This is a genomic window from Gaetbulibacter saemankumensis DSM 17032, from assembly GCF_000425645.1.
GTDB classification, from domain to species: Bacteria; Bacteroidota; Bacteroidia; order Flavobacteriales; family Flavobacteriaceae; genus Gaetbulibacter; species Gaetbulibacter saemankumensis.
The window spans coordinates 173,014-510,693 of record NZ_AUDV01000005.1 but is presented as its reverse complement, the minus strand read 5'-3'; the positions used below and the strand labels follow the sequence as shown (position 1 = coordinate 510,693).

General features: G+C 34.6%; 287 protein-coding genes, 3 tRNA genes and 1 pseudogene (1 of these 291 only partly in view). 126 read left to right on the top strand and 165 right to left on the bottom strand.

What is annotated here, in order from left to right:
* Positions 1–1,028 (bottom strand): hypothetical protein (locus tag H611_RS13825; protein ID WP_157515029.1); only part of this gene is annotated, 1,028 nt, incomplete at its 3' end.
* 492 nt (positions 1,029–1,520) lie between these two features.
* The gene (locus H611_RS0102290; RefSeq protein WP_027136827.1) at positions 1,521–2,924 is read right to left on the bottom strand and encodes a fasciclin domain-containing protein; all 1,404 of its coding nucleotides are present in this window, start codon (positions 2,922–2,924) and stop codon (positions 1,521–1,523) included.
* A gap of 180 nt (positions 2,925–3,104) precedes the next feature.
* On the opposite strand from H611_RS0102290, the gene mnmA reads away from it, so the two are divergent.
* From mnmA to H611_RS0102260, 6 genes are all read left to right on the top strand, one after another.
* On the top strand, positions 3,105–4,292 hold the full coding sequence (gene mnmA, locus H611_RS0102285; RefSeq protein WP_027136826.1) for a tRNA 2-thiouridine(34) synthase MnmA: 1,188 nt from the start codon (positions 3,105–3,107) through the stop codon (positions 4,290–4,292).
* A gap of 27 nt (positions 4,293–4,319) precedes the next feature.
* Positions 4,320–5,924, top strand: coding sequence for a S8 family serine peptidase (locus H611_RS0102280; RefSeq protein WP_027136825.1), 1,605 nt, complete (start codon positions 4,320–4,322; stop codon positions 5,922–5,924).
* A complete protein-coding gene (locus H611_RS0102275) occupies positions 5,924–6,865 on the top strand; it encodes an NAD(P)H-dependent flavin oxidoreductase (RefSeq protein WP_027136824.1) in 942 nt (313 codons plus the stop codon). Before H611_RS0102280 ends, H611_RS0102275 begins: the two co-directional genes overlap by 1 nt.
* Before the next feature lie 285 nt (positions 6,866–7,150).
* A complete protein-coding gene (locus H611_RS0102270) occupies positions 7,151–8,530 on the top strand; it encodes an MATE family efflux transporter (protein WP_027136823.1) in 1,380 nt (459 codons plus the stop codon).
* A 3-nt stretch (positions 8,531–8,533) separates the two neighbouring features.
* Positions 8,534–8,761: a hypothetical protein gene (locus tag H611_RS0102265; RefSeq protein WP_027136822.1), complete on the top strand. Its 228-nt coding sequence runs from the start codon at positions 8,534–8,536 to the stop codon at positions 8,759–8,761.
* 42 nt (positions 8,762–8,803) lie between these two features.
* On the top strand, positions 8,804–9,370 hold the full coding sequence (locus H611_RS0102260; RefSeq protein WP_027136821.1) for a phosphatase PAP2 family protein: 567 nt from the start codon (positions 8,804–8,806) through the stop codon (positions 9,368–9,370).
* Here the strand turns inward: H611_RS0102260 and meaB are convergent.
* Complete coding sequence (meaB, locus tag H611_RS0102255) at positions 9,367–10,437, bottom strand: methylmalonyl Co-A mutase-associated GTPase MeaB (RefSeq protein WP_027136820.1); 1,071 nt, start codon at positions 10,435–10,437, stop codon at positions 9,367–9,369. The two genes, H611_RS0102260 and meaB, sit on opposite strands and share 4 nt — an antisense overlap.
* Before the next feature lie 66 nt (positions 10,438–10,503).
* Positions 10,504–11,058 (bottom strand): DUF2911 domain-containing protein, encoded by a 555-nt coding sequence (locus tag H611_RS0102250; RefSeq protein WP_027136819.1) that lies wholly within the window; start codon positions 11,056–11,058, stop codon positions 10,504–10,506.
* A gap of 174 nt (positions 11,059–11,232) precedes the next feature.
* Between H611_RS0102250 and H611_RS0102245 the strand changes: the two genes are divergently transcribed.
* From H611_RS0102245 to H611_RS0102235, 3 genes are read left to right on the top strand one after another with little or no spacing between them, the layout of a single operon-like run.
* On the top strand, positions 11,233–11,784 hold the full coding sequence (locus H611_RS0102245; RefSeq protein WP_027136818.1) for an RNA polymerase sigma factor: 552 nt from the start codon (positions 11,233–11,235) through the stop codon (positions 11,782–11,784).
* Entirely contained in the window at positions 11,768–12,343 is a 576-nt protein-coding gene (locus tag H611_RS0102240; protein WP_027136817.1) for a hypothetical protein, read from the top strand. The genes H611_RS0102245 and H611_RS0102240 overlap by 17 nt, the downstream gene beginning before the upstream one ends.
* An 11-nt stretch (positions 12,344–12,354) precedes the next feature.
* Positions 12,355–13,794: a hypothetical protein gene (locus tag H611_RS0102235; protein WP_027136816.1), complete on the top strand. Its 1,440-nt coding sequence runs from the start codon at positions 12,355–12,357 to the stop codon at positions 13,792–13,794.
* Positions 13,795–13,807: 13 nt separating this feature from the next.
* Here H611_RS0102235 and miaA read toward each other — a convergent pair whose 3' ends face one another.
* The 7 genes from miaA to H611_RS0102200 form a co-directional block, all read right to left on the bottom strand.
* A complete protein-coding gene (miaA, locus tag H611_RS0102230) occupies positions 13,808–14,716 on the bottom strand; it encodes a tRNA (adenosine(37)-N6)-dimethylallyltransferase MiaA (protein ID WP_027136815.1) in 909 nt (302 codons plus the stop codon).
* Positions 14,709–15,560, bottom strand: coding sequence for an ion transporter (locus tag H611_RS0102225; protein ID WP_027136814.1), 852 nt, complete (start codon positions 15,558–15,560; stop codon positions 14,709–14,711). The genes miaA and H611_RS0102225 overlap by 8 nt, the downstream gene beginning before the upstream one ends.
* Positions 15,561–15,586: 26 nt before the next feature.
* Positions 15,587–17,551 carry a DUF3857 domain-containing protein gene (locus tag H611_RS0102220; RefSeq protein WP_027136813.1) on the bottom strand — a complete coding sequence of 655 codons (1,965 nt, stop codon included), beginning with the start codon at positions 17,549–17,551 and terminating at the stop codon, positions 15,587–15,589.
* Positions 17,548–18,915 carry an exonuclease domain-containing protein gene (locus H611_RS0102215; RefSeq protein WP_027136812.1) on the bottom strand — a complete coding sequence of 456 codons (1,368 nt, stop codon included), beginning with the start codon at positions 18,913–18,915 and terminating at the stop codon, positions 17,548–17,550. Before H611_RS0102215 ends, H611_RS0102220 begins: the two co-directional genes overlap by 4 nt.
* Before the next feature lie 12 nt (positions 18,916–18,927).
* Entirely contained in the window at positions 18,928–19,599 is a 672-nt protein-coding gene (locus H611_RS0102210; RefSeq protein WP_027136811.1) for a YggS family pyridoxal phosphate-dependent enzyme, read from the bottom strand.
* A gap of 90 nt (positions 19,600–19,689) precedes the next feature.
* Positions 19,690–20,580, bottom strand: coding sequence for a 3-hydroxyacyl-CoA dehydrogenase family protein (locus H611_RS0102205; protein ID WP_027136810.1), 891 nt, complete (start codon positions 20,578–20,580; stop codon positions 19,690–19,692).
* 60 nt (positions 20,581–20,640) lie between these two features.
* The gene (locus tag H611_RS0102200) at positions 20,641–21,606 is read right to left on the bottom strand and encodes a Gfo/Idh/MocA family protein (protein WP_027136809.1); all 966 of its coding nucleotides are present in this window, start codon (positions 21,604–21,606) and stop codon (positions 20,641–20,643) included.
* Positions 21,607–21,765: 159 nt separating this feature from the next.
* Here H611_RS0102200 and H611_RS0102195 point away from each other — a divergent pair, with 159 nt between their 5' ends.
* From H611_RS0102195 to H611_RS0102150, 10 genes are all read left to right on the top strand, one after another.
* Positions 21,766–22,407: a protein-L-isoaspartate(D-aspartate) O-methyltransferase gene (locus H611_RS0102195; protein ID WP_027136808.1), complete on the top strand. Its 642-nt coding sequence runs from the start codon at positions 21,766–21,768 to the stop codon at positions 22,405–22,407.
* Between the two features lie 391 nt (positions 22,408–22,798).
* Positions 22,799–23,587, top strand: coding sequence for a hypothetical protein (locus tag H611_RS0102190; protein ID WP_157515026.1), 789 nt, complete (start codon positions 22,799–22,801; stop codon positions 23,585–23,587).
* 159 nt (positions 23,588–23,746) lie between these two features.
* Positions 23,747–26,371, top strand: coding sequence for an AAA family ATPase (locus H611_RS0102185; RefSeq protein ID WP_027136806.1), 2,625 nt, complete (start codon positions 23,747–23,749; stop codon positions 26,369–26,371).
* A 108-nt stretch (positions 26,372–26,479) separates the two neighbouring features.
* The gene (locus H611_RS0102180) at positions 26,480–26,824 is read left to right on the top strand and encodes a hypothetical protein (RefSeq protein WP_027136805.1); all 345 of its coding nucleotides are present in this window, start codon (positions 26,480–26,482) and stop codon (positions 26,822–26,824) included.
* A 9-nt stretch (positions 26,825–26,833) separates the two neighbouring features.
* Positions 26,834–27,739 (top strand): AbaSI family restriction endonuclease, encoded by a 906-nt coding sequence (locus tag H611_RS14410; protein ID WP_051238684.1) that lies wholly within the window; start codon positions 26,834–26,836, stop codon positions 27,737–27,739.
* 138 nt (positions 27,740–27,877) lie between these two features.
* On the top strand, positions 27,878–28,414 hold the full coding sequence (locus H611_RS13815; protein ID WP_035483150.1) for a GNAT family N-acetyltransferase: 537 nt from the start codon (positions 27,878–27,880) through the stop codon (positions 28,412–28,414).
* A gap of 155 nt (positions 28,415–28,569) precedes the next feature.
* Entirely contained in the window at positions 28,570–29,001 is a 432-nt protein-coding gene (locus H611_RS0102165; protein WP_027136804.1) for a hypothetical protein, read from the top strand.
* A 156-nt stretch (positions 29,002–29,157) separates the two neighbouring features.
* Positions 29,158–31,557, top strand: coding sequence for a glycoside hydrolase family 95 protein (locus H611_RS0102160; protein ID WP_211223785.1), 2,400 nt, complete (start codon positions 29,158–29,160; stop codon positions 31,555–31,557).
* A 124-nt stretch (positions 31,558–31,681) separates the two neighbouring features.
* On the top strand, positions 31,682–32,476 hold the full coding sequence (locus H611_RS0102155; RefSeq protein ID WP_027136802.1) for a cation transporter: 795 nt from the start codon (positions 31,682–31,684) through the stop codon (positions 32,474–32,476).
* A gap of 166 nt (positions 32,477–32,642) precedes the next feature.
* On the top strand, positions 32,643–33,251 hold the full coding sequence (locus H611_RS0102150) for a hypothetical protein (protein WP_027136801.1): 609 nt from the start codon (positions 32,643–32,645) through the stop codon (positions 33,249–33,251).
* Between the two features lie 45 nt (positions 33,252–33,296).
* On the opposite strand, the gene H611_RS0102145 is transcribed toward H611_RS0102150, so the two are convergent.
* The 5 genes from H611_RS0102145 to H611_RS0102125 all read right to left on the bottom strand — a co-directional run bounded on the left by H611_RS0102145 (position 33,297) and on the right by H611_RS0102125 (position 37,822).
* A complete protein-coding gene (locus H611_RS0102145; protein WP_027136800.1) occupies positions 33,297–33,740 on the bottom strand; it encodes a DUF6146 family protein in 444 nt (147 codons plus the stop codon).
* Positions 33,741–33,829: 89 nt separating this feature from the next.
* The gene (locus H611_RS0102140; RefSeq protein WP_027136799.1) at positions 33,830–34,468 is read right to left on the bottom strand and encodes a DUF937 domain-containing protein; all 639 of its coding nucleotides are present in this window, start codon (positions 34,466–34,468) and stop codon (positions 33,830–33,832) included.
* A gap of 113 nt (positions 34,469–34,581) precedes the next feature.
* Complete coding sequence (locus H611_RS0102135; RefSeq protein WP_027136798.1) at positions 34,582–35,532, bottom strand: D-2-hydroxyacid dehydrogenase; 951 nt, start codon at positions 35,530–35,532, stop codon at positions 34,582–34,584.
* Between the two features lie 79 nt (positions 35,533–35,611).
* The gene (gene serC / locus H611_RS0102130; protein ID WP_027136797.1) at positions 35,612–36,676 is read right to left on the bottom strand and encodes a 3-phosphoserine/phosphohydroxythreonine transaminase; all 1,065 of its coding nucleotides are present in this window, start codon (positions 36,674–36,676) and stop codon (positions 35,612–35,614) included.
* 87 nt (positions 36,677–36,763) lie between these two features.
* Positions 36,764–37,822 carry an acyl-CoA reductase gene (locus H611_RS0102125; protein WP_027136796.1) on the bottom strand — a complete coding sequence of 353 codons (1,059 nt, stop codon included), beginning with the start codon at positions 37,820–37,822 and terminating at the stop codon, positions 36,764–36,766.
* 64 nt (positions 37,823–37,886) lie between these two features.
* On the opposite strand from H611_RS0102125, the gene H611_RS0102120 reads away from it, so the two are divergent.
* On the top strand, positions 37,887–38,240 hold the full coding sequence (locus H611_RS0102120) for a 4Fe-4S dicluster domain-containing protein (protein ID WP_027136795.1): 354 nt from the start codon (positions 37,887–37,889) through the stop codon (positions 38,238–38,240).
* Positions 38,241–38,324: 84 nt separating this feature from the next.
* Entirely contained in the window at positions 38,325–38,939 is a 615-nt protein-coding gene (locus H611_RS0102115; RefSeq protein WP_027136794.1) for a thiamine diphosphokinase, read from the top strand.
* On the opposite strand, the gene H611_RS0102110 is transcribed toward H611_RS0102115, so the two are convergent.
* On the bottom strand, positions 38,936–40,405 hold the full coding sequence (locus tag H611_RS0102110; RefSeq protein WP_027136793.1) for a carboxypeptidase-like regulatory domain-containing protein: 1,470 nt from the start codon (positions 40,403–40,405) through the stop codon (positions 38,936–38,938). The genes H611_RS0102115 and H611_RS0102110 overlap by 4 nt on opposite strands.
* A 132-nt stretch (positions 40,406–40,537) precedes the next feature.
* Between H611_RS0102110 and ychF the strand changes: the two genes are divergently transcribed.
* The 4 genes from ychF to H611_RS0102085 all read left to right on the top strand — a co-directional run bounded on the left by ychF (position 40,538) and on the right by H611_RS0102085 (position 47,587).
* Positions 40,538–41,632, top strand: coding sequence for a redox-regulated ATPase YchF (gene ychF / locus H611_RS0102105; RefSeq protein WP_027136792.1), 1,095 nt, complete (start codon positions 40,538–40,540; stop codon positions 41,630–41,632).
* A gap of 132 nt (positions 41,633–41,764) precedes the next feature.
* A complete protein-coding gene (locus H611_RS0102100; protein WP_027136791.1) occupies positions 41,765–42,670 on the top strand; it encodes a DMT family transporter in 906 nt (301 codons plus the stop codon).
* A gap of 121 nt (positions 42,671–42,791) precedes the next feature.
* On the top strand, positions 42,792–44,642 hold the full coding sequence (locus H611_RS0102095) for a DNA topoisomerase IV subunit B (RefSeq protein ID WP_027136790.1): 1,851 nt from the start codon (positions 42,792–42,794) through the stop codon (positions 44,640–44,642).
* A 317-nt stretch (positions 44,643–44,959) separates the two neighbouring features.
* The gene (locus H611_RS0102085; protein ID WP_027136788.1) at positions 44,960–47,587 is read left to right on the top strand and encodes a DNA gyrase/topoisomerase IV subunit A; all 2,628 of its coding nucleotides are present in this window, start codon (positions 44,960–44,962) and stop codon (positions 47,585–47,587) included.
* Here H611_RS0102085 and H611_RS0102080 read toward each other — a convergent pair.
* A pseudogene (locus H611_RS0102080) lies at positions 47,584–47,808 on the bottom strand (cytochrome-c peroxidase); the annotation flags it as partial. The gene H611_RS0102085 and the pseudogene H611_RS0102080 overlap by 4 nt on opposite strands.
* Before the next feature lie 19 nt (positions 47,809–47,827).
* Positions 47,828–49,087, bottom strand: coding sequence for a carboxypeptidase-like regulatory domain-containing protein (locus tag H611_RS0102075; RefSeq protein ID WP_027136786.1), 1,260 nt, complete (start codon positions 49,085–49,087; stop codon positions 47,828–47,830).
* Positions 49,088–49,321: 234 nt separating this feature from the next.
* Between H611_RS0102075 and bshC the strand changes: the two genes are divergently transcribed.
* From bshC to H611_RS0102030, 9 genes are all read left to right on the top strand, one after another.
* Entirely contained in the window at positions 49,322–50,932 is a 1,611-nt protein-coding gene (gene bshC, locus H611_RS0102070) for a bacillithiol biosynthesis cysteine-adding enzyme BshC (protein ID WP_027136785.1), read from the top strand.
* A 6-nt stretch (positions 50,933–50,938) separates the two neighbouring features.
* The gene (locus H611_RS0102065) at positions 50,939–52,312 is read left to right on the top strand and encodes a pyridoxal phosphate-dependent decarboxylase family protein (protein ID WP_027136784.1); all 1,374 of its coding nucleotides are present in this window, start codon (positions 50,939–50,941) and stop codon (positions 52,310–52,312) included.
* Between the two features lie 61 nt (positions 52,313–52,373).
* Positions 52,374–53,909 carry a glutamine-hydrolyzing GMP synthase gene (gene guaA, locus H611_RS0102060; RefSeq protein ID WP_027136783.1) on the top strand — a complete coding sequence of 512 codons (1,536 nt, stop codon included), beginning with the start codon at positions 52,374–52,376 and terminating at the stop codon, positions 53,907–53,909.
* Between the two features lie 222 nt (positions 53,910–54,131).
* Positions 54,132–56,066 carry a PBP1 and LysM peptidoglycan-binding domain-containing protein gene (locus H611_RS0102055; protein ID WP_027136782.1) on the top strand — a complete coding sequence of 645 codons (1,935 nt, stop codon included), beginning with the start codon at positions 54,132–54,134 and terminating at the stop codon, positions 56,064–56,066.
* A 22-nt stretch (positions 56,067–56,088) separates the two neighbouring features.
* Positions 56,089–56,316, top strand: coding sequence for a DUF3820 family protein (locus H611_RS0102050; protein WP_027136781.1), 228 nt, complete (start codon positions 56,089–56,091; stop codon positions 56,314–56,316).
* Positions 56,317–56,812: 496 nt separating this feature from the next.
* Positions 56,813–58,453, top strand: coding sequence for a CTP synthase (locus H611_RS0102045; RefSeq protein ID WP_027136780.1), 1,641 nt, complete (start codon positions 56,813–56,815; stop codon positions 58,451–58,453).
* Positions 58,454–58,510: 57 nt separating this feature from the next.
* Positions 58,511–60,412, top strand: a complete 1,902-nt coding sequence (gene yidC / locus H611_RS0102040; protein ID WP_027136779.1) for a membrane protein insertase YidC — start codon at positions 58,511–58,513, stop codon at positions 60,410–60,412.
* A gap of 106 nt (positions 60,413–60,518) precedes the next feature.
* A complete protein-coding gene (locus H611_RS0102035; protein WP_027136778.1) occupies positions 60,519–61,193 on the top strand; it encodes a toxin-antitoxin system YwqK family antitoxin in 675 nt (224 codons plus the stop codon).
* An 80-nt stretch (positions 61,194–61,273) separates the two neighbouring features.
* Positions 61,274–61,879 carry a trimeric intracellular cation channel family protein gene (locus H611_RS0102030; RefSeq protein ID WP_035483231.1) on the top strand — a complete coding sequence of 202 codons (606 nt, stop codon included), beginning with the start codon at positions 61,274–61,276 and terminating at the stop codon, positions 61,877–61,879.
* A gap of 12 nt (positions 61,880–61,891) precedes the next feature.
* On the opposite strand, the gene H611_RS0102025 is transcribed toward H611_RS0102030, so the two are convergent.
* The gene (locus tag H611_RS0102025; protein WP_027136776.1) at positions 61,892–62,596 is read right to left on the bottom strand and encodes a peptidylprolyl isomerase; all 705 of its coding nucleotides are present in this window, start codon (positions 62,594–62,596) and stop codon (positions 61,892–61,894) included.
* A gap of 5 nt (positions 62,597–62,601) precedes the next feature.
* Between H611_RS0102025 and H611_RS0102020 the strand changes: the two genes are divergently transcribed.
* The 4 genes from H611_RS0102020 (at position 62,602) to H611_RS0102005 (ending at position 67,082) form a co-directional block, all read left to right on the top strand.
* A complete protein-coding gene (locus tag H611_RS0102020) occupies positions 62,602–63,243 on the top strand; it encodes an NUDIX hydrolase (RefSeq protein ID WP_027136775.1) in 642 nt (213 codons plus the stop codon).
* A 54-nt stretch (positions 63,244–63,297) separates the two neighbouring features.
* A complete protein-coding gene (locus H611_RS0102015) occupies positions 63,298–64,095 on the top strand; it encodes a lysophospholipid acyltransferase family protein (protein ID WP_027136774.1) in 798 nt (265 codons plus the stop codon).
* 116 nt (positions 64,096–64,211) lie between these two features.
* Positions 64,212–66,503, top strand: a complete 2,292-nt coding sequence (locus tag H611_RS0102010) for a type IA DNA topoisomerase (protein WP_027136773.1) — start codon at positions 64,212–64,214, stop codon at positions 66,501–66,503.
* A gap of 3 nt (positions 66,504–66,506) precedes the next feature.
* Positions 66,507–67,082: a pseudouridine synthase gene (locus H611_RS0102005; RefSeq protein ID WP_027136772.1), complete on the top strand. Its 576-nt coding sequence runs from the start codon at positions 66,507–66,509 to the stop codon at positions 67,080–67,082.
* Here H611_RS0102005 and H611_RS0102000 read toward each other — a convergent pair.
* On the bottom strand, positions 67,079–67,720 hold the full coding sequence (locus H611_RS0102000; protein WP_027136771.1) for a hypothetical protein: 642 nt from the start codon (positions 67,718–67,720) through the stop codon (positions 67,079–67,081). The genes H611_RS0102005 and H611_RS0102000 overlap by 4 nt on opposite strands.
* Positions 67,721–67,723: 3 nt before the next feature.
* Positions 67,724–68,218 carry an RNA polymerase sigma factor gene (locus tag H611_RS0101995; RefSeq protein ID WP_027136770.1) on the bottom strand — a complete coding sequence of 165 codons (495 nt, stop codon included), beginning with the start codon at positions 68,216–68,218 and terminating at the stop codon, positions 67,724–67,726.
* A 571-nt stretch (positions 68,219–68,789) separates the two neighbouring features.
* Between H611_RS0101995 and H611_RS0101990 the strand changes: the two genes are divergently transcribed.
* Complete coding sequence (locus H611_RS0101990) at positions 68,790–69,791, top strand: DUF6340 family protein (RefSeq protein WP_157515024.1); 1,002 nt, start codon at positions 68,790–68,792, stop codon at positions 69,789–69,791.
* Between the two features lies 1 nt (position 69,792).
* On the opposite strand, the gene H611_RS0101985 is transcribed toward H611_RS0101990, so the two are convergent.
* Entirely contained in the window at positions 69,793–71,205 is a 1,413-nt protein-coding gene (locus H611_RS0101985) for an autotransporter outer membrane beta-barrel domain-containing protein (RefSeq protein WP_027136768.1), read from the bottom strand.
* A 302-nt stretch (positions 71,206–71,507) separates the two neighbouring features.
* On the opposite strand from H611_RS0101985, the gene H611_RS0101980 reads away from it, so the two are divergent.
* Positions 71,508–71,990 (top strand): Hsp20/alpha crystallin family protein, encoded by a 483-nt coding sequence (locus H611_RS0101980; RefSeq protein ID WP_027136767.1) that lies wholly within the window; start codon positions 71,508–71,510, stop codon positions 71,988–71,990.
* Positions 71,991–72,154: 164 nt separating this feature from the next.
* Entirely contained in the window at positions 72,155–72,895 is a 741-nt protein-coding gene (locus H611_RS0101975) for an energy transducer TonB (protein ID WP_027136766.1), read from the top strand.
* Between the two features lie 207 nt (positions 72,896–73,102).
* Here H611_RS0101975 and H611_RS0101970 read toward each other — a convergent pair whose 3' ends face one another.
* Positions 73,103–74,263 (bottom strand): BamA/TamA family outer membrane protein, encoded by a 1,161-nt coding sequence (locus H611_RS0101970; protein WP_027136765.1) that lies wholly within the window; start codon positions 74,261–74,263, stop codon positions 73,103–73,105.
* A gap of 202 nt (positions 74,264–74,465) precedes the next feature.
* Here H611_RS0101970 and H611_RS0101965 point away from each other — a divergent pair, with 202 nt between their 5' ends.
* The 4 genes from H611_RS0101965 to H611_RS0101950 all read left to right on the top strand — a co-directional run bounded on the left by H611_RS0101965 (position 74,466) and on the right by H611_RS0101950 (position 82,420).
* Positions 74,466–76,580 (top strand): glycoside hydrolase family 97 protein, encoded by a 2,115-nt coding sequence (locus H611_RS0101965; RefSeq protein ID WP_027136764.1) that lies wholly within the window; start codon positions 74,466–74,468, stop codon positions 76,578–76,580.
* 209 nt (positions 76,581–76,789) lie between these two features.
* Complete coding sequence (locus H611_RS13810; RefSeq protein WP_051238689.1) at positions 76,790–77,953, top strand: efflux RND transporter periplasmic adaptor subunit; 1,164 nt, start codon at positions 76,790–76,792, stop codon at positions 77,951–77,953.
* Between the two features lie 4 nt (positions 77,954–77,957).
* Positions 77,958–81,053, top strand: a complete 3,096-nt coding sequence (locus H611_RS0101955; RefSeq protein WP_027136763.1) for an efflux RND transporter permease subunit — start codon at positions 77,958–77,960, stop codon at positions 81,051–81,053.
* Complete coding sequence (locus tag H611_RS0101950) at positions 81,050–82,420, top strand: efflux transporter outer membrane subunit (protein ID WP_035483140.1); 1,371 nt, start codon at positions 81,050–81,052, stop codon at positions 82,418–82,420. The genes H611_RS0101955 and H611_RS0101950 overlap by 4 nt, the downstream gene beginning before the upstream one ends.
* A 4-nt stretch (positions 82,421–82,424) precedes the next feature.
* Here the strand turns inward: H611_RS0101950 and H611_RS0101945 are convergent, their stop codons facing one another.
* The 11 genes from H611_RS0101945 to H611_RS0101895 all read right to left on the bottom strand — a co-directional run bounded on the left by H611_RS0101945 (position 82,425) and on the right by H611_RS0101895 (position 92,454).
* The gene (locus H611_RS0101945) at positions 82,425–83,315 is read right to left on the bottom strand and encodes a 3'(2'),5'-bisphosphate nucleotidase CysQ family protein (protein ID WP_027136761.1); all 891 of its coding nucleotides are present in this window, start codon (positions 83,313–83,315) and stop codon (positions 82,425–82,427) included.
* A gap of 20 nt (positions 83,316–83,335) precedes the next feature.
* Positions 83,336–84,337, bottom strand: a complete 1,002-nt coding sequence (locus tag H611_RS0101940) for an ecdysteroid 22-kinase family protein (protein ID WP_245574753.1) — start codon at positions 84,335–84,337, stop codon at positions 83,336–83,338.
* 158 nt (positions 84,338–84,495) lie between these two features.
* Complete coding sequence (locus H611_RS0101935) at positions 84,496–84,939, bottom strand: hypothetical protein (RefSeq protein WP_027136759.1); 444 nt, start codon at positions 84,937–84,939, stop codon at positions 84,496–84,498.
* 59 nt (positions 84,940–84,998) lie between these two features.
* Positions 84,999–85,523, bottom strand: coding sequence for an Hsp20/alpha crystallin family protein (locus H611_RS13805; protein WP_084158120.1), 525 nt, complete (start codon positions 85,521–85,523; stop codon positions 84,999–85,001).
* 129 nt (positions 85,524–85,652) lie between these two features.
* Positions 85,653–87,026 (bottom strand): MBL fold metallo-hydrolase RNA specificity domain-containing protein, encoded by a 1,374-nt coding sequence (locus tag H611_RS0101925; RefSeq protein ID WP_027136758.1) that lies wholly within the window; start codon positions 87,024–87,026, stop codon positions 85,653–85,655.
* Positions 87,027–87,030: 4 nt separating this feature from the next.
* Positions 87,031–87,873 carry an ATP cone domain-containing protein gene (locus tag H611_RS0101920; protein WP_027136757.1) on the bottom strand — a complete coding sequence of 281 codons (843 nt, stop codon included), beginning with the start codon at positions 87,871–87,873 and terminating at the stop codon, positions 87,031–87,033.
* Positions 87,874–87,883: 10 nt separating this feature from the next.
* Complete coding sequence (locus H611_RS0101915) at positions 87,884–88,729, bottom strand: universal stress protein (RefSeq protein ID WP_027136756.1); 846 nt, start codon at positions 88,727–88,729, stop codon at positions 87,884–87,886.
* 10 nt (positions 88,730–88,739) lie between these two features.
* A complete protein-coding gene (locus H611_RS0101910) occupies positions 88,740–89,585 on the bottom strand; it encodes a universal stress protein (protein WP_027136755.1) in 846 nt (281 codons plus the stop codon).
* Between the two features lie 236 nt (positions 89,586–89,821).
* Complete coding sequence (locus tag H611_RS0101905; RefSeq protein WP_027136754.1) at positions 89,822–90,781, bottom strand: Tll0287-like domain-containing protein; 960 nt, start codon at positions 90,779–90,781, stop codon at positions 89,822–89,824.
* 349 nt (positions 90,782–91,130) lie between these two features.
* Positions 91,131–91,898 (bottom strand): SOS response-associated peptidase, encoded by a 768-nt coding sequence (locus H611_RS0101900; RefSeq protein ID WP_027136753.1) that lies wholly within the window; start codon positions 91,896–91,898, stop codon positions 91,131–91,133.
* Positions 91,888–92,454: a hypothetical protein gene (locus H611_RS0101895; RefSeq protein WP_027136752.1), complete on the bottom strand. Its 567-nt coding sequence runs from the start codon at positions 92,452–92,454 to the stop codon at positions 91,888–91,890. Before H611_RS0101895 ends, H611_RS0101900 begins: the two co-directional genes overlap by 11 nt.
* A 213-nt stretch (positions 92,455–92,667) precedes the next feature.
* Between H611_RS0101895 and H611_RS0101890 the strand changes: the two genes are divergently transcribed.
* Positions 92,668–93,078 carry an Rrf2 family transcriptional regulator gene (locus tag H611_RS0101890; RefSeq protein WP_027136751.1) on the top strand — a complete coding sequence of 137 codons (411 nt, stop codon included), beginning with the start codon at positions 92,668–92,670 and terminating at the stop codon, positions 93,076–93,078.
* Between the two features lie 54 nt (positions 93,079–93,132).
* Positions 93,133–93,972: an SDR family oxidoreductase gene (locus H611_RS0101885; protein WP_027136750.1), complete on the top strand. Its 840-nt coding sequence runs from the start codon at positions 93,133–93,135 to the stop codon at positions 93,970–93,972.
* Between the two features lie 309 nt (positions 93,973–94,281).
* On the opposite strand, the gene H611_RS0101880 is transcribed toward H611_RS0101885, so the two are convergent.
* The 17 genes from H611_RS0101880 to H611_RS0101790 all read right to left on the bottom strand — a co-directional run bounded on the left by H611_RS0101880 (position 94,282) and on the right by H611_RS0101790 (position 112,432).
* Entirely contained in the window at positions 94,282–94,581 is a 300-nt protein-coding gene (locus tag H611_RS0101880; RefSeq protein ID WP_035483138.1) for a DUF1905 domain-containing protein, read from the bottom strand.
* Between the two features lie 164 nt (positions 94,582–94,745).
* Positions 94,746–95,330: an SCO family protein gene (locus H611_RS0101875; protein WP_245574752.1), complete on the bottom strand. Its 585-nt coding sequence runs from the start codon at positions 95,328–95,330 to the stop codon at positions 94,746–94,748.
* Positions 95,331–95,370: 40 nt separating this feature from the next.
* Positions 95,371–97,065 carry a tetratricopeptide repeat protein gene (locus H611_RS0101870; protein WP_027136747.1) on the bottom strand — a complete coding sequence of 565 codons (1,695 nt, stop codon included), beginning with the start codon at positions 97,063–97,065 and terminating at the stop codon, positions 95,371–95,373.
* 88 nt (positions 97,066–97,153) lie between these two features.
* The gene (locus tag H611_RS0101865; RefSeq protein ID WP_027136746.1) at positions 97,154–97,357 is read right to left on the bottom strand and encodes a YgaP family membrane protein; all 204 of its coding nucleotides are present in this window, start codon (positions 97,355–97,357) and stop codon (positions 97,154–97,156) included.
* A 142-nt stretch (positions 97,358–97,499) separates the two neighbouring features.
* Positions 97,500–98,330 (bottom strand): 4,5-DOPA-extradiol-dioxygenase, encoded by an 831-nt coding sequence (gene ygiD, locus H611_RS0101860; protein ID WP_027136745.1) that lies wholly within the window; start codon positions 98,328–98,330, stop codon positions 97,500–97,502.
* 116 nt (positions 98,331–98,446) lie between these two features.
* On the bottom strand, positions 98,447–99,202 hold the full coding sequence (locus tag H611_RS0101855) for a class I SAM-dependent methyltransferase (RefSeq protein WP_027136744.1): 756 nt from the start codon (positions 99,200–99,202) through the stop codon (positions 98,447–98,449).
* Between the two features lie 174 nt (positions 99,203–99,376).
* Entirely contained in the window at positions 99,377–99,544 is a 168-nt protein-coding gene (locus H611_RS14715; protein ID WP_157515022.1) for a hypothetical protein, read from the bottom strand.
* 734 nt (positions 99,545–100,278) lie between these two features.
* Complete coding sequence (locus H611_RS14405) at positions 100,279–100,977, bottom strand: DUF6090 family protein (protein WP_027136743.1); 699 nt, start codon at positions 100,975–100,977, stop codon at positions 100,279–100,281.
* 164 nt (positions 100,978–101,141) lie between these two features.
* A complete protein-coding gene (locus tag H611_RS0101835) occupies positions 101,142–104,414 on the bottom strand; it encodes a WD40/YVTN/BNR-like repeat-containing protein (protein WP_051238683.1) in 3,273 nt (1,090 codons plus the stop codon).
* Between the two features lie 719 nt (positions 104,415–105,133).
* Complete coding sequence (locus H611_RS0101830; RefSeq protein WP_084158119.1) at positions 105,134–106,597, bottom strand: DUF5107 domain-containing protein; 1,464 nt, start codon at positions 106,595–106,597, stop codon at positions 105,134–105,136.
* 91 nt (positions 106,598–106,688) lie between these two features.
* The gene (locus H611_RS0101820) at positions 106,689–107,060 is read right to left on the bottom strand and encodes a DoxX family protein (protein ID WP_027136740.1); all 372 of its coding nucleotides are present in this window, start codon (positions 107,058–107,060) and stop codon (positions 106,689–106,691) included.
* A 199-nt stretch (positions 107,061–107,259) separates the two neighbouring features.
* Positions 107,260–108,180 carry an alpha/beta hydrolase gene (locus tag H611_RS0101815; protein ID WP_027136739.1) on the bottom strand — a complete coding sequence of 307 codons (921 nt, stop codon included), beginning with the start codon at positions 108,178–108,180 and terminating at the stop codon, positions 107,260–107,262.
* Positions 108,181–108,744: 564 nt separating this feature from the next.
* Positions 108,745–109,488 carry a DUF6090 family protein gene (locus H611_RS0101810; protein WP_027136738.1) on the bottom strand — a complete coding sequence of 248 codons (744 nt, stop codon included), beginning with the start codon at positions 109,486–109,488 and terminating at the stop codon, positions 108,745–108,747.
* Positions 109,489–109,572: 84 nt separating this feature from the next.
* Positions 109,573–110,322: a trypsin-like peptidase domain-containing protein gene (locus H611_RS0101805; RefSeq protein WP_027136737.1), complete on the bottom strand. Its 750-nt coding sequence runs from the start codon at positions 110,320–110,322 to the stop codon at positions 109,573–109,575.
* Positions 110,323–110,496: 174 nt separating this feature from the next.
* On the bottom strand, positions 110,497–110,868 hold the full coding sequence (locus tag H611_RS0101800; RefSeq protein ID WP_027136736.1) for a hypothetical protein: 372 nt from the start codon (positions 110,866–110,868) through the stop codon (positions 110,497–110,499).
* A 168-nt stretch (positions 110,869–111,036) separates the two neighbouring features.
* Positions 111,037–111,756: a TlpA family protein disulfide reductase gene (locus tag H611_RS14400; RefSeq protein WP_051238682.1), complete on the bottom strand. Its 720-nt coding sequence runs from the start codon at positions 111,754–111,756 to the stop codon at positions 111,037–111,039.
* A gap of 166 nt (positions 111,757–111,922) precedes the next feature.
* Positions 111,923–112,432 carry a carboxypeptidase-like regulatory domain-containing protein gene (locus tag H611_RS0101790; RefSeq protein ID WP_027136735.1) on the bottom strand — a complete coding sequence of 170 codons (510 nt, stop codon included), beginning with the start codon at positions 112,430–112,432 and terminating at the stop codon, positions 111,923–111,925.
* A 361-nt stretch (positions 112,433–112,793) separates the two neighbouring features.
* Between H611_RS0101790 and H611_RS0101785 the strand changes: the two genes are divergently transcribed.
* A complete protein-coding gene (locus H611_RS0101785) occupies positions 112,794–113,438 on the top strand; it encodes a DUF6266 family protein (RefSeq protein WP_027136734.1) in 645 nt (214 codons plus the stop codon).
* A 570-nt stretch (positions 113,439–114,008) separates the two neighbouring features.
* Here the strand turns inward: H611_RS0101785 and H611_RS0101780 are convergent.
* Positions 114,009–114,236 (bottom strand): VF530 family protein, encoded by a 228-nt coding sequence (locus H611_RS0101780; RefSeq protein ID WP_084158124.1) that lies wholly within the window; start codon positions 114,234–114,236, stop codon positions 114,009–114,011.
* Between the two features lie 119 nt (positions 114,237–114,355).
* Positions 114,356–115,633 (bottom strand): DEAD/DEAH box helicase, encoded by a 1,278-nt coding sequence (locus H611_RS0101775; RefSeq protein WP_027136732.1) that lies wholly within the window; start codon positions 115,631–115,633, stop codon positions 114,356–114,358.
* A 267-nt stretch (positions 115,634–115,900) separates the two neighbouring features.
* Here H611_RS0101775 and H611_RS0101770 point away from each other — a divergent pair, with 267 nt between their 5' ends.
* On the top strand, positions 115,901–116,137 hold the full coding sequence (locus tag H611_RS0101770; RefSeq protein WP_027136731.1) for a helix-turn-helix domain-containing protein: 237 nt from the start codon (positions 115,901–115,903) through the stop codon (positions 116,135–116,137).
* 99 nt (positions 116,138–116,236) lie between these two features.
* On the opposite strand, the gene H611_RS0101765 is transcribed toward H611_RS0101770, so the two are convergent.
* From H611_RS0101765 to H611_RS0101750, 4 genes are all read right to left on the bottom strand, one after another.
* The gene (locus H611_RS0101765; RefSeq protein ID WP_027136730.1) at positions 116,237–116,794 is read right to left on the bottom strand and encodes a DUF1572 family protein; all 558 of its coding nucleotides are present in this window, start codon (positions 116,792–116,794) and stop codon (positions 116,237–116,239) included.
* 74 nt (positions 116,795–116,868) lie between these two features.
* Entirely contained in the window at positions 116,869–117,480 is a 612-nt protein-coding gene (locus tag H611_RS0101760) for a DUF4386 domain-containing protein (RefSeq protein WP_027136729.1), read from the bottom strand.
* Positions 117,481–117,681: 201 nt separating this feature from the next.
* Complete coding sequence (gene cysK / locus H611_RS0101755; protein WP_027136728.1) at positions 117,682–118,593, bottom strand: cysteine synthase A; 912 nt, start codon at positions 118,591–118,593, stop codon at positions 117,682–117,684.
* Between the two features lie 197 nt (positions 118,594–118,790).
* Complete coding sequence (locus H611_RS0101750) at positions 118,791–119,192, bottom strand: CBS domain-containing protein (RefSeq protein WP_027136727.1); 402 nt, start codon at positions 119,190–119,192, stop codon at positions 118,791–118,793.
* 129 nt (positions 119,193–119,321) lie between these two features.
* Here H611_RS0101750 and H611_RS0101745 point away from each other — a divergent pair, with 129 nt between their 5' ends.
* Both H611_RS0101745 and H611_RS0101740 read left to right on the top strand, forming a co-directional pair.
* Positions 119,322–119,696 carry a hypothetical protein gene (locus H611_RS0101745; RefSeq protein WP_027136726.1) on the top strand — a complete coding sequence of 125 codons (375 nt, stop codon included), beginning with the start codon at positions 119,322–119,324 and terminating at the stop codon, positions 119,694–119,696.
* Between the two features lie 6 nt (positions 119,697–119,702).
* Complete coding sequence (locus H611_RS0101740; RefSeq protein WP_027136725.1) at positions 119,703–121,403, top strand: AarF/UbiB family protein; 1,701 nt, start codon at positions 119,703–119,705, stop codon at positions 121,401–121,403.
* Between the two features lie 54 nt (positions 121,404–121,457).
* Here H611_RS0101740 and H611_RS0101735 read toward each other — a convergent pair whose 3' ends face one another.
* On the bottom strand, positions 121,458–122,060 hold the full coding sequence (locus H611_RS0101735) for a hypothetical protein (protein ID WP_027136724.1): 603 nt from the start codon (positions 122,058–122,060) through the stop codon (positions 121,458–121,460).
* A 178-nt stretch (positions 122,061–122,238) separates the two neighbouring features.
* Here H611_RS0101735 and H611_RS0101730 point away from each other — a divergent pair, with 178 nt between their 5' ends.
* The 7 genes from H611_RS0101730 (at position 122,239) to H611_RS0101700 (ending at position 127,881) form a co-directional block, all read left to right on the top strand.
* A complete protein-coding gene (locus H611_RS0101730) occupies positions 122,239–123,009 on the top strand; it encodes an MlaE family ABC transporter permease (RefSeq protein WP_027136723.1) in 771 nt (256 codons plus the stop codon).
* A gap of 59 nt (positions 123,010–123,068) precedes the next feature.
* A complete protein-coding gene (locus H611_RS0101725; RefSeq protein WP_027136722.1) occupies positions 123,069–123,791 on the top strand; it encodes an ABC transporter ATP-binding protein in 723 nt (240 codons plus the stop codon).
* A 15-nt stretch (positions 123,792–123,806) separates the two neighbouring features.
* Positions 123,807–124,787: an MlaD family protein gene (locus H611_RS0101720; RefSeq protein ID WP_027136721.1), complete on the top strand. Its 981-nt coding sequence runs from the start codon at positions 123,807–123,809 to the stop codon at positions 124,785–124,787.
* Positions 124,788–124,905: 118 nt separating this feature from the next.
* A complete protein-coding gene (locus H611_RS0101715; RefSeq protein WP_027136720.1) occupies positions 124,906–125,100 on the top strand; it encodes a hypothetical protein in 195 nt (64 codons plus the stop codon).
* Between the two features lie 260 nt (positions 125,101–125,360).
* A complete protein-coding gene (locus tag H611_RS0101710; protein WP_035483135.1) occupies positions 125,361–125,951 on the top strand; it encodes a Crp/Fnr family transcriptional regulator in 591 nt (196 codons plus the stop codon).
* Between the two features lie 73 nt (positions 125,952–126,024).
* Positions 126,025–126,606, top strand: a complete 582-nt coding sequence (locus H611_RS0101705) for a hypothetical protein (RefSeq protein ID WP_027136718.1) — start codon at positions 126,025–126,027, stop codon at positions 126,604–126,606.
* 45 nt (positions 126,607–126,651) lie between these two features.
* Entirely contained in the window at positions 126,652–127,881 is a 1,230-nt protein-coding gene (locus H611_RS0101700) for a serine hydrolase domain-containing protein (protein ID WP_051238680.1), read from the top strand.
* 118 nt (positions 127,882–127,999) lie between these two features.
* On the opposite strand, the gene H611_RS0101695 is transcribed toward H611_RS0101700, so the two are convergent.
* The 3 genes from H611_RS0101695 to H611_RS0101685 form a co-directional block, all read right to left on the bottom strand.
* Positions 128,000–128,845 carry a class I SAM-dependent methyltransferase gene (locus H611_RS0101695; protein WP_027136716.1) on the bottom strand — a complete coding sequence of 282 codons (846 nt, stop codon included), beginning with the start codon at positions 128,843–128,845 and terminating at the stop codon, positions 128,000–128,002.
* 62 nt (positions 128,846–128,907) lie between these two features.
* Entirely contained in the window at positions 128,908–129,465 is a 558-nt protein-coding gene (locus tag H611_RS0101690) for an OsmC family protein (protein ID WP_027136715.1), read from the bottom strand.
* A gap of 118 nt (positions 129,466–129,583) precedes the next feature.
* Complete coding sequence (locus H611_RS0101685) at positions 129,584–130,456, bottom strand: helix-turn-helix domain-containing protein (protein ID WP_027136714.1); 873 nt, start codon at positions 130,454–130,456, stop codon at positions 129,584–129,586.
* Between the two features lie 544 nt (positions 130,457–131,000).
* Here H611_RS0101685 and H611_RS0101680 point away from each other — a divergent pair.
* The 8 genes from H611_RS0101680 to H611_RS0101645 all read left to right on the top strand — a co-directional run bounded on the left by H611_RS0101680 (position 131,001) and on the right by H611_RS0101645 (position 149,268).
* Positions 131,001–134,132, top strand: a complete 3,132-nt coding sequence (locus tag H611_RS0101680; protein ID WP_027136713.1) for a hypothetical protein — start codon at positions 131,001–131,003, stop codon at positions 134,130–134,132.
* A gap of 10 nt (positions 134,133–134,142) precedes the next feature.
* Complete coding sequence (locus H611_RS0101675) at positions 134,143–135,519, top strand: Ig-like domain-containing protein (protein WP_027136712.1); 1,377 nt, start codon at positions 134,143–134,145, stop codon at positions 135,517–135,519.
* 29 nt (positions 135,520–135,548) lie between these two features.
* The gene (locus tag H611_RS0101670; protein WP_027136711.1) at positions 135,549–136,394 is read left to right on the top strand and encodes a glycoside hydrolase family 16 protein; all 846 of its coding nucleotides are present in this window, start codon (positions 135,549–135,551) and stop codon (positions 136,392–136,394) included.
* A 75-nt stretch (positions 136,395–136,469) separates the two neighbouring features.
* Positions 136,470–139,922, top strand: a complete 3,453-nt coding sequence (locus tag H611_RS0101665; protein WP_027136710.1) for a hypothetical protein — start codon at positions 136,470–136,472, stop codon at positions 139,920–139,922.
* Between the two features lie 32 nt (positions 139,923–139,954).
* Positions 139,955–141,379 (top strand): MFS transporter, encoded by a 1,425-nt coding sequence (locus H611_RS0101660; RefSeq protein WP_027136709.1) that lies wholly within the window; start codon positions 139,955–139,957, stop codon positions 141,377–141,379.
* 674 nt (positions 141,380–142,053) lie between these two features.
* On the top strand, positions 142,054–143,451 hold the full coding sequence (locus H611_RS14395; protein WP_157515020.1) for a T9SS type A sorting domain-containing protein: 1,398 nt from the start codon (positions 142,054–142,056) through the stop codon (positions 143,449–143,451).
* A gap of 95 nt (positions 143,452–143,546) precedes the next feature.
* Positions 143,547–148,259, top strand: coding sequence for a glycosyl hydrolase (locus H611_RS13785; protein ID WP_051238679.1), 4,713 nt, complete (start codon positions 143,547–143,549; stop codon positions 148,257–148,259).
* Positions 148,260–148,755: 496 nt separating this feature from the next.
* Positions 148,756–149,268: a VOC family protein gene (locus tag H611_RS0101645; protein WP_027136707.1), complete on the top strand. Its 513-nt coding sequence runs from the start codon at positions 148,756–148,758 to the stop codon at positions 149,266–149,268.
* A gap of 272 nt (positions 149,269–149,540) precedes the next feature.
* Here the strand turns inward: H611_RS0101645 and H611_RS0101640 are convergent, their stop codons facing one another.
* The 4 genes from H611_RS0101640 to H611_RS14710 form a co-directional block, all read right to left on the bottom strand.
* A complete protein-coding gene (locus tag H611_RS0101640) occupies positions 149,541–150,770 on the bottom strand; it encodes an MFS transporter (protein WP_027136706.1) in 1,230 nt (409 codons plus the stop codon).
* Between the two features lie 184 nt (positions 150,771–150,954).
* On the bottom strand, positions 150,955–152,880 hold the full coding sequence (locus H611_RS0101635; RefSeq protein ID WP_027136705.1) for a S9 family peptidase: 1,926 nt from the start codon (positions 152,878–152,880) through the stop codon (positions 150,955–150,957).
* 290 nt (positions 152,881–153,170) lie between these two features.
* Positions 153,171–153,539, bottom strand: a complete 369-nt coding sequence (locus H611_RS0101625) for a YrdB family protein (protein ID WP_027136704.1) — start codon at positions 153,537–153,539, stop codon at positions 153,171–153,173.
* A gap of 56 nt (positions 153,540–153,595) precedes the next feature.
* On the bottom strand, positions 153,596–153,745 hold the full coding sequence (locus tag H611_RS14710) for a PspC domain-containing protein (RefSeq protein WP_157515018.1): 150 nt from the start codon (positions 153,743–153,745) through the stop codon (positions 153,596–153,598).
* Positions 153,746–153,895: 150 nt separating this feature from the next.
* Between H611_RS14710 and H611_RS0101615 the strand changes: the two genes are divergently transcribed.
* The 3 genes from H611_RS0101615 to H611_RS0101605 all read left to right on the top strand — a co-directional run bounded on the left by H611_RS0101615 (position 153,896) and on the right by H611_RS0101605 (position 155,406).
* Positions 153,896–154,288 carry a panthothenate synthetase gene (locus tag H611_RS0101615; RefSeq protein ID WP_245574750.1) on the top strand — a complete coding sequence of 131 codons (393 nt, stop codon included), beginning with the start codon at positions 153,896–153,898 and terminating at the stop codon, positions 154,286–154,288.
* A gap of 115 nt (positions 154,289–154,403) precedes the next feature.
* Positions 154,404–154,970: a peroxiredoxin family protein gene (locus H611_RS13780; RefSeq protein WP_169515975.1), complete on the top strand. Its 567-nt coding sequence runs from the start codon at positions 154,404–154,406 to the stop codon at positions 154,968–154,970.
* Between the two features lie 19 nt (positions 154,971–154,989).
* Entirely contained in the window at positions 154,990–155,406 is a 417-nt protein-coding gene (locus H611_RS0101605) for a hypothetical protein (RefSeq protein WP_027136702.1), read from the top strand.
* A 93-nt stretch (positions 155,407–155,499) separates the two neighbouring features.
* Here H611_RS0101605 and H611_RS0101600 read toward each other — a convergent pair whose 3' ends face one another.
* The 3 genes from H611_RS0101600 to H611_RS0101590 form a co-directional block, all read right to left on the bottom strand.
* Positions 155,500–156,585: a PCMD domain-containing protein gene (locus H611_RS0101600; protein WP_027136701.1), complete on the bottom strand. Its 1,086-nt coding sequence runs from the start codon at positions 156,583–156,585 to the stop codon at positions 155,500–155,502.
* A 2-nt stretch (positions 156,586–156,587) separates the two neighbouring features.
* Positions 156,588–157,367, bottom strand: coding sequence for a hypothetical protein (locus tag H611_RS0101595; RefSeq protein ID WP_027136700.1), 780 nt, complete (start codon positions 157,365–157,367; stop codon positions 156,588–156,590).
* Between the two features lie 292 nt (positions 157,368–157,659).
* Entirely contained in the window at positions 157,660–158,610 is a 951-nt protein-coding gene (locus H611_RS0101590; RefSeq protein WP_027136699.1) for an NmrA/HSCARG family protein, read from the bottom strand.
* A gap of 298 nt (positions 158,611–158,908) precedes the next feature.
* Here H611_RS0101590 and H611_RS0101585 point away from each other — a divergent pair, with 298 nt between their 5' ends.
* Together H611_RS0101585 and H611_RS0101580 are read left to right on the top strand one after the other, a co-directional pair.
* Entirely contained in the window at positions 158,909–160,714 is a 1,806-nt protein-coding gene (locus tag H611_RS0101585) for a family 43 glycosylhydrolase (RefSeq protein ID WP_027136698.1), read from the top strand.
* A gap of 155 nt (positions 160,715–160,869) precedes the next feature.
* Positions 160,870–162,150 (top strand): porin, encoded by a 1,281-nt coding sequence (locus H611_RS0101580; protein ID WP_027136697.1) that lies wholly within the window; start codon positions 160,870–160,872, stop codon positions 162,148–162,150.
* 81 nt (positions 162,151–162,231) lie between these two features.
* Here the strand turns inward: H611_RS0101580 and H611_RS0101575 are convergent, their stop codons facing one another.
* The 4 genes from H611_RS0101575 to H611_RS0101560 all read right to left on the bottom strand — a co-directional run bounded on the left by H611_RS0101575 (position 162,232) and on the right by H611_RS0101560 (position 171,317).
* Positions 162,232–165,126, bottom strand: coding sequence for an alpha-amylase family glycosyl hydrolase (locus H611_RS0101575; protein ID WP_027136696.1), 2,895 nt, complete (start codon positions 165,124–165,126; stop codon positions 162,232–162,234).
* A gap of 83 nt (positions 165,127–165,209) precedes the next feature.
* Positions 165,210–166,559 (bottom strand): SusE domain-containing protein, encoded by a 1,350-nt coding sequence (locus H611_RS0101570; RefSeq protein ID WP_027136695.1) that lies wholly within the window; start codon positions 166,557–166,559, stop codon positions 165,210–165,212.
* A gap of 21 nt (positions 166,560–166,580) precedes the next feature.
* Positions 166,581–168,131, bottom strand: a complete 1,551-nt coding sequence (locus H611_RS0101565) for a RagB/SusD family nutrient uptake outer membrane protein (protein ID WP_316928825.1) — start codon at positions 168,129–168,131, stop codon at positions 166,581–166,583.
* A 9-nt stretch (positions 168,132–168,140) separates the two neighbouring features.
* Positions 168,141–171,317, bottom strand: a complete 3,177-nt coding sequence (locus tag H611_RS0101560; protein WP_027136693.1) for a SusC/RagA family TonB-linked outer membrane protein — start codon at positions 171,315–171,317, stop codon at positions 168,141–168,143.
* A gap of 252 nt (positions 171,318–171,569) precedes the next feature.
* Between H611_RS0101560 and H611_RS0101555 the strand changes: the two genes are divergently transcribed.
* The 7 genes from H611_RS0101555 (at position 171,570) to H611_RS0101525 (ending at position 182,676) form a co-directional block, all read left to right on the top strand.
* A complete protein-coding gene (locus tag H611_RS0101555; RefSeq protein WP_027136692.1) occupies positions 171,570–172,643 on the top strand; it encodes a LacI family DNA-binding transcriptional regulator in 1,074 nt (357 codons plus the stop codon).
* Positions 172,644–172,776: 133 nt separating this feature from the next.
* Complete coding sequence (locus H611_RS0101550; RefSeq protein WP_027136691.1) at positions 172,777–174,135, top strand: MFS transporter; 1,359 nt, start codon at positions 172,777–172,779, stop codon at positions 174,133–174,135.
* Between the two features lie 17 nt (positions 174,136–174,152).
* Complete coding sequence (gene pgmB, locus H611_RS0101545) at positions 174,153–174,812, top strand: beta-phosphoglucomutase (RefSeq protein ID WP_027136690.1); 660 nt, start codon at positions 174,153–174,155, stop codon at positions 174,810–174,812.
* A 10-nt stretch (positions 174,813–174,822) separates the two neighbouring features.
* A complete protein-coding gene (locus tag H611_RS0101540; RefSeq protein ID WP_027136689.1) occupies positions 174,823–177,132 on the top strand; it encodes a glycoside hydrolase family 65 protein in 2,310 nt (769 codons plus the stop codon).
* A 12-nt stretch (positions 177,133–177,144) separates the two neighbouring features.
* Positions 177,145–179,259: a glycoside hydrolase family 97 protein gene (locus H611_RS0101535; RefSeq protein ID WP_027136688.1), complete on the top strand. Its 2,115-nt coding sequence runs from the start codon at positions 177,145–177,147 to the stop codon at positions 179,257–179,259.
* A 10-nt stretch (positions 179,260–179,269) separates the two neighbouring features.
* The gene (locus H611_RS0101530) at positions 179,270–181,219 is read left to right on the top strand and encodes a glycoside hydrolase family 13 protein (RefSeq protein ID WP_245574749.1); all 1,950 of its coding nucleotides are present in this window, start codon (positions 179,270–179,272) and stop codon (positions 181,217–181,219) included.
* A gap of 26 nt (positions 181,220–181,245) precedes the next feature.
* Positions 181,246–182,676 (top strand): alpha-amylase family glycosyl hydrolase, encoded by a 1,431-nt coding sequence (locus H611_RS0101525; RefSeq protein WP_027136686.1) that lies wholly within the window; start codon positions 181,246–181,248, stop codon positions 182,674–182,676.
* 99 nt (positions 182,677–182,775) lie between these two features.
* Here the strand turns inward: H611_RS0101525 and H611_RS0101520 are convergent, their stop codons facing one another.
* The 6 genes from H611_RS0101520 to H611_RS0101495 form a co-directional block, all read right to left on the bottom strand.
* Positions 182,776–183,954, bottom strand: a complete 1,179-nt coding sequence (locus tag H611_RS0101520) for a BamA/TamA family outer membrane protein (RefSeq protein WP_027136685.1) — start codon at positions 183,952–183,954, stop codon at positions 182,776–182,778.
* A gap of 115 nt (positions 183,955–184,069) precedes the next feature.
* Positions 184,070–185,359 (bottom strand): APC family permease, encoded by a 1,290-nt coding sequence (locus H611_RS0101515; protein ID WP_027136684.1) that lies wholly within the window; start codon positions 185,357–185,359, stop codon positions 184,070–184,072.
* Between the two features lie 136 nt (positions 185,360–185,495).
* Positions 185,496–185,933, bottom strand: coding sequence for a YybH family protein (locus H611_RS0101510; protein ID WP_084158117.1), 438 nt, complete (start codon positions 185,931–185,933; stop codon positions 185,496–185,498).
* A gap of 121 nt (positions 185,934–186,054) precedes the next feature.
* Positions 186,055–186,477: a VOC family protein gene (locus tag H611_RS0101505; protein WP_027136682.1), complete on the bottom strand. Its 423-nt coding sequence runs from the start codon at positions 186,475–186,477 to the stop codon at positions 186,055–186,057.
* A gap of 201 nt (positions 186,478–186,678) precedes the next feature.
* A complete protein-coding gene (locus H611_RS0101500) occupies positions 186,679–187,173 on the bottom strand; it encodes a nuclear transport factor 2 family protein (RefSeq protein WP_084158116.1) in 495 nt (164 codons plus the stop codon).
* A 16-nt stretch (positions 187,174–187,189) separates the two neighbouring features.
* On the bottom strand, positions 187,190–187,570 hold the full coding sequence (locus tag H611_RS0101495) for a RidA family protein (RefSeq protein ID WP_027136680.1): 381 nt from the start codon (positions 187,568–187,570) through the stop codon (positions 187,190–187,192).
* A 421-nt stretch (positions 187,571–187,991) separates the two neighbouring features.
* On the opposite strand from H611_RS0101495, the gene H611_RS13775 reads away from it, so the two are divergent.
* Entirely contained in the window at positions 187,992–189,086 is a 1,095-nt protein-coding gene (locus tag H611_RS13775; RefSeq protein ID WP_157515015.1) for a leucine-rich repeat domain-containing protein, read from the top strand.
* 268 nt (positions 189,087–189,354) lie between these two features.
* Here H611_RS13775 and H611_RS0101480 read toward each other — a convergent pair whose 3' ends face one another.
* From H611_RS0101480 to H611_RS13770, 8 genes are all read right to left on the bottom strand, one after another.
* On the bottom strand, positions 189,355–190,257 hold the full coding sequence (locus H611_RS0101480) for an alpha/beta hydrolase (protein ID WP_157515013.1): 903 nt from the start codon (positions 190,255–190,257) through the stop codon (positions 189,355–189,357).
* A gap of 78 nt (positions 190,258–190,335) precedes the next feature.
* Complete coding sequence (locus H611_RS0101475; protein WP_157515012.1) at positions 190,336–191,382, bottom strand: hypothetical protein; 1,047 nt, start codon at positions 191,380–191,382, stop codon at positions 190,336–190,338.
* A 161-nt stretch (positions 191,383–191,543) separates the two neighbouring features.
* Positions 191,544–192,071: a CIA30 family protein gene (locus H611_RS0101470; protein WP_245574748.1), complete on the bottom strand. Its 528-nt coding sequence runs from the start codon at positions 192,069–192,071 to the stop codon at positions 191,544–191,546.
* 140 nt (positions 192,072–192,211) lie between these two features.
* Entirely contained in the window at positions 192,212–192,982 is a 771-nt protein-coding gene (locus tag H611_RS0101465; RefSeq protein WP_027136674.1) for a DUF6090 family protein, read from the bottom strand.
* 259 nt (positions 192,983–193,241) lie between these two features.
* Complete coding sequence (locus H611_RS0101460) at positions 193,242–194,408, bottom strand: DUF5009 domain-containing protein (protein ID WP_035483129.1); 1,167 nt, start codon at positions 194,406–194,408, stop codon at positions 193,242–193,244.
* Positions 194,409–194,913: 505 nt separating this feature from the next.
* Positions 194,914–195,405 (bottom strand): YdcF family protein, encoded by a 492-nt coding sequence (locus tag H611_RS0101455; RefSeq protein ID WP_027136672.1) that lies wholly within the window; start codon positions 195,403–195,405, stop codon positions 194,914–194,916.
* Positions 195,406–195,626: 221 nt separating this feature from the next.
* Positions 195,627–196,025, bottom strand: a complete 399-nt coding sequence (locus H611_RS0101450) for a hypothetical protein (RefSeq protein WP_027136671.1) — start codon at positions 196,023–196,025, stop codon at positions 195,627–195,629.
* A 381-nt stretch (positions 196,026–196,406) separates the two neighbouring features.
* Entirely contained in the window at positions 196,407–196,619 is a 213-nt protein-coding gene (locus H611_RS13770; RefSeq protein ID WP_169515974.1) for a hypothetical protein, read from the bottom strand.
* Positions 196,620–197,009: 390 nt separating this feature from the next.
* Between H611_RS13770 and H611_RS0101435 the strand changes: the two genes are divergently transcribed.
* Positions 197,010–198,047 (top strand): helix-turn-helix domain-containing protein, encoded by a 1,038-nt coding sequence (locus H611_RS0101435; protein ID WP_027136670.1) that lies wholly within the window; start codon positions 197,010–197,012, stop codon positions 198,045–198,047.
* Between the two features lie 35 nt (positions 198,048–198,082).
* Here H611_RS0101435 and H611_RS0101430 read toward each other — a convergent pair whose 3' ends face one another.
* The 3 genes from H611_RS0101430 to H611_RS0101420 are packed head-to-tail and all read right to left on the bottom strand — an operon-like array spanning position 198,083 to position 198,971.
* Positions 198,083–198,286, bottom strand: a complete 204-nt coding sequence (locus H611_RS0101430; protein WP_035483127.1) for a hypothetical protein — start codon at positions 198,284–198,286, stop codon at positions 198,083–198,085.
* Between the two features lies 1 nt (position 198,287).
* Positions 198,288–198,635 (bottom strand): phage holin family protein, encoded by a 348-nt coding sequence (locus H611_RS0101425; RefSeq protein ID WP_027136668.1) that lies wholly within the window; start codon positions 198,633–198,635, stop codon positions 198,288–198,290.
* 3 nt (positions 198,636–198,638) lie between these two features.
* The gene (locus H611_RS0101420) at positions 198,639–198,971 is read right to left on the bottom strand and encodes a YtxH domain-containing protein (protein WP_027136667.1); all 333 of its coding nucleotides are present in this window, start codon (positions 198,969–198,971) and stop codon (positions 198,639–198,641) included.
* Between the two features lie 185 nt (positions 198,972–199,156).
* Here H611_RS0101420 and H611_RS14975 point away from each other — a divergent pair, with 185 nt between their 5' ends.
* From H611_RS14975 to H611_RS14995, 3 genes are all read left to right on the top strand, one after another.
* Complete coding sequence (locus tag H611_RS14975; RefSeq protein WP_316928824.1) at positions 199,157–199,438, top strand: aldehyde dehydrogenase family protein; 282 nt, start codon at positions 199,157–199,159, stop codon at positions 199,436–199,438.
* Positions 199,416–200,522, top strand: coding sequence for an aldehyde dehydrogenase family protein (locus H611_RS13765; protein ID WP_316928827.1), 1,107 nt, complete (start codon positions 199,416–199,418; stop codon positions 200,520–200,522). Before H611_RS14975 ends, H611_RS13765 begins: the two co-directional genes overlap by 23 nt.
* A gap of 239 nt (positions 200,523–200,761) precedes the next feature.
* Positions 200,762–201,145, top strand: a complete 384-nt coding sequence (locus tag H611_RS14995) for an arsenate reductase family protein (protein ID WP_084158115.1) — start codon at positions 200,762–200,764, stop codon at positions 201,143–201,145.
* A 117-nt stretch (positions 201,146–201,262) separates the two neighbouring features.
* Here H611_RS14995 and H611_RS0101405 read toward each other — a convergent pair whose 3' ends face one another.
* The 3 genes from H611_RS0101405 to H611_RS15020 all read right to left on the bottom strand — a co-directional run bounded on the left by H611_RS0101405 (position 201,263) and on the right by H611_RS15020 (position 203,088).
* Positions 201,263–201,598, bottom strand: coding sequence for a hypothetical protein (locus H611_RS0101405; protein ID WP_027136666.1), 336 nt, complete (start codon positions 201,596–201,598; stop codon positions 201,263–201,265).
* 210 nt (positions 201,599–201,808) lie between these two features.
* Positions 201,809–202,825, bottom strand: coding sequence for an AI-2E family transporter (locus tag H611_RS0101400; RefSeq protein WP_027136665.1), 1,017 nt, complete (start codon positions 202,823–202,825; stop codon positions 201,809–201,811).
* A 194-nt stretch (positions 202,826–203,019) separates the two neighbouring features.
* On the bottom strand, positions 203,020–203,088 hold the full coding sequence (locus H611_RS15020; protein ID WP_456236219.1) for a DUF7218 family protein: 69 nt from the start codon (positions 203,086–203,088) through the stop codon (positions 203,020–203,022).
* Positions 203,089–203,300: 212 nt separating this feature from the next.
* Here H611_RS15020 and H611_RS0101395 point away from each other — a divergent pair, with 212 nt between their 5' ends.
* On the top strand, positions 203,301–203,486 hold the full coding sequence (locus H611_RS0101395; protein ID WP_027136664.1) for a CsbD family protein: 186 nt from the start codon (positions 203,301–203,303) through the stop codon (positions 203,484–203,486).
* Positions 203,487–203,878: 392 nt separating this feature from the next.
* Here H611_RS0101395 and H611_RS0101390 read toward each other — a convergent pair whose 3' ends face one another.
* The 8 genes from H611_RS0101390 to H611_RS0101355 form a co-directional block, all read right to left on the bottom strand.
* The gene (locus H611_RS0101390; protein WP_027136663.1) at positions 203,879–204,697 is read right to left on the bottom strand and encodes a type 1 glutamine amidotransferase domain-containing protein; all 819 of its coding nucleotides are present in this window, start codon (positions 204,695–204,697) and stop codon (positions 203,879–203,881) included.
* 8 nt (positions 204,698–204,705) lie between these two features.
* Positions 204,706–205,866 carry an iron-containing alcohol dehydrogenase gene (locus H611_RS0101385; RefSeq protein ID WP_027136662.1) on the bottom strand — a complete coding sequence of 387 codons (1,161 nt, stop codon included), beginning with the start codon at positions 205,864–205,866 and terminating at the stop codon, positions 204,706–204,708.
* Positions 205,867–205,897: 31 nt separating this feature from the next.
* Positions 205,898–206,530 carry an NAD(P)H-dependent oxidoreductase gene (locus H611_RS0101380; RefSeq protein WP_027136661.1) on the bottom strand — a complete coding sequence of 211 codons (633 nt, stop codon included), beginning with the start codon at positions 206,528–206,530 and terminating at the stop codon, positions 205,898–205,900.
* A 12-nt stretch (positions 206,531–206,542) separates the two neighbouring features.
* Positions 206,543–206,989, bottom strand: coding sequence for a DoxX family protein (locus H611_RS0101375; protein WP_027136660.1), 447 nt, complete (start codon positions 206,987–206,989; stop codon positions 206,543–206,545).
* A gap of 6 nt (positions 206,990–206,995) precedes the next feature.
* Positions 206,996–207,670, bottom strand: coding sequence for an NAD(P)H-binding protein (locus H611_RS0101370; RefSeq protein ID WP_027136659.1), 675 nt, complete (start codon positions 207,668–207,670; stop codon positions 206,996–206,998).
* Between the two features lie 2 nt (positions 207,671–207,672).
* Positions 207,673–208,251, bottom strand: a complete 579-nt coding sequence (locus tag H611_RS0101365; protein WP_027136658.1) for a TetR/AcrR family transcriptional regulator — start codon at positions 208,249–208,251, stop codon at positions 207,673–207,675.
* 305 nt (positions 208,252–208,556) lie between these two features.
* On the bottom strand, positions 208,557–209,615 hold the full coding sequence (locus H611_RS0101360) for an endonuclease/exonuclease/phosphatase family protein (RefSeq protein ID WP_027136657.1): 1,059 nt from the start codon (positions 209,613–209,615) through the stop codon (positions 208,557–208,559).
* Between the two features lie 240 nt (positions 209,616–209,855).
* A tRNA-Met gene (locus tag H611_RS0101355) sits at positions 209,856–209,929 on the bottom strand.
* 130 nt (positions 209,930–210,059) lie between these two features.
* Between H611_RS0101355 and H611_RS0101350 the strand changes: the two genes are divergently transcribed.
* Both H611_RS0101350 and H611_RS0101345 read left to right on the top strand, forming a co-directional pair.
* Entirely contained in the window at positions 210,060–210,449 is a 390-nt protein-coding gene (locus H611_RS0101350) for an START-like domain-containing protein (protein WP_027136656.1), read from the top strand.
* Between the two features lie 66 nt (positions 210,450–210,515).
* Complete coding sequence (locus H611_RS0101345; RefSeq protein ID WP_027136655.1) at positions 210,516–211,358, top strand: aminotransferase class IV; 843 nt, start codon at positions 210,516–210,518, stop codon at positions 211,356–211,358.
* On the opposite strand, the gene H611_RS0101340 is transcribed toward H611_RS0101345, so the two are convergent.
* From H611_RS0101340 to H611_RS0101320, 5 genes are all read right to left on the bottom strand, one after another.
* The gene (locus H611_RS0101340) at positions 211,355–211,915 is read right to left on the bottom strand and encodes a YqgE/AlgH family protein (protein ID WP_027136654.1); all 561 of its coding nucleotides are present in this window, start codon (positions 211,913–211,915) and stop codon (positions 211,355–211,357) included. The two genes, H611_RS0101345 and H611_RS0101340, sit on opposite strands and share 4 nt — an antisense overlap.
* Positions 211,916–212,040: 125 nt before the next feature.
* Positions 212,041–212,313 carry an HU family DNA-binding protein gene (locus H611_RS0101335; RefSeq protein ID WP_027136653.1) on the bottom strand — a complete coding sequence of 91 codons (273 nt, stop codon included), beginning with the start codon at positions 212,311–212,313 and terminating at the stop codon, positions 212,041–212,043.
* A 188-nt stretch (positions 212,314–212,501) separates the two neighbouring features.
* Complete coding sequence (gene fmt, locus H611_RS0101330; protein ID WP_027136652.1) at positions 212,502–213,449, bottom strand: methionyl-tRNA formyltransferase; 948 nt, start codon at positions 213,447–213,449, stop codon at positions 212,502–212,504.
* On the bottom strand, positions 213,450–215,351 hold the full coding sequence (locus tag H611_RS0101325; protein ID WP_027136651.1) for a RecQ family ATP-dependent DNA helicase: 1,902 nt from the start codon (positions 215,349–215,351) through the stop codon (positions 213,450–213,452).
* A complete protein-coding gene (locus tag H611_RS0101320; protein ID WP_027136650.1) occupies positions 215,351–215,890 on the bottom strand; it encodes an AAA family ATPase in 540 nt (179 codons plus the stop codon). Before H611_RS0101320 ends, H611_RS0101325 begins: the two co-directional genes overlap by 1 nt.
* 179 nt (positions 215,891–216,069) lie before the next feature.
* On the opposite strand from H611_RS0101320, the gene H611_RS0101315 reads away from it, so the two are divergent.
* The 3 genes from H611_RS0101315 to murA all read left to right on the top strand — a co-directional run bounded on the left by H611_RS0101315 (position 216,070) and on the right by murA (position 218,390).
* On the top strand, positions 216,070–216,363 hold the full coding sequence (locus H611_RS0101315; protein ID WP_027136649.1) for a DUF493 family protein: 294 nt from the start codon (positions 216,070–216,072) through the stop codon (positions 216,361–216,363).
* 66 nt (positions 216,364–216,429) lie between these two features.
* Positions 216,430–217,074 (top strand): DUF4290 domain-containing protein, encoded by a 645-nt coding sequence (locus H611_RS0101310; protein WP_027136648.1) that lies wholly within the window; start codon positions 216,430–216,432, stop codon positions 217,072–217,074.
* A gap of 5 nt (positions 217,075–217,079) precedes the next feature.
* Positions 217,080–218,390 (top strand): UDP-N-acetylglucosamine 1-carboxyvinyltransferase, encoded by a 1,311-nt coding sequence (murA, locus tag H611_RS0101305; protein ID WP_027136647.1) that lies wholly within the window; start codon positions 217,080–217,082, stop codon positions 218,388–218,390.
* 36 nt (positions 218,391–218,426) lie between these two features.
* Here murA and H611_RS0101300 read toward each other — a convergent pair whose 3' ends face one another.
* From H611_RS0101300 to H611_RS0101255, 10 genes are all read right to left on the bottom strand, one after another.
* Positions 218,427–220,094: a formate--tetrahydrofolate ligase gene (locus H611_RS0101300; protein ID WP_027136646.1), complete on the bottom strand. Its 1,668-nt coding sequence runs from the start codon at positions 220,092–220,094 to the stop codon at positions 218,427–218,429.
* A gap of 82 nt (positions 220,095–220,176) precedes the next feature.
* On the bottom strand, positions 220,177–221,484 hold the full coding sequence (locus H611_RS0101295) for a cryptochrome/photolyase family protein (RefSeq protein ID WP_027136645.1): 1,308 nt from the start codon (positions 221,482–221,484) through the stop codon (positions 220,177–220,179).
* Positions 221,484–221,948: an SRPBCC family protein gene (locus H611_RS0101290; RefSeq protein WP_027136644.1), complete on the bottom strand. Its 465-nt coding sequence runs from the start codon at positions 221,946–221,948 to the stop codon at positions 221,484–221,486. The genes H611_RS0101295 and H611_RS0101290 overlap by 1 nt, the downstream gene beginning before the upstream one ends.
* A 100-nt stretch (positions 221,949–222,048) precedes the next feature.
* Positions 222,049–222,564, bottom strand: coding sequence for a glutathione peroxidase (locus H611_RS0101285; RefSeq protein ID WP_035483201.1), 516 nt, complete (start codon positions 222,562–222,564; stop codon positions 222,049–222,051).
* A gap of 29 nt (positions 222,565–222,593) precedes the next feature.
* Positions 222,594–223,277 carry an SDR family NAD(P)-dependent oxidoreductase gene (locus H611_RS0101280; protein ID WP_027136642.1) on the bottom strand — a complete coding sequence of 228 codons (684 nt, stop codon included), beginning with the start codon at positions 223,275–223,277 and terminating at the stop codon, positions 222,594–222,596.
* A gap of 3 nt (positions 223,278–223,280) precedes the next feature.
* A complete protein-coding gene (locus tag H611_RS0101275; protein WP_027136641.1) occupies positions 223,281–223,499 on the bottom strand; it encodes a hypothetical protein in 219 nt (72 codons plus the stop codon).
* A gap of 299 nt (positions 223,500–223,798) precedes the next feature.
* Positions 223,799–225,223, bottom strand: coding sequence for an SDR family oxidoreductase (locus H611_RS0101270; RefSeq protein ID WP_027136640.1), 1,425 nt, complete (start codon positions 225,221–225,223; stop codon positions 223,799–223,801).
* 26 nt (positions 225,224–225,249) lie between these two features.
* Entirely contained in the window at positions 225,250–225,864 is a 615-nt protein-coding gene (locus H611_RS0101265) for a flavin reductase family protein (protein ID WP_027136639.1), read from the bottom strand.
* Positions 225,861–227,174, bottom strand: a complete 1,314-nt coding sequence (locus H611_RS0101260; protein WP_027136638.1) for an ABC1 kinase family protein — start codon at positions 227,172–227,174, stop codon at positions 225,861–225,863. The genes H611_RS0101265 and H611_RS0101260 overlap by 4 nt, the downstream gene beginning before the upstream one ends.
* Positions 227,175–227,181: 7 nt before the next feature.
* The gene (locus H611_RS0101255) at positions 227,182–227,838 is read right to left on the bottom strand and encodes a TetR family transcriptional regulator C-terminal domain-containing protein (RefSeq protein ID WP_027136637.1); all 657 of its coding nucleotides are present in this window, start codon (positions 227,836–227,838) and stop codon (positions 227,182–227,184) included.
* 199 nt (positions 227,839–228,037) lie between these two features.
* Here H611_RS0101255 and H611_RS0101250 point away from each other — a divergent pair, with 199 nt between their 5' ends.
* Complete coding sequence (locus H611_RS0101250; protein ID WP_027136636.1) at positions 228,038–228,886, top strand: DUF2911 domain-containing protein; 849 nt, start codon at positions 228,038–228,040, stop codon at positions 228,884–228,886.
* Positions 228,887–228,943: 57 nt separating this feature from the next.
* On the opposite strand, the gene H611_RS0101245 is transcribed toward H611_RS0101250, so the two are convergent.
* The 10 genes from H611_RS0101245 to H611_RS0101200 all read right to left on the bottom strand — a co-directional run bounded on the left by H611_RS0101245 (position 228,944) and on the right by H611_RS0101200 (position 239,799).
* A complete protein-coding gene (locus H611_RS0101245) occupies positions 228,944–229,636 on the bottom strand; it encodes a DsbA family oxidoreductase (RefSeq protein ID WP_027136635.1) in 693 nt (230 codons plus the stop codon).
* A 57-nt stretch (positions 229,637–229,693) separates the two neighbouring features.
* The gene (locus H611_RS0101240) at positions 229,694–230,677 is read right to left on the bottom strand and encodes a Gfo/Idh/MocA family protein (protein ID WP_027136634.1); all 984 of its coding nucleotides are present in this window, start codon (positions 230,675–230,677) and stop codon (positions 229,694–229,696) included.
* Positions 230,677–232,443 (bottom strand): sodium:solute symporter, encoded by a 1,767-nt coding sequence (locus H611_RS0101235; protein WP_027136633.1) that lies wholly within the window; start codon positions 232,441–232,443, stop codon positions 230,677–230,679. Before H611_RS0101235 ends, H611_RS0101240 begins: the two co-directional genes overlap by 1 nt.
* Positions 232,444–232,557: 114 nt before the next feature.
* On the bottom strand, positions 232,558–235,086 hold the full coding sequence (locus tag H611_RS0101230; RefSeq protein WP_027136632.1) for a PIG-L family deacetylase: 2,529 nt from the start codon (positions 235,084–235,086) through the stop codon (positions 232,558–232,560).
* A gap of 122 nt (positions 235,087–235,208) precedes the next feature.
* Positions 235,209–236,276 carry a magnesium/cobalt transporter CorA gene (corA, locus tag H611_RS0101225; protein WP_027136631.1) on the bottom strand — a complete coding sequence of 356 codons (1,068 nt, stop codon included), beginning with the start codon at positions 236,274–236,276 and terminating at the stop codon, positions 235,209–235,211.
* Between the two features lie 20 nt (positions 236,277–236,296).
* A complete protein-coding gene (locus H611_RS0101220; protein WP_027136630.1) occupies positions 236,297–236,836 on the bottom strand; it encodes a mechanosensitive ion channel domain-containing protein in 540 nt (179 codons plus the stop codon).
* A gap of 117 nt (positions 236,837–236,953) precedes the next feature.
* Positions 236,954–237,544, bottom strand: coding sequence for a Maf-like protein (locus H611_RS0101215; protein WP_027136629.1), 591 nt, complete (start codon positions 237,542–237,544; stop codon positions 236,954–236,956).
* Between the two features lie 3 nt (positions 237,545–237,547).
* On the bottom strand, positions 237,548–238,459 hold the full coding sequence (locus tag H611_RS0101210; protein ID WP_084158113.1) for a geranylgeranylglycerol-phosphate geranylgeranyltransferase: 912 nt from the start codon (positions 238,457–238,459) through the stop codon (positions 237,548–237,550).
* Positions 238,460–238,541: 82 nt separating this feature from the next.
* Positions 238,542–239,051 (bottom strand): KdsC family phosphatase, encoded by a 510-nt coding sequence (locus tag H611_RS0101205; RefSeq protein ID WP_027136627.1) that lies wholly within the window; start codon positions 239,049–239,051, stop codon positions 238,542–238,544.
* Positions 239,032–239,799, bottom strand: coding sequence for a Rossmann-like and DUF2520 domain-containing protein (locus H611_RS0101200; protein ID WP_027136626.1), 768 nt, complete (start codon positions 239,797–239,799; stop codon positions 239,032–239,034). The genes H611_RS0101205 and H611_RS0101200 overlap by 20 nt, the downstream gene beginning before the upstream one ends.
* A 58-nt stretch (positions 239,800–239,857) precedes the next feature.
* Here H611_RS0101200 and H611_RS0101195 point away from each other — a divergent pair, with 58 nt between their 5' ends.
* From H611_RS0101195 to H611_RS0101180, 4 genes are all read left to right on the top strand, one after another.
* Positions 239,858–240,250: a group III truncated hemoglobin gene (locus tag H611_RS0101195; RefSeq protein WP_027136625.1), complete on the top strand. Its 393-nt coding sequence runs from the start codon at positions 239,858–239,860 to the stop codon at positions 240,248–240,250.
* A gap of 95 nt (positions 240,251–240,345) precedes the next feature.
* Entirely contained in the window at positions 240,346–243,531 is a 3,186-nt protein-coding gene (ccsA, locus tag H611_RS0101190) for a cytochrome c biogenesis protein CcsA (protein WP_027136624.1), read from the top strand.
* 4 nt (positions 243,532–243,535) lie between these two features.
* Positions 243,536–243,685 carry a hypothetical protein gene (locus tag H611_RS14800; RefSeq protein ID WP_169515973.1) on the top strand — a complete coding sequence of 50 codons (150 nt, stop codon included), beginning with the start codon at positions 243,536–243,538 and terminating at the stop codon, positions 243,683–243,685.
* A gap of 81 nt (positions 243,686–243,766) precedes the next feature.
* Positions 243,767–244,201 carry a DM13 domain-containing protein gene (locus tag H611_RS0101180; protein ID WP_027136623.1) on the top strand — a complete coding sequence of 145 codons (435 nt, stop codon included), beginning with the start codon at positions 243,767–243,769 and terminating at the stop codon, positions 244,199–244,201.
* Here the strand turns inward: H611_RS0101180 and H611_RS0101175 are convergent.
* Positions 244,193–244,849 carry an HAD family hydrolase gene (locus H611_RS0101175; RefSeq protein WP_027136622.1) on the bottom strand — a complete coding sequence of 219 codons (657 nt, stop codon included), beginning with the start codon at positions 244,847–244,849 and terminating at the stop codon, positions 244,193–244,195. The two genes, H611_RS0101180 and H611_RS0101175, sit on opposite strands and share 9 nt — an antisense overlap.
* A gap of 108 nt (positions 244,850–244,957) precedes the next feature.
* Between H611_RS0101175 and rlmF the strand changes: the two genes are divergently transcribed.
* Positions 244,958–245,851 (top strand): 23S rRNA (adenine(1618)-N(6))-methyltransferase RlmF, encoded by an 894-nt coding sequence (rlmF, locus tag H611_RS0101170; protein WP_316928826.1) that lies wholly within the window; start codon positions 244,958–244,960, stop codon positions 245,849–245,851.
* Between the two features lie 63 nt (positions 245,852–245,914).
* Here the strand turns inward: rlmF and pckA are convergent, their stop codons facing one another.
* Together pckA and H611_RS0101160 are read right to left on the bottom strand one after the other, a co-directional pair.
* A complete protein-coding gene (gene pckA / locus H611_RS0101165; RefSeq protein WP_027136620.1) occupies positions 245,915–247,546 on the bottom strand; it encodes a phosphoenolpyruvate carboxykinase (ATP) in 1,632 nt (543 codons plus the stop codon).
* Positions 247,547–247,585: 39 nt separating this feature from the next.
* Positions 247,586–249,415 carry an SLC13 family permease gene (locus tag H611_RS0101160; RefSeq protein WP_035483198.1) on the bottom strand — a complete coding sequence of 610 codons (1,830 nt, stop codon included), beginning with the start codon at positions 249,413–249,415 and terminating at the stop codon, positions 247,586–247,588.
* Positions 249,416–249,767: 352 nt separating this feature from the next.
* Here H611_RS0101160 and bshB1 point away from each other — a divergent pair, with 352 nt between their 5' ends.
* Positions 249,768–250,487 carry a bacillithiol biosynthesis deacetylase BshB1 gene (gene bshB1, locus H611_RS0101155; protein WP_027136618.1) on the top strand — a complete coding sequence of 240 codons (720 nt, stop codon included), beginning with the start codon at positions 249,768–249,770 and terminating at the stop codon, positions 250,485–250,487.
* A gap of 183 nt (positions 250,488–250,670) precedes the next feature.
* A tRNA-His gene (locus tag H611_RS0101150) sits at positions 250,671–250,746 on the top strand.
* A 61-nt stretch (positions 250,747–250,807) separates the two neighbouring features.
* Here H611_RS0101150 and H611_RS0101145 read toward each other — a convergent pair.
* The 4 genes from H611_RS0101145 to H611_RS0101130 form a co-directional block, all read right to left on the bottom strand.
* Positions 250,808–251,803, bottom strand: coding sequence for a M28 family metallopeptidase (locus H611_RS0101145; RefSeq protein WP_027136617.1), 996 nt, complete (start codon positions 251,801–251,803; stop codon positions 250,808–250,810).
* A gap of 59 nt (positions 251,804–251,862) precedes the next feature.
* Positions 251,863–252,915 carry a M28 family metallopeptidase gene (locus tag H611_RS0101140; protein WP_027136616.1) on the bottom strand — a complete coding sequence of 351 codons (1,053 nt, stop codon included), beginning with the start codon at positions 252,913–252,915 and terminating at the stop codon, positions 251,863–251,865.
* Positions 252,916–253,032: 117 nt separating this feature from the next.
* Entirely contained in the window at positions 253,033–253,404 is a 372-nt protein-coding gene (locus H611_RS0101135) for a hypothetical protein (protein ID WP_027136615.1), read from the bottom strand.
* Between the two features lie 5 nt (positions 253,405–253,409).
* Positions 253,410–254,177 (bottom strand): DUF3108 domain-containing protein, encoded by a 768-nt coding sequence (locus tag H611_RS0101130; protein WP_027136614.1) that lies wholly within the window; start codon positions 254,175–254,177, stop codon positions 253,410–253,412.
* A 203-nt stretch (positions 254,178–254,380) separates the two neighbouring features.
* Here H611_RS0101130 and H611_RS0101125 point away from each other — a divergent pair, with 203 nt between their 5' ends.
* Positions 254,381–255,223 carry a universal stress protein gene (locus H611_RS0101125; RefSeq protein ID WP_027136613.1) on the top strand — a complete coding sequence of 281 codons (843 nt, stop codon included), beginning with the start codon at positions 254,381–254,383 and terminating at the stop codon, positions 255,221–255,223.
* Positions 255,224–255,305: 82 nt separating this feature from the next.
* Here the strand turns inward: H611_RS0101125 and H611_RS0101120 are convergent, their stop codons facing one another.
* The 3 genes from H611_RS0101120 to H611_RS0101110 are packed head-to-tail and all read right to left on the bottom strand — an operon-like array spanning position 255,306 to position 257,440.
* Positions 255,306–255,719: a DsrE family protein gene (locus H611_RS0101120; RefSeq protein ID WP_027136612.1), complete on the bottom strand. Its 414-nt coding sequence runs from the start codon at positions 255,717–255,719 to the stop codon at positions 255,306–255,308.
* A 12-nt stretch (positions 255,720–255,731) separates the two neighbouring features.
* Positions 255,732–256,409, bottom strand: a complete 678-nt coding sequence (locus H611_RS0101115; protein ID WP_027136611.1) for a Tat (twin-arginine translocation) pathway signal sequence containing protein — start codon at positions 256,407–256,409, stop codon at positions 255,732–255,734.
* Positions 256,410–256,411: 2 nt separating this feature from the next.
* Complete coding sequence (locus H611_RS0101110) at positions 256,412–257,440, bottom strand: c-type cytochrome (protein ID WP_035483120.1); 1,029 nt, start codon at positions 257,438–257,440, stop codon at positions 256,412–256,414.
* 324 nt (positions 257,441–257,764) lie between these two features.
* Between H611_RS0101110 and H611_RS0101105 the strand changes: the two genes are divergently transcribed.
* Positions 257,765–258,103 (top strand): DUF4870 domain-containing protein, encoded by a 339-nt coding sequence (locus H611_RS0101105; RefSeq protein WP_027136609.1) that lies wholly within the window; start codon positions 257,765–257,767, stop codon positions 258,101–258,103.
* A gap of 133 nt (positions 258,104–258,236) precedes the next feature.
* Here H611_RS0101105 and H611_RS0101100 read toward each other — a convergent pair whose 3' ends face one another.
* The 7 genes from H611_RS0101100 to H611_RS0101070 all read right to left on the bottom strand — a co-directional run bounded on the left by H611_RS0101100 (position 258,237) and on the right by H611_RS0101070 (position 262,866).
* Complete coding sequence (locus H611_RS0101100) at positions 258,237–258,818, bottom strand: methyltransferase domain-containing protein (RefSeq protein ID WP_027136608.1); 582 nt, start codon at positions 258,816–258,818, stop codon at positions 258,237–258,239.
* A gap of 1 nt (position 258,819) precedes the next feature.
* Positions 258,820–259,116, bottom strand: a complete 297-nt coding sequence (trxA, locus tag H611_RS0101095) for a thioredoxin (protein WP_027136607.1) — start codon at positions 259,114–259,116, stop codon at positions 258,820–258,822.
* Between the two features lie 21 nt (positions 259,117–259,137).
* Positions 259,138–259,416 (bottom strand): heavy-metal-associated domain-containing protein, encoded by a 279-nt coding sequence (locus tag H611_RS0101090; RefSeq protein ID WP_027136606.1) that lies wholly within the window; start codon positions 259,414–259,416, stop codon positions 259,138–259,140.
* A 10-nt stretch (positions 259,417–259,426) separates the two neighbouring features.
* Positions 259,427–259,765, bottom strand: coding sequence for a rhodanese-like domain-containing protein (locus tag H611_RS0101085; protein ID WP_027136605.1), 339 nt, complete (start codon positions 259,763–259,765; stop codon positions 259,427–259,429).
* A 120-nt stretch (positions 259,766–259,885) separates the two neighbouring features.
* Positions 259,886–261,298 carry an MBL fold metallo-hydrolase gene (locus H611_RS0101080; RefSeq protein ID WP_027136604.1) on the bottom strand — a complete coding sequence of 471 codons (1,413 nt, stop codon included), beginning with the start codon at positions 261,296–261,298 and terminating at the stop codon, positions 259,886–259,888.
* 68 nt (positions 261,299–261,366) lie between these two features.
* On the bottom strand, positions 261,367–262,164 hold the full coding sequence (locus tag H611_RS0101075; RefSeq protein WP_027136603.1) for a sulfite exporter TauE/SafE family protein: 798 nt from the start codon (positions 262,162–262,164) through the stop codon (positions 261,367–261,369).
* 69 nt (positions 262,165–262,233) lie between these two features.
* Positions 262,234–262,866 carry a Crp/Fnr family transcriptional regulator gene (locus tag H611_RS0101070; protein WP_027136602.1) on the bottom strand — a complete coding sequence of 211 codons (633 nt, stop codon included), beginning with the start codon at positions 262,864–262,866 and terminating at the stop codon, positions 262,234–262,236.
* Positions 262,867–263,102: 236 nt separating this feature from the next.
* Between H611_RS0101070 and H611_RS0101065 the strand changes: the two genes are divergently transcribed.
* Positions 263,103–263,176: transfer RNA gene (locus H611_RS0101065), tRNA-Arg, on the top strand.
* A gap of 390 nt (positions 263,177–263,566) precedes the next feature.
* Here the strand turns inward: H611_RS0101065 and H611_RS0101060 are convergent.
* Genes H611_RS0101060 through H611_RS0101050 form a run of 3 tightly spaced genes read right to left on the bottom strand, consistent with a single transcriptional unit; the run spans position 263,567 to position 266,392 of the window.
* On the bottom strand, positions 263,567–264,550 hold the full coding sequence (locus H611_RS0101060; protein ID WP_051238677.1) for an ABC transporter permease: 984 nt from the start codon (positions 264,548–264,550) through the stop codon (positions 263,567–263,569).
* A gap of 9 nt (positions 264,551–264,559) precedes the next feature.
* Positions 264,560–265,516, bottom strand: coding sequence for an ABC transporter ATP-binding protein (locus H611_RS0101055; RefSeq protein WP_027136600.1), 957 nt, complete (start codon positions 265,514–265,516; stop codon positions 264,560–264,562).
* 6 nt (positions 265,517–265,522) lie between these two features.
* A complete protein-coding gene (locus H611_RS0101050; RefSeq protein ID WP_027136599.1) occupies positions 265,523–266,392 on the bottom strand; it encodes a COG1470 family protein in 870 nt (289 codons plus the stop codon).
* Between the two features lie 497 nt (positions 266,393–266,889).
* On the opposite strand from H611_RS0101050, the gene H611_RS0101045 reads away from it, so the two are divergent.
* From H611_RS0101045 to H611_RS0100960, 17 genes are all read left to right on the top strand, one after another.
* The gene (locus H611_RS0101045; protein ID WP_027136598.1) at positions 266,890–269,130 is read left to right on the top strand and encodes a GH92 family glycosyl hydrolase; all 2,241 of its coding nucleotides are present in this window, start codon (positions 266,890–266,892) and stop codon (positions 269,128–269,130) included.
* A gap of 4 nt (positions 269,131–269,134) precedes the next feature.
* Positions 269,135–271,009 (top strand): sodium:solute symporter family protein, encoded by a 1,875-nt coding sequence (locus tag H611_RS0101040; RefSeq protein WP_027136597.1) that lies wholly within the window; start codon positions 269,135–269,137, stop codon positions 271,007–271,009.
* Positions 271,010–271,020: 11 nt separating this feature from the next.
* A complete protein-coding gene (locus H611_RS0101035; protein WP_027136596.1) occupies positions 271,021–271,986 on the top strand; it encodes a glycoside hydrolase family 130 protein in 966 nt (321 codons plus the stop codon).
* 1 nt (position 271,987) lies between these two features.
* Positions 271,988–273,067 carry a carbohydrate-binding family 9-like protein gene (locus tag H611_RS0101030; protein WP_035483118.1) on the top strand — a complete coding sequence of 360 codons (1,080 nt, stop codon included), beginning with the start codon at positions 271,988–271,990 and terminating at the stop codon, positions 273,065–273,067.
* Position 273,068: 1 nt separating this feature from the next.
* The gene (locus tag H611_RS0101025; RefSeq protein WP_169515972.1) at positions 273,069–274,193 is read left to right on the top strand and encodes a putative glycoside hydrolase; all 1,125 of its coding nucleotides are present in this window, start codon (positions 273,069–273,071) and stop codon (positions 274,191–274,193) included.
* Positions 274,194–274,221: 28 nt separating this feature from the next.
* On the top strand, positions 274,222–275,535 hold the full coding sequence (locus H611_RS0101020) for a sugar MFS transporter (protein ID WP_027136593.1): 1,314 nt from the start codon (positions 274,222–274,224) through the stop codon (positions 275,533–275,535).
* Between the two features lie 37 nt (positions 275,536–275,572).
* Positions 275,573–277,813 carry a GH92 family glycosyl hydrolase gene (locus H611_RS0101015; RefSeq protein WP_051238686.1) on the top strand — a complete coding sequence of 747 codons (2,241 nt, stop codon included), beginning with the start codon at positions 275,573–275,575 and terminating at the stop codon, positions 277,811–277,813.
* Positions 277,814–277,893: 80 nt separating this feature from the next.
* Positions 277,894–278,163 (top strand): hypothetical protein, encoded by a 270-nt coding sequence (locus H611_RS0101010; RefSeq protein ID WP_027136591.1) that lies wholly within the window; start codon positions 277,894–277,896, stop codon positions 278,161–278,163.
* A gap of 314 nt (positions 278,164–278,477) precedes the next feature.
* Positions 278,478–278,711, top strand: a complete 234-nt coding sequence (locus tag H611_RS0101005; protein WP_027136590.1) for a hypothetical protein — start codon at positions 278,478–278,480, stop codon at positions 278,709–278,711.
* 117 nt (positions 278,712–278,828) lie between these two features.
* Complete coding sequence (locus H611_RS0100995; RefSeq protein ID WP_027136589.1) at positions 278,829–281,162, top strand: GH92 family glycosyl hydrolase; 2,334 nt, start codon at positions 278,829–278,831, stop codon at positions 281,160–281,162.
* Between the two features lie 8 nt (positions 281,163–281,170).
* Positions 281,171–283,429 carry a GH92 family glycosyl hydrolase gene (locus H611_RS0100990; protein WP_051238676.1) on the top strand — a complete coding sequence of 753 codons (2,259 nt, stop codon included), beginning with the start codon at positions 281,171–281,173 and terminating at the stop codon, positions 283,427–283,429.
* 486 nt (positions 283,430–283,915) lie between these two features.
* Positions 283,916–287,080 carry a glycoside hydrolase family 2 TIM barrel-domain containing protein gene (locus H611_RS0100985; protein WP_035483115.1) on the top strand — a complete coding sequence of 1,055 codons (3,165 nt, stop codon included), beginning with the start codon at positions 283,916–283,918 and terminating at the stop codon, positions 287,078–287,080.
* Positions 287,081–287,204: 124 nt separating this feature from the next.
* Positions 287,205–287,336 (top strand): hypothetical protein, encoded by a 132-nt coding sequence (locus tag H611_RS14950; protein WP_262486394.1) that lies wholly within the window; start codon positions 287,205–287,207, stop codon positions 287,334–287,336.
* 2 nt (positions 287,337–287,338) lie between these two features.
* Positions 287,339–288,949, top strand: coding sequence for a sulfatase (locus tag H611_RS0100980; RefSeq protein ID WP_027136586.1), 1,611 nt, complete (start codon positions 287,339–287,341; stop codon positions 288,947–288,949).
* Positions 288,950–289,373: 424 nt separating this feature from the next.
* The gene (locus H611_RS14390; RefSeq protein WP_027136585.1) at positions 289,374–289,673 is read left to right on the top strand and encodes an MFS transporter; all 300 of its coding nucleotides are present in this window, start codon (positions 289,374–289,376) and stop codon (positions 289,671–289,673) included.
* A 68-nt stretch (positions 289,674–289,741) separates the two neighbouring features.
* Positions 289,742–292,537: a sugar-binding domain-containing protein gene (locus tag H611_RS0100965; RefSeq protein ID WP_027136584.1), complete on the top strand. Its 2,796-nt coding sequence runs from the start codon at positions 289,742–289,744 to the stop codon at positions 292,535–292,537.
* 245 nt (positions 292,538–292,782) lie between these two features.
* Positions 292,783–293,667 carry a T9SS type A sorting domain-containing protein gene (locus H611_RS0100960; protein ID WP_027136583.1) on the top strand — a complete coding sequence of 295 codons (885 nt, stop codon included), beginning with the start codon at positions 292,783–292,785 and terminating at the stop codon, positions 293,665–293,667.
* 723 nt (positions 293,668–294,390) lie between these two features.
* On the opposite strand, the gene H611_RS0100950 is transcribed toward H611_RS0100960, so the two are convergent.
* The 3 genes from H611_RS0100950 to H611_RS0100940 form a co-directional block, all read right to left on the bottom strand.
* Entirely contained in the window at positions 294,391–298,488 is a 4,098-nt protein-coding gene (locus H611_RS0100950; RefSeq protein ID WP_027136582.1) for a hybrid sensor histidine kinase/response regulator transcription factor, read from the bottom strand.
* Positions 298,489–298,932: 444 nt separating this feature from the next.
* Positions 298,933–300,777 carry a T9SS type B sorting domain-containing protein gene (locus H611_RS0100945; RefSeq protein ID WP_084158112.1) on the bottom strand — a complete coding sequence of 615 codons (1,845 nt, stop codon included), beginning with the start codon at positions 300,775–300,777 and terminating at the stop codon, positions 298,933–298,935.
* A gap of 14 nt (positions 300,778–300,791) precedes the next feature.
* Positions 300,792–302,477, bottom strand: a complete 1,686-nt coding sequence (locus H611_RS0100940; RefSeq protein WP_027136580.1) for a LamG-like jellyroll fold domain-containing protein — start codon at positions 302,475–302,477, stop codon at positions 300,792–300,794.
* Positions 302,478–303,291: 814 nt separating this feature from the next.
* Between H611_RS0100940 and H611_RS0100935 the strand changes: the two genes are divergently transcribed.
* The 5 genes from H611_RS0100935 (at position 303,292) to H611_RS0100910 (ending at position 312,264) form a co-directional block, all read left to right on the top strand.
* On the top strand, positions 303,292–304,647 hold the full coding sequence (locus H611_RS0100935; RefSeq protein WP_027136579.1) for a Gfo/Idh/MocA family protein: 1,356 nt from the start codon (positions 303,292–303,294) through the stop codon (positions 304,645–304,647).
* Between the two features lie 349 nt (positions 304,648–304,996).
* A complete protein-coding gene (locus H611_RS0100930) occupies positions 304,997–308,326 on the top strand; it encodes a glycoside hydrolase family 2 TIM barrel-domain containing protein (RefSeq protein WP_027136578.1) in 3,330 nt (1,109 codons plus the stop codon).
* Between the two features lie 18 nt (positions 308,327–308,344).
* Positions 308,345–309,595, top strand: coding sequence for a cellulase family glycosylhydrolase (locus tag H611_RS13755; protein ID WP_051238675.1), 1,251 nt, complete (start codon positions 308,345–308,347; stop codon positions 309,593–309,595).
* A gap of 123 nt (positions 309,596–309,718) precedes the next feature.
* The gene (locus tag H611_RS14945; RefSeq protein ID WP_262486393.1) at positions 309,719–309,850 is read left to right on the top strand and encodes a hypothetical protein; all 132 of its coding nucleotides are present in this window, start codon (positions 309,719–309,721) and stop codon (positions 309,848–309,850) included.
* A 704-nt stretch (positions 309,851–310,554) separates the two neighbouring features.
* Positions 310,555–312,264, top strand: a complete 1,710-nt coding sequence (locus tag H611_RS0100910) for a discoidin domain-containing protein (RefSeq protein ID WP_027136577.1) — start codon at positions 310,555–310,557, stop codon at positions 312,262–312,264.
* A 101-nt stretch (positions 312,265–312,365) separates the two neighbouring features.
* On the opposite strand, the gene H611_RS13750 is transcribed toward H611_RS0100910, so the two are convergent.
* The 9 genes from H611_RS13750 to H611_RS0100865 form a co-directional block, all read right to left on the bottom strand.
* Positions 312,366–313,556 carry a DcaP family trimeric outer membrane transporter gene (locus H611_RS13750; RefSeq protein ID WP_051238674.1) on the bottom strand — a complete coding sequence of 397 codons (1,191 nt, stop codon included), beginning with the start codon at positions 313,554–313,556 and terminating at the stop codon, positions 312,366–312,368.
* A 435-nt stretch (positions 313,557–313,991) separates the two neighbouring features.
* Complete coding sequence (locus H611_RS0100900; protein WP_027136576.1) at positions 313,992–315,329, bottom strand: metal-dependent hydrolase family protein; 1,338 nt, start codon at positions 315,327–315,329, stop codon at positions 313,992–313,994.
* Positions 315,330–315,356: 27 nt separating this feature from the next.
* Positions 315,357–316,601, bottom strand: a complete 1,245-nt coding sequence (locus H611_RS13745; protein ID WP_051238673.1) for a carbohydrate porin — start codon at positions 316,599–316,601, stop codon at positions 315,357–315,359.
* Positions 316,602–316,613: 12 nt separating this feature from the next.
* Entirely contained in the window at positions 316,614–318,218 is a 1,605-nt protein-coding gene (locus H611_RS0100890; protein WP_211223783.1) for an amidohydrolase family protein, read from the bottom strand.
* 102 nt (positions 318,219–318,320) lie between these two features.
* The gene (locus H611_RS13740; protein ID WP_051238672.1) at positions 318,321–320,009 is read right to left on the bottom strand and encodes an amidohydrolase family protein; all 1,689 of its coding nucleotides are present in this window, start codon (positions 320,007–320,009) and stop codon (positions 318,321–318,323) included.
* Between the two features lie 18 nt (positions 320,010–320,027).
* Positions 320,028–321,656, bottom strand: a complete 1,629-nt coding sequence (locus H611_RS13735) for an amidohydrolase family protein (RefSeq protein ID WP_051238671.1) — start codon at positions 321,654–321,656, stop codon at positions 320,028–320,030.
* 6 nt (positions 321,657–321,662) lie between these two features.
* Positions 321,663–322,997, bottom strand: coding sequence for a metal-dependent hydrolase family protein (locus H611_RS0100875; protein ID WP_027136574.1), 1,335 nt, complete (start codon positions 322,995–322,997; stop codon positions 321,663–321,665).
* A 16-nt stretch (positions 322,998–323,013) separates the two neighbouring features.
* A complete protein-coding gene (locus H611_RS0100870; protein ID WP_035483113.1) occupies positions 323,014–324,351 on the bottom strand; it encodes a metal-dependent hydrolase family protein in 1,338 nt (445 codons plus the stop codon).
* Positions 324,352–324,362: 11 nt separating this feature from the next.
* Positions 324,363–324,788, bottom strand: a complete 426-nt coding sequence (locus tag H611_RS0100865; protein WP_027136572.1) for an amidohydrolase family protein — start codon at positions 324,786–324,788, stop codon at positions 324,363–324,365.
* A 346-nt stretch (positions 324,789–325,134) separates the two neighbouring features.
* On the opposite strand from H611_RS0100865, the gene H611_RS0100860 reads away from it, so the two are divergent.
* Positions 325,135–325,590 (top strand): RNA methyltransferase, encoded by a 456-nt coding sequence (locus tag H611_RS0100860; RefSeq protein WP_035483110.1) that lies wholly within the window; start codon positions 325,135–325,137, stop codon positions 325,588–325,590.
* A gap of 14 nt (positions 325,591–325,604) precedes the next feature.
* On the opposite strand, the gene H611_RS0100855 is transcribed toward H611_RS0100860, so the two are convergent.
* Genes H611_RS0100855 through tsaD form a run of 7 tightly spaced genes read right to left on the bottom strand, consistent with a single transcriptional unit; the run spans position 325,605 to position 331,469 of the window.
* The gene (locus tag H611_RS0100855) at positions 325,605–326,783 is read right to left on the bottom strand and encodes a THUMP-like domain-containing protein (RefSeq protein WP_027136570.1); all 1,179 of its coding nucleotides are present in this window, start codon (positions 326,781–326,783) and stop codon (positions 325,605–325,607) included.
* A 5-nt stretch (positions 326,784–326,788) separates the two neighbouring features.
* Complete coding sequence (locus H611_RS0100850; protein ID WP_027136569.1) at positions 326,789–327,877, bottom strand: AI-2E family transporter; 1,089 nt, start codon at positions 327,875–327,877, stop codon at positions 326,789–326,791.
* A gap of 22 nt (positions 327,878–327,899) precedes the next feature.
* Positions 327,900–328,400, bottom strand: a complete 501-nt coding sequence (locus H611_RS0100845) for a TrmH family RNA methyltransferase (protein ID WP_027136568.1) — start codon at positions 328,398–328,400, stop codon at positions 327,900–327,902.
* A 19-nt stretch (positions 328,401–328,419) separates the two neighbouring features.
* Positions 328,420–329,070, bottom strand: a complete 651-nt coding sequence (locus H611_RS0100840; RefSeq protein ID WP_027136567.1) for a DUF4159 domain-containing protein — start codon at positions 329,068–329,070, stop codon at positions 328,420–328,422.
* A complete protein-coding gene (locus H611_RS0100835) occupies positions 329,070–329,777 on the bottom strand; it encodes a 16S rRNA (uracil(1498)-N(3))-methyltransferase (protein ID WP_027136566.1) in 708 nt (235 codons plus the stop codon). The genes H611_RS0100840 and H611_RS0100835 overlap by 1 nt, the downstream gene beginning before the upstream one ends.
* Positions 329,777–330,421 carry a peptidylprolyl isomerase gene (locus H611_RS0100830; protein ID WP_027136565.1) on the bottom strand — a complete coding sequence of 215 codons (645 nt, stop codon included), beginning with the start codon at positions 330,419–330,421 and terminating at the stop codon, positions 329,777–329,779. The genes H611_RS0100835 and H611_RS0100830 overlap by 1 nt, the downstream gene beginning before the upstream one ends.
* 25 nt (positions 330,422–330,446) lie before the next feature.
* Entirely contained in the window at positions 330,447–331,469 is a 1,023-nt protein-coding gene (tsaD, locus tag H611_RS0100825; RefSeq protein ID WP_027136564.1) for a tRNA (adenosine(37)-N6)-threonylcarbamoyltransferase complex transferase subunit TsaD, read from the bottom strand.
* A gap of 258 nt (positions 331,470–331,727) precedes the next feature.
* On the opposite strand from tsaD, the gene H611_RS0100820 reads away from it, so the two are divergent.
* From H611_RS0100820 to gap, 3 genes are all read left to right on the top strand, one after another.
* Positions 331,728–336,095 carry a translocation/assembly module TamB domain-containing protein gene (locus tag H611_RS0100820; protein WP_051238685.1) on the top strand — a complete coding sequence of 1,456 codons (4,368 nt, stop codon included), beginning with the start codon at positions 331,728–331,730 and terminating at the stop codon, positions 336,093–336,095.
* 160 nt (positions 336,096–336,255) lie between these two features.
* The gene (gene pfkA / locus H611_RS0100815) at positions 336,256–337,242 is read left to right on the top strand and encodes a 6-phosphofructokinase (protein WP_027136562.1); all 987 of its coding nucleotides are present in this window, start codon (positions 336,256–336,258) and stop codon (positions 337,240–337,242) included.
* Between the two features lie 20 nt (positions 337,243–337,262).
* Positions 337,263–337,680: the beginning of a type I glyceraldehyde-3-phosphate dehydrogenase gene (gap, locus tag H611_RS0100810; protein WP_027136561.1), read on the top strand. Its footprint extends 584 nt past the window's final position; the window shows 418 of its 1,002 coding nt (coding positions 1–418); the start codon lies at positions 337,263–337,265; its stop codon lies beyond the right edge, outside the window.

Sequence of the window (337,680 nt, the reverse complement as noted above, 5' to 3'; positions counted from 1 at the left end):
GTAGGGGGTGTTGTATCTACTGTATAAACAGTTAATGTTTCAACATTTGTATAAGTATTGTCTGCAACCTCTAAAGATACTAAATATTCATACCCTATTTGAGGAATGAAACTAGCTGAAGGGCTAGAGCCTAAATTTGTCGTTGTTGTAGAGTTATCGGAAATGTCTGTGTCAGTCAACGTCCACGAATAAGTTACCGTTCCAGTTGTTGTTCCAGTTGTTGAACCAGTTAAGGTAAAGTTAGTGCATGCTTCGGCTGTAAATGGATTTGTTGATGGAGTTATTACTGCGTTAAAAGTTCCTCCAGCCGCTATTAAATCACCAAAAGAATAAGTTGTAGATCCACTACCAACACAAGTAGCGTATTTGTTTGTATTAATAAATATTTCATCATTGTTACTACAGGAGCCATCTATCATTCCAGGTGTCTCTATTAATAAGGCAGCGTTTGGGTCAGGCAAAGTTAATCTAACTTTATTTCCGTCAAATGTTATGGTACCAGTAGAAGTTATTGTAATTAAGTCAGTAGACAATGTTGTATAATGTTGAGAGGAGGTTCCATCTCCAAGAATTAAAGTCCCTTCAACGAAAAAATCCCCCATAACCTCCGTAGTTAAATTAGAAGTAATAGACACTGTATCACCTGAGGCAATAGTTACATTATTTGTTCCAGTAAATTCTCCCGGATAAGAAGTGGCGTTTCCCCAATTAGTTCCATCAAAATATTCCCAGGTAGACAAATTTGTCCAATCCCCACTACCAACAGACCTATAATCTCCTGCAACATATTCAACAGCCAAAGTCGATTCTAAAGACTTGGTAACTAAATTTTTAGAAGATACAACAGGGGCTAGTTCCGTTTCAACAAAACTAGCATAATCAGATATAGCTCCGTAATATATACTGGAATTAACGGTAGGTGTAGGCGTGGAAATCCTTGATACGTAATTATGATAAGCCTGCACGGTAAGACTTAAGCATAGAAAACATATTAAAAGAATAAATTTCCCAAAGTAATTTTTCTTCATATACAGTTAATTTTAGGGCGTTGCAATACCATGAATAATCATTCAGAGAAAGATTCTTTTCCATGAATAGATATTTTCTGGTTTTATTTGCTATTAACCGGTTTTAAGAGGGAATGGTCAAAATTAGCGCTAGGCTCTTCGAATGTCAAAAATAATCGTTGAAATACTCCTTTATTCTACATGAACCTAATATTTTACTTTAAATAGATTTATTAATTAATTATTTGTGGACGAATATACTATAAAAATCTGAAAAAACATCTACGAAACGCAAAAAAAGTCGACAAAATACATTTTTACTAATATTCTTATAGGAATTTAAATATTTTTATTCATCCAGTTTCTTATAATATGCGTGATGTATTTAGCTCAAAAATAAATGCATAATTATATACGAAATACCGATAAATTAAAAAGTCTCCTGAAATTCAAGAGACTTTTCTATGAGAGTTTAATTTAAACTCTCACAAATCAAAAAACCAAACTAGTTTTTTAAATTACGGGTATTGCTACTTTATTTATCACATGGATAACGCCGTTTCCAGCTTGTACATCTACTTTAATAATTCCAATGTCAGCATTACCAGCACCATCGGTCAAATCAGCTATATTATCACCTGTTCCTGGGAGTGTTATGGTTAAATTATCACCTTCAAGGCTCGCTGCAGTAGTGTCGCCGTTTGGTGTTAAATTTCCAGATGCTACGTTAGCTCCACCAATCACATGATGTAAAAGGATGCGAGTAAGTGTTGATTCTTCCGAAGGCACTGTAATAGCTGCAAAAGCAGTATCGATTGGTGCAAAAACTGTAAACGGAGGATTTAAGTTATCGTTATTTCCACCTTCAGTTCTGCTAAGTACCACTTCAAATGGTGTATTAGGGGTTAAGGTTGTAAGAGCACTCACTAATGTTGAAAATGCAGGGTCTGCAGTCGCAAAAGTGACGATGGTAGGTATGTCAATTACGGTATCAACTGCATGAATGATCCCGTTTGAGGCTACCACATCAGCTTTAGAAACCATGGAATAGCCGTTAAAGCTTACACCTCCAGCTGTGTTGTAATATAAACTTAAATTGGCATCATTAGGACCGGTAGCTAAGGTGTTAGTATAACCCGCTTCGGCTTCTAAAAGCGCGGTAGAAGGTACTACGCCACTTATAACATGGTTTAATAATACGTTAGCTAAAGCATCCGTTGGTACATCTCCTAAGCTTGCTCCATCAAGAAAACTTGCAAATGCATTATTATCTGGAGCAAGTATAGTAAAAGGACCTGCAGTTTGAAGTACACTTACTAAATTGCCGTCTGCCGCACCTAGCGCAGCGACTAAGCTATTAAAACTTGAATTTGCTAAGGCATGATCTACCACGGATGGAATACCAATAACAGCATCTACCACATGAATGACACCATTGGTAGCATCAATATTAGCCTCTATAACGTCGGATACACCATTTAATGTTACTCCTGAGGATAAATCTACAAACATGCTAATGTTTAAATCAGATGCACTTTGAGTCGCCAAAGTACTAACATAACCTGTAGATAATCCTGATGAAAATATTTCACCAGAAATAACATGATTTAATAATACTTGTGTTAAAACATCTACAGGAACATCGTTTAAAGAAGCGAAGTTGTTAGCTTGTAAGAACGCATTAAATGCGGCATTTGTAGGAGCGAAAACCGTAAATTGTCCTGATCCATTTAAAGTTTCAACAAGTCCCGCTCTCTGCAGGGCTGCTACTAGATTACTTAAATTAGGGGAAATACTTGCTATTTCAGCAATGGTTTCAGCTTGAACCATTGGAGTATCTTCATCGTCACTACAAGATACAATGGTAACTGCTAAGATTAACGAGAGTAAAATACTCAGTAGTTTAGTTTTTTTCATTTTTTTAAAGTTTTTAAAGGTTTTTAAATTTTGTTTAACAAAGTTATGTAAAAATTAAACAAAAAACCTAATTATTGTTCAATAAAATTTATAAAACAATAAACAAAACTTATAATTATAACATAATTCAGCTACTATCATTGTTAATTATTTATATCTTTGCAGACTAATTTTGTTCAGATGAAACGGGTTATAATTGGACTTTCGGGAGGTGTAGATTCTAGCGTTGCGGCCTATCTTTTAAAGGAGCAAGGCTATGAGGTTATTGGCCTTTTTATGAAAAATTGGCATGATGATTCGGTGACGATTTCTAATGAATGTCCGTGGCTTGATGATAGTAATGATGCCATGCTGGTTGCTGAAAAGTTAGGAATTCCGTTTCAAACGGTCGATTTAAGCGAACAATATAAGGAGCGTATTGTTGATTATATGTTTCATGAATACGAACGGGGACGTACTCCCAATCCCGATGTACTGTGTAATCGGGAGATAAAGTTTGATGTGTTCATGAAAATTGCATTAGACCTTGGTGCCGATTATGTTGCAACCGGTCATTACTGCAGAAAGGGGATGATTAAGAAAGATGGTAAAGACATTTATCAATTATTAGCAGGTGTTGATAATAATAAAGATCAGTCCTACTTTTTATGTCAGTTGTCCCAGGAACAACTTTCAAAATCTTTATTTCCTATCGGTGAGTTAACAAAACCTGAAGTGCGTAAAATAGCCACCGAGTTAGATTTAGTTACGGCTGAAAAGAAAGATTCTCAGGGCTTGTGTTTTATTGGTAAAGTAAAATTACCAGATTTTCTTCAACAGCAATTAAAACCTAAAGAAGGTTTTATTGTAGAAATTCCTAAGGAGCAAGATATTTATAATAGTACGGACCCAGAATTTCAATCTTCAGAAGAAAAATTACAATATTTGTCCCGAAAAATTGAATATAAGCAGGAACTAGGTAAGATTGTAGGTAAACATCAAGGGGCACATTATTTTACTAAAGGTCAACGAAAAGGATTGGCTGTAGGCGGAACGGTTGAACCTTTGTTTGTTATAGATACCAATGTAGAGGATAATATTATTTATACGGGTCAAGGTAAGGAGCATCCGGGATTATTAAAAAAAGCTTTATTCGTTCATAATGAAGAATTGCACTGGATAAGAGAAGATTTAGCACTTGAGGAAGGAGCCACTATGGAGGTAGAAGCCCGCATACGTTACAGACAACCGCTACAAAAGGCCACCTTACATCAGGTTTCGAATGGTATGTATGTTGAATTTGAAGAAAATCAATCCGCAATAACGGAAGGCCAATTTGTGGCTTGGTACCTCAATGATGAGTTAGTAGGTTCGGGAGTAATTTCATAACTTGCATAGACTAAAGATCTATGTTTAATGAAAAGAATCCTACTTATTGTTACATGTTTGTGTTGTTTCAATAGTCTTATTGCTCAGGAAGATGCTTGGGTGTATCTAATTGATAAGGCAAATGTCGCAACTGCTGTTGCCAATCCTGTTTCTATTTTAACCCAAAAGGCCATCGATAGGAAGAACAGGCATGGCATAGCCATCGATGAACGTGATGTGCCTGTTAATGAGTCTTATATTACAGATTTAAAATCCCAGTCCGGAATTTCAGTTTTAGCGAAATCTAAATGGTTGAATGCAGTCCATGTTCGCGGCAGCTTCGCAGATATTAGTGCGTTAAAAAATCTGGCTTACGTTAATTCTGTAGATTTTGCTGATAAAAGTTTAAATGCTTCTAAAACATTGAATCAAAAAAATGCCTCCAAATTTCAGCAGGAAACTATTGTTTATAATTATGGAAATGCGGCCAATCAAGCACAAATGATAAATGTTGATAAGCTTCATGAAGCTGATTATACAGGTTCAGGGATGACCATAGCTGTTCTGGATGGTTATTTTCAGAATGTATTAACGTTAAATGCTTTTAAAAGAATGCGTGACTTAGGTAATCTTAAAGGGACTTATAATTTTGTGACGCGAAATGAAGATGTATCTACGGCAAGTACAGGTAATCATGGAACAATGGTTTTAAGTACGATGGCAGGTTATGTAGACAATACTTTTGTTGGAACAGCTCCTGATGCGGCTTATTATTTGTTTGTTACAGAAGATGACCTCTCGGAAACACCAGTCGAGGAAAGTTACTGGGTGGAAGCTGCCGAACGTGCTGATAGTCTTGGAGTAGATGTGATAAATACCTCTTTAGGCTATGGAGCCTTTTACGATAATTTAAATTATCGTTATAGGAATACCGATTATGATGGGGTCACAACTTTTATAACACGTGGTGCTAATATTGCTTCAGAAAAGGGGCTGTTAGTAGTCAATTCAGCGGGTAACGAAGGGAACAATGGTTTGAATGCTCCGGCAGATTCTGCAGGAATATTAAGCGTTGGTGCTGTTGATGGATCAGGTAACAAGGCTTGGTTCAGCTCGGTTGGTAGTAATATTCAACCTACTATAAAACCTGATGTTGTTGCGCAAGGACAGTCGAGTGCTGTAATTGATGAAAATAATGTTATTGGCTTGGCAAATGGAACTTCTTTTAGTTCACCTATATTGGCGGGCGCTCTAGCTTGTTTATGGCAGGCTTTACCAGATAAAACGAATTTAGAACTTATGCAATTGGTGAGGGCGTCAGCTTCACAGTATAATTCTCCTGATTATTTGCTGGGATATGGTATTCCAGATTTATATGGCACGTTAAACAGTGCTTTAAGCATTTCGAATAATACATTAAATGATATGGCATGTTTCCCAAATCCTGTAAAGGATATATTTTATATTCAGTTACCTCAGGATTTAGAAGGCATGCCACTAAAAATATATAATGTTATCGGGAAGCTCATGATGCAAAAAACAATGAATAAGTCATTCAATAGCTTAGACCTTTCAGATCTAACTCCGGGTATTTATTTTGTTAGGGTAGAAGACCAAAACCAATCAAAAACTATTAAGCTGGTAAAACAATAATGACAAATAGAATCACAGAATTATTCCAAATAGAATACCCCATAGTTCAGGCTGGAATGGTATGGAATAGCGGATGGAAACTGGCTTCTGCTGCTAGTAATTCAGGAATTTTAGGTCTTATAGGAGCAGGTTCCATGTATCCAGAAGTATTGCGTGAGCATATCCAAAAATGTAAGGCTGCTACCGATAAACCTTTCGGAGTGAATGTTCCAATGCTCTATCCGAACATTCAGGAAATCATGGATATTATTGTTGAAGAAGGTGTGAAAATAGTGTTCACTTCGGCTGGTAACCCAAAAACATGGACTACATGGTTGCAGGAAAAAGGCATAACCGTGGTACATGTGGTAAGTAGTGTGAAATTCGCCTTAAAAGCTCAGGAGGCTGGGGTCGATGCAGTGGTGGCTGAAGGTTTTGAAGCTGGAGGACATAATGGCCGTGATGAAACCACTACCTTAACTTTAATTCCTATGGTAAAGGAAAAATTATCCATACCACTAATCGCAGCTGGAGGTATTGCTACTGGTCGTGCTATGTTGGCCACCATGATTTTAGGTGCCGATGCTGTGCAGATAGGGAGTCGGTTTGTAGCTAGCGAAGAGAGTTCTGCACATCAGAATTTTAAACAATTGGTCGTGGATTCAAAGGAAGGAGATACCCAATTAACACTCAAGGAACTGGCACCGGTTCGATTAATAAAAAATAAATTCTATTACGATATTCAAGAGTTGTATCAAAAAGGACCTTCTGTTGAGCAATTAAAGGATTTATTAGGAAGGGCTAGAGCTAAACGCGGTATGTTTGAAGGGGATCTTGAAGAGGGTGAGTTAGAAATAGGCCAGATATCCGGACTTATTCATGATATAAAACCGGTCGCCGAAATTGTGAAAGACATTATTGCGGAATTTGAAGAAGCAAAGAAGTCGATAAGTAGAATGTAATTCAAAAGAAAAAGGGAAAATAAGTATTTTCCCTTTTTCAGATAGGAAACATAAAGCATCTTATTAAAAAATCCCTATACAATAAAAGCTAATTGTTTCTTATGTCTATATCTAAATCGATGATGATTCATCAAAAATTAAGTTTTGTAAGTTACGAATAAAGTCTAATTGTTTGATTAAAAGATGTTTATAGTTATTAACAATCTTTTGATTGACTAAAAATCATAAGAAAATTTTAATACTTAATAGTTCCAAATAATAAGGGGTAAAGTTTACTTTTGCAGCATGCAATTAACGAGTTATACTAAAGAATTTAAATACAACTGGCAACTGGCAGCACCTGTTATGTTGGGTATGCTTGGACATACCTTTGTGAGTTTTGTCGATAATATTATGGTGGGGCAGTTGGGTACGGCCGAGCTTGCCGCTGTTTCTCTAGGGAATAGCTTTATGTTTATTGCCATGTCTCTAGGAATTGGTTTTTCAACAGCCATTACGCCCCTTATTGCAGAAGCCGATGCCTCAAAAGATTTTATAAAGGGAAAATCCTCCTTTAAGCACGGTTTGTTTTTATGTACAGTTATAGGTATAGCTTTATTTCTTATGTTACTTGTTGGTAAACCACTAATGTATTTTATGAAACAACCCGAGGAAGTGGTCGAATTGGCCATTCCATATTTAAATCTCGTAGCTCTTTCATTAATACCGCTTATTGTTTTTCAGGCTTTTAAACAATTCAGTGACGGTTTATCTATGACGCGTTATCCGATGTATGCAACCATTTTTGCAAACATCATTAATATAGCTTTAAACTATGTTCTTATTTTTGGAAAATTAGGTTTTCCGGAATTAGGTATCGTAGGTGCCGCTTACGGTACATTAATATCGAGATTTTTAATGGTTTGGTATTTATGGTATTTACTAAAGCGTAAAGAGAAGTCTAAAAGGTATGTTACACAAATTAAGTTATTTGTTCTGAGCAAACCGATGCTCAAAAAGATTTTAAATTTAGGTGCACCCAGCGCTATGCAAATGTTTTTTGAGGTAGCCATATTCACAGCCGCCATTTGGTTAAGTGGTTTGTTAGGTAAAAATCCGCAGGCAGCCAATCAAATAGCACTTAATTTGTCGTCTATGACCTTTATGGTAGCAACGGGGTTGAGTGTGGCAGCTATGATTCGTGTGGGAAATCAGAAAGGACTTCAACGCTATAAAGAACTGCGTCGTATTGCATTTTCCATATTTTTATTAGGAATTATATTGGCATCTGGATTTGCATTGATGTTCTTTTTATTGCACAATCAGCTTCCAAAACTATATGTTGACTTTGATGATCTTGAAAATCTGATCGATAATACTGAAGTGGTAGGTATTGCCGCCCAATTACTTATCGTTGCAGCTATTTTTCAAATAAGCGATAGTGTTCAGGTTATTTTCCTGGGTGCACTTCGTGGTCTTCAGGATGTGAAAATGCCAACCATTATTACTTTTATCTCTTATTGGCTTATTGGTTTTCCGGTGTGTTGGTTTTTAGGTAATGAAACGGCCTATGGTAGTTTTGGTATTTGGTTAGGCTTGTTGGTGGGATTAACCTCGGCAGCGATTTTATTATATTTTAGATTCAATTATTTAACTAAAAAGTTAATTTTACAAAAAGAAAACTAAAGCATGACTTTACCTAAATTTATACTAGGAGATAATACAGATTATCCGAATGCCATTTTTGTAATTCACACGGAGTTTCCACGATTTATCATTAACCTTGAAGATGATGAGATTGAGTGGTTTGAAGATTTTGATGACGAAGATCAAAAGGAATTAGAAACCGAAACCGAACTGGCTATTAAACAGGCTACTGAGTTTTACGACCGAGAAATTGAAAAATACGAGGAGTAATAGTTTAAAATTTTATTTTAAATTGCGGTAAAACCAACATAAATGATCGATCAGCTTTTAGACTACGATACGCAACTTTTTTTATTTTTAAATAATTTAGGTAAGCCAACATGGGATGGACTTTGGTTGTTAATAACGAACAAATTAACCTTTGTTCCGCTTTATGCCATTTTATTGTATTTATTGTATAAGAAGTTTGGCTTAAAGTCCTTACTTATGTTTGTGGTTGTTATTGCTTTAATGATAACTTTTACCGATCAAATCACAAATGTTTTTAAACGTGGATTTGCCAGGCCGCGCCCTTGTGGTGAAGCCGATTTGTTAGACCAGATGCGATTTATTGCCGTACGATGTGGTAAGTATGGTTTCTTTTCAGGACATTCTTCAAACTCTATGGCAGCAGCAGTTTTTGCTGGACTAATATTAAGACCTTATTATAAAAATCTAATCTTTATTTTGTTGTTCTGGAGTGCTGTTGTGGCTTATAGTCGCATTTACGTGGGGGTACATTATCCTTTAGATATTTTTTGCGGACTTACCTTCGGTGCAATTTCAGGATTTCTGTTTTATAAAATTTCTAAAATCTTATTAAGAACGTATAATTTTTAAAGACCTAAAAGATACTCCGCTGCGGCAAAGGGCGTTGTTTTTTGCTGTTCTATCAATTCTATTTGTTTAGCCATTTCTTTTTGGATGGTTTCCCGATTGAAAAAATCATACTTTAGTTGACTTTCAATCGTTTGAATAAGCCAGTATTTATTTTGTTCTCGCCGCTTAACCTCAAAATAATGATTCTTTTTGGTTAAGTGAATATATTCTAATATTAACTGCCAGACGTCTGCAATGCCCTCATTTTTAAGGGCGCTACAGGTGGTTACTTTAGGTTGCCATTGGGATTCTTTTTCTGGGTATAAATGTAAGCTACGTTCTAAATCAGCCTTTGTTAATTGGGCTTGTTTCAAATTAGCGCCATCCGCTTTATTAATGGCAATGGCATCGGCCATTTCTATAACGCCGCGTTTTATGCCTTGCAGGTCATCGCCAGCCCCGGTAAGTTGTAATAATAAAAAGAAATCGACCATGCTGTGTACCGTGGTTTCACTTTGACCAACTCCTACTGTTTCAATGATAATAACGTTGTATCCGGCTGCTTCACATAAGGTAATGGTTTCTCGTGTTTTACGGGCTACACCACCAAGAGTAGTACCTGTAGCAGAGGGGCGAATAAAGGCATTCGGATCTTTGGCTAAAGTTTCCATGCGGGTTTTATCTCCCAGGATGCTACCTTTACTAAGTGAACTGCTAGGGTCTATGGCTAGTACGGCTACTCGTTTTCCTATGGCCGTAAGGTGTTTACCAAAGGTTTCAATAAAGCTGCTTTTTCCAACACCAGGAACACCGGTAATACCAATTCTTATCGATTTTTCGGCATGGGGTAAACAGGCATTTATAATGTTATTAGCCTGTTTTAAGTGCTTTGGGTTGTTGCTTTCAACTAAAGTTATGGCACGACTTAATGCGGAAATATCCTTATTAAGAATATGTTTTATAAGGGTTTGCGTATTAGGTGATTCTAATCGTTTCTTTTTAATATGAGAAATAGCATTGCTATTGGTAAGTTCCGATTGCGAAACACCTTCATTTTTCTTTAAAGCCGATTTTTTTTCTTTTGCCAATGGTATGCTGTTGTATACCTAAATTACAATTTTTTTTATAGTCGAAAATAAAAGACTCGAGAAATATTATTTTAAAGGCACAGAAACTTTAATATCATCCCAGGCCATGGTTAATAACAAGTTATCTGTAGAATTATCAAAAGCAATGGTAAACTGTTCTACTACGGTATTAAGGTTTTCAACAGGTACTTCTAAATCCAGTACATCATAATTCGGATCCCAAAGAGGTTTCATTTCAGAATCGACTCCCCATTTATATTGTTTCGAATTAAAAATAACGGTCCAAGAACTGTCTTTAGGTACTGTCCAGAGGGTGTATTTTCCGGCAGGAAGGGTCATATCCTGAATGTCCAAAGGTTTGTTTGTTTCAAAGGTAGTCGCTTCGTTAGCACCCGTTCTCCAAACCTGATTGAATGGCACTAAAGCTCCAAAAATCTCACGACCTTTCTTGTATGGACGGTTATAAAAAACCTCTAGTTCTAAATCGTTAAGTTTAAATTCTACAGTGTCCTTTGGGCTTAAGCGTTTTTCGAAAATATTTTCAACAAAAAAAGAATAAAGAAAAAGTCCAACAGCTATAATAGATAAAACAACTAAAGTGCGTTTCAAAAAGGTATTCATAAATTGATTTTTGAGGGGTAAATATACTTTAAAAACTAATAATTAATATATTAGGAACGGACAATTATCAGGTTTTGTTTTATATACGTGTTAAATTTTCAAATTGTTTGCAACACCCCGAAATTTTTGTCGTCTTTATAATTGAACTAACTAAAAATCAAAAGTAATTCAAGCATGTTTCAGGTTGACATTATTGAACAATGTAAACAGAACAATCGTAAAGCACAGCTTAAACTATACAGGCAGTATTGTCAGGGTATGTTTATTGTTGCAAATCGATTTTTGAAAGATGTTAACGATGCCGAAGATGCTCTGCAGGAAGCTTTTATAAAAGCATTTTCTAAACTGGATCAATTTCATGCAGATGTTACTTTTGGGGCCTGGTTAAAACGTATTGTTATTAATACATGTATCGACTTTTTGAAATCTAAAAAGCAACAACTCATTGCTTTGGAGGAGGTGCACCTTAAAGTGGTCGATGCTGAGATTAATGACAAATGGTTAGTTGAAGATACTATTACATTAACCGATGTAAAACAAGCTATTGAAAAATTACCGGATAAGTATCAGTATGTTGTGATGCTGTATATTATAGAAGGCTACGATCATCAGGAAATATCGGAGATACTCAATATTTCGGAAGTGGCATCACGGACACAACTATATCGAGGTAAGGTTAAATTACAGGAACTTTTAAGTACTAAAAAAGATGGCACGGGATATTAGAGATTTATACAAGAACGAAGCATTACATCATGTACAACTACCCGAAGGGCATGAAGCACGATTTCTTGAAAAGTTAGATACGGCATTACCAAAGCAGAAACAAATTATGTCGCATTGGTTGTATATGGTGGCTTCTGTGGTTGTATTTCTGGGTATAGGATTAGTGACTTATAATTATTTTAACGATGAAGGCACCACACCTAATCAGGTGGTTGCAAATACTACGGTTGAAACTAAAACGCTGGGTGATATTTCTCCTGGTTTAAAGAAAGTGGAGGATTATTATTTAGCGAGTATTAATCTGGAATTGTCTAAAATTAAGTACACACCCGAAACCAAAGAAATGTTTGATGGCTACATCATGCAACTCGAAGAACTTGATAAGGAATATAAACGCCTGTCTCGTGAATTAACCGAAGTCGGACCATCAGAATTAACTGTAAATGCCCTAATCGATAACTTGAAGTTCAGGTTAAGCTTGTTGTATCGTTTAAAATCACAATTAAAAGCATTGAATCCCGATGCAAACATTATTGAAAATTCATCACAATCCATTTAATCAATCAAAAAATGAACAAATTAATTATAACAAACATGCTGCTGTTTATAGTGTTGTTGCTAAGTCACGACCTCATAGGACAGCAAAAGTTAACAAAAGTCTCCCAGTCTATAAATGTGGATAAGGAGGCGGTGGTCGATTTAAACACAAGTTATTGCAATATTGTTTTCGAGACCTGGAACAAAGATGTTGTGCAAATTGAAGCTTATATTGAAAGTGATAAGTTGAGTGACAGTGACTTGAAAGAAGCTTTAAAAAACTGGACGGTAGATATCGATGCTACAAGAAGTGATGTGCAGATAGCCACCAGAGGGCATGCGCCTAAAATGTGGGTGCATCGTTTAGGAGATGACACGGAAGATATGCATGCCATTATAGAAGAATTAAAGTTTGCGATAGCTGATGCTCCCAATATAGATTACGAGTTTATTGAAGTGCCTGAAGTCAATGAAATTATTGAAGTACCAAGGGTTCCTGAAATGCCTGAGTTGCCGGAGTTACCTGAAGGTCTAGGGGATATTTATTTTGACTATGAGGCGTACCAAAAGGATGGAGAGAGCTATTTGGAGGAATATTCTAAAGAGCTTGAAAAGACCTTAGGTAAAGATTTTCAAGCGAAAATGGCCGACTGGGGTGAAAACTATGCTAAGAAAATGGAAGCTATGGAGCATAAGCTGGAAGCACAAATGAAAAAGCAAGAAGAACAAATACAAAAGCGTCATGCGCAGATTATTATTTTAAATAATAAAAGGGAAGAGGCCATGGGGGAGCGTTTAAAATTTCATGAAAAACAACGTCGCGAACATGACAAACTTGCGGACGAGAGACGTATTATTGTTGAGAAATTAGTGACCGATAAATCCAATGCAGATGTTAAGAAGACCATTCGAATTAAAATTCCTAAGGATGCGAAATTAAAAGTAAATGTAAGGCACGGGGAATTAAAAATTGCTTCGGCCATCGACAATTTAAAGGCCAATCTTTCTTATACCAAATTGGTAGCAAATAGCATTAATGGAAGTTCTACTTCTGTTAATGCTTCTTATGCGCCAGTAAAAATTACAAATTGGAATGTTGGAGAGCTGAATGTTAATTATGTAGAGGATGTTGAAATAGGACAAATTAAACACATTGTTCTTACGGCTAATTCTTCGAAAGTAAATATAGAAAAGCTTAGTGGTAATGCTATTATAAATGGCTCTATAGGCGATTTGAACATCGCACAAATCGACGATGCCTTTACCAATCTTAATATTATTCTTCAAAATAGTAATGCTTCCATAGCGTTACCATCGGTAGATTACAACTTGCAATATGTTGGAAGTCAATCTAACTTTAAGCATCCACTTAGAAAATCTCAAGATAAAACGAGTAGCTTTTCAACCGGAGCAACGCATAGCGGTAAAAGTATATTGGTAAATGCTAAGTTTAGCAATGTGACTATGCAATAATTTCTGGTGCTATTTATTCCTTTATAGCCGCCTGACACGTCTCAACAATTTCAGAAAGATCGGTTTTGTAGTCAAACCAAAGGGTGTCAGTATCTTTTCTAAACCAGGTTAATTGTCTTTTAGCAAAGCGACGGGTATTTTTCTTTATTTCAGAAACCGCAAAATCTAAAGTCCAACTGCCATCCAGATAATTGAATAATTCTTTATAACCTACAGTATTCAGGGCATTCAGGTGCTTGTAAGCTATTAGTGTTTTAACTTCGTCCAGTAAACCAGCAGCCATCATGATATCGACACGTTGATTAATGCGATCGTAAATAATCTCGCGATCGGCCGTTAGTCCTACAGTAATGGTTTTAAACGTTCTACCTTGTTTTTCTTTATTTAAAAAAGAAGAATATGGCTTGTTCGTGCCTATGCATATTTCCAGAGCGCGTATAACCCGGTGTGGATTATCTATGGCCATATAGTTATACGAAGTTGGGTCTAAGGTTTTTAATTGGTTTTGTAGCGGAGCTAATCCCTCAGATTCTAAAGTGTTAATCAGTTGTTCCCGAATTTCAGGAGCTACCTTAGGGAAGTCATCCAGTCCCTTGGTAACGGCATTACTGTATAAACCAGAACCTCCAACCATAATAACCACCTTATGGACTTTAAATAAGTCCTCTAAACAGCTGAGCGCATCTTTTTCAAAGGCGCCAACATTATAATTATCCTGAATGGATTTATGATGAATAAAATGATGTTTTGCCGCGGCGAGTTCCGCTTGATCTGGGGCGGCAGTACCAATTTGCATTTCTTTAAAAAACTGTCGCGAATCGGCCGAAATAATTTCAGTGTTAAAATAATTTGCGAGTTTTATACTTAGGGCGGTTTTACCTATAGCCGTAGGGCCTACAATGGAAATTAAATACTTATTCATCCTTTAAATTATGACCGCAATTATAACAAAATTGCGCATCATCTTTGTGGTTTATAGCTAAACAATTTGAACAGGTCTGTGTATTTAAATGTAAATCTGAAGTGTCCTCTTTTTTATCTTTTTTATTTTGGGTACTGTATTCAGCCGATACGATACCGGTTGGAACAGCAATTATGCCATACCCTAAAACCATAACCAAAGAAGCTATAAACTGCCCCAAGGGGGTTTGCGGTGCTATATCTCCAAAACCAACCGTCGTTAAGGTTACAATACACCAGTAAACACTTTTAGGAATGTTTGTAAAGCCATTGTCTTCACCTTCAACCAAATACATAATCGTACCTAGTATGATGGCGACTATAAGTACCGCAAATAAAAAGACGGATATTTTAGCTTTACTTGATTTTATGGCAGCAGCCAAATTATTGGATGCTCCTAAATACCTGGCAAGTTTTAATATTCTAAAAATACGCAATAAGCGAAGCGCTCGTAATGCCGCCAGAGCATGTACGCCCCCGATAATTAAGGAAATGTATTTGGGCACGGTCGATAAAAAATCGATAATGCCATAAAAGCTAAAAATATATTTAAATGGTTTATTTACCGTAACAATCCTTGCTATGTATTCAATAGAGAAAAGAATGGTTATAATCCATTCCAGAATATCTAAAATACTATGGTATTGGTTGTCAATACTTTTTACACTTTCCAGCATAACCAGTAAGATACTGGCCAGAATAACACTTAAAAGAACAACATCAAATAACTTTCCTGCAGGCGTATCTGCTTCATAAATAATTTCATAAAGTTTTTCCTTCCAGGTTTTTTGTTTTTGAGTTGCCATGTTCTTCAAAAATACTAAAAGAAAGCTTAGGTTCTTTTTAGTAGTAAAATACTATTCTTTTGCGTATCTACAATTTTATTCATGATTTCTTTTAAATAGGGATAATACTCGACAGGATAAAAGTCGGAGTTAAAATTTATTTTCAGAAATATATGAACCACATCCTTGATTAATTTTGTACTAAAGTTGACCCTGCCTGAATTGTTTGGAAGTCCTAAACTGAAATCTTTTGGTTTTTCAACCAGACTGTAATGGTCGCCAAGTTTAAGCTGTAACATATACATATACGTATCTTTAAAACCAAAGTCTATCGGGTAGGTGCGTTCCTGAAGTTTAAAGGGGTTTTCACTAAAAAACTTAATAAGGAACGGATTAAAATATATGGCGTTTTCTATTGCGTCTGTAAGGTATTCAAGATTGTAAGATTCTGAGAACTGCGAGGCATTAATATCGTCGTCTGTTACTTCAAAATCAAAAACTTCCATGTCTTCATAATTGTTTTGTAACTTGGTAAAATAATTACTTTTATTACTTAAATAATCCTTCTTTGTATTAAGCGCATAATAACCGGTTTTCCTAGTTTTTATATGACCAGCCATGGCATTGTCTTCTTTTAACTCTAAGGACACACTGTATACTATAGAAGAAACGTTTTTATCTTTGATGTCAATCCAGCTACTTCCGTTTTTAAAATCTAATAATCGCCCGTAATGGTTCAGGCATTTAAAAGGAAGCTGTCCGAAATGTAAATATTTATCGGTCGCATCCAGTAGATAGGTGTTGCCATCAATTTCAGCCTGAACAATCAGATAATTAAAGTCCGATATTACCGGGTATATTTTAGTTGCAAATCCATTTTTTCTGGTAGAAAGCAGTACGGGCTTCACATTTATACTGGCAGCTTCCAGCAGGTTATGCAATAGTATATTGATTTCGGATACATTACCGGTACGTTCTTTTATCAGGTCTTTTACCGAAACTTCTTTAAATATTCTATATTCACCATTCCAGATGTAATGTTCCTGAACATAATCGTAAATCGCACTGGCTCTGGCCAAAGGGTCGGTCATGTTCATAATGTCTGGACTCAATAAATCGTCTGTATCTACCGATTTTTGTAATTGCCGTCCGATGTTTTTATCAGATTTCAATTCGTCATCTACGGTTTCCCAGGTTTTCGAATAGTCATTATGAACTCCATTAAAGCCTTTAAAGGTTTTTAGCTCGTAATCTATACGCGCTAAATAATTCGATTTACTGGTCATATAATCTTCTTCAATAAAAGCAGGTATGTCTTTCATGGCGTATTTCGATACCGAACAATCAGCTTTTCCGCCATTACCGCCAGTTAAACATCCCTTTTTTACCTCAGATTCATTTATTGTTAGTTTTTCGCTACCTACCAGTTTTATATGGTAATCCCAGTTGGCTGGTATACTGGCATTGTATTCACTATATAGCTTCGGTATGTCGCCCTGAAATTCCCAGCCTCTATATTTGAACATAAAAGGCGATACCGTAGTGTAGCTATAGGTTATAACAGAACCAGCTTTTACATTAGGCAAGGTAAATTTTACCAAATCATGATGCTCATCGTACTCAATGTCGTGTATGTCGTTTTTGTCTAATTTGGTGGTAATAACCTGATCGCCCTCCAGAGTATAAGTAGTAGCGGTAATATCCGTAACACGTTCAAAGCTATTATTGTCGCTCTGATACAGGTATATGCTTATATTGGCATGGTCGAACCCTTCTTTATTAAAAATTTTAATCTTATGCTTTTCTTGCGAATGGAGTCTATAGGTGGTGGGGTCTACGAAGCTGTTTCCCGATTCGTATAAAACCAAGGCATTGGCGGTTGAATCTTTTGCATGAGACGTCATTCTTAAATCACTCAAAGAAACACGGTATTTCGGAGTGTTTTGATCTTGCTGTGAATAAATAAATAGTGAATGACTTAATAAAATTAAAAGGCTACATATTTTTCTCATGTAGCTAATGTAATAATTTTCACTCGATTATTTCTCCTTAAATAACTTTGAATAATATGCTGGGTATCCCGGTTGTTTTGCATGGGTGTAATAATGGATTCCAGCACCTCAATATGGTTTATCTGGTAATTTAAATTATAATAACCAATACCTTTAAATACACCATTTTCAATAAGTATGGCACTGTGTTCGTCTACATCACGACCACGATCTACAATCACCATATTTTTATTAGCGTAGCTGTTTTTATTTATCAGAGCTTCTACGCGCTGGTTATAATCTTCAGCCGATTCTTTTTGTATGCAAGCCCCATTACAGGTCTTTACTTCGTAATTAAAGCAGCTGGTTTTGGTTTTATATAAACCCGCCAGTTTCTGGCATAGATTGTATTCTTCAATAGCTTTGGTTAAAAAGCTTTTGCCACTATCCCGATTGCTAAAGGTTGTAATCGGTTTTTTGCGGCCATCGGCAGCATCAATTTTTAAGTTAATATAACCATCATCGTCAGTAAAACTATATAAGGCATGAGTAAATATGGTACGACGTAGTGCTCGATTAAAAATGGGTTTAATACGTTTTATGGCTTCACTTTCTTTAAGAAGCGCAACCAACTCACTACCTGTAGCTTCATAACTTACGGAATGCACTAAAGCCTGTATTTTTTTAGATTTCTGATTAGTGTTTGTGAAATGCTGATTAATACGCCTTTTAATATTCTTGCTTTTACCCACGTAAATAATATCGCCATTGGCTTTATGTATGTAATATACGCCGGTAACAGAGGGTAAATCGGCCAGGATATCCAGGTGTCTTGGTTCTAACTGATGTTTGGGATTCAGTTTGATGGATTGCTGAATAATGCTTCGTGAAGCATCTTTGTCTAACAGCAGTTTAAACAACTTTACCGTTGCCAGTGCATCGCCTGATGCCCGGTGTCTGTCGGTAACCGGAATCCCTAAAGAGCGCACCAGTTTTCCCAGACTATAAGACGGCTGATTCGGAATTAAATCTTTTGCAAGTTCCACTGTACATAAGGAAGGACGAATGAACTCATACCCGAGACGTCTGAATTCGGTACTTAAAATGCGGTAATCAAACTGGGCATTATGCGCCACAAGAATACAATCATCGGTGATTTCAACAATACGCTTGGCTACCTCATAAAACTTAGGGGCATTACGCAGCATGTTATTATTAATACCGGTAAGATTTATTACAAAAGGCTGAATGTCGCGCTCCGGATTTATCAGACTGATAAACTGATCTACTACTTTGTGCCCGTCGTATTTGTAGATAGCTATTTCAGTAATGCCTTCTTCATTGTATTTACCGCCCGTGGTTTCTATGTCTAATATCGCGTAAATAGAACTCTACTTTTAATTTGAATAATTTCTCGCGCCAAAGATACTACTTCCTACGCGAATCATGGTACTTCCGCAATCGATGGCTAACTGATAATCTCCACTCATGCCCATAGAAATGGTTTTGGGCGTAAAGTTTGGGGTATCAATGCTTTTTAAGGTATCGAAAATCGATTTCAATCGGGTGAATTCCTTCTGAATCTGATCTTCATCATCGGTAAAAGTAGCCATGCCCATAACCCCAACAACCTGAATGTTTTTTAATTCTGAAAACGCTTCTGAAGTTAAAATAGCCTTAGCGTCGGCTTCACTCATTCCAAATTTAGAATCTTCCTCCGCGATTTTTAATTGTAGCAAACAGTTAATAACCCGGTCATGTTTTGCGGCCTGTTTATTTATTTCCTGGAGCAGTTTGTAGTTATCGACCCCGTGAATTAAACTCACAAAAGGCGCCATGTATTTTACTTTGTTACGTTGTACATGCCCAATCATATGCCAGTTAATATCCTTTGGCATCTGTTCGTGCTTGTCTACCATTTCCTGAATTTTATTTTCACCAAAAATGCGCTGTCCGGCATTGTAGGCTTCCATTAAATCTGCAACAGGTTTGGTTTTCGAAACGGCTACCAGGGTAACATGCGCTGGTAAGGTACTTTTTATCTGGTTTAAGTTATCTGCTATACTCATCTTATCTCGTCATTTTAAACCGTACTGAATTGTTTTATGTTTTTGTAAATGGTATGGGTGTTTAGAATGCAGTTCCTGCTGTTTTCTAATTTATTTTAAAAATTGCTTCGAAACAACTTCGGCTTTTCTGTGTTCTGAGTAATCGTAAAATCCTTCGCCCGATTTAACGCCTAACTTACCGGCCTGCACCATGTTTACAAGCAAAGGGCAGGGGGCGTATTTCGGATTTTTAAATCCGTCGTACATGACATTAAGAATTGACAGGCAAACATCCAGACCTATAAAATCGGCCAGTTGTAAAGGGCCCATCGGGTGTGCCATACCTAGTTTCATAACCGTATCTATTTCTAACACACCGGCTACACCGTTGTAAAGTGTTTCAATAGATTCGTTAATCATAGGCATTAAAATACGGTTCGCCACAAAACCAGGGTAGTCGTTTACTTCTACCGGTACTTTGCCTAAAGTTTCAGATAGTTCCATTATGGTTTTGGTAACGGCATCGCTGGTATTGTAACCTCGAATAATTTCCACCAGTTTCATAATAGGCACCGGATTCATAAAATGCATCCCGATAACCTGCTCCGGGCGACTGGTAGCAGCCGCAATCTGCGTGATGGAAATCGATGAGGTATTAGTCGCCAGAATGGTTTTAGCTTCACAAAGGCTATCTAACTGCTTAAAAATATTCAGTTTTAAATCCACGCGTTCTGTAGCAGCTTCAACCACTAAATCGGCATTCATTACACCAGTTTCTATACTGGTATACGTGGTAATATTACCAAGGGTTTGTGATTTTTCAGCTTCGGTAATATGTTCTTTGGCCAGCATGCGGTCCAGGTTTTTAGCTATGGTAGCCAGACCTTTTTCTAATGCCACTTCGTTAACATCGATAAGCGAAACTTGAAATCCGCTTTGTGCAAAGGTATGAGCAATACCATTCCCCATGGTACCCGCACCAATAACAGCAATCTGTTTCATAATGGGTATTTTTTATCCTTTATTAAACTTGAAACCAATAAGCCTTTTTGACAGATGGGTTTATTTGCTAAAGCAATTAATAATTTCGGTTGCTACGCGCAGGGCTTCGGTGCCATCATGTAAGGTCACAACAGGAGCTGTGTCGGTGTTAATAGCATCGGCAAAAGCGTTTAACTCATCAAGGATAGAGTTGTTGTTCTCTACATGTGGGTTGTCGAAATAAATTTGTTTTTTCTCGCCTTCGGCATTCTGTAATACCATATCGAAATCACCAGGATGTTCCGGTGCATCTTTCATTTTAACCACTTCACATTTCTTTTCCAGGAAATCGACCGATATGTAGGCATCTTTCTGGAAGAAACGCGCCTTACGCATTTTTTTAAGTGAAATACGGCTGGCTGTTAAATTGGCAACACATCCATTTTCGAACTCGATACGGGCATTAGCAATATCCGGTGAACTGCTAATTACTGCCACACCACTGGCGCTAATATGTTTTACTTTAGATTGTACAACACTTAAAATAATATCGATATCGTGAATCATTAAATCCAGCACCACAGGTACATCGGTACCACGCGGGTTAAATTCGGCAAGGCGATGCGATTCGATAAACATAGGCGATTTAATTTCGCTTTTTACCGCTAAGTATGCCGGATTAAAACGCTCGACATGACCTACCTGACCACGTAATTTATTTTCTGCCAGTAACTGGCGTATATGTTCGGCTTCTTCAACCGTGTTTGTAATAGGTTTTTCTATAAAAATATGCTTGCCTTTGGCAATGGCCTTCTTGGCACAATCGTAATGCGACAGGGTAGGCGTTACAATATCGACCATGTCGACCGCATCGATTAAGGCATCAATAGAATTAAAGTAAGTATACCCGAACTCGGCCTCTACGCGTTTCGCGTTTTCTTCATCCGCATCATAAAAACCTACAAGTTCGTATTTTTCAGACTGTTTAAGGAGTTTTAAATGAATTTTTCCAAGGTGACCAGCACCCAGAACACCAGCTTTTAGCATAATTATTTACGTTTTCAACAAAAATAAGATTTTAGCAGAGGTATTGCCTATTTAATAAAGAATTTTTTAACGAAAATTATAATCCTGTAAAATGTTAAGAAATTGTTTCGGTCTTTAAAATGTTTAACTAATTTTACCCTTATTAAACTTCACAAGACATTGAAAGATACGTTTAGGCATAAGGGATTGAGGCAGCAATTGGTTAATGTTTTAATAGATAAAGGCATAAAACAACCAGGGGTTTTAAAGGCTATTGGTAAGATACCTAGGCATTTATTTATGGACTCGGGGTTCCTGGATCATGCCTATGTAGATAAAGCCTTTCCTATTGCGGCCGACCAGACCATTTCGCAGCCTTATACGGTAGCCTTTCAGAGTGAATTATTGCAGGTACAACCCGGCGATAAGGTGCTGGAAATAGGTACGGGTAGTGGTTACCAGACCGCCGTGCTTATCGAGTTGGGCGCTAAAGTATATAGTATAGAACGCCAGCAGGAACTGTTTAAGAAAACCTCGAAGTTTTTACCACAAATAGGCTATCGCGCCAAGAGTCTTATTTTTGGCGATGGCTATAAAGGCTTACCCGATGAAGCGCCTTTTGATAGTATTATTGTTACGGCAGGGGCACCCTTTGTGCCTAAACCCTTGCTAAGTCAGTTAAAAGTCGGTGGCCGATTAGTCATTCCGGTAGGCGTTGATGTGCAAACCATGACCTTATTTATTAGAAAAGGCACTAAAGAATTTGAGCAGCATGAGTTTGGTGAATTCCGTTTTGTACCCTTGTTAGAAAACAAGAATTAGTACCTCCTGAAAAGTATGTCTTTTTTAAACCAAGCCTATTCTGGCTGATGGCTGGCTATGCCCTTTAGTTAGGTTTGTGTAATCTGTTAAAATACAACACGTTGTTGAAATTTCCAAATATTGACACAATTTGACACAATTTGAGACTGAGACCAAAAAAAGAGGGGTTTTGTTCGTCTCTGCTTCGGGTGGTTTTTGGTAAGATGGGGTTTTAGCTGAATAAAACCGGAACAGCACTAAAATTCATGTAGGAAATGTTGATAAAATTTTAAAAACTATACGAAAAACCGTAAAGTTAAAGTGTGAAATACTGATATATTTGGGGTAAATATAATATAGATAAACGCCATGGTGTTTATGCTATTGTTAGGCAACATAAAGACAAACGATATTGACAAATAGAAAAACCAATTTCAAAACCATCTGGCAAAGAGCCAAAATCAGACCAATTCTACTACTCTTTGCATTTCAAGGAATTGCATTTGCATTACTTCTTTTTCTTCCAATGGGCTTAATGATGAATTCATTAGGAAATAGTTTCCCATTTGTTGAAAACGCTGAAAAAATACAATCTGATGGAATAACAGCCAATGCTACTCTAACTGGAATTAAAGGAATTGATAATATAACTATCAATAGAAATAATCCACAAATTCTGACTTATGAATTTGACAACAACGGTCAGAAAACGGAATCAAAGTTTAGTGTTTTTGAACCAGAAAAAACTGATAATTTAAAAATTGGAGATATAATTCCAATTAAACATTTGAACGGAGAATCAATGCCAACCGAATTTGAACAATATTCGTTTAGTATAGATTTTATGTATTACATAGCTGGAGCCATTCTTTTGATTGGACTAATTCTTTCCTATCTACTATACTCACGAATAAATAAAGAAATTTCATTGTATAAAACAGGCAGAATTATGGACGGAAAAATAATTTCAATAAGTCACAATAAAGGTTTCACATTTTCGAAATTTGGCTCGTCAATGGATGTGCATTATGAATACGGAAATAAAGTTGCGAAATCAAGGACTAATAATTTTGCTTTGACAAATAACAAATCAATTGGAGATTCAATTAAAATTTTGGTTTCAAAAGACGGAAATTCATCTTGTCTATATCCTGAATTAATTGCTAAAACTAATGGTTGGAAAGAAAATTACGTTGCCTAACAATGTGTATAATTCATTGCTAGTTATAGCCTACTTACTAAAGTCCTCGCGGACTTTCTATCTGTGATTTATTTGCTAACTTTAGTGCTTAAACCACGCAACGAAATCATACACTAGACCGTTGTGCTTTATTAAAAACCAGCCCTATAAATACAGATAATGCCAATACTAAATGATATAATTGATTGGGTGGAAAACAAGCCTATTTTTTGGCAAGTTGCCATTGACCGCTTAATTAGAAATAATGAACTAACTGATAATGATATTTCTGAACTAAAGGAAATCTGTAAAGTGGATTATGAGTTATCGGACTTTGATTTTGATGAAGTGGATTTTGATGATTTAAGAGACTTCGCAAATAACGCGACAAGTAGTGATGACATAATACTCACTAAAATTTCCAATGTGGACAACATAAACGCACTCTCAAAAACGAGTGAATTAGAATTTGCCTCAAATGGACTTACTCTTGTCTATGGAGATAATGGCTCAGGAAAATCAAGTTATGTGAGTATTTTAAAACATACTTGTAACACCAGAGGGCATAAACCAAAAATAAATGACAATTTGTATGACCCTGCTTGTTTTGGAAATGATAAAAAAGCAGATGTAGAATATACTACTAATGGAACAACCTTTTCAACTGTTAATCTTATCAATGAAAGTGTAAATGATAATACTCTAAAAAAAATTGATGTCTTCGACACTTTTAGTGCCAATCATTACATTGAAGGTGAGGATGAGATTGCTTTTATCCCGCAAGGATTATCAATCGTGGAAAAATTGGCAGAAGCGGTTAATAAAGTTGAATCCCAAATAAACGTTGAGCTATCAGATCCCACTTTAGACAAGTTTGATTTTGAGCTTTTGGAAGTTGCTGAGGGTACAACAGCCAAAGTATTTCTGGATAGCTTAAGTTCAGAAACAACACTTGACAAGTTAAGAGCAGAATCTATATGGAATAACGCAAAAAGTGCAAGAGTAGAAACTCTGACAAAAGAAATAGATAAACTAAAGGCGTCTGACCCAAAAAAAAGTTTAAAATCGAATGAAGAAAAAATACAACGCTTTAGTATTTTACAAAATAAATTTCAAGCTTTAGAGAACTACTTGACAGGGCAGGCTTTAGTTAACTTTAAACAAATACTAAATAGTTTTTCGCAAACGAAAAAAGCACTCGCTGACTCTTCAGAAAAAGCTTTTTCTGATTTACCAATGGATGGAGTTGGGAATAGTTCTTGGAAACTACTGTGGGAAAGTGCTAGAAAATTTTACAATGAAAGTACTCAAACAGATAACTTTCCAGAAGTTACTGAAAATAGTAACTGTCCTCTCTGTCTTCAAGATTTAGGTGAACAAGCAAAAAATAGGTTCACTACGTTCGAAGAATTTGTAAAGAATGACATTCAAAAATCTTATGATGAAGCACTTGAGAAATATGATTTAGCAATTGATAATTTAGACAGACTTGAGTTTAATTTTAGCGAGCAAGAACCAATAGCCCTTGAATTAGACGAAATCGTTGAAAAGTACTCTGAGAAACAAGCTGAATACTTAAAAATACTTTCAAACCAGAAAGATTACATAAAGAAGCTTTTCAACTCAAAAAAAACAATTGAAAGTACTGATCCTGTTGATATTTCTGACACCCCTAAAACTTTGATTCAAGAACTCATTAAAAAGTTAGAAGCAACTAACGAGAAATTAAAGGTTCAATCCATAGATGAAGATTTAAAACCACTGGTCAAGGAATTAGCTCAGCTAAAAGGAGAAAAAAAGATTTTTGATTACAAACCAAAATTAGGTCGTGAAATTTATCGACAAAAAAAGATTAAGCTACTAAATCAATGCCTAAGTAGATGTAATACTCGAACAATTACAATTCTAAGTAATGAGTTAACAACTAAATACATAAATGAAAATCTCAAACAGAATTTCCAAACGGAACTTAAAAAATTAGGTTTTAAAAATATCAAGATTGAAACTGAAACTAAAGGGCAAAGAGGCAAGCAATATCACTACCTTAGACTTGGCGAAAACAACACAAACGGAATCGCATTAAAAGATGTCCTAAGTGAAGGAGAACATAGGTGTATCTCTTTATCTACTTTTTTATCTGAATTGTCAATTTCGGAACACAAAAGCGCAATAATTTTTGATGACCCTGTATCTTCTCTTGACCACAAATGGAGAAATAAAATTTCTAAAAGGATTACAGAAGAAGCGCTAGAAAGACAGGTTATTGTATTTACTCACGATATTACTTTTCTAGTAATGATAGAGGAGCATTGTTCAAAGCTAAATTGTGACTTAGATGTAAAAAGTCTGACTAGGAAAAAAACTGAGACGGGAATAATTGCAACGAATCCACCTTGGGACACTCTTCCGGTTAAAAAACGTCTTGGAGTCTTGAAAAATGGTCTAGTTAGGTTAAAATCAATTGAAAAAAATGAAACCGAAGAGGTTTACAGAGAACATGCAATACCCTTTTATGGTAAGCTAAGAGAAACATGGGAAAGGTTTATTGAGGAAGTTTTATTAAATAAGGTTGTTCAAAGGTTTGGAAGAGAAATTCAAACTTTAAGGATTAAAGTGCTCACAGACCTAACAGATAACGACTATAATCTAATTGAGGAAAACATGAAAAAATGTTCGACTTATATGAGGGGCCATGATTCCTCAGCTGCTTTAATTGAAACTATGCCAGACTCTGATGAAATCGAAGCTGATATTAAAGTACTAGAAGATTATTTAGGTGATATGCGAAAAAGAAAAAGGCAATAAAAAAAAGCATAACAAGGTGTATAGTGCATAGCTACCCTTCGGGATAGCTACGACACCATACACGGACCGTTGTGTACAAGTTTGACAAAAAAATTAACAAAAACCAATATGATAACAAGAGTTACTTTTAGAGGAACAGGACAATTAAATGGACCTGTAATTATTCAAAAAACTGTTGATTTAGACAGACAAACACTTAATACTTTTTACGGAGCTAAAAAAGACCAAGTCATAACTGCTTTTTTAGCTAATCACTATCCGGGAGTTGAAATCAACCCTAGAAAAATCAGTATAATTCAAGAAAAGGTAATAAAACCTAATAAAGAAAACAAAAACTCAAATAAAACGTCAAAAAGTAAATCTAGCTCTTTTACCATATTTACATTAATATTTTTACCATTTAAAATAATATGGAAAATAATTACTTGGCTAACCAAAGGAAGTCACGTTTAATAAAAGGATATGGATTATAAGCTAGATTACATTTCAAGGATATTCAAAAAAACAAGCAAAAAAAGAACAGAAAACTATATCTTAACTCGCATTTGGCATCAATTAAATAATACAAATATTAAAATTTGTCATCAACAGTATGTAAATAGAGGTGATGGCAAATATGCTTTAACAGATATTTTCTTTCCTCAATTTGATTATCATATAGAAGTTAATGAAGATTTCCACTATAAAGACAATTTAAAAAAGGAATTGGATTTAATAAGAGCTAATGATATTAAAACATCTACAAAAGACCATATAATAAGATTTATTGATTGTAGAGGAAACCTTGAACAAATACACAGCCAAGTAGACAAAATTATTGAGGAAATTAATAGCATTTGTCTTGAACAAAAAACAAAAGGGAATTTTAAACCTTGGGATGGAAATGAACTAAAACCTGAATACTGGTTAAATAAAAACACATTAAAAGCTTCTGACAATATCAATTTAAGGACAATAGATGATATTGGGACTCTATTCAATGTGGAAATAAAAAAAAGAGGGTTTTTAAAACCAGGAGCCGTGAAATATCCTAAAGAAGGATATACAGAAATTTGGTGGCCAGAAAAAAAGAAAAAAAATAATTGGGTCAATGATTTTTATGAAGACTTCAAGTATATCACAGAAGAACACATCGACGACGAAAAATCCATAAGTCATTTAAATTATTTTATTAAAAAATCACCAAATTGCAAACGTGTCGTATTTTTCAAATATAAAGATGAACTAGGTTTTAATTTTTACAAATTTGTAGGTTGTTATGAATTTTCAATAGAGATTAGTAAAAAGCAAAACAAAGTAATTTGGAAAAGGTTTTCAGAAAGCATTGATGATTTTAGGATAAAAAAACCTGTACACAACAACGTGTAAGGGCAATAACGGCTGAATTTCCTATTCGGAAATTCAACTCGCTTTGCTAAATTAGGTGCGTCAGTAACGGGAAAGTACTCGCGTACTTTCCCGTTACTGACGCTTACACAAATACGTAAGCTGTAAGAACTGTATGAAATGGAAATAATTTTAGAAACAACTCGACTCTTATTAAGAGAATTTAATGTTCAGGATGCTGAAAACTTCTATAAGCTAAACCTAAATCCAAATGTCATAAAATATACTGGAAATTCTGCTTTTAAGAATATTGAAGAAGCTAAAAGATTTCTAGAAAACTACCAGGACTACAAATTAAATGGATATGGAAGATGGGCTGTGATTACTAAAGAAAATAATGAGTTTATTGGTTGGTGTGGATTAAAATTAGGAGAAATAGAAAATGAAACAGATATTGGATTTCGGTTTTTTGAAAAAGTGTGGAATAGAGGTTATGCAACAGAAAGTGCCAAAGCTTGCCTAGATTATGGGTTTGAAAAACTAAATCTAACAAGAATTATTGGCAGAGCAATGAATGAAAATATGGGTTCAATTAAAGTATTAGAAAAAATTGGACTTGAATTTGAACAAAACACAAACTTTGAAGGACAAGATGCTGTGATATACAAAATAGAAAAAAAGCCTATAAACAACACTATATCCTATCAAGAGCACTAGCTCAGTTTCTCAAAGTTAACATCTCATAAAAGCAATGCGGTTACCTATGGCTCCAAGAAAGATTAAAGCGGCTGCCTTCCTAATGGAATTTCCAACGTCTCCTCATCAACAGCATAGTTGCTAATCATGAATGCCCCACAAAACCCTAACTCGATATGACCCCCAGACTTAAAATTAAAAACCTATACGCTCCTGTGTTAATAATCCTGTTAGTACTTGCTGCAAGTTCCGAATTAAAGGCGCAAGATAAAGCACCGCAAGATTTAAAAGATTTTAAAGTGGTTATTGAAACCACAAAAAATGGTATTAAAATGCAAAGTTTTAAGGGTAGTGCCTGGATTGCCTTAACCTTTATCCTTAATGATAATCAACCACAGGCTATTAATCAATTTGGAATGACCGAACTGGATCAGATTTCTACAAACCAGGGTTCTAATCTTGCCAATTTCCTCTTTACTGTAACCAAGACCAACGATGGTATTGAGCTAAAAGGTTTTGAGGGAACTGCCTGGAAAAATTTGAAATTTTCACTCGCAGAAAATGAAAAACAAGCCATCGACCAAAACGGCATGACTCCGTTGAATTAACATAAATAACAGGAAGCAAATATAAGTTGCGTATTCATGACATTATTACTTGTAATTCAGCTTAATTAATAAACCAAAATTTTTGAAGATAGAAAAAATAGTATTTAATTACGCTCTCAAAATCTTACCATGATATTATTCAGTAAATCAATGAAAATGAGTATTCAGAAAACCGTGTTTAAAGGGCAAATCAGGAGATGTTATTTTATGTGTGTCGGTATCATATTTGCTTTTATGTTTGTTGGTTGTACAGCACAAGACGTTAAAAACGAAGATATATTATGGTATCGTAGCCCTGCAAAAAGCTGGAATGAGGCGCTTCCACTTGGCAATGGTAAACTGGGTGCTATGGTTTTTGGTAAGACATCTGCCGAACGCATTCAATTAAACGACGATTCCATGTGGCCTGGTGATATGGAAGATTGGACTGAACCGGAAGGGACTCAAGAGGATCTGGAAAAGATTAGAGCATTACTGTTTGAAGGTAAGCAAAGTGAAGCCGATCAATTATTTGTAGATAAATTTTCTCGTAAAACGATCGTGCGGTCACATCAAACTATGGGTGATTTATTTATTGATTTTGATCATCAGGATATTTCCGATTATCGTAGAGAGCTCAATTTAAATAAAGCGCTGGCTACGGTGTCTTATAAGTCGGGTGGCTCTCTGGTTACGGAGCAAGTATTTACGTCACATCCACATAAGGCCATTATTATAAAATTAACCTCGGATGCTCCGGAAGGATTAAATGCCAGACTAACACTTAGCAGGCCACAAGATATGGGTTACGATACCGCCAAAGTATCTGTTTCTGATGATAGCCTGTTGCTTATGCAGGGTGAAGTAACCCAGCGAGCAGGTAAGTTTAATTCTGAACCTTACCCTATTTTAGAAGGCGTAAAGTTTGAAACTATGCTTAAGGTAAACCATCAGGGCGGGAACATCGAGCAAGGCAAGGATTATCTTAAACTCGATCATGTAAAAGAGGCCACTATTTATATCGTATCTAATTCTTCTTATTATTTTGATTCCTATCAGGATCAGAACAAATTAGATATGAAGGCGGTAGCATCAAAAAGTTTTGATAAACTGCTTAAAGAACATATTGAAGATTATCAAAAATGGTATTCCAGATTGGATTTTCAACTTACAGGAGTCAAAAAAGATAGCTTGCCTATAGATGAACGCCTTGATCGCGTTAAAAAGGGAGCTATTGATTTAGGCTTAGAGGAGTTACTCTATAAATACGGACGTTATCTGCTTATTAGTTCTTCACGTGTGGGTACCAATCCTGCTAACCTCCAGGGCTTATGGAATGACAATATCGAAGCGCCTTGGAATGGCGATTACCACCTTAATATCAATCTGCAAATGAACTATTGGCTTGCCGATGTGGCTAACCTTGGGGAACTCAATAATCCATTATTTGATTATATAGACCGCTTAGTTGAAAATGGTAAAAAAACCGCGAGTAAAAACTTTGGTTGTCGCGGGAGCTTTATTCCTCATGCCACAGATTTATGGGCGACTACCTGGTTACGGGCTCCTACGGCGTATTGGGGCTGTTCTATAGGAGGCGGTGGTTGGTTAATGCAGCACTATTGGCAGCATTACGAATTTACTCAAGACAAAATGTTTTTAAAGGAAAGAGCTTTACCGGCTATCGAGGAAGTCGCTAAATTTTATAGCGACTGGATAATTGAAGACCCCCGAGATGGCTATTTAATATCAGCGCCTTCTACCTCGCCTGAAAACAGGTATTTGAATGAAGCAGGCGAGCCTGTTGCCAGTTGTTTAGGTAGTGCCATGGATCAACAGGTCATTTATGAGGTTTTTAATAATTACATAAAAGCCTGTGATGTTTTAAATATCAATCATGAATTTCTGGAAAAAGTTAAACAGCAGAAATCGAAATTACGACCGGGCTTTGTAATTGGTGATGATGGCAGAGTACTGGAATGGGATCGACCTTACAAGGAATTAGAACCAGGACACCGACATATGTCTCATTTATATGGGTTTCACCCAGGAAACCAAATAACGAAAGCCAATAACCCGGAAATTTTTAAAGCGGTTAGAAATACGTTGGACTACCGCTTAGAAAATGGTGGTGCAGGACCAGGATGGAGTAGAGCCTGGTTGATTAATTGCAGTGCCAGATTATTAGATGGTAACATGGCACATGAGCACATTCAGCTTTTATTGAAAAGGTCTACCGATAATAACCTGTTTAATTCGCATCCTCCATTTCAAATAGATGGAAACTTTGGTTACACCGCAGGGGTATCTGAAATGCTACTGCAATCGCATGAGGAAGGCATAATTAGATTGTTGCCGGCCTTACCCGATAGTTGGGAGCGTGGTCACATAAAAGGTTTAAAAGCCAGAGGGGGGTTAACCGTAGATATGTCCTGGAGTAACAATTTGTTAGATTATGCCACCATTCGTTCGGCTCGGGATAACAAGATTACATTAATGTATCAGGGTGAAGCGGTTAATATCGAAATAAAGAGTGGAGACGTTTACATATTTGAACCTTCTATTAAAGAAAACTAATTAAAATAGAATGGTGTCATGTTTTAAATAAGGGCTATGAGGCCTTTGGTATTGCCTGAATACCATTAAATCCATATCTTATTGGTTGTAATGAGTCTTAAGAGAGGAAAAAAATAATCACTTCATGAATAAGTCGGTATTTGAGATTACTAAAATGGATTGTCCTTCAGAGGAAAACCTGATCCGTATGAAGCTGGACGGACTATCGGGTATTGCTCATTTAGATTTCGATATACCCAATCGGAAATTAACGGTATTCCATAGGGGAGACGTTGATGATATTGAAACATCGGTTTTAGACTTAAATTTAGGAGGTAAAAGAATTTCTACTGAAGAAACAACACAATCGGGATTTGAGGATAATTCAAATCAGAAGAAACTGCTCTGGACGGTTTTAGGGATTAATTTCGTGTTTTTTTTAATCGAAATGACAACAGGATTGTTTTCTAAATCAATGGGGCTAGTGGCCGATAGTTTAGATATGCTTGCTGATAGTTTTGTTTATGGTATTAGTTTATTTGCTGTTGGAGGAAGTCTTATTAGAAAAAAACGCATTGCCAAAGTTGCGGGGTATTTTCAAATAACATTAGCGGTTATAGGCTTTGTGGAGGTGTTGAGACGTTTTTTTGGCGCCGAGCAACTTCCTAACTTTTCGACCATGATTTTGGTGTCTGTTTTAGCCTTAATAGCCAATGGGGTATGCCTGTATATTTTACAAAAATCTAAAAGTAAAGAAGAGGCTCATATGAAAGCCAGTATGATTTTCACCTCAAACGATGTTATCATTAATTTGGGAGTCATCATAGCAGGGCTCTTGGTTAACTGGTTACATTCTAATAAACCGGACTTAATAATCGGAATTATAGTTTTTATTCTGGTAATTCAAGGAGCCTTTCGAATATTGAAATTGAGCAGATAGGTTCTGGTTAATATCTAATTTTAAGACTGTTACGTAATATAATGCTATGCATTTGTGATATTAAGGCATATTTAAGCTATCTTTAAGTATGAAAAGTTATTGGTATTTGGTGCTTAACTAATTACATGAGTTTGAAAGGTTTATTTATGAATGACATTTTTATTAAATGAAACGCATTGCTCTAATAGTTTTGTTTTCGATGGTTAGTACAACGATTTATGCTCAATTTGATGCAAATAACGCGTTGTATTTAACGGGGGAAGTGAATTTGGGTAATTATATAGGTGTTGATTTAAATATTAATTATGTTTATAAAGACACTTATACATTTAAAATTGGCTATACTGATAATATAAGAGACGCGAAGTCGAAACCCAAAGATTTTAATTCGGGATTGATAGGCGTGCTTCTTTTTGGTGTGGGTGACCCTGACGATCAATTTGAAAATTTTCAGCTATGTGTGGGAAAGCTTTATAAATTAAACCCGAGGGGTACTATTAGAGCGAATATGTCGATTGGGCTGGGCTACACTATCATTGAAACCCCTGAAAATTGGCAGCGTATTGATAATGGCGCTGGGTTTGTTGGAAATTATTTATGGGATTATAGAAAACATAATACCATAAGCCTTATTATCAATCCAAAAATTGAATTTCCGTTTACAAGATATTTTGGATTAACCCTTTCTCCCATGGTGCAAATTAATAAGGATACGTCCTATTTTGGAATTGGTATTGGAACCATGATAGGCTTGTTAAGAAGTCGAATAGAGTAGGGCTCCTTTCCTAATATGCCGATACTTTAATTAATCAAGGAGACTTTAAATTCTCGGTACAAAGGGTCCAAGTCTTTGATTATAAGTTAGCTGAAAATAGATGAAATAATTATATAACTTGTAGTTTACTTCATAGCCATAATCGATGTTGGGTTGATAATCGATTGGTAATTCATATAAATTGGGGTTATATCGCTGAGGTTGCATGACGCGTTGATTCCATTCGGTAACATAAATATAGTTACGGTTTTCTAAGAATTGCTGAGAATAATAGCCTTCAGGTTGGGCGCGGCTTAGTAACCAAGCGTTAAAACCAGGTTCAATAATAATAATTTCATACTCCAGACTGTCGTTGCTAATAGTGACCGTGTCACTGACTTTTTGATTTGCTAGGCGTTCTGTTTTGTTGCTTGCTGTCGAAGTTGATTTAGGGGTGTTGCAACTCACCATCAAACCAATCAGTCCTAAAATGTATATTATTGTTTTCATAATACCTTAATTTACGAAATTTAGGACTGATTCATTTTGGTTTATTCTATTTTAACAAAAAATTGTTTTATTGGTTTTCAAGCATAAACTTATTTGTTGCCGAATAGTCCACCCAGCATACCTCCAAGACCACTTTTCTTTTTATTTCCACCTAAAACCATATTGGCAACATCATCTATTACACTGCCGTCTCCATCGGCATCAAGAATCGTTTCTATAAAACTTTGCTCTTGATTTTTCGAGTTTGTGTTTACTAAATTTCCTAGTAAACCTTCTAATCCACTGGAATTAGTTACTTTATTTTGCTTGGCTTGATTTCCTAATAAGCCCATAACAATAGGAGCTGCAATTTTTAAAATCTGAGCAACCGTATTCGAATCGATCCCTGATTTAGCGCCTAGAGCTGTTTCTATGTGTTGCTGTTTGTTTCCTAAGATATGATTTAATATGTTGCCACCATCAGACATAACAGTATCACTAATACCTCCGCTAAATAAGCCATCCAGATTATCTAATATACTTCCGTCGTGTTTATTACTAATGGCATTTAGTATACCTTGGGCACCTTCTGGGTTTGAAGCATTATTTCTCATAGCCTGCATTAAAACAGGTAGGGCCATGGTTAGTACATCCTGAGTTTTATTTTTTGGCTGTTTGGTTTGATTAGAAACGCCATTGATTATGGTTTGTCCTAAATCGCTGTTTAATAAATCTAAAATTCCTGACATAAGTTTGGTTTATTTGATTTGTATTGAAAAATTCAGGGATTTAAGGTACAAAAAAAAAGTCCTGCACTATTTGTGCAGGACTTAATTGTTATGTTATTAATGGTTTAATTTAATTAACCAAGAATACTTATAATTTGTGATGCTAATTCAGTACCAATTCTGTCCTGGGCTTCATTAGTAGCAGCACCAGTATGTGGTGTTAATGATAATGATGCATTCATTAATAACTGAATTTCTGGTTTAGGTTCTTTTTCGAATACATCTAAAGCAGCACCTGCTACTTTTCCACTTTCAATGGCTTTAACCAAGGCTACTTCATTTACCACACCACCACGAGCAGCGTTTGCAATAATGACACCGTCTTTCATCATATTGAATTCGGCTTCATCAATGACGTAATCTTTCTGCGCAGGAACGTGTAATGTGATGAAATCAGCTTGCTTTAAAACGTCTTCTTTAGAAATCGTATTGATTTCAAAGCTTACGGTTTGTCCGTCATAAAATTCTAAAGACAAATCGGCCTTCTCTAAAAATGGATCGAAAGCGATAACTTTCATACCAGCTCCCAAGGCTACTTTAGCAGTTGCTTGTCCAATACGACCAAAACCTAGTACCCCTAAGGTTTTTCCTTTTAATTCGATACCTTTTGAATAGGCTTTCTTTAAGCCTTTAAAGTTGCTGTCGCCTTCAAGCGGCATGTCTCTGTTTGAGTTATGTAAGAAACGAGCCAATCCGTAAAAGTGTCCGAATACTAATTCGGCTACAGAGTGTGATGAGGCAGCTGGTGTATTGATTACGTGTAACCCTTTTTCGCGAGCATATTCCACATCTATGTTATCCATACCAACACCACCACGACCAATAATTTTTAGTCCCGGACAAGCATCGATTAGGTCTTTACGTACTGTTGTAGCACTACGTACTAATAAAACAGTAATATCTTTTTCGTTAATATAATTTACTAATTGTTCTTGAGCCACGGTTGTTGTTAATACTTCATATCCACCTTTTTCTAAGGCGTCAATTCCGCTTTGAGAGATACCGTCGTTTGCTAATACTTTCATTGTTATTAAGTTTAAAAGTAAAGGTTTAATAAGTCAATTAAGACATATTAAATCCTAAACTTTAAGTTGATTATAATTTTTAGGCTTTACTTTCTAATTCACTCATGACTTCAACAAGTGCTTTTACACTATCTGCAGGAAGTGCGTTATACATAGAAGCTCTGTAACCACCAACGCTTCTGTGTCCATTAACACCACTAATTCCTGCTTCTTTTAGCATCGTTTCGAAAGTGTCCTTAAGGTTATCATTTGTTAAGTTAAAGGTTGCATTCATTAACGATCTGTCTTCCTCCTTGGCAAAACCTTTAAATAATGGGTTTAAATCGATTTCAGAATACATAATGCTTGCTTTCTTTTCATTTTCTTTTTCGATGGCAGCAATACCCCCCATATCTTTTAACCACTCTAATGTTAACATAGAAGTGTACACAGCGAATACTGGAGGCGTGTTTAACATGCTTCCGGCACCAATGTGTTTTTGGTAATCTAAAATAGAAGGGATTTGACGCGTGATTTTTCCAAGAATATCTTCTCTAACTACTACTAAAGTAGTTCCTGCAGGTCCCATGTTTTTTTGGGCCCCGGCATAGATAAGACCGAATTGTGAAAAGTCTAATACACGTGAAAATATATCACTACTCATATCACATACCATTGGGATAGGTGAGTTCGGGAATTCTTTTATTTGAGTACCTACAATAGTATTGTTTGAAGTACAGTGAAAATAATCATAATCTGAAGAAATACTAAATCCCTTAGGGATGTAGTTAAAACCGGCATCTTTAGATGAGGCGATTTCTTCAATAGTACCAACCATTCTAGCTTCTTTTAAAGCTTTCTCACTCCATGAACCAGTATTTAAAAAACTAGCTTTATTTTCAAGTAAGTTCATGGCTGTCATTAAGAACTGCGTACTGGCTCCTCCTTGTAAAAATAATGCGCTGTAACCTTTGCCTTCTAATCCGAGTAATTCTAGAACTAAAGCTCTTGCGTTCTCCATAATCTCAACGAAATCTTTACTTCGGTGAGATATTTCAACTAAGGATAACCCGCTGTTGTTATAATCTTGAACGGCTTCAGAAGCCTTTAAAAGGACTTCTTGAGGTAAAATACTTGGTCCTGCACTGAAATTATGTTTTTTCATTTTTATGTCTGTAGAGTTGTAGATTTTAAAGACACAAAGTTGCTAATTAATTGGTAATTAAGCGCTGAAAATTCAATAATTTTTTAATCAAATCGCTAACAAAAATTCAACAGAATCGACACTATCTGCATAATCCCAAAGTTGAGGTTTTTGCGTGTGCCCAAATGCAATTTCATTTTCAGAAAATCCATTGGCAACAATACATTGAATTAGATCCTTATCAGTATCCAATTTTTTAGTTAGTTGGGCTTTGTCGTCATAATATTCATAAAAAACCGTCGCGATAGGTGAAGCATAGCTTGTGTCTTCTTTAATCATTAAGAAGCCATTTTCTAGCATTTCGAATTCACTCATCAGGTAAACTGCTTTGTTATAATCGTAATTGTTAGCATATTTTGCGCCATCAATAATATGGTGCCAAGGATACATTGCCTGAAAGAAGGCTTCGAAATTATAGTTCTTAGGAACGAATAACTTCGATACGTTTCTGCAACCTAAACCGTAATATCTAAAGATATCTTCCGCTAGGTTTTGTAATTCACTTTCGCTTTCTTCGCCCGTTAGAACAGCTACCGAATTTCGATTATTTCTTATTATAGCCGGTTTTCCTTTAAAATAGTATTCAAAATAGCGTGCTGTATTATTACTACCCGTAGCTATTACGGCATCAAAGTTTTCAATTTTATTGTCGGTAAATCGAATGCGTCCTTTAAATCCTGGTGCCACATATTCTAAATACTTAGCAAGAAAAGGGAGTAATTGTTTGTCGTTAGAAGATTGTTTTACTAAAACCTTATGTCCCGTTATTAATACCGATAAAAAATCATGAAAACCAACGAGCGGAATGTTCCCCGCCATAACAATGGCAATTGTTTTGGGATTGTTTACCGAAATGTTATAAGGTTCAAGCCATTTGGTTAAATTGCTTTCAGATAAAGCATTTACCCAGCTATTTATTGAGTAGGTAATGTTTTCTGGGGTGAACCACCCATTATGTTCTTGCGCTAATTTTAACTGATGTTTAAAACCATCGAAAAATAGGTCGTTGTGTTCAATATTATTTTTTTTTTGAACAGCTTCGTTAGAAAATTGACTTAAAAAATCTCCTAATTTTACAAAAGCCTCAATTCTTTCTTGTAAATGCATTCTGTATTTGGTTATGAATAGTTTTGGCGTTATTTTTGTTGCAAAGTTAGAAAGAAAAAACGCTATGGCAATTATAATAACAGATGAATGTATAAATTGTGGTGCTTGTGAACCTGAGTGCCCGAACACAGCAATATATGAAGGTGCAGACGATTGGCGCTATAAAGATGGTACCAGTTTATCCGGTACTGTAGTGCTTAATAATGGTACTGAGGTTGACGCTGATGAGGCGCAAGAACCTATTAGTGATGAACTTTATTATATTGTTCCTGATAAATGTACCGAATGTAAAGGGTTTCACGATGAGCCTCAATGTGCGGCTGTTTGTCCGGTAGATTGTTGTGTGCCTGATGATGATCATGTAGAAACAGAAGAAGAATTGTTAGCTAAACAACGCTTTATGCACCCTGAAGATTAATTTTGAAATATATAATAATAAGGAAATCCTGAATTTTAGTTCAGGATTTTTTGTTTCCTTTAAAGTTATATAGTTTTGCTTAAAATGATAAATAAAAAAGTATTTCTGCTCTTAAATGGGGAGCCGCCTTTAAGTCTTCCTGATTTGTCAGGTTATGATGTGATTTGTGCTACCGATGGTGCGTATCATTATTTAGAAAAGCATCAGATAACTCCCGATTTTATTAGTGGTGATTTTGATTCTTCGGAACAATTTCCAGAACATCTAACAGTCATACATACCCCAAATCAGGATTACTCCGATTTTGATAAGGTTTTAAAGATTTTACACGATAAAAACTACATAAATATTGATGTGTTCGGAGCTAGTGGGCAGGAGCAAGATCATTTTTTAGGTAATTTACATACAGCCGTACAATGGCATTCAAAACTTGAATTAAAATTCTTTGATAACTACGGGTTTTATTTCTTAGCCAAGAATCAAACCGTTTATAAAGGTTGTAAAGGTAAGCACGTGTCCTTAGTGCCTTTTCCAAAGGCAACAGGTGTTGTTACTCGCGGGTTGCAATATCCCTTAGATAACGAAACCTTGCATTTTGGAGAACGTATTGGTACTCGAAACAGAGCTTTAGAAGACGAAATTGAAATTAGCTTTCAAACGGGTAACTTATTTATCTTCATAAACAGTACGACTGATTAGTCGTTTCCGAAAGATTTCATTTCTTCCAAAGGCTCTAATGTTTGTTCATTTTGCCAAATAGACTTTTCAAATTTATTGTAGCTTTTTAAGGGATAGTCTTTTTGTTGCTTTATCTGTTTAAAGAAAGCTTCTGTTATTCTGGATTCAGAATTAAATAACAGTTCTTCTTTCGTGCGATTTTGTCCTTCTATTGTTATGTTAAATCCTGTTTTGTTCTTTGCTTCACTATTTTCTATAAATTTTATATCACGGTTTATATAGAAATAACTGCCAGTGGTGTGTTTAATGTATTTTGGTATATATTGTTGGTTATCTTGTTTTTGGTAAATTATAATGCCTTTATCAGTATTCATTTCATATTTAATGCCTAGGAGAAATTTTAGGTTTATTTTTTGTCCGTGTTTGTTTTCACCATAAGTGAAATCTATGCGAGAAATAGCAAATGCATCATCAATAACATAGAGCTTGCCTTGGTATTTCGCTTTGCCTTTGCGAGGCGTGAATTTAATTACATATGTTAGTTGCTCGTTGTGAAAGTTAATGTCTTCAATTTCGTAATTATATAAATTCAAGTCTAAAATTTTATTCAAAAACGATTCGTTATAGTAATGGGCGTTGCTGGTTAACTTATGAGTCCGCGTTCTTAGGTTTCCTAGTTTATATTCGCTTTCTTGACGTTTTTTTCTTTGGGTTTGTTTTAAAGATAAAGAATCTTCAATTTTAAAAATACCAGTCTTTAGTTTGTAGGTGAGGCTAGTGTCTAAATATTTTAAAACAATATGTTGTGCTTTTTCCTGGATATCTTCAATGGAAAAATCATTATCATAATCCAGTAATTTGGTTGCTTTATTGACCTGTAGTTTACTGCTGTCTTGATTAGAATAAAAAAGTGTGCCTTTAAAGTCTAAGAAGCTCACCATATTGCTTTTACGAATTTGACTCGATAACTCTGATAATTTTTTATTTGCAGCAGCTCTGTTTTTTGAAGAAACATGTGTGGCTTTTTCAATTTCAAAACCAAGATTTTTAAATTTTACATGGTCTGTTCTTCTGCTAAAAATATTGTATGCTTTAAGATTGAAGTTATAATTCTTGTTTTTGTTGGCGATTACTTTTGTAATAATAGAGTCGGCATTTGGTTTGTTATTGGTAATATAAACCTCGCTTAATTCGTTAATAGCCTCTTCTAATGTAACCGTATAGTTTGCTTGCTCAAGAGCATCTAATGTGATACTTTGTGATTGGTAGCCTAAGCATGAAATTAATAATATTTGGATTGGGTTTTCCTGATTAATGGAGAAATAGCCTTCTTCGTTCGATATTACCCCAGTAAAGTCACCCGTTTGCACACTGGCATATTTAATAGGGGTGTTGGTCGCTTTATCTATAATTTTTCCGGTAACAGATTGACAAAAGGTAAAGCTTAAATAAAAGTAGGTGAAGATTAGAAGGGTTGTTTTTCTCATAAAATGGGAATTCTAATATATCAACGATTAAAGACTTATAATGTTACAAAAAATAATCAAGGAAATGACTACATTTGCACTCGCAAAAACCAATATTTTGGTTTTGTGGTTTAACTTATTTATCGAAATAAAATGAAAGCAGGCATAGTAGGATTACCAAACGTAGGGAAATCGACTTTATTTAATTGTTTATCAAATGCGAAAGCGCAAAGTGCGAACTTTCCATTTTGTACTATAGAACCAAATATAGGAGTGGTTAATGTACCGGATCCTAGACTTGAAAAGTTAGAAGCATTAGTTAAACCAGAACGTGTATTGCCTGCAACTGTAGAAATTGTAGATATTGCCGGACTTGTAAAAGGAGCAAGTAAAGGTGAAGGTTTAGGAAACCAGTTCTTAGCAAATATTCGTGAAACGGATGCTATTCTACACGTATTACGTTGTTTTGATAACGATAATGTTGTGCATGTTGATGGTAATGTAAATCCGCTGCGAGATAAAGAAACTATCGATATGGAGCTTCAGTTAAAAGATCTGGAAACTGTAGAGAAGAAATTAGATAAAGTAAAACGTGCTGCTAAAACTGGAAATAAGGAAGCTCAAAAAGAAGAGGCTGTATTACTTCAAATAAAAGCAGGTCTGGAAGCAGGTAAGTCGGTGCGAGCTTTGGAATTTAATGAAGATGATTATGCCGATTTTGTTAAGCCTGCGCAGTTTATTACAGATAAACCAGTTATGTATGTTTGTAATGTCGATGAAGGTTCGGCGGTTTCAGGTAATAATTATGTAGAAATCGTTAAGGAAGCTGTAAAAGACGAAAATGCCGAAGTTTTAGTATTGGCTGTAGGAACAGAGGCGGATATTAATGAGTTAGATGATTATGAAGAGCGTCAGATGTTTTTACAGGATATAGGTTTAGATGAAGCGGGTTCGGCGAAATTAATTCGTTCGGCTTATAAGCTTTTAAACCTGCAAACATATTTTACGGCGGGTGTAAAAGAAGTGCGTGCTTGGACTGTAGATATAGGAGCTACAGCACCACAGGCTGCCGGTGTGATTCACTCAGATTTCGAAAAAGGATTTATTAGAGCTGAGGTTATCGGCTATGATGATTATGTGACTTATGGAAGTGAATCTAAAGTTAAGGAAGCTGGGAAAATGCGTGTTGAGGGCAAGAATTATATTGTAAAAGATGGTGATGTGATGCATTTCTTATTTAATGTGTAATATGTCATTATAAAAAAATAGAACGCCTCGCATTACATGCGAGGCGTTTTTGTATCCGATATGTTTTATTGAACATCGTAATCTTGAGAGGGAATCTGAAGAGGTTCTTATTAAGAGAATTAAATTCGTTTTATGAAATCAACCAAATCGTTTGTTTACGGCGTATTATTAGCTGTTTTGGGGATTATACTATTTTCCTCAAAGGCCGTCATGGTGAAATTGGCCTACAATTATAATATAGATGCTTTAAGTGTGTTGTTGCTGCGTATGTTGTTTTCTTTCCCTTTTTATGTGGTGGTAGCTTTATGGTACCGAAAAAGGCCTAATAATGCCTCTGTGGGCCAGAAGGATTATATATGGTTGTTTTTATTTGGTTTTTTGGGGTACTATTTGTCGAGTTATTTCGATTTTATGGGGCTCGTCTATTTAAAAGCGAGTTTAGAACGAATCATTTTGTTTTTGTATCCTACCATAGTGCTTTTGTTTAATAGATTTTTTCTTAAAAAGCCCATAAGCAGATTGCAGATTTTGGCCATTGCTATAACATATTTTGGAGTGGTTATTACTTTTTGGGGAGAGGTTGTTGTTTCAGGTTCTAAAACTTATCTGGGTGGTTTGTTTATTTTGTTATGTGCTATTTCTTATGCGGCATATATCTCAGGTACAGGATGGTTGGTGCCTAAATTCGGGGTGGCGAAATTCACTTCTTATGTCATGATTGTGTCCTGTTTATGCGTTTTTGTGCATTTCGGAATCATGTCTGAAGCAAGCATCTTAGGATACCCGTGGCAGGTTTATTTGTTAGGGTTTTTAATAGCGATTTTTGCAACTGTTATTCCATCTTATTTAGTTTCGGAAGCTATTAAAAGAATCAATTCATCGAATTTTGCCGTTGTAGCAGGTATTGGGCCTATTTCAACTATAATTTTAGCTGCTATTTTCCTAAATGAGCACTTAACGGTTATGCAATTATTAGGCGCGATAATTGTGATTGTTGGAATATTTTTGGTGTCGTATAAGAAGCATAAAAGCCTGTAATTTAATGTTCTTAACAAAAGAAGGTGAATATTGTTAATTACTTTGTGTGATGGCTATTTCTTTTTTTTATCGGGTTGTGTTATATTAGCATCCAATCACTAATATTTTCTGAAAAAATTTTATGACGGAACAAACTAATTATACCGAAGATAATATACGTTCGTTAGACTGGAAAGAGCATATCCGCATGCGGCCAGGGATGTATATTGGTAAATTAGGGGATGGTTCGTCTCCCGATGATGGTATTTACATTCTACTTAAAGAGGTTTTGGATAACTCTATCGATGAGTTTGTTATGGGGGCTGGTAAAACCATTGAGATTTCTATTCAAGGAACCAAAGTGATTGTTAGAGATTATGGTCGAGGCATTCCTTTAGGAAAAGTGGTCGATGTAGTGTCTAAAATGAACACTGGAGGAAAGTATGATTCTAAAGCATTTAAAAAATCAGTTGGATTAAATGGGGTGGGTACCAAAGCGGTAAATGCCTTGTCTAATTATTTTAGAGTAGAGTCTACACGGGATGGTAAATCGGCATCAGCGGAGTTCGAGCAAGGAAATTTGATCAATCAGGAAATTCTTGAAGAAACGACACGTCGCAAAGGTACTAAGGTCTCGTTTGTTCCAGACGAAACCATCTTTAAGAATTATAAATATCGAAGCGAGTATGTCGTTAAAATGCTAAAAAACTATGTGTACCTTAATCCGGGATTAACCATTGTTTTTAACGGAGAAAAGTTTTTTAGTGAGCACGGTTTAAAAGATTTGTTGAGTGAAACTATAAATGAATCAGACCGACTGTATCCAATTATACACCTTCGTGGTGATGATATTGAGATTGCTTTAACACACAGTAAGACGCAATATAGTGAGGAGTATCATTCCTTTGTTAATGGACAAAACACCACACAAGGAGGGACGCATTTAAATGCGTTCAGAGAAGCCTTGGTGAAAACGGTTCGCGAATTCTATGGAAAAAACTACGATGCATCCGATATTCGTAAATCTGTGGCCAGTGCCATAGCTATAAAGGTAATGGAACCTGTATTTGAGAGTCAGACTAAAACGAAATTAGGTTCAACCGATATGGGTGGTGATTTACCAACGGTAAGAACGTATATAAACGATTTTGTAAAGACCTATCTAGATAATTTTTTACATAAAAATCCGGAAACAGCCGAAAAATTACAGCGTAAAATTTTACAGGCCGAACGTGAGCGTAAGGAATTATCGGGTATAAGAAAATTAGCGAGAGATCGTGCAAAGAAAGCTAGTTTACATAATAAAAAATTACGCGATTGTCGTGTGCATTTTGGAGATACTAAAAACGAACGTAACTTAGAAACGACCTTGTTTATTACCGAGGGAGATTCGGCGTCTGGTAGTATCACGAAGTCAAGAGATGTGAATACTCAGGCGGTTTTTAGTTTAAAGGGAAAACCATTGAATTCCTATGGACTAAGTAAAAAAATTGTTTACGAAAATGAAGAATTCAATTTATTACAAGCGGCGCTAAATATAGAAGAGTCTTTAGAAGACCTACGATACAATAATGTTGTTATAGCAACTGATGCCGATGTGGATGGTATGCATATACGATTGTTGCTAATAACATTCTTTCTGCAGTTTTTCCCAGAGCTTATTAAAGAAGGACATTTGTATATTTTACAAACCCCTTTATTTAGGGTAAGGAATAAAAAGGAGACTATTTATTGTTATTCTGAAGAAGAACGGGTAAATGCGATTGAAAAATTAAAGCCAAAACCTGAAATTACTCGATTTAAAGGATTAGGTGAAATTTCTCCGGATGAATTTAAACACTTTATAGGTGACGATATTCGTTTAGATCCGGTCATGTTAGACGATCATATGTCAATAGAAGAATTATTGTCTTTTTATATGGGTAAAAATACCCAAACCAGACAGGAATTTATTATCGATAATTTAAAGGTAGAATTGGATATTATTGAATAATACGTGTTTATATTGTTAAATCAAAACTATTTCTTCGTTAAAATGAGAATATGTTGATAAAATTGCGTTAAAATAGAAACAAGATATTGCAGTTTAGGTGTAATTTTGTATTACGAAAAGATTATAAATCCCTGTGTTAAAAAACAGGTAAAAAACCTAAACAAGATGTTATATATAAAAGACAAAAAAGAAACAAAAAAAAGAAGATCATACGACTATTTACACACTAATGTAACTGGTGAAGAAGTTCATAGAAAAGTTAAAATAGAAGGTAGGGTGCTTCTAAATGGTAAACCTAAATTAAATTAAAATAATTAATGATTGAGGAAGGCGATGATTTAAATAATAAACAAGACGAACCAAAAGAAACTATCACCCGTGTAACGGGAATGTATAAAGATTGGTTTCTGGATTATGCTTCTTACGTTATTCTAGAACGCGCCGTCCCTGCCATTGAAGACGGGTTTAAACCGGTACAACGACGCATCATGCATTCTATGAAAGATTTGGATGATGGTCGCTACAACAAAGTCGCTAATATTGTCGGTCATACTATGCAATATCATCCGCATGGAGATGCTAGTATTGCCGATGCTATGGTTCAGATAGGCCAAAAAGACCTTTTAATTGATACCCAAGGAAACTGGGGAAATATCCTTACGGGTGATAGTGCTGCTGCATCGCGTTACATTGAGGCCCGATTATCTAAATTTGCCTTAGATGTAGTTTACAATCCTAAGATTACTGAATGGCAAGCATCTTATGATGGTCGCCGCAAGGAGCCTGTTAACTTACCAGTAATGTTCCCGCTGTTATTAGCGCAAGGTGGAGAAGGAATTGCTGTAGGGCTTTCAACAAAAATATTACCACATAATTTTATTGAATTAATTGATGCTTCAGTAAAGCATCTACAGGGAAAACGCTTTACCCTGGTTCCTGATTTTCCAACAGGAGGAATCGCTGATTTTTCTAATTATAATGATGGATTACGCGGTGGACGTGTGCGGGTACGAGCTAAAATTTCTCAGTTAGATAAAAATACTCTTGTAATAACCGAATTGCCTTTCGGAACAACAACGTCTTCATTGATTGATTCCGTTTTAAAAGCAAACGATAAAGGTAAGATTAAGGTTAAAAAAATTGAAGATAATACAGCGGCAGAAGTTGAAATATTAGTACATCTGCCTTCGGGGTTATCACCAGATAAAACCATTGATGCCTTATATGCCTTTACGAGTTGTGAATCTTCAATTTCGCCTTTGGGTTGTGTTATTGAAGATAATAAGCCATTGTTTGTTGGGGTTTCCGAGATGTTACGTCGCAGTACCGATAATACGGTGCAGTTACTAAAGCAAGAGCTTGAAATTAGATTAGGTGAATTTGAAGAACAGTGGCATTTTGCGTCGTTAGAGCGCATTTTTATTGAAAATAGAATTTATCGTGATATTGAAGAAGAAGAAACCTGGGAAGGTGTTATTCAAGCTATAGATAAAGGATTGCAACCTTACGTGGAGCATTTAAAACGTGCTGTTACAGAAGAAGATATTGTGCGCTTAACAGAAATTCGAATTAAACGCATATCGAAATTCGATATTGATAAAGCACAGCAAAAAATTGAAGCCTTAGAAGAGGAGATTGCTAAGGTAAAACATCATTTAGCCAATCTTATTGATTATGCTATAGCATATTTCAAACGTTTAAAAGAAGAATATGGAAAAGGGCGCGAACGTAAGACAGAAATTCGCGTATTCGATGATGTCGATGCTACCAAAGTTGTTATTCGAAATACCAAACTTTATGTAAATCGGGAAGAAGGTTTCGTGGGTACTTCATTACGACGTGATGAGTATGTGGGTGATTGTAGTGATATTGATGATATTATTGTATTTACCAAAACAGGTAAAATGATGGTAACAAAAGTGGATTCTAAAACTTTTGTAGGTAAGGATATCATTCATGTGGCTGTATTTAAAAAGAAAGATAAACGTACCATTTATAACCTCATTTATCGCGATGGTAAAGGTGGGGCTTCCTATATAAAACGATTTGCCGTTACAAGTGTAACCCGTGATAGGGAATATGATTTAACCAACGGTAATAAATCTTCGGCAGTGTTGTATTTTTCTGCAAACCCTAATGGAGAGGCGGAAGTGGTAAATATTTTGTTGCGTCAGGCAGGAAGCATTAAAAAGCTTAAATGGGATATAGATTTTGCCGATATATTAATTAAAGGGCGTAACTCTAAAGGGAATTTGGTTACCAAATATGCCATTAAAAAAGTCGAATTAAAAGAGAAAGGGGTTTCTACCTTAAAGCCTAGAAAAATATGGTTCGATGAAACCGTGCAGCGTTTAAATGTTGATGGCCGAGGTGAATTAATTGGTGAATTTAGAGGTGAAGATCGAATACTAATAATTAATCAAAAAGGAATTGCTAAAACCATAATACCTGAAATAACGACTCATTTTGATAACAATATGGTTATTATGGAGAAATGGTTGCCAAATAAACCTATTTCTGCTATTTATTATAATGGAGAAAAGGACCTTTATTATGTGAAGCGTTTTTTAATAGAGAACGAATCGAAAGAAGAATTGTTTATTTCTGAACATGAAGGATCTCATTTGGAGATTGTTTCTACCGATTGGAAGCCACGTGCTGAAGTTGAGTTTGTTAAAGAGCGAGGTAAAGATCGCAAAGATAACTTGGAAATAAATTTAGAAGAATTTATTTCAGTGAAAGGTATTAATGCACTAGGAAATCAGTTAACAAAAGATAAAGTTAAGCAGATAAGTCTTTTAGAATCGCTTCCGTTTGAAGCGCCTGAAGAAGTTCATGCAGACGACCTGGATGTTGTTGACGAGGAAACTGTTCAAGGTGATCATGAAACAGAATCTACCAATAATACTGAAGATGATGGTGAAGGACAAACAACTCTTTTTTAATAAGAGTTGTTTGTAATATCGGTATCAGTAAGAGTCTTTAAAAAGGCTACTATACTTTTTTGTTCTTCGATAGTTAAATTTAATTCATCGAAGGGTAGTGTTTGATGAACCATATCAAAACCTAAGCCTTTACCGCCACCTTTATTATAAAAATCAATAACCTCCTCTAATGTATTATAGACACCATTATGCATGTAAGGAGTGGGAACAGATAGGTTACGACGGTTGATCTTTAAATTGTTAACTTTTATTGAGTTGTCTTTGGATTTTTTTAATGGCCGTTTCTATGGTTTTATCAGGTTCTATAATATTATATTTTCCCCAAAATTCGGGATCTCTAAATCCGGAAACCTTATCGGTTAGAATGGTGTTGGGGCGAATAATATTTTGTCTAATATCAGCTAATTTTGTATTGGAAACTTCCCAGTCGGTAACGGCCATTTCACTATTAAGAGTATATGTACTATTAAATAGTTTTCCTTTCCAGTTTACTTTAAAAGTAAGCAGTATATTGCTGTAAGAATAATACCATTTGCCGTTCTGAGTTCTGTAGTTCACGCGATAATTGGCTTCGGTAGGATATACATCAACCTTTTTAGGTTTCTTGCGAACATACATTCGACTTGATAATTCTTTGTTTTCAACATTTAGGCTGAAAACTGCACTGGTAAGGGCTAAAGTTTTAGCGTCTATATATAGTTTACCATAGAACAGTGGCGCCTGAATATGAGGTTTTTGTTTAAAATTAATAACATATATGAGGTTGTTGTCGTTCCGGGTTGATTTATCGTAGCTAAAATTATAAAGAGGAATATCTTCTTCTGTAAAAATGTATTCCGGGTACTTAATAATGTCAGTATATAAATTACTAAAAGGTCCACCTTGTAGTTTTAAGGCTATGGTATCTAAACGGTCATAATTGGTGTTTTTTCTGGCTTTTATTAAGTTAATGGCATCTTGTCTCGTACTATTATATGGGCGTTTATGAATTTGTACAATAGCTTCCGAAAGGGATGCATTTTTACGTCTTTTTTTTATGGTTTCTCTGTAAAACGCCGTCATAACCGTATGGTCGTTATTGTAAATAGAATGTTTGTTTTTTAAACATTCTATAAATAAAGCCTTAGCATCTTTTAGTGCGGTAATCTCAACAGGTTGCAATTGGGTTAAAATAGGGTCAAGTTCTATTTTATAATTTCTTCCAATAGACGAAATAGGAATGAATTTTTTTCCGTAACCCAATCTTGAAATGGTTATATTTTTTTCTGAATAGGAAATAGGAATTTTTAAAATAAATTCTCCATCAGAATTGGATACCGTACTAATATTAGATCCGTTAATAACGAGATCCGAGAACATCAAGGGTTCATGAGTTTCGGCATCAATAACGAGGCCAGTAATTTCTTTAACGGCTTCTTCACCTTGAGCATAACTCATGAAGGTCCCTAATGTTAAGGAAACGCAGATGGTTAGTAGGTTTATAAAATGTTTTGTTTTCATGACCAAAAATCTTGTGGGAGAATCAGCTATAATTTACGAAAAAATGGAATGAAGTCATAATTTTTTTAATTGAAATTGATGTAATGTGTTGTGATTTATGTGGTTATGTGTTTGTGGTTTGAATTGTTAATAATTTGAAACACATAAGTTGTAATTAAACTCTTAACGAAATTTTTAGATTTTAAAATCTTATTAACTGTATATTTACACCCTCATAAGTTTGTAAAAATAATTATGACTGTAAGCGGAATTTCATTTAAAAAAACAGGTTACTTTTCATCACTGATTTGTGATTATTTAGATGAGAACCCGCAATTGTCAGCGCTTTATAATCGGTATCCTAATATTGAGAACTTCAAGTTTCAAATTGAAGAGAAAATAAATGCTCATTATTTAAATGAGGACCATAGGGCTGTACTAGTATCTGTTTTAAAAGATCAATATTCCGCAATTGACACTTCAGAAGAAACGCTTGATAATATTGAAAGTTTACAATCGGGAACTACGTTTACAATCACAACAGGGCATCAATTAAACTTATTTACCGGCCCCCTTTATTTTCTTTATAAAATTGTTTCTGCTATTAATCTAGCAAAGGAATTAAAAACCAAATATCCGGAATATAATTTTGTTCCGGTATATTGGATGGCGACAGAAGATCATGATTTCGAGGAAATTAATTACTTTAATTTTAAGGGTAAAAAGATTCATTGGAATAAGGCAGCCAGTGGACCCGTAGGTGAATTAAATACAGAAGGTTTAGAGGAGGTTTTCCAATTGTTTAAGCAGGAACTTGGTGGTAGTACAAATGCCGAAACTTTAAAAAACCTTTTTAAAAAATCCTATTTAAACCATAATAATCTGGCCGATGCAACAAGAGTATTGGCTAATGAACTGTTTAAGGATTATGGCTTGGTTATTATTGATGCTAATGAAGCCCGGTTAAAGAAATTATTTTTACCGTTCATGCAAGATGAATTGTTTAATCAGATTTCTTTTGAACATGTAAGCGCTACTAATGAGGTTATAAATAATTTACCAGATCAACCCTATGGCATACAGGTAAATCCAAGAGAGATAAACTTATTTTATATAGCAGATAATATTCGAGAACGTATTGTTTTTGAAAACAATCAGTATCGAGTTTTAAATACGGATCTTGTTTGGAGTTCTTCTGAAATAAAGGAAATTTTGAAGAAGCATCCAGAGCAATTTTCACCAAACGTAATTATGCGTCCATTGTATCAGGAGGTTATTTTACCCAACCTTTGTTATATAGGTGGGGGTGGTGAGTTAGCTTATTGGTTTCAATTAAAAGCTTTATTTGAAGCTGTTAATATACCGTTTCCTATACTGCTGCTAAGAAATTCTGTATTAATAAGTTCTGAGAAACAGCAGAATAAGCTTGAGAAGTTAAATATTTCCAATGAAGATATTTTTCTAAAACGGGATGCTTTAATTAATAAAAAGGTACGTGAAATATCGAATATAGATATCGATTTCTCAGAACAAAAGTTGTATTTAAAACAACAATTCGAAAATTTGTACCTATTGGCAGAACAAACCGATAGGTCTTTTGTCGGAGCAGTAAAAGCTCAAGAAACAAAACAAATTAAAGGACTAGAAAACTTAGAAAAACGTTTGTTGAAAGCACAAAAGCGTAAGCTTAAAGATCAGGTTTCTAGAATGACCGATATACAAAATCAACTATTCCCAAATCAAGGGTTGCAGGAACGCAATACCAATTTTTCTGAATTTTATTTAGAGTATGGCACGGAGCTTATACCACAACTTATAAAAAATCTTAACCCTTTAAAAAAAGAATTTATACTTTTAAATTTATAGTCAAGCATGCATAAAATTGATATGGAGCTTGTAGAAATGACCTTAGACGTCATGAAATATTCTATTGATAGAATTTCATCTACAAACACGAAAATTGGAAAGCCTAAAAAGGCAGAGGAATTAAAGGCATTAGTTGGAGAAACGATTACTGAAGATGGTATTGGAGGTGAGATGGCTTTTAATTTGTGGAAGAAGCATTTAAATAAGGCAAATGTGCCTGCCGATCACCCTAGGCATTTAGCTTTTGTTCCAGCATCACCAACCAGAGCAGCGGTTATGTTCGATTTAGTAACATCGGCCTCTAGTATTCATGGAGCTTATTGGATGGAAGGTGCCGGTGGTATTTTTTGTGAGAACGAAGCCATGCGTTGGATGGTGTCGTTAACCGGTTTGCCAGAAGGAGCCTTTGGAGTTTTTACTAGTGGTGGTACAGCGGCTAACCTTTCGGCTATAGTTGCTGCCAGAGAGAATTGGCGTCGTCTTGATGAAGCACATCAAAAAGAAAAAGGATTAATTATAACCTCCATCGGAGCGCATTCGTCAATTAAAGCCATGGCTAAAGTGGCTGATATTGATGTGCTTTTAGTTGATACTGAAGATCGTTTAGAAACGCCTGAGTTAGAAGAAACTCTTAAACAATTAACGCCTCAACAGCGTCAGCGTTTATTTGCTATTGTGGCTACTGGAGGAACTACCAATGCTGGGATTGTTGATGATTTAGATGGTATTGCAAACATTTGTGAAAGAGAAAATCTTTGGTTTCATGTCGATGCTGCTTATGGAGGAGGTGCCTTGTTAGCCGATTCTGTTAGACATTTATTTAATGGTATTGAAAAGGCTGATAGTATAACCATCGATCCACATAAATGGTTGTTCTCACCTTACGATTGTGGGGCGGTAATCTATAAAAACCCGGAATTGGCAAAAAAAGCACATTCTCAGGAAGGCTCTTACCTGGATATTTTTAAAGATGAAGGCGCTCACGGATTTAATCCTACCGATTACCAAATACAATTAACAAGACGTGTTAGAGGGTTGCCTTTATGGTTCTCGTTAGCAATGCACGGAACTAATAAATATAAGGAAGCTGTTGAGCGTGGTATTGAATTAGCGCATAAAGCAGCCGAAATGATTGAGGCACGCCCCTATGTAGAGTTGGTTCGAGAGCCTGGATTATCTTGTGTGCTTTACAGAAGAATAGGGTGGAAACCTGAAGATTATACACATTGGACATACGAAAACCACAGAAAAGGGTTTGCCTTGGTAACACCTACTAAATGGAAAACTGGTGACAGTTTTGAGACGGTTTCGCGTTTTTGTTTTATTAACCCAGATACATTAGAGGAAGATATCGAACAGATTTTAGACTCTATGGCTTAGAAATAAATTAAAAAAAGGAGCACGAAATTCGTCATTCTAAAATCAATTATTATTTTTGCGCATGCAACACGATAAGGTACTAATATTAGACTTCGGATCGCAATATACACAACTTATTGCTCGTCGAGTTAGGGAACTCAACATATACTCCGAAATACATCCATTTAACAAAATTCCAACCGATTTAGATAGCTACAAGGCTGTAATACTTTCTGGTAGTCCGAACTCTGTAAGAGGAGAAGACGCTTTACATCCAGATTTATCAGGTATTAGAGGGGTAAAGCCCTTGTTAGCTGTGTGTTACGGTGCTCAGTATTTAGCGCATTTTTCAGGAGGTGAAGTGGCTCCTTCAAATACCAGAGAGTATGGAAGAGCTAATTTGTCTTTTATAAAAGGTAATGAGCCGTTTTTTGCACATATCCACACAGGAAGTCAAGTTTGGATGAGTCATAGTGATACCATTAAAAAGTTACCTGAAAATGGGGTTTTAATTGCGAGTACGCATGATGTAGAGAATGCGGCTTACAGAATTAATGGTGAAGAAACTTATGCTATTCAATTTCATCCAGAGGTATATCATTCTACAGATGGAAAACAGTTATTGGAGAACTTTTTAGTGAGTATTGCAGGTGTTAATCAGGATTGGACCCCAGATTCATTTGTTGAAGAAACGGTAGAAGCTATTAAAGAGAAAGTAGGAAATGATAAAGTTGTTTTAGGACTTTCAGGAGGTGTAGATTCTACGGTAGCAGCCGTTCTTCTTAATAAAGCAATAGGAGAGAATCTTTACTGTATTTTTGTGAATAATGGTTTATTGCGTAAAAATGAATTTGAAAGCGTTCTAAATCAATATAAAGGTATGGGGCTTAACGTAAAAGGTGTTGATGCTTCAGAGCGTTTTCTTGCTGCTTTAGCGGGAATAGAAGATCCTGAGAAAAAACGTAAAGCTATTGGTAATGCCTTTATCGAAGTTTTCGATGATGAAGCTCATAAATTAACGGATGTTAAATGGTTAGCACAGGGAACTATTTACCCGGACGTTATCGAGAGTGTATCTGCTACTGGAGGGCCATCGGCAACGATTAAGAGTCATCATAATGTGGGTGGTTTACCAGATTTTATGAAGCTTAAAATTGTTGAACCATTGCGAGCTATCTTTAAAGATGAAGTAAGACGTGTAGGTGCAACATTGGGTATTGATCCTGAATTATTAGGACGCCACCCATTCCCTGGACCAGGACTAGGAATTCGTATTTTGGGCGATATCACCGCAGAAAAAGTGCGTATCCTTCAAGAGGTAGATGCCATTTTTATTAATGGTTTAAAATCTTGGGGTTTATACGATAAGGTGTGGCAAGCTGGTGCTATGTTACTGCCTGTTAATAGTGTTGGTGTTATGGGTGATGAGCGTACATATGAAAAATGTGTGGCTCTTAGAGCTGTAGAAAGTACTGATGGTATGACGGCTGATTGGGTTAATTTACCGTATGAGTTTTTACAAAAAACATCAAATGAAATTATAAATAAAGTTAAAGGTGTGAATAGAGTCGTATATGATATAAGTTCTAAACCGCCTGCAACTATAGAGTGGGAATAGTATTCCGTTATAACGTCCGTTGTGATGTTAAATAAATTATATTGTTTTGAATAGTCTTTTTGCTAGGCGTCTATCGTATATTAAAAGGAAAATCGAAATAATATTTATCATATGAACTTTATCTTTTCTATTTTTGGCATATTATATGTTATAGAAAAGGTAAAGTTTCTTTTTAAGTAGTATGAGGTATTTCATCTATTTAAACCAGTAAAAATATATTCAATGATTAAATTCTTTTCAGTTTTAAGTTTCATTCTATTATTTAGTTTAAATACATTACAAGCACAAAATTTTAGTACGCATCAGGTAAAAAAAGGTGAGACGATTGAAAGTATAGCAAAAAAATATTTTGTAACGAAATCTCAGCTTTATAAACTGAATCCAGATGCTAAAAGGAATTTAAAACCACATACTATTTTAATTATTCCAATTTCTGAAGCTAAACCTCCAAAAGTTACTGTTACCAGAGAATTACAAAGTTTCAGAGAACATAAAGTTAATAGAAGAGAAACCCTGTATAGTTTATCAAAGGAATATAATGTCACTACCGAAGAGTTAAAGAAGTATAATAAATTCCTGTATGCTAATACATTGCGTAAAGGGGATGTACTTCAAATTCCAGTGTTTAAAACGGTTGAAACGATTGTAGAAGTTCCCGAAACAAAATTATATACAGTACAACCTAAGGAAGGTAAATGGCGTATTGCATATAAATATGGTTTAACGGTTAATGAATTAGAAGAATTAAATCCTGAAATGGGAGACACCTTACAGGTTGGACAGGAAATTAAGGTGCCTAATATTGAAAAGATAGAAGAAAAACAACTAGATTCTAAGTATAGCTATTATAGGGTATTGCCCAAGGAAGGCTTTTACCGTTTAAAATTGAAGCTGGGCCTAGAACAGGAAGTGTTAGAAAATTTAAATCCAGAATTAAAGGATAGTGGACTTAAAGAAGGTATGATTTTAAAGATTCCTTACACCCAATCAGGGTTAGGAAGTTTGTCGGTAGACCCAGAAAAAATTAATTTAGCTTCAAAAATTACAGATTTTAATACCAAACATATTGCGGTTATGTTACCGTTTCGTGTGAATCGCGTAAATTTCGATTCAATATCAGGAACAAAACAAAGTATTAAGAAAGATCCTTATTTGAATGCCTCACTAGATTTTTATTCAGGGGTGTTGGTGGCTATTGATTCTCTTAAAAAAATAGGGGTGTCTTTAAAAGTGGACGTATATGATACACAGCACCAGGTGAGCGAAGTTATTAAAATCATGAACGATAATAACTTTGAAGATGTCGATGCTGTTATTGGCCCGTTAACTGCAACGACGTTCGATAAGGTAGCTACCTCTCTTAAGGAATATAATGTGCCGGTTTTTTCTCCAATAGGAACTGATTTAAAATTACATGATAATGTATTTCAGACGAAGCCTTCAGATGACTTATTGAAAACTAAAATTTTAAATTACATCAAAACAGATACTATTACTAGAAATATTGTTATCATATCAGATTCTAAAAATCAATCACGTGCTAACGATATAAAACGTGAATTTAATTATGCTAAGTTGGTACATTCAAGAAAAGATAAGGAAGGTCGTGAAGCTAATTATGTTATGGTAGATGATATTCGAGAGGTTTTGGTACCTGGTGAAAATTTGGTGTTTTTAGAAACTCAGAATGCCGGATTCGCTTCGAATGTTACTAGTATTTTGGCGTCATTAATTCAAAAGGAAGATGAAGAAAAGGAATTAGAAGAAATTAAAATTGAATTGGCAACGACTCATTTTAATTCCGCTTTTGAAGGTGATGATATTTCGAATGAACATTTATCTCGTTTAAAATTTAAATTTGCTACAGGAGCTAAATCATATAATGATTCCGAAAATAATAGTTTTATAAAAACTTACGAGTCTATATATCATATTACGCCAGATAAAAGTGCGGTTAAAGGGTTTGATTTAACTATGGATGTTGTACTTCGCCTAGTAACTTCAGAAGATTTATATATGTCGGTAAATCAAAGCCCGTTAACTGAATATGTAGAAAATAAGTTTGGGTATAAAAAGGAGTTGTTCGGAGGGTACTATAATAGCTCGGTGTATTTAGTACAATATAATGACTTAAGAATTGAAGAAATAAAACTATAATAATCCTGTAATATTTTTTTAATTGCTTCCAGATAAGAAATTCTTAATAGATTTAGCGCATGCCAGAATGCCTTTTGGTAAATATAAAGACCGGTATTTAATTGATTTGCCTGAGTATTATGTGGTATGGTATCATCAAAAGGGTTTTCCAAAGGGAAAATTGGGCGATATGCTTTCGCAGGTCTATGAAATTAAATTAAACGGTCTTGAGGATTTAATACGAAATATTAAACGGCAGTATCCTAAGTAAAATAGTTTTGTTTCTTAATCTATAGTACATTAAATGTTCTTTAGTATTAGTTCATTTTTAAAAATCCAGTTAGGAAATTGCGGTCTATTAATTTTTGGCTAATTATCATGTTGTTGTTAGAGAACTTCAATTCTAATCCCAGGCAATAATTTAATTACAAGTTTATCTTTCTTACGGTAATATTCGAAATCAAATTTATTTTAATTTTCAGCATTTTCGAGAGTCATGCTTAAAAAGTTAATTATCTCGGCTAGAGGGATCGTTAATTTAATGCTTGTTTGTTAAATATTGGTAATATAGGGTGTTAAGCTGTTGTAATGTATTGGGTTTTAATAATAATTAAAATTTAACTATTTAATTTTTGAGAAATTTTGATTTTTATATGGGTTTGTTTTTACGAATTAATACTGTTGAAAACTACCTGTTAAATAACCCCAAAACTATTGGCTAATAACTATTTTAATTTTGTAAATTTGCCTGCGTTTATAAGCGCATCATGACAAGTACAGCAAAATACATTTTTGTAACCGGTGGGGTTACATCTTCATTAGGAAAAGGAATAATAGCAGCTTCATTAGCTAAACTATTACAAGCACAGGGATATCGAGTAACCATTCAGAAGTTAGATCCATACATCAACGTAGATCCAGGAACTTTAAATCCATACGAACACGGGGAATGTTACGTAACGGAGGACGGAGCAGAAACCGATTTAGATTTAGGACACTACGAACGTTTTTTAAATGTTCCTACCAGTCAGGCTAACAATGTTACGACGGGTCGTATTTACCAAAGTGTTATTCAGAAAGAGCGTCGTGGTGAATTTTTAGGAAAAACAGTTCAGGTGGTTCCTCATATTACAGACGAAATTAAGGAGCGTATTCAAATTTTAGGTAAATCGGGCGATTACGATATTATTATTACCGAAATAGGAGGAACTGTTGGTGATATAGAATCACTTCCTTATGTTGAAGCCGTACGTCAGTTACGATGGGATCTAGGTGAGAACAATGGTATTGTTATTCACTTAACTTTAATTCCATATTTAGCCGCTGCTGGTGAGTTAAAAACCAAACCAACTCAGCACAGTGTTAAAACATTAATGGAATCTGGAGTGCAAGCAGATATTTTAGTTTGTAGAACAGAACATGATTTACCAAACGATATTCGTAGAAAACTAGCATTATTCTGTAACGTACGTGAAGAAGCTGTAATTCAGTCTATTGATGCTTCAACTATTTACGATGTTCCAAACTTAATGTTAGAGCAAGGTTTAGACAAGGTAGTGCTTAAAAAGTTAGCATTGGAGAGTTCTACTCCAGATATAACTAGATGGAATCAATTCCTTACACGTCATAAAAATCCTAAAACCGAGATTACTATTGGGTTAATAGGTAAATATGTCGAATTACAAGATTCCTATAAATCTATTTTAGAAGCCTTTATTCATGCAGGTGCGGAAAATGAGGTAAAAGTAAATGTAGAGTCTATTCATTCAGAATATATTAATAAAGATAACGTTAAACTAAAATTAGGTCATTTAGACGGGGTTTTAGTAGCGCCAGGTTTTGGTGAGCGTGGAATAGAAGGTAAAATTGATGCTGTTCAATTTGTACGTGAAAACAATATTCCATACTTCGGGATTTGTTTAGGCATGCAAATGGCAGTAATTGAATTTGCGAGAAATGTTTTAGGCCTTTCTGATGCCGATTCAACTGAAATGACTCCTGAAACTACTAACCCGGTAATTGATTTAATGGAAGATCAAAAAGATGTTACCGATAAAGGAGGTACTATGCGTTTAGGGGCTTGGGCATGTGATTTGAAAATAGGTAGCGCGGTACGTGATATCTATAAGGCTGAAACTATTACCGAACGTCATAGACACCGTTATGAGTTTAACGGAAAATATAAAGAGGCTATGGAAGCTGCTGGAATGATAGCAACAGGTTTAAATCCTGATACTGGATTGGTAGAGATTGTTGAGGTACCAGCACATCCGTTTTTTGTAGGAGTACAATACCACCCAGAATATAAGAGTACAGTTGCTAATCCACATCCGTTATTTGTAGCCTTTGTGAAAGCCGCTTTAAGTTATAAGATTAAAAATGCAGGTGTCAAAATAGCACAAAACTAATACTTGGTCAGTTTTTTGATAGTATTGAGGCATAATCTTTAATAGATAAAACAATAAATGGAAGAAAAAAAATTAGATATTAATTCGATTATAGGCTTCTTGCTTATTTTCGGAATTTTAATGTACATGCTTTGGCAAAATCAACCTACGCCGGAGGAACTTGAAGCTCAAGAAAAAGCTAAGCAAGAACAGGTTGAAGCCGAAACTAAGGTAAAAGAACAGCAAAATATTGCGGTAACAACAGCAGAGGATTTTGTTGTATCATCGGAAACAGATTCTTTACAATTAGTAGCTCTTCAAAATAAATTAGGCGCATTTGCTTATTCAGCAACTAGAGCATCAAAGGAAGAAACAACAGTTGAAAGTGATTTGTTAGCTCTTACCTTTAGTAATAAAGGAGGGTATCTTTCAGAAGTACGTTTAAAAGATTATGTCGATTTCAAAGACAATCCTATTTATATTATTAAAGATAATAATGCTGGATTTAATATCAATTTCGGAACCACAGATAGTCGGATTTTAAACACTAAAGACTTATATTTTGAACCTTCGGTAACAAAAAATGGTGATGTTACTGTAGTTTCTATGAAACTTAAGGTTTCAGAAAGTAAATTTTTAGAGTATCGATACGAACTGAAGCAGGGCGATTATATGATGGATTTTACTATTCGTTCGCAAGGTTTAAGTGATGTTATAAATAGTTCTCAGGATATTAACTTAGACTGGAATATAAAAACGTATCGCCATGCCAAAAGTATCTCTTACGAAAACAGATATACCGAATTGGTTTATGAGTATGAAGGTGGTAAAGATGATTATTTGGGGCAAAGAGAGCTGTCTGAAGATAAAGCAGAAGATGTAACATATGTAGCTTTCAAACAACATTTTTTTACTTCTATTCTGTTAACAGATACGCCATTTAAATCAGCAGTTTTAGAATCTCGAAATCTGGTTCAAAACGAAGATGTCGATACGGTTTATACTAAAGCTATGGCGGTTAAACTTCCGCTAGAATTTAAAGGAGGTGAAATTAATCAATCCATGAATTGGTATTACGGGCCATCTGATTATAAAATTTTAAAGGCTTACGACAGAAACCTGGATGAGATTGTACCATTAGGATGGGGAATCTTTGGATGGATAAATAAACATTTATTCATTCCGTTCTTTGCTTTCTTGGGTGGTTTCTTGCCATATGGTATTGCTATTATTGTTATGACCATCTCAATTAAATTGTTAATGTCGTTTGTGCAGTACAAGCAATTCTTATCTCAGGCAAAACTTAAAATATTAAAACCTGAATTAGATGAAATAAGAGAAAAGTATAAAGACAACAAAATGAAAGCGCAGCAAGAAACTATGGCGCTTCAAACAAAGGCAGGAGCTAGCCCAATGGCGGGATGTATTCCAGCTTTAATTCAGTTGCCGGTTTTTTATGCTTTATTTCAATTCTTCCCATCAGCTTTCGATTTACGTCAGAAGCCATTCTTATGGGCAGAAGATTTATCATCTTATGATACTATTATGGAATTGCCGTTTAAAATTCCATTCTACGGAGATCACGTGAGTTTATTTCCATTATTAGCTTCGATTGCTATATTCTTTTATATGCAGTTAACAACGGGACAAAATATGCAGAGTCAGCCTCAGCAAGAAGGTATGCCGGATATGGGTAAAATGATGAAATACATGATGTATTTCTCTCCAATTATGATGTTATTTTTCTTTAATAACTATGCGTCAGGATTGAGTTTGTATTACTTTGTTTCTAACCTAATTAGTATTGGTATTATCTTAGTAATTAAGAATTTCATCTTAGATGAAGATAAGATTCATGCACAGATACAGGAGAAAAAGAAGAAGCCTAGAAAAGAAAGTCGTTTCCAACAAAAAATGAAAGAAATGATGGAGCAGGCGGAAAAGCAAAAACAAATACAACAAAACCAAAAGCGTAAATAAGTTGTAATTAAAATACTTTAAAGGCTGTCGTAAATTATGCGACAGCTTTTTTTGTTTCAATAATTTTATAAATTGCCGTTCGTTTACAAAAGAAACCTAAATTATTATGAAAAGATTACTCGTTATTCATCTCATTGTTTTAAGTATTTCAGGATTCATTTCAGCACAAAACATAAATCAATTTGATGCTAATGGTAAGCATCATGGTATATGGAAAAAGAATTTTGACGACACTGATGTTTTAAGGTATGAAGGCGCATTTCAACATGGTAAAGAGGTAGGGGTATTTAAATTTTATAAAAACATTAAAGGGCGAGCAGTTTTAACGGCTACAAAACAATTTAATGCTGATAACGATATAGCAGAAGTACAGTTCCTGGCTTCAAACGGAAAAGTGATTAGTGAAGGGCAAATGAAGGGTAGGTTACGAGTTGGTATCTGGAAATACTACCAGAAAAACAATAATAATTTATTAACTACCGAAAATTATAACGCTCATGGGGTGTTAGATGGGGAGCGTTTGGTTTATTACTCAAGTGGGCAAGTTTCCGAGAAGGAATTGTATGAAGAAGGTAAGTTAGAAGGCATAACGACCGTGTATTCGGAAGCGAATGTTATAATTAAAGAGATTACTTATAGTAATGATATGTTACACGGATCTTTCAAGGTGTATTCTGCCGATGGTAAACTGGAAATCGATGGGCAATTTCAAAATGATAAGAAGGTCGGACTTTGGAGATACTATGAAAAGGGTGAATTAATAGAACAGAAAAAGTTTTAACAGCTATATTTTAGTTACCAATGTTTACTTTATTTCGTAGATTTCCAACAATTATAGTTTTGAAGAACTAGCTTATGGATATGCTTTATTTAATAGATATCTTGGGTACCATTGCGTTTACCATTTCAGGGGCATTGGTAGCAATAAATAAACGGATGGACGCCTTTGGTGTTTTTATAATTGCAAGTGTTACTGCCGTGGGTGGTGGAACTTTGCGAGATGTGTTAATAGGAAGTACTCCTGTGGTATGGATGCAGGATATGACTTATATATACCTTATCGTGATATCTACCATTTTTGCGATTATAGCAAGGAGTAAGATTGATTTTTTTAGAACGTCCTTATTTTTATTTGATACGATTGGTATTGGTTTGTATACATTAATAGGAGTAGAGAAAGGAGTAACGGCGGGATTGCATCCTATAATATGTATAGCATTGGGGGTAATGTCTGCCTGTTTTGGAGGTGTTATTAGAGATATTTTGTGCAACGAAATACCGGTGCTTTTTAGGAAGGAAATTTATGCGATACCTTGTTTGTTGGGAGGGGTCACTTATTTTGTACTTGAATTGTTTCCTATTCCAGATAATTTGGTCTTTTTAGTATCTGGAGGGATTGTTATAGTTACTCGTTTACTTGCTGTTAAATTTCATATTGCATTGCCAATTATAGCACCTAAGTCTTAAATTAAAATCCTGTTATTTTATTATTTCAACGTTTCTTATATAAACATTTCGTAAAGGCCAGTCTGCTTCATCTGTGTCCACAGCAGCAATTTTATCAACTACATCCATACCACTAATTACTTTGCCAAAAATAGTGTAGTCGCCATCTAAATAATGAGCTCCACCATGTTGTTGTACTATGAAAAATTCGTAGGGTGAAGCTAATTTGTGAGGATTATCTATTTCGCTACTAGGCATCGATATTACTCCACGATCGTGCTTAAAACCACGTTTGGTGTCTGCAGGAAGCAGGTATTTACCTATATAGCGCCGTTTGCGTCCCACTTCTACATCATCACTACTACCAGCTTGAATCATAAAATTATTGATTACCCGATAAAATTGCGTCCCGTTAAAGTACTTTTGCTTAGTAAGGAATATAAAATTAGCACGGTGGTATTTTGTAATGTCGTATAATAAAATATCAATATCTCCAAAATCTGTGCTTATACGCACTTTATTTTCTTTATTCTCTTTTTCGTATTCTAAAAAGAAATGCATAGCATTTTTCTCTGTGAGTTTAGGGAATTCCCTCTTTGGAATTTTAGGTTGACTAGTAACAGAGTCCTTTTTTTTCAGTTTTGTTTCTGTTGCCGATGGGGTATTTTTCTGTTTAGTTTTTTTATCTTCACAATTCAGAAGGCAAAGACTTAAACAAAATAATAAGATAAGGCGCATAAAGGATGAATTTTGATGAATTTTTAAAATCAATTTCAAAAGTAAAAAATATACCGCTACCAGCCGAAGCATCGCAATTTAAAATGGTGCCTGATTTTCGGCATGAGGTCTTGCGTCAACAAAAAAACGGAGTAAAGCGAGCTAAAAAGGCAGCTGTTCTAGCTTTGTTTTATCCTAACAAAGCCAATGAAACCCATTTTGTACTTATATTAAGAAAAACCTATAAAGGGGTTCATTCGGCTCAGGTAGGTTTTCCCGGTGGACGCGTTGAATCGGGTGATACATCTTTGGAGGAAGCTGCGTTAAGAGAAACATATGAGGAGGTTGGTGTACCGAAAGAGTATGTTCATGTTTTGCGGCAAATAACAAATGTTTACATTCCTCCAAGTAATTTTTATGTATTTCCTTTTATTGGGGTTAGTAGACAAACACCAGAGTTTGTTAAACAGGAAGAAGAAGTTGAAGCTATTTTGGAAGTTGCTTTGAAACATTTCTTAGATGATAATAATGTAATAACCAAAAAAGTACGGGCGTCTTATGCTTACGAAGTAGAGGTTCCTGCATTTGAATTAAATAATCAAGTAGTATGGGGTGCTACTGCCATGATGCTAAGTGAAATAAAAGACTTGTTAAAACAACTATTGTAATTGGTGATAATTGTTACATTTGCATCGACCAACTATTATTTTGACGCGTGATTTATGGGATTGTTAAAAAGAAACCCGTTTGGGCATATACTTATTATTAAAAAATGGCTTATCCGAATACTCGGATCTATGACTCATAGAAGATTTAGAGGTTTTAATGAACTTCAAATTGAAGGCTCCGAAATTATTAAAAATTTACCTGATAAAAACGTACTTTTTATTTCAAACCACCAAACCTACTTTGCGGATGTAGTGGCTATGTTTCACGTGTTTAATGCAAGTTTGAGTGGTCGTGTAGATTCTATTAAAAATGTAGGTTATTTATGGAATCCGAAATTGAATATATACTATGTAGCAGCTAAAGAAACCATGAAAGCGGGCTTATTACCTAAAATATTAGCTTATGTAGGTTCCGTGAGTATTGAACGTACTTGGCGAGCCGAAGGGAAAGATGTGAATCGCCAGGTGAGAATGAGTGATATTTCAAATATAGGTAAAGCCTTAGATGATGGTTGGGTAATTACCTTTCCGCAGGGAACTACCACCCCTTTCAAACCTATTAGAAAGGGAACAGCGCATATAATTAAACGTTATAAACCTGTTGTTGTCCCAATTGTTATTGATGGGTTTAGACGTTCTTTCGATAAAAAAGGACTGCGTATCAAGAAAAAAAATATTCTGCAAACAATGGAAATAAAAGAGCCGTTGTTTATCGATTATGATAATGAAACAACCGAACAGATTGTTAAGAAAATTGAATATGCTATCGAACAGCATCCATCTTTTTTAAAAGTGATTCCTCAAAAGGAGATTGAAGCACAAGAGGCTTTAAATAAACTGCGAGAGTGGTAAATAACGAGAAGTTTGTAAACTTCTAATAGTTAATAACTACTAATAATTCCAATTCGAAATATTGGTTGAATTTCCTATTTTGCGTTTCGTAATAACTTAAAAGTATTGATTATAGCGTGAAAGTTTGTATTGCCGAAAAACCTAGTGTTGCCAGAGAAATTGCCTCCGTTTTAGGAGCTAATTCTAAACGTGATGGCTATTATGAAGGTAATGGTTATGCGGTTACTTATACCTTTGGACATTTATGTACGCTCAAGGAACCTAACGATTATAAGCCATACTGGAAAAGTTGGGATTTAAATAACCTTCCTATGTTACCTGAGAAATTTGAAACTAAGGTGGTTTCAAATTCTGGTATTCAAAAGCAATTTAAAATTGTAAAAAGTTTATTCGATAGGGCTGAAGTTGTTATAAACTGTGGTGATGCTGGGCAGGAAGGGGAACTTATCCAACGTTGGGTAATGAATGAGGCTAAATATCAAGGTGAAGTTAAACGACTTTGGATTTCTTCACTTACTACAGAGGCGATTAAAGAGGGTTTTGAAAATTTAAAGCCATCCAGCGATTACGATAATTTGTATTATGCCGGATTCTCGAGAGCCATAGGCGATTGGTTGTTGGGTATGAATGCTACACGATTGTACACCTTAAAGCATGGTGCGAATAAGCAGGTCTTGTCGATAGGCAGGGTGCAAACACCAACCTTAGCCATGGTGGTAAACAGGTTTAAAGAAATTGAAAATTTTAAACCACAACCTTACTGGGAGTTACAAACCTTATATAGAGAGACCCTGTTTAGTTACGAAGAAGGGCGGTTTTTTAAAAAGGAAGACGGTGAAGTTCTGGCAAACAAGGTTAAGGAAAGCGATTTTGAAATTGAATCTATAACCAAGAAAAAAGGGAAAGAATACGCGCCTAAACTATTCGATTTAACAGGCTTACAAGTGTATTGTAATACTAAATTTGGATTTTCAGCCGATGAAACCTTAAAGATCGTTCAGTCTTTATACGAGAAGAAGGTTGTTACCTACCCAAGAGTAGATACAACTTTTTTACCAAGCGATATTTATCCGAAAGTAGAAGGTATATTGCGGAAGCTTACAGTTTATTCAAATTTAACACAGCCACTATTAGGGAAGAAAATAAAGAAATCATCGAAAGTATTTAACGACAAAAAAGTCACTGATCACCACGCTATTATCCCAACAGGGATGCAATCCGGTTTGCCCTATGCGCAGCAACAGGTCTACGATATTATCGTAAAGCGATTTATTGCGGTGTTTTATGACGATTGTTCAGTAGCGAATACTACGGTTATAGGGAAAGCAGCTGATGTGTCTTTTAAAACTACGGGAAAAGAAATTTTAAGTAAAGGCTGGCGAGTCGTGTTTGAAAATCCGAATGCTAAAGAAAAGGAGTCTGGTATTTTACCGGCCTTTGTAAAAGGTGAAAGAGGTCCCCATGAGCCTACATTCTTAGAAAAGGAAACCAAGCCGCCGAATCAATATACAGAAGCATCTTTGTTGCGAGCTATGGAAACGGCCGGGAAGCAGGTTGATGATGAAGATTTACGTGAATTGATGAAAGAGAATGGTATTGGACGACCTTCTACGCGCGCTAATATTATAGAAACGCTTTTTAAACGCAAATATATCGTGCGAAATAAGAAGCAGGTATTACCAACTAATACGGGGATTCAATTAATTGAAACCATTCAGAATGATTTATTAAAATCTGCCGAGCTTACAGGGAGTTGGGAGAAGCAGCTAAAGGACATTGAGAAAGGTATTTATAAAGCCGGCGCTTTTATTCATAATATGAAGCGTATGGTGGATGCTTTGGTGTATGAGGTTAGAAGTGAAACCATGCGAGCGAATATATCGCATACTGTTAGTGCAAAGAAAACGGCTGTCAAAGCTAAAAAGAAGGCTTCTGGAAGCATTTCTGAAGAGCTATGCCCTAAATGTCAACAGGGATCTATCCTGAAGGGAAAATCAGCTTATGGATGTAGTGCTTATAAGTCCGGGTGTGACTTTGTTATGCCTTTTAGTTTTGAAGGAAAAAAGATTTCCGAGAAGCAATTCATTAGATTATTAAAGAAGGGGTCTACAGTTAATTTAAAAGGGTTTAAAACTAAGCACGGTGCTGTGGAAGGCTTAGTGCGTTTCGATGATCAATTTCAGCTTAAATTAGAGCCTAAAAAGTCTGCTGTAAAAACAAAACCAGATGAGTTACTTTGTCCTAAATGTCAGAAAGGAACAGTCTTAAAAGGTAAGACAGCTTATGGTTGTAGCGCATATAAATCGGGTTGTAATTTTACGGTCACCTTTGATGTAGTTCGAGAAAAAATGAATGGACAAACACCCACAAAAGACTTGGTTTATGATATCTTAAAGCAAAATGTCTAGATTATGCTTCACAGACATTTTATTATTTATAAACCTTTCGGGATGTTAAGTCAGTTTGCTAGTAATGATAGTAAGCAGCAATCGAAAAAGTTTTTGGGGATGCTCGGGGATTTCCCAGAAGAAACCATGGCTATTGGTCGGTTGGATGAAAAATCGGAAGGCTTGCTGTTACTTACCACCGATGGTAAAATGAGTGACTTTATTAATTCTAAAAAGGTTGAAAAGGAATATTATGCCCAATTAGATGGTGATATTACTACTGAGGCCATAGAGCAGTTAAAGACCGGGGTTAAAATTGGTCTGAATGGCAAAAAATATCAAACCAAACCATGTCCGGTTGTAAAGCTTACTGAAGAACCTGCATTACCTGCGCGGTCTAAAAAAATTAGAGACGCACGTCATGGACCAACATCATGGGTATCTATAACCTTAAAGGAAGGTAAGTTTAGACAAGTTCGAAAAATGACTTCAGCCGTTGGATTTCCAACCCTAAGACTCGTACGCATAAGGGTAGGTAATATTGCTCTTAACCCCATGCAGGTAGGGGATGTCATCGAAGTAAAGGAGTTTATGGTTTAAATTTCCAGTTTTTTTAATTCGTTGTAATTCGAGTTTAATCTTTTTAGTAGCAGCCCGTAAATTAACCAGTAAAAAAGTAATAATACACCAATTACAACAGCTAGCATTAAGACCGTGGCTATGATAAACACCGCATAAAACTTAAATATTTCGCCACTTGCGGCTGCTTGCTGAGCCTGATTTATTAATATATCATCATTATTGAATTCTACAAACAAAGCTGCTATGGTAGAGGCGACTAAGTATCCTAAATTGAATAGCACATAATATCGCACTGTTTTACGTGTCTTAATAATGTTTTCCATTAATACCTTGGCACTATCGGTAACCGATATGTTTCTGTAGTTCCTGAAAAAGAGGTAAAAGAAGTAAGCTAAAATGATGTAGCCAATAATAACTAAAGGCGTGTAAACCGAATTGTTACTATAGCTTTCAAAGCGCTTCATGCTTTCGGTATCTTTGATAAAAAAGGCAATGCCTGTCCAGAGCACAAATTCTAGTATGCTGATAATAAATATCCATTTTACGATGGAGGACGAGCGCTTCAATATCATAGAGTAGATTTGGTTATAACTCAGCTTTGGGAACTTATCGTCTGACTTCTTCCAGTCTTTTTTTAATAAATCTAATTCATCCATATGCTACGGATTTAAAATGGTTTTTAGTTTGGTTTTAATTCGGTTCATTTTCACACGTGCATTAACCTCGCTTATACCTAAAGTTTCACTAATTTCTCTATAGTCTTTGTCTTCTAAATACAAAAACACCAGTGCTTTTTCAATATCATTTAACTGGTGTACCGCTTTGTATAATACCTTTAATTGTTGCTCTTCGGTATCGTCATAAACTTCTGCCTTTATTTTAAATTCTACATCATTAAAGTCTTCCGTATTAATACGTCGTTTCGATTTTCTGTAAAGGGTAATAGCAGTGTTTAAACTTACACGATACATCCAGGTGCTAAATTTTGCTTCGCCTCTAAATTTCGGATAGGCTTTCCAAAGTTGTATAGTAATTTCTTGAAATAGGTCGTTATGAGCATCGTAATTATTGGTGTACAAACGACATACTTTGTGTACTATATTTTGGTGCTTTTCTAGTAATTCAACAAAGCTATGTTCTAACTCTTTTTTCAATGTATTGGTTTAGTTACTTTATAAGTAGTTTTTGTTTGTAGAATGTTACAATTTTATCTAAAATAAAGATAGGAATTTGATTGAATGAATAGGTAGTAGTTTTAAAAAAAGACCAAAGTGTTTGTTAATATTGTGAATTTGTTTTCAAGTAAAAAATTTGAACTTGTTGTTTAACTTTGTGTTGTTAAATGACTGATATGTAATTTATTAATTTTGTATATAGATTTTGTCTATAGTGATGAAATACGTATTTTTTAAAGAATATTGGGGTTAGAAACATCGCAATATAATGAAAATATAAAAGGATGTTAGCTTAAGAATTATTTTTAATGTATAAGATAAAACTAGTTGCATGTAAATATAGTTTTTTTATTAATAAAGGGGTGAATATTTTAATGTGAATGACATAAGATTCCATAAGAAAAATGATAAATTTAGAGCCTAAATTTTACTGCAAATAAGAAGATTAATAAACTGAAATTTTTTGGTAGAATTATATTAAACGAGATTAAAAATTATGTTATGGCATGTTTATTGATTTTCTGAACCAAACAAACTAAATCTATCTATAATGAAGAAAAACTACATGTTATATTTTGCAATAACTATATTAATGGTGTCTTGTGGAAGTTCAGGTTATGTGCATTTAAATTACCCTCAGGAACCAATAGTTGTTTTGTCTAACGAAGTGGAAGATATTGTGGTGGTAAATCGTTCTTTGGTTAGACCTGAAGACAAACAAGCAGGTAGATTAGAATCTATTACAACCGGAGAAATTGCAGGTTCCGATCGATTAGCTTCCGATGAAGCTATTAAAGGAGTATTCGATGGAATACAAAATAAAAGTCATATTAGAATTGTTATTCCTGACACCCTAAGATTATATGGTACGGGGACTAGACAAATTCCTGATAAGTTAGATTGGGACCAGGTAAAGCAAATCTGTGATTTAGCAGAGGCCGATGTATTGCTAGTACTTGAAAATTTTGATTCTAATTCAGATTTGTTGCGTGCAGCCATAGCTGATCAGGTGTCTTCGGTACTCACATCAGGGAGACCGAATCCTAGAATACCATCTCAAGCTAGGGTAAATGTTCAAAGTTATTGGCGATTGTATGATCCTTATACTAAAACGATTATTGATCAGCATCAGCGAACTTATTATATGAATTTTGATTTGGTGAATGGGTTACCTCCTTTATCTGCTTTACCTGAAACAGCTTATGCTGCAGGTATGGATTATATGAGTCGGTTTTTGCCGAGTTATTATCGCGTTAAACGTGATATGTACAAGAAGGGCAAGGGACATGAAAAATATCGTTTTGCTGCGGGATGGCGATCGGCCGAAGTGGCTAAGTGGCAAGATGCTATAGGTATTTGGAAAGAGGTTGTAACTAATGGTAATCGTAAATCTGCAGGTAGAGCTGCTCATAATATAGCTGTATCTTATGAGGTCTTAGGAGATACTCAAAAAGCTTTAGAATGGGCGCAGCGAGCTTACAGAGATTATGGGGAGGCGTTAAGTAGAGACTATGCTAAAATTTTATTAAGAAGAAAACAGTTCGAGAATTAAATTAGTTCTCTTCTAGCTTAATGATGTTATTTATTTTTTTGTTAAAAACAGGAACGTCAATACCTGCCATAAATTGTAATCGTGTATAGCGTAATTCCGAATTAATTGCGTTGCTTATTTTAAAGCCTTCGGCGTTTATAGTGTAAGGATTTAAGAAAGAATTTTTACTGTTGGCATGAGTAATCCCAAAAATTAAATTGGCCCATTTAAGGGTCCAATCTATACCCATGCTGATGTGATAAAAATCATCCCCTAAATTAGTTTCCTTTGTGTTTTCTACAGACAAATCAAAAATATTGGCGGTCTTTTTTAGTGGGCTAAAATCTGTTGAAAAACCACCGTAAAGTTTAATTTTTTCATTTAAAAATAATTCAGCACCAACACCAAAGTTTAGTACTGCAACGCGTGCTTCATTAAAATTAATGGTAGTAAGAGAATTTAAACCTAAGTCTAAAGATGGTATATTAATCCTGTTAAAGCTTTTTATTCCTGTAATGTAATCAACATTTAAATGTAATTTGCTTTTATTTATAGGGATTCCGGCTCCTATTGAAATACCTAGAGGTTCTTTTCTTTTTGATTTTAAGTTTCTAAAATCATAGTCTATAAATTTATTATATTCTTGATTTACTCCAGCAACTACTTCGGTGTACCCGAAAGTTCCATCGTTATACACTTCTAGATAGGGTAAATTAATATTCATTCCCAGTTGTAATTTTTTCAGACTGTAGTTAAATCCGATTTTAAAAAATGCCCCATAGGAGGTTTGGCTAAAACTACGGTAGGATTTATAGAAGGCGACTTCGTTGTTTTCAGATTCTACAGTATGATTTAAATTTGATCGACCAGAATGCGAGTATATTGAACCAAACAATGAAACTCCAACGTAAAAATTTTGTGCTAGGGTATAAGCCCAGGTAATGCCGGTCCAGTCATCACGCACTTTGTTCATTAAATTAATGCTGGCATTATGTTTTATGGCATTTGGAAATATAGCCAAAATATCATCATTTAAGTAGTAATGATCGTAGTATAAATCGCTGTTATGATTGGATTTTGTTAAATAGGTATACGCGAATTTAGTACCGAATAAATTAAATATACCTCCAGCCATATTTGATGCCCCACTAAATTTTGTTGTACTTAGTTTAGAATCTTCATTTAATACATTATCGAGCTTAATATTTTCAATTTGATAAGCTCGGGCATTTAAAGAAAAACCAACTTTAGTAGTATTGGCTAGAAAAGAAGGATTGTAGTAGCTTAATCCAATATCGGAAACACTTCCGGTAACATTTCCAGCGAGTACAATGGAGCGGTTACCAAAGTTATTAAACTTGTAGTTGCTGCGTTGTGCAAAGCAATGTATTGCCCCAATAAAGAGTACTGCAAAAAGTCGTGCTGTTAAATGCATGCGTATATTACCTTTTATCAATTATAAACTTAGGTATTATTGATAAAAGGGCAAACCTTTTTAGTTGATTTAATTTCAGTAAGTTAAGGTTTGTAGGTGGTAAGGGTTAAAGACATTTTTATAAACATATTAAAAATGAAATTTTGACATTTAATAACGGTAAGTATCTGTAATAATGTCATTTATGATTTGTTTTAGCTCGTCTAAACCGACATTTTTTCGGAATTATAGCTTTGGCTTCTTATTTGCACTTTAGTAAGTGAAAATAAAGAAAATAAATGTTTAACTTAAATTTTTTAGTTATGAGTAATCTTGTAAAAAGTCCAAAAAATGGTAGTTTAACACGAAGAGTTAACAATCCGGTAACTGGTTTTCCTTCTTTATCTAGTTGGTTAGATGATTTTGGAATAGGAGAATTCCCTTCGTTATTTTCGTCTAACTTTAATACAGGTATGTCTTTACCAAAAGTAAATATTAAAGAAAGTGCCGATGCATTCGATGTAGAAATGGCTGTTCCAGGATTAAAGAAATCTGATTTCAAAATAAATTTAGAAAATAACAGCCTGTCTATTTCAGCAGAGTTAAACGACGAAAAAGAAGAAACCAATGATGGCTATACACGAAGAGAATTTGGCTATTCATCATTTAAACGGATGTTTACGCTACCAGATACTGTAGACGACAGTAAAATTAATGCCGAATATAAGGAAGGGATATTAAAAGTTCATCTTCCAAAACGTGAAGAGGCAAAAGAAAAGCCACCTAGAAATATTAAGATTTCTTAATAGGTATTAAAAAGGCAGCTTAGGCTGTCTTTTTTAGTTAAAGAATTATGTCAAGTAATTAAAATGATTAATTGTTCATATTAAAAATCATTGAGGTGTTATGACATAAGTCATTTTAAATATAGTGTAATAGTACTAACTTTAAGACAGTAGTATTAAATGTCATGTTACTTAATAAGAAAAATCCAGAGATTGAAATCGGAAGGAATAGTAGTTTATATTTCGCCCTAGGGTTGAATTTAATGTTGTTTTTATCATGGCAATTATTAGAATATAAAACATTTGAAAAAGACGAAGTAGATATTGGGGTTGTTAATATTGAGGCTCAGGTAGAAGAAGATATTCCTATTGTGCATATGGATAAATTGCCACCACCACCGCCACCACCGCCAGCTATAATGACTGAGTCTATTGAGATTGTTGAAAATGAAGAAGTCGTTGAAGAAACGGTATTTGAAAGTACGGAAACTTCTCAGGAAGAATCGATTGTCGAATATGAAGTGGTTGATGTAGGGGATGTTCAGGTAGAAGAAATGGAAGAAGAGGTGGAGGTAGCGTTTGCAGTTATAGAAAATGTACCGATTTACCCTGGTTGTGAAGGTTTATCACGAGAAAAAGCTAAGGCTTGTTTTCAGGAAAAAGTTCAAGAACACATAATAACACATTTTAAGTACCCTGAAGCAGCTTTGGAAATGGGTATTCAAGGACGTGTTTCTGTTATGTTTATTGTTGATGCTCAGGGGTATATAATAGGAGTAAAATCAAGAGGCCCAGATAAAATATTAGAGGCAGAAGCGGAACGTATTATTAAGCTCTTACCTAAAATGCAACCAGGAAAACAAAGAGGCAGACCTGTTAAGGTAATGTATGCAGTTCCTATATTTTTTAAATTCAGAGAAGGATAGTGTTTTTTTATAATTTGATTAGTGAGTTATTCAACTTAGAAGCCAAGAAATATAAAGTTTCTTGGCTTTTTTGATTATAATTTAAAAGTGATATTCCAAAATACCAACAATTAGTAAATTCAATTAAAGATGCTTTAGCCAATAATACACTTTCTAGCAGTGGAGCTTTACCTTTGTAAATGGCGTGATTTATAAGATTATGTCAATTTAAAAAGCTTCCGAGAAATTAAAATAAAGTCCGGCACTATCTTTACCCACACCAAAATCAATACGTAAATTCATTCTTGGCTGTAGCTCCATGCGATAACCCACTCCTGCATTAGGTAACCAATTATTGAGCTCTCCAAAATCATGGGCCACAGATCCCGTTCCTAACCAGGTAACAATTCCGTGTTTTCCTTTTAGACCTTGTTTGTTTAAAAACATGTAGCGCCATTCAGTCATACCTATTACCCCCGTTTTATCTCTATATTGTCCATTTAAATAGCCTCTTATTTTATCCGTAGCACCAATTAGGGTCATGGCGCTATAAGGTACTTCACCCATAGCTTGTCTTCCATAAATTCTAAACGCTAATGTATTTCCAGGACGATTAATTTGCTGATAATACCGAGTGTCAAATTCAATGACATTAAACTTCTGATTACCACCAAGTTTTTTAGAGGCCTGATAAAATGAAGCTTCTACATAAAATCCCTTGTATGCATTAACAACCACATCGCGACTATCATACATAATAGAATATATTAAACCTGATTCCCTGATATTTGGACCAAACTCAATAAAGTTCGGGTCAACAGCCATTAAATCATTAGTATCTTTTACTTTAAAGCTGTTATAGAGGTATGAAATTCCAGCATATAAATTTGGTATTATACGAAAATCAACACGGGGTTGAATCTTGAAAAACACCCTGTTGTATTCAGAATCTGCGCCTTTTTCAATAGAAGAATTGTTTTCATATCCTATACCAAAATAATCATCGTTCACATTCGAAAATCCTAATATAATTTTAACTCTTAATTTATCCTCATTCCAAAACGTATTTATAGCAGAGTTTAAACCTATATTACCTCGGGTGCTAATACTTCCAAGCAACGGGATTGATGAGCGTTGTAGTTCTTTATTGTTAGGATCTGTACTGAATGTATATAGAAGGCCTCCGCCAAGTAATAAGCCGGCTTCAGGGGTGTATCCGGGTCCGGCAAAAGCACTTAAAAAAGGGCGGCCATTAGAAATGAGAGAATCTTTTCTGATTTGCCTTTCTACTAGGTTGTTTTTAATTCTATTAAAAAAAGATGTTTTTTGACCATAACAAATAGATGTACCAATTAAGATTAGCAGGGTACAGAATGTTCTTTTTATCATTAAGTTCAGGATAAGTTGTTTTAAGAACTAAAATTAAAAAAAAAAATAAGAGTAGCCTTAATAATTAGTTGTAATATTAGCCATATCATAATTTATTCTATAATTTTCATTTCACATTGTTAACATGTCTTAAATAGTTAAGAATAAACTTTTAAAAGCAATAAATTAGCAAAGTTTATATCTTAAAAATTACGATAGCAATATGAAATTATTTATTACCTCGCTTGCTTTATATTTCTCGGTCATAAATTTGGCTTTGGCACAACAGATATGGTCACCAAACAAGACATTTTCTTTAGAGTTTTCACTTTTAGAAGATGGTAGCCCTACCTATAAATTAAGCTATTTAAACAAAACTGTTATTGAGACGAGTCGTTTAGGTTTAGAATTGAAAGATGATAAGAAGTCTTTATTAAATGATTTTGTAGTTTCAGAGTATTCAGAAGCTACATTTAATGAGGTCTGGGCACCAGTTTGGGGTGAGGAAAAAGAAATTAGAAACCATTATAATGAATTAGCAGTAAACTTAAAACAACAAGAAACCAATCGAGAAATGATTGTTCGTTTTCGTTTATTTAATGATGGATTAGGGTTTCGATATGAATTTCCAGCCCAGGATAACTTGGTTTATTTTGTTATTAAAGAAGAACGTACACAGTTTGCAATGACTGGAGATCATACGGCTTTTTGGATTCCTGGCGATTTTGACACTCAGGAATATGATTACACCAAATCTAAACTTTCAGAAATTCGTGGCCTTTCAGAGGCTGCCGTGACAGCCAATTTATCTCAGACTTCTTTTGGTGATACGGGAGTTCAAACATCTCTAATAATGAAAACAGATGAAGGTTTGTACATTAATCTACATGAGGCGGCGCTAATTAATTACTCTTGTATGCATCTTAATTTAGACGATGAGAATATGATTTTCGAATCTTTTCTAACTCCTGATGCAAATGGGGATAAAGGTTATATGCAAGCTCCGTGTAATACCCCGTGGAGAACTATTATAGTTAGTGAAAATGCGACCGATATTTTAGCATCACGAATGACATTAAATTTAAACGATCCTTGTGCAATTGAGGATATATCGTGGATTAAACCGGTAAAATATATTGGTGTTTGGTGGGAAATGATTACTGGTAAAAGTACCTGGTCTTATACCAACGATTTACCTGCAGTACAGTTAGGAAAGACTGATTATTCAAAAGTAACCCCTAACGGAACACACGCCGCGAATAACGAAAAGGTGAAACGCTATATTGATTTTGCCTCAGATCACGGTTTTGATGGGGTCTTGGTTGAAGGCTGGAATCAAGGTTGGGAAGACTGGTTCGGACATTCAAAGGATTATGTTTTTGATTTTATGACGCCCTATCCGGATTTTGATGTTCAAGAGATTCATAATTATGCAAAATTGAAAGGCGTGGAAATGATTATGCATCATGAAACTTCTTCATCAGTTAGAAATTATGAACGTCATTTAGATGATGCCTATCAGTTTATGAAAGACAATGGTTATAATGCGGTGAAGAGTGGTTATGTTGGAGATATTTTACCAAGAGGGGAAAATCACTATAATCAATGGATGGTAAATCATTATCAATACGCATTAGAAAAGGCGGCTGATTATGAAATTATGGTCAATGCACACGAAGCAGTAAGGCCAACAGGTCTTTGTAGAACCTATCCAAATTTAATTGGTAACGAATCGGCTAGGGGAACGGAGTATCAGGCATTCGGTGGATCGAAAGCTAATCATGTGACGGTGTTACCTTTTACAAGATTATTAGGAGGTCCAATGGATTATACGCCTGGTATATTTGAAATGGACATGAGTAAATTAAGTCCAAATAACACGTCACATGTAAATAGTACTATAGCTAATCAATTGGCTTTATATGTAACAATGTATAGTCCGCTACAGATGGCGGCAGACCTACCAGAACATTATGAAATGTTTTTGGATGCATTTCAGTTTATTAAGGATGTGGCTATCGACTGGGAAGAGAGTGTTTATTTAGAAGCAGAACCAGGTGATTATATTACAATAGCCAGAAAGGAAAAAGGAAGTAATAACTGGTTTGTTGGAAATGTAAACGGATATGATTCGAGAACCTCAAAAATTACTCTGGACTTCCTTGATAAGGATAAAAAATATGAAGCAATAATTTATGCGGATGCAAAAGATGCTCATTATAAAACCAACCCACAGGCTTATTCTATAAAAACAAAAAAGGTAACTTATAAATCAAAGTTGTCATTAGTGTCTGCATCTGGAGGAGGATATGCTATAAGTATAAAGGAAATAAAATAATATCCATACTGAGTTTATTAAACATATATCCCACTTATTGTGGGATTTTTGTTTTTCAAGAAGTCTACTGTGGATAAATTTTTGTTGAATTTATTCAATTTATATGGGAATTATCATTCTGATTAAAAAATTATTATTTAAATCAATGAGGGTTCATTAAAAATGTTAACTTTAGGAGTGTAATAGCATTAATATTCAATATAATGAGTATGAAATTGGTAAAACACACCTTGTTTAAATTAGTAGCGTTTAGTAGCTTTTTATTCCTTTTTCAATTTTGTAAACCACCAGCAGAAACTTATCCGGTAGTAATGGTTGAAGAACCTATTCAGCAGAATATTGAAATTTTTGGAGAATATGTTGGGCAGTTAACAGCCAAGAAAAAAGTAGAGGTTAGGGCCAGAGTTGATGGTTTTCTAGAAAAAATGTTATTTAAGGAGGGGAAACTAGTTAAAGAAGGGGATGTTCTATTTACTATTGATGCGACTCAGTATTTGGCCAAAACCAATAAAATGAAAGCTCAGGTGGAGCAAGCTAAGGTGGCGGCCGCTAAAGCAGAAAGAGATATAGCCAGATTAAGACCACTTTACGAGCAAAACGCTGCAAGTCAACTGGATTTAGATAACGCACTGGCTAATCTGGAAAAGGAACAAGCTAATATTTTAATGTATGAGGCAGAACTTGAGCAGGCAGAACTGGAATTAAGTTTTACACAGGTAAGGTCGCCATTAACCGGATATGTCGGTGAAAGGCAGGTTGATATTGGTACTTTAGTTGGTTCAGGAGGTGTTTCGTTGTTAACATCCGTTTTTCAGGCAGATACGGTTTTTGTTCATTTTCATATGACGGCCTTAGATTATTTAAAAAGCAAAGAAAGTAATGTTAATTTAACCAATGCCGATACTACTAATGATGAGTTTAAGCCAACGGTAACCGTTACAAAGGCCGATAGGACCACATATCCCATTCAAGGTATTGTAGATTTTGCTAATCCACAGGTGGATTCTAAAACAGGCACCTTCACCCTTAGGGCAGAAATTCCTAATCCGAATAGAGAATTGCTTCCGGGTCAATTTACACGTGTAAAAGTGTTGCTAAATGTATTAGAAAATGCCATTATCATTCCTAAAAAAGCCATTACTGTTGAAAAAGGTGGTGAGTTTATATTTGTGATGCGCAAAGATAGTATTGTAGAAAAACGATATATACAAACTGCTGAAGAATTAAGTACAAATGTAGTGGTAAGTCGCGGACTTTATGCGAACGAAAAAATTGTTTCTGAGGGGCAGCATAAATTGCAGGCTGGAATCAAAATTATCCCTACAACCAAAAGTGACTCTATTTGGAAAAATAAACCATTAAAAAAGGATTAAATCTATGAAATTAAGTGTTTTTATCGATCGTCCTATCCTTTCTATGGTTATTTCTATTCTAATCGTGTTATTAGGTAGTATTTCAGTTTTAATTTTACCAGTCGATCAATATCCACAAATAACACCTCCTTTGGTAAAAGTGAGTGCCAGTTATCCTGGTGCTGGTTCCGTTACTGTTGCTCAAGCTATAGCAACTCCAATAGAGCAGGAGTTAAATGGGACACCAGGTATGATCTATATGGAATCGACGAGTTCGAATTCTGGATCTTTATCGATAAACGTGACTTTTGATGTCGGTACAGATCCTGAAATTGCTGCTGTTGATATTCAGAATCGTGTAAAATTAGCGGAGTCTAGATTACCTGCAGAAGTGGTTCAAAATGGTATTAAAATTGAAAGACAAGCAGCTTCTCAACTTTTAACAATATCGCTAACCTCTACCGATCCTAAGTACGACGAAATTTATTTAAGTAATTATGCGACCATTAATATTTTGGATGTGTTGCGTCGCGTGCCAGGTGTAGGACGTGTATCTAATGTTGGAAGTAGATACTATTCTATGAGAATTTGGGTGTATCCTGATGCGATGGCAGGATTTGGACTTACAGTGAATGATATTCGTGATGCCATTCGTGATCAGAACCGCGAATCTGCTGCCGGAGAATTAGGCTTACAACCAATTACCGATGCCGATATTAGTATCCCTCTGGTTACTTCAGGGCGTCTAGAAAAGGCCGAAGAGTTTGAAAATATTATAGTTCGTGCCCGTTCCGATGGCTCTTTTATTCGTTTACGAGATGTAGCACGAATAGAGTTAGAAGCTTCAAGCTACAACCAGGAATCGGGTATGGATAATAAGAACGCAGCTATTTTGGCTATTTATCTTTTGCCAGGAGCTAATGCTTTAGAAGTAGCTGATAATGTTCGAACAGAAATGAACGGGATAAGTAAAGATTTTCCGGATGGTATTAATTATGATATCCCGTTCGATATGACAAACTATATTTCGGCTTCCATAAAGGAAGTATATATGACTTTGTTTGAGGCTCTGTTTTTAGTGGTATTGGTTGTTTTCTTATCACTTCAGAACTGGCGCTCTACTCTGGTGCCTATAATAGCGGTTCCTATTTCTCTTATTGGTACATTTACTTTTATGCTGGCTTTAGGGTTTTCAATAAATCTTTTAACGCTTTTAGGATTGGTTCTTGCCATTGGTATTGTGGTCGACGATGCCATTGTGGTGGTAGAAAATGTTGAACGTTTAATGGAGGAAAAAGGTATTTCGGCTCGGGAAGCCACACACATGGCCATGAAAGAGTTATCAGGGGCATTAATAGCAACGTCGTTGGTATTGGTGGCTGTATTTATTCCTGTTAGTTTTCTGCCGGGGATTTCAGGACAACTTTACCGGCAATTTTCAGTAACAATTGTAATATCGGTATTGTTGTCAACAGTAGTAGCCTTAACGCTGAGTCCCGCTTTATGTGCCTTATTGTTAAAACCTAAGCAGGGTAAAAGTAATAAGGTTTTTGATGCCATAAATAAATGGCTTGAAACAGGTTTGAATTATTATTTAAAGTATATTAATCTATCAATAAAAAATACAAAACGTGTTATTGCTTTCTTCGGAATGGTCTTGATAGCCATCTTTATTTTGTTTCGAATCATTCCAACTTCTTTTATTCCGGCAGAAGATCAAGGACAATTTACAGTTGAATTGGAAATGCCAGAGGGGGCAACTTTACAGCGAACATCTGAAGTTACTAAGCGTGCTGTCGATTTTATTCTTCAGAATCCCTATGTTAAGAATGTTCAGAATGTAACCGGAAGTAGCCCGCGATTAGGTACTTCGCAAGCGCGTTCTGCTTTAACCATATTATTGAAAGATTGGAGTGATCGCGAAGATACTGAGGGGCAAGTTGACGAGATTATTGAATCTTTAAGAGAAGAGTTTTATTATTACCCGGAAGCCAGGTTTTATATAACTAAACCGCCAGTAATTCCTGGTTTAGGAAGTTCAGGAGGATTTGAAATGCAATTGCAGGCAAAAGGGGATGCTTCTTTTGAAGACTTAGCAGATGCAGTTGATACACTGCTTTTTTATGCAAATCAACGTAAAGAACTTTCTGGCGTGTCTTCTTCTCTTCAAAATGAAGTACCACAATTGTATTTCGATGTTGATCGTGATGCGGCAAAATTTCAAGGTATTCCACTTTCAGATGTGTATAATTCTATGAAAGCCTTTTTAGGAACTATGTATGTGAACGATTTTAATATGTTTAATAGAATATATAGGGTAAATATTCAGGCTGATGAGGAATTTAGACGAAGTAAAGAAAATTTAAACCTGTTTTTCGTACGAGCTAGTAATGGGATTATGGTACCGGTAACGGCTATTGGAACCTTCGACTACACAACAGGTCCCGGAAGTATTAAACGGTTTAATATGTTTACCTCGGCAGTAATTCGAGGCGAAGCTGGTTCTGGATATAGTACGGGACAGGCTATGGATGTTATGGAGGAGCTGGTCGCTAATAAATTACCAGATAATATTGGACTGGAATGGAGTGGGATTTCTTATCAGGAGAAACGAGCTGGAGGGCAAACAGGTTATATAATGGTTTTAGTTCTAATTTTGGTATTCTTATTTTTGGCAGCGCAATATGAAAGTTGGAGCATTCCTATATCGGTATTACTGTCATTACCAATTGCCGCGTTAGGAGCCTTACTGGGTATCTGGGTTGTAGGTCTCGAAAATGATATTTATTTTCAAATAGGATTGGTTACTTTAATTGGTTTGGCAACCAAGAATGCCATATTAATAGCCGAGGTTGCAAAGCAACAGATTGAATCAGGTACAAGTGTTTTGGACGCCGTTATAAGAGCAGGAGAGACAAGGTTTCGTCCTATAGTTATGACTTCATTAGCATTTATTTTAGGGATGTTCCCATTAGTAATTGCTTCCGGTCCCGGAGCGGCAAGCAGACATTCTATAGGTACAGGGGTGTTCTTTGGGATGCTGGTGGCCATAAGCATTGGAATTATTACGGTGCCTTTCTTTTTTCATTTAATCTATGCTTATAAAAAAACTAAAAAATGATTTCTAGTAGATTGAGTAACATAGTAATTTATATTATTTTCAGCTTTACTTTTATAGTTAGTTCATGTCGTGTTGGGCATAAATTTCAGAAGCCTGAAACCAAAATGCCAGAGCAATTTTCCGAGCTTTTAACCGATACTACTTCTGTTGGCGATATGAAATGGTGGGAGATTTTTAAGGATACTCTCTTAAAAGGGTATATAAAAACGGCAGTTGAAAATAATTATGAATTGCAAATAGCCATTTCTCGAGTAGAAGAATTTAGAGCTCAGAAGCGTATTGCTCAGAGTGATTTATTTCCTTTGGTCAACCTAGAAGCCGAAAAGGATTATGAGAAATATAAAGGTTCTGCAAAACAAGAAGATAACCTGCTGTTTGCCGAAGTTTCATGGGAACTGGATGTCTGGGGGCGTTTACGTTGGCAACGCGAAGCCGGTATAGCAGATTTTTTAGCTACTCAGGAAGCCCAAAATGCCGTGTTACAATCTTTAATAACCAATGTGGCTGTGACCTATTTTGAATTAATGGCTTCTAAAAAGGAATTAGAAATTATTAATCAGACAAAGATTGCGCGTGAAGAAGGGGTTCGATTGGCTAAGTTGCGTTATGAAGGGGGGTTAACCTCCGAAACACCATACCGTCAGGCTGAATCTGAATTGGCAAAGACTCTGACTTTGATACCTGAGGTGAAATATGATATAACTGCCAGCAATAACTTATTAGCAACGTTAATGGGTAAGTTTCCTCAGGAAACTATAGCTTCAACACCCTTAGAAGAGCACAAAATTCCGGATTCCGTTCCTGTAGGCTTACCTTCAAATCTTATAGAGCGTAGACCAGATATTCGACTTGCTGAAAAGGAGATAATTATAGCAAACGCCGAGGTAGGAATGGCCTTAACTAATATGTTTCCAAAAATAAGTTTAACAGCTGAGTTTGGCGCAGAAAGTTCAGCTTTAAGTGATTTATTTAGTAGCCCATATCATTATCTTTCCGGACAATTGTTGGCGCCTATTTTTAATGCAGGTGCAAACAGGGCAAAGCACAGAGCCGCCAAGGAAGTTTTGAAACAAAAAGCCTTAGCATACGATCAGGTGGTTTTGAAATCTTTTGAAGAAACACAAAATGCCCTGGCAGCTGTAAAACGAGCTAAAGATGTGCGCGCAGCTTTGGAAAAGCTTGAACGGTCATCGAGAGGTTATCTAAAATTAGCCGAACTTCAGCATATAAATGGTGTTGTAAATTATTTGGATGTTTTAGATGCTCAGCGTGTGTTGTTTGATGCTGAGTTGCGCTTAAACAATGCCATTCGGGACGAAAAAATAAGTTATACTAGATTATACAAAGTACTTGGAGGTGGTTGGTAATGGTTTATTTATGCTGTTGCTTATTATACAGATTTTGAATTAATATACTTAGCTTTGAATTACTACTAAATAAAAATCCATTTTTATTCATATAAGTCGACTCTTTTTGATTTAAATCTAAAGGGTTTCCAAAAATATCACTAACAGAAGCACCAATTTCTTTATAGATACAGGCTACTGCCGCATAATCCCATAAACTTCCTCCACCTTCTTTTTGTTTAGGAAAACCAAAATAACAGGAAGGAATACTATCCAGAGCTTGACAGGCATTAATAACAGTGCCGTAAGGAGGGTTAATGATTAATTCTTCGGCTTCGATTTGTAGAGCAATTATTTCGAGTTCTTTTAGAATATAGGGGTAATAGGGTTGTTTAGTGATACTGCGGTTGTAATAGAAATTAAGAGGATTGTTACTGGTGTCTTTCGGTATTGACCAAGAGCTCTCATTTTTATACGCCCCCTGATTGTTTATAGCATGGTAAAGTATATTTTTAACAGGGTCGAAAACAACACCAATTTGGGGTGTGCCGTCTACAGAGATTAAAGCGATTGAAACACCAAATCCTGGCATGTTTTCAGTAAAGGGCAGTGTGCCATCTAATGGATCTATGCACCAAAAATAGTCTTTATTAAGTCGGCTTTTGTCATCGGTGGTTTCTTCCGTTAGTAGTCCTAAGTCATATGTTTCAATGGTAGGTTTTAAGTGGTTTAATATAATTTCTTGACTTTTAAAATCGACTTCCGTAACAACTTGAGCAGCTTCACTATTACCGGTCGATTTTTTGTGAATTTCAAAAGAGGAATTTCTATAGCTGTTAATTAAAGTACCAGCTTCCATAGCAGCATTCTTAGCAACTTCACATAGTTGGTTAAGTATTTCTTGGTTTAATTTCAAAATGAATTGGTTTGATGTTATTACTCGTTTGAATTCAGTTGATGTATTACTTGCCTAGCTAGTTTTTCGCTATAGCTGTTTATTTTCCAGTGTCCAGGACTCCAACCTTTCATAAATCGGTGAAAATCGGTCCATGCCACCGGAAATAAAAAACGCCATTCTAATTCTAAAGCTTCAAAATTCATTGATGAATTCATTTCTATTAAGGCTGATTTAAGAACAGAAAAATAATAATCTAATAATTCTGTTTCAAATTTTTCACAATCGTTTTCATATAAGCAGCTACCTATAAAATAAGCAACATCTTTTATGCCGCAACCACCACCTACGTATTGAAAATCGACTGCTCCCACCCGTTTTCCGTCGTCAGAAAAACAAAAATTAGCCAGTTTGGCGTCCCCATGAACAAACGTTTTGTACTGACATTCATTTAAGGTTTTGTCAATTAATTTGGCTGTTTTTTTTAACCCTAAATCTTGAAGAGCATCTAATTCATCAGGTCTGGTGTCTAAATGCCAATAGGTGCCAATGTCCCATAATCCGGAAGGTTTTTCTTGTATAAAGGAAGCGTGGAAATAAGCTAACCAGCTTAGGCATAGTTTCATTTCAGATATATTAACCGATGATTTTCTTACTGAAAATCCGCTTTCATTTAAATCTTCCAGTATAATAATAGCTTCACCGTTTAAGTTTTTACTGTAAATACAGTTTGGCGTATAGCAGGAATTATTAAGTTTTCCATTCCAATCACTGTAATATGCCATCTCTACTTGATAAGATTTTAATTTTCGAAGGTGGGAAATGTTGGTATTCCAACCACGTGGGTGATGTTGTTTTCCTGGTAATTTAATATGTTTTACAACAATACTTTTAAAAGGGGCGTTTTTAAGAAAACACCGGCGTATTTCTCCATAACCACTCCAAAGGGATTGTACAAGTTCGGTTTTTTCTATAGCCTCAGCTTTGGTTTTATTAAGTATTATTTTTTCAATATGCGTATCCATATTTATTTGGGGAGTCATGTGATTTTATATCGTAAAATTACATATTGAGTTCTAAATAGTATATTTTCTTTATAAATACTTTGTTTATTTTATCTAAACAAAACTGAAATTTAAAGTTCTAAATAAAAAACGCCAGTGAAAATTACTGGCGTTTTTTGATTAGACAGGCTTGTATTTTATTGAAGTAAATGTTTTTGCTTGCCTTCTTTTAATACATCTTTTAATAATGCAAATAAGCGTGTTTTAAGAGCTTTGTAATCACTCATAAATTTGTTAATGCTATTTGTTAGATTGTTGTGTTCACGTTTGTAATCGTTTTCTTTGGCGATTTGGTTTATACTATCAACCATAATTTCTAATCCTTTTTCATGTGCTACCACTTGGTCAATTAAATGATTTGTGTCTTTTTCTAAAATATTTAATTTATCGGTAATGGATTTGCTTTCTTGAAAGTGTTTTGTGTTTATAAGTTGAAGCGTGTACGATTTTACCAAATCGTTAAAAAACAATTGTTCATCGTAAACAAATCTTAGCTCTGATAACCATTCGAGAGAGGTTTGATGCATATTCTCAGCAGTTAACCACTCAACATATTTTGGTGTTACTACTTTTGTTTTCATTGTTTTAATTTTGAGACAATAGAAAGTTGTTTTTTAACGCACTTTTCTATTTAGTTATCCTATTTAACCTCGATAGATTTTTTCGTGGTTTCTTCTTCGTCTGCTTCTTTTTTTAATAATTTCACGGTTAATATACCATGTTTATAAGAAGCGTTAATGTCCTGGTTTAAGTCTAGTGATGGTGGAAGCATCATAGATCTTTTAAAAGATTCATAACTAAATTCTTTTCTTGAATAATTATCATCTTTATGCTCATCGTGTTGTTCTTTTTTGCCAGAAACATGAAGAACGTCATCTTCAATGGTAACTTCAAAATCATTTTTGTCGAATCCTGGTGCTGCAAATTCTATTTCAAAATCGTTTTCATTTTCTTTAATATTCATTGCAGGCATAAGGCTATTTTCTTCGAAGAAATCATCTTTAAAAGCATCATCAATTTTAATAAGATCGTTTAAATCATTAAAAGTGGTGTTGAAGAATCGGTCATTCCAAGGTCTTAATAGACCGCTGGTCCATGGCGTAAATAATCGGGTATCGGCAGGGGATACGCGATTACGTTTACTGCGTTTTGTTAATGTTGTCATGATTCTACTTTTTAGTTAAACTTAAGTTGTCTAAGAAGGTATTTAATCAAAAAATAAAATCCTATGATAATTATCAGTAATTGAAAGATTTTTGAAAGAATATATAACCTGAAATGAAGGTTTTATAACTTATAATGTAAGTTCTATAGTGGAATTTAATTTTGGAATAGTTACTTCCCAGTTATAGGTGTTTTTTAGTTTTAATCTGAAAGCATCCATGGCATGGGGCTCTCCATGAATTAGGAAAATTTTTTCAGGTTGATTTTTTATGTTGCTTAACCAGTTTAAAAGTCCATTTTGGTCGGCATGTGCAGATAAACTTTCTATATTTTTAATACTTGCTTTTACAGGATAGTATTTGCCATAGAATTTAATTTCATGAGCACCTTCCTGTAATTGGCGCCCACGCGTACCTTCGGCCTGATACCCTACTAAAAGTACTGTCGTATTCTTGTTATCTATTAATTGCTGTAAATAGGTTAAAACACGTCCGCCAGTTACCATACCACTACCTGCTATAATAATTTTAGATCTTTTATCATCAATAGTATCCCAGGTTTCTTTGTACGATTCAATAATATTCATATGATTACACATGGCATTATATTCAGACGAAGTGAGTTTATGCCACTGCGGAAAGCGATTAAATACTTCAAGAACATTATTTCCCATAGGACTATCAATAAATATGGGGATATTGGGAATCTTATTTTTTTTGTAAAGTGCCCAAAGTAAGTACATAACGGTCTGCAAACGCTCCACGGCAAAGCAGGGAATGATAAGGTTTCCATTTTTATGGATGGTATCGGAAATAATTTCAGAAATCATTTCATCAAGGTTCTCTTTGGGGTGAAGTTTATCGCCATAAGTACTTTCCATGAAAAGGAAATCGGCATATTCAGGTTTTTTTGGCGGACTTAATAAATAGTCTTGTTGACGTCCAACATCACCCGAAAAAACAAATCGCTTGTTAAAAATATCCAATTCAATATAGGTAGCCCCGATTATATGTCCGTTATATAGTAATCGATAGGCTATATTCGTTGATAGGTTAGTCCATTTGTTTTCTTCCTCTGTCTGAAATAATTCAATGGTTTTAGTGGCTTCATGTTGGTTGTAAAAGGGACGTGCAGGATGGTGAATCGTATAATTTTCTTGATTGGCTTTTTTAGCTTCTTCTTCCTGTATTTTGGCACTGTCACGTAGAATAATTTCGGCAATAGCCAAGGTGGGAGCAGTTCCAATAATTTTTCCTGAGAATCCTTGTTTTACAAGTCGGGGCAGATAACCAACATGGTCTAAATGGCCATGTGTTAAGAGTACAATATCAATATCGTCAACATTTACTGGAAGATTATCCCAGTTGCGGTTTCGAAGTTCTTTTAAACCTTGAAACATGCCACAGTCGATTAAAATTGTTTTTTCTGAAGTTTTAACCAGAAACTTAGATCCGGTAACGGTTTCAGCGCCTCCTAAAAAACTAATATGTACAGGCTGGCTCATGATATTAACTGTTACATAGCAAGGCTATTTCATTAAAAATTTTGTCTTTACGAACCTCAGAAATTCCAAGATGATCTAAAAAGAATGCATCTCCGATTAAATCTCTGCAAAGAACAATATCACGACTTAAAAGAAATTGTTTTTCACGATTTGTTAGTAGGGTAGACACTGTAATAGGATAGAGGTTTAAACGGTCTATACGATCTTTTAAACCGTTGTTTTCTGGGTAGTCCCAGCTTAGTAAGTATAGGTTGGCACAACGGCCATATTGTATGGCGTCTTCGGTAAATCTGGTGTTGGTAACTAGCCAACCCTGTGTAAGATGTGAGTTAAATTCGGGGTTTAAATCCCAATGGTTTTTTATGTCGTTATAACGTGAATGTATATATAATGGAATTTTCACATTGCAATTTAATCCCTCTTCACTGTGGAATTTACATTCAATTAGGGTTGTTTCACTGTTTTTATTAGCGACGATATCAACTTCATGCGTCACGCAGGTCCCTGGTATAATTTTATCAGTTTCTGTTGTATAACCTGAATATTTTAAAATAGCACTAACAAAGCGTTCAAAGGGAAAACCCGTTGGACCTAGTTCGTAAATAGCCTTTTTTAGCTTGTATTTAGAAGCAAAACAACCTTTTTGTTTCTTTAAAAGTGCAAAGGCACGATTGTAAATTTCTTTGGTTGAAATACCTTGGTAAAGCTCATCACGAACTTTATCAAGTATTTGAGTGATGAATATGTTTTCGGCTCCCGATTTTTTAAGTGAAGACTTAAGTTTTTCTAATGAAAATTTTACTTTTTCACCAGATGATTTAATAATATCAATAGCATCAGACTTCATGAATAATAAGTTAGCTAGCCGTATGTTTTTTAGGGATTACTAAGAAAGGAACTATGGGGTGAAATCCTATTTTATTTACAACGGGTTCTCTCAAGATATTTTCAATAAAACTATGTTTGTAATTTATCATAGCCAACATGTCGATATTTAATTCTTGAATAAAATCGTTAATCTCCGCACTTTTATTAGCATAGTTAGGCATCCAGTGGAAACTATGATCATAATCTAACAGTATGCTGTCTAGTTCTTTCATATGTTCCTCTTGAAGAGTTGTTAATTGCTCTTCTTCGTTAATGTGTACGATTCTTATTTTTGAATTGAATAACTCTGTAGCTCTCATTAAGGGCATTAATTCTTCTTTGCTATAAGATCTATTAAAATGTGTAGGGAACGCTATTTGTGTAGGTTTTACGAACTCGAATTCTTCAGGAATTACAAGTATGGGGCAGTCTTTTATATGGTTTATTAATTGTACGGTGTTACTCCCAAAGAAAAATTCTTTTGTCCCTGTATGACCTTTAGTACCCATGATAATTAAATTAATAGCTTTATCGCGGACAACCATGTTTATAGCACTGTTTAAATTTTCAGTACTTTGAATAATTTTAAATTCATGATTGGCATTGGCATCAGAAGATTCAGCAAGTTGTTTTAGTTCTACTAAGGTCTTCATTTCAGCATCACACATAGTTTTTAGAAGCTTGTTTGAGAAATTAGCAAAAGCTGTATACTTGATATTTACCGCATTTAAAAGATAAAATGTACATGGTTCATCAGCAAAGAGTTTTAAAGCATATACAACGGCATTCCAAGCATTATCTGAAAAATCTGTAGGGATTAAAATTTTGTTTTCCATAGGTTTATATTTAATCGATTATAGATGGGATTACTAAAAATGGGACTTTAAGGTGAAATCCTATCTGGTTTACTTTGGATTTAAAAAATAGATTTTCAAAAAAGGAGTGCTTATTATTTATCATTATCAAAAAGTTTATTTTATTTTTTTGAAGAAACTTGGTAATGCCCTCTGTTACAGTTTGATTACTAACTAAATGAAAAGCTGGGTGAAATGTCTTTAAGGCTGCATCTAAACTGAGCTTATTGCTTTTTTGTTTCTCCGATAATTCATAACCGAAAGTCATATTTAAAATATTTAATCGGGTCGTGTACATAGACAATATAGTAATAATTGGGCTTATATGGTGCGATTCGTATGGGATTTCAAAATCGGTAGGAAACAGAACATCATAAGGTTTGTCGAATGCATACCCAGCAGGTATGGCCAATACGGGGCATTTAGCATTTTTATAAACATGTACTGTGTTTGAACCAAATAAAATTTCTTCGGCACCCGTAGCACCTTTTGTGCCCATAACAATGTAATTTATGTTTTTTTCTTCTACAATGCTATTAATTTCCTCTGTTAGGGTATTAAATGAAGCAATACTTTCAATATTGTGGTTGGGAAAATTATAGTTAGTATTAATTCGATTTTTTAATTCTCTGAGTTTAGTTTCTGCATGATCCCTCATGGATTTAATAGCATCGAAGTGTGCTGGGTCTGCATGTGCATATTCTATTTGGTAAATAATAGGGGTGTATGTATTTAATAAATAAAAAGTGCAGTTTTCTGATTTAAATAACTGAAGTGCATATGAAATCGCATTCCATGAATTTTCAGAAAAGTCCGTGGGTAATAATACTTTTATCATGACAATTAGTTTTAATCGTTTTATAAAACTAAAAACTAATTACTTATTTAGCTATGATAAATGTTAGTTTATGTATTGTTTATTAAAAGGAGTGCATTGATTAAGTTGATGTTATAGTTGTATTACCTGAATGTATGCAGTAGTGTTAATGTAACTGTAGGATAAAGCTCTTAAAAAAATAATATATTATTAGGGCTATTTAGATTGGGGAAGCATCAAGAATTATTTCATTCAATTTAATTCCCCATTTCAATAACCCAAATACCTCGCAGTTCATTTTCCGAATAACCAAGCGCTTTATCATTTGGATAAAGTGATTTTAATCTTTTTAAAGTGTTGGGTAATACTTCGGATTCCGGTTGACCGTGACATTGTAAACACATTTTATTGGTCATGATAGGGTAATAGCCAATTAGCTTGTCTCCTAGGTTTTTTATTTGAGGTTGTGGGGACTGATTATTATTGATTCGTTTTTTACTAAGTTCTATGTAGGCCAGCTCATCATCATTGGCCGCATTTTTTGGATTTCTATTTTTGTCTGAAACGCGTTTTATCTTCGCTTGCTGGGCTATTGCCATACTATCGGTTAAAGGGATGGCTCTGGTGTTACAGAAAGATATAGCTTTTTCAGTTCCTTTATTTTGAATAGCCAGCATAAGGTTTTTACCAAGCACAGCTTTAGTGTTCATTGCTATTTGTCTTCCTTGATCTATGGGTGTCGTATTGTTTTTTAATCGATATTTTGCACGTTCCTCATTAAAATGTTGCTCAAACCACCCTGGTTTTTCAAGGTTTGTATTAAAAATATAAGCAGCTATTTCCTTCAAGTCGGATTCACGGTAACCCATGCGTGGCATCAGATTAAAACGATGTACCGCATTAGGCATTTTTGATTTTTCAACCGTGGGATTATTTAAAAAATCGATAAGGTCTTTAGTAAATGCTTCCTCCGTTGTTTCGGTACTAATATAATGTCTTTTAATAGCTTCCATTGGTGGAGCAATTCTGTTCTCCATGTTATCAGTAGGACTATGACAAGTTAAGCAGTTGTTTTTTAGTAAACTAAATCCGTTAGAAGAATTTTGTGTACTGTTTGAAATTCTGTAATCAGGAATGTTATTGGTTTTTTCTTTTTTACCACAATTAGTTGTTAATATAAAAATTGCAGAAATTAATAAGAGAAGATTGTTTTTCATTTTATAAATATATAATTATAGTAAACCACATGTTTCGTTATTACTGTTTATTATAGTATTAAATGTTCAGCCGTAATATAAGTGGGTATATAAGAGTCATTATTTACGATATTTTGCGTGTAATAATGGCTCATATGGTTTTATCGATAAAAGCATGTTAAGATTAAAAACCCTATAAAATATCGTTTTCATTTATTATTTCAGCCAGTTAGCTTTTGGTGTTATTTATAAATACTAAATTATTGAAACGGACTTATATCCACAGCAACCTGAGTTACATAAGAAGAAGAGGTTAAAGTAATAATTTTTGTTTAGTATAGGTAGGAGATACTCTTAAAAAACGATTGTTTTAATTAAATTCTAATTCTGGATATATTTTTAATTCTGAAATACTTTCGATGTTACCAGGATAACTTTTACCCCGTAATTTTTGTACTGTATGAGCTTTTAAATTATTATCAGGAAAAGTGGTAATAAGATTTTGAAGATCCTTTTGTTTTAACTCATGATCATCAGTTAATAGCCAGGCATCTTCATTTTCTTCTTTCAAAATGGCCGGCATGCGTGATTCTTTTAATTTAGGGCTATTATGAATTTTGTGCATCATCTTATTCCCCTTGGTTGTTATAATACTAAAACTTAATAAATTCTCTCCCGTATAAGGGTTAGTCCATTCGCTATATAATCCTGCAAGGGCTAAAGGCATTTTGTCTTTGCGGTAAATATAAAATGGATAAGTGTTTTTTTCATAGTGATGGTGTTCGTAAAAACCATCAATGTATATAATACAGCGTTTGTGTTTAATTGAATCTTTAAATGCGGCTTTGTCAAAGAGCGTTTCAACACGGGCATTGAGTGTATTATTCCAAAGGGATTTTAGTTGTTGGGTGTTCATTACCCATTGAGGAACCAACCCCCAAGTAGCCACAACAGGGAAGTTTGGTTTATGGTTAGTATAAATGAGTAATTTTGGATGACTAAAGCCTGAAGCATGATATAGTGGTAAATTAGTAAGGGGAATTAACTTCTCTGTAATTTCTTCAATAGCTGCTAAGTCACCACGACGTTGAGCACGTTTAAGCTGAGCTTCATATGTTGCTTTGATATCATAGCACATATTTTTTCAAAATAGCATTTAGGGCATAGAGGAATAAAATTGCAATGAGAATGGTAAAATAAATACTGGTGGTAATACTTTTTACTAAAGAGAAGAACTCGGTCATATTTACAGTATATTCCGAAATATCAGGGAAGTTTCTTAATAGGGTGATGATACCTAGGTTTTCTATGTAGTCCGCTATTCCAGCCAGTATTGGTAATAAGCAAAAGTATTGATAGGGTGTTTTAAATATGTTTAGTTTTTTTAGAAAATATCCTAAAATCAAACAATAGCTTATTGCAAAGAGTAGGGGGTAAATCATGTCCAAAGGCAATTGATTTGTTAAATAGGCCTGACGTCCCGGTTCGCCAAGAGCCTCAAATAATCTATTCACATAAGATATATCGTAGCCTGTTGGAATCATGTCTAAGATTTTGAGATTGTTAGAGTAGGACATCACCTTAGGAATACTCACCAAAAGCATAAAAGCATAAAGGAGATTGGTTAAGATAAAAAACAAGAGAACTTTTTTACCTGAAGCCTGGTTTTTTATAAAGTTGAAGGGTTGTGTCATATTTAAAAGTCTAATTGTTGGCAATTGTTAACACTGGCTAACTCTTAAAAGTTATTTTGTGTTATTTTGTTGGTTTATAGTATTAAATATATAAAAAAAGAATAAGTGACTGAAGGATATCTTTCAAATCCTTAGTTCATTTTATGTTAAATAAAATTTAAATGTAACTATATTAGTTACATATTAAAAAATATTATTAACTTTGTACCCGTTATGAATAATACCAGATTTGCTACAGCATTACATATTTTAACACTTCTAGCCGATAGTGAAGGAGAATGGGTGAGTTCTGAGTGGATTGCAGGAAGTATTAATATTAATCCTGTAGTTGTTCGTAAGGAATTAAGTGTGTTGAATGAAGCTGGGCTAGTAATTAGTAAAAAGGGTAAAACAGGGGGAAATGCACTTGCTAAAAGCAGTGCATATATTACTCTGGATACTATTTATTTGGCAGTTAAAAATTCTGAGGTTTTGGGTAAACGTAATGTAAAAACAAATCCAAAATGCCCTATAGGTAAAACTATTAATGAGAAATTAGATGGCTTATTTAAAAGTATTGATACTATGGTAAATAATGAGCTAAGGGGTAAAACGCTTGAAAATTTTGTGGCAGAATTTCATTGATATTTTTTTAACCATTAATGTAACAATAATTATTACAATTAAATATTTATAAACATGAAAATTGGAATTACCGGTGCAACCGGACAACTAGGAGCTCTTGTAGTAGAGCATTTAAAAGAAAGAACAAACGCTTCAAATTTAGTAGCACTTGTGCGTTCTCCAAAGAAAGTGGAAGGAATAGAGGCTAGAACTTTTGATTATGAAAATTCAGATAATTTATCTGAAGTCTTAAAAGGAATTGATACGCTTTTATTGATTTCAGGAAATGAAATAGGTAAAAGAGCTAGTCAGCATGAAAATGTAATTAGGGCAGCTAAAGAAGCTGATGTTAAATGGATCGTTTATACCAGTTTACTTAAAGCTGATACTACTAGTATTAATCTTGCTGGTGAACACCTAGCAACAGAAAAATTATTAAAAGAATCTGGAATTGCCTACACCATTTTAAGAAATGGATGGTACACCGAAAATTATACGGGTTCTGTACCAGGAGCAGTAGGAGCAGGAGCCTTTGTAGGTAGTGCAGGAAATGGAAAAATTTCATCAGCAACTCGTAATGATTATGCTGAAGCTGCAGCGGTAGTTTTGACTAGTGAAAATAACAAAAATAGTGTTTTTGAACTTGCAGGAGATGAGTCGTATACTCTGGAAGACTTAGCTCAGGAAATTTCAAAACAAATAAATAAAGAGATTCCTTATAACAACTTACCCGAAAAAGACTATTGCGACATATTAAAAGGTTTAGGTCTTCCGGATGTTTTTGCCGAAGGAATAGCTAGCTGGGATGTAAGTGCGTCAAAAGGCGATCTATTTTATGAAGAAAAAACCTTATCTAAGCTAATTGGTCGACCTACAACACCATTGTCTGAAGCGGTAAAGGCTGTCTTAAATTAATAAAGTATAACCTAAAATATTGATGAACAAAAATGTACATCTACAATTGTTATTAAAATAATAGGGAATACCGGGTTTTCAAATTTTAAATACAAAGCACCTAATTAACATGCCAGTAGTTTATGATAGTACTTAAACTGCTGGCATATTTATTATATAATTAAGTTATAAGTAATTATCAGTACTTCAAAACAGAATTAATTTAGCTTTATTTTGTCTCAAATACATAGGAGCAAATGTTGTAATGAGAACTATTACTGATGAGGGATAAGTAACCCCATTATATGATATATAAAGGTTATTTTTAGCTTAAACCCAAATAGTCAAATGAATCATATCATTAGTGGTAAGATTCAATTTTTTTCGTATTTCAGCCTTTATTGGAAGAATATAAGTATTTCTCTTAGTGTCAAACCAAATAGCCGTTTCCCATCTTTTCGAACCTATTTCAGCAATGGCCTTCATACGACCCCAACCTTCTTCCTGCCATTTTAAATTTTCTCGAATCTCTTTTGATATAAAATTAGGCACCGAAGTAAAATGCCATCCTCCCGGTGCGTTATGCTGCCATATTTTGGCAGAAAAATGGTACTGAATTTTAACTTCCATTAAATTTATAATATTGCTTTAATAGCTATTCACTTATCTAATATATTCAAAATAAATACTTGATGTTGAGCTATGCTAATTTAGGAAAAAGAGATTTTAGTGCTGAAGTTTAAGGAGGTTAAGAGCAAATTATTATTAAGCATGTATTATTTATCAGTTGATAATTAATGAATCAATATATCAATATCTTTTTCTAAACGAATCATGTCCTTGTCATTTGTCCCATCATAAATGCCTCTTATTTGTCTTTTCTTGTCTATCAGAATAAAGTTTGGGGTATGTATGAAATCTTGTAGGCCACCATCACCTTGTTCAACTACAGCAAAGAAACTCTTTCTTGCTAACTCATAAATATGCTTTTTGTCTCCGGTAGTTATATTCCATTTAGAATCTATAACGCCTTTTTCTATAGCGTATTTTTTTAAAACCGCTATGCTATCGATTTCGGGAGTTACCGACAAGGATAAAAACATAATATCATCATATTCGAACAAAAGATTTTGGAGTTTTACCATATTACTAGTCATTATGGGGCATATAGTTGGACATCTCGTAAAAAAGAAATCGACAACATAAATTTTGTCTTTATAGTCGTCTTGAGTTATTGTTATTCCGTTTTGATTTATTAACTCAAAATCGGCAACTGTATGATTTGTGTTTTTTTCATGGAGACTTATATCTACTAACTTAGGATTAAAGTCTGAAGGATTATAAATGGGTAGTTGTCTTGTTTTTTTACAGGAAAACATGAAACAAACTATTAAAATATACAGTATAGGTTGTGCTTTATTATATACCATAAATTATGTTATTTTGTTTCAGAAAGGCTTTTGCTTCTTCTAGTTCAGGTCTTTTGCTTTTTACATTTTCAGTTTGTTTTAGCAATAAGTTAAAATAACGGATTGCCTTTAAACGATTGCCCGTTTGTTTTGCGGCTATAGCAGCTCCATAAATTCCATTAAACCTATTAGGTCTTCTTTGTTGGTTTAATTCATAAATAGCTAAGGCTTCTTGGGGTTGATTCAGTGCCAAAAGCATATCTGCTAAGAGTTCATCTGCTGGTAATATTTCCCCTGGCGTTACAGGGTGTTTGGATGTTTTACTTTCCAAATTTGCAGCCGAATACATATGAATCAAAGCTTGTTTATTTTTGCCTTTTTTTAATTGCATCCATGCTTTAATAGTTGTTATTTCAATGGTCAATTGATTAGCTTCGTAAGTTTTATTTTGACTTAATAGTTGTGATTTAAAGGCCTCTAATAAGTTCAGTTCCTTTTGGGCAGTTTCCAAATTGTTAATGTGTATATTTCCTAAAGCTTTTGCAAAATGAAGTAAAGATGCCTGCCAGGGAAACGCTTTCCAATTTATCTCTAATTGATTTGGTAATTTGAGATTCGCAGCTTCTTTCCAGTTTTTGTTCTCAACTGCCAAACGAGCAGGAATAGCAGCTGCAGTATATGCTAATTTAAAATTTGGAGGAAAAATTTCTTTGAATGTTTTAAGGTAGTCGTACTGCTCATATGCTAGCTCATTATTGCCTGTTTGTAAATAGGCGTACACTAAATAACCCATAGCGTGTACCTCCTCATCCCAATGTGCACCAGGAGCAATATTTTCTGCATAGCAAATGGCAGATTCAGCCGAACTAATATTAGAACTAATGGATTCGTTCCAGAGTCCTAAACGCGTAAATATGTGCGATGGCATATGTTGTGCATGTGCAGAATTTGGTGCAATAGAGGCATATCGTCTAGCAGTATTTAATCCTAATAAAGCTAATTCAGGATAATCATAGGCGTGAATTATATAATGCGCTATGCCTGGGTGATTGGGTTCTTTTTTAAATAAAGTTTCTAGTATTTTTCCTGATTCTCTTTGTTTAGAATAGGTTTTATCACTTGGTAGAGCTGAGGCGCGCAATGCTAATGCATAAAAAACCGAAACTTCAGTATCATCTTTATATGTTTGATACATGTTTAACATTTTTTGAGCATATCTATCCTTTCTTGTTTGCGTGTCTATGTTCTCCCAATCTAAATAGAACGCCCCAATAGCTTCAATATACTGTTCTGCTTTTTTTGATTTAGGTAATGTTTTGGCAATGGACAATAGTTTTACACCTTTTTCTAGATCAGATGTATTTGGTGGAGCCCATAAATCATGATAAATGCTCATAGCTACACCCCAATAGGCCATAGCGCATTGTGGGTCTTTATCTATAACTTTTACAAAGGCCTTTTCGGCTTCTGCATATTCAAAGGAGTGGAGTAAGGAAATGGCAAGATTAAATTTATCTCGTGTTTCTTGGCTGCAAGATTCAGAGAAGTTAACATCTCCAAATTGTCCGTCTCCGCATAATTGTAATTCACCTCTTAGTAGGTTTAAGGAGCTTATATTGGGCTTGTGGGGGCTGTTTTTACATGAAAGAAGTAAGGAAAAGAATAGAATGGCTATGTTTAACAGTATCTTATTAGAATATTTCATTCTAATAAGATACAATATTAATAATTAAGCATTTAGGTTGTGTGTAAACTACTCTAAATGTTTTTAGAATTTAATTGTTTTCATAGCCCTATTCTTTTGAACAAGTTTTTATACCAAAAGGCATATAAAGCGGACAAAAGCTTACTAGGCTTGTTAAAACAAAAATAGCTGCGAATATTACAAGTATTAGGCCTAACGTTCCAGAGATGATTTCCGTAAAATAAAGAGTACCAATAACAGCAGCGATTATAATTCTGATAATTCGGTCTGCCGAACCCATATTTTTTTTCATGGTTTCATGTTTTAAAGATCAATGCTCTATAAAGTTAATTGATTTTTTGTGACCTTCCATTACAAATTTTAAAATTATTTAAATATTAGAGGATTAAACACCTTTAATTTGTCATATCTAAAACATCCCGAAGGCAGTTACTTTAAACGGTATCTATCTTTATTGAAGTCATAGTTAATGAACCTGCAACTGGCTTATCATTAAATAATGTAATGTTTTCGTTGTCTTCTTTAAATGCTAAGGTGTAAAGTAATGGCAAATAATGCTCCGGTGTAGGAATAGCAAGATTGAAGGCGCTTCCTTGCGATTTAAAATCAATTAAAGGTTGAAAGTCCCCATTTAAAATATGGTGTTTTATGGTTTCATTTGCTTCAGTAGCCCAGTCGAAAGCAAATTCTTCATTGAGCTTATTCCATGCTACCATTCGTAGGTTATGAACGATATTTCCACTTCCAATAATCAATATACTGTTTTGGCGAAGACTGCTAATTTCTTTTGCAAGTTCATAATGGTAACGTGCAGGTTTTGTGTAATCAATACTCATTTGTATTACAGGAATTTCAGCGTCTGGGTATAAATGTTTTATAACACTCCACGCACCGTGATCAAGTCCCCATTTATCATCTAAGCCAACTTCTGTTTTAGTAATCAATCCTTTTGTTTGTTGAGCTAATTCAAGACTTCCTGGTGCCGGATACTGAACATCGAACAATGCTCGAGGAAAGCCGCTAAAATCGTGAATAGTTGGTGGGTTTTGCATGGCAGTTACAAAAGTTCCTTTTGTTTCCCAATGGGCAGAAATACATAGAATGGCATTGGGTTTTGCTATTTCTTTGCCTATTTTTCTAAATCCAGTAACAAATTCGTTTTCTTCAATGGCATTCATGGGACTACCATGCCCTAGAAATAGGACGGGCATTTTACTCGTGCTATTCATGGATGCTGATATTTTATTTAAAACTCTTAACTTCATAATCAAAGCCATTAGTACGCTAACCTGATGGCATTCATAATATCTGGGTTAGTATTTGGAAGTAGGTGATTAAATAATGACTTATAGTTATTTAATGATTAGATTTTTCCTTGTAATTATCGTTTTATTGCCCTTGTCGCTATGAACGCCGGAAAATAATCATCCAATTTACTTTCACCTCCCCAATCATCCTCATACATATCTGTTATATTAAAACCAGCTTTTAATTGTCCACTAATTTGGTCGGTCAGGCTATGTCCAAATGCTAAAGGGTCGTTATTCTTTTTTAACGCATTCAATTTTTCTATAGGTAATGAATGTAGGTCTGAAAAAGGTTGCTTGTAAATGAGTTTTAAGCTTTCTTCATCCAGTTGAAATGACAAAGGATTGATTAAGCCAGTCATTAAAATACCGTTCAATTTTAGTACCCGGAAGCATTCTTTCCAAACCGGTAGCACATTATCTACGAATAGAATGGAACAAGGATTAAATATTACATCGAATGAATTATCTGAAAACACAGAAAGATCTCTCATATCTCCCTGAACCGTTTTTATGCCAAGGTTATACTTATCACTTAAGGTTTTATCTTGTAGTAATTGTTTTTCAGAATTATCGAAAATGGTAACCTTTGCCCCCAAGGTCGCAAGAATAGGACCTTGTTGTCCACCTCCAGAGGCAAGCCCTAAAATTTTTAAATCTTTTAAATCAGGAAACCAATGGTGTGGGACTGCTTTTTTTGGAGTTAGTACAATGTTCCAGTATCCTATTTTTGCTTGTTCTATTTCTTGCTTAGATGCAGGAATGGTCCATCGATCGTTTTGATCAACGTAATGGTCCCAAGCTATTTGATTATGTTTTGTAACGTCCATTCAATAGTTTGCTTATAGTTTTCCATACTAGTATGTTCTGTAACAAATCGAAGATAGCAAATTTGCAAGGATTTTTGAAAGGAAACATAGAGCATAGGGAACTAGATGCGGAGTTTTTAAATTTTATCAAGAGGCGTCATTATTCTTATGCCTTTAGATTTCCAAGAGGGACGTTTAAAAAGTCCAAATAATATGACTATCAGGATAATCGTCATTTAATTCTTCGTGTTCGGCGATTCTTATTGTTATAACATGACTACCCGAATCGGTGCCTGTATACACGTCTCCAATTTCAAAAGTACGTTTCGTTATTCCCGACAAAACCTCCAACGGTGACTTCAACTGGATATTCGATTATAAATTGATATTTGTTATTTTGGATATTGTATTAATAGAAATAAATTCCTCTCAAATGAATGCGTTAGGTGGATTGAGATGTTGTTTTTTGTTTCACTTTTTCTTTGATATAAAATTTACAATCAAAATACACCTGGAATCAGTAGGTATATTACCCGATTAGCATATTCTTTATATCCGGGTTATACATTGTGTAGGGCCCTATCTTCTAAAGCCGTTCTAATAATACTTATAACAATGTCAATTAAGACAGGGATGAGTCTCCATATTAGCATGATGCCGAGGAGTGGATGGATATTTCCCGCATATCCCGTGTGCCGTACAACTTGGAAGGATCACTGTCACAGACTTTATGCCCTCTATCTAGCTGGATACGCATCATAAAACAGAAAAACTGGTTTTCAATTATGGCTCATGAAGTGAAAGCATACCCTAGAGCAACGATTATTAAGCCTACGATATTAAGCCATATAGAAGACATAGTTGACCATACGAATTGATGGTCTTATCCTGCAATAATAAACACAGGAAAGGTTAGGCTAAACCCCATCAGGGGGACAAGAATTTTATCCTAGGGTTTCAAGTTCTGATCTTTGTCAAATTTAAATCGTTCAACCATTAGTCTCAGATGTTTTTTTAGCTAAAAACAGTAATCCACTGCCTATTATAATTACTAATAAGGGCTTGTGCAACGGCTACCAATGTTGTACTTCGTAAGTTTAATCTTTCTCCAGTTCAATTAATAGTTTTTCAATGCTTAGTCTCATTTTGTGATTTTGATCGGTTCGGAAATAATAAGTCCGTAATACTGCAAGTGCCCTGTTGTTAAATAATCTATATTGTTCCGATTTTAAATCAAATATCCAGTCATTAAGGTTTTTATATTCATACGTTGACTGATCACTAAATGAGAGCATATCTGCAACATTTTCAAATTCAAGATTACTTAAAACAAATTTTTGGACCACTTCAGCTTTGGTTTTTTCATAGAATTCCTCGGTGGCTTTAAATTCTAAAATGGCATGTTTAATCTCATTGCTAAATAGTTCAAGGTTGCCCGTATTAATAATATCATCAATGGTATAGGCAATACTTTGGTAGAAATCACCATAATAATTAACGTTATTCATCTCATGAATTACTGCCCCTATTTCCTTATCCGCCTTTTTGAAAATTGAAAGATAATTATTTATGTCTTTCTGCTTCTTCTTACATAAAGTATCTAAATGATCAAGCCTCATTAGATCAGCTTTAAGCTCAGTAATCAATGTCTTTTTGTAGTTTTTTACTTTCTGTTTCTGTTTTGAGATTTCATTAGCATTGTTGACTTGCAGTGCAATCAAGATTCCAATTACAACCAGAATTATTTCTCCCACAGCATACAGAAAATATTTGCTAACCTTATTTTCCTTTATCATGTTTTGTCTAATTTTTCTAAAGAATTTTATCATTTGTTATTGGTTGGTTATAATGAAGCACCTCGACCTATATTTATTGCTTGTTCTCGGGTTTGAGCTTCATGCTTTGTAATTTGAACCGATCCTTCCATATTGAAAAGGAAGGAATCTCTAGAGGGATCCTCCTAATTCCTATTCCACTCCGGGAATCTGCCTGGGGTGTACGGGGCTCCGTATTCCTCTAACTGCGATTCTATGGCCTTTACCTTGTTGTCCAATTCTCTTAGGGTTTTTAATAAATCGCCAAACTGATTGGCGGCTACCTCATACGATTTCTTGAAAGTAGTGGTGGGTGGGGCTGTTGACCTCCATAATTGCCTGGTAATCAAATCGACCCGCTGCTTCAGGGAGGTGGGTGGTACGCCTTCGTACCTGGCACGTAATCGATCTCCATTGAGTTCCCTGTTAAAGGCTTCCAACTCTTTTTTGGTGTCTGGGATGGAACCATATACCGTATTGGGTACGGATTCCCCGGCAATAGCGGCTTTTTCCAATTCGTCGAGTTTCTCGAATAACCATTTTCTGTAGGCGTCGGCACCTCCTATGGCTTGGGTTAATGATGCCACTTTTTTATTGAACTCATCGGATGCCCGGCGTTCTTCAGCAGTCATAGTGGCGACATGAAGGGATTCACAGATAAATGATTTGGGTTCCACCAATGTACGATAGCTACCATTTTCAAATTTTGAAAGGCCTACTTTATAGGTGCCGGGAACAACCATATAGCCTACATCAGGTAGATTCCACACCAAGTCGGAACTGAAATCCTTCAGTGAAGCCGGTGTCACGGCATGATGCCTAAAATCCCAAGTGATTCTGTTTACTCCTTTTTTAGGAGCGGTTTTTATTTTTCGGATCACCTGACCCGCTTCATCGGTAATGGTGAACAGCAAATGCACAGGAATCTCATCGGCTTCCTTTCGCAATTGTTCGTAGGAAGGATATTTCACGTCTTCGTTCTTTTCCTGTAAACGCTTTTCTTCCTCCCTCCGTTGCTCCTTAAGGGATTTGTCTTCCTCTTTTAGGTAGTACGTGAACGTCACGCCGACTTCTGGGTTCGGGGCTGTGTAAAAACTGGCGCCCTGAGAGCCTACCCCGCTGTATCCGAAAGGATTACTTTCCATATACATCTTGGCTTTTTTAATGGGAAAGATTTCGGCTTCCTTGGCTAAGGTATTTGGGGTTAAGCTTCGTAAAGGGGTGTAATCGTCCAATATATAAACGCCCCTTCCAAAGGTAGAGACCACCAAATCGTTTTCACGTCGTTGAATCTCCATGTTCATGACACAGGCGGTAGGGATTCCATTTTTTAACTGTATCCAGTCTTTTCCGCCATCCACGGTAAAGAAGACCCCAAAATTGGTTCCCACGAAAAGCAGATTTTTGTTCTGATTGTCTTCAGCGATGGTATAGGTACTGCCTCTTTCGGGAAGGTTTCCGTTATAGATGGCCCAGGACTTTCCTTGGTTGGTCGTTTTCAACACATAGGGTTTGAAATCGCCCTCCAGTAGGTTCTGACAAGCGGCATAGGCCACATTTTTATTGAAATGGGAGGCGATGATTTGTGAGACTCGGGCGTATTTTGGTAAATCGGGTGTGGCCGAGGTATTCCAGTTTTGCCCTCCGTCAGTGGTATAGTGAATCAACCCGTCGGCCGAACCTGTATACAATAGCTTTTCGTCCAAAGGGGATTCAGTAATGGCACTTAGTTGTCCCATAGATCCTTTTCGGGCCATCTCGTCTATACTCCAGCTGCGATCCATAAGGTTTTGCATCTTATTCGGTACGCCGCGGGTGAGGTCGGGACTAATTTCTTTCCAAGTGCTTCCCATATCGTCGGTACGAAACAAAGTATGGGCTGCGAAATACAGGCGTTTGTTATCGAATTTGGAAATCAGCAAGGGCGCATCCCAATCGAATCTATACCCTTTGTCATCAAAATCATAGGGCTTTATATGCAGTTTTTCTCCCGTTTTTTTGTTGAAGCGGGCCAGACCACCGAATTGGGATTGGGAATACACGATATTGGGGTCTTTCCAATCTACCTGGGACTGAAAACCGTCACCACTTTGGGTAAATACCCAATCGCGATTCGTGATGCCACTGGAACTCGTAGTTCTCGAAGGACCCCCTAAGCTATTATTGTCCTGGGTTCCTATGTACACATTATAGAAGGGGGTGGCGTTATCTGCCGTTACCTTATAGATTTCCGTAATGGGGATATTCGCTTTGAAGTCCCAGTTCTTGGCTTGATCGAAGCTTTCATACACCCCGCCGTCACAACCACTGATGAGGTGTTTATTGTTATCGGGGCTAATCCATAGTACATGGTTATCCACATGCTTTTTATCTTCTCCGGCATTCTTCCAAGTTGCTCCTCCATCGATGCTAACCTGCAAGAGGATATCCATACTATAGAGGCGGTCTACGTTTTTGGTATCGCAGGAAAGCTTTTGGAAATAAAATGGGTACGCCGAAACATGATCGCTTCGCTTTTCCCAGCTTACGCCACGGTCGGTACTTCTGTATACACCGCCGCCTTTGGTCGCCTCGACAATGGCAAACAACACATCCGGATTTACGGGAGAAATGGCCAATCCGATTCTTCCCATTTGCTCAGTGGGCAATCCAGTGCTCATTTTGGTCCATATTTCCCCATGGTCGATACTGCGATAGATAGAAGTTTCCGGACCTCCTATAATACTGGTAAATAAGTTACGCATGCGTTGGTGCATGACCGCATAGAGAATATTGGAATGTCTGGGATCCATATGTACTTCATAGGCCCCGGTATATTGACTCACGTACAATACCTTCTTCCAGGTTTCTCCGCCATCGGTAGTTTTGAAGATACCCCGTTCTTCGTTTCCTCTTCGCTGAGCACCATAGGCAGCCACATAGACTGTTTGTGAATCGTTGGGGTCGACGACTATCCCTCCAATGTGGTGGGAATCCTTAAGTCCCATGTTCTTCCAGTTCTTACCACCGTCCTCGCTTTTGTATACGCCATCGCCATACATGGAATAGTTTTGGTTGTTGTTTTCACCGGTACCCACCCATACGATATTGGGATTAGAAGGATCGAGGGTCACCGCACCAATGGCGAAGGAATTTTCATTGTCGAAAACTGGGGTATAGGTGATTCCGTTGTTGGTGGTTTTCCAAAGGGAGCCATGTCCCGAGCCCACGTAATACTCATGGTGGTTGAATGGATTCACGGCCAGTGCCACCACACGCCCTCCGGTAATAGCAGGTCCGATGCTACGAAAGGAAAGTCCGTTTAAGGAGACGTCCTTTACTTCGGGGGTATCGGATTGTGCCTGGAGACTATGGGTGGAAAAGAATCCTAATAGATATAATAAGGTGAAGGGAAGCAGGGAACAGGTAAAACGTTTCATGTGAAAGTATTTTAATGATTTTATTAAAAGCTTATTTTTTGTTTTTCCTTCGAAAAGTGATATTTCAGAAAGTTACGATATTCTTGGCAATAAATAGAAGTTAGAAGTGAGAGGCTAGTGTTTAATGGTGAGGCGTTAAACGTAATGAGTAAGGCGTGCTGTGGTGTTGTTTGGCAGTAGCGCTCAAGGTATTGAGTGAAAATCATAAAATATCAATTTCAACAATCTTTAATATTCTGTCGTAATTCAAATTCTTAATACTAAATATTAGAAAAATCCCAATAACAACAAGTATGATTTGGGAGAAATTATACTTGAAATACGTTACAGTTTTTCTCCTGAAAGTAAGTTTAGTCTAATTTTTATAAAGAACTTCATAATAAGTTAGCGGTTTGTCATGCCTAATGTCCCTTAACGTACACTATATACATGGTGCCGGTTGCACAACACTCAAATATAATTCAAAATTTCAAGATTTGCGTGAAAGTTCTTGTTTTTAGGAATGCGAGGCAAATACATCTTTTAAAGGCTCATAATTTTAGGAGCCGAGCTTAACAGGTAAAATAAAAGCCCTTAAAAGGACTTATTTGTATCTTGTTTTTTAAAAATTAAGGGCTTGTGCAACGGCTACAGTTGTTGGTAAGAGTATTTTAATCTATTATTATTTTTTTCACTTCGCTCAATGGGGTATCAGATTCATTATCAAACTATAGAGGGTCTTAACGAGGAATAGCTGCTTCAAACAGTATCCGCCCATCCTTTTTATTCAAAAGCGTCAGTTTCCATTCACCTTTACCTAAAGGTAAATCCGTGTTGGCTATCTTTGCCTCAAAAATAGTTGACTCCTTGAGTTTTGGAGTCCAATCTTCATGCAGCAATTCTTTTATGGTCTTCTCATCATTAACGGTTAAAATAACCTCAAAGATATTAGTAGGTTCTACGGAGAAGACTTGAGCACGCAATGTACGCATGTCTACATTAGCTGTAGTTTTTAAGAAGGCGGCAGCATACTTATTTACATTAGTGAATTCAGCTAAACCAATAGTAGGCAGGTATGTTTCGGTCCAACTTTTCTTTTTCCCACCATCAAGATGAGCCGGCTTGAAGAACTTGGTAGAATTACCAGCCCAAAGCTCAATATAAGGCCGAAAGATGTCTGGTGCTTGTAAATCATGAGTTGTACTTTTCACCCCCCAAGTCCATAACTTTAGACCAGGTGTGCTATTTTTGTTATCTGCCACGCGAATTACACCTACATTGTTGTCGTGATTGACAACACCCCAATAGTTTGCAGTAATCTTGGGTGAAGCATATGCAATACCCATATCAGACCAATTTTTGAATTCAGCTAACTTGTCGTATTGATAAATGTCTTTTTCACCAGATGGTGTTTCGAGTTTAGTCATCCATTCCCACCGATTTGGGATATAAACTTTATTAATTGGGGCAATGATTTCCGTGTTGGAAGGACTCCTAGTGTCTCCCACTTTGGAACCTGGTGCCAATGTGGTGCATGTCCAATATTCATATTCGACCGGAATTTTTCGTGTGTTTTGTACTTCGAGATCCAGATGCACAGCAGAGCTACCTCGCATCAGTCGCACGGTTGCAGAAACGGTGATTCCAGTGTTGCCGTATTTAAACTGTTTTGGAGGAATTCGACCACTTGAATCAATGTCATCATGTTTTGTCATTCGTAGAGCGAATTCATCATCCGTTGCTGTGATAATCTCGGCTTTCCAAGGTAAATACCACATTTTGCCATGTTCGGATTCAGGGAAGGTCGGAAAGATGCCGCCCCAAATCATTAACCAGTCGTAATAAAATATGTCACCACCGGCAAATGGCGTTGCAAGTGAATTCTGATAGAGCAGTTCGTGATTAGTGGGTTTGTAAATAATTGATAGAATTCGCCCTCCAATTCCAGGTACCACTGTCACCTTTAATAAGTCGTTTTCAATAATTGTCGCTTTATAGGGTGTAAGGACAATATCTTTCCCTATATTATTTATCGAACCATTGTTATTAAGCGTATAGGCAATGTGGCGAAACATGACAGTATCTAGGCTATAAGTAACCGGACCTGAGGGGTATTGGTTAATATCTATCTGGGCTTTTTTGTCCTGTGCTTGTAACATGGCAAAAATCAACAGAAAAAAAAGGATACTTAATGTAGTTTTCATATTTCAATATATGTTCGTTAAGGGGGCATCGTTTACACAAGTTAAAGATTAGACTTTACACTAATTTTTAGTTTGGAATGAGCAAAATTTATTATGCTTTATCAACTGAGTATTTTCCGGCACCTGCTAGAAATATTACAACAAAGGTTATAAAATACAATAAAGCATGTTCTTTGGTTGCTAAATCGTCTTTGGCATGTACTATAAATGCAGCAACAAACATAGTAATGGCAGCAGGGAGAGCAGCCCATTTTGTTTTAAAACCTATAATTAACAAAATTGGAGCGACAACTTCTCCAATAAGTGCTAAAATTAAGGATATTGTAGCACCAACACCTATTGGGTCACCGAAATCGGAAGGGGTTGATAACATACTTATTTTTGGAATTCCATGTGTAAGCATAAAGCCACCAAAGCCAACTCTTAATATTAAAAGTGCTAAATCGTTAAAGTTTTTTTTCATTATTGTAAAATTTATTTAATTCCTCTTCGAGATTAATACTTATTGTTGCCAACGGTAAATTGTATGAGTAGTGGCAGACTTTGTGGCACTTTCATGTTAAACCGCGATGACGTTTGGGCGGGCTACCTCCCCCTGATATGTATCACTTTTTCTGCCATTACTTATACAAAATGTTATGACACTTTGGTAAAATCAATTATTATTGAAGATATTCTTTGAAAAAATCAACCTGAGCTTTACTGGTTTGGTCAAACAACGGACTTGGATAGTAAAGTAATCCGAAATGCCCGCCATCAATTTCGATCATTTTTTTTGGTTGAGGTGCGATTTCAAATGCGTGTCTTGCTACATTAGAATTAGCTCCTTTTATTTCATCATCATGAGCAACCATCATTAAAAGGGCGGCTTTAATATATGGAATGCATAGTACAGAATTAAATTTAGTGGGGACATTTGGTGTAACGTAAGTAGCATTATTGATCCACCCGGTATTATATCTGGTTCCATATTCTATAAACCACCTATAGGCAGTTAAAGGTTTCAACAATGACGGAATACTTTGCTGATCAAAGGAGACAATGGGCATTGGTCCTAAAGTCGTTTCAGGAGTTCCTTCAACATTTCCATGAAGGAAAGTCTCCTTAATTGATTGAAACAGTTTTCCGTCCGGATCAGGCTGTGGTAATTCTCTTCCACATGCTGGGACCTGGACAACAACCGTTTTAACCCGATGATCCATTGCGGCTACAACAATAACTTCGTCACCGCTCATACTATCTCCCCACAACCCGATTTTTGTACTATCAATTTCCGGTAAGGTTATTACAAAATCTATGGCATCCCGATATCCACGTGCTTGGGTCCATCTATTAAGCTGTTGTCTCGGTTCGCCATCGCTAATACCGAGGTTTCGATGATCGTACAATAACACGGCAAAACCGGCTTTACTGAAAACTTCTGCATACCGATCGGCAACCATTCCGTTAATTGTTGCGGAATATCCGTGTGCCATGATAATAACAGGTAATTTTTTTGAGCTAATTCCAGGTGTGTATAACCTTCCTCGGAGTATCACATCATCAGATCGGAATTCAATCGATTTAAACATTGGTTTATTCATAGATCTATCGTGTTAAGCGTATCATTATTTTGAGCAGGAAGTATAGTGATCAGTAAAAGCAGAAAACGGGTTTTTTATTATTTTCAGAAACATGTTTGCTGTATTTATTTTTTTATCCTTACTGTTTACTTTGTTTGGTTCGTCATCTCTGCTTCGGTCCTCCATGATAAGATAACTTAAATCATCTCTTCATAAACATTGCTGATTCAATGAATGTCTCGTCCTGAAATATGGCTACAGGCAAAAAAATAATTTACACTGATAATTTATATACCATATTCGGTATTTTATAGCTTAAAGATAAGTATTAGCTTACTTTATTATATAATTTAACATGAATTTTTTAGCCTTTTAGTTCATTGTAAAAACCTAGGAAAGCGAGGTCCTAGCAAAGCATCATTCAGCTTTTCGCTTAAAGGCCTTAATAATACTTCAGATAAGACCTTTAGAAGCCTTTAATATTAGTTAGTCTCTAAAAACAAAAGCCCCTTAAAAAAGGAGCTTTTGAGCTGTATTATACATTTCTTAGAGCCTTGTGCAACGATTACCATTGTTGTGCTTTCGTTATTTATGTTTTCGAAGTTCAGAAAGTAATTCATTTGTTTTTGTTTTTAAATCTGGTAAATAGCCTAAAGCAAGTCGGTATACATCTCCTTTTGCAATAATCAATGCATTAAATTCTGTTGCGTGTTCAGATTTAGAAATATTATTCCAAACTACGCTAGCAGCTTTGGTGTTATTTTTGATTAAATTATTTCTAAAAGAGAATGGATACTTATGTGAATAATTCGAAAGGTTGTTTCTATAGGATTCAAAAGATTGATTGGCATTGAATATAGCACGATTTTGTAAACTATTTAATTCTTTCAATTTTTTTGTCAATTTATTAGTGAATAAACCAATATGTCCAGTAGAATTAAGCACTTCATATGTGTCTTTTTCGTAGTGATTATTAATAGAAATACGAAATTCATATTCAAAACGAGCAATTTTAAGAATTGTATCTAATGGTTCTTGAGAATTAGAAACTCTTTTTTCAAATTGTTCAATTTTTGTTATTTCAGAATTGATAATATTAATTCCATTAGCTATGACAATGCTATCTTGAACAAAATTTTCTATTAAACTTTTTTTGTAAACAGTTATTAACTTTCTGTTATTTCTATCTTCATTCCAATTATTAATACTCAAAGCAATTAAAATTCCAATGACGACTAGAATTATTTCGCCTATTGCGTAAATTAGATATTTACTTAATTTATTTTCAGTGAGTAATTTTTGTCTAATTTTTCTAAAGAATTTTATCATTGGTTAATGGTTGGTTATAATGAAGCACAACGGTTAGTATATTGAGCCTTACATCCTGCAGGGTGTTATGCTCAATATACAATATTAGCTTCTATTTACTTCTTTAATAAACTCAAGCATATTTTTTACAGGTGTGGCTAATAAAATTACCTCTTTTGTTTTTACATTTTTCCCTCCTGAAGACACTAGACCCACTAATTTCCCTTTCTCATCTACTATCGGAGCCCCACTTAAGCCCGCTAAACTAGTAGGGCCATTTTTTTGTATCAGATGATGATAATTTTTTTCTGTTTTATCGTATATGTACTCATATACACGTTGTGGTCCTATAGTATCCGAATAAGACCAGCCAATTACATATAAATTCTCACCTTTCATGAGCTGTTTATTTCTAAATTTTAGAGGTTTATACTTTGATTTGTTTTCTTTGACTGAGAAAATTAACCAATCTTCATAACTGTCTCGGTTATTAGATATATAACTCCATGTAAGAGAATCCTTTCTGTTGGAGTTTAATAACTTGTCCATAACAATATATTTAGTGGTATCGTTTTTTGGATGCATTTTCCATTCCTTTAATCCTCCTTCAAAGTCAATGAACTCCATTTCCTCTGTTTTTGCCACCACCAAAACATGTTTGGCTGTGATACCATAGGTCTGGTTTTCATAGTTGACTAAAAAACCATTGGCGGCATTTGGGTTGTTAAACGATGAATCCAAATAAGTAACACTATTAATGAGTCCTATAGGTTTTTTATGAAGTTTTTCTACTGTGGAGCAACTTACTATTAAGGTTAATAGGAATAATGACAAAACTATGTTTCTAACTTTCATTGTATTCATGTTTAAACAACTTTTTCATTTATTGTCGCTAACGGTCTTGTGTATGATTTCGTTGCGTGTTTTAAGCACCTAATTTAGCAAATACAAACCGAATAGAAAATCCGCGAGGATTTTCTGAGTAGACTAGTGCTTTTCATAGGATACAATGTTGGCAATAGTATTTTTTTATTCAGTTAGATTTTCCGTTATAGATTTCAGAGTTTCAATTGTCGGCATTTCTTTAATTTCAGATTCTCCGTCTATTGAATGAAATTCCAATTCAGTCGGCATTTGGTCAGTTCCGAATACAGATATTCCAATCAATTCTCCGTTTTTACCTTTTCCAGCGTAATCTATTATTAAATTTCCTTGTTGAATTTCCGAGTCAAATGTTTTTCCAAATATTATAGTCGGACATTTTCCGCAACCACATCTAGCAATTACTTTCAGATTTCCGATTAAATTAATCCATTCCGATTTTTCTTTCCCAAATAGATAAGTCAGAAATTCAATTTCGGATTTTGTCAATTCTCTTTTATCTGGAATGCTATATTTCATTAATCAGATGTTCATTTTTTACGTTCCGTCATATTATTGCCAACGGTTTGTGTAAGGATAGTTGCGTGACTAAGTCACTAACTTAACAAAAATGGAACGAACCAGAGGAAAATCCGCAGGATTTTCCGAGTAGGCAAGAACCAAGCAATTATTTTTACACGGTGTTAGCTACAGTAATTTTTTAATTATTGACTCAAAGTATTCAATTGATGAATCCAAATCCGTATTTTTATGATAAGGAAGACCGCCTTCAATATTTGTTATGTAACCGTTTTTGTCTATGAAAATATTTTCAGGATAAGGGTATGAACCGATTTTTTTGATAAAACCTTTAACATTGGCAATATGTGTAAACTTAAATGTTTTCTTGTTTAAGAACTTTGAAACATCATTTTCCTCTTCAAAAGTCAAAGAAACAAAATTGACTTTATCCGAATATTTTTCTTTAAGTCTATTCAATGCAGGTATTTCAGCTATACAGCCTGGACAATGAATAAACCAAAGATTAATTAATGTTGGCTTTTCTTGTTTACCGCCAATAAGAATTTCCTTTCCGTCAATCGAAGTGAATTTCTTTGAAGCAACTTTCATTCCTATTTTTTCATATTTATTCGTTCTGATTAAGTATTTATCTCCAATTCTTAGGTTGTATTTGAAATTCTGGATAATAGAGTCCGAAGACTTTTCTAATTTATAGAACACAAAATTCAGATTGGTTTTCTCTATTGAGTCGGTATTTTTTAAATGTAAATATTTTCTAAATTCCTCAAATTCAGCTTTATTTAGAACTTCTCCCGTGTAAAGATTTTTATAAAAGTTGGGTTCAGGTCTTTCTTTATTGCAGCTTATTGAAAGAATTAAAAAGATTAATAGAAATAAATGTTTCATAGGTAGGTTTGTCTTTATTGTAGCTAACGTTTATGTATATGGAAAGTTGCGTGTTTGTGTGCGAGGATTTTCCGAAGGAAAATCAGAAGCTAGCAAACAAAGCAACTAACATTGATTAAGCACAAAACAGCAATTTTTTATATACTGTGTTGTAATGCGTTTTAATTCAGTAATATTTTTTATCTCTTTTGCAATACCAATTCGGGTCACAAAATGACACTATACAACCACCTAATATAATTTTTCCTCTTTTTGCTTTTTTCAGACTTTCCTTATCATCAATCAAACCATAATATATTGGAATGACTTTGTCTTTTTTATTACAAATTGGACAATTAGTTTTTATTTTATAGTCAGATGTATATTCGCAATAAGGGTATTTTATTTGAATTTCAGTTAACTCTTGGTTTATATTAATTTCCTTTACTAAAATTCCGTCGTAGCCGTTAATAACTAAAGTATACTTGCCAAATGGAATTCCGTTAATTTCAAAAAAACCATTTTTATCAGTTATAGACTTAAAATTTGTATGTTGAATTTTGACAGAAGTAGAGTCTAAATATTCATCCATTAGCCAACTGTAAACTTTTCCATTCAATATTCCAGTTTGAGAAAGTCCTTTTAAACTTGTCAGGATTAAAAAGATGATAAATATTGTTTTTAGCGTCTTGTCCATAATGCATTACAACAATTGGATAAACACCTGGCGTTTATCTACATTATATGTATCCAAATATAATAACATTTCTTACGTATTAATTAAGGTTTTCCGTATAGTTTCAACAATATTATTAACATCCTGCGGTTGCATGCCACTGTTGTTCGTGGCTTATTCAGCTAAAACCCCATCCAAAAAACACTTGCCCGAAGCAGAGACGAACAAAACCCGAACAAAACCCGAACAAAACCCCTTGTTTTTTGGTCTCAGTCTCAAATTGTGTCAAATCGTGTCAAATTGTTTCAAATTGTGTCACGGGTTTGGAGTGTATGTCTTTGTGTGCTAGTTTGCAAGGCTTTAACCCCAAAATATAAGTATCATGGGAACATTTAGTAAAGGCATCCTCGGAGGGTTCTCCGGAAAAGTAGGCAACGTGGTGGGTGCACGTTGGCGAGGTAAAGACATTATGCGCAGCTTACCTCAGCGCGGTAATTACACACCAACCCAGGCGCAGCTCGATCAGCGCGAGCGCTTTAAAACGGTCATTCAGTTTTTAACGCCTATAAAGGGTATCGTCTCGGCTTATTATGGGAAACAGCAGGGTGATAAGAGTACCTTTAATCTGGCTACGGGCTACCACCTCAAGGAGGCTCTGGTTCCCGACGGGCTGGATAGTTACAACATCGATTACCCTAAAGTGCTTATTGCCAAGGGCGACCTAAATGGTCTTACCAATGGTTCGGCTACCCCGGCAGCCAATCAGCAGCTTACCCTGAGTTGGGACGATAACAGCGGACAGGGTAATGCCAGCGCCACCGACGCCCTTATTGTGGTGGTATACTGCGAAGCGTTGCAGGCTTTCGAAACAGCTAATCCCGCAGGTACCCGAGATGAAACCACCATACAAATGCCTTTACCGGGATATTGGGCAGGGCAGGAGGTGCACATCTGGGTAAGCTTTGTTACAGCCGATAAGAAACTGGCTGCCACCAGTACTTATCTGGGTGCTGTTACAGTCACCTAGAATGTGGTTTTAAATGGTTTTTATAAAAGGAGATACTTGTGGAGTATCTCTTTTTTTGTTTTATTCTAAGGTTCATTTCTTTTATTCGCACATGTTATAATAGATTAAGGAGCTCATGATGTTCATTTCTTTTACTTGTCTAAAAGAAACGAACCAAAGAAAAGGACCCACCCTCGATAGGCATTTTTCGGCCAGTGCCGAAAACCCCTCGTCGAAACACCGCGTCGCTGCGCTCCTGAATTTCGGTGTTTAGCCGATGTATGCTTACGAGGGCGTAGCGTTTCAATTCATGTTTGCTGTAAAGTTTAATGCTACTCAGTGCTTTTTATAGCCGTAGGCGAGCGTCAATCCATTTCAGAAGGTTTTATTTAATATAGAGAAGCAAAACACGGTTTGCGGTAAACAGCGACTGTCGACTTTAGGAGGCGTTAAGTTCTTTTAGACTTTAAAGAGGGTATTAAGCCAAGCGTTTTTGATTACTTTTTTGGCCATGCGAATCTACGAAGGAGATTCGAACGCCTTAACTTCAAATATAAAATAGTGAACTAAAAAAGTAAACAAACCTTCTTTTTAGCGCGCTTTATTTTTTAGCATCTGTAAATACAAAGCTTCCACTTTGGCACGTGCCCAGGGCGTTCGGCGTAAAAATTTTAAGCTTGATTTTACCGATGGATTGATGTTAAAGCATTTAATATTAATCGTGTACCCCATGAATTCCCAACCGTAATGTGCTACCAGATCGTTTATTATTTGTTCCAGTTTAATACCGTGTAATGGGTTGTTGGGTTGTGATTCCATGGGTGTCATTTAATTACAAATTAAAGCTTTTAAATTAATACAATCTTTAATGTTCTGATGCAAGTTTACAAAACCATTGGCGCATGTCCATTCATTTAAGAAGGGATTAAACATACGGTCTAACGCTTATTTCTTCTTTGTCGTGAATTTCTGCCAGGAGATGCTTCCTTGGGTTTATAACTGTTGTTTTTTCGATCGCCATTGTTGTTTTGGTTAGAAGTTCTGCGCCCTTGTGGTCGTTTTTCAGGTTTGGTAGAAGCATTAGGGTCGGGTTCGAAACCTTCAATAATACTTACCGGTAGTTTTAATCCGATTAACTTTTCTATATCACGCAAATAGGTGGTTTCTTCGGCACATACCAGCGAAATGGCTTCGCCTTTGGCACCGGCACGTCCCGTACGGCCTATGCGGTGTACGTAATCTTCTGAAACATTGGGTAGTTCGTAATTTATAACATGTGGTAGTAAGGGAATATCCAGACCACGTGCTGCTATATCGGTAGCAACAAGCACACGTACACGTCCGCTTTTAAACCCGCTCAACGCTTTGGTACGGGCACCCTGACTTTTATTTCCATGAATGGCGGCGGCCGATATACCTGCCTTCATCATTTTTTCGCATAGTTTATTGGCACCGTGTTTGGTACGTGTAAAAACCAATACCTGTTTCCAGTTACCATCAGATATTAATTTAATAATAAGTCCGGGTTTTGAGCCTTTAGCTACGCGATATACCTTTTGGGTAATGGCGTCCACCGTGGTGTTTTCCGGAGTGGTTTCAACCTGTACCGGCTGGTTTAAAATGCCTTGTGCTAGCTTTTTAATATCGGGAGAAAAGGTTGCCGAAAACATCAGGTTCTGACGTTTATCAGGCATGACATCTATAACGCTTTTAATATCACGTAAAAAGCCCATATCCAGCATGCGGTCGGCTTCATCTAGAACAAATATTTCAACGCGTTTTAATGATAATAACCCCTGACGCTGTAAATCTAATAAGCGCCCCGGTGTAGCAACCAGTACATCAATACCTTGACGGATGGCTGCTGCCTGTGGTTTCTGGTTAACACCACCAAATATAACGGCCGATTTTAAATTTAAAAAGGCGCTATATTCCTGAACGTTAGCATATACCTGAGCGGCAAGTTCTCGCGTTGGTGTTAATATTAAGGCCCGGATAGGACGGTATTTTTGCTTCGGATTTTCCGAAAGAATATGTAGTAATGGTAAAGTAAAACCTGCCGTTTTACCGGTGCCCGTTTGTGCCGATGCCAATACATCGTGCCCCTCTAATACAGGTGGGATGGCTTTTTCTTGAATTGGACTTGGATTGGTGTAGCCTTTCTGGCTAATCGCTTGTAATAAGGCCGGCGATAGACCTAATGAGTTAAATGACATAAATAATGTTTGGAGATGACAATCTTTAAGTATATCGTTCACCTCGGTAGTAAGCGGCAAAGGTACTGTTAATTTATAGTCTTAAGCGAATTATTAGGGCTTATTATGATTTTAAGCTAAAAGAGGAGGTAACAGCGGCTTAATTATTTAAAAATTAGTCCTAATAATTTTATTTTTGTAAGATTTTTATTAATTATGTAAAAATAATAAGAACCCCAATGACTATTTATAAGCTTAAAATCAAAGTATTAACAAAACCTTTGGCTTATGTTAAGAACCAAGACCAACCTATTACTAAGTGAAAACGAACAATGGATAACTCAGGATGAACTACAGTTATTCTTTAAGATTAGCCGCAGTACTGTGTATCGTTGGTGCAAACAAAATCAGTTAGCTTATACGGTTATGGGGGGAACCCGATATTTTCCAAAACAATTTACTTTAAATTTATTAGCGCATAAGCTAAAGAATAAAGAATTAATTAATAATGAAGAGGTTCAATAGTGTTAATATCGCTGAATTGCCATTGCATGGGTGGGTGCATGTTGAAAAACATATCAGACATCGTATGAAACGGATAAATCGCATCCAAATTATGCTGAGTTATTTTATATCGTCGGTAAAATGTCCGCCATGTTTACCTTGGGAAAACTTATTATCATTAAAGCTTTTAGACTCTCCTTTCGGAATGGATAAACTTTGCCAGTCGGCACCTTTAATCATACGTCCTATATACACTATTTGCCCAACATGATAGGCATAATGCATCATCTGTCTATTGATAGCTTCTACCAGGGTATGCCCTTGATTACGAATGTAAATGGTAGTGTAGAAATTGTCTTCGTTTATACCATGTAGTGCACGAAATAAACAGGCCCATCCGGTTTGCCATTTTTCCAGAAGTTCGGTTTTGGTTTTAATTATCGATTCGAATTCCAGATCACGGTTCCTAGAAGGTTTCTCGCCATCTGTAGTTAAGAAGTCTGTCCAGCGTGAAAGCATATTACCCCAAAGGTGATTTACAATTATGGCTATAGAGTTGCTTTCGGGGTTATACTGCCAAAATACATCACGTTCATCAAGCTGTGAAAATGTCTTTTCGCCTAAGGCTTTGTAGTATTCAAATTGTTTAATAGTACTGTTTAAATATTGAGTCTCCATGATGGTAAAAGCTTTCAAAGGTTAATATAGGGCGGATACATGTAATGAATATTTACAAAAGCCCTTTTAGTATGTTAGGCCTTTCCGCCTTTTATTAGCAGCCAGATCGCAAAGGCCATTTCTCCTATAATACTTGGGATAGCTACTAACATTAAGAATACGGAAGCATAATCGTCATAATTCACTAATAAAAAATGAGCAGCCGTATCCAACATATACATGGCTCCGGCAACAGCCAGAAAAACAGCAATTATTTTCGGGGTTTTAATAATGTTACCCAATAATATAAGATGTATACCAAAGAAAAACAATCCAATAAGCCAGATGGTATTAAAAACAGCTATTTGATCTAAAACGGTTTCACTGGTTTGTGCCTCTAGGCTTATAACCAACGCAAAAATAGCCACCCCCATAGTGGTAGCATGAATAAGCCGAAAAGAGGTGCTCAGAATAGAGAGTATATGCTGGCGATACAGCATATATAACGACCAGGCAACAATCACATCGAACACAGCAGTAATGAGAAAGGCCAGAATACCGGAACGCACCATTGTAGGGTGTTGCTGTAGGGTTTCTAGAGGTTTGGCAAGCATGGCTTCCAAAACAAAAAAGTTAGCAAAAATAGCTGCAAAAAATATAATAAGGTAGCTAATACCAGTGATGATTGAAAGTTTTCGAGGGGTCATAATCAAGGGGTTATTGCGGTGTGGCTTTTATAGTTAATTCAATGTTGCAAACTAGTATGGCAGCAGAGGTGTTGGTTACAGGTTTGATAATATGAGGCATACAGCTATAAAAGAGTAAAAAGTATGAAAATAGACCAAATGAAATTATCGGCATAGTTTTCATACTTTATAAAGCTTGCGGTAATACTAAATAAGACGAATTTAAGCTAAAAGCCCTTCAACAGACAGATAACGTTCGCCAGTATCATAATTCATAGTAAGAATGGTTTCTTCTCCATTTAAAGACTCTAATTGTTTTCTAACGGCAGCCAGGGAAGCGCCCGTAGAAATTCCTACTAAAATACCTTCTGTTTTTGCTATATTTTGAACTTCAGAAAAGGCTTCTTCTTTGGTAATCCTAAAGGCTCCATCAATAATATCCTTATTAAATACTTCCGGAATAAATCCAGGACCGATACCTTGTAACGGGTGCGGACCAGGTTCGCCACCGGAAATCACAGGAGAGTCATTAGGTTCCACGGCCATAACTTTTAAATGTGGGTAGGTTTCTTTTAAAACTTCAGCCATTCCGGTAATATGACCACCGGTTCCAACGCCGGTTATTAAATAATCAAGACCATCCGGGAAATCTTTAGCGACTTCCAAGGCGGTAGTTCTACGATGTATATCGGGGTTAGCGGGATTGGTAAATTGGGAAGGCATCCACGCGTTTTTATTATTAGCTACTAATTCATCAGCCTTAGCAAGGGTGCCTCCCAGACCTAATTCCTTTGGTGTTAGTACAAGATTAGCACCATAGGCTGCCATTAAAGCGCGTCGTTCAACCGACATTGATTCTGGCATTACCAAGGTAAGTTTGTAGTTTTTCACAGCCGCAATCATAGCCAATCCAATACCGGTATTTCCCGAAGTAGGTTCGATAATCTCGGTATCTTTGGTAATCAGGTTTCTTTTTTCGGCTTCTTCAATCATTGCTAGGGCAATCCTGTCTTTGATACTGCCACCAGGGTTCGCTTTTTCTAGTTTCATCCAAACGTTAGCATTTGGAAATAACTTACTCAGTCTTACAGTTGGGGTGTTACCTATGCTTTCTAAAATGTTATTGAACTTCATAATGATTTTATATTTAGATAAATATAAGCAATTTGTTCGGTAATGTGAGTTGCAAAATGACTGATAAATTTATTACAGTAAACTAAAAGTAATTGAGGTGAAACGACTGTGTTTATGCCTTAAATGTAGGGAGGGAATAAGATTTCTTTATAACTCTAAGCGAGATTAGAAAAGAGCCTGTAGGTATTAAAGGAGTTTTATTTTGTGATAAAATACTTTATAATATCTGCCGTAGACACAATACCAACTATTTTTTTGTTATCGACAATAGGAATGGCGTGGTATTTACCTTTAGAAAGCTCTTTGGCCACTGTTTCAATATTGGTATTCAAATCTAAGGCATACGGGTTTTGGGTCATGATATCTTTTACGGTCAACTTGTTGTAAATGGGATGATTATCATCCAAGCCAGCACCATTTATTTTGTACATGAAATCCACTAAACTAACCATGCCAACCAATATGTCATCTTCGGTTACCGGTATATGATGATGAAATTGTTTTTTCTCGTAAATATGTTTAACATCAAGTATTTTTTGATTTGGTGTTACACACACGACATTTTTAGTCATTATCGAAGATATAGCTGCTGATTTCATGATGTTACACTATTAAAGTATAGACACTAAAGTACCGAGAATCTACAATTCTGCCTATGACATTAATCATAAAAAACTACGTTATTAAAGTATATATTTATTATTGATATACTAACTAAATCGTAAGTCATGAAAACCAAAAGATTGTTAGAGCTGCTTACTTTATCCTCCAGTATTTATTATATAGTTAAGGACACGCACCTAATAGAAAAATTTAACGAACTCTCGCAAAAAAGCAAAGACGAAATAAACAGAATGGCTTCTGAAATTGAATTAGATGACGATGGTAATGAATTAGAGTTTCTCGATAAGATTATACTTAAAACAAGTCAGGCTAAAGAAGAAATTGAGCAGAAAATAGAGGAACTAATTGTTAAGTTCTATAAGAAGATGAACATAGCACAGATAGACGAAATAGAGGCTTTAAACAAAAAACTTGAAAAGGCAAATGATGCGATAGCCTTGTTAGAAGCAAGAATAAATCATTTAGAAACTAAGGTTTAAACCGTCATGTTCGCAAACTTAAAATATAAGTATAAGTCGATTGTTAGATACAACCAAATTCTAAGAGTATTATTAAAATATGGCTTCGAGGACTTGGTAAAGACATTAAAGGATAAAAATAAATATACCTTTTTAAGACGGTTTGTGCCTAAATCTTCAAGAAGGCACGCCGAGCAGTTTACCAAATGGGAAAAAATGCGTTTGGTTTGTGAAGAATTGGGACCTACATTTGTAAAGTTTGGTCAGATTTTAAGTAATCGTCCCGACCTTATTCCTTTCGATTTAGTTTTACAGTTTGAAAAACTTCAGGATAACGTTCCTCCCATGCCAGATAAAATGGCTAAGGAGGTTGTGGTGTCTGAATTACATGATGAGATAGAAAACCTATTTGCCTGGTTTGCTCCTAAACCTTTTGCATCAGCATCCATGGCACAGGTGCATAAAGTAACTCTAAAATCAGGAAAACGTATCGCTTTAAAAATCCAACGCCCAGGAATTAAACAAATTATCTTAGAGGATATTAAAGTCATGTATAACGTGGCCGATATTCTGGAGCATCGGATACCATCACTTAAAAGTTTTGACCCTGTTGGACTGGTGAGAAATTTTGAGCAATCTATTTTAAAGGAATTAGATTTTATACATGAGTCTATAAATGCGCAACGGTTTTATAATAATTTAATGAACGATACGGATTACGATCAGTATGCCAGTGCTCCTAAAGTTTATCCAGAATATACTACCGAAAAGATTTTGGCTTTAGAATTTATTTCCGGCGTTAAGATTGATAAAATGAGGAAATTAGAAGAGAGTGGTATGGATAAAAAGGTTATCGCAAAACGATTGAGTGTTAGCTTTTTTAAACAAATTTTTGAATATGGTTTTTTTCATGCCGATCCTCATCCAGGTAATTTGTTAGTGCTTCCCAACAGACATATTTGTTACCTTGATTTTGGTATGATGGGTAGTATTTTACCTAGAGATATTCGGGTTTTTGGAGATTTGTTTTTGGCGATAACCCAGAAAGATGTCAATAAAATAATTAGAGCACTACAACAACTCTCTAACGAAACAGTGATTCGTGACATGCGGAAATTAGAGTTTGAAATTAATGAATTTGTGGAGAAGTATTATGTGCGCGAGGTGCATCAAAATGAAATTAGTACCATTCTGTTAGAATTAAAGGATATTATTGTAGCTAATGATTTAAAGGTGCCTACACATTTTTACCTGTTCGCCAGAGCTATGGTAACGATTGAAGGTGTTGTAAGTAAGCTAGATCCTAAATTAGATCAATTTGAGGTTGTACGCCCTTATTTATCGAAAACCGTTGCCCGAAATTACAATCCGCTTATATTAGGTAAAAAAGTACTTAACTCAATTTTTGAAATAAGCGACTATTTGGAGGAGTTTCCTAAAGATTTAAAAAATGCTATACGAAAGATAAATTCTGGACAGATTAAAGTCGATTTAACTCATAAAGGTGTCGATGCTATGGTGAATACCATTCATAGAGTTACTAAACAAATTGTAACCGCCTTTATTATTGTGGCATTAATTGTTGGGTCGACCTTATTTACCATCAACGAAATATCACCTCTTTGGAACGGAGTCTCGGCAATGGCCATTATAGGATTTTCTTTGGCTTTTATTTTAGGTATAGGTCTGGTTCGAGATTTAATAAAGAAAGATTACAACAACTGGTAATTATAATAGCATAATAAAAAAAGCACAATAGTATTTTATTGTGCTTTATAAAAATTAGACTTTTGAAAAGGCATTTCTAAAATGTCCGAAAGCCTCAGAAATTTCATTTTGAAAATGTTCCCATTGGGTTTCTTCCGGTTCGGAGCTGTACTTTGCTTTAATTTTTTCAACTACGGTATTAAATTCTTTTTTTGCATTTTCGAAAGTATGTTTTACATCCTCTTTATTTTTATCGAATTTTTGTTCTAAGGCTTCCAGTTGTATCTTAAATTTTTCAATTTCAATTAATAAAAAGGCATACATGCTGTTAAGCGTTTTATTAGTTTTAATGCTAACCTCAAGGTCGTGAAGCTTTAACAATAGTTTCTTTTTTTGCTCTATAAAAACTTCTTTAGATTCAGCCTTACCCAAAGCTAATTGAACTATAAGTTCATCAAACTTGGTGTGAAGTTCTGTTAATTTTTCTTTGCCTTCATTAATTTTGTGCTGGCTATCATGAATAAATAGATTGAATGTTTTTTTTATTTCTTCATATTTATCCAGAGCTTCCGCTTTTCCTAAAGCCATCTGTACTTGAAATTCCTCCAAATCTATGGCTGTTTGTCTAAGTTGTTCAACAACTTTATCAACCAATTTATTTTGCTCTTTAGTTTTCATAATGGTCTAGTTTAGTAATTAAATAAATATCATAACAAATTTTGGTAATAACTATGATTTTAGTCAGTTAGCTGAATTTTTTGATGTATTTATTTATAATTTGTTCAGGTAAGTTATGATAATAATCATTGTAAGATTAAGATTATCTGATTAACTTAGAGGGTTAAGCTTAGTGAAGATGATTAATTTAGACGATATAAAATCATTTTTTATTGAAATAGGAGAATTGTCTTATTTTACAAATAGGTTTTTTAAGGAAGTGTTTAAACGACCTTTCGAAACCAAGGAGCTTTTAAATCAATGTTATAATATTGGCAATCGTTCCTTTTTGTTAGTAGGTATTACGGGATTTATTATAGGGCTTGTTATTACATTGCAAACGAGACCTACACTTCAGGAATTTGGGGCGGAAGCTTGGATGCCCTCCATGGTAAGTATATCTATTATTAGAGAAATTGGGCCCGTTATTATAGCTTTAACGGTTGCCGGGAGAATTGCCTCAGGTATGGGGGCCGAATTAGGGTCTATGCGAGTTACCGAGCAAATTGATGCTATGGAAGTTTCAGGAACCAATCCTTTTAAATATTTAGTAGTCACCAGAATTGTGGCAGCGACCCTCATGATTCCTATTCTAGTAATTTTTGGTGATGCCATTGCTCTTTATGGGTCTTATATTATAGAATTTATTAAGGGCGATGTGTCTTTTCAGTTATATTTTAATAAAGTATTTAAAGCTCTGGAATTTGGAGATATTATCCCGGCGACTGTTAAAACGTTTTTCTTCGGATTTGCCATTGGATTGGTAGGTTGTTTTAAAGGATATTATTGCAGTAATGGTACCGTTGGTGTAGGGAAAGCAGCAAATTCGGCGGTAGTATTAGCTTCTATGTTACTATTTATTCTGGATTTTATAGCTGTGTTTGTAACCGATATTTTTTTTAATATTTAATGATGAAACAAGAATGGCACATACAAGATGCTAAGCCGGCTGTAGAGGTTAAACGGCCAATGATTAAAATCAGAAACCTTAAGAAGGCTTTTGGTGATAATACGGTATTAAATGGTTTTGATTTAGATCTTTTTGAAGGAGAGAACCTTGTGGTTATGGGGAAATCAGGAACCGGAAAGTCGGTAATGATTAAGTGCTTGGTAGGACTTATAGAGCCAGATTCAGGAAGCATAGAGGTGATGGGGAAAAACATTGTAAAACTGAATCAAGTGGAATTAGACGACTTACGTACCGATATTGGATTTTTGTTTCAGGGTAGTGCGCTTTATGATTCCATGACCGTTAGAGAAAATCTGGAGTTTCCTTTAAGGCGCCATAAAAAGCGTTATGCTGAAAATTTTGATACAACCGAATTAGTTACTAAAACACTAAATAGTGTTGGATTAGCGCATACTATCGATTTAATGCCTTCGGAGTTGTCGGGAGGTATGAAACGACGTATCGCATTGGCACGAACTTTAATATTAAAGCCTAAAATTATTCTGTATGATGAGCCAACTAGTGGATTAGATCCTATAACCTCAAAAGAAATTGTTGAACTCATGCGGAATGTACAACGCGAATATAAGACGTCGGCACTCATTATTACGCATGATGTAGATTGTGCTCGTGTGGTATCGGAACGGATGATTTTATTGGTGGATGGTGTAAATTATGCAGAAGGTACTTTTGCTGAATTATCAAAGTCTGAAGACGAAAAAATAAGAGCGTTTTTTAAATAAATAAATTTTGAAATCATGAAAAAGACAACGAATCAAAAATTAAGACTAGGTGTTTTTGTTGTTACTGGCTTGCTCATTTTTATAGTTGCCATTTATTTTATAGGTGAACGACAAAATTTGTTTAATAAAACCTTTAGCATTGGCGCCAATTTTAATAATGTTAATGGATTAATGGAAGGGAATAATGTGCGTTATTCGGGGATTAATGTAGGGACGGTAAAAAAAATTACCATGTATAATGATTCTACCATTCATGTGAGCATGCTAATAGACGAAAAAATGGTCAACCACATTAAAAAGGATGCTGTGGCTACCATTGGAACCGATGGTTTGGTTGGTAATATGATTGTAAATATAATTCCTGGTGATGGAAATAAAGAAGGTATTGTTTCAGGCGATGTTATAAAGTCTTATACCAAAATAGCAGCTAGTGAAATGCTAAATACCTTAAATGTTACAAACGAAAATGCGGCTTTATTAACTTCCAAATTACTTGATATTACCAATGCCATAACAGAAGGAAAAGGTACTTTAGGTATGCTTATAAATGATACCATAGCAGCCAATAATGTCAAGCAGACTTTTAATAATTTAAGGTTAACCAGTATTCAGGCAAATAAATCTTTAAATGATATTAATAAAATTATTAATTCGATTAACATTAACGAAAGTGCTGCCGGAGTGTTGTTAAGTGATACTATTGAAGCACAGAAAGTAAGAACCATTATCACCAACCTAGAAGATTCAAGTCGGGCAATAAAAGAGGTGGTAAGCAATTTAAACGAAACCTTATCCAACATAAAAGACGGGGAAGGTGCCATTAATTATCTGTCTAATGATAAGGCCTTTGTAGAATCTCTTGAACAAACTATGAAAAATATTCAGGAAGGTACGGATAAATTTAATCAGAATATGGATGCTTTAAAACATAGTTTTTTAACAAGAAGCTATTTTAAAAAACTTGAAAGACAAATGAAAAAATCTACCAAAGAGTGAGATTAATTAGCTGTTAAACATATAGAAATGTGCCTCGGACATAACTTAATTCAACTACCTTTTTCTTAAAGGAGGAACTATAGTTTCTGTACCGTGTTTTTATGATTCAAAGTATTGCATGTTAGGTTATTATAAAGATTGCGCTTCGGAGGTTTGTGTATTCGTAGATGGTTATGCTTTCACAGACAGCGAAGGGAAAAGGTCATTTCAGCTACTTCCGTCGCGTGTAATTGAAGTTATTAGAGTTCAGGTATTTGGATGGAATGATGGCTATCGTTTCTTTTCCAATTATGAAGACTTCATGGGATTTTAAAAAATCCACACGATATAATATTTTATCTAACTAAAGCAGATTGGAATAATTAATAAATCAGAAAACTACGATTATTAGTTTACTATTATTTTATCAAATTCAATTATCTTGATAAAATTTAGGATGAATTGGTTCGATAATTTAATCTTTCCCCACTACTATTAAAACCAGATACTAATGTGTCTGTTTTTTTTATTATGTTTAAAGCACTCCAATAAGATTTTGCATATCTTTAAAGATATGACCAATTTAATTAATAAATGGAGCAAAGGTATATTCACATATTAAAGCTGGTTAATCAAATTTCCAAAATAGGGTCATTAGAAGAACAATTAATTATTGACAGTTTCAAACCTTTCAACCTTAAAAAGGGAGAGTATTTTTTAGAGTCAGGCAAAATCAATAGACATGTTGCTTTTCTTCATAGTGGATTGATTAGATATTTTGTGTATAATAATAGCGATGAAGCTACCTTCGAATTCACCAAGGAAGGTGAGTTCCTTGCAGACTACCAAAGTTTTAATAATAAAACACCTTCATTGCAAAATATTCAGGCAATAGAAGATTGTGAAATGCTTATAATTAGCTATTCTGATCTTCAAAACATATTTAACAAAGTATCAACTGGAAATTTAATTGGACGAATTATTATTGAACATCGTTTTGATATCATGGTTCGTCAACTACTCGCAATTTATATGCAAGGACATGTAGAAAGGTATAAAAGTTTTGTTGATAACTATTCTGGTCTCGCCCAAAGAATTCCACAGTATCATATAGCTTCTTATGTTGGAGTAAAACCACCATCTCTCAGTCGAATAAAGAAAAAATTTGTTAAGGGTATTTCTTAACCCAGGTTAATGAATTTTAATTATCTGTTCATTAATTTTAGCAAAGAACTATGTTGAATAAAACTTTTAGGTCATGATAAAAATACACATTATAAAACCACTAAATATTGTTTTAAGCCTGTTAATGATGATTTCTTTAGGATGTAAACAAATGAGTGAAGTTGAAACAGATATTTCTGCTGGTTTAAATGGTGGATTTGAAACAGTTCAAAATGATTTACCTGTAAACTGGTTAATGTATACACCTAATACAGTTCCAGATTCAAATTTCAAAATTGTTATAGACGATGAAAATTTTATAGAAGGTAAACAGTCGCTTAAGTTTGATGTAAAACATTGTCAGAATATTGGTGGATGGACTTCGCCTGGTTTTACTAATCAGTTTCATGAAGTAGGAAGTTTTAAGGGAGAAGCAAGCTACCAAATTAAGTTTTGGATTATGAATCAAGGCACAAAATTTAGAATTAATGCTGGTGGTGTTAGGCCTTTTGAAGGAGAAATGAATACTATTTTGGAAGATAATGCAGAAATAAATCAGTGGAAAATGTATACGTTTGTTGTTGATGTAATTGAGGAAATGGAGCTTAGACTGGAATTAAATATTCTGGAGCCTGGAGTATTTTGGATAGATGATGTGCAAATAAGAAAGATTTAAGAATTGAACCAAAAAATAATTTATCTTAAAATGTAATATGAAGTAATGAAACTAGTCAAAAAAATCTTTAATGTATTAGCAATTCTTCTGTTTCTTGTGGTAATTGTTATAGCGCTTTTTTATCGTCAAGAAGCATATCGATTATATAAAGTAGTTACCTTTTTTGAACCTGAAAATATATCGGAGAATTTCCGTGAAATAGAGTCTATTTTTCCAACGAGACTAGTTCCTAAGTCAACACAACCTTATTCGTTTTCTTATTCCAACAAAGAATTCGTTATTCCTGAAAATTTTAGGCACAATGATTCTATTATTAACACGCAATCTTATTTAGATTATACTCTTACTGATGCCTTATTGGTTATACACAATGATTCTATTATACATGAATACTACGGTAATGGATTCCAGTCGAAGGATACACATATAGCGTTTTCTATGTCTAAATCTGTTGTCTCTGCGCTTATTGGAATAGCTATAGAAGAAGGGGATATTAAGAGTGTTCAAAATACCGTAACAGAATATCTTCCAGAGTTTGAAGGAACAGGTTATGACGGTGTTCAAATTAAAGAGGTGTTGCAAATGTCCTCAGGCGTGAGGTTTAATGAAGATTATAGTGATTTCTTTTCTGACATTAATATCATGGGGCGTTATTTTGCTATTGGTAAACCTATGAGAAAGTTTGCGAAAATACTAATAAGAGAACGAGAGCCAGGTACTTATAATCAATACGTAAGTATAGATACTCAAGTGCTTGGTATGATTTTGACTAAAGCAACAGGCATGTCAATTTCCGAATATATGTCCAAAAAACTTTGGGAACCTATTGGGGCTGAATCTGATGCTTTTTGGATAATTGATAATGAAGGTATGGAGTTTGCCGTTGGTGGATTGAATTGTACTGCAAAAGATTATGCAAAAATTGGACAATTATTCCTTAATTTGGGAGAATGGGATGGAAAACAGGTGGTTCCCAGAGAGTGGGTTATAGCTTCTATTACACCAGATGCTCCACATTTAATGCCGGGAATACGTCCTAACGCTAAATCAAAGGATGGTTATGGGTATCAATGGTGGATTCCATTAGGAGCGGATGATGAGTTTAATGCTCAGGGAATCTACACTCAATTTATATATGTAGACCCCAATAAAGATTTGGTTATAGTTAAACTCTCTTCAAACTATCATTTTAAAACTGATACAACTGGTTATTTTCATGACCATGAAATAGCTTTATATAGAACTATCGCTAAGTCTTTAGGACTTTATTATTAAAATGGTTCGACAAAACAATATTAGGGCGAGCCATATTAGATAGTCCTAAAGACCTAATTATTCCGGTTTTTTATTTAATTTTTTTGATTTATGGAAATCCTTTATTAGGTATTACATTTTATTTTTCTCCATAAATCACTAGTGAATTGCCATCAATTGTAACATGTCCATGAGGATATCTTTTATTAACTAAATCTAAAACATCACTTTTTATTTTGTCACGCAAAGTATCACTAGCCCTGCTTAGTGCTGCAACAAATGGAGCGGCTATGTCTGTCATCATGTTCCAATAATTTTCAGCTATTCCGCATTTTAGCTTCCCATTAACTTCGGTAACAGTTACATTTATTAATCCCGATTCTTTAAATAGTCCTTTTATTAAGTCTGGTTTTGCACACCGGAACATACCTGGTGCTCCAGCTGGTAGAGCAGGTAGTTGCATATGTCTTTTAATGGTTTCACCAATAGCAGTGACCCAGAAATTTTTATCAGGAGTATCCCAAACTGAAGTAACAATTCTGCCACCAGGTTTTAATACTCGATACATTTCTTTAGCAGCTAACTGCATATCTGGGAAAAACATATAACCCAAACGACAACTAATTGCGTTAAAAGAGTTGTCTGGAAAAGGAAGCTCGCAAACATCGCAGGATATAAATTCGGTGTTTTTTAGTCCTTTTTTTTCAGCGTTTTCACGAGCAATATATAACATGCTGTCAGCAATGTCGGTAATCACGACCTTACCATGTTCCACCGTTAAGGCAATGGTAAGTGCTGGCTCTCCAGTTCCAGCGGCAATATCTAAAACATGGTCTGTCTTTTTTAAATTTAATTGACTTATCATGTTGTCTCCTATAGGTTTTAAGAAATCCATAAATTCATAATCCCATTTTTTCCATCCAGGTGAAAACTTATTCCATGATGATTTTTGTTGATCTCTTATTTCTTGAAGTTGTAATTCCATTTTATTTTTTGATTAGATTTTTATAATTGAAAGTTTAAAGATGTCTTTTGAACTTTATATAATTAATTTTGTAGTCCCACCTGAACATCCATAGGGTTAATAAGAGAATTGAAAATTGGTGATTGCTTAGCTAATGTTATCAATTCCTTTTTTTGTGCTTCATCTGAACCTTTAATATCAAAGGTTACCCTAATTTGTTTAAACCCTTTAGGCCCAGTAGAATTCAATCCTAGAAAACCTTTGATGTCTATGTCACCTTCAATTTTTGAGGATACTGCTTCAATTTTAATACCTCTTGCGGCAGCCAATAATACCATTGCAGTTGTCATACACCCTAAGAGACCGTGCAGTAATACCTCACCAGGATTGGCTCCTTTGTTGTTTCCAAGAAGTATAGGAGGTTCGTCATTGTCGTAAATAAAAGGTTCGGTTCTGCTGGTGTCTTCCTGGCAGGCTCCGTAGAAACCTTGAATATAGCTTCTGTTGTGCCCTCCGTCTATCCACTCGTTGGTAGCACGAAGTTGAAAATCACCAATTTCAGGTTTCGCTTGTAGAGCAGTTACGACTGCTGCGATGTCTTCCTGATTAAATCCGTTTACTGTTTTTGTTAGAGTTTCCATACTTTGATTTTTTATGATTAATAATCGATACAATGCAAAAGTATGGGTGGAAAGCTCTTTTGAGATAGGCCGAAAAGTCCATAAAATTAACAATTCAGTCCAAGGCTATAAAATGGACCTATTCCTTTATTGAAGAGTCTCTATATTGTAAGGGGGTCACTGAAAATCGCTGTTTAAATGCTCTAATAAAACTGGAAGGTTCTTCAAACCCGCATTCAAATCCAATAATATTTACAGCTTTATCAGTTGTCGTAAGAAGATGTGATGCCAGATCAAGACGCTTATTCGAAAGCCATTTGCCAGGAGAAGTTTTGTAAATAGCTTGAAAGTTTCTTTTAAATGAACTTAAACTCATATGGCATAAACTGGCAAATTGTTCCAAATTTAAACAATAGGCAAAATTTTCTTCCATAACTTGTAATAACTGGGTACTTTGTTCTTTAGCTATGGATAAAAGATAATCAGCAAGTGTTTTATGAATGGGGTTGGTAAAGATATTTAGTAACAATTCTTCAAATTTAAGTTGCAGAAGATTCTTATCTGGATAAGAAGAAGAACCTAAAAATGCGGCAAGCGAATTAATGTAGCCTTCCAGATAAGCATCAAGCTCAACTCTGATGACTGCGTCTGTATGGTTATTTTCATTTGAAGAATTGCTTGCTACTAAAGATGCAAATCGTTGAATGAATTTCTTTATAAATTCATCAGGTATAAATACCATGAGCGCACAATAATCTTCATCAAAATATTGGTGAACCAAGTTAGCTCCTTTTTTTACAAACAATGAATCTCCGGCTTCTACGGTATAATCATTATAAATACTTCGCCACATTTTTTTACCGGAGGTTACGAAAACAAAATAATTGGATTGAGACCAAATACCCGCTTTTACTTCATTTACTAAACATTTATATTCAATAAAGAGCAAATCATGGATTTGAAGTTTTTTGTAATTAGTTGCGGTCTTGAGATATCCATAAAGGTCTAGCATATTTTTTATAAAAAGCCGGTGCAGGCAGTAAATATATTATCCTCGTGTTTTTACTTTCTTAAATATAGTAAAAGTATTTCAAAACAATAGTCTTGTCTGATGCGTTATTAACGAATTAGAAGTAATAGGATGGGATGTTACATATCTGTATTTTAATAAGGGATAGAATTATTATTATGTTTTTTGATATTTTCAGGACGGATCTATTTTTAAGAAAAAAGATCCGTCTTTGGAGGTAATTGGTCCTTGAGTTCATATGCTTCGGTTTTTATTTAAAATTAATGGTTCATTTTTTACTCAACATTTCAGCATTTCACCTATACATTACCACAACATTTAATGAAAATCCTCTGTTTCGCAATGTGTTATTATTATATGAAGACTGATGTTAATCTTCTGACATATTAGGAATTTCGTAAAATTGATGTCTTTTTTTTGCAATGTATGTTTTTTGTATTGGTTTAAAACACGGAATAAACAATATATAGGCGTACTTTTCAAAATACTAAAACCTTAAACTAAATTCAACATTAAAACTAATTGTATGAAAACAAACTTTTTTAAAATTTTCTTACTGTTATTTCCAATAATACTTTTTTCACAAGTTGAAAAAGTTGTACTAGAAACAAACGAACAGGGTACAGCTTTAATCGTGAATGGGCAGAAGATGATGATCAATGGTATGAATTGGGATTATTTTCCAGTTGGAACTAATTACAATTATAGCCTTTGGAAACAGTCGGATGATTTTATAAAATCGGCACTAGACACTGAAATGTCCTTATTGAAAAATATGGGGGTAAATGTGATTAGGCAATACACGGGAGTACCTCCAAAATGGATTTCTTATATATATGAAAACTACGGGATTTACACACTTTTAAATCACTCCTTTGGTAGGTATGGCTTAACCATTAATAACACATGGGTAGAAATAACCGATTATAGAAATACAGATACCAAAAGTCTTTTAATGGATGAGGTAATAGAAATGGCCAAAGCTTATAAAGAGACGCCTGGACTATTAATGTTTTTGCTCGGAAATGAAAATAATTACGGCTTGTTTTGGGCTGGGGCAGAAACAGAAGATTTCCCAGACGACGATGAAAAGAAAAAATTTATAGGTGAAGAAAGAGGGCGTCCCATGTATCGATTAATGAATGAGGCTGCTTTGAAAATGAAAACCATAGATGAGAATCATCCAATAGCCATATGTAATGGAGACTTATTATTTCTTGATATTATTAAAGATGAGTGTAAAGATGTTGATGTATTAGGTGTTAATATGTATCGTGGCAAGTCATTCGGCGATGCTTTCGAGCAGGTTAAGTCAGAATTAAAGATGCCTATCATGTTTACAGAATTTGGTTCGGATGCCTTTAATGTTAAGACCAATCAAGAGGATCAAAAGATGCAGGCGTATTTTATGGTGGAAAATTGGAAAGAAATTTATCAAAATGCACAAGGATTAGGTGGATCTGGTAATTCCATAGGAGGATTCACATTTCAGTTCAGTGATGGATGGTGGAAATTCGGGCAAACTAAGAATTTAGACATTCATGATACGAATGCCTCATGGTCTAACGGGGGGTACTTTATGGATTATACACCTGGGGAGAACAATATGAACGAAGAATGGTTTGGTATATGTGCTAAGGGTCAAACAAATTCACGAGGTTTCTATGATTTATATCCTCGTGCAGCTTACTATGCATTGAAACAAGTTCATAATATAGATCCTTTTGATCAACAAGCTACTAATGAATATATTGAAACAGCATTCAACAATGTAAATTTAATGGATGCGGTTTTACGAGCTCGAGGAGATAAAGCCGCTATGGGTGGGACTGAAAAATTGAAGATAAGTCAGCTAAGAGCGGAGTTTACAACCTATAATACCGGAGGTAGTTTAATAACAACCCCAAAAGAACCAAGTGATGATAGTCGAACCTATCCTAGACAATTAGGCTTCGATCATATGCAATCTTATTTTGTGGGGGTTGAAGGAAATCCAGCACCAAATATGCGTGCCGAAGTAAATGCAAATATCTTAGGTAATGTGGCGGAAAACCCGATAGATGAAATATTTTATGAAAATAGGGGGCGACCATATAGTGTTAATACAAATGAGGGTGAAGTAGAGATTAGAGACCCCCGAAGAGTTCAAATTTATAGTGCCTCTTACGAATGGAATGCCAAGGATTTTGACATTCGAGGATTTTACAGAACAGGACATTACCACTGGGGGTATGAAGGTGATTTTTTTGGATTATATCCAGAGGCAAATTATGGACCTAATTTAGATATTTATAACGGAGAAATTCTAGGTGCAGAAATAGATGGAAAGCGCGCCTTAAAAGGTTTGAAAGTAGCTTTCGGTCCACAATTATGGTGGGGGGCTAATCCCGCTTTACTATTAAAATATAGTCGAACCTTTGGTAACTATGATTTAACAGCCATATTCCATGAAGACATAGATGATGCGCGTAATATAGTGACCTCAATTGCAATTCCGCAACCTAAAACAAGGAGACTGGCGTTACATGTTAAACGAGAATTTGGTGATTTTGGAATTGAATTAGGAGGTATATGGGCTGGACAGCCTTTGAACGGAAGAAGTTTTCAGGTAGCAACAGGCGAATCTGGTAATTACGAAATTTTTGAAGATGAGATAAAACCAGAAGATAATTGGGGAGGGAAAGCAAAAATAACCTTTTCAAAAGGAGCCTTTAATTGGTATGCACAAGCTGCCGCTATGGGGTTAGTAGCTACCGGAGGCGGAGATTATACCAAAACATTTACAGGATGGAAACTTAAAGACTCAGGAAGCGGGAATCAAACCAATTTCTTGACAGGTTTCACCTATAGTTTTGGGAAGTTTCAAATTGCACCGAATTTCTTATGGCAGAAACCATTGGTAGATCCCATGCCAAATGATGTACAAGCACCAGGTAGATTAAGAAATATTTTTGATGATCCCTTTTCTGTTAGATCCAATAGAGAGACAACTGCAGGTGAAATACTTTTAACCTATGATCCTACACCTGGTACTTGGATGTATGAATGGGATAATGACCGAGTTGAGGATGCAAAATTTGCTTTTAATTTAGGCTTTATTTACAGGCATCTTCCAACAACTCAGGATGCTGCTATCGGGTTTTTAGAAGACAGAACTCTATTCGCATTTCCTAACTCAGCGCCCGCAGAAGACTTGTGGGAGGCTCATACTCGAATCGTATCTAAAATTCATCCTGATTTGGGGTTAATTGCCAATTTATATGCAGGAACAGGGCAAGCTAATGGTAGTGATGATCGCTTAATAAAACGAGGTGGAGGTGATATTCGATTTATTTATAATAAGTTGAAACTAGTACATACCGTTAAGATTAACGATTGGGGGCCATTCGATTATCATAGAGACTTTAACCTCACTTTTCCTTTGCAGCTCATGTTAGATTTATCAACTTCTTTAGGGAAACCGGATTGGTTTATATTACCAAATACCAGAATTGGTATTCGAGGTACCTGGAGGTCGCTAGATCAATATTCACCGCGCTATTTGCCTAATCAGACCAATAACCCATTTGTAAATGAACCAACCATTAGTCCTGTAGGTTTTGGTAATGGTCAGGAATGGGAAATTAGAACATATGTACACATCAACATTGGAAAATAATATTTAAAAGATGAAAAATTTAAAATTTATATATTTAAAAATAACCTTATTGTCTGGTCTAATTTTATGGACTTTTATGGGGTGTGAAAGGGATTTGTCTGAGGATGCCAAACCTGCTAGTTTTTCAAATAATCCTGAAGTTTATATTGATGGGTTTAGTTCTGGATTGGACTATTTTCCCTTTGCGAATTCTTTTTTTGAAGCCTTTACAGTCGACGAGGAGGTGAGCTATTCTGGTTCATCTGCAATGCGTTTTGATGTGCCTAATGTGGGTGATTCTCGCGGACCTTATGCAGGTGCGATTTTCCGTACTGAGACTGGACGCGATTTATCGGGGTATGATGCACTTACTTTTTGGGCAAAGGCGACCTATCCAGGAACCATTGATCAGATTGGATTTGGCCAAGATTTTGAAGAAAATAAGCATATAGTAACCATGCGCAATTTAAGATTAACTACTAATTGGGTAAAATATACGATACCATTACCAGACGCCGCCAAGTTAACCAACGAAAGAGGAATGTTCTGGTATGCCGAAGGACCTGAAAATGGTAATGGTTATACTTTTTGGATTGATGAACTGAAGTTTGAAAAATTAGGAACCATTGGGCAATATAGACCTGCCATTTTAAATGGTGTTGATAGAACCTTAACGGGTTTTGTAAATTCTGAAATCACTATTGATGGACTTATACAAACCGTTAATTTGGCTTCGGGCGTTAATAAAACGGTTGAGATTGCTCCTGCTTATTTTGAATTTAGTTCATCTAATGCGACTGTGGCCACTGTTAATTCTAATGGGTTGGTCAGCGTTCATGCTGAAGGCACTGCAGAAATAACGGCTACGTTTAATGGGGTTCCTGTGCCTGGGTCTTTAAGTCTAGAGGCTATCCCATTTTCTTCAGCACCAGAACCTTCATATCCTTCCAACGAAGTTATTTCAATTTATAGTGACAGCTACAATAGTGTGAACGTCGATTACTTTAACGGGTATTGGCAGCCTTATCAAACTACAGAATCTACCGAGATTGTGGTAAATAATAACGCCATGATCAATTACAGCAATTTAAATTTTGTAGGGATTCAATTTACAAATCCTACAGTAAATGCCGATAGTATGCGATACATGCATATAGATATATACACAACAAGTCCCATAAGACCGGAATCAGTCATGTACATTGATCTGATAGATTTCAATGATCCTAATTCTAGGGCAGGTGCTGTATTTAATAGTACTATTCTGGTGTCTCAGCAATGGATGGGCTTAGAGATAGATTTACAAACCTTAGGTTTGGCCAACAGAGATAAGTTAGCACAAATTGTATTAAATAGTGCGGCCACATTGGATAATATTTATGTGGATAACATCTTTTTTCATAACTAATACTAATTAGATAATTAATAAAATATAAAATGAATATTAATAACAAATTAAAAGTAACTGGCAAACTCGTGTTTAGGATGCTTGTTGTTTCAATACTATTAATAAGCGTTGGTTGTTCAGTAGATGAAAATCAAACGGTAATCAATTTTAAAAATTTAGTTAAAGCAGATGAGTTTAGTGTCGATGGAGCCCCTGATAATAGCATGTGGGGTTATGATATAGGTACTGGTGATGACACGCCTTCAGGTTCAGGTTGGGGTAATAATGAATTGCAATATTACACTGATCGTCTTGATAACGTAAAAGTTGAAGACGGTATGTTACATATCATAGCCAGAAAGGAAGGGTATATGGGTGCAGGGTATACATCGGGAAGAATAATTACGCGTGGTAAATTCGAGAAGGCCTATGGGCGTTTTGAAGCTAAAATTCAGTTGCCATGGGGGCAAGGATTATGGCCTGCATTCTGGATGTTAGGTGCTAATTGTGATGAATCTCCTTGGCCTGCATGTGGTGAAATAGATATAATGGAAAACAGAGGGCAAGAACCGACTCTTATAAATGGAAGTGTTCACGGGCCTGGATATTCTGCAGGTGAAGCTATAACAAAGAGTTATGAAATAATGGGAGATAGGTTTGATACAGGATTTCATGTTTTTGGAATTGAATGGGGACCAAAATACATTAATTATTATGTTGATGATGTACTATATAATCAAATTACTCCCGATAAAATAAATGGAGAATGGGTTTTCGATCATCCGTTCTATATTATTTTAAATGTTGCCGTTGGAGGTAATTATGTTGGAGCACCAAATGCAGAAACGATTTTTCCTCAAACCATGTTAGTAGATTATGTTCGTATTTATGAATAAACTAAGGCTATGCTTTAAATTTTGATTAAATGTATTCGTTTGCTTAATGTTTAGTGCCTTTATATAGAAAGTAATATGACCACAAAGTTTTTAAAAGAAAATGTCGATATGACAAATCAAAAGGAACCAGCTGGTAGTCTGGTTAATATAGATAACGAAATTTATTATAAGATTGCAAATAGTGATTTGATGCGTCCATTTTTTATGAGCATTGTAAGTGATTCAGATCATTGGATGTTTATATCAAGTAATGGGGGCTTAACTGCTGGACGAAGAAATGCCCAATCTTCATTATTTCCTTATTATTCCGATGATAAGATTACTGAAATGGCAGAGACTACGGGAAGCAAGTCTATCTTTCAGGTTTATGTCAACGGAGACTGTAGAATATGGGAGCCATTTTCTATACGACAATTCGGTATTTATCGAACTCAAAATAATTTATACAAGAGCATTTATGGAAATAAGATTGTTTTTGAAGAAATAAATTATGATTTAGGTTTAGTTTTTAGATACCAATGGAGTTCTAGCAATCAGTTTGGTTTTGTGAAAAAATCGACCTTATTAAATATTTCTGAACACCCTAAGGAGGTAAAAGTCTTAGATGGTATTCAAAATATTTTGCCTAGCAATGTGTCTTCAGATTTACAAAATGGTAGCAGTAATTTAGTTGATGCCTATAAGAAAAGTGAATTAGATGAAGCAACAGGTTTGGGTGTTTATGCCTTAAGTGCTGTTATTGTTGATAAGGCGGAGCCTAGTGAGGCTTTAAAAGCGAACATGGTTTGGTCTTATGGGGTTAATCACCCAAGCTATCTATTATCTTCCTTACAGCTAGATAAATTTAGAAAAAAGGGCAATGTCGATCAGGAAATTGATGTAAAGGCCGAAAAAGGTGCTTATTTTATTTCAACAGATATTTTATTAGAGGCTAATCAAGAAAAACACTGGTCGTTAGTAGCAAATGTCGATCAATCAATATCAGATATTGTCGCTCTAAAAGAGCTTATCAAAAACACTCAAAATATTGAAACTTTAATTGCAGAAGATATCGATTTGGGGACAAAAAATCTCATCAAATTAACGGCTGCTGCAGATGGATTGCAATTATCTTCAGATTCATTAATTAATATTAGACATTTTTCAAATACCATGTTTAATATTATGAGAGGAGGTATATTTGATAATGGTTATACTATTGAGAAGAGCGATTTTAAAAAGTATGTAAACAAAGCCAATAAGCTTGTTTTTTATGAACAAGAACAGGTTTTAGAAAATTTACCAGAAAGTTTCAATTTAAAATACCTGCAAAAACTCATAGCTGATAATTCGAGTAGTGATTTTAAACGTTTATGTACTGAATATTTACCCTTAAAATTTAGCCGAAGACATGGCGATCCTAGTAGGCCATGGAATAAGTTCTCTATTAATACCCGAAGTGAAATAGATGGATCTAAAATTCTTGATTATGAAGGGAATTGGCGAGATATATTTCAGAATTGGGAAGCGCTAGCGCATTCTTATCCGGAATTTATAGAAGGAATGATCCATAAATTTTTAAACGCCTCAACTTTTGATGGATATAATCCATATCGAGTGACTAAAGATGGATTCGACTGGGAAGTTGTTGAAGAACATGATCCATGGTCTTATATCGGGTATTGGGGAGATCATCAAATAATATACTTATTAAAATTTTTAGAATTTATTGAGGCATACTATCCTGGTAAATTGGTAGATAGTTTAAGTAAAGAAATTTTTGTCTACGCGAATGTTCCTTATAAGATTAAAACATATGAGGATATTCTAAAAAATCCAAAGGACACCATATCTTTTGATTCTGAATTGGATCGAAATATCGCAAAAAAACGAAATGAATTAGGTGCAGATGGTGCTTTATTAGCAGATAAAAGTGGTGGAATTATTCACGTAAATCTTATCGAAAAGTTACTTGCAACTACTTTAGCTAAACTGTCAAATTTTATTCCGGAAGCTGGGATTTGGTTAAATACTCAAAGGCCGGAATGGAATGATGCAAATAATGCTTTAGTGGGTAATGGTACCTCTATGGTAACCTTGTATTACTTATATCGTTTTATGACTTTCCTTGAAGGTGTTATTGGAAATGCCAAATCAACCGATATTGAAATTTCCATAGAACTTAAAGAGTTCTTTGATGACATTCATGACGTGTTTGTTAGTAATAAAGCTGTTTTGTCTGATAAAATTTCGGATGCGGACAGAAGATCTATTTTAGATGCCTTAGGAAATGCGGGGAGTACATACCGTGAGACTATTTATGAAAATGGATTTTCGAATGCGAAAGTTTCAATAAGTTTTGAAACACTTCAAAGTTTTATAAACATTACCAAGTTACATTTAGCTCACAGTATAGAGGCTAATAGACGTGAAGATAATATGTTTCACGCTTATAATTTAATGACTATTGAAAACGAGAAAGAAGTTTCCGTTTCTCATTTGTCCGTTATGCTTGAAGGACAAGTCGCTGTTTTAAGTGCCGGCTATTTATCTCCATCAGAGGCTTTAAAATTGCTGAATGGATTGAAACAGAGTGATCTGTTCAGGGAAGATCAATATAGTTATATTTTGTATCCTAACAAGGAATTACCTCGTTTTGATAAAAAGAACAATATTCCCAAAAAGAATGTGGAACAATCTCAATTAATGAAGCAGTTAATTGCAGATGGAAATAAACAAATCATTGATCAGGATATTATTGGGGATTGTCATTTTAATAAAAATTTCCATAACGCTAAAAGTTTAGAAAAGGCATTAGAAGGTCTTGATAGTAAATACGATAATCTTGTTAAAGAAGAAAAAAAGTACCTGCTGCAAACTTTTGAAGAGGTTTTTAATCATAAATCTTTCACGGGGCGTTCAGGAACATTTTTTGGATACGAAGGATTAGGTTCAATCTATTGGCATATGGTTTCAAAACTGCTGCTAGCCGTTCAGGAAAACTGTTGGTTAGAAATAAATCAACAAAATAGTGAAGCTGATCTAGGAAAACTTTTAGATCATTACTATGAGATCAATGCGGGCATTGGGGTACATAAATCGCCAAAATTATACGGCGCGTTTCCTATAGACCCTTATTCGCATACACCAGCAACAAAAGGAGCCCAGCAGCCAGGGATGACAGGACAAGTTAAGGAAGATGTTCTGAGTCGATTTGGTGAGTTAGGTGTCATTGTAAATAACGGTAAAATATCATTTAATCCACGCTTATTAAGGATGAATGAATTTCTGGATAAATCATCGGTATTTAATTATGTTGATGTGTTTCAAGAAGAACAACAACTCTCAGTAGCATCAAATACAGTATGTTTTACATGTTGTCAAGTGCCTGTCGTTTACAATTTATCTGAGCAAGATGAAATTAAAGTGCATTACAAAAATGGTAAGAGCGTTCATTTTAATGCATGGACTTTAAGCTTAGAAATATCTAAATCTATATTTGAACGAAGAGGAGAAATAACTATTGTTGAAGTCTCCATTAAAAAATAATAAATAAGTCTAACCCTAACCAATTATAAATTATGTCTAATAATACCTCCAGAAAAGTGCCATATGGTCAAAAAATAGCTTTTGGAATCGGAATGCTCGCTAATCAAATGTTTCCGGCAGCCTTAGGAATATTTATGGTTGTTTTGGTCCAGGATTTGGGATTTCCAGGTTGGATGTGGGGTATCCTCTTTTTTCTTCCGCGGGTATTCGACTCTTTAACAGATCCTATAATGGGGTTTATTTCAGATAATACAAAGTCGAAATGGGGGAGACGCCGACAATATGTATTTGTGGGCGCCATAATTATGGGGATAGCCTTCATAATAATGTGGCAGCTTTACCGAGAAAATGGTATTAATTATAATTTCGCATATTTTTTAATATGGTCTTTCGTATTTTATTTGGGATTAACCATTTTTAGTGTGCCTTATGTGGCTATGGGTTATGAGATGAGTGATGATTTTCATGAGCGAACCAATATCATGGCAGTAGCTCAATGGATAGGACAATGGGCTTGGGTGATTGCTCCTTGGTTTTGGGTTATTATGTACGATAAAGGCTGGTTTGAAACGGCAGACATTGCCACGAGAACTTTAGCCGTTTGGGTAGGTATTGGCTGTATGATATTTGCTATGATTCCTGCTATATTTATAAAAAGTGAATCAACAGTCAATAAGGACTATTTGCCATTAAATTTTAAAACCATTGGAAGCAGTTTTAAAGAGATTGTAAAAGGATTTAAAGAATCTTTTCAATCGGTACCTTTCAGAAAATTATGTATAGCAACATTCTTTATTTTTAATGCTTTTAACACTATTGCCGCATTTTCATTTTTCATAATAGTTTATCATCTTTTTAATGGAGACGCTGGAGCAGCTGGCTTATGGCCTACTTTGTTTGGTAGTTTAGCCTCACTTGTTACTACATTTTTGGTGATCCCTACAGTAGCAAAAATGTCAAAATTATTAGGAAAAAAAATGGCATTTATTTATTCACAAGGGATTTCAATAATTGGGTATATTTTATTGTGGTTTTTATTTATTCCAGGAAAGCCATATATGTTTATTTATGCGCTTCCGTTTTTCTCATTTGGTATTGGTAGTTTGTTTACACTCATGATGTCTATGACAGCTGATGTGATTGATTTAGATGAACTTAATACAGGCAAGCGAAGAGAAGGTATCTTTGGGGCTATTTACTGGTGGATGGTTAAATTTGGTTTTGCTATTGCAGGTTTACTAAGTGGGGCCATTTTGAGTCTTGTAGGTTTCGATCCGGGAGCTGCAGAGCAAACACCGGAAGCGATAACCGGATTAAGATTTTTCTATTCAGGAATTCCAATATTAGGAACCTTGATAGCTATGTATGTCATGAGAAATTATAATGTTACTGAGGAACGGGCAAACCAAGTTCGGGTTGAGCTGGATAATCGTAGAAAACCGATGGTTAAATTATAGTATAATCATTTAGATTGAAATAACAATGCTATATGCAGGGTGCTTTTTTCTTACCCAAAGTAGCAGCAGATACATTTTTTTTATAAACAGGCGGGTATAACTTCTCAAGTTTAATTCGCCTGTTTCTTTTTATAAGGACCCAATTAGTTAAATCATACCCCTTAATTAAAGTTTTACGAGGTGTCTCCTTAAGCACTTAAACGTTGTTTTAGCTAAATGAAGAGTACAACAATATTCTGTTCAATAATTTCGAGTAGAATTAAAATTGGGTATGTTTTGTTTTCTAATACTTATTTAAACTCCTTTTACTTACTATTTAATGGCAACAGCGTTTAGTAAGCTTAGTTTGTTTTAGGTTTTGTGCATTATTTTTTTCTCATATGAACCATATTATGAAAAGGAGCTGTTCAATTGATGAAATTTACCTCAACACCACCACAACATTACCACAACATTGTAAATATTTTAGGGATTTAAAGAGTATACGTGAATACATTTTAACAACTCTAAAGTCAATAAAATTAGACGGTTTGTTGATATATAGACAGTATAAGTAGGAATATTTTGCGATGTATGTTTTTTGTAGGGGTATATTTTATGGTATTGGTAATTGGCGTGAGTACTTTTATAATACCGAAAACTGGATTATTTAATAATTAACTAAAACAAAATTAATGATGAAAAAAATTACAATTTTATTTGTTTTTCTGATAGCTTCTATGGGTTATTCTCAAGAAGTTCTTCAGAGCTTTGAGACAAGTGGTGCTGTTGGTGCCGAATTTGGAAGTATGGCAGCGCCGTCTGTTGTTACAGGAACAGGAAGTAATACAAGTGAAGTACTCGAAATTATCGGTAACCCCGGAGGTGCGGTATGGCAAGGAGTAAATTTAAACCTTACTAAGAATGTTGATTTAAGAAGTTCAAAAACTATGTCGATTGATGTTAAGTCGGCGACCCCAATAACTTTTTTAGTTAAGGTGAATGGAGGACTTTCTGGTGCCCCAGAGGCAGCTGCTGAAGTTACGCACAATGGAGATGATACTTGGCAGACGCTTTCTTTTACATTTAATACTTCGCTTGATGGAAAAGCGGCAGAAGCAGATGGAATCTATGCTACTTTTGTAATTCATGCCTATTGGAAGGCTGGAGAAACTACTTTTGGTGGTGTAACAACCGATTCTAGGACGTTTTATGTAGATAATATTTCTGGTAATGTTGATACATGTTCAAATGGAATCCAAGATGGAGATGAAACAGGGGTAGATTGTGGAGGTTCATGTCCAAATGTGTGTGACATTCCACCAGCCACTGCAGCTCCAACACCACCGGCAAGAAATGCAGACGATGTTATTTCGATTTTCAGCGATGCTTATACTGATATTTCTGTTGATACTTTTGATACCTCTTGGTGTCCAGGTACAACCACAGAAGTAATGATTGATGGTAACCCCACTAAAAAAATTACAGGTTTAGGCTGTGAAGGAGTAGAATTCATCTCAGGTAGATTTGATGCTACCGGCTTTACTAAGTTTCATATGGATATGTATACGAATACCCCTACTTTAGATAAAAGTTTTAATATTAAATTCTCTAACTGGGATAATGGTGCCGGAGAAGCAAACGCCATAGAGTTCTCCATCACTAATGGTAACTTTTTGACTAATCCGAATCCTGGAACTTGGTATTCTTTCGATATCGACTTGAGTAGTTGGACCCCTATAACTAATGCGAAAATTAATGATGTGGTACAATTTGTAATTACTTCTGATTTAGGTACGGTTTATTATGATAATGTTTACTTATATAAAGGTACTCCTTTAAGCACTAAAGATGCACATAGAGCTTCATTTAGAACTTACCCTAATCCAACCGAAGGAAGCTGGACCATTCAAAATGTAGATAATCCTATCTCATCTGTAAAAGTATTTGATGTATTAGGTAAAATGGTACTGTCGTTAACGCCAAATACTTTAGAAGTTCAGGTTGATGGTTCTTCCTTAAAATCAGGACTGTATTTTGCGCAAGTTCAAACAGAACGAGGCACAAGTAGTTTAAAACTCATCAAAAACTAGTTTAATAAAAAAGTGTTGATAAAGAAAAGAGTGAGGGTAAATCCTCGCTCTTTTTTGATTTTCTCAGGCCTCATTCACGTGTAATTACAAATGTTATGTTATTAAAAAATTCAATTCAAAAGTTACTTGTAATCTTATTCTATGTAAATACGTGCCTCGTTTTTTCACAGATATCGGTTGGAAATGGAAGTTATACTAATGTATATCCTGGTGCAGATTCGGCAGGAAGAAATGGGTATCCGTCTGGTACACCACAGTTGTCTGGTGTTGTACAAGGGAAACCAGTGCCTACTAACGATTGGTGGTCCAAGCTGGTAAAAGAAAATCATGCCGATAATCTGTTTAATTATCCCATGACTATGAAAACGACTAATAACGGCTTAATTGTTACTTATATTCCGTTTGGTGTCATTGGTGATTCTTCACCTATTGAAGTTGGTGTAAATGGGCTAAATAGTTCAAAGGTTTCGGTATCTGATTATTCAGATTGGACTGTTACGATGCATTGGAATGATGGTAATCATGATTTAAAAGCAACATCTGGAATCGGCATGCCATTTTTATATTTTGAAAAAGAATTAGATGACGTTTTTCAGGTAAAAGTCAATAGTGGTAACGTGACTATTTCAGCCGAGTTGTTAATTATAGAAAATGCAAGTAATGGCGCCGATTTTGTGTTTTATGCGCCATCGGGTAGTACCTGGGTTCATTCAGGAAATACATATACCTCCATGTTAAATGGTAAAAAGTATTGTTCTATGGCCATGTTGCCTCAAAATAATGTAAATGTAAATTCGATAGCTCAGGAATATAAAAAATACGCCTATGTGTTTCCCGTTAATACAACTACAAATTGGTCGTATAGTGAAAGTACAAGTAAGGTGATAACAGATTTTACAGTTGTTACTGAAACAAAAGAGGGCAGTGAAACGAATATATTATTGGGGCTTTTGCCGCATCAATGGGCAAATTTATCGTCCATATCGGCGATGCCTACAGGATATAGTTATGATGGCGTTAGAGGAGAAATAAAAACACTTGAAGGCAATGGGTTTATTGTTGAAAATAGCTTTAAAGGAATTTTACCAACCATGCCTTACTTATCTAATTATAGCGATGGTTTTGATCCCGCATTGTTAAATGATAAGATATCTCAAATTCAGAATGATGGTTTAGCTACCTGGACAGATTCCTATAATGAAGGTCAGGTATTGAATCGTTTAATTCAAACGGCTAGAATTGCCGATCAAACGGGTAATATCGAGGCAAGAGATAAAATGGTTTCAACCATAAAAGAAAGATTGGAAGACTGGTTAACTTATGAGGCAGGGGAAAAGGCTTTTCTTTTTTATTATAATAATGATTGGTCGGCATTATTGGGTTATCCGGCGGGACATGGTCAGGACTCTAATATAAATGATCATCATTTTCATTGGGGCTACTTTATACATGCAGCCGCATTTTTAGAACAATTTGAGCCTGGCTGGGCAAATGACTGGGGTGATATGGTAAATCTATTAATCAGAGATGCCGCTTCAGAAGATAGAAACGATTCACAATTTCCATTCTTAAGAAATTTTAGTCCATATGCTGGTCATTGTTGGGCTAATGGTTTTGCTACCTTTCCGCAAGGAAATGATCAAGAATCTACCTCAGAGAGTATGCAGTTTAATTCTTCATTAATTCATTGGGGAACTATTACGAATAATGATGCCATAAGAGATTTAGGAATTTATTTATATACTACCGAACAAACAGCGATAGAAGAATATTGGTTCGATATGTACGAGCGTAATTTTCAACCTTCTCAGCAATATGGCTTAGTGTCTCGTGTTTGGGGGAATTCTTATGATAACGGTACCTTTTGGACGGCTGATATAACTGCATCTTATGGAATTGAGCTTTATCCAATGCATGGCGGATCTCTTTATTTAGGGCACAATAAAAATTATGTACAAAAAATATGGGATGAGTTAAAGTTATATACCGAAATACTGAGTACTACAAGCACTAATCCAAACTTGTGGCACGATACAATATGGAAGTATCTATCTTTTTTAGATCCACAGTTAGCTGTTGATTTGTACGATAGCTATCCAGATCGAATAATGAAGTTTGGTGTATCTGATGCGCAAACTTACCATTGGTTACATGCCATGAATGCGATGGGCACTTTAGAATCAGATATTTATGCCGATTATCCTATAGCTGCTGTTTTTGATAATAATGGAGATAAGACTTATGTCGCTCATAATTATTACGATTCAGATATAACAGTAACTTTTTCCGATGGCTATACTTTGTTCGTTCCGGCGCATCAAATGGTAACAAGTAAGGATACTGATGTTGCTGGTATTATTTATTCAGATTTCACTCAAGCATTTCCGGGTGGTAGTGTGAACTTAAATGTTGAAATTACGGGATCAGGGGTTACAAAAGTGGCATTTTATGATGGTTCCAAATTGTTAGACGAAGTGTTAACTGCTCCTTACACGCTAAAAGTGGAAAATCTTACATTAGGAATGCACGGTTTTTATGCCAAGGTCTATAAAGACACGAAGTTTAATGTTACTAACATTGTAAAGGTGCAGGTTGGAGAGCAAGTGCCGTATTCTGGAACAGCAATTGAAATACCAGGTACAATTGAAGCCGGTCATTATGATAAATTTGAGGGCGGTATTGCACAGGATATTGCATATTTGGATTTGTCTTTGAATAATGAAGGGGGGTTTAGAACCGATGAATATGTTGATACTTCTATGGATACAAATGAAGGCGCATTTGTCGGTTGGATCGCATCTGGCGAGTGGTTGGAGTATACCATCGATGTTCAAACAGCTGGAGTTTACGATTTATCTTTTAGGTATTCCTCAGGAAATGTTGCAGGAGGAGGTCCGTTTCATCTTGAAATAGATGATAAAGTGATAAGTAGTGATATTTACTTGTCAGCAACCAGTAATTCAGATTGGTCCACATGGTCTACACATACAGTAAATGGTATTGAATTAAACGAAGGGATACAAACTTTGAAAATAGCATTTGATAATGGTGAATTTAATTTAGGGAAATTAACTTTTTCATACAGTAGTTCCCTTGCTTATAATCCACCAGTTGCTAATGCAGGTGGTAACATTTCTGTAATTTTACCCGATACTAGTGCAGTTTTAGATGCTTCTTTAAGTACCGATACAGATACTACAATATTAAATTATACTTGGGAACAGATTTATGGGCCTTCTATTATTAGTTTTTCAAATAACAATTCTGAAACACCTAGTGTTTCTAATTTGGAGGAAGGAATTTATAAGATTAAATTAACAGTGGATGATGGTGAATATACTTCATCAGATACGGTATTGATAATTGTTACTCAAAATGGTAATGTGGCACCAACAACAACCATTAGCACTCCGAAAAATAATGAAACTTTTAAAGAAGGTAACGATATTTTAATATCTGCTATGGCCAGCGATATTGATGGTGTCATAACAAAAGTTGAATTTTATGATGGAGCTATTAAACTTGGTGAAGATGCGGCAGAACCATACAGTTTTAATTGGAGTAATGCTGGTGTTGGCAGTCACGAACTGACTGTTAAAGCAACGGACGATAAAGGAAGCATTGGAACGTCTCAAGTTGTTAATATTTCTGTTGATGAAGTGAGGAGTTGTACTCAAACGGGAAGTAATGCTATTCAGGGTAATTTCTCATTAGGGTACAAAAGTACGTTCGAAACTATTGGCTCAAATGTTATTGTCACTTTTGAATTACTAGATACCGATAAATCTTCATGGAATGCCTATTTGTGGCAGGAATCACCATTTTCTGAAAGTGGAATGACCAATTTAGCGGTTAATAAATTTACTAAAACATTAACAGGATTAGCCCATGGAGAAACCATTAGTTATGCTTGTAAGTTTGAATTTACAGGAGGGTTGGCAGTAACCGAATATGTTGATTACGTCGTGGGATCAAATTGTACTGATTCAGGACCAACGTGTTTTGATGGTATTCAAAATCAAGGAGAAACAGGAGTAGATTGTGGAGGACCTTGTTCTGAATGTAATCCAGAAGGAACAACAGGGTTGCCATTTGATTTTGAAACGACGCCTATAGCTTCAGATTTTGTAGATTTTGATGGAGGAAGTACTTATGTAGAAGTGGTTACAGGATCGCTTAGTCAGGGGAATGAAAGTAATAAAATGGCTAAATTGATAAGAAATGGCGGTCAGGTTTGGGCAGGCTCTTATTTGAATTTAGATGCTTCTTTAAATTTTCTCACCAAAAAGTACATTACATTAAAGGTGTGGACAGAAGCTCCTGTTGGAACGCCAATAAGCATAAAGTTAGAAGAGCAAGCGAATCAAGGAAATAACGTAGAGTTAAAAAATTATACCAATGAAAGTGGTTCTTGGCATACATTAACTTACGATTTTTCGACCTACGGAAATACAGTGTTTGATAGAATTGTTTTTCTTTTTGATATAGGAAATATAGGTAATGGTTCTGCTACTTCAACTTTTTACTTTGATGACGTTTCTCAGGTAGCCTCATTATCAAATGAAAATCGAACATTAATTGATATTAAAGTTTTTCCGAATCCATCTTCAAATTACTGGAATATTAAAAGTGGAAATGAGGTCTTGCTTTCAATTGATGTGTATGATATTTTAGGCAGTAAAGTAGTAAGCTTAAATCCAAATTCAAAAGCAACTTCCATAGAGGTTTCTCAATTAAGATCAGGTATATACTTTGCTCAAATACGTACAAATCAAGGAAGAAGTACTATTAAATTAATAAAGGAGTAACAGGTTTATTTAAGTTTAAAACTAGCAAATAAGGAAGGTGAGAGCTATTTGCCTTCCTTTTTACATTAGTAAAATTATTTATGCGGAAATTAATTTGTTGTATTTTGATTTACAGTTGATTAGGTCTTCTGGTGTATGGTCAAGATATTTGCCCCATTCGGTTAAACCATATTCTAATTTGAGAGGTGCCACAGGATAAATTTCCCTTAAAATAAGTTAGTCTTTTTCTAGCTCTCATACCACCTGGGTGAATATTTTATTTGATATTTGATGCTGTTTTTTTGTAGTATACCAGATTTTGAAGCGCCTTCTAATAAATGTAATAGTGTTAACGGTTTCCATTTCGAGCCGATTTAATTATTGGTGTAATTTAAAGGGTAGTAATCCTTTTATACAAAACAAAAGTTGTTTATATTGTTGATAATCATTAATTTACTTTTTGTGCTAACTATGCTGCTCTTTAGTAAGTTATTGTGTGTATTTTAAATTATAACGTATGGCAAATATTAAAAAATATCCAAAATCATTTTCACATATTGGAATTACGGTTCCAGATATTAGAAAAGCAGTGAAATTTTATTCAGAGGTTATGGGGTGGTATATTATTATGCAACCTTCAAAAGTAAAAAAGGAAACCGAAACAGCAATTGGTAAAATGTGTATTGATGTATTTGGTGAAGATTGGACGGAATTTGAAATTGCTCATTTGTCAACCTCAGACGGAATAGGGATTGAATTATTCTCGTTTCCTCATGGCATTAAAGAAGCCCCTGAATTTAACCCTTTTAATACGGGTTTGTTTCATTTTTGTGTTCAGGATCCTAATATAGAAGATCTCATTAACAATATTTTGGCCTATGGGGGAAAGCAAAGGATGCCAATTCGAGAATATTATCCTGATGATAAACCATATAAAATGTGTTACGTGGAAGATCCTTTTGGGATTGTTTTTGAAATTTATACACATAGCTATGAATTAACATATTCATCGGGTGCATATTCTGAATAAGCTGGTAAGTGATTGTAATGGTGTTAATAACGACTCATTTGGATTTAAAATATTATATATAAAAACGAAACCAATCTTATGCGATTTAGAAGACAAAACCCATTTTCAATTGCGATGGAGGTTTAAAGATGTGATATGATGATTATTTTTTCTATTTAGAGTCAGAAATAGGAAAGATAAAACTCCGGAAAAACATTTATGGATAAGTTAATCGTTATAAAACATAGCATTTTTTGTTTTTGATTGGTTGTTAATAAAGATTATAGCCGTTATTATGGGTTGGTGTTTTTCTCGTTTATTTGTTCGGGCATACGGAATTTAATGATGAGTGAGGACATAATTGTTAAACCACCAATTAAAAAGATAGCATAAGAAACTCCAAATAAGTCGGCAGTAATTCCAGATAATATAGCACCAAAAGCATATCCTAAATCTCGCCATAGCCTAAAAGAGCCAATGCTTTCGGCACGTTGTCTTGGACTTGTTGCTTGGGCAATTGTAGAAAGAAAGGTTGGATAGACCAAAGCTGTTCCTAAACCCAAAATAGCGGCGATGGAGGCCAATACATAAAAGTCGCTGCTGAAAGGAATAAGTAAGATGCTTAAGCCCTGTAATAACATGCCCCAAAATAACATGCTCTTTTTTGAATAATGGTCAGACATTTTTCCTGTAAATAATTGACCAATTCCCCAAACGGTTGGATAAATTGCTGTTATTATTCCGATGTTTTCGTTGTTGTAGTTTAAGGACAAAAGTACGACTGGAAGTAATCCCCAAATCATACCGTCATTAAGGTTATTAACTAGTCCTGCTTGTGTAACAGAACTCAAAGTCTTATTTCTAAAAGTTGTTTCTAAAAACACATTGTCAAGCTGTACTGTATTATTCGTGACACTTTCTTGGTTTACAAACACTCTAGTGTCTTTTATCCAAAAGGTTGTTAAAATTAAACCTATAAAGGAAATGAAAATTCCAATGTAAAATGGATATGGTGTTATGCCATAAGTGTTGGCTAGATATCCTGTTAAAAAGGCAACGATTCCAACTGCAAAATATCCTGCAAATTCGTTTAATCCCATAGCAAAACCGCGGTCTTTTTCTCCAACCAGGTCAATTTTCATGACTACCGTACTACTCCAAGTTAAACCCTGACTAATCCCCAAAAGCATGTTTGCAAAAATCACGTAACCCCAATTGGGGGCATAAATTAAAATAAACGGAATTGGAATTGCAATGAACCAACCGAATAGAAGTAAATTTTTTCTACCAAATTTATTGGCTAACTTTCCTGTAAAATAGTTGGCTATAGCTTTAGTAATACCAAAGGCAGTAATAAAAGTTAGCATGGCAGTTTTGGAAGCCACACCAAATTCCAATTCTGCAAATTGAGGGAAAATAGAGCGCTCCATCCCAATCATTCCTCCCACGAAAGCATTTACGATAACCAAAAGCGTAAACTGCTTCCAGTTTTCTCTAAGGCCAAGTTTTATATTCTTTGTCATTTTACGGAAGCAAAGTTCAAGTATGCTGTTTTACTCTTCGTAATAATCGTCACGTTCCATTTTAAGGATGTCGTTTTTGCCTGGCTCTCTAATGGATATAGATTGTTAGCCATTATTTTTATCGCCTCAATTATCTGCTTATTGGACTATTGTTATAAATAGCAAGTAGCCTATTTTCCAGTATTTATTTCGACATCTGTAGCGTTTCATCTAACCACTTAAAGAATTCTCTTTGCCATACTAAGCTATTTTGAGATGAAAGTACCCAGTGGTTTTCCTCTGGGAAAAATAATAGTCTTGATTTTACACCTTGCAATTGTGCCGCCTGAAAAGCTTCTAGTCCTTGTCCAATAGGCACTCTAAAATCAATACCTCCTTGAATAATCAGGATTGGTGTATCCCATTTGTCAACAAAATTTACTGGATTAAATTCGGTATATGCTCTTTGAGCAGCAGCATTTTCTTTATCCCAATAAGGACCTCCAAGATCCCAATTCACAAAAAATAATTCTTCCGTGGTTCCATACATGGATTTCCAATTGAAAATGCCATCGTGCGAAATAAACGATTTAAATCTACCTTCATGTCTTGAAGCCAAATAAAAAACAGAGTATCCGCCAAAACTTGCTCCAACGCAACCCAATCTATCTTTATCCACATAAGGCTCTTTTGCAACATCATCAATTGCAGAAAGGTAATCCTTCATATTTTGTCCGCCGTAATCTTTTGAGATTTGTTCATTCCATTCAACACCATAACCCGGCATACCTCTTCTATTGGGGGCAACAACGATATAGCCATTCGCAGCCATAAGTTGAAAGTTCCATCTAAAAGAATAAAATTGAGACAAAGCACCTTGGGGGCCACCCTGACAATAAAGAAGGGTGGGATATTTTTTAGCAGGGTCAAAATCTGGTGGGTAAATCACCCATGTAACCATATCTTTTTTATCTGTTGTTTTAACAATTCTCTTTTCAATATGAGACATTTGGATGTCTTTATATATGTCATTATTGGCTTCAGACAATTGCTTCATTTCACCAGTTTCGATATTCAGATTATAAATCTCTGTTGCATGATTCATGTCTGTTCGAGACACAACTAAATAATTTCCGCTTTGACCTATAATGCCAGTCACATCAAATTGACCTTCAGAAATTTGTCTGGGCTGTAACTGGTTTTTTTCATCAATAGGTATATCAATTTGAAAGACATGCACTGTCCCTCCAACTGGTGCGTTGTAAAATATTTTTGATCCGTCTTCACTCCAAATAAACCCATTAACGGTGCCATCCCAATCTTTAGTAAGGTTCACATCTCCTTCCGGTAACCTGACGATGATATCATTTTTATCTGATTCATAGCCATCTCTTGCCATTTGCAACCAAGCGAGGGTACCCTTGGAAGAAAATACAGGATGAGTATCATATCCTTTATTATGTTCTGTAAGGTTGGTTGTTTGTTTTGTTTCTAGGTTATACTCATAAATGTCTGAATTAGTGCTAACAGCATATTGGGTGCCATCTAATTTTTTAGAGACGTACAATACTTTTTTAGAATCGGGACTCCATATGTAATCTTCGTTGCCACCAAAGGGTTTCTGCGGACAATCAAATGGTTCTCCTTTCATTATATCAATTCCTTTATCGAGCGTATCGGTTGCAGATTGAATAAATACATGGCTATAGGAACCATCTTCCCATGTATCCCAATGTCTGTAGTTAAGCTGATCGTAGATAAGAACATTTGAATTTGGAACATCATTATAGTGATCAATGCCACTTACTTTCTGAATTTTTATGTCTTTAGTTATTAATTTCCATTTTCCGTCTGGAGAAACATTTTTATTTTTTACCTGTTCCCCAACTTCGTCCAAAGATTTTGGATTGCCACCAAGCACCGAAACAGAATATATTTTACTAGTGTGTTTATTTGTTTTTAAATCGAAAGTCGATGTTTTGTAAATTACATGGTTGCCATCATCGCTTAATCCCACAGCAGAAACTTTATTTAATTCAATGAGCTGTTCTGGAGTCATTACTTTAGATTGGCTGATTCCACTAGTTAAAAAAAAGATGTTACACAGTGTTAATATCAGAATCTTTTGCATTATTTATATTGTTAAAATTTTGATGATAAAGTTAAGGAATTGTATCAAACTTAAATGAAGCAATTTTCAATTTATCTAAACAATGCCCAAGGAATAAACAAAATAGCCGTACGATTAATCGTAATGAAGGTTATTTTACTAATTTTTGAATTATGGCCTGCATTTTAGTGTAACAGTCAGTTATTACTTTGATTTACTTTATTTTTCGGTTTAGCAATATCGTTCGAAAACCCGAATAGGTTCGAACCTAGTCCAATGCGTTGAGATTATGGTTATGCATCCTAACGCTGTTATCGTGATAAAAGCCATATAATTCGGTCGTAAGAAGCCAAATAGTGAAGTAGTACAACGATTCCGAAGGTTACACATAATGTGGTTAATCCTAAATCGTAAACAGACCAAATAGCAAATGTAAAAAGTCCTAATTCTATTATTAAACGAATTATACCAGGAGTTGGAACAGGAGCTGTTCCTGAGCGGCTAGGATCATTTGGAACTGCAAATATTCCCCAAATAATAGCAAAAATAATTGGAATTCCGATTCCTAAAACAAATTGGAGCCATCCATCGCTTTGTTTCCAACCCCACATGCCCACGGAAATTAGAGCCATAAATTCTAGCAGAAATCTAATAATTAGATTTATCGGATTCGAGCCCATCTAGTTTAATGAAGTTTATTTCTGGATTAACATCTAATCTAGTATTGTTATTCCATTTACTTAGAGAACATCTTTACCAGCCATAAAATTAAATATAGCCCTAAGCCAACACCAAAAAATAATACACCTACTACAAATGCAATTCGAATATGTGATACTTTCCAGCCTAGTTTCTTACTAAGCCATTCTGATACTCCTAAAATCATAATTTTTAATTTTTCACTAATATCGGAAAAACTTTTACATCATAAAAGAATTTGGAGGTTGGTTACTCTTCAGAGTATGACGACTATGGATAATGAAGAAGTGGTTATTTGTGTGATTTTTTTAAAATCACTTTTTTCGCTTGTAAATAATTGATTGTTAACACTTTGTGGGCTTTTAATTTCGTATCTTTAAGGGGCTATAAATCCAAAAACACTAAAGGTATGAAAATGTTAGTTAATGTAACCTTTCCCATTGAGCCTTTCAATGCGATGGTTAAGAATGGTACTGTGGGGCATATATTAGGTCGAATAATCGATGATATTAAGCCAGAGACTATTCATTTTACCGAACAAGATGGTTGTCGCGCAGCAGTTATGGTATTAGAAATCGCTAATGCTTCTGATATTCCTTCCATCGCTGAACCTTGGTTTTTAAATTTTAAGGCTATTTGCGAATTTAGGATTGCAATGACGCCTGAAGATTTTATGAAATCAGATCTTTCTAAGCTTGCTGAAAAGTGGAGTGAAGTGCAGATGAATTAAAATTTTAATCTAATAGCCACTCCTGTTAAACTTAGAGTGGCTTTTTTTTTAAAACTATAATTGAGGTAAGTTGTTTTCTTTTAATTTAAGTATTAAAGCTATGGTTTGTAAGGGTATGAAATTATTACTTTTATTGAGTGTACTGTTTATATTAAACTGCAAAGAATCTGGAAGAAAAGCTAATGCATCAGGTTCTGAACAATCTACTAATCTTGTAGAGAGACCTATTAAATCGCCAAATTTCTCACTAGCGAGTTTGGATGATGTTATTGTTAGTCTTGATCACTATAAAGGGAAGTTTTTAGTGATTCATATTGCTACGACCTGGTGTCCGTTTTGCAATGCAGAGGCTCCTTACTTAGAAAAGCTTTTTCAAGACTATCAGGGTAAAAATGTAGAGGTGCTTCTTATTGATGTAAAAGAACCAAAAGAATTGGTTAAGGAGAAATTACAACGTAAATATAATTTAACCTTTCCAATTTTATTAGATATTGATGGTGATGTTGCCGCAAGTTTTGCGCCTAAAGATGTGCTTCCCGATTTATCAAGGGACGAGGTTATGCTGGCTTCGAATTTATTAATAGATCCAGATGGAAACATTCAATTTATGTCTCTTTTAGATAGTAAAAATTTCGATGCAGAATTACACCATTTAAAAAGTAAACTAGATGAACTGTTATAGTTTGATCTGTTTCCTCTTAATGAATGTCATCTTTCTCCAGGAAAAACAGTTTGTTAGTATTGTTGAAGAAGGCATTGATATAAGAAAAGGGCATGGGCTAGTAGAAATACTTATTCCTTTTAAAATTCAAGATGGTTATCACATACAAGATTTATTCGATACTAAAGATGAATTAATTCCCACAGAGATAAAATTTAAAGCATCACATGGTTGTGAAGTTGTGCAGTACAAGTTTGTTAATCTTCATTATAACACTCTGCAAATAAATGAATTTGAACATCGGGTTATTAGTGGTGTCATGGAGATAAGCGTTGTCTTGAAATGTGAAAACAGTGCCATAAATAGTGGTAGCCTTCAAGGGGTTCTTAAATATCAAACATGTAATAATCGCCAGTGTTTTTTCCCTCGAACCCTTGATGTTAAGGTTGATTTTTAAGTTTGTATGGTTAAGCTATAAAAATGTTTTATAATCATAGTACACTTGGCGTAACATAGTTTTCACTACTAATATTTATTCCTGTTTTTAGGGTTATTCGTATACCATTTCAATATCATCAATTATTAGGGTGCTGCCTATTGCTCCTGCAAAATTAGCTCCGTCAAAACTGGAGGAAGCAACAAAAGTAATATGAGTGGGTAATCCGTATTGAGCGATATCATCATTCACAAAGTTTTGTCCATCTGGAGGAAACATATAATCAGGGAAACTATTGTCCAAAGCTCCATAATAAAATACAACCTCTTGAGTCATAAATTCTTCCTGAATTTGGTCGCTTCTAAACCACGCCGTTGCCAAACGTTGTGTTTCTCCTCCTTGCCGAAATTCTAAAAGCGCATAGATGTCGCAGGCATCACTGAAGTCTAAGAGTTCTCCCTGTTTGTTTTTGTTTTCTGGACCAGGAATAAAGCTATATTTAAAACGTAATTTAGCTGGTCTGCCGGCAAAGGGAGTTCCAAATACAATGGCGGCTTGAGGATCACTAATTTGTATGTTATCGGAATCAAAATAACCAGTAAATATAGACCCTGCCGCTATAGGAGTTCCAAAGGTTGCTGCTAAGTCTCCCATATCTAATGTAATTAACTTTGCCGCTAAATTATCATTTCCTAAATCCTCAGGTATGGTTGCTAATTTGTTTAGTAGTTGTGTGCCAGGGTTACTGCTACCCCAAATGGTATTTGCTGCGGATTCTCCTGGTTCATAATAATTTGTGGCAGTTTTATACCATGCGTTTAAATCATTATTATCTAATTGAGGGGTTTCTGAGGCTACAAATGCTCGAATGGTCCAATTGTGGGCAGAACCATCTTCAGCAATAATTTGAATGGTGTCATCATTTTCTAAATTTAAAAGGTCGCCTTGATCTTTATTTGCCTTGGCAAAAGACGAAATCTCCAAAGTTTCAATGGTAATTTCGGTTAGGTCAACACCCCCGGGAATTTCTACAGTTACCAAAAGACTATCGCTTATAATCGTAGCATTGCCAGACTGGTTACTTACCAGAATTTGTTTTATATTCCCAAAGGGAGAAGCTCCAAAGTAATCTTCTTTGATACAGCCTAACATTATTAGTCCAGAGCAGGTTAAGAGTAATATGCTTTTTATCCGTCCCATAATTATTTACGTTTTTTTGATTTTTCAGCGCCTATATAATAGGCTAGTCCGAGCTGAAGTGATAATATGTTTATTTCAAAATCGATGTTGTTGCGCGTTTCTCTGGATTTTTCAGTATCGTTGATTGTTGTTTGTGCTGTGTTTAATTCATATCCCAATACATCAATACCAACTTCAAGAGCAAAATTTTCCATTGCAAAAAATGTTACCCCCGGACTTAAGCCAATCCTAAATTTATAATCGGTTTCGTATTTTTTGGTAATCTCATCCATGTTCTGAATATCTCTCGTTAAAGTATTACTTCTTCCAAAAGTAATTCCAAATTCAGTAAAAAAACTTAAACGTTCATTAGAGGTAAGTGGTACGGCCGACCTAATAAAAGGAGTCAAAGCAAATCCTCTGGTTATGGAATGAGAGTTAATCGTATCGGAATCTCTTAAAATATCTCCTGTGAATTTGTTTTGGTGGTAATTTATATTAAGTCCGGCCATAGCATAATTACCAATAAAGTAACCCCCTTTTAAATGAAGATCGAAATTTGCGCGTTCACCATTTAATATTTTCTGAATAATCTCATCAGTATTCTCAACCTTTTTATCTTCAAGAGACATTGCAAACCCTATATATATATTCCTTTTTTTGAATGGCTGGAAATCTTCATTATAATAGCCCGATAATAACTCATAGGGAGTATAAGTATCTTCTTTGCTTTTTTTTTGTGAAAGGGCCGCATTTGTATATAGCAAGCCCAGTGAAATTATAACAGTAAGAATGATTTTCATAGTGGTGGTGGTTGTTCTAATGGATTGGTTGTAAAAAAATAATGCGAGATTAAAGTAATGATTTTTTAATTAATTTGAGTTTATTTTATTATCAATATTGAAAACAGAAACGTGGTTTTGTTCACCTAGATACATAAAACAACCCTGAGCTTTATAGTTCCTTCAAACATATACAGCAGTTAGTATATATTGGAACTATGAAGCCGTTGCTTTGCAGGTTGTCTGTTATAAATAAGTACGATCCTTTTTTGTGCTATAGCAATTAGAACGTTATTGTTGTTTGAACGAAAATTTAATCAATTGGAATTCGAGAGGCATTCATAGAAAGCCAAGTGTCAAAATCCTGTAATTGTGGGTTAAGTTCCAAAGAAAATTTCTCATCACGTACTTTGTTAAAGTCGTTATTAAAATCTCTTTTAAATTGAAACATATTACCTAAGTCGTCAGCTCCGGGGAAACCAAAACTACGATAAGTTTCAGGACTCACATTATTATAAATAACTTGAATGTTTAATGCTTTTGAAAGTTTGGCAGCCATATCGTTACCACTTAGTTTTTCACCCACGATACCAACGGTTTTACCAATTAATGCTTTTCCTTTTTTGAATATGCCATAGGCGCATTTGCCAATATCTTCGGCTGCAATGCCCGCTAAAGGTTTATCATCCATCGGGAAAGCAATGTAGTAATTGCCATCGTCCCCTTTTTGTGGACCCATTCCGAAATAAATAAAATTATCCCAATAAAAGGAGGTTCTTAGGAAAGTTACAGGTAGGCCTGCTTCAACAAAGAGTTTGTCTGCTGCTCCTTTGGCGTCGAAATGAGGTACCTTATATTTTTCTTGTAGCGTTGGCATTCTATCGTCATCTAAAGGAATCCAGTTTCGAGTATCTTCAAGCGTAGACCAGATAATATGCTCTAAATTCGCTTCTTTAGCACACTGAATAAAATGTTTTATTTGTTCAAGTTCTTTTTCAGGGGAGAAATGCTCCCAAAAGAATGTTACAAAATAGGCGGCCGCTGCTCCATTTAGAGCTTTTTTTATACTATCGGGATTATTGAGGTCTGCCTCAATAATTTCTGCCCCCAAACCAGATAGAGCCTTGGCTTTCTCTGAATTAGCATTTCTTGTTACGGCTCTAACGGTATATTCCGAACTAGGATCGGCTAAAATGGCACGAGCAAGTCCACCACCTTGCGCTCCGGTAGCACCAAATATGGCTATTGTTTTAGTTGTTTTCATTGCGAAAGATTTTGTAGTTATGTGATTGTGTTTCTGTTGTTTGCGGGGTTTTACTAAATTACTAAATTAAAATAGACTTACATAATTTAGGGTGTAAATCATTGGTGTGGAAGGGTAATTGAATAAAGAATCAGTTTAAAAATATTTTAAATAGGGTGGATTGGTAATATCTTATATTTAAAGTGAGTACTTTTTATATTTTATTTAAGAGTATCCACTAATTATTTAAGAATAAATTTCAGAATGTCTCAATTGAAAAGCAGTAAATTTGTGGGATTAATAATTTAAATATTAAAACATGACATTTTTAAGGCATTTGTTTGCAGGGCTAGCTTTATTTTTAAGTGTGGCTTTACAGGCACAGGAAATAGTTCCTCAGACATATTGTAACCCAATCGATATCGATTATACCTATATGGTATATAATTCGAGCCGGAACATATCGTATCGATCTGGCGCCGATCCTGCCGTGGTAGAATTCCGTGGTGAATATTATATGTTTGTAACCCGTTCGTTTGGGTATTGGCACTCTACAGATCTGGTAAACTGGACATTTATTAAACCTGATCAGTGGTTTTTTGAGGGGTGTAATGCTCCAACAGCATTTAATTTTAAAGACGAAAAAATATATTTAGCCGGAGATCCTGCAGGCTACGGAAGTATTCTTTATACCGACGATCCAAAGAATGGTAAATGGACACCAACAGCTTCTATCACCAATAATATTCAGGATTCAGAATTATTTATCGACGATGATGGGAAAACGTATTTGTATTGGGGATCCTCAAACGTGCATCCTATTCGTGTTAAAGAATTAAATAAAGACGATCGTATGCTGGAAACCGGAGTGAAGAAGGATTTAATCAATCTTGTTGAAGAAGAACACGGTTGGGAGCGTTTTGGTGAAAATAACTTTCATCCAACAATCAAGGAAGGTTATATGGAAGGTGCTTCCATGACCAAATATAATGGTAAATACTATCTGCAATACGCAGCCCCGGGTACACAGTTTAATGTATATGCCGATGGTGTATATATTGGAGAAACACCATTAGGTCCTTTCGAATATATGAAGAGTAATCCAATGTCTTTCAAACCAGGAGGGTTTACTAACGGTGCCGGACATGGTATTACGGTAAAACAGACTAACGATCAGTACTGGCATTTTTCAACTATGGCCTTGGCTTCTAACTCCCATTGGGAAAGACGCCTGTGTATGTTTCCTGTAAATTTCGATGATGAAGGATTAATGTCATCAAATACAAATTATGGTGATTATCCGCGTTATGCTCCTAATCACCCTACAAAAGCCGGACAACATAATGGTTGGATGTTATTATCCTACAAGGGAAAAACCACCGTATCGTCATCGCAAATGCAAATTGTTAAAAGCACATCTACCGATGATAATTATGACATTACAGAAATACCATTGGAAAAAAATACTGAAGGCGAAATAATCGCAAATGTATTGACGGATGAAAGTCCGAAATCTTTCTGGGTAGCCGATGCAAACGATGATAAGCAATGGGTGAAAATAGACATGTTAAATCCTGGAAAAATATATGCGTTCCAGTTAAATTATCACGATCATGAATCTGGTATTTATACGCGTACCGAAGGCTTGCGTCATCGATTTTACATCGACATATCTAACGATAGAAAAAACTGGGAAACTGTAGTAGATAGAAGTAATAGTTACAAAGATAGTCCGAATGCTTACATCGTACTTAATGCACCAGTATCTGCTAAATATGTGCGTTACCGTAATGTAGAAGTGCCTGGAAATAATCTGGCATTATCTGAAATAAGAGTGTTTGGTAAAGGCTTTGGTAAAGCACCCCAAAAGGTAAAAGACTTCTCGGTAAAGCGTGAAGACGATCGAAGAGATGTAACTCTGACTTGGAAACCGGTTAAGGGCGCTCAAGGGTATAATATCCAATGGGGAATAGCCCCTGATAAATTATACCAGTCGTGGCAAGTTTATGGTGATAACGAACATTATATGCGTTGTTTAGACAGAGATACCTCTTATTATTTTAGAATAGAAGCCTACAGTGAAAATGGAATTTCCGATGCTTCTGAAATTATTAAAGTTGATTAAACTGAAATAATAAAACCATGCAATATCATATTAAAAAGGCTCAGTAAATCTGAGTCTTTTTCTTTTTTGGTATTATTTTATTGTTAAGCCAATTAATTTATGCGTTTAATTTAGTACATTTATAAGGTGTTGAGGGTTAGTAAATAACACTTTATATGAAAAAAATAATACTCCTTTTAATTATTATTTTCGGAATTTTTAAACTGGTCGCACAGGACGGTAGTGTTAATAATTCCGGATTTCTTCAAAGTATTTATAACGACTCATTCAAACAAGACTCTGTTTCGAATCCTTTCGGCTTTAAGAACTGGACAGACAGAATTAAAATTGATGGTTACTTACAATTTCGTGGTAATGCGAAATCGAATACAGATTTGAAATGTGAACAATGTGATGCCACTTACGGTGGTGAAAAAGGGTTTTCATTACGAAGGTTGAGAATTAAATTTTCAGGGTGGATTCATCCGCAGATTTATTTTTATATCCAGCCCGATTTTGCTTCCGATGGTAAAAATCTGGGGCAATTGCGCGATGGCTATTTTGATGTTTATTTAGATAAGTTAAAGAAGTACCGTTTTAGGATTGGCCAAAGTAAGATTATGTATGGATTTGATAATTTACAGTCGTCTCAAAATAGGATACCTTTAGATCGATCAGACCCTATAAATAGTGCTTTTAAAAACGAACGGGATATGATGGTCGCTTTTTATTACGCTTCTCCTACGGTACAAAAACGATTTAAAACTTTAATCGATAAAGGTTTAAAAGGAAGTGGTGATTATGGTGTTTTTGGTATTGGGATATTTAATGGACAAACCGCTAATGCTACAGTTCCAGACAATAATGGTTCCTTTCATGTAGCAACGCGATTAACCTATCCTTTCGAATTTGCTAACGGACAGTATTTAGAAACCTCTATACAGGGATATTATGGGAAGTATCAATTAACGTCAACTACCGAAGGGGTAATTGCTAAAGGACGATATGACGATTTTGGCAACCCTTTAAATGCGCAGGACGCCTTTTTTGACGATTACCGTGTGGCAGCTTCCGTTATTTATTATCCCCAGCCAATAGGTTTTCAAATGGAATATAACATTGGTAATGGACCTGAGTATTCTCCGATGAATAATTGGGTAGAACAGCAGAATTTAAACGGTGGTTACCTTAGTATTATAGGTAATGTTCAGGCTGGAAAGCATAAATTTTATCCTTTCATGCGTTTTCAGTATTACGATGGCGGCAAGAAATTTGAATTGGACGCTCGAAGCTATAATGTAAAAGAATTTGAAATCGGATCGGAGTGGAGTCCATTTTATCCTTTTGAAATTGCTTTAAATTACACCTATGCGGAACGCCGCTTTGAAGATGGTGTAAAGACTTCGAACTTTCAGACAGGACACTTATTACGTATGCAGATACAAATTAATTATTAGCAGAAAATTTATTAATGTAATCATGTTGCAGTAGTCAGTAAAAAAAAAGGCTTAGTGTTGAACTAAGCCTTTTTTATTTAGTTATAGTTTAATTATTTTTTTTGATTGGGATTGTTTATGGTTATTAATTATTTCAACAATGTATATACCATGAGATAATGATGAAATATTAAATTCATGGCCTTTCGAAAAGTATCCATGATGGGATTGTAAATGTTTCCCGGTGATGTCGTAAATATTAACTTTTGTTACGGACTGGTTTAGAGTGAATTTTTCGGAAACAGGATTTGGAAACATTTTTAAGTCGGATTGGTCTTCAAATATTGGTGAAGATAGGGTAGTCATGGTATTGCCATAAATTTTATAACCGCCAGGCTCTAAATTAATACTGCTTGTACTGCCATCAATTGTAGTGTTTCCAGAAGTATCCATTAAATCATACCAAGTGCCTGTGTAAGGGAAATTGGGATTAATGTTTTGTGAAACCACACCAAAATTAGCTATGATTATAATATTTTTAAGGGAGCTTCCTGAGCTGTTTTCATCACCAGTAAAGATGCTTATTCTCGGGGTGAGGTTATTAGAGGTAATTGTATAATCGCCTTCAAATACTGGTTCGTTAATTTTTAAATTAATAATTCGGGACCAAGCCTCATAAATTTGATTTCTTGCGCTATCGTCCGTCCAGTTATTGCTCCATTGGGGTTGAGGCTTTGTATCTAGTTTACAATCACCGTTATTGCCATTCAAATCATTAACAGCCCCATTATTACATGTAAAAATGGAGTTGTTCATACCTAATTCACCAAAATGCCATATCATTTTAGGTCCAGGGATGGTTAAGCTTACAGCTCCCAAAGCGGGCATTCTGGACAAGGCGGTTTCTAAATTAGTTACATCATAACTGCCATTACTATTACCGAATTGCAGGTTTTTGTACATGAGGCGTTCTTCGTCATGACTTTCGGCATAGCCAACAAGTCGTGGTTTTTGGAAACTTCTGGCCTTATGTCCCATATCGGTTATATTGCCGGTGTATCCCATAGTGAGCTCATTATACTCGTGGTTTATATTGCCCCACAGCATGATGCCTTTTCCTTCATCAACTCTATAATTAGCCCATTCGGTTTCTTCATCTCTAGAGGTCAATCCATCGTTGTTCGCATCCCATGCTGTTCCAAGATGTTCAAAAATGATATAATGATCGGGGTCTAGACTCCAGCTGTAATCGGCATATTCTTTAAGTACGGCAACACGATCGGCATTATAGTCATTCGTGCAACCTTCATTATTTTCACAGTTTTGAGTGAATCCTTTGGTTAAATCCCATCGTATACCATCAATTTTAAAGTTTTCAATCCAGTGTTTTACAACGCGCTTGGTATAAACTTTAGTAAACGAATTTGAATGATCGAAGTCTGAACCTACATTGTAAGAATGTTTTGGTGATTGATTAAAATAAGGATTTTCAGAGCTAGGGTCTCCCCAACCATCATTTTCCGGATCGTTCATCCAGAGTCGCACCAGCGGATTTCTTCCAAAGGCGTGATTAATGGCTAAATCCAAAATTACGGCAATGCCGTTTTGATGACAGGTATCAATAAGCTCTTTAAATTTTGATTCTGTACCGTAGAATTTATCCAAGGCCATGTGAAAAGATGTATTGTAGCCCCAACTTTCATTGCCTTCAAATTCCATAATAGGCATGAGTTCAATAGCATTAATATTTAAACTTTTTAAATAGTCTATTTTATCTATAACATCTTGAAAATTTCTATCAGCATCAAAATCACGAATCAATAATTCATAAATGATCAAATCTTCTTTTTTTGGTTTTACAAAGTTTTCAACCTGCCAGTTATAGGAGGGCTGATTGGTTTGAAGTACCGTAACCTCACGTTCTTGTCCCGATGGGTATTCTGGTAAATTTGGATAGGTAGTATTAGGTATATAGGGATCATCGAATGGCGATAACACCAAGTTAGAATAGGGATCGGCTACTTTTACTAAAGTGGGTGAATTTGTAATAGGTGTTTTGTCGATGACCCAATATTGATACGACTCAAGCTGTCCGGGAGTTAAACCTGTTAAGGTTAACCAGAATTTGTTGTTTCTGGATGGGTCACGTTTCATAGCATAACTGGTATCAGGTTGCCAGTTGTTAAAACTTCCTGCTACATACACAAAGTCTTTTCCTGGAGCATATAAAACCAAAGTAGCTTTGGTAGGGTCGTTGTCATCATAATTAATACCATCCAAATAACTTTGCGGCATTATTTCGTATGAAGTTTCGGGGTCTACAAGTACAGAAAATGTTTTGGTTTTAGTTTCTCCTAAGACTGTAACTTCTAAAGTGTAGTTTTTGTTTTCAGATACCGATGTATCGGTAAAGCTATAGTTGGAAATGTTAGATTGAGAGTCAATAATAGTTTCATTGGCTTTTAGGATATAATTGGCCGTGCCTCCTGTGTTAGAGGCGGCTACATTAAAATTGCTTCCCATTGTAATTATTGATGTCGTTTTTGTGGGTTGTGTTAATGTGATTTGAAAGAGGCCAACGTCTTCAAGGTAATCTTCAGATTGCTTTAAGTTACTACCATCTTTAGCCTTCACTAAAAATCCAATTTGTCCTATGTTGGTTCGGCTATAAAATACGGATGGAACAAATCTGATTGCATAGGTGTCGTTTACGGAATTGTAAGTTAAACGATTGGCTTCATTTGAATTATCCCAACTCCCATTAGTAGGGCAATCTTGTATATTCTCGAGGTTCGAATCTTTAGACCATGCCCATAGGTATAGGGCATTATCTGTAACGCCCCATGTAGATTCGTTGATGGTGTTTCCTTCAAATGTTATGGTAATATTGTCGTCTTCATTAAAGGGGAGCGGTGTTATCGTATAACTGATATCTTGTTTTTGGGAAAACCCCAAGTATGTAAACAATATCAATAATATGGTAGTAATTTTTCTCATTTTTAGTAGCATAAAAAAACGGTTGTACTAGGATATAGTACAACCGTTTTGGTTAATAAATATTAAACAATATTTTACTATATCTATCTTTTGTCGAAAGCGTAAACAGGACCGCTAGGATCGTTAAAATCAATGCTTATTACATAATTTCCGGCTTCAACAGCAATATTATTATCGGCATCCTGGTCAAGGATGTTATCGCCATTAGCATCACCATAATCGTTTTCCCATTTGTTGTTTGGTCTTACTTTAATTTCTCCATCAAGAAGGGTGATGTTGTCGGCAAACCAAACACCTGGTTGAATTTCTGTTAAACTGGCATCAGCCGTCTCACCCCAGTTGTTATATCCAGAACCAACAAGACCTAATACGGTTGCAGGTTCAATAGAGTAGGAGTTGTCCTTTAAATCAAGTGTTATTAGATAATGACCTTCTGTGGTAGCGATATTGTTATCTGGATCGGCATCTAAAACACCATCCTGATTAGCGTCACCAAGATCGCCGCCCCATGCGTTATTCATTCTAAATTTTATTTCGCCATCAAGTAATTTTAAGCCTACTTTAAAAGTGTCAGTAGTATAGTCGTAATATAATTTAGCATCTGGTGTTTCTCCCCAGTTGTTATATCCTGAGCCTACAATACCCCATGAAAATTCTTCTATGGTATAGCTATTGTCGTTAGTGTTGATCGTTACTTTGTAATCTCCCGCAGTAACAGCAATATTATTATCTGGGTCACTATCTAAAACACCATCCAGATTAGCATCACCAAGATCACCTCCCCAAGCATTATTTTCACGGAATTTTATATCTCCATCAATTAAATTAACATAAGAAACGATAACCCCATCTGTATCTGTGGTATAGAATTTGGCATCAGCAAATCCGCCCCAATTGTTATATCCAGAGCCTACAATCCCCCAGCTAGCCACTTCATATGCACCTCCGGTATCAACAGCTTCTGGCAAAACAACCGTTAGTTCTTGTGGTTCCGAATAAGTAGGAAGACCATCGATACCAATAGTAGCTTTTAGTCTGAAATAAAGTTTTCCTGTGTTAGGAGCTTCGGTACCAGGGTCGTTGTCTAATCCTGATTCTTTAGCTAAGCTTAACATTTTTCCTATAGTAACGGCTAAGTCATTTTCCATAGTAGTTCCTAATGTTGTGGCATCTGTAAAATCACCTAAAATAGAATTTTCCAATTCGTAAGTCGTATTGGTAGGAACACCAAAGTCAGCGTTTCTCCAAGTGAAACGTTCTCCAATATTATTGGCCGCAGACGGAATAAGCACGTATTCTTCTAAAAACATATTAGAAAATGTAATACCATCTGCTGGTGGTTGTGCAACAAATACTAGGTCGTCTTCTTGGTCGCAAGAGTTAAAGCTTATTAAGGCTATAATAAGCAGCGATAATAATTTTATATTTTTCATCGTAATAATTAGTTTAGTTTATTAATAACCTGGGTTTTGAGTTAAGTTGGGGTTTGCCTGTAAGGCAGAAGATGGAATCGGGTAAAGCTTATAAGTAGCAGGAATACTTGTGCCATCTTTTACGCCACCTTTCCAAGGCCATAGATATGAACTGCCTGTAAACAAGCCAAAACGTATTAAATCGGTACGTCTATGACCTTCAAAATTTAATTCTCTTCCGCGCTCATCGATAATAAATTGCTCGGTTAAATCGTTTTGGGTTATTTCAGAAGCATTAGAACGCTTACGAACAGCATTAACATATGCAACTGCAGTATTCATATTGGTTCCAGCTGCATTTCTTACCGCACACTCAGCGTACATTAAATAGGCATCTGCCAATCTAAATAGTGGAAAATCGGTATTAGAAAATTTCGTTGCAGAAGAGCTTGAATAATAATTTGTATTTCTGAATTTAGTTGAAGGATAACCGTCTGTCCATTCTTTATAGTCTGTCATTTCATATTCATGGCCTTCAGTCCAGAATAAAGATGCCCTCACATCGGTTGAAGTTTCTAAATTTCCAAATAATCCATACCAGGCTTTGCTAGATCTGTGTCCGCCCCAGCCTTCGGTAGCCCCGAATTCAGCTATAGGCATGGTTGCAGAATTTAAACTGCCATTTACTAAGTAAGTTGTGTTTCCAAAACTTTTACTGCTTGTTGCATCGGCTATTAATGGAAATATAATTTCGTTAGACGTATTATTATCGGCTGAAAACAAACTGATAAAATCAGGGTCTAAAGAAAACGAACTTTCAGTAATTACTTTGTTTGCATAAAAAGCAGCCTTTTCGTATTGTTCGGTACCTGTGTAAACTTCGGCATTTAAATAAAGTTTAGCTAATAGCATTTGAGCAGCAGCGTTTGTGGCACGTCCATAAGTGTTTGTGTCCGGTAATTTGTCTACGACATCTAAAAGTTCAGATTCTACCCAAGCGAATAAATCTTTTCTTGAAATTTCTGGTAGTGGGTCTAATTGACCAATGTTTTCTTCTGTAGCTTTTACACCTTTACCAAATACATCTATTAAATAAAAGTTTGCTAAGGCTCTAATAAATCGTACTTCTGCGTTAATTGCTTCAGCATTATCTACATTTACATTTTGCATTGCAGCCAACAAATTGTTGCACTGAGGAATGGTAAAGAATATACGGTTATAAAGATATCTAAAGAATTTGTTGTCCGGAGTCCAGTCTGTTGTGGTGGTTAATTGATCTAATCCGTTATCTCCCCAACGATTTTTCATAGCATCGGCAGCAAAATCCTGTAGATTTACAATACCTCTTAAAAACGGTGATTCTCCCGCATCATCACTAATATCAGAGCTACCTTCACCTTGAGGTCCTGATAGAGCAAATGAACCATAAAGTCTGGAAAGAATTCCTTCTACAGCATTTGGGTCTTGAGCTAATAGCTCATCCAAAGAAAGCTCAATTAAAGGTTTGGTGTCTAGGTCACTTGTGCATCCTATGGTTAGTGAACTAATAACAACAAAGCTAAATACTAATTTTAATATTTTATTTTTCATCATGTTCGTTGTTTAAAAATCAATGTTTACACCCATATTATAGATAGTCGATCTAGGGTAGAAATTTTTATCTATTCCCGTGAAATTTTCCGGATCTTGTCCAGAATAATTTGTTATAAGGAATGGGTTATTAACAGCTCCATAAATTTTAATGGATGCGTTTTTAATAACATCAGTTAAAGTATGACCTACAACTATATTTTCACATCGTAAGAAGGAAGCTCCTTCTAAGAAATAATCAGAATATTGGATAGGATCCTTGATATTCGTGAATACAGGATTTGCTGCACCTGTGAAAAAGTTTAATTGGTTGGTAAACGAGTTGCCGTCTAACGACTTGGCATTGGCAATAGCACCATGAGATAATCTTCTAGAATTGTATATTTCACCATCTAGCTGACCTCTAAAACTTGCGCCAAAATCCCAATTTTTATAGGTGATATTAATGCCATAGCCAAAGGTCCAGTTAGGTTGTATAGGTCTGTAATATCTGTCTGCTTCAGTAATACGGCCGTCACCATTTAAGTCTACAAAGGCTCCAAGTACAGGGTCGCCGTTTTCGGCATACACTTGTTTGTAAACCCAAGCAGAACCTGCTTGCTGTCCCACCGCATGTCTTAATAAGAAATTACCTGTACCAAAATCTAATCTAGCTTCATCTTTGTTAACGGTAATTCTTTCAACGCCACTTAAGTTAGTAACTTCGGTGATATTGTATGATAGATTACCATTTAATGAAAGATTGAAATCGTTAGTTTGTACTGGAGTTAGGTTTAAGTTTAATTCAAAACCTTTACTCTCGGTTTCACCAACATTTTGAATAATCTGGTCGCTTAAAGCTTGTCCAGGAGGTACACCTGTTAATACCAATAAGTCGGTTGTTTCTCTTTTGAAGATATCGAATGAACCCGAAAGGACATTGTTGTTGAAAAATCCAAAATCGACGCCGGCGTTATAAGTAGATGTTTTTTCCCATGTTAAATCGGGGTTGAATTCTTTGGCATTATATAGTGTTACGCCACTAATATATTGACTGGTTTGTGATCCTATTTCAAATAAAGGAATAGATGGATAGAACCCAACCTGACCAGAAATATCTTGCTGACCCGTTTTACCCCATCCTAATCTTATTTTAAAGTCTTGCACAAAATTTACATCCTTTAAAAAAGTCTCTTCTTTTACTTTCCAGGCTAGTGCCGCTGAAGGGAAATAGCCCCAGCGATTTTCTTCTGTAAAGAATGAAGACGCATCTGCTCTAAATGATGCGGTTAATAAATATTTGTTGCCTAAATTTATGTTTGCACGTCCAAAAAAGGATTGTAAATTTAATTCATTAAAATATCTGCCATTCGGGTTGTTTGGGTTTATAGAGCGCACACGGTCACCTGTAATACCATCTAAATCCAGGTCGTAATCTACGCCAGCAATTTTACCGTCTTCATATGCAGGGTCTTCGGTGAATTCCGTTTTGTTGCCATCATTTTTGAAGTTTTGGTATGAGTAGCCACCCTGTACATCAAAGCTTCTAACAAAGATGTTGTCGAATTCTTTTCGGTAAACGAGATAAGATTCCATTGTGGTATTCGTGATGTGCTGATTTTCACCAAAACTTATACCTGGTTGTAAAATGTAGGTGCCAGCAGGTAGTGGACTATCTGGGTCAGCACTACTTACAGGTGCATAGCTGTTTACTGCATAATCTGTATAGGATTCATTAATTTTTGCTCTAGAGGCTTCCAATCCTAAGTTAACAACAGCTCTTAATTCAGGTAAAAAATGAAGTTTATAATCGAATTCAATGTTACCTAGTAGGCGTTTTACTTTTTCAGGTCTATGTCTCTGCATTAACACGGCAAGTGGGTTTGAAGATCCAACTTTTTCATTTGGAGCATTCGGGTGATCTGCAGGTCTTAACTGTTGGTAATAGCCACCGAAAATAGAGTTGCTATCATAAACAGGTTTAGTAGGATCCATGGAAATAGCACCTCCTATAGCACCTCCTTCATCTACAGCGTTTTTGTCTACGGCAGTCACTTTGGCATTTAAATCGATTTTTAAATGTTCATCAAAAAATTTAGGAGATAATCTAAGAGAAGCTGTAACTCTTTCATAATCATTAGTTTTTACTACACCTTCAGTATTGTTATATCCTATAGACGCTCGTAATGGTAGTGTTTCGAACAGATTCGCTCGAACACCAAAATTGTAATCAGAGGTTAGAGCTGTTCTATAAATAGCATCTTGCCAGTTAGAATTATAAATAGCACGATCCCCGTCTGGTGTACTAATTATTTGAGATACTTTCTCATTAGAAGAAACCGAACCAATAGGAACACCTAAAGCTCCTAAGTTTTCGGGGAAATACATTTGTACAAATTTTACAAACGTATTACCATCCATAACCTCTACTTGATCATTTCTGTTAATGTTACTAAGTGAAGTTCTTGCTGAGAAATTGAATTTTGGGTCTCCTGAAGTTCCTTTTTTTGTGGTAATGATAATTACCCCATTAGAAGCTCTAGAACCATAGATGGCAGTTGCAGATGCATCTTTTAAAATAGAAAAACTTTCAATATCATTGGGGTTAACTAAGCTTAAAGGGTTTCCTACTCCGGCAACACCGCCGTTATCTAATGGAACACCATCGATAACTATTAGCGGTGAATTATTTCCCGATAGGGAAGAACCACCTCTAATTCGAATGTTTGGAGCAGCGTCGGGTTGTCCACCTGCACTTGTTATACGCACACCTGCCGCTTTACCTTGTAATAATTGATCAGGAGATACTACGGCTCCCTGATTGAAGTCATCCGATGAGATTACTTCAACCGATCCGGTTAGGTCTTCTTTTTTTACGCTACCGTAACCAATAACGACAACTTCATCTAATACGGCGGTGTCTTCTAAAAGGATTACATCCAGTCGTTGTTGTCCGGTATAAGTGATTTCTTGTGGTTGGTAACCCAAAAAGGTAAATGAGAGAATATCCCCTTCTTTGACTTCAATTTCATAGTTGCCATCAAAATCGGTGGCGGCACCAATCGATGTTCCTTTTACAATAACATTCACTCCGGGAATGGGGAGCGATGTAGATTGTTCTGTTACTGTTCCCTTCAAACTTGTTTGCGCCAATAATATTGAGGGTGCAAAAAGCAGAAAAAACAATAGGCTATTAATTATTGTTTTCATACATTAATTTTTGTTAAAATCTTGGTTTTAGTTTAGTTATATTTTCACTTCTCGATTCAAATCTAAATAATTGATTCTTAAAATTAATGCTTTTGAATTACGAAATATTTAGCGAAAACGTTTTCGTGTTGATAACTTTTCAGTTTTGGAGGTAAAAATTCATAATTACATAACCGTTATTTGATTTCAAATAATATGATATCTTTATATGACCATATTTAAATAGTCGGAATATAGCTCCGAAATAACATGATGAAAAAAAAGATCACTTTAAAACAGATTGCGCGAGAATTAGATGTCTCCATATCAACGGTTTCCAAAGCGTTAAGTGGTAGCAAGGAAATTAGTGAAGAGACCACACAGAAAATTCAAGCCTTTGCAAACTTATACAATTATAAGCCTAATAATATCGCGCTTAGTTTAAAAAACAGAAAAACCAAAACCATTGGTATTTTAATTCCTGAAATTGTACATCACTTTTTCTCAACGGTTATTAGAGGTATCGAGCTCATAGCGAACAGGCGTGGGTACAATGTTATTGTCGGACTCTCTAATGAATCCTTTTCCAAGGAAATTATTAATATGGAAATGCTGGCTAATGGAAGCATTGATGGGTTTATATTGTCTATTTCAAAGGAAACCTTGTTAAAACAAGATTACCATCATTTTAAAGCTACTATAAATCAAGGCATGCCCATTGTGATGTTTGATCGAGTGGTTAATGAGGTGAATTGCGATAAGGTTATTGTCGACGATTTTAACGGTGCGGTAAAAGCTGTTAACAAGCTGGTAGAAAAGGGATGTAAAAATATAGCCTTAATTACTACAATGGATTATGTAAGCGTAGGACGATTAAGAACCGAAGGGTATTTGGAAGCTTTGGAAAACAATAAACTAGAGCCCCAGTCGAATTTAATTTTAAAGATTGATGATAGCTTAGATGTCGAGAATCATTTAGAGATTCTTGAAACTGAGATTGCACAATTTTTTAAGGCTAATAGTCATATTGATGGTGTTTTTGCGGTTAATGAATTATATGCGGTATCTGCCATGAAAGTAGCAAGAAAGTTAGGTTTAAGTATTCCAGAGGATATTCAGGTTATCGGATTTACTGATGGTGTACTGTCTAAACACGCTACACCTAGCTTAACAACGGTGAGTCAACATGGGCAAAAGATGGGTGAGCAAGCCGCTAATTTGTTAATAGATAGACTGGAAGCCGATAATACCGAATATGATCAATACATAGTAAATAATGATGTGAAATCTGATTATATAAAGGTGGTTATTGAAACCGAAATTATTGAAAGAGAATCTACTAAATAGTATTTTTTTTAGGATAAATAAAAATCTTTCCTATATTTGTATCCAAATCAAAACTTATATTTTCACTTCTCACGTAAGTTTTGATAAGTAAATATTCGCTTATCAAATAGTATTAATGTAAACATACTATTTAATGGAAAAGCGTAAGTTAAGTTTCTTAGAAATTTGGAACATGAGTTTCGGATTTTTAGGAATCCAGATGGGTTTCGCCCTTCAAAATGCCAACGCCAGTAGGATACTTCAAATTTTTGGTGCCGATGTACATGAGTTATCATGGTTTTGGATAATTGCTCCTTTAATGGGGTTAATTGTACAGCCTATTATTGGTCATTACAGTGATAAAACATGGGGTAAATTTGGACGAAGAAAGCCTTATTTTCTTATTGGAGCCATATTGGCTGCTGTAGGATTGGTATTACTCCCTCAAGCCGATTTATTCATTGCTTTTATGCCAGCCCTTTGGGTAGGCGCAGGCATGCTCATGATTATGGATGCTTCCATAAATATTGCAATGGAACCTTTTCGAGCCTTAGTTGGTGATAATTTAAGAACCGATCAGCGTACCTTAGGTTTTAGTGTGCAAACCGCCTTAATAGGGTTCGGGGCCGTAATAGGATCCTGGTTGCCTTATGCATTGTCTAATTGGTTTGGCGTATCGAATGAAGCTCTTAATGGAGCCGTACCAACCCATTTAATTCTCTCCTTTATTATAGGTGCGGCTGTATTAATAATATCCATTTTAGTAACGGTTTTAACTACCAAAGAGTATTCTCCTGAGGAGTTGGCACAATTTGAAGATGAGAGTTTGCATGCCGAAACGGTGGTTTCAGAAAGTGAAAAAAAGGAGTCTAGTCTGTTAGATGTTTTTGAAGATTTTAAGAAAATGCCTGAAACCATGCGCCAGTTAAGCTGGGTGCAGTTTTTTTCTTGGTTTGGACTTTTCGGTATGTGGGTGTTTACAACACCCGCTATAGCACAGCATACATTTTATTTACCAATTTCCGATAGTAGTAGTTTAAGATATCAGGAAGCTGGCGATTGGGTGGGTGTTTTATTTGGTGTTTACAATTTAGTTTCAGCACTATATGCGTTCGCCTTACCTTACATAGCAAAACAGATTGGTAGAAAGAAAACACATGCCCTTTCCTTAATTATAGGAGGTCTGGGCTTACTCTCCATTTATATTTTGCCCGGTAAAAATTGGCTTATCATTTCCATGATTGGGGTTGGTATAGCCTGGGCAAGTATTCTTGCCATGCCCTACGCTATTTTAGCTGGATCCATTTCACCAAAAAAAATGGGCGTTTACATGGGTATCTTCAATTTCTTCATAGTAATACCCCAAATTATTAATGCTTTAATAGGTGGTCCCCTTGTTAAGTATGCCTATGGTAATCAGGCCATATTTGCATTAATGGTTAGTGGGGTAAGTTTTTTAATAGCGGCAACTTTAGTTTTTAAAGTAAAGGATGTCGACGATATAATTCAATAATAGTATTTAAAATTATAATGCAAAAGATAGGAGTAATATTCGATTTAGACGGGGTTATTGTCGACACCGCTAAGTATCATTTCTTGGCTTGGAAATCCCTTGCCGACGAACTGGGATTTCAGTTTACAGAAACTCATAATGAATTGTTGAAGGGCGTTAGTCGTGTGAAATCGCTTGAAATTTTACTAGAAATAGGTAATGTAACATTATCAGAAAGAGAGAAACAGAAGATTTTGAAGAGTAAAAATGAACACTATTTAAGTTACATAACAAAAATGGGGCAGGAGGAAATACTGCCTGGAGTCACCGAGTTACTAGATACTTTAGATAATTTAAAAATAGACTACGTTTTAGGGTCGGCTAGTAAAAATGCCGCACTGATATTAAAACAGGTGAATCTGTTAGATAGATTTAAGGCTATTGTTGATGGGAATAGTGTTTCCAGAGCAAAACCCGACCCAGAAGTGTTCTTAATAGGAGCTCAAAAGTTACAACTTTCACCAGAAAATTGTGTGGTTTTTGAGGATGCTATTGCTGGTGTAGAAGCAGCAAACACCGCCAATATGATATCTGTAGGGATAGGAGATAAGAATACTTTGAGTGAGGCCGATTATAATTTTAATGACCTAACGGAACTCCCAAGTCAATTTTTTCAAAGTCTACTTGTAGAAAATTAAATTAAAAACAATGAATCAAGACTATATAAAACCAAATAACTGGTCAATCGTAGAGGAGGGTTTCGATGCCGATAGAGTGAAGTCTTCCGAAAGTATATTTAGCATTGGTAATGGTGCCATGGGGCAACGTGCTAATTTTGAAGAAGCCTATACAGGTGCTACCTTTCAAGGCAGTTATATTGCTGGCGTGTATTACCCTGATAAAACCCGAGTGGGGTGGTGGAAGAATGGTTACCCCGAGTATTTTGCCAAGGTATTAAACGCACCGAGTTGGATAGGTATTCAAGTATCTGTTAACGGGGAACGTTTAGATTTGTTTTCATGTAAAACTGTTGAGGATTTTACAAGAGAACTCAACATGAAAGAAGGTTGGCTGTCCAGAAGTTTTACGGCCACCTTAAAGAATGATACGAAAGTAGAGGTGAAAACCAAGCGCTTCTTAAGTTTACACTTAGATGAGGTTGGAGCTATTCAATATCAGGTAACACCTCTTAATAAAGATGCTGAAATCATTTTTCAGCCATACTTAGATGCAGGTATTACCAATGAAGACACCAATTGGGATGATCAGTTTTGGGATACCACGAAAGTATCTCAGCAATTACACCGAGCATTTATAGAATCGAAAACCATGAAAACAGATTTTCATATTTGTACTTTCATGGAATCCCAAGTCTACTTGAATGGAGAATTGCAGTCATACAGTCCAGAGGTAGATTCAAAATCTAATTATATTTCTTTTAGTTTTAAACAACAGGTAGCTAAAGGCGAGTCTTTAACTATTGTAAAGTTTGGGGGGTATACGGTCGATAGAAATCACGAGGCAACGGAACTGGTTGCTGCGGCTAATCAGGTATTAGATAAAGTAAATGCTATAGGTTTTGAGGGACTATTAGACCAACAAAAACAAGACTGGGCAGATATTTGGGATATGGCCGATATCAACATTGCCGGTGATGTAAAAGCACAGCAAGGTATTCGTTTCAATATATTTCAGTTAAATCAAACCTATTTAGGGAAAGATTCCAGACTTAATATTGGACCTAAAGGATTTACGGGTGAAAAATATGGTGGAAGTACTTATTGGGATACTGAAGCCTATTGTATTCCGTTTTATATGGCAACCAAAGACCAAAAGGTAGCGAGAAACCTTCTGGAATATCGTTATAATCATTTGGAGCGAGCCATAGAAAATGCCAGGAAGCTAGGTTTTACTAATGGAGCGGCCTTATACCCTATGGTAACTATGAATGGCGAAGAATGTCATAACGAATGGGAAATAACATTCGAAGAAATTCATCGTAATGGGGCCATTGCCTTTGCTATTTATAATTATCATCGTTATACGGGTGACTATAGTTATATCCCTGAAAAAGGACTGGAAGTTTTAATTGGAATTGCGCGATTCTGGCAGCAACGCGCTACGTTTTCAGAAGATAAAAATCAGTATGTGATTCTTGGGGTAACCGGACCAAACGAATACGAAAACAATGTAAATAACAACTGGTATACTAATTATCTGGCACAGTGGTGTATTAATTATGCAATAGAAAGTATTGAAAAAGTGAAGGCTGATTATCCGTCGGAATTTATAAGAATTAAAGAGAAAGTTCGTATTTCAACAAAAGAAATTAGTGACTGGAAGCGGGTGGCAGATAATATGTATTTCCCGTATTCAGAAAAACACAAGGTGTACCTTCAACAGGATGGGTTTTTAGATAAAGAATTAATTACCGTAAATGATTTAAATAAGTCCCAACGTCCTATTAATCAAAAATGGAGCTGGGATCGCATATTACGATCGCCATATATTAAACAGGCTGATACGTTACAAGGGTTTTACTTATTTGAAGACCATTTTACGACCGAATCATTGGAGCGACATTTCGATTTTTATGAACCTTTCACTGTTCATGAAAGTTCGCTGTCTCCCTGTGTGCATAGTATTCAAGCGGCCAAGCTTGATCGCATGGAACAGGCTTATACCTTCTATTTAAGAACCTCGCGATTGGACTTAGATGACTATAATAAAGAGGTAGAAGAGGGGCTTCATATAACCTCTATGGCAGGAACCTGGATGAGTATTGTTGAAGGTTTCGGTGGTATGCGGGTAAAAAATAATGCACTGCATTTCGAACCTAAAATTCCAACACAATGGGAAGGATATTCCTTTAAAGTGAATTTTAGAAATCACGTTTTAAAAATTACAGTAAGTCAGACAGAAACAACCTTTAAATTACTGCAGGGTCAGGCACTTCAAATTTATGTAAACAATGAAACCCAGTTAATAAAGGCTGAAAAAGAACCGGAATTAAACTAAATACAAAATCTCATGAAATCATTATTAATTACATTTTTAGGTTGTTTTTTTGCGTTCTGCAATTTGGGAGCTCAGGAGCTCATTTCGCCTGGGGGTGAAGTGGCTATGCAATTTTCATTGCTATCGGATGGTACGCCTACCTATAAGGTGTCTTATAAAAATCACCCGGTTGTAAAAGTTAGTAAATTAGGGTTAGAATTAAAGGATGATGAAAAGTCGCTTTTAAACGATTTTGAAATTATTAATTCTGAATTATCTGGCTTTGATGAATCCTGGCAACCCGTATGGGGAGAAGAAAGGAATATTCGCAATCACTATAACGAATTGGCAGTGACACTCAAGCAACATGAAACCGAACGTATTATGCGTATACGATTTCGCATGTACGATGAAGGTTTAGGCTTTCGTTATGAATTTCCGGAACAGGAAAATCTGGTCTATTTTGTTATAAAAGAAGAAAAGACCCAGTTTGCTATGACGGGTGATCATACGGCATTTTGGATTCCGGGAGATTACGATACTCAGGAATTTGATTATACCGAATCCAAATTATCGGAAATCAGGTCGCTTTTCGATACTGCTTATACACAAAATGCTTCGCAAACACCGTTTTCAAAAACAGGCGTGCAAACAGCTTTAATGATGAAAACAGATGCGGGATTATATATAAATCTGCATGAAGCAGCTCTTGTAAATTATGCCTGTATGCATCTTAATTTGGATGACGAAAACTTGGTGTTCGAGTCCTGGTTAACGCCAGATGCCATAGGAGATAAGGGGTATATGCAGGCTCCGGCCAATACACCTTGGCGTACCATTATGGTAAGTGATGATGCGCGAGATATACTGGCTTCAAAAATGACTTTGAACTTAAACGACCCTTGCGAAATAGAAGATACGTCATGGATAAAACCTGTTAAATATATAGGTGTTTGGTGGGAAATGATAACCGGGAAAAGTAGCTGGGCGTATACCAACGACATACCATCGGTACAACTGGGAATAACCGATTTTTCAAAAGTAAAACCTAACGGAAAGCATGCTGCAAATACCGAGCATGTCAAGATGTATATCGATTTTGCTGCCAAACATGGTTTTGACGCTGTGCTTGTAGAAGGTTGGAACGAAGGTTGGGAAGATTGGTTTGGGCAGTCAAAAGATTATGTGTTCGATTTTGTGACACCATACCCTGATTTTGATGTAGAAGCGATTCATGAGTATGCCGCATCAAAAGGTGTAAAAATGATTATGCATCATGAAACATCAGGTTCTGTGAGAAACTACGAGCGTCATATGGATATGGCTTATCAGTTTATGAAAGACCATGGTTATGATGCTGTTAAAAGTGGATATGTTGGAAATATTTTACCAAGAGGCGAATACCATTACAGCCAATGGATTGTAAATCATTATCAGTATGCTATCGAAAAGGCAGCTGAATATGAGGTTATGGTAAATGCTCATGAAGCTGTTAGACCAACAGGAATCGCCAGAACATACCCTAATTTAATAGGCAATGAGTCGGCACGAGGTACCGAGTATCAGGCCTTCGGAGGTTCGAAGCCCAATCATGTAACGGTATTGCCATTTACCCGATTAATAGGTGGGCCAATGGATTATACACCGGGAATATTCGAAATGGATATTAGTAAGCTTAATCCTGATAATAATTCGCATGTTAATAGTACATTGGCGAATCAGTTGGCCTTGTATGTTACGATGTATAGTCCGTTGCAAATGGCAGCCGATTTGCCCGAAAATTATGAGCGCTTTATGGATGCCTTTCAATTTATTAAAGATGTGGCTGTCGACTGGGATGAAAGTATTTATTTAGAAGCGGAGCCTGGATATTATATTACAGTGGCACGTAAAGAAAAAAATGGCACAGACTGGTTTATTGGGAATGTGAATGGGATTAATTCAAGGATTTCTAACATTACTTTAGATTTTCTTGATCCAGAAAAAAAGTATGAGGCTACCATTTATGCCGATGCTAAAGATGCTCATTACAAAACCAACCCGAAGGCGTATACCATCAAGACTAAAATGGTAACTAGTAAATCAAAATTATCTTTAACCTCGGCACCTGGAGGTGGTTATGCTATTAGCATTAAAGAACTTAAATAAACAGGTTTATATGTGTAATCAAAAAAAATACAATCATCAATTACTCATTATGGCTGTGGTGCTTTTAGCACAGTTAAATCTAGCATGTAAGCAAAAAAGTAACAGTATTGATAATGATCAACAGTCAGATACACCAGTAGTTGAACGGTACGACATTGAGCGCGTGGAACCACCAAACTGGTGGGTGGGTTTTAAAAGTACGAAGTTGCAATTATTGGTCAAGCATCCGGGTATTTCAAGTTATAATCCCGAGATTTCTTATCCTGGTGTTTCTATAAAAGAGGTACACCAGGCTGATAGTCCTAATTATTTGTTTATCGATTTAGAACTGGATGAAACTACCAAAGCAGGTACGTTTAATCTGGTGTTTAAAAAGGACACTAAAGAGTCCCTATTATATTCGTATGAGTTAAAAGCAAGAACTAAAGACGCTGATAGTTATATGGGTTTCGATAGTAGCGATGCCATTTATTTAATCACCCCCGATCGATTTGCTAATGGCAATTCGGAAAATGATGTCGTAGAAGGGTTATTGGAACAAGATTTAGATAGAGCACATGATTATAAGCGACATGGTGGCGATATTAAGGGTATTGCAAATCATTTGGATTATATTAATGATTTGGGTTTTACCGCGATTTGGCCTTGTCCGCTTTTAACGAATGATATGCCCAATAGTTCCTATCATGGTTATGCCATTACAGATTATTACGCCATCGATCCGCGATTTGGTAGCTTAGATGATTATCTTAAATTATCTACCCAAATGTCTGAAAAAGGCATGAAGCTTGTTATGGATCAGGTCGTTAATCATTGTGGCTCTAAGCACTGGTGGATGCAGGATTTACCCTTTAAAGACTGGCTTAACCAGCAGGAGGCTTACGAAAACCATAATACGCTTGAAGTTTCTTCTCACAGACGCACGGCTAATCAGGATTTATATGCTTCAAACATAGATAAAGCTGCCTTAACCGAAGGCTGGTTTGTTCCAGCTATGCCCGATTTAAACCAGAAGAATCCTTTTATGGCAAACTATCTTATTCAAAATAGTATATGGTGGATTGAAACAGCCCATTTGGGAGGGATTCGTCAGGATACCTATCCTTATCCGGACAAGGCGTTTTTAAGTCGTTGGGCTAAAGCTATAATGACTGAATATCCAAACTTTTCAATCGTTGGCGAAGAATGGTCTATAAATCCTTTGCTTATAGCGTACTGGCAGGCGGGTCACGAAAATAAGGATGGTTATCAATCGTATTTACCATCATCTATGGATTTCGCTATGCAAGAAACCATTGTTAATGGTCTGAATGAAATGGAATCAACCTGGTCTGGCTTGTTTAAATTGTATGAAGGACTGGCTAATGATTTTGCTTATAAATCGCCTAAGGATATTTTAATCTTTCCGGATAATCACGATATGAGTCGCATTTTCACCAGGTTAAATGGCCATGTGATACATACAAAAATGGCTTTAAGTTATATACTGGTATTGCCCAGAATTCCTCAGATCTATTATGGTACAGAAATTCTCATGAACGATTTTGAGAAGCCCGGCGATCATGGTTTAATCCGAACTGATTTTCCAGGTGGATGGGCAGGTGATGCTATTAACGCTTTTACTGGAACAGGATTAAGTAAAGAGCAGCTTGAGATGCAGGCGTTTTTAAAGGCAGTACTACAATATCGTAAGACTAGCAAGGCCATACATGAAGGAGAAACGGTCCATTTTGCTCCTGAAAATGGAATCTATGTGTTGTTTCGAATTTATAAAGATGAGGTCTTGGCTCATATTATGAATAGAAATGAAAGTGAAGTATCTTTAAATTTAAAACGATTTGAAGAGCTTGGTTTGGAGGGTAAACAGTTTCGTAATATCTTAACCAATAAAACCTTTATTTGGGGGGATAGTATAATTTTAAATGAAAGTGGAAGTATCCTTTTAACTACCAAACAATAAAGAACTTATTCAAATAAATATAGATAATGAAACATATAATAAGTCTAGCTTTCCTTGCAATTATCACTTTATATGCATGTAAAGAACAAAAAAAGACGGAATCAATCCAGCAGGAACAGCCCTTTGCCATTGCACCCGTATCAACTGAGACTATTGAAAGAGCTGTGATCTATGAGGCTAATATTCGTCAGTATTCACCTGAAGGCACTTTTGATGCCTTTACAAAAGACATACCTGTTTTAAAGGAACTGGGGGTTAAAATTATCTGGGTTATGCCTATTAATCCTATATCTGAAATTAAACGCAAAGCTACAGGCGATAAGTTTACTTCAGATATTGAAGATGATGCTTTAAGAAGTAAGTATTTAGGGAGTTATTATTCGGTATCCGATTATAAGGCTATAAACCCTGAATTTGGAACCTTGGAAGACTTTAAACAATTGGTTGCTACGGCACATGAACATGGTATTTATGTGATTGTGGATTGGGTGCCTAATCATACGGGCTGGGACCATCCCTGGATAACAGAACATCCAGAATGGTATACTCAGAATAGTAATGGAACTATTATAGATCCCCTAGATGATAAAACCGGAGAACCCTATGGTTGGAATGATGTGGCCGACTTAAATTATGATAATTTGGACATGCGTAAAGCAATGATTTCAGATTTAAAGTATTGGATTACCGAAGCCGATATTGATGGATACCGCATGGATGTGGCACATCAGGTACCTGTAGATTTTTTTGAAACGGCTACCGCAGAATTAAAAGAAATTAAGCCCGTATTTATGTTGGCAGAAGCAGAGCAGCCGGATCTGTTAAAACGGGCCTTTGATATGCATTATGGTTGGGAGGTACATCATATATTTAATAAGCTGGCCGAAGGAAGCGCCAAAGTTTCCGATTTTCAAAATTATATGCAAAAGGTAGATACCATTTTAGAACCTGACGATATAGTGATGCACTTTATTACTAATCACGATGAAAACTCCTGGAATGGGACATTAAAAGAGCGTATGCCTGAGAATAAGGCACTATTTACTGCGCTTACCTATACCATGCCTGGTATGCCATTAATTTACTCGGGGCAGGAGTATGACCTGGAGCATGCGTTAAAGTTTTTTGAAAAGGATAGCATTCCAAAAACTAAGGGAGACTATTTCTCCCTGCTCGAGCAATTAGGTAAGTTAAAGCAAAATAACGAAGCTCTTGCTGCAGGCCTTAATGGTGGCGCTTATCTACCTCTGGGTCTAAATGAAAGTCTCATTGCGTTTTCGAGAAGAAAAGGTAACAATGAAGTCGTATTTGTGGGGAATATATCTCAGGAAAGTCAAGAAGTACAGATGCCATTAGAAGGAAAGTTTCAAGATTATTTTACTAGTGAGTTTGTAGATTTAGGGGGTCATGTGATAATATTGCAACCAAATGATTTTAGAATACTTGTTAAAAAGTAAAAAGGGTTGATTTTTTCATTATAAACAAAGGCTTTATTATAATTACAATAAAGCCTTTGTTGTTTTTAGGAGGGATTGTCGTTTGTTTTTAAATAAGTTTTAAAAGGAACTACCCACCGAAATATACCAAGCAAAGTCATCATTGCTCCATGCGGTATCTATACCAACACGAAGTCCGAATATTTTATTAAGGGCATAGCGTGCACCTACACCATAGTTATATATGGTTTTTTCGTCATTAAAATCTTCAATTTCTTTTAAGGCCTTCGCAGCTCCTGCAAACCCTAGAACAGACCAGTTTTTATAAAAGGCCCAGCGCCATTGGGTTTCAGTAAGAAAAACCATGTTCCCCTGATAGCGCATCGCAGGGACCCCTCGTAATTCTATATAGGGCTTGGAATAAAACGGCGTATTATTACCAGTAAACTGGCCATCAGCTCGCAAACCCCCATAGACAGAACTTGCTACCTGAAAGTAATATTTACAAGAAGCTTCTAGCATCGAGAAGTTTTGGTCACCACCAAAAAATGTCGCATTATAATCATAATATAAGGCCACATCCACGCCTCGATTAGGAGATAAGGTGTTGTCTCGGCTATCATAAGACACCACAACGCCCAGCATACCTAATTTGGAGGTGTTTTGCACCTTGCTTAATAAGGAGTCTAATTTAGGATGATTAGTTACTAAATCGAGTTTGTTTTTAGTCTTGGCAAAAGTATATTTGGTACCCACAAAGAGATTGGTTTCTTTTATCCGGAATAACACTTTATGCGATGTTCCCCACAGATTCATATTCACATCAAAAGAAAAGGTTCTGGATAATATTTCTTCATAAAAAGCCATATTAACTTTCGAATTAAAAATATATCCTAAATAGCGAATATGGTCATTATTTAAAGTCTGAGAGTGTCCCATACCGTATAGCCAGGATTTATTCAAACTCATGCCTCCAAAAACGCCTGTAATAGTCGCGGGGGTATTCTTTCTAAAACTACGTTTATTGGAATGTACATAACCAATCCCAAGTCCACCACCAAAGCCTCCAAGTGCAGGTTCGGTTACGATTATAGGAACCGGTACGACTCCTTTTTGCCGATCGGCCATTTGTAGTGAATCCGATTCGTAATAATATTGACTTACAGCGGCGTGTAGTTTTTCTATGGGAGCTGTTTTATCCTGTGCCAGAAGCAGTTCTGTTGTGCCTAAAAATAAAACAAGTAAAAGTTGATATGCTATTCGGTTTTTTGGCAATGGTACGTTAGGTGTTGAAATCATACATTAATTTCTTAATTAGGCTTCGTTCTTATAGAACTAAGATAAAGATTATTTAATTACTATATGGTTACTTTTGGGGTTTAATATTAAATCTATTTCGCTGTGATATAGTTGGTTATTTGTGTTTTTTTTCCCTGTTTTTATATAGCCATTCCATAACAAAACACGCTCCAACAATACTTAAGGCTATAACAACACCAATAATATTGGTTTTAATTTGTTGATTAAGAAGAATGACAAGAGCTATTAAGCACAAAATAAACCCTAATAAAGGGATGGTTTTGTTAGCACCAATATCTTTAGATAATTTAAATCCTACAAAATTGACAATACTGAAAATAAGCAGAAAACCAACACTTCCTGCCGTAGAAATGCTTTCCAGTTCCAACAGGTTTACCAGTATAAAAGTAGCTATGGCCGTAATCAATAAACCGATGGGTTGATTCCATAGTTGGGCCATAAAATGATGCGGGAGTTCATCGTCTTCTGCTATTTCAAAGTTTACACGACTTCCTCCGTATAACGATGCGTTAATGGCCGAAAAGGTGGATATTAAAGCGGCTATAGTAATGATGCCAAAACCCAGTTTGCCTAGCATGGGTTTCGCGGCTTCTGCCAATACATAATCCTGGGCATTCGCTATGTTTTTAAAAGGTAAGGAGCCGATAGTAACTATAGCGATGAGCAGATAGAGTATAATCACAAAAATGACAGAACCGTAATAGGCTCTTGGAATATTTTTCTCAGGATTAATAATGTCGGGTGCTGCATTTGCTATTAATTCGAACCCTTCATAGGCTATAAAAATGACCATGCCCCCGGCGAATAATTTCATAGGTGCTTCCCAATGTACAAGACTCAGTTGTTCTAAATTAGGATTGCCAATTAAACCATAGGCCCCGATACCTACAAATGCTATTAAGATAATTAATTTTATAATAACTGCGTAGGATTCTATTTTACCTACTATGGCAATACTGTAATAATTAATGGCCGTTGCTAATACAATAATAGCACTTGCGTAAATATGAAAATCAATGGTTCCGTTATGAGTGAGCTTTAGTAAGTTTGGAGCATACGAACCAAATGCCGACGCATATAATGAGAGCATAATAATATAGCTAACCCATAAAAGGTTGTTAACGGCTCCACTAAAAACCGATTTGCCAAAACCTTGATTAATAAACTTTACAGTACCGCCTCTGTCTGCATAAGTCATAGATAGTTTTACATAGCTATAAGAGGTAATTAAAGCGACTATTCCAGAGAATAAAAAGGCCAAAGGAGTGCCGCCTTGAGCTAATGATACTGCCAGACCCAGAACGGCAAAAATACCACCACCAACCATACCACCAATACCAATAGAAATAGCATCTTTTAATCTGATTTTATTTGGTTGAGTCATGTAGATTTATTTGAAGACTACTTACAGGTAATAAGCGTGTTTATGTTTATCCTTACTAACTTACGAAAAAATAATGGGTTGGTTAAATGTTTGTGATAAAGTGTTTTACTTTCTTTTTCGCAGAGCCATCTCCTAATTAATCATACACAAATTTCCAGGATCCATCGGTTTGTCGTTTCCAAACCGTATGAAAAATGCCTTTACTTTCATTTTTATTTCCTAAGGAATCTACTGCTGTATAAGTGTAATCGCCATAAGTATACGCCATATCTCCAGAGTCGCTCACATCCACATAGTTTGGAGTCCAGGTGAGTGTGGTGTGCGGATTAGCACGATCTCGGTACCAGGTACAAATAGCCTTTTTTCCTTTTATTAGTGCTTCGCCTCTTAGTATCACAGCATCGGGAGCAGCAAAGTGCTCAAAAGCTTTAGCTATGCCCTCGCTTTGTACCATAGTATTAAACGACTTTTCAACTGTTAATATTTCCGATTGCCATTGCTGTATGGCCTGTTGTTTGTTGTTTGAAGTGCAGCTCATAATAAGAAAACTAAATAAGATTACTGGTGATTTCATATCATAACATATTAATAGCGAATTACTTTTGTTACTAATTTAGTAATTACAAAGCATAAAATAGCATGAACGTTTCGTCTTCTTTCGATATCTAAATAGCAACATGCAAAACGTAAGATTTTTATTTGTAAAAATCTTGTTCATCCACTTTAATGGTGGTTAGTTCAACCGTATGCCCATCGGGATCTTTTGTGTAAATAGAATGAAAGTAATAATGATCCTGAACGTTAAAATTCAACCCTAACTCACGATACCGCTTCTTGGCTTTCTCAAAATTGTCATGAGTTACATTAAAGGCAAAATGATCGATTTTTACATTTTTTGAAGCAGGGTCAAGTTTAGAATCGGTAGTGTTTGCGGGGAACAGTGCGATTCCAGACCTCCCTGAAAGTAAAAAGATGGGGAAATCGCCCCATTCAGGTAATTGGTACCGCTGTAAACCTAATACGTTTTCATACCATTTTGCCGAGACTTCCATATCTGCCACTCGAATGGCAACATGGTCTAAAAATTCAATGGCTATGTTAGTATCTGTTTTCGACATTTAATAAAAGATATGAAACGATTTTTTCTGGGGTGGTTTTATTGTTAAGCACCTAATTTAATAAAATTGTATGAAACTGTTGAATATTTGTAAAATTTCACAATGAGATCAAATACTTCGTAAAGTGTTGCAGATTAAAGGTGTATGTTGATAAGTTAGGCTGCTTTGCTTTATGGAAGCAGTAAATTGGTAAAATGGTTTTTATTCTTCCTTTTTACTAATTTTAGTAGAATGTATTAATGCTATTTTCCAGTTTCCGTTTACCTTTCTAAATACAGTGCTCTCTAACCAATGAAACTTTTTAATAGTACCCTCGTTGGTTTTGGTGGAATATAAATTATACACTACATAGGCAATATTATCAAAGATTTTTACATCTGAAATCGTGAAAGCATCCACACGTTTCGTTTTACTGTTTTTATGCTTTTTTAAATAGTCGATTTCCTGATTTAAATTCCAGATTTCTCCGTTTTCAATCAGGATATAATCATTGGTAAGGTAGCTGCGGTGTTTTTCTATATCATAACTTCCAAAGGCTTCATAGTCTTTTTTTAAAACCTCTATAATGGACAAAGAGTCTTTAGTGGTTTGCGCCATTGAAATTTGAAAACATGTTAAAAGAAGTATTAAAGTGGTTTTTATAAGCATTGGTTTGTTAGAGTTTAAGTGAATGTCATTATTCTTATTGTACCGCATGAGTCTAATTTCGACATTATTTTTTTAATGCGGTTACCTGAATTTCAATTTTCATTCTGGGATCGGCTAAACCAGCAGAAAACATGGTTGCAGCCGGTCTTATTTCTCCAAAATACTTTCTTAATACGGGCCAGCAATGCTCAAACTCCGAAGGGTCTGGTACAATATAAGTGACTCTCACCACATCCTGGAGTTTCGAATCGGCCTTATGTAATGTTGACACAATATTTTTTAAACACTGTTCGGTTTGAGAACCGATGTCTTCCGAAATGCTCATGTTTTCATAATCGAATCCGGTGGTTCCAGATACAAATACCCAGTTTCCATCAATAACGGCTCTCGAATAGGCCATGTCTTTTTCAAAAGAGGAGCCAGAACTTATTAATTGTCTTTCCATAATTCACTTTGTCGTTATCAACAACTTTTGATTTTATTTGATATTTCTTTCATTTTGTGTCTATTCCGTCAATTGCTCTGGTCACTCTTTCTGTGTTTTTTAAATCAAAAACAATTGAGGAGACATATTCACCGATTACCCCTGTGAAACTGTCTGTTCTTATTAGTCCTAAATCAAATAACTTGTCACTTTGGTCTGCAAACTGTTTCAATAAGCTACTTTTTTCTTTTTGGGTCACCGTTCAGTTTTTCGCTTGTGGGTAACGGTTTGTATAACTGTCAGTTATCGATTTAGGTTACTTTGTTTTTCGGTTTAGCCCTATCCTTGTTAATTCCGAGTGTATTCGAACGTAGTGGTATCTGCAGTAATTTAGGTTATACATCGTTATTTTTTTTAACTTTAGTTGTTAAGTAATGAAAGTATGAAAATTTTGATTAAATTTTTTGTGTTTTTTTGTCTTATTGTCTACATGGGATGTAGCAAAAATGCAATTGATAGTGAATCTGATTCTATGTCCAATAATTCAAGTAAAACATTTATTCCAGATGATGTTTTTGAAAGATTTTTAATTCAAATTGAGCTTGATGATGAAATGGATAATTATGTATTAACAGACAAGATAAATAATGTTACGGAATTGAGGATGGGTTATAGTGGTTTTTTGTCATCTGCGCCTGAAAGAGAAATTAAAGATTTTACGGGTATTGAGGGTTTTAAAAATTTGAAGGTTTTAAAAATTGGGTTTATAAATGAAATTTTAAAATTAGATTTAAGTCAAAATACAGATTTAGTAGAATTAGTTATCGAATCAAGTAATTTAAAAGAGTTAGATGTGAGTAAAAATATAAAACTAACAAGTTTAATTTGCCGAGACAATTTATTGACTAATTTGGATGTCACCAATAATACCAACTTGATTATATTGGATTGTGGGTACGTTGACTATTATGCGACGCCACCATATGGTGATAACAAAATTGGGACTTTAGATGTAAGTAATAATACCTTATTAGAAGTATTGGATTGTGAAAATAACGAGCTATCAACTTTAGATGTTAGTAATAACGTTTTTTTAAAATCTTTGAATTGTAGTTATAACTCATTGTCAAATATTGATGTAAATAATAACTCTTTGCTAGAGGGTTTTTATTGTTCCGATAACCTTCTTAACGATTTGAATGTTAGCAACAATACTTTAATAACATGGTTTAATTGTGAAAATAATAAGCTCACTACTCTAGACGTAACAAGTAATACTAAGTTGGAAAGACTTTTTTGTGGAGATAATAAAATAAGTAGTTTAGATGTAACTAAAAACTCAATGTTAACTAGTTTTGGTTGTTATCGAAATGAAATAACTACTATTGATGTGAGTAGGAATGTTGTTTTAGATTATTTTCAGGCATATAACGAATTTTTAACTTGTGTTCAAGTTAATCAAACACAGCTTGAAAATATACCAGAAAATTGGTATGTTGGAATACAAACAGATATTTACAAACTCAACTGCAATTAGATTAAAGGATTTAATTAACACTATGATTTTATTTATCGGAGGTTAGTGTAATGGATTATTTTTGCAGTAAGTTTAATTTGTGGGAATCAATTTTCGAATTAGAATCAGTCCTCACAAAATTTATTATACACCATGTTATGTGCAGTATTTTTATTTTATAAGATTCCAATTGATTTATTGAAGTCAGAATTTCCCAAAATCCATAACTTTTTCGAAAATCACAATTGTTCCATTTCCGCATAGGCTTTGTAGGCCAACTTTTTTAGGATCACTTTTGATTTATCCAATCAATTACAAAAGGCAAAAGATGTTGAGGGACAATATGACCTCCATCAAATGTTTTGTAGGTAACTTCATATCCATTGTTAATCAGAAGATCGCGTGCTGCTTCTGCGTATTTAAATGGTACGGCCGTATCTTTTTCACCTTGTATAATCAGAGTTCTTACACCCTTGCCGTCTTGAATATCATCTGTACCTAGCCAATCTTCATCAACTACAGATCCGAAGATGATCATACCGTTAATTTTGTCATGATGATGGATGCCGCTTAGGTAGGTGATAATGCCACCTTGTGACATGCCTGCAAAATAAACTTCCCCAATGTTGTAATGTGCTTTTAAATCTTCAATAACCTTATCCATCTGCTTTTCAGTGGTCACACGCATAGCAGATATTTCTAATTCGGACGCAGGTCTTTCTAGCATGATATAGGACGAAATATCATACAGAAACCATTCATAGCCTATAGTTCCGTCATTTCTTAAATAGCTGTATGGTGCTTCCGGTGTTGCAAAAATAAATCCAGCATCGGTAAATGGTTTACTAAAACTTTGAAAATATTCAGCTGTACTACTAAACCCATGAAGTCCTATTACTAGTGTATGGCTTTTTGTTGAATCGAAGCTATTTGGCAGTGTAACAATCGTAGGGCTAATAGCTTCTATTTTATTCCAAATAACAGTAGAGTAACTAGTAGTGTCGTTTTGTGCATAAACAAAGCTGTACACTGCATTTAAACATAATATGAGGGTGATCAATTTAAAGTGCACTACCATATTTTGCTTGTTAATTGCAGCCATTATTATTCGTTTATGTTTGCCATGGTGTTTGGTTATGGTTTCGTTATGATAAATCTGCAGGATTTGTCCGCCGTAAACCGAAGATAGCAAATTTGCGAGGACTTTCCTCGTGGAAAGTCAGAAACATTGGATTGTAGCCGGTGTTTTAAGTAGTTTTAGATTATTAAATTAATAATATTCAATGATTCGTTCAATCAAATATTTCGGTTTGTTTTTTTTGTCAAAATGGATACATGTTATCCAATTTCCTTTGTCATTATAGGTATATTCAAGAGTAATATTTCTTTTAATTTTATTTCTTTTTGTATTCTCAAAAATATACTGTACCAGTTCTCCATTAGAATTGTATATATAAGTGTTTTTCAGAACCTTTCCCTTATCAATATACTTAACACGTATACCTTTTGAATTATAAATAACTTGCTCCTCTCTCCAAAATTTGCCATTGGAAAAGTATTTTATTTCATGAAGTAATCCGTCTTTCAAGTATTTATGTTGTTCAGTTTCAGTCGATATGAATGGTTTACCTTTAGGATTAGGTGTTTTATCAATTTTTAAGATTTTAATAATCTTTTTTTCTGTGTTATACTCATATTTAATTGTACGTATTCTTGAACCATATAAATTCTTTTGTTCTATTAATTCATTTTGATCATTGTATAATCTGTATGTATAATTCTCTATGGGTGTTATCGCTTCAAATTGATTTACAACATTAGGGTTATCTTTTGATAAGTAGTAATTTTTATAAAATTCGTCAATTAAAGCAGTGTAAGAATAATAATTACCTTTTAAACTAAAATCCATTTTAGGTGCAGAAGCTTTTTTCCTTATGGTTTCTATATTGCCATGACTATCATAGGAATAATTAAAAGTGATACTGTCATTTCCACCATCTGGATAAAGAACCATTTTAATTTTCTGATTTACAGAATTATAATATGTTGTATCCTTTTGATGAGATTTTTCTTCTTTTATTAACTCCTCATTCTTGTTGAAAAAAAGCTTTGATGTAGGATATAGTATGGGATAACCTTCAAAAAGTATTTTAGGTTTACCTTTAACAATTTTATTGTTCTTTGTTTCTATCTTATAAAATCTATAATCCAAACTCTTAATTGAATCGGATTTGTTTACCACACTACCGAATTGAGCCTGTACTTCGAGGCTTGTGAACAAAAAATAAATGGTAAATATTATATTATAAATTTTCATAATATTTAGTTGATAAAACCATTCTAAAAATTTTGAAATCCATGGTTGTAATTCAGCATAAATGTTCAAATCATTAGGGCTAAAAAATATTCTTTGAGGGGGCAGTTTACACAAGTAATAGATTAGACTTTATTCGCTATATCTGTAAAATGACTTGTATTTTACTTTAGTTCTATTTTATCGATCATGAGCTGAAAATTTTCCTCAGTTTTGTTTCCGAACAAGAAACCTATTTCTTCAATGTAATCTTCTGAAAAGTTTGGTTTGTCTAGCTTTCTGCCTCTAAATGACGGGTACATGTCTTTTAGTGGGATTTGAATTTCTTGCCAATCTCCATTTGTTGAAAATATTATGATATAAGAAAAATAATCACCAGAATTGGACTTTATTCTGAGTTGATAGTTTTTACCGTCCCCCTTTATTCTGAGGGCTATTGTAGTGAAGTTCTTAATTAATTTTCTTTCTAATTTGTGCTTTACAGAACAGAACCCCCCATTGTTATCTAATGAGATAGCACCTTTAAATAGGCCATGACCTTTAGGACTTAAGCCAAAAGTACTTGAGGATTTCCCCCCCATAACAACATCATTGGTTATTACCCATTCTTTTACGTTTGATTTTTCATTAAAATCGAATATTATATTTGACGACATTGAAGTGAGCATAACTATTATAAGGAAAAATTTCATGAATCTATTTATTATAAGGCCTTTGAATAGCCCATTAGTTTCTAATGTAAATTAGTGATTTTTTTTGATTTAGACGGGCTTTAGTATTTCAGAGAGGATTTGGTTTTATTTAAATCCGCCGTAATGGCAATTAAACATTATTAGTCTTTAGTTATTTCTTTATTAATTAATTGAACAACTTTCTTGGTCAAACTTTTCATTCTTTTGTAATCATCAATAATCAATGAATTAGTAAACACTGAAACGACAAATCCATTCTTAAATACTTTATCATTTATCAGTCTATCTATTTCTTTCCTTGAAAGCTTTATTTTATTATCAAATTCTCCATTGTCAGCATAGAAAATAAAACTTTGGGCAAAGGGGTCTAAATCAACAGTTTTAAACCAAGGGTCATAGAAATAATGCTCCATATCGTTTCTTAGATGTTCTCGATTGGATATGATTTTTTTGTGAATTAAATCTAAGTTTAAAAGTCCATTTTTTATTGAATCGTTTGAAATTATTGTCAAGTTGCCTGAATTTAATAGTTCCAAAAATGTGTTATTATTTCTCTGAAACTCTTGCCAGATACCAACGTTGAACGTATGGAAATTAAATATTTGAATGTTTTCTAATGGCTTTCCTCTAAAGTGTTCAAGAGCAAATTTGGCAGAAGTGATCATACTTTCTCTTATTCCTATAAAGCGATTAAGTTCACTTTCTTCAAAAATCAAATCACTCTTTAGGTTTTTAAGGAACTGAATCTCTTTAGCTCTTTGTTTATTTAATTCGTTGGAATTATTGATTTGTAGTGCAATTAGAATACCAATTACAACAAGAATTATTTCTCCTATTGCGTAAATCAAATATTTACTGAACTTATTTTCAGAAAGTAGGTTTTGACGAATTTTCCTAAAGAATTTTATCATTTGTTATTGGTTGGATATAATGTTTGTTAAGGACATAGTTTGCACAAGTTAAAGATTAGACTATACATTAAATTACTTTCTAACCTTAATATTTGATTCTTTATTTCTTAATTCCCTTTTAAATTCAACCTTTTCTAAAACAATAATGAACTCCATTGATTTATGTCCATTTCTTTTTAATTGAGCATAATATAATTTAAGATATTGAAAAAAGATTTTATTGTCTGATTTTTAACTATAGGAGTTGCCTTTTACACATCTATAATTTCAGTTTAAAACCCTTTTTTTCCATCCAACCTGTAAATACTACAATCAAAATTGCAAGTGAAAATGAAACAAAAAGTCCTATAGTACCTGTATTCATAAAGTCGGGAAAGCGAATTCCTGTTTCAATTCTTAACGGATATTCAAAATACTGAAATAAATAACAAGTTAATGTTGCCGTTCCTGCAGGTGCAATAATTTTTGCCCAAGAGGTTTTACTTTTAATATCTGCAATGAAATAGATGACAGCAAAGGAAATATACCCGACACCAATAGAAACTCCTAACTTATAAATCATCCATAAATGTGGTTCCATTAGGAAACCATAAGCTAGATTTAAAACGCCTAATGTAATCAAAGTTAATATCACTTTACTTTGCTTTTGGTCGGCTAGGCGATTCAACACCATTCCTCCAACAACTCCGGCAGATGTAAAAGCAGGAATGAACCCTCCATAAATGGTACTGAAATAGGTAAGAATACCATCCATATTGTCAAAATACCCTGCGTAATTAAAGACTGCCAAAACATTGAATAGAATAAAAACTACCACTATAGCAATAAAATTTCCTTTAAATAAAACAAAGCACGAAGCATTTATCATATATGCCCAACCAATCAGTCCTAAAATCCCCCACCATTGTGTCGTCATTCCTAATAAACCATTCTCTCCTCCTTTGTAAATTACAGCCAAATAAATCAAAATTAATACACCTATTGCCTGAAAAACTTTATGTAATTTTTTTGGTACTGGACTGCGTTTCCAATCCATCCAAATTAACGCCACCCCTGTTGCCATTAAAATACACCACCAATATGTTCCAATACTCAATGTTTCATGATGAGATGTTTCGTAATTCACCATATAGACACCTATTATCAATAAGGAAACCGACCTTAAAATAATGTGTTTTAATATTGAAAACACCTCGACACCTTTTTTCAAACGCTGTTGAATTGCAAAAGGGATGCTAAGCCCAACAATGAAAAGAAATAAAGGAAAAATAAAATCAGAAAAACCAATATATTCCTCACCTGATGGTCCATGTTTTAGCCATTTTGGTATATCGGATAGGGTTGGAAAATCATTTACCCAAATCATAAACAACATGGTTAAAGCTCTAAAAATGTCTATCGATGCAATTCTTTTCTTTTGGTTCATAAAGAATCTTTTTAAAAACCTTTAAATTTAATTAATGATTATTGATTTAACATTCAATTTAGAACAAATAACTTACATATTTGTCAATCAAAACATCAGTCGTTTCAATAACTAGATAGTCTAGTAATCACCATTGTGGCATAATTTTCACAAATTTTAAGCTATAGATGCATCATATGGTATGTAAATCATGGGTAAATGTGATTTACGTAATTATTTGAATAGTTTATTAATTCGACTCACAACTTTATCAGCATTAAAGGAGGTGATTTTGAGGTAAACAATCTTTTTTTTCAAATCTATTTTAAAAGTGGTATTCTGTTTTTCAAATGTCTTATCCAGTAATTTGGCTACAGGCTAAAATTGAATTTATGTTGTTAATTTATATACTATATTCGGTGTTTTTACAAGACAAGTAACAAATCCTGCAAATGAACAATAATTAAAAAAAGATACTTTGTGATAAAATCTAAAAAATCCATCTTTTGTTTATTTGTTTAATAGGTTAATAATATAGACCATTTTTAACAATCTCATTAATTGATTTTTTTTCGTGTTCAATTATTTTTTGTAATTGATTTTTCGGTAAATTATTTTTTGCACCAATAAATCCGATGGTGTATTCTTTTAGAATTTCTTTAAAAATTAGTTTAGCTCTATCTAAATGAAAATCAGATGTTATTATTAATAGTTCTAGGTTTTTATAATTATAAATTATTTCTTTTGTTTTAACAGCGTCATCAACAGTATTACTTGATAGAGCAGGTTCTAAGAAGCAAGATTTTGAAATTCCTTTATTTAATAAATATTCTTGAGCATAATGAGAATGTGGTAAACTAGAATTATTAAAGTGCTTGCCCCAACCCCCTGTACACAAAATCAAATCGCCTTTTGAGAACATTTTAAAGCATAAATTAAGTCTGTTTTCTGCAATTGAACTTAAAATTCCTTTAGGAGAATTAGGTGCGCCTAAGACAATTATAATTTTGTTACTCATAATTTATAAATATTAAGAAATGAGTCTAAATGCTCTTTTGATATATTTTCATAAAACGATATGCAGATTTAACCTATAGAGTTAAATTAATTTAACTGAATTTAATAATTATTTTTATAATTTTAAACAGTTTTATTTTTAGGGTAACTACATAATATCTGCATTCAAAGGGGATAATTTTTGCTTATTTTGTCAATTCAAATTCCTAATTTTTCATTCTTTTATAATTTAGTTCTGGCAATTTCAATACCTTCAGGATATTCTAAATTTCCTTGTTTTTCAACGGTGATAAAAACTTCATCAAAATTAAATGGTGTAACTGTTTTAAAAGTTGCTTTTTCAGCGTTATCTACATTTAATTGTCCTACGTTTTTCAAGCCATATTCTTTAGATACAATCCAAATAGAATAATTGTTTCCGGGGGGATCGAGCCTGTCTGCACTGGCCATGTTTTTTGTATTAATTTCTAAGGTGAAATTTTTCTGATCTCCAATTTTTTTCGTGGCATAAATAGTTGCTGCTGGAACTACACTAGAGACTGGGAATTTTACATTCCTAGAACCACAAGAACTAAGCAATACTATCAATGCTATTACTAATACATTTTTAATTGTTTTCATTTTAGATGTTTTAATTTTTAAATTGGCTGAGTTTTATAAACCAACTTGTTATTTGAAATTTTTTTAGTGTTTCTTCTTTTCCTTTTTATTGTTTTTAGTGGGAGCAATAATTTCTAAAAAAAGCCATAAATACTAGTGTCAAGGTATATTTATAGGGTTAATAGTTTCCTTGTAACACTTGTAAAGCATATAAATGCATTTTCACATAATATTTTGAGGTGCTTAAATAAATTTCAACCACTTTTATAAGCTATTTATATTTTGGGATAGATTCTGGCCGGGTGTTGCGATATTCATTTACCGTACTTTTATAGGTTTTTGCTAAGCTGGTTTCCTCATCATCACTGTAAACTTTTTTGCTTTTTTAAAAATTCATCTTCTTCATCTTACAGGTGATGATACATTTTCTCTATGAGTTTTCCTATGGCTTCTAACCAAATGCGCAGAACATATATCTGAATCATCTAATGTTTCTATCAACTTGTCCATTTTATGATGTTCCCCCATTCCATGTCTGGCATCTTCTTGCATTTTAACCGAATCAATTAAATCTGAATTGAAATGACGCTCTTCAGCTACCTCATGCACTTCCAATTCTTTTTTTAATTCTAGGCATAGCTTTTTTCGTTCTTCTAAGCCCCTCTTGTTTTCTTTATTCACATAAGTCTCTATGAAGCTTATGATCTTTTATTATAGCTTCGTAAATTTTCTTGTTCATCTTTTAATTTATATTTAGTAAAATGTACGGAATGGTGAGCGTTTTTTTTGATCCTAAAAAAAATAACTTTAACTCAAAAAAGCGTGAGCTTTTTCAAAAAGTATTAAATCTTTTTGCAATTGGAAATCACTTAATTAGTTCGCCTTAATAGTTTTCCATTAATTGTCGAATTTATATTGTATTAAGAATATTTTTAACATTATTATTAAAAACATATCTTAAGGGTATATTTAAGCTATATTTAATTAATTAATTAATCATTGCTAATGAAAGAAATTAACCTTACTGTTTCTAATATATTAGAAAGTGCGAAGCAAATGCAAAGGCATATTGGAGGTAAGATAAGTCAAAGTTGGAATGAATATATTTTAGAAGTAGATAATGGTCTGGCAAGAGGATGTATAAAATATATAGTTTTCGATTGGGGAGTTAGCCTAATAGATTTTAATATTGTCTTTTTTGAGGACATAATCATTACATCTGGAACTTCAGAGTTTAATCCTATTTATTTTTTTTATTGTACCAATGGTTATTTTGAACATAAGTTTACTAATCAAGAAAATTATAAAAAAGTGGAGCAATTCCATTCAGCCATTACTGTGGGGAGTTCAAAATCAAATCATCGATCTTATTTTAAAAAAGACATAAACATTCAACTTAATACTATTAGCATAGTTAGAAAGCGATTCTTAAAAAAAAGATTGAATATTTCACACATGTTAAATAATAAGCTTTACAATGTTTTTGTTGATACACAACATGAAAATCAATTTGCTTATTATGGTCCAATGAGCCTTAAGATGGCTGACCACGTCAAAGCATTGCAAAATGTTGAGACCAGAGGAATATCAAGAATTTTACAAATAGAAGGTGAGGTTTATCAATTACTTTCTATGCATATCACAATGCATAACACCTATGAAAATTCTAAACCTTTAAAAGTATCTCTTTTAAAATCTGAACTCAAAAAAATTAGATTGCTTGCAAAAAAAATAGCGAAGAATTCTTCTAAAAATTATTCTTTAGATGAAATTTCACTAAATTCTGGATTATCACAGGCCAAATTACAAGAAGGATTTAAATTTCTGTATGGTAGAACTGTAAGCGAATATATAAGACATGCCAGATTAGAGGAAGCTAGAGATTTAATGAATAAATCCAATCTAAATATTTCTCAAATAGTTTATTCAATTGGCTTTACAAGCAGAAGTTATTTTTCCAAAATTTTTAAAGAAAAATATGGAATCTCTCCAAGTCAATTTAAAAAACAAGTAATTGTTAGCTTGGATAAGGATTTAAAATAAAAAAGATTGGTAACCTACCAATCTTTTTTATTTTCTTATTTCATAATTTTCTTTAGTATCTTAAATAGCCCAATTTTGCTGACTACCTTAAATGCGGTCAAAATCAAATTATATGGTTTAAATTCTTCTTCAATCTTTATCTGAACAAGCTTTAATTCTTCGATTGCAATTTGTCGCTCAAGATTGAGGCGTTTTAAATCTGTATCAATATCTTCAAATGTGTTATATTCTTTCATCATTTTAATCAAAAAATTTAATAGACATTGCTTTGATTATTTTACGTTCAATATTTTTTCTTAAGAAGTAAACTAATAAAGCTATTAAAATAAAAATTGCAGCTATAATTAAGCAAGCCATTGTGAAGCTATCTAGCGCATTACCAATGGCTATTGCCGCAGTAATTGCAAGAAACATAAATGCCAGAAAAACAAAAGTTCCAATGGCAAAAAATTTAATTATTAAGCTTAAAGACAATGTTAACTGTTGAAATATTTTTAGCCTTAAATATTGATGTGATGTCTTTAAGTACTTTTCAACAATATGTTTAGCCTCAGTAGAAGAATTATCTAGGGATTTAAGTAGACTCATTTATTAAACTGTTTTTTGCATTTTTTTATTTTTTTCTTTCAAATTTTTCAATTTCTTTTCTAGTATTTCAATAACATCTTCAGCTTTGTAACTAGCATTAGACATCAATGTTTCCACCTCTTCATCTAGTGTTTGTTTTTTATTACTTACTGTATTTACAACATTATCTTTTAAATCATGAGCGGTATCAGCTATTTTATCTTTAGCGGCTATTGCTTCATCAGCAATTCTTTGTCTTGTATTCGTTCCTTTGTCAGGAGCAAATAAAACACCAAGCGTGGCCCCAATTGCCGTTCCTATAATTATTCCAATTAATGTATTTTCACTTTTACTCATAAATTATTTAATTTTTTATGTTAAACCTATAATCGAAAGATGTGATTAATTATGAATTTCGATTAACTCTTTTGCCTAAATTATTATCGCTAAAAAATTAATTTTGATTGCGTTAATATTTCTTTCTATATAGTTAAGTTATAAGCTTCAAATACTATTTATTCTTAAAATAAAAGCGCAATGAAATGACTAAAAATCTAATATCCATAAACCCGTATAATGAGAAAGTCATTAAAGTTTATGATTTGGATACTCCAACAAAAATAGAATCTAAACTGAAATTAGCAGATGATGTGTTTAAAATATGGAAAGATCAAGAGATTAGTGAAAGAATAGCATTATTATCTGAAGTAAGTAACATATTAGAAGAACGTATTGATTATTTAAGTGAACTTATAACAATAGAGATGGGAAAACCTATCAATGAAAGTATTGCCGAAATAAATAAATGTATTTTTTTTTTGTGACTTTTACGCAATAAATGCTGAAACTTTTTTAGCTGATCAAATTATAGAAACCGATGCTCAAGAAAGTTTTATTTGCTATGATCCCTTAAGTGTTATTTTAGCCATTATGCCTTGGAACTTTCCTTTTTGGCAAGTTTTTAGGTTTGCAGTACCTACCTTAACGTCTGGTAACACAGCATTATTAAAGCATGCTTCTAATGTAAGTGGTTGTGCATTAGTTATTCAGGAAATTTTTGAAGATGCTGGCTATCCAAAAGGGTGCTTTCAAACACTACTTACCAATCATAAAAAAATAGAAAATCTTATAAAGGACGACATCATTAAAGCAGTCTCATTAACCGGTAGTGAAAAAGCCGGAAGACATATTGCGAAAATAGCTGGTGAAAATCTTAAAAAATCTGTGCTTGAACTTGGAGAAAATAATGCTTGTATTATTCTAGATGATGCTAATTTGGATAAATACTTAGATACTATGGTTAATGCCAGAATGCAAAATACTGGTCAAAGTTGTATTGCTGCAAAGCGATTTATAGTTACTATAGGCATTTATGACGAATTTATAGGCAAATTCACAAAAAGAGTAAAAGATTTAAAATTTGGAAATCCAATAAAAACAGATACAGAAATAGCAACGATGGCTCGTGTAGATCTTGCTTTGGATTTAGATAAACAAGTTAATGATGCCATCACAAAAGGAGCTAAAGTTATTATGGGTAACAAAAGAGATAAAGCCTATTTTGCACCAACCATTTTAGCTAAAGTAACTGAAGATATGGCTGTTTTTAAAGAAGAAACTTTTGGTCCTGTGGCTCCCATTCTTAAAGTTAACAATTTAGAAGAAGCTTTGAAACTCACAACAAATTCCAAATTCGGATTGGGAACAATGTTATTTACAGAGAATACAGAAGAAGCTATGCATATTATTTCTAAAATACCAGATGGTGCTTTTTTTATTAATGAGATGGTAAAGTCAGATCCTAGGTTGCCCTTTGGGGGTACAAAAGCATCTGGTTTTGGCAGAGAATTATCTGTAGAAGGTATTCACGAATTTGTAAATATAAAAACAGTATACATTAATAAATAAAATCAAAAGAATGAGCTTAATTAAAATATGAACATGAAAAAGGAAAAAATTATGAGTTACAGAAAGACAAAATCACTAAAACTGAATCAAATATAATAATCATTGTTTTAATCCTTTGTATTGCCGCTGTCATAGTATAGGGAATAATTTAAAACAGATTAATTTTAATATAATAATAACATGAACATATTAGCACGAGATAAAAGACAACTTACTTATATTTATAGCTCACTCTCTCAATTAGGAAAACAGGTTTTAGGGTATTTGCCCATATCAAAGAAAAAATAGAGATAATAGATATTGCTCAAGAAAAAATAAGTGATTCTGTTTGGGTAGAAATAGCTAATGATCTTAATTTACCCTTTGAAAAAATCTTCGAAACTAAAACAATATCTAATAAAAATAAAGATAACTTTAGTACCAATGATTGGCTTAAAATCATTAAAAAAAATCCAGCCCTATTAAAAAAGCCGATAGTCATAAATGGTAATAGAATTATGTTGGTCTCTCATAGGTCTGAAATATTAAAGTTCTTTGGTGTTGATTCTGCAGGACTTAAAAAAGGATTTAGTCATGAGCCACCCATTACATCTTCAACAACAAAAGATGAAGATTATTTATAAATAATTCCATGGTACTTTAAATTTGAAGGTTTGACTATAATTTTTTAATAAAAACCATGTTATCCGGTTTTCAATGTTAAAAAAAGCCCTAACGGAATAATCTTAGCATTTCTAGTTTTAATTATAAATATTTTCTTTATTTGAAATATTTTTTTTAGTAATATTACCGAAGAAATTAGCTGTATCTAAATCAGCTGTCGGGCCATATCCCATCAAAAATGTACCTTTTTCATTCTTGTTTGTTTCAATAACATAAAGTATTGACATATCAGATGGGTTGCTCATACCCTCATATCTGTTTTCTGCTACTATATATATATCTTCCGGGGTGTATTCTTTTTTTGTTTTGTTATTAACAAGCTTACCTTTTTCCATATGGAAACTTGAAACATACCCCTTTTCTTTATAGATCTTTATGTAATCTTTTTCGTGCTTCGTGAATTTATTGTCCATTATGTTTATGTTTAAAATTTTATTATGTATTATTTAAATTAAGCAAGAGCAAGAATTAAAATGCTTGTCCTTTAGATAAACTTAATTCGTTATACAAATTTCCTAAAAAATAGATTTTAGGTTAACACAATAAATTTACATTTTAACGCTATTGGCTATATTAAACAAAATATTCATAATGTTTAGACTCATTTTATTTAGAAGAGATTTTTATAGTATTTGACCTTCCTTTCTTCCGTATTCTTTTTTATAAATACGAATTATTACTATGAATAGACTAACAAGTAAGGGGCCAAATATCAAACCAATAAATCCAAAAAGTGGAACCCCAACAATTACACCAATAAGCGTTATTAAGGGGTGTACATTATCTAGTTTTTTTATCACAAATAGCCTTATGAGATTATCTGTAGCAGCAATAATAGTAATCCCATACATCAAAATTCCCCAAGCTTGAAAAGTATCTCCATTTGATAGAGTTAATATAAAAACAGGGACGGTTCCCAATAAACTACCTACAAACGGGACCATAGATCCAATAGCTACTATAACCGCCCAAAAAAAAGGGTTTTCAATTCCAAAAATAAAAAAACCTATTAGAGCAACAAATCCTTGCGCAATAGCCACTAGAGGTATTCCTAAAGCATTTGCCCGAACCATCCCGTGTATTTCTTTACCCAAGATTTTAAAATTTTCTTTATTTATTGGTATATACTCAAATAAAGATTCACGAACTTTATTACGATTAGTAAACATATAAAATAATAGAAAATACATGATACTAATAGCAATAAAAACAGTAAAGGTGCCTCCAGCAAATTTTTGTAAGTTGTTTGATAGCCAACCTGAAATTGCAGAGACATCAATTTGTGAGGTAAAATCATAGTCAAAACGGGTTTCTAAATTACTTACTTGAGTTTTGAATGCATTTACAACCCTTTCATAATTTTTCACTGCTTTTCCTATTCTATTACCTAACATAAGAATTGCGCCACTTACAGGAATTAAAATGATAAAAAAAGAAATTAGCATTAAAAAACCAGCAGCTAGATTAGGATGCCAGCCTCTTGCTAAAAGCTTTCTCATCGTCTTTTTTAATAATTCATAGATAGTGATAGCGCCCAGAACTCCGGATAAGTAAGGGGTTATTTCACTAAAAATGAGACCTCCAATAGAAATAATTAAAAGGAGAATGAAAATTTGCCGAATAATTTTAGGATCTATCATCTTATTTTATCAAAGTTATTATCTAATTATTTCTAAAAGGATCTATAAATGAGGCTTTACCCATTTTACAACACCCAGTTATATCAAAACGTATTGCCTGTTCATATAATTCATCTTTTGTCCATTGATCATAATGAGGATTAACTTCACCTCCTTTTTATATAAATCAGGCGTATTGCTAATCTTGCCGATTTTTATTTTCTATATCCTTTTTCACGAAGCGCTTTATATTGATCTTCGTTTTTAATAGATGAAACATCCAAGAGATTAAATTACAATATTTAAAGCTTACTTAAGTTGACACAAATATTTTTAAAATAAATCAAAACTACTTAACCAATTTACTAAAATTATTAACGCTGAAGAATTTTATACAAATGCTGTTTTTATTGAGTCAATAAATTATTCTATCAAGGCATTTTGTATCACCTCTTTTGAATAAATTAGTGTCATTGTATAACTATAAAAATAAAACATGAATAAAGATCAATTAGAAGGTAAGTGGAAACAGATTAAAGGAAAATTTAAACAAAAATATGGAAAAGTTACTGATGATGACATCTCTTTTGCAGAAGGTAAATTCGATGAAATGTTAGGTAAACTTCAAGAGAAAACTGGAAAGAAAAAAGAAGATATACTTGAAGAAATTCAAAATTGGTAGTTAGTTTTCAATTAATCAAAAGACCCCTGACGCGCCAAGGGTCTTTTTAGTTTTAATGTAAATAAAACTGAATCAGGTGAAACAAATAAATTTACTTTATTAGGGACATATTAAAACTGTCTTGTCCTGAAATATTGCTATTGAACTTGCAATAAAAAACTAGACAAATCAGTATCACATATTTTTAGCAAGTGGCTGGGCTTATAACAACTTATAATCATACAGATGAAGGTTTACGTATTAATAAGGGTGTATCACAAATAGGATGAGGAGCAAGTTATATAGCGTTAGAATATTAAAATAAGCTAGTCAAAATAATAAATATTAATTTTCAGAAACCGGGCTAGAGCTTTTAAGGGGACACTGTGTTAGCTACTATTTTTTTATAATTATTATTCAATTATATTGTCTGTTCTTTTTAATAATAATTCTGCTACCAATTCTGATGAAGCTGGGTTTTGACCAGTAATTAAATTTCCATCTTGAATAGCATATGGCTGCCAATCTTCTTTTTTAGAGTAGATTCCACCGTTTTTTATTAACATATCTTCTACTAAAAATGGTACAACATTAGTTAGTCCCACTGCTTCTTCTTCAGTATTTGTAAATCCTGTTACTTTTTTACCTTTTACTAAAGGTGTGCCATCTGTATTTTTTACACGTTTTAATGCTGCTGGTGCGTGACATACGAAGGCAACAGGTTTTTCCTGACTATTGAATTTTTCAATTAATGCAATAGATGTTTGGTCGTTCGCTAAATCCCATAATGGACCATGTCCTCCTGGATAAAAGACAGCATCAAAATCGTCCGGATTCATATCTGCCAATACTTTTGTATTTGCAATTTTTTCTTTTGCTTCAGCGTCTTTATTAAAACGTTCTGTATCTTCAGTTGCAGCGTCTGGCCCATCACTACTAGGATCTATTGGTGCAGCGCCTCCTTTTGGAGTAGCAATCGTAATATCTGCTCCTTTATCTAATAATGTGTAATAAGGATTTGCGAATTCTTCAACCCAAAATCCTGTTTTTTTTCCTGTATCTCCTAATTTATCGTGAGATGTAAGTACGAATAATATTTTCATTTCTTTTTGTTTTTGTAATTCAACTTTTTCTTCTGAAACGTTTTCAGAAGGTGTTTCTACTTTATTGTCTTTACAACTTGATGCTGAAACAACCGTTAGCAGTAATGCTATTATTTTTAATGGTTTCATAATTAACGTTAGTAAGCCATTTTTACAATTTTCTCAACTTTTTCTGGTGATAATGACTGATGTTCTCCAAGTCCTGTCCAACCACGATCTGTAAAACGCTTTTGAATTTCTTCTGCTGTACCCTCGTATTCGTTTGTATAATCAGACAGTTTGGTGTCGATTCCTAATGATTTGAAAAATTCAGTTGTTTTTTCAATAGCTGCATAGGCTTTATCGTCAATACTACCTTCAGTAATATTCCATACGCGTTCACCATATTGTGCTAATTTTTCTTTTTTAGCTTCAAAATTATATTTGTAATGACTTTCTGTTATGATAGCTAATGTTCTTGCATGATCTATACCATATAAAGCCGTTAATTCGTGTCCCATTGCATGAATAGCCCAATCTGTAGCCACTCCTTTTTGAATTAATCCGTTTAAAGCCATGGTACAACTCCACATAAAATTAGAAGCCGCTTTATAGTCAAACTCATCTTTCAATACACTTGGTGCAATTTCAACTAAAGTCTGTAAGATGCTTTCAGCAAAACGATCTTGAAGTTTAGCATCCACCGAATAGGTCATATATTGCTCTAAAACATGTGTAAAAGCATCGGCTAAACCATTTGCCAATTGACGCTGCGGAATTGATTTTACGACTTCAGGATCTAGAATTGAAAATTGCGGAAACAAACCAGGTCCACCCATAGCTAGCTTTTCTTTGGTTTCTTTACGTGTAATTACAGCTCCAGAATTCATTTCAGAGCCTGTTGCTGGCAATGTTAGAACAGTTCCAAAAGGCATTCCTTTTTCGGTTCTAATGTTTTTAGTTAAAATATCCCAAGGCGTGTCTCCAGCGTATATTGCTGCTGCAGATAAAAATTTAGTTCCATCAATTACAGAACCACCACCAACAGCTAATAAATAGTTGATATTTTTGGCTTTAATTACTTTTAAAGCCTCCATTAATGTTTCATATTCTGGATTTGCAGGGATACCTCCAAACTCAGTTATATCAACATTTGCTAATGCCATTTTTACTTGATCGTAAATGCCATTCTTTTTAATACTACCTCCACCATAAAGTAATAATACTTTAGCATCTGTAGGAATTTCTTCCTTTAGTTTCTTTATTGTGTCCTTTCCAAAAATAATTTTGGTTGGGTTTTTAAATTCAAAATTGTTCATCTCGTTTTATTAATTTTTTAAAGTATATTGGTTATTCAATGACTGTTACTAAATCTTCTGTACTTTTTCTAACCTTTACAAGATTTACCAACCAATCGCTATCAACATCTCTGTAACCAATGGGTAACATTACTGCACTACGCAAACCTTTTGCTCTCAAGTCTAATATTTCATCTAACTTATCAGCGTCAAAACCTTCTAAAGGTGTTGCATCTACGCCTTCGTAGGCAGCAGCTGTAATAGCTTGTGAAAATGCGATGTATGCTTGTTTAGCGGCATGATTAAAGTTTACTTCTGCATCTTGTTGCGGATACATTTGTAATAACTTTTGACGGTAGTTTTCCCAACCTTCGTTTTTAAATCCTCTAATCTCGTTTGTTAAATCGAACATATAGTTTATTCTATCTTCTGTATAGGTGTCCCAAGCAGCAAAAACGAGTAGGTGAGAGCAGTCGGTTATTACAGATTGATTCCAAGCTATTGGTCTAATTTGTTCTTTAATCTCTTGATTTGTTACTACAATTATTTCAAAAGGTTGTAGACCACTTGATGTTGGAGCTAAACGTGCAGCCTCAATAATATTGTCAATTTTATCTTGAGATACTTTTTCTTTATTCATTGCTTTAGCAGCATATCTCCATTTTAATTTTTCTAATAATTCCATTTTTTTAATTTTTTATTTATTGCTATTTTTTTTCTTTGATATTAAATATTTAAGTGCTCCTGTTGACCACAAAGCCCAGATAATTAAAACGGGTTGAAAAGCCAATCTTATTAACCTTTGCTTATCTGTATTTAAGCCAAAAGAATCTATTTCATTTACATATTGATTGATGTTTCCAGGGAAAATGAGGATATAGAATATTGCCAATACAATACCTGTTTTTATTTTTAATCTACCTCCGTAAATCATTAGTACTCCGAAAATAATTTCTACTACACCAGACGCTAACACTATAAAATCCATAAACGCTTCATCTGTTGTGATCCAAGTGGGAACTTGTGCCTGAAATTCTGTCCTAAGGAACGTTAGATGTCCTATTCCTGCATAGAGCATAAAAGCACCTAACACAATTCTCAATATGTTTTGAATGGTACTCGTTTTATTGAATTTTTTTTCCATAAGGTTTTATTTTTGAGTAGGTTTTCCTTTTGCAAGTAAATTGATACTAGCAGATATAATTATTGTTTTTGTTGAATTTGAATTTGCCAAGTTGATCATAGCTTGTGCAATATCTTCAGCTTCTGTAATTCTATACTTCTTTAATCTTCCGAAGAATAAAGGTTGTAGCAGTTTAATTAAAGCCAACCCTATTTTTTCTCCAATACGTTTCTCTTGTCTGTCACCACCAATAATAGAAGGCTGTAAAATGTGTGTCTTTTCAATTTTTTCTGAAAGAACAGCTTGTTCCATTTCACCTTTTGTTTTGCTATAAAAAATAGAGCTTTTTGCATTTGCGCCTAGTGCAGAAATGACTAAAAACGCAGGTATTGCGTTTGCCTTTGCAAGTTTTGCGGCAGTAACCGGAATTCCAAAATCTATCTTTTTGTATAGTTGTTTGTCTGGTGTTTTCTTGGCTGTTGTACCAATGCAACAGTATACTTCATCTGCAGTGAAATCCTTTTTAAAACTATCTAACTCTAAAATATCACCAACAAACTGTTTTACTTTGGAGGGCAGCCCATCAATTTCTTTTCTGGAGAACAATTTGATAGTGTTATACCTATCATCTTTTAGTAGTTTTTCTAAAAGTATAGAACCTGTTAAACCAGTCGCACCTAATATAATTGCTGTTTTTTTCATTTTTAGAGTTTTATGCTGTCCCAAGCTGTTAGAAATGCTTCTTCGGTATTTGCTTTGGTCAATTGAAATTGACCTAGTTTTTGAGCCATCATTAAACTTGATATGGGATTTATTGAATAGGCATATAATATATAATCTGAAATGGGCTTAATAACGCCCTCATCCTTTCCACGTTCCCATAGATCGAGTAAGGGTTGTAGATGTCTTATGCCTTCTTGTCTACTAGGTTCGTCAATTATTGGCGTGTTATTACATTGGGTTAAAAAAAATGAATATTCACATTCATTAATATTAAATTCCGCAATTCGTTTCCAGATGAGTTCAAAACCTGTTTTAACTGATGTATTCTCATCATAGGTATTAAAAACAAAATCTGTGTATTTCGTTTTTACTTCTAAATACGTTTGATTAACCAAGTCTTGTTTATTTTCAAAATATAAATAGATAGTTGCAGGTGAGACATTTGCCATTTTTGCAATTTTACTCATAGGAGTTGCATGGAAACCATTGTTATTTACTAATTCGATGGTTGCTTTTATAAGAGCGTTTCGTTTATCTATGCTTTTTTGAAGTTTAGCCATGGTGTTTTGTTTTAGAGTACAAAGATATAAAAAAAATGAATGTTCATTCTTTTTTTTTGATAAAACATTAATGATTTCATTGAATTTAAAATTATGTAGCCTTTATTTAGGACGGGGCAATATTGTACACAACTTGTTTGTATATGGTTTGTTGCGTGTTTTAAGCACCTGATTTAGCAAATACAAACCGAATAGAAAATCCTCGAGGATTTTCGTAAGTAATCTAGAGCTAAGCAAATTAATTATACATGTTTTGGCAACAGTATTACATTTTTTAGACTGATTTCATTTAATGGTTAATCACTCTATTGCTTGAATGTAAATAAAAGCTTTGTATATACCGCTTTATGGTCACTAGGCCAAGGGAGGTCACTCGCTATAAATTTTTCTTCATTTGTATTTAAAGTTTCCAACTTATTATATACGTAGGACCCCTTTGGGCCAACTATTGATGCATCTTTTATTTTTATGCCACTTCCTTTAAAAAATATATAATCTACTCTATCTCTTTCGTCAGCCAATGGTGTCCAGCTTGTAGATTTATTTTCGTCGACATAAGAAGGCCAAGTAAAACCTGGATTGATTACTTCATTTGGGTAGAACGTTCTAAAGACATCGACAAAACCTTCATCATGCAATTTTTTAGTATTATGCCAAGGAACAACCGCTCCATTGTGGTTAAACATATTTTTGGTATTCTCTGTCCAGTCCAAAAAGGAAGGTTCATTAAAATCTCCCATCAATATCACTGGTTGAGATTCTGACTTTATAGAACTTATAAATAAAGAAATAGCTTCGTCTCTGGTAGATTTTAAATTATAGGTTTGAATGGAATCTATGTTTGTATTTGGTGTTGGGTTACCTTTACCGTCATCCCTTATTTTCCAGTTCGGATCACCTCCGTTATAACCTCTTGGTAAGTTAGAAGCGTAATACGTATAATCTAAATGAGATCCAGCAACTCCAATTATATTTCCCTCAACATTTACATCGAATTTTACTATAGTGCCTTTGTCTTTATTTCCAAATATTTGTTTGCCATTCTCTAAAGGGAATTTACTGATAAATGACACATCACCTCCAACATATCCTCTGTAATAATTTTTGCCAGTTTTTGCCAAGGCCTTTACTATTTTGGTAGTCCAATCTTGATTTTTATAGTTACGTACTTCCACAAAACACACAATATCTGCGTTTGTTTTTACTATAACATCATGAATTTTTTTTAATCCATTAGGTACAGAGGTTCCCTCTTGCCAGACATTAAATGTTAAAAAAGTAAGTTCTTTTTCGGTCTTATTTTTACAGGATATTATTACCAGTGAAAATAAAACTACTATTATGGAAAAATAAATTGATTTCATTTAGTTATGTTGTCACTTCCTGAAATATGGTTACAGGTTAATATTGAATTTACGCTGATAATTTATATCTCATATTTGGTGTTTTAAAGTCTAAAGATAAATGTAATTCTTTTTTTGGGACAAATCGTATGCAGTTTCGTATTCACTTTCGTATGCAAATGTAAGGATTTGTTTAGATGTAAACATAAAAAAACGGTTTAACAAAGGTTAAACCGTTAGTTTTAAAATGATTGCATTTTGTAGCGAGAGCGGGGCACGATCCCGCGACCTCCGGGTTATGAATCCGACGCTCTAACCAGCTGAGCTACCTCGCCGTTTTGTGGCTGCAAATATAGAAACAATATTCATCTGCACAAACATATTTTTGAAAAAAATATTATTAAAAATTATTGTCATACTTCTTAATTAATGTATATATTGGGCAGTGTAATTTTAATGGAACTTATGGAAGATAAAATTAAATTTGATATGGAATTTACAATCCATGCATCACCTCAACTATTATATCAATATATATCAACACCTTCTGGATTGTCAGAGTGGTTTTCAGATAATGTAAATTCTCGCGGCGAATTGTTTACTTTTATATGGGACGATAGCGAAGAGCAAGCAAAATTATTAAGTAAAAAAAGTGGGGAAAGAGTTAAATTTAGATGGCTTAATGATGAAGAAGACACAACATCTTATTTTGAAATAAAAATTCAGGTAGATGAAATCACGAAAGATGTATCTTTAATTGTAACCGATTTTGCGGAGGAAGACGAAATTGATGAAGTAAAAATGCTTTGGGAAAATCAAATTGGAAGTTTAAAACAAGTATTAGGATCTGCTTAAGCCTAAATCGTAGAAATGAATTATATTTGTCCCGTTTTCTAAAAAAAGAGAACGGGACATTTTTTTATGACAAATTATAACGGAAATATCTTAGCTGAAACCAATATATTATCAACGAAAAATAGAGGGTATGCCTATGGTGATGCACTTTTTGAAACTATTAAAGTAACGAATGGTAAGTTGCTTTTTTGGGAAGATCACTATTTTAGATTAATGGCATCAATGCGTATTATGCGAATGGAAATTCCTATGTTCTTTACCATGGAGTTTTTAGAGCAGCAGATAATGAATACTTTAGAAGCAAATAATTTGAACGGTGCTTCGGCTCGAGTAAAACTAATGGTTCATAGAAACGAAGGTGGATTATATTTGCCAAATAGTAACGATGTAGGCTATAATATTTCTGTGAAACCTATTGATGACGATTTGTATTTTTTTAATGAAGGTTTTTATGAAATTGATTTGTTTAAAGATTTTTATGTTTCCCCAAGTTTATTATCTACTTTAAAGACTAACAATAAGGCCTTAAATGTAGTTGGTAGTATTTATGCGAAAGAGAACGATTTAAACAATTGCCTTATTTTAAATACGAACAAGCAGGTTGTTGAAGCTTTAAACGGAAATGTGTTTGTGGTAAAAGGCAATATCATTAAAACAGCGCCTTTGAGTGACGGTTGTTTAAAAGGTGTTATGCGTAAACAAATTTTAGATTTAGTAAAAAGTTTACCTGAATATGAATTTGTTGAAGCATCCATTTCTCCTTTTGAGTTACAGAAAGCTGACGAAATTTTTATTACTAATGTTATTTCTGGAATAATTCCTGTTACCAAATACAGAAAGAAAACATTTAAAACAGATATTTCTAAAATTCTACTTCAGAAAATAAATATTAAAATACGTTTGAATTAATTGTAATTTGGGTTTTCAGGGGCATTAGACCAAATACTGTATTCGTCACCGAATTCAAGCATTTTTTCTTTCCAAAAAGACTCGTAATCTTTTTCTATAATTTGATTTTTATAGATGTTTTCTGTTACCACCCAGGAATTAGATTTTAACTCATCCTCAAGTTGATTCGATTCCCATCCAGAGTAACCTAAAAAGAAACGAATATCGTGTTCTTTTATGTTGCCGGTTGCAATAAGTTCGGCCACTTTATTAAAATCGCCTCCCCAATAAACGCCTAATGAAATTTCTACGCTATCAGGAATTAAATCAGGTACTTTATGAATAAAGTATAAGTTATCCTGTTCTACAGGACCTCCATTGTATACTCTAAATGAAGCTTCAACTTCGGGAACCAGATCGTTTATATTATATTCTAATGGTTTATTCAGTATGAATCCTACAGAACCTTCTGAAGAATGGTCTGCAAGCAGTACAATAGATCTGTTGAAAGATATATCGCCAATAATAGCCGGTTCAGCGATTAACAAATTTCCCTTTTTTGGTTGTATTGTAATCATACTTTAGAGGAATTATTAACTAAATCTAATATTTATTTATTAAATAAACAATAGTTTAAGCAATTTATAAAAAAAAATACCTTCAGAATTCTGAAGGTATTTCTAATATTAATAAGGAAGTTATATTAGTTTATTGCATTAGATAAATCTGCACCAGCTTTAAACTTAACAACTTTTTTAGCTTTAATTTTGATAGTTTCTCCTGTTTGTGGGTTTCTACCTTCTCTTGCAGCTCTTTTAGAAACTGACCAAGATCCAAAACCTACTAAAGAAACTCTGTTTCCTTTTTGTAATGCACCTTCAATTTCGATTAGTGCACATTCTAAGGCTTTTTTGGCAGCTGCTTTAGTAATTCCAGCATGTTCTGCCATTGCGTCGATTAAATCTGTTTTGTTCATAATATAAAATTTAATTATTAATTAATTGGTTAAACGTTTTGTTTATTACTACTACAAATTTATACGGATTATCGTATAATGCAAGTAATAGCAAGGGAAATGCCGTGTATTGTTAATAACTTATCTATTTTGTTGATAAAGCGTGTTGTTTTTGTCGATTAATAGCTAATGCCAATATCAATAAGGGTTTATAGCATTTTAGCATCGGTTTTAAAAGAATATCCATTTAAAAGAGCTGGTATGTCCATTAATTTTTTGCCTGGTAGTTTTATTTGAATAATATTAATGTAACCTTCCTTGATAGCAACTTTTAATTCCTTTTTAGATGTAACAACGGTGCCTGTTTCTAGATTATGATTTGCAATTTCTTTTTCAGTGCTATAAATTTTTATATCTAAAGTATCATTTCCATTAATTAAAGAACACCAGGCGGCAGGATATGGGCTCAAGCCTCTAATTAAATTGTAAATAGTATCAATGGAAGCATTCCAATCTATTTTGCAATTATCTCTGTTAAGTTTGTATGCGGTTTTAATATCGGCAGTTTCAATTTGGGGAACTGTTTTAACCGTTCCGGATTCAATTAATTTTACCGTTTTTAACACAAGTTCGCTTCCTAAGTGCATCAGTTTGTCATGTAAGCTTCCGGCATTTTCTTTTGGGTCAATGTTTATTTCCTCTTGTAATATCATATCTCCGGTGTCAATCTTGTCATCGATGAAGAAAGTAGATACTCCTGTTTTATGTTCACCATTTATAATAGCCCAATTGATAGGTGCCGCACCACGGTAATTAGGTAATAAAGAGGCATGGAGATTAAAAGTGCCGTATTCGGGAAGTTGCCAAACTACTTTAGGAAGCATTCTAAAAGCGACCACAATTTGAAGATTAGCATGAAGAGCCTTTAATTCTGAAATAAAAGTTTCGTCTTTTAAATTGGTTGGTTGTAGGATATTTAATTTCTGTGAGGCAGCATATTGTTTAACGGCACTTTCGTGTAATTTCCTTCCGCGGCCAGCAGGTTTGTCTGGAGCTGTAATTACTCCCACTATATTATAGTTGTTTTCTACGAGTGATTGTAATATGGTAACCGCAAAATCAGGGGTACCCATAAATACGATTCTTAAATCTTTCATTTATGACTTAATTTTATATGTGTTTTTTTCTGTTATGTTAATTAGGTCGTGTTCTAATAATAGTTTTAAAGTGGCTTTTAGGTCTTCATCTGAACATCGTATTGATTGTATTAATTCGCGTGAAGATAAATCTTTGTCCTGAAGTTTATTCATAATCGCTTCTTTTAAAGAGCTATTTATTTGTTGTGATTTGTTTAATTTATCACTAATACAAACTGAGCAAATACCACAATCTTCTAAGTTTTCTTCACCAAAGTAACTCAACAATTGCACACTTTTGCAAACTTGGTCATTTTTAATGTAATCTAACATAGCTTTAACCTGCCCTTGCTTTAAAGTATTTTGTTGTTTTATAATAGATGCAATTCTGTTAATTGTTTTATCATCCTCTCGAGGCTCTATAAATGTAACCTGAGCATCTGTTTTTGATAAATTTAATGATATAATTTCGTCTTTTTCCAATTGAATTAGCACCTGTTTAATTTTTGCTTCTGAAGCCGAAGATTTATCTGAGATTTTCCCTAAATCTACCTTAGTACTGTGGTCAAAAATACCACCATACATCCTTAAAATTGATTTTACAATAATATTAATATGTTGATGTCTTTCTAAATAATTAAATAGAGCAGGGGTGGAAATAATAAATTGAACCGTTACTTTGTTTTTAAATTGCTTGGAGAGCGTAATAACACTATTTCTATCTAAAAGTAACAGAGCATTATAAGATAATACGGGATTAAAATCGTAAGACTTACAAAAAGTATTAAAGTTGAAATCGAAAGTTTGGTAAGCACCTTCACCATAAGATATTTGAAAGTAATTACATAATTTTCTATAAACTTGTTTCACTAAATCAACCGTAGGTAATACATCCAGAAATTGGTTTTTTACCAATAACTCATCACTGTTGTTTTTAATAATTATAGCAAACGCTTTTTTACCATTTCTACCTGCACGACCAGCCTCCTGAAAATAACTTTCTATGCTTTCGGGCAAATTTAAATGAATAACTGTTTTAACATCTGGTTTGTCAATGCCCATTCCAAAAGCATTTGTTGCTACCATGACTTGTTTTTGGTTGTTAATCCAGGCCTGCATATTGGCCTCTTTTTGATCATTGTTTAATCCTCCATGATAAAATGTAGCAGTAATATTTCTAGAGGTAAGGAAGGTTGATATATCTATAGTCGATTTTCGATTTCTAACATATATAATCGAGGAAGCCGTGTTTTTCTTTAATATAGTTTCCAAGCGATAATATTTGTCTTCTTGATGGAAAACCATATATGCTAAATTTTCACGATAAAACGATTGTTTGAATATTTTAGGATGAATAAAATCCAGTTCTTTCAAAATATCATCTATAACGTCAGGTTTGGCCGATGCGGTCAGCGCAACCACATTAACAGACGGTTGTAACTGGCGTAATATGCGAATGTTTTTATAAGCAGGTCTAAAATCGCTGCCCCATTGTGAAATACAATGAGCTTCATCTACGGCAATTAAATTCACATTCATTAAGCGTATGCGATCCTGAACGAGTTCCTGTTGCAAACGTTCGGGCGACAGGTATAAGAATTTGTAATTACCATAAACACAATTGTCAAGAAGTTTATCAAGCTGATTATACCCTAAACCACTGGTGATAGCCATGGCTTTAATGCCCTTGTTATTTAATTGCTGTACCTGATCTTTCATTAAAGCGATTAGGGGAGAAACCACAATACAGATACCTGGTTTTACTAATGCCGGAATTTGAAAGCATATAGATTTTCCTCCACCTGTAGGAAGTAATACAAAAGTGTCTTCACCTTCAATCACGGCCTCTATAATAGCTTCCTGATTTGGTCTGAATTCCGTGTGATGCCAGTAACGTTCCAGTATGTTTATAGGGTGTTCCACTAATTATTTATGGTTTTTAAAATGAAATTAGCCCTGTTTTCAACAGAATCAAAAGGCACATCAATTAACCGATAGTTATAATTCTGATAAGTGGATAAAAGCGAATTATGAATTTTTAAAGCTTGATCAAAGGTTTCGTAACGTTCGTTATCTTGTTTGTAAATCGCTTTCCAAGGTTTTAATATATAAACCGCATCGTACTGCGTGTTTTGGCATGTATGTTTAAAATGGTCGGGATATGTATCACCAATATAGTCCATGTAAGCTAATACATCATGGATCCCACGATCAAAGAATGTGATCGTATTCTGCAGTTTATTAATCGATTCGAATTGTTCTAGGCGGCCTTTTAAAAGTAATTCGCTAAAAAGTAATGGTTGAGATAAAAATAGTTGGTCAATTCCTTGTTTTTTGGCATCAAGAGTTACTTGTCTGGAAATTTCTTCTAAACAATGGTAACCACGTTTTAATAATTCATTTATTAAGGTCGATTTTCCAGAGCCTGGACCTCCCGTAATAACAACTTTTTTTGAACTCAAATCATTGCAATTTATATGTAAAATTCGGAATTTAACAGTTATAAAAAAAATTCAAATCTCAATAAATAAAAACCTTGGAACTTATCAAGGTCAGGTATTGCTTTTTACATAAAGATCAAAATTTTAAAATTCTGTATTTAACCATATGAAAATGTATATTTGCACTTTAAAAATTGACTATGAGTACAACACCTAATTCTGAGGAATTTTACAAGAAACTAAGAGACCAATTATACGATACGTCGTCATGGCCTACCGAATATTTGTATAAGTTCATTATTCCTTCAAATAGAGATAAGCTGGAATCGTTAGAAAATATTTTCGATAATATGGGAGCTGTTATTGATACTAAAGAATCTAAAAGTGGTAAGTATACCAGTATTTCAGTGAATTTAGTAATGAAAAGTCCCGAGTTGGTTATTGAAAAGTATAAAGAAGTTGCAGAAAAAATTGAAGGAGTCATAAGCCTATAGTTTTTTTTTGTATTTTGCACATGCATAACAACTACATGCATTTATATTAACTCTACACATTAAGTTTTGACAATAGATACTTTAGAATATAATACAGAGCGAGAGCATTTAATTATTCCTGAATACGGGCGTCATATGCAAAAAATGATTAATCATGCTAAAACGCTTGAATCAAAGGAAGAACGCAACAAAGTAGCAAAAGCTATTATTGCGGTAATGGGGAATATGCAACCGCACTTGCGTGATGTACCAGATTTTCAGCATAAGCTTTGGGATCAGCTATTTATCATGTCTAATTTTGAATTAGATGTTGATTCGCCGTATGAAAAGCCTACCAAGGAATTGTTGGAGGAACGTCCAGAACCATTAAAGTATCCGCAAAATTTTCCGAAGTATCGTTTTTACGGTAATAATATAAAAACCATGATAGATGTGGCAAATACATGGGAAGATGGTGAACTTAAAGAAGCGCTGACCTATACCATTGCCAATCACATGAAAAAGTGTTTCCTAAATTGGAACAAGGATACGGTTGAGGATGATGTTATTTACGATCATTTATTTGAATTATCTGGCGGTAAAATAAATCTTAAAAATTCGGAAGAAGATTTATCTGATGCAACTAGCTTAATGCGCTCAAAAACTAAATATTCAAGTAATAAAAAAGGCCATCATAAAAAGAATTCTAACCGCCAAAGAAAACGCTTCTAGTATTTATGGGAACATTTAAAATTGAAGGTGGCCACCAGTTAAAAGGAAGTATACAACCTCAAGGAGCCAAAAATGAAGCATTACAAATTTTATGTGCCGTATTATTAACTCCCGAAAAAGTAACTATCAATAATATTCCTGATATTGTTGATGTAAACAAGCTTATTGGGTTACTTAAAAAATTAGGTGTTAAAATTGAAAAGATTGGCTCGGGATCTTTTACGTTTCAGGCTAATGAAGTAAATCTGGAATATTTAGAATCTGATGAATTTAAGGTCGATGGTCGAGGTTTACGTGGCTCGATTATGATTGTCGGACCATTATTAGCACGTTTTGGTAAAGGGTATATTCCAAAGCCTGGAGGTGATAAAATTGGCCGTCGTCGATTAGATACGCACTTTGAAGGTTTAATTAATTTAGGAGCTAAATTTCGATACAGTAAGGAAGAACAATTTTACGGTGTTGAGGCCGATAAACTTAAGGGGGCCTATATGCTTCTCGAAGAGGCGTCGGTAACAGGAACCGCTAATATTGTTATGGCAGCCGTTTTAGCTGAAGGACGTACTACTATTTATAATGCTGCTTGTGAACCTTATTTACAGCAATTGTGTAAGATGCTGAATAGAATGGGAGCTAAAATTAGTGGCGTAGGCTCTAATATGTTAATCATTGATGGAGTTGATAGTTTAGTGGGAACCGAACATACCATGCTGCCTGATATGATTGAAATAGGTAGCTGGATAGGTCTAGCGGCCATGACCAAAAGTGAATTAACAATCAAGAATGTGTCCTGGGATGATTTGGGAATTATTCCTAATGTGTTTAGAAAACTAGGAATTACAGTTGAAAAGCAAGGTGATGATATTCATATTCCGGCACATACTAATGGTTACGAAATACAAAGTTTTATTGATGGTTCTATTTTAACCATTTCGGATGCGCCTTGGCCTGGTTTTACCCCAGATTTGTTGAGTATTATATTAGTTGTAGCAACACAAGCTAGAGGTAGTGTTCTTGTGCATCAAAAAATGTTTGAAAGCCGTTTGTTTTTTGTAGATAAGCTCATTGATATGGGGGCTAAAATTATTCTTTGTGATCCACATAGAGCTACCGTAATTGGGCATGATTTTAAATCGACATTAAAGGCAATGACTATGACTTCGCCGGATATTCGTGCAGGGGTATCTTTATTAATTGCGGCATTATCCGCAAAAGGGACATCTATAATTCAGAATATAGAACAAATTGATAGAGGTTACGAACGTATCGACGAACGCTTACGAGCTATTGGGGCAAAAATCGAGCGTGTAGAGTAAAATTTATTTGAAATAAAAGAGGGAGAAATTACAGGGTTAAAATAGTCCTGTAATTTCTCCTTCTTCGTTTATATCAATGCCTTCAGAAGACGGATGAGCTGGTAAGCCAGGCATGCGCATAATATCGCCTGTGATAGGAATCAGAAATCCAGCTCCAGCGGCAATTTCTATATCTCTAACTGTAATAATAAAATCTTTAGGACGTCCTAATAATTTAGGGTTGTCAGACAACGATTTTTGAGTTTTTGCAATACAAACGGGAAGTTGTTCCAAACCTAAGTCTGAAATCTTATTTAATTGAGTTTTTGCTCGTGAAGTGTAATCGACATATTCTGCACCATAGATCTCTTTTGCTATGGTTTCTATTTTAGCTTTTACATCTTCGTTCCAATTATAAAGCGATGTAAAATGTGTCGTGTTTGCTTCTGCAGATTGAATGACTTTTTGAGCGAGATCGATCGCGCCTTTACCGCCATGAGCCCAAATATCTGCAATAGCGATTTTTATATTATTAGAATTAGCAAAATCAATTATAAACTGAATTTCTTCTTCACTATCACTGCTGAATTTATTAATAGCGATAATAGGGGGTACATTGAATTTTGCTATGTTTTCCAAGTGCTTTTCTAAGTTTGGTAATCCTTGTTTAAGGGCAATCAAATCGGGCGTAGTAAGGTTATTTAATTCGGCACCCCCATGATATTTTAATGCTCTAATTGTGGTGGTTAAAACTACTGCTTTAGGATTAAGATTGGCACTTTGGCATTTTATATCAAAGAATTTTTCAGCTCCTAAATCAAATCCAAAGCCAGCTTCTGTAACTGTATATTCAGAGAACGACATAGCCATTTTAGTAGCTATAACCGAATTCGTTCCTTGGGCAATATTGGCAAAGGGCCCACCGTGAATGATAGCTGGATTACCTTCAATGGTTTGAACGAGATTGGGTTTAATAGCATCTTTTAATAACGCGGTCATGGCACCTTCCGCTTTTAAGTCTTTCGCATAAATGGGTTGTTTGTTGTAAGTATAGCCAATAAAGATGTTTCCCAGTCGTTTTTTTAAATCCATAAGATTTTCTGCTAAACAGAGAATGGCCATAATTTCGGAAGCAGCAGTGATATCGAAACCAGTTTCTCTAGGAACACCCGAGGTTGTTCCACCCAAACCTACAATAACATGCCGTAAAGCGCGATCGTTTAAATCGACCACACGTTTCCATCCTATTGTTCTAGGATCTAGCTGTAAGGAATTGGATTTACTTTGAATATTATTGTCAATAATAGCTGCCAGTAAATTATGTGCTTTTTCTATAGCTGCAAAATCTCCAGTGAAATGAAGGTTAATATCTTCCATTGGTAATACCTGAGCATAGCCGCCACCTGTAGCACCACCTTTAATACCGAATACGGGACCCAATGAAGGTTCACGTAAAACAACTGTTGTTTTCTTTTGTAATTGATTTAAGGCTTCAGATAAACCTATGGACATGGTTGTTTTGCCTTCTCCTGCAGGGGTTGGCGAGATAGCCGATACTAAAATTAAATGGCTTTCGTTTAGTTTTTCAGAATTAATAGCTTTAAGGGGGAGTTTAGCTTTGTATTTGCCGTACATTTCAATGTCATCTGGAGCGATACCAAATTTTTCGGCAATTGATGATATGGGCTTTAATGTTATGGTCTTTGCTATTTGTAAATCAGTCATAGTCACATTTAAATTAGTCTGTTTAAATTTATTAAAATTTGTATTAACTAATAGTGATAATTGTCACTAGTTGATTGAAAAATTATTTGTTTAATGCCTTTTTATAGGTGTTTAAGCAACGTTCTCTTGCAAATTTATGATCTACTATAGGAAGTGGGTAGGTGAGCTCTTGGAATTCTGGTACCCAAGTTTTTATGAATTCTAAGTTTTTGTCGAATTTTTCAATTTGCGTAGTAGGATTAAAAATTCGAAAATATGGAGCCGCATCAACCCCGCACCCGGCTACCCATTGCCAATTTCCAACATTACTGGCTAGTTCATAATCATGCAGCTTTTCAGCAAAATACGCTTCACCCCAGCGCCAGTCGATTAAAAGATGTTTGCATAAAAAACTACCAACCAGCATGCGTACGCGATTATGCATAAACCCTGTATTGTTTAATTGACGCATCCCCGCATCAACTAAGGGGTAACCTGTGTTCCCCTCGCACCAGAGTTTAAATTCAGTTTCATTATTTCGCCATGGAATATGGTCGTATTTAGGTTTGAAACTTTTTGTGGTGGTATGAGGGTAATGCCATAATATGTGCATAAAAAACTCACGCCAAATTAGTTCTTGCCAAAATGTTTCATTTTTTGATTGGATAGCTTTCGTTATAATTTCACGTATGCTTATCGTTCCAAAACGTAAGTGGGGACCTAATCTTGATGTGGCATCCTGCGCAGGAAAATTTCTTGTAGCTTCATAAGTTTTAATAAGAGAAGTAGAGATATTATAAGGAGCTATCTGTTGATTAGATTTTTTGAATCCTATGTCCTCTAGATTTAGATTTGGAATCTTGGCGTTTTGAACGAGATTATTTAATAAGGACTCACTATTATAACCTGAAATAAGTTCTTTATTAAACGTGTTTTTCCAGGTTTTCATATAGGGGGTGTAAACCACATAAGGCGTGCCATCTTGTTTCAGAATCTCGTCTTTTTCAAAAATAACCTGATCTTTAAATGTCTTAAATTCAATATTATTTTTAGTCAGAAAAGATTGTATTTCCTGATCTCTATTTGTGGCGTATGGTTCGTAATCGTGATTTGTATATACCGTGTTTATCTGATATGTCTTGATTAGCTTTTTGTAGATGCTTAAAGGATTCCCAAAATATAATGCTATACCACTTTTGTGATTTTTATTAAGTGTGGTATTAATATTCTGAATATTTTTAAAAATAAAGGATACTCGTGCATCATCTTTTGGAAGGTCATTTAAAATTTCAGTGTCGAAAATGAAAATAGGCAATACAGGAAAATTACCTGATAAAGCTTCATAAAGGCCATGATTATCGTGTAATCTTAAATCTCTACGAAACCAAAATAAATTTATAGCCGAGTTCATTATTTATATGTGCCGAATAGTTCTTCTAGTTTCTTTTTTCTATAATTAAAAATTTCTTCCAGTTTAGGTTTTACTATTATAGGGTGAAAGAGTTGCCCAAGAATACCGAAGGGAAGTTTATAGTCAATAATGTCTTCCATCTCTATACCTCCGTCTATTTCTGAAATAAAATGCTTGTGATGCCAAAGTGAGTAAGGTCCGAAACGTTGTTCGTCTACAAAATACTTCAGATTCTGAACATGGGTTATTTCTGTGACCCATTTGGTCTTAATACCCATTACAGGTGTAACAATATATTGGATGATTTGACCTGGATACATGGGCTTATCTGCACCAGACAAAATATTAAATCCCATATAATCAGGAGTAATGGTTTTTAGGTTTTTAGGGTCTGAAAGGAATTCCCAAGATTCTTGTATAGATATGGGAAGTTTCTGTTTTTTATGAAGTCTGTATATTTTCATTTACCCAATACTTTATTTTAAAATTAAAACAGGGTTAGCTATGTGATGTAATTTTAAATAGCTTGCTTTATAAAATTAATAAGTGTATTTAAAAGACTTTCTACTGTAAATATTGGGTTATTTTATCACTAAGAGGCTTAGTCATGGAGAAATAGTAGTCTACAAATTTGCCATCAGGATTGATTAGATATTTTTGAAAATTCCATTTAACTGTAGAATTTGTTTTACCGTTTTTGTCCTTTTGAGTAAGCCATTGATATAGGGGGTGTTGGTTATCACCTTTAACCTCAATTTTTTCTGTCATTAGAAAGGTTACGCCATAATTAGCCTGACAAAAATTTTGAATTTCCTGAACCGTACCTGGTTCCTGATTGCCAAATTGATTACAGGGCACCCCAATAATCATAAGTTTATCTTGGTAGTTGGTATAAAGTGTTTGTAAATCTTCGTACTGTTTCGTAAAACCACATTTTGAAGCTACATTTACAAATAATATATATTTTCCTTTAAAATTGGCTAATTGAATAGGTTCACCTGTAAGACTATTAATTTCAATATTATAAATAGATTCTGAAGGTACAGATTGAGCTGTAGTTTTAGAGAAAAATGACATCATAGTAAAAATAAGTATTAGTTTTTTCATAATTAAATTTTAAAAGAGACTATGCCACAATCCATTTCGAAAATTTGACCGGAAATGGATAAGGCGTTATCGGAAATTAGGAAAAGAGCCATTTCGGCAACTTCTTCGGGGTTTAAGAATTTTTTTAAAGGATGACGATCGGAAATTGATTGCTTTAACTGATCGTTACGAAGTAATTTTGAGGCTAAATCGGTGTCTGTAATTGTTGGAGCGATGGCATTAATTCTGATATTAGGAGCTAATTCTGCACCTAAAGTTTTAACCAATCCTTCAATACTTGATTTAGAAGCAGCTACGCTTGCATGAAAGGGCATGCCTAACTTTGTTGCAACCGTACTAAATAAAAGTATTGAAGGATTTAAACTATTTTTTAATATAGGAAGATACTGCTGTATTGTTTTGACCGCGCCTAGCACATTTATTTCAAAATCAACTCTAAAGTCGTCAAGAGATAATCTTGAAATGGGTTTTAAATTAATGCTCCCCGGGCAGTAAATTAATGTATCGGCAGTACTTATTACAGGTAAGTCGTCCTTTAAAATATCACAGGAATAATGAGTTAGATTATTATGTGATAGTTTTGGTTTGGTACGACTAATGTTTATAACCTTTGTTGTATTAACAAGTTTTGATAAAATGGCATTACCAATACCTTTACTTCCACCTATTATAACAACTGTTTTCATTTTCTATGCTAAGCGACCCTTTAAGCGCTTATCAACTTTTTGTTTTATAGCTGTAAGACGCTTCATGATGTCCATTATTTTTTGATCTTTTTTCTCTTTGTAAATTTCATTTAACTCCAGAATTAATGATTTCGCTTTTCTTGAAATTTTAACTCTATCACTTGTAGAAAGCGATTTAAAAGATGTTTGTTCAAATTCTAAAGCCTTTTCTATGGTACTCATAATTTAAAAATTTATATAATTTTAATTTATTTCATAATCACATTCTTTCGCTTTGAAAGTATGTATGTTTTATATATTTACGTGATTTATAACCTTTTAGGTTTTTTTAATAAATATTTAGTAAAACTATATTTTAATTTGAAACTAGCCATATAAAGCATTGTAAAGCTTTGTTAAATGTTAGAAATAAATACTTTAGATTTCTATTTTCTTTACTTGACGGTATAAAAATACAAAATTTAATTTAAATTGTTTAATTAATATTAAAAAAAATTAAACAAAATTTTATTTTTTGAAATTTATACATCGGTTAGTTTTTTTATCATGCCATTAAAAATGAACCCATGTAGCGGAAGTACCGCAAACCAATAAAGTCGTCCCCATAAACCACGTGGTCTAAAAGTAGCAGTTTGTTTAAGTATGTTTTGTTCAATTTTAAATTCTAACCAAGCTTCTCCAGGTAATTTCATTTCTGCATATAATAGTAATTTTTGTTGCTTTTTATCCGCAAAAATAACGCGCCAAAAATCCAAAGAATCACCAGCATTGAGATCTTTGTCATTTGTTCTACCGCGCCTTAGTCCAATACCTCCAACCAATTTATCTAAATAACCTCTAATACGCCACAAGATATTACCATAATACCATCCTGTTTTACCGCCGATACACCAAATTTTATCAAGTGTAGATTCTAAATTTTTTACTTCTCGTTCTTTATAATCTTTATAACACCCATATTTAGGTACATTAATATATTTATGTAGTTGATTTCGTAATCGGTCGCTACTTATCATAGAATCCTTCCAACTGGAAATAATACTGTTTTGTTCAATTTTTTCGAATGCCAGAGTAACTGCCTGTTTATAGGTAATAGGATTAACATTTAAAATTTTATTGATGTTACTTGGTTTACCTATAATTTCAACACCCATGCTATCTACAAGGGCTGTGGCTAATTTATAGGAGGTTGAAGTGACAAAATACAGCCAATAGGAGGATAATTTTGGAGTCATAACCGGTACCGTTAAGATGTAGCGTTTTAATTGACGTACCTCAGCAAATTGCAGAAGCATATCTTTATAGGTAATGATTTCCGGTCCATAAATATCGAAAGTTTTGTTATAAACTAATTTATTTCCTGCTGCTGCTGTAAGAATTGAAAGTACATCTCTAATAGCAATGGGTTGTGTTTTTGTATTTAACCATTTTGGAGCAATCATAAATGGTAATTTTTCAACGAGATCTCTAATAATTTCGAATGAAGAACTTCCAGAACCTACAATAATACCAGCTTTAAAAACACTTAAGTTGTAGTGGTCTGATTTTAATATATGTTCTACTTGTAATCTGGAGCGTAAATGTTTAGAGAGCTTATTATCGTTGGTTATACCACTTAAGTAGATAACCTGATCAGCATTCGTTTTTTCTAAAGCATTTTTAAAATTTGTGGCACATTGTTTCTCAAGACTTTCGAAATCTTCAGAAGAAGTCGTCATGGAATGAATAAGATAATATACAATATCAATATCCAATGGTATATTTTGAAGAGTTTCCGGTTTTAAAAAATCAACTTCAATGACTTCTATTAAATCATCTCCCTCGTAGCTTATATCGGCCCGGAGTTTATCTCTTACGGCACAAATTACATGATGCCCTTGGTTTGTAAGCATAGGAATAATGCGTTTACCTATATATCCTGTTGCACCTGTAATAAGAATTTTCATGATGAAAAGATAATAATTTTTACAAACTATTTAGGTCTTTGATACCCAAATCGAGTTTGTAATTTAGGAATAGCGTATCCGTCTAGTCCATTAATAGTGGCAATTTTTCCTTTCGATAGGTTAATAAAGCCATCTTTTTCTATTAAGTTGTTATTGATATAAATGCCTTTAATTTTCCCAATTAATAATATGGTATTATTTGCATTTATATGGTATTCTTCAACATATTCCATAGCTAGTTGTAGTGGGGCATCTTTAACAAATGGCACTAGAAAATCGTTTTTGTATTCGGACTTAAGATTAGTGACATCGAATTCTGAAATAGAAGCATCATATTTTGCTGAGGTATGATGAGCATCTTCTAAAATAGATTCATGTATGTGGTTAATAGTGTATAATCCCGTTTCTTTAATGTTGTTGTAGGTATTTCTGAGTACGGTAGTAGGTCTTAAAAAGAAACCTAACATAGCAGGACTTGATCCAATATGAGTTATTGAGCTAAAAACAGCGACATTTTCTATGCCTGATTTGGATTTTGTACCAATAAGGTTGGCGGATTTATAACCTGAGCAACTATTGATTAAATTAATTTTAAATATATGATTTAGCTCTTGTATATCTTGTTCACTGTAGTGGGTCATAAGGCTGCTATGTAGTTGTTAATTTTTATGTTTTGTGCCTTGAGGTCGAACATTAAATTATACAAGCCAAAAAACGTCCGATTGATATATATGAAATGTTTTGATCCGCGGTTACCATTCATTTTTTTTAAATCGGTACTTTTAGAATATTGTTCACCTAAAGCTGCTATTTTATTAAAGAAATCAGCATCCGAAAAGTCAAAGAATTCATTATGAAAAGGTTCGGTGAAGATGCTTAGCATGTTATGAAACATAGAAGTAAAGAAGGCTATTTCCTCCTTAGAATCGTCATGACGTAAAATTTCTAATTCGTAAAGTTTGTTGGTGAAAATATCCTTATTATTAATGTTTTCTTTTTTTGCCAATTCAAAATAGGGTGTATAAAATGCCATGGGTATGGATTTCATACACCCAAAATCTAACGCTATTAATTGGTGTGTATTTGAAATTAAAAAGTTTCCGGGGTGTGGGTCAGCATGAACTTTTTTCAAATGGTGTATTTGATACATGTAAAAATCCCATAAAGCCTGTCCTATTTGGTTCGCTGCCTTCTGGTTGGTATTCTCACGTGTAAATTCAGATAAGTGCTTCCCTTCCATATAATCCATGGTAATAATCCTTTCAGAAGAAAGTTCTTTAAAATAGTTAGGGAATTTTAAGTTTGGAATGTGTGAACAGGCATGAGCAATTTCTTCACTTTGTTTTAATTCCAATAAGTAATTGGTCTCTTCTATTAATTTATCCTCTACTTCCTTAAAATATTTATCCGAATCTTTTCCTTTAATGTTAAACATACTTATAGCAATGGGCTTAACCATAGCTAAATCTGAACTGATACTTTCTGCAACTCCTGGGTATTGGATTTTCACAGCAAGTTTTTTCCCATTTTTTTCTGCAATATGGACTTGACCTATACTAGCAGCGTTTACAGAAGTTGCATTAAAAGTATCAAACAGTTCATTAGGGTGTTTACCAAAATATGTTTTGAATGTTTTTAAAACAAGAGGTGGTGACAATGGTGGTACGGAAAACTGGGCTAAGGAGAATTTCTCAACATAAGCTTGAGGAAGTATACTTTTTTCCATACTTAACATTTGTGCAACCTTCAGAGCACTACCTTTTAGTTGTTTTAAACCATTATAAATGTCATCAGCATTATTTTTGTTTAGTTTATTTTTAGCGTCTGTATCAGAGTTAATAATTTTATCTCCGTAGTATTTTAAATAATTAACACCAACTTTTGCTCCAGTTTGGACCAATTTTGTAGCACGTTGAATTTTACTAGTGGGTATGTTATCAATAGTATTCATAAGTTGATTATAATGATGATATTTTTTCTTTGAACAAAAATTTCCCTAAGTCAACGAGGCTTTTTAGTGGAGTAACATCGAGAATGTCGAAGGTTGCATTCACCGATTTTTCAATAAAGATATCGGTTTTTTCGAAACTTGGTGAATTGTCATTTAACCAAAATTTTAAGGTGAATAGTAATTGAATCCAGGCCGATTCGGTTAGAGATTTTTCTTGAATTTGATCAAGTTCTTTATGTTTTAATTCTAGTATATGAATATTTAAAGACTGTATGTAATCTTTAAAATGTTTCTTTAAGCCTGATAGTACATTTAAATCTTTAAGATTTAATGTTTCATTTGTCAGACTTACTAATATATAGCTTCTGTTCGCGCTAAGAATTTCAAAAAAGGTGTAATAAAAACTTAGCAGTTTATTCCGTGGATTAAATTTAGTGTAATCCTTATTCTTTTCTAATAAAGCTAATGTGTTTTCAAAAAATGACTCATAAATACTTATTTCTAAAGATTTGAAGGAGCCAAAATAACGATAGAACTCAGAATCTTTAAAATTATTCAATTTGGTAAATGAAAATACGGATTTTGGTTTGCTGCCATGATTGAGCAAATACTCCATGTACAAAGCCATGATATCATTTTTATTTACAGCTGTTCTATTAGTCATAATTTAAATTTTAAGTAAATATACAAAAATGTTTAAGATTAATATAAAAAAGTTAAACAAAAAATAATTACGGCTTTGTTAATGACCAATCAGTTAGGTTGATTTTGTTGAGGCGTATTATTTATTTAAGCTTTCCTTAACATCATTTCCTTCATTCTTTGTATATTTTTAAGAATCTATTAATCAAATCAATTTATTTATGAAAACTATTATCTCTTCTATTTTAATTTTGGTACTATCCTTTGTTGGTAGTGCTCAAGTGGAAACGCCACAACCAAGTCCTTCGAGTAAACTTGAACAGAAAGTAGGCTTAACCGATGTTACTATTGAATATTCAAGACCATCCATGCGTGGTCGGACTATTTTTGGCGATTTGGTGCCTTATGGTAAACTATGGCGATTTGGTGCAAATAAAAATACTGTAATAAGTTTTAGTGAAGATGTGGTTATCGATGGTTATGATGTAAAAGCTGGTTCTTATGCTATTTTTGCCATACCAAATGCAGAGTCATGGGAGATAATTTTTTATTCTGATACTCAAAATTGGGGTACACCAGCGAACTGGGATGATGCTAAAGTGGCTGCACGTGTTACAGCTAAAACACATGATATTCCATTTGATGTTGAAACGTTTACCTTAGATATTAATAATTTATCGAATGATGGAGCTACTATTGATGTTATTTGGGAAAAAACATATTTAGGTGTTCCTTTTGAGGTGCCAACAGATAAAGCTGTTACGGCATCTATTAATAAAATAATGAATGGACCGGGGGCGAACGATTATTTTTCAGCTGCTGTGTATTATTTACAAGCAGGAAAAGATATTAATCAAGCCAAAGAATGGATTGATAAGGCAATAACCATGGCAGGGGATAAGGCTCCATTTTGGCAGTTAAGACAGCAATCTTTAATCTATGCAAAAGCAGGTGATAAACAAGGTGCTATTGCAGCAGCTAAAAAATCTTTATCAGCTGCAGAAAAAGCGGGTAATGCAGACTATGTAAAGATGAATAAAGATTCTTTAAAAGAATGGGGCGCTATTTAATAGCTTAAGAGAATATTATGAAAAAATGCACTTTCTTAGAAAGTGCATTTTTTTTTATTAGTTACAATTCCCTTCAACATCGCAAGTGTTTGCAGCAACGTTCATGGAATTTTTATTTTCAAATTCCTCCCAGGCATTAGATAGGACTTCTAAGAAAACCTCTGAAGGCTGAGCTCCAGAAATACCATATTTATTGTTTATAGCAAAAAACGGTACGGAATTAATGCCTAAGTTTCTCGCCTCCAATTCATCCTGTCTTACATCATAAGCGTAAGCATCGGACTCTAGTGTAGCTTTTACTTCGGAGGTATTCATACCGAGATTTCCGGCTATGTTTAATAGTATATCAATGTTGTCAATGTTTTTTCCTTCGGATATATGTGCTTTTAGAAGCGCTTCTTTCATATCATTAGATCGCCCATATTGCTTTGAGTAATGTATTAAACGATGTGCTTTGAATGAATTAGCTGGAATGGATGCTTCTAAGTTGAAATCAAGACCTGCTCCATCAGCCATTGCGGTTACATTGTTAAACATGCTTAAGGCTCGATCTCTATCAATTCCTTTATTTTCTATAAAATGAGTTAGGGCATCTGTGTTTGTTGTTTGTAAATTCGGGTCTAGTTCAAAACTTTTCCATTCTATTGTAATATTGTCTTTGTAAGGAAAGCTATTTAGAGCAGCTTCAAACCTTTTCTTTCCGATATAACAAAAAGGACAACGTATATCGGACCATATTTTTATGTGCATATTATTTATTTATAATTCTGGCATTAGACGCCGGATAAGATGAGACCTTTCAAAATCTTAATATTTAAGATTGATTATTTCTCTCACGGTGTCTAAAGTGTTTATAAGATTTTGGCTGAATTTAAAGGTCATTATATCACTTTCAGTATGTCCATCACGTAAGAGTTTATTAAAATGAATTACTTCAAAATTGTACCCTATAGTATTGTAGTTGAAATCAATGTTTTCCTCTTTTCCATTTTGAATTATTGATACCGTTGTAGGTGCATGGAACTGGGTGTTTATTTTTAGGGTAGCAGAATCACATTGAAATATGGCTTCGGTAGACAGATCTTCAAGTAAAGAACTTCTTAAATGTGCTGTGGAATTATTAGAAGTGAAAATCATGTCGCAGGACGCATCAGTGCCATTTTCAAAATAGGTAGCATCGGCTTCAATATGTTTTGGTAGTCCAAGTGTGGAAAGCGCAGCAAAAATTGGATAAATACCAATGTCTAGTAAACTTCCACCTCCTAAAGATTTATTAAATAACCGACTGGAGGTATCGTATTCTCGGAAAAATCCAAAATTAGCATTTAACGTTGTTACTTTGCCATAAATCTCGTTCTTAAGGAGGTTTAAAATATATTGATAGTGAGGTAAAAAGTAGGTCCATAGAGCCTCCATGAGTAAAACGTTATTCTGTTTTGCTATAGTGATCATTTCGTTTACTTCTTCCCTATTCATGGCAAAAGGCTTCTCGCATAAAACGGCTATGCCATTTTTCAAACACATTAGGGTGTTCTCCTTATGCATGGCGTGTGGTGTGGCAATATAAACGGCATCAATACCAGAGTCTTTTGCGAATTCAGAATAATTGTTATAATATTTTTTTGCCTCGTATTGGTTGGCGAATTCTGAAGCCTTTTTTGCAGAACGCGAAGCTACGGCGTATAATTCGGCATCTTCGATAGTTAACAAATCGGTAGCGAACTTATGGGCTATGTTACCCAATCCGATAATCCCCCATTTTATCCTCCTATTTTTATGATCTTTTGTCATTAAATATCTAAAACCAAGTAGCTAAAATAGGATAATATACTAATCAATATAATTAGAATACCTTTATCTCGCTTTAAAATATTCTTAATTTCCAAAAGGAGGCTAATTATAATTACCAAAATACAGCCTACAAAATTAAGCCATAAAAAAGGTAGATTAATATAGTGATATAAATCCATAAAATAGAGGGCAATAATTAATGCTTGAGTAATTAATGCGCTTAAAAATACCGCATTTCCTTTCACCTTTTTAAAGAAAAAGGCTAGTAAAAAAACACCTAAAACATTACCGTAAAATATAGAACCTATTATGTTTACCAATTGAATTAAATTTTCTGCTAAATTGGCAACACAAGCGACACCAATGGCAATAATGCCCCAGCCAAAAGTGAACCATTTTGAGGCTTTTACCATGGCGTCTTCAGATTTTTCAGAAACATTTCGTTTGTAGAGGTCGATGGTGGTTGTAGACCCCAAAGCATTTAATTCACTGGATGTGCTAGACATAGCAGCGCTTAAAATTACAGCTAATAATAAGCCTATTAACCCTCTGGGTAAGTTGTTTAAAATGAAATAAATAAAGACATAATCTTTGTCATTACTTTCAATTTTTGTTTCTTGATTTTCAGCTGATTTATTAATTAATAAACGTGCTTCTTGTCGAATGTTGTTTTGTTCTGCATGAGCCTTTATAAGTGCTTCATGAGTTTCTTGGTCATCAGAATTAATGTAGTCTGAAATCAAAACTTTTTTTCTTTCGAAAAGCTTTTGATGATCAGATTCTAAAGTTTTGTAATCTTCAGCATATTTTGAGTTAAGAACGAATTCAGTTCCCGTTGGATTGAAATTTACGGGTGATTTATTAAACTGATAAAAAACAAAAACCATGACACCTACTAAGAGTATAAAAAACTGCATAGGTACTTTTAGTAGCCCGTTAAAAATGAGACCAAGCTGCATCTCCTTAACAGATTTGCCAGATAAATACCGTTGTACCTGGCTTTGGTCGGTACCAAAATAAGACAACATTAAGAAGGTACCACCAATAATACCACTCCAGAACGTATAGCGATTATTTAAATCGAAAGAAAAATCGAGGATATCCATTTTACCACTTGTACTTGCAATATTTAGGGCTTTAGTAAATGTGATATCTTGGGGGAGTTTATTTACGATAATGAAAAAGGCCACAAGCATACCGATAAATATCACTACCATTTGATGTTTTTGGGTAACATTTACGGCTCGTGTTCCTCCAGAAACTGTGTATATAATAACGAGTATACCAATAATGATATTAAGAGTTAATAAATCCCATCCTAAAACTACAGATAATATTATAGCCGGTGCGAAAATTGTTATTCCAGCCGCTAATCCGCGTTGTATTAAAAATAATAAAGCGGTAAGCGTTCTGGTTTTTAGGTCGAATCGGTTTTCAAGAAATTCATAAGCAGTATATACATTAAGTTTATAATACAGAGGAATAAACACCATACAAATAATAACCATAGCTAAAGGCAGGCCGAAATAAAACTGGACAAATCCCATACCGTCATTAAATGCTTGCCCAGGAGTCGATAGAAATGTAATGGCGCTGGCTTGCGTTGCCATTACAGATAGTCCAATAGTCCACCATTTAGAAGAACTACCTCCTTTTAAATAATCTTTTACATTTTTACTGCCTCGTGTTTGCCAGGTACCATAAGCCACTATAGCTAAAAGCGTTATGCTTAATACAATCCAGTCGATAAAACTTATTGTCTGCATATTAAAATATTTGCATGATTAGGTAAAACATGAAAATATAAATAGCATTAGCGATTAAAACTAGCGAATAAAGTTTTAACCATTTTTGTTTTGGCTGGTCATTGGTATTCATAATTAATCGTTTAGTTTAGCTGTGTCCGTATCATCTTCTTTGCCCAATGAGAGCATATTGGCAAATAATCTATAGGCACCAGAAACACCCGCGGGAAATTCTCTAAAAAAGCTTAGTCCCGTGTATATGTAAAATCCTTTTCCATATGGAGCAATTAATAAGCTTCCTGTCTTAGGGGCTTCATTTTTATCATGCATTGATAGGATAGGCGTGAATTTATCAGACCATTGGTTAGGGAAATACAGTCCGCGCTCTTGAGTCCAATTTTTAAAATCTTCCTGAGTTATTTTGTTGGGGTAATTTAGAACTGGGTGTTCGGGGTGTAAAAAAGTAACATAGGCTAATTCATCGGTTACACGATCGTGTGATAATTGTAATGGATACGGTGCTAACTCATCAACTTTTAAGCCACGACTGGTATTGTATTGTACAATCATATTACCGCCCTGATTTACAAAATCGAATAATATTTGTTGTTTAAAATTTAATTCATCAATAGTGTTGTAGGCACGAATACCTATTACCACCGCATCGAATTGATATAAGGTATCGGCGGTTATCTCTTCCGGTTTTAAAGTATGAACCTTATAACCTATTTGTGATAAACTTTCAGGAACAACATCGCCGGCCCCTGCTACGTATGCAATATTCTCTCCTTTTTTCTTGATGTCTAACCGAACAACTTTGCTTTCACTGGGCAATAATACGGTTTGGTAAGGAATATGATTATAGTTAATCTCTATAAGCTCTTTAGAATATGTATTATCTGCAATATGTACTATAGGGCTAATAAAACCTTCACTTTGATTTTTTGGAGGAATAATAGTAAAGCTAAAGGTTTGTTCTTCATTTTTATGCGCAATATTAATTTTTTGTTGCTTTGGATATATATTCCAGTTATCCGGATGGTCTATTTCTATGCTGCCCTCTATATTGTCTCGTCCTGCTTTAACAACAACCTTTATGTTATGTTCGTTGTTATTGTTGAAAATGACAACCTTTTCGGTGATTTTTGCCGAAACTTCGGGTATGATTTCAAAAGGGCGATATAATTCACCTTTGTCTGGTTTTGAGTACCGATGAATTACATTTTTAGTAAATGTTATCGGCGTATCTTCGATTATTAAATTAAAATCAATTTTAACTTCTCTTGGTGATTCTGGTTCTCCAATTAAATGAACATCTTTTACCTTATACATACCTAAGGACCCCTTGTTACTAAGCCAATAAGGAGATGTGAAATGGGAATTTGAAGAGATATGATATGGAATTTTAAACTTGTTTGATAGGTTGTTCTCAAGCCGTTCATTTTTGGGTATAGACATTCCGTCACTTTTAGAGATGCTTTGAAGGATTATCGAATTCGCACTTCTGTTTAAGGCTTCAATATTGATGGTGATATCTTCATTAGGGTTCGCTGATGGATGTTCAGCTGAAGCCTCCAAATATAAACCAGCACACATTTCAATGATATGTTTTAATTCTTTGGTTTTTTGTGTTTTCCAATGTTTGTCCTCAATATTTTGAAGTAATTTATAAGCTGTCATTAATTCCGGAAGATGCACCGAAGGATTTATAAAATTGAAATTTTCTTCAACATGATATAAAATATTTCCAATTTCTTGACCACCCTTAATACGACTCCAGGTCGTGTTTATTCCTGCAAAAATGTTGTTATTATCAGTTAAAGGTTCTCCTTTTAGAAATTCTATATATTCATTCTGAGTACCACGTTGGGATAAACGGCCAAATCCTTGACATAAGTGTTGACTGCTGGCAATTGCAGCAACTTCGTTATTAGACAAGCCTTTAAGAGGGTAGTATACTCCTATATCAAAACGCATCATATTCGATTTATCAGCTTGATTAAATTTTTCTTCACTCCCGTAGAACCACCAGCTGGTATTAAAGAACAAACGTTTTGGTTGCCAGGTACTATAGTTGTCTAGTAACTCTGGATAAGCATTTTTATCGGCAGCAAGATCGAAGGCTTCGTAACTTAACATGGCCGAACTAGTATGATGACCGTGAGTAGTTCCAGGACTTCGGTGGTCGAATCGGTTAATAATAATATCTGGTTTAAATTTCCGAATAGCTAAAACGACATCGCTTAAAACCGCGTCTTTATTCCAAATGGCTAGTGTTTCTTCCGGGTGTTTAGAATAGCCAAAATCGTTTGCTCGGGTAAATAGTTGTTCGCCACCATCGATACGTCGAGCAGCCAGCAATTCCTGAGTTCGAATAACGCCCAATAATTCTCTAATTTCGGGACCAATTAAATTTTGTCCTCCATCACCTCGGGTTAAGGATAGATAAGCAGTTCGGGCTTTAATTTCATTGGACATGTATGAAATAAGTCTGGTGTTTTCATCATCCGGATGTGCGGCAATGTATAAAACTGAGCCTAAAAAATTAAGTTTTTCAATGGCTTGATAAATTATAGAAGATGCCGGGGATTTAGGTTTTTGAGCTTGTCCTAAAACGGTAAATAAGCAAATTAATAATGAGAATAGTGCAGATTTTTGAAACATAGTTTGGAATAGCTTATCCTCAAATATATAAAAGAAACTCGCATTCCTGCAGGTTTTAATTTTTATTTAACGTGGCGTTAAAAGCTAAAGTTGAAGCGGATTAAGAAAAATGAATTGTTTGATTAGAGCCACTTTTTGCGTTTAAAATAACGGAGCATGAGTAAAAAAAGCACAATCATTACACCCCATAGAATAAAATAAGAATACTTGTAATGAAGTTCGGGGATGTATTCGAAATTCATACCATATATACCAGCTATGAAAGTTAGAGGAATGAATATGGAGGCCATAATGGTTAGTACTTTCATGACTTCGTTCATTTTATTACTAATGGTGGTCATGTACATATCCATTAAACTCCAAACCATTTCTCGGTAAATATCAATATTCTCAGAAACTTGAATTTGGTGATCGTATATGTCTCTGTAGAAAGTTTTTGTTTTTTTTAATATAAGTGGACTGTCGTGTTTTTCTATGCGATTAATAACTTCACGAAGGGGAGAAATGGCTCTGCGGATGCGCAATATGTCCTTTTTTAAATCACGGATATCTTTATTAATGCTTTTGTCTGCATTTCCTAGAAAAATTAAGGTTTCCAGGTCTTCAATTTTATCACCTAAAAGCTCTACTACACTAAAATAATGGTCAATTACAGCATCCATTAAAATATATAATAAATAATCGGCTTTCATTTCACGAACACGACCTTTAGCATGTCTAATACGATCTCTTACGGAATCGAAAACATCGCCCTCTGCTTCTTGAAAGGATAAGACATAATTTTTACCGAGAATAAAACTAACTTGTTCAGAAATTATGTTTTCATCTTTGTCGTTATGTAGCATTTTTAAAACAACAAAGAGATAATCATCATACTCATCAATTTTTGGACGGTGATTGGTGTTAACGATATCTTCTAAAACCAAGGGATGAAGTTCATAATGATTCCCTAGTGCTTCAATGGCGCCTACTTGATTTAAACCGTTAAGATTTATCCAGGTTACAGATTCTGAAGTTTTAAATTCAAAAGTTTCTTCTACATTCTTAAGTTCTTTTTCGGTAAATTGATCTTTATTGTAGTTAAAGGTTTCGATAAACAATTCAGAATACTCTTTTTCTCCGGTATAAATTATACTTCCGGGAATTTGACCAATTTTATTCTGATACTTTTTACTACGTGATTTTGCCATAATATAAATATAGCAATATTTTATACAGCTTCACCATCATCTTCAATGGCATCTTTTTTCACCAATGTAACAGCCTTTTGAAGCATAAGATTATTAGGATAGGTTACAAGATCGCCATTATCCAGTCTTAAATGTAGTTGAAAAGCGGCAATGTCTTCAATGATGCCAGTAACTGGAAAATCATGATCATGAATTTTAATTTTATCACCTACCTTATGGGGGAAATTGAAAAACATAATTACTCCGGAGGTAACATTACTTAATATGGACCATACAGCTACGAAGCCTATGCCAATAACCGCAAACACTGAGGAGAATATTACCGCTAGATCTTTAAAGTCGGTGCCAAAAATGGATGCTAATGAAATAACAGCAATAAAAAATAAAGCTACATTAACGTATTTACGTATTAGTCGAATTCTGGCATCGTTAAAGCCGCTCTTTTTTGCAATTTTAGTTATAGCAAAATTAGATGTATATCTGAAAATAAATAGGATAATTAAAACAATAGCTGAAAATATTAGCTTGGTTTTGTAAGTGTCAAAAAATTCTATTAGCATATAAATGGGTTTATAACAAAGATAAATTACAAAAAGTAAAAAAACGAAAGCTCTTTAAATTTTAAGTATGTAATAATATGAGGACTATTGTGTTTGTATATTAGTAATTTGTATCGGTTATATTGAAGCGATTTCAATCAATGTTTGATAGACCTTGTGAGTTGGTAGTCCCATAACATTAAAATATGATCCTTCCAGTTTGGTAACACCAATTTGACCAATCCATTCTTGTACGCCATAAGCACCGGCTTTATCGAAGGGCTTTGCCGTTTCTACATAGTAGTTAATTTCCTCATCACTCAACGCTTTAAACGTCACTTGTGTTATGTCATGAATCGTTTTTTTGAAATTAGTGGAGGTAAAGCATACCGATGTAATTACTTCATGAGTGGTATGACTTAACGATTTAATCATCTCAAAAGCCTCCTGTGCATCAGTAGGTTTTCCTAATGCTTCATTATTATGCCAGACAATGGTATCACTTGTAATAAGTAAGTCGTTATCCTTTAATTCTTTTATGTAAGGAAGTGCTTTTAGCTGCGCCAGATAATTGCTTATTTCGAAATGCGTTAAACGCGAAGGATATTCTTCTTTTACTGGTTTCAGTCTGATTTCGAAGTCTAAATCTAGGTTTTTAAAGAAGTCCTGTCTTCTAGGTGAGCCTGAGGCTAATATAATATGGTGATTTTTTAATTTTTCTTTCAGCATGAATTATAAAATGTAGTACTTGTATAAAAGTAATGAAAGCATCCCTAATAGCATAACCCATTTTAAATACTTACTAATTAGGCTATAATCTTCTTTATTTTGGGCATAAATCATTTTTATAATGATTAGTAATAAGGGACCGATAATCAATAATAAAAAATAAAGGACAACTTCTAAATATTTGTAAAGTGCTTCAATTACGAAATTTGAAATGCCTATGCATACAATTGCTGAAATTAAAATTAATATAACTTTTGTTTTTTTAACCCCAATAGCAATAGGTAAGGTGTTCATGTTTGTTTTTTGGTCGCCTTGAATATCTTCTAAATCTTTTGAAATCTCCCGAATTAAATTTATGGAAAAGGCAAAAACACTAAAGTTCAAAATGATTTTAAATACAGCAAGAAGTACAGACTGGTTGTATGAGTCGACTAATGGTAATAATTCAAAAACCCCAACTATAAGAATGCTGAGAGCTACTAAAGCCGAGATTATAATATTACCAATCAGAGGCAGTCGCTTTAAAAAAGTAGAATAGATATATAATAGGGCAGATGTGAAAACAAAAATGGTAAAAAACCCACTTCTGTTAATTGTATGAGATAGATAATACCCCAAACCAACACCAAAAACATTGCATATAATAAATAAGTTGTAGGCCGTCTTTTCAGAAATGGATTTGCCAATTATTAAGATATTAGGTTTATTAATAACATCTGTTTCAACATCATAAACGTCATTAATAATATTACCTGCTGCAGCAATGCTAACTGTAGCTAACATTAATAGGATGAATTCAAATGGAGTCAGGCTACCTGTTATGCCCATGGGAGTTAATAAACTAAATTTAACTAGCCATTGCATTACGGCAATCATGAGCAGGTTTTTCCAACGAATTAAATTGAGTATCTCCAATTTTAAATTTTAAAATTGTTAAAGTAAGTATATTTATTACAGAGATTAATGTAGTTTTTTAATTGTTTAAAAATATATGATTTTAAACAATCCATTTACCCTGAACTTTCATTACTTGTTCTAAGACATCACGAACGGCACCTTTGCCACCTTTTTTATGAGAAATATATTTTGATACGCTTTTTACTTCAGGTACAGCATCCTGTGGGCAGCTTGGTAATCCTACCAGTTTCATTACCGCACGATCCGGGATATCATCACCCATGTAAAGTACGTTTTCAGATTTTATATTATTTTCAGAAATATACTTATTAAACTGTTCTATTTTATCACCAACACCTAAGTAAACATGTTTTACACCTAAGCGCTCTAAACGAATTCTAACTCCTTCATTAGTGCCTCCCGATATAATACAAACATTATAACCGGCATTAATAGCTGTGCGTAAGGCATAGCCGTCTTTCATATCCATAGTTCTAAGCAATTCGCCATCACTAGTAACCATGATGGTGCCATCGGTAAAAACACCGTCAACATCAAAAATAAACGTTGTAATATGTTCTAGGTATTCTTTATAGCTTTTTTCTTCCATGGGTAATTTGTATTGATTTTGTGAGTAGGTTATAAACGTCTTTATGATGTTCGCTTTGTAATAATTCTAAGTGATTATTGATGGTTTTTTTATCGCCTCTTTTTGCTGGTCCCGTCTGTGCCATGTAAGGCGAAATGTCTTGAACTTTTTTAGCTGTTTCAAGAATTAGAGGTTTTAAAAGGTCGAATTCGGCACTTTGGCTTTCGGTAATTTCGTGTGCTAAACGATAAAGTTGGTTAGTGAAATTATTCACATAAACAGCTGCCAAATGTAAAACCTTACGTTGGTCACTATTTACTTTTTTCGTAGGGCTTCCAAAGGATCTTGCTAATTTTTTTAAGAAATGATAATCTTCACTTTCTAAAGCTTCTATACAAATTGGTACATGAGCGAAATCCATTTTAGCTTTTTTACTAAACGATTGCAGCGGATAAAATACACCACGCTTGTGTTTTTTGTCTAAATCATGAATATTAACGCATCCGGAAGTGTGAACGACTAATCGGTTTTCGAAAGGTAAGCTCGATGAAAAACTTTTTATGGCATCATCACTTATTGCTAAAATATAAAGATCGGCCTCTTTTATATCATACAGGTTATCTGTAATATCCACATCCTGACCATACGTTTTTATGGCATCGATATGTCTGTTATACCATTGTAAAACACGCGTATTTTCCGTTTTTTGAATGGCTTGAAACAAGTGTGTGGCTACATTACCAGCACCAAGAATTACTACTGAAATCATATCGCAAAAATAACAATATTGATGGATATAAACAGTTAATAAAGTATCTTTGTTTACTATGAAAAAAGAAGATATAAAATCACGTGCAGATGTTTCTTTGTTGGTAAGTACTTTTTATTCTAAAATAAGAAAAGATGCTGTTTTAGGGCCATTTTTTAATGATGTTATTAGTGATTGGGATACTCATTTAGAGCGTTTAACATCGTTTTGGGAATCCAGTTTGTTTTTAAAAACCAAGTACTTAGGGAATCCATTGGAAGCACATGTAAAAGTAGATCGACAGTTTGATAACAGTATTACGGAGCTTCATTTTGGTTTATGGCTTAATTTATGGTTTGAAACGATTGATGAACTTTTCGAAGGGGATTATGCTCAAAATGCTAAACAGCGTGCACGTAAAATGAGTACATTTTTGTATCTGAAAATTTTTGAATCAAGAAATAATGAGTAAAAGTTGTATTGAGTATTAGTAATTTTAAAGGCTATTTCACTCCCTAAATCAACTTTAATACTTAAATTTGCACGACCTTAAACAGGCCTCATATTATGCAAAATAGACTAGCGAAAATTTTATTTTCAACGCGATTAACAGGTGTTTTATTTATTGTATTTGCTGCCGCTATGGCCATCGGAACTTTTCTAGATGCCGGTCAAGACACTTCTCCAACTCCATATACTCGAAATTTAATATATAACGCCTGGTGGTTCGAAGGCATTTTAGTGCTGTTTGTTGTAAATTTTACAGGTAACATATTTCGATACAGATTACATAAAAGAGACAAATGGCCAAGTTTGATCTTACATTTAGCCTTTATATTTATTTTAATAGGGGCGTTTATTACACGATATATTAGTTATGAAGGTATGATGGCTATACGTGAAGGCGAAACCGAAAACACCTTTCTTTCACAAAAAACATATATTACAACCTATATAGATGGAGATTATGAAATTAATGGGGTGCCGCAGCGATTACCAATAGAGCGTGAGGTCGATTTTTCTGCCCGATTACAAAATACATTTAAGATCGAAACGCGATACGATCAACAACCAGTAACGATTGAACTGGAAAAATTCATCAAAGGTGCCGAAGAAGATATTGTTCCCGATGACAATGGCGAAGAATATTTAAAAATTGTTGAAGCAGGAAGTAGCGGGCCGCATAATCATTTTTTAAAGGCTGGTCAGGTGCAAAGTATTCATAATGTTTTGTTTGCACTAAACAAACCTACGCCAGGCGCAATAAATATAACCAATAAAGAAGGTGTCTTAACCATCGAGTCACCTTTTGAAGGTGAGTACATGACTATGGCAACCATGGCTCAGGGTAAATTAGTTAAAGATAGTGTACAGCCATTAATGCTTCGGTCTCGTTATGTAATTGGAAATATGCAAATGGTAATTCCTAAACCAGTGGTGAAAGGAGTATTTGATATTGTTGCAAAATCTGAGATGCTTAGAAATTCAGAAGATGGTGTTTTACTCAAGGTTACAACCAATGGAGAAACTAAAAAAGTAGGGTTGCTAGGAGGGAAAGGTATGAATAATGCCTTTAAACAAGTTAGTATTGGTGGTCTGGATTTTGCCTTTAAATATGGTTCTAAAGTACTACAATTACCATTTTCAATAAAATTAAACGATTTTGAAGCAGAACGTTATCCGGGTACTGAAAAGGGATATTCGGCCTATTCAAGTAAGGTGACGGTGTTGGATAGCGAGGAAGGAGATTTTGATTATAAAATCTTTATGAACAATATATTAGATCATCGCGGTTATCGCTTTTTTCAATCGAGTTTCGATCCTGATGAAAAAGGTACTATTTTATCTGTAAACCATGATTACTGGGGAACCATGTTAACTTACATTGGGTATTTTATGTTGTACTTAGGGTTAATGTTAATTTTGTTTGTTAAAGGTTCTAGGTTTGGCCATTTAAAAGAAATGTTGGAAACTATAAAATCTAAAAAGGCAAAATATATGTCCTTAATCTTGCTGTTAGTGGGATTACATGGTTTTGGGCAAACTCATTCAGAAAATGATGGTCATAATCACAGAAAACCGAGTAAAACACAGATAGATTCCATTTTAGCGGCCAATATAGTTCCTGAAAAGGAAGCCGATAAATTCGGACATTTGGTAATTCAAGATCTAAGTGGTCGTATGATGCCGGTTAATACTTATGCTTCTGAAATGCTTCGTAAGTTAAGTAAGCATGATACTTACGAAGGTTTTGATGCTAATCAGGTGTTTTTATCCATTCAGGAAAGTCCGATGCTTTGGTATAATATACCCATTATTTATTTAAAACCTAAAAAAGCCGATTCCATTCGTACACTTATAGGTATTGAAAAAGAAAGGAAATATGCCACTTTAGCAGAATTTTTTAATGACAGAGGCCAGTATAAATTAGCACCGTATTTAGATGAGGCTTATAAAACCTTAGCTCCAAATGCATTTCAAAAGGAATTCAAGGAAGCCGATCAGCGTGTTAATTTGCTTTACAATGCGGTAGAGGGCATGTCTCTAAAAATATTTCCAATTCCTGATGACGCTAATAATAAGTGGATTTCAAATTACGATTACAAATACGAACATCATACAATACAAGATTCGCTTTATGCAAACTTCATAAAAAATGGTTTTAGAGCCTATTTAATATCTTTAAATAAGGCAAAGCAGTCTGGAGATTTCTCTGAAGCAACTAAACTTTTAGAAGCATTCAAGAAAACGCAACATCAGTTTGGTAGTGATGTTATGCTGAGTGATGATAAGATAAAAACAGAAATATTATACAATAAGTATGATATCTTCAAGAAGCTTTTTAGTTGGTATATGTACGCAGGTACCTTATTGTTTGTTTTGCTTATCATTCAAATATTCAAAGAAAAAAGTAAAGGATTAACTATTTCCATTTCTGTTTTTAAATTTATTATTCTTGGACTGTTTATTTTACATACGGCCGGCTTAATTGTACGTTGGTATATATCAGGACATGCTCCTTGGAGTGATGCTTATGAATCGATGATTTATGTTGCCTGGGCAACCATGTTTTTTGGTTTAGCATTTGGGAGAAAAAGTGATTTAACACTGGCTTCTACGGCATTTGTAACCGCTATGATATTAATGGTTGCGCACTGGAATTGGATGGATCCAGCTATTGCTAATTTGCAACCTGTTTTAAATAGTTATTGGTTAATGATTCACGTGGCAGTAATTGTAGCGAGCTATGGACCATTCACTTTAGGCATGATATTGGGAGTTGTTGCCTTATTCTTAATGATTTTTACTACAAAAAAGAATAAGTTAAAAATGGATTTAAATATCCAGGAGCTTACAGTTATTAATGAAATGTCCTTAACAGTTGGTTTGGTTATGTTAACCATAGGAAACTTTTTGGGTGGAATGTGGGCTAACGAAAGTTGGGGGCGTTACTGGGGCTGGGATCCTAAAGAAACGTGGGCGCTTATCAGTATCATGGTATATGCCTTTGTAATTCATATGAGATTAATACCTGGTTTGCGTAGTAGATGGTTCTTTAATCTTATGTCAATTATTGCGTTTTCAAGTATTATGATGACCTATTTTGGAGTGAATTTTTATTTGTCTGGATTGCATAGTTATGCCAGTGGTGATCAGATTGTAAGTGTGAAATTTATAGGTATTGCCTGCGTAATTGTAGCTGTTATTGGAACGTTCGCGTACAGGGGTTACGTCAAGTATTATAAAAAGTAATAACATGGCTAAAACGGGAAGAGAAAAGAATACTAAGAATAAAGCCAAGCATGCACGCTTAGTGGCTCAAAAAAAGAATAAAAAGCGTGAAGAAGATATGCTTCGGAAGGAGCGTCTTCGTGCTATCGTTCAAAAATCTAGGGAAGAAGAATAACTTCAAGATTATTATCGTTTTATTCAGATAGGTGTAAGGTTTCGATTTCATGTCGACCAAAAGTTTATCTAAACCAACGATATGAAATCTCTTGCCTTTGTTTATTTATTATCAATAGTAGTAATTTCTTGTACCTCTTCATCTATGTCTGAAACTAATGCTGGTGATATACCTATGCAGGAAGATATACCTAAGGATGAAGACATGAGTGGAAATAAAACCTATTCAGGTGATTTTGTTTCAAGTGCACATCCAACATCTGGGAAGGCCACTATAAATTCGGAGCGTACTATTTTAAGTTTTACAGATTTTAAAACAGATAATGGTCCGGTATTGGAAGTTTATTTAGCTACAAATAATACAGCAGAAAGTTATATTTCCTTGGGAGAATTAAAAGGTATTGAGGGTAATTATACATATGCTTTACCAGAGAATATCGATTTTACCAAGTATAATCACGTTATTATTTGGTGTGTGGAATTTTCAGTAAATTTTGGTTATGCAGTGCTAAAATAGTTCCTTGGCTTTATGGTAGTGAATTTCTTCAAAATTTTTAATAACTAGATTGGCTTTAGTATAATCCTGATTTTTAGAATTAAAACTATCAAAAGCAACACAAAATACACCGGCACCATGAGCGGCTTCAATGCCATTAGTTGAATCTTCAATAACCATACATTCCTGTGCTTCAAATCCTGATGCTTTGGTAGCGTTAATAAAAATTTCAGGATGTGGTTTAGATGCTTTTAAATCGGCTCCACTTAATTTTGCTTTAAAGTATTGGTTTAGTTCAAAGCGTTCAAAAATACGGTCGATATTAGGCATAGACGCAGATGAAGCCAATACTAAAGTCAAATCGTTTTCGTAATAGTTTTTAATAAGGTCTAAAACACCATCGATTAATTTGAATTCAGGATCGTTATCAAAAAGGTATTTAAAATGTTTCCTTTTTAAGTTTATCAATGTTTGAGGGCTTTGTTTCAGGTTAAATTCGCTACAAAGTCGTTCGCAAATTGGTAAAGTAGCCTGACCCGTAAAAGATTCGTAAAGTTCGTTAGAAACATCAATATTTACGTCTTCAAACATGTTGTGATATGCTTTATGATGAAGTGGCTCGCTATCAACGATGACTCCGTCCATATCAAATAAAACAGCTTTTAGCATGTATTAAAAATTTTGTGCAAAGATACTTTAAATGAATTAATTAGCCTAAAGGGAACAAGAGTTACTGTATTCGTATTCAGATTTATTTTACCTTTGAATTTTTAAGCAATAACCGAGACTACTATTAAAACAAAAGAACATCTTCATCCCAAAAACAAACATGCTCAGGAATACGATTTCGATTTTTTATGCCATGAAAATTCTGATTTGAATGACTTTATATATGTTAACAAGTTCAACGCTAAGACTATTGATTTTGCCAACCCAAAAGCAGTAAAATGTTTAAATCGGAGTTTGTTAAGAGCGTATTATGACATTGATTATTGGGACTTCTCAGATTATAACTTATGTCCGCCTATTCCTGGAAGGGTAGATTATATTCATTATTTAGCTGATTTAATAGAAGCTTCAGAAATAATTAAAGGAGTCAAGATTCTTGATATTGGCACAGGAGCTACGTGTATTTATCCGCTATTAGGGCAAGCGGAATATGGCTGGGAATTTGTGGGTGTCGATGTAGATGAAGATTCCTTGAATAATGCTAAACAAATTGTGATAAAGAATGGGTTGGCCGATAAAATTAGCTTTAGATTTCAGCAGCAGGTGTCTAACATATTAAAAGGAGTTGTGCTTGAGGGAGAGCAGTTTACAGCAACCATGTGTAATCCGCCATTTTATAAATCGGAAGAAGAAGCTAAGGCGGCAACAATGAAAAAATTAAAAGGATTAAATAAAGATACGACTCAATTAATCAGAAATTTTGCTGGTACACAGAATGAATTGTGGTATAAGGGAGGGGAAAAGGCCTTTCTGCATAATTATTTATACGAAAGTTCTTTGTTCAAGAATCAGAGTATTTGGTTTACAAGTTTAGTGTCAAAAAAGGATTTAATTCGAGGATTGAAAGTTTATTTAAAGAAATTGGGGGCTACTAAAGTACAGGTGATTAATATGGAGCAGGGTAATAAAACATCCAGGGTTTTAGCCTGGTCCTTTTTGTAATACATGCTTTAAAATATAAAAGGAGCTCCTTTAAGAGCTCCTTTTATTGATATTAAAAACTTATTAAATATGTTCATGCAGATGGTGGTGTTCATCAATAAGAGGTCCACCTTCTATGATTTGCTCTGAGGCTTGTTGTGCAAATTTCTCAAAGTTTAAGTGGAATGAGTGCGCTAATTGAATGGCTTTTCCAATGTAAGCTCCTTTTTGTAACCAAGTATTCATCGGGTCTAATATTTCTGTTGGTACACCTGGACAGTATTTAGGCATGTATAATCCAAAAATAAAGTTTTGTTCATAGTCTACATGGTCTAATTCACCGTTAAGAATTGCTGTAATCATAGCTCTGGTGTATTTTAATTTAATACGAGATCCTACACCGTAAGGACCAGCACTCCATCCAGTATTAATTAACCAAACGTTAACGCCTGCTTCAGTCATTTTCTTACTAAGCATTTCCCCGTAAACTGTTGGGTGTAAAGGCATAAATGGCTCACCAAAACATGCCGAGAAAGATGGTACTGGTTCGGTAATACCAGCTTCAGTTCCAGCTACTTTTGCTGTGTATCCAGAAATAAAGTGGTAAGCTGCCTGGCCAGGAGTTAATTTAGATACAGGAGGTAAAACACCGAAAGCATCACAAGTTAAAAAGAAAATGTTTTTTGGGTTGTTTGCATATAGTGTTTCCTGAATATTATCGATATGGTAAATAGGGTAACTCACACGAGTATTTTGGGTAATGCTACTATCTTCATAATCAGGTTCCCCATTATCTTTAAATACCACGTTCTCAAGTAAAGCGCCTGGTTTTATTGCTCTGAAAATATCTGGTTCTTTGTCTTCTGTTAGGTCAATTACTTTTGCATAGCATCCGCCTTCAAAATTGAAAATGGTGTTATCGGCAGTCCAACCATGTTCGTCGTCACCAATTAATTTTCTATCAGGATCTGCAGAAAGCGTTGTTTTTCCTGTGCCAGATAATCCAAAGAAAATAGCAGTATCCCCTTTTTTACCAACATTTGCAGAACAGTGCATTGGTAATACATTTCGTTCTACAGGTAAAATTAAATTAAGGGCAGAGAAAATGCCTTTTTTCATTTCTCCAGTGTAGGCAGAGCCACCAATTAAAGCTATTTTTTTTGTAAAATTAATGATAGAGAAATTTCCCTGACGGATACCATAAGCTTTAGGATCTGGACATACATATCCGGGAGCACATAAAATAAGCCAGTCTTCCTTAAAGTTTTCTAATTCTTTTTCTGTAGGTCTTAAGAACATGTTGTAAACAAATAGGTTCGACCAAGGTAATTCTGTTACTGTTCTAATATTCGTTCTAAATTCAGGCTCCGCACAAACGTAACCATCTCTGGCATATATTTCTTTATTAGAAAGATATTTTTTTACTTCTATTTCAAGTTTCTCGAAATTTTCAGGAGAAATGCCTTTGTTTGTTTTCCCCCACCATACTTTTTCTTCGGTATATTCATCTTTTACAATAAATCTGTCTTGGGGAGAACGTCCGGTAAATTTTCCTGTGTTGATAGCAAGTGTTCCATTCACGGTTTCTTTACCCATTCCTTGTTCAACCGTGATTTTTTGAAGTTCTTCAGGGGTTAAATTCCAATTCACAGTAACATTTTCCAGTCCATACTGTTCTAAACCGGAGTTTTCAATTAAGGTTGCTGAATCTTTCATTTTGATTAAATTTTAAAGTTCTTAATAATGATTAATATTTTAAAAAGGCCATATTATTGGCACGAGTATTAACGTTGTAATAAATAACAGAAATAGGAGCGGAGCTCCAACTTTCATATAGTCCATAAATTTGTAACCACCTGCTGTCATAACCATCGCATTGGTTGTGGTACCTATAGGAGTTAAAAATGCTGTTGAGGCACTGATAGCAATTACAATCATAAATGGAGCTGGGTTTAGGTCTAATGTGTTGGCTGCCAGAATAGCTATTGGAGCCATAAGAACGGCCGTTGCTGAATTGTTAATTACCTGACTAAAAGTAGTAGTTAGCAAAAAGATACCTCCTAGCAGCGCTAAAGGGTGTATTGAGCCTAAGCTATTTACTAAACTTGAAGCAATGAGCTGTGCTGTACCTGTTTTTTGAAGCGCTATCCCCATTGGAATCATGGCTGCAATCATAACGACACTAGTCCAGCTAATACCTTTATAGGCTTTAGATATAGGTACACATCCTGTAAGTAGAACAATACCAGCACATATAAGAGCAGCCATGGCGCCTGGTACAATTTTAAACACCATGAGTAATATCATGAGTATTAATGTACCTAACGCTATGTATGATTTTAAATTTAAGCTTTCTATATTTTTTGCCATACCTTCCGGGCTTCCTATAATTACAAGGTTTTCATGTTGTTTTTTAAGGTCGTCGATATGTTCCCAAGTTCCACGAATTAAAAAGGCGTCACCTGCTTTTACGGTAATTTCCTTATCTAATAAGGGTTTATTATTTCTGGAAGCCGCTAATAATTGTATTCCATAGCGTTTAAAAAAGTTTCCTACTTTATAATTTCTACCTACCAGCATAGAGTTTGGGTTTACAATAATTTCTGTCATTCCCACCTCTTGGTTTATAAGATTATGTTTTAATTCATCTGTAATTGCTTCCAAAGGGAGAAGGCCAAGTCTAAACGTAATCATAAGACGGTTTATAGCTTCTGTTTCTCCTTTAACCGTTATAATATCGTGATAGTATAGTTCGGTTTGTGGATCAGGAAATTCTTCAAAAGCATGTATTTTCTTTAATACATTAGGGTGTCTTCTTTTAATTCTAATTAATGTTACGTTGTACTCTTTTTCTAAATTCCATTCACCAATTTTTGTGTTAATAAGAGGAGATAGTGATCTAATACGCAGACGATAATAATTATCATCTACTTTATAAGCTTCAATCCATTTATGGAGGGTAGATTCAATGTTGACGGGTTTATTGTTTGTTTTGTTGTTTGGTAATAATCTATAACCTATATATCTAAAGTATACTAGGGCTATTATTAAAAGGGGTAAACCGATTAGAGAGAATTCAAAAAATGAAAACCCATCAAATCCAGCTTCAACTAAGGCATTACTTGCAATAATGTTAGGTGGGGTTCCTGTAAGAGTTAGTAAACCCCCAGTGTTTGAACCAAATGCTACTGGCAAAAGCATTTTAGACGGTAACGTACCAATACTCCAGGCTGATGATATGGTTAAAGGCATTAAAGTAGCAACGGTTCCGGTATTACTAACAAAACCTGACAATACACCAGCCCCAAGGGTGATAATGACTAAGAGTTTTGGAACACTTTTACCTGCCCATTCTACAAATTTTTTACCTGCTAAAGCAGTCCATCCGGTTTGAGCAATACCCTCACCAATAATAAATAGTGCGGCAATCATGATTACGGTAGGATTGCTAAATCCGCTTAAAGTTTCAGTGGGCGTCAAAATGCCCGTAAGGAACAAACTTAACATTGAAATAAGGGCAACAATATCTGGTGTGAATTTTCCCCAGACAAAAAGACCAATTGTTACAACTAAAATGAGGAGCATTAAATAGATCATTTTTTATGATTCTTTAGTAATTTTACATTCGTTAAGCATCTTGTTGAAGTTATCATGCTTAACATTCCTTAATTATATGTTAAAATTACAGACACTAGTAGCGAAATATTATGACGAAAGTCATGATTTTAATATGGATGGTCGATTTAGTATATTGTACAATTTTTAGCATAATTGATACTAAAAATTTAAACGAAAACGCTTTCGTATTTGTGAATTTTGAGGTATTATAAAAAAATGATTAAGATTAGATTGATGATACTTCAAGAAATAGAATTTAAGAATGTATATTTAGTATAATTAGTTGTTTTTAAGTGTATTAAAAAATAATATAAAACATATGAAATTAGACATATTGGCTATTGGTGCACATCCAGATGATGTTGAATTAAGTTGTGGAGCGACTATAGCCAAAGAAGTGGCTCAAGGCAAGCAAGTTGGAATTTTGGATTTAACTCGTGGCGAACTTGGTACACGTGGTACCGCTCAAACAAGAGACGAAGAGGCTAAAGATGCGGCAGCTATATTGAAGGTTGCTGTGAGAGAAAATTTAAAATTTGCTGATGGTTTCTTTATTAATGATAAAAAGCATCAGTTAGAAATAATAAAGGTTATTAGGAAATACCAACCTGATGTCGTGTTTTGCAATGCTTTAGACGATAGGCATATTGATCATTCAAAAGGGAGTAAACTTGCCAGTGATGCCTGTTTTTTAAGTGGATTAGTAAAAATAGAAACCAAAGATGAATTTGGAAATACACAACCGGCATGGAGACCTAAACATGTCTATCATTATATACAATGGAAGAATTTGCAACCAGATTTTGTGGTAGATGTTACTGGGTATATTGATGTTAAGATGCAATCGGTATTAGCCTATAAGACTCAGTTCTTTGATGAAAATAGTAAGGAACCCCAAACCCCTATTTCAAGTAAAAACTTTGCGGATAGTGTTATTTACAGAGCTAGGGATTTAGGACGATTAGTGGGGGTAGAGTATGGGGAAGGTTTTAATGTAGAGCGCTATGTAGCCGTTGATAGTGTATTTGATCTTAAATAATTTTAATGGTTGAATTTTTTGAGTGTCATAATTTTTTAACTTAAAAAATAAAAAATTGTATATGAAACAGTTACAAGAAACTCTCAAACAAAATTAAAAATATTTAAAAATATTATAAAAAAGTCTTTGTAGATAACGTTGAAATCTGTTACATTTGCACTCGCATTTAACAATGCAATACACGGTGGTTGTAGCTCAGTTGGTTAGAGCGCCTGATTGTGGTTCAGGAGGTCGTCGGTTCGAGACCGATCTTCCACCCAAAAAGACCAAGCCTTTCAAATATTTTGAAAGGCTTTTTTTGTGCTTTATATTTTGGTGTATTAATTGAGTTTAATGCGCTCGTCTCGGTTAGCAAGTTCCCAGGCCGTATGAAAAATTAAACGCGCACGTGTTTCTAATAGTTCATAGTTTATTTTATCGGGTGTGTCCGATGGTCTGTGGTAATCGTCATGGGTGCCGTTAAAATAGAATATAACAGGGATATTGTGTTTTGCAAAATTATAGTGATCGGAGCGGTAATAAAAACGATTAGGATCATCGTCCTCATTAAAAGTATAATCAAATTCCATATTGAAATATTTAATATTTACAGCTTCCGAAATATCATGTAATTCTTGACTTAGTTTATCTGATCCTATTAAATATAAATAATTGCTGTTGTCTTTGTGCTTATCATCAATACGTCCAATCATATCGATGTTCAAATCTGCAACTGTATTTTCTAGAGGAAAAACAGGGTTGTCGGTATAATATCGTGATCCGAATAATCCAATTTCTTCGCCGGTAACATGAAGAAATAGAATGGAACGTTTTGGACCATGGCCATTTTTTTCAGCTTCTTTAAAAGCTTTCGCCATTTTAATAATAGCCACTGTTCCCGAGCCGTCATCGTCGGCACCATTATTTATTTCTCCATTACTTGAAATACCAATGTGATCTAAATGGGCAGAAATTACAATAATCTCCTCAGGTTTTTCAGAGCCTTTAATATAAGCTAAAACATTCTCAGAAGCTTTGGCTTTACCGTTAAAATAAGATTCAGGAATCTCTTGAAAATAATTTCCGTCTCCCAGTGGAGATTCAATACCTAATTTTTGATATTCATTTTTAATATAATTTACTGCTTTCTTTTGTCCAGGTTCACCAGTTTCTCTACCTTCAAAATCGTCGGAAGCATATATAAATAGTGCTTCTTTTAATTCAGAAGCTTTTATAGTTTTTGCATATTCAATCGCATTGGGTTTGTTTTTATTCTGCGAAGAGCTACACGATACAAAACAAAGCGTAGCGTAAAATAAAATAGATAATCTCTTCATTTAGGTTGTAATTTTGTTACGATATTACAAAAATGAATCTTTTGAATATAAATTTTAAACTAATTTAACAATTGATTTTTATCATCAAGCAAAAGTCTATGATCTTGATTCGCAATTTGCCAAGCTGTAGCGAAAATAAGTTTGGTACGCTTTTCTAGTAACTCATATTCAATTTTGTCGGGTGTATCGGTTGTTTGATGATAGTCTTCATGTTCACCATTAAAATAGAATATGACCGGAATACCGTGAGATGCAAAATTATAGTGATCTGATCGAGAGTAGTATTGGTTTCGGTCATGTTCATCATTATACCGGTAATCTAAATCGATATTATAAAAGGTATTATTTACTTTTTCAGAAATATAATGTAACTCTTTACTCAGTCGGTTAGAACCAATAAGGTAGATATAATTTGGATTGTTATTATGAATTTTATCTACACGACCAATCATATCAATATTTAAATTAGCAACAGTATTTTTCAGCGGATATATGGGATGTGTAACGTAATAATCAGATCCTTTTTTTCCTATTTCTTCACCTGTGAGATGTAATATTAAAATGCTTCTTTTTGGACCCATCCCATCTTTTTTGGCTTGTTCAAATGCTTCTGCCATTTCCATTAAGGCTACAGTTCCACTACCGTCATCATCGGCACCATAATTTATGGAACCATTTTTTTCAACCCCTAAATGATCGAGGTGTGCCGAAATGATTATAACTTCATCTGGTTTTTCAGTGCCCTCTATTATTGCCAGTACATTTTCTGATTCTTTGATGTTATTTGAAAAATGACTTTCAGGAATACTTTGATAATAGCTGTTATTGGGTAGAGGGGATTTTACATCTTGATTGGTATAGTAGGTCTTTAAAAATTCAGAAGCTTTTCTCTGACCTGGTTCGCCTGTTTTTCGTCCTTCAAATTCGGCGGATGCAAATTGGTATAAATGTTTTTTTAATTCTTTAGAGGTAATCGTATTCGCGTATTTTGTTACAATAGCGGAGTCATTTATCTTAATATTATCTTTTATAGACTGTATTCGTGCTGTATATTTAGGTGTAGCACAAGTACCCACAAGTGTTAATACTGAGAGAAGGCAAAAGGTTTTCATGTATTTTACTTTATTTAAGCAACCTACAATAAACCATTTTCTGGGGCCGAAAATGCTTAGTGTGTTAGTTTGTTTAATTTGTTGGACAAATATAACAACATAATAAGAAAATACTCACTATTCTATATCTAAATTTTCTAATTCGGAGTCATCAATCTCTATTTCTTCAAGATCTAATTCTTCAAGCTCTTCTATAGCTTCTTCTTCAAACTTAGTTTCTTTGGCTTCTAAGGCCTCTGTATTTTCAACTTCCGACTTGTTAAATATAGCTTTAAAAGAAATGATAACCAAGGCTACACCTGTTAACCATAGCGTGAATGGAACAATTTTTTTTATTTTACCAGATTGTTTGGAGACATAATAAGCCATGAATCCAAAAAGTAAAGCTAAAATTCCAGGTATTAATGCTAAGTTAGAAATGGGTAGAACGGCTAAAATAATAGTTAATATGGAAGTTATTAAAGCTAATATGGTTAGAATTTTTTTCATTTAAATTAATTTTTTAATCCGGTTGCCGATTTTATTTTTAATTCACCATTACCTACTGGGATTTTAAACTTACCGTAAACCAGAATTTTGTTACTATCAGCTGTAAGCCATATTAAATTACTGTTGTTACCTTGTAGGACATTCGTATCGCTCGATCCAACAGCTAATTTGTAACATTCTTTTTTTCCAATTGCTGTACTAATGGTTTCTTTACCAAGGTAAGTAATTTGTCCTTTTAGTTCTTTGCGATCGAATACAATGGTAAATGACTTGCGTGATCCCACAGACATATTTTTATAATCTAATAAGCGTATGGAATAAATGGTAGATACAATATCTTTTGTGCCTGGTTTGATACTTATAGTTTTAGCTTCTTCAGGTTTATTACGCTTTTTCTGAATAGATTTTACCGTTTTAGTTTTATGGCTGAAGGTATATTTCATGTTTTTGTAATAATTGCCTTCGTTAATATCACGCTTATATAAATACGGTGTTAGGTTATTTGGATTTACATAACTTTCATATAAATCTCGAATCTTAAAAAAATTATCCCATTTGCTATAGGTGGCTGCCGTGCATTTTAGTCGCAGCAAGGTGGCTTTAGATGTTTTTACAGCACTGGTTTCCATAGTAACTTCGGCAATATCGTTTAAAATACCCGACATATTATAGGAAGCCGTATAGACTAGTTTTTCGTTGGAAGATACTGCGGTATTTTGAGCGTGTCCTGAAATAGCCACAAAAAGTAATAACAATAAATAGGTACGTATCATAAGGTAATTTGGTTCAAAATATAAATGTTTGACTTGTTACATTTATTGTGCCGAAAATACAATGCTTTAAATTATTTTACTAATTTTTTATTTCCTTATTCGTTTGTAATGGGCTAACTGATATTTGTCATAGTTTATCCCTTGTAATCAGATTAATTTTAGGTGATGGATACTTTGTAATCAAAAAATTAAATATACCACCCATGAAAGCGATATTGTTACCTACCGATTTTTCGAAAAATTCGATTAACGCAATTAATTATGCGATGGAATTGTTTAAAAATGAATCTTGTAAATTTTATTTATTAAATGTACAAAAGGCTTCATCTTTTATTTCTGATGATTTGTTAGTAGTAAATGCTTCAACAACAATATATACGACTATTGTTGATGCCGCTAAAAAATCCCTTAGTAATGTTATACATAAAATTCAAAAGAAATTCCATAACGATAAGCATGAATTTGAATCGTTAGTTGATTATGATAATTTTTCAGACTCCATAAATCAGGTTTGCGAAAAGTATAATATAGATTTGGTTGTCATGGGTACTAAAGGGGCTACTGGTTTACAAAAGGTTATTTTTGGTAGTAATACGGTAAGAATTATGCAACATTGTCCGGTACCACTTTTAGCAATTCCCAGTGGATGTAAGTTTACAGAATTAGATAAAATTAGTTTTACAACCAGTTATAAGTGTACTTATAAAATAAGTAAACTTAAAATACTTAAAGATGTTATTAAATTACATAAAAGTGAATTAAATGTTTTACATGTGGTATGTGAGGATGATTATTCACCTGAATTAGATGCGGATATAGACTTTTTTAGAGCACATTTTCCTAATGTAAAGTTTGATTATGTCGATTCATCAATTAATGATGTGTTTAGCACAGTACAAGATTATGTGACAAAGAATAATATTAATTTAATAGCAATGTCTAACAAGAGATATTCATTTTTTGAGCGATTGTTTATGAAACATATTGTTGAAAACTTTGCTTTTAGTATTGATATTCCCTTTTTGGTAATTCCTAAAGAAAGTTGAATTAGTGATGGAGTACTGGGGCTGTTAGACAAACAAAGGATTATCATAGTGATAATCCTTTTTTGTTTGAATAGTCAGATAGTTACTGTCCTTCCTTTATATAGCCCCAACCTTCATTTTGTTTAGAAACGATTTCGAGAATACCATCAGGAACTGTTGTTACGCCCTCAATAAGATCAGAAGATGTGGTTTTATGGCGTTTCATGGTGCCTTCGCAAATAACAAAAGCAATGTTATCTTTTTGAACAAGATCTGCAATATCTTTTTCCACCACCGATTTGTTCTTTAACACCATATCCATAGCCCCACTATACATGACTACTTCAAAATGTGAGTCAGGATAAGCATTAGCCATAGCTTTCACGTGTCTAACCGTAGATTGATGTACTTTGGTATTATCGCTTGTAACATCAAATACGATTTTCACAGGTTTTGTCTGGGCAATAATTACCGAAGTAAATAACAGTGCCCAAAATAAATTAATTATTTTTTTCATTGTGTCTCGTTTTTATTTGCCTGCAAAAATGTACCCACATCCATGCTCTTGAGCACGTCCTAAGGCCCAAACGCCTGATGGCACTAATTGTATGCCAGGAATAATACCGCTTACCCAATCTTCATAAACTTCTTTAGGATCAAGATTCATCTGACCTGCAACGGCATTACTATAAACTTTTGTAGCTAAATCACATACGCAAAACAATGCACCTCGTTCTTGCATACGTTTTATACCTTCAATTTGAGGTAATGGAAAATCGCCTTCTTGTGGTTCATAAAATGGATTGCGTTTATACGGTTGATCGTTTTTATCATGCATATGGAATACTTCTCCCAATGGGTATTTTTCCCATAATCTATCTTCGTAAGCAATAGGTATGGCCTCGTGTCTTAATACTGTCATGGCAGTCATATCGTCATCCAGCGTTCCTGTTTCATTATTAGAAAGGTAAAAGGCCCAGTTCCAAATTACCGGAAAGCCATTGTGAGGTGTAGAACCATCATAAACTATGCGATGTTTTCCCTTTATGTTTTTAAACCAGTTATCGGCCATATTTATTTTTGATGAATCCGGAATCGGTACATCAGCATACATAGGATTTGTTAGAACGGATAGGCTGCTTGCTGTAGCGCCTAGAGCAAGGGCTCCTAAAAATTGTCGTCGTGAGTTGTTGATTGTTGTTTTCATAATTATTTGGTTTTAGTGATGTTATACGTTTGTTTATAGTAGTTTATTATAGGTTGAAATGGACCAAGTTGATGCTGCTCAACCGAGAAATTATCGGCATAGGGAGGGTATGGTGTCGATACCGGTTTCTTTTTTAAATCGGGGAAATCTTTCTCTGGATTTAATTTTTTAGGTCGTTCTTGAAAATTAATATAGCCTGCTACGTCGTAGGCGTCTTCATCGGTAAGTGTGGGGTTGTCAAAAGTAGTTCCAAAAGGCATATTCGCTTTTATGAATTGGGCTGCAGTAATAACCCTTGACATACCAGCTCCGTGATTATAAGAATCATTGCCCCATAATGGCGGGTAGTCGTAGGTAAAGGCATTTTCTCGTTTTAAGCCTTCCCCGTTTTTCGTGTGGCATATAACACAATTATTTATAAATACCTGTTTACCATTATTTAAATCAACAGCTCTATTTGGTATTTTTATTTTTACAAATCCTTGACCTTCAATTTTACCATCTTTAGGAGCATACCGGCTTAAAAATTCCAGATATTTTACAAGAGCCTTCATTTCACTGCTATTTTCCGGTAACATTTTCCCATTCATACTACGTTCCATACAGCCGTTAATGCGTTCTTCAATAGTGCCAATTTTATTTTCACGGCCTCTAAATTGTGGGAATCTTTGAATAATACCTATTAGAGGAGCAGAGTATGGTTTAGTTCCTGAATTTAAATGACAATTTTTACAAGCCAATCGGTTTCCTTGATAGGTCATTTCAGGATTACCGTTATCTGGACCTATATATTTTGGAGTTTGGTTAAATAAATCATAGCCATATTTTATTTGAGTATTTGTATCGGAATCATCTAAAGAAGTGGGATTATAATTCATATAATATATATCTGGCATAAGAGAGGAGGACTTAAACTGAATAATACCCAATAAGTAGAGCGCTATAATTATGAAAAGCAGCATAATTAATGCAGAACATACCAGGATACTACCAACAGGCCTTTTTAAGTCAATTCCCGGCTTTTTCAGCATGATATATAATATTTACTAGTAGATGTTCAAGTAGAATCTGAGCAAGTGAAGCAGGAAAGTGATGATTATCACATTGTTAATGTAGATAAGGAGCTGTGGTATTTATCTGAAATTTACGAAAAAATCGTTTATCAATATAAATTGTTACCCCAATATTTTTATCTAGTCTAAATTATATGTAAGATAATTAGGTTTTATTTAAGTTGTTTAATATGTGTTTGTTAGGCGTGATTGGTATAAGGAAGTTTATATTTTGAGTTTAAAAAAATGTAACATTATGGCGTTTAATACGTCTTATTGGTATCAATCAAAAAATAAACTGTTATGCGTCAGGATAATCAACTTTTAGTAATTACTCATTTAAGCCAGCTTATAACATTGGTTACGGGCTTTGGAAGTCTATTGGTGCCTTTGATTATATGGATTACACAAAAAGATAAGGTCTATAAAATGGATGATCACGGAAAGAATATTATTAACTTTCAATTAAGTTTAATTGTGTATTGCATTATATGTATTCCATTAATTTTATTGTTAGGTCTGGGAATAGTCGGATTTATAATTCTAGGTATTATCTCTATGGTTTATCCTATTGTTAATGCGATAAAGACCAGTAATGGAGAAACTCCTAAGTATCCATTTTCTTTTAACTTTATAAATTAAAAAAAGCATCTTTTTTAAAAGATGCTTTTATTAGCTATTAATCTTCATATGGGTATAATCATTCCCATAATTTTGATAAAAATATTTATAAAAAATGAATTATTATGTAACATTTGATACATAGCAAAGCAAATTAAGATTTAATACAAATAAAAAATAGTTCGTTATTTGCTCTTTTTGAGATTGAGTTATAACAAGGTTCCATTGTTTTAATATTGAATAATGATTTAAAGTAACCGTGATATTCAGCTTTATTGCCTCCGAAAGGAGGGTGAGTTTCATTTAAGGGAATATTGAACAGTACACCAACTAATTTACCGGAAGGCTTCAACAATTCATAGACTTTTTTAGCATAATTCAATCTTAATTCTGGGTGAAGAGCACAGAAAAAGGTTTGTTCTATAATTAAATCGAATGTTGCTTCTAAATTAAAGAAGTTAGCATGTAACAATTGCTCTTTAGGAAAATTAGGAACGCGCTTAGAAAATTGATTTAAAGCTGTTTCAGATAGGTCTGCGACAAAAACATTTTTAAAGCCCTTATTAAATAAATATTCAGCTTCGTGCGAATGCCCACTGCCAGGAATTAATATCTTTAAATTTTTATCATTTAATTGATCGAAATAGGCTTTTAACGGATTTGATACATACCCAATATCCCAACCTATATCATTGTGCTTGTATCGGTCATCCCAATAATTTTCGGATAACTGCATATTATTTGTGAGAATTGATAAGTGATACTAAATCATTTGCCTGAACTACACCCGATTGTCTCCAAAGTTGATTTCCATTTTTAAACAAAACCAAAGTAGGTACCCCTCTAACTTGAAATTTAGCGGCAATAGATTGATTTTTGTCTACATCTATTTTAATAATGGAAACATCATCGCCCAGAGAGTCCTTAACTTGCTTAAGTATAGGGCTCATCATTTTGCATGGACCACACCATTCAGCAAAGAAATCGACTAAAACTGGTTTGTTCTGATTAATAATATTTGAAAAATTACTCATAACAATTAAATTTTAAACCAATTATTTGTTATTACTGTTTACTTTTTCCGTAGCACAACTAATGAACGATTTTGTTCTAGAAAGCACAGAATTTGGTTCATCAATCGATGGGTAACCAAGAGATTTAAGTTTGTCTTTTACAGCCATTATATCGTCATTTGTGTGTGCTTCGAAATAAACATTACTATTTTCAATATCCACCACAATATTACTGATGTTTTCTATTTGAGAAATTTTAGTTTTTATGGTATTAGCACAACCGCCACATTTTAAATTCTTTACTGTTATATTTGTTGTCATTGTTTTTATTTTATCTCCAGTTTAAATATCCACCACTTAAGTCGTAAATAGCTGTAAAACCTAATTTATTCAATTTTTTTGAAGCTCTGCTGCTTCTGGCTCCGCTTCGGCAATATACGTATACTGGTTTTTCTTTATTTAAATTTTCTATTTGCGAGGTAAAGGAAGGTGAAAAAATATCGATGTTTTTAGCGCCTTTGATGTGCCCAGATTGATATTCTCCAGGGGTTCTAACATCAATTAATTGTATAGACTTTTTATTAATGTGAGATTTAAAATCTGAAGGAGAAAGCACTTCAATATTATTGTTTTTTGAACTGTTTCCGAAAAGAAAAGAAAGTATAGACATAATTTATATTTTTTTGAGGATAAAAATACAATACCTTTAGTCGTTATAGCGTAACGTATGTTACAAAAAAAAGAGAGGTATTAATACCTCTCTTTTTTAATGATTTATCTCCTAATGATTTTACTTAAGTGTTGATGGGCATACGTAGTTTGTTACTGGTAGTTGCGCTTCTTTAATAGCTGCAAATCCACTGGTAACATCCACTAGATTATGTATGCCTCTGCTTTTTAATATGGAAGCAGCAATTACCGATCTGTATCCACCAGCACAGTGTACGTAGAAGGTATCTTTTTCAGGGAATTCAGTTAAATAATCATTTATGTAATCTAAAGGTGTATGGTGAGCATTTACTACATGTTCTGCTTTAAACTCGCCTTCTTTTCGTACATCGAATACTGGAACATTTTCAGTTTCTATTTTATTTTTTAATTCTTCTGCCGTAATTGTTGAAATGATGTCATATTCAAAACCATTATTTTTCCAAGCATCAAATCCGCCTTTTAAGTAACCTAAAGTGTTATCGAAACCAACGCGCGATAAACGGATAATGGTTTCTTCTTCACGACCTTCAGGAGCTACGATAAGAATAGGTTGTTTTACGTCTGCAATTAAAGCTCCTACCCATGGAGCAAACCCACCGTCAATTCCAATGAAAATTGATCTCGGAATGTGTCCTTTAACAAAGTCATCCTGGTGACGAACGTCTAAAACAATAGCTCCGGTTTCGTTTGCTACTATTTCAAATTCCTTTGGAGATAATGGTTTTGTGCCTCGCTCAATTACATCATCGATATCTTCGTACCCTTCTTTATTCATTTTAACGTTAAGTGGGAAATATTGTGGTGGTGGTAATAAACCATCTGTAACTTCCTGAATAAATTCTTCTTTAGTCATATCGGCTCTTAAGGCGTAATTGGTTTCTTTTTGGTCACCAATACTTCCTACAGTTTGTTTGCTTAAATTTTTACCACAAGCCGAGCCTGCTCCATGCGCAGGGTACACTATAACGTCGTCTGCTAGAGTCATGATTTTAGTTCGTAAACTCTCGTATAATAAACCGGCTAATTCTTCCTGGGTCATATTAGCCGCTTTTTGAGCTAAGTCAGGTCGACCTACATCGCCTAGGAATAGGGTATCTCCACTAAATATCGCATAGTCTTTGCCATTTTCATCTTTTAATAAATAAGTGGTACTCTCCATAGTATGTCCAGGTGTGTGAAGCGCCGTAATGGTGATATTTCCTAATTTGAATACCTGACCATCTTCGGCAACAATGGCATCAAAACTAGGGTTTGCTGTTGGTCCATAAATAATTGGAGCTCCTGTTTGTTTTGAAAGTGTTACGTGACCACTAACAAAATCGGCATGGAAGTGCGTTTCAAAAATATATTTAATTTTTGCGCCATCAGCTTCGGCTTTATTTACGTACTGTGTAACTTCTCTTAAAGGGTCTATAATAGCAACTTCGCCATTACTTTCTATATAGTAAGCGCCTTGTGCTAAACATCCGGTATATATTTGTTCTATTTTCATATTCAAATTGTATTAAGTTGCAAAAATAAATTATTAATAAGGCTTAAACAGTAACATAGGTTACAATGCTATAGGCCTGAGAATTCTTTAAACATAATGTAAATGGCCATTATTAAAATAAAAAAGCCAAATCCTTTTTTTAATTTTTTATTCGATATATATTTTGAAAGGTAGCCTCCTAAGAGGATACCAGTAATGGTTAAGAATGAAAACCCTAATAAAAAGTTCCAATCTATGGTTAGGTTATGTAAGTCGCCTAAAAATCCTATAAGTGAATTTATTGCGACAATGACTAAAGAAGTTCCTACAGCTTTTTTCATGGATAATCCGGCCCAAAGTACAAGTGCGGGAACATATAAAAACCCACCTCCAGCACCAATTAACCCTGTTATGACACCAATAACTAACCCTTGAATAAATGTCTTGTAGTATGGTTGTTCTTCTGTGGTGTTTACAATGTCCTTCTTGTTTTTTATCATTGATGTTGCAGCAATAAGCATAACAACCGCAAAAAAGATCATGATTGCCATATCTTTAGTTAAGGTAAAACCATTAATGCTAAAAATATCCTCTGGCATGTAAGGCACTAAATATCTTCTGGAGATATATACAGCAAGAAACGAAGGAAAAGAAAAAGCGAGCCCTGTTTTAAAATCTACCAGCTTTTTTTTGTGTTTTTGTAATACGCCAACAATAGATGAAGAACCTACAACAAATAAGGAGTAAGCTGTAGCAACTACGGGGTTAAATCCTAAAAGATAAACGAGTAGAGGTACGGTAAGTATGGATCCGCCACCACCCATAAGGCCGAGAACGATACCAATTATAAATGCACTTACAAAGCCTAATATATCTAAAAGAGTCATAGTCCGTTTTTTTTCGTTACAAAACTATGGCTCTTAAAAATCGCACTAAGTAACAATTGTTACATAGTTTTATAAGTCTAATATTTTAATACTGTTTCTGTGCAATTCTATTTTGCCTTCGTTCTCTAAAGTTTTTAGTAATCTGGAAATTACAACTCTTGAAGAATGCAAATCGAAGGCTATGTCTTGATGCGTTACAGTAATAACATCATTGTGATTGACCATAGCTTTGTCCTTTAAGTATTTAAAAACGCGGTCGTTCATTTTTAAAAAAGCTATGGAATCAATAGCTTCCAAAAGTTCAGTCATTCTATCATGGTAACTTTGTAAAATAAAATTTTGCCAGCTTTTGTATTTGCACATCCATTCACTCATTTTCTCAACAGGAATCATGATAAGCTTCGTTGTGGTTTCGGCAATTGCTATAATTTCACTTTTCTTTTGTCCCATACAGCAGGATAAGGTCATGGCACAAGTATCTCCTCTTTCAATGAAATATAGTAGAAGTTCATCTCCTTTTTCATCTTCGCGTAATATTTTTATGGCTCCACTTACCAATAATGGCATGGATTTAATGTAATCGCCTAAATTTATAAGTGTAAACCCTTCAGGAACTTCTTTAAATGTACCTACATTATTAATGTCATTCAATAATTCATCTTCAAACAGAAAGCCGTAATTTTCTTTTAATTCCTTTATCATGGACCATTTTTTAAAATATAAAGATATTGACTAATTTTTTAATTAATAAAGTTTGAAGTTGGAATTTTGTAATGTTTATTTAAGTGACTCATTAATAACTCCTTCTTTACACACTAAGATTGGTGGGGAAAATAATTTTAAAATGTTGTAAAAAATATCAATAATTATTTTTGTCAGAATGGATGTTAGTTATATATTTGCACACCGGAAATCAAAAGTGATTTTCAATATGGTTAGGTCGCGTAGCTCAGCTGGATAGAGCATCTGCCTTCTAAGCAGACGGTCACAGGTTCGAATCCTGTCGCGATCACTTAAAAATAAAGCACTTACATATTTTATGTAGGTGCTTTTTAAGTTTTTGTAACACATTTGTAACACAAATGTAACACAATATCATAAAGTAAACAGTAAATAAAATTATGACTTATCAACATAAAGTAATTGTTTATAAGGTTTTTAAGGGGTTTTGTTTTGTGGTGTTATTATGAAGGATTGTTTAAAATTTATGCCTTCTAAGCAGACGGTCACAGGTTCGTATCCTGTCGCGATCACAAAAATAATTCCCAATTAACTGTTTGTCAGTTGGTTGGTTTTTTTGTTTTAACAAAGTCCGAGATTAGTCCGATGTTGCTAAGAATATTTTTTAAAATAAAAACATTTCCCTTTTGATTTTATAGCTTATGTTATTATTGAGGAATAATTAACATTTTATTTCTTTTCTCATAAATAGATAATAGGCTAGGGCAAAACAAACAATGGTTGCAGAAATCAATCCACTAACTTGTGGCCATACAATTAAAAGGCTGTCTCGAATTGGTAATGAATTAGGAATAGCCCCAGCCATTTGTTCCATACTCATAGGTCCAAGACTTCTAATTTTAGGCATTAAGAGAGTCGTGGTAGCATCGGTATATAATTGATTTGGCGCCATATGAAATAACGTTTCAATCCAAGAATATCTACTAGAAGAAAACAGGATTGATTTTGGAATTATTATCTTAGAAATCACATTGAGGATCATGCTGTGAAAAATGGTAAAGAATAGCCAAAGTCCTATTGATGCTATGGCCGCTGTGGCCGCTTGTTTAAATCTAATCGAGAATATAATAGATAAACTAAACCAGAATCCAACATAAAACACACATATTATAATATAACTAACTATTCTTAAAACTTCTTCCAATTCAATTGGAACTCCCGTGATGAGTAAGCCTGCACCAATCATGAGAAGAGCTAAAGTTAAAAACATAGTACTTATTAGAATAGTGACACTAATAAACTTAGATAATAGAAGGTTATCTCTGTAAATGGGTTGCGCCATTACTCTAATTAGTGTACTGTTTTGCTGTTCTGAATTTATAGCATTAAACCCGAGACTTATACCTAATAATGGTCCTAAAAAACTAATGAATACATGAAAAGGAGGTAAAGTACCATCGGTAATAGTCAATAGTTTAAGATAAATCAATAAATGGTCGGGATCATTAGTATTAGAAACTGCTGAATTCAGATTACTTATTGCCACATACATAGACGCAAAGAATGTCAGGGCAATAATCATTAAGAGAATAATAAATTGCCAGCTTCTAATATGGTCAGAAATCTCTTTTCTAACCATGGCCCAAAAGGGAACATTCTTGTTTGATGATTTTATGATAGAGAAATCAGTATAAGATATTTCCATGATTCTTTGTTATACGTTTAGGTGTTGGTTTTCAAAATATTTTTGATAGATATCTTCCAATCCATAGGTCTTTTGATGTACGCCAAAAATGTTATAGTTTTTTTCAACCATAAACCTCACAATGTCAGGTGTTAAGATCTTATTACAGTTAATGTGAAGTTGATTACCTTCTTTAGCTATATTTTCTACACTTGCTAATTGCATGAGTTCTTCCTCATCTTTCTGTGTTAATGAAATAGGTTCGTTCAAGGTAATGCTTACTTGATGTGATGTTTGAGAAAAAAGTTGTTCCGATAATTGCTCAATATTTCCTTGAGCTAATAATTTTCCTTTAACAAAAATCCCTACGCGGTCACATATTTTTTGAACCTGATTTAAATGATGGGATGATAGTAAAACGGTAAGCCCGTGCTGACGACTTAGTGTTTTAATCAGTTTTAGAAAATCTTTAACGCCACTAGGGTCTATTCCAAGTGTGGGTTCATCCATGATAATTACTTCAGGTTCTTTAATTAAAACATCTGCCAAACCCAAGCGTTGTTTCATACCTCTTGAATATGCTCCTGTTTTGGTATTGAGGTCATTTTCTAAACCTACCATTTTCATGACCTTAATAGCAGATTTTTCTGCTTCTAATCTAGAAAGCCCATTTAGTTGCGCTATATACATTAAGTTTTCAAGCCCGGTCATAGTATCATAAAAACCGACACTATCCGGCATATAACCGACTTTGCTTTTAATATCTATAGGGCTAGATGTTGAGTTGTATCCACAAACCTTTGCGAATCCAGAGGTAGGTTCAATAAGCCCTAACATCATTAGAATAGTCGTTGTTTTTCCGGCGCCATTGGGTCCTAGTAAACCAAAAATTTCCCCTTTATGAATACTGAGGTTTAAATGATCTACTACATTAATAGAACCATAGCGTTTTGTGAGCCCTTGGAGTTCTATAATTGATGTTTTCATAGCCTATTATCTTCTTCCGTATTTACGAATTAGAGCATAAACTACCATAATGGCTATTACTATAATGATAGCACCCAGTAATCCTGAAGCCAAAGAGGTAACTACTGAAATTCTAAATACAGCTTGATCTTTTGTATTCGCATTTTTTGCTGTAAACGTGGTCATGTAATCACCAGCAATAGTTTTGTCTGGTACGGTTAAAATAGCTGTAATAGTTTCTGTTTCTCCGGGAGAAAGCCTATCAATTTTTGAAGGTTTGTAAGAAACACTCCATTTAGGAGGCGTTTTGCTATTCAGTTCAATATCGGTTAAGCTCAAAGAACCGGTATTTTTAACGTTTAATTGGATTTCTTTGTTTTCTCCTTCAGTAATTTTATCACTCAATCTACCTGTAGGTGTGCTTATTTTTAATTCATATGCGCCACTTACAACAGCCTCTAAATTTAAATTTAGAGATTCTTTCTGTGATTCAGCAAGCACAGGAACTTTATATTTCTCCGGTTTGGCTTTATGAGATGGGTAGAATTCTAAATTAATGATTTCTTTCTTACCACGATCGATCTTAATGGAAGTGACTTGTTTTCCTTTAGCTTTAAAAATCGCTTTCCAACCTTCAGGAACCTTAGCGGTTAGTTGATAAATTTGATCTTCAGTTGCGTTATTTTGTAGTGTTGTAGTATAGCGAAACACCTGATCGACTGAAGTTTCAATATTAATTAAATCGGCCGAGAAAGTAGATTTTAAATCTTCATCCTTTAATGACTGTTTTTGGGCATTTAAGGTTGAAAAGATTCCAGAAATAATGAAAAAAAGAAATGTGATTGATGCGAAGAAACACTTAGAAGTGTTTCGTTTAGATAAATAATTGAATAACATAACAAAAACAAAATAATTATTATTAAAAAATGAAATTGATTAATCTATTAATTATAAAATGCTTTATACAGGCTATTTTTATTTAGCGCATGAAATTAATATTTGAGAAAAAAATATAAAAAAGCGAAAATGAATTTATGAAAATTTTAACAATCTGATTTCTGCTATTTTATTTTTTAAAGACTTTTAAAGCAAGGGTTTTAGTGGTTTGTTTGTGTTTTGAATAAAATAATAAGTTCGGTTTGTTTTTTTCAATAGATGATTTGCTGTAAGTCGTATTTTTTAAAACTTTGGACTTGCAACAAAAAACTGGACAAATAGTTGAATGACTACGCGACTAGATTAAGGTTATACATGTCTTATTTCGATTAACGTCCATTTATATATATAATTTTATTTTTTTGGTGTTCAGGTCTGAAAAAGTGTTGTCTGTCTAAAATACTTTTAAATCTTAAAAAAATATCGAACCTTGTTATTAAATCTATTTAGGTTTAATTATGAAAAACATTTCGTTACTAACTTTATTATTAGTTTTGTTTATGAGTTGCGAGGACAATGTTAATAATAATACATTATCAAATAAAAATTTAACTCAAAAAGTAGATCCATTTATAGGAACAGGTGGGCATGGACATACCTATCCCGGTGCTACTGTTCCTTTTGGGATGTTACAGGTAAGTCCTGTAAATGGAATATCGGGATGGGATTGGTGCTCTGGTTATCATTATTCAGATTCAATAGCTGTAGGCTTTAGTCATTTAAGTTTAAGTGGAACGGGTATCGGAGATTTAGCTGATATTATATTAATGCCAATCGATAAAAAGATTGATTTAACCATATCTACATTAAACAGAGATTCGATACCCTATAAATCTATTTATAGTCATTCTAATGAAAATGCCACTCCAGGTTATTATCAAGTTTATTTAGAAACACCTGAAATAAATGTAGAATTAACCTCATCTCAACGTACGGCTTATCATAAATATACCTATTCAAATCCGGGAGAACAATCTGTTGTTATTGATCTAGGTTTTGCAATTAATTGGGATAAAACAGTAATGAGTTCCATTACAATTGAAGATGAATTTACTGTAAGTGGTTATCGTTTTAGTACAGGTTGGGCAAAAAATCAAAAAGTATTTTTTGTAGCAAAATTTTCTAAACCGATAAATGAGTATACTTTGGCTATCAGCGGTAAGTTGGTCAAAGGTGATAATGCGGAAGCTGAAAAGGTAGTTTCTCAATTGTTTTTTAATTCAGTAGATTCAAATGAATTACAGTTAAAAGTTGCTTTGTCTTCCGTTAGCATAGCTAATGCTAAGGATAATTTAGATGCCAAATATGAATTTGAAAAGGTAAAGGAAAATGCAGATTATACTTGGAATAAAGCATTAAATAAAATTAAAGTAGAAACACCTATTGATTCCCTTAAAACAATTTTTTATTCGGCGTTATATCATACCCATTTGGCGCCTGTTGTATATAGCGATAAAAATGGTGAATTCCGTAAGGAAAAAGATAGTATCATGACAAGTCAAAATTATACGGTGTATTCTACTTTGTCTCTTTGGGATACGTTTAGAGCAGAAAACCCTTTATTAACGTTACTTACGCCAAATATTACTTCCGATATAATCAATTCGATGTTAACTTATTATGAAACTAAAAATATCTTACCTGTTTGGACACTTTATGCAAATGAAACCAATACAATGACAGGATATCACTCCATTCCTGTTATTGTTGATGCCTATTTAAAGGGCATTAAAGGATTTGATGCAGAAAAAGCTTATGAAGCCATGAAAACAACCATGATGCAAGATGAACGCGGTTTAAATTTTTATAAGAAATATGGTTACATTCCTTATAATTTAATAGATGAAAGTGTAACTATTACTTTAGAATATGCCTTTGACGATTGGTGTGTTGCTCAAATGGCCAAGGCTCTTGGGGAAACTGAGGATTACAATTACTTCTTGAAACGTTCTAAAGCCTATCGTAAAATATTCGATCCAAAAACAGGTTTTATGCGTGGTAAATTTGAAGACGGTCAATCATGGAGGGAACCGTTCGATCCTAAATATTCCAATCATAGAGTAAATACCGATTACACTGAAGGAAATGCATGGCAACACAGCTGGTTTGTGCCTCATGCCGTTGAAGATGTTATTTCCTTGCATGGCGATAGTGAAATTTTTGCCTCACGATTGGAACAACTATTTACAGAAAGCTCGGAAATTACGGGGACATATACTTCTGCAGATATTTCTGGTTTAATAGGGCAGTATGCGCATGGTAATGAGCCTAGTCATCATATTGCCTATATGTTTAATAAAGCGAATCAACCTTGGAGAACGCAGTATTGGGTGCGGCATATTTTAGATACGCAATATAATACAACTCCAAATGGTTTAAGTGGAAATGAAGATTGCGGACAAATGTCGGCGTGGTATGTATTTAGTTCTATAGGTTTGTATCCAATGAATCCGGTTTCTGGTGATTATGAAATAGGAAGTCCTTTATTTGAAAAAACAACTTTGACCTTAGAAGGAGAAAAAACATTTATTATTGAGGCTGAAAATGTTTCAGATCAAAATATATATATACAATCAGCGACCTTAAATGGAGTATCCTTTGATAAGACTTCTATAAGTCATAAAACTATTCTAAAAGGAGGGAGACTTCATTTTGTTATGGGGCCAAAACCAAATAAAAGTTGGGGAGTAAAAAATTAGAAGGATGAATATAATAGATTTTAGTATTATTATCTTTTACATTTTACTTACTGTAGGAGTTGGGGTTTGGATTTCAAAAAAGGCATCAAAGGGGCTGGATCACTATTTTCTTGGCGGAAAATCTATTAAATGGTATTATTTAGGACTAAGTAATGGGTCTGGAATGTTCGATGTATCAGGTACCGCTTGGATGGTTGGGATTTTGTTTCTATATGGAGTTAAAAGCTTTTTGTTTATGTGGCTTTGGCCTATTTGGAATCAGGTTTTTGTTATGATGTTTTTAGCCGTATGGATTCGTCGCTCTAAAGTAATGACTGGATCTGAATGGATTTTAACACGCTTTGGAAATGATAAGTCCGGTAAAGCATCACATATAATCGTAGCTGTTTTTGCAATTGTTTCTGCAATTGGTTTTATAGCATATTTTTTTGAAGGTGTGGGTAAATTTCTAACTATTATTTTACCGTGGGATTTAACATGTTCTCTTCGAGGAATTCCAATTTTAAGTTCAGAGCAAGCCTATGCGCTTATTATTATTATTCTAACTACTATTTACACTATTAAAGGGGGTATGTTTTCTGTGGTAGCCACTGAAGTATTACAGTATGGTATTATGGTTATAGCCGGTTTACTTATAGCAGGATATACACTAATATATTTTACCGATGTTGAAATTTCATCGATTATTTCAGATGAATGGAGAACCATTTGGTTTGGATGGGAATTAGAACAGCATTGGGATTCTAAATTTAAGGCCTTTAATAATTTAATAGATACTGAAGGTTATAAAATGTTCGGTTCTTTGGTAGGGATGTCATTATTTAAAGGATTTTTTGCAAGTATAGCAGGACCAACACCTAGTTACGACTTACAGCGAATTCTGTCTACGAAAAATGTAAAAGAAGCAGCTTACATGTCGGGATTTACCAACTTAATTCTGTTTATGCCAAGGTATTTATTAATTGGAGGAATTGTGGTTATTGCACTTGTAGTTTTAGCGCCTGATATGAACAACGCAGCTTTAACAGGTGGAGATTTAGAGCTTATTTTGGCAAGAGTCATTAATTTTCATGTACCCGTAGGTATTAAGGGCTTGTTGTTGGCTGGTTTATTAGCAGCATTTATGTCCACTTTTTCAGCTTTTGTTAATGCCGGTCCTGCATATATTGTTAACGATATTTATAAAAAATATTTTAAACCTAATGAATCTCCAAAGCATTACATTAAAGCAAGTCACATAGCATCGTTCTTAATTGTGCTTCTTGGGGTTTTAATGGGTTTTTTTGGTAATTCTATCAATTCATTAACCTTGTGGATTACGAGTTCTTTGTTTGGGGGGTATGTAGCGGCTAACTTTCTAAAATGGGTATGGTGGCGATTTAATGGTTGGGGGTATTTTTGGGGTATGCTTGCCGGATTGGTAATTGCTACATTACAGTTTATTTTAGATCAAAATAAAGGGAGTTTTCCAGCGGGTTCTTTGTTGGATGATTTATTAACTATGTCTGCAATATATTTGTTTCCCATTATTTTTAGTTTTTCATTATTGGGAAGTTTTTTGGGGACCTTTTTCACCAAGCCAACCGAAGAGGCTGTTTTAAAATCTTTTTATACTAATGTAAGGCCTTGGGGATGGTGGAAACCTGTTTATTTAAAACTTAAAGCTGAAGATAATTCTATTGAAAGAAATAATGACTTTTTAAGCGATATGATAAATTGTATTATTGGAGTAGTTTGGCAATCAAGTATGATTGTTCTACCAATTTTCTTTTTAATTAGAGATTACCCTAAAGCATTAGTGTCTTTAGCGGTATTTTTAATTACATCGATTGTTTTAAAATTTACATGGTTAGATAAAGTAAATAAACTAACAGATTAAATCATAAAAAAGTGGCTAATATTCCATGGCAAGACAGACCGGAGCATAGTAATGAGATTATCTGGAGATACTCTCATAATCCAATTATTGATAGATATGCAATTCCTGATTCAAACAGTATTTTTAATAGTGCTGTAGTTTCTTTTGAAGATGGTTTTGCAGGAGTATTTAGATGTGATAACAAAGCAATACAAATGAATATTTTTGCTGGGTTTAGTAAAGATGGCGTGCATTGGGATATTAATCACAACCCTATTGTTATGAAATCTGGGAATACCGAAATGATAGATTCCGATTATAAGTATGACCCCAGAGTTGTATTTATCGAAGATAGATATTGGATAACCTGGTGCAATGGTTATCACGGTCCAACCATTGGTATAGCTTATACCTTCGATTTTAAGGAGTTTTTTCAGTGTGAAAATGCCTTTTTACCTTTTAACAGAAATGGAGTGTTATTTCCAAAGAAAATAAATGGTAAATATGCCATGTTAAGTCGTCCTAGTGATAATGGGCATACGCCATTTGGTGATATTTACATTAGTTATAGTCCAGACATGAAATATTGGGGAGAGCATCGTTGTGTAATGAAAGCTTCTCCATTTGAGGATAGTGCATGGCAGTGTACCAAAATAGGAGCGGGCCCCATACCTATTCTAATAAAAGAAGGATGGTTAATGATATATCATGGGGTAATTAATACCTGTAATGGATTTAGATATGCCATGGGTTCAGCTATTTTAGATGAAAATGAACCAGATAAGGTTAAATACAGAACGCAACCCTATTTATTAGGTCCGGCAGAACCTTACGAACTCATGGGAGATGTGCCTAATGTGGTTTTTCCTTGTGCAGCATTACATGATTATGAGGAAGATAAATTAGCTATTTATTACGGTGCTGCCGATACTGTAGTGGCAATGGCTTTCGGAAAATTAAGCGAGGTGGTGGCATTTACTAAAAATAACAGTTTATAATTTGAAAAGGCAATCTAAAATAAAGGTGTTGTGTGTTGTATTCAGTTTCGTTTATGCGGTTGGCTACGCACAATTTAATCAGAACAGAACACCTGAGCAATACATAGCATATAAGACTTTAGAACCTATAGTTATTGATGGCTATGACTCTGAAACCTCTTGGAATAAAGCGGAATGGACGAGCTTATTTATGGATATTGAAGGCCATAGAAAACCTCAGTACGATACGCAGGTAAAAATGCTATGGGATGATCAATATTACTATATCTTGGCTAGGATGGAGGAACCTCATGTGTGGGCAGATTTAAAACAGAGGGATACCATAATTTATTATAATAACGATTTTGAGGTGTTCATTGATCCAGATAACGATACTTTTAATTATTACGAGTTAGAAATAAACGCATTAAATACAGTTTGGGATTTATTTTTAAGTAAGCCATACCGGGAAGATTCTATTGTTTTAAATGATTATACCATTACCGGCTTGCAATCTGCAGTAGCGATTGAGGGGACTTTAAATAATTCGAATGATATCGATACAGGTTGGGTGTTAGAAATAGCCATTCCTTTTGCGGCTTTAAAAACATCATATTTTCAGGATAATCTACCAGTTGATACTTTTTGGAGAGTTAATTTTTCTCGCGTAAACTGGCAACATGACTTAGTTAATGGACGTTATATGCGTAAAAAAGATTCAAATGGTAAATTCTTGCCAGAATATAACTGGGTGTGGTCACCAATTGGCGTTGTGAATATGCATGAACCGGAAAATTGGGGCTATGTATATTTTTCATCAAAAAAGATTGGGAGTCAAGATGTATTTAAGATTCCTCAAGATGAAAAAGTAAAGGCCGCATTATATCATTTGTATAAAGTTCAAAAAGACTATTATAGTCGTCATAAGAAATGGTCAGAATCAATAGAGAATCTAACATCGAAAGTAATAAAAGTAGACGGTCAAGTTTTAAAGCCAAAAATAGACAATCATTTAACAGGATTTAATATTTCAATAATAAGTCCTTATTCAGAAAAAACCTTAATAATAAAAGAAGATGGTGAAATTATATCAAAAGATTAAAATGAAGCAATTAACTAAAATATGTCTTTTAGTATTAATATTATGTGCGAATGCATGTAAAGATATTAATAAAGATAATAGCATGGTGGGGGAAAGTCCTGTCGTTGAAAGTAATTCTAACTTTAAATTAGGAGTTTGGATTACAGCTCAATCAGATAAAAGTGATGAAGATTACCTAAATGAATTTGAAAAATATAGCAACGCTGGTATAGATGAGGTATTAATCAACACAGGAACCGATCCTAAATTATTAGAACGATTAGTACCATTGGCTAAGGTAAAGGGATTGGGAGTACATGCTTGGATAATGGCGATGAATCGCCCAGGCGACTCTATTGCATTACAACATCCAAATTGGTATATGGTAAGTAAAGAAGGAAAATCGTGTTTTGATACACGTCCATATGTTGACTATTATCAATGGCTGTGTCCAACAAGAAAAGAATCTCGAAATCATGTACTAGGCTTGGTGGAAGGCTTGGCTAAAGTTGAAGGTATTGAGAGCGTTCATTTAGATTATATTCGTTTTCCAGATATCTTTTTACCAATAGGGTTACTTCCTAAATACAATTTAGTACAAGACGAAGAACTTCCTGAATATGACTTTTGTTACTGCGATGTGTGTATTCGTGAATTTGAAAAAATTCATCATAAAAACCCTTTAGAAAGCAAAAATACTTCAATAGATATGGAGTGGAAAAACTTCCGATTAAATGCTATAAAATCTGTAGTGAATGATGCATATAAAATAGTTCATGATAATAACAAGCGATTAACAGCTGCCGTGTTTCCATACCCTGAAATGGCAGATCATATGGTGCGTCAACGTTGGGATAAATGGGATATTGACGAAGTATACCCAATGATTTACCATGGGTTTTATAACGAAGAAGTAGATTGGGTAGGGTTTGCAACAGGCCAAGGCGTAGCCGATTTAAAACATAAAACTGTAGGGTTGAATAGTGGTGTTTATATGCCCGATTTCAAATCGGCCGAGGAACTAAAGGAGGCTATCATTTTGGCCAAAAAAAATGGCGCAAAGGGCGTAGCATTTTTCGATGGACCACAACTTACCGATGCGTATCTAAAAACCATCAAAGCGGTTAAAGAAAGTTTTGCGAAATAGAAATCAATAACTGAATAAAAATAGAATCATGTCAAACCAAAAATCCTATCGTTCTGCATTTATCTTGCTCACTATGTTGTTCTTTCTATGGGGATTCATTACCGTGTTGGTAGATTCCTTGATTCCCCGTTTACGGGAACTCTTTACGTTGAGCTATTTTCAGGCAGGATTGGTGCAATTTGCGTTTTTTGGGGCGTATTTCCTGCTCTCCATTCCCGCAAGTTACATTCTATCTAAAATAGGCTATAAAAAAGGCATTATTTTAGGCTTATTAACAATGGCCTTGGGCTGTTTGCTGTTCTATCCTGCGGCATCGTATCGCGTTTTCGGCATTTTTATTTTGGCCTATTTTATTTTGGCTGCTGGTATGACGGTGCTTCAGGTGGCCGCGAATCCATTTGTGGCCGTGTTGGGATCGGAAGAAGGCGCTTCCAGCCGATTAAATTTATCACAGGCCTTCAATTCGTTGGGTACCGCCATAGCTCCGGCAGTGGGGGCTTTTTTCATTTTGAGCGATGTAATAAAAAACAAGGACGAGATTGAAGTACTCGATAGTGCTTCAAAGCAAGCCTATTTAGCTACAGAAGCATCGGCCGTGCAAACACCATTTTTAGGTTTGGCACTATTCATCAGTATTATTGCAGCTATATTTTTGTTTGCCAAGTTGCCGAGAATGATTTCCGAAGAATCCACTGGAACGTATTCCGAAGCCATAAAAAACAGAAAATTGATGCAAGGTGTTTTGGGAATATTTTTTTATGTGGGCGCTGAAGTGGCCATTGGAAGTTATTTGGTGAATTACTTTTTAGACATGAACTTGGTTAATGTAATTAAGGAAAATAGCATCATGAAATCTATAGCCGAAACCATTCTGAATTCTGGATTAACCGAAAAAGATGATAAAGCAGTGGTGGGTGTTTTTGTAACTTTCTATTGGTCGGGTGCCATGGTTGGGCGTTTTGTTGGCGCCTATTTAACCAAAATCATAAAACCTGGAAAAGTCTTGGCTATTTTCGCAACCATCTCAATTACGTTAATCTTATTATCTATAAGCACCGTTGGATTGGTGAGTATGTGGAGCATTTTGGCGGTGGGCTTGTTCAATTCCATCATGTTCCCAACTATTTTTACTTTGGCAATCGATGGCATTGGCGAATTAAAGCCCAAGGCCTCAGGCTTATTATGTACAGCCATTGTTGGTGGGGCGATTATTCCTCCAGCATTTGGTCTCTTAACCGACCTTATGGCGTTTAAAAACGCCTTATTGTTTATTGTGTTGTGTTATGCCTACATTGTTTGGTTTGGTTATAAAAATGGAAAATCGCAGGTAACAGTGGCTTAAAGTAGCACTAAGGTCAACTCTTAAATAAGAATTAATGATGAAGATAAACAGATTAACATTTCTACTTTGTTTGTTTCTGTTGCATTGTAAGGAAAGCAAGCAGCCTTTAGAGCAAGTTAGGCTGGTTGATTATGTAAATCCGTTTATTGGAACCGATGGTCCCGGAAACACTTATCCTGGAGCCACTGTGCCTTTTGGCATGGTTCAGCTAAGCCCCGATATTGGCATACCCGGTTGGGATAGAATAGCCGGTTATTTTTATCAGGATTCAATTATTTCCGGGTTTTCTCATACGCACTTATCGGGTACAGGTGCTGGCGATTTGTATGATATTTTAGTAATGCCTACTAATAGTCGCTTTTCTAATAGGATAGAAGCTAATAATTACAAGCCTTTTTCGAGTTTCTCACATGATAAGGAATCTGCATCCCCAGGATTCTATGATGTAGAGTTATTAGATTTCGGGATTAAAGTAGAATTATTCGCTACTGAAAGAACCGGAATTCATAAATATACCTTCCCAAAGGATTCTTTATCTCAAATACATATAGATTTGGGTTATGCACTAAACTGGGATGCTCCAACGGATACTTATATAAAGGTACTTAATGATAGTACCCTTCAAGGTTATCGTAAATCTACAGGTTGGGCTAGAGATCAACGTGTATATTTTAAAGTTCAAGTCTCTAAACCTTTTAACTCATATCAATTATATTTAAATGATTCTTTAGTTCGCACAGAAGCCTCAGGAAAGAATACTAAAATTATATTAAATTATAATACATTAGATCAAGATGTGGTGGTATTAAAAACAGGGTTATCCACGGCTAGTTTAGATGGAGCTCATAAATCTATTCTTAAGGAAGCACCTCATTTTAATTTTGAAACTTATAAGAAGCAGGCTAATACTGTTTGGGAAGAGCAACTCAAAAAGATAGAGGTGTTTACAAGTGATGAAACGAAGAAGCATATTTTTTACACGATGCTGTACCAATCTATGTTGGCACCAACCTTATTAAGTGATTACAATTATCAATACAAAGGTGCTAATGATAGTATTATGACGACTTTAGGATTTAATCGTTACGATACTTTTTCGTTGTGGGATACTTACCGGGCTGCTCATCCGCTTTATACTATAATTCATCCGAATCGAGTGTCAGATATGATTAATTCTTTATTGGGGCATTATAAAGAAACCGGACTATTACCTGTTTGGTCTATGCAGGGAAATGAAACAAATATGATGATAGGAAATCATGCAATTCCAGTAATTGCTGACGCCTATTTTAAGGGGATAGAAGGATTTGATTCGGCATTAGCTTATGAAGCTTGTAAAATTAGTTCTATGGTAGATTCTCGACAATTAGATATTTATAAAAAGTTGGGATACATACCTGTTGATGAACATCATGAAAACTGGTCGGTTTCTAAAACCCTGGAATACGCTTATAACGACTGGTGTGTAGCTCAGTTTGCTAAAGCTCTAAATAAAATTGACGATTATAAATATTTTATGAATCGCTCTGAAAATTGGAGAAATTTATACGATTTTAAAAGTACATTTTTTCGTCCTAGGCTCAATAATGGGAGGTTCATAAAGGATTTCATCCCTAAAGAATATACCCCATACTATTGTGAAAGTAATGCATGGCAATACATGTGGTCGGTGCCTCAAAATATTGAGGGGTTGATTAAAGAGGTAGGGTATGAGCGATTTGAAAAGAAACTGGATTCAATGTTTAGTTTTGATCCAAAGCCTAGCGATAAATTACCAATTTTTAGTACTGGCATGATAGGTCAATATGCACATGGGAATGAGCCAAGCCATCATGTTGGATATTTGTATAACTACATTGGAAAGCCCTCGAAAACCCAAGAAATTGTTAGGGCAATTATAGAAACGCAATATAAAAACACACCGGATGGACATTGCGGAAATGAGGATTGTGGACAAATGTCATCATGGTATGTGTTAAGTTCGCTTGGGTTTTATCCGGTTAATCCTGCCCAAGGTATATATGCTTTAGGGTCTCCAATTTTTGATAAAACCATTATTCATTTAGAATCAGGAAAAGATTTTATTATCGAAGCAGAAAATAATTCTTCAAAAAATAAATACATCCAGTCTATAACTTTAAACGGTAAGACTCTTGCAAGGAGTTACATAAAGCATAGCGAAATTATGAATGGAGGTACCTTGCAATTCGTAATGGGTTCACAGCCAAACAATAATAAAGTATTTGTAATGGGCTTATCGTCAAAGGTATATCAATAATATATGGATTTGGGAGACAGAGGACATTTTATAAAAAAAAGCTGAATGGGGTACATTAGGAGTTAGTACGTTTTTAAGTTGTGAAGAAGAAACAAAGGAATTTGTTTCTAGTGCTGTTATCAAAGATAAAAAGAAATACTTTCAGAATATTCACTTGGAATCACGGTTTTATAGTCAATGAGGAAGCGTGGAATAAACTTAAATCGGGCATATCAGGTTTAGAGGCAATTATTGCTGGAGTTGGAAATTTTGAAGCAGAGCCAAAGGTTAGTTGTGTTGGTTATGGTGGATATTCAGGTACAGAAGGAAAAGATTACTTTAGATCCTTGTGTTATGGCTTCCAACAGTGACTGTGGTTCAGCATCTTTACTTCATAATACAAAACACCAGATAGTTGTGACTTAGAGAGTATTAGAAAATACACCTCTTGTCAAGCAGGGGGGTATTTATTCATTAGGGAATCTATGCCGTAAATGGAATTGACGAATCCTATTCGTTTCATAATGGTTATATACTCTATAATGATTATATGAAGTATAGCAAGGTTTATAATTCGGAATATTGGAAAGTTAATTAAGAAAGTGGTGGATAATATACCCTTATAACCACTAAATATCATGATGGTATAGCTCTATGGTACACGAAACAGAGTAATTGGAATGTTGTGGATAATGCTCATGGTGATTTTACTGGGTATACACCTTTATCAAAAGATAAAATAATCTTGTATCTATATGTAGATAACAAACCAACCGGTCCGTTATTAATCGAAGGGCTTAAAAATAAAGTTAATCGTGCATGGGTAGTTGGTAATGGGACTAAATTAAAAACCGATGTCGTTGGAAAGTTAAATTGGAGTATAGTGCGAGATTTGTTATATATTGATTTGTTAAAGTAAGTGCAGGATGAGAATGTTACACGATTTAGTGCTTATGTTAGATGGGGAAGTGGCTATGTATGTCGATGCCGAGGAAGTAATCAAGTAATAAAAAGTAACTTAAAATAAATAAAAGAGATGAACCGATTTAATATTTTTTTAGGTGTTTTGTTGATAACCTTTGTTTCGTGCAATAATGTTGCTAAACAAGCAGAAAAGATTAACGCGATTAAGAATGATAATTTAGTCGATTTGGTAAATCCGTTAATGGGAACGGATTCCGATTATAGTTTATCAAACGGTAATACGTATCCGGCAATAGCCACACCTTGGGGTATGAATTTCTGGACACCACAAACTGCAAAAATGGGGGATGGCTGGACTTATTCCTATGATGCTAAAAAAATACGAGGGATCAAACAGACCCATCAACCAAGTCCATGGATTAATGATTACGCCGCGTTTTCGTTAATGGCAGTAACTGGCGATTTAAAATTTCAGGAAGACGAGCGGGAATCTTGGTTTTCGCATAAAGCGGAAACGGTAAAACCATATCATTATTCGGTGTATTTAGCTGATTACGATGTGAAAGCCGAAGTAACGCCCACCGAAAGAGCGGCACATTTTAAATTTACATTTCCTGAATCAGATCAATCATATATTTTACTAGATGCTTTTTTCAAAGGGTCTATGGTGAAAATTATACCAGAAGAACGTAAAATTATTGGTTATTGTAGAAATAATAGTGGAGGTGTTCCTGAAAATTTTCATAATTACTTTGTTGCTGAATTCGATCATGATTTTGAAATAACAAGTACCTGGCATGATGACTGGAAATTACAGGAAGGAGTAACTTTAAGCGAAGGCGATCATGTAGGAGCAATTATAGGTTTTAAAACAAAACTAAATGAAGCGGTTCACGTAAAAGTAGCGTCATCATTTATAAGTCATGAGCAAGCCAAATTAAATCTTGATAGAGAAATAGGAAATAATTCTTTTGAGGCAACTAAAGAAAAAGCAAAACAGGCCTGGAATAATGAGTTCAATAGAATTGAAATTGTAGATGATAATTTAGATCACATTAAAACCTTTTACTCCTGTTTGTATCGCGTTTTATTGTTTCCTAGAAAGTTTTATGAATTTGATAAAAACAACAAGATCGTTCATTACAGTCCATATAATGGAAAAGTATTACCAGGCTATATGTTTACCGATAATGGCTTTTGGGATACCTTCAGGGCAGTTTTTCCGTTTTTCAATATGATGTATTTAGAATTAAACAGTCACATCATGGAAGGGCTAGCAAATACTTATAAAGAATCAGGTTGGTTGCCAGAATGGGCAAGTCCTGGACACCGTGATTGTATGATTGGTTCCAATTCAGCTCCAATTATAGCTGATGCCTTTTTAAAAGGAAATGTAAAAGAGAATGATGTAGCTGTCTTGTTTGAAGCGATGCTGAAAAATGCAACAACAGAAGAAGGGCGTCCGGTAAATTCTGTTGGGCGTGCTGGATTAAATTATTATAATGCTTTGGGGTACGTACCATATAATGTTGGTATAAACGAAAATGCAGCTCGAACGCTAGAATATGCTTTTGCCGATTTCACTATTGCCGAAATGGCCAAAAAACTCGGTAACATAGATGTTGCTAAACAGTTCGAAAAACAATCGTTAAATTATAATTATCTTTTCGATGCTTCAACAGGCTTAATGCGTGGTAAAAATGAAGACGGAACGTTTCAATCACCATTCAATCCTCTAAAATGGGGCGATGCCTTTACCGAGGGTAATAGCTTGCATTATACTTGGTCCGTTTTTCACGATGTACAAGGGCTTATCGAGTTGATGGGGGGTAACAAAGCGTTTATTTCAAAACTAGATGGTGTTTTTACAATGCCCCCCAAATTTGACGATTCATATTACGGGCATACTATCCATGAAATAAGAGAAATGCAGGTGGTTAATATGGGAAATTATGCACACGGTAATCAGCCTATTCAGCACATGATTTACTTATATAATTATGCAGGAGAACCTTTTAAAACTCAAAAGTATGTGCGAGAAGTTTTAACGAAACTATATGCGGCTACACCAGATGGATATTGTGGAGATGAAGATAATGGACAAACATCTGCTTGGTACGTTTTTAGTTCACTTGGATTTTATCCTGTTACTCCAGGGGTAAACCAGTATGTTATTGGAAGCCCTTTATTTAAAAAGATAAGACTACATCTTGAAAATGGAAACATTTTTGAGGTTCATTCTGAAAATAATTCAAAAGATAATTTTTATATTCAGTCAGTAGAATTAAATAAAAAAACTTATGACAATACATATTTAGATTATGAAACTATTCAAAGCGGAGGTGTTTTAGAATTCAAATTGTCGCATAAACCCAATACAACCTGGGGCAGTAAACCTGAAAATGTACCATATTCATATAGTAATGAACCTTTAAATAAGAATTAAACTTAAAAATGTTATTGATTCCTGTAAAATTTATTTTTCCTAAACACAGTAAAGTTTGTGTTTTAGGTGTTTTTTGTTTTATTTTTCAATTACTACAAGCTCAAGAATATGTGGCCGATTATGTTAATCCGTTTATAGGAACATCAAATTATGGAGCAACATTTCCTGGACCAATTGCGCCAAGAGGTATGGCTAGTGTAAGTCCATTTAATGTTGCTGGTTCTAAGAATCCTTTAGAAAAGGATAGTCAGTGGTTGTCTACCCCATATGTCAATGAAAATACGTTTTTAACTGGTTTTTCGCATGTTAATTTAAGTGGTGTTGGGTGTCCAGATCTAGGAGTGTTATTATTGATGCCGACTACCGGAGTTTTGGAAACAAATCATTTAAAGTATGGAACAACTTACTCAAATGAAATTGCTAAAACAGGGTACTATAGTGTTGAACTAGATAAATACAAAACTAAGGTTGAATTAACGGCTTCAGAGCGTGTAGGTGTTAGTAGAATTTCTTTTCCAAAGGGGGAATCTAATATTTTACTGAACCTAGGTTTAGGACTTACAAATGAGCAGGGGGCAATGGTTAAAATAGTCTCACCTACTGAGATTGAAGGCCTACGTACGGTAGGGTCTTTTTGTTACAATAGTCCGGAAGATGCTTATCCTGTATATTTTGTGGCTAAATTTTCTAGACCTGCTCAAAAATTTGGGGTTTGGAAGTCACTTCCAGAATACAACGGTTTGGAAGCTCAATGGATGGGCTACAATGGAAAGACTCGCATTATGGAGAATGCTACGAGAGCTGTTGTTGGAGATAGTATTGGTGCTTATTTTTCTTATTATTTTGATAAATCAGAAATAGTTGAAGTAAAAATAGGGGTGTCTTATGTCAGTATTGAGAATGCAAGGGCAAATCTAGTGGAAGAATCTGGAGGCAAAACTTTTGTTGATATATATAGTGAAACTTATGACAAATGGAATTCGTTATTATCGAGAATTCAAGTAGAAGGAGGAACTCATGATGAGAAAGCAATATTTTATACCGCTTTATATCATACGTTAATTCATCCAAACATATTTAACGATGTTAACGGAGAGTTTCCGGAGATTAAAACGGGTAAAATAGGCACTGCAAAAGGAAATCGGTATACGGTGTTTTCTTTATGGGATACGTATAGAAATTTACATCAATTAATGTCGTTAGCTTATCCAAGACAACAGTTAGATATGATTAATTCTATGTTGGGTATGTACGAAGAGAATGGCTGGCTACCGAAATGGGAGTTGAATTCAACAGAAACGTTTACGATGGTTGGAGATCCGGCTAGTATTGTCATTACAGATACTTATTTAAAGGGTATTCATGATTTCGATGTTGATAAGGCTTATAAAGCGATGTTAAAGAGTGCCGACCAAATCACTGAAAACCCATTACGTCCAGGGTTAAAAGATTATCTTGAAAAAGGATACTTAACAACGCTAAGTAAGGGGTCAGTCTCAACAACCCAAGAGTACAATATTGCAGATTACGCAATTTCACTAATGGCCAAAGCTTTAGGGAAAAATGATGACTATAAAAGGTTTTTCAAGCGTTCGTTGTCTTACAGAAAGCTGTTAGATACCGATTTGAAATTGCTTAGACCTATAAATCATGATGGTAGTTGGTATGAACCCTTTGATTCAGATGCCGGGGCCAATTTTACAGAAAATGTTGGGTTTATTGAGGGTAATGCTTGGCAGTATACCTTTATGCAATCGTATGATATTAATGGTTTAAAAAAGTTAATTGGGGGAGATAAGTCATTTACGAAACAGCTTCAAAAAGTTTTTGATACCGATAGGTTCGATATGGCTAATGAACCAGATATAGCTTATCCATATTTGTTTAATTATGTGAGTGGTGAAGAGTACCGTGCGCAGAAATTAGTACAAGAACTGGCGAGAAAATATTTTAAGAATTCACCTGACGGTTTACCAGGTAATGATGATACAGGAACTATGTCGGCGTGGGTAGTGTTTTCTATGATGGGAATTTATCCTGTAGTGCCGGGAGAGCCTTTGTATACTATTGTAACACCTGTTTTTGACAAAATAACGATTCAATTAGATTCTAAATATTATAGTAACAAAGAACTCAGAATAGAACGTGTTAAAAATTCAGGTGGCTCCATAAAATATATTGAGTTAGATGGAGCTAGGCATAAAAAATATTTTGTAAGTCATGAAGATTTATTGACCAGTGGTCATCTTAAAATTATTCAAAATTAAAAATAATGAAAGATATTATTTAAAAAATAGAAAAAAGACTACTGTTTTAATTGGCTACCATTATATCACAATATATTGTATATAATGCATAATATGTCACATATAAATGCATAATATATCACATATAATAGTTATGGAAAAAGAAGAAATTGCGATTTATTAGATTAACGTCATTTGCGTGAAAAATGAACTGTATTTATTTTTCAGTCTTAAGCTATCTTTTTCTATGCTTGTTATGTTTAAAGCATTTAGACGAAACTAAGGAGACTGAAAGGAAACAAGAGCAGATTTTGTTCTTTTCTGTAAGTGAATTAAATAAAAATGCACATTGTGTTATATTGTGCTTACCAAATTTGTTGTGTAGTAAAATGTTGAAAAATGTGTAACTTAATTTGGTCTAGGTGTGTTTTTTAGAACTGCAAATCAAGTATTTGGAATAAATATTATATTTTTAAAAGCTTATGCTTAAATTTTAATTTCTTTTTTATGAATTTTAAACGAATAAATCGATATTCTTATCTTATTTTCAGCTTAATTATTTTAGCTTCTTGTCAAAAATACAAGGATTATTCAAATATTCCATTTGAAGAACCAAATCCGAAACCTTGGGAAACGCCTCAAATTTTTGAAATAAACAAAGAAGAGCCTCATGCCTATTTTATTCCATATAGTTCTTTAGAACAAGCACGTTTAGACGATAAATGGCAGTCTCCACTTGTTCAATCACTCAATGGGATTTGGCAATTTAATATTTCTAAAAATTTAAAAGAAAGACCAGTTTGGTTTTTTAAAGATGATTTCGATACACGCGATTGGGATACCATAAAAGTACCTGCAAATTGGGAAACAGAAGGATTTGATTACCCTATTTATACTAATGTGAAGTATCCACACGGCAAAACACCGCCGCTAATTAATGAGGATTATAATCCTGTAGGTTCATACAAGCGTACTTTTAAAGTGGCTAAGGAATGGGATGGAAAGGATGTCGTTCTTCATTTTGGAGCGGTTTCATCGGCTATGAATGTTTGGGTAAACGAACAATTTGTTGGATATAGCGAAGATAGTAAAACGCCTGCCGAATTTAATATTACGAAATACTTAAAAGAAGGAGAAAACACCTTGGCAGTGGAAATCTTTAGATGGAGTGATGCTTCTTACCTTGAAGATCAGGACTTTTGGAGGTTGAGTGGAATAACCCGTGATGTGTATGTAGTAGCTAGAGGTCATAAAAGTTTAAAAGATTTTAAGGTGGGGTCAAGTTTGAATGACACCTATACCAATGGACTTTTTTCTCTAGAAACCGAATTTCAAAATGATGGAGAACTAACAGTTGAAGCAGTGCTTTTAGATAATAATGAAGTGGTGAAAGAATTTTCAGAAACTACTTCAGCTACTTCGGTAAAGTTTGATGCAGAAATCCCTAATGTAAAGCAATGGTCGGCAGAAATCCCTAACCTTTATGAGCTAATTATTACTTTAAAAGATGGCAACAATATATTGGAAGTGATCCGTCAGGATGTTGGTTTTAGAAGTATAGAAATTATAGATAATACATTAAGAGTAAATGGAAAATACGTTTATGTAAAGGGTACAAATTTGCATGAACACCATGATAAAACGGGACATGTGGTGGATAAAGAAACCATGCTATTAGATATAAAACGTATGAAAGCTCATAATATCAATGCTGTTAGAACGTCACATTACCCACACCAAGAATTATGGTATCAATTATGTAACAAATATGGCTTATATATCGTTGATGAAGCTAATATAGAATCACATGGGATGGGATATGGAGAAGAGTCTCTGGCCAAGAACGAAGATTGGAAAGAAGCTCATATGTATCGTACGGTTAATATGTACCAACGTGATAAAAACCAACCTTGTATTATAATTTGGTCCTTAGGTAATGAAGCAGGTAATGGTGTAAACTTTATGGCAACCTATAATTACTTGAAATCTATTGATACTACAAGGCCTGTACAATACGAGCAAGCTCATGGCGGGGAAAACACAGATATATATTGTCCTATGTATGCTAGCATGGAAAGCATGGAAAGCTTTGCAAAGGTAAAAGCAGATAAGCCATTAATTCAATGTGAGTACGCCCATGCCATGGGGAATAGTGTAGGGAATCTTAAAGACTATTGGGATTTAATTGAGAAATATGATGTATTACAAGGTGGTTTTATATGGGATTGGGTAGACCAAGGTTTATTAACTACTAATGAAGCAGGAGAAGAATTCTGGGCGTATGGTGGAGATTTTGGACCAAAAGATGTGCCATCAGATGGGAATTTCTGTAACAACGGTTTGGTTGATCCGGACAGAGGCGTGAAACCACATCTTCTTGAAGTGAAAAAGGTGTATCAGTATATTAAATTTAACGCCGTAGATTTAAAAAATGGGGTAGTTGAAATAAAAAATAAGTATGCATTTTTAAATCTGTCTAGGTTTAATTTTTCTTGGGAAATTATAGGAGATGGTATATCAGTTTCAGAAGGTGAAATTGAAAATTTTGAGTTACTACCGAACGAAACAAAACAAATAGAAGTACCATTTGAATTTGAGGTAAAACCAGGAGTGGAATATTTGTTAAATATACATGCAAAATTAAAAAACAGTTCTGGTTTACTTGATGCAGGAACTGTAATGGCTAGCGAACAATTTGCTTTACCTATTTATAAAAAAGCTGCAAAGAAAGACAATACGGAATTCCCAGACATAACACTTGAAGATAGTGATGCTACTGCAGTTATTACAGGTGAAAACTTTTCATTAAGCTTCGATAAAACAGCCGGCGTTATTTCAAGCTATAAAGTTGAAGGGGAAGAATTACTAATCAGTGGTCCAATTCCAGATTTTTGGCGAGCGCCTGTAGATAACGATTTTGGAAATAACCTATATAAAAGAAGTCGTATTTGGAGAAAGGCTGGAGAGCAGAGAAAAGTAACTACTGCCGTAGTGAAAAAGTTAAATAACAATACCGTTACTGTTACTTTTAACTTTGATTTAGTTGATGGAGAAAAAGGTAAAATAGCCGATTATAAATCAAGTTATTTGGTTTATGCTTCAGGTGAGGTTGAGGTGGCCAATCATTTTAAAATGGCACAGGATGACCTTCCGGAAATTGTAAAAATGGGTATGAATTTAGTGATGCCACGCAGTTTTGATCAAATGACATGGTATGGTAGAGGTCCTCACGAATCTTATCAAGATCGAAAAACAAGTGCGCTTGTTGGGATATATAGTGGTAGTGTTGCAGACCAATATTGGGCTTACATACGTCCGCAGGAAAATGGTAATAAAACTGACGTAAGATGGGTCTCTATCACAGATAAAGATGGTAAGGGTTTATTATTTGAAGGAAAGCCGCTATTAGAGGTTAGTGCTCACCATAATATTATGGAGGATTTTGAAAGTACAGAGCGCACAGATGGGCGTCAGGTTCCTGGGGTTGAGGTTATAAACAGACATACAACCGATGTGAAGCCTCGTGATTTAACGTCAATAGATATTGATTACATGCAAATGGGCGTTGGTGGTGATAATAGTTGGGGAGCATGGACACACCCAGAATATCGTTTAACTGATAAAGAATACAGCTATTCGTTTTCTATGAAACCTATTTCAGCTAAGAAATAAGGTGTTATAGGGAGCAATATAAAGATGTTATGATTTTGGCCTATTATAAATAAGGAAACAGCACAGGTTGTTGTTGTGGCAATTAATTATGCTGATGAAGCACATAATATAAACTTTCCTAATTATGAGATTGATAGTATACGTGACTTCTAAAACAAAAAAATTGAAACAGGAAACACAACAAGAAATAGATGTTGTTTTGGAGCCAAGATCAATAAGTACATTAACAGGAACATTAAAATTAAATAAAGAATAAAAATGAAAATTAGTAACAGTTTCAGTTTGTTTGGTTCTCTTTGCTTTACATTTCTAACTATATGTGGGTGCAAAGTTAAGAGTAATCAGGAATTGCCGAGTGTAGAAAATCAAAAGCCAAACGTTTTATTTATTTTAGCAGATGATTTGGGTGCTCATGACCTAAGTTATGCAGGAAGCAATTATTATGAAACTCCAAATATAGATCGTATTGCATCAGAGGGTGTCGAATTTACACAGGGATATGCGGCTTGTCAGGTATGTAGCCCGTCCAGAGCGAGTCTTTTAACAGGTCAGTTCCCAGCGCGTCATGGTATTACAGATTGGATTGGAGCACTTGCAGGTGAAGAGTGGGCGAAAAGAAGTAATAACAAAGTATTACCAGCTCAATATGTGCATGCCATTAAAGATGAAGATGTGACGTTGGCAGAAGCTATGAAAGCCGGTGGGTATAAAACCTTTTTTGCTGGTAAATGGCACGTTGGTGACGATCCAGCGAATCCAGAAAGCAACGGTTTTGATGTAAATAAAGGTGGATGGGAAGTTGGAAGTCCTAAAGGTGGGTATTATGCGCCTTGGAGCAATCCTAAATTGGATTATAAGTATGAAGGAGAGAGTCTTACAATGCGTTTAGCTCAAGAAACGGCAGACTTTATTACTGAAAATAAAGATGAACCATTTTTTGCTTACTTATCATTTTATGCAGTTCATGCTCCTATTCAAACTACCGAGCAAAAATGGAAAAAATATAGAGATAAGGCTGATGAGCAAGGTATTGCTGATGTTGGATTTGAAATGGAACGTGTACTTCCTATTCGTGTAAAGCAAGACAACCCTTTATATGCCGGTTTGGTAGAAACTATGGATGATGCGGTAGGATTAGTTTTGAACAGGTTGAAAGAATTAGGTTTAGATGATAATACTATTGTGGTATTTACTTCAGATAATGGAGGTGTTGCTAGTGGAGATGCATTTTCGACATCAAATTTACCATTAAGAGGAGGTAAAGGTTACCAATGGGAAGGTGGTATTAGAGAGCCATATCTAATGAAAGTACCAACATTAAAAAATACACCTAAGAAAGTTGATTACCCAGTTTCAGGAATTGATTTTTACCCAACATTATTAGATTTAGCTGGCGTAGATGTAACACCAACTCAGAAGTTAGATGGACGCAGTTTAGTGCCTTTATTAAAAGGTGAATCTATGGATAGTCGAGCCTTATTCTGGCATTATCCACATTACGGAAACCAGGGAGGTGAACCTTCTAGTATTATTAGAAGAGATAACTGGAAATTAATTCATTATTATGAAGATGGTCGTAATGAATTATACAATTTATCAAATGATCCATCTGAAAAGAATGATGTGTCTAAGGATAATCTTGAGGTTGTAAATAAATTAAAAGCGGAGTTAGATGCCTTCTTAGTAGAAACCAAAGCAGAACTTCCAGAGGTTAATCCAAATTTTGATGAGCAACAGGCTAAAAAGCAGCATGAATACAGAAAGAAAGATCTTGTGCAATGGTTAGAAAAGCAGCGTAGTGATTTCTTAAGTGAAGATTTCAAACCTAATGAAGATTGGTATAATAGCAGTTTATCAACAATAGATTAAAGAATAATAATAAAGCATTAACGACCCTGTTAGAGAAAATACAAAATTAAATTTTTTATATCTTCTGTTTTTAGCCTTAGTATCAGCTATGGGTGTATTTTTATTTGGCTATGACAGGGTAGTTATTGGAGGTTCGAAACCGTTTTATGAATTGTTTTTTGACATTAGTGCCATGCCAACATAGCAAGATTGGGCAATGAGTAGTAGTGCGCTTATAGGATGTATTTTTAATTATTATTATAGGTTTAGCGTCTAAGTTAGCTCCTATGTGCATAGCAGAGATTACTCCAGCATAATACAGAGGGCAGTTCGTCGCTATCAACTAACTTACAATGGTTATTGGTATTCTGACAGCTCAATTAGCTAATTGTTTTATAGCAGATACTAGACCGGATAATAATAGTTCGGAAATGATTTGAGTGTCTTGGAATGGGCAGAACTAGTTCCGGTTTTTTTCTTTGCATTAATGTTTATTGTTCCAAAAAGTCCAAGATTTTTAGTTAAGATTGATAAGAATGAATTTGCCGAAAATGTATTGGAAAAAATAGGTGAAGTGACCTATGCTAAGCAAGAACTCAGCAATATAGAGTTAACGCTTAAGGAATGTGGTGCTAGTAAAGTGAAGTTATCCGATTTAAGAAGCACTAAAATTAAACCAATTTTAATAATTGGGATGGTTCTTTTGAACTTTCCCAATATATCCCATATTTATATGATGATTTAGGTTGTGGTGATATTGAATTAAAGAATAATTTAGACTAATTCCCTGGAATAATAAATAAAAATACAAACATGAAGTCATTCCGTTTTTTATTGATATTAATCATAACACTTTTATTTTTTACCAGTTGCAAATCGCCAAAGCTTAAAGAGATTTCCTTATCAGGCAAATGGGAAGTTAAATTGGATTCTACCAATATCGGGGTTCGAAATAATTGGGCAGCCGACAAATTTTCTGGTATAAAGATAAATCTTCCAGGTACTTTAGATGATGTAGGAATTGGAAAAGCAAATACTTTGAAGCCAGCTATAAACAATTATGTGATGTCCAACTTAACAAGGAAGTATCAATACATTGGTAAGGCATGGTATCAAAAGGAAATAAGCATACCTAGCTCATGGAAAGGTGAGGTTATTACATTAAGTTTAGAACGTATTATTTGGGAATCTTCGGTTTATATAGACGGGAATCTTGTAGGGACAGAAAATAGTTTAATAGGTAGTCACGATTATGATTTAACAAAGTATATCACTCCAGGAAAACATCTTCTAACCATTTGTATTGATAATTCAAATAAATATCCAGAGATAAATGTTGCTGGGCCTAGATATCCAATAAAGGAGAATCAGGATATGGCTCACGCTTATACCAATCATACTCAAATAAAATGGAATGGTATTTTAGGAGAGATGGTTTTAAAGGTATGCAAACAAAACAATCCAACAAATCTTCAAGTTTACCCTGATTTTAGTGCTAATAAATTGATAGTTACATTTGATTTGGATACACCTCTTGAGGATATTGTTAATTGTGAAATTAAATCGGTTAATAATGAGGTTGTTTTAAATGAAAAAGTAAAAATTGGAGATATTAGTGGGAAAACAATCAGTTTTGAGATAAATAGACCCGAAGGATTAGCGTATTGGGATGAGTTTAATCCTGCCTTGTATGATATGATTATTACTTGTAAATCTGGAAGTGTTAAAACACGATTTGGATATAAAGATATTAGTTACACTAAAGGAGACCTAACATTAAATGGAAACCGTATATTTTTACGTGGAAATTTAGAGTGTGTTATTTTTCCATTAACAGGATACCCACCTATGCAAAAAGCTGATTGGGCTAAGCTTATTAAACAAGCTAAGGCTTATGGTTTAAATCATTTAAGATTTCACTCTTGGTGTCCGCCTAAAGCTGCTTTTGATGCGGCTGATGAAGCTGGACTTTACTGTCAGGTGGAGCTGCCTCAATGGAGTTTAGAAGTAGGTCACGATGCCAAAACAGTTGATTTCTTAAATAATGAAGCCGATAAAATAATAAGAGATTATGGAAATCACCCTTCCTTTGTTTTAATGACATTAGGGAATGAGCTGGAGGGAGATCCTGATGTATTAAACAGTATGGTAACCGGGTTAAAAGCAAAGGATAACAGGCATTTGTATGCTACAACTTCTTTTTCATTTCAAAGACCTATGGGAATAAGACCAGAGCCTGAAGACGAATTTTTTATATCGCAGTGGACAGACAAAGGCTGGATTCGAGGTCAAGGAATTTTTAATACTAAGTCACCTCATTTTAATGCCGATTATTCTTCTGAAAGTGCGCATTTAGAAATTCCTTTAATATCTCATGAAATTGGGCAATATTCGGTATATCCGGATATGAGTGAAATAGAAAAATATACAGGTGTTCTGAAACCTCTTAATTTTATAGCGGTTAAAAATGATCTTGAAAAGAAAGGCTTACTCGAATTAGCTCCAGATTTCACCTATAACTCAGGTAAACTGGCGGCGCTTCTTTATAAAGAAGAAATTGAACGTGCTTTAAAAACGCCGAGTTTTGATGGATTCCAATTGCTTCAACTTCAAGATTTTCCTGGGCAGGGTACGGCCTTGGTAGGATTGCTAAATGCGTTTTGGGAATCTAAAGGAGTTATTTCAGCCGAAGAATTTAGTGAGTTTAATAGTGAACTGGTGCCATTAGTAAGATTTGACAAGGCAGTTTATGAGAGCGGTGAAACTTTTAATGCTTCTATAGAGGTGGCTAATTTCTTTAAGCCTTTAAAAAATCAGGTTATTAATTGGACGGTTTCAGATGAAAATAATAAGGTCCTTTATACTAATACTATTAGTAATGTGAATTTATTGATAGGGAATAATCTTGATTTAGGAGATATCAGCTTTAAAGTGGATACTTATACGGCTAAAAAACTAAAAGTAGAAGTTACTCTTGAAAATACCAAGTATAAAAACTCATGGCATGTTTGGGTATATCCTAATGAGGTAACAACCGAAAAAGACGGTATAGTAGTGACATCTTCTTTTGAAAAGGCGTCGTTGGCATTGAATGAAGGCAAGACGGTGTTATTAAATCCAGACTATAAAACTTTAGAAGGTATACAGGGGCGTTTTGTTCCGGTATTTTGGAGCCCGGTGCATTTCCCAAATCAACCAGCAACCATGGGATTATTGGTAGATGATAAGCATCCGGCATTTAATAACTTCCCAACAGATACCCATACAGATTGGCAATGGTGGGATTTATGTATTAATTCAAAATCTATAATAACAGATGCGTTAGATGTAACGCCAATAGTGCGTGTTATAGACAATTTTGTAACAAATCATCATTTGGCGAATGTATTTGAAGCTAAAGTAGGAACTGGCAAACTCGTTTTCTCTTCTATCGACCTCATGTCGAATTTAAAGAATAGACCAGTTGCCAGACAATTAAGATGTAGTTTGTTAGAATATATGTCAGGAGAATCTTTTAATCCAGAGAAATTAATTTCTTTTGATGATTTGAAAAAAATAGAATTGTCTAAAAAGCAGGATGCATTTTCAACTGAAGATATTTATGACTAAATGAGCTTTGGAGGTACGCTAAATTTACTTCAAGAAAAGCATTATGGATATAGGCTTATTATATTAAAATACGATTAACTGCGAGTTTTAACCGGTATAATACACAATGCGCTAAAGTTCAACCAAAACACCCCCTGTTTAAGACGATTTATTCAACGCTTTTTTTTAGTATATTTATGTAATTTGATAACATAAAATTTTAACCCTCGAATAACAATTTTAATAACTATTTAAATACATAAATTATGAAAAAAATTACTTTATTGAACGGATTATTTTTACTATGCTCAATATTTGCCTTTGGGCAGGTGAATGTTGAAGATTTTGATGGTGCAGCACCTTATTCGTTGCATGAATCTGGAATTGCGAATAATAATGTCCCTTCTCAAGAGGGGTGGATAGCAACGGAAGTAGTGGCAAACCCTAATCCAACGGGTTTAAATACAACAGCTAATTGTCTTAAAATGAATAGGCTAGATGATTCAAAGTGGCCTATATATCAAGGGATTGATGTGAACCCTGATATGGTTATAGGATCTTCAGATACTAAATTTGTAAGTGTGATGGTGTTATATACTGCGCAACCTGATATAGCCTTTCGATTTAATGCTACTGATGATGTTACAAGGGGCGCGGGTGTAATAGTAAGAGCCCTTAATGCTTATGATAATAATAACTTAGGGGAATGGCAAGAAATTGTTTTTGAGATTAAGGATGATGGAAATGCAACGTTTTTTACTCTTGGTACTTTATATAGAATGGAGTTTTATCCTGATGCGGGGTTTGTTAATGATCCAGCAGGGAAGGTACTTTCTTCAACGGTAGCTGGCTACTTGGATCAAATCCAAATTTTAGACAGCAACCCATTATTGAGTAACTCAAAATTTGAGTTAAACAACAATATTTCTTTATATCCTAATCCTGCACAATCTGAGTTTACTGTAACGGTATCAAACAATACGCGTGTTTCTAACGTTTCTGTATATAATGCATTAGGTTCGGTTGTTAGAAATGTTAATAAAATAACAGATAACACCTATGATATTAGTAAGTTATCTACAGGTCTGTATTTTGTTAAAGTTTTAGGGGAAGATGGATCTTCAAATATTAAAAGATTAATAAAAAATTAATGACCTGTATTAGCTAAATAATTTTAGCTGGGTACGAAAGGTGCTTAATTATTAGTTCTTTAAATACTAGAGTTTAGAGCTAATAGTTAAGCATTTTTTTGTTAAAGCATTTGCCATTTATGGAATTAAATGCTTAAAAAATAGTACCATGTTTAATTTATTACAATACAAAATGTATGTAAATACTAACTGATATATTGATTTTTTTAAAAGTGTTTTTGTCTATAAATGAATTTATGTAAACTATTAATTGATAGTTCCTTATGTTTCGGGTTTAAAAATATCAAAAGCCTAAAATTTTACCAATTATGACTAAATTAGAAGCATCGTAATAATTCTATGTTTAACTCATTAAAAACTAATATTATTAATGCTGAAAAACATTGTATATTAATAAATTATTTAACTATGGGTATGCTCTTATATTTTTATTATTTCTAGGGTCTAGTAATAACCCAGGTGCTATTGATATTATTGTTGAAGCCAAACCTATTGCGCCACATATTTTTGGAATAAATAATGACTGGGCTAAGATTACAGATTAAGATTATCCTGCATTTCTATCTACTTTTCGCCTAAGTGGGATATTGTATGTATGCAGATGTTGCGTTAGTCTGGACTAACAGATACTAATATATCTGGATGATTATAATGACTTTAATTGTATGTGGTTACTGTTGCTTAGAATAAAAGACATGCATTTTATAAAAGGAATATTATAACTTATAGTTTAAGTTTATATTTTTTTATTAACACGTCAATACCTAAATTTTTGGCATCTCTTTTTAATGTACTTGGAGGAATTCCAAATTCTTCTTTAAAACATTTAGTGAAGTATTTAGAATCTTTATAACCTACCATAAAAGCGGCCTCTGAAATGTTATAACCCTGTTCGATTATTAATACGGCTCCTTTTTTGATTCTAAAAGACCTAAGAAATTCCACAAGTGTTTTTCCGGTTATATCCTGACACTTTCTGTAAATTACAGAATAACTCATACCTAGAGATTTTGATAAATCATCAAGTTTAAAATTTGGATCTACTATATGCTCATTAAGTTCTTTTACCAAATTATTCATAAAAACATCATCTCTTGAGGGTTCGGATATTTCTTCAGGTGTACTAATTTTATCTGTTTTATATTTTGAAATCGCTCTTTCTTTTGTAGTAATTATGTTATTTATTTTAAGAAGTAATTCACTAAAATTGAATGGTTTTTGTATATACTCAATAGCACCATATTTAAGTCCTTTTAACCTTGTTGTATCCGTATTTTTTGCAGTTAGAAGAATTATTGGGATATGGGCAGTTGACTTCTTTTTTTGTAATATTTTACACATATCAAGACCATTCATTACGGGCATCATGATGTCGCTTATAATTAAATCAGGGCTATGTTTTTCAATTATTTTAATACCTTCTTCACCATTTTTTGCAATAAATAGATTGTAGCTATTTGATAATACATCTTTTAAAAATATTTGCATTTCAACATTATCTTCTACAATAACTAATGTGTGTCGTTTTACTTGTTTGTTTTTGTTAATGGACTTTAATTCATCTTCTAAAGCCTTAAAATCTGCCTCTAGAGATGTTGATTCTGTTTCCGTTTTTTCTAAATATATTTTTTCATCTTCAGCAAATAGGTGTTCCTTGCTGTGAAGTGAAATGATAAAAGAAGTGCCTTTCTCTGGACAGGAATTTACTTTTATTTTTCCCTTATGTAAATCTATTAATTCTTTGGTTAGAGCTAATCCAATGCCTGTCCCTTTAACCTGTTTTCCTAAATCTGATTGGTAAAAAAGTTCAAAAATATCATCTAAATCTTCCTTAGGGATACCAGGTCCGGAGTCTTTAACAGAAATGTTTATCTGTTCTATTTTCTTTTTTACTTCAACTTTTACTTCAATACGTCCATTGTTGGGAGTAAATTTAAAGGCATTAGATAATAGGTTGTATATGACATGCTCAATTTTATCCTTATCATACCAAACAAATATATCTTTGGAAGGGTAGTGCTCTACGAAGTCTATTTTTTTAAAACGGGCCTGTTCACTGAAGGATATGGTAATGTTTTTTAAATGTTCAATAAGGTTATTTTTCGAAGCATAAAGACGTAATTTTCCAAGTTCCTTATTTCGAAGAGTCATGAGTTCCATGGCTAAACGCGACAGTCTGTTCGCATTATTGTTAATCATGGTTAAACGCTGTTTTAAGAGTCCATTTCCATTAGCAGATGCTCTAGCCAGCATATCGTTAATCGGTCCCAGTATAAGAGTTAAAGGTGTTTGAATTTCATGAGACATTTTTGCAAAGAAATTCATTTTCATGGCATAAAGTTCCTTTGCTTGTTCATTTTGCCAGGCTTCTTTGAGTAGTTCATTTTTTAATCTTTTTCTAATAACATAACTGTATACTAAAAAAGTAATAATGAAAAGATAGGCTATGTAAGCGGGAATGGTATTCCACCAATAAGGTTTTATTTTAATACCTAGTTCTATGGGAGCAATATCCCAGGCATTGGGTTTAGTCCCAGCTTTTACTTGGAAAGTATAGTTCCCGGCAGGGATATTGGTGTAATGAGCTGAAATATCCTTTCCTGGTACAATCCAATCTTCATCAAAGCCCTTTAATTTATATGCGTAGAAATAATTTGAATTTAAAACATTATCTATGGCAGAAAATTTAATAGAAAAAGAGGATTGATTGGCTTTAAATGTTAGATTCTTTATGTGCTCGATATGCCCATGTATTTGGTCTTTTAAAATATGTCGAGCAGGCTTATTTAATATACTAATGTCATTAATATACAATTTGGCATTGTTTTTTTGCTTTACTAATTTGTCAGGATAAAAGGCGTTAACGCCTTCTTCGCCTCCAAAATAAAGCATACCGTCTTTATCTTTAAAAGTGCTTTTGGATCTAAACTGTTTTATATTTAAACCATCATGACTGTAATAAGATTTTATCAAATGGTTTTCTTTTTGATAATGAATAAGGCCATTATTGGATGTACCTAACCATAAATCATTATTATCATCTTCAATTATAGAAATAATATAATAATTTTTAAATTGTGGAGAGTTTAAATATGATGTATAAAGGTTTTCTTTTATAGAATATTTAATTACAAAACCGGAGAAAGTAATCAGCCATAAATTATCATCATGGTCAATAGTCATGGTGCGAATGCTGTAATTAAAGGAGTTATCGGCGGCTTCTTTGTTGAAATAGGCAATTTCTTCAAAATTAGAAAGTGTAATGTCGTTTAAATTTTCGTCAAATCGGTACAGCTTGTCTTTCCCAATATTTAACCAAAGCGCACCATGGCTATCCTGGCATATATTATTGTCTGTATCTTCGATGTAACCATTAGGACTTGGGTTAAGATTTGCCAAAAATTCACCACGTTCAGACAAAACGCATATTGTTTCGGAAAATAACACCCAAATTCTATTCTTAGAATCGATTAATAAATCGCGAACATCATTAGATGTATTAATAGGAACATTTACTTTTTTAAAGGTATTATTTTCAATATTAAATACCCAAACCCCGTTTTTGTAGGTGCCTATCCATATATTTCCTTTACTGTCCTCTTCTAAACATTGAATATATTCACCTTCAAAATAATTATCCCCTTTTTTATCTTTATAATATCTAACTACTTTGTTTTTATCTTTAATACGGGTTAAACCATGTTCATCTGTACCTAGCCACAAATCACCTTTAGAAGATTTTAAGATAGATAAAATTAAGGCTTGTCTATTGTTGTCTAAACCAGTGTAATGTTTAATATTGTTGGTTCTTTTAGGTAATACATTGATGATTCCTTTTTTACTAATAAACCACAAATTACCCTTTAAATCTTCAATTATGTTAATTATGGTGTTGTTGCTTATGGAGTATTTATTGTAATATTGATGCTTATAAATTTGAACTTCAGAAGTTTTAGTATTGATACTATAAAGTCCATCTCCATCAGTTCCAGCCCAAACAACCCCATTACTGTCACAAAAAACACTAATAAAATAGGCGTATTTTTCTTGATTTTGACTTTTTTGTATTTTGCCAAACTGTTTAGTTTCTTTAGATTCTGGGTTATAGTATATTAAACCTTGATCTTCTGTTGCTAACCATAAATTTCCATTTATGTCTTTATCTAAACTTACAGGGAGATTGTAATTTTCTGGAAAAAGTGATATTCTGGAAAATATATTTTGCTTTACATCATAGTGCCATATTTTACCTTTTAACGTAGTAAGATACATATTTGAAGGCGTTGTAAATACTAGTGATTTTATATATTGGGTTTTTCCTTCTACTTCTGGTAATGTGCTAATACTATCTATGGTAGCTTTTAAGTTATCATATTTTAATAGGGTACCATTGTCGCTTCCAAACCACATGCTGTTTTCGCTAGGTTCTAAGGCTTTTATTTTTATTGGTTTTTTATTGTAACTGACATTGTTTTTAAAAGAGCTGTAGTTTCCTAAACTATCTATTTTTGTAAGCTCTCCGTTTTCAGAAGTAATCCATAAATTAGATGAATAATCTCTTTTTAGTGTAAAATCCCTATCAACAACAAAATCTTCGCCAAATATTTCTTTATGAGGAATAAATAAATAATCATGACCAATGAATTTGTAAATTCCGTCAATATCAGTGATCCACAGGTAGCCCAAGTGATCTGATGCTATATCAATAGGAAATTTAAAAGGAGTATCGATGGTTTCGAAATTGGTGCTGTTTTGTGCCTTGCCAAAAGCACATATAAAGAGTAATAAGAAAAATGATATATAACACTTTTTGACTTTCATTAATACTGGCGATTATTTGATTATAAATTTAATTAGGTTATAAGCAAAATTAAGTGTTTTTGAATCATAAAAAAAAATATTGGACTAACACATTTTTTTCGGAGCCGTAATACCTAGTGATCCTAAGATTTAATTTTAATTTAAAAGAAAACCCTGATGCATTACGTCAGGGTTTTCTTTGGAAATTATTCTTATCTTAATTACGAAAAGGGAGAAAACAACTTAATCGTTGATTTGACTCCGATTTATAAGAATTGGCAATCTTAGAAATCAAACAATTTTGTTGGGTCTTTAGTATATGTAAGAGGGTATTTTATGTTGTAATCGAATCTGTTATGAATAGGTTGGATTAAAAAATTATATAGCACAGGCACAAGATAATAAGCAGGTAAAAAGTAAATAAGAATAATTCGAGTTTTATTTTTTTAAAGAAGTTTATCATTTTTATCGTTTCAAGGCGAAATGTGATTTAAAAATACGTTTACTATTGTCTTTAGGTTCTGTATAGGCTACAGTAAACCAATAATCTGACGTGGGCATGGGAATATTTTGAAAGGTGCCATCCCATCCCGCACTATCGGGCGTTAAATATTTAATGAGCTTTCCATATCGGTCAAAAATGCTAATGGTAGCCTGAAAGTGGTCGCCTAATCTCGAAGTTATATGCCAGGTATCATGAACACCATCACCATTGGGCGTAAAGTAAAGGGGGTAGTCTATTACAAAAAGACTTATGCTTGTTTCACCACACCCACTTAAATTATTAACCGTAAATATATGGGTGCCAAGAGAAACATTGTCGAAAGTTCCATCGGTTTGCCATGCACCCTCGTCCATACGGTAAATATAGTCTTGTAAACCGACACCTGTAGCAGTTACTTCCACAACATTATTTTCAATAAAGGAGTAGGAGTTAACTTCGGCCGTAACCTTAGGAGGTTCGCTGGTGAGCACCGTTGTACTGGCGTAACCAGAGCAGGTTGTTGTCCTATCTGTAGCAGTTACACTATATTGCCCAGAAGATGTGGGAAAAATATAACCCTCGGTTTCACTGTTTAAAAGAATACCATCGAGGTACCATTCGAATAGGTAATCGGTGCTGCTTAATCCGGTGTCTAAGAGGGGAGGGCTTGCAATGTCTTCAGACCCATTAGTATTAATACATAAAATATATTCGGGGTCTAAAATAGGCTCTGGGTTTTTGTGCATAATCAGGTTAAAGCTTCCTACATCAAAACAGGTAACCTCTGTGGTACTAATATTATCTATTCGCACATAAATGAGTTCAGAGGGGTTTATATTGTTGTATGCTGAGACTAGAGGTTCCGTATGGTTTAATGCCTTGTCGTAGTTGTCGTAATAGGTTACTTCAAAAGTGTTTGGGTCAAGCGTATTTAAAATTTCGGCATCCATATAAGATAGGTCAAATGTACCTTGCCCATCGTTGGTGCCTTGGTTATCGCAAAGTTCATAATCACTTATTTCGCTTGGCACAACAGGGCTTGTAATAAATTGGAGGTCAAACTCATACATTTTTATCACTTTATTTGCCATATTACGGGCTTCGGCTCTATAGGTTTTGGTACTGGTACTGTAATAGGTGCTTGTAGTTTGCCCTGTAATCTCGGTAAAATCACCACTTCCAGGACTGGTTTCCTCCAGCCAAGTATAGCTTATCGCATTTGTAGTTGTGGCGTCCATAGTCACGGTTTCACCCTCACAGGCTATATCTGTTCTGTATTCAGGATCTTCCACAATAACACAGTTCGTCGTAGCAGTACCTGCCGTTTTAGTAACGCTTATATAGCCAGGATAAACAGAGTAATTAGTAATCATGAGCAAATAGTATTCACCTGTTTTTGTTGTGGTGATATTGGCATATTCAATGGCGTTTGGCGACCAATTACAATCTATAATGTTTTGTGCTGTTAAATCATCTGTACAAGGTAATCTGGGGTCCGTAAACGGGCCATAGATAATAAAATCAACATCTAAATCGGCTGGTCCTTGTGGCGTTTTACTTTGCTCTAACTTAAGTGTTATATCGCCTCCCTGGTCAATTTGCAGATAAAACCAAGATGGATTGGGACGTCCGCGCATGCAGCCATAGTTTGGGCCAAATTCGGCAAAATCTCGACCATGGTTATTCGGATAACTAAAACCTTCTAACGCACAAAGGGGTTCGGCATCGATACAAAATTTTGCGCTTCCGCTTTGGGCCAGTAAGCCTTGCAAAGCGAAAGCGCAAAGTATTAAAGCTATGGTTATAGTTCTGTAAGACCGAAACATAGCTTTAAGTTAATTTATTTCTTAAGTATTTTTAGGCTGGATTGTTTTCCGTCTGCGGTAACAATAACACTATAAAATCCAGGTGCTAAACCACGCATGTCTACACGGGCTTCTCCATATTCTTGAGAGATATTGGTTTTTACCTGAGCTCCTAATATATTGTAAACGGCTACATCTAATGAGCTCGATACTGTTTTAGAGGCAATGGTTAAAATATCGTTAACCGGGTTAGGATAGGCCTTAAACGTACTGGTATTTCTATTGTCTTCTATACCTAAAGTTGAGTCTTTCATGATATCCAAAACGTCTTGTTTAGAAAGAACACCTTCGTATAACCTAATATCATCCAAGTCTCCAATTAAAGACCTACCTGTTGTTATATCTGCGCCAACAGTAAGTGCTGAAGTTGCTGTATTAGGCAATTCTACCAATTCGAACTTTTCATTTCCATCAACATACATAAACATTTTACCATTATGATAAGTTAAGGCTAGGTGATGCCATTCATTATCACGTAAATTCCCTTCACCATCATCATTACTATCAAACAAATCATCGGTGCTTATAGCTCTACATCTGCTAAGATTTTTTTCAATAAGCAAACCAAATCTAGTGGAAGCATCACCCCAAAAGACAAGTCCATGAAAAACTGACGAAGGACCACTCCTTACCCATGCAGAAATAGATCTTGCGCTATTACCAACAAGCGAAGAAGGTAGGTTTCCTTGAGAAACCAGTCTGTCATCAGGGCTAGGGGTGGTTTCAGCGGATTGAAAATTATAGGTCCCTACAGCTGGTGATACATTATCAAATCCTATATCACTGCTAGTTGGCCAAGTTGTACCATCTAATTGAAGAGGAAGACTACCTGCAGAATCATCATAGTTATTTTCGAATTTATAATGTGCTGCTAAAACTGGGGCAGGAGCAGCAGGAGGGGTAGCAGTAATAGAATTTCCAAGAAGTACTTCATTAATATCGCCTGGGCTTAAAGCAATGTCATAGATGCGAATATCATCTATTTGTCCACTAAAAAACCGAGTGGCATCTCTATGTCCAATTTTTATAATATCCTTATAGGTGTTTGGAGTTGTATTACTTGTACCGCTTCCTACGTTTCCAACATCAACACCGTCAAAATAAAATATAACATTGTCTAAGGTGCCTCCAGGATATACCACAGCAACATGATGCCAGTTGCCATCATTCCAATTTATTTCATTCGAAAAGGTAGCACCATTTTGTATTTGAAGATTTAAGGCTGTAGCTGTCAAATTTAAGGCCATCCTTGCCTGAGCACCTCCATCATATCCCATTTGCCATATAAATCCTCCAGCAGTTGTTTTTACCCATGCACAAATGGTTCTTGGTTGTGACCCCCGAATGGAAAAATTACTGGTAGAGGTTATTAGACTATCAGCAGTAACAGTTGAAGCATCGTAAGCTTTTCCAAAACTATTTGTAAGAGTTATGCCTCCAACAGTTGTAGCCGTTGTAGGGCCATCTGCCTTTCTTATAGGATTACCACCACCTTTGGTAAAAGCAATATCCGTAGGGAGATAAGTTGTTGCAGTTAACTCGTTATCAAATGTAAGTTGTAAAAAAGCGTTTGGATCTGTAGCTTGAGCATTACCTATAGAAATAGTAAATAGCCCTGCTATGAAAAACGCTAAGCTTAAAAATGTAGTTTTTGTTTTCATAATTTAATGTATTTAGATAGTTATTAAAATTGTTAATAGAGGGTTAAAGTTTATGTTACTAAATTACATAAGGATGCTAAAAAAAAGCGTTGAATAAATCGGCTTAAATAGGGGGTGTATTGGTTGATTTTCAGAGCATTGTGTATTGTATCGGTTAAAATGCGCAGTTAGTCGAATCTTAATTAAATAAGTCTATCCACAATGTTTTTCTTTATATAGTTGCGGTACTTTGATTTTGTATTAAGAATATATAACATAAGTAGTTAGGTTGATAGCTTCATATCTGTAATTATTTAAACAATTTTTGAATTATTTTTATGGGTGATTATTTTTCTTTTTATACGCGCCGCTTTCCTCTCCAGTTAATAATCTAAAATTGTTAAAGGACGAGATGCTATAAATTTTAACTTACTTTATTCTAAAAAGAATTTCTGGAAGCTCTGCATCTGGATTTTCTTAGAAATTTTATTTCCGTAAAACTGGGCATTTAAATGATATAATTTTCAAAAATCCTTTGTTGTTCATTAGGCTTATTAGTTTGGTTATACATTATTTATATAGTATCTGGATTTTGTGTACGTATAAAATAGAAACGCACCGCGTAGTCTGAATAGGTGTAATTAGATGTAATAAGGATTGTTGTTTTTATTAGGTGTAAACCCTTTGAAATATGTGTGTATCAGTAATTTCGTCCTTTTTTGACTAAAATACACACCGTATTGCATTAATGTTTCACCGCTAATTTGTGTTCATCTCAAATAACTTTGTAAATATAGTTTCAAAACTATTTTGATAATCATAAAGACAATTTATAATGAATAAAAGAAGAAATTTTATAAAAACCTCTTTAATAGCCGGAGCGGGCATGACCATCATGCCAAGTTATTCATTTGGTAAAAGTGCTGTTTTCAAAGAAAAATTACGCATTGGCTTAATAGGTGTTGGGTTGCGTGGAACAAATCACTTATATAATTTATTACATAGAGACGATGTTATTGTAACCGCAATATGCGATATAGACCCTAACCGTATAAATGTTGCTTTAGATACTATAGCGAAAGCAGGGCAAAAAAAACCTGTTGTGTTTGGTAGTAATGAACATGATTATCGAAATCTGTTAGAATTAAAAGAGGTAGATGCTGTGATAATAGCAACACCCTGGTTGTGGCATACCCGTATGGCTAAAGATGCTATGTTAGCTGGAAAGTATACAGGGTTAGAAGTATCTGCCGCGAATACCATGGAAGAATGCTGGGATTTAGTAAATACTCATGAATCCACCGGTACTCATTTAATGATTTTGGAAAACGTAAACTATCGCAGAGATATATTAGCCGTATTAAATATGGTAAAACAGAATGTATTTGGAGAACTTTTACATTTTAGATGTGGTTATCAGCACGATTTACGATTTGTGAAGTTAAATGATGGTGAAACTGCTTATGGTCGAGGGGTTGAGTTTGGTGACAAGGGAATTTCTGAATCGGCCTGGAGAACGCAACATTCTCTATTAAGGAATGCCGACGTGTACCCGACACATGGTGTAGGGCCAGTAGCTGTTATGTGTGATATTAACAGGGGGAACCGTTTTCTGTCTTTAACATCACATGCTACGAAAGCCGTTGGACTTCATAATTATATAGTGAAGCATGGAGGAGAAGATCACCCCAATGCCAAACTAAAATTCAAGCAAGGGGATATTATCACATCTACAATAGAAACTGCTAATGGCGAAACTATTATAGTAACGCATGATTGTAATTCGCCTAGACCTTACTCTTTAGGATTTAGGGTTCAAGGCGCCAATGGTCTTTGGGAAGTAGATGGTAATAGAATACATATTGATGGAGTGACTAAACCTCACCATTGGGATGCTGCCGATGAGTGGTTAAAGAAATATGATCACCCATTATGGAAAAAATATGGAGAAAAAGCAGAGGGAGCAGGACATGGAGGTATGGACTTTTTTGTACTAAATGCGTTTGTTGAATCTGCCAAGCAAAACATTGCACCACCATTGGATGCTTATGATGCTGCCGCTTGGAGCGCCATTACACCATTGTCAGAATTATCTATCGAGAATAACGGTGAGCCACAAGATTTCCCGGATTTCACCAGAGGAAATTGGGTAAAGCGTAAGCCTTATAACTGGCATAAGGATACTTACTAAAATAACAGTAAAATTGAAAGAAGAAACCTTAATTTACTCACAGTAAGATTTAATAGCGCGCAAAACCGGTAACAATAAAGTGACATATTTGGTCATAAATTTTGTTTACTGGTTTTATCTTTTTATAAACCGATATTGAGGAAGTATTTAATGTTGCCACCCAACGTCGCATATTATAGATATTTTGTTTAATATTATTGAAAAGGAATGCATAGGATTCCGGAAATCGAAAAATCTTAACAAAGGGCTTGGAAAAGTAGCCTATAACTCGCGTAGAATAATTAATTATTGATAATTTTGATTGTACTTAATTATCTAACTTAAAGAATAGCAAAATATTAAATATTATATGAGAATTAATAAAATCGTTGCCACACTAATTGTTTTTCAAATATTTTTTATAGGACAGGGTCAGAATATTAATATTTGGGATTACATAGAAAATGTAAGTGTTATTAGTGAAAATAAAGAGGCTGCCCATGCCACTTTTACATCGTTTTCATCGTTAGAGGACCGAGATGCTGCTACTCCTGTTTTTAAACAGATTTTAAATGGTACATGGAAATTTAACTGGGTACGTTCTCCGAAAGATAGACCAACCACATTTATGAACCCAAGTTTCGATGTAAGTAACTGGAACGATATAAAAGTGCCTTCCAACTGGGAAGTTGAAGGCTTTGGTATTCCTATTTATGTAAACCACCAATACGATTTTGCCGATAACAAGGCCCGCGTATCTAAGGATATAGAGTTTTTAAATCCAGAATACCCACGTTCTGTGCCTAAATACCCTGGTAAAGTGCCTCACGACTACAATCCAGTAGGGTCTTACAGAAGAGATTTTACCTTAGCTGATAATTGGGATAACAAGCAAATATTTCTACATATTGGAGCAATGAAATCCGGTGGATTTGTTTGGGTAAATGGCCAGTATGTAGGGTACTCCCAGGGCAGCAAACTACCAGCAGAGTTTGATATTACAACATACGCTAAACCGGGTAAAAACACGATAGCACTTCAAATTTTCAGGTGGACTGATGGAGCCTATTTGGAATGCCAGGATTTTTGGAGAATAAGCGGAATTGAGCGAGATGTTTATGTTTATGCACAGCCTAAAGTTCGAATCGAGGATTTTGAAGTGGTTTCTAACTTAGATAAAGCTTATGAAAATGGTTCATTTCAACTGGATATCGATTTACAAAACCATTTAGAGAAAGCACAAAAAGTTAAGGTTGCTTATAAGATATTAGATGGCGACAAAGTAATTTCAGAATCTACAAAAACAGCGACTATTAGTTCAAAAGAAAGTTTAAATTCAACTTTTAACGCGAGTATTTTAAATGTGAAACCATGGTCGGCAGAACATCCAAATCTATACACGCTTCAAATTGAAATTAGGAACAAGAAGGGTAAGCTGATTGAAACTACCTCGAGAAAAATAGGCTTCAGAAGTGTAGAAATCAAAAATGGCATTTTACGTCTTAATGGTCAGCATATTACCCTAAAGGGGGTCAATACGCAAGAAGCTGATCCTGTAACAGGACATGTTATGTCTGAAGAATTAATTCTGAAAGACATTACTATGTGGAAAGAGAACAATATCAATGCGGTTCGATTAAGCCATTACCCTAGAGGCAGCAGGTTTTATGAATTGTGTGATGAGCACGGAATTTATGTGGTGGATGAAGCTAACATAGAATCACATGGCATGTACTACGGTAAGGAATCTTTAGCAAAAAACGAGACATGGGAAACCCAGCATGTCGATCGCATGATACGTATGGTTGAGCGCGACAAGAACCATCCTTCGGTAATTATTTGGTCTTTAGGAAATGAAGCTGGTAATGGCGTAAATTTTTACGCTGGCTATAAAGCTATTAAAGCTAACGACAAATCGAAGCGCCCGGTACAATATGAGCGTCCCTACAAGGACAGGGACGGCACTATGTTGGACATGGACTGGAATACGGATATTCTTGTACCTCAATACCCATCACCTGACTACTTTGAGTATATAGGTAAGCATAAAACAGACAGACCATTTATTCCAAGTGAATATGCCCATGCCATGGGAAATAGCACAGGTAATTTTCAGGATTATTGGGATATAATCGAGCAATACGAAAACCTACAAGGAGGTTTTATTTGGGATTGGGTAGATCAATCTATCTGGAAAACAAATGAAAACGGTGAGAAATATTATGCATTCGGTGGTGATTATGGTGAAAACATGCCATCAGACAATAATTTTTTAAATAATGGTATTGTATTCCCGGATCGTTCACCACAACCGGCTTTATATGAGGTGAAGAAAGCACATGAGTTCATCAACTTTAAGAACAATGGAATTAATAACTTTAATGAGCTGAGGGTTTTTGTAGAGAATTTATATGATTTTACAGATCTCGATCAGTTCGATATGGTGGCACAAATTAAGGCAGACGGACAAGTGCTAAAAACCATTCCTATTGAAACCTTACATGTAGAACCGCATACAGGAAAGTTAGTGCGTTTAAGTCTTGATGATGTTGAATACCAAAAGAATACAGAGTATTTCGTCGTCATTTCAGCCGTCACCTCGAAAAGTTGGGGACTGTTGCCCAAAGGGTTTGAGGTGGCTAGGGAGCAAATACGATTGGATAAATTTTACACCGAAGAAAGTACTAGTATCGGTAATAGGGCAGCACTTCATGTTTCAAAAAAGGATGGAAGTGTGACTGTTGAAAATGATGTTGTTCGTGTAGTTTTTGATAAAGGAGCAGGTCGTATCACAACATATGAATTTCAGGGAAAGGAACTATTGAAGGATGGCAAAGGGCCAAAGCCAAACTTTTGGCGCGCCGTGACGGATAATGATTCTGGTTCCAAAATGTATAGATATAATATTGAATGGAAAAAGGCGTCATTGTTTTCTGAAGTAACCGAGGTGGAAGTAGGTCAACCAAGTGAAAATACTGTAAACCTTAAAGTAACTTATCAATTACCAGGGGTAGAGACTACGTTTGTAAGCCTCTACACTATAAATGGAAATGGTGTTATCAGGGTTGAAAATATGCTTAATGAAACGACGTATAAAGGCGATATTCCTAGAATAGGCATGAGAATGCAAATACTTAAGGAATATGATAACATGACTTATTATGGAAGAGGACCTTGGGAAAATTATAAAGACAGAAAGGCATCTGCTTTTATTGATTTATATGAATCTAAGGTAGCAGATCAATACGTGCCTTATATACGTCCACAAGAAAATGGGTATAAGACAGATGTGCGTTGGGTGGCCTTATCAAATAATAATAATACTGGTTTAATGGTTGTTGCAGATAATGTTGCAAAAGGATTGGGTATAAGTGCATTACATATGCCTAATGAAGATTTCGATACAGCTGAAGGGCTTAATTATGGTAAAGTAGATGATGTAGATGTTGAATACAGAATTGACGGCATTCCCGAACTCAATAGAAGTAAGCACACCATTGATATTAAGGAACAGGACCTTGTACAGTTAAATATCGATTTAGACCAACGAGGAGTTGCAGGAGATGACAGTTGGGGGAGCAAGCCCCGAAAGAAATATTTAATTGAAGGAAACAAAAAACATAAATATGCTTTCTACCTGGTTCCTTTCAAAGGAATGAATAAAACTGATTTAGTTAAAATAAGTAAAAAAAATAAATAAAAATTAAATAAAAATAAGATGAAATCAAGAAATGAAATAGTTCTTTATTCGGCAAATAAAATAACAACATATGTTCTCTCCTTTTTATTTGTATTCACGTCACTTTACCTTTCAGCTCAAATTGATACACTCAATGCGGTGCCTGGGCAATGGTCAGTTAAAAAAATAAACAAGTGGTACAAGAAGCAGCCCTGGCTTGTTGGTTGTAATTACTATCCAGCTACGGCAATAAATCAGATTGATATGTGGCAGGCATCAACGTGGGATCCAAAGCGCATTGATTTAGAGTTGGGTTGGGCAGAAGACATGGGTATGAATACGCTTCGTGTTTTTTTGCACGACATGGTTTGGCAGGATGATGAAGAAGGATTGTATCAGCGAATGGACGAATTTCTGACGATTTGCAAAAATCATGGCATCCGCCCCTGGTTTGTATTTTTTGATGATTGTCACTATCCTAATCCGCAATTGGGACCTCAACCTTTGCCTGTAAGGGCTTTCCATAATTCGGGATGGGTGAATTGCCCCGCAAGGGATTTGGCTTTAAGATATGCTAATAACGAAGCCACTACTGAAGAAATAAACCAACTTAAAGGCTATGTTCAAAAAACAATGACTCGTTTCAAGGACGATGACCGTATCCTGTTATGGGAATTGTACAATGAACCTGGCAGAGGTAGTAATCCCGATGGTGACTGGGTGAAAAAGGAAAACCCAGCAAAGATAAAAGACAAATCTAGCCAGTTAGTATATGATTCCTGGGTATGGGCACGAGAAGTAAACCCATCTCAGCCAATCACGAGCACTACAGATGGTAGTATTGGTAAGATGAATTTTAAAATCAACAGGATTAATTCAGATCTTCATTCAATCCATGTTTACCTCCCACCTAATCATCTGAGAAACCAAATTAAGAAATTTCAAATGTACGGTAGACCAATAATTGCAACTGAATGGTTGGCCAGAACGCATAATAATACTGTTGAGAATTGTTTACCCATCCTGAAAGAAATGAAAGTTGGTGCCATCAATTGGGGGTTTGTAGCGGGAAAAAGTGGAACTATTTGGCCTTGGTCAAGCCGCACAACAGCTGCTGGTAGTAATAGAAGTTTGAGTTACGAAAGGGAAATTGGTAATGTTGAAACTGATCCAACACTACTTCCTGAACCCGAACTGTGGTTTCATGATTTATTAAGGTTTGATGGGACACCTTACAGCGAAGATGAAATAAAAATATTTAAGGAGCTTACTAAGTCAAATAAGAAATAATAGCATGCTCCTATTAATTATCCTTAAGGCTAAGGATAATGGTAAATAAAATACGTACAAAGCAAATGAAAAGCATAGTAATATTACTATGCTTTTCATTTTATTTATCAGCCTAAAATAAAATTGATTTATCTGGTACCTGAGCAAGCAAAATCTTCCGAAAGCATTTTATTACCTGGATCATTAGCGCAACATGGATTTGGACTTAAAACTGTATGTTCAGATTTTGGAGTGCTTACACCAGAATATGAATAATTTCATGTGATGCGAGAGGATAGTAACGATGGCAAACTTGTTTTAAAAGCCAGAGTAGAAAACGGTACTAATTTAATGATAAACAGCATTGTACTTTTAAGGGAATAATTTTATAGGGTTGTATTATAAATATTTATATACAACCTTAGGTTATAAATGACTTCATTGTAATATAACAATAGGATTATCATAATATATGACATATGAGACATAAAATAGTGCCGAAAAATTGAACTTGAAGTGACTCATTTTTCTATAAATAGAACTAATAAATATCTGCTTAATGTTTTGTGTTTTATGCCAAGTTGTTTTGTTGTTCAATAAAGTGTCTTAGAATCTACTGATTTATGATGAATATATCTCCTGTTTTCAATTAAAATTTCAACGGGAATAGAATATAATATAATGAACTTTGTATAGTTAGCAAATATGTCTAAAGGGTAGACCCATTGATTTTTTGATAAAAATATTGTAGTGTTAGTTTTAGTGATTTCGAATATATCATCAATCATAATATTTTGATTGATGATATTATTCGAAAATAAAAGTCACATTTTACATATCCGTTGTACAAACTAGTGTGATAAATAGGCTCAGTTTAATGTAACAATAGATTTATCATAAATAAAGCATAATATAAGACATATAATAGTGCTAAGAAAAATAGAAATTGTTCTAAAGAAATTAATGTTATTTAAAAGAAAATGAAAACTAATTATATATTAATCTTAACCTGCTTGCTTTTATGCTTTGCCTGTTCAAAGGATCAAGTTGAAGAAGAAGTAATTAAACCTAAGGAAGAGGAGGTAATTCAAGAGGAGGAGAAGCAAACCTTTTCTGTAAACAGACCCGATCAATACGCACTAGAAGTGGTGTATTTCATGCCAACCGATTTTGCTGTAGAACAAAGTTTATTAAATCCTACACTCAACGATATTTCAGACATGATACTGTTTATGCAGTCATGGTATGAAACCCTAATGGACTACAATGGTTTTGGGAAGAAAACTTTTGGATTAGTAACAGATCAACATGGAGTTGTAAAAGTTGGCGTAATATATGGTAAAGAAAGTAGTGAATATTATGCGATAGAAGCAAATAAACCTCAGGTAAGAAAGGAAGTACGAGATTTTCTAATGAAACGACCAGCTCCATTTTCTGGATTTAAATTAAGTGACCATATGCTCATTCTAGGTCCTCAAAAGTCAAAAATTGGATACTTTGGAGGAGGAACATGGGCTGTTGCTCAGTCTGATGATTTTTCAATGCACGAAATGCCAGGATTTTTCTTTAACGGCCTCCAATTGGAAGAAAGTGCTAAACAGTATTCGGGAATGCTTCATGAATTAGGGCATGGCTTGGGCTTACACCACAATGCCAGAAAGGCCTCAAAAAAACCGTTAACTTCGTTAATGGGTGACTGGGGAATATTTACCTATCATAGTGAGCCAGATCGAATGATTATTACTCAAGCAGATTGTGCAGTACTTGATAAATGTCAAATATTTAATAGAACTGATAACGGAATTGTTTATTACAAGAATAGGCCAAATAATACGTTAAAATCTATGAGCATTAGCAAAGACGTAACAGCAAGTAAGATTGTTATGTCGGGGTCGTTTACTTCAGACCAAGTTACACCTTATGTTAACGTAGGTTTTGATTTTAAAAATGTAGATCAAACATTCCCGAACGACAGTTATGATGAGATTTTCTACTTAGTTAGCACAGTAGACGAAGGTAACAACAAATACTCGTTTTCTCTTGAAGTAGAATATGCCGATTTGTTCAATGGGTTTCAAACAAACCATAAAAGCAACGCAGAAATAGAGATCAATGCAATCACAGAATCTGGTTTCGGTGGTTTTGGTAGAAATAATAAGATATTTGATGGGCACTTTTACACAACGGATTTAGCAACCAAAATACCTAATGACGATATATTATATGCTTATGAGGCCCATGAATTTACTGATAGAAGCAATTGGACGATAACAGCCAATACTGAAGATGTTGGTCAAGGATTTGTTGCAAATCAGGCCATAGATGGAGATCTTAATACTTATTGGCAGTGCCAATGGCCATATAAGATAGCAGAGAAGGGTGCCCATGAAATCAATATAAATATGGGTGAGGTTAAGAGCATAAAAGGTATGTATTTCTACTCTAAAAGAGCAAATCACCAATGGCGACCTAAACATATTGTAGTGAAAACAAGTACTGATGGTACAAGCTTCACAACCTCAGCAGATGTGACAATAAATTCATTGGCTGAAGCGGAAGAGGTTAAGCTGAACTTTGATAACAGTACAACTACACAGCATATTAAGATTTTAGTCGATGAGATTTATACGACTAAGACCGCTTCTAATGACCAAAATTTATTGTTTTCTGAAATAGATATTCTTTTATAGTAGCGATCGTTATTTGTATCACTATAAAATATGAATAAAAAAATCGAAGGTTTAACCTTCGATTTTTTTGTTTTTATATGCAATCAGTTTTATTTGAAATTTTAATCTTTTTCATAAGTGGCCGAATTTCGATAGCCAAACGTATATTTGGCAGCGAGCTGTACACGATGAAAACTACCATTAACACCGTTTAAAAGTTCACGATAACCATACATATATTCTATTCCGAAGCGTAAAACATTAATAGGGTCGTATTTTAGATTTCCTGAAATGCTGTAGGAACTGTTATTAAGGTTTTGGTTTACATCATTTTTATAGTTTGAGGCTTTAAAACCTGAAATGCTAAAACTGGAGCTTAATTTAGGTTGCCAGTAGTGATTATAAGCGATATAACCGTTTAACGATCCAATGGTATTTAAATGGTTATCCTCATCTGTCGTCGCTCCTGCAATAAAGTTGACTGCCAGATACCTGCCTAGACCTTGTCCAGCGGTTAACATGATTCTTAGGTCGTCATCTTTTTGACCTATTTTTAGTTTACCTCCTGTTGTAATACCATATCCTAATGCCCTTCGCTGCATATTATCGGATGATTTACTGAGTGTCCTTATAATTCCTGCAGCCGCCCAGTTTCCCCATTTACCATTAAAATTTTTACGCACCACTAAATCGGGCAGAATATCAGCATCGGCCACCTCAATGGCCGAACTATTTAATGGGACAACAGTTGTTTCCGGATTTTCTAAAGAAAACCACCAGTTATTCGTTTTATAACGGATAAGAGGTTGTCTGTTAAACACCAATCCGTCCATGGCACCTGTAAAATCAATTTCATCTGGTAGTAATACAATCATAAATGTAGACCAAGTTTGGCCAATTGTAAATTTATCCCATTCAAAATAAAAATGTCGAATTCGTGGATTAAATGAATTACTTACCTTTTCATCCCCTTGATTTGGTAAAAGGAAATCCAGTTCCAGAAAACCATGTACTTCTTTACCTAATAGTGTTGTAGTTACATCAAAATTGAATCTAGACTCTTTTATGTTATAATCAAGATCATAGTTTCTATTTTGCTCTCCTACTGGAATCTGTCCTGGGATATGAAAATCACGGATAGCAGCTCGATCGTCAACATCCCCATTGTTGTACCAGGTATTAAGGAGATCGGTTTTAATATAACCGCCAAAATTAAAGCTGGTCTTTTGTAGTATTTCTTGTGCGTGTATATTGGGGCTAAAAAGTAATGCAACACTAAGAATGAAAAAATAATTTAATGCTGATAAATGCATATAAAATTTCGTTTATAATTTAATCTTTGTTTTTAATATATTTCTCGTTATCTACTTAAAGACTGGTCTTTCTGGTATGCCTAAAATTTTAAATAAAGAATCTGCTTCTTATGCCAAAAACTGCCGTGAAATTTTTGTTTGTATTAAAAGCGGGATTTGCAAGTAGCAGTATATCTTAAGCTTTTTAAGTCAATTATTCCAAAATTAGAACTTTGTTAAAATGGCAATATCTTCAGCTGATGCAACACCGGTTTGCTCTTGAGTATAGAGATTTGTTCTGAGCAGAACGACCCAAATACTACTAACAATTCGTAACTGATTCTTCATGGTTTTAATTATTTTATTATTTGTTTACATTCATTTCGAAGAGCAACCAAGTATTATTTAGCAAACTCCACAATCATTAAGTGAGACATAAACACGTCGCTTTTAGGTCTATTTCCCTAATGTGTTTTTATAAACAATTCCATCCTTCATGATTAATTGGATGTTTTTTTCATGATCTGCTAAGAGCTTAATGTCCTCGAGGGGGTTTCCATCAATCAATAACAGGTCGGCATATGCACCTTCGGTAATCACACCCAGAGGACCTTCCTGGTAGGGATGCCTTTTCCCGCTTCTCTCAAATAGCTCAGCATTATTTGAGGTGGCCTGTTTCAATATCTCAAATCCACTAAAGTATTTTGATCTCGCCACGAACTCCTGATTCTGAAGTTTAGCCAGCTCATAAGAACCAAGAATATCAGTACCCCACGTCATCTTTACGCCTATTTTTTTGGCGAGTTCGTATCCTTTTGCAGCCCCTGCCTGGGCTTCCAAATATTTGGGTACGGCAGGTCCTTTCATACCTGCTTCTTCCGGCGTAAGAGAAAACGCTAAGAACTGGGTAGAGAAAAACGCATCCTTTTCCTTCATTAACTGAAAAGCCTCCTCTGAGGCAAAAAGTCCGTGTTCAATGGATTGAACGCCCGCTTCCAAAGCGTTCATAATGGACTCCGAACTATAGGCATGGATTGCGGCATATGTACCCCAATGCTCAGCTTCTTTCACGATGGCTTTCAATTCCTCAATCGTGTACTCGGTCACGTCTAAGGGGTCATGGGCCCCCGTTATGCTACCACTTCCAAAAATCTTGATCTGGGAAGCACCGGCTCTTAATATTTCTCGTGTGGCCTTTTGCACTTCAGGCACGCCATCAGCGATAATTGTCCAGCCCCTTATATAGGCCTTATCTATTTGGCCTGTAAAATGGTTCGAGAGGTAAAACATCCTCGAATCATAATCTCCATGACCGGAGGACTGCGAAACGAACGCTCCCGTGGGTAGTATGCGTGGACCAGGAATCGCCCCTTCGTCAATGGCCTTCTTGAGGCCGTGACTAGGGCCACCCATATCTCTGACGGTGGTAAAGCCCCGCATCAGCATATTTTCTGCATTAAGCGCCGCAAGCGCACCTACATATCCTTCAGGAGCGCTATAAATCAGTTCTTCAATGTCGGCATTCCACATAATGTGTGTGTGGCAGTCTGTCAAACCCGGAATAAGGGTTTTGCCCTGGGCATCAATAACAGTAGCTCCCTGGAAAGAAAGGTTCTTACCTATTTCCTTGATCATATTACCCTCTATCATCACATCTGATCCGGGAATCAATCTTTCATTTTTCCCATCAAAGATGTTGACATTTTTAATAAGGGTTACTGCTTCCTTCTTCTCCTGAGCGAGGAGATTCAAAGAAAATAGAACCGCGAACGTTAGTATAAATAGTTTTTTCATTGTTTTATAGATTCGTAATCATTTATTTTAAATAAAGAATCTGCTTCTTATGCCAAAAACTGCCGTGAAATTTTTGTTTGTATTAAAAGCGGGATTTGCAAGTAGCTGTATACTTGGAGTTAATTCCGAGTGATGGGTTACCTGCCATTTATAGAAAATTTCTGAAGAAAACTGATCTCTAAGTTTAGTTCCAAAAGTGTTCTCGTTTGGGCTGTTCCAGTTTATACCCGCACCAAATGTATTTGGTCCTGCAATATTATAGGTGTATCCCAAACTTAATGAGGCATCATAAAAGGCTCCTCCATCCTTAGCCCATCCACCCCTAATAAAGGGTAAATGTTTGTCTCCGAGTAGCCAACTGAAGGACCCTGCGACACCCCAACCGCTTGGCAATCCGTAACCAGATTGCTTATCGGTTTGCCAAAAGGTAACGTGTGCATTTTTAACAAACACACTTGATAAACCAGGGGAATATCCAATTTCAAGGGTTTTAACGGTTTCAAATTCTGAAAAGAAAGTGTCGAAACTCTTCCAGAATTCTGTGGCCCGACCATTAACATCTGTTAAACTTCCTACTACGTACATCTCTTCAGATAACCATGCACTCATCATTAATCCTAAAGAACCATCGGGGTATAAGCCACCAATAGTTAAAGAGCCTGTGGCAAAATCCGGATTATTAAAACTGAGCCAAGGACTCGCTGCAGCATGTACATCCGTCCAGTCTGTCATATCAACAAATCCGAAATATCCAACAATTCTGTTCGACCCAAAAGTTTGTCTCCAATACAGGTTAGTTACCCGCCATTTTTGATCATTAAAGACGGATTGGACTAAACCGGCATAACCAACATCGAAGAGGCTAAATTCACGAGGCGGGTTCTCTGTATATTTGTGTCGGTGTTCTACTTTAAATATAAGTCCTCCTTCATGCGAGGTGCCTCTACCAACAAAATTGTATTTACCATAAGACCGAAAAACACCACTGGCTGCAGAGTGATTATTACTAATTACTTCTGTTGCAGACATGGCCATAATGTTGTAGTCCATTGTAATCATAAAGCCGGATTTCTCATAAAATCGATTCTTAATTTGGTCTAAACTATCCAGTGCATACCAGGCTTTAATTTTATTATCGGCTTTATCAATATTTATTTGTTGGATCACCGAACCTGGACCAGAAACATCCCTATACTTCGTTGAATCTTGTTGTGCCCAAATTTGAAATGTAATTAAAAGTCCAAACAGTATATTAACAATGTATAATTTCATGTGCTATATTTTTTAATTTTTATGATCTTCATGCTCTGCCATTTCAAGAGAAAAAGTGGAAATAGCACGATGGTTTAACCATTTTTCTTCACTAATAGACTCGTATTTAGATTCATTTACAACCGGGTAGCGGATAGGTTGTCCGGCCCATATTTTTTGAAATTTCGAATCTTTTACTACTTGCTTACCATTTACAATAACATAAGGAATACCGGTGGAAGGGAGACCTTGTTCTCCAGATTTATAGGTTGAATTATCAGTTACTGTTTCAGGGTTAAAAATGGTGATATCAGCAATCATACCTTCTTGCATTCTACCACGCATTTGCATAGCTTCCAATCCAGCATCACCTAAGTGTTTGGCTGGCCAATAGGACATTTGAGCCAAGGTAAACATTAGTGGTACACCAAGTTCTCTACCTAACTTAAATACTTTAGCTCTTGTGCCTCCAGTACGAGGGTGCCCTTGGTAATCGCTAAACGGAAGATCCCATGAGTCTACACCCTTACCAGAGTAAATAGCATCTGAAGCCACTGTCATATGAGGCATGCGTAACCAGTTTGGTAACCATTTTTTTCGGCTAGGGCTAAACACAACCACTAATCTACTAGGGTCTTCTTTACTTGTTTTCAGGTATTCTTCTTCTGTTAGGAATTTGTCAGCTATAGGGTCGTACATGGTTTCCTCATAAGACAGACCAAATACATCCTTATACATGTTAGGAGCGAAAAAGCTAGAAGAAATGGATGTGGAAGCGGCATCGTATGGATAGTATTCAGACCAAACATTGAAACCTTGCTCTCTGGCGAGCTGCAGTTTTTCTTCATTTTCCATCCATCCAAAATCATTATTATGGCAAAGAAGTAATGGCGCATTCAGTGCAAGGGCGTTGGCTAGTATTTCATCGGTACCATGAGAAGCTTGTGGATGTACGGGATTACCATGAAAGCGAACATGGGCTGTGGAAGCTCTTCCATATTTCCCTGCAAGTTCCTGCATTTTAAACATTTCCAGGGTAGATACGCCCTTCACCATATAACCAACGGTAGAACAGAAGGCTACGGCCCCTTGTTGCATACCTGTATCGGCTAGTTTAAGTAACTGGTTTAATTGGTCTATATTACTTGTAGAATCCTGCCATCCACAAATGCCATCGGCACAAGCCTCAGCACGCAGTTTTCCTAATAGAACAGGAGCATCCGCCCAAGTAGGTAATTCCGTTTCAGGGTCATGTACTTGAATACGAATGCCTTCATGACTCACTCCAGTGCCGTAATTTAAAGGCCATGCATTTTCTTTAGCTTTATACCATTCATCTACAGAAATGGCACCAATTTCCAAATCCATGCCTGTTGTTACCCCGTCTCTTGCCGCCATCTTTAATGATAAACCGTCAAGAGCATGAAAATGCGTATCGATGAAACCAGCGGTTACAACATGGTTAGTAGCATCAATAGTTTCTTTTCCGGTTATGTTATTAGGAGTAATAATGGCAATCTTACCGTTTGTTACACCAACATTTAATTTGGCATCAAGCATCGTTTCTGGATCCATAACGCGGCCGTTAAGAATGACAAGGTCGTAATCTTGAGCCTGTAGTTGAGTTATACAACTCATGCTGAATAGTATAACAAGAGAAAATAGAATTTTTTTGGAAATTTTCATTTTATTTGTTTTTTAATATTAATACTTAACTTTAGGTTTATATGTTTAATCCAATTAGTCTTCTGAACTTGGTTGGCCAAGCGCCCCGGCATCAATAGTAAAGCCAGAAATTGTATGGTCTCTGCTCCATTCCTTTATGGTAATCGGTTTAAATCGACCTTTTGGTTCCACAGGGAATCGGATAGATTTCCCAGGTCTAACATCTAACTGAAACTTATTATTATCTACAACAGGCACACCGTTCACGATAACATAAGGAATTCCTGTGGTAGGTAAACCTTGTTCACCTGCCTTATAGGTGGCATTATCCTGTACGTTTTTAGGATCAAAGATAGTAATGTCAGCTACCATACCTTCCTGGAGTCGTCCTCGCTCCTGCATCCCCTCAAGACCGGTCAGGCCTAAATGATATGCTGGCCAGTAAGCCATCTGTGCAATAGTGAACATTAACGGTACGCCATTTTCACGAGCTGCTTTTAAAGCTTTACCACGGGTACCTGCTGTACGTGGATGACCAACATAATCTGTTGGTGGTAGATCCCATGAATCAATTCCCTTGCCCGACCACATCGCGTCAGAGGCCACAATCATATGTGGCATACGCAACCAGTAGGGTAGCCACTCATCTCGCTTGGGATTGAAAGCAAAGATCGTGCGTCCCGGATCTTCTTTAGAAGTTTTTTCCCATTCTTCCTGGGTAAGGAATTTGTCCTGTATAGGGTCATAGATAGTCTCTTCATATTTTCTGCCACCAGCGAGAATTTTAAATTTTTCAGGAGAGAAGAAATCAGCCGAAATCGCTGTTGAAGCAGCAGAGTAGGGGTAGTATTCAGACCAGACATTGTACCCTTGAGCGCGCGCCTTTTGCAGTTTATCTTCATTCTCCCACCATCCATATTCGTTGTCGTGGTTAATTGAAAAAGGAGCATCAAGGACCATTGCGTTGGCGAGAAGCTCACTGGTACCTAGGGACCCCTCAGGATTGCTGGGATTACCATGAAAGCGCACATGGGCACCAAGAGCGCGACCATAGTTTGCGGCGACTTCCTGTGTTTTATACATCTCAAATGTAGTCACCCCTTCACTCATGTAGCCAATGGTCGATGCGAGACTAACGGCTCCCTGACGCAATTCCTCGTCTATATAACCCAGAATCTCATTCATCTGATCTAAATTGCTGCGAGTAACAGACCAACCGGGTACGCCATCCGTTTTTACAGCTTGAGCCCGCAGTTCGAATACAGAGGTGGCATCATGCCATCCGCCAGTATCTACTTCGGGATCGTGTACCCGCGTTCTAGTCATTTCCTGACTCACTCCAGTCCCATAGTTAAGCGGCCAACCAGATTTATCTTTCTCGGCGTACCATTCTGCAACGTGTATGGCTCCTGCCTCGAGGTCCATACCGGTGGTAACACCATCTCGAGCAGCGAGCTTCAGAGACAGGCCATCCAGTGCATGGAAGTGTAAGTCGATGAATCCTGGGGCAACGACGTGGCCTGTGGCGTCTATGGTTTTATTTCCAGTAATTTTGTCGGGTGTTATAATCTCAATCCGACCGTTATTTATACCCACATTGAACTGGCCGTCCAGCATGGTTTCTGGATCCATAACGCGACCGTTAAGGATTACTAAATCATATTGCTGCGCAATGAGTAAGTTACAAAATACAAGGGTAAAGAGTAAGCTTGTTAAAATTCTGGAAGTACCGGGTGTACTTTTACATCGTAATAGAGTTTTCATGATATATGAGCTTATTTTTTAATTTAGGATTTTATTCCGTACCGGTTGACCGGGATAAATACCTTCCAATACCTTAGAATCTTTTACAACTATAGTTCCATTTACTATAACATAAGGAATACCAGTAGAAGGTAAACCGCCTTTTGCCATGGTGGCATTATCGGTAACGGTTTCCGGGTTGAAAATGGTAATATCAGCATCTGAGCCTTCTTGAACGCGACCTTTTCTTGTCATTTGTTCTACACCATTTTCTTGCAAAAACTTGGCCTGCATATAACTCATTTTTGATATGGCCAGCATGAGTGGCATTAAGTTTTTTTCACGGACCAAACGTAAAGCTTTGGCATGGGATCCTGCCCCGCGGGGGTGCCCTTGCGTAGATTCGTAAGGTGTTGACCAATCAAGAGCTAACTCTCCGGTTTCAGTAATAGATAATGGCGCAGCATCAGATTCTATCAGCGTACTGGAGTCTGCTAATGCCTGAAGCATAATTTCTTCCTTCACCCCTCCAAAGATGACAGATGCTCCGGGTTGTGTTTTCAACAACTCGTCATAGCGTTCTTTGGTAAGAGGTTTCATGGTAGCCACTTCAATAATATCTTCGTAGCTACGTCCCATATTTTTCTGATAATTATCCGGAGCTAAATAGTCTGCACCAGCTACAGTTGCCCCTTGCCAATAAGGATAAATGGCTGCAACCGTTTTCAGTCCATTATTTTTACTGGCTTTTATAAGATCAATAGCCGTAGGGGTATAATTTAATGCTTGCTGGTGAATGTGGCTAACATATAGCCCTCCGCCATAGGCAGCGACACTTGCCAGCATTTCCTGAGTTCCAAGAATTCCTGTGGTGGGTGGCATTTGACTGGAAAATCTGCCATGAAGCACGGTACTAAGACCATGCTCTCCCATTAACCTTTGCCACATGATGGTTTCACGGCTGGTCGTACCTCGAGTCATATAACCGGGTACGGCCCCCAAACCTAGAGCGCCTTGCTCAATTCCTTTTTCAAGCATGGCTTCCATTTCATTAATCTGCTCCGGCGATGGAAGAAAATCTGTCAATGACATGTTGAAGCCACTTTCGTTATGAGGGTCAAAGGCATCCAAAAGTATGGAAGCTGTATTTGATTTATAAGCTGTATTTGCGAAAATTTCTCTCACGGCCGCAGCAGATACAGCAGCACCATAATTCGTTTGAGATTTCCCATCTAACTTGGCATACCAAGCCTCTACTGGATAAGCACCCGCTTCCATATCAAGGGGTGTTGTTACCCCATCTCGTAAGCTTAGTTTTTGTCCGAATGGGAAATCTGAAATATGGGAATGAATATCAATAAATCCAGGTGCCACCACATGTCCCGAGGCATCAATGGTTTCCTTTCCAGAGATAGACTCCTCTGTAATCAGAGCTATTTTGCCATCCAAAACACCAACATTCCGGAGACCGTCAAAATTCGTTTCAGGATCCATCACACGGCCATTCAATATGACTACGTCAAACTCTGTGTCGGAAGAGAACTTAGCTTCTGTATTAGCATTATTGGATTTATTCCCACAACTTGTTAATACTGCTATACTGAATAAGCAAATAAAAGCAATCCATGTGAGCCCTTTTGAATTAATAAATTGTGGGAATATATTCATAATAAATTATTTTAAAGTGTTTTTGTAGACTTTACCATCCTTCATAATTACTTTAAAGTTATTTTCAGGATCGGCTACCAGATTTAAATTTTCTAATGGGTTGCCATCTACAATAATTAGGTCGGCATAAGCGCCTTCTTTTATTACACCTAAAGGACCTTCTTTATAGGGATGTCTTTGCCCTGATAATTCCATCATTCTAGCATTTTCTGAGGTAGCTATCTTTAGTGCTTCATAAGGGGTGAACCAACGAGTTAGCTTAGCGAGTAATTTTCCTTGTTTTGCCGCATTCTCAGCACCCATAAATAAATCGGTTCCAAAAGCCATATTCACGCCTATTTCTTTTGCAAGTTGGTAGACGTTATCGGTTCCTTTTGTTACCTCCACAAATTTTCTGTTTGATTCCGGGTTTGGAAACTTATCAGCGTCTTCATCGTTCAAGATAGGCTGAGTACTTAACCATACATCATGCTCTTTCATCATCTGAAGGGTTTCCCGGCCCATAAGCATACCATGCTCAATACTTTTAATTCCTGCTTTTACCGCAGTTTGTACGGCATCGTCTGTGAAAATATGAGCACCTACATAACTGTTGTAGCTATTGGCAACATCTACAATAGCTTCCATTTCTTCTAAAGAATACTGGCGTACATCAATAGGATCATAACTAGATGCTACACCACCGCCACCAGCAATTTTAATTTGAGATGCACCCAGCATAAACGCTTCGCGGGTACGTTTGCGAACTTCTGAAACCCCATCGGCTATAGCGGTCATGCCAACTTCGCCCCAGTAAGTCATATTACCTAATTGATCTGGTATTTCATTAGGCAGGCGATAATCAAAATGCCCCCCTGTTTGACTAATCATTGGTCCGGAAGGCAGTATACGTGGTCCTACGACTAACCCTTGATCGATGAGCTTTTTAAGGCTAAAAACATTACCTCCCATGTCTCGAACGCTAGTAAAACCTCTCATAAGGGTTTTAGGTGAGGCCAGCGTGCTTCTAATACCAACTTCATAGGCGTCTCCAGAAAGGATAAAAGTCATGGGTAGTTCTGCCAAGGCCATATGCCAATGCACATCAATAAGTCCCGGAATTATCGTTTTGTTTTCGGCATCTATTACTTCAGCACCTTTAGGCGCTTTAATGCTGCCACCTACTTGTTTAATTAAATTGTTTTCAATTAAAAGATCACCGTCAATTAACTTCTCATTAACGCCATCAAAGATTTTGGCATTTTTTATTAGGGTAATTGTTTTATCATTTTGAGCATAAGTGCTAACACTTAGCATGAACAGCATGAGTACTGTTGAAATGAAATAAATTTTTGTTTTCATAATATATATATATATATTATTTGTCAATAGTATTTTTATACACTTTACCATCTTTCATGATTACTACAAAGTTCTTTTCTGGATCAGCTATGAGACTCAGGTTCTCTAAAGGATTTCCATCCACAATAACTAAGTCGGCATAGGCTCCTTCTTTAACAACCCCAAGAGGACCTTCTTGATAGGGGTGGCGAGGTCCACTCATTTCTAGTAATCGAGCATTTTCAGAGGTGTATATTTTTAAGGCTTCAAAAGGCGTAAACCATTTTCCTAGGCGAACCACATATTCGTTTTGTTGAATAGCAGTAGTAGGACCAAAAAGATGGTCTTTACCAACCGCAATATTTACACCTACTTTTTTAGCCAGTGGAAATACTTTGTCAATAGCTTCTACAATACCTTCGAATTTATGCTGACTTAAAGGATTATCCCATGTCATGTCTTCTTTGAAAACCGGTTGAAGGGAAATCCAGGCGCCTTTTTCTTTCATTAATTTCAGGGTCTCTTCAGTTACAAAAAAACCATGTTCTATACATTTAACACCTGCTTCTATAGAAGTACGTACCCCTCGGTCTGTATATACATGTGATGTTACATAGGTGTTATAATTGTTGGCTTCTTCAACAACGGCCTTGATTTCATCTACTGAATATTCACTCACATCTAAAGGATCGAACTCTGAAGCAACACCACCACCGGTAGTGATTTTTATTTGAGTAGCTCCGTATTTAAGAATATCACGGGTTCTTAATCTTACTTCATCAACACCATCAGAAGTCATGGCCATCATATTTCGCTCCCAATAATTGATGTAGTCTTTATCCCTTGGTACTTCAGTTTTTCCGTAATAATCGGCATGTCCAGAGGTTGGACTCATAAATGGACCGGAAGGAAGGATACGGTGACCTGGATATTCGCCGGAATCAATTAATTTTTTAATAGCAAATGGATTACCACCTGGATCTCTTACTGTAGTAAACCCACGTAGTAAGGTTTTTTCTGCTCCCGTCATACTGCGAATAGCCACTTCAGGCATATCGCCCTGATTTAGAAAAAGAACTGCTGCGGGTGTGTAAGCATAGGTAGTATGCCAGTGCGCATCAATTAAACCGGGAATTACGGTTTTACCTTGAGCGTCTATTATATTGGCCCCTTTTGGAGCTTTTATAGAGGCCTCAATGGTTTTAATTAAATTATTTTCGATAAGAATATCGCCTTCAATCAATTTTTCATTAACCCCATCAAAGATTTTGGCATTGGTAATAAGGGTTGTTTTTTTGGCATCTTGACCATAAGAGATAAAACTCATAGTTGTTACGATGAAAGTAACAAAGAATAAATGAAGTACTTTTTTCATAATATTAGGTGTTAGAAATTATTAGAAATAGCGAATGGATTACCTCCCGGGTCTCTTACGGTAGTGAATCCTCCAAATAAGGTTTCTTTAGCCCCTGTCATTCTTCTAATAGCCACTTCAGGCATATCGCCATGATTTGCAAGTAGTACAGCGGCAGGAATATAGGCGTAGGTTGTATCCCAGTGCGCATCAATAAGGCCAGGAATCACTGTTCTGCCTGTAGCATCAATAATTTCAGCACCTTTTGGTACTTTGATGCCTTTGGCTATCTGTTTTACCAGATTAATATCGATAAGAATCTCGGTGTCTTCAATAAGTTTTTCGTTTACACCGTCAAATACATTAGCGTTTTTAAAAAGATTAACGTTTTGGCTGTAGCCAGAAATAACAAAACATATTAGTAATACTAATATTGGTGAGCGTGTTTTTAATTTCATAGAGGGAAGGTTAAATTATTAATTATTTGAATTAGTCAAAAAATGTTCGTTACTAAAAATAGTAAAATTTATGTTAAAATAAAATTGTTTGATATGTTTAATGATTTCTTAATATTTGATTACTAACAGGTTTTGTTTGTCTGTTCAGAATTTGAGTAGAAATATGTATGAGTAGATAAATGATATTATTGATGAGGGAATAAAGAATTTTATTTCTAAAAATTAATAAAATCATAAGACATGTTTTATAATTACGTTTGATGGAGGCTATGTGCATTTAGATCGTTCATTACTTAGTGAATAATAATGTTTAATATTATCTGGAGAAGTCATATTTTTGGACGCTATGGATAATTTTACAAACGAATATTTTGGTATTGGTATTCAAAATGGAAAAACTCCGGAAAATTTAGGGGTTTTATGGCGATCAGCGCAGAATTTGGGTGCCAGTTTTATTTTTACTATTGGTAATCGTTATGCAAAGCAAGCATGCGATACACATAATGCAGTAAAAGCCATGCCGTATTTTCATTACGATACCTTCGAAGATTTTTTTAATAATTTACCTAAGGGAGCCAGATTAGTTGGCGTTGAATTAGATGATAGGGCAGAACCTTTGGAAACTTTTAAGCATCCTAGACGTTGTGTTTATTTATTAGGTGCCGAAGATCATGGTTTATCGAGACAAGCTATAGAGAAGGCTCATTTTTTGGTGAAATTTAATTCTGAATTGAGTTTGAATGTTTCTGTTGCGGGTAGTATTGTTATGTACGATAGAGGTTTAAATAAACAGCGGTCTTAATCTAGTCTAAATATTTAAATTTTTGTGGTTTCAATTACAATTTTGTTATTTTCTATATCCGTGGTAAAAAATAAATAGCGATTACCTCCATCTTTAATTTTAAATTTCTTACGAATACCATCTACCGTTTCAGGGAAATTTCGCGTGGTGATATTTGCATTAGAAATGCCTAATTTTTTTAATGCTTTTTTATTATACGGGTGTACACTTTCTATTCTAAAAGTCCTCCCGGGGAAATCTATTAGGGTGTTACTTGTATAAAGATGTGAATGTTGATGCAATTTACATAATTGAAGTTGTTGAGAAATACTGTTAAAAGCACCTGCTTTAAGGATAGCTGAATTTGCCTCGTACAAAAAGTTATTTGGTTCACTATATGTAGCCATTGCCAGTTTTTCATCACTTAGTTTAAACTCGAAGTACTGATCAGGGGCTGTATTTAAATTGATGGTTTTTATATTTGTTTCTCCTTTGTAATTTTTTTCTAAAACCCAAAGCAGTTCTTTGACCTCATTTTTTAGTGCTACAACATGAATGGTTTTTACACAGGAGAGTTCATTTAAACCAACCGAAATATCTAATAGGGGTGAGGTTTTAATTAATATGTTTTTTGAACAACCAAATAACAAATCAATATTTTTAGGGACATCGGGTATACAGTCGTTAAGAAAAAACACTTTTCCCTTACTATCATGACGTCTGGAAGGGTCTACATATATCCAATCACAATGTACAGAGGTATCTTTTAAATACTGTATGCCATCACCACAACATGTTTTAATATTTTTTACATATAGTTGCTTATAGTTGTGAGTAACAATTTCAGATAACTCTGGGTTGATTTCACAATGTGTGACACTTTGAAACCGTTTTGAGAAATAGTAGCAATCAACACCAAAACCTCCAGTAAGGTCAATAATACTGGCGCCTTGAATTAATTCGGCTTTATATTTGGCCGTAGCTTCAGATGATGTTTGTTCTATATTTAATTTATTCGGAAAATAAATGCCTTTTGTATGAAACCAGCTGGGAAGTTTCTTTTCGCAACGTTTTTTGGCTTCAATTTGTTCTATAAGCTCCTTTGTTTCAATTTGCGGAAAGGATGTACCTTTTAAGAGTAAGCTATTTATATCGGTATTCAAATTATCAGAAATGAATTTTTGAATATCACTATTTAAAATGAATGGATTCAAGGAGACTATAAATTTTTGGTAAGTTTTTTTACGATTTCATTATCAGATAAAAACTCCTTTAAAATAACTTTTATCGCGGTATAAACAGGTATAGCTAAAATCAATCCAATAATACCAAAAAGGATTCCTGTAATAATAATAACTAAGAATATTTCTAATGGGTGCGACTTTACGCTTTTTGAAAATATAAAGGGTTGACTTCCGAAATTATCAACTAATTGGCCAATTATAAAGACGATAAACACCCAGAATGTTTTTGGTAAAATAATGTCGCTAAAACTTTCACCTAAATGACTGGTCATGGTTAAAGTAAGCATTAAAAACCCACCAATTAAAGGGCCTATATAAGGAATTAGATTTAATAAAGCACATAAAAAAGCAATAACAATAGCGTTTTCTATACCTATTATTAGTAGGCCAATGGTGTAGATTATAAAAAGTATAAGAATTTGCAAGATTAAGCCAACAAAGTATCTTGATAATAAATCTTTAATTTTAGTTAAAGAGTTTTTCCAATGTGCTTCCTTACTATTAGGAATGAATGTGAAAAGTCCACTTTCAAATAACATACTGTCTTTTAGAAAGAAAAAGGATATAAATAAAACAGAGAATAATCCAATACTAAAATTTCCAAAACCACTTATTACGGAATTTAGAAAGTTAGGAATGAGCGAATAATCTATTTTAGACAATAGATTAAGCTGCTTGACTGTTTTTTCTAAATTAATATTATGAACACTAAAATATTTTAATATTTCGTCATAGAGATATCCGAAATTATTTTGAAACTGGGTGATGTTTAGAAGCGATAGGTTTTGGCTTTGTTGAATAACTAATGGAATAAATAATCCTACTAAACCTAGTATAAGTCCTAAAAGAATTGTAATAGTAAAAATAACGGCAAGCGTGTTTTTAAATTTTAGACGTTTGCGTAAAAACATAACAACAGGTCTCCCAATTAAGGAAATAACTACTGCAATGGCAATATAAGCAATAACAGCTTGTATTTTATACAGAAAATAGAATAGCAGCACAATAGAAAGTAAAATCCCTATGGCTCGTAAAATACCGTTAGCAATGATTTTCGAATTCATTTAGTAAATATAAAAATTCCGTTTACAATAATTGCTTAGTGAACTCATATAAAGCAACATTTGTAGCTTGAACAACATTCATACTGCTGTTATGTCCAAACATTTCGATATGTAAAATATAGTCAGATTGGTTTAATATAGCTTCTGAAACCCCAAAGTTTTCATCGCCAATGACCAATACTGTAGGTTTTTCTTTGGAAAACTTAAATTGGTGAATGGGCTGGCTTTCTGTTGTTATTTCAAGGGATATAATTTGATAGCCTTCTTTTTTTAATTGGTTAACTGTCTCTAAAGCAGATTCCTGAATATCATAGGAAACCACTTTTTCTGTAGCTCGAGACGTTTTTGACATTTTACGCCCTAATGTAATATCGTTACCGCAGAGTATTAGTTTTTCTACACCAAAGGCATCACAAATTCTAAATAAACTTCCAATATTGGGAGCATTAGTTACATGGTCGCAAATTAAAGTGATTGGGAATTTTCGCGATTTAAAGTGCGTTGTGTAGTGAGTTAGCTGCATGTCCATTGGTTAATCGAAACTAGTTTTCGAAAGCGTATTTTATAATATTAGCACCCATTTGCAATGCTTTTGTCCTGACGGCTTCTGAATCGTTATGAACTTCAGGGTCTTCCCAGCCATCGCCTAAATCGCTTTCATAAGTAAATAGTAAAACAAGACGATCCTCATAAAAAATACCAAAGGCCTGCGGACGCTTACCATCATGTTCATGAATTTTTGGTAAGCCCTCGGGAAACTCAAAGGCCGTATGAAATATGATATGAGAAGCAGGAATTTCAACTAAATCATTATTCGGGAATACCTTTTTTAATTCTTTGGTTATAAAAGGTTTTAATCCGTAGTTGTCGTCAATATGGAGAAAACCACCAGAAATTAAATAGTTTTTAAGATTTTGCGCATCAGATTCACTAAAAAACACATTACCATGTCCTGTCATGTGTACATAAGGGTATTGGAATATATCGATATTACCTACTTCAACTTCTTGAGGTTTTGATGAAATTTTAGTATTTATAAACTTATTACAAAATGAAATTAGATTGGGAAGAGCCGTCGGGTTTGAATACCAGTCACCACCTCCTTTATACTTTAACAGGGCTATTTCCTGAGCCTTACCGTCTATAGGTATGAAAGCAAAACATAAAACGATTAATAAGGTGATATGTTTCATTATATTTCATTTATAAAGGCTACGCTGTGACTAGCGACAATGGCAGCTGTTTCTGTTCTTAATCTCGTTTCTCCTAAAGTTACCGGGGTAAAATTATGTTGTAGGGCTAAGTCTATTTCATTCAGACTAAAATCTCCCTCAGGACCAATTAATATTGTAACTTCCTTGTTAGGTTTTAATTCCTGCTTTAAAGATTTTCTGTTCATTTCTTCGCAGTGAGCTATAAAACAATCGCCTTCAAAAGATTGAGAAATGAATGTTTTAAAACTAACCGCCTCGTTAAGCTTTGGTAAATAACAAGTTAATGATTGTTTCATCGCTGATTGAATAATCTTTTCAAAACGTTCAGGTTTAATAACCTTCCGTTCGCTATGATCACAAAAAACAGGCGTTATACTATCGATGCCTATTTCGGTTACTTTTTCTAGAAACCACTCGTAGCGATCATTCATTTTTGTGGGTGCCACTGCCAGATGCAATTTATAATTGCGTTTTTTTTCTAATTTTTTAGTTACTATGTTAACCGTGCAACTTTTTATGTCTGAAACAATAATTTCACTCATAAAAAGCCAACCCTTGCCATTAGTAATGTAGAGTGTATCACCTTGTTTTTTACGCAATACTTTAACGATATGTTTACTCTCTTCTTTATCGAAAGTAAACGAACGGCTATTTTCGGTAATATCTCGACTATAAAATAATTGCATTAGGACTCTATAGGTTCTATAATTTTTAAAACTTTTATTTCTGAAATAGTTTTAGGTTCGAAACATTTTAAAATTACATAATAACTTTGGTTTTCAGGGTATTCAATCGTGAAAATGCTATTCAGATCATCCGTATTACTCGTAACGTCATTTTCAAATTCAAAGCGATTAGCACCAGATTTGAACCAGCCAGTATCACCACCACGTTTTGCACTGGTGTCCATTGAATACTGTTTTGCTAAAAAAGAAAATGGAACGCCTTGTTTGTGTTTAATGACTATCTGCTCTTTAGTGGTTTCGATAGCTTCAGTAGTCATTTCGTTACCATTTAAATAAATATATCTTACACGGTAATATGGAATTTTGTAGTTGTCAATTACTTTGTAATAGGTTTTTTCATAATCATTATGTGCTATTTTCACACCCCCTTTATTCATTTTGAACAATTCCTTAGCTAAAACGGTTTTGTGTTTTTCCTCATTGAAAACTACAATTTTTTGCGTGCTTTGTGGTTTGGTCCGGATGTAATCATTGGCTTGTTCTGTAGTTTCAATATTAGCTAAATCGGTTTCGATTTCACTTTGTGCCCATAGAGAAAGCGATAAGCTGCTAATAATACAAAATAAGAGTAGTTTTTTCTTCATTTAAGAGGTTATATAGGTTAAGTTGTTAAATTTTTAATCGGGCTGAGGCTGCTACATCTTGTTTCGAAAAATTTCCTTCCAGATATTTTAGGTACCCTACAATGGCTATCATAGCGGCATTATCGGTAGTGAATTCAAACTTTGGAATATAGGTTGTCCAGCCATATTTTTTTTCACCGTCTTTTAAGGCCTGTCTAACACCAGAATTGGCAGATACACCACCACCAATAGCAATATGCTTGATTCCTGTTTCTTTTGAAGCTAACTTTAGTTTATCCATTAAAATGTTAATAATGGTATACTGAATGGAAGCACAAATATCATTTAAGTTTTCTTCTATAAAATCAGGATTTGCTTTTACTTCCTTTTGAATAAAATAAAGAACAGCAGTTTTAAGTCCGGAAAAACTGAAATTTAAGCCATCAACTTTAGGCTTAGTAAATTTATATGCTTTAGGGTTGCCAAGTTTTGCCCGACGATCTATTTCTGGACCCGCAGGATAACCTAAACCTAAAATTTTACCACTTTTATCAAAAGCTTCACCAACGGCGTCATCAATAGTTTCACCAATAACTGTCATATCGAAATAATCATCAACACGAACTATTTGGGTATGTCCTCCAGAAATGGTCATCGCTAAAAAAGGGAAGGGAGGTTTATCAAAACCATCCTCATCAATATAATGAGCTAGTATATGGCCTTGCATGTGGTTAACAGCTATTAACGGAATGTTTAAAGCAAAAGCCAGAGATTTAGCAAAAGAGGTACCCACTAATAAAGATCCCATTAATCCGGGGCCTCTTGTAAAGGCAATGGCCTGTAGTTGGTCTTTTGTAATATTAGCTTTTTTAAGTGCTTGATGTACTACTGGAACGATATTTTGTTGATGTGCTCGAGAGGCTAATTCAGGGACAACACCACCATATTCTTCATGGATTTTCTGACTCGCTATAACATTACTTAAAATGCGACCATTATGAATTACAGAAGCTGCTGTGTCGTCGCAAGAAGATTCAATTCCTAAAATGTAAATATTTTGTGTAGCCATTAATTAAAATTGGGCATAATAATTGTTAATTTTGAATTCTAATAGGTTTAATCATTATCAGAATTTTAAATGTAGTTACAAAACTACTTAAATATTTTTTTAAAAATCTAATAGGATTATCAAGTTATTTAAATCATTTAAAGGTTTTCGGGTAAGTAATTGAAACAAACGTGCTAAGTAAATAAAAAACGTATCAAAAAAATATTTAAAATAGTATCCAAATTCGCGGGAATAATAATTCTCTTATTCATCATTTTGGTGCTGGTACTTTCTTTGCCAATTGTTCAAACGGGTTTAGGTAATATTGCAACTTCCAAACTTAATAACGAATTTAATACGAATATAAATATTGATAGATTGAGCCTGCAGTTTAATGGTGATGTAGAACTTAAAAATATTTATATAGAAGATTATAAGCAAGACACTTTAATTAGCATTCAAGAACTGAATACATCTATAATTAGTATAAGCAACTTAATTAATGGGAAGTTAACTTTTGGTGATATAGATATTATAGATTTGGTATTTAATATTAAAACCTATGAGGGAACACGGGATACCAATTTGGATGTTTTTGTTGCTCGGTTTGAAAGTGATAACCCTAATACCAGAGAAGGACAATTTTTAATGTCGTCAAGTGACGTTTCTATATACGATGGGATTTTTCGATTAATAGATGAAAATAGGGAAACAATAAATTTATTGGAGTTAAACGATTTGAACATTAATGCAACGAACTTCTTAATTAACGGAAGTGATGTTGGGATGCGTGTTAATACTTTATCCTTCAAAGATAGTAGAGGTGTATTTTTAAAAAATTTAAGCACGAATTTTAAGTATACCCCGGCAGATATGCAATTTGCTAATTTAAAGATAAAAACTCCTAATTCTATTTTGCAAGGGGAGTTAGAGTTTAATTACAATAGAGAAGATTTGCAATTTTTTACTGATAAGGTACAGGTAAAAGCCAATTTTGCAGATTCTAGTGTTCTTTTAGATGAACTTAATACCTTTTATAATGAATTTGGTAAAGGTCAAGTCGCTAACTTTAGTGTTGATTTATCAGGAACCTTAAATAATCTAACGGCTAAAAATTTACAACTTAATACGAGTTCAAACACCAAAATAAATGGGGATATACGCTTTGAAAACCTCTTTAACAAAGAAGAAGGTAATTTTTTCTTAGACGGTAATTTTAGAAATTTAACATCAACTCATCAGGATTTAAAAGATTTATTACCCAATGTACTTGGTGAAGCTTTACCTACATCACTTCGTCGATTAGGGGCTTTCGTAATTTATGGAAATACTCAGATAACATCATCGACCGTTAATGCCGATATTGAGATAAATACCGAATTAGGTTTTATTGATTCCAATTTGCAAATCACCAAGGTAAACGATATTGACAATGCTTCTTATCAGGGAAAGATAGCTTTTGAAGATTTTGATTTCGGAATTTTTTTAGATGATCCCATCGTAGGGGTTGGTGCTTTAAATTTTGAAGTTAAAGGAAGTGGTTTTACAGTCGAAAATATCGATACCCAGGTAAAAGGTGATATTTTCGAACTTGTTTTTAATAATTATAATTATCGGCGTATCAAGGTAGCGGGTAATGTTAGAAACAAAATATTTGATGGAAGTTTAATAGCTAACGATCGAAATTTAAAACTTAATTTTTTAGGATTGGTAGATTTTTCGGGCGATGTTAATAAGTATGATTTTGAAGCCAATGTCGATTATGCTGAATTAAATACTCTTAATTTTATAAAAAACCATGAGGTATCCATTTTCAAAAGTAATGTGAAAATGAATATGAATGCTAGTGGATTTGATGATGCTTATGGTAAAATAGCTTTTAGAAACACATCTTATAAAAATCAAATTGACACCTATTATTTTAATCAGTTTGATATTTCTTCAAAATTCGAAGATGGTATCCGTCATATAGCTATTAATTCTCCAGATATTATAGAAGGAGAACTAAAAGGTAGATTTCGATTTAGAGATTTAAAAAAATTATTTGAAAATTCGTTAGGAGAAATTTATACCAATTATGTGCCACATGAGGTAACGAGCAATCAGTCCATAGATTTTAATTTTAAAATTTATAATAAGATTATTGAGGTAATTTACCCAGAAATAGAATTGGGAAAAAACACATTTATTAGAGGTGCCGTGGAAAGTGATGCCAAGAGGTTTAGGTTAACTTTTAAGTCACCAAAAATTAAACTGCTTGATTATTTTGTAGACAACATAGAGTTGCAGGTCGATAACAGCAATCCATTGTTTAATACTTATGTAGAAGTTGATAGTTTAAAAACTAAATATTACGACGTTTCTAAATTCAATTTAATTAATGTAACACTCAACGATACCTTGTTTATGCGCTCAGAATTTAGTGGAGGAAAACAAAACAAGGATGTTTATAATCTGAATTTATATCATACTATAAATGAAGAAGGAGAGTCTGTTGTAGGATTTAAAAAGTCTGATGTTACAATTAAAAATGCTAAATGGAATATTAATACGGAGAATAATAAATCTAACAAAATAGCTTTTAATAAAGCATTAAGTACTTTTAAGATTGATGATTTTATTGTTAAGAATGATGAAGAAGAAATTAGACTAGCTGGATTTATAAAAGATTCTACTCAAAAAGATATAAATCTTGATTTTTATAATGTAAGGCTTAAAAAAATCACGCCAGAATTAGAAGGCTTAACCTTAAATGGTATAGTGAATGGTAAACTTGATATTTTACAACAGAACGGAAGTTATTTGCCAAATTCAAACATTGTAATAGATGATTTTGTTGTGAATGATTTTAATTTAGGCTCATTTGATGCCAAAATAATAGGCAATGATAACTTAACTAATTACAATGTCGACTTGACTATAAAAGATGATGTAAAAAAATCATTTTTGGCTACAGGAGATATTAGCATTGCTAGAAACAACTCTTATATAGATGTTGATTTAGTTTTTGATAGATTTAATTTGCAACCATTAAACCCTTTACTTCAAGATATCCTCTCAAATATTCGTGGAATTGCGACGGGTAGAGTTAATGTGAAAGGCAATTTAAAACGCCCAGGTATTAATGGAGAATTAGTCCTTGATAATGGTGGTATTGGAATCCCTTATTTAAATGTCGATTATGACTTTGCCCCTAAATCGTCTATCACACTCAAAGATCAAAGTTTCATTTTTAATAATGTTAAGTTGTCCGATACTAAATATAACTCCAAGGGCGATTTTAATGGATGGATTTCACATGTGAATTTTTCAAAATGGAATTTAGATTTAAATGTAAGTACGCAAAACTTATTGGTGCTAGATACGCCGGAAAGTGAAGATGCTCTTTATTATGGAACAGGATTTTTAGGGGGGCAGGCAAGTATAAAGGGACCAACGGAGCAATTGGTAATAAGTGTAGTTGGTGAAACCAAGCCAGGAACCGTATTTAAAATCCCTTTAAATGATACTGAGTCCTTTGGTGATAACACGTATATACACTTTATTACAGCAGAAGAAAAACGTGCTAAAAACCAGGGGAAAAAACTATTGTTTACGGAATTAGATGGTTTAGATTTGGAGTTCGATTTAGACGTTACTAAAGATGCCGAAGTGGAAATTATTATCGATAAAAATTCTGGGCACGGTTTAAAAGGTCGTGGACGAGGTGGTTTATTAGTTGAAATTAATACCAATGGCAAATTTAATATGTACGGTGACTTCTCTGTTTTCGAAGGGGTTTATAATTTTGCTTATGGAGGCTTAATTCAGAAAGAATTTATAGTACAGCCAGGAGGAACTTTAAACTGGGAAGGTGATCCATTACAGGCTGATATTAAAATGCAGGCGATATATAAAACGCAGGCCAATCCTTCCCCGTTATTGGATAACCCTATTAATAGGAGTATTCCGGTGGAGCTACAAATCAATTTATCGGGTAAACTGGATCAACCACAACCTGATTTTGAATTTAATTTCCCTAACGTGAGTTCTACTGTAAAATCAGAGTTGAATTATCGATTGGAATCCAATGAAGACAGACAAAACCAAGCGCTTTATTTATTGTCAACGGGTGCGTTTTCAAGAGGATTAAGCGAATTGAGTTTTTCAGGTACTATAGCCGAACGCCTTAATGGGATTGTTAATGGTATTTTTACAGCTGGAGACAATAAGTTGAATATAGGACTCAATTATGAAGTAGGGGAAAACAGGCCTGATTATCAAACAGGAGATCGTTTTGGTGTGACACTGCAAACACAAATTAGTGATCGTGTTTTAATCAATGGAAAAGTAGCAGTGCCGGTAGGGGAGGCTAATGCAACACAAACGGTAGTGGCCGGTGATGTTGAAATAGACTTTTTACTTAACGAAGAAGGTACGTTAACAGCAAAAGTTTTTAATAGAGAAAATAGTATTAGAAATTTTGGCGAAGATATTGGGTATACCCAAGGTATTGGTATATCTTATAACGTTGAATTTGATACGTTTCAGGAATTAATTCGAAATCTTTTTAAAAAGTCGGACGCAAAAAGGGAAGAACAAGAACTTCAGGTTAAAACCCAAAAAGAAGCAGAAGAAGCGCTTCCAGAATATATTCAAATGCAATAAGTTAAACAGTTTCAAACCATGCGATTGACATATTTTTAATTAGAGGCCTATTTTTTTGTTAACTCAAACGTTATAGTATTAAATCTCTAGTTAAAATCCAAAAAATGCCATAGATATATGGTTTTTCTTTATTAATTTTACTGTCATAAAGATAAAATATATGCCAAAAAAAATAGAGAAAATCGCTGTTCTAACATCAGGTGGAGATGCTCCAGGGATGAATGCAGCAATTAGAGCCGTGGTTAGAACCTGTGCATATCATAATGTTGAATGTTATGGGGTGTATCAAGGTTATGAAGGTTTAATTGAAGGCGATTTCGAGATACTGAATGCCCGAAGTGTAAAGGGTATAATTAATAAAGGAGGAACATTTTTAAAATCTGCACGTTCCCAAAAATTTAGGACTAAAGAAGGTAGACAGCAAGCTTACGATAATTTAATAAAAGCCAATATTGATGGTTTAGTCGTTATTGGTGGTGATGGTTCATTTACAGGGGCTATGATTTTTAATCAAGAGTTTGAATTCCCTGTAATGGGAATTCCTGGTACTATCGATAATGATATTGTTGGAACAACACATACATTAGGTTTCGATACTGCTCTAAATACTGTCGTTGATGCCATTGATAAAATTCGAGATACCGCAAGTTCTCACAATCGATTATTCTTCATTGAAGTAATGGGACGTGATGTAGGGCATATAGCGTTAAATACGGGGATTGCTGGTGGAGCTGAAGAAATTCTTATACCTGAAGAAGATTTAGGATTAGATCGATTAGTCGACTCACTTAATCGAAGTAGAAAATCTGGAAAAAGTTCAAGTATTGTAATTGTCGCTGAAGGTGATAAAATTGGAAAGAATATTTTCGAACTTAAAGATTTTATCGATGAGAATATGGAAGGCTACGATGTTCGTGTGTCTGTTTTAGGGCATATGCAACGTGGTGGAGCACCCTCTTGTTTCGATCGCGTGTTAGCGAGTAGAATGGGAGTGAAAGCGGTAGAATCGCTTTTAGAGGGTGAAACCAATTATATGGTAGGTCTTATAAATAGCAAAATGGAATTAACACCATTAGAAAAAGCTATTAAAGGAAAAACAAAAATAAACTTAGAATTATTGCGTGTCTCAGATATTATGAGCACTTAACATTTATTATAAACAAGAATATGTCAAAATTAAAATTAGGAATTAACGGATTTGGTAGAATAGGTAGAATTGCTTTCAGAGTAGCAGCAGGAAGACCAGATGTTGAAATAGTAGGTATTAATGACTTATTAGATGTAGAGCACTTAGCATATTTATTAAAATATGATTCTGTTCATGGACGTTTTAACGGTACTGTAGATGTTCAAAATGGAAATTTAGTTGTAAATGGAAACGAAATTAGAATTACTGCAGAACGTAACCCTGAAGATTTAAAATGGGATGCTGTAGGAGCTGAGGTGGTTTTAGACTGTACAGGTATTTTTACAACTTTAGAAGGTGCTCAAAAGCACATTACAGCTGGAGCTAAGAAAGTGGCAATTTCTGCACCATCTGCGGATGCACCAATGTTCGTAATGGGTGTAAACCACGATAAAATTA

What these genes read in the sequence shown, in the direction of transcription:
- H611_RS0102290 (WP_027136827.1), bottom strand. Translation starts at nt 2,924, where the DNA reads ATGAAAAAAACTAAACTACTGAGTATTTTACTCTCGTTAATCTTAGCA.
- mnmA (WP_027136826.1), top strand. Translation starts at nt 3,105, where the DNA reads ATGAAACGGGTTATAATTGGACTTTCGGGAGGTGTAGATTCTAGCGTT.
- H611_RS0102280 (WP_027136825.1), top strand. Translation starts at nt 4,320, where the DNA reads ATGAAAAGAATCCTACTTATTGTTACATGTTTGTGTTGTTTCAATAGT.
- H611_RS0102275 (WP_027136824.1), top strand. Translation starts at nt 5,924, where the DNA reads ATGACAAATAGAATCACAGAATTATTCCAAATAGAATACCCCATAGTT.
- H611_RS0102270 (WP_027136823.1), top strand. Translation starts at nt 7,151, where the DNA reads ATGCAATTAACGAGTTATACTAAAGAATTTAAATACAACTGGCAACTG.
- H611_RS0102265 (WP_027136822.1), top strand. Translation starts at nt 8,534, where the DNA reads ATGACTTTACCTAAATTTATACTAGGAGATAATACAGATTATCCGAAT.
- H611_RS0102260 (WP_027136821.1), top strand. Translation starts at nt 8,804, where the DNA reads ATGATCGATCAGCTTTTAGACTACGATACGCAACTTTTTTTATTTTTA.
- H611_RS0102250 (WP_027136819.1), bottom strand. Translation starts at nt 11,058, where the DNA reads ATGAATACCTTTTTGAAACGCACTTTAGTTGTTTTATCTATTATAGCT.
- H611_RS0102245 (WP_027136818.1), top strand. Translation starts at nt 11,233, where the DNA reads ATGTTTCAGGTTGACATTATTGAACAATGTAAACAGAACAATCGTAAA.
- H611_RS0102240 (WP_027136817.1), top strand. Translation starts at nt 11,768, where the DNA reads ATGGCACGGGATATTAGAGATTTATACAAGAACGAAGCATTACATCAT.
- H611_RS0102235 (WP_027136816.1), top strand. Translation starts at nt 12,355, where the DNA reads ATGAACAAATTAATTATAACAAACATGCTGCTGTTTATAGTGTTGTTG.
- miaA (WP_027136815.1), bottom strand. Translation starts at nt 14,716, where the DNA reads ATGAATAAGTATTTAATTTCCATTGTAGGCCCTACGGCTATAGGTAAA.
- H611_RS0102225 (WP_027136814.1), bottom strand. Translation starts at nt 15,560, where the DNA reads ATGGCAACTCAAAAACAAAAAACCTGGAAGGAAAAACTTTATGAAATT.
- H611_RS0102220 (WP_027136813.1), bottom strand. Translation starts at nt 17,551, where the DNA reads ATGAGAAAAATATGTAGCCTTTTAATTTTATTAAGTCATTCACTATTT.
- H611_RS0102210 (WP_027136811.1), bottom strand. Translation starts at nt 19,599, where the DNA reads ATGAGTATAGCAGATAACTTAAACCAGATAAAAAGTACCTTACCAGCG.
- H611_RS0102205 (WP_027136810.1), bottom strand. Translation starts at nt 20,580, where the DNA reads ATGAAACAGATTGCTGTTATTGGTGCGGGTACCATGGGGAATGGTATT.
- H611_RS0102200 (WP_027136809.1), bottom strand. Translation starts at nt 21,606, where the DNA reads ATGCTAAAAGCTGGTGTTCTGGGTGCTGGTCACCTTGGAAAAATTCAT.
- H611_RS0102185 (WP_027136806.1), top strand. Translation starts at nt 23,747, where the DNA reads ATGCCAATACTAAATGATATAATTGATTGGGTGGAAAACAAGCCTATT.
- H611_RS0102180 (WP_027136805.1), top strand. Translation starts at nt 26,480, where the DNA reads ATGATAACAAGAGTTACTTTTAGAGGAACAGGACAATTAAATGGACCT.
- H611_RS14410 (WP_051238684.1), top strand. Translation starts at nt 26,834, where the DNA reads ATGGATTATAAGCTAGATTACATTTCAAGGATATTCAAAAAAACAAGC.
- H611_RS13815 (WP_035483150.1), top strand. Translation starts at nt 27,878, where the DNA reads ATGGAAATAATTTTAGAAACAACTCGACTCTTATTAAGAGAATTTAAT.
- H611_RS0102165 (WP_027136804.1), top strand. Translation starts at nt 28,570, where the DNA reads ATGACCCCCAGACTTAAAATTAAAAACCTATACGCTCCTGTGTTAATA.
- H611_RS0102160 (WP_211223785.1), top strand. Translation starts at nt 29,158, where the DNA reads ATGAGTATTCAGAAAACCGTGTTTAAAGGGCAAATCAGGAGATGTTAT.
- H611_RS0102155 (WP_027136802.1), top strand. Translation starts at nt 31,682, where the DNA reads ATGAATAAGTCGGTATTTGAGATTACTAAAATGGATTGTCCTTCAGAG.
- H611_RS0102150 (WP_027136801.1), top strand. Translation starts at nt 32,643, where the DNA reads ATGAAACGCATTGCTCTAATAGTTTTGTTTTCGATGGTTAGTACAACG.
- H611_RS0102145 (WP_027136800.1), bottom strand. Translation starts at nt 33,740, where the DNA reads ATGAAAACAATAATATACATTTTAGGACTGATTGGTTTGATGGTGAGT.
- H611_RS0102140 (WP_027136799.1), bottom strand. Translation starts at nt 34,468, where the DNA reads ATGTCAGGAATTTTAGATTTATTAAACAGCGATTTAGGACAAACCATA.
- H611_RS0102135 (WP_027136798.1), bottom strand. Translation starts at nt 35,532, where the DNA reads ATGAAAGTATTAGCAAACGACGGTATCTCTCAAAGCGGAATTGACGCC.
- serC (WP_027136797.1), bottom strand. Translation starts at nt 36,676, where the DNA reads ATGAAAAAACATAATTTCAGTGCAGGACCAAGTATTTTACCTCAAGAA.
- H611_RS0102125 (WP_027136796.1), bottom strand. Translation starts at nt 37,822, where the DNA reads ATGCATTTACAAGAAAGAATTGAGGCTTTTGTAAAATTAGGAGATTTT.
- H611_RS0102120 (WP_027136795.1), top strand. Translation starts at nt 37,887, where the DNA reads ATGGCAATTATAATAACAGATGAATGTATAAATTGTGGTGCTTGTGAA.
- H611_RS0102115 (WP_027136794.1), top strand. Translation starts at nt 38,325, where the DNA reads ATGATAAATAAAAAAGTATTTCTGCTCTTAAATGGGGAGCCGCCTTTA.
- H611_RS0102110 (WP_027136793.1), bottom strand. Translation starts at nt 40,405, where the DNA reads ATGAGAAAAACAACCCTTCTAATCTTCACCTACTTTTATTTAAGCTTT.
- ychF (WP_027136792.1), top strand. Translation starts at nt 40,538, where the DNA reads ATGAAAGCAGGCATAGTAGGATTACCAAACGTAGGGAAATCGACTTTA.
- H611_RS0102100 (WP_027136791.1), top strand. Translation starts at nt 41,765, where the DNA reads ATGAAATCAACCAAATCGTTTGTTTACGGCGTATTATTAGCTGTTTTG.
- H611_RS0102095 (WP_027136790.1), top strand. Translation starts at nt 42,792, where the DNA reads ATGACGGAACAAACTAATTATACCGAAGATAATATACGTTCGTTAGAC.
- H611_RS0102085 (WP_027136788.1), top strand. Translation starts at nt 44,960, where the DNA reads ATGATTGAGGAAGGCGATGATTTAAATAATAAACAAGACGAACCAAAA.
- H611_RS0102075 (WP_027136786.1), bottom strand. Translation starts at nt 49,087, where the DNA reads ATGAAAACAAAACATTTTATAAACCTACTAACCATCTGCGTTTCCTTA.
- bshC (WP_027136785.1), top strand. Translation starts at nt 49,322, where the DNA reads ATGACTGTAAGCGGAATTTCATTTAAAAAAACAGGTTACTTTTCATCA.
- H611_RS0102065 (WP_027136784.1), top strand. Translation starts at nt 50,939, where the DNA reads ATGCATAAAATTGATATGGAGCTTGTAGAAATGACCTTAGACGTCATG.
- guaA (WP_027136783.1), top strand. Translation starts at nt 52,374, where the DNA reads ATGCAACACGATAAGGTACTAATATTAGACTTCGGATCGCAATATACA.
- H611_RS0102055 (WP_027136782.1), top strand. Translation starts at nt 54,132, where the DNA reads ATGATTAAATTCTTTTCAGTTTTAAGTTTCATTCTATTATTTAGTTTA.
- H611_RS0102045 (WP_027136780.1), top strand. Translation starts at nt 56,813, where the DNA reads ATGACAAGTACAGCAAAATACATTTTTGTAACCGGTGGGGTTACATCT.
- yidC (WP_027136779.1), top strand. Translation starts at nt 58,511, where the DNA reads ATGGAAGAAAAAAAATTAGATATTAATTCGATTATAGGCTTCTTGCTT.
- H611_RS0102035 (WP_027136778.1), top strand. Translation starts at nt 60,519, where the DNA reads ATGAAAAGATTACTCGTTATTCATCTCATTGTTTTAAGTATTTCAGGA.
- H611_RS0102030 (WP_035483231.1), top strand. Translation starts at nt 61,274, where the DNA reads ATGCTTTATTTAATAGATATCTTGGGTACCATTGCGTTTACCATTTCA.
- H611_RS0102025 (WP_027136776.1), bottom strand. Translation starts at nt 62,596, where the DNA reads ATGCGCCTTATCTTATTATTTTGTTTAAGTCTTTGCCTTCTGAATTGT.
- H611_RS0102020 (WP_027136775.1), top strand. Translation starts at nt 62,602, where the DNA reads ATGAATTTTGATGAATTTTTAAAATCAATTTCAAAAGTAAAAAATATA.
- H611_RS0102015 (WP_027136774.1), top strand. Translation starts at nt 63,298, where the DNA reads ATGGGATTGTTAAAAAGAAACCCGTTTGGGCATATACTTATTATTAAA.
- H611_RS0102005 (WP_027136772.1), top strand. Translation starts at nt 66,507, where the DNA reads ATGCTTCACAGACATTTTATTATTTATAAACCTTTCGGGATGTTAAGT.
- H611_RS0102000 (WP_027136771.1), bottom strand. Translation starts at nt 67,720, where the DNA reads ATGGATGAATTAGATTTATTAAAAAAAGACTGGAAGAAGTCAGACGAT.
- H611_RS0101990 (WP_157515024.1), top strand. Translation starts at nt 68,790, where the DNA reads ATGAAGAAAAACTACATGTTATATTTTGCAATAACTATATTAATGGTG.
- H611_RS0101985 (WP_027136768.1), bottom strand. Translation starts at nt 71,205, where the DNA reads ATGCATTTAACAGCACGACTTTTTGCAGTACTCTTTATTGGGGCAATA.
- H611_RS0101980 (WP_027136767.1), top strand. Translation starts at nt 71,508, where the DNA reads ATGAGTAATCTTGTAAAAAGTCCAAAAAATGGTAGTTTAACACGAAGA.
- H611_RS0101975 (WP_027136766.1), top strand. Translation starts at nt 72,155, where the DNA reads ATGTTACTTAATAAGAAAAATCCAGAGATTGAAATCGGAAGGAATAGT.
- H611_RS0101970 (WP_027136765.1), bottom strand. Translation starts at nt 74,263, where the DNA reads ATGATAAAAAGAACATTCTGTACCCTGCTAATCTTAATTGGTACATCT.
- H611_RS0101965 (WP_027136764.1), top strand. Translation starts at nt 74,466, where the DNA reads ATGAAATTATTTATTACCTCGCTTGCTTTATATTTCTCGGTCATAAAT.
- H611_RS13810 (WP_051238689.1), top strand. Translation starts at nt 76,790, where the DNA reads ATGAAATTGGTAAAACACACCTTGTTTAAATTAGTAGCGTTTAGTAGC.
- H611_RS0101955 (WP_027136763.1), top strand. Translation starts at nt 77,958, where the DNA reads ATGAAATTAAGTGTTTTTATCGATCGTCCTATCCTTTCTATGGTTATT.
- H611_RS0101950 (WP_035483140.1), top strand. Translation starts at nt 81,050, where the DNA reads ATGATTTCTAGTAGATTGAGTAACATAGTAATTTATATTATTTTCAGC.
- H611_RS0101940 (WP_245574753.1), bottom strand. Translation starts at nt 84,337, where the DNA reads ATGACTCCCCAAATAAATATGGATACGCATATTGAAAAAATAATACTT.
- H611_RS0101935 (WP_027136759.1), bottom strand. Translation starts at nt 84,939, where the DNA reads ATGAAAACAAAAGTAGTAACACCAAAATATGTTGAGTGGTTAACTGCT.
- H611_RS13805 (WP_084158120.1), bottom strand. Translation starts at nt 85,523, where the DNA reads ATGACAACATTAACAAAACGCAGTAAACGTAATCGCGTATCCCCTGCC.
- H611_RS0101925 (WP_027136758.1), bottom strand. Translation starts at nt 87,026, where the DNA reads ATGAGCCAGCCTGTACATATTAGTTTTTTAGGAGGCGCTGAAACCGTT.
- H611_RS0101920 (WP_027136757.1), bottom strand. Translation starts at nt 87,873, where the DNA reads ATGAAGTCTGATGCTATTGATATTATTAAATCATCTGGTGAAAAAGTA.
- H611_RS0101915 (WP_027136756.1), bottom strand. Translation starts at nt 88,729, where the DNA reads ATGGAAAACAAAATTTTAATCCCTACAGATTTTTCAGATAATGCTTGG.
- H611_RS0101910 (WP_027136755.1), bottom strand. Translation starts at nt 89,585, where the DNA reads ATGATAAAAGTATTATTACCCACGGACTTTTCTGAAAATTCATGGAAT.
- H611_RS0101905 (WP_027136754.1), bottom strand. Translation starts at nt 90,781, where the DNA reads ATGAAAAACAATCTTCTCTTATTAATTTCTGCAATTTTTATATTAACA.
- H611_RS0101900 (WP_027136753.1), bottom strand. Translation starts at nt 91,898, where the DNA reads ATGTGCTATGATATCAAAGCAACATATGAAGCTCAGCTTAAACGTGCT.
- H611_RS0101895 (WP_027136752.1), bottom strand. Translation starts at nt 92,454, where the DNA reads ATGACACAACCCTTCAACTTTATAAAAAACCAGGCTTCAGGTAAAAAA.
- H611_RS0101890 (WP_027136751.1), top strand. Translation starts at nt 92,668, where the DNA reads ATGAATAATACCAGATTTGCTACAGCATTACATATTTTAACACTTCTA.
- H611_RS0101885 (WP_027136750.1), top strand. Translation starts at nt 93,133, where the DNA reads ATGAAAATTGGAATTACCGGTGCAACCGGACAACTAGGAGCTCTTGTA.
- H611_RS0101880 (WP_035483138.1), bottom strand. Translation starts at nt 94,581, where the DNA reads ATGGAAGTTAAAATTCAGTACCATTTTTCTGCCAAAATATGGCAGCAT.
- H611_RS0101875 (WP_245574752.1), bottom strand. Translation starts at nt 95,330, where the DNA reads ATGTTTTCCTGTAAAAAAACAAGACAACTACCCATTTATAATCCTTCA.
- H611_RS0101870 (WP_027136747.1), bottom strand. Translation starts at nt 97,065, where the DNA reads ATGAAATATTCTAATAAGATACTGTTAAACATAGCCATTCTATTCTTT.
- H611_RS0101865 (WP_027136746.1), bottom strand. Translation starts at nt 97,357, where the DNA reads ATGAAAAAAAATATGGGTTCGGCAGACCGAATTATCAGAATTATAATC.
- ygiD (WP_027136745.1), bottom strand. Translation starts at nt 98,330, where the DNA reads ATGAAGTTAAGAGTTTTAAATAAAATATCAGCATCCATGAATAGCACG.
- H611_RS0101855 (WP_027136744.1), bottom strand. Translation starts at nt 99,202, where the DNA reads ATGGACGTTACAAAACATAATCAAATAGCTTGGGACCATTACGTTGAT.
- H611_RS14405 (WP_027136743.1), bottom strand. Translation starts at nt 100,977, where the DNA reads ATGATAAAGGAAAATAAGGTTAGCAAATATTTTCTGTATGCTGTGGGA.
- H611_RS0101835 (WP_051238683.1), bottom strand. Translation starts at nt 104,414, where the DNA reads ATGAAACGTTTTACCTGTTCCCTGCTTCCCTTCACCTTATTATATCTA.
- H611_RS0101830 (WP_084158119.1), bottom strand. Translation starts at nt 106,597, where the DNA reads ATGAAAACTACATTAAGTATCCTTTTTTTTCTGTTGATTTTTGCCATG.
- H611_RS0101820 (WP_027136740.1), bottom strand. Translation starts at nt 107,060, where the DNA reads ATGAAAAAAAACTTTAACGATTTAGCACTTTTAATATTAAGAGTTGGC.
- H611_RS0101815 (WP_027136739.1), bottom strand. Translation starts at nt 108,180, where the DNA reads ATGAATAAACCAATGTTTAAATCGATTGAATTCCGATCTGATGATGTG.
- H611_RS0101810 (WP_027136738.1), bottom strand. Translation starts at nt 109,488, where the DNA reads ATGATAAAATTCTTTAGAAAAATTAGACAAAAATTACTCACTGAAAAT.
- H611_RS0101805 (WP_027136737.1), bottom strand. Translation starts at nt 110,322, where the DNA reads ATGAAAGTTAGAAACATAGTTTTGTCATTATTCCTATTAACCTTAATA.
- H611_RS0101800 (WP_027136736.1), bottom strand. Translation starts at nt 110,868, where the DNA reads ATGAAATATAGCATTCCAGATAAAAGAGAATTGACAAAATCCGAAATT.
- H611_RS14400 (WP_051238682.1), bottom strand. Translation starts at nt 111,756, where the DNA reads ATGAAACATTTATTTCTATTAATCTTTTTAATTCTTTCAATAAGCTGC.
- H611_RS0101790 (WP_027136735.1), bottom strand. Translation starts at nt 112,432, where the DNA reads ATGGACAAGACGCTAAAAACAATATTTATCATCTTTTTAATCCTGACA.
- H611_RS0101785 (WP_027136734.1), top strand. Translation starts at nt 112,794, where the DNA reads ATGGGAACATTTAGTAAAGGCATCCTCGGAGGGTTCTCCGGAAAAGTA.
- H611_RS0101780 (WP_084158124.1), bottom strand. Translation starts at nt 114,236, where the DNA reads ATGGAATCACAACCCAACAACCCATTACACGGTATTAAACTGGAACAA.
- H611_RS0101775 (WP_027136732.1), bottom strand. Translation starts at nt 115,633, where the DNA reads ATGTCATTTAACTCATTAGGTCTATCGCCGGCCTTATTACAAGCGATT.
- H611_RS0101770 (WP_027136731.1), top strand. Translation starts at nt 115,901, where the DNA reads ATGTTAAGAACCAAGACCAACCTATTACTAAGTGAAAACGAACAATGG.
- H611_RS0101765 (WP_027136730.1), bottom strand. Translation starts at nt 116,794, where the DNA reads ATGGAGACTCAATATTTAAACAGTACTATTAAACAATTTGAATACTAC.
- H611_RS0101760 (WP_027136729.1), bottom strand. Translation starts at nt 117,480, where the DNA reads ATGACCCCTCGAAAACTTTCAATCATCACTGGTATTAGCTACCTTATT.
- cysK (WP_027136728.1), bottom strand. Translation starts at nt 118,593, where the DNA reads ATGAAGTTCAATAACATTTTAGAAAGCATAGGTAACACCCCAACTGTA.
- H611_RS0101750 (WP_027136727.1), bottom strand. Translation starts at nt 119,192, where the DNA reads ATGAAATCAGCAGCTATATCTTCGATAATGACTAAAAATGTCGTGTGT.
- H611_RS0101745 (WP_027136726.1), top strand. Translation starts at nt 119,322, where the DNA reads ATGAAAACCAAAAGATTGTTAGAGCTGCTTACTTTATCCTCCAGTATT.
- H611_RS0101740 (WP_027136725.1), top strand. Translation starts at nt 119,703, where the DNA reads ATGTTCGCAAACTTAAAATATAAGTATAAGTCGATTGTTAGATACAAC.
- H611_RS0101735 (WP_027136724.1), bottom strand. Translation starts at nt 122,060, where the DNA reads ATGAAAACTAAAGAGCAAAATAAATTGGTTGATAAAGTTGTTGAACAA.
- H611_RS0101730 (WP_027136723.1), top strand. Translation starts at nt 122,239, where the DNA reads ATGATTAATTTAGACGATATAAAATCATTTTTTATTGAAATAGGAGAA.
- H611_RS0101725 (WP_027136722.1), top strand. Translation starts at nt 123,069, where the DNA reads ATGATTAAAATCAGAAACCTTAAGAAGGCTTTTGGTGATAATACGGTA.
- H611_RS0101720 (WP_027136721.1), top strand. Translation starts at nt 123,807, where the DNA reads ATGAAAAAGACAACGAATCAAAAATTAAGACTAGGTGTTTTTGTTGTT.
- H611_RS0101715 (WP_027136720.1), top strand. Translation starts at nt 124,906, where the DNA reads ATGTTAGGTTATTATAAAGATTGCGCTTCGGAGGTTTGTGTATTCGTA.
- H611_RS0101710 (WP_035483135.1), top strand. Translation starts at nt 125,361, where the DNA reads ATGGAGCAAAGGTATATTCACATATTAAAGCTGGTTAATCAAATTTCC.
- H611_RS0101705 (WP_027136718.1), top strand. Translation starts at nt 126,025, where the DNA reads ATGATAAAAATACACATTATAAAACCACTAAATATTGTTTTAAGCCTG.
- H611_RS0101700 (WP_051238680.1), top strand. Translation starts at nt 126,652, where the DNA reads ATGAAACTAGTCAAAAAAATCTTTAATGTATTAGCAATTCTTCTGTTT.
- H611_RS0101695 (WP_027136716.1), bottom strand. Translation starts at nt 128,845, where the DNA reads ATGGAATTACAACTTCAAGAAATAAGAGATCAACAAAAATCATCATGG.
- H611_RS0101690 (WP_027136715.1), bottom strand. Translation starts at nt 129,465, where the DNA reads ATGGAAACTCTAACAAAAACAGTAAACGGATTTAATCAGGAAGACATC.
- H611_RS0101685 (WP_027136714.1), bottom strand. Translation starts at nt 130,456, where the DNA reads ATGCTAGACCTTTATGGATATCTCAAGACCGCAACTAATTACAAAAAA.
- H611_RS0101680 (WP_027136713.1), top strand. Translation starts at nt 131,001, where the DNA reads ATGAAAACAAACTTTTTTAAAATTTTCTTACTGTTATTTCCAATAATA.
- H611_RS0101675 (WP_027136712.1), top strand. Translation starts at nt 134,143, where the DNA reads ATGAAAAATTTAAAATTTATATATTTAAAAATAACCTTATTGTCTGGT.
- H611_RS0101670 (WP_027136711.1), top strand. Translation starts at nt 135,549, where the DNA reads ATGAATATTAATAACAAATTAAAAGTAACTGGCAAACTCGTGTTTAGG.
- H611_RS0101665 (WP_027136710.1), top strand. Translation starts at nt 136,470, where the DNA reads ATGACCACAAAGTTTTTAAAAGAAAATGTCGATATGACAAATCAAAAG.
- H611_RS0101660 (WP_027136709.1), top strand. Translation starts at nt 139,955, where the DNA reads ATGTCTAATAATACCTCCAGAAAAGTGCCATATGGTCAAAAAATAGCT.
- H611_RS14395 (WP_157515020.1), top strand. Translation starts at nt 142,054, where the DNA reads ATGATGAAAAAAATTACAATTTTATTTGTTTTTCTGATAGCTTCTATG.
- H611_RS13785 (WP_051238679.1), top strand. Translation starts at nt 143,547, where the DNA reads ATGTTATTAAAAAATTCAATTCAAAAGTTACTTGTAATCTTATTCTAT.
- H611_RS0101645 (WP_027136707.1), top strand. Translation starts at nt 148,756, where the DNA reads ATGGCAAATATTAAAAAATATCCAAAATCATTTTCACATATTGGAATT.
- H611_RS0101640 (WP_027136706.1), bottom strand. Translation starts at nt 150,770, where the DNA reads ATGACAAAGAATATAAAACTTGGCCTTAGAGAAAACTGGAAGCAGTTT.
- H611_RS0101635 (WP_027136705.1), bottom strand. Translation starts at nt 152,880, where the DNA reads ATGCAAAAGATTCTGATATTAACACTGTGTAACATCTTTTTTTTAACT.
- H611_RS0101625 (WP_027136704.1), bottom strand. Translation starts at nt 153,539, where the DNA reads ATGGGCTCGAATCCGATAAATCTAATTATTAGATTTCTGCTAGAATTT.
- H611_RS14710 (WP_157515018.1), bottom strand. Translation starts at nt 153,745, where the DNA reads ATGATTTTAGGAGTATCAGAATGGCTTAGTAAGAAACTAGGCTGGAAA.
- H611_RS13780 (WP_169515975.1), top strand. Translation starts at nt 154,404, where the DNA reads ATGAAATTATTACTTTTATTGAGTGTACTGTTTATATTAAACTGCAAA.
- H611_RS0101605 (WP_027136702.1), top strand. Translation starts at nt 154,990, where the DNA reads ATGAATGTCATCTTTCTCCAGGAAAAACAGTTTGTTAGTATTGTTGAA.
- H611_RS0101600 (WP_027136701.1), bottom strand. Translation starts at nt 156,585, where the DNA reads ATGGGACGGATAAAAAGCATATTACTCTTAACCTGCTCTGGACTAATA.
- H611_RS0101595 (WP_027136700.1), bottom strand. Translation starts at nt 157,367, where the DNA reads ATGAAAATCATTCTTACTGTTATAATTTCACTGGGCTTGCTATATACA.
- H611_RS0101590 (WP_027136699.1), bottom strand. Translation starts at nt 158,610, where the DNA reads ATGAAAACAACTAAAACAATAGCCATATTTGGTGCTACCGGAGCGCAA.
- H611_RS0101585 (WP_027136698.1), top strand. Translation starts at nt 158,909, where the DNA reads ATGACATTTTTAAGGCATTTGTTTGCAGGGCTAGCTTTATTTTTAAGT.
- H611_RS0101580 (WP_027136697.1), top strand. Translation starts at nt 160,870, where the DNA reads ATGAAAAAAATAATACTCCTTTTAATTATTATTTTCGGAATTTTTAAA.
- H611_RS0101575 (WP_027136696.1), bottom strand. Translation starts at nt 165,126, where the DNA reads ATGAGAAAAATTACTACCATATTATTGATATTGTTTACATACTTGGGG.
- H611_RS0101570 (WP_027136695.1), bottom strand. Translation starts at nt 166,559, where the DNA reads ATGAAAAATATAAAATTATTATCGCTGCTTATTATAGCCTTAATAAGC.
- H611_RS0101565 (WP_316928825.1), bottom strand. Translation starts at nt 168,131, where the DNA reads ATGATGAAAAATAAAATATTAAAATTAGTATTTAGCTTTGTTGTTATT.
- H611_RS0101560 (WP_027136693.1), bottom strand. Translation starts at nt 171,317, where the DNA reads ATGAAAACAATAATTAATAGCCTATTGTTTTTTCTGCTTTTTGCACCC.
- H611_RS0101555 (WP_027136692.1), top strand. Translation starts at nt 171,570, where the DNA reads ATGAAAAAAAAGATCACTTTAAAACAGATTGCGCGAGAATTAGATGTC.
- H611_RS0101550 (WP_027136691.1), top strand. Translation starts at nt 172,777, where the DNA reads ATGGAAAAGCGTAAGTTAAGTTTCTTAGAAATTTGGAACATGAGTTTC.
- pgmB (WP_027136690.1), top strand. Translation starts at nt 174,153, where the DNA reads ATGCAAAAGATAGGAGTAATATTCGATTTAGACGGGGTTATTGTCGAC.
- H611_RS0101540 (WP_027136689.1), top strand. Translation starts at nt 174,823, where the DNA reads ATGAATCAAGACTATATAAAACCAAATAACTGGTCAATCGTAGAGGAG.
- H611_RS0101535 (WP_027136688.1), top strand. Translation starts at nt 177,145, where the DNA reads ATGAAATCATTATTAATTACATTTTTAGGTTGTTTTTTTGCGTTCTGC.
- H611_RS0101530 (WP_245574749.1), top strand. Translation starts at nt 179,270, where the DNA reads ATGTGTAATCAAAAAAAATACAATCATCAATTACTCATTATGGCTGTG.
- H611_RS0101525 (WP_027136686.1), top strand. Translation starts at nt 181,246, where the DNA reads ATGAAACATATAATAAGTCTAGCTTTCCTTGCAATTATCACTTTATAT.
- H611_RS0101520 (WP_027136685.1), bottom strand. Translation starts at nt 183,954, where the DNA reads ATGATTTCAACACCTAACGTACCATTGCCAAAAAACCGAATAGCATAT.
- H611_RS0101515 (WP_027136684.1), bottom strand. Translation starts at nt 185,359, where the DNA reads ATGACTCAACCAAATAAAATCAGATTAAAAGATGCTATTTCTATTGGT.
- H611_RS0101510 (WP_084158117.1), bottom strand. Translation starts at nt 185,933, where the DNA reads ATGAAATCACCAGTAATCTTATTTAGTTTTCTTATTATGAGCTGCACT.
- H611_RS0101505 (WP_027136682.1), bottom strand. Translation starts at nt 186,477, where the DNA reads ATGTCGAAAACAGATACTAACATAGCCATTGAATTTTTAGACCATGTT.
- H611_RS0101500 (WP_084158116.1), bottom strand. Translation starts at nt 187,173, where the DNA reads ATGCGGTACAATAAGAATAATGACATTCACTTAAACTCTAACAAACCA.
- H611_RS0101495 (WP_027136680.1), bottom strand. Translation starts at nt 187,570, where the DNA reads ATGGAAAGACAATTAATAAGTTCTGGCTCCTCTTTTGAAAAAGACATG.
- H611_RS13775 (WP_157515015.1), top strand. Translation starts at nt 187,992, where the DNA reads ATGAAAATTTTGATTAAATTTTTTGTGTTTTTTTGTCTTATTGTCTAC.
- H611_RS0101475 (WP_157515012.1), bottom strand. Translation starts at nt 191,382, where the DNA reads ATGAAAATTTATAATATAATATTTACCATTTATTTTTTGTTCACAAGC.
- H611_RS0101470 (WP_245574748.1), bottom strand. Translation starts at nt 192,071, where the DNA reads ATGAAATTTTTCCTTATAATAGTTATGCTCACTTCAATGTCGTCAAAT.
- H611_RS0101465 (WP_027136674.1), bottom strand. Translation starts at nt 192,982, where the DNA reads ATGATAAAATTCTTTAGGAAAATTCGTCAAAACCTACTTTCTGAAAAT.
- H611_RS0101460 (WP_035483129.1), bottom strand. Translation starts at nt 194,408, where the DNA reads ATGAACCAAAAGAAAAGAATTGCATCGATAGACATTTTTAGAGCTTTA.
- H611_RS0101455 (WP_027136672.1), bottom strand. Translation starts at nt 195,405, where the DNA reads ATGAGTAACAAAATTATAATTGTCTTAGGCGCACCTAATTCTCCTAAA.
- H611_RS0101450 (WP_027136671.1), bottom strand. Translation starts at nt 196,025, where the DNA reads ATGAAAACAATTAAAAATGTATTAGTAATAGCATTGATAGTATTGCTT.
- H611_RS0101435 (WP_027136670.1), top strand. Translation starts at nt 197,010, where the DNA reads ATGAAAGAAATTAACCTTACTGTTTCTAATATATTAGAAAGTGCGAAG.
- H611_RS0101430 (WP_035483127.1), bottom strand. Translation starts at nt 198,286, where the DNA reads ATGATGAAAGAATATAACACATTTGAAGATATTGATACAGATTTAAAA.
- H611_RS0101425 (WP_027136668.1), bottom strand. Translation starts at nt 198,635, where the DNA reads ATGAGTCTACTTAAATCCCTAGATAATTCTTCTACTGAGGCTAAACAT.
- H611_RS0101420 (WP_027136667.1), bottom strand. Translation starts at nt 198,971, where the DNA reads ATGAGTAAAAGTGAAAATACATTAATTGGAATAATTATAGGAACGGCA.
- H611_RS14975 (WP_316928824.1), top strand. Translation starts at nt 199,157, where the DNA reads ATGACTAAAAATCTAATATCCATAAACCCGTATAATGAGAAAGTCATT.
- H611_RS0101405 (WP_027136666.1), bottom strand. Translation starts at nt 201,598, where the DNA reads ATGGACAATAAATTCACGAAGCACGAAAAAGATTACATAAAGATCTAT.
- H611_RS0101400 (WP_027136665.1), bottom strand. Translation starts at nt 202,825, where the DNA reads ATGATAGATCCTAAAATTATTCGGCAAATTTTCATTCTCCTTTTAATT.
- H611_RS0101395 (WP_027136664.1), top strand. Translation starts at nt 203,301, where the DNA reads ATGAATAAAGATCAATTAGAAGGTAAGTGGAAACAGATTAAAGGAAAA.
- H611_RS0101390 (WP_027136663.1), bottom strand. Translation starts at nt 204,697, where the DNA reads ATGAAACCATTAAAAATAATAGCATTACTGCTAACGGTTGTTTCAGCA.
- H611_RS0101385 (WP_027136662.1), bottom strand. Translation starts at nt 205,866, where the DNA reads ATGAACAATTTTGAATTTAAAAACCCAACCAAAATTATTTTTGGAAAG.
- H611_RS0101380 (WP_027136661.1), bottom strand. Translation starts at nt 206,530, where the DNA reads ATGGAATTATTAGAAAAATTAAAATGGAGATATGCTGCTAAAGCAATG.
- H611_RS0101375 (WP_027136660.1), bottom strand. Translation starts at nt 206,989, where the DNA reads ATGGAAAAAAAATTCAATAAAACGAGTACCATTCAAAACATATTGAGA.
- H611_RS0101370 (WP_027136659.1), bottom strand. Translation starts at nt 207,670, where the DNA reads ATGAAAAAAACAGCAATTATATTAGGTGCGACTGGTTTAACAGGTTCT.
- H611_RS0101365 (WP_027136658.1), bottom strand. Translation starts at nt 208,251, where the DNA reads ATGGCTAAACTTCAAAAAAGCATAGATAAACGAAACGCTCTTATAAAA.
- H611_RS0101360 (WP_027136657.1), bottom strand. Translation starts at nt 209,615, where the DNA reads ATGAAATCAATTTATTTTTCCATAATAGTAGTTTTATTTTCACTGGTA.
- H611_RS0101350 (WP_027136656.1), top strand. Translation starts at nt 210,060, where the DNA reads ATGGAAGATAAAATTAAATTTGATATGGAATTTACAATCCATGCATCA.
- H611_RS0101345 (WP_027136655.1), top strand. Translation starts at nt 210,516, where the DNA reads ATGACAAATTATAACGGAAATATCTTAGCTGAAACCAATATATTATCA.
- H611_RS0101340 (WP_027136654.1), bottom strand. Translation starts at nt 211,915, where the DNA reads ATGATTACAATACAACCAAAAAAGGGAAATTTGTTAATCGCTGAACCG.
- H611_RS0101335 (WP_027136653.1), bottom strand. Translation starts at nt 212,313, where the DNA reads ATGAACAAAACAGATTTAATCGACGCAATGGCAGAACATGCTGGAATT.
- fmt (WP_027136652.1), bottom strand. Translation starts at nt 213,449, where the DNA reads ATGAAAGATTTAAGAATCGTATTTATGGGTACCCCTGATTTTGCGGTT.
- H611_RS0101315 (WP_027136649.1), top strand. Translation starts at nt 216,070, where the DNA reads ATGAGTACAACACCTAATTCTGAGGAATTTTACAAGAAACTAAGAGAC.
- murA (WP_027136647.1), top strand. Translation starts at nt 217,080, where the DNA reads ATGGGAACATTTAAAATTGAAGGTGGCCACCAGTTAAAAGGAAGTATA.
- H611_RS0101300 (WP_027136646.1), bottom strand. Translation starts at nt 220,094, where the DNA reads ATGACTGATTTACAAATAGCAAAGACCATAACATTAAAGCCCATATCA.
- H611_RS0101295 (WP_027136645.1), bottom strand. Translation starts at nt 221,484, where the DNA reads ATGAACTCGGCTATAAATTTATTTTGGTTTCGTAGAGATTTAAGATTA.
- H611_RS0101290 (WP_027136644.1), bottom strand. Translation starts at nt 221,948, where the DNA reads ATGAAAATATACAGACTTCATAAAAAACAGAAACTTCCCATATCTATA.
- H611_RS0101285 (WP_035483201.1), bottom strand. Translation starts at nt 222,564, where the DNA reads ATGATGTCATTTTTCTCTAAAACTACAGCTCAATCTGTACCTTCAGAA.
- H611_RS0101280 (WP_027136642.1), bottom strand. Translation starts at nt 223,277, where the DNA reads ATGAAAACAGTTGTTATAATAGGTGGAAGTAAAGGTATTGGTAATGCC.
- H611_RS0101275 (WP_027136641.1), bottom strand. Translation starts at nt 223,499, where the DNA reads ATGAGTACCATAGAAAAGGCTTTAGAATTTGAACAAACATCTTTTAAA.
- H611_RS0101270 (WP_027136640.1), bottom strand. Translation starts at nt 225,223, where the DNA reads ATGAAAATTCTTATTACAGGTGCAACAGGATATATAGGTAAACGCATT.
- H611_RS0101265 (WP_027136639.1), bottom strand. Translation starts at nt 225,864, where the DNA reads ATGACCCACTACAGTGAACAAGATATACAAGAGCTAAATCATATATTT.
- H611_RS0101260 (WP_027136638.1), bottom strand. Translation starts at nt 227,174, where the DNA reads ATGAATACTATTGATAACATACCCACTAGTAAAATTCAACGTGCTACA.
- H611_RS0101255 (WP_027136637.1), bottom strand. Translation starts at nt 227,838, where the DNA reads ATGACTAATAGAACAGCTGTAAATAAAAATGATATCATGGCTTTGTAC.
- H611_RS0101250 (WP_027136636.1), top strand. Translation starts at nt 228,038, where the DNA reads ATGAAAACTATTATCTCTTCTATTTTAATTTTGGTACTATCCTTTGTT.
- H611_RS0101245 (WP_027136635.1), bottom strand. Translation starts at nt 229,636, where the DNA reads ATGCACATAAAAATATGGTCCGATATACGTTGTCCTTTTTGTTATATC.
- H611_RS0101240 (WP_027136634.1), bottom strand. Translation starts at nt 230,677, where the DNA reads ATGACAAAAGATCATAAAAATAGGAGGATAAAATGGGGGATTATCGGA.
- H611_RS0101235 (WP_027136633.1), bottom strand. Translation starts at nt 232,443, where the DNA reads ATGCAGACAATAAGTTTTATCGACTGGATTGTATTAAGCATAACGCTT.
- H611_RS0101230 (WP_027136632.1), bottom strand. Translation starts at nt 235,086, where the DNA reads ATGTTTCAAAAATCTGCACTATTCTCATTATTAATTTGCTTATTTACC.
- corA (WP_027136631.1), bottom strand. Translation starts at nt 236,276, where the DNA reads ATGGCAAAATCACGTAGTAAAAAGTATCAGAATAAAATTGGTCAAATT.
- H611_RS0101220 (WP_027136630.1), bottom strand. Translation starts at nt 236,836, where the DNA reads ATGCTAATAGAATTTTTTGACACTTACAAAACCAAGCTAATATTTTCA.
- H611_RS0101215 (WP_027136629.1), bottom strand. Translation starts at nt 237,544, where the DNA reads ATGCTGAAAGAAAAATTAAAAAATCACCATATTATATTAGCCTCAGGC.
- H611_RS0101205 (WP_027136627.1), bottom strand. Translation starts at nt 239,051, where the DNA reads ATGGAAGAAAAAAGCTATAAAGAATACCTAGAACATATTACAACGTTT.
- H611_RS0101200 (WP_027136626.1), bottom strand. Translation starts at nt 239,799, where the DNA reads ATGATTTCAGTAGTAATTCTTGGTGCTGGTAATGTAGCCACACACTTG.
- H611_RS0101195 (WP_027136625.1), top strand. Translation starts at nt 239,858, where the DNA reads ATGAAAAAAGAAGATATAAAATCACGTGCAGATGTTTCTTTGTTGGTA.
- ccsA (WP_027136624.1), top strand. Translation starts at nt 240,346, where the DNA reads ATGCAAAATAGACTAGCGAAAATTTTATTTTCAACGCGATTAACAGGT.
- H611_RS14800 (WP_169515973.1), top strand. Translation starts at nt 243,536, where the DNA reads ATGGCTAAAACGGGAAGAGAAAAGAATACTAAGAATAAAGCCAAGCAT.
- H611_RS0101180 (WP_027136623.1), top strand. Translation starts at nt 243,767, where the DNA reads ATGAAATCTCTTGCCTTTGTTTATTTATTATCAATAGTAGTAATTTCT.
- H611_RS0101175 (WP_027136622.1), bottom strand. Translation starts at nt 244,849, where the DNA reads ATGCTAAAAGCTGTTTTATTTGATATGGACGGAGTCATCGTTGATAGC.
- pckA (WP_027136620.1), bottom strand. Translation starts at nt 247,546, where the DNA reads ATGAAAGATTCAGCAACCTTAATTGAAAACTCCGGTTTAGAACAGTAT.
- H611_RS0101160 (WP_035483198.1), bottom strand. Translation starts at nt 249,415, where the DNA reads ATGCTCCTCATTTTAGTTGTAACAATTGGTCTTTTTGTCTGGGGAAAA.
- bshB1 (WP_027136618.1), top strand. Translation starts at nt 249,768, where the DNA reads ATGAAATTAGACATATTGGCTATTGGTGCACATCCAGATGATGTTGAA.
- H611_RS0101145 (WP_027136617.1), bottom strand. Translation starts at nt 251,803, where the DNA reads ATGAAGAGATTATCTATTTTATTTTACGCTACGCTTTGTTTTGTATCG.
- H611_RS0101140 (WP_027136616.1), bottom strand. Translation starts at nt 252,915, where the DNA reads ATGAAAACCTTTTGCCTTCTCTCAGTATTAACACTTGTGGGTACTTGT.
- H611_RS0101135 (WP_027136615.1), bottom strand. Translation starts at nt 253,404, where the DNA reads ATGAAAAAAATTCTAACCATATTAGCTTTAATAACTTCCATATTAACT.
- H611_RS0101130 (WP_027136614.1), bottom strand. Translation starts at nt 254,177, where the DNA reads ATGATACGTACCTATTTATTGTTATTACTTTTTGTGGCTATTTCAGGA.
- H611_RS0101125 (WP_027136613.1), top strand. Translation starts at nt 254,381, where the DNA reads ATGAAAGCGATATTGTTACCTACCGATTTTTCGAAAAATTCGATTAAC.
- H611_RS0101120 (WP_027136612.1), bottom strand. Translation starts at nt 255,719, where the DNA reads ATGAAAAAAATAATTAATTTATTTTGGGCACTGTTATTTACTTCGGTA.
- H611_RS0101115 (WP_027136611.1), bottom strand. Translation starts at nt 256,409, where the DNA reads ATGAAAACAACAATCAACAACTCACGACGACAATTTTTAGGAGCCCTT.
- H611_RS0101110 (WP_035483120.1), bottom strand. Translation starts at nt 257,440, where the DNA reads ATGCTGAAAAAGCCGGGAATTGACTTAAAAAGGCCTGTTGGTAGTATC.
- H611_RS0101105 (WP_027136609.1), top strand. Translation starts at nt 257,765, where the DNA reads ATGCGTCAGGATAATCAACTTTTAGTAATTACTCATTTAAGCCAGCTT.
- H611_RS0101100 (WP_027136608.1), bottom strand. Translation starts at nt 258,818, where the DNA reads ATGCAGTTATCCGAAAATTATTGGGATGACCGATACAAGCACAATGAT.
- trxA (WP_027136607.1), bottom strand. Translation starts at nt 259,116, where the DNA reads ATGAGTAATTTTTCAAATATTATTAATCAGAACAAACCAGTTTTAGTC.
- H611_RS0101090 (WP_027136606.1), bottom strand. Translation starts at nt 259,416, where the DNA reads ATGACAACAAATATAACAGTAAAGAATTTAAAATGTGGCGGTTGTGCT.
- H611_RS0101085 (WP_027136605.1), bottom strand. Translation starts at nt 259,765, where the DNA reads ATGTCTATACTTTCTTTTCTTTTCGGAAACAGTTCAAAAAACAATAAT.
- H611_RS0101080 (WP_027136604.1), bottom strand. Translation starts at nt 261,298, where the DNA reads ATGAAAATAGAACAAATATATACCGGATGTTTAGCACAAGGCGCTTAC.
- H611_RS0101075 (WP_027136603.1), bottom strand. Translation starts at nt 262,164, where the DNA reads ATGACTCTTTTAGATATATTAGGCTTTGTAAGTGCATTTATAATTGGT.
- H611_RS0101070 (WP_027136602.1), bottom strand. Translation starts at nt 262,866, where the DNA reads ATGATAAAGGAATTAAAAGAAAATTACGGCTTTCTGTTTGAAGATGAA.
- H611_RS0101060 (WP_051238677.1), bottom strand. Translation starts at nt 264,550, where the DNA reads ATGGAAATATCTTATACTGATTTCTCTATCATAAAATCATCAAACAAG.
- H611_RS0101055 (WP_027136600.1), bottom strand. Translation starts at nt 265,516, where the DNA reads ATGAAAACATCAATTATAGAACTCCAAGGGCTCACAAAACGCTATGGT.
- H611_RS0101050 (WP_027136599.1), bottom strand. Translation starts at nt 266,392, where the DNA reads ATGTTATTCAATTATTTATCTAAACGAAACACTTCTAAGTGTTTCTTC.
- H611_RS0101045 (WP_027136598.1), top strand. Translation starts at nt 266,890, where the DNA reads ATGAAAAACATTTCGTTACTAACTTTATTATTAGTTTTGTTTATGAGT.
- H611_RS0101040 (WP_027136597.1), top strand. Translation starts at nt 269,135, where the DNA reads ATGAATATAATAGATTTTAGTATTATTATCTTTTACATTTTACTTACT.
- H611_RS0101025 (WP_169515972.1), top strand. Translation starts at nt 273,069, where the DNA reads ATGAAGCAATTAACTAAAATATGTCTTTTAGTATTAATATTATGTGCG.
- H611_RS0101020 (WP_027136593.1), top strand. Translation starts at nt 274,222, where the DNA reads ATGTCAAACCAAAAATCCTATCGTTCTGCATTTATCTTGCTCACTATG.
- H611_RS0101015 (WP_051238686.1), top strand. Translation starts at nt 275,573, where the DNA reads ATGAAGATAAACAGATTAACATTTCTACTTTGTTTGTTTCTGTTGCAT.
- H611_RS0100995 (WP_027136589.1), top strand. Translation starts at nt 278,829, where the DNA reads ATGAACCGATTTAATATTTTTTTAGGTGTTTTGTTGATAACCTTTGTT.
- H611_RS0100990 (WP_051238676.1), top strand. Translation starts at nt 281,171, where the DNA reads ATGTTATTGATTCCTGTAAAATTTATTTTTCCTAAACACAGTAAAGTT.
- H611_RS0100985 (WP_035483115.1), top strand. Translation starts at nt 283,916, where the DNA reads ATGAATTTTAAACGAATAAATCGATATTCTTATCTTATTTTCAGCTTA.
- H611_RS14950 (WP_262486394.1), top strand. Translation starts at nt 287,205, where the DNA reads ATGAGATTGATAGTATACGTGACTTCTAAAACAAAAAAATTGAAACAG.
- H611_RS0100980 (WP_027136586.1), top strand. Translation starts at nt 287,339, where the DNA reads ATGAAAATTAGTAACAGTTTCAGTTTGTTTGGTTCTCTTTGCTTTACA.
- H611_RS0100965 (WP_027136584.1), top strand. Translation starts at nt 289,742, where the DNA reads ATGAAGTCATTCCGTTTTTTATTGATATTAATCATAACACTTTTATTT.
- H611_RS0100960 (WP_027136583.1), top strand. Translation starts at nt 292,783, where the DNA reads ATGAAAAAAATTACTTTATTGAACGGATTATTTTTACTATGCTCAATA.
- H611_RS0100950 (WP_027136582.1), bottom strand. Translation starts at nt 298,488, where the DNA reads ATGAAAGTCAAAAAGTGTTATATATCATTTTTCTTATTACTCTTTATA.
- H611_RS0100945 (WP_084158112.1), bottom strand. Translation starts at nt 300,777, where the DNA reads ATGTTTCGGTCTTACAGAACTATAACCATAGCTTTAATACTTTGCGCT.
- H611_RS0100940 (WP_027136580.1), bottom strand. Translation starts at nt 302,477, where the DNA reads ATGAAAACAAAAACTACATTTTTAAGCTTAGCGTTTTTCATAGCAGGG.
- H611_RS0100935 (WP_027136579.1), top strand. Translation starts at nt 303,292, where the DNA reads ATGAATAAAAGAAGAAATTTTATAAAAACCTCTTTAATAGCCGGAGCG.
- H611_RS0100930 (WP_027136578.1), top strand. Translation starts at nt 304,997, where the DNA reads ATGAGAATTAATAAAATCGTTGCCACACTAATTGTTTTTCAAATATTT.
- H611_RS13755 (WP_051238675.1), top strand. Translation starts at nt 308,345, where the DNA reads ATGAAATCAAGAAATGAAATAGTTCTTTATTCGGCAAATAAAATAACA.
- H611_RS0100910 (WP_027136577.1), top strand. Translation starts at nt 310,555, where the DNA reads ATGAAAACTAATTATATATTAATCTTAACCTGCTTGCTTTTATGCTTT.
- H611_RS13750 (WP_051238674.1), bottom strand. Translation starts at nt 313,556, where the DNA reads ATGCATTTATCAGCATTAAATTATTTTTTCATTCTTAGTGTTGCATTA.
- H611_RS0100900 (WP_027136576.1), bottom strand. Translation starts at nt 315,329, where the DNA reads ATGAAAAAACTATTTATACTAACGTTCGCGGTTCTATTTTCTTTGAAT.
- H611_RS13745 (WP_051238673.1), bottom strand. Translation starts at nt 316,601, where the DNA reads ATGAAATTATACATTGTTAATATACTGTTTGGACTTTTAATTACATTT.
- H611_RS0100890 (WP_211223783.1), bottom strand. Translation starts at nt 318,218, where the DNA reads ATGAGTTGTATAACTCAACTACAGGCTCAAGATTACGACCTTGTCATT.
- H611_RS13740 (WP_051238672.1), bottom strand. Translation starts at nt 320,009, where the DNA reads ATGAAAACTCTATTACGATGTAAAAGTACACCCGGTACTTCCAGAATT.
- H611_RS13735 (WP_051238671.1), bottom strand. Translation starts at nt 321,656, where the DNA reads ATGAATATATTCCCACAATTTATTAATTCAAAAGGGCTCACATGGATT.
- H611_RS0100875 (WP_027136574.1), bottom strand. Translation starts at nt 322,997, where the DNA reads ATGAAAACAAAAATTTATTTCATTTCAACAGTACTCATGCTGTTCATG.
- H611_RS0100870 (WP_035483113.1), bottom strand. Translation starts at nt 324,351, where the DNA reads ATGAAAAAAGTACTTCATTTATTCTTTGTTACTTTCATCGTAACAACT.
- H611_RS0100865 (WP_027136572.1), bottom strand. Translation starts at nt 324,788, where the DNA reads ATGAAATTAAAAACACGCTCACCAATATTAGTATTACTAATATGTTTT.
- H611_RS0100860 (WP_035483110.1), top strand. Translation starts at nt 325,135, where the DNA reads ATGGATAATTTTACAAACGAATATTTTGGTATTGGTATTCAAAATGGA.
- H611_RS0100850 (WP_027136569.1), bottom strand. Translation starts at nt 327,877, where the DNA reads ATGAATTCGAAAATCATTGCTAACGGTATTTTACGAGCCATAGGGATT.
- H611_RS0100845 (WP_027136568.1), bottom strand. Translation starts at nt 328,400, where the DNA reads ATGCAGCTAACTCACTACACAACGCACTTTAAATCGCGAAAATTCCCA.
- H611_RS0100840 (WP_027136567.1), bottom strand. Translation starts at nt 329,070, where the DNA reads ATGAAACATATCACCTTATTAATCGTTTTATGTTTTGCTTTCATACCT.
- H611_RS0100835 (WP_027136566.1), bottom strand. Translation starts at nt 329,777, where the DNA reads ATGCAATTATTTTATAGTCGAGATATTACCGAAAATAGCCGTTCGTTT.
- H611_RS0100830 (WP_027136565.1), bottom strand. Translation starts at nt 330,421, where the DNA reads ATGAAGAAAAAACTACTCTTATTTTGTATTATTAGCAGCTTATCGCTT.
- tsaD (WP_027136564.1), bottom strand. Translation starts at nt 331,469, where the DNA reads ATGGCTACACAAAATATTTACATTTTAGGAATTGAATCTTCTTGCGAC.
- pfkA (WP_027136562.1), top strand. Translation starts at nt 336,256, where the DNA reads ATGCCAAAAAAAATAGAGAAAATCGCTGTTCTAACATCAGGTGGAGAT.